This is a genomic window from Pseudomonas sp. KBN12P06040, from assembly GCF_037574965.1.
Lineage (GTDB): Bacteria > Pseudomonadota > Gammaproteobacteria > Pseudomonadales > Pseudomonadaceae > Pseudomonas > Pseudomonas aeruginosa.
The window spans coordinates 3,136,279-3,589,986 of sequence record NZ_JBBELS010000001.1; the positions used below are offsets into that span (position 1 = coordinate 3,136,279).

404 protein-coding genes and 4 pseudogenes (2 of these 408 cut by a window edge) are annotated in these 453,708 nt (G+C 67.6%); 201 read left to right on the forward strand and 207 right to left on the reverse strand.

Annotated elements, in window-relative coordinates:
• The 6 genes from VQ067_RS14795 to VQ067_RS14820 all read right to left on the reverse strand — a co-directional run.
• Positions 1–374: the 5' end (the start) of an L-lyxonate dehydratase gene (locus VQ067_RS14795; protein WP_003111006.1), read on the reverse strand. It extends 802 nt beyond the left edge of the window; 374 of the gene's 1,176 nt are visible here — the first part of the coding sequence; the start codon lies at positions 372–374; its stop codon lies off the left edge, out of view.
• Between the two features lie 30 nt (positions 375–404).
• Positions 405–1,727 carry an MFS transporter gene (locus VQ067_RS14800; RefSeq protein WP_317951596.1) on the reverse strand — a complete coding sequence of 441 codons (1,323 nt, stop codon included), beginning with the start codon at positions 1,725–1,727 and terminating at the stop codon, positions 405–407.
• A gap of 185 nt (positions 1,728–1,912) precedes the next feature.
• Entirely contained in the window at positions 1,913–3,163 is a 1,251-nt protein-coding gene (locus tag VQ067_RS14805; RefSeq protein ID WP_033989837.1) for an OprD family porin, read from the reverse strand.
• Between the two features lie 172 nt (positions 3,164–3,335).
• Complete coding sequence (locus VQ067_RS14810) at positions 3,336–4,349, reverse strand: 4-hydroxythreonine-4-phosphate dehydrogenase PdxA (protein ID WP_003123450.1); 1,014 nt, start codon at positions 4,347–4,349, stop codon at positions 3,336–3,338.
• A complete protein-coding gene (locus VQ067_RS14815) occupies positions 4,346–5,305 on the reverse strand; it encodes an amidohydrolase family protein (protein ID WP_003159110.1) in 960 nt (319 codons plus the stop codon). The genes VQ067_RS14810 and VQ067_RS14815 overlap by 4 nt, the downstream gene beginning before the upstream one ends.
• Entirely contained in the window at positions 5,298–6,623 is a 1,326-nt protein-coding gene (locus VQ067_RS14820) for an MFS transporter (protein ID WP_033989838.1), read from the reverse strand. The genes VQ067_RS14815 and VQ067_RS14820 overlap by 8 nt, the downstream gene beginning before the upstream one ends.
• Before the next feature lie 266 nt (positions 6,624–6,889).
• Between VQ067_RS14820 and VQ067_RS14825 the strand changes: the two genes are divergently transcribed.
• From VQ067_RS14825 to VQ067_RS14860, 8 genes are all read left to right on the forward strand, one after another.
• Positions 6,890–7,903, forward strand: a complete 1,014-nt coding sequence (locus tag VQ067_RS14825) for a Bug family tripartite tricarboxylate transporter substrate binding protein (protein ID WP_003111000.1) — start codon at positions 6,890–6,892, stop codon at positions 7,901–7,903.
• A 27-nt stretch (positions 7,904–7,930) separates the two neighbouring features.
• The gene (locus tag VQ067_RS14830) at positions 7,931–8,461 is read left to right on the forward strand and encodes a tripartite tricarboxylate transporter TctB family protein (protein WP_034019796.1); all 531 of its coding nucleotides are present in this window, start codon (positions 7,931–7,933) and stop codon (positions 8,459–8,461) included.
• Positions 8,458–9,978: a tripartite tricarboxylate transporter permease gene (locus tag VQ067_RS14835; RefSeq protein ID WP_003089051.1), complete on the forward strand. Its 1,521-nt coding sequence runs from the start codon at positions 8,458–8,460 to the stop codon at positions 9,976–9,978. The genes VQ067_RS14830 and VQ067_RS14835 overlap by 4 nt, the downstream gene beginning before the upstream one ends.
• Positions 9,979–10,045: 67 nt before the next feature.
• The gene (locus tag VQ067_RS14840; protein WP_003089050.1) at positions 10,046–10,993 is read left to right on the forward strand and encodes a LysR family transcriptional regulator; all 948 of its coding nucleotides are present in this window, start codon (positions 10,046–10,048) and stop codon (positions 10,991–10,993) included.
• Positions 10,994–11,074: 81 nt separating this feature from the next.
• Entirely contained in the window at positions 11,075–11,551 is a 477-nt protein-coding gene (locus VQ067_RS14845) for a hypothetical protein (RefSeq protein WP_340080847.1), read from the forward strand.
• 298 nt (positions 11,552–11,849) lie between these two features.
• On the forward strand, positions 11,850–12,656 hold the full coding sequence (locus VQ067_RS14850; protein ID WP_003124678.1) for an ABC transporter substrate-binding protein: 807 nt from the start codon (positions 11,850–11,852) through the stop codon (positions 12,654–12,656).
• Between the two features lie 80 nt (positions 12,657–12,736).
• On the forward strand, positions 12,737–13,453 hold the full coding sequence (locus VQ067_RS14855; protein ID WP_003089046.1) for an amino acid ABC transporter permease: 717 nt from the start codon (positions 12,737–12,739) through the stop codon (positions 13,451–13,453).
• A gap of 1 nt (position 13,454) precedes the next feature.
• Complete coding sequence (locus tag VQ067_RS14860; protein ID WP_003089043.1) at positions 13,455–14,132, forward strand: amino acid ABC transporter permease; 678 nt, start codon at positions 13,455–13,457, stop codon at positions 14,130–14,132.
• A 15-nt stretch (positions 14,133–14,147) separates the two neighbouring features.
• On the opposite strand, the gene VQ067_RS14865 is transcribed toward VQ067_RS14860, so the two are convergent.
• The 9 genes from VQ067_RS14865 to hcnA all read right to left on the reverse strand — a co-directional run bounded on the left by VQ067_RS14865 (position 14,148) and on the right by hcnA (position 22,930).
• Positions 14,148–15,032 carry a DUF1911 domain-containing protein gene (locus tag VQ067_RS14865; RefSeq protein ID WP_009315738.1) on the reverse strand — a complete coding sequence of 295 codons (885 nt, stop codon included), beginning with the start codon at positions 15,030–15,032 and terminating at the stop codon, positions 14,148–14,150.
• 125 nt (positions 15,033–15,157) lie between these two features.
• Positions 15,158–16,753 (reverse strand): EAL domain-containing protein, encoded by a 1,596-nt coding sequence (locus VQ067_RS14870; protein WP_003132096.1) that lies wholly within the window; start codon positions 16,751–16,753, stop codon positions 15,158–15,160.
• A gap of 88 nt (positions 16,754–16,841) precedes the next feature.
• Positions 16,842–17,717, reverse strand: coding sequence for an NAD(P)-dependent oxidoreductase (locus tag VQ067_RS14875; protein WP_003089038.1), 876 nt, complete (start codon positions 17,715–17,717; stop codon positions 16,842–16,844).
• A gap of 5 nt (positions 17,718–17,722) precedes the next feature.
• Positions 17,723–18,067, reverse strand: a complete 345-nt coding sequence (locus VQ067_RS14880) for a putative quinol monooxygenase (RefSeq protein ID WP_003089035.1) — start codon at positions 18,065–18,067, stop codon at positions 17,723–17,725.
• Positions 18,064–19,101, reverse strand: a complete 1,038-nt coding sequence (locus VQ067_RS14885) for an NADP-dependent oxidoreductase (RefSeq protein WP_003132100.1) — start codon at positions 19,099–19,101, stop codon at positions 18,064–18,066. The genes VQ067_RS14880 and VQ067_RS14885 overlap by 4 nt, the downstream gene beginning before the upstream one ends.
• A gap of 130 nt (positions 19,102–19,231) precedes the next feature.
• Complete coding sequence (locus VQ067_RS14890; RefSeq protein WP_011666672.1) at positions 19,232–19,816, reverse strand: TetR/AcrR family transcriptional regulator; 585 nt, start codon at positions 19,814–19,816, stop codon at positions 19,232–19,234.
• Positions 19,817–19,968: 152 nt separating this feature from the next.
• On the reverse strand, positions 19,969–21,222 hold the full coding sequence (hcnC, locus tag VQ067_RS14895; protein ID WP_031756010.1) for a cyanide-forming glycine dehydrogenase subunit HcnC: 1,254 nt from the start codon (positions 21,220–21,222) through the stop codon (positions 19,969–19,971).
• Positions 21,223–21,224: 2 nt separating this feature from the next.
• The gene (gene hcnB, locus VQ067_RS14900) at positions 21,225–22,619 is read right to left on the reverse strand and encodes a cyanide-forming glycine dehydrogenase subunit HcnB (protein WP_009315733.1); all 1,395 of its coding nucleotides are present in this window, start codon (positions 22,617–22,619) and stop codon (positions 21,225–21,227) included.
• On the reverse strand, positions 22,616–22,930 hold the full coding sequence (gene hcnA / locus VQ067_RS14905) for a cyanide-forming glycine dehydrogenase subunit HcnA (RefSeq protein WP_003089025.1): 315 nt from the start codon (positions 22,928–22,930) through the stop codon (positions 22,616–22,618). Before hcnA ends, hcnB begins: the two co-directional genes overlap by 4 nt.
• Positions 22,931–23,127: 197 nt before the next feature.
• On the opposite strand from hcnA, the gene VQ067_RS14910 reads away from it, so the two are divergent.
• Positions 23,128–23,394: an alpha-amylase family glycosyl hydrolase gene (locus tag VQ067_RS14910; RefSeq protein WP_031686628.1), complete on the forward strand. Its 267-nt coding sequence runs from the start codon at positions 23,128–23,130 to the stop codon at positions 23,392–23,394.
• Here VQ067_RS14910 and VQ067_RS14915 read toward each other — a convergent pair.
• Positions 23,354–23,767 (reverse strand): CBS domain-containing protein, encoded by a 414-nt coding sequence (locus tag VQ067_RS14915; protein ID WP_003089022.1) that lies wholly within the window; start codon positions 23,765–23,767, stop codon positions 23,354–23,356. The two genes, VQ067_RS14910 and VQ067_RS14915, sit on opposite strands and share 41 nt — an antisense overlap.
• Before the next feature lie 285 nt (positions 23,768–24,052).
• On the opposite strand from VQ067_RS14915, the gene exoY reads away from it, so the two are divergent.
• On the forward strand, positions 24,053–25,132 hold the full coding sequence (gene exoY / locus VQ067_RS14920; RefSeq protein ID WP_223677434.1) for a CyaA/EF/ExoY family adenylyl cyclase toxin: 1,080 nt from the start codon (positions 24,053–24,055) through the stop codon (positions 25,130–25,132).
• A gap of 105 nt (positions 25,133–25,237) precedes the next feature.
• On the opposite strand, the gene VQ067_RS14925 is transcribed toward exoY, so the two are convergent.
• From VQ067_RS14925 to VQ067_RS14935, 3 genes are all read right to left on the reverse strand, one after another.
• Positions 25,238–25,792, reverse strand: coding sequence for a ClpP family protease (locus tag VQ067_RS14925; protein WP_003089015.1), 555 nt, complete (start codon positions 25,790–25,792; stop codon positions 25,238–25,240).
• A 156-nt stretch (positions 25,793–25,948) separates the two neighbouring features.
• On the reverse strand, positions 25,949–26,371 hold the full coding sequence (locus VQ067_RS14930; RefSeq protein WP_003089012.1) for a low affinity iron permease family protein: 423 nt from the start codon (positions 26,369–26,371) through the stop codon (positions 25,949–25,951).
• A 27-nt stretch (positions 26,372–26,398) separates the two neighbouring features.
• Positions 26,399–27,613 (reverse strand): carboxylate-amine ligase, encoded by a 1,215-nt coding sequence (locus VQ067_RS14935; protein ID WP_023875355.1) that lies wholly within the window; start codon positions 27,611–27,613, stop codon positions 26,399–26,401.
• A 185-nt stretch (positions 27,614–27,798) separates the two neighbouring features.
• On the opposite strand from VQ067_RS14935, the gene VQ067_RS14940 reads away from it, so the two are divergent.
• Positions 27,799–29,175, forward strand: coding sequence for an iron-containing redox enzyme family protein (locus tag VQ067_RS14940; RefSeq protein ID WP_031686632.1), 1,377 nt, complete (start codon positions 27,799–27,801; stop codon positions 29,173–29,175).
• Complete coding sequence (locus tag VQ067_RS14945; protein ID WP_033989900.1) at positions 29,159–30,109, forward strand: methyltransferase; 951 nt, start codon at positions 29,159–29,161, stop codon at positions 30,107–30,109. Before VQ067_RS14940 ends, VQ067_RS14945 begins: the two co-directional genes overlap by 17 nt.
• On the opposite strand, the gene VQ067_RS14950 is transcribed toward VQ067_RS14945, so the two are convergent.
• On the reverse strand, positions 30,093–30,314 hold the full coding sequence (locus VQ067_RS14950) for a hypothetical protein (protein WP_009876384.1): 222 nt from the start codon (positions 30,312–30,314) through the stop codon (positions 30,093–30,095). The two genes, VQ067_RS14945 and VQ067_RS14950, sit on opposite strands and share 17 nt — an antisense overlap.
• A gap of 161 nt (positions 30,315–30,475) precedes the next feature.
• On the opposite strand from VQ067_RS14950, the gene VQ067_RS14955 reads away from it, so the two are divergent.
• Positions 30,476–31,084, forward strand: a complete 609-nt coding sequence (locus VQ067_RS14955) for a Yip1 family protein (RefSeq protein ID WP_003110768.1) — start codon at positions 30,476–30,478, stop codon at positions 31,082–31,084.
• A 3-nt stretch (positions 31,085–31,087) separates the two neighbouring features.
• Here the strand turns inward: VQ067_RS14955 and VQ067_RS14960 are convergent, their stop codons facing one another.
• Positions 31,088–33,040 (reverse strand): hybrid sensor histidine kinase/response regulator, encoded by a 1,953-nt coding sequence (locus tag VQ067_RS14960; RefSeq protein ID WP_003162797.1) that lies wholly within the window; start codon positions 33,038–33,040, stop codon positions 31,088–31,090.
• A 229-nt stretch (positions 33,041–33,269) separates the two neighbouring features.
• Here VQ067_RS14960 and VQ067_RS14965 point away from each other — a divergent pair, with 229 nt between their 5' ends.
• The 3 genes from VQ067_RS14965 to VQ067_RS14975 all read left to right on the forward strand — a co-directional run bounded on the left by VQ067_RS14965 (position 33,270) and on the right by VQ067_RS14975 (position 34,813).
• A complete protein-coding gene (locus VQ067_RS14965) occupies positions 33,270–33,860 on the forward strand; it encodes a hypothetical protein (RefSeq protein ID WP_003088985.1) in 591 nt (196 codons plus the stop codon).
• Positions 33,861–33,872: 12 nt separating this feature from the next.
• Positions 33,873–34,220 (forward strand): hypothetical protein, encoded by a 348-nt coding sequence (locus VQ067_RS14970; RefSeq protein WP_003110770.1) that lies wholly within the window; start codon positions 33,873–33,875, stop codon positions 34,218–34,220.
• 284 nt (positions 34,221–34,504) lie between these two features.
• Positions 34,505–34,813, forward strand: a complete 309-nt coding sequence (locus VQ067_RS14975) for a hypothetical protein (protein WP_003132124.1) — start codon at positions 34,505–34,507, stop codon at positions 34,811–34,813.
• Positions 34,814–34,844: 31 nt separating this feature from the next.
• On the opposite strand, the gene VQ067_RS14980 is transcribed toward VQ067_RS14975, so the two are convergent.
• From VQ067_RS14980 to VQ067_RS15015, 8 genes are all read right to left on the reverse strand, one after another.
• The gene (locus VQ067_RS14980) at positions 34,845–35,066 is read right to left on the reverse strand and encodes a hypothetical protein (RefSeq protein ID WP_003088976.1); all 222 of its coding nucleotides are present in this window, start codon (positions 35,064–35,066) and stop codon (positions 34,845–34,847) included.
• A gap of 55 nt (positions 35,067–35,121) precedes the next feature.
• Entirely contained in the window at positions 35,122–35,460 is a 339-nt protein-coding gene (locus VQ067_RS14985; RefSeq protein WP_033989843.1) for a YgaP family membrane protein, read from the reverse strand.
• A 26-nt stretch (positions 35,461–35,486) separates the two neighbouring features.
• Positions 35,487–36,563 (reverse strand): M42 family metallopeptidase, encoded by a 1,077-nt coding sequence (locus VQ067_RS14990; protein ID WP_003088971.1) that lies wholly within the window; start codon positions 36,561–36,563, stop codon positions 35,487–35,489.
• Between the two features lie 3 nt (positions 36,564–36,566).
• Positions 36,567–37,037: a hemerythrin domain-containing protein gene (locus VQ067_RS14995; RefSeq protein WP_003088967.1), complete on the reverse strand. Its 471-nt coding sequence runs from the start codon at positions 37,035–37,037 to the stop codon at positions 36,567–36,569.
• 201 nt (positions 37,038–37,238) lie between these two features.
• Complete coding sequence (locus VQ067_RS15000) at positions 37,239–37,691, reverse strand: ferritin-like domain-containing protein (protein WP_003088965.1); 453 nt, start codon at positions 37,689–37,691, stop codon at positions 37,239–37,241.
• Positions 37,692–37,816: 125 nt separating this feature from the next.
• Positions 37,817–38,593 carry an alpha/beta hydrolase family protein gene (locus tag VQ067_RS15005; RefSeq protein WP_003110771.1) on the reverse strand — a complete coding sequence of 259 codons (777 nt, stop codon included), beginning with the start codon at positions 38,591–38,593 and terminating at the stop codon, positions 37,817–37,819.
• Positions 38,590–39,687 carry a DUF3182 family protein gene (locus VQ067_RS15010; protein WP_023091845.1) on the reverse strand — a complete coding sequence of 366 codons (1,098 nt, stop codon included), beginning with the start codon at positions 39,685–39,687 and terminating at the stop codon, positions 38,590–38,592. The genes VQ067_RS15005 and VQ067_RS15010 overlap by 4 nt, the downstream gene beginning before the upstream one ends.
• A 328-nt stretch (positions 39,688–40,015) precedes the next feature.
• Entirely contained in the window at positions 40,016–40,381 is a 366-nt protein-coding gene (locus VQ067_RS15015) for a DUF3509 domain-containing protein (RefSeq protein ID WP_003110773.1), read from the reverse strand.
• Between the two features lie 367 nt (positions 40,382–40,748).
• Between VQ067_RS15015 and glgA the strand changes: the two genes are divergently transcribed.
• From glgA to VQ067_RS15075, 12 genes are all read left to right on the forward strand, one after another.
• Positions 40,749–42,290 carry a glycogen synthase GlgA gene (glgA, locus tag VQ067_RS15020; protein WP_009877798.1) on the forward strand — a complete coding sequence of 514 codons (1,542 nt, stop codon included), beginning with the start codon at positions 40,749–40,751 and terminating at the stop codon, positions 42,288–42,290.
• A complete protein-coding gene (gene treZ / locus VQ067_RS15025; protein WP_033989902.1) occupies positions 42,290–44,041 on the forward strand; it encodes a malto-oligosyltrehalose trehalohydrolase in 1,752 nt (583 codons plus the stop codon). The genes glgA and treZ overlap by 1 nt, the downstream gene beginning before the upstream one ends.
• Positions 44,034–46,088 (forward strand): 4-alpha-glucanotransferase, encoded by a 2,055-nt coding sequence (malQ, locus tag VQ067_RS15030; RefSeq protein WP_022580088.1) that lies wholly within the window; start codon positions 44,034–44,036, stop codon positions 46,086–46,088. Before treZ ends, malQ begins: the two co-directional genes overlap by 8 nt.
• Positions 46,081–48,861, forward strand: a complete 2,781-nt coding sequence (locus VQ067_RS15035; RefSeq protein WP_015502966.1) for a malto-oligosyltrehalose synthase — start codon at positions 46,081–46,083, stop codon at positions 48,859–48,861. Before malQ ends, VQ067_RS15035 begins: the two co-directional genes overlap by 8 nt.
• Positions 48,858–49,163 (forward strand): DUF2934 domain-containing protein, encoded by a 306-nt coding sequence (locus tag VQ067_RS15040; protein ID WP_003088948.1) that lies wholly within the window; start codon positions 48,858–48,860, stop codon positions 49,161–49,163. The genes VQ067_RS15035 and VQ067_RS15040 overlap by 4 nt, the downstream gene beginning before the upstream one ends.
• A gap of 12 nt (positions 49,164–49,175) precedes the next feature.
• Positions 49,176–51,326, forward strand: a complete 2,151-nt coding sequence (gene glgX, locus VQ067_RS15045) for a glycogen debranching protein GlgX (protein WP_003113651.1) — start codon at positions 49,176–49,178, stop codon at positions 51,324–51,326.
• 99 nt (positions 51,327–51,425) lie between these two features.
• A complete protein-coding gene (locus VQ067_RS15050; RefSeq protein WP_003088942.1) occupies positions 51,426–51,842 on the forward strand; it encodes a CBS domain-containing protein in 417 nt (138 codons plus the stop codon).
• A 66-nt stretch (positions 51,843–51,908) separates the two neighbouring features.
• The gene (locus VQ067_RS15055) at positions 51,909–53,156 is read left to right on the forward strand and encodes a zinc-dependent alcohol dehydrogenase (protein WP_033989849.1); all 1,248 of its coding nucleotides are present in this window, start codon (positions 51,909–51,911) and stop codon (positions 53,154–53,156) included.
• A gap of 3 nt (positions 53,157–53,159) precedes the next feature.
• A complete protein-coding gene (locus VQ067_RS15060) occupies positions 53,160–54,098 on the forward strand; it encodes a DUF72 domain-containing protein (protein WP_003139560.1) in 939 nt (312 codons plus the stop codon).
• Entirely contained in the window at positions 54,095–54,832 is a 738-nt protein-coding gene (locus tag VQ067_RS15065; RefSeq protein WP_003113649.1) for an endonuclease/exonuclease/phosphatase family protein, read from the forward strand. The genes VQ067_RS15060 and VQ067_RS15065 overlap by 4 nt, the downstream gene beginning before the upstream one ends.
• Positions 54,829–56,034: a cardiolipin synthase ClsB gene (clsB, locus tag VQ067_RS15070; protein WP_003132149.1), complete on the forward strand. Its 1,206-nt coding sequence runs from the start codon at positions 54,829–54,831 to the stop codon at positions 56,032–56,034. Before VQ067_RS15065 ends, clsB begins: the two co-directional genes overlap by 4 nt.
• Positions 56,031–57,026 (forward strand): lysylphosphatidylglycerol synthase domain-containing protein, encoded by a 996-nt coding sequence (locus tag VQ067_RS15075; protein WP_003132150.1) that lies wholly within the window; start codon positions 56,031–56,033, stop codon positions 57,024–57,026. The genes clsB and VQ067_RS15075 overlap by 4 nt, the downstream gene beginning before the upstream one ends.
• Position 57,027: 1 nt before the next feature.
• On the opposite strand, the gene glgB is transcribed toward VQ067_RS15075, so the two are convergent.
• The 9 genes and pseudogenes from glgB to VQ067_RS15120 form a co-directional block, all read right to left on the reverse strand.
• Positions 57,028–59,226 (reverse strand): 1,4-alpha-glucan branching protein GlgB, encoded by a 2,199-nt coding sequence (gene glgB, locus VQ067_RS15080; protein WP_033989851.1) that lies wholly within the window; start codon positions 59,224–59,226, stop codon positions 57,028–57,030.
• On the reverse strand, positions 59,223–62,525 hold the full coding sequence (gene treS / locus VQ067_RS15085) for a maltose alpha-D-glucosyltransferase (protein WP_033989852.1): 3,303 nt from the start codon (positions 62,523–62,525) through the stop codon (positions 59,223–59,225). Before treS ends, glgB begins: the two co-directional genes overlap by 4 nt.
• 10 nt (positions 62,526–62,535) lie before the next feature.
• Positions 62,536–64,530, reverse strand: a complete 1,995-nt coding sequence (locus VQ067_RS15090) for an alpha-1,4-glucan--maltose-1-phosphate maltosyltransferase (RefSeq protein WP_033941828.1) — start codon at positions 64,528–64,530, stop codon at positions 62,536–62,538.
• A 143-nt stretch (positions 64,531–64,673) separates the two neighbouring features.
• Positions 64,674–65,555, reverse strand: coding sequence for a non-homologous end joining protein Ku (gene ku / locus VQ067_RS15095; RefSeq protein ID WP_003109863.1), 882 nt, complete (start codon positions 65,553–65,555; stop codon positions 64,674–64,676).
• Positions 65,556–65,577: 22 nt separating this feature from the next.
• Complete coding sequence (locus VQ067_RS15100) at positions 65,578–65,820, reverse strand: hypothetical protein (RefSeq protein WP_003088922.1); 243 nt, start codon at positions 65,818–65,820, stop codon at positions 65,578–65,580.
• 13 nt (positions 65,821–65,833) lie between these two features.
• Positions 65,834–66,325, reverse strand: coding sequence for an MgtC/SapB family protein (locus VQ067_RS15105; RefSeq protein ID WP_003088919.1), 492 nt, complete (start codon positions 66,323–66,325; stop codon positions 65,834–65,836).
• Complete coding sequence (locus tag VQ067_RS15110; protein ID WP_003088917.1) at positions 66,322–66,456, reverse strand: PSPA7_2676 family Cys-rich small protein; 135 nt, start codon at positions 66,454–66,456, stop codon at positions 66,322–66,324. The genes VQ067_RS15105 and VQ067_RS15110 overlap by 4 nt, the downstream gene beginning before the upstream one ends.
• 96 nt (positions 66,457–66,552) lie before the next feature.
• Positions 66,553–68,694: pseudogene (gene katE / locus VQ067_RS15115) on the reverse strand (catalase HPII); the annotation flags it as partial.
• A gap of 68 nt (positions 68,695–68,762) precedes the next feature.
• Positions 68,763–68,930 carry a con-10 family general stress protein gene (locus VQ067_RS15120; RefSeq protein ID WP_003088912.1) on the reverse strand — a complete coding sequence of 56 codons (168 nt, stop codon included), beginning with the start codon at positions 68,928–68,930 and terminating at the stop codon, positions 68,763–68,765.
• A 248-nt stretch (positions 68,931–69,178) separates the two neighbouring features.
• Between VQ067_RS15120 and VQ067_RS15125 the strand changes: the two genes are divergently transcribed.
• Both VQ067_RS15125 and VQ067_RS15130 read left to right on the forward strand, forming a co-directional pair.
• On the forward strand, positions 69,179–69,343 hold the full coding sequence (locus tag VQ067_RS15125; protein ID WP_022580094.1) for a hypothetical protein: 165 nt from the start codon (positions 69,179–69,181) through the stop codon (positions 69,341–69,343).
• An 85-nt stretch (positions 69,344–69,428) separates the two neighbouring features.
• Positions 69,429–69,827: a hypothetical protein gene (locus VQ067_RS15130; RefSeq protein WP_003088908.1), complete on the forward strand. Its 399-nt coding sequence runs from the start codon at positions 69,429–69,431 to the stop codon at positions 69,825–69,827.
• A gap of 6 nt (positions 69,828–69,833) precedes the next feature.
• On the opposite strand, the gene VQ067_RS15135 is transcribed toward VQ067_RS15130, so the two are convergent.
• The gene (locus tag VQ067_RS15135) at positions 69,834–72,272 is read right to left on the reverse strand and encodes a glycogen/starch/alpha-glucan phosphorylase (RefSeq protein ID WP_003100816.1); all 2,439 of its coding nucleotides are present in this window, start codon (positions 72,270–72,272) and stop codon (positions 69,834–69,836) included.
• A gap of 52 nt (positions 72,273–72,324) precedes the next feature.
• Positions 72,325–72,612 (reverse strand): DUF2513 domain-containing protein, encoded by a 288-nt coding sequence (locus tag VQ067_RS15140; RefSeq protein WP_003100808.1) that lies wholly within the window; start codon positions 72,610–72,612, stop codon positions 72,325–72,327.
• Positions 72,613–72,866: 254 nt separating this feature from the next.
• On the opposite strand from VQ067_RS15140, the gene VQ067_RS15145 reads away from it, so the two are divergent.
• Positions 72,867–73,043, forward strand: coding sequence for a hypothetical protein (locus VQ067_RS15145; RefSeq protein WP_169057975.1), 177 nt, complete (start codon positions 72,867–72,869; stop codon positions 73,041–73,043).
• 19 nt (positions 73,044–73,062) lie between these two features.
• Here the strand turns inward: VQ067_RS15145 and VQ067_RS15150 are convergent, their stop codons facing one another.
• From VQ067_RS15150 to VQ067_RS15175, 6 genes and pseudogenes are all read right to left on the reverse strand, one after another.
• Positions 73,063–73,923, reverse strand: a complete 861-nt coding sequence (locus tag VQ067_RS15150; RefSeq protein ID WP_003109865.1) for an SDR family oxidoreductase — start codon at positions 73,921–73,923, stop codon at positions 73,063–73,065.
• A pseudogene (locus VQ067_RS15155) lies at positions 73,920–74,467 on the reverse strand (CinA family protein). The gene VQ067_RS15150 and the pseudogene VQ067_RS15155 overlap by 4 nt, the downstream one beginning before the upstream one ends.
• A 10-nt stretch (positions 74,468–74,477) precedes the next feature.
• The gene (locus VQ067_RS15160; RefSeq protein ID WP_003120196.1) at positions 74,478–74,717 is read right to left on the reverse strand and encodes a metallothionein; all 240 of its coding nucleotides are present in this window, start codon (positions 74,715–74,717) and stop codon (positions 74,478–74,480) included.
• A gap of 19 nt (positions 74,718–74,736) precedes the next feature.
• Positions 74,737–74,952, reverse strand: a complete 216-nt coding sequence (locus tag VQ067_RS15165) for a PLDc N-terminal domain-containing protein (RefSeq protein ID WP_003088893.1) — start codon at positions 74,950–74,952, stop codon at positions 74,737–74,739.
• A gap of 74 nt (positions 74,953–75,026) precedes the next feature.
• A complete protein-coding gene (ligD, locus tag VQ067_RS15170) occupies positions 75,027–77,549 on the reverse strand; it encodes a DNA ligase D (RefSeq protein ID WP_033989859.1) in 2,523 nt (840 codons plus the stop codon).
• 17 nt (positions 77,550–77,566) lie between these two features.
• Positions 77,567–77,956: a response regulator gene (locus VQ067_RS15175; RefSeq protein ID WP_003088884.1), complete on the reverse strand. Its 390-nt coding sequence runs from the start codon at positions 77,954–77,956 to the stop codon at positions 77,567–77,569.
• 248 nt (positions 77,957–78,204) lie between these two features.
• Here VQ067_RS15175 and VQ067_RS15180 point away from each other — a divergent pair, with 248 nt between their 5' ends.
• On the forward strand, positions 78,205–78,729 hold the full coding sequence (locus tag VQ067_RS15180) for a hypothetical protein (protein ID WP_003088874.1): 525 nt from the start codon (positions 78,205–78,207) through the stop codon (positions 78,727–78,729).
• A 25-nt stretch (positions 78,730–78,754) separates the two neighbouring features.
• A complete protein-coding gene (locus VQ067_RS15185) occupies positions 78,755–79,204 on the forward strand; it encodes a DUF421 domain-containing protein (RefSeq protein ID WP_003088873.1) in 450 nt (149 codons plus the stop codon).
• Here VQ067_RS15185 and VQ067_RS15190 read toward each other — a convergent pair.
• The 9 genes from VQ067_RS15190 to VQ067_RS15230 all read right to left on the reverse strand — a co-directional run bounded on the left by VQ067_RS15190 (position 79,182) and on the right by VQ067_RS15230 (position 88,142).
• Complete coding sequence (locus VQ067_RS15190; protein ID WP_317951594.1) at positions 79,182–80,546, reverse strand: cation:proton antiporter; 1,365 nt, start codon at positions 80,544–80,546, stop codon at positions 79,182–79,184. The two genes, VQ067_RS15185 and VQ067_RS15190, sit on opposite strands and share 23 nt — an antisense overlap.
• A gap of 28 nt (positions 80,547–80,574) precedes the next feature.
• Positions 80,575–81,099 carry a DUF4142 domain-containing protein gene (locus VQ067_RS15195; RefSeq protein ID WP_003088871.1) on the reverse strand — a complete coding sequence of 175 codons (525 nt, stop codon included), beginning with the start codon at positions 81,097–81,099 and terminating at the stop codon, positions 80,575–80,577.
• 140 nt (positions 81,100–81,239) lie between these two features.
• Positions 81,240–81,455, reverse strand: coding sequence for a hypothetical protein (locus VQ067_RS15200; RefSeq protein WP_058135310.1), 216 nt, complete (start codon positions 81,453–81,455; stop codon positions 81,240–81,242).
• 27 nt (positions 81,456–81,482) lie between these two features.
• The gene (locus tag VQ067_RS15205; protein ID WP_340080853.1) at positions 81,483–82,097 is read right to left on the reverse strand and encodes an EAL domain-containing protein; all 615 of its coding nucleotides are present in this window, start codon (positions 82,095–82,097) and stop codon (positions 81,483–81,485) included.
• On the reverse strand, positions 82,094–82,807 hold the full coding sequence (locus VQ067_RS15210) for a fimbrial biogenesis chaperone (protein ID WP_003109870.1): 714 nt from the start codon (positions 82,805–82,807) through the stop codon (positions 82,094–82,096). Before VQ067_RS15210 ends, VQ067_RS15205 begins: the two co-directional genes overlap by 4 nt.
• Positions 82,797–84,158: a fimbrial protein gene (locus VQ067_RS15215; protein WP_003088866.1), complete on the reverse strand. Its 1,362-nt coding sequence runs from the start codon at positions 84,156–84,158 to the stop codon at positions 82,797–82,799. The genes VQ067_RS15210 and VQ067_RS15215 overlap by 11 nt, the downstream gene beginning before the upstream one ends.
• Positions 84,155–86,773, reverse strand: a complete 2,619-nt coding sequence (locus VQ067_RS15220; RefSeq protein WP_317951593.1) for a fimbria/pilus outer membrane usher protein — start codon at positions 86,771–86,773, stop codon at positions 84,155–84,157. Before VQ067_RS15220 ends, VQ067_RS15215 begins: the two co-directional genes overlap by 4 nt.
• Positions 86,757–87,503 carry a fimbrial biogenesis chaperone gene (locus tag VQ067_RS15225; protein WP_003088863.1) on the reverse strand — a complete coding sequence of 249 codons (747 nt, stop codon included), beginning with the start codon at positions 87,501–87,503 and terminating at the stop codon, positions 86,757–86,759. The genes VQ067_RS15220 and VQ067_RS15225 overlap by 17 nt, the downstream gene beginning before the upstream one ends.
• Positions 87,504–87,590: 87 nt before the next feature.
• Positions 87,591–88,142: a fimbrial protein gene (locus tag VQ067_RS15230; RefSeq protein ID WP_003120281.1), complete on the reverse strand. Its 552-nt coding sequence runs from the start codon at positions 88,140–88,142 to the stop codon at positions 87,591–87,593.
• Between the two features lie 853 nt (positions 88,143–88,995).
• Here VQ067_RS15230 and VQ067_RS15235 point away from each other — a divergent pair.
• From VQ067_RS15235 to VQ067_RS15245, 3 genes are read left to right on the forward strand one after another with little or no spacing between them, the layout of a single operon-like run.
• Positions 88,996–90,222, forward strand: a complete 1,227-nt coding sequence (locus VQ067_RS15235) for a phosphoadenosine phosphosulfate reductase (RefSeq protein ID WP_009315698.1) — start codon at positions 88,996–88,998, stop codon at positions 90,220–90,222.
• Positions 90,219–90,731 carry a GNAT family N-acetyltransferase gene (locus VQ067_RS15240; protein WP_003088854.1) on the forward strand — a complete coding sequence of 171 codons (513 nt, stop codon included), beginning with the start codon at positions 90,219–90,221 and terminating at the stop codon, positions 90,729–90,731. The genes VQ067_RS15235 and VQ067_RS15240 overlap by 4 nt, the downstream gene beginning before the upstream one ends.
• Complete coding sequence (locus tag VQ067_RS15245; RefSeq protein WP_020750770.1) at positions 90,649–91,284, forward strand: IbrB-like domain-containing protein; 636 nt, start codon at positions 90,649–90,651, stop codon at positions 91,282–91,284. The genes VQ067_RS15240 and VQ067_RS15245 overlap by 83 nt, the downstream gene beginning before the upstream one ends.
• Positions 91,285–91,319: 35 nt before the next feature.
• Here the strand turns inward: VQ067_RS15245 and VQ067_RS15250 are convergent, their stop codons facing one another.
• The 4 genes from VQ067_RS15250 to VQ067_RS15265 all read right to left on the reverse strand — a co-directional run bounded on the left by VQ067_RS15250 (position 91,320) and on the right by VQ067_RS15265 (position 96,637).
• Entirely contained in the window at positions 91,320–92,768 is a 1,449-nt protein-coding gene (locus tag VQ067_RS15250; RefSeq protein WP_003109873.1) for an aldehyde dehydrogenase family protein, read from the reverse strand.
• Between the two features lie 21 nt (positions 92,769–92,789).
• Positions 92,790–94,427 (reverse strand): GMC family oxidoreductase, encoded by a 1,638-nt coding sequence (locus VQ067_RS15255; RefSeq protein WP_022580101.1) that lies wholly within the window; start codon positions 94,425–94,427, stop codon positions 92,790–92,792.
• Positions 94,428–94,531: 104 nt separating this feature from the next.
• Positions 94,532–95,464, reverse strand: a complete 933-nt coding sequence (locus VQ067_RS15260) for a LysR family transcriptional regulator (RefSeq protein WP_003088848.1) — start codon at positions 95,462–95,464, stop codon at positions 94,532–94,534.
• A gap of 36 nt (positions 95,465–95,500) precedes the next feature.
• Positions 95,501–96,637: an SRPBCC family protein gene (locus VQ067_RS15265; RefSeq protein WP_074241062.1), complete on the reverse strand. Its 1,137-nt coding sequence runs from the start codon at positions 96,635–96,637 to the stop codon at positions 95,501–95,503.
• Positions 96,638–96,762: 125 nt separating this feature from the next.
• Here VQ067_RS15265 and bsrA point away from each other — a divergent pair, with 125 nt between their 5' ends.
• The 4 genes from bsrA (at position 96,763) to VQ067_RS15285 (ending at position 99,741) form a co-directional block, all read left to right on the forward strand.
• Positions 96,763–97,668 carry a LysR family transcriptional regulator BsrA gene (gene bsrA / locus VQ067_RS15270; protein WP_033989867.1) on the forward strand — a complete coding sequence of 302 codons (906 nt, stop codon included), beginning with the start codon at positions 96,763–96,765 and terminating at the stop codon, positions 97,666–97,668.
• A gap of 147 nt (positions 97,669–97,815) precedes the next feature.
• Positions 97,816–98,244: a nuclear transport factor 2 family protein gene (locus VQ067_RS15275; protein ID WP_003088837.1), complete on the forward strand. Its 429-nt coding sequence runs from the start codon at positions 97,816–97,818 to the stop codon at positions 98,242–98,244.
• Between the two features lie 16 nt (positions 98,245–98,260).
• The gene (locus VQ067_RS15280; RefSeq protein WP_003109878.1) at positions 98,261–99,373 is read left to right on the forward strand and encodes a DUF2855 family protein; all 1,113 of its coding nucleotides are present in this window, start codon (positions 98,261–98,263) and stop codon (positions 99,371–99,373) included.
• A gap of 125 nt (positions 99,374–99,498) precedes the next feature.
• Positions 99,499–99,741, forward strand: coding sequence for a DUF2790 domain-containing protein (locus VQ067_RS15285; protein ID WP_003088835.1), 243 nt, complete (start codon positions 99,499–99,501; stop codon positions 99,739–99,741).
• A gap of 166 nt (positions 99,742–99,907) precedes the next feature.
• On the opposite strand, the gene ada is transcribed toward VQ067_RS15285, so the two are convergent.
• A complete protein-coding gene (gene ada / locus VQ067_RS15290) occupies positions 99,908–100,984 on the reverse strand; it encodes a bifunctional DNA-binding transcriptional regulator/O6-methylguanine-DNA methyltransferase Ada (RefSeq protein ID WP_014603800.1) in 1,077 nt (358 codons plus the stop codon).
• 191 nt (positions 100,985–101,175) lie between these two features.
• On the opposite strand from ada, the gene VQ067_RS15295 reads away from it, so the two are divergent.
• Positions 101,176–102,159 (forward strand): hypothetical protein, encoded by a 984-nt coding sequence (locus VQ067_RS15295; RefSeq protein ID WP_033989871.1) that lies wholly within the window; start codon positions 101,176–101,178, stop codon positions 102,157–102,159.
• Here VQ067_RS15295 and VQ067_RS15300 read toward each other — a convergent pair.
• Positions 102,144–102,941 carry a putative hydro-lyase gene (locus tag VQ067_RS15300; RefSeq protein ID WP_033989873.1) on the reverse strand — a complete coding sequence of 266 codons (798 nt, stop codon included), beginning with the start codon at positions 102,939–102,941 and terminating at the stop codon, positions 102,144–102,146. The two genes, VQ067_RS15295 and VQ067_RS15300, sit on opposite strands and share 16 nt — an antisense overlap.
• Positions 102,942–103,047: 106 nt before the next feature.
• Entirely contained in the window at positions 103,048–104,001 is a 954-nt protein-coding gene (locus tag VQ067_RS15305) for a LysR family transcriptional regulator (RefSeq protein WP_003088829.1), read from the reverse strand.
• 254 nt (positions 104,002–104,255) lie between these two features.
• Here VQ067_RS15305 and VQ067_RS15310 point away from each other — a divergent pair, with 254 nt between their 5' ends.
• The 6 genes from VQ067_RS15310 (at position 104,256) to VQ067_RS15335 (ending at position 109,749) form a co-directional block, all read left to right on the forward strand.
• Positions 104,256–105,527 (forward strand): MFS transporter, encoded by a 1,272-nt coding sequence (locus VQ067_RS15310; RefSeq protein ID WP_003088828.1) that lies wholly within the window; start codon positions 104,256–104,258, stop codon positions 105,525–105,527.
• Between the two features lie 24 nt (positions 105,528–105,551).
• Entirely contained in the window at positions 105,552–106,781 is a 1,230-nt protein-coding gene (locus VQ067_RS15315) for an OprD family porin (protein ID WP_022580105.1), read from the forward strand.
• 32 nt (positions 106,782–106,813) lie between these two features.
• Positions 106,814–107,557, forward strand: a complete 744-nt coding sequence (locus VQ067_RS15320) for a 5-oxoprolinase subunit PxpA (protein WP_033989875.1) — start codon at positions 106,814–106,816, stop codon at positions 107,555–107,557.
• A complete protein-coding gene (locus VQ067_RS15325; protein WP_023117388.1) occupies positions 107,554–108,267 on the forward strand; it encodes a 5-oxoprolinase subunit B family protein in 714 nt (237 codons plus the stop codon). The genes VQ067_RS15320 and VQ067_RS15325 overlap by 4 nt, the downstream gene beginning before the upstream one ends.
• Entirely contained in the window at positions 108,264–109,205 is a 942-nt protein-coding gene (locus VQ067_RS15330) for a 5-oxoprolinase subunit C family protein (RefSeq protein WP_033989878.1), read from the forward strand. The genes VQ067_RS15325 and VQ067_RS15330 overlap by 4 nt, the downstream gene beginning before the upstream one ends.
• A 67-nt stretch (positions 109,206–109,272) precedes the next feature.
• Positions 109,273–109,749 (forward strand): DUF4142 domain-containing protein, encoded by a 477-nt coding sequence (locus VQ067_RS15335; protein WP_015502986.1) that lies wholly within the window; start codon positions 109,273–109,275, stop codon positions 109,747–109,749.
• Between the two features lie 18 nt (positions 109,750–109,767).
• Here VQ067_RS15335 and VQ067_RS15340 read toward each other — a convergent pair whose 3' ends face one another.
• Positions 109,768–111,540, reverse strand: coding sequence for a thiamine pyrophosphate-requiring protein (locus tag VQ067_RS15340; protein ID WP_003088823.1), 1,773 nt, complete (start codon positions 111,538–111,540; stop codon positions 109,768–109,770).
• A gap of 170 nt (positions 111,541–111,710) precedes the next feature.
• On the opposite strand from VQ067_RS15340, the gene VQ067_RS15345 reads away from it, so the two are divergent.
• The gene (locus tag VQ067_RS15345) at positions 111,711–112,109 is read left to right on the forward strand and encodes a four-helix bundle copper-binding protein (protein ID WP_003088822.1); all 399 of its coding nucleotides are present in this window, start codon (positions 111,711–111,713) and stop codon (positions 112,107–112,109) included.
• 400 nt (positions 112,110–112,509) lie between these two features.
• On the opposite strand, the gene VQ067_RS15350 is transcribed toward VQ067_RS15345, so the two are convergent.
• Genes VQ067_RS15350 through VQ067_RS15360 form a run of 3 tightly spaced genes read right to left on the reverse strand, consistent with a single transcriptional unit; the run spans position 112,510 to position 115,668 of the window.
• Positions 112,510–113,268, reverse strand: coding sequence for an SDR family oxidoreductase (locus tag VQ067_RS15350; protein ID WP_074241060.1), 759 nt, complete (start codon positions 113,266–113,268; stop codon positions 112,510–112,512).
• The gene (locus VQ067_RS15355; RefSeq protein WP_003121672.1) at positions 113,253–114,182 is read right to left on the reverse strand and encodes an alpha/beta hydrolase; all 930 of its coding nucleotides are present in this window, start codon (positions 114,180–114,182) and stop codon (positions 113,253–113,255) included. The genes VQ067_RS15350 and VQ067_RS15355 overlap by 16 nt, the downstream gene beginning before the upstream one ends.
• Before the next feature lie 10 nt (positions 114,183–114,192).
• Positions 114,193–115,668, reverse strand: a complete 1,476-nt coding sequence (locus tag VQ067_RS15360) for a flavin-containing monooxygenase (protein ID WP_023084306.1) — start codon at positions 115,666–115,668, stop codon at positions 114,193–114,195.
• Between the two features lie 146 nt (positions 115,669–115,814).
• On the opposite strand from VQ067_RS15360, the gene VQ067_RS15365 reads away from it, so the two are divergent.
• Both VQ067_RS15365 and VQ067_RS15370 read left to right on the forward strand, forming a co-directional pair.
• The gene (locus VQ067_RS15365) at positions 115,815–116,849 is read left to right on the forward strand and encodes an AraC family transcriptional regulator (protein ID WP_009315681.1); all 1,035 of its coding nucleotides are present in this window, start codon (positions 115,815–115,817) and stop codon (positions 116,847–116,849) included.
• 148 nt (positions 116,850–116,997) lie between these two features.
• The gene (locus tag VQ067_RS15370; RefSeq protein ID WP_033989885.1) at positions 116,998–117,843 is read left to right on the forward strand and encodes a CmcJ/NvfI family oxidoreductase; all 846 of its coding nucleotides are present in this window, start codon (positions 116,998–117,000) and stop codon (positions 117,841–117,843) included.
• A 1-nt stretch (position 117,844) separates the two neighbouring features.
• Here VQ067_RS15370 and VQ067_RS15375 read toward each other — a convergent pair whose 3' ends face one another.
• From VQ067_RS15375 to kynR, 13 genes are all read right to left on the reverse strand, one after another.
• Positions 117,845–118,801: a FecR family protein gene (locus VQ067_RS15375; RefSeq protein WP_014603795.1), complete on the reverse strand. Its 957-nt coding sequence runs from the start codon at positions 118,799–118,801 to the stop codon at positions 117,845–117,847.
• Positions 118,798–119,307 carry a sigma-70 family RNA polymerase sigma factor gene (locus VQ067_RS15380; protein WP_003107976.1) on the reverse strand — a complete coding sequence of 170 codons (510 nt, stop codon included), beginning with the start codon at positions 119,305–119,307 and terminating at the stop codon, positions 118,798–118,800. The genes VQ067_RS15375 and VQ067_RS15380 overlap by 4 nt, the downstream gene beginning before the upstream one ends.
• Before the next feature lie 102 nt (positions 119,308–119,409).
• Positions 119,410–120,606, reverse strand: a complete 1,197-nt coding sequence (locus VQ067_RS15385) for an MFS transporter (protein WP_033989888.1) — start codon at positions 120,604–120,606, stop codon at positions 119,410–119,412.
• The gene (locus VQ067_RS15390) at positions 120,593–121,873 is read right to left on the reverse strand and encodes an MFS transporter (protein WP_009877822.1); all 1,281 of its coding nucleotides are present in this window, start codon (positions 121,871–121,873) and stop codon (positions 120,593–120,595) included. The genes VQ067_RS15385 and VQ067_RS15390 overlap by 14 nt, the downstream gene beginning before the upstream one ends.
• The gene (locus tag VQ067_RS15395) at positions 121,870–122,949 is read right to left on the reverse strand and encodes an LLM class flavin-dependent oxidoreductase (protein WP_033955851.1); all 1,080 of its coding nucleotides are present in this window, start codon (positions 122,947–122,949) and stop codon (positions 121,870–121,872) included. The genes VQ067_RS15390 and VQ067_RS15395 overlap by 4 nt, the downstream gene beginning before the upstream one ends.
• A gap of 12 nt (positions 122,950–122,961) precedes the next feature.
• A complete protein-coding gene (locus VQ067_RS15400) occupies positions 122,962–125,613 on the reverse strand; it encodes a TonB-dependent receptor (protein WP_033989889.1) in 2,652 nt (883 codons plus the stop codon).
• Positions 125,614–125,704: 91 nt separating this feature from the next.
• Positions 125,705–126,553 carry a class I SAM-dependent methyltransferase gene (locus tag VQ067_RS15405; protein WP_003088792.1) on the reverse strand — a complete coding sequence of 283 codons (849 nt, stop codon included), beginning with the start codon at positions 126,551–126,553 and terminating at the stop codon, positions 125,705–125,707.
• The gene (locus VQ067_RS15410) at positions 126,537–127,193 is read right to left on the reverse strand and encodes a hypothetical protein (protein WP_033989890.1); all 657 of its coding nucleotides are present in this window, start codon (positions 127,191–127,193) and stop codon (positions 126,537–126,539) included. The genes VQ067_RS15405 and VQ067_RS15410 overlap by 17 nt, the downstream gene beginning before the upstream one ends.
• The gene (locus tag VQ067_RS15415) at positions 127,190–128,092 is read right to left on the reverse strand and encodes an alpha/beta fold hydrolase (RefSeq protein ID WP_033989891.1); all 903 of its coding nucleotides are present in this window, start codon (positions 128,090–128,092) and stop codon (positions 127,190–127,192) included. The genes VQ067_RS15410 and VQ067_RS15415 overlap by 4 nt, the downstream gene beginning before the upstream one ends.
• Before the next feature lie 10 nt (positions 128,093–128,102).
• The gene (locus VQ067_RS15420) at positions 128,103–128,612 is read right to left on the reverse strand and encodes an aromatic-ring-hydroxylating dioxygenase subunit beta (RefSeq protein ID WP_003088783.1); all 510 of its coding nucleotides are present in this window, start codon (positions 128,610–128,612) and stop codon (positions 128,103–128,105) included.
• Positions 128,613–128,639: 27 nt separating this feature from the next.
• Positions 128,640–130,472, reverse strand: coding sequence for an asparagine synthase (glutamine-hydrolyzing) (asnB, locus tag VQ067_RS15425; protein WP_003139621.1), 1,833 nt, complete (start codon positions 130,470–130,472; stop codon positions 128,640–128,642).
• 87 nt (positions 130,473–130,559) lie between these two features.
• Positions 130,560–131,834: an aromatic ring-hydroxylating oxygenase subunit alpha gene (locus tag VQ067_RS15430; RefSeq protein WP_015502997.1), complete on the reverse strand. Its 1,275-nt coding sequence runs from the start codon at positions 131,832–131,834 to the stop codon at positions 130,560–130,562.
• Between the two features lie 201 nt (positions 131,835–132,035).
• On the reverse strand, positions 132,036–132,512 hold the full coding sequence (gene kynR, locus VQ067_RS15435; protein WP_003088777.1) for a kynurenine pathway transcriptional regulator KynR: 477 nt from the start codon (positions 132,510–132,512) through the stop codon (positions 132,036–132,038).
• Between the two features lie 132 nt (positions 132,513–132,644).
• Here kynR and kynB point away from each other — a divergent pair, with 132 nt between their 5' ends.
• The 5 genes from kynB to VQ067_RS15460 all read left to right on the forward strand — a co-directional run bounded on the left by kynB (position 132,645) and on the right by VQ067_RS15460 (position 140,206).
• Positions 132,645–133,286 (forward strand): kynurenine formamidase KynB, encoded by a 642-nt coding sequence (gene kynB / locus VQ067_RS15440; protein ID WP_003128654.1) that lies wholly within the window; start codon positions 132,645–132,647, stop codon positions 133,284–133,286.
• A gap of 3 nt (positions 133,287–133,289) precedes the next feature.
• Entirely contained in the window at positions 133,290–134,540 is a 1,251-nt protein-coding gene (gene kynU, locus VQ067_RS15445) for a kynureninase (protein WP_003128656.1), read from the forward strand.
• Between the two features lie 155 nt (positions 134,541–134,695).
• Complete coding sequence (locus tag VQ067_RS15450; RefSeq protein ID WP_033989892.1) at positions 134,696–136,102, forward strand: amino acid permease; 1,407 nt, start codon at positions 134,696–134,698, stop codon at positions 136,100–136,102.
• 285 nt (positions 136,103–136,387) lie between these two features.
• Positions 136,388–138,262 carry a (7S,10S)-hydroperoxide diol synthase gene (locus VQ067_RS15455; protein ID WP_003128659.1) on the forward strand — a complete coding sequence of 625 codons (1,875 nt, stop codon included), beginning with the start codon at positions 136,388–136,390 and terminating at the stop codon, positions 138,260–138,262.
• A gap of 39 nt (positions 138,263–138,301) precedes the next feature.
• Entirely contained in the window at positions 138,302–140,206 is a 1,905-nt protein-coding gene (locus tag VQ067_RS15460; RefSeq protein WP_003128661.1) for a 10S-dioxygenase, read from the forward strand.
• Between the two features lie 40 nt (positions 140,207–140,246).
• Here VQ067_RS15460 and VQ067_RS15465 read toward each other — a convergent pair whose 3' ends face one another.
• The gene (locus VQ067_RS15465; protein WP_003128663.1) at positions 140,247–141,149 is read right to left on the reverse strand and encodes a LysR family transcriptional regulator; all 903 of its coding nucleotides are present in this window, start codon (positions 141,147–141,149) and stop codon (positions 140,247–140,249) included.
• Positions 141,150–141,662: 513 nt separating this feature from the next.
• Between VQ067_RS15465 and VQ067_RS15470 the strand changes: the two genes are divergently transcribed.
• Positions 141,663–141,872 carry a hypothetical protein gene (locus VQ067_RS15470; RefSeq protein ID WP_003088759.1) on the forward strand — a complete coding sequence of 70 codons (210 nt, stop codon included), beginning with the start codon at positions 141,663–141,665 and terminating at the stop codon, positions 141,870–141,872.
• A 176-nt stretch (positions 141,873–142,048) separates the two neighbouring features.
• Entirely contained in the window at positions 142,049–143,716 is a 1,668-nt protein-coding gene (locus tag VQ067_RS15475; RefSeq protein ID WP_034064926.1) for a hypothetical protein, read from the forward strand.
• A gap of 28 nt (positions 143,717–143,744) precedes the next feature.
• Here VQ067_RS15475 and VQ067_RS15480 read toward each other — a convergent pair.
• The 3 genes and pseudogenes from VQ067_RS15480 to fusA all read right to left on the reverse strand — a co-directional run.
• Positions 143,745–143,948: pseudogene (locus VQ067_RS15480) on the reverse strand (nitrilase-related carbon-nitrogen hydrolase); the annotation flags it as partial.
• A gap of 159 nt (positions 143,949–144,107) precedes the next feature.
• Complete coding sequence (locus VQ067_RS15485) at positions 144,108–146,702, reverse strand: bifunctional diguanylate cyclase/phosphodiesterase (RefSeq protein WP_023875379.1); 2,595 nt, start codon at positions 146,700–146,702, stop codon at positions 144,108–144,110.
• A gap of 171 nt (positions 146,703–146,873) precedes the next feature.
• Positions 146,874–148,982 (reverse strand): elongation factor G, encoded by a 2,109-nt coding sequence (gene fusA, locus VQ067_RS15490; protein WP_003139642.1) that lies wholly within the window; start codon positions 148,980–148,982, stop codon positions 146,874–146,876.
• Between the two features lie 275 nt (positions 148,983–149,257).
• Here fusA and VQ067_RS15495 point away from each other — a divergent pair, with 275 nt between their 5' ends.
• From VQ067_RS15495 to VQ067_RS15525, 7 genes are all read left to right on the forward strand, one after another.
• Positions 149,258–151,900, forward strand: coding sequence for a TonB-dependent receptor (locus VQ067_RS15495; protein WP_003139644.1), 2,643 nt, complete (start codon positions 149,258–149,260; stop codon positions 151,898–151,900).
• Between the two features lie 179 nt (positions 151,901–152,079).
• A complete protein-coding gene (locus VQ067_RS15500) occupies positions 152,080–153,804 on the forward strand; it encodes a carbamoyltransferase family protein (protein ID WP_023095724.1) in 1,725 nt (574 codons plus the stop codon).
• Positions 153,805–153,847: 43 nt separating this feature from the next.
• Positions 153,848–155,011: an MFS transporter gene (locus tag VQ067_RS15505; RefSeq protein WP_003109654.1), complete on the forward strand. Its 1,164-nt coding sequence runs from the start codon at positions 153,848–153,850 to the stop codon at positions 155,009–155,011.
• A gap of 1 nt (position 155,012) precedes the next feature.
• Positions 155,013–155,681 carry an HAD family hydrolase gene (locus tag VQ067_RS15510; protein ID WP_003103648.1) on the forward strand — a complete coding sequence of 223 codons (669 nt, stop codon included), beginning with the start codon at positions 155,013–155,015 and terminating at the stop codon, positions 155,679–155,681.
• Positions 155,678–156,316 (forward strand): YdcF family protein, encoded by a 639-nt coding sequence (locus VQ067_RS15515; protein WP_003088740.1) that lies wholly within the window; start codon positions 155,678–155,680, stop codon positions 156,314–156,316. Before VQ067_RS15510 ends, VQ067_RS15515 begins: the two co-directional genes overlap by 4 nt.
• Positions 156,317–156,464: 148 nt before the next feature.
• The gene (locus VQ067_RS15520; RefSeq protein ID WP_058147214.1) at positions 156,465–158,441 is read left to right on the forward strand and encodes a copper resistance system multicopper oxidase; all 1,977 of its coding nucleotides are present in this window, start codon (positions 156,465–156,467) and stop codon (positions 158,439–158,441) included.
• On the forward strand, positions 158,438–159,493 hold the full coding sequence (locus VQ067_RS15525) for a copper resistance protein B (protein ID WP_033990781.1): 1,056 nt from the start codon (positions 158,438–158,440) through the stop codon (positions 159,491–159,493). The genes VQ067_RS15520 and VQ067_RS15525 overlap by 4 nt, the downstream gene beginning before the upstream one ends.
• A 19-nt stretch (positions 159,494–159,512) precedes the next feature.
• Here VQ067_RS15525 and VQ067_RS15530 read toward each other — a convergent pair whose 3' ends face one another.
• The 8 genes from VQ067_RS15530 to VQ067_RS15565 form a co-directional block, all read right to left on the reverse strand.
• Positions 159,513–160,736 carry a DUF2235 domain-containing protein gene (locus tag VQ067_RS15530; RefSeq protein ID WP_003139649.1) on the reverse strand — a complete coding sequence of 408 codons (1,224 nt, stop codon included), beginning with the start codon at positions 160,734–160,736 and terminating at the stop codon, positions 159,513–159,515.
• A gap of 202 nt (positions 160,737–160,938) precedes the next feature.
• Positions 160,939–162,120 carry an aminotransferase class V-fold PLP-dependent enzyme gene (locus tag VQ067_RS15535; RefSeq protein WP_033990783.1) on the reverse strand — a complete coding sequence of 394 codons (1,182 nt, stop codon included), beginning with the start codon at positions 162,118–162,120 and terminating at the stop codon, positions 160,939–160,941.
• 145 nt (positions 162,121–162,265) lie between these two features.
• Positions 162,266–163,876 (reverse strand): ABC transporter ATP-binding protein, encoded by a 1,611-nt coding sequence (locus tag VQ067_RS15540; protein ID WP_010792375.1) that lies wholly within the window; start codon positions 163,874–163,876, stop codon positions 162,266–162,268.
• A gap of 1 nt (position 163,877) precedes the next feature.
• A complete protein-coding gene (locus tag VQ067_RS15545) occupies positions 163,878–164,894 on the reverse strand; it encodes an ABC transporter permease (protein ID WP_074241415.1) in 1,017 nt (338 codons plus the stop codon).
• A 1-nt stretch (position 164,895) separates the two neighbouring features.
• Complete coding sequence (locus tag VQ067_RS15550) at positions 164,896–165,969, reverse strand: microcin C ABC transporter permease YejB (RefSeq protein WP_033989101.1); 1,074 nt, start codon at positions 165,967–165,969, stop codon at positions 164,896–164,898.
• 1 nt (position 165,970) lies between these two features.
• Positions 165,971–167,779 (reverse strand): extracellular solute-binding protein, encoded by a 1,809-nt coding sequence (locus tag VQ067_RS15555; RefSeq protein ID WP_340080856.1) that lies wholly within the window; start codon positions 167,777–167,779, stop codon positions 165,971–165,973.
• Positions 167,780–167,782: 3 nt separating this feature from the next.
• Positions 167,783–170,740, reverse strand: a complete 2,958-nt coding sequence (locus tag VQ067_RS15560; RefSeq protein ID WP_033990784.1) for a TonB-dependent receptor — start codon at positions 170,738–170,740, stop codon at positions 167,783–167,785.
• Between the two features lie 385 nt (positions 170,741–171,125).
• Positions 171,126–172,028: a LysR family transcriptional regulator gene (locus VQ067_RS15565; protein ID WP_023094081.1), complete on the reverse strand. Its 903-nt coding sequence runs from the start codon at positions 172,026–172,028 to the stop codon at positions 171,126–171,128.
• A gap of 140 nt (positions 172,029–172,168) precedes the next feature.
• Between VQ067_RS15565 and VQ067_RS15570 the strand changes: the two genes are divergently transcribed.
• Positions 172,169–173,554, forward strand: a complete 1,386-nt coding sequence (locus tag VQ067_RS15570; protein ID WP_052150380.1) for an MFS transporter — start codon at positions 172,169–172,171, stop codon at positions 173,552–173,554.
• 6 nt (positions 173,555–173,560) lie between these two features.
• On the opposite strand, the gene cynR is transcribed toward VQ067_RS15570, so the two are convergent.
• A complete protein-coding gene (gene cynR, locus VQ067_RS15575) occupies positions 173,561–174,448 on the reverse strand; it encodes a transcriptional regulator CynR (RefSeq protein WP_014602990.1) in 888 nt (295 codons plus the stop codon).
• Positions 174,449–174,562: 114 nt separating this feature from the next.
• Between cynR and cynT the strand changes: the two genes are divergently transcribed.
• Both cynT and cynS read left to right on the forward strand, forming a co-directional pair.
• Positions 174,563–175,225: a carbonic anhydrase CynT gene (cynT, locus tag VQ067_RS15580; protein ID WP_003107081.1), complete on the forward strand. Its 663-nt coding sequence runs from the start codon at positions 174,563–174,565 to the stop codon at positions 175,223–175,225.
• A 39-nt stretch (positions 175,226–175,264) separates the two neighbouring features.
• Entirely contained in the window at positions 175,265–175,735 is a 471-nt protein-coding gene (gene cynS / locus VQ067_RS15585; protein WP_033990788.1) for a cyanase, read from the forward strand.
• A gap of 37 nt (positions 175,736–175,772) precedes the next feature.
• On the opposite strand, the gene VQ067_RS15590 is transcribed toward cynS, so the two are convergent.
• On the reverse strand, positions 175,773–176,726 hold the full coding sequence (locus tag VQ067_RS15590) for a FecR family protein (protein WP_033990789.1): 954 nt from the start codon (positions 176,724–176,726) through the stop codon (positions 175,773–175,775).
• Positions 176,723–177,229 carry a sigma-70 family RNA polymerase sigma factor gene (locus VQ067_RS15595; protein ID WP_003088700.1) on the reverse strand — a complete coding sequence of 169 codons (507 nt, stop codon included), beginning with the start codon at positions 177,227–177,229 and terminating at the stop codon, positions 176,723–176,725. Before VQ067_RS15595 ends, VQ067_RS15590 begins: the two co-directional genes overlap by 4 nt.
• A gap of 327 nt (positions 177,230–177,556) precedes the next feature.
• Here VQ067_RS15595 and VQ067_RS15600 point away from each other — a divergent pair, with 327 nt between their 5' ends.
• A complete protein-coding gene (locus VQ067_RS15600) occupies positions 177,557–179,551 on the forward strand; it encodes an alkaline phosphatase D family protein (protein WP_033990790.1) in 1,995 nt (664 codons plus the stop codon).
• A gap of 57 nt (positions 179,552–179,608) precedes the next feature.
• On the opposite strand, the gene VQ067_RS15605 is transcribed toward VQ067_RS15600, so the two are convergent.
• Positions 179,609–179,905 (reverse strand): antibiotic biosynthesis monooxygenase family protein, encoded by a 297-nt coding sequence (locus tag VQ067_RS15605; RefSeq protein WP_003088696.1) that lies wholly within the window; start codon positions 179,903–179,905, stop codon positions 179,609–179,611.
• A gap of 581 nt (positions 179,906–180,486) precedes the next feature.
• Here VQ067_RS15605 and cmrA point away from each other — a divergent pair.
• The 4 genes from cmrA (at position 180,487) to VQ067_RS15625 (ending at position 185,230) form a co-directional block, all read left to right on the forward strand.
• Positions 180,487–181,419, forward strand: coding sequence for an AraC family transcriptional regulator CmrA (gene cmrA / locus VQ067_RS15610; protein WP_023091888.1), 933 nt, complete (start codon positions 180,487–180,489; stop codon positions 181,417–181,419).
• 87 nt (positions 181,420–181,506) lie between these two features.
• Positions 181,507–182,862 (forward strand): hypothetical protein, encoded by a 1,356-nt coding sequence (locus tag VQ067_RS15615; protein ID WP_023112454.1) that lies wholly within the window; start codon positions 181,507–181,509, stop codon positions 182,860–182,862.
• 58 nt (positions 182,863–182,920) lie between these two features.
• Complete coding sequence (gene yidD, locus VQ067_RS15620) at positions 182,921–183,181, forward strand: membrane protein insertion efficiency factor YidD (RefSeq protein ID WP_021264708.1); 261 nt, start codon at positions 182,921–182,923, stop codon at positions 183,179–183,181.
• Positions 183,182–183,355: 174 nt separating this feature from the next.
• Positions 183,356–185,230, forward strand: a complete 1,875-nt coding sequence (locus VQ067_RS15625) for a DUF3857 domain-containing transglutaminase family protein (RefSeq protein ID WP_003088690.1) — start codon at positions 183,356–183,358, stop codon at positions 185,228–185,230.
• Between the two features lie 157 nt (positions 185,231–185,387).
• On the opposite strand, the gene VQ067_RS15630 is transcribed toward VQ067_RS15625, so the two are convergent.
• The 4 genes from VQ067_RS15630 to VQ067_RS15645 all read right to left on the reverse strand — a co-directional run bounded on the left by VQ067_RS15630 (position 185,388) and on the right by VQ067_RS15645 (position 191,031).
• On the reverse strand, positions 185,388–186,290 hold the full coding sequence (locus tag VQ067_RS15630; protein ID WP_003111649.1) for an RluA family pseudouridine synthase: 903 nt from the start codon (positions 186,288–186,290) through the stop codon (positions 185,388–185,390).
• Between the two features lie 120 nt (positions 186,291–186,410).
• Positions 186,411–187,640, reverse strand: a complete 1,230-nt coding sequence (sstT, locus tag VQ067_RS15635) for a serine/threonine transporter SstT (RefSeq protein ID WP_003088680.1) — start codon at positions 187,638–187,640, stop codon at positions 186,411–186,413.
• A gap of 487 nt (positions 187,641–188,127) precedes the next feature.
• Positions 188,128–189,498: an APC family permease gene (locus VQ067_RS15640; protein WP_003088677.1), complete on the reverse strand. Its 1,371-nt coding sequence runs from the start codon at positions 189,496–189,498 to the stop codon at positions 188,128–188,130.
• 156 nt (positions 189,499–189,654) lie between these two features.
• On the reverse strand, positions 189,655–191,031 hold the full coding sequence (locus VQ067_RS15645) for a glutamine synthetase family protein (RefSeq protein WP_003118546.1): 1,377 nt from the start codon (positions 191,029–191,031) through the stop codon (positions 189,655–189,657).
• Between the two features lie 553 nt (positions 191,032–191,584).
• On the opposite strand from VQ067_RS15645, the gene VQ067_RS15650 reads away from it, so the two are divergent.
• Positions 191,585–192,295: an AzlC family ABC transporter permease gene (locus VQ067_RS15650; RefSeq protein WP_009315631.1), complete on the forward strand. Its 711-nt coding sequence runs from the start codon at positions 191,585–191,587 to the stop codon at positions 192,293–192,295.
• Entirely contained in the window at positions 192,280–192,594 is a 315-nt protein-coding gene (locus VQ067_RS15655) for an AzlD domain-containing protein (RefSeq protein WP_003088669.1), read from the forward strand. The genes VQ067_RS15650 and VQ067_RS15655 overlap by 16 nt, the downstream gene beginning before the upstream one ends.
• A gap of 124 nt (positions 192,595–192,718) precedes the next feature.
• On the opposite strand, the gene VQ067_RS15660 is transcribed toward VQ067_RS15655, so the two are convergent.
• Entirely contained in the window at positions 192,719–194,179 is a 1,461-nt protein-coding gene (locus VQ067_RS15660; protein ID WP_033990801.1) for a hypothetical protein, read from the reverse strand.
• Positions 194,180–194,319: 140 nt separating this feature from the next.
• The gene (locus VQ067_RS15665; protein WP_003120198.1) at positions 194,320–194,841 is read right to left on the reverse strand and encodes a class I SAM-dependent methyltransferase; all 522 of its coding nucleotides are present in this window, start codon (positions 194,839–194,841) and stop codon (positions 194,320–194,322) included.
• Between the two features lie 735 nt (positions 194,842–195,576).
• Between VQ067_RS15665 and VQ067_RS15670 the strand changes: the two genes are divergently transcribed.
• Complete coding sequence (locus tag VQ067_RS15670; protein WP_033990802.1) at positions 195,577–197,235, forward strand: thiamine pyrophosphate-binding protein; 1,659 nt, start codon at positions 195,577–195,579, stop codon at positions 197,233–197,235.
• Between the two features lie 7 nt (positions 197,236–197,242).
• Here the strand turns inward: VQ067_RS15670 and VQ067_RS15675 are convergent, their stop codons facing one another.
• The 3 genes from VQ067_RS15675 to VQ067_RS15685 all read right to left on the reverse strand — a co-directional run bounded on the left by VQ067_RS15675 (position 197,243) and on the right by VQ067_RS15685 (position 200,188).
• A complete protein-coding gene (locus VQ067_RS15675) occupies positions 197,243–197,569 on the reverse strand; it encodes a hypothetical protein (RefSeq protein WP_169311261.1) in 327 nt (108 codons plus the stop codon).
• 151 nt (positions 197,570–197,720) lie between these two features.
• Complete coding sequence (locus VQ067_RS15680; protein ID WP_003139694.1) at positions 197,721–198,629, reverse strand: siderophore-interacting protein; 909 nt, start codon at positions 198,627–198,629, stop codon at positions 197,721–197,723.
• Between the two features lie 134 nt (positions 198,630–198,763).
• Positions 198,764–200,188 (reverse strand): aminotransferase-like domain-containing protein, encoded by a 1,425-nt coding sequence (locus VQ067_RS15685; protein ID WP_003088661.1) that lies wholly within the window; start codon positions 200,186–200,188, stop codon positions 198,764–198,766.
• Positions 200,189–200,367: 179 nt separating this feature from the next.
• Between VQ067_RS15685 and VQ067_RS15690 the strand changes: the two genes are divergently transcribed.
• Both VQ067_RS15690 and VQ067_RS15695 read left to right on the forward strand, forming a co-directional pair.
• A complete protein-coding gene (locus tag VQ067_RS15690) occupies positions 200,368–200,622 on the forward strand; it encodes a DUF1127 domain-containing protein (protein WP_003110679.1) in 255 nt (84 codons plus the stop codon).
• On the forward strand, positions 200,619–200,876 hold the full coding sequence (locus VQ067_RS15695) for a hypothetical protein (RefSeq protein ID WP_003110680.1): 258 nt from the start codon (positions 200,619–200,621) through the stop codon (positions 200,874–200,876). The genes VQ067_RS15690 and VQ067_RS15695 overlap by 4 nt, the downstream gene beginning before the upstream one ends.
• A gap of 74 nt (positions 200,877–200,950) precedes the next feature.
• On the opposite strand, the gene VQ067_RS15700 is transcribed toward VQ067_RS15695, so the two are convergent.
• Entirely contained in the window at positions 200,951–201,250 is a 300-nt protein-coding gene (locus VQ067_RS15700; protein ID WP_016263546.1) for a winged helix-turn-helix domain-containing protein, read from the reverse strand.
• A gap of 23 nt (positions 201,251–201,273) precedes the next feature.
• Positions 201,274–201,747 carry an Lrp/AsnC family transcriptional regulator gene (locus tag VQ067_RS15705; RefSeq protein WP_003088649.1) on the reverse strand — a complete coding sequence of 158 codons (474 nt, stop codon included), beginning with the start codon at positions 201,745–201,747 and terminating at the stop codon, positions 201,274–201,276.
• Positions 201,748–201,879: 132 nt separating this feature from the next.
• On the opposite strand from VQ067_RS15705, the gene VQ067_RS15710 reads away from it, so the two are divergent.
• Together VQ067_RS15710 and VQ067_RS15715 are read left to right on the forward strand one after the other, a co-directional pair.
• Positions 201,880–202,272, forward strand: coding sequence for a hypothetical protein (locus VQ067_RS15710; protein WP_003088646.1), 393 nt, complete (start codon positions 201,880–201,882; stop codon positions 202,270–202,272).
• Between the two features lie 153 nt (positions 202,273–202,425).
• Positions 202,426–203,427: a bile acid:sodium symporter family protein gene (locus VQ067_RS15715; protein ID WP_033990795.1), complete on the forward strand. Its 1,002-nt coding sequence runs from the start codon at positions 202,426–202,428 to the stop codon at positions 203,425–203,427.
• Between the two features lie 54 nt (positions 203,428–203,481).
• Here the strand turns inward: VQ067_RS15715 and gorA are convergent, their stop codons facing one another.
• A complete protein-coding gene (gene gorA, locus VQ067_RS15720; RefSeq protein ID WP_003160153.1) occupies positions 203,482–204,837 on the reverse strand; it encodes a glutathione-disulfide reductase in 1,356 nt (451 codons plus the stop codon).
• A gap of 144 nt (positions 204,838–204,981) precedes the next feature.
• On the opposite strand from gorA, the gene VQ067_RS15725 reads away from it, so the two are divergent.
• Complete coding sequence (locus tag VQ067_RS15725) at positions 204,982–205,404, forward strand: VOC family protein (protein WP_023875384.1); 423 nt, start codon at positions 204,982–204,984, stop codon at positions 205,402–205,404.
• A 179-nt stretch (positions 205,405–205,583) separates the two neighbouring features.
• Here the strand turns inward: VQ067_RS15725 and galU are convergent, their stop codons facing one another.
• Both galU and VQ067_RS15735 read right to left on the reverse strand, forming a co-directional pair.
• Positions 205,584–206,423, reverse strand: a complete 840-nt coding sequence (gene galU, locus VQ067_RS15730) for a UTP--glucose-1-phosphate uridylyltransferase GalU (RefSeq protein WP_003088639.1) — start codon at positions 206,421–206,423, stop codon at positions 205,584–205,586.
• A 47-nt stretch (positions 206,424–206,470) separates the two neighbouring features.
• Entirely contained in the window at positions 206,471–207,832 is a 1,362-nt protein-coding gene (locus VQ067_RS15735; RefSeq protein WP_019484670.1) for a UDP-glucose 6-dehydrogenase, read from the reverse strand.
• 151 nt (positions 207,833–207,983) lie between these two features.
• Here VQ067_RS15735 and VQ067_RS15740 point away from each other — a divergent pair, with 151 nt between their 5' ends.
• Complete coding sequence (locus VQ067_RS15740; protein ID WP_003088627.1) at positions 207,984–208,208, forward strand: DUF3203 family protein; 225 nt, start codon at positions 207,984–207,986, stop codon at positions 208,206–208,208.
• Between the two features lie 5 nt (positions 208,209–208,213).
• On the opposite strand, the gene mexZ is transcribed toward VQ067_RS15740, so the two are convergent.
• The gene (gene mexZ, locus VQ067_RS15745; protein ID WP_340080857.1) at positions 208,214–208,846 is read right to left on the reverse strand and encodes an efflux pump transcriptional repressor MexZ; all 633 of its coding nucleotides are present in this window, start codon (positions 208,844–208,846) and stop codon (positions 208,214–208,216) included.
• A 164-nt stretch (positions 208,847–209,010) separates the two neighbouring features.
• On the opposite strand from mexZ, the gene mexX reads away from it, so the two are divergent.
• The 3 genes from mexX to VQ067_RS15760 are packed head-to-tail and all read left to right on the forward strand — an operon-like array spanning position 209,011 to position 213,572.
• Positions 209,011–210,201: a multidrug efflux RND transporter periplasmic adaptor subunit MexX gene (mexX, locus tag VQ067_RS15750; RefSeq protein ID WP_003088624.1), complete on the forward strand. Its 1,191-nt coding sequence runs from the start codon at positions 209,011–209,013 to the stop codon at positions 210,199–210,201.
• Between the two features lie 15 nt (positions 210,202–210,216).
• Positions 210,217–213,354: a multidrug efflux RND transporter permease subunit MexY gene (mexY, locus tag VQ067_RS15755; protein ID WP_003144329.1), complete on the forward strand. Its 3,138-nt coding sequence runs from the start codon at positions 210,217–210,219 to the stop codon at positions 213,352–213,354.
• Positions 213,354–213,572, forward strand: coding sequence for a hypothetical protein (locus tag VQ067_RS15760; protein WP_003110687.1), 219 nt, complete (start codon positions 213,354–213,356; stop codon positions 213,570–213,572). Before mexY ends, VQ067_RS15760 begins: the two co-directional genes overlap by 1 nt.
• Positions 213,573–213,594: 22 nt before the next feature.
• On the opposite strand, the gene VQ067_RS15765 is transcribed toward VQ067_RS15760, so the two are convergent.
• Entirely contained in the window at positions 213,595–214,524 is a 930-nt protein-coding gene (locus VQ067_RS15765) for an SdiA-regulated domain-containing protein (protein WP_003088602.1), read from the reverse strand.
• 192 nt (positions 214,525–214,716) lie between these two features.
• On the opposite strand from VQ067_RS15765, the gene liuR reads away from it, so the two are divergent.
• The 6 genes from liuR (at position 214,717) to liuE (ending at position 221,761) form a co-directional block, all read left to right on the forward strand.
• On the forward strand, positions 214,717–215,121 hold the full coding sequence (gene liuR / locus VQ067_RS15770) for a liu genes transcriptional regulator LiuR (RefSeq protein ID WP_003088601.1): 405 nt from the start codon (positions 214,717–214,719) through the stop codon (positions 215,119–215,121).
• A 48-nt stretch (positions 215,122–215,169) separates the two neighbouring features.
• Positions 215,170–216,333 (forward strand): isovaleryl-CoA dehydrogenase, encoded by a 1,164-nt coding sequence (gene liuA / locus VQ067_RS15775; protein WP_003088600.1) that lies wholly within the window; start codon positions 215,170–215,172, stop codon positions 216,331–216,333.
• 122 nt (positions 216,334–216,455) lie between these two features.
• Entirely contained in the window at positions 216,456–218,063 is a 1,608-nt protein-coding gene (liuB, locus tag VQ067_RS15780) for a methylcrotonyl-CoA carboxylase subunit beta (protein WP_003100387.1), read from the forward strand.
• 13 nt (positions 218,064–218,076) lie between these two features.
• Complete coding sequence (locus VQ067_RS15785; protein ID WP_003088598.1) at positions 218,077–218,874, forward strand: gamma-carboxygeranoyl-CoA hydratase; 798 nt, start codon at positions 218,077–218,079, stop codon at positions 218,872–218,874.
• Positions 218,871–220,838, forward strand: a complete 1,968-nt coding sequence (liuD, locus tag VQ067_RS15790; protein ID WP_023095748.1) for a methylcrotonyl-CoA carboxylase subunit alpha — start codon at positions 218,871–218,873, stop codon at positions 220,836–220,838. The genes VQ067_RS15785 and liuD overlap by 4 nt, the downstream gene beginning before the upstream one ends.
• Positions 220,839–220,858: 20 nt before the next feature.
• Positions 220,859–221,761, forward strand: coding sequence for a bifunctional 3-hydroxy-3-isohexenylglutaryl-CoA lyase/hydroxymethylglutaryl-CoA lyase (gene liuE, locus VQ067_RS15795; RefSeq protein WP_003088593.1), 903 nt, complete (start codon positions 220,859–220,861; stop codon positions 221,759–221,761).
• 67 nt (positions 221,762–221,828) lie between these two features.
• On the opposite strand, the gene VQ067_RS15800 is transcribed toward liuE, so the two are convergent.
• Positions 221,829–222,632, reverse strand: a complete 804-nt coding sequence (locus VQ067_RS15800) for an IclR family transcriptional regulator (protein WP_023112464.1) — start codon at positions 222,630–222,632, stop codon at positions 221,829–221,831.
• Positions 222,633–222,792: 160 nt separating this feature from the next.
• On the opposite strand from VQ067_RS15800, the gene hmgA reads away from it, so the two are divergent.
• The 7 genes from hmgA (at position 222,793) to bdhA (ending at position 231,437) form a co-directional block, all read left to right on the forward strand.
• A complete protein-coding gene (gene hmgA / locus VQ067_RS15805) occupies positions 222,793–224,091 on the forward strand; it encodes a homogentisate 1,2-dioxygenase (RefSeq protein ID WP_003088587.1) in 1,299 nt (432 codons plus the stop codon).
• Positions 224,092–224,095: 4 nt separating this feature from the next.
• On the forward strand, positions 224,096–225,394 hold the full coding sequence (fahA, locus tag VQ067_RS15810; RefSeq protein ID WP_003111363.1) for a fumarylacetoacetase: 1,299 nt from the start codon (positions 224,096–224,098) through the stop codon (positions 225,392–225,394).
• Entirely contained in the window at positions 225,391–226,029 is a 639-nt protein-coding gene (gene maiA, locus VQ067_RS15815; RefSeq protein WP_003088582.1) for a maleylacetoacetate isomerase, read from the forward strand. Before fahA ends, maiA begins: the two co-directional genes overlap by 4 nt.
• An 84-nt stretch (positions 226,030–226,113) precedes the next feature.
• Positions 226,114–227,466 (forward strand): MFS transporter, encoded by a 1,353-nt coding sequence (locus VQ067_RS15820; RefSeq protein ID WP_003088580.1) that lies wholly within the window; start codon positions 226,114–226,116, stop codon positions 227,464–227,466.
• Positions 227,467–227,534: 68 nt separating this feature from the next.
• Entirely contained in the window at positions 227,535–228,965 is a 1,431-nt protein-coding gene (gene hbcR / locus VQ067_RS15825) for a sigma-54-dependent transcriptional regulator HbcR (RefSeq protein WP_003139728.1), read from the forward strand.
• Between the two features lie 276 nt (positions 228,966–229,241).
• Complete coding sequence (locus VQ067_RS15830) at positions 229,242–230,633, forward strand: GntP family permease (protein ID WP_003088575.1); 1,392 nt, start codon at positions 229,242–229,244, stop codon at positions 230,631–230,633.
• A 33-nt stretch (positions 230,634–230,666) separates the two neighbouring features.
• On the forward strand, positions 230,667–231,437 hold the full coding sequence (bdhA, locus tag VQ067_RS15835; protein WP_033953862.1) for a 3-hydroxybutyrate dehydrogenase: 771 nt from the start codon (positions 230,667–230,669) through the stop codon (positions 231,435–231,437).
• Positions 231,438–231,627: 190 nt separating this feature from the next.
• Here bdhA and VQ067_RS15840 read toward each other — a convergent pair whose 3' ends face one another.
• The 4 genes from VQ067_RS15840 to VQ067_RS15855 form a co-directional block, all read right to left on the reverse strand.
• Positions 231,628–233,052, reverse strand: coding sequence for a short-chain fatty acid transporter (locus VQ067_RS15840; RefSeq protein ID WP_003088572.1), 1,425 nt, complete (start codon positions 233,050–233,052; stop codon positions 231,628–231,630).
• A 212-nt stretch (positions 233,053–233,264) separates the two neighbouring features.
• Positions 233,265–234,446 carry an acetyl-CoA C-acetyltransferase gene (locus tag VQ067_RS15845; RefSeq protein WP_003121716.1) on the reverse strand — a complete coding sequence of 394 codons (1,182 nt, stop codon included), beginning with the start codon at positions 234,444–234,446 and terminating at the stop codon, positions 233,265–233,267.
• Positions 234,447–234,595: 149 nt separating this feature from the next.
• Positions 234,596–235,252 (reverse strand): CoA transferase subunit B, encoded by a 657-nt coding sequence (locus VQ067_RS15850; RefSeq protein WP_003088567.1) that lies wholly within the window; start codon positions 235,250–235,252, stop codon positions 234,596–234,598.
• 34 nt (positions 235,253–235,286) lie between these two features.
• A complete protein-coding gene (locus VQ067_RS15855) occupies positions 235,287–235,985 on the reverse strand; it encodes a CoA transferase subunit A (protein ID WP_003088566.1) in 699 nt (232 codons plus the stop codon).
• 131 nt (positions 235,986–236,116) lie between these two features.
• Here VQ067_RS15855 and VQ067_RS15860 point away from each other — a divergent pair, with 131 nt between their 5' ends.
• The 6 genes from VQ067_RS15860 (at position 236,117) to VQ067_RS15885 (ending at position 241,664) form a co-directional block, all read left to right on the forward strand.
• The gene (locus VQ067_RS15860) at positions 236,117–237,037 is read left to right on the forward strand and encodes a LysR family transcriptional regulator (protein WP_003088564.1); all 921 of its coding nucleotides are present in this window, start codon (positions 236,117–236,119) and stop codon (positions 237,035–237,037) included.
• Between the two features lie 67 nt (positions 237,038–237,104).
• Positions 237,105–239,060, forward strand: coding sequence for an acetoacetate--CoA ligase (locus VQ067_RS15865; RefSeq protein ID WP_033991036.1), 1,956 nt, complete (start codon positions 237,105–237,107; stop codon positions 239,058–239,060).
• Positions 239,061–239,117: 57 nt separating this feature from the next.
• Positions 239,118–239,396 (forward strand): peptidylprolyl isomerase, encoded by a 279-nt coding sequence (locus tag VQ067_RS15870; protein WP_003088559.1) that lies wholly within the window; start codon positions 239,118–239,120, stop codon positions 239,394–239,396.
• Between the two features lie 18 nt (positions 239,397–239,414).
• Positions 239,415–239,771, forward strand: a complete 357-nt coding sequence (locus VQ067_RS15875) for an MmcQ/YjbR family DNA-binding protein (protein WP_003111913.1) — start codon at positions 239,415–239,417, stop codon at positions 239,769–239,771.
• Complete coding sequence (locus VQ067_RS15880) at positions 239,768–240,331, forward strand: putative glycolipid-binding domain-containing protein (protein ID WP_003132242.1); 564 nt, start codon at positions 239,768–239,770, stop codon at positions 240,329–240,331. The genes VQ067_RS15875 and VQ067_RS15880 overlap by 4 nt, the downstream gene beginning before the upstream one ends.
• Before the next feature lie 124 nt (positions 240,332–240,455).
• The gene (locus tag VQ067_RS15885) at positions 240,456–241,664 is read left to right on the forward strand and encodes an MFS transporter (RefSeq protein WP_033991034.1); all 1,209 of its coding nucleotides are present in this window, start codon (positions 240,456–240,458) and stop codon (positions 241,662–241,664) included.
• Positions 241,665–241,696: 32 nt separating this feature from the next.
• Here the strand turns inward: VQ067_RS15885 and VQ067_RS15890 are convergent, their stop codons facing one another.
• The 10 genes from VQ067_RS15890 to pedF all read right to left on the reverse strand — a co-directional run bounded on the left by VQ067_RS15890 (position 241,697) and on the right by pedF (position 252,050).
• Positions 241,697–243,391, reverse strand: a complete 1,695-nt coding sequence (locus VQ067_RS15890; RefSeq protein ID WP_023118446.1) for a hybrid sensor histidine kinase/response regulator — start codon at positions 243,389–243,391, stop codon at positions 241,697–241,699.
• Complete coding sequence (gene ercA / locus VQ067_RS15895) at positions 243,375–244,538, reverse strand: alcohol dehydrogenase-like regulatory protein ErcA (protein WP_003088548.1); 1,164 nt, start codon at positions 244,536–244,538, stop codon at positions 243,375–243,377. Before ercA ends, VQ067_RS15890 begins: the two co-directional genes overlap by 17 nt.
• A gap of 86 nt (positions 244,539–244,624) precedes the next feature.
• On the reverse strand, positions 244,625–246,451 hold the full coding sequence (locus VQ067_RS15900) for an alpha/beta hydrolase family protein (RefSeq protein WP_033991033.1): 1,827 nt from the start codon (positions 246,449–246,451) through the stop codon (positions 244,625–244,627).
• Positions 246,452–246,455: 4 nt separating this feature from the next.
• On the reverse strand, positions 246,456–247,601 hold the full coding sequence (pqqE, locus tag VQ067_RS15905) for a pyrroloquinoline quinone biosynthesis protein PqqE (protein ID WP_003119136.1): 1,146 nt from the start codon (positions 247,599–247,601) through the stop codon (positions 246,456–246,458).
• Positions 247,573–247,851, reverse strand: coding sequence for a pyrroloquinoline quinone biosynthesis peptide chaperone PqqD (pqqD, locus tag VQ067_RS15910; RefSeq protein ID WP_003111678.1), 279 nt, complete (start codon positions 247,849–247,851; stop codon positions 247,573–247,575). Before pqqD ends, pqqE begins: the two co-directional genes overlap by 29 nt.
• Complete coding sequence (gene pqqC, locus VQ067_RS15915; protein WP_003111679.1) at positions 247,848–248,600, reverse strand: pyrroloquinoline-quinone synthase PqqC; 753 nt, start codon at positions 248,598–248,600, stop codon at positions 247,848–247,850. The genes pqqD and pqqC overlap by 4 nt, the downstream gene beginning before the upstream one ends.
• A 9-nt stretch (positions 248,601–248,609) precedes the next feature.
• Positions 248,610–249,524, reverse strand: a complete 915-nt coding sequence (gene pqqB, locus VQ067_RS15920) for a pyrroloquinoline quinone biosynthesis protein PqqB (protein ID WP_003113495.1) — start codon at positions 249,522–249,524, stop codon at positions 248,610–248,612.
• Between the two features lie 52 nt (positions 249,525–249,576).
• Positions 249,577–249,648: a pyrroloquinoline quinone precursor peptide PqqA gene (gene pqqA, locus VQ067_RS15925; protein WP_003106462.1), complete on the reverse strand. Its 72-nt coding sequence runs from the start codon at positions 249,646–249,648 to the stop codon at positions 249,577–249,579.
• 357 nt (positions 249,649–250,005) lie between these two features.
• Positions 250,006–251,526 carry an acetaldehyde dehydrogenase ExaC gene (gene exaC / locus VQ067_RS15930; protein ID WP_023094760.1) on the reverse strand — a complete coding sequence of 507 codons (1,521 nt, stop codon included), beginning with the start codon at positions 251,524–251,526 and terminating at the stop codon, positions 250,006–250,008.
• A gap of 86 nt (positions 251,527–251,612) precedes the next feature.
• Positions 251,613–252,050, reverse strand: a complete 438-nt coding sequence (gene pedF, locus VQ067_RS15935) for a cytochrome c-550 PedF (protein WP_003088533.1) — start codon at positions 252,048–252,050, stop codon at positions 251,613–251,615.
• 312 nt (positions 252,051–252,362) lie between these two features.
• Here pedF and exaA point away from each other — a divergent pair, with 312 nt between their 5' ends.
• Together exaA and VQ067_RS15945 are read left to right on the forward strand one after the other, a co-directional pair.
• Positions 252,363–254,234: a quinoprotein ethanol dehydrogenase gene (gene exaA, locus VQ067_RS15940; protein WP_003088524.1), complete on the forward strand. Its 1,872-nt coding sequence runs from the start codon at positions 252,363–252,365 to the stop codon at positions 254,232–254,234.
• 53 nt (positions 254,235–254,287) lie between these two features.
• On the forward strand, positions 254,288–254,935 hold the full coding sequence (locus VQ067_RS15945; RefSeq protein ID WP_003139757.1) for a pentapeptide repeat-containing protein: 648 nt from the start codon (positions 254,288–254,290) through the stop codon (positions 254,933–254,935).
• 26 nt (positions 254,936–254,961) lie between these two features.
• On the opposite strand, the gene VQ067_RS15950 is transcribed toward VQ067_RS15945, so the two are convergent.
• From VQ067_RS15950 to VQ067_RS15960, 3 genes are read right to left on the reverse strand one after another with little or no spacing between them, the layout of a single operon-like run.
• A complete protein-coding gene (locus VQ067_RS15950; protein ID WP_023091895.1) occupies positions 254,962–255,639 on the reverse strand; it encodes a response regulator transcription factor in 678 nt (225 codons plus the stop codon).
• A gap of 12 nt (positions 255,640–255,651) precedes the next feature.
• On the reverse strand, positions 255,652–256,302 hold the full coding sequence (locus VQ067_RS15955) for a sensor histidine kinase (protein WP_003139766.1): 651 nt from the start codon (positions 256,300–256,302) through the stop codon (positions 255,652–255,654).
• Positions 256,303–256,310: 8 nt separating this feature from the next.
• Positions 256,311–256,451, reverse strand: coding sequence for a hypothetical protein (locus tag VQ067_RS15960; protein WP_003088510.1), 141 nt, complete (start codon positions 256,449–256,451; stop codon positions 256,311–256,313).
• 515 nt (positions 256,452–256,966) lie between these two features.
• Here VQ067_RS15960 and agmR point away from each other — a divergent pair.
• Positions 256,967–257,632 carry a response regulator AgmR gene (agmR, locus tag VQ067_RS15965; protein ID WP_340080858.1) on the forward strand — a complete coding sequence of 222 codons (666 nt, stop codon included), beginning with the start codon at positions 256,967–256,969 and terminating at the stop codon, positions 257,630–257,632.
• A 9-nt stretch (positions 257,633–257,641) separates the two neighbouring features.
• A complete protein-coding gene (locus VQ067_RS15970) occupies positions 257,642–258,505 on the forward strand; it encodes a DMT family transporter (protein ID WP_033991029.1) in 864 nt (287 codons plus the stop codon).
• 1 nt (position 258,506) lies between these two features.
• Here the strand turns inward: VQ067_RS15970 and nahK are convergent, their stop codons facing one another.
• The 5 genes from nahK to VQ067_RS15995 form a co-directional block, all read right to left on the reverse strand.
• Positions 258,507–261,152, reverse strand: a complete 2,646-nt coding sequence (nahK, locus tag VQ067_RS15975) for a hybrid sensor histidine kinase/response regulator NahK/ErcS' (protein WP_074241316.1) — start codon at positions 261,150–261,152, stop codon at positions 258,507–258,509.
• Positions 261,082–262,245: a nitric oxide-sensing protein NosP gene (gene nosP, locus VQ067_RS15980; RefSeq protein ID WP_003139768.1), complete on the reverse strand. Its 1,164-nt coding sequence runs from the start codon at positions 262,243–262,245 to the stop codon at positions 261,082–261,084. The genes nahK and nosP overlap by 71 nt, the downstream gene beginning before the upstream one ends.
• Positions 262,246–262,347: 102 nt before the next feature.
• Positions 262,348–263,547, reverse strand: a complete 1,200-nt coding sequence (locus VQ067_RS15985) for a porin (RefSeq protein ID WP_003139769.1) — start codon at positions 263,545–263,547, stop codon at positions 262,348–262,350.
• Positions 263,548–263,813: 266 nt separating this feature from the next.
• Positions 263,814–266,141 (reverse strand): pyrroloquinoline quinone biosynthesis protein PqqF, encoded by a 2,328-nt coding sequence (gene pqqF, locus VQ067_RS15990; RefSeq protein WP_052156529.1) that lies wholly within the window; start codon positions 266,139–266,141, stop codon positions 263,814–263,816.
• Positions 266,142–266,217: 76 nt separating this feature from the next.
• The gene (locus VQ067_RS15995; RefSeq protein ID WP_003139773.1) at positions 266,218–267,921 is read right to left on the reverse strand and encodes a phosphoethanolamine transferase; all 1,704 of its coding nucleotides are present in this window, start codon (positions 267,919–267,921) and stop codon (positions 266,218–266,220) included.
• Positions 267,922–268,447: 526 nt separating this feature from the next.
• Here VQ067_RS15995 and brnQ point away from each other — a divergent pair.
• Positions 268,448–269,761: a branched-chain amino acid transport system II carrier protein gene (gene brnQ, locus VQ067_RS16000; protein WP_003113469.1), complete on the forward strand. Its 1,314-nt coding sequence runs from the start codon at positions 268,448–268,450 to the stop codon at positions 269,759–269,761.
• Positions 269,762–269,996: 235 nt separating this feature from the next.
• Positions 269,997–270,236, forward strand: a complete 240-nt coding sequence (locus tag VQ067_RS16005; RefSeq protein WP_003088496.1) for a hypothetical protein — start codon at positions 269,997–269,999, stop codon at positions 270,234–270,236.
• Between the two features lie 66 nt (positions 270,237–270,302).
• Here VQ067_RS16005 and VQ067_RS16010 read toward each other — a convergent pair whose 3' ends face one another.
• Both VQ067_RS16010 and VQ067_RS16015 read right to left on the reverse strand, forming a co-directional pair.
• Positions 270,303–270,650 carry an I78 family peptidase inhibitor gene (locus VQ067_RS16010; protein ID WP_023101326.1) on the reverse strand — a complete coding sequence of 116 codons (348 nt, stop codon included), beginning with the start codon at positions 270,648–270,650 and terminating at the stop codon, positions 270,303–270,305.
• A 91-nt stretch (positions 270,651–270,741) separates the two neighbouring features.
• The gene (locus VQ067_RS16015; RefSeq protein WP_003111311.1) at positions 270,742–270,975 is read right to left on the reverse strand and encodes a hypothetical protein; all 234 of its coding nucleotides are present in this window, start codon (positions 270,973–270,975) and stop codon (positions 270,742–270,744) included.
• 184 nt (positions 270,976–271,159) lie between these two features.
• Between VQ067_RS16015 and VQ067_RS16020 the strand changes: the two genes are divergently transcribed.
• Positions 271,160–271,660, forward strand: a complete 501-nt coding sequence (locus VQ067_RS16020; RefSeq protein ID WP_003139775.1) for a hypothetical protein — start codon at positions 271,160–271,162, stop codon at positions 271,658–271,660.
• A gap of 20 nt (positions 271,661–271,680) precedes the next feature.
• Here the strand turns inward: VQ067_RS16020 and VQ067_RS16025 are convergent, their stop codons facing one another.
• Together VQ067_RS16025 and VQ067_RS16030 are read right to left on the reverse strand one after the other, a co-directional pair.
• The gene (locus VQ067_RS16025) at positions 271,681–272,052 is read right to left on the reverse strand and encodes a 5-carboxymethyl-2-hydroxymuconate Delta-isomerase (protein ID WP_003139776.1); all 372 of its coding nucleotides are present in this window, start codon (positions 272,050–272,052) and stop codon (positions 271,681–271,683) included.
• A 129-nt stretch (positions 272,053–272,181) separates the two neighbouring features.
• Positions 272,182–272,517 (reverse strand): hypothetical protein, encoded by a 336-nt coding sequence (locus VQ067_RS16030; RefSeq protein ID WP_003119150.1) that lies wholly within the window; start codon positions 272,515–272,517, stop codon positions 272,182–272,184.
• 304 nt (positions 272,518–272,821) lie between these two features.
• On the opposite strand from VQ067_RS16030, the gene VQ067_RS16035 reads away from it, so the two are divergent.
• Positions 272,822–274,411 carry an ABC-F family ATPase gene (locus VQ067_RS16035; RefSeq protein WP_003111315.1) on the forward strand — a complete coding sequence of 530 codons (1,590 nt, stop codon included), beginning with the start codon at positions 272,822–272,824 and terminating at the stop codon, positions 274,409–274,411.
• A gap of 85 nt (positions 274,412–274,496) precedes the next feature.
• Here VQ067_RS16035 and VQ067_RS16040 read toward each other — a convergent pair whose 3' ends face one another.
• Together VQ067_RS16040 and azoR2 are read right to left on the reverse strand one after the other, a co-directional pair.
• A complete protein-coding gene (locus VQ067_RS16040; protein ID WP_003088334.1) occupies positions 274,497–274,763 on the reverse strand; it encodes a hypothetical protein in 267 nt (88 codons plus the stop codon).
• 106 nt (positions 274,764–274,869) lie between these two features.
• The gene (gene azoR2 / locus VQ067_RS16045; RefSeq protein ID WP_023094763.1) at positions 274,870–275,478 is read right to left on the reverse strand and encodes an FMN-dependent NADH-azoreductase AzoR2; all 609 of its coding nucleotides are present in this window, start codon (positions 275,476–275,478) and stop codon (positions 274,870–274,872) included.
• 147 nt (positions 275,479–275,625) lie between these two features.
• On the opposite strand from azoR2, the gene VQ067_RS16050 reads away from it, so the two are divergent.
• The gene (locus tag VQ067_RS16050) at positions 275,626–276,561 is read left to right on the forward strand and encodes a LysR substrate-binding domain-containing protein (RefSeq protein ID WP_031686693.1); all 936 of its coding nucleotides are present in this window, start codon (positions 275,626–275,628) and stop codon (positions 276,559–276,561) included.
• 10 nt (positions 276,562–276,571) lie between these two features.
• On the opposite strand, the gene VQ067_RS16055 is transcribed toward VQ067_RS16050, so the two are convergent.
• Together VQ067_RS16055 and VQ067_RS16060 are read right to left on the reverse strand one after the other, a co-directional pair.
• A complete protein-coding gene (locus VQ067_RS16055) occupies positions 276,572–277,288 on the reverse strand; it encodes a DUF1294 domain-containing protein (RefSeq protein ID WP_003132686.1) in 717 nt (238 codons plus the stop codon).
• A gap of 71 nt (positions 277,289–277,359) precedes the next feature.
• Positions 277,360–278,193: an undecaprenyl-diphosphate phosphatase gene (locus VQ067_RS16060; RefSeq protein ID WP_003088326.1), complete on the reverse strand. Its 834-nt coding sequence runs from the start codon at positions 278,191–278,193 to the stop codon at positions 277,360–277,362.
• Between the two features lie 281 nt (positions 278,194–278,474).
• On the opposite strand from VQ067_RS16060, the gene pnuC reads away from it, so the two are divergent.
• The 8 genes from pnuC to VQ067_RS16100 all read left to right on the forward strand — a co-directional run bounded on the left by pnuC (position 278,475) and on the right by VQ067_RS16100 (position 284,847).
• Positions 278,475–279,050 (forward strand): nicotinamide riboside transporter PnuC, encoded by a 576-nt coding sequence (gene pnuC / locus VQ067_RS16065; RefSeq protein ID WP_015503052.1) that lies wholly within the window; start codon positions 278,475–278,477, stop codon positions 279,048–279,050.
• The gene (locus tag VQ067_RS16070) at positions 279,047–279,574 is read left to right on the forward strand and encodes an AAA family ATPase (protein ID WP_023091899.1); all 528 of its coding nucleotides are present in this window, start codon (positions 279,047–279,049) and stop codon (positions 279,572–279,574) included. Before pnuC ends, VQ067_RS16070 begins: the two co-directional genes overlap by 4 nt.
• A 302-nt stretch (positions 279,575–279,876) precedes the next feature.
• Positions 279,877–280,368: a hypothetical protein gene (locus tag VQ067_RS16075; protein WP_003117397.1), complete on the forward strand. Its 492-nt coding sequence runs from the start codon at positions 279,877–279,879 to the stop codon at positions 280,366–280,368.
• On the forward strand, positions 280,365–280,934 hold the full coding sequence (locus VQ067_RS16080; RefSeq protein ID WP_023091901.1) for a hypothetical protein: 570 nt from the start codon (positions 280,365–280,367) through the stop codon (positions 280,932–280,934). The genes VQ067_RS16075 and VQ067_RS16080 overlap by 4 nt, the downstream gene beginning before the upstream one ends.
• Positions 280,935–280,990: 56 nt before the next feature.
• Positions 280,991–282,013 (forward strand): hypothetical protein, encoded by a 1,023-nt coding sequence (locus tag VQ067_RS16085; protein ID WP_015503053.1) that lies wholly within the window; start codon positions 280,991–280,993, stop codon positions 282,011–282,013.
• 61 nt (positions 282,014–282,074) lie between these two features.
• Positions 282,075–282,755: a C39 family peptidase gene (locus tag VQ067_RS16090; RefSeq protein WP_023091902.1), complete on the forward strand. Its 681-nt coding sequence runs from the start codon at positions 282,075–282,077 to the stop codon at positions 282,753–282,755.
• A 13-nt stretch (positions 282,756–282,768) separates the two neighbouring features.
• Positions 282,769–283,521, forward strand: a complete 753-nt coding sequence (locus VQ067_RS16095; RefSeq protein WP_004363666.1) for a hypothetical protein — start codon at positions 282,769–282,771, stop codon at positions 283,519–283,521.
• Positions 283,522–283,581: 60 nt separating this feature from the next.
• On the forward strand, positions 283,582–284,847 hold the full coding sequence (locus tag VQ067_RS16100) for a transporter (RefSeq protein ID WP_003088309.1): 1,266 nt from the start codon (positions 283,582–283,584) through the stop codon (positions 284,845–284,847).
• A 133-nt stretch (positions 284,848–284,980) separates the two neighbouring features.
• On the opposite strand, the gene rbsK is transcribed toward VQ067_RS16100, so the two are convergent.
• The 7 genes from rbsK to VQ067_RS16135 all read right to left on the reverse strand — a co-directional run bounded on the left by rbsK (position 284,981) and on the right by VQ067_RS16135 (position 293,683).
• Positions 284,981–285,907: a ribokinase gene (rbsK, locus tag VQ067_RS16105; RefSeq protein ID WP_003117393.1), complete on the reverse strand. Its 927-nt coding sequence runs from the start codon at positions 285,905–285,907 to the stop codon at positions 284,981–284,983.
• A gap of 53 nt (positions 285,908–285,960) precedes the next feature.
• Positions 285,961–286,974: a LacI family DNA-binding transcriptional regulator gene (locus VQ067_RS16110; RefSeq protein WP_003119158.1), complete on the reverse strand. Its 1,014-nt coding sequence runs from the start codon at positions 286,972–286,974 to the stop codon at positions 285,961–285,963.
• Between the two features lie 3 nt (positions 286,975–286,977).
• Positions 286,978–287,976, reverse strand: a complete 999-nt coding sequence (locus VQ067_RS16115; protein ID WP_003088303.1) for an ABC transporter permease — start codon at positions 287,974–287,976, stop codon at positions 286,978–286,980.
• 23 nt (positions 287,977–287,999) lie between these two features.
• Positions 288,000–289,532, reverse strand: a complete 1,533-nt coding sequence (locus VQ067_RS16120; RefSeq protein ID WP_317951589.1) for a sugar ABC transporter ATP-binding protein — start codon at positions 289,530–289,532, stop codon at positions 288,000–288,002.
• Between the two features lie 21 nt (positions 289,533–289,553).
• On the reverse strand, positions 289,554–290,513 hold the full coding sequence (locus VQ067_RS16125; RefSeq protein ID WP_003139787.1) for a sugar ABC transporter substrate-binding protein: 960 nt from the start codon (positions 290,511–290,513) through the stop codon (positions 289,554–289,556).
• A 218-nt stretch (positions 290,514–290,731) separates the two neighbouring features.
• A complete protein-coding gene (locus VQ067_RS16130; protein ID WP_003450268.1) occupies positions 290,732–292,060 on the reverse strand; it encodes a sigma-54 dependent transcriptional regulator in 1,329 nt (442 codons plus the stop codon).
• A gap of 135 nt (positions 292,061–292,195) precedes the next feature.
• Complete coding sequence (locus tag VQ067_RS16135) at positions 292,196–293,683, reverse strand: RimK family protein (protein WP_033991026.1); 1,488 nt, start codon at positions 293,681–293,683, stop codon at positions 292,196–292,198.
• 190 nt (positions 293,684–293,873) lie between these two features.
• Here VQ067_RS16135 and VQ067_RS16140 point away from each other — a divergent pair, with 190 nt between their 5' ends.
• The 6 genes from VQ067_RS16140 to VQ067_RS16165 all read left to right on the forward strand — a co-directional run bounded on the left by VQ067_RS16140 (position 293,874) and on the right by VQ067_RS16165 (position 303,157).
• On the forward strand, positions 293,874–294,971 hold the full coding sequence (locus VQ067_RS16140) for a GNAT family N-acetyltransferase/peptidase C39 family protein (RefSeq protein ID WP_003088292.1): 1,098 nt from the start codon (positions 293,874–293,876) through the stop codon (positions 294,969–294,971).
• A 157-nt stretch (positions 294,972–295,128) separates the two neighbouring features.
• The gene (locus VQ067_RS16145; RefSeq protein WP_003088290.1) at positions 295,129–295,263 is read left to right on the forward strand and encodes a hypothetical protein; all 135 of its coding nucleotides are present in this window, start codon (positions 295,129–295,131) and stop codon (positions 295,261–295,263) included.
• A 310-nt stretch (positions 295,264–295,573) separates the two neighbouring features.
• Positions 295,574–297,469: a di-heme-cytochrome C peroxidase gene (locus VQ067_RS16150; protein ID WP_003139800.1), complete on the forward strand. Its 1,896-nt coding sequence runs from the start codon at positions 295,574–295,576 to the stop codon at positions 297,467–297,469.
• 178 nt (positions 297,470–297,647) lie between these two features.
• Positions 297,648–298,787, forward strand: a complete 1,140-nt coding sequence (locus VQ067_RS16155) for a catalase family protein (protein ID WP_003088286.1) — start codon at positions 297,648–297,650, stop codon at positions 298,785–298,787.
• Between the two features lie 402 nt (positions 298,788–299,189).
• On the forward strand, positions 299,190–302,450 hold the full coding sequence (locus VQ067_RS16160; protein ID WP_023094765.1) for a hypothetical protein: 3,261 nt from the start codon (positions 299,190–299,192) through the stop codon (positions 302,448–302,450).
• Positions 302,447–303,157 carry a hypothetical protein gene (locus tag VQ067_RS16165; RefSeq protein WP_145980491.1) on the forward strand — a complete coding sequence of 237 codons (711 nt, stop codon included), beginning with the start codon at positions 302,447–302,449 and terminating at the stop codon, positions 303,155–303,157. Before VQ067_RS16160 ends, VQ067_RS16165 begins: the two co-directional genes overlap by 4 nt.
• A 603-nt stretch (positions 303,158–303,760) precedes the next feature.
• On the opposite strand, the gene VQ067_RS16170 is transcribed toward VQ067_RS16165, so the two are convergent.
• The 6 genes and pseudogenes from VQ067_RS16170 to VQ067_RS33525 all read right to left on the reverse strand — a co-directional run.
• Positions 303,761–304,141 carry a DUF4354 family protein gene (locus VQ067_RS16170; protein ID WP_004363688.1) on the reverse strand — a complete coding sequence of 127 codons (381 nt, stop codon included), beginning with the start codon at positions 304,139–304,141 and terminating at the stop codon, positions 303,761–303,763.
• Between the two features lie 494 nt (positions 304,142–304,635).
• Complete coding sequence (locus VQ067_RS16175) at positions 304,636–306,840, reverse strand: xanthine dehydrogenase family protein molybdopterin-binding subunit (RefSeq protein WP_033991025.1); 2,205 nt, start codon at positions 306,838–306,840, stop codon at positions 304,636–304,638.
• A complete protein-coding gene (locus tag VQ067_RS16180; RefSeq protein ID WP_003102358.1) occupies positions 306,837–307,826 on the reverse strand; it encodes an FAD binding domain-containing protein in 990 nt (329 codons plus the stop codon). The genes VQ067_RS16175 and VQ067_RS16180 overlap by 4 nt, the downstream gene beginning before the upstream one ends.
• On the reverse strand, positions 307,823–308,335 hold the full coding sequence (locus VQ067_RS16185; protein ID WP_003088271.1) for a (2Fe-2S)-binding protein: 513 nt from the start codon (positions 308,333–308,335) through the stop codon (positions 307,823–307,825). The genes VQ067_RS16180 and VQ067_RS16185 overlap by 4 nt, the downstream gene beginning before the upstream one ends.
• Before the next feature lie 169 nt (positions 308,336–308,504).
• Entirely contained in the window at positions 308,505–309,056 is a 552-nt protein-coding gene (locus VQ067_RS33520; RefSeq protein ID WP_369700333.1) for a methyl-accepting chemotaxis protein, read from the reverse strand.
• A pseudogene (locus VQ067_RS33525) lies at positions 309,033–309,800 on the reverse strand (PAS domain-containing protein); the annotation flags it as partial. The gene VQ067_RS33520 and the pseudogene VQ067_RS33525, both read right to left, overlap by 24 nt.
• A 308-nt stretch (positions 309,801–310,108) precedes the next feature.
• On the opposite strand from VQ067_RS33525, the gene VQ067_RS16195 reads away from it, so the two are divergent.
• Together VQ067_RS16195 and VQ067_RS16200 are read left to right on the forward strand one after the other, a co-directional pair.
• Positions 310,109–310,405, forward strand: coding sequence for a DUF7660 family protein (locus tag VQ067_RS16195; protein WP_023108096.1), 297 nt, complete (start codon positions 310,109–310,111; stop codon positions 310,403–310,405).
• A 46-nt stretch (positions 310,406–310,451) separates the two neighbouring features.
• Positions 310,452–311,021 carry a GNAT family N-acetyltransferase gene (locus VQ067_RS16200; protein ID WP_074241318.1) on the forward strand — a complete coding sequence of 190 codons (570 nt, stop codon included), beginning with the start codon at positions 310,452–310,454 and terminating at the stop codon, positions 311,019–311,021.
• A 61-nt stretch (positions 311,022–311,082) separates the two neighbouring features.
• Here the strand turns inward: VQ067_RS16200 and metE are convergent, their stop codons facing one another.
• The 6 genes from metE to VQ067_RS16230 form a co-directional block, all read right to left on the reverse strand.
• A complete protein-coding gene (gene metE, locus VQ067_RS16205) occupies positions 311,083–313,383 on the reverse strand; it encodes a 5-methyltetrahydropteroyltriglutamate--homocysteine S-methyltransferase (protein WP_033951382.1) in 2,301 nt (766 codons plus the stop codon).
• Between the two features lie 132 nt (positions 313,384–313,515).
• A complete protein-coding gene (locus VQ067_RS16210) occupies positions 313,516–315,786 on the reverse strand; it encodes an OsmC domain/YcaO domain-containing protein (RefSeq protein ID WP_024082579.1) in 2,271 nt (756 codons plus the stop codon).
• Between the two features lie 80 nt (positions 315,787–315,866).
• Positions 315,867–316,193 carry a DUF2149 domain-containing protein gene (locus VQ067_RS16215; protein WP_023089065.1) on the reverse strand — a complete coding sequence of 109 codons (327 nt, stop codon included), beginning with the start codon at positions 316,191–316,193 and terminating at the stop codon, positions 315,867–315,869.
• Positions 316,193–316,669, reverse strand: coding sequence for a MotA/TolQ/ExbB proton channel family protein (locus tag VQ067_RS16220; protein WP_003088234.1), 477 nt, complete (start codon positions 316,667–316,669; stop codon positions 316,193–316,195). The genes VQ067_RS16215 and VQ067_RS16220 overlap by 1 nt, the downstream gene beginning before the upstream one ends.
• Entirely contained in the window at positions 316,666–320,511 is a 3,846-nt protein-coding gene (gene cobN / locus VQ067_RS16225) for a cobaltochelatase subunit CobN (protein WP_033991023.1), read from the reverse strand. Before cobN ends, VQ067_RS16220 begins: the two co-directional genes overlap by 4 nt.
• A complete protein-coding gene (locus tag VQ067_RS16230) occupies positions 320,511–322,472 on the reverse strand; it encodes a TonB-dependent receptor domain-containing protein (RefSeq protein ID WP_030047282.1) in 1,962 nt (653 codons plus the stop codon). Before VQ067_RS16230 ends, cobN begins: the two co-directional genes overlap by 1 nt.
• A 167-nt stretch (positions 322,473–322,639) precedes the next feature.
• Between VQ067_RS16230 and VQ067_RS16235 the strand changes: the two genes are divergently transcribed.
• The 19 genes from VQ067_RS16235 to VQ067_RS16325 all read left to right on the forward strand — a co-directional run bounded on the left by VQ067_RS16235 (position 322,640) and on the right by VQ067_RS16325 (position 342,908).
• The gene (locus tag VQ067_RS16235) at positions 322,640–323,449 is read left to right on the forward strand and encodes a class I SAM-dependent methyltransferase (protein WP_003088221.1); all 810 of its coding nucleotides are present in this window, start codon (positions 322,640–322,642) and stop codon (positions 323,447–323,449) included.
• A gap of 157 nt (positions 323,450–323,606) precedes the next feature.
• Positions 323,607–325,634 (forward strand): ribonucleoside triphosphate reductase, encoded by a 2,028-nt coding sequence (locus tag VQ067_RS16240; protein ID WP_003111559.1) that lies wholly within the window; start codon positions 323,607–323,609, stop codon positions 325,632–325,634.
• A gap of 43 nt (positions 325,635–325,677) precedes the next feature.
• The gene (gene nrdD / locus VQ067_RS16245) at positions 325,678–325,824 is read left to right on the forward strand and encodes an anaerobic ribonucleoside-triphosphate reductase (RefSeq protein ID WP_003111560.1); all 147 of its coding nucleotides are present in this window, start codon (positions 325,678–325,680) and stop codon (positions 325,822–325,824) included.
• Positions 325,821–326,519 carry an anaerobic ribonucleoside-triphosphate reductase activating protein gene (locus VQ067_RS16250; protein WP_003088207.1) on the forward strand — a complete coding sequence of 233 codons (699 nt, stop codon included), beginning with the start codon at positions 325,821–325,823 and terminating at the stop codon, positions 326,517–326,519. The genes nrdD and VQ067_RS16250 overlap by 4 nt, the downstream gene beginning before the upstream one ends.
• 193 nt (positions 326,520–326,712) lie before the next feature.
• Positions 326,713–328,113: an NAD(P)/FAD-dependent oxidoreductase gene (locus tag VQ067_RS16255; protein ID WP_023132073.1), complete on the forward strand. Its 1,401-nt coding sequence runs from the start codon at positions 326,713–326,715 to the stop codon at positions 328,111–328,113.
• Positions 328,114–328,125: 12 nt separating this feature from the next.
• Positions 328,126–328,473 (forward strand): cupin domain-containing protein, encoded by a 348-nt coding sequence (locus VQ067_RS16260; protein WP_003088200.1) that lies wholly within the window; start codon positions 328,126–328,128, stop codon positions 328,471–328,473.
• A gap of 44 nt (positions 328,474–328,517) precedes the next feature.
• Entirely contained in the window at positions 328,518–329,750 is a 1,233-nt protein-coding gene (locus VQ067_RS16265) for an aromatic amino acid transport family protein (RefSeq protein ID WP_003139822.1), read from the forward strand.
• A gap of 63 nt (positions 329,751–329,813) precedes the next feature.
• On the forward strand, positions 329,814–331,361 hold the full coding sequence (locus VQ067_RS16270; protein WP_009315578.1) for a PucR family transcriptional regulator: 1,548 nt from the start codon (positions 329,814–329,816) through the stop codon (positions 331,359–331,361).
• Between the two features lie 245 nt (positions 331,362–331,606).
• The gene (locus tag VQ067_RS16275) at positions 331,607–331,798 is read left to right on the forward strand and encodes a hypothetical protein (RefSeq protein ID WP_020750944.1); all 192 of its coding nucleotides are present in this window, start codon (positions 331,607–331,609) and stop codon (positions 331,796–331,798) included.
• 131 nt (positions 331,799–331,929) lie between these two features.
• Positions 331,930–333,156: a DUF2599 domain-containing protein gene (locus VQ067_RS16280; protein ID WP_003112111.1), complete on the forward strand. Its 1,227-nt coding sequence runs from the start codon at positions 331,930–331,932 to the stop codon at positions 333,154–333,156.
• 106 nt (positions 333,157–333,262) lie between these two features.
• A complete protein-coding gene (locus VQ067_RS16285) occupies positions 333,263–333,943 on the forward strand; it encodes a hypothetical protein (RefSeq protein WP_340080862.1) in 681 nt (226 codons plus the stop codon).
• A 91-nt stretch (positions 333,944–334,034) separates the two neighbouring features.
• Positions 334,035–334,541, forward strand: coding sequence for a sigma-70 family RNA polymerase sigma factor (locus VQ067_RS16290; RefSeq protein ID WP_033991022.1), 507 nt, complete (start codon positions 334,035–334,037; stop codon positions 334,539–334,541).
• Positions 334,538–335,488 carry a FecR domain-containing protein gene (locus tag VQ067_RS16295; RefSeq protein ID WP_033991020.1) on the forward strand — a complete coding sequence of 317 codons (951 nt, stop codon included), beginning with the start codon at positions 334,538–334,540 and terminating at the stop codon, positions 335,486–335,488. The genes VQ067_RS16290 and VQ067_RS16295 overlap by 4 nt, the downstream gene beginning before the upstream one ends.
• Before the next feature lie 208 nt (positions 335,489–335,696).
• Positions 335,697–338,111, forward strand: coding sequence for a TonB-dependent receptor (locus VQ067_RS16300; protein ID WP_033991018.1), 2,415 nt, complete (start codon positions 335,697–335,699; stop codon positions 338,109–338,111).
• A gap of 40 nt (positions 338,112–338,151) precedes the next feature.
• Complete coding sequence (locus VQ067_RS16305) at positions 338,152–339,303, forward strand: PepSY-associated TM helix domain-containing protein (protein ID WP_003088170.1); 1,152 nt, start codon at positions 338,152–338,154, stop codon at positions 339,301–339,303.
• On the forward strand, positions 339,300–339,488 hold the full coding sequence (locus tag VQ067_RS16310) for a hypothetical protein (RefSeq protein WP_003088166.1): 189 nt from the start codon (positions 339,300–339,302) through the stop codon (positions 339,486–339,488). Before VQ067_RS16305 ends, VQ067_RS16310 begins: the two co-directional genes overlap by 4 nt.
• A 1-nt stretch (position 339,489) precedes the next feature.
• On the forward strand, positions 339,490–340,701 hold the full coding sequence (locus VQ067_RS16315) for an MFS transporter (protein ID WP_003158858.1): 1,212 nt from the start codon (positions 339,490–339,492) through the stop codon (positions 340,699–340,701).
• Positions 340,698–342,338, forward strand: a complete 1,641-nt coding sequence (locus VQ067_RS16320; protein ID WP_033991016.1) for an alpha/beta hydrolase — start codon at positions 340,698–340,700, stop codon at positions 342,336–342,338. Before VQ067_RS16315 ends, VQ067_RS16320 begins: the two co-directional genes overlap by 4 nt.
• 42 nt (positions 342,339–342,380) lie before the next feature.
• Entirely contained in the window at positions 342,381–342,908 is a 528-nt protein-coding gene (locus tag VQ067_RS16325; RefSeq protein ID WP_023091920.1) for an HIT family protein, read from the forward strand.
• Positions 342,909–343,149: 241 nt separating this feature from the next.
• On the opposite strand, the gene phzG is transcribed toward VQ067_RS16325, so the two are convergent.
• The 8 genes from phzG to qscR form a co-directional block, all read right to left on the reverse strand.
• Positions 343,150–343,794 carry a phenazine biosynthesis FMN-dependent oxidase PhzG gene (gene phzG, locus VQ067_RS16330; protein ID WP_003112073.1) on the reverse strand — a complete coding sequence of 215 codons (645 nt, stop codon included), beginning with the start codon at positions 343,792–343,794 and terminating at the stop codon, positions 343,150–343,152.
• A gap of 25 nt (positions 343,795–343,819) precedes the next feature.
• Positions 343,820–344,656 carry a phenazine biosynthesis protein PhzF gene (gene phzF, locus VQ067_RS16335; protein WP_003117652.1) on the reverse strand — a complete coding sequence of 279 codons (837 nt, stop codon included), beginning with the start codon at positions 344,654–344,656 and terminating at the stop codon, positions 343,820–343,822.
• Positions 344,657–344,669: 13 nt separating this feature from the next.
• Positions 344,670–346,553, reverse strand: a complete 1,884-nt coding sequence (phzE, locus tag VQ067_RS16340) for a phenazine biosynthesis protein PhzE (RefSeq protein ID WP_058185139.1) — start codon at positions 346,551–346,553, stop codon at positions 344,670–344,672.
• Positions 346,550–347,173 (reverse strand): phenazine biosynthesis protein PhzD, encoded by a 624-nt coding sequence (phzD, locus tag VQ067_RS16345; protein ID WP_034020307.1) that lies wholly within the window; start codon positions 347,171–347,173, stop codon positions 346,550–346,552. Before phzD ends, phzE begins: the two co-directional genes overlap by 4 nt.
• Positions 347,170–348,387: a phenazine biosynthesis protein PhzC gene (gene phzC / locus VQ067_RS16350; RefSeq protein ID WP_015502308.1), complete on the reverse strand. Its 1,218-nt coding sequence runs from the start codon at positions 348,385–348,387 to the stop codon at positions 347,170–347,172. The genes phzD and phzC overlap by 4 nt, the downstream gene beginning before the upstream one ends.
• 23 nt (positions 348,388–348,410) lie before the next feature.
• Positions 348,411–348,899: a phenazine biosynthesis protein PhzB gene (gene phzB, locus VQ067_RS16355; protein ID WP_003115119.1), complete on the reverse strand. Its 489-nt coding sequence runs from the start codon at positions 348,897–348,899 to the stop codon at positions 348,411–348,413.
• Positions 348,900–348,934: 35 nt separating this feature from the next.
• Positions 348,935–349,423 carry a phenazine biosynthesis protein PhzA gene (phzA, locus tag VQ067_RS16360; RefSeq protein WP_317951685.1) on the reverse strand — a complete coding sequence of 163 codons (489 nt, stop codon included), beginning with the start codon at positions 349,421–349,423 and terminating at the stop codon, positions 348,935–348,937.
• A 481-nt stretch (positions 349,424–349,904) separates the two neighbouring features.
• Positions 349,905–350,618, reverse strand: a complete 714-nt coding sequence (gene qscR / locus VQ067_RS16365; protein WP_023091923.1) for a quorum-sensing transcriptional repressor QscR — start codon at positions 350,616–350,618, stop codon at positions 349,905–349,907.
• Positions 350,619–351,379: 761 nt separating this feature from the next.
• Between qscR and VQ067_RS16370 the strand changes: the two genes are divergently transcribed.
• From VQ067_RS16370 to VQ067_RS16405, 8 genes are all read left to right on the forward strand, one after another.
• Positions 351,380–352,147 (forward strand): sterol desaturase family protein, encoded by a 768-nt coding sequence (locus VQ067_RS16370; protein ID WP_003102692.1) that lies wholly within the window; start codon positions 351,380–351,382, stop codon positions 352,145–352,147.
• Between the two features lie 5 nt (positions 352,148–352,152).
• On the forward strand, positions 352,153–353,322 hold the full coding sequence (locus tag VQ067_RS16375) for a hypothetical protein (RefSeq protein WP_003088150.1): 1,170 nt from the start codon (positions 352,153–352,155) through the stop codon (positions 353,320–353,322).
• An 18-nt stretch (positions 353,323–353,340) separates the two neighbouring features.
• Entirely contained in the window at positions 353,341–354,615 is a 1,275-nt protein-coding gene (locus VQ067_RS16380) for a fatty acid desaturase (RefSeq protein WP_003110482.1), read from the forward strand.
• A 16-nt stretch (positions 354,616–354,631) separates the two neighbouring features.
• Complete coding sequence (locus VQ067_RS16385) at positions 354,632–355,255, forward strand: 2OG-Fe(II) oxygenase (protein ID WP_009314568.1); 624 nt, start codon at positions 354,632–354,634, stop codon at positions 355,253–355,255.
• Between the two features lie 25 nt (positions 355,256–355,280).
• Positions 355,281–357,710 carry a penicillin acylase family protein gene (locus tag VQ067_RS16390; RefSeq protein ID WP_033991671.1) on the forward strand — a complete coding sequence of 810 codons (2,430 nt, stop codon included), beginning with the start codon at positions 355,281–355,283 and terminating at the stop codon, positions 357,708–357,710.
• Entirely contained in the window at positions 357,707–358,444 is a 738-nt protein-coding gene (locus VQ067_RS16395) for a hypothetical protein (RefSeq protein WP_003088145.1), read from the forward strand. Before VQ067_RS16390 ends, VQ067_RS16395 begins: the two co-directional genes overlap by 4 nt.
• Positions 358,441–358,830: a hypothetical protein gene (locus tag VQ067_RS16400; protein WP_003088144.1), complete on the forward strand. Its 390-nt coding sequence runs from the start codon at positions 358,441–358,443 to the stop codon at positions 358,828–358,830. Before VQ067_RS16395 ends, VQ067_RS16400 begins: the two co-directional genes overlap by 4 nt.
• 88 nt (positions 358,831–358,918) lie before the next feature.
• Positions 358,919–359,542: a glutathione S-transferase family protein gene (locus VQ067_RS16405; protein WP_003088140.1), complete on the forward strand. Its 624-nt coding sequence runs from the start codon at positions 358,919–358,921 to the stop codon at positions 359,540–359,542.
• 13 nt (positions 359,543–359,555) lie between these two features.
• On the opposite strand, the gene VQ067_RS16410 is transcribed toward VQ067_RS16405, so the two are convergent.
• Positions 359,556–359,942, reverse strand: a complete 387-nt coding sequence (locus VQ067_RS16410; protein WP_003115740.1) for a hypothetical protein — start codon at positions 359,940–359,942, stop codon at positions 359,556–359,558.
• Positions 359,943–360,107: 165 nt separating this feature from the next.
• On the opposite strand from VQ067_RS16410, the gene VQ067_RS16415 reads away from it, so the two are divergent.
• The 3 genes from VQ067_RS16415 to VQ067_RS16425 all read left to right on the forward strand — a co-directional run bounded on the left by VQ067_RS16415 (position 360,108) and on the right by VQ067_RS16425 (position 362,830).
• Positions 360,108–360,395 carry a hypothetical protein gene (locus tag VQ067_RS16415; RefSeq protein WP_003088136.1) on the forward strand — a complete coding sequence of 96 codons (288 nt, stop codon included), beginning with the start codon at positions 360,108–360,110 and terminating at the stop codon, positions 360,393–360,395.
• A 373-nt stretch (positions 360,396–360,768) separates the two neighbouring features.
• Complete coding sequence (locus tag VQ067_RS16420; protein ID WP_003132715.1) at positions 360,769–362,178, forward strand: alpha/beta fold hydrolase; 1,410 nt, start codon at positions 360,769–360,771, stop codon at positions 362,176–362,178.
• Positions 362,162–362,830, forward strand: a complete 669-nt coding sequence (locus VQ067_RS16425; protein WP_003102715.1) for a hypothetical protein — start codon at positions 362,162–362,164, stop codon at positions 362,828–362,830. Before VQ067_RS16420 ends, VQ067_RS16425 begins: the two co-directional genes overlap by 17 nt.
• 3 nt (positions 362,831–362,833) lie before the next feature.
• Here the strand turns inward: VQ067_RS16425 and VQ067_RS16430 are convergent, their stop codons facing one another.
• Positions 362,834–365,197: a DNA polymerase II gene (locus VQ067_RS16430; RefSeq protein ID WP_071534901.1), complete on the reverse strand. Its 2,364-nt coding sequence runs from the start codon at positions 365,195–365,197 to the stop codon at positions 362,834–362,836.
• Between the two features lie 68 nt (positions 365,198–365,265).
• On the reverse strand, positions 365,266–365,799 hold the full coding sequence (locus tag VQ067_RS16435; protein WP_015503084.1) for a GNAT family N-acetyltransferase: 534 nt from the start codon (positions 365,797–365,799) through the stop codon (positions 365,266–365,268).
• Positions 365,800–365,884: 85 nt separating this feature from the next.
• Between VQ067_RS16435 and VQ067_RS16440 the strand changes: the two genes are divergently transcribed.
• Positions 365,885–366,436: a helix-turn-helix domain-containing protein gene (locus VQ067_RS16440; protein WP_003132721.1), complete on the forward strand. Its 552-nt coding sequence runs from the start codon at positions 365,885–365,887 to the stop codon at positions 366,434–366,436.
• On the opposite strand, the gene ndhC is transcribed toward VQ067_RS16440, so the two are convergent.
• On the reverse strand, positions 366,433–366,831 hold the full coding sequence (gene ndhC, locus VQ067_RS16445; protein WP_003088123.1) for an NADH-quinone oxidoreductase subunit A: 399 nt from the start codon (positions 366,829–366,831) through the stop codon (positions 366,433–366,435). The genes VQ067_RS16440 and ndhC overlap by 4 nt on opposite strands.
• A gap of 12 nt (positions 366,832–366,843) precedes the next feature.
• A complete protein-coding gene (locus tag VQ067_RS16450) occupies positions 366,844–367,167 on the reverse strand; it encodes a DMT family transporter (RefSeq protein WP_003102734.1) in 324 nt (107 codons plus the stop codon).
• A 330-nt stretch (positions 367,168–367,497) separates the two neighbouring features.
• On the opposite strand from VQ067_RS16450, the gene VQ067_RS16455 reads away from it, so the two are divergent.
• The 4 genes from VQ067_RS16455 (at position 367,498) to VQ067_RS16470 (ending at position 371,537) form a co-directional block, all read left to right on the forward strand.
• Entirely contained in the window at positions 367,498–367,959 is a 462-nt protein-coding gene (locus VQ067_RS16455; RefSeq protein ID WP_003102736.1) for a (2Fe-2S)-binding protein, read from the forward strand.
• A gap of 4 nt (positions 367,960–367,963) precedes the next feature.
• Complete coding sequence (locus tag VQ067_RS16460; RefSeq protein WP_003139882.1) at positions 367,964–370,159, forward strand: xanthine dehydrogenase family protein molybdopterin-binding subunit; 2,196 nt, start codon at positions 367,964–367,966, stop codon at positions 370,157–370,159.
• Between the two features lie 157 nt (positions 370,160–370,316).
• On the forward strand, positions 370,317–370,871 hold the full coding sequence (locus tag VQ067_RS16465) for a helix-turn-helix domain-containing protein (protein ID WP_003088112.1): 555 nt from the start codon (positions 370,317–370,319) through the stop codon (positions 370,869–370,871).
• An 87-nt stretch (positions 370,872–370,958) separates the two neighbouring features.
• Positions 370,959–371,537, forward strand: coding sequence for an HD domain-containing protein (locus VQ067_RS16470; protein ID WP_033991668.1), 579 nt, complete (start codon positions 370,959–370,961; stop codon positions 371,535–371,537).
• 109 nt (positions 371,538–371,646) lie between these two features.
• Here the strand turns inward: VQ067_RS16470 and VQ067_RS16475 are convergent, their stop codons facing one another.
• Genes VQ067_RS16475 through VQ067_RS16490 form a run of 4 tightly spaced genes read right to left on the reverse strand, consistent with a single transcriptional unit; the run spans position 371,647 to position 383,152 of the window.
• Positions 371,647–372,834, reverse strand: a complete 1,188-nt coding sequence (locus VQ067_RS16475; protein WP_003132729.1) for an HlyD family efflux transporter periplasmic adaptor subunit — start codon at positions 372,832–372,834, stop codon at positions 371,647–371,649.
• On the reverse strand, positions 372,824–374,995 hold the full coding sequence (locus VQ067_RS16480) for a type I secretion system permease/ATPase (RefSeq protein ID WP_023106617.1): 2,172 nt from the start codon (positions 374,993–374,995) through the stop codon (positions 372,824–372,826). Before VQ067_RS16480 ends, VQ067_RS16475 begins: the two co-directional genes overlap by 11 nt.
• The gene (locus VQ067_RS16485; protein ID WP_340080866.1) at positions 374,985–376,262 is read right to left on the reverse strand and encodes a TolC family protein; all 1,278 of its coding nucleotides are present in this window, start codon (positions 376,260–376,262) and stop codon (positions 374,985–374,987) included. Before VQ067_RS16485 ends, VQ067_RS16480 begins: the two co-directional genes overlap by 11 nt.
• On the reverse strand, positions 376,262–383,152 hold the full coding sequence (locus VQ067_RS16490; RefSeq protein ID WP_033991666.1) for an Ig-like domain-containing protein: 6,891 nt from the start codon (positions 383,150–383,152) through the stop codon (positions 376,262–376,264). Before VQ067_RS16490 ends, VQ067_RS16485 begins: the two co-directional genes overlap by 1 nt.
• 500 nt (positions 383,153–383,652) lie before the next feature.
• Between VQ067_RS16490 and VQ067_RS16495 the strand changes: the two genes are divergently transcribed.
• Complete coding sequence (locus VQ067_RS16495; RefSeq protein ID WP_003088098.1) at positions 383,653–384,675, forward strand: transporter; 1,023 nt, start codon at positions 383,653–383,655, stop codon at positions 384,673–384,675.
• Positions 384,676–384,735: 60 nt separating this feature from the next.
• The gene (locus VQ067_RS16500) at positions 384,736–385,527 is read left to right on the forward strand and encodes an EcsC family protein (protein WP_003106675.1); all 792 of its coding nucleotides are present in this window, start codon (positions 384,736–384,738) and stop codon (positions 385,525–385,527) included.
• Between the two features lie 126 nt (positions 385,528–385,653).
• On the opposite strand, the gene lasA is transcribed toward VQ067_RS16500, so the two are convergent.
• The 8 genes from lasA to fan1 all read right to left on the reverse strand — a co-directional run bounded on the left by lasA (position 385,654) and on the right by fan1 (position 395,541).
• On the reverse strand, positions 385,654–386,910 hold the full coding sequence (lasA, locus tag VQ067_RS16505; RefSeq protein WP_003088096.1) for an elastinolytic metalloprotease LasA: 1,257 nt from the start codon (positions 386,908–386,910) through the stop codon (positions 385,654–385,656).
• Positions 386,911–387,193: 283 nt separating this feature from the next.
• Positions 387,194–387,619: a hypothetical protein gene (locus VQ067_RS16510; RefSeq protein WP_031685894.1), complete on the reverse strand. Its 426-nt coding sequence runs from the start codon at positions 387,617–387,619 to the stop codon at positions 387,194–387,196.
• Positions 387,620–387,900: 281 nt separating this feature from the next.
• Positions 387,901–388,140, reverse strand: a complete 240-nt coding sequence (acpP, locus tag VQ067_RS16515) for an acyl carrier protein (RefSeq protein ID WP_003132735.1) — start codon at positions 388,138–388,140, stop codon at positions 387,901–387,903.
• A gap of 167 nt (positions 388,141–388,307) precedes the next feature.
• Positions 388,308–390,638: a type II secretion system secretin GspD gene (gene gspD, locus VQ067_RS16520; RefSeq protein WP_033991664.1), complete on the reverse strand. Its 2,331-nt coding sequence runs from the start codon at positions 390,636–390,638 to the stop codon at positions 388,308–388,310.
• The gene (locus VQ067_RS16525; protein ID WP_031685897.1) at positions 390,625–391,152 is read right to left on the reverse strand and encodes a type II secretion system protein N; all 528 of its coding nucleotides are present in this window, start codon (positions 391,150–391,152) and stop codon (positions 390,625–390,627) included. Before VQ067_RS16525 ends, gspD begins: the two co-directional genes overlap by 14 nt.
• Before the next feature lie 141 nt (positions 391,153–391,293).
• Positions 391,294–391,503: a hypothetical protein gene (locus VQ067_RS16530; RefSeq protein WP_003088087.1), complete on the reverse strand. Its 210-nt coding sequence runs from the start codon at positions 391,501–391,503 to the stop codon at positions 391,294–391,296.
• 89 nt (positions 391,504–391,592) lie between these two features.
• Entirely contained in the window at positions 391,593–393,869 is a 2,277-nt protein-coding gene (locus tag VQ067_RS16535; RefSeq protein ID WP_033991662.1) for an ATP-dependent DNA helicase, read from the reverse strand.
• Positions 393,862–395,541, reverse strand: coding sequence for a nuclease Fan1 (gene fan1 / locus VQ067_RS16540; RefSeq protein WP_031685899.1), 1,680 nt, complete (start codon positions 395,539–395,541; stop codon positions 393,862–393,864). The genes VQ067_RS16535 and fan1 overlap by 8 nt, the downstream gene beginning before the upstream one ends.
• Before the next feature lie 133 nt (positions 395,542–395,674).
• On the opposite strand from fan1, the gene VQ067_RS16545 reads away from it, so the two are divergent.
• From VQ067_RS16545 to modC, 4 genes are all read left to right on the forward strand, one after another.
• A complete protein-coding gene (locus VQ067_RS16545) occupies positions 395,675–396,325 on the forward strand; it encodes a TetR/AcrR family transcriptional regulator (protein WP_003088072.1) in 651 nt (216 codons plus the stop codon).
• Positions 396,326–396,440: 115 nt separating this feature from the next.
• Positions 396,441–397,196 (forward strand): molybdate ABC transporter substrate-binding protein, encoded by a 756-nt coding sequence (gene modA, locus VQ067_RS16550; protein ID WP_033991660.1) that lies wholly within the window; start codon positions 396,441–396,443, stop codon positions 397,194–397,196.
• 12 nt (positions 397,197–397,208) lie between these two features.
• Positions 397,209–397,895: a molybdate ABC transporter permease subunit gene (gene modB, locus VQ067_RS16555; protein ID WP_003088068.1), complete on the forward strand. Its 687-nt coding sequence runs from the start codon at positions 397,209–397,211 to the stop codon at positions 397,893–397,895.
• A gap of 1 nt (position 397,896) precedes the next feature.
• Positions 397,897–398,982 (forward strand): molybdenum ABC transporter ATP-binding protein, encoded by a 1,086-nt coding sequence (modC, locus tag VQ067_RS16560; protein WP_003098212.1) that lies wholly within the window; start codon positions 397,897–397,899, stop codon positions 398,980–398,982.
• A 21-nt stretch (positions 398,983–399,003) separates the two neighbouring features.
• Here the strand turns inward: modC and VQ067_RS16565 are convergent, their stop codons facing one another.
• On the reverse strand, positions 399,004–399,831 hold the full coding sequence (locus VQ067_RS16565) for a class I SAM-dependent methyltransferase (RefSeq protein WP_003088063.1): 828 nt from the start codon (positions 399,829–399,831) through the stop codon (positions 399,004–399,006).
• 85 nt (positions 399,832–399,916) lie between these two features.
• On the opposite strand from VQ067_RS16565, the gene VQ067_RS16570 reads away from it, so the two are divergent.
• Positions 399,917–400,804, forward strand: a complete 888-nt coding sequence (locus VQ067_RS16570; RefSeq protein ID WP_317951588.1) for a LysR family transcriptional regulator — start codon at positions 399,917–399,919, stop codon at positions 400,802–400,804.
• Between the two features lie 8 nt (positions 400,805–400,812).
• The gene (locus tag VQ067_RS16575; protein WP_003088058.1) at positions 400,813–401,634 is read left to right on the forward strand and encodes an aminoglycoside phosphotransferase family protein; all 822 of its coding nucleotides are present in this window, start codon (positions 400,813–400,815) and stop codon (positions 401,632–401,634) included.
• On the opposite strand, the gene VQ067_RS16580 is transcribed toward VQ067_RS16575, so the two are convergent.
• Positions 401,635–403,089, reverse strand: coding sequence for a TrkH family potassium uptake protein (locus VQ067_RS16580; protein WP_033991659.1), 1,455 nt, complete (start codon positions 403,087–403,089; stop codon positions 401,635–401,637).
• A 177-nt stretch (positions 403,090–403,266) separates the two neighbouring features.
• Between VQ067_RS16580 and VQ067_RS16585 the strand changes: the two genes are divergently transcribed.
• From VQ067_RS16585 to VQ067_RS16600, 4 genes are all read left to right on the forward strand, one after another.
• Entirely contained in the window at positions 403,267–404,190 is a 924-nt protein-coding gene (locus tag VQ067_RS16585; protein WP_003088054.1) for a DUF808 domain-containing protein, read from the forward strand.
• A gap of 346 nt (positions 404,191–404,536) precedes the next feature.
• On the forward strand, positions 404,537–405,979 hold the full coding sequence (gene ccoN / locus VQ067_RS16590; RefSeq protein ID WP_023112502.1) for a cytochrome-c oxidase, cbb3-type subunit I: 1,443 nt from the start codon (positions 404,537–404,539) through the stop codon (positions 405,977–405,979).
• A 2-nt stretch (positions 405,980–405,981) separates the two neighbouring features.
• On the forward strand, positions 405,982–406,203 hold the full coding sequence (locus tag VQ067_RS16595) for a hypothetical protein (RefSeq protein WP_033991657.1): 222 nt from the start codon (positions 405,982–405,984) through the stop codon (positions 406,201–406,203).
• A gap of 91 nt (positions 406,204–406,294) precedes the next feature.
• Positions 406,295–407,452 (forward strand): HPP family protein, encoded by a 1,158-nt coding sequence (locus tag VQ067_RS16600; protein ID WP_317951587.1) that lies wholly within the window; start codon positions 406,295–406,297, stop codon positions 407,450–407,452.
• On the opposite strand, the gene VQ067_RS16605 is transcribed toward VQ067_RS16600, so the two are convergent.
• Positions 407,440–408,303, reverse strand: coding sequence for a LysR family transcriptional regulator (locus VQ067_RS16605; protein WP_003108721.1), 864 nt, complete (start codon positions 408,301–408,303; stop codon positions 407,440–407,442). The genes VQ067_RS16600 and VQ067_RS16605 overlap by 13 nt on opposite strands.
• 284 nt (positions 408,304–408,587) lie before the next feature.
• Between VQ067_RS16605 and VQ067_RS16610 the strand changes: the two genes are divergently transcribed.
• Positions 408,588–408,863 (forward strand): hypothetical protein, encoded by a 276-nt coding sequence (locus tag VQ067_RS16610; protein ID WP_003098204.1) that lies wholly within the window; start codon positions 408,588–408,590, stop codon positions 408,861–408,863.
• Between the two features lie 49 nt (positions 408,864–408,912).
• Here VQ067_RS16610 and VQ067_RS16615 read toward each other — a convergent pair whose 3' ends face one another.
• Entirely contained in the window at positions 408,913–410,118 is a 1,206-nt protein-coding gene (locus VQ067_RS16615; protein WP_033991656.1) for a GGDEF domain-containing protein, read from the reverse strand.
• A 248-nt stretch (positions 410,119–410,366) separates the two neighbouring features.
• Between VQ067_RS16615 and VQ067_RS16620 the strand changes: the two genes are divergently transcribed.
• From VQ067_RS16620 to VQ067_RS16630, 3 genes are read left to right on the forward strand one after another with little or no spacing between them, the layout of a single operon-like run.
• Positions 410,367–411,371 (forward strand): GlxA family transcriptional regulator, encoded by a 1,005-nt coding sequence (locus VQ067_RS16620; RefSeq protein WP_003088040.1) that lies wholly within the window; start codon positions 410,367–410,369, stop codon positions 411,369–411,371.
• Between the two features lie 22 nt (positions 411,372–411,393).
• The gene (locus VQ067_RS16625; RefSeq protein WP_016253551.1) at positions 411,394–411,636 is read left to right on the forward strand and encodes a DUF1272 domain-containing protein; all 243 of its coding nucleotides are present in this window, start codon (positions 411,394–411,396) and stop codon (positions 411,634–411,636) included.
• Positions 411,637–411,640: 4 nt separating this feature from the next.
• Entirely contained in the window at positions 411,641–412,810 is a 1,170-nt protein-coding gene (locus tag VQ067_RS16630) for an MFS transporter (RefSeq protein ID WP_003161607.1), read from the forward strand.
• Positions 412,811–412,868: 58 nt separating this feature from the next.
• On the opposite strand, the gene nfuA is transcribed toward VQ067_RS16630, so the two are convergent.
• A complete protein-coding gene (gene nfuA / locus VQ067_RS16635) occupies positions 412,869–413,453 on the reverse strand; it encodes a Fe-S biogenesis protein NfuA (RefSeq protein ID WP_003088034.1) in 585 nt (194 codons plus the stop codon).
• Between the two features lie 122 nt (positions 413,454–413,575).
• Positions 413,576–415,864, reverse strand: a complete 2,289-nt coding sequence (locus tag VQ067_RS16640) for a fatty acid cis/trans isomerase (RefSeq protein WP_033991655.1) — start codon at positions 415,862–415,864, stop codon at positions 413,576–413,578.
• A gap of 361 nt (positions 415,865–416,225) precedes the next feature.
• Here VQ067_RS16640 and tsi1 point away from each other — a divergent pair, with 361 nt between their 5' ends.
• The 4 genes from tsi1 to VQ067_RS16660 all read left to right on the forward strand — a co-directional run bounded on the left by tsi1 (position 416,226) and on the right by VQ067_RS16660 (position 421,606).
• Positions 416,226–416,744 carry a type IV secretion system immunity protein Tsi1 gene (tsi1, locus tag VQ067_RS16645; RefSeq protein WP_003088030.1) on the forward strand — a complete coding sequence of 173 codons (519 nt, stop codon included), beginning with the start codon at positions 416,226–416,228 and terminating at the stop codon, positions 416,742–416,744.
• Positions 416,745–416,785: 41 nt separating this feature from the next.
• Positions 416,786–417,250, forward strand: a complete 465-nt coding sequence (gene tse1 / locus VQ067_RS16650; protein ID WP_003088027.1) for a type VI secretion system effector peptidoglycanhydrolase Tse1 — start codon at positions 416,786–416,788, stop codon at positions 417,248–417,250.
• 274 nt (positions 417,251–417,524) lie between these two features.
• On the forward strand, positions 417,525–421,229 hold the full coding sequence (gene metH / locus VQ067_RS16655; RefSeq protein WP_033990400.1) for a methionine synthase: 3,705 nt from the start codon (positions 417,525–417,527) through the stop codon (positions 421,227–421,229).
• 14 nt (positions 421,230–421,243) lie between these two features.
• Positions 421,244–421,606 (forward strand): YggL 50S ribosome-binding family protein, encoded by a 363-nt coding sequence (locus VQ067_RS16660; RefSeq protein ID WP_003108731.1) that lies wholly within the window; start codon positions 421,244–421,246, stop codon positions 421,604–421,606.
• A gap of 56 nt (positions 421,607–421,662) precedes the next feature.
• On the opposite strand, the gene VQ067_RS16665 is transcribed toward VQ067_RS16660, so the two are convergent.
• Positions 421,663–422,160 carry a prolyl-tRNA synthetase associated domain-containing protein gene (locus VQ067_RS16665; protein ID WP_003120234.1) on the reverse strand — a complete coding sequence of 166 codons (498 nt, stop codon included), beginning with the start codon at positions 422,158–422,160 and terminating at the stop codon, positions 421,663–421,665.
• Between the two features lie 13 nt (positions 422,161–422,173).
• Positions 422,174–422,536 (reverse strand): DUF1883 domain-containing protein, encoded by a 363-nt coding sequence (locus tag VQ067_RS16670; RefSeq protein ID WP_003122824.1) that lies wholly within the window; start codon positions 422,534–422,536, stop codon positions 422,174–422,176.
• Positions 422,537–422,573: 37 nt separating this feature from the next.
• Between VQ067_RS16670 and VQ067_RS16675 the strand changes: the two genes are divergently transcribed.
• The 4 genes from VQ067_RS16675 to VQ067_RS16690 all read left to right on the forward strand — a co-directional run bounded on the left by VQ067_RS16675 (position 422,574) and on the right by VQ067_RS16690 (position 426,456).
• The gene (locus VQ067_RS16675; protein ID WP_004354839.1) at positions 422,574–423,614 is read left to right on the forward strand and encodes an RNA methyltransferase; all 1,041 of its coding nucleotides are present in this window, start codon (positions 422,574–422,576) and stop codon (positions 423,612–423,614) included.
• Positions 423,615–423,678: 64 nt separating this feature from the next.
• Positions 423,679–423,906, forward strand: coding sequence for a DUF2970 domain-containing protein (locus tag VQ067_RS16680; RefSeq protein WP_003088007.1), 228 nt, complete (start codon positions 423,679–423,681; stop codon positions 423,904–423,906).
• Between the two features lie 410 nt (positions 423,907–424,316).
• Positions 424,317–425,975, forward strand: coding sequence for a nitrite/sulfite reductase (locus tag VQ067_RS16685; RefSeq protein WP_033990398.1), 1,659 nt, complete (start codon positions 424,317–424,319; stop codon positions 425,973–425,975).
• A complete protein-coding gene (locus VQ067_RS16690) occupies positions 425,959–426,456 on the forward strand; it encodes a DUF934 domain-containing protein (protein ID WP_003088003.1) in 498 nt (165 codons plus the stop codon). The genes VQ067_RS16685 and VQ067_RS16690 overlap by 17 nt, the downstream gene beginning before the upstream one ends.
• Positions 426,457–426,520: 64 nt before the next feature.
• Here VQ067_RS16690 and VQ067_RS16695 read toward each other — a convergent pair whose 3' ends face one another.
• Complete coding sequence (locus VQ067_RS16695; RefSeq protein WP_003098179.1) at positions 426,521–427,102, reverse strand: TetR/AcrR family transcriptional regulator; 582 nt, start codon at positions 427,100–427,102, stop codon at positions 426,521–426,523.
• Between the two features lie 122 nt (positions 427,103–427,224).
• On the opposite strand from VQ067_RS16695, the gene VQ067_RS16700 reads away from it, so the two are divergent.
• Together VQ067_RS16700 and VQ067_RS16705 are read left to right on the forward strand one after the other, a co-directional pair.
• The gene (locus tag VQ067_RS16700) at positions 427,225–427,662 is read left to right on the forward strand and encodes a hotdog fold domain-containing protein (RefSeq protein ID WP_003098177.1); all 438 of its coding nucleotides are present in this window, start codon (positions 427,225–427,227) and stop codon (positions 427,660–427,662) included.
• A gap of 93 nt (positions 427,663–427,755) precedes the next feature.
• Positions 427,756–428,631, forward strand: a complete 876-nt coding sequence (locus VQ067_RS16705) for an alpha/beta hydrolase family protein (RefSeq protein WP_033990395.1) — start codon at positions 427,756–427,758, stop codon at positions 428,629–428,631.
• On the opposite strand, the gene VQ067_RS16710 is transcribed toward VQ067_RS16705, so the two are convergent.
• Together VQ067_RS16710 and sohB are read right to left on the reverse strand one after the other, a co-directional pair.
• Entirely contained in the window at positions 428,618–429,610 is a 993-nt protein-coding gene (locus VQ067_RS16710) for a YhdH/YhfP family quinone oxidoreductase (protein WP_003087998.1), read from the reverse strand. The genes VQ067_RS16705 and VQ067_RS16710 overlap by 14 nt on opposite strands.
• A 58-nt stretch (positions 429,611–429,668) precedes the next feature.
• Positions 429,669–430,694, reverse strand: a complete 1,026-nt coding sequence (gene sohB, locus VQ067_RS16715) for a protease SohB (RefSeq protein WP_003087997.1) — start codon at positions 430,692–430,694, stop codon at positions 429,669–429,671.
• A 233-nt stretch (positions 430,695–430,927) separates the two neighbouring features.
• Between sohB and VQ067_RS16720 the strand changes: the two genes are divergently transcribed.
• From VQ067_RS16720 to VQ067_RS16735, 4 genes are all read left to right on the forward strand, one after another.
• Positions 430,928–431,638 carry a histidine phosphatase family protein gene (locus tag VQ067_RS16720; RefSeq protein WP_004349259.1) on the forward strand — a complete coding sequence of 237 codons (711 nt, stop codon included), beginning with the start codon at positions 430,928–430,930 and terminating at the stop codon, positions 431,636–431,638.
• A gap of 60 nt (positions 431,639–431,698) precedes the next feature.
• Positions 431,699–432,013 carry an SCP2 sterol-binding domain-containing protein gene (locus tag VQ067_RS16725; RefSeq protein WP_033990392.1) on the forward strand — a complete coding sequence of 105 codons (315 nt, stop codon included), beginning with the start codon at positions 431,699–431,701 and terminating at the stop codon, positions 432,011–432,013.
• Positions 432,014–432,270: 257 nt separating this feature from the next.
• Positions 432,271–433,341 carry a phosphotransferase family protein gene (locus VQ067_RS16730; protein ID WP_003087989.1) on the forward strand — a complete coding sequence of 357 codons (1,071 nt, stop codon included), beginning with the start codon at positions 432,271–432,273 and terminating at the stop codon, positions 433,339–433,341.
• Positions 433,342–433,365: 24 nt separating this feature from the next.
• On the forward strand, positions 433,366–434,133 hold the full coding sequence (locus tag VQ067_RS16735) for an SDR family oxidoreductase (RefSeq protein WP_003087987.1): 768 nt from the start codon (positions 433,366–433,368) through the stop codon (positions 434,131–434,133).
• A 149-nt stretch (positions 434,134–434,282) separates the two neighbouring features.
• Here VQ067_RS16735 and VQ067_RS16740 read toward each other — a convergent pair whose 3' ends face one another.
• Entirely contained in the window at positions 434,283–435,044 is a 762-nt protein-coding gene (locus VQ067_RS16740; protein WP_033990390.1) for an SDR family NAD(P)-dependent oxidoreductase, read from the reverse strand.
• 131 nt (positions 435,045–435,175) lie between these two features.
• Between VQ067_RS16740 and VQ067_RS16745 the strand changes: the two genes are divergently transcribed.
• Positions 435,176–436,081: a LysR family transcriptional regulator gene (locus VQ067_RS16745; protein WP_033990387.1), complete on the forward strand. Its 906-nt coding sequence runs from the start codon at positions 435,176–435,178 to the stop codon at positions 436,079–436,081.
• Here VQ067_RS16745 and VQ067_RS16750 read toward each other — a convergent pair.
• On the reverse strand, positions 436,078–436,722 hold the full coding sequence (locus VQ067_RS16750; protein ID WP_021264648.1) for a hypothetical protein: 645 nt from the start codon (positions 436,720–436,722) through the stop codon (positions 436,078–436,080). The genes VQ067_RS16745 and VQ067_RS16750 overlap by 4 nt on opposite strands.
• A gap of 100 nt (positions 436,723–436,822) precedes the next feature.
• Here VQ067_RS16750 and VQ067_RS16755 point away from each other — a divergent pair, with 100 nt between their 5' ends.
• Positions 436,823–437,602, forward strand: coding sequence for a TSUP family transporter (locus VQ067_RS16755; protein WP_015503102.1), 780 nt, complete (start codon positions 436,823–436,825; stop codon positions 437,600–437,602).
• Here the strand turns inward: VQ067_RS16755 and nudC are convergent.
• The 3 genes from nudC to VQ067_RS16770 are packed head-to-tail and all read right to left on the reverse strand — an operon-like array spanning position 437,570 to position 440,946.
• Entirely contained in the window at positions 437,570–438,406 is an 837-nt protein-coding gene (nudC, locus tag VQ067_RS16760) for an NAD(+) diphosphatase (protein ID WP_317951586.1), read from the reverse strand. The two genes, VQ067_RS16755 and nudC, sit on opposite strands and share 33 nt — an antisense overlap.
• Positions 438,406–440,094 (reverse strand): type IV pilus/biofilm regulator FimL, encoded by a 1,689-nt coding sequence (gene fimL / locus VQ067_RS16765; RefSeq protein ID WP_003087974.1) that lies wholly within the window; start codon positions 440,092–440,094, stop codon positions 438,406–438,408. The genes nudC and fimL overlap by 1 nt, the downstream gene beginning before the upstream one ends.
• A 39-nt stretch (positions 440,095–440,133) precedes the next feature.
• Complete coding sequence (locus VQ067_RS16770) at positions 440,134–440,946, reverse strand: crotonase/enoyl-CoA hydratase family protein (protein WP_003087972.1); 813 nt, start codon at positions 440,944–440,946, stop codon at positions 440,134–440,136.
• Between the two features lie 223 nt (positions 440,947–441,169).
• Here VQ067_RS16770 and nhaB point away from each other — a divergent pair, with 223 nt between their 5' ends.
• The gene (gene nhaB, locus VQ067_RS16775) at positions 441,170–442,672 is read left to right on the forward strand and encodes a sodium/proton antiporter NhaB (RefSeq protein WP_033990385.1); all 1,503 of its coding nucleotides are present in this window, start codon (positions 441,170–441,172) and stop codon (positions 442,670–442,672) included.
• On the opposite strand, the gene VQ067_RS16780 is transcribed toward nhaB, so the two are convergent.
• On the reverse strand, positions 442,656–444,011 hold the full coding sequence (locus tag VQ067_RS16780) for an amino acid permease (RefSeq protein WP_033990384.1): 1,356 nt from the start codon (positions 444,009–444,011) through the stop codon (positions 442,656–442,658). The two genes, nhaB and VQ067_RS16780, sit on opposite strands and share 17 nt — an antisense overlap.
• Positions 444,012–444,034: 23 nt before the next feature.
• Positions 444,035–446,290 (reverse strand): lysine-specific pyridoxal 5'-phosphate-dependent carboxylase LdcA, encoded by a 2,256-nt coding sequence (gene ldcA, locus VQ067_RS16785; RefSeq protein WP_033990382.1) that lies wholly within the window; start codon positions 446,288–446,290, stop codon positions 444,035–444,037.
• 193 nt (positions 446,291–446,483) lie between these two features.
• Between ldcA and VQ067_RS16790 the strand changes: the two genes are divergently transcribed.
• Positions 446,484–446,873 carry a nuclear transport factor 2 family protein gene (locus tag VQ067_RS16790; RefSeq protein WP_003132809.1) on the forward strand — a complete coding sequence of 130 codons (390 nt, stop codon included), beginning with the start codon at positions 446,484–446,486 and terminating at the stop codon, positions 446,871–446,873.
• Between the two features lie 27 nt (positions 446,874–446,900).
• Here the strand turns inward: VQ067_RS16790 and dnaQ are convergent, their stop codons facing one another.
• The 3 genes from dnaQ to VQ067_RS16805 all read right to left on the reverse strand — a co-directional run bounded on the left by dnaQ (position 446,901) and on the right by VQ067_RS16805 (position 448,916).
• Positions 446,901–447,641 carry a DNA polymerase III subunit epsilon gene (dnaQ, locus tag VQ067_RS16795; protein WP_003087958.1) on the reverse strand — a complete coding sequence of 247 codons (741 nt, stop codon included), beginning with the start codon at positions 447,639–447,641 and terminating at the stop codon, positions 446,901–446,903.
• A 64-nt stretch (positions 447,642–447,705) separates the two neighbouring features.
• Positions 447,706–448,152, reverse strand: coding sequence for a ribonuclease HI (rnhA, locus tag VQ067_RS16800; RefSeq protein ID WP_003087954.1), 447 nt, complete (start codon positions 448,150–448,152; stop codon positions 447,706–447,708).
• 2 nt (positions 448,153–448,154) lie between these two features.
• Positions 448,155–448,916, reverse strand: coding sequence for a methyltransferase domain-containing protein (locus VQ067_RS16805; protein WP_003087952.1), 762 nt, complete (start codon positions 448,914–448,916; stop codon positions 448,155–448,157).
• 101 nt (positions 448,917–449,017) lie between these two features.
• On the opposite strand from VQ067_RS16805, the gene gloB reads away from it, so the two are divergent.
• The 4 genes from gloB to VQ067_RS16825 form a co-directional block, all read left to right on the forward strand.
• Positions 449,018–449,794 carry a hydroxyacylglutathione hydrolase gene (gloB, locus tag VQ067_RS16810; RefSeq protein ID WP_003087949.1) on the forward strand — a complete coding sequence of 259 codons (777 nt, stop codon included), beginning with the start codon at positions 449,018–449,020 and terminating at the stop codon, positions 449,792–449,794.
• Between the two features lie 77 nt (positions 449,795–449,871).
• On the forward strand, positions 449,872–451,476 hold the full coding sequence (locus VQ067_RS16815) for a lytic transglycosylase domain-containing protein (protein ID WP_003132812.1): 1,605 nt from the start codon (positions 449,872–449,874) through the stop codon (positions 451,474–451,476).
• Positions 451,477–451,666: 190 nt separating this feature from the next.
• A complete protein-coding gene (locus VQ067_RS16820; RefSeq protein ID WP_003098137.1) occupies positions 451,667–453,496 on the forward strand; it encodes an extracellular solute-binding protein in 1,830 nt (609 codons plus the stop codon).
• On the forward strand, positions 453,493–453,708 hold the beginning of the coding sequence (locus VQ067_RS16825; protein WP_003087944.1) for an extracellular solute-binding protein. The gene runs 1,632 nt beyond the window's last position; 216 of the gene's 1,848 nt are visible here — the first part of the coding sequence; it begins with the start codon at positions 453,493–453,495; the stop codon falls past the right edge of the window. Before VQ067_RS16820 ends, VQ067_RS16825 begins: the two co-directional genes overlap by 4 nt.

Here is a 453,708-nt window from a genome sequence, read left to right on the forward strand (position 1 = left end):
ATGTCCCAGATCGCCAGGTCCACCGCCGAGATGGCTGCCATGCCGATGCCCTTGCGGCCCCAGGCGTGGGTGCGGCGATACATCTTCTGCCAGATGTACTCGTTGTCGAACGGGTCTTCGCCGATGCAGATCGGCGCCAGGTAGAGGTCGACGATTTCCTTCGCCACGCGCGGCGCCAGGGCGCAGTTGCCGATGCCGACGAGGCCGTCGTCGGTCTCGATCTCCACCACCAGCCAGCCGTGGAAGCGGAACGAGCCCATGGCGTCTCCCTTCTCGAACAGGATGTCGCTGGCATTGGTGCAGAAGTGCGCCTGCGGCGGGACGACCTTGCCCTTCCATTCGAAGACGCGGGTACGGACGGATTTGATTTTCATGTCGCAGCTCCTATCGGTGCGTAGTGTGAGTCAGCCGGCCTGCCGCGCTCGCAGCGGGACGGACGACGATCCGGAAGTCTTCAGCCGGGCCAGCAGGCAGGCGCCGAGCAGGCCGACGGCGGCCAGGGCGAACATGCCGGCGCGCGGGTCGGCGAACTGGCTTTCCATGAGGGTCTTGAGGTTCGGCGCGACGAAGCCGCCGAGGTTGCCCAGGGAGTTGATCAGGGCGATGCCGCTGGCCGCGGCCGCACCGCTCAGGTAGCCGGTGGGAAGGGTCCAGAACAGCGGCTGCACCGAGACGAAGCCGGACGCGGCGAAGCAGAAGGCGATCACCGCCAGGCCCAGGTTGCCGGCCAGCGCCGAGGCGGCGATACCGGCTGCGGCCATGCCCAGCATGGCCACCGCGAGCTGGCGATGCTGGCCGCTGCGGTCGGCCTGGCGGGTCACCAGGCGCGTTACCACCAGGGCGCAAGCCCAGGGAATCGCGGTGATCAGGCCGACGTTCAGGCCGACCTGGCCGTCGAGGAAGCTGGCGATGCGGGTCGGCAGGTAGAACACCACGCCGTACACGCTCATCTGGATGGTGAAGTAGACCAGGCAGAACTTCAGCACCTGGCCGCTGCGCAGAGCGCTGAGGAAGCCGTGCGGGCCGCGTGCCTGTTTGCGGGTGTCTTCTTCGGCCAGCTCGCCTTCCAGCGCCCGCTTCTGCTCGTCGCTCAGCCAGCCGGCATCGCGCGGGCGGTCGACCAGGTAGAAGTAGGCGGCAATGCCGACCAGCGAGGCCAGCAGGCCCTCGGTGACGAACAGCCACTGCCAGTTGGCCAGGCCGAAGATGTCGTGGAACTCCAGCAGCCAACCGGACAGCGGACCGCCCAGTACCAGCGCCAGCGGCAGGCCGAAATAGAACAGGCCAAGCGCCTGGGCACGGCTGCGCTGCGGGAACCAGTAGGTGAGGTAGAGGATGATGCCGGGGAAGAAACCCGCCTCGGCGACGCCCAGCAGGAAGCGCAGGACATAGAAAGTCATGGCGTCGTCGGCGAACATCATCGCCGCCGAGACCAGGCCCCAGGTGACCATGATCCTGCACAGCCAGACCCTGGCGCCGAGGCGGTGCAGCATCAGGTTGCTGGGTACCTCGAAGAAGGCATAGCCGATGAAGAAGATGCTCGCGCCGAACGCGAAGGCGGCATCGGCAAGGCCGGTGTCGGCTTGCAGGAAGGCCCGCGCGTAACCGACGTTGGCCCGGTCGATGAAAGCCAGTACATACATCAGGACCAGGAAAGGCAGGAGCCGCAGGCGGCTGGTGGCGATCGCCGAGGACAGCAGCCTGGCGTGGTCGTTCATGGCGCTCATGGAGGGCTTCCTTCTTGTTGTTGTTCGACGCGGAGGCGGCATGGCCGCTTGCGTTGGGCCGACTGTAGCCAGGCCGCTCCCGCGCGGATAATCACTTCTGCGCATTCATCGATAACCCCAGGCAATACCTTTTCACCAATCAGCCAATCGCCGGTTATCGGGCAGCAGCGAGAACGGCCCTGCGCTCAGAGCAGCGGCAGGGAATACGAGAGGATCAGGCGGTTCTCGTCGACATCGGCGGCATGGTTGGACCGCAGCATGGCGTTGCGCCAACGCAGGCCGAGGTTCTTCAGCGGGCCGCTCTGGATCACGTAGGAGACGTCCACGTCGCGTTCCCAGGCGCGGCCGTCGTCCATCGCCTTCGTCCGGGCATGGGCGCCGCTGGCGTAGCGGGCCATGGCGGTCAGCCCGGGAATGCCCAGGGCGACGAAGTCGTAGTCGTAGCGCAGTTGCCAGGAGCGCTCGCCGGCGCTGGTGAAGTTGCGCACCTGGATGTCGTTGACCAACGGCGTGCTGGTGCCGGCGATGTAGAGCATCCCGTCGTCGCCGTACATGCGCTGGTAGCCGGCGCCGAGGCTGTGGCGGCCGCGGGTCGCGCTGAAGAAACCGGTCAGCGCGCGATTCTCCAGATCACCGAGCTTCGCGGCACCTTCGTCGCGCGTGTCGAAGAGCCCGACGCTGGCGCCCAGGCGCCAGCCGCCGAAGCTCTGCTTGTGGCTCAAGCTGTAGTAGTCCTGCCGGTAGATGTCTTGCAGTCGCGCCTGCCACAGCCCGACCTGGCTGCGCTCGGCATTGAAGCGGTACTCCGCGCCCAGGTAGTCGAAACGGTCGGAGAACACCCCGCCGCGCCCATCCACCGAGAGGTCCTGGTGGTCGCTGGAGTTGCGCTGGCTGAGCGAACGCATCTGCCCGCCGTGCAGGGTCAGGCCGGCGATTTCCCTGGAGGTCAGCATGCCGCCCTGGAAGGTCTGTGGCAGCAGGCGGCCGTCGTTGCGCAGGAGGATTGGCAGTTCCGGCAGCAGTTCGCCGAGTTTCAGCTCGGTATTCGACAGCTTCAGCTTCGGCGCCACGCCCAGTCGCGCGTAGTCGTCCGCTGCGCGTCCGTCGGCGTGGCGTGGCAACAGCCCGGAGCCGGCACGATCAGGGCTGCTGTCGAGCTTCAGGCCGAGCTGGCCGATCAGCTCGACGCCGAGGCCCAGGGTGCCCTGGGTATAGCCGGATTTTGCCTGTAGGAGAAAGCCTTGGGCCCACTCATCCTGTTTCGACTGCGCCGCGCCGGGCTGGCGGAAGTCGCGATTGAAATAGAGATTGCGCAGGCCGAGGCTGACGCTGGCGTCTTCGATAAAGCCCTCGGCGCCGGCGAGCGACGGCAGGCCGGCCAGCAGGACCGGGGCGAGCGAGGCGGATTTCAGCAGGTTCGGAGCGGAACGGGTCATTGTTGTTTTTCCTTTTCCCAGGCCGAAGCGAGCCGTGGAGCGCTGCGGCTCCAGGCGATGTGTCTCTCGTCGAAGGTGCGACGCCTCCTGCCCCGCCGCGACGGTACAGGGAGGCGCCAGGGGGCGCGTTACGAAGGTGCGGCGCTCTGGTTGTCGCGTCGCATGCAGGCGATCAGGCTTTGCGCCTGCCCATCCGGCAGGCGATCTCGAACGCCTGGCGGGTGGCGCCGACGTCGGCCCTTCCCTGCCCGGCGATATCGAAGGCGGTACCGTGGGCCGGCGTAGCGATGGGGATCGGCAGGCCGCCCTGGACGGTCACGCCGCGGGAGAAGCCCATCAGCTTGATCGCGATCTGCCCCTGGTCGTGGTACATGGTCACCACCGCGTCGAAGGCACGGGCGTCGCCCTGCACTTTGAGGAAAATGGTGTCGGCGGGATACGGGCCGTCGGCGGCGATCCCCTGTTCGCGCGCCTTCTGCACCGCCGGAGCGATGATGTCCAACTCCTCGCGGCCGAAGCTGCCGTTGTCGCCGTTGTGCGGGTTCAGTCCGCAGACGCCGATGCGCGGCCGCGCCAGGCCGCTGCGGCGCAGCGCGTCGTCGATCAGGCGGATCGCCTCCCCTACCCGCTCCTGGCTGAGCAGGCCCGGCACCTCGGCCAGGGCTACGTGGGAGGTCACCCGCGAGGTCCAGAGGTCGTCGAGGACGTTGAACTCGCAGAACGGGCCGCCGAACCCCAGGCGCTCGGCGAACCAGTGCAACTCGTCGCTGTGGTCCATGCCGGCCATGTGCAGCGAGGTCTTGTTCAGCGGGCCGAAGAGGATCGCGTCGGTCCTGCCGCTGCGGGTCAGTTCGAGGGCCAGCGCGAGGGTTTCCAGGCTGTAGCGGCCACCGACGGCGCTCGCTTCGCTGCGTGGGAACTCGTCCCCGCCCTGGCTGAGCCAGGGATGCAGCAGTGGCGTGGCGTCGGCGAAATCCAGGGTCTCCAGCGCGTCGATGCGTCGGTAGGGGAATTCGCAGCCGGCGATGCGCATGCCGCGGCGCATTTCCGCTTCGTCGGCGATCAGCACGATGTGCGCCTTCTCGCGCACCTCGGTGTCGGCCAGCAGGCGGGCGATCAGTTCCGGGCCGATGCCGGCCGGATCGCCCAGGACCATGGCCAGTCGCGGTAGGGATGGAGCGTTCATGGGGAAGTCCTCGGGTCGAGCGACGCCTGCTGCAGGCGCACGGTGTCGGGTACGGTGCGGTAGATGCGCCGCGCGTTGCTATGGAAAAGCCGTTCCTGGTCGGCGTACGGCAGGTCGGCGACGATGCGTTTGAAACCGCCATAGATGTCGTCGAACGAGCCGCACAGGCTGTCCACCGGGAAGTTGCTGGCGAACATCGCCCGCTCGACGCCGAACAGGGCGATGCTTTCGCGGACGATCCAGGCGTTGTCCTCGACGCTCCAGCGCCGGCCGGCCTGGCCGATGCCGGAGATCTTCAACGCCACGTTGGGGCATTCGGCGAAGCGCGCCATGGCCCGTTGCCAGGCGGCCAGCCCCTCCTCGCTGCGATCGGACGGCAGGCCGGCGTGGTTGAGCACGATCAGCGTATCGGGGAAGTCGCGCGCCAGGCATGCGGCCTCGGCGAGGTTCCACCAGGGTGTCTGCAGGTCGAAGTGCAGGCCGTGCCGGGCCAGCTCGGCATAGCCGCGACGCCAGCGCTCGTCGCTCATCAGGCTGCGCAGCTCGCCGACCTGTTGCGGGCGTTGCGGACCGCCGGGCTTGTGGCGGACGCTGCGGACCCGTGCGAAGCCCGCCTGCGCCGCCAGCACCTCGGCGGCGTCCGGCGCGTCCAGCCAGGCCTGCGCCACCACCGCGTGGGGCGCGCCATGGCGTTCGGCGAGGTGATGCACGAAGCGGGTTTCGCCGAGCGGATCGCGCGGGTCCCACTCGGTTTCCACGTAGACCGTCTCGACCACCCGGTGTGCGCCGACGTCGCCGAAGTAGTCCGCCGGCAGGTAGCGGCGCTTGATCGCGCTGTAGTCGCCGTAGCGGAACGGAATCTTGGCGTCCTCCGCGAGCCAGGGGTGGTAGTTCGCCTGCGGGTCCCAGAAATGATGATGGGCGTCGACGATCGGCCCGTCGTACAGCTCAGCCATGCTTTGCCTCGGTCTTGTCCAGGGAAATCAGCAGGGTGCCGACGATGAAGGCTGCCGAGCAGAGGGCGAAGAAGCCCAGCACCGCGGCATATCCGCCCAGGTGTTGCAGCAGCAGCCCGACCAGGATCGGCACGGCGATGCCGCCGAGGCTGCCGGCCATGTTCATCACCCCGCCGACCAGGCCGACCCGGGCCGGAGTGGCGAGCAAGGCCGGAAAGCTCCAGTACAGGCTGCCCCACATCAGGAAGAAGGCGGTCAGCGCCAGCAGGGTCACGGCGGCATAGGCATCTTCCAGGCTCGGCAACAGCAGGAAGGCGACCAGCGCCGCGAGGCCCGAGACCGTCAGCAGGCCCTTGGCCGCCAGGCCGCGGCGCACGCCCTTGCGGATCAGCAGGTCGCAGAGGAAGCCGCCGACCAGGGAACCGACGGCGCCGCAGAGGAAGATGACGAAGGTCGCGGCGCCGATACCCTTGATATCGAAGCCGCGCGCCTGCGCCAGGTAGCTAGGACCCCAGGTCAGCAGGCCGAAGAACACCATGGCCCAACTGGCGCGGCCGAGGACGATACCGACCAGGGAGCGGCCGGCGATGCCCAGTCTTCCGCCGGCCTGGCAGTCCGCTTCGGCGAGCGGGGTGGTGCGGACGGCGTTGATCCGGTCCAGCTCGGCGGCGTTGACCCCGGGATGCTCGGCCGGGTCGTCGCGCAGGTAGTGCCAGGCCAGCCAGGCCATGGCCAGGGTGGCGATGCCGGCGATGAAGAAGGCGCTGCGCCAGGAGCCGAGCACGGCGATCAGGTAGGCGATGACCAGTCCGCCGAGAGCGACGCCAAGCGGCCCTCCGCAGTCCATCAGCACGGCGCCGCGGCTGCGTTCGCTGGAGCCCAGCCACAGCGAGTTGAGCTTGCCGCCGGAGGGGAACAGCGGCGCTTCCGCCGCGCCCAGGGCGACCCGGGCGAACATCAGCGACAGGCCGCCGCTGGCGAAGGCCGCGAGGGTCTGGAAGGCTCCCCAGAGGCCGGTGGACCAGCCGATCACCCGGCGCGGGCCGTAGCGGTCGATCAGCCAGCCGCCGGGAATCTGCAACAGCGCGTAGGCCCAGAAGAAGCTGCTGAGGATCAGCCCCTGCATGCTCGGCGTGAGCTGGAATTCACCGGCGATGGTGGGCATGGCGATGGACAGCGAGACCCGGTCGACCAGGTTGATCACCGTCAGGGCGAAGACGATGGCGAAGATGCGCCAGCGGACGTTGCTGGGTTTTGCGGCAGTGGCCTTGTCCTGGGCAGGATCAGCCTGGAGCACGGCGGTCTGTGCCTGAGCCATGGGTCGTACCTCTTTTATTGTTGTTCTTGTGCTGCGGAACTGGATTGGCAGGTCCGGCAGGCTCACTATCCGGCTTTCCATCGATAACCGTCTAATCAAAGCTGCTCATACGGCCATTTCCTACGGTTATCGCTCCAGGTATCCGACATCCGCTTCCACTCATAACCCCAGGCTATCGGTGTATGCCTTATTTTGAGTGGACGCTTATCGGTGCGCTTCGCACACTCCGCTCTACCCATAACAACAATGACAACCAGAGGTCCTCCATGCGTACCGCATATGCGCGCTCCGTCCCCTCCTTCCTGGCCGCTTGCGCCCTGCTCTGCTGCACCGCCCTGCCCGCCCTGGCGGCTGCCTGGAAACCCGAAGAGAACCTGGAGATCGTCGTCGCCGGCGGTCCCGGTGGCGGCACCGACCAACTCGCCCGCCTGGTCCAGTCGGCGATCAGCCAGAACAAGCTGCTCGACGTCAACACCGTGGTGCTGAACAAGGGCGGCGGCAACGGCGCCGAAGCCTTCCTCGACCTGAAGCTGGCCAAGGGCAACGCGCACAAGCTGGTGATCGGCACCAACAATGTCTACCTGCTGCCGCTGGTGGCCCGGCTGGGCTACCAATGGACCGACCTGACGCCGGTGGCGGCGGTGGCCGAGGACGACTTCATCCTCTGGACCTACCAGGCGGCGCCGTGGGCGGACGCCGCGGCGTTCCTCGCCGATCTGAAGAAGGACGCGGCAGGCATGCGCTTCGGCGGCAGCCAGTCGAAGGACGTCGACCAGACTCTAAGCCTGCTGCTCGGCAAGCAGGTCGGCGGCAAGCTGACCTACATCCCCTTCAAGAGCGGCAGCGAGGCGTCCATCCAGTTGGCCGGCAGGCACATCGCCGCCAACCTCAACAACCCGGCGGAAAGCCTCAGCCAGTGGCGCGGCGGCCAGGTCCGGCCGCTCTGCGTGTTCAGCCACGAGCGCATGATCTACACCGCCAAGGTCGCTGCCGAGCAGTCCTGGGCGGACATCCCCACCTGCCACGAACAGGGCCTGGGCATCGACCAGTACCGCTTCCCGCGCACCGTGTTCCTGCCCGGCGGAGTCAGCGACGAGCAGCGCGCCTTCTACGTCGAGTTGATGCGCAAGGTCAGCCAGACCGCCGAGTTCAGGGACTATGTCGAACGCTCGGCGCTGGCGCCGACCTTCCTCGCTGGCGAGGACCTGGTGAGCTACATCGAGAAGGACCGCCAGCGCGTCATCCCGCTGTTCCAGGAAGCCGGCTGGCTTCGCCAGTAACCCGCGTAGCGCGACCAGGAGACGAACATGTCCAGCTCATCCAATGCGCCGCTGGTCGCCACCCGCTGGGTGGAGATCGGCCTGGCGCTGTTCACCGCCGCGCTCGGCGCGATCGTCATATACGGCAGCCAGGATATCGGCATCGGCTGGGGCGACAGCGGCCCCGAGGCCGGCTATTTCCCCTTCTACATCGGCCTGCTGCTGAGCGCCGCCAGCCTCGGCAACCTGCTCATGGCCCTGTGCCGCTGGCGGGCGCTGGGTACCTCGTTCGTCGCCCGCGCGGCCTTTCGCCGGGTGCTTGCGGTGTTCCTGCCGATCGCCGCCTACGTGGCGGCCATGCCGTTCGCCGGGATCTACCTCGCCTCCGCGTTGTTCATCGCCTGGTTCATGTGGCGCGACCGCAGCCGCGACAAACCCTACGGCGTGCCGCTGATCGTCACGCTGTCCTGCGGCGCGGCGCTGGCCAGCTACCTGGTCTTCGCCGTCTGGTTCAAGGTGCCGCTGGATGCCGGAATACTGGCCGACCTCGCGGCCTTCGTCGGGAGCGCCAGGCCATGAGCGAATTCGATTCCCTGATGCAGGGCATGAGCCTGGTCCTCAGCGCCCATCACCTCGGCCTGATGGTGATCGGCGTGCTGCTCGGCATCCTGGTCGGCGTGCTGCCGGGCCTCGGTGCGCCGAACGGGGTGGCGCTGCTGCTGCCGCTGACCTTCAGCATGTCGCCGGTGTCGGCGATCATCCTGCTTTCCTGCATGTACTGGGGCGCGTTGTTCGGTGGCTCGATCACCTCGATCCTGTTCAACATCCCCGGCGAGCCCTCGTCGGTGGCCACCACCTTCGACGGCTACCCGATGGCGCGCAACGGCCAGGCCGGCGAAGCGCTGACCGCCGCCTTCACCTCGGCGCTCCTCGGGGCGCTGGTCGGCGTGCTGCTGCTGACCTTCCTGTCCACCCATATCGCTCGCTTCGCCCTGGCGTTCAGCTCGCCCGAGTTCTTCGCCGTCTACCTGCTGGCGTTCTGCACCTTCATCGGCATGAGCCGCAACCCGCCACTGAAGACCCTGGTGGCGATGACCATCGGCTTCGCCATGGCCGCCGTGGGCATGGATACCGTGTCCGGCGACCTGCGCCTGACCTTCGACCAGCCCTGGCTGCTTTCCGGGCTGAGTTTCGAGGTGGCGGTGATCGGCCTGTTCGGCATCGGCGAGATCCTCTGCACGGTGGAGGAAGGCCTGGTGTTTCGCGGCGAGCGCGCACGCATCACGCCGATGGTGATCCTGCGTACCTGGGCCAGGCTGCCGCGCTACTGGCTGACCTGGCTGCGCAGCGCGCTGGTCGGCTGCTGGATGGGCGTCACTCCGGGCGGCCCCACCGCAGCCTCGTTCATGAGCTACAGCCTGGCGCGGCGCTTCTCGAAGAACCGCGAGAACTTCGGCAAGGGCGAGGTGGAAGGCGTGATCGCTCCGGAGACTGCCGACCACAGCGCCGGCACCAGCGCCCTGCTGCCGATGCTGACGCTCGGCATCCCCGGCTCGGCGACCGCCGCGGTGATGCTCGGTGGCCTGATGATCTGGGGGCTGCATCCCGGGCCGACGCTGTTCGTCGAACAACACGACTTCGTCTGGGGCCTGATCGCCAGCATGTACCTGGGCAACGTGGTCAGCCTGATCGTGGTACTGGCGACCGTACCGCTGTTCGCCTCGATCCTGCGGATTCCGTTCGCCATCGTCGCGCCGATCATCGTCATGGTCTGCGCCATCGGGGCCTACTCGGTGCACAACGCCATGCTCGACGTGGTCCTGATGCTGCTGTTCGGCGCGCTCGGCTACCTGTTCAAGAAACTCGGCTACCCCATCGCCCCGCTGGTGCTCGCCGCGGTGCTCGGCGACAAGGCCGAGGACGCGTTCCGCCAGTCGATGCTGTTCTCCGACGGGCAACTCTCGGTGTTCTGGTCCAACCCGCTGGTGGCCAGCCTGACCGGCGCGGCGCTGGCGATGCTGCTCTGGCCGTTGCTGGCGCGTTGCGCCGGGGCGCTGTTCCGGCGTGGCCGGCGGAGTCTCCGGCATGCCGCCTGAGCCTGCGTCTGGCGGCGGGGTGGATTTCTTGTCACCCTGGGTCTCCCCGCCGCCAGCGAGATACGCCATGTCCCGGATTCCCGACGCCAGCATCATCCACAGCCGCCTGCGCCTGCGCCAGTTGCGCCTGATGCTGGCCCTGGAGGAACTCGGCTCGCTGCGCCGCGCCGCCGACGAGATCGGCATGACCCAGCCGGCGGCGACCAAGATGCTCCACGAGGCCGAAGACCTGCTCGGCGTCGAGTTGTTCGAGCGTTTGCCGCGCGGCATGCGCGCGACGCCTTTCGGCGAGACGCTGATCTATTACTCGCGGATGATCTTCGCCGAGCTGTCCGGGATGCGCGAGGAACTGGTTGCCCTGGAATCCGGCAACCTCGGCCGGGTCACCGTCGGAGCGATCCCGGCGCTGGCCTCGAGCCTGCTGACGCGCACCATCGCCACCCTGAAGCAGAGTCATCCACGGCTGTCGATGAGCATCCAGGTGGACACCAGCGACGTGCTGGTCCAGGCCCTGCAACAGGACCAGTTGGACGTGGTGCTCGGACGCATCCCCAGCGGCGCGCGCACCGACGACCTGGTGTTCGACAGCCTCGGCGAGGAAGAGCTCTGCGTGGTGGTCGGCGCGCAGAACCCGTTGTCGCAGGCACGCAAGCTGGACTGGGGCGAGTTGCAGGAGCTGACCTGGGTGTTGCAGCAGCACCCCAGCCCGATGCGCGGGATCGTCAACCAGGCCTTCCACAATGCGCGCATCGACCTGCCGAGCAGTATCGTCGAGACCACCTCGATCATGACCCTGCTCTCCCTGCTGCAACAGACCGACATGATCGGCATCACTCCACGCTCGGTGATCGAGGACTACCCGGGCAAGCACCTGCTGGCGATCCTGCCGATCCAGCTGGAGCCGCGCCTGCCGCCCTACGGCCTGATCACCCGACGCAACCGGGTCCACTCCTCGGCCATGCAGACCTTCATGGCCAGCGTACATGCCGAACAGGCGCGGCACCTGGCGAAGTGAGCGGCACTAGCACAAATGAGCTAATAGCCGCGAGCCGGCTGGACCTCTAACATCCTCGGGCATTTCAACGGAGTGAATGCCATGCCCTCGATCAAGCCCTTCGGTCTCGCCCTGCTCGTCCTCGGCCTCAGCGCCTGCGCCTCCCTCGGTCAGTCGGGGAATCGCGACAACGAGGTCAAGGTCGCCGCGCAGAAGCTCATCGGCCAGCCCGGCGGCAAGGCCTTCGAACTGTTCGGCAAGCCCGACCAGGGCCTCGGCCCTTCGTCCTACGGTAGCGGCGGCTTCTACGCCTGGAACCGCGTGCGGACCCACATGGGGCCGGACAAGGTCTTCATACAGACCGGCACCGAGTACGTCGGCCAGCGCGAGACCTGGGTCGGCGTCGGTGGCCAGGGGGTCGCCGGCATGGCGCCGGTGAGCAGCGAGGCGGTCTATCGCAAGACCGGCTACTACGAGAACGAGACCATCCTCGACTATTTCTGCAGCATCACCCTGTACACCGACAGCCGGGACATCATCACCAACGCCAGCGTGATCGACTGCCGGGACAGCCGCTGACGGGGCCGCCGGGCCCCGGCCTTCCTTCTCGACGACGAACCCCCGACGCGGAAGCCCTGCGGATCATGGCGTTACGCTATCGTTTTTTATTTCCTTGAATCCTTGTTTTCATACCTCTTATTTCGTCTGGAAATAAGATAGATCGATTCATTCTTTTCTCCCGACCCTTGGCCCCTGCCAAACTCCCTTCGCCACGGGATACCCCCGCGCCGACATGGCGGCATTCCCATCCGGAATGTCCGCCCCACATTGCAAGGCCCTGATCGTCGATCGCGGCCGACAAGGAGCTGGAACTTTCATGAAGAAACTCCCCGCCATCACCGCCCTCGCTCTCGCCCTGATCTCCGGCCTGGCCCAGGCCGACCGCCTGGAGGACATCCGCAAGGCCGGCGTATTGCGCGTCGCGTCCTTCGACAGCAACCCGCCGTTCGGCTTCGTCGACGCCAAGAGCAAGCAGATCGAAGGCCTCGACGTCGACTATGCCAAGGCCCTGGCCGACAAGCTGGGCGTCCGGCTGCAAGTGCTGCCGACCAACCCGGCCAACCGCATCCCGCTGCTGACGGCGAACAAGGTCGACCTGGTCCTGGCCAACTTCACCATCACCCCGGAGCGTGCGCAGCAGGTGGACTTCAGCATCCCCTACTTCTCCTCCGGCCAGCAGTTCATCGTCAAGAAAGGCACCCTGACCTCGCCGGAAGTCCTCAACAAGTGGCGGGTCGGCGTGGACAAGGGCACGGTCAACGAAGGCGTGCTGCGCGAGAAGTTCCCCGGCGCCAAGGTCATCGCCTACGACGACACGCCCTTCGCTTTCACCGCCCTGCGCAACGGCCAGGTCCAGGCCATCACCCAGGACGGTCCGAAGCTGATCGGCCTGCTGGCCAACGTGCCCGACCGCGACAAGTACGAAGTGCCGCCCTTCACCATTTCCAACGACCTGATCGGCGTCGGTATTCCCAAGGGCGAGAAGTCCCTGACCGAGTTCGTCGACAAGAGCCTGCGCGAGCTGGAGCAGGACGGTCAGGCGCAGAAGATCTACGACACCTGGTTCGGTCCGCAGACCAAGACCCCGCTGGCGCGCCTGTACAAGATCGGCGACAAGAGCTGAGCGGCCCGCTTCGCCCGCACGACCCGCGCGCCTCACTTCGCTGAGGCGCGTTTTTCGTTCTACCCGACGGAATCCCGCACATGTTCGGCGAACTTCTCGCCCCGCAGTACCTGCGCTGGTTGCTCGACGGCTTCCTGCTGACCCTCGGTCTTGCCCTGCTCAGTTGCCTGCTCGCCACCCTGATCGGCGCCCCCCTGGCCATCGCCCGGCTGTCGCGCCGACGCCTGCTGTCCTGGCCGGCGCGCGCCTACCTGGCGCTGTTCCGCAATACCCCGCTGCTGGTGCAGCTGTTCTTCTGGTACTTCGGCGTTCCCGCGCTGCTGCCGGAAGCGCTGGTGAGCTGGCTGAACACGCCGCACGAGACGCCCTTGCTCGACTGGCCGTCCTTCGAGTTCCTCGCCGGTGCCTGGGGGCTGACCCTCTATACCTCGGCTTTCGTCGCCGAGGAGTTCCGCGCCGGCATCGCCTCGGTACGCCCCGAGCAGCGCGCCGCCGGCCTCGCCCTGGGGCTAACCCAGCGCCAGGTATGGCGCGTGGTGGTGCTGCCGCAGGCCCTGCGCACGGCGCTGCCGCCGCTGCTCGGGCAGTACATGAATGCGCTGAAGAACTCCTCGCTGGCGATGGCCATCGGCCTGGCCGAGCTGTCCTACGCTTCGCGCCAGGTGGAAACCGAGACCTTCAAGACCTTCCAGGCCTTCGGCATCGCCACCCTCCTCTACATCGGCGCCATCGCCCTGATCGAAGCTTTCGGCCAGGCGTTGCAGCAGACCCGCCGCTACCGCCAGGGAGGTGCCTGAGATGGATTTCTCGGTCATCTCGGACAACCTGTCCTACCTGCTGCTCGGCGCCTACCCGGACGGCCCGCTCGGCGGAGCGGCGCTGACCCTGCTGCTGGCGTCGCTCTCCGGACTGGCTTCGGCGGTGCTCGGCCTGGTCCTCGGCGTGGCCCTCGCGGTGCTGCCCGGCAAGCCGCGCCTGCTGCTGGTGACGTTGCTCGGCTTCTTCCGCGCGATCCCGGTGCTGATGCTGATCTTCTGGACCTACTTCCTGCTGCCGATCGTCTTCCATGTCGACGTACCGGCGCTGGCCACCGTGGTCTGCGCGCTGTCGCTGATCGGCGGCGCCTACCTCGCCCACTCGGTGTATGCCGGCATCCACAGCCTCCCCGCCGGACAGTGGGCGGCCGCCCGCGCGCTCGGACTGCGGCCGTGGCAGGTGTTGCGCCTGGTGATCCTGCCGCAGGCGCTGCCGGTGATGCTGCCGTCCTTCCTCAACCAGTGGGTGTCGCTGATCAAGGACACTTCCCTGGCCTACGTGATCGGCGTCGGCGAACTGTCCTTCGTCGCCACCCAGGTGAGCAACCGGGTGATGGTCCACCCGACGGAGATCTTCCTGTTCGTCGCCCTGCTCTACTTCCTGCTCTGCACCAGCCTCGACCTGGCCGCCGCTTTCCTCGCCCGCCGCCGGCGGGCCTGAGCGGCGGCCGGTGGCTCAGGCGTCGCCGCGCGCCCGCGCGTAGTCGACCAGGTCGCCGAGGTAATGCGGCGAGGCGCGCAGGACGCCATCGTCCCAGCCGTAGAGCACGCCCAGCGCCGACACCTCCATGGCCCACCAGCCCCAGGCGTAGGGGCCGGTCAGGCGGCGGGTCTTCTTCTGCGCCTTGGGGGAAAGCTGGAAGAACTCCCGGTACTGGCTTTGCAGGTAAGGCGCCAGCGCCTGGGCGTCGCTGCCGTCCGCCTCTTCGAAGAACGCCCGCAACTGCCCGAACGGCCGTGGATGGAAGGTTTCCTCGCTGGCGGAAGTCAGGCCGAGGGCGGCCGCGCCGAGATAGTCGAGCAGGCGGTCGGTATCGAACTGCAGGACCTCCTCGACCAGCGCCGGGATTAGCTCCTGGGCGTCGAGCAGCACGCCCATGGCGAGCAGTTGCAGCGCGAACGGGTACTGGCCGGTGCGCGGCGCCAGGGCCGGCGCCGTCTCGAAGTCGACCTCGCCCTGCTCGCGCAGGCTGTCGCGGGCGGCGCCGAGCAGCCGGCTGTAGTCCAGCCACAGCGCGGCGGTCTCCAGGTAGATGGAACGCAGTTCGGCGCCGGCCAGGCCCCGGTCGATGGCCTTGAGCAGCAGCGTACTGGCGTTTTCCGCGGCCTGGCCCCAGGCCCAGGCGTTTTCCAGGGCTGCGTGCCCTTGCGCGGTGAACGGCTGGCGATAGCCGTGGCTCCGGGAAAACCTGTCGAGCGCGGCGATCAGTTCGCGCCAGTCGGCTTTCCAGTCGGCGAGGTCGATGTTCCTTCGCGGCGCCCGGTCGGTGCGGGCCAGGTTGCGCCATAGCGGCAGGGCGTCGGCGAGTCGGTTGTCCAGGGTGAGGGGGAATGCGTGCATGGCGGCCTGTGGTGATCGCGGCCGTTTCCGGCCGATCCGTGCGATCCGGAGTGCGGCCGTCCAGGCCGCGTCCGGTATGGACGGCCGATGCTAGCGCAGCGCGACGCCCCTGCGAAAGGCCCGCCCTAGCGGCCCGTCGGCTGGTTCCGGTAGTAGCCGAGGAAGGCCTCCAGCGGCAGTGCCTTGCCGAAATGCCAGCCCTGGCCGAGGGCCTCGGGCGAGCGGCGCAGCACGTGGTCGGCCTGGGCCTGTGTCTCGATCCCCTCGACGACCACGCCGATCTCCAGGTGCTCGGCCATCGAGCAGAGCTTGTCGAAGATCAGTTCGACGGCGCTGCTGTCGCCGATGGACTGGGTGAAGACCTTGTCGATCTTGATCGCGTCGACCGGCAGGTTGGCCAGGTAGACCAGGTTCGAATGACCGGTGCCGAAATCGTCCACGTAGATCTTCAGGCCGAGTTCGCGCAGGCGGTTCATCCCGGCCAGCAGGCAGCCCTGGGCCTCGGTGGTGCGCTCGGTCAGTTCCAGCGCGACCTGTTCCGGGCGCACGCTTTCCCTGGCCATCTGGCGCATGGCGAAATCGATGAAACCGGGGTCGGCGATGTCCTTGCCGGTGACGTTGACACTGACGTAGAAGCTCCGCTGCTCCCTCAGCAACGGCCCGAGCTGCTTCAGGGCGCGGCGGAAGACGAAACGGGTCAGCAGTTCGATGTCGCCGCTCTCCTCCAGGGCGCCGATGAAGACATCCGGGGAAACCCGCCCCAGGCTGCTATCGGTCCAGCGCGCCAGGGCCTCGACCCCGGCGCAGCGGCCGCTGGCCAGGCGCACGATGGGCTGGTAGTGCACCTCCAGGGCCTCGCGCTTCAACGCGCGCAGCAGCCTGGCTGGCAGTTTTTCGTCGTTGAGGAAGCCGAACAGGTAGCTGAGCAGCAGCATGACGCCGAACAACAGCCCGCCGCCGAGCGCCGCGGCCATGGCCGCGCGTCCGGGCTCGGTGCCAAGCAGGCCGCGTTCACGGAGAAGGGAGACCACGCAGATGTCCTGCGTCGGGTCGCACAGGCTTATCTGCCGGGCGCCGATGAAGCGCGGCCAGCCGGGCCGGCCGAGCGCCTCGAGGGGCTGGTCGTCGTCCCAGGCGAAACGGTGGTAGATGTAGTCGCCGCCGCGGCTGACGGCCGCCGCCGAGATGCCCGGGTCCGGGTGGTCGACATCGAAGTAGGCATGCGGGGCGATGAAGAGGATGGCGTTGCCGCGCCCGACCAGGCCGGAAGGCAGCATCTGCAGGGGCAAGGGCATGCCCTCCGACCAGAAGCGGGTGCCTCTGGCGTCGATCCGGTCGGGCGCAGCCAGCCCCCACGGCGATCGTAGCCGGCCGCGGACGCCGGTACAGACGATGCGATTGCCGCTGACCCGGCCGACGTCGCTCATGAAGCGCGATTCGAGCACGATGGAGCGCAGCGCCTCCAGGTCCTGGTCGCTGCAGGCCGCGGGGCCGCCGGCGTTCATCTCGTGGAGCATCTGCTCGGCCGCGGAGGAAATCTCCAGCGCCCGCTCCAGGGCCATTTCGGTGTAGGACGCCAGGTGCGCCCCGTCGTGCTGGCGATCCAGTTCGTTGATCACGAAGATCCCGCAGACACCGCCCACCAACGACGTGGTGAGCAGTATCGGCAGGATCCGCCGCCAGTTGATCCGGCCCGCGGCAGCCGTTTCACGCTCGGACATACCTTCTTCCCGTCAAAAGAGTTCATGGAAAGCACGCCAGATTGCCGAACAGCTTCACGGGCCCTGTCGGGCCGTGCGCAGAACCTTTTCAGATTTGTCCCGATCGTGACAACGCTACCTTCGCCAGCGCCGTCCAGTCCGATTCCCCGTCGCCATGGGCGATGGCTTCGAGCAACACGTCGTGCAACAGGCTGGCCAGCGGCAGCGGCACGTTGTGGCGCTTGCCGGCGGACAGCGCCAGGTCGACGTCCTTCAACCCGAGGACCAGGCGGAACCTGGCCGGGGTGAAACGCTGCTCGACGATCTGCGGGCCGTAGTTGCGATAGACAGGCGCATCGAAAAGCGTCGAGGACATGAGTTCCATGAACCGGCCGGGTTCGACGCCCAGGCGTTTCACCAGGGCGACGCTTTCGCCCATGCTTTCGATGGCGCTGGCGATCATGAAGTTACCAGAGATCTTCACCGCCATTGCGCTGCGCGGGTCTTTTCCGAAAAACCATGTCTTCTGTCCCATAATTTCCAGCAGCGCCTTGACTTGCTCGATGGCTTCCTCCGGGCCGCCGACGACGATGTTCAGCTTGCCGGCCTCGGCCACGTCGGTGCGGCCGAACACCGGCGCGGCGACGAACGCGATGCCCTGGCGCTGGTGTGCCTGGTCGAGCGCCTCGACGCAATCGAGCGACAGGGTCGACATGCTCAGGTGGATGAGACCCGGCCTCGCCCGTTCGAGCGCACCGCTGTCGAGCAGCACGGCGCGAATCGCCTGGTCGTCCGCCAGCATGCTGATGACCACGTCGAGGCCGAACAGCTCGCCGACCTCCTCCGCCCTGGTCGCGCCCAGCGCCACCAGCGGCTCGCAGGCCGCCGCGGAACGGTTCCACAGCGTCACTTCGAGCCCCGCCTGCACCAAGCGGGTGGCCATGGCGGCGCCCATGCCGCCCAGGCCCAGAAATCCGACTTTCATCCGTTTCACTCCTCGTGGGGTCTTGTAGGTTCCGGATCTACCGGAGACAGGCTGGCCGCTGGCAGTTCCTCGAGAAGGAACACCTGGCGGTCTGCCAGGAGATCGGCGACGGCATCGGCCATCGCCCTGTAGTGCGGCATCCGTCGGTGCCGCTCGATGGCGTCGCGGTCGGCCCAGCGTTCGACGAAGACGAAGCGCCCGGCCTCGTCGAGGCTCCGGTGCAGGACGTAGGACAGACAGCCGTCCTCGGCCCGCGACGGCTGCACGCAGGCCAGCAGCAGCCGCTCGACCTCCGCCGCCCTGCCCTCGCGCGCCTGCAACAGCGCTACCACGCGGATCGCCTGGTTCATGCGTCGGCTCCGACGCGCACCACCAGCTTGCCGAAATTGCGTCCCTGGAGCAGGCCGAAGAAGGCCTCGGGGGCATTCTCCAGGCCGTCGACCCGCTCTTCGCGGTACTGGATGAGGCCGTCGGCGAACCACTTCGACATGTCGCGCTGGAATTCATCGTAGCGATGGCCGTAGTCGTCGAAGATGATGAAGCCCTGCACCTTGATGCGCTTGCGCAGGATCGTGCCCATCAGCGCCGGCAAGCGGTCCGGCCCGGGCGGCAGGTCGGTGTCGTTGTAGTGGGCGACGATGCCGCAGACCGGAATCCGGGCCTTGGCGTTGAGCAGCGGAAAGACGGCGTCGAAGACCTTGCCGCCGACGTTCTCGTAATAGATGTCGATGCCGTCCGGGCAGGCCTCGGCCAGTCGTTCGGCGAAGTCCGCGGCATGGTGGTCGAGGCAGGCATCGAAGCCGAGCACCTGCACGGCGTGGCGGCATTTTTCCGCACCGCCGGCGACGCCGACCACCCGGCAGCCCTTGAGCTTGCCGATCTGTCCGACGGTGGCGCCGACCGGCCCGGTGGCGGCGCCCACCACCAGGGTCTCGCCGGCCTGGGGCTTGCCGATGTCGAGCAGGCCCATGTAGGCGGTGAAGCCGGGCATGCCGAGCAGGCCCAGGGCGTAGGACGGATGCTCCGGCGACTCGCCCAGGCGCGCCAGGCCGCTGCCGTCGGAAAGCGCGTAGTCCTGCCAGCCGTTGGCCGAGAGTACCCAGTCGCCGACCTTGAACCCGGGATGGTTCGAGGCTTCCACCCGGCTGACCGTGCCGCCGACCATGACCGCGCCGAGTTCCACCGGCGGCGCGTAGGACGGCGCGTCGCTCATCCGTCCGCGCATGTAGGGATCGAGCGACAGGTAGACGGTGCGCAGCAGCACCTGGCCCGCGCCGGGCTCAGGAAGCGGAACCTGCTCGATGCGGAAGTTATCCCGGGTCGGGGCGCCGTGGGGGCGCGAGGCGAGGACGATGCGGCGGTTGACCTGCGTGGATTGGGACATATCCAGACTCCTCTGTCTGACGCATGTGGCGAACGGTTCATACCGTGCGCCGGGCAAATTAGACCAGTCAACTACTGACGGGTCGAAAAAATACCCGCCTCTTGCGGGGCGGGTATTTCCTGGCGGTACCTCAGATTTCCAGCAGGCTGCGGGTGGTCTGCATGGCTGTTTCCAGCGGTCCCGGGCTGCGGTGTAGCTTGCTCAGCAGGCTCGCGCCGAGCCACAACTGGTACAGCGCGCTGGCCATGTGCCGGGCATCGCAGGGCGCGAGGGAGCCGTCGTCGCGGCCCTGCCCGAGGCAGCCGACCAGGCGTTCGATGATCCCGTCGGAGCCGTCGCGCAGGGTGATGCGCATGCTTTCCGAAAGGTCCGCCACCTCGGCGCTGAGCTTGACCACCAGGCAGCGCTGCTCGTCGCAGGGCGGGCAGGCGTTGTCCAGCCACTTCTGCCAGTAGCTCATCAGTCGTTCGCGGGCATTCAGCCCTGGCGCGGAGAAGCGCTGGTCCATGTCCGCCAGGTAGACGCGGAAGTAGTCCTCCAGCAGGGCCTGGCCGAACTGTTCCTTGGATTTGAAGTAATGGTAGAACGAGCCCTTGGGAACGCCCGCGGTCTGCAGGATTTCGTTGAGGCCGACGCCGGAGAAGCCTTTGACCGCCATGATCCGGTATCCGGTATCGAGCAGATGCTGGCGGGTGTCGTCGTAGCTGGGTTTCATGGGCGCACGGTAGCTTGAATTAGACCAGTCGTCTAGAAATAATTCGAAGCCATGAGTATAGCGCCGACGGCAACTGCGCCGCTGTCGGGAACCGTGCGGAACGGACGCCGGACCGCCGCCCGCCCCGCTCCGCGGGTTTCCGCCAACCTGAGCTAGCAGGCCGCGACCGCCACGGCGGCAGGCTCCGGCTGGAAGCGCGCGGCGAGGAACGGCGCGATGTCCAGCGGCAGCGTCTCTTCGTGGACCAGCCGGTCGAGCAGCACCCCGGTGATCGCCGAGGTGAGGATGCCGGTGCGGAAATGCCCGCAGGCATTCAGGTAGCCCTCCACTTCAGCCACCGGACCGAGAATCGGCAGTTCGTCCGGCGAGCCCGGGCGCAGGCCGGCCCAGGTGCGCTTGAGGTTGACCTGTTGCAGCTCCGGCACGCAACGCACCGCGCCCTGCACCAGGCCGGCGATTTCCGGGAAGGTGTTGCTGACGTCGAAGCCCTTGTCCTCGGTGGTGCTGCCGATCAGGATCTCGCCGTTGTCCTTCTGCGCCATGTAGCAGTCGCTGGTGGTCAGGCAACCGTTCAGCAGTCGCGGCATACGCTCGGTGAGGACGATCTGGCCCTTCACCGGTTTCACCGGGATGCGCCGGCCGGTGGCCAGCTCGCTGAGTTCGGCGGCCCAGGCGCCGGCGGCGTTGATCAGGGTGCGGCAATGCAGTACCCCGGCATTGTCCGTGCGCACTCCGCTGATCCGCCGGCCCTGGCGCAGCACGCCGGTGACGTTGGTTCCCAGCAACAGCTCGACGCCGTTCTGGCGCGCCGCCTCCAGGTAGGCGTCGGCCAGGCGGAACGGGCTGACCTGGTGGTCGCAGAGGAATTCCAGCGCGCCATGGGCCGCGTGGCTGACCGCCGGCTCGGCACGACGCAGTTCTTCGCGGTCCAGCCAGCGTACCTGCTCGGCCAGATGCGGGATCTGCGCCACGATGTGCTCGGCGTACTGGCGATCCTCGTCGTCCTGGATCACGTATTTCAGGCCGGTGCGCTCGAACTTGAAGTCCATCCCGTGGCGTTCGATCAGTTCCCGATGCAGTTCCGGGTACAGCGCGTTGGATTGCAGGGCGAGGTCGAAGAACGCCGGCGGCAGGATGTGCGGCGTGCTCGCGTCCACCGCCACCGCCGCGCCCTGGGCCTCGCGCCGGTTGCGGGAGGACATCATGCGGAAGAAGATCACCCCGCAGCCCAGCCCCACCGATTCGCCGATGGCCCAGAGGCCGCCGGCCGAGGCGCGGGTGGCGTTGCCCGGTCGCTTGTCGTCGACCACGGCGATGCGCAGGTTGCCGCGCCTGGACAGTTGGTAGGCGCAGGACGCGCCGATCACGCCGCCGCCGGCAATCACGATGTCATAGGTTCTGTTCATGTTCAGGCTTCCGTACCGAGGTTCTGGAATGCGGAAAACGGGATCGGATCGATCGGGAAACGCGGCCGCAGCCAGCCGACGTCGTGGCGTCCGGTGGCGCGGCGCAGGCGATCGCTGCAGTAGCCGATGCACATCCGCCCCTGGCAGTCGCCCATGCCGGCGCGGGTGCGCATCTTCAGCCCGGCGATGTCCTGCACGCCCTGTTCGAGCGCGCGCTCGATGTCGCCACGGGTGACCTGTTCGCAGCGGCAGATCACCGTATCGGCCCGCGCCAGTTCGACCTGGCGGGCGCCGCGCTGGGTGTAGCGCTCGACTCCGGCGCGGAAGCGCTTGATCGCCTCCAGCCGGGCGAGATGGGATTCTCGGCGTTCGATGGCCTCGGCGGGCGCGATCGCCTCGCGTTGCAGGAGGATCGACAAGGCCGCGATGCGCCCGCCGATCATCGCCGCCTCGCCGCCGCGGATACCCGCCATGTCGCCGGCCAGGTGGATGTGCGGTTGGCTGCTCTGCTGCCAGACGTTGCATTCCGCGCGCAGGTATCCGTCGTCGCTGAAGCCGTGCTCCAGGCCCAACTGCTGGCTGAGCTGGGTGCGCGGGATGAAGCCATAGCCGACCGCCAGGGTGCTGGCCTTCACCGGTCGCGCGTTTTCCAGGTCGGGCCGCCACTCTTCGTCGTAGGGCGCTACCGTCACTTCCGTCAGTTCCCCCTCGCCGCTGGCCTCCACCACGCCCCAGCCATAGTGCAGCGGAATGCCGTTGAGCTTGAGATAGCCGAGCATGCTCAGGCCGTCGAGGAACAGTTGCGGCTTGTTCAGCAGCGCCAGGCTTTCCCTGGCCATGCGGCCGAACGCGCAGGCCTCGTAGACCCCGGCGACACGTACCCCGGCCGCATGCAGCTGGCAGGCCACCAGTGGCAGCAGCGGGCCGCTGCCGGCGATCAGGGTATCGCCCAGGGGCTTCACCACGCCGCTCTTGATCTGCAATTGCAGGCCGCCGAGGAGCATCACCCCGGGCAGGGTCCAGCCGGGGAACGGCACGCTGCGCTCATGGCAGCCGGTGGCCAGGAGCAGGTGCGAATACTCCACCTCGTGCAGCCGTTCCGCCTCGTCGAGGACCATCAGGCGCTGGCCGTCGCCACCGACCACGCGGCTGTTCAGGCGCAGGTCGATGTGCCCGGCGCAGGCGGAGAAATCGCGCCGCAGTTTTTCCAGCATCCGGGTGTAGCGCGCGCCGAGGTAGGCCGGATCGACGCCGGCCCGCAAGGGGCCGCGATAGACCACCCCGCCGGGACGCGAGGCCTCGTCGAAGAGGATGCAGGGGACCCCGCGCCTGGCCAGCTCGATGGCTGCGGCCATGCCGGCCGAGCCGCCGCCGACGATCACCGGGCGCAGGTTCATGGCCGTTCCTCCCGGTCGAAGCGGTTGCTTTCGGTTTCCACCCGCATGCCCGGCCGGACGACGGTCTGGCAGGCGCGGCGCTTGGGCCGGCCGTCAATGGCGACCAGGCAGCAGTGGCATACGCCCATGCCGCAGAAGGCGCCGCTGGCCTGGCCATGGTCGTTGCGCGCGAGCCGGCGCAGGCCCACGGCATTGAGCACGTTGAGCACGGTCTCACCGGCAGCCGCCGCGACGGGCTGGCCATTGAGGTGGATGGTCATGTCTGCCCGCGAGAGGGGCTGGATATCGTGTTGACGTTCAAGAAGGTGCATTGCCCTTTCATCCGTGAGAGAGAGTCGGGAGCCGGCGACACTAGGAGTCGGGCCGGGCGCGGACATTGATCCATGACAGGTGGGTATCTTCCCCTGCCAATTCTGGTAGGTGGGGTGCAGGTGTTCGCGCGGAAAAGTCGAACCCGCGCCTACCCCAGGGTGCCAAGCAGCAAAGCCGGCTCACCCGTGGAGGCCCCATGCTGCAATCCTTCCAGCCGCCCTGGTGGAAACGCGCGGTGATCTATCAGGTCTACCCGCGTTCGTTCACCGACAGCGACGGCGACCTGCCCGGCCTGGTCGCGCGCCTGGACCACCTGCACCGCCTTGGCGGCGACGCCCTCTGGCAGTCACCGGTGTATCGCTCGCCCGACCCCGGCGCTGCCGCCGCAGATCGCCACCACCCGTCGTTCCGTCATGTCCGACTCAGTGCGCGCGGGCCACGCCGCGCAAGAGGTTGGCGCTGAGCTTGTCGGCGTTGCAGGTCGCGATGTTGGCTAGCGAGACGATGCCTACCAGGCGCTTGTTGCGATCCATTACCGGCAAGCGGCGCTTCTCCAGTTGCGCCATGTTCTTCGCCACATGGTCCACTTCCTCGTCCTCGAAGCAGTAGCGCAGTTCCCCGCTCATCACCTCGCGCACCGGGCGGTCGGCTCCGAGTCCATCGGCGAGGCCGCGCACCGCCAGGTCGCGGTCGGTGACCACGCCGGTCAGGCGCTCGCCCTCGTTGACCAGCAAGGCGCCGATATCGGCCTGGCGCATCAGCAGCGCCGCCTCGCCGAGGGTGGTCTGGGGGGTGACGGTACGTACTTCGCGACTCATGATTTCACGGACTTTCATCGTTCTGTCTCCTTCTTCCGGCGCGCCGTTTTCGGCGCGGCTCTCCCTGCTTGTGAATCGCCCGCATGCGGGGAGTTCGAAGTTTCTTCCCGGCGTCGCAGTCATCTACCTAGCGCTCGCGCGGGCAGCGTGCGGAAAACAAAAAATTTGTCCGCGTTTTCTGATATCTCGCCGCTGCCCGGATTCTTATTCTCGAGTCCTTCTTTGGCATATGCGGGAAAACGAACCATGCGTATCGACGGTCATCGTCAGGTGGTTTCTAACGCAACGGCATAGCCCGGACCGCTGCTGCGCCCTGCGGATATGCAGGCACGGGCTCTACAGGACCTGTTCGATGCGCAGGGGGTGGGGGTTCCCGTCGAACATGCCTTGCGCATGCAGGCGGTGGCCAGGCAGACGAATACCGTCTTTGGCATTCGCCCGGTTGAAAGAATCGTCACTACGCTGATCGAAGAGGGTTTCCCGACCAAGGGCTTCTCGGTGAAGGGGAAAAGCTCGAACTGGGGTCCGCAGGCGGGGTTCATCTGTGTCGACCAGCATCTCAGCAAGCGGGAAAACCGCGACACGGCGGAAATACGCAAGCTGAACCTGGCTGTGGCGAAGGGAATGGATGGCGGAGCCTATACCCAGACCGACCTGCGGATCTCTCAGCAACGCCTTGCGGAGCTGGTGCGGAATTTCGGCCTGGTGGCAGACGGTGTCTGGCCGGTTCGCCTCCTGACCGCGCAGGGCCCCAGCGGCAAGCGCTATGAGTTCGAGGCCCGCCAGGAGCCGGACGGTCTCTACAGGATCAGCCGCCTGGGGCGGTCGGAAGCGGTGCAGGTACTGGCCAGCCCGGCTTGCGGGCTGGCGATGACCGCCGATTATGACCTCTTCCTGGTAGCGCCCTCGATCGAGGCGCATGGCAGTGGTGGTCTCGATGCGAGAAGGAATACCGCGGTCAGATACACCCCTCTCGGTGCAAAGGATCCCCTGAGCGAGAACGGATTCTATGGCAGGGAGGATATGGCCAGGGGAAACATCACTCCGCGCACGCGGCAACTGGTGGACGCCCTCAATGACTGCCTGGGCCGGGGGGAGCACAGGGAGATGTTTCACCACAGCGACGATGCGGGCAACCCAGGCTCCCATATGGGTGACAACTTCCCGGCCACCTTCTACCTTCCCCGGGCCATGGAGCATCGGGTCGGAGAAGAGTCCGTTCGCTTCGACGAGGTCTGCGTGGTGGCGGATCGGAAGAGCTTTTCCTTGCTGGTCGAGTGCATCAAGGGCAACGGCTATCACTTCACCGCCCATCCCGACTGGAACGTGCCGCTGCGGCCCAGCTTCCAGGAGGCGCTCGACTTTTTCCAACGTAAGGTCTGATGCGCGAAGGTCGTTGGCAAAGCCCGCTTTCCCCGGCGGCATGGGCATCCTGCCGCCTGTCCAAGGCCTTCCGCTTGCCGGAATATGCTGGGCGGCGCGGGGAAGCTAGGAATGGATACTCCACTGGCAGGCGGAAGCGGGTATAGGCGAATCGTCCACCGTATGGATCAGTCCGCAAGCCAGGGCGTCTTCCGGACCGAGGATGCGCGGATAGGCCATCAGGTAGCTCGGGATGTCCAGGCGTTCCGGCGCATCACGGGTGTTCTCGGCGACGATCCGGGCGTAAAGCTCCAGGTCGTAGTCGAGGCTCATCGCATATTCCGCCATCCGCGCATGGTCCACCGCGCCATGCAGGGTCCAGTGGAAAGGATGGAACAGGAACTTGCTGTGGGCACTGGCGCTGCGTCGCTCGCCGGCGAGGAACAGGATGTTGCCCATCGACTCGACGGTACCCAGGTTGTGGGTATGTATCGGCACCGGCAGCGCGCGCAGGAAGTTGTACAGGGTAAAGCCGTAGCTGCATTCCCCGCCCATGGTGGCGATGTTGATCCGCAACTCCTCGGCCTCCTGTTGCAGGACCTTGGCGCAAGTGTTGATCAGATTGCCGCAGGTGGACGAATTGATCGGCCCAGTGAAATGGATGATGTGCTGCTTGGACATGCTCGCCTCTCTTTCCGTATCGGTTCCTCGACGGTCTGCACGGGTTTCCCTACAGAGGATTGTCGCGCCTGCGCCGCGAGCCATCGGCGCGACGAATGGCAGTGCCGGCCAGGAACCAGGCACGATGAGCACGCGGCTGCCTTACGCAGGGAGGCTTCAGGCGTCGCGCTGTCGTTCCTCGCAGGCGCATTCGCGGGCTTCTTCGCTGGCTACGCCCTGCGGCGTATCTCCATCCCGCTCACCCATCCGCTGGTAGCGCTCACGCAGTTCGCGCAAGGTGTCGGCGTCCAGGTCGTCGAGTCCGAGCAGCGCGTTGTGGGCGCGCCGGGTGCTGCGCAGCAGTTCGTCGATCTTGATGTGCAGCGCATCGGTATCGCGGTTCTGGGTGTTCTGGATGAGGAAGACCATGAGGAAGGTAACGATGGTGGTCGAGGTATTGATCACCAGTTGCCAGGTATCGTTGAAGTCGAAGAACGGCCCGCTGATCGCCCATGCCAGGATCAATCCGAGGGCGATGACGAAGGTCGGCGGCCGGCCGCTCCAGTTGGACAGGCGTTGGGCGAATCGGGAAAAGCTCATGGTGGCGAACCCCCTGTGACGTTCTCCCTACTCCTGACCGCGGATTGACATCGGCGCTCCAGCGGCCGGACGGAATGACCGGCCGCCTTCGTGGGCGCGCTTGCCGGCCGGACCGGCCAAGGCCGGCTGGAGATTCTCCTCCAGCAGTTCTTCCACCAGCCGGCGCAGCGCCACGTGCCGTTCCTGGCCCGCTGCGCGCAATGTCTGGTAGCGCCGCAACTGGCGACTGGCGGAGGTCTCTCCGAGCAATCCACGGGCATGCTGGTAGGCCCATTCGTTGCCCTGGCGGGCCTGCGGCCGGCACTGCCGCCAGGCCATTTCCAGCCAGTCCCCGGCACCTACGCAGCGGCCGTCGACGAGATAGCGGCCGGCGCAACCGTAACGCAGCGCCTGCCAATAGTTTTCCTCCAGGCAGGCGTCGCGCGCGACCGGCAACGCACGCGGGCCCGCGCCCAGCGCTTCGCCCACCAGCGCCCTGAACAGCCCGGCCAGGCTCAGCGCGTCGGCTAGGCGCGGGCAGGCGTCGCAGATACGCAGCTCCAGGGTCGGCACATGGGAAGACGGCCGGATCATCCACCAGACCTGGCCATCCTCGCGGATGCAGCCGGCCTCGCGCAGCAGCGCCAGGTGGCGGCGATAGGCGTCCTCGTCGGGCAAGGCCGGAGGAATGTTCATCCTCGGCCACTCGCCGCAGAGTGCCCGTCGATAGCTCGCCAGACCGCTGCGCCGGCCGCCGCGGAACGGCGAGGATGCGCTCAACGCCAGCAGCAGCGGCAGCCACGGCAACACGCGCTGGAGCACGGCCATGCGGTCGTGGCTCGGCGGTATCTCCACATGCACGTGCAGGCCGCAGACCAGGCTGCGCCGGGCCACCCGCCCCTGGTCCTCGAACAGGCGGGCGAAGTGCGCCGCCGGGTTGCTTCGCGCCCGCCGCCAGTCGGCGAAGGGGTGGGTGCCGACGCAGAGCGAGCGCAGGCCGAATTCCATGGCCAGATGCGCCAGGCGTTGCCGGGCCTGACCGTGGAAGCGCGCGGCCTCGGCCAGGGTGGAGAACACCGGGCTGGCCACCTCGACCTGGCATTCGAACATCTCCTCGGCGAAATGCTCGCCGAGCGTGTCACGGCAGGCCGCGACGAATCCGGCGGGTGCGGAGCGGACGATGTCCAGGTCGGAGGCATCGAGCAGGAAGAATTCTTCCTCGATGCCGAAGCGAAGGCCGCTGGCGGCCAGGTCGTGGGTCATCGGCGCAGCTCCCGGGGTTTGTCTGGGGAAGACGCCGGAGTGCCGTCGAGGTTCGTTTTTTCCGCCGTGAGGTTCCCCGGCGCGCCACCGATCCTGCCAGTGAAACCTTTTTCCCCAGGTGTCACTCGCACCCATATGTGTGGTCGCCCCGGCCGCCCCCGCAAACCCACGACAAGGAACGCGACATGAGCCTGTCTTCGCCCCTCCCTGCCTCCAGTGCAAGCCCTTCGCCCAGGGTCCGCGACCTGTACCACGCCCTGCTCGACGAGCCCCGCGAGCATCTCGAAGCCGCCGGCGAGTTCCTCGACCAGCAATTGAGCCTGGCCGCCACCCATGACGACGACCTGCCGGAGGACCCCGCCGATTGGCCGGCCTGGCTCGATGCCGGGGCCCGGCGCACCGCCGAGGCGCATGCCGAATACCTCCGGGCACGTCGGCGCGGCGAAGGACGACGCTACTTCCAGGTTCCCTCCCAGGCGATGCACTTCATTCGCAGCGTGGCCCCGACCAAGCTGGTCGATGGCGCCTGGCTCTATGGGCTGTTGCCGCATCATGGCGAGGAACGCCTGCGGCCGCTGCTGGAGACCTTCCTCGAAGAACTCGGCGACGGCGTCCCGGCACGCAACCACGTCCTGCTCTACCGGCGCCTGCTGGCCAGCATCGGCAGCGAGGAAGTCGAAGGCCTCAGCGACCTGCACTACCTGCAGGGCACCCAGCAACTCGCCCTCGGCCACCTCGCCACGGACTACCTGCCCGAAGTGATCGGCTACAACCTCGGCTACGAGCAACCGCCGCTGCACCTGTTGATCACCACTCAGGAGCTGCGCGAGCTGGGCTTCGACTCCTACTACTTCCAGTTGCACGTGACCATCGACAACGCCGCCAGCGGACATGCGCGCAAGGCCCTGCGCGCGCTCTACGACAACCTGCCGCAGCTTGGCGGGCGTGCGGCCTTCCTCGAACGGGTGAGGAACGGCTACCGCCTGAACGAGGTCGGCCTGAGCACCGAGCAGGTGATCGACGGCTTCGATCTCGAGGAAGAATTGCTGGCCATGTTCGAGCGCAAGCGCCCCTACGCCGCCGGCATGCATTCGGATCGTTGCCGGATCGGCGGGCGCACGGTGAACCAGTGGCTGGCGGTGCCCGGGCGGTTCCCGGCGTTTCTCGCCTGCCTGGAGGAAGAGGGCTGGATCCGGCGCCATGCCGATCCGCGCGGCAGCCGTTTCTGGAACCTGATCGAGGGCGACCGGGCGGCGATGTTCGGAGTCTTCACTCCCTACGAGCGGCAGTTGCTGTACGACTGGATCGCTGGCGACTGGCAAGCCCCCGCTCCGGCGGACAGGGACCCGCTTGCGCCGCTGGCGGAGCCGGCGACGGCGGGCAGCGACGTGGACGCCGAGCAGGTCGCGCTGCGACGCGAGCTGCTGCGGCTATCCCCCGAGCAGGGCGTCGCACGCCTTCTCGAACTGATGGCCCCGCACCGCCACCACGGACCCGCCGGTCTCCTTGCCACGCGGATGTTCAGCCAGCGCTGGAGGGCCGCCCATGCCCAGCCTGAATGATCCGCGCCTGGACGTCCTGCTCAGCCTCGGCAACTGGTTGCGAGGCCAGGACTACCGTTTCGTCACCGTCACCCCGGCTACCCATGAGCGCGTCAACGCCCGCCCGGAAAACCGCATGGCCCGGGACCTGGCCGGCATCTTCGGCTGGAGCCGGGCATTCGCCGGGGAAAGCCTGCCGGCCGACTGGCTGACCCTTCTTGCCGGCGCCGACCTGATCCGCCGCGAGGCGGACGGCTGGCGCAGCCAGGTGCGCGTCTCCAGCCTCGGCGAGCAACTGTTCGTCCATTCGGCCTTCCCTACCCTGGCCGCCGACGCGGTGTTCTTCGGCCCCGACACCTACCGCTTCGACCGGCTGATCCGCAGCCACCTGGCATCGTCCGATCCGGCACGCATCCGCCGTGCGGCGGATATCGGCTGCGGCGCCGGCCCCGGCGCGATCCGCATCGCCATGGCCTGCCCGGACGCCGAAGTACACGGGCTGGATATCAATCCGGCGGCGCTCGACCTGGCGCGGGTCAACGCGGCGCTGGCCGGGGTCGGTAACCTGACCCTGGCGCGTAGCGACCTGCTGAGCCAGGCGCCCGGTCGCTTCGACCTGATCGTGGCCAACCCGCCCTATCTCCTGGATGCCTCGGAGCGCGCCTACCGGCATGGTGGCGGGATGCTCGGCGCCGGGCTCTCGCTGGCAATCGTCGATGCCGCCCTCGAGCGCCTGGAAGCCGGCGGCAGCCTGCTGCTGTATACCGGGGTGGCGATGGTCGAAGGCGGCGATCCGTTCCTCGCCCGCATCCGCGAACGCCTGGCGTCTCGGGAGTGGGAGTGGGACTACCAGGAACTGGACCCGGACGTGTTCGCCGAAGAGTTGGACAGCCCCGCCTACCGCGAAGCCGAGCGGATCGCCGTGGTCGGCCTGCGGGTCACTCGTCGCGCCTGAGGCGCTCCAGGCCTTCCACCAGGTCCTCGTTCAGGCGCTGCCAGCGCTCGGCCACCTCGGCCTCGGCCGGAATCACCGCGAGGACCTCGCCATCCACCCACTCCCAGGGCAGGCACAGGCGTTCCGCCTCGGCCCGGCTGGCGGCGCGCACGGTGCGGGCGAAACGCCGCCAGCCGCGCATGTGCTGGATTTCGTAGGTGGTCATGGGCTCCTCCGGAAGACAGGGACGTTTGTCTTTCGGCGCTCCCCGCGTCTTCCGGTTCAAGGCCCTGGATGGGTGGTCGCGGACCGCCCGGCACGCCACCTGAACCCCCTCGCGCCGGGCCGGTCCAGACTCCTGAACGCCACAGAAAAGAGGTGCCCGTCATGACCCGCGAAATGGCTCGGCTACTGATCAGTCCCACCAATGCCTGGCCTCGTCTGCGCCAGGACTACGACCATCACCCTTTCGCCTTCCTCGTTCCGCTGTTGCTGTTGCCGCTGCTGCCGGCGGCCTGCCTGTTCATCGGCACGACCCAGGTCGGCTGGTCGCTGCCGGGCAACGACAGCGTGCAACACCTCTCCAGCGGCAGCGCCCTGCTGCTGGCGACGATGTGTTACCTGGGCTTCGTCGCCGGCGTGGTGATCATGGGCTTCTTCGTACGCTGGGTGCTGTTCCGCACGCCGTCGCGCCCCAGCGTACCGGGCAGCCTGACCTTCACCACGGCGATCGCCGTGCCCTTGATGCTCGCCGGGATCGTCGCCCTGGTGCCCTGGCGGGTCCTCCTGCTGCTGGCCGCGGCGGCTGCCTGCGCCTACTCGGTACGCCTGCTGTTCACCGGCCTGCCGCTGTTCATGCGCATGCAGGAGCGGCAGACATTGTTCTACGCCTTCTGCATCCTCGGCGTCGGCTTCCTGACCCTGCTGACCACCGCCTTCATCTTCATCGAGTTCTGGGGGCAAAGCCTGGCCGGCAGCGGCGAGTACCTGCGCTGAGGCTCAGCCGGCCTTCAGCGTGCCGGTCAGGAACAGGTACAACTCTTCCTGGCCGAACGGCTTGGCCAGCTTGGGCAACTGTGCCGCCGCGCCTTCGATCTTTTCCGCGAAGCCGGTGGCCAGGGCCATCTTCAGCGGCCGGCCCTGGGCCATGACCCGCTCCACCAACTGGCTGCCGTTCATCCGTGGCATCGCCTGGTCGGTCAGGAGGATGTCCAGTTCCGGCGTCGCCGTGAGAATCTCCAGGGCCAGGCTGCCGGAGTCGGCCTTGAGTACCGAGCAACCGAGGTCCTCCAGCATCGCCGCGGTGTTGTTCAACACCAGCGGGTCGTCGTCCACCACCAGTACTCGACAGGACAAGCGCACCCGCTCGCTTTCGCTGGGCGCCTGCGGCGTCGCGCCATTGCCCGTACGGGCGCTTTCCGGGGTTCGCGGGACGGCGGGTATCCAGATGTTCGCGGTAGTGCCGACGCCCGGCTGGCTCTCCAGGGTGAGCCGGCCGCCGAGCTGCTCGGCGAGGCCGTCGACGATCGACAGGCCCAGCCCGGTGCCACGCCCCACCCCCTTGGTGGTGTAGAAGGGTTCCACCGCACGGCGCAGGGTTTCCTCGTCCATGCCGCTGCCGGTGTCGCTGATGCTCAGGCAGATATAGTTGCCCGGTGCGAGGCGATGGGGATTGTCCGCCGGCACCCGCTGGTTGCTCGCGGAAAAGACGATGCGCCCGCCGTTGGGCATGGCGTCGCGGGCGTTGGTGGCAAGGTTGATGATGGATAGTTCGAGCTGGTTGGCGTCGGTCAGGCCGAGGTCGAGATCCAGGGGAAAGCGCGTCTCGATCGATACGCTCGGTCCCAGGGAATGGATCAGCAGGTCGGTCATCCCGCGCAGCAGGTCGGGGATCGCGCAGGGCTGCGGATCGAGACGCTGCTTGCGGGCGAAGGAAAGCATCCGCTGGGTCAGGTTGGCGCCGCGCTGGGCGGCCTCCAGGGCGTTCTGCAAGAGGTCGGCGGTGCGCTGGTCGCCGGGCAGGCGTTTCTTCAGCAGCCCGAGGCTGCCGATGATCACCGTCAGCAGGTTGTTGAAGTCGTGGGCCACGCCGCCGGTGAGGTGCCCCAGGGACTCCATCTTCTGGGCCTGGAAGAGTTCCTGGCGGGCCCGTTCCAGTTCGCGTTCGGCTTCGATCCGGTGGGTGATGTCACGGGTTACCTTGGCGAAGCCGATCAGCCGGCCATCGCTGTCGCGGATCGGATCGATCACCACGTTGGCCCAGAAGCGACTGCCGTCCTTGCGCACCCGCCAGCCCTCCTTCTCGAAACGCCCTTCGCGTTCGGCGGCGGCCAGGCCGCGGGCCGGTTCGCCGGCCTCGCGGTCTTCGGGGGTGTAGAAGCAGGAGAAGTGCCGGCCGATCACCTCTTCCGGCAGGTAGCCCTTGATCCGCTGGGCGCCGAGGTTCCAGTTGGTGATCCGCCCGCGGTGGTCGAGCATGTAGATGGCGTAGTCGGTAACGCTCTGCACCAGCAGGCGGAACTGCTCCTGGCTGCGCCGCAGCGCCTCCTTGGCCGCGCGCCCTTCGCTGAGGTCGTGGATCAGTTGGGCGAAGCCGAGCAACTGGCCCTGGCTGTCGCGGATGGCGTCGATCACCACCTGCGCCCAGAAGCGCTTGCCGTTGCTGCGCACCCGCCAGCCCTCGGTCTCGAAGCGGCCCTCGGCATCCGCCTGGCGCAGCGCCTGTTGCGGAACGCCGGCGTCGCGGTCCTTGCGGGTATGAAAGCAGGCGTAGTCGCGGCCGAGGATCTCGCTCGCGTCGTGGCCGAACAGGCGCGCCGCGCCGGCGCTCCAGCTGGCGATACGGCCAGCGCTGTCCAGCGTGTGGATCGCGTAGTCGTCGACCGCTTCGTCGAGCAGGCGGTTGCGCGTGGCCTGGTTCAAGGGGACTTTCGGTTTTCTTGTGGTTTTCATGGACGTGTTCACTCGTCGGCTGCTCGACCCGGGCTGCAAGGCACACCCAGCAAGGTAGTACGAAGAACGTCTTCCGGCCGCTCGCTGGCTCGCCCCAGGAACTTGGCCGACCTTTCGGAAGACCCCGGCGCGGCCGGCGAATTCCATTCGCCGGAACCTTGTGCGGAGTATGGCTTTCGATATGCAGGTAGGGACATCTCCTTTCCACCGCACCGACCCCGGAGTTCCCATGCGCAATCTGGAAACCGCAACCCTGAAGCTGGGGATATTCCATCCCCACGACAGCCTGAGCCAGGCGCTGATCGCCGCCGCCTTGCAGCGACAGATCGAAGTCAGCGCCTTGCAAGCCGATCTCAACAGCCTGCAGGCGCGCCCCGGGCTGCGCTGCAAGCCAGCCAGCCTGGCGTCGTCGATCGAGGTCAGCCAGGCGGCTGCCGGTCTCGACCTGCTGTTCGCGCCGTTGTCCGACTACGCCGCCGAAGCCTTGCCGCCGATCTGCGCCGCGCTGATCGATGGCGCCCTGCGCGCCGAGGTACCGCGCCTGTTCCTGCTTGGCCATTGGCAATGGCTGGTGGCGCCGCGCGACGCCGGTGAGGAGCAACTGGGTGCCGGGCTCGAGCGCAGCCTCACGGTCAGCGGCCTGGACTGGACGCTGGTGGAGGTCCCGAGCCTGCCCGCCGGCCTGCGCATCGACGATTTCAGCCGCGCCGGCGACGTCGCGGAAGTGGAGGCCGCCAGGGTATTCGCCTGCGCCGAAGCGCTGCTCGACGAAGTCCGTCTCGGCCTGCACAAGCGCCAGTGCCTGCGCCTGGCGCCCTGAGGAGAACCCGCCATGTCCGGCCCCGATACCCTCAGCCAGGCCTTCGGCACCTTGCTGCTGGCCCTGGCCTTCAGCGCCTTCATCGTTTTCGTTCGCGGCTACCGCCCGGGCGGGGTCAGCGGCGCCTGGTACGACCTGGTGCTCGCCTTCGTCGCGGTATGGCTGGCGTTCTGGCCCGAAGCCGGCGTACTCGCACGCTCGCCGAGCCTGGCCAATGCCCTGGGGTTGGTCTTGCAGGTCGGCGCTACCCTGCTCGGCTGCCTGCTCGGTTACGGGGTGGCAAGGGGATTGCGGCGGGCGATGCGGGAAACCCGGCAAAAAAGATCGGCTTCTTCGCCGGTGAATCGGCGAGGTTCGTAGCGGAGATATCGAGAAAACACATATAACCCGATGGCGTTGCGAATTCTCCAGATGCTTATAAGGAGTGCCGAACGGGCTTTTCACCCGCGATGATTGCATTCCGGCATCAGCGTTCTGCACGATCTCTTGCATTCTGCATCCCGCGCGCCATGCGGGATGCAGCTTATCCCGCAGATTCTGGATGTTGCCGGCATTTCGGCCTCGCGGCACCTATAGTTATCCGTACCGTTGGCATGTATCGACGGTTTCTCTCTGATTCAGGCTAATCCCGCTCCAGGGACGGAGTGGATTTTTTTCTTGCGTTGCGCAAACCGGGGAGAGCTGGCCAGATGAACCTTTCCTACCTGTACCTGAAGAAGATCCTCGAGGAGGAACTGCGCGACCACGACTGCCAGTGCCAACTGAACCCCGACTTCACGGTGACCATCAGTTGCCGCGTGGGTGGTCCCCACGGCGCGCTCTACATCGTGCCCAACAGTGACTTCCTGAAGAGCAGCAGCTTCAGCGACCTCAGCGCCTTCATCCTCAACCTGCGCGAGGAAATCAGGCGCTTCGGCGAGTTCGAGGCGGAACTCCAGACCGGCACCGGCTGAGCCCCTCCCCCCTTCTTTTTCCCTCCCGCCGTCAGGGCTGCTGGTAGTGTCCCGGCGTGGTGCCCGGTTCATGGGTACGTTCCACCTTGCTGACCTGGATATCGCTGATCGCCTCGGCGTCGTGCGGTCGATGCAGTGCCTCCAAGTGGCGGCGGGCCTCCTCGCGGCTGAGGGTTTCCGCCTCGCTGTGCAATTCGCAGGTCATCGGCTGGTCGTCGAGGATGTAGCTGATCAGGAACAGCTGGCTGGCCATCGTCTCGCCCTCCTCTCTTCGATGGGCCCTGCGCCAGGCGCAGGGCCCATGGCTATCACGGCAGCTCGGCGTCCAGCGCAGCGTCCTGCCGCGAGTCGTCGCGCTGGCGCTCCTGCAGGCGCTGCAGGCGGCGGGTCAGGTGCTGCACCTCTTCGCGCAGCAACTGCAACTCTTCCCGCGGTTCATTGAGCAGGCCCTTGACATGGCAATGCCCACTCAACCCGCGGCTGACCAGCAGGCCGCCGGCGACCGCCTTGCAGGCGCCGGGCAAGCCACCGCGGGCCAGGCCGAAGCCGGCCAGGACCAGTCCGGCGCCGATGGAAGCGAGTCGCTCGCCGCGCTGCAGGTTGTGCGGCAGGCCATTGGCCGTCGAAGTCGGCAGGTATTCGTTCATGGAATTCTCCTTGCTTCGGTTATCGGTCAGGCTTCGTCGTCCGGCGGTTGCACGAGGAACTCGACCAGCGTCCGCCGGCAAGCCTCGATGCCCTCTTCCAGGACGATCTCGAAACCGTGGGTGTTCTCGGTCGGAATGCCGATGCAGCCGACCTGCGCGGCCTCGCCGTGGCTCAGCAGGGCGCTGGCGTCCGAGGCGAAGTCCACCAGCAGCGCCGCCTGCGGCTGGTACTGGCAGCGTTCGGCGGCCCGCAACAGGCGGTCGGTGACATGGCGGCTGTAATAACCCTTGGAGTCGCCGCTGTTGACGATCGGGTCGCGGCACAGCCGGGTGCCGTATTCGGCTACCGTTGGGCCGACTTCCACCGCGATGCTGATGTCGCCCGGCAGTCGGCGCGCGGCGAACAGCGCGCCGGCGTTACTCTCCTCCTCCATGGTGGTGAGCACCAGGTAGAGGTCGCCGTGCAACTCGTCGCGGCGCCGGGCGATCTCGCGAGCCACGCCGAGCACGGCGAGCAGCGGTGCGCGGTCGTCGAGGAAGTGCGCGGCGACGCAATCCTGGAAGTACAACGGGCGCCGCCACAGACGGTTGAGCACCACGCGGGTACCCGGTCGCACGCCCAGATTCGCCAGTTCCTCGGCGCTGCGCCGGGTGACCACGTGTACGTCGCGCCAGTGCACCGCGCCCGAGAGCACGTCGGAGCCCTGCGGCGACTCGCCGGTAGCATGCATGCTGCCGTAGGACAGCACGCCGTCGAGTACCGCCTCGCCGGCCAGGATCTGTACCGGACAGACGCCGAAGCTCACCGGCTGGGCGCCGCCGAGCGCCACTACGCGCAGGGTACCGTCGGCCTCGACGCGCTTGACGATCATGGCGATCTCGTCGAGGTGCGCGAGCAGCCGCACCGCGGCCCGCCGCGCCTGCTCGCGCGGCAGGTGCGGCGGGCTGATGCGCGCGACCAGGTTGCCGGCGGCATCGCTGCCGACCTCGTCGCAACAGCCCTCGAGTTCCCGCTGGCAGATGGCCCTGACCTCGTCTTCCTGGCCACCGGGGCCACGTGCCAGCAGGAGTTCCTCGAGCAAGGCGCGGTCTTCTTCGCGCATGCCTCAGGCCGCCCGTTTTTCCAGGCGCGCCTTCAGCTCTTTCTTGTGCTGCTGCATGGCCTGGCCGAGTTGCTTGAGGGCGGCGGCGTCGAGCAATTGCCGGGCGCGCGGGAACAGCTCGCCCTCCTCCTCCTCGATGTGGTGCTCCAGGAGTTCCTTGAGCACCTTGACCCGGCCGGCGAACTGCACGGTGTCCGGGCGGGTGCGCTTAAGGTCGGGAAGGACCAGGGAGTCCACCGTGCGGTGTTCCTCCTTGGCCTCGTAGTACATCTTCAGCTCTTCCTTGCCGCCGCTGTCCCTGATCGCCGGATAGAGGATGTCTTCCTCGATGGCGGTGTGCAGCACCAGTTCCAGCTCCAGCCTGCCCAGCAGCTCGCTGCGCTTCTTCAGCGCCCGTTCGGTGGTCTCGCTGAGTTCATTGAGCAGTTTCTTCACGGTCTCGTGGTCATGGACCAGCAATTCGATGGCGTTCATGGTCGCTCCTCATCGGTTTGTTATCCGAGTGCTCCGGCACTCTCTCTGGCTGAGCGCGCGCTCCTCCGCCGAGTTCAGTCACGAGGACGGGCGGTCGCCTCGATCAGCGGAAACGCGGAGATCCGCAATGAGCGCGGTTCCTGGCCGTCGCGCAGCAAGGCCCGGGACCGCCTCATGGCATTCCCCTCGCGGCACCGGGCCTCAGGCGCGGGCGTCGCGCAGGGCGCGGACCCGGTCGTGGTGACGGAGCACGCCCTGGTACTGGCGCTCGATCACCTGGTGGATCTCCGCCGGCAGCGGTTTTTCCAGCGCCGCCTGGTAACGCTGCTTGGCGACATCCTCGCCGCGCTCGCATTCGTTGAGCACCGCCTCTTCGTCCTTGCCGGTGACCAGTGACTTCAGGTCGACCCAGCGCCGATGCAGGTCACCGGCGAAACTGGTGCTGTCCTTGGGTTTGCCACCCAGTTCCAGGACGATCCGCTCCAGCTCGTCGGCAGCCGCGGCGCAGTCGCGGCTCTGCTCCAGCATCGCCGCCTTCAACTGCGGATCGCGCAGGTCTTCGGCGCAGGCCTGGAAGCCGGCCTCGCCATCCTTGCTGGTTTGCAGCAGGTCGTTGAGTACGTCGAGGGTGTCGTCGAGGTTGGTCTGGTTCATTTCGCTCTCCTTGGCCCGGAGCTGTCCGGGAGTTCTCGCGTCTGTCGGCGCCGGCGCCTGCCGGCACGGAACGTGGGCAGCAACCAGCGCCCACGGAAGGTGGGAGGCTCGCCGTCGCGGAGCGTTCAGAAAGCCGGATGGATGGTGGCGTAGGCCGGGGTGATGCTGAGACGTTCGCCGACCACCATCTCGGTGATCCAGTCCACCAGGATCGAGGTATAGGCGTCCTGCGCCGCCTCGCTGCTGAGCGCATGGTCGGCGTGGTCGATGATCCGGTGGGTCAGCGAATGGGTCTGCTGGAAGGCGGCGCGGAAACTCATGATGGTCGAGTGCGGCACATAGCTGTCGAACTCCGACTCCACCAGCAGCACATCGCCGCGGAATCCCGCGCAGGCCTGCAGGGCTCGGTTGCTGGCGGCCGGGATCAGGCTGCCGCGGTACTCGATGAGGTCCTCGCGGTCGAGCAGCAGCTTGGGCGTCAGCCAGTCCTCGTCGCGGTAGATCGCCGGTACTCGCAAGGCCAGCCAGCGCACCGCGCGCAACTGGCTGAGGATCGCCGCCAGGTAGCCGCCATAGCTGGTGCCGACCACCGCGATCGCCTGGCTGTCGATGGCCGGGTGGGCCACCAGCCGGTCGTAGGCGGCGAGCAGGTCCTGCAGGTTGTCCTCGCGCGTCACCAGCGCCTGGCGCCCGCTTTCCGCGCCGTGGCCGCGCAGGTCGAAGGTCAGGCACACGCAGCCGAGCCCGGCGATGCCCTGGGCGCGCTTCAGGTCGCGCTGCTGGCTGCCGCCCCAGCCGTGCACGAAGAGCACGCCGGGGACCTTCGCCCGGGGGCTGAGGAAGGTGCCTTCGATCCGGTCGTCGCCGACCCCGATGCGGATGCGTTCGCTGTTCGCCGTCATGCCTCCCCCGTCATCGCATATTTGAGCAGGAAGTCGCCGTGTTCGTCGGGGCCGCGATAGATCACCCGGCTGTTGTCCGGCAGGCGCTTGTCTTCGTGGATCTCGAACGACGCGGCGCGCACCGCGGGCAGTCCCGGGTCGGCGCGGAAGGCCTCCAGCGCGGCGATCTCGGCGCTGCTCGCGCCGCCGACCCGCCAGGACTGCTCGAGCACGCCGAAGCGCTCCCGACCGTTGCCGTCCCGGCCCTGGGCAATGTCGTAGTTGCGCCGCGAGGCGAAGCAGCCGGGGAAGAAGATCGCCGCGGCGGTGTCGAAGATCCGCGCGTACTCGATGGCCTGGCGCACCTCGCGGGCCAGGTCCAGGGTCAGCAGCTCGGCATAGCCACCGCGCGCCACCAGCAAGTCGGAGCCGGCGTAGACCAGTTCGCCGCGCGCGTTGCGGGTCTGGTGCTGCTGACCGTGGTAGCTCAGCAGGAAGCCGTTGACCCGGAGCTGGCCGACGCTATGGGTAACGACCCCGTCCAGGTTGGCTTCCAGTACCAGGCCCTGCGCCAACTGGCGCTCCTCCAGCCCGCCGAGCCAGCCGTCCAGTTCGTCGAGGTCGTGCGCCACGTACTGGCCGAGGCCGCCACAGGCCTCCGCCAGCTTGGCCCGCACCGGTCCTTCGGCGAGCAGGCGGCCGCCGGCGCGGTGTGCGTCGGCCAGGCTGAAGACGCTGACGCCGTTGAGCACGACGTCGCGGACCTTCTCCGCGAACAGCGGGTTCCAGCCTTCCGGCGCCACGCCGCCGCGCGGCAGCGGATGGACGATGGCCTTGCCGGCGATGAACGCGTGCTCGACGAAACCGCCGAGCAGATCTTCGTCACTGTTCACGCCCAGGCGCACGGCGGTCTCCCTGCCGACCAGGGTGCGGGTCGGGACCAGGTAGAGGGGGCCTCGCTGGTGCAATTCGGGTTCGTAGCGGCCGCCGAACTCCAGCTTCTGGACTTCCGCCAGCCAGCGCGCCAGGGCCAGGTTGCCCTGCACTTCATGTTCGGCGGCCGCGGGATCGACGCTATGGGCCACCACCAGTCTCTGCCGAGGGTCTGCGCTCATGTTCCGCTCCTCCTGGATGGAGACCCGGCGTTCAGGGCTCCGGTATGGGCGAGAGGGACTCTTCGTCGGGCCGTTCCATCGGAACTTCTTCCGGGAACTCCTGGGGGACGTGGCTTTCGTGGTCAGGAACCGGGTATTCGTCCGGGTCCCCGGATGGGTTGCGTGGACTCGTCGCTGGCGCACCCGATGATGCAGAAATGGAAAAACGCATGTCCGCCTCCATCGTTGGTATGAGTTCTAGATGGAGGGTACGAGAGCGGATTTGGTTCGGACCATGCGTCGGAAGGCCGGGTCGGCGCCTGGCCGCCCCGGCGCTGAAACAGCCGGCTCAGCGAGCCAGGCTCATGGTGCGCAGCTTGCCGCCGGCGACCAGGACCTTGCGGTGGGTGAGATGCTGGTTGTCGCTATCGCGGAACGTGAGCAGGTCGATACGCTTGCGGAAATAGTCGCTGTCGCGGATCTGCAGCGGCCCCTGGTCGATGATCAGGTCCCGGCGGATGCGCTCCAGCACCTGGTTCAGCAACAGCGGGTTGCTCTGCTCCTGGCCGGAGATCGCCCGGCTCACCAGGCGCTTGCCCTGGTCGTTACGCAAGGTCACCAGCAACGCGCCGTCAGGCCGAGGTTGGCAACTGACGCGCACATCCTTGAAATGCTCTTCCAGGTACTCAACCAGGTTTTCATCGGTCTCTAGCATTGCTGGCCTCCTGTCTCATCAGATTCTTTGACGCCGGTAATCAGGCGTATCTCTGTCGAGCAGAAGGCGTACCAATTTCTCTGTAAAATAAAATTCTTATAAATCAATAAGTTGAAAAACAAGCCGGCGAATTGATATTTGCATTTTGCAAGAAAACCCCCGGCAAGCCTTGCATTCGGCAACCCGCCGCGCCCGTCGTCTCGCCTGCAACCCCCTGGCGAGGCCTCTCGCAAGCCGAGCCGCCGGTAAAAAAAACTAAACTTCCGCCGCTCCCCTCCGGTCACCCCTAGCAAGGACTTCGCCCATGCCACGGCGCGACGGAGTCCGACCGACCAACGCCAAGGACAACGTACGACCGGAGGATGACATGGGACATTCTGTTGCAGGCGCTTGCCTGGAAGAACCCGCGGTACTGACCGCTTTTCCGTCGCTGCTGCACCCGCAGGACCCGCCGCAACAGAGGGATCGGATACTCTTCGTCACCGCCGAGCTAAGCGACTTCGTCAAGGTCGGCGGACTCGGCGACTTTTCCGCCGCGCTGCCGCGGGTCCTCAAGCGCGAGCATTCGGTGCGGGTCCTGCTGCCCGGCTACCGCCAGGTGCTGGAGCGCTGCCGCGACCTGCGGATCATCGGCAGCCTGCCCGGCCGGGCGGCGATCCCGCCCTGCGAGATCGGCCTGGTGACCCTCGACGACGGCCTGGAAGTCATGCTGGTGCTCTGCCCGCTGCTCTACGAGCGCGAGGGCACGCCATACATGGACGACCAGGGCAATGACTGGCCGGACAACCACCTGCGCTTCGCCCGCCTGTGCCTGGCCGCCGCCGAGATCGCCGGCGGCCGCGGCGCCCAGGGCTGGCAGCCGGGCCTGGTGCACGCCAATGACTGGCCGTCGGCGCTGACCCCGGCCTACATGGCCTGGAACGGCGTGCGCACGCCGAGCCTGTTCACCATCCACAACCTCGCCTACCAGGGCCTCTGCGACCTGCAATGCAGCGCCGAGCTGGGTCTTCCCGACGAAGCGCTGAGCCACGAAAGCATGGAATTCCACGGGCGCCTGTCGTTCCTCAAGGCCGGCATCGCCCATGCCCACCACATCACCACGGTGAGCGAGACCTACGCCCAGGAAATCACTACCCCGGAATACGGCTGCGGCCTGCACGGCATCCTCAAGTGCAAGGTCGAGAAGCGTCAGCTCAGCGGCATCGTCAACGGTATCGACGATAGCTGGCAGCCGCACTGCGATCCACACCTGGTGGCCGGCTTCAGCGCCCGCCAATGGGCCGGCAAGCGCGCCAACACGCGCTACGTGGAGGAGCGTTTCGGCCTGGAGCCGGGCAAGGGGCCGCTGTTCGCGGTGGTCTCGCGCCTGGTGCAGCAGAAAGGCATCGACCTGACCCTGGAGATCAGCGATGCCCTGCTCCAGGCCGGCGGCCGCCTGGTCAGCATCGGCCGTGGCGAGCCGAACCTGGAGAAGGCCATGCTCGAGCTCGCCCGGCGTCATCCCGGCCAGGTCGGCGTGCATATCGGTTTCGACGAGACCGAGGCCCGCCGTATCTACGCCGGCAGCGACTTCCTGCTCATGCCCTCGCGCTACGAGCCCTGCGGGCTCAGTCAGCTCTATGCGCAATGTTTCGGCTCGCTGCCGATCGCGCGCTGCACCGGCGGCCTCGCCGATACCATCGTCGACGGGGTCACCGGCTTCCTGTTCCGTGAGGAAACCGCGCAGAGCTACCTCGACGCGGTGATGCGCGCGATCAACGTCTACCACTGTCCCTCGCTGCTCAACGCCATGCGCTGCAAGGCGATGGCCGCGCCGATGTTCTGGAGCGACTCGGTGGAGCCTTACAACCGCCTGTACCGGCGCCTGTTGAGGAATACCGCTCCGGCCCTGCGCGGGGTACGCCAATGATGGCGATCCGGCGCCGCTTCGGCGCCCAGTTCCAAGGCAACGGCCGAACCTGCTTCGGCCTCTGGGCTCCGGACGCCCGCGAGGTCCGGGTCGAGACCGCCGACGGCCGCGACTGGCCGCTGGAAGGCAGCGACAGCGGCTGGTTCGAGGCGACCCTGCCCTGTCCGCCCGGCACCCGCTACCGCTACCGCATCGATGGCCGCCCCGGGGTGCCGGACCCGGCCTCGCAGTTCCAGCCCGACGGCGTGCATGGCCACAGCCAGGTGCTGGACCATGACGCCTACGCCTGGCGCGTCGACGAGTGGCGCGGGCGGCCCTGGCACGAAGCGGTGATCTACGAGCTGCACGTCGGCCTGTTCGGCTCCTACGCCGAGGTCGAGCGCTTCCTTCCGCGCTTGGTGGAACTGGGCGTGACCGCCGTGGAGCTGATGCCGCTGGGCGAGTTTCCCGGTCGCCGCAACTGGGGCTACGACGGCGTGCTGCCGTTCGCCCCGGCGTCGGCCTACGGCACGCCCGAGCAGCTCAAGCATCTGATCGACAGCGCACACGGCATGGGCCTGATGGTCTTCGTCGACGTGATCTACAACCACTTCGGCCCGGACGGCAACTACCTCGCCCAGTACGCCGCCGCGTTCTTTCGCGACGACCGGCAGACGCCCTGGGGCCAGGCCATCGATTTCCGTCGCGGCGAAGTCCGCGAGTTCTTCTATGAAAACGCCCTGATGTGGCTGCTCGACTATCGCATCGACGGCCTGCGCTTCGATGCCGTGCACGCGATTCCCGATAGCGCGTTCCTCGTCGAGATGGCCCGCCGCCTGCGCGGCGCCGCCGGCCCCGAGCGCCATCTGCACCTGGTCCTGGAGAACGACGACAACCGCGCCAGCCTGCTGCGCCAGGGCTACGACGCACAGTGGAACGACGATGGCCACCATGCGCTGCACGTCCTGCTCACCGGCGAGAACGACGGCTACTACCAGGACTACCCCGAGCCGCTGCGGTGCCTGGCGCGCTGCCTGGCCGAAGGCTTCGTCTACCAGGGCGAAGCCAACCGCCACGGCCGGCCGCGCGGCGAACCGAGTGCCGACCTGGCGCCGGACGCCTTCGTGCTGTTCCTGCAAAACCACGACCAGGTCGGCAACCGCGCCTTCGGCGAGCGTCTCAGCGTTCTCGCCGAACCCCAGGCGTTGCGCCTGGCGATAGCGCTGCAACTGCTCGCGCCGATGATCCCGCTGCTGTTCATGGGCGAGGAATGCGCCGCGCGCGAACCGTTCCTGTATTTCACCGATCACCAGGGCGAACTGGCGGACGCGGTCCGCGAGGGACGACGCAAGGAGTTCGGCGAGTTCGGCCGCTTCGGCGACGGCGCCGCCCTCGCCTCGCTCCCCGATCCCAACGCGGTGGAGACCTTCGAGCGCTCGCGTCCCGGCCTGGCCGATTGCGACCCGGCCTGGCGCGGCTTCTACCGGCAACTGCTGGAAATCCGTCACGAATACCTGATCCCGCGCCTGCGCGGCGCCCGTTCGCTGGGCGTGACCACCATCGCCGGCGCCGCGCTGTCGGCGCGCTGGCGACTCGGTGACGGCAGTGACTGGCGAATCGACTTCAACCCTTCTCCGCTCGAAGCGGAAGTCGAGCCGCCGGCGGCCGCCACCCAGGTGCTGTTCCTCGACAACCTCGCCTGTGCCGAGTATCGCCGCGGCCGCCTAAGTCCCCGCAGCATCGCGGTCAGCCTGGAGCCCGCCCATGAGTGACGCACGCCTGGCCGAACTGGCCGCCGCCGTGGGCCTGCAACTCGACTGGCAGGACGCCAACGGACGGCCGCAGCGGGTCGACCCGGAGGTCCAGCGCGGCCTGCTGGAAGCACTCGGCTATCCGGCGCAGAGTCCGCAACAGATCGAACAGAGCCTGGCCGCGCTGGCCCGGCTGCGCGAGGACAGCGCCAACCTCGGACTGCTGGTCGGCGAATGCGGCCAGCCGCTGGAGCAAGCGCTCGGCCCCGCCGGCACCCCGGGCGAACTGGTCTACGAGGACGGCACGCGGATCGCCCTGCGCCTGGACGCCGAAGGCCGCCTGCCGGCGCAGGCCCGCAGCGGCTATGCGCAGCTGTCGCTGGAGCAGCGGGAATGGGCGGTGGCGATGGCGCCGCCGAGCTGTCCGTCCCTGGCCAGCCTCGCCCCGGGTCGCTCGCGTCGCTGGGGTCTGGCCGCCCAGGTCTATGCCCTGCGCCGCCCCGGCGACGGCGGCCTGGGCGACAGCGCCGCCCTCGAGGACCTGCTACGCAGCGCCGCGCGGCATGGCGCCGACGCGCTGGCGATCAGCCCGCTGCACGCCCTCGCCGAGGCCAACGGACATGCCTACAGCCCCTACTCGCCGTCCAGCCGGCTGTTCTTCAATGTCCTGCACGCCGCGCCGGCGACCATTCTCGGCGCTGCGGCGGTGGAACAGGCGATCCGTCGCGCCGGCCTGGCCGCGGAGATGGCCCGCCTGGAGAGCCTGGAGCTGATCGACTGGACAGCGGCGGCGGACCTGCGCATGCGCCTGCTGCGCCAACTCCACCGCGACTTCACCGAGCGCGCCAGTCCCTTGCGCCACGACCTCGCCGAATTCCGCCGCGAAGCCGGCGAGGCCCTGCTGCACCACTGCCGCTTCGAGACCCTGCAGGCGCACCTGGGCGCTGGCCCCGACTGGCGACGCTGGCCGGAGCCGCTGCGCCGCCCCGGCGAGCCGGCGGTGGCCGCCTTCTGCGCCGATCACGCCGAGGAAGTGGACTTCCGCGCCTTCGGCCAGTGGCTGACCCAACGCTGCCTGCAACATGCCCAGCGCCAGGCGCGCGAGGCCGGGATGGCCATCGGTCTGGTCGCCGACCTGGCGGTGGGCGCCGATGGCGGCGGCAGCCAGGCCTGGTCGCGGCAGGAAGAGCTGCTCGCCGAAGTGAATGTCGGCGCGCCGCCGGACATCCTCAACCAGTCCGGACAGGACTGGGGCGTTTCCGCGTTCAATCCCGAAGGCCTGCGCCGCCACGGCTACCGGGCATTCCGCGAGATGCTGCGGGCCAACCTGGCCTGGCCCGGAGGGCTACGCATCGACCATGTGATGGGCCTGCAACGTCTCTGGCTGATCCCGCGCGGCCAGCCGCCCCACGCCGGCGCCTACCTGCGCTACCCGCAGCGCGAGCTGCTGCGCCTGCTGGCGCTGGAGGCCAGCCGCGCCTCGACGCTGGTCATCGGCGAGGACCTCGGCACCGTGCCCGAAGGCCTGCGCGAGGAACTGGCACGCCGCCAGGTGCTGGGTACCCGCGTGCTGCTCTTCGAGCGGCGCGGCGAACGCTTCGTGCCCCCGGCGCAATGGCCGGCGGACGCCATGGCCACCACCAGCACCCACGACCTGCCGAGCCTGTCCGGCTGGTGGCGGGGCCAGGACATCCACTGGCGCGGCCGCGCCGGACACCGCAGCGCCGAGGAATGCGCGGCCGACCTGGAACTGCGCGCCGAGGAGCGCCGGGCGCTGGCCGCCAGCCTCGAACCGCCGGTCGATCCCGACCCCGCCGCCGAAGTGCCGCTGGACGCCTGCATCGGCTATGTCGGAGCAACCCCCGCGCCGTTGGTGCTACTGCCCCTGGAGGACGCCCTGGGCAGCCTGGAGCAGCCGAACCTGCCCGGCCCCGGCGACGCCCACCCGAACTGGCGGCGGCGCTGGCCGGAAAACGCCGCGCAGATGCTCGGAACGCCGCAGGTCGACCGGCGCCTGCGCCTGCTCGAACGCAGCCGCCGGGATGCCGAGGAGGCCGCCCATGATTGAGCCCCGCGCTACCCTGCGCCTGCAATTCCACGCCGGCTTCACCCTCGACGATGCCCTGCCCTGGCTGGACTATTTCGCCGACCTGGGCATCAGCCATCTCTACGCCTCGCCGCTGTTCCGCGCGCGGCCCGGCTCCAGCCACGGCTACGACGTGGTCGACCCGACCCGGATCAATCCGGAACTGGGCGGCGAGCCGGCGCTGCTGCGCCTGATCCAGGGGCTGCGGCAACGCGGCATGGGCCTGCTCATGGACATAGTGCCGAACCACATGGGCATCGGCGGCGGCGCCAATCCCTGGTGGCAGGACGTGCTCGAATGGGGGCGCGAGAGTCCCTACGCGAGTTTCTTCGACATCCAGTGGGAATCCCACGACGCCGCGTTGCGCGGCCAAGTGCTGCTGCCGTTCCTGCGCAGCGACTACGGCGAGGTCCTGGCTGCCGGGGAGATCGGCCTGAGCCTGGACCGCGAGGCCGGCCGCCTGCTGGCGAGCCACGGCGAGCAGCGCTTCCCCCTCTGGCCGGGCAGCTACCCGGAGCTGCTGGAAGACAGCGGCGAGCCGCGCCTGTCAGACCTGGCCGGCGGTTTCCGCGAGTGCCAGCAGGACCGCGAGGCCTTGCGCGAGATGCAGCGTCGACTGGCGGCTGCGCTCGCCGAGAGCGCTCCGCGCGCCGCCCTGGAGCGCACGCTGGGCAAGCTCCAGGAACGCCACGAGGAGGCTCGCCAACGCCTGCACCGCCTGCTCGAGGCGCAGCACTACCGCCTGGCCAGCTGGCGCACCGCGGCGGACGACATCAACTGGCGCCGTTTCTTCGACATCAGCGAACTGGTCGGCCTGCGGGTCGAGCGCGGCGAGGTGTTCGAGGCCGTGCACGGCAAGGTCTTCCAGTTGCTCGAGGACGGTCTGCTCGATGGCCTGCGCATCGATCACGTCGACGGCCTGGCCGATCCGCGCGGCTATTGCCGACGCCTGCGCCGCCGCAGCGAGCGGATCCGCGCCCGTCGCGGCGGCGCGCCGATGCTGCTGTACGTTGAGAAGATCCTCGGTGGCGAGGAGCGCCTGCCCGAGGATTGGCTGTGCGACGGCACCACCGGCTACGACTTCATGAACCAGGTCAGCCTGTTGCAGCACGATCCGCGCGGCGAACGACCGTTGCGCGAACTCTGGCAGCGGGTCAGCGGACGCCCGGAGGCGTTTCTCGACGAGGTCTACCAGGCTCGCCAACTGGTCCTGGCGGGAAGCCTCGCCGGTGACCTGGAGAACCTCGCCCAGGGTCTTTTGCGGGTGGCGCGGGCCGACCTGGCCAGCCGCGACCTGACCCTGGGCGGTATCCGCCGCGCGCTGTTCCAGTTGCTCGCGCGCTTTCCGGTCTACCGTACCTACGCCGGGGCCTGCGGTCGCTCGGTGCAGGATCGCGAGGTGTTCCGCTATGCCGCAGAGGCGGCCCGCGAGGATCTCGACGAAGCCGACCGGGCGGTCCTCGACCATCTCGAACGCTGGCTCGGCGGGCAGCCGCTGCGCGAGCTGCCGCCCGGTCCGCTGCGGCGCCTGCGCGGCGAGTTGCTGGCGCGCTTCCAGCAGTTGAGTTCGCCGACCGCCGCCAAGGCCGTGGAGGATACCGCCTGCTATCGCTCGGCGGCCCTGCTCTCGCGCAACGACGTCGGCTTCGACCCGCAGCGCTTCGCCGCTTCCGCCGAGGAATTCCATGCCGCCTGCGAAGCCAGGCGCCTGGCCAGCCCGCGCGCCCTGCTGGCCACCGCCAGCCATGACCACAAGCGCGGCGAGGACGCCCGCGCCCGTCTTGCGGCGCTCAGTGAACTGGCGCCCTGGTTCGCGCGTAACGTCGAGCACTGGCAAAGCCTGGCCACGCCGTTACGCCGCGACCTCGCCGAGGGGCCGGCGCCGAGTCCCGGCGACGAGCTGATCCTGTTCCAGGCCCTGCTCGGCAGTTGGCCGCTCGACGCGCCTTGCGACGGCGCCGCCCTGGACCAAGCGTTCCTCGCGCGGATGCGCGAATGGCAATGCAAGGCCTTGCGCGAAGCCAAGCTGCGCACGCGCTGGACCGCGCCCGACGAAGACTACGAGCGCGCCTGCGCCGACTATCTGGAACAACTCCTGCGCGCGCCACTGGCCCAGGCCCTGCGCCAGTCGCTGGGCAACGCGGCGGCGCGACTGATGCCGGCCGGGGCCCTGAATGGCCTCGCCCAATGCCTGCTGCGCCTGACCTGCCCGGGTATCCCCGATCTCTACCAGGGGCGCGAGGACTGGGACTTCAGCCTGGTCGACCCGGACAACCGGAGGCCGGTGGACTTCGCCCGGCACGCCGCCGCCCTGGCCGCGCCGACGCCCTTCCCGGAACTGCTGGAGCACTGGCGCGACGGTCGCATCAAGCAGACCCTGATCGCCCGCGTGCTGGGGCTGCGGCGGATGCAGCCGGGCCTGTTCCGCGACGGCGACTACCTGCCCCTGGAGGTCAGCGGCGAGCATGCCGAGCGGGTCCTGGCCTTCGCCCGGCGCAGTCGTCACGGTTGCCTGCTGGTGGTGGTCCCGCGCCTGGCCTGCGCCCTGCTCGGCCACGCCACGCAGCCGCAGGTGCCGGCCGAGGCCTGGGGCGACACCTGCCTGCTGCTGCCGCCGAGTCTCTCCGAATGCACCTACAGCGGCCTGTTTTCCACCATGCCGCTGCCCAGCGACGGGCACCTGAGCCTGTCCGAAGTGCTCGCCGACTTTCCCGTCAACCTGCTTTACCGCCTCGCCCAGGAGGACACCCCATGAGCGCCGACGAAAAACGCATACGAGAGTTCGCCTACCAGATCTGGGAATCCGAGGGCTGCCCCGACGGCCAGGCCGAACGCCACTGGGCCATGGCCCGGCAACTGGCCGAAGCGGAAGCCGCCGCGGCGGCACCGAAGAAGACCCGCGGTCGGGCCAAGGCCGCCAAGGAAACCCCGGCCCTGCTGCAAGCGCCGGCCGCCAAGCCGCGCAAGCCGAGGGCCACGTCCCCGGCGCGGCCCGCCAGCGAAAAACCGGCGGCGGCCAAGCCGCGCAGCCGCCGCAAGCCCGAAGCGGGCGAATGAGGAGTCCAGTGCATGAGCAGAAAGCGTAGCCCCGCCCCTTCGCGGATCAGCGAAGGGCACCCCTTCCCCCTTGGCGCCACCTGGGACGGCCTCGGCGTCAATTTCGCGCTGTTCTCGGCCCACGCGACCAAGGTCGAGCTGTGCCTGTTCGACGCGCGCGGGGAAAAGGAGATCGAGCGCATCGAATTGCCCGAGTACACCGACGAGATCTGGCACGGCTACCTGCCCGACGCCCACCCGGGGCAGATCTACGGCTACCGGGTGCACGGTCCCTACGAGCCGGATGCCGGCCACCGCTTCAATCCCAACAAATTGCTCCTCGATCCCTACGCCAAGCAGTTGGTCGGCCGCCTGCGCTGGTCCGAGGCGTTGTTCGGCTACACCATCGGCTCGGCCGACGCCGACCTCAGCTTCGACGAGCGCGACAGCGCGCCCTTCGTGCCCAAGTCGAAGGTCATCGATCCGGCCTTCACCTGGGCCGAGCGCCCGCCGGTACGCGTCCCCTGGGACCGCACGGTGATCTACGAAGCCCACCTGCGCGGGCTCAGCATGCGCCATCCGCAGGTCCCGGAGGCGGTTCGCGGGACCTTCGCCGGGCTGATGAACGCCGACCTGCTGGCGCACATCCGCCGGCTCGGGGTGACCAGCGTCGAGCTGCTGCCGATCCACGGCTTCGTCGACGACAAGCACCTGCTGGAAAACGGCATGAGCAACTACTGGGGCTACAACAGCATCGCCTTCTTCGCCCCGCACCCGGCCTACCTCGCCAGCGGCCAGGTCAACGAGTTCAAGGAGATGGTCGCGCACCTCCACGACGCCGGGCTGGAGCTGATCCTCGACGTGGTCTACAACCACACCGCGGAAGGCAACGAGCTGGGTCCGACCCTGTGCATGCGTGGCATCGACAACGCCTCGTACTACCGCCTGATGCCCGACCAGCGCCGCTACTACATCAACGATTCCGGCACCGGCAACACCCTCGACCTCAGCCACCCCTGCGTGTTGCAGATGGTCACCGACTCGCTGCGCTACTGGGCCACAGAGATGCGCGTGGACGGCTTCCGCTTCGACCTGGCGACCATCCTCGGCCGCCATCCGGACGGTTTCGACGAGCGCCACGGCTTCCTCGTCGCCTGCCGCCAGGACCCGGTGCTGAGCAAGTGCAAGCTGATCGCCGAACCCTGGGATTGCGGCCCCGGCGGCTACCAGGTAGGCGGCTTCCCGCCCGGCTGGGCGGAATGGAACGACCGTTTCCGCGATTGCGTGCGCGCCTACTGGCGCGGCGACGACGGCATGCTGCCGGAACTGGCGCGACGCCTAACCGCCTCCGGCGATCTCTACGACCAGCGTGGACGGCGGCCCTACGCGTCGGTGAACTTCGTCACCGCCCACGACGGTTTCACCCTGCGCGACGTGGTTTCCTACGATCACAAGCACAACGAGGCCAACGGCGAGAACAACGCCGACGGCAGCGACCACAACCTGTCCTGGAACCACGGCTGCGAGGGCCCCACCGACGACCCGGAGATCCGCGCCCTGCGCCTGCGCCAGATGCGCAACCTGCTGTCCACCCTGCTGCTGTCCCAGGGCACCCCGATGCTGGTCGCCGGCGACGAGTTCAGCCGCACCCAGCAGGGCAACAACAATGTCTATTGCCAGGACAACGAACTGGGCTGGATCGACTGGCGGCTGGACGACGAGGGCCGTTCGCTGCTGGCCTTCACCCAGCGCCTGCTGGCCCTGCGCCAACGCTATCCGATCCTGCGCAGGGGGCGCTTCCTGGTCGGCGAGTACAACGAGGCGCTGGGTGTCAAGGACGTCACCTGGCTGGCGCCCGGCGGCGAGGAGATGACCGAGGAACACTGGCACGACGAGCACGCCCGCTGTCTCGGCGTGCTCCTCGATGGCCGCGCGCAACCCACCGGGATCCTGCGCAGCGGTGAGGATGCCACCCTGCTGCTGATCCTCAATGCCTACCACGACGCGGTGTCCTTCCGTCTTCCCGAGGTGGCCGAGGGCAGCGGCTGGACCTGCCTGCTGGATACCCAGCGGCCGGAGGACCCGCTCGGCGAACGCTACCCGTTCGCCAGCGAGTTCCTGGTCGGCGGCCGCAGTTTCCTGCTGTTCGAGCTACAACCGCCGGGCGCCGGAGCGGAAGGATGAACGGCGGGGAAAAAAGCTGAACCGCCCCCGGCACCTCCAGTCGGAACCTGTAGGTGCCGCACGCGGCGCCCGCACATCCACCCTACACAGGAGGACAGCATGAAGATCAGCGACATCATGACCCGCAACGTCCAGGTCGCCGACCCGCAGCAGAGCATCCGCGAGGCGGCCGCCACCATGGCGAGGATCGACAGCGGCGCCCTGCTGGTCGGCGAAGGCGACCGCCTGGTCGGGATGATCACCGATCGCGACATCGCCATCCGCGCGGTGGCCGGCGGCCTGTCCGGGGATACCCCGCTGGGCCGCATCATGAGCGGCGACATCCACTATTGCTTCGAAGACGAAGACGTCCAGCACGTGGCCCGCAACATGGCCGACATCCAGATGCGCCGCCTGCCGGTGCTCAACCGCGAGAAGCGGCTGGTCGGCGTGGTTTCCCTGGGCAACATCGCCAGCTGCCGCGACCAGGCCTCCAGCGCCACCGTCCTGCAGGGCGTCGCCCAGGCCCACTACTGAGCCTTTCTTCCACCCGGCCCGCCTTTGCCGTTCCGGCCGAGGCCGGGCCCCAACCGGGAGAACGCCATGAAAGCCGTGGTATTCCATGACATCGGCGACATCCGCCTGGAAGACGTGGCGGAGCCGCGCCTGCAGGAACCCACCGACGCCATCGTGCGGCTGACCGCCTCGGCGATCTGCGGCACCGACCTGCACTTCGTCCGTGGCAGCGTCGGCGGCATGCGTCCGGGAACCATCCTCGGCCATGAGGGCGTGGGCATCGTCGAGGCGCTCGGCGACGAAGTGCGCAACCTGCAGGTCGGCGACCGGGTGGTGATTCCCTCGACCATCGCCTGCGGCAATTGCGTGTATTGCCGAGCCGGCTACTACGCCCAGTGCGACGTCGCCAACCCCGGCGGCAGCCAGGCCGGCACCGCGTTCTTCGGCGGTCCCCGGGCCAACGGCGGCTTCCATGGGCTGCAAGCCGAGAAAGCGCGGATTCCCTATGCCAACATCGGCCTGATCCGCCTGCCCAGCAGCATCAGCGACGACCAGGCGATACTCCTGTCGGACATCTTCCCCACCGGTTATTTCGGCGCCGAACTGGCCGGTATCGCCCCCGGCAACACCGTCGCCGTGTTCGGCTGCGGTCCGGTCGGCCAGTTCGCCATCGCCAGCGCGTTGCTCCTCGGCGCCGCCCGGGTGTTCGCCATCGACCGCCACCCGGACCGCCTGCACATGGCCCGCCAGCAAGGCGCCGAAGTGATCGACTTCGAGCGCGAGGATCCGGTCCAGGCCCTGCGCTGGCTGACCGCCGGGATCGGCGTGGACCGCGCCATCGACGCCGTCGGCGTGGACGCCGAGCACAGCCATGGCATCGCCACCCCGGCGCCGCGCCAGGAGGGCACCAGCTGGAGTCCCGGCAACGCCCCCGCACAGGCCCTGGAGTGGGCGGTGCAGGGCCTGGCCAAGGCCGGCACCCTGTCGATCATCGGCGTCTACGCCGAAGACTCGCGGCAGTTTCCCATCGGCCTGGCGATGAACCGTAACCTGACCATCCGCATGGGCAACTGCCACCACCGCAAGTACATTCCGCTGCTGCTCGAACATGTGCTCAGCGGACGCATCGACCCGGCGAAGATCCTCACCCAGGTGAAGCCGATCGGCGACGCCATCGAGGCCTTCGAAGCCTTCGACCGCCGCGAGACCGGCTGGATCAAGGTCGAACTGGTGCCGCAGAAGCGCCAGGTCGAGGGCAGCGAGGAACGCCTCGACGAACGCGCGGTGGACGAACTGGCGCGCCGGCCGACGCCGGAAAGCGGCGCCCGGGGGTGATGCATGAGCGCACCGGCACGCCTGCGCATCGGCATTTCCGGCTGGCGCTACGCCCCCTGGAGAGGCGACTTCTATCCCGAGGGGCTGCGCCAGAAGGACGAACTGCGCTTCGCCTCGCGGGCGGTGAACAGCATCGAGATCAACGGCACCTTCTACGCCCTGCAGACGCCCGAGCGCTTCCGCGGCTGGGCCGAGGACACCCCCGAGGACTTCGTTTTCAGCGTCAAGGCCCCGCGTTACATCACCCACGTGCGGCGCCTGCGCGAGATCGACGAGCCGCTGGCGAACTTCTTCGCCTCCGGCCCCCTCGCCCTGCGCCAGCGCCTCGGCCCGTTCCTCTGGCAGTTCCCGCCGAGCATGCGCTTCGACCGCGAGCTGTTCGCCGATTTCCTCGCCCGCCTGCCGCGCGACGGCGCCGCCGCGCAGAAGCTCGCCCGGCACAGCGCCGCGCGCCTGCACCGCGAGGGCTACCTCGACGGCGATCCGGCGCAGCGCCTGCGGCATGCCGTGGAAATCCGCCATGAGAGCTTCGTCGACCCGACGTTCATCGAGCTGCTGCGCGAATACCGGGTGGCCCTGGTGGTGGCCGATACCGCCGGCAAGTGGCCGCTGCTCGGCGACGTCTGCGCCGACTTCCTCTACCTGCGCCTGCATGGCGACAAGGAGCTGTACCGCAGCGGCTACTCGGAAGCGGCCCTGGGCCAGTGGCAGGCACGGATCCACGCCTGGGCCAGCGGCGGCCAGGCCGACGACCTGCGCCGGGCCAGCCAGGACGCACCGGCGAAGGCGACGGCGCGCGACCTGTACTGCTACTTCGACAACGACGTCAAGGTGCGCGCACCTTACGACGCCCGGCGCCTCCTGCAGCTGCTGGAACTCGACGGCAGCTTGCGCACGGTGCCCGGACAGTTGCCCGATGACCTGCGGGAGAGTGCCGCATGATCCTGCCGCGCCTGCAGGTGCTGACGGTGAACACCCACAAGGGTTTCAACCCGTTCAATCGGCGCTTCATCCTGCCGGAGTTGCGCGAAGCGGTGCGCAGCGTCGGTGCCGACCTGGTGTTCCTCCAGGAGGTCCTCGGCTCCCATAGCCTGCACGCCGCGCGCCTGCCGTCCTGGCCGCCGGCGCCGCAATACGAGTATCTGGCCGACAGCATGTGGCCGCAGTTCGCCTACGGGCGCAACGCGGTGTATCCCGAAGGCCACCATGGCAATGCCGTGCTCTCCAAGCATCCGATCCTCGCCCACCGCAACCTCGACGTCTCGGTGGCGGGCAACGAGGAACGCGGCCTGTTGCATGCGGTGATCGACATCGGCCGTCCGCTGCACGCGGTCTGCGTGCACCTGGGATTGCGCGAGGCGCAGCGCCAGCGCCAGTTGCAACTGCTCTGCGAGCTGGTGGCGGGCCTGCCGGAGCGCGAGCCGGTGGTGGTCGCCGGCGACTTCAACGACTGGCGCCAGCGCGCCGACCGCCTGCTCGCTGGTTGCGGCCTGCGCGAAGTCTTCGTCGGCGCCCAGGGCCGGCCGGCGCGCAGCTTCCCGGCGCGCTGGCCGGTGCTGCCGCTGGACCGCATCTACCTGCGCAATGCCCGCGGGCGCCAGCCGCGCATCCTCTCGCGGCGGCCCTGGTCGCACCTGTCCGACCACCTGCCGCTGGCGGTGGAGGTGGAGCCATGAACTTCCCCTGGCGCGACGGCAACCGCGTAGAACTGCTGATCAACGGCGAAGAGTACTTTCCGCGCCTGTTCCAGTGCATCGCCGAGGCGCGCCGGGAGATCCTCCTGGAAACCTTCATCATCTTCGAGGACGAGGTCGGCCGGCAGTTGCAGGAAGCCCTCAGCGCCGCCGCCGAGCGCGGTGTCGAGGTACAGGTCACGGTGGACGGTTACGGCACCGCCTCGCTCAGCCCGGACTACCTGGCCAGGCTGACCGCCGCCGGGGTTCGCGTGCACCTGTTCGACCCGCGCCCGCGCCTGCTCGGCATGCGTACCAACCTGTTTCGCCGGTTGCACCGCAAGCTGGTGGTGATCGATCGCCAGCAGGCCTTCGTCGGCGGCATCAACTACGGCGAGGACCACCTGGTGCGTCGCGGCAACATGGCCAAGCAGGACTACGCGGTGCGCGTCGAGGGTCCGGTGGTGCGCGATATCCGCCAGGCCTGCCTGGCGTTGCTCGAACCGGACGCCGACTACCCGCCGTTGCGGCCGTCGGGCGCCGGGCAGCCGGCGCGGGTGCGCCTGGTGATCCGCGACAACGACCAGTCCAGCGACGACATCGAGCGCGAGTACCTGCAAGCGATCCGCCAGGCGCGGCGGCGCCTGCTGATCGCCAACGCCTATTTCTTCCCCGGCTACCGCCTGCTTCGCGAGCTGCGCGATGCGGCGCGCCGCGGCGTGCGCGTCGACCTGGTACTACAGGGCATGCCGGACATGCCGCTGGTGCGCCTGTGCAGCCGGCTGCTCTACGACTACCTGCTGCGCGAGGGCGTGCGTATCCACGAATACTGCCAGCGTCCGCTGCACGGCAAGGTCGCGGTGATCGACGACGACTGGTCGACCATCGGTTCGAGCAATCTCGATCCCCTCAGCCTGTCGCTGAACCTGGAGGCCAACCTGGTGATCCACGACGTCGCCTTCAACGGCCAACTCTACCAGCACCTGCGCGAACTGGCGCGCCGCCACTGCCGGCGCATCAGCCGCCGCCACGCCAGGCGCGGTTACTGGTGGCGGGCGCCGCTGATCTTCCTCGGCTTCCACTTTTCCCGGCATTTCCCGGCCATCGCCGGTTGGGTACCCGCCCATCTGCCGCGCCTGAAATCGCTGGAGCCGCGTCCGTCGCGGCGCTGGCAGGAACGCCAGGGCCAGCGGGGCAACCCATGAACGGCGGCGGTCACGCAACTGCCTCGGCGGCGCCACGCCGCGCTCACTGGCGCTGGCTGCGCAGGCTACTGACCCTGGCGTTCTTCGTGCTGGTCCCGGTGCTGCTGTTCCTCCTGGTGAAGAATCTCGACTGGCAGGAAGTCCGCCACGCCCTCGGCGAGTATCGCCCCGCGACCCTGTTCCTCGGACTGCTGCTGGCGGCCGCCGGCTATACGGTGTTCAGCAGTTTCGACCTGCTCAGCCGCTACTACATCGGCCACTCGCTGCCCAAGCGGCGGGTCTTCACCGTGGCCTTCGTGTGCAATGCGTTCAACCTCAACCTGAGTTCCTGGGTCGGCGCCGTGGCGCTGCGCTATCGCCTGTACAGCCGGCTCGGCCTGGGCATCGCCGACATCACCCGGATCCTCACCTTCAGCCTGGTGACCAATTGGTTCGGCTACCTGCTGCTCGCCGGCATCCTGTTCAGCTGCGGCCTGCCGGCCTTGCCGCCGGGCTGGAAGCTCGGCAGCGACGGCCTGCGCCTGATCGGCGCCCTGCTCCTGGCGCTGGCCGCCGGCTACCTGCTGGCCTGCCGTTTCGCCCGACGCCGCGCCTGGGGCTGGCGCGAGCATCGGCTGACCCTGCCCTCCTGGCGGCTGGCGGCCCTGCAAGGCCTGCTCGGAGCGAGCAACTGGTCGCTGATGGCGCTGCTGCTGTACAGCCTGCTGCCGCACGGCGTGGATTACCCGAGCGTCCTGGCGATCCTCCTGATCAGCAGCATCGCCGGGGTCATCACCCATATCCCGGCCGGGCTCGGGGTGCTCGAAGCGGTGTTCATCGCCCTGCTCCAGGGGCGCCTGTCCCAGGGCGTGCTGCTGGCCGCGTTGATCGGCTACCGGGTGCTGTATTTCCTCCTACCCCTGGCGCTGGCCTGCGTGGTCTACCTGCTGTTGGAGCGCCGGGCGATCCGCCTGCGCCGCAAACAGCGCCGCCTGCGCCAGGGCCAGGCCTGAATCAGCCGGCCGGACGCAGCAGCAGCGTGCCCAGCGGCGGCAGGTCGAGCAGCAGCGACTGCGCCTGGCCATGGGCGCCGCACGACTCGCTGGAGACGCGGCCCTGGCTGCCTGAGCCGGAACCGGCGAACGCCTGGGCGTCGCTATTGAGCAGCACGTCCCAGTCGCCGCCTTGCGGTACGCCGATCCGATAGCCCTGGCGCGGCACCGGGGTGAAATTGTGTACCGCCAGCAGCGATGGCTCGCCGGCCGCGTGGCGCAGCCAGGCGTAGACACTGTTCGCTTGGTCGTCGCCGATCAGCCATTCGAAGCCGAGCGCCTCGCCGTCGCGCGCATGCAGTGCGGGGAGTTCGCGGTACAGCCGGTTGAGGGCCGCCACCAGGTCCTGTACGCCCTGATGCTCCGGATAGCGCAGCAGGTACCAGTCCAGTTCGCCGTCGTGGTTCCACTCGCGCCACTGGCCGAACTCGCAGCCCATGAACAGCAGCTTCTTGCCCGGGTGCGACCACATGAAGCTCAGGTACAGGCGCAGGTTGGCGAACTTCTGCCAGCGGTCGCCGGGCATCTTGTCCAGTAGCGAGTGCTTGCCATGTACCACCTCGTCGTGGGAGATCGGCAGGATGAAATGCTCGGAGAAGGCGTAGAGCAGGCCGAAGGTCAACTGGTGGTGGTGATAGCGCCGGTGCAGCGGGTCTTCGCCGATGTACGCCAGGCTGTCGTGCATCCAGCCCATGTTCCATTTATGGCTGAAGCCCAGGCCGCCCTCCGCCACCGGACGGCTGACGCCGGGCCAGGCGGTGGATTCCTCGGCGATCACCAGCGCGCCGGGGGTTTCGCTGGCGACCACCTGGTTGAGGTGATGGAGGAAGTCGATGGCCTCCAGGTTCTCCCGGCCGCCATGGCGGTTCGGCAGCCATTCGCCTTCCTTGCGCGAATAGTCGCGATAGAGCATCGAGGCCACCGCATCCACCCGCAGGCCGTCGACGTGGTAGGTGCGCAGCCAGTGCAGCGCCGAGGCCAGCATGAAGCCGTGCACCTCGCTGCGGCCAAGGTTGTAGATGTAGGTATCCCAGTCCTGGTGGAAGCCTTCGAAGGGATGTTCGTACTCATACAGCGCCGTGCCGTCGAAACGGCCCAGGCCGTGGGCGTCGGTGGGAAAATGCGCCGGCACCCAGTCGAGGATCACGCCGATGCCGGCCTGGTGGCAGGCGTCGACGAACGCGGCGAAGTCCTCCGGCGTGCCGTAGCGCGCGGTGGGGGCGAACAACCCGAGCGGCTGGTAGCCCCAGGAGCCGCCGAAGGGATGTTCCATCACCGGCATCAGCTCGATATGGGTGAAGCCGAGCTGGCGCACGTAGGGAATCAGCTCCTCCGCCAGTTCCGACCAGTGCGGCGGCCGGCCGTCGCGGTGGCGCCAGGAGCCGGCGTGGACTTCATAGATCGACAGCGGTGCCGCATAGCCCTGGCGCTCCGCGCGCCGGGCCAGCCAGTCCTGGTCGCGCCACTCGTGGCGCAACGCCGCGCAGGTCTTCGAAGCGGTTCCGGGCGGCGTCTCGCAGGCCAGCGCCAGGGGGTCGGCCTTCAGCGGCAGGAGGCCGTCGTGGCCCTGCAACTCGTACTTGTACAGTTCGCCCTCGCCGAGGCGCGGGACGAACAGTTCCCAGACGCCGGATGGATAGCGTCGTCGCATCGGGTGACGGCGCCCGTCCCAGCCGTTGAAATCGCCGACCACCGAGACGCGCACGGCGTTCGGCGCCCAGACCGCGAAGCGCACGCCCTCCACGCCTTCGTGACGGGTCAGTTGCGCGCCCAGGCAGGAGGCCAGTTGGCGGTGGTTGCCTTCGGCGAACAGGTAAAGGTCGAGTTCGCCGAGCAACGGCCCGAAGGCATAGGGGTCTTCGCTTTCCTGCACGCCGTCCGGCCAGTGCACGCGCAGGCGGTAGCGCGGCGGCAGGGGCTCCAGGTGGCGCTGGAACAAGCCGCTGCCGGGGTCGCTCTGCTCCAGTTCGGCGAGCGTCGCGCCGTCTTCGTCGAGCAGCTCGACGCGCTGCGCGCCGGGCAGGTAGGCGCGCAGCACGCCGCCTTCGCCGCCGGGGTCGCGCTGCGGGCCGAGGAAGGCGAATGGATCGCCCTGCAGGCCGCGCTGCAGCTTGTCCAGCTCCAGTTGCCAGCGTTCGCGTTCGGACATCGGTTCGCTCATCGGTTCTTGCCCTTCAGGAGGTGTTCGGTGAGTTCGGCCAGACCGGCGAGAGGCACTTCCAGCCAGTCGGGGCGGTAGTCGGCTTCGTAGAGCAGTTCGTAGGCGGCCTTTTCCAGGCAGGCCAGGGCCAGCGCCGCGCCCTCGCCTTCGCGGCCGTGCCAGGCGTGCGCGAGGCCCGCTGCGGCGGCGCGGTAGCCGACCAGGAAGGCGTCGCGGGCTTCGCTGCGATAGCGCATGGCGACCTTGCGCCGGGCGCTGTCGGCCTGTTCCGAGCTATCGGTGCTCTGCGCGTTGCGCAGGACCATCGCCGCCGCGTAGTCGAACGAGCGCAGCATGCCGCCGACGTCCTTCATCGGACTGTGGCGCTGGCGGCGCTCTTCCAGGCTGCGCGCCGGCTCGCCCTCGAAGTCGATAAAGCGTGCGTCGCCCTGGACCATCAGCACCTGGCCCAGGTGCAGGTCGCCGTGAACCCTGATCAGCAGCCCGCCGGCTGCCTGCCGGGCCAGCAGCGGCAGGCGTTCGAGCAGCGCCGGCAGGCGTTCCAGCAGGCGCCGCGCCTGTTCCGCCGCCTCGCCCTGCAACGGCCGTGGCGGCTCGCTCAGGCGTTTGCCGGCTTCGCGCAACTGTTCGGCGATGCGCAGCGCCCAGGCCTGGACGCTGGCTTCGTCGCTTTCGCGGCTGCCGAAGGCCGGATCGTCCGACTCGCTGGCCAGTACGCTGTGCATCTCGCCGAGCCGGGCGCCGAGGTTGGCGGCGAAGCCGCGCAGTTCGGCGAGGCTGTCGTATTGCCCTTCGAGCGCCTCGCTGGCCGCGGATATCTCGTCGCGCACGGCTCGCTCCAGGTTGTCCAGGGTCCAGTTCCAGGCGTCGCCCTGGTTGTTCAGGTAGCCCTGCAGGATCATCAGCGTGTGCGGCTCGCCATCCGCGCCGACCCGCCGTACCTCGCCGAGCAACGGGGCGATGCCGGGGTAGCCGTGGCGGGTCAGGTAGCCGCCGACCTCGATTTCCGGGTGCAGCCCCGGAAGGATCTTGCGCAGCACCTTGAGGACCATGCGCTCGCCGAAGCGGATCGAGCTGTTGGACTGTTCCACCGAGAACGGCAGGACGTCTTCGTCGGCGATGTCGTCCAGTTCCGCCAGTCCCGCCGCCGGAATGAACTGGATCTCGCCGTCGCCGTGGGCGATCACCGCCTCGGCGCGGAGTTGCGCGAGGACCTTGCGGGCGAACAGCGGCAGGCTGGCGGCGTCGGTCAGCAGGCCGACCTTGCGCCCGCGCCGCAGGCGCGCCAGGGCCAGCAACTGAGGCAGGCTGTCGCCGCGCTGGTCGGCGTCGAGGAAGCCCAGCGGCAACTGGTAGCGCAGCCCGTCGATCTCCACTTCGCACAGCGCACAGCGCGGCTCCGCCTCGTCCAGCGGAACGATGTAGCAGAGCCGTGGTTGGCCTTTCTCGCCGGCGAACCAGCGGCGCTTCGGCAGGTAGGCCGGCAGTGTCTCGCCTTCCAGGATGTTCCGCGATGCGCCCTGCAGCAGCTCGCCGAGGCGCTGCTTGACCACCAGGGTCGGCAGTTCCGGCAGGCGCTCGTCGGCGGCCACGTGCCAGCTCGGCATCTGCGTCGCGTCGGCCAGGTAGAACCAGTAGAAGCCGTAGGGCGGCAGGGTCAGCAGGTAGGTCAGCTCGCCGATCGGCGGGAACGACATGCCGCCGATCATCTCCACCGGCACCTTGCCGGCATGGCTGGCGAGGTCCAGTTCCACCGCCTGGGCCGCGCGCGACAGGTTGGCCACGCAGAGGATGCTGTCCTGCCGTTCGCCCTCGGCGTATTCGCGCAGGTAGGCGAGGATCCGTCGGTTGCTCGGCGCGAGCATCTTCAGGCTGCCGCGGCCGAAGGCCTTCTGCTGGCTGCGCACGGCGAGCAGGCGGCGCATCCAGTTGAGCAGCGAATGCGGGTCGCGCGCCTGCGCCTCGACGTTGATCGTCTGGTAGCCGTACAGCGGGTCGAGGATCGGCGGCAGCACCAGCTTCGCCGGGTCGGCGCGGGAGAAGCCGCCGTTGCGGTCCACCGACCACTGCATCGGCGTGCGCACGCCGTCGCGGTCGCCGAGGTAGATGTTGTCGCCCATGCCGATCTCGTCGCCGTAGTACAGGGTCGGCGTGCCCGGCATCGACAACAGCAGGCTGTGCAGCAGCTCGATGCGCCGCCGGTCACGCTCCACCAGCGGCGCCAGGCGCCGGCGGATGCCCAGGTTGAGGCGCGCGCGGCGGTCGGCGGCATAGTGGTTCCAGAGATAGTCGCGCTCGTCGTCGGTGACCATCTCCAGGGTCAGCTCGTCGTGGTTGCGCAGGAAGATCGCCCATTGGCAATTGGCCGGGATGTCCGGGGTCTGGCGCAGGATGTCGGTGATCGGATAGCGATCCTCCTGGGCGATGGCCATGTACATGCGCGGCATCAGCGGGAAGTGGAAGGCCATGTGGCATTCGTCGCCCTCGCCGCCATCCTCGCCGCCGAAGTACGGCCGGGTGTCTTCCGGCCACTGGTTGGCCTCGGCCAGCAGCATGCGGTCGGGATAGTGCGCGTCCAGCTCGGCGCGGATGCGCTTGAGCACCTGGTGGGTCTCCGGCAGGTTCTCGCTGCTGGTGCCGTCGCGTTCGATCAGGTAGGGAATCGCGTCCAGGCGCAGGCCGTCGACGCCCATGTCCAGCCAGTAGCGCATCACCCCGAGCACCTCGCGCAGGACCTGCGGGTTGTCGAAGTTCAGGTCCGGCTGGTGGGAATAGAAGCGGTGCCAGTAGTACTGTTGGGCTACCGGGTCCCAGGTCCAGTTGGACTGCTCGGTGTCGATGAAGATGATCCGCGTACCCTGGTATTTCTCGTCGCTGTCCGACCAGACGTAGTAGTCGCGGGCGCGCGAGCCCTTCTTCGCGTGGCGGGCGCGGATGAACCAGGGATGCTGGTCGGAGGTGTGGTTGATCACCAGCTCGGTAATCACCCGCAGACCGCGTCGATGGGCCTCGGCGATGAACCGGCGGGCGTCGGCGAGGCTGCCGTAGTCGCTGTGCACGCCACGGTACTGGGCGATGTCGTAGCCGTCGTCGCGGCGTGGCGACGGGTAGAACGGCAGCAGCCAGAGAGTGTTCACGCCGAGGTCGGCGATGTAGTCGAGCTTCTCGATCAGCCCGGCGAAGTCGCCGATGCCATCGTTGTTGGCGTCGTAGAAGGATTTCACGTGGACCTGGTAGATCACCGCGTCCTTGTACCATTGCGGGTCGTTGAGAAAGACCGGTTTCTCGCGTCTGGCCATGGGTTTCTCCTTATGCGTCGACGCGCCGCACGCGCCAGATGCCGAACGGCAGGTGCCAGGGTTCGATGCGCATCCACTGGACCTTGCCGTGCCAGACCCAACGATGCCCGTTCATCAGGTCCTCGCCCTGGAGGCTGGCGTCGTCGGGCAGGCCGAACTCCCACAGCGGCAGTTCGAAATGCGCCTCCTGGGCTTCGTGCGGGTCCAGGCAGACCGCCACCAGGACGAAGTTGGCGAGGTCCGCGGTGCGCTTGCCGAAATACAGGATGCGGTCGTTCCAGGCGTTGTAGGCCTGGAACCCGAGGTGCGTCTGCAATGCCGGGTTTTCCCGGCGGATGCGGTTGAGCCGGGCGATCTCGGCGACGATGTTGCCCGGCGCCTGGTAGTCGCGCGGACGCAACTGGTATTTCTCCGAGTCGAGGTACTCCTCCTTGCCCGGCAAGGCCGCCGCCTCGCACAACTCGAAGCCGGAGTACATGCCCCACAGCCCCGAACCCATGGTCGCCAGGGCGGCACGGATGAGGAAGCCGGGGCGGCCGGAGCGTTGCAGGAACCAGGGATTGATGTCCGGGGTGTTGACGAAGAAGTTCGGCCGGTAGCAGTCGCGCCAGGGTGGCTGGTTGAGTTCGGCGAAGTACTCCGCCAGTTCCTGCTTGTCGTTGCGCCAGGTGAAATAGGTGTAGCTCTGGCTGAAGCCGACCTTGCCCAGGCGCGCCATCATCGCCGGACGGGTGAACGCCTCGGAAAGGAAGATCACCTGCGGATGGCGGCCGCGCACTTCGGCGATCAGCCACTCCCAGAACGGCAGTGGCTTGGTGTGCGGGTTGTCGACGCGAAACAGCGTCACGCCCTGCTCGACCCAGCCCAGCACCACATCGCGCAAGGCTTCCCACAGGCTCGGCAGGGCCTGTTCGGCGTAGAAGTCGACGTTGACGATGTCCTCGTACTTCTTCGGCGGGTTCTCCGCGTAGCGCAAGCTACCGTCCGGACGCCAGGCGAACCAGCCGGGATGCTCGCGCAGCCAGGGGTGGTCGGGGGAGCACTGGATGGCGAAGTCCAGCGCCAGCTCCATGCCGTGCTCACGCACCGCAACGAGCAGCCGGCGGAAATCCTCGCGGTCGCCCAGTTCGGGATGGATCGCCTCGTGGCCGCCCTCCTCGCTGCCGATCGCATACGGGCTGCCGGGGTCGCCGGCCTCGGCACGCAAGGAATTGTTGCGGCCCTTGCGATGGGTGCGGCCGATGGGGTGGATCGGCGGGAAATAGAGAACGTCGAAGCCCATCGCGGCGATCTGCGGCAGGCGCCGGATCACGTCGTCGAAGGTACCGTGGCGTGTCGGGTCGCCGCTTTCCGAGCGAGGGAACAGCTCGTACCAACTGGCGAAGCGCGCCAGCGGTCGCTCCACCTCCAGCGGGTATTCGCGGCTGCGCACCAGGTGCTCGCGCGGGCCGACCAGACGCAACAGTTCGCCGGTCTGCGCCGCCAGCCACAGCGCCACCCGCTCCTCGACGCTCTGGCAGGCCTGCAGGCGTTCGGCCAGCGGCGCACAGGCGGCGGCGATCTCCGGACCGCCGCGCTCGGCGCAGCGCTGCAGCAGCTCGTCGCCCTCGCGCAGCTCCAGGTCCAGCGGCAGGCGTGCGCCATGCTTGGCACGCAATTCGCGGCGGTAGCCGGCGAAACGGTCGATCCAGGCCTCGATACGGAAGTACAGGCGGCCGCAGGGCGGCGTGCGCAACTGCGCGCTCCAGAAATCGTTGCCTTCGGGCAGCAGCGGCAGGCGCCGCTCCGCGGTTTCCCCGACACGCCGCCAGACCACCTCGGCACCGAGTACCTCATGGCCATCGGCGAAGATTCGCGCGGCCAGGCGCAGGTCGCGGTCGCTCTCGGTCTTCGCGGGATAGGCGCCCTCTTCCACCACCGGGCTGACCGACTCGATGGCGATACGGGGCTGCTGGATGGCGATGACCAGCGGATCATCGTCGCTGTTGCGGACAATCGAACTCATCGAGGCGCGCTCCTCCGGGACGTGGGTTCGGCGATGGGTCGCGAGGCGTCCGCCGGCCTCGAATGGCCGGCGGCGCGGACGATCATTGATTCCGAGCCCGCCGGCGACCGATTGGTTCAGGTTGATTTACCCAGCGGTTCGCCTCAGGCCTTGCGCCGCGAACGCGAGGCACCGGACTTGGCGCGACCCTTCGCGTCGGCCCCGGCCTTTTCGCTACCCTTGTCCTTGCCGCCGCCGGCGCGGGAACGCAGGCTGCGCTTGAGCAGGTCGGTGAGATCGATGATGTCGGCGCCCTTGCCGGCCACCTCCTCCTCTTCCTCCACCGCGTGCAGTTGGCCCTTGGCGGCCTTTTCCTCGACCAGCTTCATGATCTTGTCGCTGAAGCTGTCCTTGTATTCGTCCGGCGCCCAGTGGGAGGCCATGTCCTCCACCAGGCGCTTGGCCATCTCCAGCTCGCGCTTGTCGAGTTTCGCCTCGGTGACGCTTTCGTCCAGCTCCAGGCCATCCAGGCTGCGCACCTGCGACGGCCAGCGCAGAGTGATCAGCACCAGGGCGTCCTCTAGAGGCCGCAGGAGCGCCAGGTGCTGGCGGGTGTGCAGGACGACGTTGGCCAGGGCGACCTTGCCGGTGCGCTCCAGGGTCTCCCGGAGCAGCGCGTAGACCTTGCCTCCGCGCCGGTCGGGGGCCAGGTAGTACGGGGTATCGAAGTGCTGCAGGGGAATTTCCTGGCTATCGACGAAAGCGAAGATCTCGATGGTCTGGGTCGACTTGGGATGCGCCGCGCGGATTTCTTCCTCGCTCAGCACCACGTAGCGACCCTTTTCGTACTCCACGCCCTTCACGATGTTCTCGCGCTCGATCTCCTTGCCGGTGACCTTGTTCACCCGTTTGTAGCCGACCGGCTCCATGCTGCGCTGGTCGAGCCAGTCGAAATCGATGCCCTGCGACGAGGTCGCCGCCGACAGGCTCACCGGTATATGCACCAGGCCGAAGCTGATCGCGCCTTTCCAGATCGCACGCGCCATGCCGGTTTCCTCCTCTTGATGGTTACAGCGTGCCGCCGTCCGCGTAACGCACGCGGCCGTCGGCGGCGATGTCGGTGATGCGCTGGAGCAGGTTGTCGGCGGCGGTCTCGGCGTCGCTCAGGCAACTGCAACCCGGGGTCACTACCCACAGCATGCGTACCGCCGCGCCACGCCGCTTGGGCTGATAGAGGATCAGGCCGACCGGCTGGCAGCGCTCCTGCATCGCGTCGGTCCAGGCGGTACAGGCGTCGAAGTCCTTGAACATGACGGAACTCTCCTCAATGGCTATCGGAAGATGGCGGCGAACGGTTCAGGCAGGCCAGGACATGCAGCACCAGTAGCGCCAGGACCGTCCCGAGCACCGCGGTACCCTGGTGACCGAGTCCGACCGCGACGCCTATGGCGGTGCTGGCCCAGAGTCCCGCCGCGGTGGTCAGGCCCCTGACCCGGCTTTCCCGACCTGCCTTGAGGATGGTGCCGGCGCAGAGGAAGCCGATGCCGGCGACGGTGCCCTGGATCACCCGGCTCAGCGCGTCCGCCCCGCCACCCTGCAATTGCAGCGGCATGACGAACAGCGCCGCGCCGAGGGTTACCAGCATGTGCGTGCGCAGGCCGGCGGCCTTGCCGCTCTGCTCGCGCTCGTAGCCGAGTACCGCGCCGAGCGCCGCCGCCAGCAGCAGGCGCAACGCGGCGCGGGCGGTCTGCTCGAAGTCGGCGAGATCGGCGAACTCCTCGCCGAGGATCTTCCACAACGTCTCCCAGGCGCTCATCGGCGTTGTATCCCGCTGTAGCGCAGGGCACCGCAACGCAGGCAGCGCTCGCAGTCGAAGGTTTCCTCACCCAGTCGCAACGCCGGTTGCCGGCACCAGTCGCAACCGCCGATCAGGCAACGCAAGGTCATCCGGGTCCTCCCGCCGAATCGCTCGGCCAGCCGCCCTTTCCAGCTGTGACCGACGAGACGACGGGAAGGTGCGATCGGATTCGCCAGCGGCGCTCCTCAGGCGGGGATCGCCTTGGTCGCCGCCTCGCGCTGCCAGATCCGGTGCTGCATCAATGCCTGGCGCAGGCCGGGGAAGACATCGGTGGCCGTGGCGCCGAGCAGCACGCCGGGGTCGCCAGGCAACGAAAGCTGGCTGGCCAGCGCCTGGGCATCGCCGGCGAAGGCCACTGGCTTCAGGTGCTTGTAGGCTTCCAGCAGGTAGTGCAGGCCGCGTCCGTCAGCGCCGATGGCCTGGCTGCTGGCCGCGCCGCCAGGCACGAAGACCGCGTCGAAGGCTACCGACGGCAGGCCGTCCCAGGTTCCCTCCGGGTTCAGTTCGGCGCCGTTTTCAGCCTGCACCGGCGAAGCGCTGGGGGCGATCAGCTTGGCGTCCGCGCCCTCCTGGCGGAGCGCGTCGCGCAGGTCGCTGACGTCGCTCTCGGCGACGCCGTCGGCGATCAGGATCGCCACCTTGCGCGAACGGATGTCGCCGGACAGCAGGTTCATCTGGCTCAGCGCCGGCGACGGCTTCGGCTGCGGTGCCGGGTTGGCCGGCGCGGCGAGCTGCACACCGACGTTCGCCGCGACCCTGGCGGCCAGTTGCGGATCAATGTTGAGGAGTATCTGGTTGACTTCGCGCTCACGGATCGATTGCCGCTCGACCTTGGACAGTTCGAAGCTGTAGGCGGCGACGATATGCGCCTGCTCGGCCTCGCTCATGCTGTGCCAGAACAATGCGGCCTGGCTGAAATGATCGGCGAAGGAGTCGGCGCGCTTGCGCAGCTTGCTGCCGCTGACCGGCTCGTGGTAGCTGGAGAAGCCGCCGTTGCGCGCCGCCGGCGGGGTTTCCTTCGGCCAGCCGCCGTCGATCGAGTTCGGTTCATAGGAAGCCCGGCCGCGGTTGATGGTCTGCCGGTGCGGCGCGTCGCGCTGGTTGTTGTGGAACGGACACAGCGGGCGGTTGATCGGGATTTCGTTGAAGTTCGGCCCGCTCAGGCGCAGCAGTTGGGTGTCGGTATAGGAGAACAGCCGACCCTGCAACAGCGGGTCGTTGGTGAAGTCGATTCCGGGGACCACGTGGCCGACGTGGAACGCCACCTGTTCGGTCTCGGCGAAGAAATTGTCGGGGTTGCGGTTGAGTACCATCCGTCCCACCACCCTTACCGGCACCAACTCCTCGGGCACCAGCTTGGTGGGGTCGAGCAGGTCGAAGTCGAAGCTGTCCTGCTGGTTCTCCGGGATCACCTGCAGGCCCAGTTCCCATTCGAGATAGTCGCCCTTCTCGATGTCCTCCCAGAGGGTCCGCCGGTTGAAGTCGGGGTCCTTGCCGGCGAGCTTCTGCGCCTCGTCCCAGACCAGCGAGCAGGTCCCGGACTTCGGTCGCCAGTGGAACTTGACCAGCACGCTCTCGCCGGCCGCGTTGACCAGGCGGAAGGTGTGCACGCCGAAGCCCTGCATGTTGCGGTAGGCGATCGGAATGGCGCGATCGGACATCAGCCACATGACCATGTGCGCCGACTCCGGGGTCAGCGAAACGAAGTCCCAGAAGGTGTCGTGGGCAGACGCTCCGGTGGGAATCTCGTTGTGCGGTTCGGGTTTCACCGCATGGACGAAGTCCGGGAACTTGATCGCATCCTGGATGAAGAACACCGGCATGTTGTTGCCGACCAGGTCGAAGTTGCCTTCGTCGGTATAGAACTTCACGGCGAAGCCGCGTACGTCACGCACCGTATCCGCGGACCCGCGCGGCCCCTGCACGGTGGAGAAACGCACGAAGACCGGGGTACGCTTGCCCGCCTCGGCGAGGAAGCCGGCCTTGGTCAGGTCGCTGAGGTCCTCGTAGGCCTCGAAGTAGCCATGCGCCGCCGAGCCACGAGCGTGGACCACGCGCTCGGGAATGCGCTCGTGGTCGAAGTGGGTGATCTTCTCGCGCATGATGAAGTCTTCGAGCAACGACGGTCCGCGCTCGCCGGCCTTCAGGGTGTTCTGGTTATCGGCGATGCGGGTGCCGGTATTGGTGCTCAGGGCCTCTCCGGTGGCGTCCTCGCGATAGGCCTCCAGCTGTTCCAGCTTGGCGTTGCTGTTGCCACGGTCGACGGTGTCGGTGCCGGCCGCCTGGCTGCGCTGCTCGTTGTTCTGCTCGCTCATCGGTTTCCTCTCCTCATCCTGGGCATGAAAATGGGGCGGATGCCTCCCTGCTCCGCCCCATTCACTTCACTGCGCGGTTATCAGTTCCCGCCGTGGCTGCGCTGGCCACCTTTCTTGCCAGCCTCGGAGGCCCGCTGCGGATCGTTCTTGAAGTTGCCGCCGCTGGCCTGGCCGCCCTTCTTGCCGGCCTCCGAAGCACGTTTCGGGTCTTCCGCGAAGTTGCCTTTACCACCTTGATGCTGTGCCATTTCTATTTCCTCCGAATAATCTCTTCAGAACAGATTTCATGGACGCATGCGTTGCGCATGCCCTAACTCAGAGAGGGTGTTTCGCCAGTGGTTCAGATTATTTTCAGCGAATGAAAGCGAAGCGTTTTGCCAGCATGTTTCGAGCGCAATCCATAGGGTTCAAATATCCTTGCCTTATTCCATTGCCAGTATTGACAGGAATCCCCGGATTGCGTCAGATGAAAGCCCGCACATCTCGGAGGAGCACCATGAAACCCTACGAGCATCCGGCCTACAGCGATCCCGTGGTAAGCAACGAAGAACCCGATCGCGATTGCCATGAATGGAATTTCGAACCGGGAGACAGCGATCAGGAACCCTACCCCGAATATCATGGAGCGAATATCGAAGAAGACCCAGGCGGAGGCACTTAATTATTCTTTTCTATTGCAATGCCTGACATTCCGATAGACCCATTCAATAATTAATCGTCGAACTTTAAAACAAATGGAACTCGCCATGGAAAACAGTGACGAAGTGCGATTCCAGCACTATTTCATTTCTCTCGTCGAACAGGTGGCGAAACCGCTTTTCGTCGACTCCTGCGAAGAGGCGCGCAGCTACGGCCTGGACTGCAACGTGGACCTCAACCTCGACGAGGACGGCCATCCTCGCCTGCGCCTGGAAGTCGGCGAGCCGGGAGGCGAGAAAAGCCACTACAGCCTGCTGGCGATTCCCGGCGAGCGGGTCATCCATCGCCAGTACCTGGCCGGGGCCCAGGAATGGCACAGCCTGCCGGCCGAGCTGGCGTCGATCAACCCGATGGTGCTGGACAGCGAGCTGGCGGTATTCTTCCGCCGCGCCTTCGACCTTCGCCTGGAGGGCCCCGAACGCCGTCACCCGGCCGGCTTCTGGTAAGGCCCTTCATAGCTTCCAGATATCCCGGGCGTATTCGCTGATCGTCCGGTCGGCGCTGAACCAGCCGATCCGCGCCACGTTGAGCAACGCCGAGCGCCACCAGCGATCGGGCTCGCGCCAGACTTCCTCGACCCGGCACTGCGCATGCCAGTAGGCCTCGAAGTCGGCGCAGAGCATGAAGCGGTCGTCGTGCACCAGGCCGTCCACCAGCCCTTCGTAGCGGCTGCGGTCGTCGGCCGAGAACAGCCCGCTGCGGATCGCCTCCAGGGCTTCCTCCAGCCGCGGCGAGGCCGCGATCACCCCGCCCATCTCCAGCTCCCCGGCCTGCCGGCGCTGCTCCACCTGCTGGGCGCTGAGGCCGAAGATGAACATGTGTTCCAGGCCGATCCGCTGGCTCATCTCGACGTTGGCGCCGTCCAGGGTGCCGATGGTCAGCGCGCCGTTGAGGGCGAACTTCATGTTGCTGGTCCCGGAGGCCTCGAGCCCGGCGGTGGAAATCTGCTCGGAGAGGTCCGCCGCGGGAATGATCGCCTCGGCCAGGCTGACGTTGTAGTTGGGCAGGAACACCAGCTTGAGCAGGCCGCGCACGGTGGGGTCGTCGTTGATGGTGCGGGCGATGTCGTTGGCCAGCTTGATGATCAGCTTGGCCTGGTGGTAGCTGGCGGCAGCCTTGCCGGCGAAGATCTTCACCCGCGGCACGCGGTCGGCGGTCGGGTCGTTGCGGATCTCCTGGTACAGCGCCACGGTGTGCAGCAGGTTGAGCAACTGCCGCTTGTATTCGTGGATACGCTTGATATGCACATCGAACAGCGCTTCCGGTTCGATCGCCACGCCGAGGCTGTCCAGCACCAGGCGCGCCAGGGCGGTCTTGTTCTGCCGGCGCTGCTCGGCGAAGCGCGCCCGCAGCCTGGCGTCCTCGACGTGTTCCTCGAGGTCCGGCAGGCGCCGTTCCGGGGTGTCCAGCAGGTCGGCGCCGAGGGTCTCCACCAGCAGCTCGGTCAACCCCGGGTTGGCCTGGAACAGCCAGCGGCGGAACGACACGCCGTTGGTCTTGTTGCTGATGCGCTGCGGATAGAGGCGATGCAGGTCATGGAACACGGTTTCGCGCATCAGCTCGGTGTGCAATGCCGATACCCCGTTGATCTGGTGCGAACCGAGGAACGCCAGGTTGCCCATGCGCACCCGCCGGCCGTGGCCCTCCTCGATCAGGCTGACCGAACGCAACAGGTCGAAGTCGTGGATGTCCTGGGCACGCAGCGCGTCTATATGGAAGGCATTGATCAGGTAGATGATCTGCATGTGGCGCGGCAACAGGCGCTCCATCAGCGCCACCGGCCAGGATTCCAGGGCTTCCGGGAGCAGCGTGTGGTTGGTGTAGGACAAGGTCGCCACGCTCAGCGCCCAGGCGTCCGGCCAGGCCAGTTGGTGCACGTCCACCAGTTGCCGCATCAGCTCGGCGACGGCGATCGCCGGGTGGGTGTCGTTGAGCTGGATCGCCACCTGTTCCGGCAGGCTACGCAGGTCGTGATGATGGCGCAGGTGGCGGTCGAGCAGGTCCTGCAGCGAGGCTGAGACGAAGAAGTACTCCTGGCGCAGGCGCAGTTCCTGACCGGCCTCGGTGCTGTCGGCCGGATACAGCACCCGCGAGATGCTCTCCGCCTTGACCACGTCGACCACCGCGCCGATATGGTCGCCGGCGTTGAAACGGTCCAGTTGCAGGTCTTCCTCGGCGCGAGCGCGCCACAGGCGCAGGGTATTGACGCTGGCACGCCGCCAGCCGACGATCGGCGTGTCGTAGGCGATCGCCCGGATCCGCTCGTCCGGCCGCCAGATGGCACGGCCACTGTGCTCGCTGTCGACCTGCACGCTGCCGCCGAAGTCGATGTAGTAGCTGACCTCGGGTCGTTCGAACTCCCAGGGATTGCCGAAATCCAGCCAGGTCTCGGTCTGCTCCTGCTGCCAGCCGTCGGTCAGCACCTGGCGGAACAGGCCATGCTCGTAGCGGATGCCATAGCCATGCGCGGGAATGTCGAGGCTGGCCATGCTTTCCATGAAGCATGCCGCCAGGCGTCCGAGGCCGCCGTTGCCGAGCGCCGCGTCCGGCTCCAGGGCAACGATCCGCTGCAGGTCGACGCCCAGCTCGGCAAGGGCCTGGCGGGTTTCCTCGAGCAGCCCGAGGTTGCCGAGGTTGTCCAGCAACAGGCGACCGATGAGGAACTCCAGGGACAGGTAGTAGACCCGCTTGCGCGCGGGCGCTTCACCTTGCGGGGTGGCCTCCTCCCAGTGGTCGATGATGTGGTCGCGCACCGCCAGGGCCACCGCTTCGAACCAGTCGTGCGGGCAGGCGGTGGATGGGTCGCGGCCGACGCTGTAGCGCAGTTTGGCGAGGATGCTGGCTTTCAGGGTCTGGACCGCACTTGGGGTCTGGTCTTGGCTGTCGGGCATCGCCGGGCTTCCTTCCGGCCCGCCGCTGCAGGCCGGTGCTTGCGGGGTTTTCTCAGGCGCTCTTGCGTACCGGCACGGCGGCCGCCGCGCTTTCCTGGCGCAGGCGGTCGAGCAGGTCGTGGCCGGCCAGGGTCAGGTGGTGGACCACCCATTGCTCCTGGCCGGTCCAGGAATGCTGGACGCTGCCGCAGAGCAGTTGCGCCTGGTTGAGCAACTGCAAGTGGTAGGCCACCGCCTCGCGGCAATGACCGGGTAGCTCGCGTGCTTCCCAGTGCTGGCCGAAGCCAAGGCTTTCCAGATGCTCCAGCAGATCCCTGATCAACCCCCAGTCGCGTTTCATCGCCGTGCTCCTTGTCTGCGTCGCGGCCGGCCGTTCCGGCTACCTAGAAGCGGAGTCGCGGCGGCCGCGATGGTTCATTCTTTTTCGCCGGCGGCCCGCCTTTCCGCACGACGGAACCGCCGGGCGCCGGCGTCAGTCGGGAGGAATGCCGTTGCCAACGGTCGGTGTGCGGACTGGCGCGAGAGCTGGAGCGCAGCTTCACTGAGCAGTGACCTTTCCCGTATCCCGGCAGGAGCGCTCCGATGCAGGCTTTCATGGTTCATTTCTCAGACGCCGGACAACCCGGCCGGACCGTGCTCACCACTTTCGCGCCAACCCTCAGCACCAGCGAGGCGCACGTTCGCCTGCAACTCTGCTATCCCCTGCTGTTCCCGCAGCGTCTGAGCGCGGTGCGGGTCTACCCCCTGCTGCCGGCGGCGGCACGCGAGTGAACGCGGCCGCCGGGGCGCCTCAGCCGTTGACTACCGTACCGCCGTTGACGTGCAGCACCTGGCCGCTGACGTAGGACGAGTCGTTACAGGCCAGGTAGACGTAGCTGGCAGCCAGCTCTTCCGGCTGGCCGGGCCGGCCCATCGGCGTATCCGCGCCGAAGTGGGCGACCTTCTCGGCGCTGAAGGTGGACGGGATCAGCGGCGTCCAGATCGGGCCCGGGGCCACGGCGTTGACGCGGATGCCGCGGTTGACCAGGTTCATCGACAGCGACCGGGTGAACGAGGTGATCGCGCCCTTGGTCGAGGAATAGTCGATCAGCTGGGGGTTGCCCTTGTAGGCGGTGATCGAGGTGGTGTTGATGATCGCCCCGCCCTTGCCCATTAGCGGCAGGGCCGCCTTGGTCAACTGGAACATGCCGAAGATGTTGGTGCGGAAGGTCTTCTCCCACTGCTCTTCGCTGATGTCCTCCAGGCGCGCCTGCGGATGCTGCTCGCCGGCGTTGTTGACCAGCACGTCGAGGCGCCCCCATTTCTGCCTTAGCGTGTCCACCACCTGGCGGCAGAAGCCGGCGTCGGCGACGTCGCCGGCGAACGCCAGGCACTGGCGGCCGAGCGACTCGATGATCTCGCGGGTCTTCGCCGCGTCTTCGTTCTCATCCAGGTAGACCAGCAGCACATCCGCCTTCTCGCGGGCGAAAGCCACCGCCACCGCGCGGCCGATACCACTGTCGCCGCCGGTGACCAGGGCCACCTTACCCTCCAGCTTGGCCGCCGGACGGTAATCGGCGGAAACGAACTCCGGCTTCGGCTGCATCTCGCTTTCGTGGCCGGGACGTTGGTCCTGGTGCTGCGCAGGCAGGGTCTGTCGCTGTTCGCTCATGGTGGTTTCCTCTCTGTCGGACGCCTCAGGCGCGTTCGCCGCGCAAGGCGCGTTGATGGAATTCGGGCAGGCGCCGCAGCGCCCAGCGGGTGGCTTCCCGGCGCATCCGCGCGGGGTCGCCGTGGAAGCGCTCGCGGCGCGAGAACAGGGCGAGGCCGGCGGGCAACCGGAAGGCCCAGGCGAAGCACACGGTACCGGGCGGGATGCCGTCCTTCGCTTCACTGCCGAGCAACCCCGTGACCGCCAGCGCGGCGCTCGCCGGACTGCGTTGCAGGGCCGCCCTGGCCATGGCCTCGGCGACCTCCACGCTGGTCAGGTTGAAACGCTCCAGCCAGTTCGGGTCGAGCCCCAGCAGGGCAAGCTTGGCCGCCGGCGAATAGACGACGAAGCCGCCTTCCATCACCTTGCCGCTGCCGGCCACCGCCGACAGTTCGGCGCTGATCTGCCCGGCAGTACAGGATTCCGCGGTGATCAGGCTGAGGTCGGCGCTACGCAGGTAGGTCACCAGACGAGAGGCCTCGTCCGCGAGTTGCAGGTCGGGCATGGCACGCTCCTCAGGGCGAGATCGGGTCGCTGGCGGGAAAGGTCTCCTTCAACGCGTCGTCCAGCTGGCGATCCTCCGCCACCTGGGGCCGGGTGGTGCCGCCACAGGGGCAATCGGCGTCGCGACACGGCTCGCCCTGGGGGTGGCCGCCGGCGCAGGCCGCGCAGCAATAGTGCTGGCCGTCGCGTTCGACGGCATCGGCGCCGGGCTGGCAGGTGCATTTGGGACAGGCACAGGTTTCGCTGTTCATGGGCAATCTCCAGTGGGGTTCACTTGCTGTGTTCCGGCGAGGTCACCGGGCGCAAGCCACGGGGGCCGGTCCAGCCCCAGAGGACCAGGCCGAGCACGGGCAGGAGCAGGATCAGCAGCGACCAGCCGAGCTTGCGACTGGCGGAGCTGTCGCTGCGGAGCACGCTGTTGATGGCCCAGGCATCCACCAGGAGCAACAGGACCAGCAGCGCGAGGATCAGGTAGGCGGTATCCATCGGGGCCTCCTCGGCATCTCGTTGCACGGTGGAGGCCCTGTGCGCCGGGGGAGTTCCGCCTTTTTCGCGGACGGTCAGCCGCGCCCGAGCTGGCGCCGCATGGCCGCGCTGATGCGCTGGCGGGTGCCGGCGTAGTCGACCCAGGGATCGTCGCCGGCGAGTTCGTCGAGGCGCTGCGGCAGACTGCGCAGGTTCCATTGGTTGGCGCCCTGCAGCGAGTCGAGTTCCTCGCGGAACACCGGTACCGACACCGGCAACCCTTCGCGGGCGCGCACCGAGTAGGCAGCCACGGTGCTGGCGCCGCGGCTGTTGCGCAGGTAGTCGACGAAGATCTTGCCGACCCGGTTGCGCGGCCCGGAAACCGCCGAGAAACGCTCCGGCATCAGGCGCGCCAAGTGCTGGGAGATGGCCTGGGCGAAATCCTTGACCTCGTCCCAGCCATGCCGGCGCTCCAGCGGCACCAGCAGGTGCATGCCCTTGCCGCCGCTGGTCTTGAGGAAGGCGCGCAGGCCCAGCTCGTCGAGCAACGTCAGGCTCAGTTGGGTCGCTTCGAGCATGCGCTTCCACGGCAGCGCCGGGTCCGGGTCGAGGTCGAGGACGAAACGGTCGGGCCGCTCCAGGTTGGCCAGGCTGGCGTTCCAGGTATGGAATTCGATGCTGCCCATCTGCACCGCGCCGACCAGCGCCTCGGCGCTGCGGATTTGCAACAGCGGCGGATGACCGGGATCGAGCGCCGGGTCGAGCTGGACGATGCCGGGGATCTTCAGGCGCGCCGCGTGCTTCTGGAAGAACAGTTCGCCGCCGATTCCGTCGGGGCCGCGCACCAGCGACACCGGGCGCTCGCGCAGGTCGCGCAGGAGCAGGTCGGCGTAGCGCGCATGGAACTCGGCGAGTTCCAGCTTGCTGGCCTGGATCGACGGGTCGATCAGCCGCTGCGGATGGCTGATGCGCACGCCGGCGGTGGCCGCCCGCGACGCACCGGCGCCGGCCTTGCGCGCGCCGCGCAGCGGCGGCGGGCCGGCGGGACGCTCGCCGGTCACCTCGCGCGCCGGCTTGTCTTCGCGCAAGCCGTGGAACACTGCCTGGCGGATGATCCCGCCACGGGTCATCTGCGCATAGGAAACCTCGCACAGCTGTTGCGGGCGCACCCACTGCACCGACCCGGTCTCGCGCGCCGGCGGCACCTTCGCCAATGGGCTGGAGCGGACCGCGAGGGGTTCCAGGCGCTCACGGACCTTCTTCAGGCTGGCCGCGGTGAAGCCGCTGCCGACCTTGCCGGCATAGCGCAGCCGGCGCTCCTCGTCAGGGCTGTAGAGGCCGAGCAGCAAGGCGCCGATATGCCGGCGAGAGCCCTTCGGCTCGGTATAGCCGACGATCACGAACTCCTGGCGCAACTGGCACTTCAGCTTGATCCAGTCGTTGCTGCGGCGCGAACGGTAGGCGCTGCCCAGACGCTTGCCGATCACGCCTTCGAGACCGAGCTTGCAGGCGCTGGCCAGCAGGTCGCGGGGGTCTTCCGCGAGCGTCGCGGAGAACCGCAGCGGGTCTTCGTCGCGCCCTTCCAGCAGCGCCTCCAGGCGCGCGCGGCGCTCCTCCAGGGCGACATCGCGCAGATCCTCGCCTTCGTGGTACGGCAGGTCGAAGAGGACGTACAGGATGTTCTCGCCGCGACCTTCCTCGAAGGCGTTCTGCAGGGCCTGGAAGTCCGGTCGACCCTTCTCGTCGAGGACCACCAGTTCGCCGTCCAGCCAACTGCGCTGCAGACCGAGCCCGGCCAAGGCCTTCTCCAGGTGCGGCAGGCGTTCGGTCCAGTCATGGCCGTTGCGGGTCAGCAGGCGCACGCGGCCGTCTTCGATGCGGCTCATCAGCCGATAGCCGTCCAGCTTGAGTTCGTAGGCCCACTCCCCTCGCGGAGGCTGCTCGACCAGGCTGGCCAGCTCGGGGGCGATCCATTCGGGCATCGGCGTCTTCCCCCCGCTCTTGCCGCGTCGCGCCGGCCTGGCCGCGGGCGTGGCGGCTTCGCCATGGCGGGGCAGCAGCGTACGCTCGCTGAGCACGCTGTCGGGACGCTCCTTCAGCACGTCGAAGCGATCCAGGCTGCGCGCCTCGCCGTCCTTGGCCTTGACCAGGAACCACTGGGGCTGCTTGCCGCGCAGGTTGGTGCGGATCAGGTGCCAACGCCCGGAGAGTTTCTCGCCATCCAGGGCGAAGCTGAGATGGCCCTTTTCCAGGCCCTCGCGCGGATCGTCCAGAGGCGTCCAGGCGCCTCGGTCCCAGACGATGACATCGCCGGCGCCGTAGTGCCCCTGGGGGATGCTGCCTTCGAAATCGGCATAGTCCAGCGGATGGTCCTCAACCTGCACCGCGAGCCGCTTCACCGCCGGGTCGAGGCACGGCCCCTTGGGCACCGCCCAGCTCTTCAGGGTGCCATCCAGCTCCAGGCGGAAGTCGTAGTGCAGGCGGCTGGCGTCGTGCTTCTGGACGCAATAGCGGAGCAGCCCGGTGCTGTCCTTGCGAGGCTTGCGGCCGCTGGGCTCCGGGGTCTGGCGGAAATCGCGCTTGCGGGCGTACTCGGCGAGCGGCTTGCTGCTGGGCATGGCGGGCTCCTCGGTGGTCAGACGCCGGGGCAGACCGGCGCGCTGTGCAGGACCAGGTCGATGGCTTTCCCCAGTTCTTCCAGGGTCACCGGTTTGAGCAGCACCGGATAGGGTGCCGCCGGGTCGATGCCGACGCGAGCGCTGTCGCTGAGCAGGATCACCCGCATCCGCGGGCGCACCGGCAGGCTGGTTTCGATGAGCATGCTGCCGCTCAGAGGACCTTCGAGCTGCTCGCTGAGCAGAAACAGGTCGATCACCGCGTCCGAGGCCAGGTGGTCGAGGGCTTCGTCGCGACTCGCCGCGCTGAGCACCGCGTAGCCTCGATCAAGGAGGAATTCCTCGATCCGCCAGAGCTGGTCGGCGTGTTCTTCGAGGACCAGGACGATCTTGTTTTCTCCGTTCACCATGGTTCTCCCTGTCGGATTGTCAGGAAGGCTTCGCTGCAAGGTTCGCGCCGTCCGCCCCGCTTACGCCGGAGCAGCGTGACCACGGCGATTGGGCGCGGGCTGATCGCAAAGTGCGATCAGCAGAGTGCCCGGAAGGCGCCTGTTCATCGTGCAGATTGCCCGACCCGCGCCGACCGCTGGTAAGCCCGCCGGCACCAACCGCGTCGACCGGGGTCCAGCCTGAGAGACCGCGAGCGAAGGAGCCAGCCATGCGCCCTGCCCCAGAAGACGCCGCAGACGATGCGTTCGACCAGCGCGAGTATCCGATCCCGGAGCGCCTGGAAAGCCAGCGCCGCGCCTGGCGTTTCGAACGGGCGGGCCTGTGGGTCCTGCTCGGGGTGATCCTCCTGGCGCTGACCGGGGTGTTCGCCGGCGGGCCTCTGAGTTCGCGGACGCTGGTCAGCGACAGCGGCAGGCTGACCCTGGCCTACGAGCGTTTCGAACGCAGCGGCGCCGCCAGCCGCCTGCGCATCGATCTGCGCGGCGCGCCGGGCACCGAGGTTGGCGTGCGCCTGGGCGGCGGACTGCTACAGGCGCACAGCATCCAGAGCCTGCAACCGCAACCGCTGCGCAGTCACAGCTGGCGGGGTGGCCTGGAACTGGAGGGAAGGCTCGACGAAGACGGTCGCCTGAGCCTGTTCCTGACGTTGTTGCCGAACCAGCTCGGCGAAGTCGCCAGTCGACTGGAGTTCGCCGGCGAAAGCCTGGCCTTCGACCAGTTCATCTACCCCTGAGTCATCCGTTCCGAGGAGGCGCACGATGGATTCCGTACTGCGAGCCGCCGCGCTCTACCTGGTCCTGCTGGTACTCTTCCGCATCGCCGGGCGGCGTTCACTGACCGACATCACCACCTTCGACCTGCTGCTGCTGATGATCATCGGCGAAGCCACCCAGCAGGCGCTGCTGGGCGACGACTTCTCGCTGGTCAACGCGGTACTGGTGATCATCACCCTGATCGTCATCGACGTCGGTCTGTCCCTGCTCAAGCTGCGCCATCCGAAGCTCGACACCCTGATCGAGGGCTCGCCGACGCTCATCGTCGAGTACGGCAGGCCATTGCACGCACGCCTGGCCGAGGCCCGCCTGCGCGAGGAAGACATTCTCCTGGCCGCCCGCGAGACCCAGGGCCTGGAACGCATGGAGCAGATCCGCTTCGCCATCCTCGAGAAGAACGGCAAGATCTCGATCATTCCCGATCGCGGCGACTGACGCTGCGCGCGTGGCGCATCAGCAGCGGCTGGATGCTCAGGCCGTGCACGCAGATGCTCAGGGCGACGAGGCTCAGCACCAGGTCGCTGGCGGTATGCGCGAGCGCCGTAGGCAGCCCCTGGTTCAGCGCGTAGCTGAGGTAGTACAGGCTGCCGATGCCGCGGATGCCGAACCAGCCGAGCAGGCGCCGCTGCGCCGGGTGCATCAGCCGCCGGCCGACCAGCAGCCAGACCATCGCCGGCCGGCACACGCAGAACAGCAGCAGCGCCAGCAGCAGCGCGCGCCAGTCCCAGTGCTGGTAGAGCATGGCGCCGAGCAGGGTCACCAGCAGCACTTCCAGCGAGCGCTCCAGCAGGTTGCCGAAGGAGAGCACGTCGAGCATCACCGCGCCGGCTGCCACCTTCGGGTGTTCGCTGCGGTCGGCGCCATACTCGATGGTGCCGCTGGCCTGCCCGGCCTCGCGCACGTCGGCGGCGGCCGCCTGCGCCTCGGCCGGTGCCGAGGCGTGTCCCAGCGTCGCCACCTCGGCGTGGCGCAGGCCGATCCCGGCGGCGAAGCTGGCGAGGAAGCCCCAGCCGCCCAGCGCGTCGGCGCCGACATAGGACAGCGCGATCAGCGCCAGGGCGAGGAAGTCGTTGGCCGACACCGAGGTGTCGGTGTGCCGCGCCCGCAGGTGGATGGCCAGGCGGCCGAGGCCATGGCCCAGGCAATAGCCCACCAGCAATCCGGCGGGGATGGCCCAGAGGACGTCGCGCAACAGCCAGTCCAGGCCGCTGCGGTCGAACTCGCCAGGCAGGCCGCCGCCCTGACCGATCAGCAGCAGGGCGGCGATGACGAAGGGAAAGGCGATGCCGTCGTTGAGTCCCGCCTCGCCGGATACGGCGTAGCGCAGGCGATCGTCGTCGCCGGCGTGGTTGACCTGGATGTCGCTGGCCAGCACCGGGTCGGTAGGCGCGAGGATCGCCGCGACCAGCAAGGCCAGCCCCCAGTCCAGGCCGAACAGGAAATGCGCGCCCAGGGTCAGGCCGAGGATACAGCCGAGCAGGACCGGTCCGGCCAGCAGCCAGGCGGCGGTCCAGGCCGGCGAGCGCAGCGGCAGGCGCAGCTTGAGGCCGCCGATGAACAGCGAGATCAGCAGGGCCGCCTCGGCGAGGTGTTCGAACCAGCCGCTGATGTCCGCCAGGCCACTGCGCCAGGCATGCAGCCCGGCCGGGCCGATGGCCAGGCCGAACAGCAGGTAGAGGAACGAGGTGCTGACCGGCAGCAGGCGCAGGTAGGCCGAGGCCAGGCCGAGCGTCAGCAGGATGCAGCCCAGTACCAGCAACCACAGGCTGAAGCTCATGCCTGGCCAGGCTCCGCCCGCGGGGGCGTTACTTGGATGGGTGCGCCTTGGCCAGCGCGCGGGCCATTTCCAGGTGGTGCTTCAGGGCCGGCAGGTGGGTCTTGGCGAAGGCCTGCAGTTCCGGGTCGGTGAGGTTGTCTGCGGCCTGGGTGAAGAGTTCCACGGCTTTCTCGTGGGCCGCCACCTGGTTGTTGGCGTAGGCCGGGTCGAAGGAGGCGTCGCGCAGGTCGAGCAGGGTCGCCTTGGCCTTGTCGGTCAGGCTGGCGTCGTCTTCGACCTCCAGTTTCTTGCGCTCGGCCAGGCTGCGCAGTTCGGCGTTGACCTTGCCGTGGTCGTCGATCATCTGCTTGGCGAATACCTTCACATCGGCGGCGGTGCTCTTTTCCAGCGCCATCTTGCCGGCTTCGATTTCCGCCACGCCGGCCGCCGAGGCCTCGCTGACGAAGGTCTGTGGCGCGGTCTTGTTCATGTCCTGGGCGTTGGCGAAAGGCAGGGCCAGGACCAGCAGGAGCCAGGCGGCTCCCTTGAGGGGAAGGCTGATTGCTCTGTTCATGGTCGACTCCGTTGGCGTGACAGGGAAAAAATGCCGGGACTTCGGCACAACGCACCTCGGCATCGTCGCTGCTGTGACGGCGCCGCCGGCCGACCGTTCAGATTTTTCGCCGACCGTGCCAGGCCGGGCGCCCTCCCCGGTCACCCCTGGCGGCTCGCCAGCGCCTCGATCCGCGCCCGGCTCTTCGGCCGGCGTACGGACAGCGGCGGTTCGACCCGCATCGGCGGCGCGATCGCGTTGCCCTGGAGATAGACGTCCCCGGTCGGCAGCCGGGCGAACGCATCGTCCTCCTCGAGACCTTCCAGGACCACGCAGGGCGCCAGTTCGCGGCACAGGGCCAGCAGATGGCGCAGCACTTCGGCGCCCTTCGCCGAGCGACGTGCTTAGCGGGTATACCGGCAATCGATCTTGATCACATCGGGACGGGCATCGAGAACGAAGTCCAGGTTGTTGTGCGCCGCGCCGAAGTCGTCTATAGCGATGCGCACGCCATGTTCGCGCAGGCGTCGGATGAACTCCCGGGTCGCGACTCTCTCGCCCACGGCGGTCTCGGTCAGCTCCAGCGTCAGCCGCCGTGCCACCTGCGGACGGGCGGCCAGCCATCGGCAGACGGCTTCCCACCAGGCATCCATCGCCGCGCTCTGGCGCGACAGGTTGCAGGCCAGGCGCAAGGTAGGCTCGGCGTTCAGCCGGTCGAGGACCGTACCCAGCACGCAGCGATCGAGCAGGCGTATCAGGCCGAGCCGCTCCAGCGCCAGGATCAGTTCCTGGGTCGGCAACGGCGGCTCGCCGCTGGCGGCCGTGACCCTGAGCAGGGTTTCCCGGTAGAGCGGCTCCCATTCCGGATGCCCGGCATGCCGTACGGCCTGCCAGTCCAGGCGCACCCGACCGCGCGCCAGGGCGGCCTGGAAACGCCGGGCCAGGCGCAGGTCGCCGGCCAGGGAGGCGGCAACGGCCGGCGGGTGCTCGTGCTGGCGAGCCTGTGGGGAACTGTTCACTGTAGAGCTTTCCTTTCCTGGCGGCTGACGCCGTTGTCGTCGATCCAGTCGAACGCCACCTCGCCGCGCGTCCCGCTGTCCACCCGCCGCGGCAGGCCGAGGCGTCGTTGCGAGCGCGGAGCCAGCAGCGTTCCGGGCAGATCCAGGCGCGTCTCCCCTATCTCCAGCGCCAGCCCCGCCAGGGACACGAAGTACGGCGTCGGGTTGTCCACCCGCAGGGTCTCGTCGCGCAGCGCGAAGCCCAGTTCGGCGGCAGCGTCCTCGGCGTGCGGATGCAGGCCGTGCGGGCGGTACAGCACCTTCATCTGGGTTCGCAGGGTGACCGTGAGCCGGGGCCGGCCAGCGGCCTCGGCGGTGGCTTGCGGGGGGATCTCGTAGATGTTCAGCCAGTACAGCGATTCGCGATCCCGTGCCTGGGCCTGGCCGGTAGCCAGCAGGCGCAGGCTGCGCTGGCGTCCCGGCTCCAGGCGGAATACGGGCGGCAGCGGCAGGAACGGAGCCAGCGCGGTATCCGGTTCGCCGTCGAGGGCGCCGTCATCGACCCACGCCTGCACCAGCACCGGGTAGGGATTCTGGTTGACCAGCAGCAACGAGGCCTCGCGCTGGCCCTCCACGAACACCAGGCGGGTGCGCTCCGCGGTCACTCCGGCCTCGCTCGTCGGCGCGAGGCAAAGCATGGCCAGCAGCGCGAGCGCGCGCCTACTGGACACGGATAACCACCTGCGCCGTGGCCTCGACTCGCCCCGCCGTGACGCCGGGCTGGCTGCCGAGCGCGAGTTTCTCCAGGCGCGCGCGGAAGGTTTCGCGGTACAGGTCGATGCCGCCGCTACCGCCGTTGGCCTGGGTCGCGCCACCGATGGCGGGGTACCAGCCGGTGGCCTCGGCGTTGCTGCCGCCGGCGGAGTTCTCGTTGGCCAGGAGCGTCATCGGCGTGCCGTCGCGGTAGATGCGGATGCCGACCCCACGGGCAATGCCCGGCTCCCCGTAACGGTCGGAGAGCAGGTAGGACAGTCCGCCACTGGCGTTGACCAGGCCCAGCGCCGGGCTGGCCGCCAGGGCCCCGCTGGACACGCGGATGCCCAGCGCCGTGGCGCCGGCCCCGGTGCCGTTGGTCATGCCGCTCTGGCACTTGAAGGTGAGTTCGAAGGGCGCCTCGCGCACGCCGCCGCTATCGATCTCGGCCAGGGTGATGGGCGGGAACTGCACGTGCGGGGTGACCGTCATCACCGCGCAGGTGGGATAGCGTTTCAGGGTCACGTAGCGGTACAGACCGATGGCACCCGGCCAGTTGCTGTACCAGCCGCCCCAGTTGCCGCCCACGTGCGCCTGGCCGACGGTCGGCGCGGTCAGGCCCGGCCCCTTGATGGCGATGTAGGCCGCCGGCTGGGTGTAGGAATAGGGCTGCGAGAGGATCGTCGGCGAGTAGTAGCGGATCGCCTCCAGCGGCGCGCTGTACAGCTCGGCGCGTACCGCTGCGAGGTTCTTCGCCTTGACCAGCTGGAAGCCGCGCGAGTCGATGTCCAGCCCGGAGAGCTGGCGCTCCTTCCAGATCGGCGTGATGGTTTCCCCCGTCTCGACGTTGGTCAGGCGCAGCAGCACGTTGGGCCAGGCGGTCCGGTAGGCATCCTGCAGGCCGATGTCGTTGCCCACCGTGTCGGCGCCGGTGTAGTAGCCGCTATAGAGATCGTCGCCGTTGGTAGAAAACATCTCGTAGACGGCGTCCCCGGCGCTACAGCGGAAGAACACCCGCTCGGGGTCGTAGCCGCCGGTGGCGCCGTACTGGGTCAGCGGCGCCACCGCGCTGGCGATGAGCGTCGGATAGGGCTGGAAACTCTCGTCGCTGACGTTGACCACGCTGGGCAGGCCGAGCGAGCCATTGCAGGTGTCGCAGGCGCCGGTCCAGCTGCCGGCGGTACCTTCGCCTGGGCGGATCTGGGTGTTCGAGGTGGTCGTCTCGCTGCCTACCGAGGTGACCCGGTAGCAAGTCGCCTGGCCACTGACGGGAAGCCCCAGCGACACGCCGAGGGCCAGCGCGGGCAGCAGAGGAAGCGTGCGGTTCATCTGGCGTTCTCCAGGTTGGAGTCGGTGGTGGCTGCCCGGCAGGTACCGCGCAGGCGGATCAGCGCCTGGTCGCGAGGCACACCGGCCAGGTCGTAGGGCAACTCGCAACGCTCCTTGCGCGCCGTTCCCCATTGCACCAGCAACCTGCCCCGCTGGTTTTCCGCGCGCGCATAGACCTGGCCGCCCTGCCCGACCATGCCGATGGCCGCCCCGCCGTCGTCGACCACCACGGCGCCGAGCGGCAGCACACTGCCGTCCTCGCGCCGCGCCTGGATCAGCAGCGGATGGCCGGTCAGCGTCCTGAACGTCACGCGCACGCTGGCACCGGCGTAGGGCGCGACCTTGCGCTCGGTTTCCAGCAGTTCGGCGTCGGGATCGATGCCAACGGGATCGAGGGAGATCGGGTTGTAGCGATAGGGCGACAGCGAGGGGGCCAGCGCATAGCCGTTGCCGTCGATGCGCGCGCCCTGCCCGCCGCGTATCGCGGCACCGCTGGCGCCCTTGGCCTCGACCAGGGCGAAGGTATCGCCGACGCTGGGGCCAAGGGTCAGCCCGTCGCGGTGGGCGACCAGCGCGCCACGGATGCCGCCGCTGTATTGCCGGTAGCGATCGCCCTGGGCATAGCCGGCATTCACGGTGGCCAGCGCCGCCTGCTTCTGCAACGTGCCGTTCCAGGTGGTGTCGGCGACCTCGCTGTCGCGGTTGGCGGACAGCGCGTAGCTCCAGGTACGCTCGTCGCCCAGCGTACCGTTCAGCCCTGTTTGCAGGCTGCCGCCACCGCTGTCGCCGGAGCGCCGGGTAGCTATGGCGCTGAGCGTCGGCGCCCGACTGGAAGAACCCAGCGGCATGGAGACGCTGAGGGTCAGGGTGTCGTTGCGCAGGCCGCTGCGCCGGTCGCGCCGGAGCAGCTCGACGCCAGGGTCCTGGTCGCCCTGCTCCTGGTAGTAGGTGGTGGTCTGCCGCGACCAGGCGAGGTTGTAGCTCAACTGCCCCCAGGTGTTGGAGTAGCCGAACTGCAATTGGGTGTCGCGGCTCTTGCCGTCGTAGAAATCGCTGGAGGAGCCGGAAAGATAGAGGTTGCCGTAACCGCCGAGGGCCTGGCTCACCAGCAGGTTGAACTGGTTGCGCTGCTTGTAGCTGCCGGAATCCCAGGTGTCCCCGTGGCGCAGTGCGTCGCGCGAGCCGAGCACGTCGCCGAGTTCGCGGTAGCCTTCGGTGGAATAGCGGTAGCCGGCCAGGGTCAGGGTAGTGCCGGTGGGCTGGAAGGTCCGGCTGTAGTCGAGCCCGATGCGCCAGCCCTGCTTGCGCGCGCCATCCTCGACGCGTGCGCTGGAATAGGTGCTGTTCAGGCCGAAGGCGCCGAAGCGGGTGGCGAGGACGCCGCCGCCCAGCATGGCCAGGTAGTCGTCGGCGACACGCAGTCCCAGGTTGGCGGTCAGGGCGTTGCTCATGCCGCGCTGGTAGGTGAAGTCGGCGAACAGGTCGTCGCCGTCACCGTACTGGCGCGCCTGGCCCAGGGTGAAGCTGTAGCGCGACAGGCCGGGACGCATGGACTCCGGGACCGAGGCGAACGGCACGCTGAAGCTCGATACGCTGCCATCGGCTTCGAACACCTGGACGTCCAGATCGCCGGCATAGGCGCTGTCGTAGAGATCGTCGATGACGAACGGACCGGGGGCGACATTCACCTCGCGGATCTTCCTGCCGTTCTGGCTGATCACCACCCGCGCCGCGGTGGCCGCGGTGCCGCGCACCTGCGGCGCATAGCGGCGCAGGGACTCGGGCAGCATGCGGTCGTCGGTGGCCAGGCTCAGGCCGCGGTAGCCGATGCTGCCGAGCAGGTTGCCGGCGGTGTAGCTCTCCCCCGCCGTCAGTTCGCTGCGCCAGGCCGGCAAGGCGCGCTGGGCATAGGTGCGGATGCTGTTCCACTTGCGCCTGGCCTGCCCGTTGTAGCGGGAATAGGTGTAGTTGGACTGGTGGCGCAAACGCCACAGGCCGAGGTTGATGCCGCTGTTCAGGCCGACATAGGCGTAGTCCGATCGTCCCGATTCGCCGCCGCGGTAGTCGGAGCGATAGAGGTTGGTGTCGTAGTTGACGAAGCCCATGCTGTCGCCGGCGTCCCACTCCTCGGGGCTGACGTAGCCGCGCGGCTTGAGGTCGAGCAAGGCTTGCGGCACCGAGAGATCCAGGCGCAGGCGGGCGACGTCCAGGCTGAACCGCGAGCCGGGCAGGCGTGCACCGAGAAAGGCGCAGTGGCGCCCGTCGCCGCTCTTGCGCGGATCGTCACCAGGCTTGGCGCCGAGGCGCTGGCGCAGGAAGTCTTCCTCGAGGCAGGGCTCCACCGCGCCGCTGGCGGGGTTGGCGAGGAAACTCACTTCGCTGCGGCTGGCGAAGCGCTCGTTGAGGTAGACATCGACGTGATAGCGACCCGGATCGATCCGACCGTCCTGGTTGAAGCGCGACAGGTCGCCGCCGCCCAGGGAAGAGCCGAGCAACAGGCGATCATCGAATTCGTAGCCGGGCTGGGCATGACCGAAGGCGCTCGCCGCCAGCGCCATGCCGCCCGCCATCAGGGCCGTGCCGGTGCGGCAGCGGCGTTCATGGCGATAGGTCATGACGGATATCCATATGGGCGCCGTAGTCGTTGATCAGCAGCGCGTGCAGGCGCACGCGTCCCGGCGGCAGGGCTTCTCGGGTTTCGGCCTGCCATTCGGCATGGCTGCGCGGCTCCAGCATGCCGCTGCGCAAGCGCCAGCGGCGCTGGCCGACGCTGAGCGTGGCGCTGGCGAACGAGGCGTAGTAGCCGCTCGGGTTGTCCACCCGCACCGCCCAGCCGGCGCTGCGCCGGACCAGTGCGAAACGCAGTTGCCCGGGCAGGTCCTCGGGACGGCCCTGGATGCCCGCCGGGCGGTAGAACAGCTTCAGGCGATTGCGCAGCATCAGCAGCATCTGGTTCCGATCCGCATGGCTGCTGTTGCGTGGCGGGATCTGCAGGACGTTGAGATGGAACAGCGATTCGCGATCGCCCGGCAGGCCCTGCCCGGTGTAGACGATGCGCAGCGTCTGGCCGCTGTCCGGGGCCATGCGGAATACCGCCGGGTTGACCAGGAACGGCGCGTCCGCCTGATCCGGCGGCGCGTCCGGGGCGTCGATGTCGACCCAGGCCTGGACGACGTTGGGAAACGCATCGCGATTGCTCAGTTGCACGGTCTTCTCCCGTGCCTCGCCGGGATAGATCACCCGGGTCCCGGTCACCACCACGCTTGCCCGCGCCTGGGCGATGCTCGCCAGCAGGACGAGCAGAAGCGCCGATGTCCTGCCGGATCGGTACGAATGTCTGGGCATGCGGCTTACCTGGCCGGGCACGGTCCAGCGACCGGGCCCGGCTTTAGTGCTGGGAAAAGGAAGGGGCGGCGCATGCGCCGCCGGCATTCACTCGTAACGCAGCGTGTAGGTCACGGCGCCGAGTACCGGACCGGGCGTCACGGTCGCCGCTTCGGAGACGTACTGCACCGCGTAGTCGTAGCTGGTGCTGGTGGCTCCGTTGGCGAGCACGATGTCGCCGGCGGGCACCGCCGCGCCGCCGGCCAGGTCGACCGGGTTGCCGCCGACGCTATCGAGCAATTGCAGCGCCACGCCCGTCGCGCCGCTGGCGGCGGTGTTCACCAGATTCCCGGCGGCGCTGGGGTTGGTGGCCTGGAACAGGGTGGTGAAATGCTCGTCGGCCGTCGGCGCGACGCAATCGGTGAGTTGCAGGGTGAAGGCGGTTTCGCCGGCGCTGCGGCCCACTGCGCCATCGAGGGCGCTCACCGGTACGCTGTCGAGGATCACCGTGGGGTCGGTGAAGCCGTTGACCGCGACCTGGCAGGTCTGGTCGGTCACTTCGCCGCTGAATGTGATAGTGTTTGCCGCCATCGCGGTTCCCGAAGCGGCAATTGCCGCAAAGGCCAATACCACTGCGCATGGGTTCGAAGTTCTGGTCATGCCTATGTTCCTTGTGTGAGGCAATAATCGTCCACCCGCCTTTTATTTCGGCCGGGAACGCGGTAAAGACTCGAACGAGTTCAAATCGATAATCAGTGGTGCGAACCACCGATATAAGTATCCCGTGCACAGGCGTCGAGGTGAACGCCGAACGGCGGACTTATAAATCCGTTCGAGTGCCCGCCATTCGGGGAATTGCCTCTTTTCGCAGGGTACCGCCGCCTCTTCGCGCTATCCGTCGACATTGCAACGCTTGTATTTCCGACTATGGAACTCTGGCATCCCGGCCTCTCTTGCTTGTCTTCGCCAGTTTGGACTTATAATAAAAACCGCCATCCGTGTAATGCATGGATGGTGCCATGCAGTTAACTTCCAAGTTGGAAGTATGCACTTCCCTGTTATTCAACGAATAATTACCGTCGACTTTTCCCGGGCAATTTCCATGTTCACCCGCAGGCGCTTCTCCTTGCGCAGCAAGCTTTTTCCGCCGCCGCTCAGAAGTCCGGTGCGCAGACGAGTGCCAACGGCGGCGTGCGCACTCTCGTTGCAAGTGGGCGCTGCGCCGATGCTGTTCGGAGAATCCGTCTTGCGACAAGTCAACAACTCGAACCACGGCTTCGCCTAGCATTGAAAAAGTTCCTGCACGACAGTTGTCGGGCCTGTTGGTCGTCGCTCTGCCAAGTGCCTGGACATATTTCCGTTATCCACTGATTCGGAGTCCAACGTCGCCGAACGTGCCGGCTGCCGCGACTCTCGAAAAAATAGCCTGGAGAAACTCCGAAACAAACATTGCACATGGACCGTCGTCGCAACGGTCTCCCTCAATAGTTATTAAAAGAAGAGGTTCGCACCCATGGCAGGCAAGCATTACCAGGATGCCGATGTGCATGCCGCAACCCTATCCCGCCTCCGACTGGTATTCCGGAACTTCGAGCGCGTCTGTGTCGCCTTCTCCGGCGGCAAGGACAGCTCGGTCACCCTGCAATTGGCGCTGGACGTGGCACGCGAGTTGGGACGCAGCCCGGTGGACGTACTGTTCATCGACCTGGAGGGGCAGTACCAGGCCACCATCGATCACGTCAGCGAGATGCTCGGGCATCCCGACGTACGCCCCTGGTGGGTCTGCCTGCCACTCAACCTGCGCAACGCCTCCAGCCTGGAGGAACCCTACTGGTGCTGCTGGGAGCCCGGCGCCGAGGCCGACTGGGTGCGCCCGCTGCCGAAGCACCCGGGGGTGATCAGCGACCCGGGGTTCTTCCCCTTCTACCGCTACCGCATGGAGTTCGAGGAGTTCGTCGCCGGCTTCAACGCCTGGCTGTCCAGAGAAGAGCCTACCGCGTTCCTGGTCGGCATCCGTTCGGACGAATCGCTCAATCGCTACCTGGCGGTCAAGCGCAGGAGCCGGGCGAAACAATGCGCCTGGACGCCGCCGGGCGGCTCCGCGCCGCTGGCCTGGAGCGCGCGCGACCGGGCCAACCCGCAGGCGGTGAGCTTCTTCCCGATCTACGACTGGCGTTTCGAGGATCTCTGGCGCTGCGTCGCCGACCATGGCTACGCCTACAACCGCCTCTACGACCAGATGTACCGCGCCGGCGTGCCGTTCTCGCAGATGCGCATCTGCCAGCCCTATGGCGACGACCAGCGCAAGGGCCTCGACCTGTTCCACCGGATCGAGCCGCGCACCTGGTTCCGCGTGGTCCGGCGCGTCGCCGGCGCCAACTACGGGGCGCGCTATTGTCGCCAGCGCTTCCTCGGCTACCGTGGCGGCCTTGGCCTGCCGCCCTCCTTCGGCACCTGGCGCGAGTACAGCCAGTTCCTCCTGCGCAGCATGCCGCCGCCCCTGCGCGGCATCTACCAGCGGCGCATCGAGCGTTTCATCCTCTGGTGGAAGCAGCACGACTATCCCCTTGCCATCTGGCCGGACGCGGGGATCCCGGCCCTGGAGAATCGTCGCAAGCAGCCGTCCTGGCGGCGTATTGCGCTATCCCTGCTGAAGCAGGACATGGCCCGCTCGCTGTCCTTCGGCTTCTCCCAGGCCGATATCGACAGACTGGTCCCCGGTCGGGAGAAGCGCTCGTGATCCGCCCGCAAGACTGCGAGATCCTGCAGTGGCGCTCGTTCGACGACGAGGCCGCCTTCTTCGCCAGCATGGGCCGCTTCTTCGCCAGCGCCCGGGTGCGCCGCGAATGCGGCGGCTACCCGCTGAGCGACGGTCCCTACCACCGCTGGTTCGTGCTCCGCCGCCAGGGGGACACGCGGATACTGGGGTTCGTCAGCCTGGAGCAACATCCCGACGTGGTTCGCCTGCGCGATGCCTACCTGCGTGCGGAAGCGCGCGGTCGCGGGCTGTTCCGCACCCTGCGCGAGCGGGTCCTCGGACATGTCGACCAACTCGGGCTGGCCTGTACCACCCGCGCGCCCCAGGCCTGCGCGCGCCTTCTCGAACCGCACGGCTTCGCCGTGCATTCCACCCGGGGTAGCTGGGTGACGCTCATGAGGAAAGCCCATGGCACAGACAAAGACACTGACGGAGCGGGCCGAGGCGCTGTTCGGCGAACTGCACGGGTTGCCGCTTGCCGAGCGGATTGAAGCCATCAACCGGATCCGCCGGCTGCTCCACGCGCACAGTCCGTTCGCCGAAGAGCCGGTCGATTGCGTGCAGTGGGTGCGTGCCGAGCGCGTCGCCGGCAACGACTACAACCCCAATACCGTCGCGCCGCCGGAGATGCGACTGCTGAGGCTGTCCATCGAGTCCGACGGATTCACCCAGCCCATCGTCGCCTATCCGCAGGCCGACGGGCGCTACGAGGTGGTCGACGGCTTTCACCGCCTGCGCGTGGGCAGCGCCAAGGGCGCGCTGCGCCAGCGTTTGCACGGCTACCTGCCGGTCGCCGCGATACGCGCCGGGCGTGAAGGCGACAGCGAGCGCATCGCCGCCACCATCCGCCACAACCGCGCACGCGGCGTGCACGGCGTATTGCCGATGACGGCGATCGTGGTGACCCTGCTCAAGGCCGGCTGGAGCGAGGCCGACGTGGCCCGCGAACTGGGCATGGACAATGACGAGGTGCTGCGTTTCAAGCAGGTTTCCGGATTGCCCGAGCTGTTCCGCGAACACGTGTATTCCCGCTCCTGGGAGTAGCGGGCGGCGCCGTCGGCCGCACCGCTCGCCCAGGCTCAGGCCGCGCCGGTGGTCAGGCTGATGTGCTTGTACTCGACGAAGTCGTCCAGGGCGGCGACCCCGTTCAGCCGGCCGAGGCCGGACTGGCGGTAGCCGCCCTCCTCGAATTCGTCGTAGACCTTGGCCCAATCGTTGATCCACACGGTGCCGGCGCGGATCTTCCGCGCCACCCGGAAGGCACGCGCGACCTCGCGGGTCCAGACCCCGGCCGCCAGCCCGTACTCGCTGCGGTTGGCCAGGGCGACGCCCTCCTCCTCGCGGTCGAATACCTGCAGGGTCAGCACCGGTCCGAAGGTTTCCTGTTGCACGATGTCCAGGTCCGGATCATCGACCTCCAGCAGGGTCGGACGGTAGAAGGCGCCGGCCGCCAGCTCGCCCTCGGTTACCGGGCCGCCGCGGACCACCACCCGCGCGCCGGCGGCGATGGCCTGGCGTACGGCTCGCTCGACGCGCTCGACGTTGGCCTTGTCGATCAGCGGCCCCATGTCGCTGCGCGGGTCCGCCGCCGGCCCCACGCGCAGGTTTTCCAGGCGCTGCGCCAGGCGTTCGCGTAGCCGTTCGGCAACGCCGCGCTGCACCAGCAGGCGCGAACCGGTCATGCAGAACTGCCCGGCGAACACCGTCAGCGACTTCTCCAGCACGGGCAAGGCGGCGTCCAGGTCGGCGTCGTCGAACACCAGGTGCGGTGTCTTGCCGCCCAGTTCCAGGCCGAAGCGCTTCAGGTGCCGCGCGCCGGCGGCGGAAATCGCTCGTCCGGTGGCGCTCGAGCCGGTGAAGCTGATCACCGGCACCTCGGCCGCGTCGATCAATCGCCGGGCGCCTTCGGAACCCGATTCGCTGAAGATGTTCACCGTCCCGGCAGGCAGCGACGGCGCTTCGGCGATGATCCGCGCGACCAGGGCGTTGGTCTGCGCGGTCTGCCCCGGCATCTTCACCACCGTGGTGGTACCGGCGGCCAGCGCCGGCGCCAGGGAGCGGATCATCAGCACCACCGGTGAATTCCACGGCACGATGATGCCGGCGACGCCCATCGGCTCGCGCAGCACCAGCGACACCACGTCGGGGCGCGGCGTGCCGCTGGCGCCCCGTTCGCTGCGCGCCAGGCCGGCGTAGTAGCGCAGCTTGCCCGGCACCATGCCGACCTCGAAGGCAGCCTCGGGCTTGATCTTGCCGTTCTCCAGGGCAAGCAGGTCGATGAGCGCATCGGCATGCCGCTCGAAGGCCGCGGCGATTTCCTCCAGGGCTGTCGCGCGCAGCGCGTGGTCGTCCTTCCAGGGACCATCTTCGAAGGCGCGCACAGCTGCGGCGATCGCCGCATCGGCCTCGGCCCGCCCGCCGTCGGCGTAGGTGCCGATCGACTGGCCGCTGGCCGGGTCGAAAGATTGTCCCCGCTGCGCGGAATCGAGCCATGCGCCATCGATCCAGTGTCTGGCGTGTCCGTTCATCTGCAAGTTCTCCTGGGTCGGTCAGGCGATGCGCTGCGCGAGGTGCTCGGCAACGGCGATGGTGGTGATGTTGGTGGCCACCGAAATGGCATCGGGGAAGATCGAGGCGTCGATCACCCGCAATCCTTGCAGGCCATGCACCCTGCCCTCCAGGTCGACCACCGCCCAGCGCTCGCCGGCGCGGCCCATTGGCGCGCTGGAGGTCGGGTGGTGGTAGGTATCGAGGGTGGCGCGGATCGCCGCTTCGATCTGCGCATCGCTGCGTGCCTCGGGCCCCGGCCCGAGTTCGGCGTGGATCAGCCCGGCGAGCGGTTCGCTGCGGCCTATCCGGCGCGCCAGCTTGACCCCTTCCAGCAACCGCGCGCGGTCTTCGGCCTCGGCGAGGAAGTTCAGGTCGATCAGCGGCGCGACGGCCGGGTCGCGGCTGGCCAGGCGCACACTGCCCAGCGATTGCGGCCGGGTCAGGGCCACGGCGAGGACGAAGCCGACCCCGGTTGGGCTCATCTCGGCGGGGAACAGGTGGGTGGCGGTGATGTGCAGGTCCAGCTCGCCGTTCTGCGCCCGCGAGCTATGGGTCCAGAGCTTGGCGCCGATCACCGGCGACTGCGCGCCGATGCGCTCCGGCCGGGCGGCATAGGCGTTGTAGTAGAACGGATGGTCCTTGAGCCGGCGGCCCACCGGCAAGTCGGCAAGCAACGGGATCGACAGCGCCTTCAGCTCGTCGGCCGGGCCGACACCGGAGCGCAGCAGGATCGCCGGGCTGCCGTAGGCGCCGGCGCTGAGGATCACTTCGCCGGCGTGGATTTCCTCGCCGGAGGCCAGGCGCACGCCCACCGCGCGCTTACCTTCGAAGAGCACCCGGTCGACCAGCGCGTCGCCGCGGATCGACAGGTTGGCGCGGCCGCGCACGGCGTTGTCGAGATAGGCCATGCCGGTGTTGACGCGCACACCGTTGACGACATTCATCGGGTACGGCCCGACGCCGTTGGCGTCGGCGCCGTCGAAATCGGCGATGGCCTTGAAACCGTTGGCCAGGGTGGCGTCGACGAAGGCCCTCTGCATCGGCGAGAGATCGGCGCGGCTCAGTTGCCGCACCGGCAGCGGTCCGTCCCCGCCGTGCAGGGCCGGGTCACCGCCCTGGCGGGTCTCCAGGCGGCGGAACGCCGGCAGCAGGTCGTCGTAGGACCAGCCCGGCAGGTTCCAGCGGATGAAGTCTTCGCGCCGCGCGCGGATCGCCACCGCGCCATTGATCGCCGAGCTGCCGCCGAGGACCTTGCCGCGGATCGCATGGATCGGGTGCCCGATCGCCCCCGGTTGGGACTGGTAGCCCCAGTCGCTGGAGGGGTCGCCGCCGACGCTGTCGCTGCTGGCGATGATCCTGGGGTAGTCCCAGGCCGGATAGGCCTGGCCGGCTTCCAGCAACAGTACCCGGCGGTCGCCGCGCTCGCTCAGGCGCCGGGCGAGGACCGCGCCGGCGGAGCCGCCGCCGACGATCAGCACATCGATCCTGCCGCCATCGAAGGCCTTGCGGGGCGTTTCCGCCGTGGCGCTGGCCACGCCGGGCGCGCCGCCGAGCAGCGAGCCCAGGGCGAGCGCGGCGGAGCCGGCGACGGTCTGCGCCAGCAAGGTGCGGCGCGCCGGGTTTTCGGGTTGGTGCATGGGGTTCTCCCGTATCCAGATCGATTGACGGGAGCAACGCTATGCCCGGCGCGCCCTCGGCGACAGACAGCGGAAGGCGAACCGCTGGTTCGGTTTTTCCGAACTCAGCCCGGCGGCAACAGGCCACGCTCGATGAGCGCGCGGTCCCAGGGCGCCGGATCGCCGATTTCCTCTTCGAGGAACTGGCCGAGGACGAGGATCTTCCGGGGCGTCCGTTGGGTCTTGCGGTAGACCACGGAAACCTGCCCGCCGTCCGGCGAGTAGCCAGGCAGGACCGGCAGCAGCTCGCCGGCCAGCAAGGCATCGGCGGCCAGGAAGCTCGGCAGGATCGCCAGGCCGAGCCCGGCGCGCGCACCTTCGAGCAACTGGTGCCCGGAGTCGGTACGCATCCTCACCCGGATGCGGAACGAGGCCGGTTCGCCGTCCACCGGCAGACAGAGCATGCCGCCGGGCTCGCGGTTGTAGTAGACCAGCCCGTCGTGCGCCTGTAATTCCTCGGGATGCTGCGGCACGCCATGCCGCGCCAGGTAGTCGGGACTGGCGCAGAGCAGGTGGCGGTTGGCGGTGATCGGCCGCGCCACCAGGCAGGAGTCGTCCAGCCGGCCCATGCGCAGGGCCATGTCGAAGCGCGGTTCCTGGAGGTTGACGAAACGATCGTCGGCCTGCACGTCCACCCGCAATTGCGGATGGCGCTCGGCGAAGCGCGCCAGCAGCGGCGCCAGGTAGCGCGGAGTGAAGGCCAGCGGCGCGGAGAGGCGCAACTGGCCGCGCAGGTCGTCGTCGGCGTCGAGCACCGAGGCTTCCGCCTGCTCCAGCTCCTGTAGCAGGCGGCAGGCGTGTTCGTAGTAGGTGCGACCGGGGTCGGTGAGGCTCAGCGGCCGGGTGCGGTTCAGCAGCACCCGGCCCAGGCGCCTCTCCAGTTGCTGGATCCGCTGGCTGACTTGCGACTTGGTGGTGCCCAGGCGGCGGGCGGCTTCGGAGAAGCTACGGGCGTCGACCACGCTGACGAAGGTGGTCATTTCGGCAAACTTGTTCATCGGTGTCCTTCTGCGATCCGCCCCCGCGGACCCCGATCATACGCTTTCCGCCGCTGCTATCCGCGCCTCGGCGACCCGGCGCAGGCGCTGCATGGACTCCTCCGACTCGCGTTCGATGCGCCGGCGCAGCAGGAACAGGTTGGCCAGGCGCATCGACCAGCCATCGAAGCGGTATTCCAGGGTGCGCACGAAGCGGGTGCCGGCCGCGCTCGGCTGGCATTCGTAGCTCAGGCGCAGGTGCAGCCCCCGGTCGCCACGGGCGTTGGCGCGCCACAGGTGTCCCGGCTGGTACTCGACTACCGTCCAGGACAGGTGCCCGGCGCGGCCGCCGGCGTGGATGTCCTCCTCGAAGCGCGCGCCGGCCGGCAGCGGGCCCGAGGCGCCGTCGACCCGCAACGACGAGGGATGCCATTCCGGCCAGAGTGCCGGGCTGGCGGCGTAGGCGAGGGTCGCCTCGGGTCCGCGGGCGATCTCGATCTGGTGCTGCATGCGGGTCATGGCGCGCTCCTCGGCGGTTTCCGCTTCCCAGTGGAGGGTGCCGTAGCACCAGTCCATCAACGGGAAGACCAGGTTGAAGTTGTGCGTCTGCATCAGCTCGCGACGGTGATGCAGTTCGTGCAGGCGGCGCATGTGGCGGATCCACGGCAGACGGCTGAGCGGATGCTCCGGCGGCAGGTGTCCGCAGGCGTGGAAGATCTCGTAGCTGAGGTAGCCCAGCAGCAGGGTCGCGGCGAACAGCGCGGCGAGGTTGTCGTTCAGCAGGCCGAGCAGGCTCCAGGCGAGCAGCGCGCCGAGGCTGAAGACCACCACCAGCCAGGCCGGGAACAGGATCACCCGCCAGTCGCGTGCCTGTTCGTAGCGCATCTGGCCGGCGACGAAGAAGCTGTGGTGGTCGCCGGTATGGCGCTTGTAGAACATCCGCCCCAGCGGGTGCTTGTGGTGGCCGAGGGACTTGTGGATGCGGTACTCGCCCCAGTTGAAGAACACCAGCGCGGCCGGCACCGTCAGCCATTCCAGCAGGCTCGGCTGCTCGAGCCGGGAGAGGAAGAAGACGATCCAGGCGCCGCCGTAGGCGAGGACGAAGCCGGCGTGCAGCCAGGGGTTGTAGCCGGGCCGGATGGCCGCGCGGTACTGCTGGCGAAAGGGTTGGGGATCGAAGGACATGGTCGGCATCTCGCGTGTGATTGTTATTGGCTGGGCCGCGAACCGGGCCGATCCGCCGGGGCGGAAGGGCTTGCATTCGAGTGTAGCGATGCCAGTCTTATCAGGGTAATGGATAAATAGAATGAGGATTATTCATGAAGCTGAACTTGCAGCAGCTCGACCTCAACCTGCTGCTGGTCTTCGATGCCCTGATGCGCGAACGCAACCTGTCGCGCGCGGCAATCCGCCTGCATCGCAGCCAGCCGGCGGTGAGCAACGCCCTCGCCCGCCTGCGCGAACAGCTCGACCAGCCGCTGTTCCGGCGCACCGCCAAGGGCCTGGAACCCACCGCCGCCGCCCTCGCCCTGTACGTGCCGGTGCGCCAGGCCCTGCATCTGCTGCAGGCCGGCCTTGGCTCCCAGGAAACCTTCGATCCGCACACTGCGCGGAGCTTCCGCCTGACGATGAACGACTATGCCCAGTTGCGCCTGCTGCCGGGCCTGGTAACCCGCTTGAAGACCCTGGCCCCGCAGGTGACGCTGGAGGTGCGGCCCGACGAAGGCGCCTCGATCCCGGCGCAGCTGGCCAGCGGCGAACTGGACCTGGCGATCGACTACCTGTACTTCGACGAGCCTGAGCTGGCCTACCGGCCGGTCGGCGAGGAACGCCTGGTGGTGATCGGCCGCCAGGGCCATCCGGCCTTCCGCGGCGGCCTCGACCGCGCCGCCTACGAGGCCGCGCAGCACGTCTCGATCCTGCCGCGCGTCGGGCGCGGCAGTCCGCTGGAGATCGTCCTCGGCTCGGCCAGGGTACAGCGCCAGGTGCAATTGCTGGTGCCGCACTACCTGACCATCCCGGCCATCGTCGCCAGCACCGAGCTGCTCGGCACCGTGCCGCGCCGCCTGGCCGAGCGTTTCGCCGGCAGCCATGGTCTGCAACTGGCGGACGTCCCCTTCGAGATGGCCCCGGTGCAGGTCAACCTGATCTGGCATCGCCAGCAGGAAGCGACGCCCGGCCTGCAATGGCTGCGCGAGCAGATCGTGCAGATCGAACAGGGCTGAGTCATAGGTTGCGCGCCAGGATCAGTCTTCCGTCACTTTCGATCATTGAGCGAGGCCTTTCCCGCGACCTATGGTGAGGCTGCGCCCCGCTGCCGGTCCCCGGCCGCCCCGGGGATACAGTCCAGCACCCGCCAGAGGAGCCACCGTATGACCAGCCTGCCGCTCGAAGCCAACGCCGCCGCCACCCTCGCCGAATGGCACGGGCTGATCGCCCGCCGCGACCTCTCCGGGTTGCCGCGCCTGCTGCACCCCGACGCCGTGTTCCGCTCGCCGATGGCGCACAAGCCGTATGCCGGCGCACCGGTGGTCTCGATGATCCTGAATACCGTGCTCACGGTCTTCGAGGATTTCGCCTATCACCGCCAGTTGGCCAGCGCCGACGGCCGCAGCGTGGTGCTGGAATTCAGCGCACGGGTCGGCGAACGCGAACTGAAAGGCATCGACATGATCCGCTTCGACGACGACGGCCGGATCGTCGACTTCGAAGTGATGGTCCGTCCCATGAGCGGCCTCCAGGCCCTCGGCGAGGAAATGGGCCGGCGCCTGGCGCCCTATCTGGCCGCGAGCAAGGCCTGAGGCGGAGGAACCTGCCATGACCCGCATCACCGAAGTCGTGGTCGAGCGTCGCCAGCTCGCCACCGCCGCCCTGCGTACGCGCAACCTGCCCGCCCCGGAGGCGCTGGCGGAAGGCCAGGCGCTGCTGGCGGTCGGCGAGTTCGCCCTGACCGCCAACAACGTCACCTATGCCGCCCTCGGCGATGCCCTGCGCTACTGGGAGTTCTTCCCGGCCGGCGAGGGGCTGGGCATCGTCCCGGTCTGGGGCTTCGCCGAGGTGCTTGCCTCGCGCTGCCCGGGGGTCGAACCGGGCGAGCGCTTCTATGGCTACTATCCGATGGCCAGCCACCTGCTGGTCGCGCCGGCGCAGGTCCGCGGCAGCGGCTTCGTCGACGCCAGCGAGCACCGCCGGAACCTCCCGTCGGTCTACAACCAGTACCTGCGCTGCAGCAGCGACCCGCTCTACCGGGCCTCCGACGAGGCCCTGCAGATGCTCCTGCGGCCGCTGTTCACCACCTCGTTCCTGCTCGACGACTTCCTCGCCGAGCATGCCTTCTTCGGCGCCACCGACCTGCTGCTGAGCAGTGCCTCGAGCAAGACCGCCATCGGCCTGGCCTTCCTCCTCCAGCGCAATCGTGCGCAACGCGGCCAGGACTACCGCATCGTCGGCCTGACCTCCGCGGGCAACCGCGCCTTCGTCGAAGGCCTGGGCTGCTATGACGAGGTCCTGGCCTACGACCGCCTGGACGCACTGGACGCCAGCGGAGACGCGCTGAGCGTGGATTTCGCCGGCAACGGCGCCCTGCTCGGCCAGTTGCACCAGCGCCTGGGCGACCGCCTGCGCTACAGTTGCCTGGTCGGCGCCGCCCACTGGGACCAGCGCGGTGGCCTGCCGAAGGCGCTGCCGGGTCCGACGCCGAAGCTGTTCTTCGCCCCGGCGCAGGCGGAAAAACGCCTCAAGGATTGGGGCGGCGCGGCGTTCCAGGCGCGCCTGGCGGAAGTCTGGGGCGAGTTCTCGGCCTTCGTCGGCGGCTGGATCCAGGTCCGCCACGGTGTCGGCGGCAGCGAGGTGCTGGAGGTCTACCAGGACCTGCTGGCCGGGCGCTCGGCACCGCAACTGGGCTACATCCTTTCCCTCGACGGCGGCTGAGGCCGCCGTTCTATACTGCTGGACGGAGGTGGCGAACCCGTCGCGAACGACGAAGCGGGTTCCACCCATGGCGTCGGCGGCGCCCTTGCGCCGTCGCTTCGCGGGGGGATGGAGAGATACCGTCCATGAACCGAGCCAAGCTCTACCTCTGCTGCGTCGCACTACTGCTGGTGCCGGCCATCGCCGGTGCGGCGACTGCCGACTACGTCTACGGCATGCCGCTGGACGTGGCCAGGGTGCTGAGCGTCGACGAGGCGCCCAGCGATACCTGCCAGGTGGTGCGCGCCACCCTGGTATACCTGGACTCCCACGGCGAGCGCCAGGTGTTGCACTACCTGAAGCAGGCGCGTGCGTGCAGCGACGAATGAAACGACGGAGGAAAGGACGAACGGTCAGGGTTGTTGTTTCATTTCACGAAATTTTCACCGCTGACATGGATACTGGAACCAGCTGAAGGACCAGCGCCCCATTGCATAGAGCCCACCATCGAGTGGGCTTTTTGCATTCCGGGCCGCGTATCGCCTGGCCTTGGGCTCAATCCCGCTCTTCCCTGCGCAGCAGTTCGCGCTTGCGCTCCACGCCCCAGCGGTAGCCGGAAATGTCGCCGTCGCGACGTACCACCCGGTGGCAGGGAATCGCCACTGCGATCCGGTTCGCCGCGCAGGCCTGGGCCACCGCGCGCACCGCTCGCGGCGCGCCGATCCGTTCGGCGATCTGCGCATAGCTCGCCGTGCTGCCCGGCGGTATTTCCCGCAGTGCCTGCCAGACCCGTTCCTGGAACGCCGTACCGCGTACGTCCAGCGGCAGGTCCAGTCCCAGTTGAGGCGACTCGACGAAGCCCACCACCTGCGCCACCAGCCGTTCGAAGTCGGCGTCGCCGCCGAGCAGCTGGGCGCGCGGGAACTGGTCCTGCAACTCGCGCAGCAACGGCTCCGGCTCCTCGCCGAGGAGGATCGCGCAGATGCCGCGCTGGCTCTGCGCCACCAGGATCGCGCCCAGCGAGCACTGGCCGATGGCGAAGCGGATCGCCGCGCCGGCGCCGCCATCGCGGTAATCGCGCGGGCGCATGCCGAGGCGTTGCGACGAGGACTCGTAGAAACGGCTGTTGGAGTTGAAACCGGACTCGTAGATCGCCTCGGTCACCGAAGCGGATGCCTGGCCCAGGCGCTCGCGCAGGCGCCGGGCACGATAGGCCGAGGCGTAGGCCTTGGGCGTCAGGCCGGTTTCGGCCTTGAACAGGCGATGGAAGTGGAACGGACTCATGCCCAGTCGGGCGGCCAGCGCCTCCAGTGCCAGCGGCGTCTCCGCCGTCTCGATCATCCGGCAGGCCTGCGCCACCCGCTCGGCGCGCTGCTCCGCCGCCAGGCTGCGGTCGCCGGCGGCGCGCCGGCTGGGCCGATAGCCGGCGGCCTCGGCGGCCTCGGCAGTGGCGAAGAACTCGACGTTCTCGCGCCTGGGCCGACGCGCCGAGGAACTCGGACGGCAATAGACCCCAGTGGTCTTCACCGCATAGACGAACGCCCCGTCCGCCGCCGCGTCGCGCGCCAGCACGGCGGCCCAGCGCTGTTCGTCGGTGTGGTAGGCGTTGCAAGGATCGGGCTGCTGGCTCATGGCGTTTCCCCTGTGGGAGCGGATGATGCCCGCAGACTAATTCGCCGTTCAAGCGCAAGAACTCCGGTTCTTGCGCTTGAATTCGAGCGAGGCCGTGCGCCCGGCTTCGGCAGGCGCGGGAGGCCGCCGGCTTGCCTACCCATCGCCAGGCGCCATAATGGCCCGCTCGAACCGGCGGAAGGACTGGGAACATGGCGTTCAAACGGATAGCACTGGCCTACTGCGTGCAACTGGATCGGGTGATCTCCATCGCCAGTGCCCGCCGTGAATACTTCTCCCAGGCCGAGCCGCGCAAACGCTTCGACTTCCTCTGCTCCAGCGAAGCGTGCCGGGCACAGGGGATCAAGGTATCGGCGAGCAACTACGACAAGCTGCCGCAGGATACCCGCAAGGCCGCGCACTTCAGCAAGTTCCCGCATTCCACCCACCTGCCGGACTGCGAGTGGTTCGTCGAGGACGACGAGGACGCTCTGCGCCCGGGCGAATCCGCCGAGGAGGCCGGCCAGCGGCGCATCCGCGACAAGCTGGACGCCTACGTCGAGGAATTCGATCCGGCCATCGCCGAGGAAGCCGCGCCGCCACCAGCGGACCCGGACGCCGAGGAACAGCCGCCGGCCTCCGCCGCAGTGCGCGCCGACGCTCCCGCCGCGCCTCGGCAGAGAACGCAACGGCGGCGGCGCACCCGCGATTTCGAACAGCTCGTCGACACCTTCCGCCAGGCCCGCGCCGAACTGCCGGCGGACGAATTCAAGCAGTTGGACATCCACATCAGCGGCCTCGGCCGGATAGCGCTGCGCGCCTATTTCCAGCACATCGGCTATGCCACCCCGGGCAGCGCCGGCAAGGTGTTCTACGGCGGCGCCGACCTGCTGCCCAAGCGCTACGGCTCGCCGAACCGGCCGCAAGGCTTCCGCTTCAAGTTCCGCGACCGCATCGACGGCAAGCCGGTATTCCTCTACGTCGCCCCGGAAACCTTGCAGGCCTATCCGCATCGGCGCTACCTCGAAGACATCCTCGGCTGCGCCGAAACGGTGCGCTACTTCACCCTCTACGCCCTCGGCCGGCTCGTCGAGGCGCCGAGCGGCAAGAGCTACAGCCTGGAGCCGGACGCCCTGCGCCACCTGGCGATCATCCCCGGTCCGGCGAAGGACGACGCCTCTCAGAGTTCGTCGTAGAGTCGGTCGCTGACCAGCATGTGCCCCGGCGCGTGGCTGATGTACAGCTCCGGCTGGGCTTCGGCGAGTACCGCCTGGGGCGTGACCCCGCAGGCCCAGAACAGCGGGATCTCGTCCGCCGCGAGCGGCACCGGGTCGCCGTAGTCGGGCCGCGCCAGATCGCGGATGCCGATCAGCGCCGGATCGCCCAGGTGCAGCGGTGCGCCATGGGTCATCGGGAAACGGCTGGTGATCTGGATCGCCCGGATCGCCTCGGCGGCCTTCAACGGCCGCATCGATACCACCGTGGGGCCAGCCAGGCGACCGCTCGGCCGGGTGGCGATGGCAGTGCGGTACATCGCCACGTTGCGGCCCAGCTCGAGGTGGCGCAGGCCGATGCCGGCGTCGAGCAACGCCTGTTCGAAGGAGAACGAGCAGCCGATGGCGAAGGCGACGAAATCCGCTTCCCAGAAGGTGCCGATGTCGCTCACCTCGACGGGCTCCTGACCGCGTCGATGCACCCTGTAGCGCGGCAGGTCGCTGCGCACGTCGATATCCGCGCCGAGCCGGGCGAAGTGCGGCGAGCCGGGTTCGCTGACGTCGAGCAGCGGGCAGGCCCGGGGGTTCAGGGCACAGAAGCGAAGGAACTCGTCGGCCCAGGATTTCTGCAGGATCACCAGGTTGGCCTGCAAGTGGCGCTGGCCGAGGCCGCTGGTATGGCCGGCGTAGTCGCCGCGGCGGATCAGTTGGCGCAGGACCGGCGGCGGCAGTTGCGCGAGTTCGTGGAAGGTCGGTTCGGGCATGGCGGCTCCGTGCGCTGGCGGACGTGGTTGTTGGCGGGTTTGTAGAAGCGGACGGCGGTCAGCGTCCAACGAGATTTTTCCGCCGGGGGCGATCGGAAAATCCGAATCAACGCGAACGCAGCCGCCCCACTCCTTTCTTCAGCGGCGCCAGGAGCATGCACTCCGGGCCGACGTTGGCCGCGTAGTCGGCCAGCACCGTCTTGCTCAGCTCCACCACTTCGTCCACCAGCTCCAGGCCGGTGCCGCCGCGCCAGGACACCACCACCGGCAGGTTCGGCGGCGGCGGGCCGAGGCGCAGCAGGGTCAGTTCGCCGCGTTCCAGTTCCTGGCTGACCAGCGCCGGCGGCAAGGCGCCGACGCCGAAGCCATCGCGCAGCAGGCGGGTCATCGCCGCCACCGAGTTCACGCAGTTCAGGCGCGGTGCCGCGACGCCGTTGGCGTGCAGCAGGCCGAGCACGTCCTGGTGCGGCCGCGAGTGCTTGGAGAAGGTCACCACCCGCTCCCGCGCCAGGTCCGCCAGCGAGGCGTAGTCGCGGTGGTAGATCGAGCCGGTGGAGACGATCCAGCGCAGCGGGTAGCTGCCCAGTTCCAGGTTGAGCACCGACTCGTGGCGCAGCGAGTCGGTCTGGAAGATCAGGTCCAGGTAGCCCTTCTGCAACTGCTCGGAGAGGTTGCGCGCGGTATCCGCCATCAGCTCGATCTCCACCGCCGGGAAGGTTTCCGTGACCCTGGCCACCAACGGGCTCAGCCAGGTGTGGATGACCGTGTCCATGGCGCCGATGCGGATCCGTCCCTGGGTGCTGGCGCCGGTGTCGAGCGACTGCTTCAGCGCGTGCATGGTGTCCATCATGCGCTCGGCGTAGGCCAGTACCTTGTCGCCTTCCGGGGTCAGGGTCACGCCGCGAGAGTCGCGGACGAACAGTTTCACGCCGAGTTCGTCCTCCAGCACGGCGATCCGGCTGGAAATGGAAGCCTGGGTGCTGAACAGCTTCTCCGCGGTGAGGCGGAAGCTCTTCAGGCGCGCGACCCAGACGAAGGTCTCGAGGAATTTCAGGTTCATGTGGCGGGCACCGACGGGCAAGGGACACAAGGTGGCAGGAGCGAGCAGCTTCCATGCCAGCGCCCGCCTTCCGGCGGCACATGATCGACGCATGACGGCCTGCTCCGCCATCGAAATTTCTTATCCCCGGCGGCCGCATAAATTAGTTGGACGCTCGCTGGCCAGCCTCGAAGAATGCAACCACCGGGTGCGACGGCGCCCACCGAATCCTCATAACACCAATAACGACGATCGGTGCCCCCATGGAAAAACACATGACCCTCGACGCCGGCCCGGACGCTTCCCGGGACGGTCATTTCGGCTGGTATCGCGCCCTCGACAAGCAGGAACGCCGGGCCTTCTGGAGCTGCAAGATCGGCTACGGCCTGGACGGCATGGACACCCAGATGCTGAGCTTCGTGATCCCCACCCTGATCGCCCTGTGGGGGATCAGCACCGGCGAAGCCGGCTTCATCCACACCATGACCCTGCTCGCCTCCGCCGCCGGCGGCTGGATCGCCGGGATCCTCTCCGACCGCATCGGCCGGGTGCTGACCCTGCAACTGACGGTGCTCTGGTTCGCCTTCTTCACCTTCCTCTGCGGCCTCGCGCAGAACTACGAGCAGTTGCTGGTCGCGCGGACCCTGATGGGCTTCGGCTTCGGTGGCGAATGGACCGCCGGCGCGGTACTCATCGGCGAAGTGATCAAGGCCCGCGACCGCGGCAAGGCGGTCGGCCTGGTGCAGTCCGGCTGGGCCATCGGCTGGGGCCTCACCGCCATCCTCTACTCGCTGATGTTCAGCCTGCTGCCGCCGGAGGAGGCCTGGCGCGCGCTGTTCATGCTCGGCCTGTTGCCGGCACTGTTCGTCCTGGTGGTGCGTCGGCTGGTCAAGGAACCGGCGATCTACCGCGAGGCCAGGCAGCGCAACCAGGGCGCCGACAAGGTCAGCTTCTACGAGATCTTCGCCCCCGGCATGCTCAGCATCACCCTGCGCGCCTCGCTGCTGACCACCGGCGCCCTCGGCGGCTACTACGCCATCACCGCCTGGCTGCCGACCTTCCTCAAGACCGAGCGCGGGCTGACCGTGCTCGGCACCAGCGGCTACCTGGCGATGGTGATCCTCGGCTCCTACGTCGGCTACGTGGTCAGTGCCTTCCTCACCGACCTGATCGGGCGCAAGAAGAACTTCGTCCTGTTCGCCGTCGGCTCCTTCACCGTGGTCCTGCTCTACACCCAGTTGCCGGTAAGCAACGGCGCCATGCTCTGGCTCGGCTTCCCGCTCGGCTTCTTCGCCTCGGGCATCTTCAGCGGCATGGGCTCGTTCCTCACCGAACTGTTCCCGACCCGCATCCGCGGCTCCGGCCAGGGCTTCTGCTACAACGCCGGGCGCGCCATCGCCGCGCTGTTCCCGATGCTGATCGGCATGCTCGGCCAGAAGCTCTCGCTGGGCCTGGGGATCGGCGCCTTCGCCGCGGTCTCCTACGGCGTGGTGATCCTCGCCGCCCTCAGCCTGCCGGAAACCCGCGGCAAACAACTGGAACTCTGAGCCGTCGACCGAGGAAACCCCAGCATGCATCCCACTCCCCGCCTGGCTGCCGCGCTGCTCGTCGGCAGCGGGCTGGGCTGGCCGCTGCTCGCCCAGGCCGACCTGGTCGAGGACAGCCACGCCAGCCTCGAACTGCGCAACTTCTACTTCAACCGCGACTTCCGCCAGAGCGGCGCGCGCGACAACGCCGACGAATGGGCGCAGGGCTTCCTCCTGCGCCTGGAGTCCGGCTTCAGCGAAGGCACCGTCGGCTTCGGCGTCGACGCCATCGGCCTGCTCGGCCTCAAGCTCGACTCCGGCGGCGGCAGCGGCGGAACCGGGCTGCTGCCGGCCGACGGCTCCGCCGGGGGTTCCCAGGACGACTACGCCAAGCTCGGCCTGACCGCCAAGGCGCGGGTCTCCAACAGCCTGCTCAAGGTCGGCGCGCTGCACTTCAAGAGCCCGCTGGTCTCGGCCAACGACACCCGCCTGCTGCCGGAACTGTTCCGCGGCGCGCTGCTCGACGTGCAGGAGATCGACGGCCTGACCCTGCGCGGCGCGCACCTGGACCGCAACAAGCTGAACAGCTCCAGCGACTACCAGGTGTTCAGCGCCAACCGCATCGGCGGGCGCAGCGATGCCTTCGACTTCGCCGGCGGCGACTATCGCCTGACCCCGGCGCTGACCGCCAGCCTGCACCAGGGTCGGCTCAAGGACATCTACCGACAGACCTTCGCCGGCCTGGTACACACCCTCGACCTCGGCGGACAGCGTTCGCTCAAGAGCGACCTGCGCTTCGCCCGGGCCAGCGAGGACGGCGGCTTCCGCGACCTGGACAACCGCGCCTTCGGCGCCCTCTTCAGCCTGCGCCTGGGCGCCCACGCGGTGGCCGCCGGCTACCAGCGGATCAGCGGCGACGATCCCTATCCCTACATCGCCGGCAGCGACCCGTACCTGGTCAACTTCATCCAGATCGGCGACTTCGGCAACGTCGACGAGCGCTCCTGGCAACTGCGCTACGACTACGATTTCGGCGCGCTCGGCCTGCCCGGCCTGAGCTTCATGAGCCGCTACGTCTCCGGCGACAACGTCGCCCGCGGCGCGGCCAACGACGGCAAGGAATGGGAACGCAACACCGACCTCGGCTACGTGGTGCAGAGCGGGCCGCTGAAGAACCTCGGAGTGAAATGGCGCAACGCCACGGTGCGTTCGAATTTCGCCAACGACCTCGACGAAAACCGCCTGATCCTCAGCTACAGCCTGGCGCTGTGGTGAGGTCCGGCGAGCAATGACCTGAAGGAACCAGCATGAACAGCCTGTTGTTGAACTGCGATATCGGCGAGAGCTTCGGTGCCTGGAGCATGGGCCTGGACGCCGAGGTGATGCCGCTGATCGATTGCGCCAACATCGCCTGCGGCTTCCACGCCGGCGATCCCGGCACCATGCGCCGCACCGTGGCCCTGGCGGTGGAGCATGGCGTGCGCATCGGCGCGCACCCCGGCTACCCCGACCTGGTCGGCTTCGGCCGGCGCTCGCTGGCCTGCTCGGCGCAGGAAGTGGAAGACCTGCTGCTCTACCAGATCGGCGCCCTCGACGGACTCTGCCGCGCCGAGGGCGAACGGGTACGCTACGTCAAGCCGCACGGCGCGCTGTACCAGGACATGATGCGCGACCCGGCGATCCTCGCCGCCGTGCTGCGCGCACTGGCGGCCTACGACCGCGCCCTGCCGCTGATGCTGATGAGCACCCGCGACAATACCGCGGCGCGCGCGCTGGGCGCGGCCCACGGCATCGAGCTGTGGTTCGAGGCGTTCGCCGACCGCGCCTACGACGGCGCCGGCTACCTGGTCTCGCGCAGCCAGCCCGGCGCGGTACACCACGACGCCGAGACGGTGCTCGCCCAGGCCCTCCTGCTGGCCCGTGGCGCGCCGCTGAGAGCCAGCGACGGCAGCGCCCTGGCGCTGGAGGCGCAGACCCTCTGCGTACACGGTGACAACCCCGCCTCGCTGGCCGCGGTGCGGCGCATCCGCGACGCCCTGGAGGCGGCATGAGCCAACCGCAACCGCGCATCGAGGTGGCCGCCATCGACAGCTTCGTCCTGCGCCTGTTCGAGCGCATCGACGAAGCCAACATGCCCTGGCTGCTGGCGGCGGAGGAAAACCTGCGGGCGGCGTTCGGCGCCGCCCTGCTCGACCTGGTGCCGTCCTACACCACCCTGCTCCTGCAATACGACCTGCTCCAGCTCGACCCCGGCGAGGCCCGCGCGCGGATCGCCGCGGCGCTGTCCGACTTGCGCCCGAAACGCCAGGACGGCGGCCGCCTGTACGTCCTGCCGACCTGGTACGACCCGCGGGTCGGCCCCGACCTGGAACCCCTGGCGCGGCGCAAGCAGCTCGGCGTCGCCGAGCTGATCCGCCGCCACAGCCAGCACGAGTACCGGGTCTTCGCCCTCGGTTTCAGCCCCGGCTTCGCCTTCATGGGGCTGGTCGAGGAAGCCCTGGCGGCGCCACGCCTGGCGACTCCCCGGCAACGCATCGCCGCCGGCAGCGTCGGCATCGCCGAGCGCCAGACGGCGGTCTATCCGCAGGCCTCGCCAGGCGGCTGGAACCTGCTCGGGCGCTGCCCGGTGCGCCTGTTCGACCTCACCCTGGACGGCTACAGCCTGCTGCGCGCCGGCGACCGGGTGCGCTTCGAACCCATCGGACACGCCGAATTCGTCCGCCTCGGCGGCGACGACACGCCCCTGGAGGTCCAGGCATGAACGACTCCATCCACGGCGGACTGCGGGTGTGCCAGAGCACCCCGCTGGTCCAGTTGCAGGATCGCGGCCGCTTCGGCTGCCGCCATCTCGGCGTGACCCAGGGCGGCGCCCTCGACTGGCTGTCCATGGGCTGGGCCAACTGGCTGCTGGGCAATCCCCTGGACGCCGCGGTGATCGAGATCGCCCTCGGCGGTTTCGTCGCCGAATGCCGTGCCGACGGCTGGTTGGCCCTGGCCGGCGGCGATCTCGGCGCGACCCTCGATGGCCAGCCGCTGCCGGCCTGGGGCGCGTTCGCCGTGCGCGGCGGCCAGCGCCTGGCCTTCGCCCACCCGCGCCAGGGCGCCCGCGCCTACCTGGCGGCGCCCGGCGGCTTCGCCGGCGAGCGCCAGTTGGGCAGCCTGGCCACGGTGGCCCGCGAAGGCCTGGGCGGCCCCCGCGCCGACGGCAAGGCCCTGGCCGCAGGCGACAGCCTCGGCTGGCTGGCCGATGGCGCACGGCCACGCACGCTGCCGATGCCCAGCGAACGGATCATGGACTGCGCCGGCGAAGCGCGCCTGGAGCTGATCCTCGGCGCGCAGATCGGCGACTTCCCGGCCATGAGCCTGTTCGATGCGTTCAACGGCGACTGGCAGGTGGATACCCGCGCCGACCGCATGGGCGTACGTCTGCTCGGCCCGCGCCTGGAATGCCGGCAGCAATCGATGATCTCCGAAGGCATCGCCCTGGGCGCGGTGCAGGTGCCGCCGGACGGCCAGCCGATCGTCCTGCTCAACGACCGCCAGACCATCGGCGGCTATCCCCGTCTCGGCGCCCTCGCCCCGCTGGCGCTGGCGCGCCTGGCGCAATGCCTGCCAGGCCAGCGGGTACGGCTGCTGCCGACGGTGCAGGAGGCGGCGCACCGCGAGCATCGACGCCTGCTGGCGGCCTGGGACGCATAGGCGGTTTTTTTGAACGGCGCGGTATGGCGAGCGTCCACCGCACACTCGTCCCGTCCGGAGGTCCGCCATGCCCAGTCGCCTGTCACTGATCGCCGCCCTGCTGTTGCCCCTGGTCGTCCAGGCCGAACCCGCTGATACCCGCGCCCTGCTCGCCGACAGCCTGGCCGACAGCCAGGCCCAGGTGGAGGCAGCCGAGCAAGCCATGCGCCGTTCCGAAAACAAGGCGGTGCAGCTCTATGCCAAGCGCGTACTCACCGAACAGCAGGAGTTCGACCATCAGTTGCGCGCCCTGGCCGGGGAAAAGGCCTTGGCGCTGCCCTCGCCGCGCCAGACCGAACGGCAGGCCGCCGCTCCCGGCGGCTTCGACGAGCGCGGTTTCCTCGACGCGCAGATTCGCCAGCAGGACCGTCTGGTCGCACGCTTCGAGGGAATCGCCCGAAACTCCGCCGATCCCGACCTGCGCCGCTTCGCCGACGAATGGCTGGCGCGCTTCTACCACCACCGCGAACTGGCCGACCAGTTGCGTAGCGGCCGCGCCGACTGAGCGCCGCGACCGCCTTGCTCAGTGCCGCGCGAGGACCTGCCGGGCGCTCTGGCGAATCACCCCCCAGCGCTTGGGATCGTCCTGCAGCATGGCGCCAAGCAGGTGCTTGGCCTGCTCGAAACTGATGTGCGGCGGCAGCGGCGGCACGTTCGGGTCGGTGACCACCTCCAGCAACACCGGGCGGTCGGCGGCGAAGGCCTCGGCCCAGGCGGCGTCGATATCCTCCGGGCGATCCACGCGGATGCCCTTGAAGCCGAGCATGTCCGCATAACGCGCGTAGGGGAAATCGATCACTTCCTGCGCCGGGCTGAACTCCGGGTCGCCGGCCAGGGCACGCTGCTCCCAGGTCACCTGGTTGAGATCGCCGTTGTTCAGCACCAGCACGATGAAGGTCGGCGAGTCCCAGCGCTGCCAGTACTGCTGCACGGTGACCAGTTCGGCGTTGCCGTTCATCTGCATGGCGCCGTCGCCGACCATCGCCACCACCGGCCGCTGCGGATAGGCGAGCTTGGCGGCGATGGCGTAGGGCACGCCGCTGCCCATGGTCGCCAGCTTGCCCGACAGCGAGCCGAGCATGCCCGGGCGCATGCGGATGTCGCGGGCGTACCAGTTGGTATGCGAGCCGCTGTCGCCGCAGAGAATCGCATCGTCCGGCAGTTGCTCCGACAAGGAACGGAATACCCGCTGCGGGTTGATCGGGTCGGCGGGCTCTTCGGCCTGGCGCCGGGCTTCCTCGCGACTGGCCGTCACCGCCCGCTCGACCCGGCGGCGCCAGGCGCCGTGCTTTTTCTGCTCGAGCAGCGGCAGCAGGCGCTCCAGGGTTTCCCCTGCATCGCCGAGCAAGGCCTGATCGATCGGATAGCGGATACCGATGTTGCGCGGATACAGGTCGATCTGCACCGCCCGCGCCTGGCCGGCCTTGGGTAGGAACTCGCTGTAGGGGAAAGTGCTGCCGACGATCAGCAGGGTGTCGCAATGCTCCATCAGCATGCTGCTGGCGCGGGTGCCGAGCAGACCGATGGAGCCGGTCACGTACGGCAGGTCGTCGGAAACCGCCGCCTTGCCCAGGAGCGCCTTGGCCACTCCGGCGGCCAGGCGCTCGGCGACCGCTTCCAGTTGCCGGTGCGCGCCCAGGGCCCCGGCACCGGCGAGGATCGCCACGCGCCGGCCGCGATTGAGGATCGCCGCGGCGGCTTCCAGGTCGGCGTCGCGCGCGTAGGGTCGCGGCTGGACGAAGCCCACCGCCGACATCACGTGGCCGTGCTCGTGGGGCTGGCGCTTCGGGGCCGCCATCTGTTGCACGTCGTTGGGCACGATCACCGTCGCCACCTGCCGCTCGCCGACCGCCACGCGCAGGGCTCGGTCCAGCACATGGAGCAGTTGTGCCGGGCTGACCACGGTCTCGACATAGGCGGAAACGTCCTTGAACAAGCTCTGCAGATCGACTTCCTGCTGGTAGTCGCTACCCAGCGCGGTAGCCGCCTGCTGGCCGACGATGGCCAGCACCGGCTGATGATCCATGCGCGCGTCGTAGAGCCCGTTCAGCAGGTGGATCGCGCCCGGCCCCGAGGTGGCCAGGCACACCCCGACCTCTCCGGTGAACTTGGCGTGGGCGCCGGCCATGAAGGCCGCCATCTCCTCGTGGCGCACGCGGATATAGTCGAATGCCTCGGCGCGCCGGCCCATGGCGCCCATGATCCCGTTGATGCCATCGCCGGGGTAGCCGAAGACGCGCTTCACCCCCCACTGGCTCAAGCGTTCGAGCAATTGATCGGCAACCGTGCTGGACATTCTCGCCTCCTGGTCGTGTCTGGGGTCGTACCAGTGAGGACTGGCGCCGCAGGCGAGGGTTCAAGGCAATCGAGCGGCGGTGCCGACGGCGAAATCGACTGAACTGTCGGCGCGGGCGACCGGCCCAAGGGACAGGGCCCGCATGGGCGCAATCGCCAGGAGGTGCCGCCATGACCCGCGCCATCAACGATCCCGGAAACGAAGACCCCGGTTCCCTGCTGGAAACCGACGCCGACGCCCTGCTCGGCGGTGCCGCCGCCCAGGCGCCGGAAGAGCGCTGCCGGCTCGCAGCCCAGGCCTGCATCCGCGCGTGCGAGCGCTACCTGGCGCTCTGCATCGAGTCCAGCAGGGAACAACGCCAGCACGCCGGCGACTGCGCCGACCTCTGCCGCCTCGCCGCCCTGCTGCTGGAGCGCCGCAGCCCATGGGCGCCGGCCGCCTGCGAGCTGGCGGCGCGCTATGCCCTGGCATGCGCGGAGCGTTGCGATGGCGACGAGCCGCTGGAGCGCGAATGTGCGGGTGCCTGCCGGCGCTTCGTCGAGGCCTGTCGGCCATTGTTGCCGGCCTGAGGCTGGCCACTTTCTGCCGTCGTGGTCTTGAGTCTGAATGTGCTGGGCAAGCTGATTTCCTTGCCTGCCCCGGCTTCTCGTTTCGCCTTCCCAGGCGAGCCCCTTTTGCAAGCGTCTGTACGGACCGGAGACATAGCGGACAGGTGTGCGGAGTTGCCAGGGAAAGACCACGACGCCATGAGCCTGAGAGAGGAGTTCATTTCGAAGTCCTGATCCGTAGGGCGAATAACGCCACGGGCGTTATCCGCCGATGTCGCGGATAAGCGGCGGATAACCGCGAGCGGTTATTCGCCCTACGGAGCTGGAGCGGCAGCCGGCGTTTCCGCAGGCCTGTAGGGCGAATACCGCCACAGGCGGTATCCGCCAATACCCCGGATAAGCGGCGGATAAACGCAAGTGCCTATTCGTCCCGCGACAACCACGCCATCACCGCCCGGTTCACCCACGGCGGAGACAACTGCCCAGCCCAGTACAGCGCCGTGAACAACCCGCCCACCGGCCGGTGTACCCGCCGGCTGTGCGCCTGCCGCCAGGCCGCCTCGGCGATATCCTCGGCGTCCAGTCTCAGCCCCAGGCGACGCAACACCGGCGGTCGGTAGGTCTGCCCGGCGACCATCGGCGTGCGGACGAACGGCGGCATCAGGTCGGCGACGCGAATCCCGTGGCGGCGCCATTCCAGCTCCAGCGCCTCGGTGAGCCCGCGCACGGCGAACTTCGAAGCCGAGTAGACGGCCATCTCCGGTACGCCATAAAGCCCCGATGCCGAGCCCATGTTGAGTACCTGCGCCTGCGGCGTCGCGCGCAGGAACGGAAAGGCCGCGTGACAGCAGTTGAGGACGCCTTGCAGGTTGATCGCCAGCAACCGCGCGTGGTCCTCCAGGGCGACCTCTTCGAAGCGGCCGAAACGCAGGATGCCGGCGCAGTTGAACAGCAGGCGCAGGCGGCCATCGGCACAGAACTGCGCAAGCGCCTCGCCGACCGCGTCGGGCTCGCTGACGTCCACGGCACTCTGCCAGGCGCCCGGCAGTTCCGCGGCCAAGCCGCGCAACGCCTCGGCATCGATGTCCAGCAAACCGACCCGCCGGCCCCGGCGGTGGAACAGCCGCGCGCTGGCGGCGCCGATCCCGGAGGCGGCACCGCTGATCAGGATGTTCTGCACTGGCCGCCCTCCGCGCTGCATTCGACGACGAACGCCGCCGCCTCGTCCAACGCCCGGTCGGCGCTGGCCAGCACACCGGCATGGGCCTGGAACACGTGCCAGCAACCGGCGTAGCGCTGCAATCGCACCGCGACGCCCTGCTCGCCGGCCCGTTGCGCCAGGCGCAGGCTGTCGTCGCGCAGCAGTTCGTCCTCGCCGACCTGTACCAGCAGCGGCGGCAGCCCCGCCAGGTCGGCATGCAGCGGCGACAGGGCGGCCGAGCCTGGCTCCGCGTCGGCCGGCAGCAGCAGGCGCACCGCGCTTTCCAGCCAGGCCCTCGACAGCAGCGGGTCGCCGGCCGCTGGCGTATGCAGGCGCTGGCAGCTGAGGTCGGTCCAGGGCGAGAACAGCAGCAACCCGGCCGGCAACGGCAAGCCGCGCGCCTTCAGCTCCAGGGCCAGGGACAGCGCCAGGTGGCCGCCCGCCGAGTCACCGGCGAGCAGCAGTCGGCGCGGCGAATGGCCGGCCTCCAGCAATGCCAGGTAGACCGCCAGGGCGTCGTCGCGGGCGGCGGGGAACGGATGTTCCGGGGCACGCCGGTAGTCCACCGCGCAGACCTCGGCGGCGCAGCGCCGGGCCAGGTGCGTGGTGATCGCCCGGTGGGTCGCCGGCGAGCCGATCAGGTAGGCGCCGCCGTGCAGGTAGAGCACCCGGCGCCGCGCCTCCACCCCGCGCGGCCGCAACCACTCGCAGGGCACGCCGGCGAGGCTGCGGCGCTCGCGAACGACGCCGCCGGCGCCCAGCGTCGCCAGGCTCAGCCCGCGCAGCACGCCGCGTTGCAGCGCCACTGGCATGGGCGGACGGACCAGCCCGCGGAACAACAGGCGCAGGCAGCCGCGCAGGAGACCGGCGCGCAGGCGTTGCGGCGGCGACATCAGGGGCGCTTCAGCGGGCCAGGTCATAGTCGGCAAGCTCCGGCCGGCGCGTACGCCAGCGATAGACGAAGGTGTAGCCCGGCCAGTTGTTGGTGTTCTTGCCGGCGGCAGTCTTGTACCAGCTGTCGCAGCCACGCTCCCAGACGGTATGGCGCAACCCCTGTTGCACCTCCAGGTTGAAGCGCCGCTGGACCTCGGGCTTCACGTCGAGGTAGCGCAAGCCCTGCGCCTGGAGCTGGCGCAGGCAGCCGAGCACGTAGGGGAACTGGCTTTCCAGCATGTAGACGATGGAGTTGTGACCGAGGTTGGTGTTCGGCCCGTAAAGGATGAACAGGTTGGGGAAGCCGCTGACGCTAATGCCCTTGTAGGCTTCCGCGCCATCCGCCCAGGCCTGCCGCAGGTCGCGTCCGTCGAGGCCGAGGATGCGCATCGGGGCGAGGAACTCGGTGGCGGCGAAGCCGGTACCGAAGATGATCGCGTCGACCTCGTGCCGGCGGCCGTCACGGCCAACCACGGCGTCTTCGGTGACTTCGCGAATGCCCGTGTCGACCAGTTCGACATTGCTCCTGGCCAGCGCCGGGTAATAGTCGTTGCTGATCAGGATGCGCTTGCAACCCAGAGGGTAGTCGGGAACCAGCCGCGCGCGCAGTTGCGGATCGGCGATCTGCCGGTGCAGGTGACGATGGAAGCTCAGCCGCATCACCTTCATCAGCGCCGGGAAGGTCGCGAAGGCGAGCATCCGCGATTCGTGGTGCAGGTACTTGAGCCCCCGATCCAGACGTTGCAGCCACGGCCAGCGCGCCTTCAGGCGGCGTTCCCAGTCGGCGTAGGCGCGGTCCGGCTTGGCGATCACGTAGGGCGCGCTGCGCTGGAACAGCGACAGGCGTTGCACCTGCGGGGCGATCCGCGGGACGAACTGGATGGCGCTGGCTCCGGTGCCGATCACCGCGACCCGCTTGCCGGCCAGCTCGACCTCGGCGTCCCAGTTCGCCGAGTGGAACGCCGGACCCTGGAAGCGCTCCAGGCCGGGCAGGCGCGGCAGCAGCGGCCGGCTCAACTGGCCGGTGGCGCAGACCAGGGCCCGTGCGCGCAGCGTCTGGCCGTCGGCGCAGCGCACCTGCCATTCGCCGCTGCCGGCGTCGAAACGGGCCTCCTCCACCTCGCAGTGGAAACGGATCTTCTCGCGCAGACGGTACTTGTCCGCGCAATGCCGCAGGTAGTCGAGGATTTCCGCCTGCGGGGCGAACTTGCGCGACCAGTCGGCCTTCGGCTCGAAGGAAAACGAATAGAGATGCGAGGGGACGTCGCAGGCGGCGCCCGGGTAGCGGTTTTCCCGCCAGCAACCGCCGACGTCGGCGGCCTTTTCCAGCACCAGATAATCGTCGATGCCTGCCTGTCGCAGGCGGATCGCCAGGCCGAGACCGGCGAAGCCGGCGCCGACCACCAGCACCCGCAAGGGGGCTTCAGGGCGGGACTCGTTGTGCATTGTTGTGCTCCCGTTTGTTGCTTGCCACGCCGTCCGGCGCGATTCCGCCCAGCGGCGGATGGCAGCATCCTAGTTCGCCGGGGCGACTGGCGTTATGGCCGGGCCGGACATAAAGTTGTGATTTTCGGTCAACCTCGGACGCCACCATGCCCACTCCGCCCTGGTCTCCCCGCCGCAGCGCCATCAGCGCGCACCTGCTGATCCAGTTCGGCATCGACCGCGGCCTCGGCCTGGAGCAGTGCCTGGCAGGTAGCGGCCTGGATATCCGCCTGCTCGGCGATCCCTCCGGGGAAATCGACGCGGCCCAGGAACTGAGCGTCGTGCGCAACCTGGTCCGGCACCTGGGCGACGCCTGCGCACCGGGCCTGGCGGCAGGCCTGCGCTATCACCTCAACGCCTACGGCATCTGGGGCTTCGCCCTGCTCAGCAGCCCGACCTTCCTCAGCGCCGCGCAACTGGGCCTGCGCTACCTCGACCTGACCTTCGCCTTCCATGGCATCCGCCTGGAGGTACACGACGACGAAGCGCACCTGGTGCTCGACGACGCCGGCATTCCCGAGGACCTGCGGATTTTCCTCCTCGAACGCGACGCCGGTGGCGTGCTGCGCATCCAGCGCGACCTCACCGGGCAGCGCCTGCCGATCCTCCGCGCCGGCTTCCGCCGCCCACCGCCCGCCGATCCCGCGCCCTACGTGCGCGAGCTGGGCCTGTGCCCGGCGTTCGGCCAGGCGGACAACCGGGTGGTCTTCGAACGGCGCTTCCTCGACCTCCCGCTGCCCGGCGCCAATCCAGAGGTGGCGCGCGCCTGCGAGGAACAGTGCCGCGCCCTGCTCGCCCGCCGCCAGGTGCGCGGCGGTCTGGCCGGACGCATCCGCGACCGCTTGCTGAGGACGCCCGGCCACTTGCCGGACATGCAGACCCTGGCCATGGAACTGCACCTCACCGTGCGTACCCTGCGTCGCCGCCTGGACGACGAGGGCAGCAGCTACCGCCTGTTGCTCGACGAGGTGCGCCAGGCCCTCGCCGAAGAGCTGCTGGCCACCGGCGCGATTCGCCTGGAGGAGATCGCCGAGCGCCTCGGCTACGGCGAGGTGTCCAACTTCATCCACGCCTTCAGGCGCTGGAAAGGCATGACGCCGCGCCAGTATCGCCAGCGGCGACGACTCGGCGCGATGCCCTGAGCCGCTCCGGGCTTATTCCACGAAGGCAGGACGCCAGCGCTCGATGTTCGTTTCGCCGCCGCCTGCCAGCGGCTAGATTGGCCGTTCACGCGCGGCATCCGGCGGCGCGGCAGCGGAGGCATCTCCGCTGGCAACGGGAGAACGACACATGGGTTGCCAGCAACACGCATGGCCGGCGCACGGGCCGGAGCAGGTCGAGGCCGAGGTCAACTATATCCGCGACAACGGCCAACGGCCGGTCGCCTACACCTATCCGGCCCCCGCCGGGACGCCGCAGCGCAGCGCGCTGTTGCAGCCGACCCGGGTGGCGATCCGCAATGCGCGTCTGCTGGCGCAACCGGCCAGCCTGGAGCGCGAGGGTTTCCAACTGGTGCGCGAGGCGAGCGCGGTGGGCGATTTCGAGGATGAAGCCCAGGTTCGTGAACGCTACTACCCGGAAAGCATCGCCCTGCTCCGCCGCCTGACCGGCGCCGCCGAGGCGGTGATCTTCGACCACACGGTGCGCGTCGACCAGGCCGGGCGCGAAGAACGCGGCCTGCGCGAACCGGTGCGCTACGTGCACAACGACCAGACCCTGCGCTCGGCGCCGCGCCGGGTCCGCGATCACCTGCCGGCGGAACGCGCCGAACGGCGCCTGGCCGGACGCTTCCAGATCGTCAACCTGTGGCGTCCGTTCGGCCACCCGGCGCAGCGCGCGCCGCTGGCGTTGCTGGACGCCCGCAGCCTGGCGTTCGACGACCTGGTGGCCAGTGACCTGGTGTACCGCGACAAGGTGGGCGAAACCTACTCGGTCAAGCCCAACCCGGAGCACCGCTGGTACTACTACCCGCACCTGCTGCCGGAGGAAGCGCTGCTGCTGAAGATCTACGATTCGCGGGAGGACGCGCAGGCCCGCCTCGGCGCGCACACCGCCTTCGACGATCCCTGCACCCCGGCCGATGCGCCGCCGCGGCAGAGTATCGAACTGCGTTGCCTGCTGTTCTTCGACGAATGAGTCAGGCGGGGCGCAGGCTGATCCAGTAGTCGCTGTAGCGCAGCACGCGGATCGGCAGGCTGCGCCCGAGCATGTCCAGGGACGTGTGCATGTCGTCCAGCGGGAACAGACCGCTGACGCGGTTGCCGGCGATCTCCGCGTCGAGCTGGAGGATGCCTGGCAGATAGGGCCGGAAGGCCTCCGCGACCCAGGCCAGGGAACGGTCGTGGACCTCCAGCCAGCCGCTGGCCCAGGCGTCCTCTCCGGCCTGCATCGGGCCCTGTTCGAGCAGGCCGCCGGCATCGAACAGCAGGCTGCGCCGTGCCGCCACCACCAGTTGGCGTCCCTCGCCGGTGGTCAGCCGCGCGCTGCCGCGCAGGGTCACCAGGCGGATCGCCCCGCGCTCCTCGGCAAGCAGCAGGCTGCCGCTGGCGCAGTCCACCCGTCCGGAGGCGCAGTCGAGGGCGAAGGTGCCGCGCGGGTCCTCCTTCACTTCCAGGCGCAACGCGCCGCGCCGCAGTTCCAGGCGTCGCTGGGTGCCGTCGAACAGCGGCCGCGCCTTGCTCCGCGCGTTCAGGCGCAGGCGGCTGCCGTCGGCCAGCAACCAGTCGCGGCGCTCGCCGGTGCCGGTCGCCAGTTCGCCGGGCAGGCCCATGCCGGCCTGGACCCAGCGCTCCAGGCCGGCGCCGCCGGCGAGCAGGACGAACAGCCCGAGGGCGCCGCCGACGAAGCGCCGGCGGCTCGACGGCTGCTCCAGGGCGCGCAGCACGGTAGCGCTCGGCTGGCCGCGCCAGGGCGAGTCCTGTAGCGGCGCGAGGCTGCCAAGCAGTTGCCGGAACACCTCGGCATGCTCGCTCGACAGCGCCTTCCAGCGTTCCAGGGCATCGCCCTCGGCGGCGCTGAAGTCGCCGGATTGCAGGCGCACCATCCATTCGATGGCCTCCTCGACGATGCGTTGCCGTTCCGGCTTCTCGCTCATTCCTGGAATCCCCGGTAGCAGCAGTGCAAGGCATCCTTCATCAACTGGTGGATGCGCCCCAGGGACAATCCGAGGCGTTCGCCGATCTGCACGTAGGTCAGGCCTTCCAGCTGACTCATCAGGAACACTGCGCGGGCCTGCCCGGACAGGCCGTCGAGCAGGCGGTCGATGGCTTGCAGGCTCTCGATCAGCATCCACTGCTCGTGAGGCGACGGCTGCACCGCCTCCGGCGCCTCGGCGAGGATCTGCAGGTAGGCGCGCTCCAGGTCCTTGCGCCGCCAGCTCTCGTACATCAGGCGTTGCGCGATGGTCGCGAGGAACGCCCGCGGCGAGCGGATCGACGCCGGGTCGGGGAGCATCCAGACCTGCAGGAAGGCCTCGGCGGCGAGGTCTTCGGCGCTGTGGCTACAGCCGGTCTGGTAGGACAGCTTCTTGCACAGCCAGTCGTAGTTCTGCTGGAACAACTGGGCGATCAGGGTGTTCTTGATGGAGCCTTGGCTATCCATGGTAAGCGTTCGCTGCTGGCAGGCCACGCCACGGATAGCGGTAGTGAGCCTGGAGGTTGAGGAACGGCGCCCGGGGCTGTTCCCGTGGCGCGCGGTAGGGAATCAATCGAGGCGCTCCCGGCAGTCCGCCGTGCCCGCCGCTGGCCGCTGCGCGGACAGCCAGCCGCAGGCGGCGGCGCCGAGGATCAGCGCGGCGCCCCACCAGGGGAGCGCGCGCACCGCCACCTGGTCCACCAGGATCGCGCCGATGAAGGCGCCCAGGGCCACGCCGAGCTGGATCGCGCTGGTGTTGAGGCTGATCTGGATCGCCGCGGTGTCCGGGCTGAGTTCCACCAGGTATTTCTGGATCGCCGGCCCCGGCGCCATGTTGAACACGCACCAGAACACCACCGCGCCCAGCAGCAGCGGCAGGCCGCCGGTGGCGAACGGCAGCAGGACCAGGGCCAGTACATGCAGGAGCAGGAAGGCGACGAAGGTGGCCGGCCCCGGCCAGCGGTCGGCGGCACGTCCGCCGAGCAGCGCGCCGAGGATGCCGCCGCCCCCGTAGACCAGCAGGACCAGGCTGATGGTCGGTTTGTCGAGGGCCATGCTGCCGACCAGGAACGGCACGATGTAGGTGTAGACGGTGAACTGGCCGGTCATCTGCAACAGCGATGCCAGGTGGGCGAACGGCACCCGGCCCCGGGCCAGCGCCCGCAGTTGCTCCGCCGGGGCGATGCCGGGCGCGCCGGGGATGGCCGGCAGCAGGCGCAGGAGCAGCGGCAGGCCGAGCAACGCGACCCCGGCGAGCAGCAGGAACAGGCTACGCCAGCCCCAGAACTCGCCGATCAGGGTGCCCAGCGGTACGCCCAGCACCAGCGAGGCGACGATGCCGGCGAACACCAGACCGATCGCCCGGCCGCGCCGTTCCGGCGCGACAATGGCCACCGCCAGGGTGATCGCCACCACCACGATGACCGAGGCGCTGGCCGCCACCAGCAGCCGGCTCGCCAGCAACAGGGCGAAGCTCGGCGCGGCGGCGCTGGCCAGGTTGGCGCCGACGAACGCCAACAGCGCGCCGGCCAGCAGGCGGCGGCGCTCGATGCCGGCGCTGAGGTAGACCAGCAGCGGGCCGAGCAGCGCATAGACCAGCGCGTACAGGCTCATCAGCAACCCGGCCCGGCCCTGGCTGACGGCGAAACTGGCGGCCAGTTCGTCGAGCACCCCGGCCACCACCAGTTCCACCGTGCCGACCACGAAGGCCAGCCCGGCCAGCAGCCAGACGCCCACCTCCGCCCTGCTCCGTTCAGTCTCGCCCATGGCTGCGTGCCTCCCCGTCGATGGCATAGCGATAGCGCCCGAGCATGACCAGCAGCCCTGCCGCCACGCCGAACGCGCCGAGCAGGACCAGCGTCGAGCCCGCGTAGGAGCCCGCGCGGTCGTAGAAGTAACCCAGCAGCCAGGACCCCAGGCTGATGGCGATGGCGAAGGTGAAGGGCTGGATCGAGCCATAGATCACGCTGAAATGGCGCAGGCCGAAGTAGCGGCTGACGAAGTACTGGGTGGTGCCGGTCTCGCCGCCGGCGCCCAGGCCGATCAGGAACACCGCGCCCCAGAGCAGCGCCGGCGGTCCGCCGAGGAGCAGGAGCAGCAGCCCGAGCGCCGCCAGCAGGGCGAACGGCAAGGCGATGCGCGGGGTGTCGTAGCGGTCCAGCAGGTAGCCCAGCGCCGGTTGCGAAACGATCATGCCGACCCACAGCGCCGCCAGCACGTCGGTGGCGACCTCCCGCGACAGGCCGTGCTCCTGCAACAGCGGCACGCCATGCACCATCACGCCGGTGACGGCGAACACGCCGAGGATCAGGTTGCCGACGATCAGCCAGAAGTCCGCCGAGCGCCAGGCCTGGCCTGGCGTCGCTCCGGGCAGCGCGCCGGCTGGCGGGCGCCGCGCCTGCGGCAGGTCGCCGGGCCGCTCGCGGAACAACGCGTAGAGCAGCGGCAGCGCCAGCAGGCCTTCGAGCAGGCCATAGACGAGGAAGGTGGCACGCCAGCCGAAGGCGTCGATGCAGGCGCTGCCCAGGTACAGCGCCAGCGGCCCGCCGACGCCGAAGCCGAGTCCGAGGATGCCGTAGGCCGCGCCGCGACGACGCTCGAACCAGCCGCCGAGAATCCGCGCATAGGGAATGTTGCCCGGCGTCAGCAGGCCGAGCAGCGCGAACAGCAGGTATAGCTGCCAGCCGCTGCGCGCCAGCGCCAGGCTGGCCAGGCACAGGGCCAGCGCGGCGGTCAGCGGCAGGACCAGGGCGCGCGCGCCCCAGCGATCCACCAGCCAGCCCTTCAGCGGGCTGCTCAGGGCTACCGCCAGGCCCAGCAGGGTCACCGGCAGTGCCGACTGGCCACGGTCCCAGTCCAGGTCGGCGGCGATCGGCTCGATGAACAGCGAAAAGCTGCTGATCACCAGCCCGGTGGGGCCGAAGATCACCCCCACTACCGAGGCCAGCAGCACCCCACAACTGGCCACGCCGAACTCGCCGACGGCAGGCGCCGGCGCGACGTCCTCCATGGCCTCGCGGGCGACGCCGCTCATGCGTCGCGCCTCAGGCGCTCGATCAGTTGGCGGCGCAAGCGGATGTCCTCGGCGTTCTCGGTGGTGGCCTCGAGCTGGACGATCTCGATGCCGGCGCGATGAAAGGCCAGGATCTGTTCCGCCACCTCGCCGACGCTGCCCACCAGCACCCCGGCGAAGCTGCGCTGCACGGTATTCGCCACCCATTCGCGCAAGGCATCCGGCTCCAGCCGGGCGAGCCGGTCGCGCTCGCCGTCGCGGGCGACCTGCGGCGATGCCGCCAGTTCGTCGAGGGGCCGTGCCAGAAGCAGTTCGAAAGCGGCCTGGCGGTAGTGCTCGGCGATGTCCAGGGCCGCCGCCGGACTGTCGCCGAGGATCACCTGGAAGTGCTTCCAGAACTTCAGCCGCCGGCCCTGCTCCGCCGCCTCCTCGTTCAGCCTGCGCTTGAGCTCCGCGGTCTGCGTGGGGCTGGCGAAGTGGCCGGCGTAGACGTCAGCGAAGCGCACCGCCAGGCGTTGTGCCTGCGCCGAGGAGCCGCCAACGGATAGCGGCGGGCGCGGCCGCTGGATCGGCAGGAAGCCGCTGCCGGCGTCCTCCAGCCGGTAGAACTCGCCGTGGTAGTCGAAGGGGTCGCGGCTTTCCAGGGCGCGGGTGAAGACCTCCAGGTACTCCACGGCGCGCCGGTAGCGTTCGTCCTTGTCGGCGAAGTCGCCGTCGCGGCGCACGTCGGCGTCGCTGGAGCCGATCACCAGATGTACGCCGGCGCGCCCGTTGGACAGGCCGTCGAGAGTGGCCAGGGCGCGCGCGGCAACGGTCGGCTGGGCGCTCCCCGGTCGGTGCGCGACGGTGGCGCGCAGGCGCGGCGCCGCGGCCAAAGCCCAGCCGGCGACCAGCCAGGGGTCGGGCCAGGCAGCGGAAACGGTGAACAGTGCGCCGTCGAGGCCGTCCGCCTCTTCCAGGCGGGCCTTCTGCTGGATGTCGAAGGCACTCACCGCGCGACTGCGGGTGTCCGGCAGGAAACGCGCGGCCTGGCGGGCGAAGGCACTGTCGCCGATGACCGCGGAGGCGCGCACGCCGCCGCGCAGTTCGATGCTCATGGTTCGTCCTCCTTAGAAGGTGTAGGCCGCGCCGAGGTAGTAGAAGGCGCCGTTGAAGCTGATCTGCGAGGCATAGGTGTCGTACTGGTTGAAGCCGAGGTAGGCGCTCTCGGCCGGCAGCTTGTCGGGCTTCACGTCGAACAGATTGTTGGCCCCGGCGCTCAGGGTCAGGTTGCGGCTCGCCGCATAGCGCAGGGCGACGTCGGTGATGTACTTGGGCGAGTTCTCGAAGCGGTTGAAGACCGTGGTCGAATAGGCATGCTCGCCGGTGTAGTAGTCCAGTTCGGAAACCGTCTTGCTGTAGCGCGTTTCGCGCAGGGTCAGGCCCCAGCGCCGGTAGCTCCAGTCGGCCTGCAGGCTGACCTGGCTGCGCGGCGTGGAGCTGGTGATCCAGGCCTGCTGCTGGTCGTTGAGCAGCGGCTGGCCGTTGCGCCCGCGATGATTCCTGACCAGCTTCGTGCGATTGACGTTGGCGCCCAGCCGCCAGTCGATCCGGCCCCACTCGCCGAGCCGGGTCAGGTAGCTGGCGGTGAGGTCGAGGCCGTGGGTACGGGTGTCGGCGCCGTTGGTCATGTAGTGGGTGCTGACCTGGGTCAGTCCGGCCGGGATGCTGATCCCGCCGGCGCGCAGCGCATCGATCGCCGGCTGTCCGGAATAGGTGGCACCGTCGACGATGCGGTCGCGGATCTCGATGCGATAGGCGTCGATGGCCAGGTTCAGGTCCGGCAAGGGATCGAGCACCAGGCCGAGGTTGTAGCTGATCGACTTTTCCGGCTCCAGGTCCTCGGCGCCGAGCAGCCTGGCCGCCGGCGAGTTGACCGCCAGCAGGCCGCTGGCGATGGTCGGCGAGACGCCCAGGCTGGTGTAGTTCTCCTGGGCCAGCGACGGCGCGCGGAAGCCGCTGCTGATACTGGCCCGCGCCGATACCTCGGGGCTGAAGCGGTAGCGGCTGGCGAGCTTGCCGTTGGTGGTGCTGCCGAAGTCGCTGTAGTGCTCGTAGCGCGCCGCCGTCTCCAGTTGCCAACCCTCGCCGAGGGCGGTGGACAGGTCGAGATAGGCGCCGAGCACGTCGCGGCTCCACTGTCCGGCGCTGGCCGGCGCCTGCCCGGGGAGCGCCTTGGAACCGCCGTTGTAGTAGGACCAGGGATCGCCGGCCTCGACCTCGTAGAGTTCGCGGCGTTGCTCCAGGCCCCAGGAGAAATTCAGCGGCGCCGGCAGCCAGGCGAGGTCGAAGTCGCGGCGCAGGTCGAGATTGTTGGTCCACTGGGTGGCCTTGTAGCGCGCCAGGTCGAAGGAGCGCGGCGAATCGCCGGTCTCGCCGTAGAGGGCGAGGTTGATCGAATGGTCCATGCCGATCTCCGGGCGGTCGGCGCCGTAGGTCGAGCTGAGGTCCCAGTCCCAGGCGCCGAACAGCTCGCCGCCACGGGCGCCGAGGGTCAGCGAATAGTCGTCCTCGTCGCTGGTGATGCGCGGGGTGAAGCCGTTCGGATAGAGCCGCGGCGCCAAGGACGGCAACTGGTAGATCTGCGCCGAGGACACCGAGCGATGGGTATAGGTGGCGAAGCTGTACAGCTCGACGTTGTCGTCCAGCGCCACGCCGGCGTTGTAGGCCAGCGCCTGGCGGTGCAGCGAAGGGTCGCCGATGGACGGGTTGCCGTAGCGCCCGGTGCGCTGGTCGATGCCTGCGCGGATGGTCCGCGCCTGCTCGCGGAACTGCGCGCTGAGGTTGAGGAAACCGCTCTCGCCGAAACGCAGGCCGCCATTCACCCCGCCGTTCTGGGTCAGGCCGTCGCCATCGCCGTAGCGACCGTTGTCGTAGGCGAGCCGGCCGCCGTGGTCGGCCGACTTGAGGATGACGTTGATCACCCCGGCGATGGCGTCCGAGCCGTACTGCGCCGAGGCGCCGTCGCGCAGCACCTCGATGCGCTCGATGGCGGCGAGCGGGATGGTGTCCAGGTCGACCCCGGTGGAGCCGCTCTGCAGCCCGCCGCTGACATTGATATTGGCGGTCTCGTGGCGGCGCTTGCCGTTCACCAGCACCAGCACGTGGTTGGGACTCAGGCCGCGCAGCGACTGCGCGTTGGTCAGCGCCGAAGCGTTGTAGGCCTGGGCCTGGCGCGACAGCGAGGGCAGCAGGCGCACCAGGGCGTCGCGCAGGTCGCCGCTGCCACTGTCGCGCAATTGCTCGGCGCTGACCACATCGATCGGTGCCAGGCTCTCGCCGGCCTTGACATCGGCCTTGCGGGTGCCGGTGACCACCACCGTGGCCAGGGTCCCGGCGGGCTTCGCCGCCGGCAGCGCGGCATCCGGCGCCGTGGCGCGTTGCAGGCTGAGCACCCCGGCGGCGCTGCGGCTGTATTCCAGGCCGCTGCCCTGCAAGGCCCGCTGCAGCGCCTGCTCGACGCTGTAGGAGCCCTGGATCGCCGGTGCCGGCAGGCCCTCCACCAGGTGCTGGTCGAAGGCGATCGGGGTGCGACTCTGGCGGACGATGCTCAGCAGTACCTGGGCCAGTTCGCCGGCCGGGATGTCGAAGCGCTGGATCTCGGCGCGGCTGGTGGCGCGGACCTCCTCTGCCGCCGACTCGCCGGGCTGGCCAAGGCAGGCCAGGCCGACCGCGCAGAGCACGGGGACGAGTCGAAGACGTGGCGAACGCGGGTTGGGCATGGTCGGTTCATCCTTGAGCGGTTGCGGATGCCACCGAGTGCAATTGCCCGTACCGATTTTCAGCCGCGCGGCAGACCGATTGCGCATAAGGTTATGCCTCGCCCTCCCGCGCCCGGCAGCGCCAGACGCTGACCGGGATTTCGCTGACCTGTCCGTCGGCCTGCATGCGCCGCTCGGCGATCCGCCCGAGGCGGACGAAGAATTCCTCCAGGCGCGTCGCCGGCACCAGCGGTGCGAAATAGGTGCCGAAGGTGGCGGCGTGGAAACGCTGGTACTCGGCGGAGTCGGCGACGCGCAGGGCCGCCGGGCGGGAGACGATGGAGTCGACCCGGAAGTGCCGTTCGACGCGTTCGCGCAACGCCTCCCGGCCACGGGTGCGGGTGCCCATCGGCAGCAGCCCGGCTTCCGCGTAGAGCGCCGCCACCCGCTCCGGCGCGGCCAGGCCCATCTCGACCAGGGCCTGGGCGACCAGGTCGTCCTCGCCGCCGAGGCCATCCTCGGCGAACGGATGGTGCGAGGTGAACAGGAATACCCCCTGCGCCTCAAGGTGCCGCGCGACCCACCGGAACAGCCGCTCTTCATCGGGATACAGCCAGTGCAGCACGGCGGTCATGCTGATCAGCTCGAAGCGTTCCGCCAGCGGCGGCAGGTCGAGCAGGTCGCCCTCCAGCAGACGCGCCTCGACGCCAGCCCCGCGCAACTGCGCGCGCGCCTGCTCCAGGCGCAGCGGCGAACGCTCGATGCCCCACAACCGTTGCAGGCCGGGCCAGCGCCGGGCGCCGCCGAGCAGCAGCGAGCCGATGCCGCAGCCGAGATCGAGCAGGCTGCGCGGCTCGATGCCGGCGCGGTCGAGCACCCAGTCCTGGTCGCGACGTTGCAGCAGTTCGCTGGAATCCTGGTAGCCGTCCAGGCTGCGCGCCTGTTCAATGATCGCGTTCATGTACGCCTGCTCCTTGGTTGAGGCTGTCCGCCGTGATGGTCCATACGCAGCCGTGGCCTTGCGGCTCTTCGTAGAGCCGCCAGTCGGCGCGGCAATCGCTGGCGGCGACGAACGCCGACAGCAGCTTGGTGCAATAGGTGCAGGCCGACTCCAGGGTGATCGGCACGCCTCGGGCGCGGGCGCGCTCGCGGTAGTCCCAGATCGCGCAGTGACGGTTGTGGAATACCGCGCGCCCGCCAGCCTCGGCCTGCACCTCGAAACGCGAACCGTAGAGCGCGGCCTGGCGTGCCAGACGGTCGGCGGCGCTGGCCGGATCGCCCCGCCCCGCCGGTTCCAGCGCGCGATAGATGCGCGCGGTGGCGCGCGCCCAGTCGTCGAGCCGGTAATCCGCCGGGCGCGCGACGATGAACTGTTCGATCAGCGCCTGGGCGCGGAAGAACACCGCCTGCCAGGCTTCGGCGCGCAGGTCGTCGGTCGTCGGCAGATCGGCGAATATCCGCGCGCTGGTCGCCACCCAGTCCCCCAGGTCTTCACGCCGATGGCGCTCGGCGAGGTAGGCGGACATCGCCGCGTGCACCTCGAACACCCGCTGTCGCCAGAGCGTCGCCTGCGCCGCCGGATCGCGTTCGACGGCGCTCATCGGAGCGCCTCCCGGTGGCTGGCGAGAAACCCCAGCAGGTGCTCCAGCACCGCGTCCGGCGCGTCCTCGGGAAGCATGTGGCTGGCGCCGATGGCGGCGCCCTCGACCTGCCCGGCCCAGGTCTTCCAGATTTCCAGCGGATGCTGCCCGGCGGCGTAGGGGCGTTCCTGCCAGAGCACCTGGACCGGGCATTGCAGGCGCAGGCCGGCGTCGCGATCGGCCTGGTCGGCGTCGGCATCGACGCCCACCGCGGCCCGGTAGTCCTCGCACATCGCATGGCGCACGGCGGGGTCGCGGAACGCCCGGCGGTAGCTTGCCAGCGCCTGCGGGTGGTAGATGTCGCGGCCCTGGGCCATGCGTCGCAGGGTGTAGTCGAGGAAGTGCTCCGGATCGGCGCCGATCAGGCGCTCCGGCAGGTCGTACGGCTGGGCGAGGAGGAACCAGTGGTAGGCGTTGAGGGCGAAGGCCTTGTTCACCGCGGCCCAGTTGTCGAGGATCGGCACCACGGTCAGCGAGACGAAGGCCGCGACCGCCTGCGGATGGTCCAGCGCCAGGCGATAGCCGACCCGCGCGCCGCGGTCGTGGCCGATCACCGCGAAGCGTTCGAAGCCGAGCTGGCCCATCGTTTCCAGTTGGTCGCGGGCCAGCGCGGCCTTGGAATAGTCGGCGCCCTCCTCGTCCAGCGCCCGCGATTCGCCATAGCCGCGCAGGTCGGCGAGGACCACGCTGTAGTCCTCGGCCAGGCGCGGAGCGATGCGATGCCAGGCCAGGTGGGTCTGCGGATAGCCATGCAACAGCAGCAGCGGCGGGCCGCTGCCCTTCACGGCGACGCGGAGGCGCGCGGCGGAGGTGTGCAGGGTCAGGTAGTCGAAGCCGGGCAGCAACGGATCGGTGCTCATGGGCGGCGCCTCACAGGATGATGCTGATGCGCCGCTGGGCGCTGATGGTCTCGTGGTCCAGGCGGATCTCCCGCGAGACGATGCGCAAGCCCTCGGGACCGTCGCGCAGGACATGGCTGGCTTCGCCGACGAAGTTCCAGGCCTCGCGGTTGCGGAACTGATGGACGACGAAGTTGCTGCGGCTGCTGACCAGTTCGCCCTCGACCCGCTTCAGCCGCACGTTGCCCACCAGGCGGCGGGTGCGCGAGCGCGGCTGCTCCATCCAGGTATGCCCGCCGAGGATGCTGTCGACCCGCTCGCGCAGGCGCACGTGGTCGTCGTCGATGATGTACAGGCTGTCCTCCGGCGCCTGGCCGGCCAGTTGCTCCTGCAAGGGCAGCACCCGGTAGCGTGCGGCGCGCTCGAACAGCGCGAACCAGGTATCCAGCAGGCGGTCGTCGAGCAGCTCGGCTTCGGCGACGAGGAAATCGCTGACCCGCGCCAGCAGGTCGCTGTCGGGACGGGACAAGGCAAGGCTCATGAGTATCCTCCGGGAAGAAAGTGCCGCTCAGAGGCTGATGTCGACCCCATGGCGGGTCAGCCAGCGGTCCAGGTTCAGCAGGTAGGCCAGGCCGGCGGTCGGGCTCGCCGAGGCACGCGGGCTGGGCAGCGGCGTGCCCTGTTCGAGAGCCTGGCGGACCCGCCCGGCGTCCACCAGTTCGAACAGCGGCGAGCGGCCGTCGGCGAGCAGGCGGCCGACCCGCTCGCGCAGCAGCGCCAGGTAACGTGGGTCGGGGTTGGCCGGGAAACCGCTCTTGCGCCGCTCCAGGATCGCCTGCGGCAGGTGCCCGCGCAGGGCCCGGCGCAGCAGGCTCTTGCTTTCCCCGGCGACGCTCTTCAGCGCCCAGGGCAGGTTCCATACGTACTCCACCAGGCGGTGGTCGCAGAACGGCACGCGCACTTCCAGGCCGACCGCCATGCTCATCCGGTCCTTGCGTTCGAGCATCGCCGGCAACCAGCGGCTCAGCGCCAGGTAGGCGACCTCGCGCTGGCGCCGCTGGGCGGCATCCTCGCCATCCAGTCGCGGCACTTCGGCGAGGGCCTCGCGGTAGCGCGCCCGGATGTATTCCGGCGCCGCCACCCGTTCGGCGACCTCCCGCCGCAGCAGTTGCCAGGGCCCGCTCTTGCCGGCCAGCCAGGGGAAGCCGTCGTGTGCGAGGGCGCTCGGGTCGTGGAAGAACGGGTAGCCGCCGAACACCTCGTCGGCCGACTCGCCCGACAGCGCCACCGTGGTGTGCTCGCGGACCTGGCGGAACAGCAGGTAGAGCGAGGCGTCCAGCTCGCCCCAGCCGGGCAGGTCGCGGGCCTGGAGCACCGCCTCGTCCTGTTCCAGCACCTCTTCCGGGGCGACCAGCACGGTACGGTGCGGCGTACCGAGGAAGTTCGCCGCCAGCTGCGCATAGGGTTCGTCCCAGCTGCTTTGCCAGGGCGTCGGGACGAAGCCGCGGCCTTCGCCGGGGAAGTCCACGGAGAAGGTCGGCAGGCGCCGCGCGTCGCCATCCAGCGCGGCCACCGCGAAGGCGCTGATGGCGCTGGAGTCGAGCCCGCCGGAAAGCAGGCTGCCCAGCGGGACGTCGGCCACCAGCTGCTCGGCCACTGCCTCGCGGAGCAACTGGCCGGCGCGTTCGGCGCTGTCCTCGGCGCCCTCTTCGTGACGTTCCGCGCGCAGCGCCCAGTAGACCAGCTCGCGCACACCATTGCGGTCGAAGCGCAGCGCCTGGCCCGGCCGGACCTGGCGCAGGCCCTTGTACAGGCCGTGGCCGGGAGTCGGCGCGGTGGTCAGGGCGAACAGCTCGGCGATGCCGCTGGCGTCGAGCACCGGGTTGGCCTCGGGGTTGGCGAAGATCGCCTTGGGTTCCGAGGCGAACAGCACGCCTCCGGCGGTCGGGTAGTAGTACAGCGGCTTGACCCCGAAGCGATCGCGCACCAGCCACAGGCTCTGCTCGCGCTCGTCCCACAGGGCGAAGCCGTAGATGCCGCGGAGCCGGGCGAAGGAAGCCTCGCCCCATTGCAGATAGGCGCGCAGCACCACCTCGGTGTCCGAGCGGGTACGGAAGACCTGGCCCAGCGTCTCCAGCTCGGCGCGCAGCTCGCGGAAGTTGTAGACCTCGCCGCTGTAGGTCAGCGCCACCCGCCCGCCAGCCTCGGCAAGCATCGGCTGGGCGCCGTTCTCCAGGTCGATGATCGCCAGGCGCCGATGGCCGAGCAGCGCGTGCCGCGACAGCCAAAGGCCTTCGGCGTCCGGCCCGCGCGGGGCCAGGGTACGGGTCATGCGTTCGAGGATGCTGCGCTGCTCGCCGAGGTCGCGGCTCCAGTCGGTCCAGCCGGTGATTCCACACATGGATGACGTTCCTTGCAGTGACCCTTTATTCCCCGCGTAGCCAGGGCGGCGCGCAGGGATCTGCAGGGAGCGATGGTTGAAGACGGCTCAGACGGCCACGGCGAGACGCCGCAGGGCGGCGGGCTGCTGCCCGAGCCGGCGGCTCCATTCGCGCCAGAAGCCGCGGTTCTGTTCCTCGTCGACGTGGCGGCGGGTTGCCGGTCCCATGCCACGGGAGAAATCGCTGTAGCCGAGGGCGGCGTGGGCGTAGGCGCGCTGACAGGATTCGAGGATCTCGACGTCGTCGGGGGTGCCGAAACCGCCCGGGCCGATGAACGAGATCAACCCATTGATCCGCGCCGCCCGCTCCTCGCGGGTCTCATCGGCGAAGCCGGCGCCCCATACGGTGACGCTGACCTCATCGGCGGCGGTCGGGAAGAACGAGCGGATGTTCAGGCCGAGGATGTCGTTGATCACCAGGTTGGGAAAGATGAACAGGCTTTTGTTGGTGTGGGCGATGTCCTCTGCCCGCGCCTGCCCGAAGCGTTCCACCAGGCGTTCGAACTTGGCGGCGATGGACGGCTTGAGCGCTTCCGGGAACAACGGGCTCCAGTAGGCGATCGGCCGTCCGGTGGACGGCGGGCCGCTGATGATCAGCGCGTGGCCGTTGCCCAGCGCCTCGCCGCGACCGTGGCGCTTGTGCGACTCCGGATCGGTGCCGAGGCTATTCAGGTATTCCAGGTAGCGCTTGTGGGCGAACGGCAGGTGGTAGGCGTCCACGCCGTTTTCCGCGAGCAGCTTCCAGTTGGCCTTGATCGAATGCTCGAAGCCGCCGGGGATGATCTCCAGTTCCGCCTCGGACTGGTCGCAGATCAGGTCGATGTAGTCCTTCGCCTGGCCCAGGTAGGTTTCCAGGGACGCTTGCCGGGCGCCGTAGTGGATGAACAGGAAGTTGCGGTAGATCGCGTGTTTCACCCGTGTCAGGGACAGCTCCGGATGGCATTGCCCGGCGTGTTGGTAGGCGGCCTTGTCCGGCAGGCCGATCAGGCTGCCGTGGCTGTCGTAGGTCCAGCCATGGTAGGGACAGGTGAAACGCTGGCTGTTGCCCTGGCGCTCGGCGCAGACCTTGGCCCCACGGTGCGCGCAGGCGTTCAGGTAGACCGCCGGCTCGCCATCGGCGCGACGCTGGATGATCAGGTTGCGCCCGCCGACGTCGCGGGTGATGAAGTCGCCGGGCTCGCGCAGCTCGCTGAGGTGGGCGGCATACAGCCAGCTGTCGTCGAATATCTCGTGCAGTTCGCGCCGGTGCAGTTCCGCGGAAACATAGGCCTGGCGCCTGACCCGGAAGTAACTTGCGTCGTCGGTCTCGATATATTCACTCACCGCCTAACCTCCGTGTAACGTTGACAACCCGGCAACGGGGACGGAGGAAACCTAGCACGGGGAAAATCAATTCCGGCAGACTATTTATTCATTAGCTAATAACTCGTAACCCCATGAAAAAAGACAAAATAATTATTTCCCTCGGCGACTGAAAATTCGTCCCTCTCATTGCACTCATGCTTTTATGAGGGGTCGCCCCGTTCAACTCTTCAGGTTCACCAGGTCGAGCAGGTCGGCACCGGCCTTGATCTCCTGCAGGACGATTTCCGAGCGGATGTCGGTGACGCCGGCGGCGCGGTTCAGCTTGTTCACGATGAAGTCCGAATAGTGCTTGAGGTTGCGCGCCCGGACCCGTAGCACATAGTTGGTGGCGCCGGTCACCACATAGGCGGTGACTACCTCCGGCCAGTCCCGGACCCTGGCGATGAACGCCTCGTGCCAACCCTCGACGTCCTGGCGCAGCGACACATGGACGATGGCTTCCAGCTCCACGCCCAGTCGCTCGGCATCCAGTTCCACCGAGTAGCCGCGGATGATCCCCTCGCTTTCCAGCAGGCGCAGCCGGCGCAGGCAGGCGGATGGCGAGAGGGAGACCTTCTCCGCCAGGTCCTGGTTGCTCATCCGCCCGTCCTGCTGCAGGTGACGGAGAATGCGCAGATCGATGGCGTCCAGGGACATGTGCAGTTCCTATCAGAATTAATAGCTATCTTCGAATTTTATGCGAATAGATTGCCATGCGACCTTGCATTTCGCACGAAAATTCTCCGAAATCTCGTTCATTATCATTCGCTGGATTTCCGGAGAAAAACAATGACTTCGCTCCGCTACTGGGACATCAGTCCCGCCCTCGATCCGAGCACGCCGACCTGGCCCGGCGACACGCCGTTCCAGCAGGAATGGGCGGCGCGGCTGGACCAGCAGTGCCCGGTCAACGTCGGCCGGATCACCCTTTCGCCGCATACCGGCGCCCACGTCGACGGCCCCCTGCACTACCGCGCCGACGGCCTGCCCATCGGCCAGGTGCCGCTGGACGTCTACATGGGACCGTGCCGGGTGATCCACTGCATCGGCGCTAACCCGCTGGTGACCCCCGAACACCTCGCCGGCCAGCTCGACGACCTGCCCTCGCGGGTGCTGCTGCGGACCTTCGAACGGGTCCCGGCGAACTGGCCGGAAGGCTTCTGCGCTATCGCTCCGGCCACCATCGAGTGCCTCGCCGAGCGCGGCGTCAGGCTGGTCGGCATCGACACCCCGTCGCTCGACCCCCAGCACTCCAAGACCCTCGACGCCCACCACGCGGTGGGCCGCCACGGCATGGCGATCCTCGAAGGCGTGGTCCTCGACGACGTGCCCGCCGGCGACTACGAACTGCTCGCCCTGCCGCTGAAATTCACCCACCTCGATGCCAGCCCGGTGCGTGCCGTGCTGCGCGCCCTGCCTACCGCGGAGTAACCGATGACCACTCGTGACGACTGCCTGGCGCTCGACGCCGGCGATCCCCTGGCCGACCTGCGCCAACTGTTCGCCCTGCCCGACGGCGTGATCTACCTCGACGGCAACTCCCTCGGCGCCCGCCCCCGGGCCGCCGTGGAGCGCGCCGCCGAAGTGGTCGCCGCGGAATGGGGCGAGGGCCTCATCCGCAGCTGGAACAGCGCCGACTGGCGCGGCCTGCCGGAGCGCCTCGGCGACAAGCTGGCGCCCCTGATCGGCGCGCGCGCTGGCGAAGTGGTGATCACCGACACCACCTCGATCAACCTGTTCAAGGTGCTCAGCGCCGCCCTGCGGATCCAGGAGGAAGAAGCGCCAGGGCGCAAGGTGATCGTTTCCGAATCGAGCAACTTCCCCACTGATCTGTACATCGCCGAGGGCCTTACCGACATGCTCCAGCGCGGCTACCGGCTGCGCCTGGTGGATGACCCGGAGCAATTGCCGGCGGCGATCGACGCGGATACCGCGGTGGTGATGCTCAGCCATGTCAACTACAAGACCGGCTACCTGCACGACATGCGCGAGGTCACCCGCCTGGTCCACGAAAACGGCGCCCTGGCGATCTGGGACCTGGCCCACTCGGCCGGCGCGCTGCCGCTGGACCTGCACGCGGCCGAGGCCGACTACGCCATCGGCTGCACCTACAAGTACCTCAACGGCGGCCCCGGCTCGCCGGCCTACGTGTGGGTCGCGCCGCGCCTGCGCGAGCGTGTCTGGCAACCGCTGTCCGGCTGGTTCGGTCATTCTCGCCAGTTCGCCATGGAGCCGCGCTACCAGCCCGGCGAAGGCATCACCCGGTTCCTCTGCGGCACCCAGCCGATCACCTCGCTGGCCCTGGTCGAATGCGGCCTGGATATCTTCGCCCGGACCGACATGCAGCGCCTGCGCGACAAGTCGCTGGCCCTCGCCGATCTGTTCATCGAATTGGTGGAAAGCCGTTGCGAACGCTTCGGCCTGACCCTGGTGACCCCGCGCGAGCATGCCCGGCGCGGCAGCCATGTCAGCTTCGAGCATGCCCAGGGCTACGCCATCGTCCAGGCCCTGATCGACCGCGGGGTAATCGGCGACTACCGCGAGCCGGGCATCCTGCGCTTCGGCTTCACCCCGCTGTACACCCGCTTCGTCGAGGTCTGGGATGCGGTGCAGGCGTTGCTGGAAATCCTCCAGAGCGAAGCCTGGAAAGAGCCGCGCTACCAGGTCCGGCACAAGGTGACCTGAGCCCCGCTCGCGCGGGCCGCGCCGGTATTCCCGGGGCGGCCCACGAACACCCACCGCTCTCGCGCACAGGAGCCCGCGACCGGCACCCGCACATCGCCACCGACGTTCCCTCGGCAATTCATAAGAACCCCAATAAGATTCCAGAGGACATCCAGATGAACGACCCCCAGGGCTTCGAGGCCATCTCGCGCCGCGAACAGGGCCTGCAACGGCGGCTCTCGGCCGCGCAGATGAGCATGATCGCCATCGGCGGCGCCATCGGCACCGGCCTGTTCATGGGCAGCGCCTTCGCCATCGGTTTCGCCGGCCCCAGCGTCCTGCGCAGCTATGCCATCGGCGCGCTGATCACCCTGCTGCTGATGGGCTGCCTGGCGGAAATGACCGTGGCCCATGCCACCCCCGGCTCGTTCGGCGCCTTCGCCGAGCACTACGTCGGCCCGCTGGCCGGGTTCCTGGTGCGCTACGCCTATTGGGCGGCCATCGTCCTGGCGGTGGGCACCGAGGTCACGGCGGTGGCCATGTACATGAAGTACTGGTTCGCCGGTATCCCGGAATGGGTCTGGATCATCTCCTTCTCGACCCTGCTGATCGGCCTGAACGCCAGCAGCGTGAAAGCCTTCGGCAACTTCGAATACTGCTTCTCGACACTGAAGATCGCCGCCATCGTCGCCTTCATCCTGCTCGGCGCCTACCTGGTGTTCGGCTCCGCCAACCCGGCCTACGGCGTGCACAACTACAGCGCCCACGGCGGCTTCTTCCCGCACGGCCTGAAAGGCATGTGGATCGCCGTGGTGGTGTCGATCTTCAGCTATCTCAGCGTGGAGATGATCGCGGTCGCCGCCGCCGAGGCCGAGCATCCGGAACAGGCGGTGAAGTCGGCGTTCCGCTCGACCATCGTGCGCCTGGTGGTGTTCTACCTGCTGACCCTGGCGCTGATGCTCGCCATCGTCCCCTGGGACCAGGCCGGGCAGAGCCAGAGCCCGTTCGTCACGGTGATGCAGGCGATCGGCCTGCCCGGCGCGACCGGCGTGATGAACTTCGTGGTGCTGGTGGCCGCGTTGTCGGCGATGAACAGCCAGCTCTACATCACCACCCGGATGATGTTCAGCCTGTCGCGCGCGGGGCACGCGCCGAAGGGCCTCGGCGAACTGAGCCGCCAGGGCGTGCCGCTGAACGCGCTGCTGCTGTCGAGCGTCGGTATCGCCCTGGCGACCCTGCTCAACCTGGTCTACCCCGAGCAGTCCTTCACCCTGATGATGGCGGTGTCGATGTTCGGCGCCCTCTTCACCTGGCTGATGATCTTCTTCACCCACCTCTGCTTCCGTCGCCACCGCGCCCGCCACGGCGGCGCGCCGCTGGCCTTCCGCATGCGCCTGGCGCCCTGGTCGACATTGCTCGGCCTGGCGCTGATGGCGGCGATCCTGGTCACCACCTTCTTCACCGAGGCGTTCCGCATGACCCTGGTCTTCGGCGTACCGTTCCTCGCGCTGCTCAGCGCACTCTACCTGGTCTTCGTCCGCAAGCCCGGCAGGGATTGTCCGATAGAGCGGGCAACGCCCTAGGCGCTCTCCGCCCTGCGAACCTGGCGCGCAGGGCGAAGCCCGACCGGCGCGCCCTTTCCGGACCGGACGGTTCCGTTCCCCATACCTTTTCCGTCGCACAAAAAGCATTACCCGCCGGCCGCCGCGACTCCGTAGCGTAGTGCTCAACCGGACGTTCCGGCCCGCGGCGCGCCGCGGCCGGCGCGCTCCCGTCAGGGACGAAGTGGCGGCACGCCCAGCCATCGAGCGCACTGCATCGCTCTGCCCTGTGGGGACGCAGACGTCGTCAGCCATGAGGGGAACACGATGCATCCGACCTTTTCGCGGGTCCTGCTGGCCGCCGCGCTGGCCAGCGCCGGCAGCCCTGCCGTCGCCACCGAAATCCAGCTCGAGCAAGGCTGGAACGCCGAGCAACGCGCCTCCTGGTACGACGCCTCGCTCGGTTCGCGGCTGCTGCCGCTGGCCTGGGCCCAGGCGCTGGAGCGTCCGGACAGCGAGGAGCGCCTGTTCTCCGAAGACAACGCCCGGCGCCTCGGCTTTCCCCTGCGCAACTGGCAAGGCGGCGAACTGCGCCTGCCGCGCGGCTTCGCCCTCGACCAGCAGGACGACAGCCAGTTCTCCGACACCCGCCTGCGCTGGAAAGCCCGCCAGTCGTCCAGCGAACCCTGGGTCGGGCTGAATTGCGCCGGCTGCCACTCCACCGACATCAGTTACCGCGGCAGCGAACTGACCGTCGACGCCGGCGCCACCCTGGCCAACGTCCAGGCGATCTTCGACGAAGTGCTCGCCGCGCTGCGCCGCACCAGCGACGACGGCGACAAGTTCGCGCGCTTCGCCGGCAACGTCCTCGGCAGCGAGGACAGCCCGGCCAACCGCGACCTGCTGAAGGCCGCCCTGGCCAAGCGCGCGGCGCTGATCGACACCCTGCTGAGCATGTCCGCCACCGACCTGCAACCCGGCCCGGGGCGCCTCGACGCCACCGGCCAGTCACTCAACCGCGCGGCGATCAACTCTGGCGCCCGTCACCTGCAAGCGAACCCGACCGACGCGCCGACCAGCTTCCCGGCACTGTGGCACACGTTGCAGATGGACAAGCTGCAATCCAGCGGATTCGTGCCCAACGTCAAGGTCCTCGACCTCAACGGCCAGGTCTTCGACCTCGGCTACCTGGCCGGCGACATCGGCGTGGTCCAGGGCGACTACGGCGACGTGGTCAGCCATCCGCTGTCCGGCCTGGAGGGCTACATCTCGAGCATCCGCGTGGACAACCTGACCCGTGTCGAGGGCCTGATCCACAAGCTCAAGGCGCCGGCCTGGCCGAGCCAGCTGTTCGGCGCCCCGGACAGCGCCAGGCTGGCCCAGGGCAAGCGCCTCTACGAGGAGAACTGCGCGGCCTGCCATGCGAGCATCGGCCGCGACGACCTGCAAACCCCGATCAAGGTCCGCCAGGTGCGCCTGAAGGCCCATGGCGACGACGCGCCGATCGGCACCGACCCGTGGATGGCCTGCAACACCTTCACCTTCAGCAGCCCCAGCGGCAACTACTTCGGCCTGTTCCGACCGTCCCTCGGCACCCCCAGCGGCGTCGGCATCGTCGGGCGGACTTCGAAGATCGCCGACATGCAGGTCCCCGAGGTGTTCCAGATCATGCTCGGCAAGAAAGGCCAGCTGGCCGACGGCATCGCCGAGATCATCCACGCCATCGTCACCGGGCAGCAGACCCTGCCCGGCTCCGACAGCCTGCAAGCGCTTCCCACCGGGCAACTGCTGCTGGCCGGCGGCGACCCGGCCGGCAGCCAGGCGCAGAGCCTCGCCGCCGGCGAAGTCCCCGCCGACAAGAGTGCGCGCAAGGACTACTGCCTGAACACCGAGCATCCGTTCCTCGGCTACATCGCTCGCCCGCTGAACGGCATCTGGGCCACCGCGCCCTACCTGCACAACGGTTCGGTGCCGTCGCTGTACGACCTGCTGCTGCCCCAGGAGCAACGGCCGACCACCTTCTACACCGGCAGCCACGAGTTCGATCCGAGCCGGGTCGGCTACCTCACCGGGCCCGGCCCGGACAACGCCTTCCTCTTCGACACCCACCTGGAAGGCAACTCCAACGCCGGCCACGACTTCGCCCGCGAGTACGACGAAAGCCAGCGCCTGGCGCTGCTCGAATACCTAAAGACCCTGTGAGCCGGCCCCGCCCACATGCCCAATAGAGAGAACCGCCCGATGACCCTATCGCGACTCAGCCTTGCCATCCTTTCCGTCCTCGCCGGTGCCCCGGCATTCGCCGACGACAGCGGCGTCGACCTCGACCAGGGCTGGAACCAGACCCAGAAGACCGCCTGGCTGGAAGCCGGCCAGGGCTCGCGGATGCTGCCGCTGGCCTGGCTGGTGGCGCTGGAGCAGCGCGCCAGCGAAGAACCGCTGATGTCCGACGCGCTGATCCGCCAGTACGGCTATGTCCCGCACACCCTCGGCGGTTCCAGCGTGAAGGTGGTGCAGGGCTACGCGGTCGACCGCAGCGACGACAGCGACCTGACCTTCACCAAGCTGCGCTGGAAAGCCCTGCAGGGCTCCAGGGAACCCTGGGTCGGACCGACCTGCAGCATGTGCCACACCTCGCACATCAGCTATCAGGGCACCCAGTTGACCGTCTACGGCGGGCAGACCATGGGCGACCTCGCCGGCTTCCAGCTGGAGATCCTCGGCGCCCTGCAGAGCACCCGCGCCGACACCGCCAAGTTCGAGCGCTTCGCCCGCAAGGTGCTCGGCGCCGACGGCCTGGTCAGCGGCTACAACGACGCCAACAAGGCGCGCCTGCAAGCAGCCCTGGACGCCACCATCGTGCGCCTGCGCGACGGCTCGCACTTCAACCTGCCGCACGATCCCGAGTTCGGCCCGGGCCGCCTGGACGCCATCGGTTCGATCTTCAACTCGGTGGGCTACGAACTGCACGCCGACGAGCAGATCTACGGCGCCGAGGACGCCCCCGTGAGCTATCCGTTCCTGTGGAACGTACCGCAGCTGGACCGCGTGCAGTGGACCGGCTTCAACCCGAACCACATCAACGTGGTCGACATCGACAACCGCAAGTTCGACGTCGGCGCCCTGGCGCGCAACGCCGGCGAGGCGGTCGGGGTATTCGCCGACGTCAAGGTGCTCAGCCCGATCCAGTCGGCGCTGCACATCGGCTACCCGTCGAGCATCAACGTCGACAACCTGATCCGCATCGAAGACCAGCTCGGCCAACTGAAGCCGCCGGCCTGGCCGAACCAGCTGTTCGGCGCCCCGGAGCCGACCAGGGTCGCCGAGGGCCGCGAGCTGTACCGGCAACATTGCTCCAGTTGCCACACGCCGCTGGACCGCAACGACCTGCGGACCCCGGTGAAGACCGTGCTCACCCACCTGCAGGCGCGCGGCGAGGTCGCGCCGATCGGTACCGACCCGTGGACCGCCTGCAACAGCATCGCCCAGCTGAAGACCGGCTACGTGCGCGGCAAGCCCTACCTGTCCTTCGTCGGCACCGGCCAGCGCGGTTTCTACGGCAAGCAGGCCTATGCGGTGGACGTGCTCCAGGAAGTGGTGGTCCAGGCCCTGGCCGCGCGCGGCCTGAGCGTCGCCCTGGGTGCCTTCCAGACCGCCGCCCTGGGCATCTTCGACGGGCAGTTGCCGCCGCTGATCAGTCCGGTGCCGGACAGCCCCGACGCCGACAGCGCCGAAGCGACCGCCGCGGACGCGCCAGGCGCCCTGCTCCTGGCCGAAAACGTCGCGGCCGGCAGCGACAAGGCCCAGCGCCTGGAGCAGTGCCTGGCGATGACCAGCGACCTGATGGCCTACAAGGCGCGCCCGCTGAACGGTATCTGGGCCAGCCCGCCCTACCTGCACAACGGCTCGGTGGCGACCCTCTACGATCTGCTGCTGCCGCCGGACCTGCGGCCGCGGACCTTCTATACCGGCAGCGTCGAGTTCGACCCGGTCAACGTCGGCTACATCACCGATGCCGGCGGCGCCAACCGCTTCCTCTTCGACAGCGGCAAGCCGGGCAACGCCAATGGCGGCCACGACTACGGCAACGCGCAGTTCAACGAGCAGCAGCGCCGCGCCCTGGTCGAGTACATGAAGACCCTCTGAAGCCCCTTGCGCGGCCGGCGCTCCCGGCCGCCTCCCTCCCTCAACCGGCGGCGACCCGCCGCGCGGTCTCGACGAAGCATTCGAACTGGGCGTCGCTGGCGCGAAGCCGCGAAGTCGGCGACACCGCCAGCCCCACCGGCAGGCGGAAACCTTCGTTGACCGCCGCCGGCAAGGCGGTGAAGGCCACCCCCGGATAGGCGAACTTGGTCAGCGACAACGGCAGGAAGGCGAAGCCGTCGCCGCTGGCGACCTGGGCCAGGAGAATGCTCAGGTCGTTCGGCCGCACGCTGCGCCGGGGCGCGAAGGCGGCGGCATCCATCGCATCGTTCATGAACTGGCTGTAGGCGGGAAACAGCGAGTCCTTCGGTACCAGCAGCGGCTCGCCGATCAGGTCGTTCAGCGACCAGTCGGGCGCCAGTCGCCGGTGCAGGGTTTCCGACAGGGCGATGACGTGCTCGTAGCTGCCGATCTCCATCAGCTCGTATTCGCGCACCACCTTCGGCGGCGCGCCGATGATCGCCGCGTCCAGGGACGACTCGCGGACCAGGCTGAGCAGGTCCAGCGATGGCGCCCAGGATGGCGAAACGGCGCTGCACACCCGCGCTTCCTTCAGTTGCCGAGCCAGCTCGCCGGACCAGCCGGGATCGAGGTAGCGGCTGAAACCGATGTGCAACTGGCGGTCGTCGCCGTCGCCGATGTCGCGGGTCAGCGCCTTGGCCTCGGCGATGATCTTCACCGCGCGGCAATGCACCACCCTGCCCACCTCGGTCAGGCTCACCCCGGCCGGACCGCGGACGAACAGCGCCTCGCCGATGTGCACTTCGAGCGCCTGGATCTGCCGCGACAGCGACGGCTGCGAAACGTGCAGCACCTCGGCGGCCTGGCCGATGCTGCCGTACTCGGCGACACAGGCGAAATACATCAGCTGGCGCAGCGAAGGCATCGCCTTCGACCAGTTGATGATCGGGAAACTGGCATCGGTCACGGACATTGCGTACATACCCCTCGCTGGCAACACGGGTCGGATCGGCACGGGCAGGGAAACCCCGGGACGGCGCGACGAACGACCGCCGGCAGCCTGCTTCCGAAAGCCGTTTCGCGGCAGAAGAACGAAAGATAGGTAGCGGAGATGACAGGAAGCGCGACGTTCGGGTCCGGGACGCTCTTCATGGACGGCGTCTTGTTCCCGCGCCGCCAGTATAGCCAGGCGGCATGGGGAACTGGCCATGCGGCGCGCCACCACCGCGGGCCACCCTCGCCGTTCGGATAGGTCCCCTTGCCAGGTCGGTCCGAAGCTGCCAGGGACCGTCGCAAGCGCCGCGCCGTGGGCACCGGCCACGAACGCAGGCCACCTCGTCGGCAGCGGCTGAACCGCTTCGTCTTTTCGTGAACCGCTTCCGTGTCGGCGGAGCGCCAGGGGGTCTACGCTGAGTTTTTCAGGATCAGGAGTACCGCCATGCTGGATCACGACCTGACTGTCGCCCTGCTCTGCCGTCTCAACCAGAACCAGAGTGCCCTCGGCATGGCCCTGGAGGAGCTGGCGATCTGGGCGAAGCGCCATGAAGGCGGCGAAACCTACGATGTCGTCATGAACCACCTGCAGACCCTGGAGCGCAATGCCGACTTCGTCGCCGAGGCCATCGTCGTCCTGATGGCGGATCGCTGAAGCGCGCCGCCCCCGTACGAGCGGACGAGCCTGCGCGGTGCCCTGGGAACGGCGCGCAGTAAAATCTTCAAGATTTTTCTTACAAGGCAATAGGACTCGTCCAAGTTACCTCGCCCATAGCTCCCGGTACCCTCGCCCGTTACACCTTTCAAGCACCAACGGGATCTCCAGGGCTTATGCTTCTTCGAACCATCAGTGTGGAAACTGCCGAGCAGACGGAACTGAATGCGGCCTTGTTGTGTGGTTTCGCCATTCCCGCCAGCGACCGCAACTTCATCGCCTACAGCCTCAACGAACAGGTCGACGAAAACGACTCACGCGTCTACATCGCCTGCCTGTTCAAGACCGACGACGGCTTCCGCCTGGGCCGCCTCGACACCGACGAGGCCTGCGAGGCGGCCATCCAGGTGTTCCGCCAACTGGTCCGCGAAGCCACCACCGGCAACCGCCGGACCAGCGACCTGGCCTACCACCTCATCGACCTGCAGGACGCGGCCATCGCCCCCTCGCGGCGGGAAGAACACCGCTCCCTGGTGCTCGAGCGCGAGTGGGTGATGAAGCTCGTCACCTTCGAGTCCCCCCATGGCTACGGCCCCGCCCTGGATGGCGAGGAACCCTGCGCGGACGTCCCGCCGCTCGTCCATGAGGCCCTTTTCGAAGACGCCGCTCCCGATGTCTTCGCCGCGGACGATGCGGACGAGGCCACGGACGGGCCGGCGGAGCCCATCGACGAGCCCGAGGCGGCGGAAGACGAAACCGTCACCGAGGCCGGATGCGTCGAGCCCGAGCTGCGGCCGGAGGCGGAAACGGCAGCGCCCGAGGGTCGGGCGCCAGCCGAGTTCCCGGCGAATGCGGAGCAGTCCGCCAAGGTAGCGGATGCCGAGGCCATTGGTGCCTTCGTCGACAACGCCAGTCATCTTCGCGAGGAGCTTGCCGACCTGGCGCAGATGCTCCACCCCGCGCTGCACGCCGCCGATGCCACGGGCAGCGCCAACCTTCCGTCTCCAGACGCCGCCGAGGAATCCTCCATGCCCCCGAGCCCCTCCCCCCTCGCCGCTTCCGCACCCGCGCCTGAACCGGTATCGGCCAGGGTCCCCAGCCTGTCGCTGCGCCTCCGGGTGCCGCCCGCACGCCTGGCCGGCGCCGAGGGCGAGGCCGACGCCAGAGAGGCGCCCACCCAGGCCGCCGCCGTCATTCGCCAACCCGAGGATGAAGCCCACGTGGATACGGATACCGCGCTCGATATCGGCAACGATACCGAGCATCTGCTACAGGACGTGCAGGGCACCCTGGCCGACCTCGCCGGCATGGCCCAGCAACTGAGCCAGCAGAAGCAGGAAGCGCTCAAGCAGCAGGAGTCGCTGGAGTCGCTCCAGACGCAATTGCACGAGAAGGAGCGGCAATTGCAGGAAAAGGAAAAGCAGCTCCGCCAGTGGCACAAGCGCCTGCAGGACGACCGCCAGGCGCTGGAGCGGGAAACCGAGCAAAGCAACCGTCTCCTGGCCGAGCGCAGCGCGGCCCTGCAACAACTCGCGGAAAGCGTCGAAGCCCGCGAGCGCAGCAGCGCGCGGCGAGCCGAGGTACTGCAGATCGAGCAGGAACGCCTCGAAGAGTTGCGCAGCCAGCAGAACCTGCGCCAGGCCGAACTGGAAAAGCGCGAAGCCAGCGTCCAGCAGCGCAGCCTGGAACTCGGCGAGCGCTTCAAGAAGCTGGAAAGCGCCCGCGAGAAGCTGGCGCAGATCGTCAAGGGTTTCAACGAGACCGTACAGTTCAATACCGCTCTGCACGCCATCAGTCATACCGGGTTGAAACGCCAGGAAGAGAGCGCAGCCGAACTGGAATAAGGTTCTCCTCCGGCAAAAGGGCGCGGCGCCGATACTGGCCCGCGCCCTTTTTCATTCGCCCAGCCGCGCCCGGCCGCTCGCCCTCGGGACGCGGTGCCGCCGGCCAGTTCACCGGTGCGCAGAGCAGTTGTGCGCCGGACAGCGCCGGCAGGCGCACCCATTCGGGAAACTCCAGGTCGTAGCAGACCATCACCGCGATTCGCCCGAAGCGGGTGGCGACCACCGGCGCTGGCCCTGGCACAAGGCCATGGGAAGGACGGAGTGTCGGCAAGCGAAGACGGGAAGGGAATCAGTCAGGTCAAATAATCAGTTGAGCATTCTCTGAACCATACGCAGGGCGTTCGCTGAACCGAGGGCCGCTGAGGCTCCGCGTGGTCTCTTCTGCCCCCGCTCAAGGGCGGCGCGCAGCATGGCCCTCGGCGGAAACCTGTGGCGCCTGGGTCTGCCCCGCCTCGCGCGCCAGCAGGTCGCGCAGGCCCTGCGCATCCAGCGGCCGGCTGAGCAGGAATCCTTGCAGTTCGTGGCATTGCTCGTCGCGCAGGATATGCATCTGCCCTTCGGTCTCCACCCCCTCGGCGGTGACCCGCAGGTTCAGGGCGTTGCCGAGATTGATGATGGCCTGCACGATCGAACGGTCGCGCCCGGTCTTCTCCATGCTGGCGACGAAGCGCTTGTCGATCTTGATGCTGTCGAAGGGATAGGTGCGCAGGTAGCCGAGCGAGGAATAGCCGGTACCGAAGTCGTCCATGTTGAGGCGGACGCCCAGTTCCTTGAGGGCCGTCATGGTCCGCAGCGCGCCGTCGACATCGTTGAGCATGACGTTCTCGGTCACCTCCAGCTCTAGCCGGCGGGCATCCAGGTGGGCCAGGCGCAGCGCCTCGCGCACCTGCCAGACGATATCGCCGGTCATGAACTGCGCCGGCGACACGTTCACCGAGACCATCACCTCGCCCGGCCAGGAGGCGGCGGTGGCGCAGGCCTCGCGCAGCACCCAGTTGCCGATCTGCACGATCAGGTCGCTTTCTTCCGCCAGGCCGATGAACTCGTCCGGGCCGATCAGCCCGCGGTGCGGATGGTTCCAGCGGATCAACGCCTCCGCCGAGGCGATCGTCTGTTCCTGCGCCAGGAAGCGCGGCTGGTAGTACAACTCGAACTCGCCGTTCTGCAAGGCGGCGCGCAACTCGGTCTCGCGCAGCTTCTTCTCGGCGAGATGGGAGTCCATCGCTTCCAAGTAGAAACGCCAGGTATTGCGCCCCGCGGCCTTGGCCTCGTACATCGCCACGTCGGCGCAACGCAGCAGGCCGCGCGGATCGCCGCCGTGCTCCGGCGCCAGGGCCACGCCGATGCTGGCGCCGACATGGAAGCTGTGCCCTTCGTAGGCGATCTCGCGGTTGATCACGTCGATCAGCCGGCTACAGAACTTCTCGGTTTCCAGCTTCGACGACACGTGGGTACTGACCACCACGAACTCGTCGCCGCCGAGCCGGGCAACCATGTCCTGGTCGCGGGTCGAGGCGCGCAGCCGTTCGGCGATGGCGTAGAGCACCGCATCGCCGGCGGGATGGCCATGCTGGTCGTTGATCGGCTTGAAGCGGTCGAGGTCGAGCATCAGTACCGCTACCGGCGACTTGCCAGCCTTTTCCGCCAGCAGGCGTTCGAGGAACTGGAACAGCTTGTTGCGGTTCGGCAGGCCGGTCAGGGCATCGTGCAGGGACAGATGCTGGATCTTCGCATGGGCTTCGACCTCGTCGGTGATGTCGGCCGCCGTGCCGCGATAGCCGCTGGCGACGCCGTTGCGGATCGCGCTGGCGCTCAGCTTGCCAACCCGCGCCTGGCCCTGGCTGTCGCGGAAAGCGCAGACCAGGCTGGACGGCGCACCGGCATCGGGCAGCCCTTCCAGCCACTTGACGATGTTCACCGTATCGCTATCCAGCAACTCGTCCAGCCGCCGCCCGATCCAGGCCTCCGGCTGGTAGCCGGTGACGTCGCGGAAGCGCACGGAGAGATAGGTGAAGACGAAATGCCCGTCGACTTCCCAGATCCAGTCCGAGGCCGCCTCGGCTATCGACTTGAAACGTTCCTCGCTGGCCAGCAGGGCCTGGTTGCTGCGTTTCAGGACCTTCTGCTGGCGATCCACCGCGCGAGCGTTGAGCACGGCGCTGCGGCTCAGCCAGAACAGCAGCCCGGCGGCGAGCACGAAGATTCCCAGCAGCGGCAACGCGGTCTCCCGCAGCATGGCGCTACCCGGACGCGACGACACCCAGGCCAGGCGATGGGGAGTGCCCTCCAGGGCAAGGCTTTCCTTGTCGCCCGCCGCGCCGCCGGCCAGCAGGTGCAGGTTGGCGATGCCGTAGTCGCCGCCGAGCTTGGCCAGCTTCGCCGGGGTCAGCCGGTCGACGAAGACCATCACCGAGGCCTTGTCCAGGTCGATGGGCGCATGATCGCTGGTGGGCTTGATCGCCGAGGCGACCAGGATCGCCGGTGCGCCGTCGAAGTCGACGTAGCGGCTGATCGCCGCCTCGTCCACCGCGGCGCGGCGGGCGGCGCTGAGGATGTCTCCGGCATCGGCGCCCAGCGAGTCGGCCAGCGAGCGCTCGGACAGCTCGCCCTCGAGCATGGCGTAGCGAGTGCCACGGTCGTCGATGACGAAGACGCCGTCGTAGCCGTTGGTGGTGTAGAGCACCGAGCCGAGGTTGTTCTTGGTAAAGGCCCAGTCCACGTCGACCCGGTTTCCCAGATAGACGTAGGCGTCGGTCCAGAACGAATAGGTGGTGGAGAACTGCTCGGAATTTTCCCGGCGATTCTGCAGCGCCTTTTCCACGTAGAAATGGCTCTGCTCGATGGCGATGTCGTCCTGCTGCCTGGCGATGTGCAGGATCGCCCAGCCGCATGCACCGAGGGCGAGGAAAAGGGCGGCCAGGAACATTAGGAGATGCTTGGAGACCTGGGAGACTGCGGTACCGCTGGCAATCGCTGAAGCAAGCATCGATTCGCCATCCTTGTGACCGTATAGGTGCGGGCCTTGGTCACTGTCTTATAGTTAAGCATCCAGGGGGCGTCAAAAAACCCGCTTGGCAAGCGCATCGGCGCCGGAGATGCGGCTGCCTCTCCCGGAAAGACGCGCGCCGCCGCTGGCCTCGGCGGCGCGCGGCGGCTCTCAGCGGCCCTGCCTGGCGACGATCGCCTCGGCCACGCTGGCCGGTACCTCGGCATAGCGGACGAACTCCATCGAGTAGCTCGCGCGCCCCTGGGACATCGAGCGCACGTCGGTGGCATAGCCGAACATTTCGCCCAGCGGGACCTCGGCACGGATCACCTTGCCCGCCGGGGTATCCTCCATGCCCTGGATCAGGCCACGCCGGCGGTTGAGGTCGCCCATCACGTCGCCCATGTAGTCCTCCGGGGTCACCACCTCGACCTTCATCACCGGCTCCAGGAGCACCGCTCCGCCCTTCTGCGAGAGTTGCTTGGTGGCCATCGAGGCGGCGATCTTGAAGGCCATCTCGCTGGAGTCGACATCATGGTAGGAGCCGTCGTACACCGTCGCCTTCAGGCCGATCAGCGGGTAGCCGGCGAGCACACCGTTCTGCATCTGGTCCTCGATGCCCTTCTGGATCGCCGGGATGAACTCGCGGGGAATCACCCCGCCGACCACCTCGTTGTGGAACTCCAAGCCTTCCTGCCCCTCGTCGGCCGGAGCGAAGCGGATCCAGCAATGGCCGAACTGGCCGCGGCCGCCGGACTGGCGGACGAACTTGCCCTCGATCTCGCAGGTGTTGCGGATGGTCTCGCGATAGGCCACCTGCGGCTTGCCGATATTGGCTTCGACGCCGAACTCGCGGCGCATGCGGTCGACGATGATGTCCAGGTGCAACTCGCCCATCCCGGAAATGATGGTTTGCGCGGTCTCCTCGTCGGTCTTCACGCGGAACGACGGGTCTTCCTGGGCCAGCTTGCTCAGGGCGATGCCCATCTTCTCCTGGTCGGCCTTGGTCTTCGGTTCCACCGCCACCGAGATCACCGGATCGGGGAAGTCCATGCGTTCGAGGATGATCGGCTTGTCGATGGCGCACAGGGTGTCGCCGGTGGTCACGTCCTTCATGCCGATCAGCGCGGCGATGTCGCCGGCGCGCACTTCCTTGATCTCGTCGCGCTGGTTGGCGTGCATCTGCACCATCCGCCCGACCCGCTCCTTCTTGCCTTTCACCGAGTTGAGCACCGCATCGCCGGAAGTCAGCACCCCGGAATACACACGGGCGAAGGTCAGGGTGCCGACGAAGGGGTCGGTGGCGATCTTGAACGCCAGCGCCGAGAACGGCTCGTCGTCGTCCGCATGGCGCTCGTCGTGCTTCTCTTCGTCGTCCGGGTCGGTGCCCCTGATCGCCGGGATTTCCGACGGAGCCGGGAGATAGTCGATCACCGCGTCGAGCACCAGAGGCACGCCCTTGTTCTTGAACGAGGAGCCGAGCACCGCCGGTACGATCTGGTTGGCCAGGGTCCGCTGGCGCAGCCCGGCCTTGATCTCCTCGATGCTCAGTTCCTCGCCTTCCAGATACTTGTTCATCAGTTCGTCGTTGGCCTCGGCGGCGGCCTCGACCATGTGCGCCCGCCACTCCTCGGCCAGCGCCCGCAACTCCGCCGGGATCTCCTCCTCGCGGTAGCTGGTGCCCTGGTCGTCATCGTTCCAGTAGATGGCCTTCATCTTCACCAGGTCGATCTGCCCGCTGAAGTTTTCCTCCGCGCCGATCGCCAGCTGGATCGGCACCGGGACATGGCCCAGGCGTAGCTTGATCTGCGCGACCACGCGGAGGAAATCGGCGCCCTGGCGGTCCATCTTGTTCACGTAGGCCAGGCGCGGCACATGGTACTTGTTGGCCTGGCGCCAGACCGTCTCGGACTGCGGCTCGACCCCGTCGGCGCCGCTGAACACCACCACCGCGCCATCGAGCACGCGCAGCGAGCGCTCCACCTCGATGGTGAAGTCGACGTGGCCGGGGGTGTCGATGATGTTGAAGCGATAGCGGTGCGGGAACTGCTTGGTCGAGCCCTGCCAGAAGGCCGTGGTCGCCGCCGAGGTGATGGTGATGCCGCGCTCCTGCTCCTGGACCATCCAGTCCATGGTCGCCGCGCCGTCATGGACCTCGCCCATCTTGTGGTTGACGCCGGTGTAGAAGAGGATCCGCTCGGTCGTCGTGGTCTTGCCGGCGTCGACGTGGGCGACGATGCCGATGTTGCGATAAAGCTCGATGGGAGTGGTGCGAGCCATGATCTGCCCCTTGGGTGCTGCCCTGGATGATGGGAACGACTGCTGAAAGAAAAATGTAGCTGAAGAAAGGACGCCACAGCACCGCCGCGACGCCTGCTTTTCGACCTCGGCAGAGGGGACTGGTTCTGCCGCTCCGGCCCGCCGATGAAAGGCGCAACGGCAGGGCTTGTTCCCAGCGGACATAAACTCATGGCGCAAAGGTCTAAGCCGTCCCTGGAAAATCCCCCGGCTCGACGGACATCCCTGGACACACCGGAACAAGGGATGCCCCGACCATGCACCGATCGCTCCACACCGACCCGCCGCTGGGCGCCGCCCTGCTGCTGGCCCTGCAGCTCGCTCCCAGCAGCGCCGCCGCGGCGGAGGGACAGGCGCCTGTCGACCCGCCCACGGTCCAGTTGCAACGAATCGAGGTGACCGGTAGCGCGATCCGCCGGGTCGATGCGGAAACCGCGGTGCCGATCAGCGTCCTGCGCGCCGAGGAGCTGCGCCAACAGGGCGTGACCAGCACCGAGGAACTGATCGGCCGGCTTTCCGGCAACCAGGGCGTATACAACTCCAGTCGCTCGGTCGGCAGCGCCACCGGCGGCGCCTCGTTCGCCGACCTGCGCGGGATCGGCGCGAACAAGACCCTGGTGCTGCTCAACGGCCGGCGTCTGGCGAACAATGCCATCGACGGCTCCGCCGTGGATCTCAACACCATTCCCTTCGCCGCCATCGACCGGGTCGAGGTGCTGCGCGACGGCGCCTCCGCACTGTACGGCACCGATGCCATCGGCGGGGTGATCAACTTCATCACCCGCAAGAGCCTGAACGAAGGCCGCGTCGACAGCGGCTACGCCTCCCCCACCCAGGACGGCGGCGGCAACCAGCGCAACGTCAGCGCTAGCTGGGGCTTCGGCGAGCTGGAGGAGGATCGCTTCAATGTCTTCGCGGTGGCCAACTACGACAAGCAGGAACGCCTCGGCGCCAAGGACCGCGGCTACACCTACAACTACCAGCCGGGACGCGGCCTCGACTACAGCTCCGGCACCGCCTTCCCCGGCAACTGGAGCCAGGGCGCCAACGCCAGCAATCCGCTGGCCGCCGGCGGTTGCAAGGGCGCCGACCTGATCCCGCGCAACGGCATCTGCCGGCAGAGCCTGTGGCGCTACCTCGACCTGGTGCCGGAAACCGAGAAGACCTCGGTGTTCAGCCGCGCCACCGGCAAGCTGGCCGACGAGCACAACGTCAGCCTGGAGTACTTCTGGTCGCGCAACGACAACGCTACCCAGGTCGGCCCAGGGACCCTCACCGGCCTGCAGATCGATCCCGGCACCGCCTTCTATCCCGGCAACGGCATCACTCCCGGTCCCGGCGGCTTCGTCCTCGACCCGAGCCGGCCGGTGGAGGTCAACTGGCGGCAGAGCGTGCTCGGGCCACGCCTGCAATCCTCGCAGAACACCGGCCAGCGCCTGCTGCTCGGCTTCGACGGCCAGTTCGCCGGCTGGGACTACGATATCGGCGCCTCGTACAACCAGAACAAGGTGGTCGACCATATCCACAGCGGCTACGTCGACGATCGCGCCGCCGCCCTCGGCATCGCCAACGGGACGCTGAACCCGTTCGGGCCGCAGACCGACGCCGGCCTCGCCTACCTCGGCAGCCATGCCCTGAGCGGCGACTTTCGTACCTCGGTCGGCCGCGTCAAGGGCCTGGACGCCCGCGCCAGCCGGGAGATCGGCGACTGGTTCGGCGCCGGGCCGGCGGCCCTGGCGCTGGGCGGCGAATTCCGCAAGGAAGCGTTCCACCAGGACATCCAGGACTTCGCCGGCAACGTGCAGAGCCTCGGCGTCGATCCCGCCGCCACGGTCAGCGGCGAGCGCAACCTGAAGGCGCAGTACGCCGAACTCAACGTGCCGGTGCTGGACAGCCTGGAACTCAGCGCGGCGATCCGCCACGACAAGTACAGCGACTTCGGCAGCACTACCAACCCGAAATATTCGTTCCGCTTCCAGCCGTTCCGCCAGTTGGTCCTGCGCGGCGCCTACAGCGAAGGTTTCCGCGCGCCGTCGCTGTACGAACTGTACAACCCGACCTTCACCACCTATACCAGCGCCAACTACGACGACCCACGCCTGTGCGCCGGCGGCCAGCCGAGCCAGGGCGGCATCGCCAACCGCGACTGCGCCCAGCAGTTCTACAACGCCACCGGCGGCAACACCGACCTGCGACCGGAAACTGCGCGCAACGTTACCCTGGGCCTGGTCTACCAGCCGCTGCGCGACCTTTCCGTCGGCCTGGACTTCTGGTGGATCAGGATCGCCAACCAGATCGCCGAGTTTCCCGAAGCGGCGATCTTCGCCGACCCGCAGGCCTACGCCGGACGCATCGTGCGCAAGGCCGACGGCTCGATCGATCACGTCGTCACCGGACTGGCCAACCTCGGCAAAGTGAAGACCAGCGGCGTCGACCTGAGCCTCGATTATCGTTTCCCGGCCAGCCGCTACGGGCAGTTCGGGCTCGACCTGCAAGGCACCTACGTGTCCCGCTACGACTTCCAGCAGCAGATCGGCGGCCAGTACCTGGACAACGTCGGCGACTTCCAGGGCGTCGGCGTGATCGCCCGCTGGAAGCACGTCGCCAACGCCACCTGGAGCCGCGACGCCTGGCAGGCCACCCTGAGCAACCGCTACACCAGCGGCTACAACGACTACGATCGCGCCAGCCACGGCAGGGTCGGCTCGTGGAACCTCTGGGACCTGGCCGGCAGCTACCGCCTCAGCCATGCGCTGGGGCTGACCCTCGGGGTGAAGAACCTGTTCGACCGCGAACCGCCGTTCAGCAACCAGACCTACACCTTCCAGAGCGGCTACGACCCGCGCTACACCGATCCCTACGGGCGCATCCTGTTCGGCCGCCTCAGCTACAGCTTCTGATGCCGGCGCGGGCGCCCGGCCGGTATGGCCGGCAAGCCCGTCGACGGCTGTCCAGCTACCAGATCCGGTAGCCCTGCCAGATTTCGCAGGCGACCAGATCTGGCAGGTTGTTGGGCTCCCGGTGCCATGCAACCTATTACGCCTCTCGCCCCCCACCCGTTCGCGCAAGAGGACACCGCATGATCATTCTCGGGATCACCAACAACGACCTGGCCGGCGCCTGCCTGGTGCGCGACGGCGGGATCGTCGCCGCCGCCAGCGAGGAGCGCTTCACCCGCCAGAAGGACCACAAGGCCTGGCCGAGCCGCTCCATCGACTATGTGCTCGGCGAGGCCGGCATCGACCTGGCCGACATCGACCGCATCGCCTACGGCTGGAACGCCGGGTTCGACGCCGGGCGGCACCTCGACCTCTACCTGGACCGGGTCCTCGAGGAAGCCCGCGAGCGTCCCGAAGGCCTGCCGCACCTGCGCAAGCGGATCGCCGACGAGATGGCCAACGACAAGGCCAAGCGCGGCGAATTCGATGCCTTCGTCCGCGCCAACGGCCTGCGCGGCAAGGTCGAGTACATCGACCATCACGAATGCCACGCCCTCGGCGCATTCGTCTGCTCGCCGTTCGACGAGGCGCTGACCCTCACCTGCGACGGCCGCGGCGACTTCCAGTCGCTCACCGTCACCCACTACCGCGCCGACGGCGGCGAGACGGTCCTGCAACGCGAGACCAGCGTCGACAGCCTGGGCTACTTCTACGGGCGCATCACCCGCCTGCTCGGCTTCAAGCCGAACCGCCACGAAGGCAAGATCACCGGCCTGGCGGCGTTCGGCGACGCGGAAAAGCTGCTGCCGCTGATGAACGACATGATCCGCCTGGAGAACGGCCGCCTGCGCGCCCGCTGCGGCGAACTGTACCTGCCCTCCTACGACGGCTACAGCGATCCGCTGCTGCAACGCTGCGCGGCGGAACGCCCGGCGGATGTCGCCGCCGCCGCGCAACGGCACTCCGAAGACCTGCTGGTGGCCATCGCCCGGGAGCACGTGGCGCGCACCGGTTGTGCCAACCTGTGCCTGGCCGGCGGGGTGTTCGGCAACGTCAAGCTGAACCAGCGCCTGCGCGAGATCCCCGGGGTCCGCGATGTCTACGTGCTGCCCTGCATGGGCGACGGCGGCCTGGCCCTGGCCGCGGCGGTGGCGGTGGCCTATCGCGAGAACGGTACGCGCTTCCCGGCGCCGAGCATGGCCCTCGGGCCGGACGCGCGCAGCGCCGCGCAGAATGCCGAGCTGATCGCCAGCCAGTACCCGCAGCTGGCCTACAGCCGGCCAGCCAACCTGATCGAGACGCTGGTCGAAGCGCTGCGGGAAAACCAGGTGCTGGGCATGTTCAAGGGCCGCATGGAGTTCGGTCCGCGCGCCTTGTGCAACCGCAGCATCGTCTACCATCCCGGCGATGCCAGCGCCAACGACTGGCTCAATCAGCGCATGGAACGCACCGAGTTCATGCCATTCGCCCCGGTCACCGCGGTCGAGCACGCCGAGGGCTGCTACATCGGCTGGCGCGAAGACCAGGTGGCGGCCGACTACATGACCATGACCTACGACTGCCATGCGGATTTCCGCGAGCGCTGCCCGGCGGTGGTGCATGTCGACGGCACCGCCCGGCCGCAGATCATCCGGCCGCAGGCCGATCCGTTCATGCACGCCCTGCTGCATGCCTGGCATGCCCGCAGCGGCCAGCCGGCGCTGATCAACACCTCCTTCAACCGCCACGAGGAACCGATCGTCTGCGCCCCGCAGGACGCCCTCGGCGCGCTGGAGGACGGCATGGTCGACCTGGTGGTGCTGGGCGAGTCCCTGCTGGTCTGGCGCAAGGGCGAGAACGCCTTCGCCAGGGCGCGCTTCGAGTGAGGCGCAAACCGCAGCGAACCGGCACGGCGACGCGGGAACCGGCATGTACCTGATCTTTTCCGGCTACTTCGCCGCCGAGGGGCTGATCTATCCCTTCTGGCCGACCTGGCTGGCCAGCCTGGGCTTCGGCGCCAGCCAGATCGGCCTGTTGATCGCCGCGGCCTACTGGCCGCAGGTGATCGCCGGGGTGGCGCTGACCTACGTGGCCGACTGGCGCATCGACCAGTTGCGCCTGGCGACCCTGCTGGCGGCCCTGGCCGGCGCCTGCGCCCTGCTGTTCCAGCTGGCCGAGGGCCTGCCGCTGTTCATCGCCCTGAGCGTGCTCTACGGCGCGTTCTGGACCAGCGTGCTGCCGCTCACCGAGTCCTACCTGCTCAAGCGCGACAAGGCCGCCCTGCAGAACTACGGGCGGGTACGCGCGGTCGGTTCGCTGGCCTTCATCCTCACCGCGACCCTGGGCGGCCTGCTGCTCGGTCGGTTCGGCCAGCAACTGGTGCCCGCCCTGGTCGGCCTGACGATGCTGCTCACCGCGCTGGCCTGCCTGTTCCTCCGTCGCCGCAGCCTGCGCCGTCCGGACTCGCCGCTGCCGGGCGCCAGGCGCCGTCCCGACCTGCGCGGGATCCTCCGGCAACGCCCCCTGCTGCTGGCCATCGCCGCGGCGGGAATGATCCAGCTGAGCCACTCGCTGTACTTCACCACCGCCTCGCTGGGCTGGCAGGCGCTGGGCTACTCGTCGTTCTCGGTCGGCGCCTTCTGGGGCCTGGCGGTGATCGCCGAGATCAGCTTCTTCGCCGTCTCCAACCGCATCCTGGACCGCCACCCGGCGCTCCAGGTGATGCTCTTCTCCAGCCTTTGCGCGGCGCTGCGCTGGGGCCTGCTGGCCGGCAGCGAACATCTCGCCGCGATCCTCCTCGGCCAGTGCCTACACGCCCTCAGCTTCGCCGCCTACCACGCCGCGGTGATGCGCTACATCCGCGACCACGCGCCGGAAAGCGCGCGGGTACTGACCCAGGGAATCTACTACTCTCTGGCGGTAGCGCTGCCCATGGGCCTCGCCAGTCCGGCCGCCGGCTGGCTGTACGAAGGCCTGCCGCAGTGGTCCTATCTGATCATGGCGCTGTTCGCCCTCGGCGGCGCGGTCCTGGTCTGGCTTGCCCTACAGAGTGCCCGAGATGCATCGACTAGCGTTTTCAGCCGTTCTGTTTGACATGGACGGCGTCCTGATCAGCTCCCGCGAAGCCATCGCCGCGGCCTGGAGCCGGGTTGCCGGCGAACAGGGCGTGGCGCTCGGCCCGGACTGCCTGCGCGACCACGTGCACGGTCGCCCGGGCGGCTACACCCTGGACTATCTGTTCGGCCACCTGCCGATGGAGCGCCGGCGGATCCTCAAGCAACGGGTCGATGCGCTGGAGGAAGGCGCCGACTGTCCCCTGCTGCCCGGCGTCGCCGCGGTGATCCGCCAGTTGCGTTGGCTGGACGTGCCCTTGGCGCTGGTCACCAGCAGTTGGCCGGCACGCATCGACCACGTGCTGCGCCAGCACGACCTGCAGGCGGCGTTCCGCACCCTGGTCAGCCGCGACGACGTGGTCCACGGCAAGCCGGCTCCGGATGGCTATCGCCTGGCCGCGGCCAGGCTCGGCGTGGCACCGTCGCGCTGCCTGGTGTTCGAAGACTCCCTCAGCGGCGTGCAGGCAGCCTGTGCCGCCGGCGCGACCTGCGTGGCGATCGGCGAGGAGAGCGGCCTGCTCGCCGCCGGCGCGCGCTGGTCGGTCCGGGATTTCCGCGAGCTGCGGATCGTCCGCGAAGACGACCGGCTGTACTGCCAGCATCGGCACCCCGCCACGACCGGCAGCGAGAGGAGCGTTGGCGTCCCATGAGCCCGACCCTGCAAGATGCCCGGCTGCTCTGGGACTTCCTCGGCCAGGGCCGCTGCCATGTGCCCTGCGAACTGCTGGTGGTATGCGGCTCCTACGACCTGCGGGTCTGCGACCACGCCTGCGAACTGCTCGAACGCGGCCTCGCCGAACGCCTGCTGTTCACCGGCAACACCGGGCACTGGACGCGCCATCTCTGGGTCGAGCCGGAAGCCGAGCTGTTCGCCCGCCACGCCAGGGCACGCGGGGTAAGCGACAGCCTCATCGTGATCGAGCCGCGGGCGACCAACTTCGCCGAGAACATCGCCTTCGCCCGCGAGCTGTTCCCCGACCTGCGCCGCGCGACCTTCGTCACCAAGCCCAACTCGATCCGCCGCGTGGCGCTGACCCTGCCGGTCCGCTGGCCGGGGTTGGAGGGACACGTGGATGCGCCCGACTACGCATTTCCCGACGGCATCTCGAACCTGGTCGGCGTACTCGGGGTGATCGACGAGATGGTTGGCGACCTCGACCGCATCATGCGTTACCCGGCGCTGGGCTTCCAGGTCGCCTGCCCGATCCCGGCGCAGGTCATGGACGCCTGGGAACGCCTGGTGGCGCGGGGTTTCGACCGCCACCTGGTGAACCCGCCGCGCTGAGCTGACAGCTCTGTAATCTTCCCCACAGCTTGCCGACAGGCGCGCGCCGCTAGGGTGTCCGCATCGCCGCACCGCCCTGGCGGGGCCGCGACCTCCCGGCTGCGCAGGCTCGCGCAGTCCGTCCTGCCACCTGCGTGGAAACCAGCGGATGCACAGAACTTCGCGACGCACCTTCGTCAAAGGCCTCGCCGCCACCGGTCTGCTCGGCGGACTGGGTCTCTGGCGCGCCCCGGCCTGGGCCCTGGCCGGGCCGGGCCAGCAGAACCTGCTCGCCGGCGACAGTTTCGACCTGTTCATCGGCGAGACCCCGGTGAACCTCAGCGGCTCGCCGGCCACCGCCATGACCATCAACGGTTCGCTGCCCGGCCCGACCCTGCGCTGGCGCGAAGGCGACAACGTGACCCTGCGGGTGCGCAACCGCCTCGCCGAGGACACCTCGATCCACTGGCACGGCATCATCCTGCCGGCCAACATGGATGGCGTGCCGGGCCTCAGCTTCGAGGGCATCGCTCCCGGCGGTCTCTACGAATACCGCTTCAAGGTCCGGCAGAACGGCACCTACTGGTACCACAGCCACTCGGGGCTACAGGAGCAGGCCGGGGTCTACGGCGCCCTGGTGATCGACGCCCGCGAGCCGGAACCGTTCAGCTACGACCGCGACTACGTGGTGCTGCTCAGCGACTGGTCGGACGAGAAGCCGCAGCGCATCCTCGCCAAGCTGAAGAAGCAGTCCGACTACTACAACTTCCACAAGCGCACCGTCGGCGACTTCATCGACGACGTCAGCGCCAACGGCTGGGCCGCGACCTTGGCCGACCGCAAGATGTGGGCCGAGATGAAGATGAGTCCCACCGATCTCGCCGACGTCAGCGGCTACACCTATACCTACCTGCTCAACGGACAGCCGCCGGACGGCAACTGGACCGGCCTGTTCCGCCCCGGCGAAAAGCTCCGCCTGCGCTTCGTCAACGCCTCGGCGATGAGCTATTTCGACGTCCGCATTCCCGGCCTGAAGATGACCGTGGTGGCCGCCGACGGACAGCACGTCGAGCCGGTCAGCGTCGACGAGTTGCGCATCGCCGTGGCCGAGACCTACGACGTGATCGTCGAACCGGGCGGCGAGCGCGCCTATACCCTCTTCGCCCAGTCCATGGACCGCAGCGGCTACGCCCGCGGCACCCTGGCGCTGGCCGAAGGGCTTAGCGCGCCGGTGCCGACGCCCGATCCGCGCCCGCTGATCGGCATGGACGACATGGGCATGGGCGGCATGGACCACGGCGCCATGGGGCATGGCGCGGCGACGAGGCCCGCCAGCGAGATGGACCATTCGAAGATGTCGGGCATGGACATGAACGGCATGGACCACTCGAAGATGGCCGGCATGGACATGAGCGGCATGGACCACTCCAAGATGGCCGGCATGGACATGAACGGCATGGACCACTCCAAGATGGCCGGCATGGACATGAACGGCATGGACCACTCCAAGATGGCCGGCATGGACATGAACGGCATGGACCACTCCAAGATGGCCGGCATGGACATGAACGGCATGGACCATTCCAGGATGGGCATGGGCGCCATGCCGATGCAGTCCCATCCGGCTTCGGAGGACGGCAACCCGCTGGTCGACATGCAGACCATGACCCCGACACCGAAGCTCGCCGACCCCGGCCTCGGCCTGCGCGACAACGGGCGGCGGGTGCTGACCTACGCCGACCTGCGCAGCCGCTTCGCCGACCCGGACGGCCGCGAACCGGGGCGCACCATCGAGCTGCACCTGACCGGGCACATGGAGAAGTTCGCCTGGTCCTTCGACGGCATCAAGTTCTCCGACGCCGAGCCGCTACGCCTGACCTACGGCGAGCGCCTGCGGATCGTCCTGGTCAACGACACCATGATGACCCACCCGATCCACCTGCACGGCATGTGGAGCGACCTGGAGGACGAGCAAGGCAACTTCCTGGTGCGCAAGCACACCATCGACATGCCGCCGGGCACCCGCCGCAGCTACCGGGTCACCGCCGACGCCCTGGGGCGCTGGGCCTACCACTGCCACCTGCTGTTCCACATGGAGATGGGCATGTTCCGCGAAGTGCGGGTAGACGAAGGAGACAACGCATGAGCCGCCAGCCGAAACCCGCCCGCCTGGCCGGCGGTGCCCTCGCCCTGGGTCTGCTGCTGGGCCTGCCGAATCCCGTCGAGGCCGCGCAGGACAATGGCATGGAGCACTCGGCCATGGACCACGGCGCGATGCCTGGCATGGACCACGGCCAGAGGACCTCCGCCCCGGCGAAACCCATGGACCACCAGGGGATGGGGCATGGCCGGATGCCGGGGATGGACCACGGCGCCGCATCGCCCGCCCCGGCACAGCCCATGGAGCACCAGGGAATGGACCATGGCCGGATGCCGGGGATGAGCCACGCTGCGCGGCAACCTCCGGGGCAGGCCGCGCCCAGCCAGAGCCGTACGCCGATCCCGGTGCCGACCGAGGCCGACCGCCGTGCCGCCTTTCCGCCGCTGGAGGGGCACAAAGTGCACGACAGCGCGCTGAACAGCTTCTTCCTGCTCGACCAGTTGGAATACCAGGACGCCGACGACGGCAGCGCGCTGGCCTGGGACGCCAGCGGCTGGATCGGCGGCGACATCAACCGCCTGTGGCTGCGCAGCGAAGGCGAACGGCTCGACGGCAAGACCGAGGACGCCGAGGTCCAGGCGCTGTTCGGGCACGCCATCGGTCCCTGGTGGGACCTGGTCGCCGGCGTGCGCCAGGATTTCAAGCCCGGCTCGCCGCAGACCTGGGCGGCTTTCGGCGTGCAGGGCCTGGCGCTCTACGACTTCGAGGCGGAAGTCACCGCCTTCCTCGGCGAGAACGGCCAGAGCGCGCTGCGCCTGGAGGGCGAGTACGACATCCTGTTGACCAACCGGCTGATCCTCCAGCCCAGCGCCGAGGTCAACCTGTACGGCAGGAACGATCCCGCCCGCGGCATCGGTTCGGGCCTTGCCGATAGCGAGCTGGGCCTGCGCCTGCGCTATGAGTTCCGTCGCGAGTTCGCGCCCTACATCGGGGTGACCTGGAACCGCTCCTACGGCAACAGCGCCGACCTGGCCCGCGCCGAGGGCGAGGACGACGACGAGGCGCGCTTCGTCGCCGGTATCCGCATGTGGTTCTGAACGCGATCGCGGCCAGCCGCTAGCGGTAGCCGTCGAGCAACGGCGAATCGTCGATGAGGTCGCAGCGTTCCAGCGCTGGCAGGTTGCACGGCCGGTAGTCGGGGCATTCGTCCAGCCGCCGCTGCACCGAACGGTGCAGCTTGACCCGGGTTTCCTGCCCGACCGGTTCCAGCGGCCGCGAGCGCGGCCGGCCACGCGACCAGCGCCAGGCGCGGTTGCCGCTGCGGCGGTCCCAGACCAGCAGCGGCAGCCACTCGGCCAGGCGCCAGGGCCGGGTCATCACCGGCAGGATCGGCGCGGTCGGGTCCGGGCCCTGCTTCGAACGTGCGCGCAACTGGTCGCGGCTGCGCGCCGGGTCGACATGCAGGCCGGCCTCCAGCGCCTCGCCGAGCATCCAGGTAAAGGCCACCAGGGCCAGCCGCGAGTCCTTCGGCGCATAGCCACCGCCGACATCGGAGTGCATGCCGGGGAACCACACCTGCAACACGTCGGACTTGCGGTCCTTCTCGCCGAACCAGAGGTTCTGCCGGAAGAAGCAGCGGCATTCGTCGATGGCCAAGGCCTGGCGGACCACGTCGACCATTTCGTTGTTCGAGGAATAGGGCACGGTCAGCGGGTCGTAGACCCAGCCCACCGAGGTCACGGTGTCGAACAGGCCGAGGAAGTGCACCTTCACCTGCCGGCCGAAGACCTTGCGGAAGCGTCCCAGCAGGCCGAAGTCCGGCCCGCGGCGACGCGTGCCGGCCCGCTTGTCTTCGGCGCGGGGCGGCATGCGGGTGGTGAGCAGGGTCCAGGCGTAGTCGAAGAGGTGCGGCTGGTGCGCATCGATCAGGCCCACCGCACGCAGCATCGCGGCCAGCACGCGCACCGCGTAGGCGCCACGGGAAAAGCCGAAGAGGAATATCTGGTCGCCGGGCCGGTAGTGCTCGGCGAGGAAGCGATAGGCGCCCTCGACGTTGCGCTTGAGCCCCCAGCCGAAGGCCAGGCCGGCGATCCGCGAGGGAAACTTCTGCCACTCGAACAGGGTTTCCTTCAGGCCGAAGGTGCCGACGCCCTGGTCGTAGTAGGCCAGCACCCTGCGCGGATCGCGCGACAGCGAACGGTACAGGCGCACCACGTTGGTCGGCTGGTCGCCGAAGCGGTTCGAGGTTCCGTCGATGCAGACCACCAACTGGCGCGGCGCGTCGTTGTCCTGGGCGCTGCCGGCAGGCGGCAAGGCGGAATCGGGGGAGAGATCGTCCATTGGGCTCACGCAGGCAAAGCCTGACTTCCGTCGGCGGTGGATGGGAATGGCGACGCATGATACCCAACCTGGATGATCCGCCAAGCGCACATTGCCGGGAAATGGCGGCAAAGACGAAAAGCCCCTGGAGCCGCAGGGCGAATAACCGCTTCGCGGTTATCCGCAGCCCCTGGCTTCGGCGAGGGCGGGTCGAGCCGGCCGCTCAGCCTGCCCTGGATACCCCAAGGAACGGCTGCCACGCCGGCGCGCCACTATCCGCCGCGGCCTTGAGGGCGGCCACCGCCGCGTCGACGTCGGCCTCGCGGGTGTAGCGACCGAGGCTCAGGCGCACGCTGCGGCCAGCGCTGGCGGCGTCGTGGCCGAGGGCGAGAAGCACGTGGGACGGCGCCGGCCGCGCCGAGTTGCAGGCCGAGGTGCTGGACACCGCCAGGCTGGACTCCAGTGCCTGGGGGACAAAGGCCGGGTTGTCGAAGGTCAGGTTCAGGGTATGCGCGATGCGTGCGTCGGCGCTGCCGTTCAGGCGCCAGCCGTCGATCTGCGCCAGCCCCTCCAGCAGACGCCGCTGGAGTGCGGCGATGCGCCTGCCCTCCTCCTCGAAAAGCTCGCCGGCGAGGGCGAAGGCCTCGCCCATGCCGACGATCTGGTGGGTCGCCAGGGTCCCGGAACGCAGGCCCTGCTCGTGTCCGCCGCCGTGGATCTGCGCCTTCAGCCGGCGCTCGGCGCGCGGCCCGACGTACAACGCGCCGATGCCCTTGGGCCCGTAGGTCTTGTGTGCGGAGAACGACATCAGGTCCACCGCCAGGCGGCCCAGGTCGATCGCCACCTTGCCGCTGGCCTGCGCCGCGTCGACGTGGAACAGCGCGCCGCGCTCGCGCACCCGTTCGCCGATGGCGGCGATGTCGGTCAGGGTGCCGAGTTCGTTGTTGACCCGCATCAGCGACACCAGGCGGGTATCGGCGCGCCAGGCCGCCTCCACCTGTTCCGGCCGGATCAGGCCATCGGCGCCGGGCGCCAGCCAGGTCACGCTCCAGCCGTCATCGGCGAGTTGCTGCACGGTGTCCAGCACCGCCTTGTGCTCCAGGCGACTGGTGATCAGGTGGCCGGGCGTGTCCAGCGCCTGGGCCACGCCCTTGAGGGCCAGGTTGTTGGATTCGGTGGCGCCGGAAGTCCAGACGATCTGCCCGGCGCTGGCGCCGACCAGCGCGGCCACCTGCTCCCTGGCCCGCTCCACCGCCCGCCGCGCCTGGCGGCCGTAGGCATGGGAGTTCGACGCGGGATTGCCAAAACACGCCTGGTAGCCGAGACACTCCACCATGGCCCGGATCACGCGCTCGTCCACGGGCGTGGTGGCGGCGTAATCGAAGTACAACGGTAACGAACTCATCGCATTCCCCCAATCGATCGAACGGCCCCGGAAGCCGACATGGCTCCTTGTCCCTGACGGGCCCGCAGGCCGATCTTAAGAAAAGCGCCGGGGCGTCTGGAAAGAACCTTTCGGAACATCCTTAGAGTCTGCATGGTTTCCCGCCTCAGATTCCCAGCCCGGCCACCCGCAGGTGCTCTTCCAGGCGCAGCGCGGGTATCGCTCCGAGCAACTCGCGGGTATAGGGGTGGCGCGGCTGGCTGAACAGCGCCGCGGCGCTGCCCTGCTCCACCACCCGGCCGTCCTTGAGTACCAGGATGTCGTGGGCCAGGGCGCGTACCACGGCCAGGTCGTGGCTGATGAACAGGTAGCTCAGCCCGTGGCGACGCTGCAACCGACGCAGCAGCTCGACCACCTGGCACTGCACGCTGCGGTCGAGCGCCGAGGTCGGTTCGTCGAGCAGGATCAGCGCCGGCTTCAGCACCAGCGCGCGGGCGATGGCGATGCGCTGGCGCTGGCCGCCGGAAAACTCGTGGGGATAACGTTCCAGGCAAGGCTCGTCGAGACCGACCTCGCGCAGTGCCTCCAGCACCCGCGCGCGGCGTTCGCCGGCATCGCCGATGCCATGGATACGCAGGCCTTCGCCGACGATCTGTTCCACGCTAAGGCGCGGGTTGAGGCTGCCGTAGGGGTCCTGGAACACCGCCTGGAACTGCCGGCGCAATGGCAACAGGCGCTTGCCGTGCAGCCGGTCGAGGCGCTCGCCCTGGAACAGGATCTGCCCTTCGGCCGGCAACAGGCGCAGCAGCGCCTGGCCGAGGGAGGACTTGCCTGAACCGCTTTCGCCGACGATCCCCAGAGTGCTGCCACGGCGCAGCCGCAGGCTGACCTCGTGCACCGCGCGCAGTCCCGCGCGCCGGCGCAGCCAGCCGCCGGGCGCGGGGTAGTCGAGGCTCAGCGCGCGCACCTCCAGGCAGGTCTCGCGGCACGCCACCGGCTCCGCCAGCCCACCCGGCTCGGCCTCGATCAGCAAGCGCGTGTAGGGATGCCGGGGCGAACGGAACAGCGTCTCGCAGGCGTTCTCCTCGACGATCTGGCCATCGCGCATCACGCAGACCCGATCGGCGACCCGGCGCACCAGGTTGAGGTCGTGGCTGATCAGCAGGATCGCCATGCCCAGCCGTCGCTGCAAGCTTTGCAGCAGCTCCAGGAGGCGTTTCTGCACGGTGACGTCGAGAGCCGTGGTCGGTTCGTCGGCGATCAGCAGTTGCGGCTCGCAAGCCAGCGCCATGGCCAGCATCACTCGCTGTCGCTGGCCGCCGGAGAGCTGGTGCGGATAGGCCTCGAGCAGGCGTCGCGGCTGCTCGAGGCCGGCCAGTTCGAGCAGTTCCAGTACCCGCCCGCGCAGCGCGGCGCCACGCAGGCGGCGATGCAGGCGCAGGCCCTCGCCGACCTGGCGGCCGATGCGCTGCAATGGATTGAGCGAGGTCATCGGCTCCTGGAACACCATGCCGATGCGCTGCCCACGAATCGCCAGCAATGCCTGCGGCGACAGGGCGAGCAGTTCCTCGCCGTCCAGGCGCACGCTGCCGCCCAGGCGCGCCGCGCCCGGCAGCAGGCGCAGCAGGGCGTGGGCGGTCTGCGACTTGCCGGAGCCGGACTCGCCGACCAGGGCCAGGGTCTCGCCGGCGCGCAGGCTGAAGTCGATCCCCTTCACGACCTGCGTGTCGCCATAGGCGACGCTCAGGTTTTCCACTCGCAACAGTTCCCGGTTCATCTCATTTCCTCGGATCGAAGGCGTCGCGCACCGCTTCGCCGATGAACACCAGCAGGCTGAGCAAGGTCGCCAGGACCACGAACACGGTCAGCCCGAGCCAGGGCGCCTGGAGGTTGTCGCGGCCCTGCCCGACCAGTTCGCCAAGGCTCGGCGAGCCGGGCGGCAGGCCGAAACCGAGGAAGTCCAGGGCGGTCAGGGTGGTCACCGCGCCACAGAGCAGGAACGGCAGGAAGGTCAGGGTCGCAACCATGGCGTTGGGCAGGATATGCCGGAACATCACCCCGGCGTCGCCGAGGCCGAGGGTTCGCGCCGCCTTGACGTACTCCAGGTGACGACCGCGCAGGAACTCGGCGCGAACCACGTCGACCAGGCTGGTCCAGGAGAACAGCAGCATGATCGCCAGCAGCCAGCCGACCCCGGGCTGCACCAGGCTGGCGAGGATGATCAGCAGGTAAAGCATCGGCAGACCCGACCAGACCTCGATGAAGCGCTGGCCGAACAGGTCGATCCAGCCGCCGTAGTAGCCCTGCACCGCGCCGGCGCAGATTCCCAGCAACGACGAGGCCAGGGTCAGGCCGAGGGTGAAGAGGATCGACAGGCGCAAGCCGTAGATCACCCGCGCGAGCACATCGCGGCCCTGGTCGTCGGTGCCCAGCCAGTTCTCCGCCGAGGGCGGCGCCGGCGCCGGGCGCGCGTAGTTGATGCTGCGGGCGTCGAAGCGGATCGGCGGCCACAGCGCCCAGCCGTCGCGGGCGATGCGTTCGCTCATGAAGCGGCCGCGGTAGTCCGGCGGGAACGGCAGCTCGCCGCCGAAGGCGGTTTCCGGATAGTCCCGCAGCACCGGCAGGAACCACTGGCCACGGTATTCCAGCAGCAGCGGGCGGTCGTTGGCGATCAGCTCGGCGAACAGGCAGGCGACGAACAGCGCGAGGAACAGCCGCAGCGCCAGGCGCCCGCGGCGGTTGGCGCGGAACGCGGCGAGGCGGCGGCGGTACAGCGGGGAAAGGACGATGGCCATCTCACTGTTTCCTCGCGGCGAAGTCGATGCGCGGGTCGACCAGGCTGTAGGCCAGGTCGCCGGCCAGCTTCACCAGCAACCCGAGCAGGGTGAAGATGAACAGGCTGCCGAACACCACCGGGTAGTCGCGGCCGAGCGCCCCTTCGTAGCCCATCAGGCCGAGGCCGTCGAGGGAGAACAGCACCTCGATCAGCAGCGACCCGGTGAAGAACACCGAGACCAGCGCCGCCGGCAGCCCGGCCACCACCAGCAACATGGCGTTGCGGAACACATGGCCGTAGAGCACCCGGCGCTCGCCGAGGCCCTTGGCGCGAGCGGTGGCGACGTACTGCCTGGATATCTCGTCGAGGAAGCTGTTCTTGGTCAGCAGGGTCAGGCTGGCGAAACCGCCGACCACCAGCGAACCCACCGGCAGCGCCAGGTGCCAGAGGTAATCGGCGAAACGCGCCAGCGGGCCGAGGCGCTCGGCGCCCTCGGAAGCCAGGCCACGCAGGGGGAACCAGTCCAGGTAGCTGCCGCCGGCGAACAGCACGATCAGGACGATGGCGAAGAGGAAGCCGGGCACCGCATAGCCGACCACCACCAACGCGCTGCTCCACAGGTCGAAGGCGCTGCCGTGGCGCACCGCCTTGGCCACCCCCAGGGGAATCGACACCAGGTAGGTGATCAACGTCGCCCACAAGCCCAGGGACAGCGAGACCGGCAGCTTCTCGGCGATCAGGTCGACGACCCGCGCGTCGCGGTAGAAGCTCTCGCCGAAATCCAGCCGGGCGTAGCTCGACAGCATCAGCCAGAGCCGTTGCAGCGGCGGCTTGTCGAAGCCGTACTGGCGCTCCAGGGCGGCCACCAGCTGCGGGTCGATGCCGGTCTCGCCGTGGCGCTGCGGTTCCAGCGCGCCATGCCCGCCCTCCCCGCCACGCCCCAGCGGGCCGCCGCCGTCGACGCCCTGCAGGCGCGCGATGGCCTGTTCCACCGGCCCGCCGGGTGCGGCCTGGACGATGGCGAAGTTGATCAGCAGGATGCCCAGCAGGGTCGGCAGGATCAGCGCCAGGCGGCGCAACAGGTAGCCGCCCATGTCACTGCGCCTGCCGGCTCGGCACGGCCCGCTCGCGGACTTCCCACCAGGTGTTCAGCCCCAGGCTGTAGCGCGGCGCCTGCGGCGGTCGGCCGAAGCGATTCCAGCTGGCGATCCAGACCTCGTCGGAATACCAGGTCGGGATCAGGTAGTAGCCCCATTGCAGCACCCGGTCGAGGGCGCGCACGGCGGTTTCCAGGGCGGCCCGCGAGTCGGCCTCGACCACCGCCTGCACCAGCCGGTCGATGGCCGGGTCCTTCAGGCCGATGCGGTTGTAGCCGCCGGGATCGGCGTAGCTGGAGGAATGCCAGAAGCTGTACTGCTCGTTGCCCGGCGAATTGGACTGGGAGAAGCTCGAAACGATCATGTCGTAGTCCCGCGCACGTATGCGCTCGATGTATTGCGAAGCGTCCACCTGGCGCAGGCGCATATCGATGCCGATCCACGCCAGGTTGCGCTGGAACGGCAGCAGCGCGCGCTCCAGGCCCTTGCCCTGGAGCAGGAGTTCGAAGCGCAGCGGCCGTCCGGCGGTATCCAGCAGGCGTCCGTCGACGGCATGCCAGCCGGCCTCGCCGAGCAGGCGGTAGGCCTGCACCAGGCGCTCATGGATATCGCCGCTGCCGTCGTTCACCGGCGGAGCGTAGGCCTGGCCGAAGACCTCCTCGGGGATCTGCCCACGCAGCGGCTCCAGCAAGGCCAGTTCGTCGGCGCCGGGCAGGCCGCGAGCGGCCATCTCCGAGTTGTCGAAATAGCTGCGCAGGCGCTTGTAGCGACCGCCGAAGAGCTGTCGGTTGGTCCATTCGAAGTCGAACAGCAGGCTCAGCGCCTGGCGTACCCGGCGGTCCTCGAACAGCGGCCGGCGCAGGTTGAACACCAGGCCCTGGAGGCTGGCCGGGTACGGGTAGGGAAAGCTCTCCTGGCGCAACCGGCCATCGCGCAGGGCCGGCGAGTCGTAGCCGCTGCTCCAGGCCTTGACGCTGGTCTCGACATTGATGTCGGCCTGCCCGGCCTTGAACGCCTGCAAGGCCACGCCGCTGTCGCGGTAGTAGTCGAAACGGATCCGCTCGAAGTTGTACAGGCCACGCCCGACCGGCAGGTCGCGAGCCCACCAGTCGGGGTTGCGCCGGTAGCTCACCGAACGCCCCGCCTCGGCCTTCTCCAGCCGGTAAGGTCCGCTGCCCAGCGGCGGCTGCATGCTGCTGCGGTTGAAGTCGCGTCCCTGCCACCAATGCCTGGGCAGCACGTAGAGCTGGGCCAGCACCAGCGGCAGTTCGCGGTTGCCGGCATGACGGAAGTCGAAGCGGATGCGCAGGCGGTCCTCCACCACCGGCTCGCGGACCTCCTTGTAGTAGGCGCGCCAGAACGGGCTGCCCTGCTCGACCAGACTGTCGAAGGAAAACTTCACGTCCTCGGCGGTGACCGCCACGCCGTCGCTGAAGCGCGCCCGCGGATCAATATGGAAACGCACCCAGCTGTTGTCCGGGGCTTTCTCGATGTAGCGCGCCAGGTAGCCGTATTCGGTGAACGGCTCGTCCAGTGACTGGAAGCCGAGGGTTTCGTAGATCAGCGCGGCCTGGGTCATGCTGATCGGCGTGCCGCGGTTGGCGAAGGGGTTCAGCGTGTCGAAGCTGCCGCTTTCCATCCGCCGTAGGCTGCCGCCCTTGGGCGCCTGCGGGTCGACGAAGTCGAAGTGCTGGAAACCCGGCGGGTATTTCGCCGGCTCGTCGTAGAGCGTGATGGCATGGCGCGGTTCGCTGCGGGCCAGGCTGGCGAGCAGGCAGCAGGCGAAGACCAGGATGCGTCCGGGCATGGCTCAACCACCGAAGTGATAGCTGAAGTCCAGCCACCATTGGCGGCCCATGGCGTCGTAGTTGCCGGTGGGATAGTACGGCCAGCCATCGGAGTCGTCCTCCTTAATCTGGTTGAGCAGGTTGTTCACCGTCAGGCCGACGCTGGCGCGTTCGTTGAGCCGGTAGCGGGCGCTGGCGTTGAACACCGTCCACGGGCTCAGGCGCCCGCTGCCAGCGGCGTTGGTAACGCTGCCGTAGCGCACCGCGAAGAGCGTCGAGGTGAACTGTGCGTAGTCCCAGGTCAGGCTGGCGTTGAGTTTGCTGCGCCAGTCGTGGGAGTCGAGGCTGTCGCGCTGGTTCTCGCTGGGGTAGTCGTCGGACTGCTGGTAGTCGTGGGACAACACCAGGGTGTAGCCGAGGGTCGAGGAGAAGGCGCCGTAGTCGCCGGCGCCCCAGCGGATGTTGCTGCGCAGGTCGATGCCGCTGGTGCGCTCCTTGGCCGCGTTGATGGCATTGACGTAGACCTTGTTCAGGCGATTCGGATCGACGCTGGCGTCGCCGGCGTTGCGTTCGACCCGCGCCAGGGTGTCGCGGCACTGCGCCGAGTCCGGATCGAGCCCGCCGCTGCGGCAGGCCGCCTCGTCGCGCAGCAGTTTGTCCGGATCGAGGGTGGTCAGCAGGTCGTCGATCTGGATGTGGTAGTAGTCGGCGGAAAAGTCGAACCTGCTCGACGGCGACCAGACGAAGCCGTAGCTCCAGTAGCGCCCGCGCTCGGACTTCAGGTCGGGCGTGCCGCTCTGCACGTAGTCGACCCGACCGTTCTTGCAAGCGCCGTCGACGCCTTTCTCGCAACCGTAGTAGTCCTTCTGCGCCGGGTAGTAGCCGTTGGCGTCGGCCTGGTAGATGTAGTTCAGGTCCGGCGCGCGGAAGCTGGTGCCGTAGCTGCCGCGGAGCAGCAGGCTGGTCAGCGGGCGCCACTCCAGCCCCAGGTTGTAGGTAGTCTGCTCCTCGGTGCGACCGCTGAACCTGTACTGGTCCCAGCGGCCGGCGGCGGACGCCAGCAGCGTGTCATGCAGCGGGATGCTGAATTCGCCGCCGGCGGCGTAACGGTCGCGCGAGCCGCCGGAGCTGCTGGCCTTGGAGACGTTGTAGAGGGAGCCGTCGTTGTATTGCGAATCGGGGCGGATCCTGTAGCCCTGCTTGCCCACCTCCAGCACGCCGGCGAAGGCCACCGGGCCGGCCGGCAGGTCGAACAGCTCGCCGTTGCCGGTGAAGCTGTAGGTCTGCGAGTAGGACTCGCTGTGCTGGGTCACGTTGCGCCGCAGGCTGCGCCATTCTTCCTCGCTCAGCGGACGTCCGAGGCGCGCCGGATCGGGATCGTAGACCGGGTAGCCATCGCGTTCGCCGAGCTTGCGGCCCAGGTACAGGTCGAGGATCCCGGCCGCCGGGGTGTAGCGGGTAGTGCGGTCGCTGCGGTACTCGGAGCGGGTCGCGGCCAGTTCGTATTCCCAGGAGGTATTGGCGACGCGGTCGCTGTAGCCGAGGGTGCCGGTCCAGGACACCTCGCGCCACTTGCTGTTGTTGCTGCTCTTGCCGCCGATCTCCTCGGGCGAGAACAGCCGGTACCAGCGCTCCAGGTCGCCGCTGGAGGCATTGATGAAGTCCGGCGAGGTGAAGGACGGCCCGCGGGTATTGTTCTGCAGGTGGTCGAAGCCGAACAGCAGGTCGGCGAACAGCTTGCCGCTGTCGCTCAGGTGCCAGGTGCCGCCGGCGTAGCCGTCGTAGTTTTCCTTCTTGGTCTGCAGGGTCCAGTAGTTGTTGTAGTACTGGTCGGTCATGCAGCGATAGCCACCCCTGGCGCCCGGCACCGGCGCCACGTTGCCGCCGAACAGGCCGCCGAGGCCGGCGCAGGAGGCGTCGCCGAGGTAGCGTCCGCTCTGCGGGTTCAGCCGGTAACCGACGTTGTTGCCGTCCGGGTAGCTGTCCATGAAACCGCGCTGGTTGGCCCAGACCGGCTGGCGCTGCTCGACCTGCAGGCCGAACAGGCCTTCGAAGTCGCCCGTCGCACCGCCGCCGACCAGTTGCAGGCGCTGGTTGTCGCCGCCGCCGCGCTCGGTGGTGCCGGCGCGCAGGTTGACGTCGACGCCATCGAATTTCTTCTTCAGGACGATATTGACCACCCCGGCGATGGCATCCGAGCCGTAGATCGCCGAGGCGCCGCCGCTGAGGATCTCGATGCGGTCGATCATGACCGCCGGGATGTTCGCCAGGTTGGTGAAGTTCACCGAGCCGCCATAGGCGGTCGGGTAGTCGGCGACGCGCCGGCCGTTGATCAGCACCAGCGTGTGGTTGGGGCCGAGATCGCGCAGGTTGAGGGCGTTGGCCGCCGGTTGCCAGGTGTTGCCGTAGTCCTCGCCCTGGGTCATGCCGGTGTTCTGGGTCTGCGTCTGCAAGGCCTCGAAGACGTTGCGGTAGCCACGGTTCTGGATTTCCTCGCTGCTGATCACCGTGACCGGCGACGGCCCTTCCTGCTGGGCGCGGGGAATCCGCGAGCCGGTCACCACCACCCGCTCCAGGGTCTGCTCCGCTTTCGCCGCCAGCGACTGCACCTTCGCCGCCGGTACGGCCGCGCGCAGCGGCGCGGCGGAAATCACCGCGCCGCGCTCGGAACGGCGGAACTGCAGGCCGCTACCGCGCAGGGCCTGTTCCAGGGCCTGGTCGACACTCAGCGGACCGCGCACCGCCGGCGCCTGCCGGCCGCGCACCAGCGACTGCTCGAAGGAGATCAGCAAGCCGCTCTGCCGCGAGATGCCTAGCAGCACCTGGTCCAGCGGGCCGGCGGCGACGTCGAAGGTGAGCGCCTTGGCGGCGGGCGCGGGCGTCTCCGCACCTGCCTCCGGCGGCGCGGCGTAGGCCGCCGCGAGCAGCGCGGCCAGGGCCAGGCTGGAAGGCAGGCGTGTGGATGGAGCATGGTGCGGCATCGTTCGGTTCCCCCCGAAAACATGGTTTCCAGGGGATGAGCGATGAGCGCGGGAGATTTGCAGGGCCAGCTTGGAACGCTTTGTTCTGAGCTTATAAACGCAGGCGAATAGGCGTATCGGCGGATAACGCCTCCGGCGTCATTCGCCCCACCCGACAATCTTCCCCAGCTCCGCTGCCGGCCTTGCCCCGCGTAGGGCGAATAGCCGCTTGCGGCTATCCGCCGGTTCAGGCACGGCGTATCGGCGGATAACGCCTCCGGCGTTATTCGCCCTACCCGACAATCTTCCCCAGCTCCGCTACCGGCCTTGCCCCGCGTAGGGCGAATAGCCGCTTGCGGCTATCCGCCGGTCCGAACACGGCGTTATCCGCCCTGCCGCCCTCGGGTCAGTACGTCAGCGCCCCGCACCAGTGCGCGCTCTTCAGTTCCTCGTAGAGCGCGCCGATCTTCAGCGAGCACTGCCGCGACGGCGGGTAGATCAGCGACACCGGGCACAGCGGCGGTTCGAAGGGCTGGAGGATGCGTACCAGTCGACGCCGGCGGATCGCCTCCTCGGCCATGAAGCCCATCACCTGGACGATGCCCTGGCCGACCAGCGCCGCGTCGACCAGCGCGTCGGCCACGTCCAGCACCAGGTCGCCGCGCACCGCCAGGCTCAGCGGCTGGCCGTCGCGCTGGAACTGCCATTCCAGCAGCTTGCCGGTGTGCAGGTCGCGCACCGTCGGGCAGTTGTGCCCGGCGAGTTGCTCCAGGCGCTCCGGCGTGCCGTGACTGCGCAGGTATTCCGGCGACGCCACCGTGACCCAACGCAACGCCGCCAGCGGCCGGGCGATCAGGCGCACGTCGCCGACCCGGCCGAGACGCACGGCGGCGTCGAAGCCTTCCTCGGTGAGGTCGACCAGGCGATCGGTCATCGCCGCCTCGATCTGCAACTGAGGGTAGCGCCGGGTCAGTTCGCGCAGCGCCGGCATGATCACGATCCGCCCGAGCGCCTGCGGGGTGGTGATCTTCAGCGGACCGCTCGGCGCGCACTGGCGGTCCACCAGCAACTTCTCGACTTCCTCCAGCTCCGCCAGCAAGGGTGCGCAGCGCTCGTAGAACAGCTGGCCGTCCGGGGTCAGGCTGACGCTGCGGGTGGTGCGGTGCAGCAGACGCACGCCGAGTTCGGCTTCCAGCCGGCCGATGGCGCGCGACAGGCCGGACTGGGTCAGACCGAGGGAAACGGCGGCCTGGGTGAAGCTACGGGTCTCGGCCACGCGGGCGAGCAACTTGACGGCATTCAGGTCCATGGCGATCTCATCGATGATTATTTTCATCAGTGAAAGGACGGAGAGGCTATTTATCACGATTCCAGCATGAGAAACACTGGCCGCGCCCAACCCAGACCAGGAGTCCCGCCGTGACGGACCGTGCCGCCCCTTCCAACTGGATGCTCGCCCTGCTCGCCTGCGCGCAACTGATCATCGCCCTCGACGCCACCATCGTGTTCGTCGCCCTGCCGGAAATCAGTCGGGCGCTGGATTTTTCGGCGCAACGCCTGCAATGGGTGGTGAGCGCCTATACGGTGGCCTTCGGCGGCTTCCTCCTGCTCGGCGGGCGCGCCACCGACCTGCTCGGCCGGCGCCGCATGTACGTCCTCGGGCAAAGCCTGTACGCCCTCGCCTCCCTCGCGGGCGGCCTGGCCCAGAGCGAGTTGCCGTTGATCCTCGCCCGCGCCGTGCAGGGCCTGGGTGGCGCGCTGCTGTTCCCGGCGACCCTGGCGCTGATCGGCAATCACTTCGCCGAGGGCCCGGCGCGCAATCGTGCCCTGGCGATCTGGAGCATCGCCTCGGCGTTCGGCCTGGCCCTCGGTTCGGCGCTCGGCGGCGCGCTCACCGAGCTGTTCGGCTGGGCCTCGATCTTCCTGGTCAACGTGCCGCTGGCCGGCGCCGCGGCGCTGCTCGCCCTGCGCCTGATCCCGGCCGACGCCCGGCGCCAGCGCGGTCGGCGCTTCGACCTGGCCGGCGCGCTGACGGTCACCGCCGGCGCCACCCTGCTGGTCTTCGCCCTGGTCCAGGGCCCCGAGTCGGGCTGGGATGCGCCCTCGGTACGTTTCGGACTTTACCTTTCCGTCCCGCTGCTGCTGGCGTTCCTCGCCATCGAACACTACAGCCGCGACCCGCTGATGCCGCTGCGCCTGCTGGGCAACCGCAACCTGCAGGTGGCGATGCTACTGACCGCGATCTTCATGAGCAGCTACGGCGTGCAGTACTACTTCCTGGCCATCTACTTCCAGTCGGTGTACGGCTACAGCGTGTTGCAGACCGGCCTGGCGTTCCTCCCGGCGACTCTGCTCTGCACCCTCGGTATCCGCGTCGCCGAGCGCCTGCTGGCCCGCCACGGGGCACGCGCGACGCTGGTCGCCGGCCTGCTGCTGGGCGCACTCGGGCTCGGCCTGCTGGCAGCGTGCCTGCCGCTGGGGCGCAGCTTCCTGGCGCTGCTGCCGGCCATCGTGATCCTCAGCGTCGGTCAGGGCATGACCTGGACCGCCATGTGGGTCAGCGCCGCCAGCGGCGTCGATCCCGCCGAACAGGGCGTCGCCTCGGGGATGGCCTCGATGACCCAGCAGATCGGCGGCGCGCTCGGCCTGGCCCTGCTGGTAGCGCTGGCCAACGCCCAGGTACGTGGCGCCGATGCCGCCAGCCTGCTGGCCAGCCAGGCGCGCGGCATCGAATGGGTGACCGCGCTCAGCGCCCTGCTCGCCCTGTTCGGCGCCGCCCTGGCCTTGCGTCTGCGCCGCGAGGAACCCGCGGCGTTGCAGCCGAGTCGCGGCTGATCCCGCTCAGGCGTCGCCCAGCTCGGCGCCGAGTTCCAGCGCCAGGGCCTGGAAGGCCAGGCGCGCGGCGCCGGGATGGCTGCCCTGGCGCCAGAACAGCGCTACCTGGCGGGTCGGCAACGCCGGCCGCAGCGCCATGCAGCGCAACCCGGCCTGCTGGCGCGCCACCGCCTCCGGCAGGATGCTGGCCAGCCGTCCGCGGCGAACCACGTCGACGATGGCGCTGATCGAGTTTGCCTCCAGCGCCACCCGCGCCGTCACCCCTTGCTGGCGCAGGTAAGCGTCAATGTGCCGGCGCGTGGCGAAGTCGTCGCGCAACAACGCCAACGGCAACTCCGCCAGCGCTGCGGCGGCCAGCGGCGCGTCCGCCGCCGGGTGTTCCGCCCCCAGCACCAGGCCCAGGCGCTCCAGGTAGAGCGGCTGGCTGTCGATCTCCACTGAACCCGGCTCGCTGAAGGCCACGCCAAGGTCCAGGCGATCGTCGATCAGCGCCGCCTCCAGGGCGTCCTGGGGCAACTCCTCGAGGCTCAACTCGATGCCCGGATAGCGCTGATTGAACGGATCCACCAGGGCGCCCACCAGATAGCAGGTGAAGGTCGGCGTCATGCCCAGGCGCAGGCGGCCGCGACTGAGGTCGCGCACCTCGTGGATCGCCCGCTGCGCCGCTTCCAGCTCGCGCAAGGCACGCCGCGCATGAAGCAGGTACAGCTCGCCGGCATCGGTGGGACGCACGCTCCTGCCGGAGCGGTCGAGCAATTGCACGCGCAGTTGCTCTTCCAGTTGCCGCACCTGCTGCGACAGGGTCGGCTGCGAAACGTGCAGCGCCTCGGCGGCGCGGGTGAAGTTGCGATGCTCGGCGACAGCGAGCAGGTAGCGCAGGTGGCGAAGCAGCATGGAAACATCCAACTATAGGCCAGACCAATGATTGGAATAATAAACCGGTCTTGGACCCTATGGCTCAGTCCGCGCATCCTGGCCCCACCATTCGACGGCCAGGAGCCCAGCGCCATGCGTGACATCATCGACGGCTTTCTCCGCTTCCAGCGCGACGCCTACCCGGCGCGCTCGCAACTGTTCAAGTCCCTGGCCACCCGGCAAGCCCCCAAGGCGCTGTTCATCGCCTGCTCGGACAGCCGGGTGGTCCCCGAGCTGCTGACCCAGCGCGAGCCCGGCGAACTCTTCGTGATCCGTAATGCCGGCAACATCGTCCCCGGCTACGGGCCGCAGCCCGGCGGGGTCAGCGCCTCGGTGGAATACGCGGTGGCGGTGCTCGGGGTCGGCGACATCGTGGTCTGCGGCCACTCGGACTGCGGCGCGATGGGCGCCATCGCGTCCTGCGCCTGTCTCGACCAGTTGCCGGCGGTGGCCGGCTGGTTGCACCACGCCGAGGCCGCACGGGCGATGAACAGCGCCCACGAACACGCCTCCGAGGCGGCGCGGCTGGACGCCCTGGTGCGGCACAACGTGATCGCCCAACTGGCCAACCTGCGCACCCACCCCTGCGTCGCCCGCGCCCTGGAACAGGGTCGGCTGAACCTGCACGGCTGGGTCTACGACATCGAAAGCGGCCGCATCGACGCCCTCGACGGCGCCAGCCGGCGCTTCGTCTCCCTCGCCGAGCATCCCGAAGTGCGCGCGGTAGGCGGCGAACCTGGGCAGGCGGTCGCTTGAATCCCTTCCCTCACAACCACCCGCAAGGAGAGTCATCCCATGCAACACAGCCAAGTGTCCCCCAACGCGCGCCAGCAACTGGCCGAGACCGTGGTCCTGAACAAGGCCCGCCTGGGCCTGTCCTGGCAGGATCTGGCCGACGGCACCGGTCTCGCCCTGACCTTCGTCACCGCCACCCTGCTCGGCCAGCATGCCCTGCCAGAGGCGGCGGCGCGCAAGGTCGCCGCCCAACTCGGCCTGGACGACGACGCGGTGCTCCTGCTGCAAAGCATCCCGCTGCGCGGCAGCATTCCCGGCGGCATTCCCAGCGACCCGACCATCTATCGCTTCTACGAGATGCTGCAAGTCTACGGCAGCACCCTGAAGGCACTGGTCCACGAACAGTTCGGCGACGGCATCATCAGCGCGATCAACTTCAAGCTGGACATCAAGAAGGTCGAGGACCCGGAAGGCGGCTCGCGGGCGGTGATCACCCTCGACGGCAAGTACCTGCCGACCAAACCGTTCTGAAGCGTCGCGCCGCCCGGCTCGCCGCCGGGCGCGCGCCTCAGCGGCTGGCGATGCTGACCCAGTAGGGCCCGTGGTAGTCGATCCGGATCGGCAGGCTCTGCTCCAGCAATGCCAGCGCCACGCCGCTGTCGTCCAGCGGGTAGATACCACTGACGCGCAGCGCCGCCGCGTCGTCGGCGACGCTGACGATGCCGCGGCGATAGGCGCGCAACGCCTCCAGTACCTCCCCCAGCGGACGGTCGCGGACCTCCAGCCGGCCATCCAGCCAGGCGCTCTCGCCGCCTTCGGCAGGACCTCGGGCGAGAATCGCCGAGGCGTCGAAACGCGCGCTCTGGCCGCGCTCCAGCAGGCATTGCCGTCCGTCGGCCGTGGTGATCCGCACCCGCGACTCGAGCACCACCACCCGCGAGCTGGCACCGTCATCGCTGACCTGGAAGCGGGTTCCCTGCGCCTCGACCTGGCCGCGCCCGGTGTCGACGACGAACGGCCGCGCCGGATCCCGTGCCACGTCAACCAGCAGGCGCCCCTCGCGTAAGCGCAGGCGACGCCGGTAGCCATCGAATTCGGGGCGTGCCCGGCTGCGCGCGTCCAGCACCAGTTGGCTGCCATCCTCCAGGCGGAAGCTCTGGCGTTGTCCGGTGCCGGTATACAGGTCGCCGGGCCAGGGGAAGCCGACGATGCCGATCCGCCCCAGCGCCAGCGTCGCCACGCCGAACGCCGCCAGGCCGAGGCTGCGCTGGAGAAACCGGCGACGGGCGAACGGCGCCTCGAGGGCTCCGATCAATTGCTCGGCGCGCAAGCCGTGCAAGGGCTCGTCGCGAAACGACTGCAAGCCCAGGCTGAGCCGGTCGAACACCGCACCGTGCTCGGCGTCGGCCTGGCGCCACTGCTGGAACGCCAGGCGCTCCTCGGCGCCGGCATGGCCGGATTGCAGCAGCGCCATCCACTGCGCCGCTTCGTCGAGGATGCGTTCGCGCCTTCCCTGGCTCATTCGGCAAGCACCTGGTAGCACTGCTTGAAGCCCTCGACCATGTACTGGTGGATGCGGCTGACGGAAACCTCCAGCAAGCCGGCGATCTCCACGTAGGTCAGTCCGCCGATCTGGCTATGGATGAAGGCGGCGCGGGCCTTCGGCGACAGCCCGGCGAGCATGCGCTCCAGGCGCAGCAGGGTTTCCACCACCTGGGCCTGCTCCTCGGCGGACGGCGCGAGGGCCTCCGGAAGCCCGGCCAGGCTTTCCAGGTAGGCGCGTTCCAGGTCCTGGCGCCGCCAGCCGTCGTACATCAACCGGCGGGCGATGGTGGTGAGCAGCGCGCGCGGCTCGCGGATGCTTGCCGGGTCCGGCAGGGCGAGGACCTTGAGGAAGGTTTCCGAGGCGATGTCCTCGGCGCTGTGGGGGCAGCCGAGGTAGCGCCGCAGGCGCCCGCTCAGCCAGGAATAGTCGTTCTGGAACATCAGGCCGACGAGGCGATTGCGTGTCTGATCCATGCCCATTCCGCACTCTCGTGCTACGGGCCTGCGCCACCGGGCGTCGGGGTGGCAGGCGAAACCTTAATCGGCGGGAGGCGGCGCCGACGTCGGATTGCACGTGTCCCTCCCGCAAACAGCGATGGCAGGCCGCCGGGCCTGCGCGGAAGGCAATATGCCGCAGAAGCCCGAACGCAAAAAAGAATATTAATTAAGGTGTACTTAACTTTTTGGCATTAGAAGATCGCCATCCCGCGACGACTGTCGTCATTCCTTACGAAATGGCAACGCCGCGATCCGCGGAAAGCGGCATACTCGTCAGCTTGTTTCGCCGCGTCGACAACGCCCGTACCAATGTCCGCCTCGCTCCCCAACGACACCCCGCCTGACGAAGCCCTGCCCCTGGTCCTGGCCGGTCCCCTGCTGCGCCGCGCAGAGCCCGGACGCCTGGTGTTCTGGCTGGCCACGTCATGCCCGACGACCATCGAACTGATCCTCGCCAGCGAAGGCGAGGCGGAGCGTCGGATCCGCCTCGCGGAAGGAACCCACTCGGCCATCCGCATCGGCACCCATGCTTGGCTGCACCTGCTGGATGTCGCGCTCGACCCGCCGTTGCCCTGCGCCCGCCTGGTCGACTACGACCTGCGCCTCGCCGCCGACGGCGGGGAGTCTGCGGGAATCGCCGAATGGGCGCCGCATCTGCTCTACCCCGGTCGCCAGCGCGCCAGCCTGGTGCTCAAGCCACGTCTCGACCAGTTGCTCCACGGCTCCTGCCGCAAGCCGCATCACCCGGCGGCCGATGGCCTGCTGCAGGTCGACCGGCTGCTGGAGGAAAACCTGCTGCAGGCCAAAAGCCGCCCGGCGTTGCTGATGATGAGCGGCGACCAGGTCTACGCCGACGACGTCGCCGGGCCGATGCTGGTGGCCATCCATGGGCTGATCCGCCGCCTCGGCCTGTACGGCGAACACCTGGAAGGCGCGCTGGTGGACGACAGCGAGGCGCTCTACGCACACCCGGCCACCTACTACCGGCGCGAGGACCTGCTGCCCGCCTTCAAGTCCAACGAAGCCCTGCGCGAGCGCTTCTTCGGCGGGGTGAAGAAGCCGATCTTCACCTCGGCCAACGCCCACAACCATCTGGTCGGCCTGGCCGAGGTGCTGGCGATGTACCTGCTGGTCTGGTCGCCGGCGCCCTGGCGCCTGGTCAGGCTGGAACCGCCGCCGGGGCTGGATGCGCGGCACGCGCAGCGCTTCGCCGACGAGCGCCGGCACATCGAAGCCTTCCGCGATGGCCTGCCCGGCGTGGCGCGGGCACTGGCGCATATCTCGTCGCTGATGATCTTCGACGACCACGACATCACCGACGACTGGAACCTTTCCGCGCGCTGGGAGCTGACCGCCTACGGCCATCCGTTCTCCCGGCGGATCATCGGCAACGCCCTGCTCGCCTACCTGCTCTGCCAGGGCTGGGGCAACGACCCGCAGCATTGCGGCGAATGGCTGGCGCCGGTCGCGGCCCTGATGGAGGGTGCCGCGGCAGACGGCCGGCTGCCCTGCGCCGAGCAGGACCGCCTGCTCGATGCCCTGCTCGACTTCCAGCACTGGCACTACCGGTTGCCTGGCAGCCCGACCCTGATCGTCCTCGACACGCGCACCCGCCGCTGGCGCAGCGAGCGCAACCTGGGCCGGCCCTCCGGGCTGATGGACTGGGAGGCGCTGAGTGAACTCCAGCAGGACCTGCTCGGCGAAAAGGCGGCGATCATCGTGTCGCCGGCGCCGATGTTCGGGGTCAAGCTGATCGAGGGCGTGCAGAAGCTCTTCAGCTGGATCGGCCAGCCGCTGCTGGTCGATGCGGAAAACTGGATGGCCCATCGCGGCGCGGCCTCGGTGATGATGAACATCTTCCGCCACTCGCGCACGCCGGGTAACTACCTGATCCTTTCCGGCGACGTGCATTACTCCTTCGTCTACGACATCCGGATTCGCCACCGCGAGCGCGGGCCCCGGCTCTGGCAGATCACCAGCAGCGGGATCAAGAACGAATTCCCGCGACGCCTGCTGGACTGGTTCGACCGCCTCAACCGCTGGCTCTATGCGCCCTGGTCGCCGCTGAACTGGCTGACCCAGCGGCGCAGCCTGGAAATCCGCCCGCGCGTTCCGCAGCACAGCCAGGCCGGCGAGCGCCTGTGGAACAGCGCCGGGATCGGCCAGGTATTCATTGGCGAGGACGGCCGTCCGCGCGCGGTGTTGCAGGTCAATGCCGATGGCTCGCCGGAGACCGCCTTCGAGCGACATCGCGACGTCGAAGACGAACGAGCGGACCAGTCGCCGGTCGCGCCGGGTCGCTGAGACGCCAGAACAAGGGGGACGGGCGGACGCCGCGCCGCGTCATCCGCCCGCCCGGTTTCAGAACGGCCGCTCCTGCACGTCCAGGGTCGCCGCCAGCGCTTGCCAGAGCACCTCGGCGAAGACCCGCTGGGCGTCGCCGGACAGGTACGCCTGCATGGCAGCTTCATCGCTCCACTCGCTGTGCAACAGCCACAGGTCGGCGTCCCCGTCCGCCTGGCGCAGTTCGTAGCGCAGGCAACCGGGTGCAGCCTGGCCCGCCTGCGCCAGCTCTTGCAGGCGCAGGCCGAGGCGGTGCGACTGGCCGCTGCGGGCGCGAATGCTGACCAGGTGACTGGCCCGATTGAACGCTGGCATGCTCTCTGCCTCCTCGACATGGATTCGCCGCTGCGCAAGCGGCACCAGGAGTGGAAGGGCCGGCGGCGCCGAGACGCCGGCCGGCCGCTGTGGGGTGTAAGGGTGACGCATGTGCCCTGCCTCCGATTACCAGTTGCCGGGATGGGTCCGCGCCAGCGTGCCGCCCGCGGCGGGGCCGGCAGGCGAACGGGAAGGCGTGTCGGGGACCAGAGCGCCGTCGCGCGACCGCGAACGGGAGGCGCCCGGCGCGCGCTCCGGCGGCACGCCGCCCGATGACAGTCTGGCCTGTTGATTTGACATAGGTGTGTCCCCCTGCAGGTATTTCCCATCGGCATGACGGAGATTCCGCCATGCCAGCCAGATTAGGGGGACGGCGCGGGGAATCGGTAGACGGATACTGTCGGGTTCTTGCCTGAAACTGCCGCGTTCCGGTTTTTTCTCATCCGCTTGCGCCCGGTGAAACGAGCTGGCTTGCCTGTTCCTGGCGAATGCTTGCCTGATCCTGCCATCGCGCAGCGCGATGGATGCCTGTCGCCGCGACGCGCGCTAGTCTTGGGAAGGTTTCCCCCGCGAGTCCCCGCATGAGCGAAAACGCCCCGCTTCTTTCCGTCGATCTCCCCGCCGAATTGCGTCAGCGCCAGAGCGAACTGGCGCAGTCGCTGCTCAGGCATTGCCCCCGCGACGGTATCTACGGCACCGCCGTCGAACCCCTCGCCCTGATCCGCGCCGACGGCCCCACCCTGCCGGCGCGCGGCATGCACAAACCTGCCCTGTGCATCATCGCCCAGGGCCGCAAGGAGGTGCAGTTGGCCGAGGAACGCTATATCTACGATCCGTTGCACTACCTGGTGGTCTCGGTCACCCTGCCGCTGGCCGGCCAGGTGATCGACGCCTCGCCGGACGCGCCCTACCTCTGCGTCCGGCTGGATATCGACCCGGCGGAAATCACCCAGTTGATCTCCGACGCCGGGCCCATGGAAGTGGCCAGCCGGCGCGGCGACCGCGGCCTCTACGTCGACCGTATCGACGCCAGCCTGCTGGATGCGGTGCTGCGCCTGATCCATCTGCTGGACAGCCCGCGCGACATCCCGATGCTGGCGCCGCTGATCCTCCGCGAGATTTTCTACCGGCTGCTGCGCAGCGGCCAGGGCCAGCGCCTGCACGAGATCGCCATCGCCGACAGCCAGGCCCACCGCATCACCCGCGCCATCGACTGGATCAACCAGAACTACGGGAAGCCGCTGCGCATCGAGCAACTGGCCCAGGTGGTCAACCTCAGCCCCTCGACCCTGCACCACCGCTTCAAGGCCGTGACCGCGATGAGCCCGTTGCAGTACCAGAAGCAGCTGCGCTTGCAGGAAGCACGCCGGCTGATCTTCAGCGAGGGCCTGGAAGTGGCCGCCGCCGGCTACCGGGTCGGCTACGAAAGCCCGTCGCAGTTCAGCCGCGAGTACAGCCGGCTGTTCGGCGCCCCGCCGCTGCGCGACCTGGCGCGGGCGCGCAACACCGCCTAGGGGAACGCGGCAGCGGCCGCGACGGTCAATCGGGAAGCGGCGGGATACCTTCGTCGCCCCGACCGACCTTGCGCAACCGTACCCGCCATGACCCGAGCCCTGCCCCTGCTCCTGCTTGCCCTGTCCCTTCCCGCCGCGGCGACGGACAGCGAGTCGTTCGCCCGCCGCTACCTGGCCTATGCCCATGCCGTCGGCCAGCACAGCGAACGACTTTGGCCCGGCTGGCGGATGGCCGACAAGGCCTTCCTCTACAGCGATGGCCGCAGTACCTGGGTCGCCGATGCCGAAGGCCGCGCGCAGCGCACCACGGTGGCGGGCGACAGCGACCCGGATCTCGACCTGAGCTATGCCTTTCCGCGTTACCGGGGCCGTCCGGCGGTGCTGCTGCAGATCAGCGCCGCGCACCTGCGGAGCAATACCGGCAATAGCGAGACGCTGGCCGCCATCGGCCCGCACGAAGCCTTCCATCGCTACGCCCAGGAAGACTGGCCGGGCCTGCGCAAGCCCGGTGGCTATCGCGGCGACCTGGCCACGCTCGACCCGCGCCCGCGGGAATACCGCTATGCCCTGTTCCAGTCGCTGCTCCAGGCCCTGCGCACGCCCGGGCAGCGCGACAGCTACCTGAGCGACGCCCAGGGCTGGCTGCGCCGCTGGCGCGAAGCGGCTCCCGAGGAAAGCCGGCTGGCGGCGCAGGTCGATCTCAGCGAAGGCACCGCGCGCTACATCGAGATGGCCGCCGCCGCGCGCTACCGCACCGATTTCGCCGAGGATCCGCAACGCTATCGACAGGCGCTGCGGGAGTACGCGCTGGCCTTCTACGATGCCAACGAGATCGGCGTCGGCGTCGACAGCGAAGCCTACGAGATCGGCGCGCTGGCCGGAGTGCTGCTGGACCTGCGCGACGACGACGCGGACTGGAAGGAAGCCGCGATAGCCGGCACCTGGCCGCTGGACTACCTGCTGCGCGACCAGCCTCCGGCCTGGAGCGAACTTCCCGACGACGCGCGGGCGCGCGGCGAGCGCTACCGGCGCGAGATGGGCGCCACCCGCCAGCGCCTGGTCGAGTTGCAGGAGGCCTTCGCCGACCCACGGCGACCGCTGCTGGTGATCCCACAACCGCGCCGCACCATCGGCTTCACCACGGCGGCCAGCAAGGTGCGCGGGGGCTTCTACGTCCTTGCCGACGGGCCGTTCCGCCAGGCCTACCTCGGCGCGCGCTGGAATGTCGGCGAGCTGACCCTGGACGGCGTCGACTACCTGGAGGGCGACGCCGAGGCGTACTGCCCGGGCTACGGCCGTTCGGCACTGATTCCATTGCGCGGAGGCGCTTGGCGCGAGGGCACGCTGGCGCCGGAAGAACCCGGCCTGCGCGGCCGCCTGGCGACTGCTCGCAGCCTCGTCGACGGGCGGACCCTTTATTGCGCAGCGGAGAATGCTCCTTGAGGACCGACAACGGCGCTACAATGCCCGCTCGCCGCCGCAACCCCGCCGAGGGCTCGCCATGAAGTTCCTGCTGATCGGGCTGATCCGCTTCTACCAGTACGCAATCAGCCCGCTGATCGGTCCCCGCTGCCGCTTCTACCCCAGTTGCTCGCACTACACCCTGGAAGCCATCCGCGTACATGGCCCGCTGCGAGGCGGCTACCTCGGCGCGCGCCGGCTGCTGCGCTGCCACCCCTGGCACCCGGGCGGCTACGACCCGGTTCCGGAGCGCCAGGAACAGGCGTGCGCCTGCCACAGAACGGCGAAGCCCGGCGAATGAAGCCGGCGAAAAGATCGCAACGGCGACATCCCGCACATAACCGGACCCGCCGGTCGACATGCGGAATTGATAAAACCTATCATTCAGGGTCCATCTCCCCGGCTATCGCCCGGCGCCCCCTTGCGCCCGGCTACGCCGGGGAGTTCCGCTCAAACGTTTCATCCTGAGGCTCCGATGCCCCGTCATCCCTTCTCCCCTTCCTTCCTCGCCGCCAGCGTCTTCTGCGCCGCCACCCCGGCCCTCGCCGCGCTGCAACCGATCGCCGAGGCGCCGCTGGCCGGCGAAACCGAGTTCCGCTGCCAGTTCAACGCCGACAACAGCACCGATTGCGTGAGCACCTACAGCTTCACCATCCTCAAGCCGAGCGGCCGCGAGATGCTCTCGCGCATCGATCGCAGCTACGCGGAGACCGATAGCCTGATCGTGGAGAAGGCCGAGCTGACCCAGCCCGGCGGCAAGCCGGTGCCGCTGGACCAGTCGCAGATCGATACGCGCACCGCGCCGAACCCGGACCAGGGCTTCCTGCGCGAACGCCAGACCTCCCTGGCGTTCCCCAACCTGCGCGTCGGCACCCGCATCAGCTACACCCTGCGCGAGCACTTCACCGCCAAGCCGCTGAGCACCCAGTTCCACTACATCCTCAGCCGCCCGCCGATGCCGGTGCGCGACGACCGCTTCGTCGCCGAGTTCAAGGCCGAGCGGCCGATCTTCGTGCGCAGCGAGCTGATGGACGCCTATCGCATCGAACAGAGCGCCGACAAGAAGACCCTCAAGGTCAGCCTGAAAAAGCCGCAATACACCAACTACATCAACGAAGCCGGCAACGCCTACCTGCGACATACCCCGCGCCTGGAGCTGGGCAGTTCGCTGGACCTGCAGGACAACTTCGGCCCGTTCGCCGCGCGCTACAACGAGATCCTCGCCGCGGAGCTGCCCAAGGGCGCCGCGGCGGCCGTCGCCGCGGTGAAGGGCAAGCCGGCCCGCGAGCAGGTCGCCGGCCTGATGCAGTACATCAACGACACCTACCGCTACCTGGGCGACTGGCGCGCCAGCGAGCGCGGCTACGTGCCCTTCTCCCTGGCGGAGATCGAGCGCAATGGCTACGGCGACTGCAAGGACCTGGCGATCCTCCTCGCCGCCATGCTCAAGGCCGCCGGGATCAAGGCCGAACCGACCCTGGTCAGCCGCGGCGACGTGGTCTGGGACCTGCTGGTGCCCGGCATGTACGCGCCGAACCATGCCATCGTCCGCGCCGAGGTGGACGGCAAGACCTGGTGGCTGGACCCGACCAACCCGGTGTTCGCTCCCGGCCGCACCATGCCCGACATCCAGCAGCGCTGGGCGCTGGTGCTGGGCGCCGACGGCAAGGTGCGGCGCGACGAGATTCCCCTGGAAGCGCCCGGCGACACCCTGCGCGTGACCCGCAGCGAGCATTACACCCATGACGGCGAGGCCCGGGTCGAGTCGCGCGTGGAGCTTTCCAATGCGCCGCTGATGCAGCTCAGCGTCGCCGATCGCCAACGCGGCCGCACCAGCACCGACCAGGACCTGTGCCGCAACTTCGCCAAGGAAGGCAGCGACTGCGTGCTGGAGCGCGACGACAGCCAGTTCGTGCTGCCGCCCAGCTATACGATCAGTGCCAGGCTTACCGACCGCCGCGCCCTCGACCGGCTCGGCGGAGAGTATTTCTACAACCGCCAGGACCTGGCCAGCCAGTGGGACGCGTTCGCCAAGTACCGCAGCGAAGGCCAGTTGGCCGAGCTGTACCTGGGCGAACCGCAGATCACCTCCTACGACATCAGCCTGTCCGGCGGCAAGACTGACGAGCCGGCGCACAGTTGCGAGATCCGCAGCCCCTGGTTCGACATCGACCTGCAGGCCGAACCGGCCAAGGACGGCGGCTACCACTATCGCTACCGGGAAGTGCAGAAGACCAGTTGGCTCAACCACGACGAGATCAACAGCGCCGAGTTCGGCAAGCTGATCGAGCAGAGCCGCGGTTGCGTCGAGCAACTGCGCCTGGTGGTCAAGCTGGACAAGCGTCCCTGAGCGACGCGCGCCCGCTCCGGCGGGCGCGTCCAGCCGCACAGCGGGCGATTCTTCTACTCGCCCGCGCAGCCCTCCAGGCCGAGCGCCTGCTCATAGAAACGCGCCATGCGCTCCGGGTCGGCGACGTACGCCAGCATTCCGCTGGCGAGCCTGTCGCCTACACCTGCCAATCGAGCCGCAGCCCGGATTCGAACGTACGCCTTTCCCCGCTCAGCGGGTCGTCGAAGCGCAGCCCCCTGGCCAGCAGCTTGAGCGGCCGCCGGTAATCGTCGGGGCTGTCCTCGGCGTCCAGCAGCTCGGGATAGAACCCATCGTTCTGGATACCCGCGCCGAGTGCCGCGAGGTGCACGCGCAGCTGGTGCTTCTTGCCGGTCACCGGATACAGCCGGTAGCGCCACCAGCGGCCGTTGCGCTCGGCGACCTCGATGCGCGTCTCGCTGTTCGGCTCGCCCTCGCCTTCGCGCATGCGGAAGAACGGCTCGCCGGGCACCAGGCGGGTCCTGCGCAGCAACGGGAAGTCCAGTCGCGGCAAGGCCGGAGCGATCGCTTCGTAGTACTTGTCGATGCGCCGCTCGCGGAACAGCGCCTGGTAGCGCCCGCGGCTGCCGGGATTGGTCGAGAACAGCACCAGCCCGGCGGTATGCCGGTCGATCCGATGCAGCGGCACCAGGTCGCGATTGCCGGTGCTGCGGGCCAGCCGCGCCAGGAGCGTCTGCTCGACATAGCCGCCGGCCGGCATCACCGGCAGGAAGTGCGGCTTGTCCGCCACCAGCAGATGCTCGTCGCGGTACAGGATGCGCGCCTCGAAAGGGATCGGCGCCTCCGCCGGCAACTCGCGGAAGTAGTGCACACGCAGGCCTTCGCGATACGCCGCCTGCGGGCCCAGCGCACGCCCCTCGGCGTCCAGCACCCGGCCCCGCTGCATGCGCGCCAGCCAGGTGTCGCGGTCGATGGCCGGGAAACGCGCGCAGAGACAATCGAGCACGGTGCTCCAGGGGCCGGCCGGCAGATGCAGGGTGCTGGCGCGGAGACTGGCGTCGGGCAAGGAAGGAGACGACATGCGGCAACTCGGGAAGGACGGGCGAACATTAGGCCGCAGCGCGGCGCACAGGTCAAAGCGCGCCGGAGCGAAACGAAGAAACCGCCCGAGGGCGGTTTCTTCCGTGATCCAGGGATCGAATCAGGCGGCGCTCGCCTTGCGCTCCTCCGCCAGGCAGGCGGCGGCGGTGAACAGCACGTCGGTCGAGGAGTTCAGCGCCGTCTCCGCGGAGTCCTGGAGAATCGCGATGATGAAGCCTACCGCTACCACCTGCATCGCCACCTCGCTGGGAATCCCGAACAGGCTGCAGGCCAGCGGGATCAACAGCAGCGAGCCGCCGGCCACGCCGGATGCGCCGCAGGCGCAGACCGACGCCACCACGCTGAGCAGGATCGCGGTCGGTACGTCCACGGCGATGCCCAGGGTATGCACCGCTGCCAGGGTCAGCACGGTGATGGTGATCGCTGCGCCGGCCATGTTGATGGTCGCGCCCAGCGGGATCGATACCGAATAGGTGTCTTCGTGCAGGCCCAGGCGCTCGCAGAGCTGCAGGTTGACCGGGATATTGGCTGCCGAGCTGCGGGTGAAGAACGCGGTCATGCCGCTTTCGCGCAGGCAGGTCAGCACCAGCGGATAGGGATTGCGGCGGATCTTCAGGAACACGATCAGCGGGTTGACCACGAAGGCCACGAACAGCATGCAGCCGAGCAGCACCACCAGCAGGTGGGCGTAGCCTTTCAGGGCCTCGACGCCGGACTCGGCGAAGGTCGAGGCGACCAGGCCGAAGATGCCCAGCGGGGCGAAGCGGATCACCACCTTGACGATCAGCGAGACGCCGTTGGACAGCTCGGAGAGCAGGTTGCGGGTGGTATCGCTGGCGTGGCGGAAGGCGATGCCGAGACCGATGGCCCAGGCCAGGATGCCGATGAAGTTGGCCGAGATCAGGGCGTTGACCGGGTTGTCCACCACGCTCAGCAGCAGGGACTGGAGCACCTCGGCGATGCCGCCCGGAGGCGACATCTCGCCCGGATGGCTGGCCAGCACCAGGCTCGAGGGGAAGGCGAAGCTGGCGATCACCGCCACCACCGCGGCGCTGAAGGTGCCGACCAGGTACAGCAGCAGGATCGGCCGGATATGGGTCTGCTGGCCTTGCCTGTGGTTGGCGATGGATGCCATCACCAGGACGAACACCAGTACCGGCGCGACGGCCTTCAGCGCGGAAACGAAGACCTTGCCGATGAAGCCGACCTTGAGCGCGGCGGCCGGGAAGAAGCTGGCGAGCAGCAGGCCGGCGATCAGGCCGACGATGATCTGGCCCACCAGGCTGGTACGCGTCAGCAGATGAAGCAGGGGACGTTCAGGGTATGTCATGCAGATTTCTACTCTTATAGGTGTGTCGAAGGCCGGCCCAGGCAGCTTCCATGCCGAACGACCCTGTGCCGTTCCGCCCCCGCGAAGGGATGGTTCGAGCGAGCCGGGTAGTCTAGGGAAGGACGCGCAGCACCACAGGAAACACCGACCAGCGGATACCGGGCTCCCCCGCCACGGCCATCGAACCGGATCGGGACGGCGTGGATTCTAGCCGTGTCTGCGCTTTTTGGGGGCGTCCAATTCTGTCTGGATTCGGACATGTCGTCGCAGGTGCATTGCCAGCCGGGAGGCCGGAAACCCCTGTGAAAAGGAGGGAAAACGCGGAATTCGCTGTCTGCAGATAGCCAAAGCCCGCCGTGAGGCGGGCTTCAGATGGGGGGCTAGTCCGTTAGCCATGGGTCCATGATTGACCCGTCACCGTGAAAATTTCGTGAAGATTACCAATCTTTTTCCTTCACTTTTTCGCTGAATCCATTCACCGCTCGCCTCACTGGGTCGGGCTCAGTTCGCTCTCCTGGAAGCGCGGCGGCGGACGGCTGAAGCTGCGGGTCAGGTAGAACAGGTAGCCGAAGCCCAGCCCGGCCCAGATCAGCCCCATCACCAGCGAGGTGCTTTCCAGGTTGAGCCAGAGCACCGCGACGATGGCCGCGCCGAGCAGCGGCAGGACCAGGTAGTGGAAATGCTCCTTGAGGCTGCGGTTGCGCCCGCCGCGCACATAGAAATGCACGATCACCGAGAGATTGACGAAGGTGAAGGCCACCAGGGCGCCGAAATTGATCAGCGCGGTCGCCGTCACCAGGTCGAAGGAGATCGCCGAAAGCGCCACCATGCCCACGATCAGCACGTTGATCGACGGCGTGCGCCATTTCGGATGGACGAAGCCGAAGATCCGCTCCGGCAGCACGTTGTCCCGCCCCATCACGTACAGCAGGCGCGACACGCTGGCCTGGGAGGCCAGGCCAGACGCCAGGGTATTGATGAAGGTGGCGCAGAGGAAGATCGACTGGAACAGCTTACCGCCGACGTACAGGGCGATTTCCGGCAACGCCGCGTCGGGCTCCTTGAAGCGGACGTTGGTCGGGAAATAGGACTGCAGGAAATACGACACGGTGATGAAGATCACCCCGCCGTACAGCGCGGTGAGGAAGATCGCCCGCGGGATCACCTTGGCGGCGTCGCGGGTTTCCTCGGACAGCGTGGTCACCGCGTCGAAACCGAGGAAGGAAAAGCAGAGGATCGTCGCCCCAGCCACCATCGCCGAGAGATGCGCGTGCTCGGAGAAGAACGGCTGGGTGCTGAGCACCGTGGCGGTCCCCTCCCCGTTGTTCAGGCCATGGATCACCAGGCCGATGAAGACCACGATGATCGCCAGCTGGACCAGCACGAAGACGGTGTTGAAATTGGCGACCAGGTTCACGCTCTTGATGTTGATGAGGGTCATGATCAGCACGAACATCACCACCCAGACCCATGGCGCGACCTCGGGGAACAGTGCAGTCAGGTAGATCTTCGCCAGCAGCGCGTTGATCATCGGCAGGAACAGGTAGTCCAGCAGCGACGACCAGCCGACCATGAAGCCGACATGGGGATTGATCGCCCGTTGCGCGTAGGTATAGGCCGAGCCTGCGGTGGGGAACTGGCGGACCAGCTTGCCGTAGCTGATCGCGGTGAACAGCACGCCGGCGAGGGCCAGCAGGTAGGCGGTGGGCACGTGTCCCTGGGAAATCCCGGATACGATGCCGAAGGTGTCGAAGACGGTCATCGGGGTCAGGTAGGCCAACCCGATCATGACGATCTGCCACAGCTTGAGGGACTTGCGAAGCTGGGTTCGTTCTGCGGTGGGGGGAGGATTCGACATGGGTATGCTTGCCTCGATTTCTTCTTTTTCTAATGCACAGCAAAGGAAGGCGGACGGGCGGAAACCGCAGGCTTGCCGCCGTCTACCTTCAGCAAGGGTGGGAACCTCGACGGAAGAACGGGCGGGCGGCGCCGGACCGGAGCCACCCGCCCATGCTCACACGGTGTGCAGGTACCAGTTGTACTCGAGGTCGGAGATCGAGTACTCGAACTCCTCCAGCTCGCTTTCCTTGCAGGCGACGAAGATGTCGATGTACTTCGGATCGATGTACTTCGCCAGGATCTCGCTGTCGTCCAGTTCGCGCAGGGCGTCGCGCAGGTTGTTCGGCAGGCTCGGCTCCAGCTGCTCGTAGGAGTTGCCTTCGATCGGGGCACCCGGCTCGACCTTGTTGGTCAGCCCGTGGTGCACCCCGGCAAGCACCGAGGCCAGCAGCAGGTAGGGGTTGGCGTCGGCGCCGGCGACGCGATGTTCCAGGCGTACCGCGTCCGGGCTGCCGGTGGGCACGCGCAGGGCCACGGTGCGGTTGTCCAGGCCCCAGCTCGGCGCGTTCGGCACGTAGAACTGCGAACCGAAGCGGCGGTAGGAGTTGACGTTCGGGCAGAGGAAGGCCATGGAGGCCGGCAGGGTCTCGAGCACGCCGCCGATCGCATGGCGCAATGCGGCGTTCTGCTCGGGATCCTCGCTGGTGAAGATGTTGTTGCCGTGCTTGTCGAGCAGCGAGATGTGTACGTGCAGTCCGTTCCCGGCCTGGCCCGGATAGGGCTTGGCCATGAAGGTGGTGTCCATCTCGTGGTCGTAGGCGATGTTCTTGATCAGGCGCTTGAGCAGCACCGCATAGTCGCAGGCCTTCATCGGGTCGGCGACGTGATGCAGGTTGACCTCGAACTGCGCCGGTGCGGATTCGGCGACGATGGCGTCGGCCGGGATGCCCTGGGCGCGGGCGCCGTCGATGATGTCCTGGAGGCACTCGACGTATTCGTCGAGGTCGTCGATGGAGTACACCTGCACCGACTGCGGACGCTTGCCGGAGATCGGCGAGCGCGGCGGCTGCGGCCGGCCGTTCACGTTCTCCTGGTCGATCAGGTAGAACTCCAGCTCGAAGGCGGCGACGATGGTCAGTTCCATCTCGGTGAACCTGGCCACCACCTGGCGCAGGACTTCGCGGGGGTCGGCGAAGAAGGGATCACCTTCCAGCTCATGCATGGTCATCAGCAGTTGCGCGGTCGGGCGCTTCTGCCAGGGTTCCATGGAGAGGGTGCCGGGGATCGGGTAGCAGATCCGGTCGGCGTCGCCGATGTCGAGACCCAGGCCGGTACTCTCTACGGTGGAGCCGGTGATATCGAGGGCGAACAGGGAAGCGGGAAGGTTGATACCTTTTTCGAAGACTTTGGGCAGACTGTTGCGTTCGATTCGCTTGCCGCGAACCACGCCATTCATGTCTGAAATCAGAAGGTCGACGAACTGGACCTCGGGATGTTCCTGAAGGAACAGGCTCGGCTCAGTGAGCTGAACGGCACGCAGGGGTACCGACATGATGCAACACCTTTTTTGTTAAAAATTTCAATCATGCGGGGGCTGGAGCCAGAGTCAATCGGAAAGCCAATTTGTTGTCAATAGCCCTCTCGTCGCCCTCGCGGACGGCGAAATGGCCGTAGACAGGGCCTTCCAGAGCATCGCGAAAGCGGCCAAAGCCAGGCCAGGCAAGGTGTTCAACTTGGTGCAGCAGATATTTTACAGGCTACGTTGTACGAAAAATTGAACAAGGCTAAGCTGTGCCAACCCTACAACAGCAATAAACCGGGTGTTCCATGTCCTACCAGCCGTCCCTCGGCGCCAAGTTCTGCGGCCACAAGATCGGTCAGCATCCGCGTTAGCTCCGCTCCGGTTCTTCTCTCCCTCGATTCTTCGCAGCGCCCTCGAGCGGCCCTCGCTCGTCCGCCGCCTGCCCTGCCCGTCCTCCTTATATAAGGAAGGACACCGGCCGCTTTCGCCTGCGTGGATAACGGATACGAAGAGCAAGATCGTTCAAGCCAGCCCGATGCGCCTGCTGGCATGCTGGACCGACGTTCACCACCGCCATGCCCCCATGACTGCCCACGACCTGCCCCGCCAAGCCTTTCTCCGCGGCGCCGTCGCCATCCTCCCATTGTCCCTGGCCGTCGCGCCCTGGGGGCTGCTGGCGGGATCGATGGCCATCGAAGCCAACCTCACCCCGGCCGAGGGCCAGGGCCTGTCCGCCATCGTCTTCGCCGGCGCCGCCCAGTTGGTGGCGATCGGCATGCTCAAGGGCGGTGCCGGGTTCTTTTCGATCATCTTCACCACCCTCCTCCTGACCTCGCAGCACCTGCTCTACGGCATGAGCTTGCGGCCGGTCCTGTCACCTCTGCCGGGACGCTGGCGGATCGGCCTGGGCTTCCTGCTCACCGACGAGTTCTTCGCCCTCGCCAGTCAGCACGACCGGCGCAACTTCAACCGCTGGTACGCCCTCGGCGTCGGTCTGACCTTCTATATCGCCTGGAACCTGTTCACCCTCGCCGGCATCCTGCTTGGCCGCAGCATTCCCGGTCTCGAACACCTGGGTCTGGATTTCTCCATCGCCGCCACCTTCATCGCCCTGGTCGCGCCGCTGGTGCGCAACGTACCGACGCTGGTCTGCGTGGCCACCTCGCTGTTCTGCTCGGTGCTGTTCAGCCACTGGCAATGGAGTTCGGCGCTGGTCCTCGCCGGCCTCGCCGGGATGGCCGCCGGTTTCGTCTGCAACAAGCTGTATCGGGAGGCGCCATGGTCTGGGCAGTGATCTTCGGGATGGGCGCGATCGTCTTCCTCAACCGCTACCTGTTCCTCGAACCACGCCTGCCGATCCGCCTCGGCAGCAACCTGCGGCAGTTCCTCGGTTTCGCCGTGCCCGGCATGCTCACCGCGATCTGCGGCCCCATCGTGTTCATGCCCGAGGGCCGCATCGACCTCGGCTACGACAATCCCTACCTGGTCAGCGGCGCAGTCACCGTGGCGCTGGTGCTCTATACCCGCAATACCCTGGCGAGCATGCTGCTGGGCATGGCGTTCTTCTTCCTGTTCAAGTGGTGGCTGATTTGATCGATGTCAGTCGCTGCACGTCGGACGGCATGATTTCGGCAGACAGCCTCTTGCAGGGGGCTACAAACCAATAGCCCGTAAGAACACGTGGAAACAACTGAAGCGGCAATCGAAAATTTTTGCCTTACTTCAAACCATATCCAAGCTTCCATTCCAAGCTTCCCAAATCATCACACCCTGCATTCGATGATAGAAAATGATTTTCGCCAAGCGGAGAGTAACAGCGATAAATAGGGACCGTATTTTTTTGTGGGTATTTATACACCCAACCGATAGTGGCGATTCGATCATGTCCGCTCCCGTCACATCCTCCTGCATCAGTCACGAGATAATCATCGGGATCCTGTCTATTCACACACTCCTCCACCTCAAGCGTTTCAATACCAACGACAGGACGAGTCAGGAGATATGCGATACGATTACGCTCGGTGTACTCGGATTGTCTCACCACAGGCAGAGTAGTAACTCTGTATTTCCCACTCCTGTGCTCCCAGCGGGTAAGAGCCAAACCTACGGAAGCCTGTTGAGGTTCACTAACCACCTTCATGTTAACCCCTTGAAAGACGAGATACTTTTCCTTTAGCGTTCCTCCATGCGGTATATAAGTATAGGTGATACCCCAGCCGGAATTATCAACTCGATTCCCGCCACCAAGTAGATTCACGACCCCCACATATGCGATTAAGTCAGTTGACTTCCCGATTAAATTTCGATCCCAATCATTTTTAACAAACGGAACAAGAGGATCCTTAAGAGTAAAAAAATTCTTATAATCAGAGGACAATGACAGCTTTATCCCGCCAAACCATGGATCGAGATCAAGCGCAATAACTTTACGTCCAGCCCGCCAATACCCAACACTACTCCCTATAGTACCCAAACTATCTGCCATACCACCAATCGCAGGCTCACTCCAATTTCCTTTATATAATTTCCTCCAGCTTGACGGGAACATATAAGATGCCTCCGGAGCACGCGCCACGATATTATCCCATCGCCCCGGCCTGAAACAATACATATAAAGGTAGCCTTCATCGGGGGCCCGAACCAGTGAACAATCACCCTCCCCAGATTGGGTCCCCATCTTCGGTGCCTCAGGGCTGGTCAACACAGTGATTGGATTAACCCAAGATAGACCGTCATAAGAAAACGATACTCCCATTGACTTGTGCGTCTGCCCACCATTGATGTAGTCGCACTTTTGCTCCTGATGCACGGCTGCAACATAGACATCTCCGATCTTAACCGGAGAATTTATCCATACTCCACACTCGCTGTAGGACCCTGCGGCACCTTTACTTAACACCTTATTGGCAGGCCAGCCCATAGACCAGGCCTCCGGCCCGGTTATTGCGTAAGCATCACCACCTCCGGAACTGTAGCCTCTGAATAAATTTTCAGAGAGCTTTATTACATAAAACTTAGTATCCAGGCCAGGCTCGTGAGACCCAACCCTAACTACTAGCGGGCGCTCCACCCGCACCTGTAGACAAGACTCACAAAAGACTTCCGCCGCAACTTTCAAAACCAATAAAAAGTGCAGAAGAAGCACAAAACACAAACAATAAAGCATAGACTTCTTCATGAAAATCCCTTTCATAATATTTTATTTTTCAATCAAAACCATCCAACCACTGGCCACCAACACAATATTTCCGGCTCCAGCCCCGAAATTCCGATACCAATCTAGCGCCCGTCCAGGCAGAGCAATTGACACGGAGAAATTCAGAAAACCACCCGAAAATAATGACGATAGTCACAGTGAACGCCATCCTCCCGCTCGACGGCTTTCACCTTGAACTGCTTTGCTCCCAGCAACTCCAAGACACGAACCAGTTGATCATGGCTGAATATCTGTGTATGCCCGATTGCTGGAACTCCGCGAGAGTCAGTCACCAACAGTAACTCACCGCCCGTCCTCAACCTGCCCACACAGTCAATCAGGAATTGGATCCAGTCGGCCGTATGGTCAAGCACATTTGAGCAAACGACGAAATCGAACGCACTCTCTATATCGGCAACACCATCCCTTATATAACAAGAAGAACCTCTTTCCCCGAGAATCGAGAATGGAAGATTCTCTGCATACAGCCCCATCAATGAGTCCTGGGCAGTCACTGTCACGCCTTCGACCTTCTCGAAAAAGCCGATCGGCCCACTACCTACTTCCAAAACCTTACCTTCAAAACCTTCGTAGCGATAATGCGAGGAGCCGTACGTGAACCCCATCTTCCCAAGAAACCACATTGCATCCTTATGCCGGGCCTCTTGTAGTTCCTCGACAGACAGATGGCGATAGGGCCATTTATCCTTCCAGAAAGAAAGCTCGTACTCCTGGGAATGTATCCACTGCTCCGGATCTGCAGACGCAACGCTACGTACGTCAGGAGCAGTTTCAACCCTACGGGACACCGACGAGAATTCGCCTGCACCACTGCCACGCTCTTCGATACACACTAGAGGAGTGCCATTCGCACGACGGCGCTCCCAGAAACCGGATAAAAATTTCACCCTAAAAACCTCCCTGCTCATTGGTACCCTTGCCCATCGGACTAAAAGACAAAAAAGCCGAAACTTACCGACGACCAAACAACAACTCGTCCTCTATCTCAGCGCCCCAGCAAAAATCTTCCCCTCAGGAAGCCGCCAAACAGCACTGCCCGAGGAAAAACTAACAAAGAAAATTTATAAATAATGTAAGAACAATCCTTTTTGCTAGAGGAAATAGTTACATAGACATAATTGAGGAGAAGATGGAGAAACGAGCGGAAAACCGCGCTCTCCGATCCGCCTAGAGGAGACCCGTTGCGATGACGCTCCAGTCCCCTTCTCGTCCAGATGAAGCGCTGAAAGGGGCCTCCTCCGCAACGAAGAACGAGGGTTCATGCGCCACGGGAATGAACTCGCGAAGAAAGGTCGCTTGGCGCGGACGTGCTTTGGGCCGAAGATCGGGGCAACCACAACGTGCGCAGCGAGGCCCTCATGTCCGACTCCCTTCCCCAGCGCAACGGCGGGCAAATCCTGGTAGAGGCATTGCGGCGCAATGCCGTCGATACCGTCTACTGCATCCCCGGGGAAAGCTACCTGCCGGTGCTCGACGCGCTGCACGACGCCGACGGCATCCGCACCGTCGTCACCCGCCACGAGGGTGCCGCCTCGAACATGGCCGATGCCTACGGCAAGCTGACCGGCCGACCAGGCATCTGCTTCGTCACCCGCGGCCCCGGTGCCACCCATGCGGCGAATGGCGTGCACACGGCGCAGCAGGACTCGACGCCGATGATCCTGTTCGTCGGCCAGGTGGAAAGCGCCTTCAAGGGCCGCGAGGCGTTCCAGGAAGTCGACTACGTGCAGATGTTCTCGGGCCTGGCCAAGTGGGCCGTGGAAATCGACCGTATCGAACGCATCCCGGAGATCGTCGGCCGCGCCTTCAGCGTCGCCACCTCGGGCCGACCGGGCCCGGTCGTGGTCGCCCTGCCCGAGGAAATCCTCTTCGGTTCCGCGCAGGTCGCCGATGCGCCGGAGCCAAGGGTGCTTCCGGGGCGGCCGGGCGCCACGGCGATGGCGGAACTGCGCGAACTGCTGGCGAACGCCAGGCGGCCCCTGCTGGTACTTGGCGGCAGCGGCTGGGACAGTGCCGCCAGGAAACGGCTAGGCGCCTTCGTCGAGGCCAATGGCCTGCCGGTGGCCACCTCGTTCCGTCGCCAGGACCTGTTCGACAACCGTGACCCGCACTACGCCGGACAACTGGGCTTCGGCGCGGCGCCGGCGCTATTGGAGCGGCTGCGCCAGGCCGACCTGCTGCTGGTGGTCGGGGCGCGCCTGGGCGAAACGCCGAGCGCTGGCTACAGCCTGGTGCGTAGTCCGGCCCCCGCGCAGACGCTGATCCACGTGCATCCGGACAGCGCGGAACTGAACCGCGTCTACCTGGCGCGACTGCCGATCCAGGCCACCCCGTGTGCCTTCGCCGAGGCCCTGGCCGACCTCGCGCCGTTGCCCTCGAGCACTTGGCAGGACTGGTGCGAAGCCGCCCATGCCGATTACCTGGCCTACTCGACCCCGGCTGCGAGCGACCCCGCCATCCAGGGCGTCGACCTGGCGTCCGTGGTCGCGTACCTCAGCGAAAACCTGCCGGACGACGCGGTGATCGCCAACGGTGCCGGCAACTATGCCGTCTGGGTGCATCGCTTCTACCGCTATCGCCAGGCCCGCACGCAGTTGGCGCCGACCAACGGCGCCATGGGCTACGGCCTGCCCGCCGCGATCGCCGCCAGCCTGCGCGATCCGCAGCGCAGCGTGGTGTGCTTCGCCGGCGACGGCTGTTTCATGATGTATCCGCAGGAGCTGGCGACCGCCGCGCAGTTCGGCGCGACGCCGGTGGTGATCGTGGTCAACAACGGCATGCTCGGCACCATCCGCATGCATCAGGAGCGCGAATATCCCGGGCGGGTATCCGCCACCCGCCTGGACAACCCCGACTTCGTCGCCCTGGCGCGAGCCTTCGGCGCCCACGCCGAACGAGTGGAGTGCAGCGCCGACTTCCCCGCCGCGTTCCGCCGCGCCCGCGAAAGCGGACGCCCGGCGCTGCTGGAGCTGCTGACCGACCCACGCCAGATCACGCCGCAGGCGCGCCTCGCCTGAGGCATCCTCAGCCGGCGCGGAAGGCGATCCAGGCCTGGTAGCCCACGGCCTGGAAATAGCGGCTGGGCAGGACGAAGCCGGTGTCTTCCAGCAGTTCGCCGAGGCGCTGCTCGGACAACGGATCGAAATCCTCGCGCAAGCGTTGCAGCATGCCGTCGCTGTCCTCCGGGGAAAGCCCGGCCAAGCGGCAGGCCTCGGCCTGCACCGGGCGTTCGAAGGCGTCCCGGGCTTCCATCAGGTTGGCCAGCAGCAACGGTGCCGCTGGCGCCAGACGCTCGGCGACCGCCTCGAGGAAGCGCCGCTTGGCCTGGTCGCCGCGCAGGAAATGCAGCACCAGCAGGACCAGCGCCGCATCGCAAGGCGGCGCAGGCGGTAGCCCGGCGACGTCGCCGCAGTGCAGCTCGATCCGCTCCAGCAGGCCGAGCCTGGCGCGCGGCCGATCCGCGTCTCGTAGCCGTCCGCCTGTTTCCCGACGAAGCGGCCCATCAGTCGAACACCTTGCCCAGGCGCCAATAGCCCATCAGGGTCAGATGACGCTTGTCGATACCGCGCTCCTGCACCAGGTAGCGCCGGATCGCCATCACCGCCGCCGACTCGCCGGCGACCCAGGCGTAGAAACTGCCGCTCTCGGGGCTCGCCAGTTCCCAGAGGATCTCCTCGTCGATATCGATGTCCTCCAGCTCCTGGGCCGCACCACCCGCCACCTCGCGCTCCGGCAGCCGCGCCTGGCGCGCCGCCTCGATCATCCGCTCGCCGTTGCGCGAATGGATGCCGGCCTGGTGGCGCGGCAGCCAGTGCAGGCGCGCACCGGGAATCGCCGGCAGGTCGAGGATATCGGCTTCTCCCGGCACTTCGAGAAAGGCCTCGACCACCGGCGGCTCGGCTTCGCCGGCCAGCTCCTCGAGAATTCCCGCCACCGCGGGCAAGGCGGTTTCGTCGGCGATCAGCAGGATATGGCGGACGCCAGCCGGCGGCTTCCATTCGTAGCCGCCGGGGTCATCGCCGTATTGCCGGTTGGGCGCGGCCAGTTGCAGGCGGTCGCCGATCCGCGCGTGGGTCGCCCAGGCCGAGGCCGGGCCGTTCTCGCCGTGGAGGACGAACTCCACGTCGACCTCCTCCTGCTCGGCGCGCAGCGCACGGATGGTGTAGGTACGCATCGGCGGCCGGCGAGCCGGCTCGACGCTGCGATAGGCCTGGTACCACTCGCTGCCACCGGGCAGGCTGGGCGGCTGGCCGCTGGCATCGGGGAAGAAGATCTTGATCCGCTGGTCGGCGGCCAGGGTCTTCATCTCGGCGACCTCCGGGCCGCCGAAGACGAAGCGGGTCAGCGCCGGGCTGAGTTGCTCGCGGCGCTTGAGTTCGACATTGAACAGACGATAGGCGGGTTGCGACATGACGATGGTCTCCTGGTGACCGGCGCCCAGCGGCGCCGGCGGATGCATGCATCAGGCAACTCTAGCAAATAATGCGAATGATTAGCATTTGCTATTTGTGCAATCGTCGACTGCGTCGAAAGCACGACTGCCGCTCAGGCCTCGCAAGGCTCCAGCAGCTCGCAAGCGCTCTCCCCTACTCGCCTGACCGCCTGCTCGATGGCCGGGGTCGGCAACGCCGCGTAGTTCATCCGCAGGCAGTTCCGGTACTTGCCGGAAGCGGAGAAGATGCAGCCCACCGCGACTTGTACGCCGCGGTTGCGCAAGGCCTTGTCCAGGCGCAGGGTGTCGAACGCCTCGTCCAGTTCGACCCAGAGCAGGAAACCGCCCTGGGGCCGGCTGGCGCGGGTGCCCTCCGGGAAATAGCGCGCCACCCAGTCGATCATCAGGTCGCGTCCGCGCTGGTACTGGGCGCGCATGCGCCGCAAGTGCGGCTCGTAGTGGCCGTTGCCGATGAATTCGGCGATCGCCAGTTGCGGTTGCAGGGCGCTGGCGCCGGTACTGATGTACTTCATGTGCAGCACGCGGTCGGCGTAGCGCCCGGGTACCATCCAGCCGATCCGCAGGCCCGGCGCCAGGACCTTGGAGAACGACCCGCAGAGCAGCACCCGGCCATCGTCGTCATACGACTTGATGGTGCGCGGGCGCGGATAGGTGTAGGCCAGGTCGCCGTAGACATCGTCCTCGATGATCGCCACGTCGTAGCGCTGGGCCAGGGCCAGCAGCGCCCGCTTGCGCGACTCGGGCATGATGTAGCCGAGCGGGTTGTTGCAGTTCGGGGTCACCTGGATGGCCTTGATCGGCCACTGTTCCAGCGCCAGTTCGAGGGCTTCCAGGCTGATGCCGTTGACCGGATCGGTGGGGATCTCCAGGGCCTTCATGCCGAGGCCTTTCAGCGATTGCATGGCGCCATGGAAGCTCGGCGACTCCACCGCGACGATGTCGCCCGGTTCGCACACCGCGCGGATGCTCACCGACAGGGCCTCGTGGCAGCCGGTGGTGATCACCACGTCGCTGGCGGTGGCCCGACAGCCGGAGTCCACCAACAGGCGGGCGACTTCCTCGCGCAGCAACGGCGAGCCGTGGATCCCGTCGTAGGCCAGCGCACGGGCGTCGGCGTGGCGGTTGAGCCGGGCCAGGCTGCGGGTCAGCGGTTTCAGCGAAGGGCTGGAGATGTCCGGCATGCCGCGGCCGAGCTGGACCACGTCCGGTCGCGGCACCGTGCTGACCAGGGCCAGCACCTGCTCCCATTGCGAGATTTCCACCGGCCGCTGGGCCAGGCGGGCGATCGCCGGCAGCGGCGGCATCTGTCGCGCGGCCGGGACGAAATAGCCGGACTTCGGCCGCGGTTCGGCCAGCCCGCGATCTTCCAGCAGCCTGTATGCCTGTTGCACGGTGCTCAGGCTGACACCGTGCTCGATGCTCATGGCCCGCACCGAGGGCAGCCGGTCGCCCGGACGGTAGAGGCCCTGTTCGATGCGCGAACCGAGGGTCTCGGCGAGTTGCAGATAAAGGGTCATGAACGGGACTCCAGGGTGAGCGAAAGCGGGACCGGTACAGATGGTGGCGAAATCCACCATTCAGGCCGGGGAGCGCTTGATCTGTATGCAGTCAACCCACCTTTTCTGGACCTGTACGGAACAGCGCGCGATGGCCATTCTATCTCCGTCGTCCAGCCGATCAATATGGAGTACGCAGCATGACGCGACTCAGTGCGAAATCCGAGCGCCGCCAACGCCTCGATGGCCCCTTCCCACTCGCCGCGATGGACACCCTGGCGCAGGCCCTGCGTCGCGGCTATCGCCTGGCCCGGCAACGCCAGCTGACCCGGCGCGCGCTGCTGGACCTGGAGGCGGCGGAGCTGAAGGATATCGGCCTGAGCGCCGAGCAGGCCCGCGAGGAAGCCTCGCTGGCGTTCTGGCAGGCGGGAAGGTCCGGCGGGAGAAAGGCATGATCCGCTGTCGCAACTGTGGCGAACACCCAGCCAGCGAAGGGCATATCTGTATGGTCTGCAAGCGCCGATCCGACATCGACCCATACAAGGCGCTGATCGCCATGGCCCTGCTGGTCTACTGCGGCGTCAGCCTGGCGGCCTACCTCAAGCCGCATATGCCGTCACCGCCGCCTACCGCCAGCAGCAGCGTCCAGCCCGCCGAGGAGCTGGCCCAGCGCGCGCGCCAGGCCACCCTGGAACAGCGCGGCATCTGAAGAACGCATGCTCGGGAGGGGAGGCAGTTTGAGCCCCTCCTTCTTTTATATGCATGTGGCCGCCAGCGCGTGGCTCATTCCGCCGGATACTCCAGCGCCGCCGCGATTCGCCGATGCTGCTCGACCACCCATTCCCGCCGTACCGCCCCCCAGTCGCGGATGACATAGCCGCCCTGGTGGTTGCGCGCGCCCTCCCGCTGCTCGAACTCGCAGACGATGTCCAGTTCCTCCAGCGCGGCGATGGTGTCCTGGGCGGTACGCCGGGGCATGCCGGTGGCGGCCATGATCTCCGGCACGCTGGCGATGCCGCTGTCGATCAGGTAGGCGACGTAGAGGCGGCGGTAGAAGCTGGACTTGGTCTTGCTGATGGTCATGGGCAGGCGTTCTCCGGGAAGGCTCAGGGAGCGAGCAGGGGCAAGGTAGTGGTGGATTTGATTTCCGACAAGGCGACGATGGAGTTCACTTCCTGGATGCCCGGCACCGCCGACAGCTTCTCGAAGAAAAAGCGTTCGTAGGATTCGATATCGCGGGTGACGATACGCAGCATGAAGTCCACCGCGCCCATCAGTACGTGGCACTCCAGCACCTCGGGAAACTGGTGCATCGCCTCGGCGAAGTCGGTGAGGTTCTTGCGCCCATGGGCGTTGAGCTTGATCTGGGCGAATACCTGGGTATTCAGGCCGATCTTCTTGCGGTCGAGCAGGGTCACCTGCTTGCGGATCACCCCCTCCTCCTTCAGGCGTTGGATGCGCCGCCAGCAGGGCGATTGGGAAAGTCCGATGCGCTCGGCGATCTCGGCGGTGGAAAGCGAGGATTCCTCCTGCAGCAAAGCGAGAATACGCTGATCGTACATATCCAGTGGAATGGACATAAATATTCCCTACAAAGAAAAATATAGGGATCAAGTATGCACGGATAGCGCAAAATCACGCAAAAACAGGAGAAAAAATCCGGCACGCCTCTGGGAGAATTTCTCTCGTCGAAACACTGCCTGGAGCGTCACATGTCAACCCTCGCCCCCCTTTTCCTGGCCAAACACCCTGACGGCGAAGAACGCCAGGTGATCCGCCCGAACGTCTGGGAAACCTCCTGCGCAGATACCGAGACCCTGTCGATCTTCCATATCGAGGGCATGGCCGATCCGGACCTGCTGTGCCGGGTGCTCAACCTGTTCGCCGTGCAATCCTTCACCCCGGAGCGGGTTCGCGCCGACCGCGAGGACCACAAGATCCGCCTGCTGCTGACCTTCCCCGGCCTCAGCCAGCACCGCGCCAGCGTGATCGCGGAGAAGCTGCGCTCGCTGGTCACCGTGCTCGCCGTCCGCCTGGAGTTCTCTCCCCATGCCGGCAAGGTCCGTCCCAGCGTCAGCGAGCCGCTGCTGGCCAGCGTCGTCTGAGCCCCTCGGGGCGGCGCGGCGGCCGCCCTGTCCATTCGGCGTCATCGGCTGGCCTTCTGGCGTTAGCCGGTCGCCCAGCCCATGGCTACAGTGCAGGTTCGCCAGGCAGCCAGAAGACTGCCATGTGTTCCCCCGATCCTGCAGAGCGTGCCCATGTCCCGACCGCGTTTCCTTCCGGATAACTTCACCCTGGCGCTGATCGCCACCGTCCTTCTCGCCACTTTCCTGCCCTGCAGCGGCCAGACCGCCGTGGTCTTCGAATGGGTGACCAACATCGGCATCGGCCTGCTGTTCTTCCTCCACGGCGCCAAGCTGTCGCGCCAGGCGATCATCGCCGGCATGACCCACTGGCGCCTGCACCTGCTGGTGTTCGCCTGCACCTTCGTGATGTTCCCGCTGCTCGGCCTGGCGCTGAAACCGGCGCTGTCGCCGATGGTCACCCCGGAGCTGTACCTCGGCATCCTGTTCCTCTGCGCCCTGCCGGCCACGGTGCAATCCTCCATCGCCTTCACCTCGCTGGCGCGCGGCAACGTGCCGGCAGCGGTATGCAGCGCTTCCGTGTCGAGCCTGCTCGGTGTATTCCTCACCCCGCTGCTGGTCAAGCTGCTGCTCGGCGCCGAAGGCGAGACCGGCAACGCGCTGGACGCCATCGGCAAGATCACCCTGCAACTGCTGGTACCCTTCATCGCCGGCCAGGTCCTGCGGCGCTTGATCGGCGCCTGGGTGGAGCGCAACAAGCCGGTGCTACGCTATGTCGACCAGGGCTCGATCCTGCTGGTGGTCTACACCGCCTTCAGCGCCGCGGTGATCCAGGGCCTGTGGCACGAAGTACCCTGGCTGGCGCTGCTCGGCCTGACCGTCGCCTGCTGCGTGATCCTCGCCCTGGCCCTGGTGCTGACCACGGTGCTGGCGCGACGCCTGGGCTTCAGCAAGGAAGACGAGATCACCATCGTCTTCTGCGGTTCGAAGAAGAGCCTGGCCACCGGCGTGCCCATGGCCAAGGTGCTGTTCGCCACCAGTGCGGTGGGACCGATGGTGTTGCCGCTGATGCTGTTCCACCAGATCCAGCTGATGGTCTGCGCGGTGCTCGCGCAACGCTACGCCAGGCGCCGCGACGACGCAGCGACGGCGCTGGCCGAGGCCCCCTCGCGCTGAGCGCGAAAATGAAAGAAGCCGGCCCTGGGGCCGGCTTCTTCGTTCAGACGCGGCTCAGCGCGTCGGCGTGCGCAGGGTGACGAACTCTTCCGCCGCGGTCGGGTGGATGCCGATGGTCTCGTCGAACGCCTGCTTGGTCGCCCCGGCCTTCATCGCCACCGCGATACCCTGGAGGATCTCGCCGGCCTCGGCGCCGACCATGTGGCAGCCCAGCACCCTGTCGTCGTGGGCATCCACGACCAGCTTCATCAGGGTCTTTTCCTGGTCGTCGGTAAGGGTCAGCTTCATCGGCCGGAAGCGGCTCTCGAAGATCTTCACCTTGTGCCCGGCGCTCAGCGCCTCCTCCTCGGTCAGGCCGACGGTGCCGATGTTGGGCAGGCTGAACACCGCGGTGGGAATCAACTTGTAGTCCACCGGACGGTACTCCTCCGGCTTGAACAGCCGCCGCGCCACCGCCATGCCCTCGGCCAGCGCCACGGGGGTCAACTGGACGCGACCGATCACGTCGCCCAGGGCGAGGATCGACGGCTCGCTGGTCTGGTAATGCTCGTCGACCGCGATGAAGCCCTTGTCGGTCAGCTTCACTCCGGTGTTTTCCAGGCCAAGGTCATCCAGCATCGGCCGCCGCCCGGTGGCATAGAACACGCAGTCCGCCTCCAGCACCCGGCCGTCCTTGAGGGTCGCGGCCAGGCTGCCATCGGCCTGTTTGTCGATACGGGCGATGTCGCTGTTGAACTGCAGGTCCAGGCCCTTCTTGCCCAATTCGTCGCGCAGATGCTCGCGGACGCTGCGGTCGAAGCCGCGCAGGAACAGGTCGCGACGGTAGAGCAAGGTGGTCTCGGCGCCGAGCCCGTTGAAGATCGAGGCGAACTCGACGGCGATGTAGCCGCCGCCGACCACCAGCACGCGGCGCGGCAGGCGCTCGAGGAAGAACGCTTCGTTGGAGGTGATCGCGTGTTCCTTGCCGGGAATGTCCGGCACCTGCGGCCAGCCACCGGTGGCGACGAGAATGTGCTTGGCGCTGAAGCGCTGGCCGTCCACCTCGACGCTGTGCGCATCGAGCAGACGGGCGTGACCTTCGAGCAAGGTCACCCCGCTGTTCACCAGCAGGTTGCGGTAGATGCCGTTGAGCCGCTGGATCTCGCGGTTCTTGTTGCCGATCAGGGTCGCCCAGTCGAACTGCGCCTCGCCGGCGCTCCAGCCATAGGCCCGGGCCTGCTCGAAGTCCTCGCTGAAATGCGCGCCATAGACCAGCAGCTTCTTCGGCACGCAGCCGACGTTGACGCAGGTGCCACCCAGGTAGCGACTCTCCGCCACCGCAACACGGGCACCGAAGCCGGCGGCGAAGCGGGCGGCGCGTACGCCCCCTGAGCCGGCGCCGATGACGAACAGATCGAAATCGAAAGACATGTTCCTACTCCTGGATCAGATGCGTTCCAGCATAACCCATTCACCAGCGTCGGCTCCCGCCGGATCGACGCAGAAACCTGTCGAAACGGCTCAGCGCAGGGCCTGGCAGGCGATGGGCTATGCTTGTCCGTGGAGGTAAGCGCGATGTCCCCCACCCTCACCCACCTGGCGCTGCACGTCCCCGACCTCGACGCCTGCATCGCCTTCTACGAAACCTTCTGCGGCATGTGGGTGATCCACCGGCGCCCCGGCAAAGGCTCGCAGATCGTCTGGATGGCCGAACCCGGCCAGGAACAACGCTTCATCTTCGTCATAATGCCCGGCGGCCAGCCGCGCAACCTGGCCAGCGACGATTACAGTCATTTCGGCTTCGCCCTCTCCAGCCGCGCCGCGGTAGACGATCTGGCGCGCCGCGCCGAGGCCGCCGGCTGCCTGGTCTGGGCGCCGCGCGACGAGCCCTATCCGGTCGGCTACTACTGCGGCCTGCGCGACCCGGCGGGCAACTACGTGGAGTTCAGCTACGGCCAGCCGCTGGGCCCGGGTTCCGAGGCGCTGCCGATTCCCTGACCGGGCGCGGAGGCGCCGCGTGGCCCAGGCCAGGCTGGCGGGGTTATTCGCCCGACGCCAACAACGCCACGCCCGCCGACAGCTCGGGTAGAGCGGATAACCCCATGGCCGTTCGCCCCATACGAAAAACGCCGCGCCCCCATCGGGGACGCGGCGTTTTTCATCGGGAACGGCGAGGCTCAGTGAGCCTTGCCGGTCTTGTAGAGGTTTTCGTAGCAGAAGTTGGTCGCCTCGATGTAACCCTCGGCGCTGCCGCAGTCGAAACGCTTGCCCTTGAACTTGTAGGCCAGCACGCAGCCGTCCTGGGCCTGCTTCATCAGGGCATCGGTGATCTGGATCTCGCCGCCCTTGCCCGGTTCGGTCTGCTCGATCAGGTCGAAGATGTCCGGGGTCAGGATGTAACGGCCGATGATCGCCAGGTTCGACGGCGCCTCTTCCGGCTTCGGCTTCTCGACCATGGTGTTCACCCGGAAGATATCGTCGCGGATCATCTCGCCGGCGATCACGCCGTACTTGTTGGTCTCTTCCGGCGGCACTTCCTGGATCGCCACGATGGAGCAGCGGAACTGGTTGTACAGCTTGACCATCTGCTTCAGCACGCTGTCGCCTTCGAGGTTCAGGCACAGGTCGTCGGCCAGGACCACGGCGAACGGCTCGTCGCCGATCAGCGGACGACCGGTGAGGATGGCGTGGCCGAGGCCCTTCATCTCCACCTGGCGGGTGTAGGCGAAGGTGCACTCGTCGATCAGCCGACGGATGCCGACCAGGTACTTTTCCTTGTCGGTGTTGCGGATCTGGTGTTCCAGCTCGTAGCTGATGTCGAAGTGGTCTTCCAGCGAACGCTTGCCGCGGCCGGTGACGATGCCGATCTCGGAAAGGCCGGCTTCCAGCGCCTCCTCCACCGCGTACTGGATCAGCGGCTTGTTCACCACCGGCAGCATTTCCTTGGGCATGGCCTTGGTGGCCGGGAGGAAACGAGTGCCGTAACCGGCGGCCGGGAAAAGACATTTCTTGATCATGAGAATCCTTCGACATGGACGAAGTATGCGGATGGCGCGCAGTCTAATCAGGCTGCGCTCGCCTTACAATGCCCGGCCCTTGAACGTCCTATGCCCTGGTAGATGAAGCCCAGTTCCGCCATCCGCGCCGGTGCGTAGAGATTCCGACCGTCGACCAACAGGGGAGTTCGCATGGATCCACGGATTTTCTGGAAGTCCGGCTGGCGGAACTGTTTCCACTCGGTCACCAGCACCAGGGCATCGGCGCCCTCGACGGCGGCGTAGGGCGAGTCGTGGAGCGTCAACTGGGCGCACGCCAGCGCGTCCGGATAGCGTGCCGCGACCCCGGCGTTGGCCACCGGGTCATGGGCCCTGACCCGCACCCCGTGGCGCAGCAGTGCCTCCAGCAGGACCAGGCTCGGCGCCTCGCGCAGGTCGTCGGTACCCGGCTTGAAGGCCAGCCCCCAGAGCGCCACCGTGCGCCCTTGCCAGCGTCCCTGGAACAGTTCGCCGAGGGTCTCGAAGAGCAGTTCCTTCTGCCGCGCGTTGCGCGCTTCCACCGCACGCAGTATCTGGCTGTCGAAGCCCTGTTGCTCGGCGCTGCGGATCAGCGCGCGGACGTCCTTGGGAAAGCACGAGCCGCCGTAGCCGCAGCCGGCGTAGATGAAATGGGTGCCGATGCGCTTGTCGCTGCCCATGCCGCGGCGCACGTCCTCGATGTCGACGCCGGTGAGGGCGCACAGCCCGGCCATCTCGTTCATGAAGGAAATCTTGGTGGCGAGGAAGGCATTGGCCGCGTACTTGCTGAACTCGGCCTCGCGACGCCCCATCAGCAGGACCCGCTCGTGATTGCGCAGGAACGGCGCGTAGAGCTGGCGCAGGGTTTCCCCGGCCTGCGCCTCGGCGCTGCCGATGATGACCCGGTCCGGGCGCCTGAAATCGTCCACCGCCGAGCCTTCCTTGAGGAACTCCGGATTGCTCGCCACCGCCACCCGGAAGCGCTTGCGCCGGCGCGCCAGGCCCAGGCGGATGATCTCTTCGACCCGTTCGGCGGTGCCCACCGGCACGGTCGACTTGTTGACCACGATGCAGGCCTGGCGCAGTTGCGCGCCAAGTTGTTCGGCGACCGCCATCACGTGGCTGAGGTCGGCCGAGCCGTCCTCGCCGCACGGCGTGCCGACGGCGATGAACACCACCTCGGCGTCGGCCAGGCCTTCCGCCAGGCTGGCGGTGAAGGTCAGGCGGGCGGCGTCCAGCTGATCGCGCAGGATGCTTTCCAGGCCCGGTTCGTAGATCGGCATCTCGCCGCGTCTCAGCCGCGCGACCCGCTCGCGGTCGCGCTCCACGCAGCGCACCTGGTTGCCCATCTCGGCGAAACAGGCCGCCGTCACCAGTCCCACATAGCCCGCACCAATCACGCATAGCCGCATGGCGTCATCCTCCGCTGGCCTCGCCTTCTCTGCGGACGATTGCAGCCAAGCGCGGTGGCAGGCGCGTGACGCTGGCGTGAAGCTACCGTGACAGAACCCGCGCGGATGCCCGGGGTCCACCCAAGGTAGGCGGAGAAAACGGGAGGTTCCCATGTCCATCGAAATCGATTCGGAACAAGGCATCTGCAGCGTGGAGATCGAAGGCAGCCGGCATCGCGCGCCGGTCGACAGCCTGCGCATCGGTACCGACGCCGAGGCGCGCCTGTCGGTGCTCTACATCGACGGCAAGCGCCTGCACATCAGCGAGGAGGACGCCCAGCGGCTGGTGGTCGCCGGCGCCGAGGACCAGCGCAGGCACCTGATGGCGGACGATTGACGCCCTCAGGCGTCCGCCAGCAACAGGTAGGGAGAACTGCGCAGGCTGTCGAGGCCGGCGCGGAACATGCGTTCGGCGCGGTTCCAGGGATCGTCGCGCAGGCGCTCGGTCCAGGCCAGGGTGCCGCAGATGCCGTCCCAGAGCGATTGCAGATAGATGCTGGCCAGCTCGACGTCCAGCCGCGCCGGCAGTTCGCCGCGCTCCACCGCCCGGCGGATCTGCCGTCGGCCGAAGCGTTGCCCCTGCTTCTCGAGCAGCTCGCGGCGGCGCAGCAGCGGCTCATTCTCGTCGCTGCGTTCGCACTTGAGGTAGAGGATCTCCAGCACCCGCTGCTCCGAACCGGGCTCGCAGCACTGGCGGAGAAAGCCCATGCCGGCGCGCAGGAGGATGTCCAGCGCCGGCACCCTGGCGTTTTCGTCGGGTACCTCGATCTGGCCGAAGGCGCGGTCGCACATCGCCAGGCAGACCTCGATCTTGTTCTTGTAGTGGCCGTAGACCGCACCGCGAGAAACCCCGGCGGCGTCCGCCAGGTCGGCCATGGCAGTAGTGCCCACGCCCTTTTCCAGGAAAACCCGCTCGGCGGCATCGAGTATGCCGTCGCGGGTTTTCTGGGATTCCTCTTTGGTTTTCCTGGCCACTGAACGTCCTCACAAGGGAAAGGCGCCGCAGATCATAAGGATATGTTACAGAAACGCCAATTAATTAATCACTCATGATTGATTATATGCTACTGTCGCGCCGCTCGTGAGTTGCGGTGCCCTTTCCCGGGCAAGCTCGCGAGTTCACGAATCGAGGGACACCCATGCACATCCAATGGACCGGCTCGCTGCGCGGGCTGCTGGCGGCCCTGGTCGCCCTATTCCTGCTGGGCTGCGAAGAAGCAGCGGACACCGGGAAGACTGCGGAGGCCCCCGCCGAGGTCGGCGTGATCGTCGCCAGGCCGGCGCCCATCGGCATCACCAGCGAGCTGCCCGGACGCCTGGAAGCGTACCGCCAGGCCGAGGTGCGGGCGCGCGTCGCCGGCATCGTCACCCGTCGCCTGTACGAGGAAGGCCAGGACGTCCGCGCCGGCACCGTGCTGTTCCAGATCGACCCTGCGCCCTTGAAGGCGGCCCTGGACATCAGCCGCGGCGCCCTGGCCCGGGCCGAGGCCAGCCACGCGGCGGCGGCCGACAAGCTCAAGCGCTACGCCGACCTGATCAAGGACCGCGCCATCAGCGAACGCGAGTACACCGAAGCGCAGACCGACGCGCGTCAGGCCCTGGCGCAGATCGCCTCGGCCAAGGCCGAACTGGAGCAGGCCCGCCTGCGCCTGGGCTACGCCACGGTCACCGCGCCGATCGACGGCCGCGCGCGGCGCGCGCTGGTCACCGAAGGCGCGCTGGTCGGCGAGGACTCGCCGACACCGCTGACCCGCGTCGAGCAGATCGATCCGATCTACGTGAACTTCTCCCAGCCGGCCGGCGAAGTCGCCGCCATGCAGCGGGCGATCCGCGAAGGCCAGGTGAAGGGTGTCGCCGACAAGGACATCGCCGTGCGCCTGGTCCTGGCCGACGGCAGCGAGTACCCGCTGGCCGGCGAGCTGCTGTTCTCCGACCTGGCGGTCGACCCCGGCACCGACACCATCGCCATGCGTGCCCTGTTCCGCAATCCGCATCGCGAATTGCTGCCCGGCGGCTACGTGCAGGTGCGCTTGCAACGCGCGGTGAACCCGCAGGCGATCACCGTCCCGCGCGACGCGCTGATCCGTACCGCCCAGTCCGCCGTGGTCAAGGTGGTCAACCCACAGGGCGTGGTGGAAGACGTGGAGGTCCGCGCCGACACCCTGCAGGGCCGCGACTGGATCATCAGCCGCGGGCTCAAGGGCGGCGAGCGGGTGATCGTCGAGAACGCCGCCCAGCATGCCGCCGGCTCCAGCGTCCAGGCGGTGGTCCGCCAGCCGGCCAGCGCCGACGCCCCCTCACCGCTGGCCGCCTCGCCGGCGGGCCAGTGACGGAGAACGCTACGAATGGCTCGTTTCTTCATTGACCGGCCGGTCTTCGCCTGGGTGATCTCCCTGCTGATCGTGCTCGCCGGGGTCCTGGCGATCCGCTTCCTGCCGGTCGCCCAGTACCCGGACATCGCGCCGCCGGTGGTCAACGTCAGCGCCAGCTATCCCGGCGCCTCGGCCAAGGTGGTCGAGGAAGCGGTGACCGCGATCATCGAGCGCGAGATGAACGGCGCGCCCGGCCTGCTCTACACCAAGGCCACCAGCAGCACCGGCCAGGCTTCGCTGACCCTGACCTTCCGCCAGGGCGTGAACGCCGACCTCGCTGCGGTGGAAGTGCAGAACCGCCTGAAGATCGTCGAGTCGCGCCTGCCCGAGTCGGTGCGGCGCGACGGCATCTATGTGGAGAAGGCGGCGGACAGCATCCAACTGATCGTCACCCTTACCTCCTCCAGCGGCCGCTACGACGCCATGGAGCTGGGCGAGATCGCCTCGTCCAACGTGTTGCAGGCGCTGCGCCGGGTGGAGGGCGTGGGCAAGGTCGAGACCTGGGGCGCCGAGTACGCCATGCGCATCTGGCCCGACCCGGCCAAGCTGACCTCGATGAACCTCAGCGCCAGCGACCTGGTCAACGCCGTGCGCCGGCACAACGCCCGCCTCACCGTGGGCGACATCGGCAACCTCGGGGTCCCCGACTCGGCGCCGATCAGCGCCACGGTGAAGGTCGACGACACCCTGGTGACGCCCGAGCAGTTCGGCGAGATTCCGCTGCGCATCCGCGCCGACGGCGGCGCGATCCGCCTGCGCGACGTGGCCCGCGTCGAGTTCGGCCAGAGCGAGTACGGCTTCGTCTCGCGGGTCAACCAGATGACCGCCACCGGCCTGGCGGTGAAGATGGCGCCCGGCTCCAACGCGGTGGCCACCGCCAAGCGCATCCGCGCCACCCTCGACGAGCTGTCGCGCTACTTCCCGGAGGGCGTGAGCTACAACATCCCCTATGACACCTCGGCGTTCGTCGAGATCTCGATCAGGAAGGTGGTCAGCACCCTGCTCGAGGCGATGCTGCTGGTGTTCGCCGTGATGTACCTGTTCATGCAGAACTTCCGCGCCACCCTGATCCCGACGCTGGTGGTGCCGGTGGCCCTGCTGGGCACCTTCACGGTGATGCTCGGCCTGGGCTTCTCGATCAACGTGCTGACCATGTTCGGCATGGTCCTGGCGATCGGCATCCTGGTGGACGACGCGATCATCGTGGTGGAGAACGTCGAGCGGCTGATGGCCGAGGAAGGCCTGTCGCCGCACGACGCCACGGTCAAGGCGATGCGCCAGATCAGCGGTGCCATCGTCGGCATCACCGTGGTGCTGGTCTCGGTATTCGTGCCGATGGCGTTCTTCAGCGGCGCGGTGGGCAACATCTACCGCCAGTTCGCGGTGACCCTGGCGGTCTCCATCGGCTTCTCGGCGTTCCTCGCGCTGTCGCTGACCCCGGCCCTGTGCGCCACCCTGCTGCGCCCGATCGACGCCGACCACCATGAGAAGCGCGGCTTCTTCGGCTGGTTCAACCGCGCCTTCCTGCGCCTGACCGGACGCTACCGCAACGCGGTGGCCGGCATCCTCGCCCGGCCGATCCGCTGGATGCTGGTCTACGCCCTGGTCATCGGCGTGGTCGCCCTGCTCTTCGTGCGCCTGCCGCAGGCGTTCCTGCCGGAAGAGGACCAGGGCGACTTCATGATCATGGTGATGCAGCCCGAAGGTACGCCGATGGCGGAGACCATGGCCAACGTCGGCGACGTCGAGCGCTACCTGGCGGAGCACGAACCGGTGGCCTACGCCTATGCGGTCGGCGGCTTCAGCCTGTACGGCGACGGCACCAGCTCGGCGATGATCTTCGCCACCCTGAAGGACTGGTCGGAACGCCGGGAGGCCAGCCAGCACGTCGGCGCCATCGTCGAGCGCATCAACCAGCGCTTCGCCGGCCTGCCCAACCGTACGGTGTATGCGATGAACTCGCCGCCGCTGCCGGACCTGGGTTCCACCAGCGGCTTCGACTTCCGCCTGCAGGACCGTGGCGGGGTTGGCTACGAGGCCCTGGTCAAGGCCCGCGACCAGTTGCTGGCGCGCGCCGCCGAGGACCCGCGCCTGGCCAACGTGATGTTCGCCGGCCAGGGCGAGGCGCCGCAGATCCGCCTGGACATCGACCGGCGCAAGGCGGAGACCCTCGGCGTGAGCATGGACGAGATCAACACCACCCTGGCGGTGATGTTCGGCTCGGACTACATCGGCGACTTCATGCACGGCAGCCAAGTGCGCAAGGTGGTGGTCCAGGCCGACGGCGCCAAGCGCCTGGGCATCGACGACATCGGCCGGCTTCACGTGCGCAACGAGCAGGGCGAGATGGTCCCCCTGGCGACGTTCGCCAAGGCCGCCTGGACCCTCGGCCCGCCGCAACTGACCCGCTACAACGGCTATCCCTCGTTCAACCTCGAGGGCCAGGCCGCGCCGGGCTACAGCAGCGGCGAAGCCATGCAGGCGATGGAGGAATTGATGCAGGGCCTGCCCGAGGGCATCGCCCACGAATGGTCCGGCCAGTCCTTCGAAGAACGCCTGTCCGGCGCCCAGGCGCCGGCGCTGTTCGCCCTCTCGGTGTTGATCGTGTTCCTCGCCCTGGCCGCCCTCTACGAAAGCTGGTCGATCCCGCTGGCGGTGATCCTGGTGGTGCCGCTGGGCGTACTCGGCGCACTGCTCGGGGTGAGCCTGCGCGGCCTGCCCAACGACATCTACTTCAAGGTCGGCCTGATCACCATCATCGGCCTCTCGGCGAAGAACGCCATCCTCATCATCGAGGTGGCCAAGGACCATTACCAGGAAGGCATGAGCCTGCTGCAGGCGACCCTGGAGGCCGCGCGCTTGCGCCTGCGACCGATCGTCATGACCTCGCTGGCGTTCGGTTTCGGCGTGGTCCCGCTGGCGCTCTCCAGCGGCGCCGGTTCCGGCGCCCAGGTCGCCATCGGCACCGGGGTGCTCGGCGGGATCGTCACCGCCACGGTACTCGCGGTGTTCCTGGTACCGCTGTTCTTCCTGGTGGTCGGGCGCCTGTTCCGGTTACGCAAGGCGCCGCGCACCGGCAACTCGCCCCAGATCCCCACGGAGCAAGCCTGATGCCCCTAGCGAAACTCTCGCTCCCCACCCTGGCACTGTGCGTCGGGCTGCTCGGCGCCTGCCCGCCGACGCCTCGCCAGCCGCGCGCGGCCCCCATCGTTCCGGCCAACGGCCCCGACCTTCGGGGCAAGCTGGACGACTGGCAACAGCAGTTCACCGACCCGCTGCTGCGACAGATGATCGGCTACGCGCCGGCGCTATCCGGCGCGCAAGCCTGAATTCCGCCGTCCTTTTCCCACCCTAGTCGGCCGCCGGCAGCGCTCGGCTGAAGCGGTAGAACAGGTTCGGCTCGCTGACCACGTACAGGCTGCCCCGGTCGTCCATCGCCAACCCTTCGGCCTGCGGCACGTCGTCCGTCAGGCCATGGTTGCCACCACGCAGGGTCAGGCTGCCGAGCGGATCCCCGGCGCGATCCAGTTCGATGACCACCCGCGACTCGTCGGAAAGCACCAGCAGGTGATCGCTGGCCTTGTCGTAGTAGAGGCTCGACAGATCGGTGAGGAACAACCCGCGATCGCGCTGCGGGTCGCCGCCGACGCTCAGGTCGAGCGCCTCGCCGCGGTCATTGAAGAAGCCGTTTACCTCGATGATGCCCACCGGCGCCTTTTCCCGGGCCACGAACAGGCGCTCGCGCAGCGGGTCGTAGGCCAACCCCTCGAAGCCCTTGTTGCGTTTGTTTGCACTGCCCAGGGAGAACTTCCGGGCGTTGCGCGGATCGTCGATGTCGATCACCCGGGTGTCGGCGTCGACATGGATCTCTACCAGGCGTTGGCGACGCTCCTCGGCGACCACGTAGACGCCGGGCCGGATGTACTCGATAGCCTCCGGGTCCTGGAAACCGCGCAGGGGGATGCGTCGCAGCAATTCGCCGTCCAGCGACAGCTCGAGGAAATGCGGGTCCTGGTTGGTCACGCTGACCAGACTGCGCCGGCTGGGGTCGAAGGACAGCGCCGAGACGTTGGACTCCGCGCCCAGCACGCGGGCTTCGATATCGACCCGATAGTCGGCCAGGCGCAGGGCGTTCTCGCGCGCAACATCGCCGCCGTAGCGCTGCTCCAGCTTGAACCAGATGCGCTCGAACGCGCGCTGCTGCTGACCCGCCACCAGCAGCGCAAGCAACGCGGCGAGCAGGCAAGCCAGCAGCGTCCTGTAGGTCATCAGCCGACTCATCGTTACGACTCCTCCGAGAAACACAGTGTTCGGCGAAGCAGAACAGAGCCATCCGTGCCCTTTCATGAGGCGCCGATTAAATCTTTCTGACAAGCATCTTTCACGGCTGTCATTTTTCCCCCGTTCCAGGCGTTGACAGGATTTCGGTGCAGCTTTACGTTAACGTAAAGGTAAACAAGCAGGTGCCTGCGCATGTCCACCACCTACACCATCTCCGATCTCGCCCGCGAACTGGACATCACCACCCGCGCCATCCGCTTCTACGAGGAGCAAGGCCTGCTCTCCCCCGAGCGACGCGGCCAGGAACGCATCTATTCGCCGCGCGACAAGGTCAGCCTGAAGCTGATCCTGCGCGGCAAGCGCATCGGTTTTTCCCTCGCCGAATGCCGCGAACTGATCGAGCTCTACGACCCGGACCCGAGCAGCGGCAACCAGAAGCAGTTGAACACCATGCTGGAGAAGATCGCCGAGCGCCGCGCCCAGCTGGAACAACAGTTGCTGGACATCGAACAGATGCAGCTGGAACTGGATACTGCCGAGGAGCGCTGTCGAGCGGCGCTGATAAAAAGCTATAACAAACAAACAGTTGCAACATAAACCTAATTCGAAGCTTTAAACCGGACAAGCACAATTACAGGTGAAAGCATGACCTATCCCAGCCTCAACTTCGCCCTCGGCGAAACCATCGACATGCTCCGCGACCAGGTCCGCGGCTTCGTCACCGCCGAACTACAGCCGCGCGCCGCGCAGATCGACCAGGACAACCAGTTCCCCATGGACATGTGGCGCAAGTTCGGCGAGATGGGCCTGCTCGGCATCACCGTCGACGAGGAGTACGGCGGTTCGGCGCTGGGCTACCTGGCCCACGCCGTGGTCATGGAAGAGATCAGCCGGGCCTCGGCCTCGGTGGCGCTCTCCTATGGCGCGCATTCCAACCTCTGCGTCAACCAGATCAAGCGCAACGGCAACGCCGAACAGAAGGCCCGCTACCTGCCGGCCCTGGTGTCCGGCGAACACATCGGTGCGCTGGCGATGAGCGAACCCAACGCCGGTTCCGACGTGGTCTCGATGAAGCTGCGCGCGGACCGGGTCGGCGACCGCTTCGTTCTCAACGGCAGCAAGATGTGGATCACCAACGGTCCCGACGCCCATACCTATGTGATCTACGCCAAGACCGACGCGGACAAGGGCGCGCACGGGATCACCGCGTTCATCGTCGAACGCGACTGGAAAGGCTTCAGCCGCGGGCCGAAGCTGGACAAACTGGGCATGCGCGGCTCGAACACCTGCGAACTGATCTTCCAGGACGTCGAGGTGCCCGAGGAGAACGTCCTCGGCGCGGTCAACGGCGGGGTCAAGGTACTGATGAGCGGCCTCGACTACGAGCGCGTGGTGCTTTCCGGCGGCCCGGTGGGAATCATGCAGGCGTGCATGGACGTGGTGGTGCCGTACATCCATGACCGCCGCCAGTTCGGCCAGAGCATCGGCGAATTCCAGCTGGTCCAGGGCAAGGTGGCCGACATGTACACCGCCCTCAACGCCAGCCGCGCCTACCTATACGCCGTGGCCGCCGCCTGCGACCGCGGCGAGACGACCCGCAAGGACGCCGCCGGGGTGATCCTCTACAGCGCCGAGCGCGCCACCCAGATGGCCCTGGACGCGATCCAGATCCTCGGCGGCAACGGCTACATCAACGAGTTTCCCACCGGCCGCCTGTTGCGCGACGCCAAGCTCTACGAGATCGGCGCCGGCACCAGCGAGATCCGCCGCATGCTGATCGGCCGCGAGCTGTTCAACGAAACCCGCTGAAGCCTCGCTCTCCCCGGCCCTTTTCCGCCAGGGAGAGGGCATTCCATTGCATCGACAGGCGCATCGCCAGGTCGGGAGCGGGCGCCAACCGCTTCCGCCCACCTCGACACGGAGCCACCGCCATGGCCATCCTGCACACCCAGATCAATCCACGCTCCGCCGAGTTCGCGGCCAACGCCGCGACCATGCTGGAACAGGTCAACGCCCTGCGCACCCTCCTCGGCCGCATCCACGAAGGCGGCGGTAGCGCCGCCCAGGCCCGGCACAGCGCGCGCGGCAAGCTGCTGGTGCGCGAACGCATCAACCGCCTGCTCGACCCCGGCTCGCCGTTCCTCGAGCTTTCCGCCCTCGCCGCCCATGAGGTCTACGGCGAAGAGGTCGCCGCCGCCGGCATCGTCGCCGGGATCGGCCGGGTCGAAGGGGTGGAATGCATGATCGTCGGCAATGATGCCACGGTGAAGGGCGGCACCTACTATCCGCTGACCGTGAAGAAACACCTGCGGGCCCAGGCCATCGCCCTGGAAAACCGCCTGCCATGCATCTACCTGGTGGACTCCGGCGGCGCCAACCTGCCGCGCCAGGACGAGGTGTTCCCCGACCGCGAGCACTTCGGCCGGATCTTCTTCAACCAGGCCAACATGAGTGCCCGCGGCATCCCGCAGATCGCCGTGGTCATGGGCTCCTGCACCGCCGGCGGGGCCTACGTGCCGGCGATGTCCGACGAAACCGTGATGGTGCGCGAACAGGCCACCATCTTCCTCGCCGGGCCGCCGCTGGTGAAGGCCGCTACCGGCGAGGTGGTCAGCGCCGAGGAGCTTGGCGGCGCCGACGTGCACTGCAAGGTCTCAGGGGTCGCCGACCACTATGCCGAGGACGACGACCATGCCCTGGCCATCGCCCGCCGCTGCGTCGCCAACCTCAACTGGCGCAAGCAGGGCCAGCTGCAATGCCGTGCACCGCGCGCGCCGCTGTACCCCGCCGAGGAGCTGTACGGGGTGATTCCCGCCGACAGCAAGCAGCCCTACGACGTGCGCGAAGTGATCGCACGACTGGTGGACGGCTCCGAGTTCGACGAGTTCAAGGCGCTGTTCGGCACCACCCTGGTCTGCGGCTTCGCCCACCTGCACGGCTATCCGATCGCCATCCTGGCCAACAACGGGATCCTCTTCGCCGAGGCCGCGCAGAAAGGCGCGCACTTCATCGAACTGGCCTGCCAGCGCGGCATCCCGCTGCTGTTCCTGCAGAACATCACCGGTTTCATGGTCGGCCAGAAGTACGAGGCCGGTGGCATCGCCAAGCACGGCGCCAAGCTGGTGACCGCGGTGGCCTGCGCGCGGGTGCCGAAGTTCACCGTGCTGATCGGCGGCAGCTTCGGCGCCGGCAACTACGGCATGTGCGGGCGCGCCTACGACCCGCGCTTCCTGTGGATGTGGCCGAACGCGAGGATCGGCGTAATGGGCGGCGAACAGGCCGCCGGGGTGCTCGCCCAGGTCAAGCGCGAGCAGGCCGAGCGCGCCGGCCAGCAGCTCGGCGTCGAAGAGGAGGCGAAGATCAAGGCGCCGATCCTCGAGCAGTACGAGCACCAGGGCCATCCCTACTACTCCAGCGCACGACTGTGGGACGACGGCGTGATCGATCCGGCGCAGACCCGCGAGGTGCTCGCCCTGGCGCTTTCCGCCGCCCTCAACGCCCCCATCGAGCCGACCGCCTTCGGCGTGTTCCGCATGTGACGAGCAGACCAGCATGAGCGAATTCCAGACCATCCAGCTTGAGATCGACCCGCGCGGCGTAGCCACCCTGTGGCTGGACCGGGCGGAAAAGAACAACGCCTTCAATGCCGTCGTGATCGACGAACTGTTGCAGGCCATCGATCGCGTCGGCAGCGACCCGCAGGTCCGCCTGCTGGTGCTGCGCGGCCGTGGCCGGCACTTCTGCGGCGGTGCCGACCTGGCCTGGATGCAGCAGTCGGTGGACCTCGACTACCAGGGCAACCTGGCCGACGCCCAGCGCATCGCCGAACTCATGACCCATCTCTACAACCTGCCCAAGCCGACCTTGGCGGTGGTCCAGGGCGCGGTGTTCGGCGGCGGGGTCGGCCTGGTCAGTTGCTGCGATATGGCCATCGGCAGCGACGACGCGACCTTCTGCCTGTCCGAGGTACGCATCGGCCTGATCCCGGCGACCATCGCCCCGTTCGTGGTCAAGGCCATCGGCCAGCGCGCCGCGCGGCGCTATTCGCTGACCGCCGAGCGCTTCGACGGACGCCGCGCCAGCGAACTGGGCCTGCTCAGCGAAAGCTGTCCCGCCGCCGAACTGGAAAGCCAGGCCGAGGCCTGGATCGCCAACCTGCTGCAAAACAGCCCGCGCGCCCTGGTGGCCTGCAAGGCGCTCTACCATGAGGTCGAGGCCGCCGAGCTGAGCCCGGCGCTGCGCCGCTACACCGAGGCGGCCATCGCCCGCATCCGCATCAGCCCGGAAGGCCAGGAAGGCCTGCGCGCCTTCCTGGAGAAACGCACGCCCGCCTGGAGAAACGACGCATGAACCCGGACTACCGCAGCATCCAGCGCATCCTGGTCGCCAACCGCGGCGAGATCGCCTGCCGGGTGATGCGCAGCGCGCGCGCCCTCGGCATCGGCAGCGTCGCCGTGCACAGCGACATCGACCGCCACGCCCGCCACGTCGCCGAAGCCGACATCGCCGTCGACCTGGGCGGCGCCAAGCCCGCCGACAGCTACCTGCGCGGCGACAGGATCATCGCCGCCGCCCTCGCCAGCGGCGCCCAGGCGATCCACCCCGGCTACGGCTTCCTCTCGGAGAACGCCGACTTCGCCCGCGCCTGCGAGGAAGCCGGCCTGCTCTTCCTCGGACCGCCGGCGGCGGCCATCGACGCCATGGGCAGCAAGTCGGCGGCCAAGGCGCTGATGGAAGAAGCCGGCGTGCCGCTGGTGCCCGGCTACCACGGCGAAGCCCAGGACGCCGAGACCTTCCGCCGGGAAGCCGGAAGGATCGGCTACCCGGTGCTGCTCAAGGCCGCCGCTGGCGGCGGCGGCAAGGGCATGAAGGTGGTGGAGCACGAAGCCGAGCTGGCCGAGGCCCTTTCCTCCGCCCAGCGCGAGGCCAAGGCCGCCTTCGGCGACGCGCGGATGCTGGTGGAGAAATACCTGCTGAAGCCGCGCCACGTGGAGATCCAGGTATTCGCCGATCGCCATGGCCACTGCCTGTACCTCAACGAACGCGACTGTTCGATCCAGCGTCGCCACCAGAAGGTCGTCGAGGAAGCCCCCGCCCCCGGTCTCGGTGCGGAACTGCGCCGGGCCATGGGCGAGGCCGCGGTACGCGCGGCGCAGGCGATCGGCTACGTCGGCGCCGGTACCGTCGAATTCCTCCTCGACGAACGCGGCCAGTTCTTCTTCATGGAAATGAACACCCGCCTGCAGGTGGAACACCCGGTCACCGAGGCCATCACCGGCCTCGACCTGGTCGCCTGGCAGATCCGCGTCGCTCGCGGCGAGGCGCTGCCGCTGACACAGGAACAGGTGCCGCTGAACGGCCACGCCATCGAAGTGCGGCTCTACGCGGAAGACCCCGAGGGCGGCTTCCTCCCCGCCAGCGGCCGCCTGGCGCTGTACCGCGAAGCGCCCGCCGGCCCCGGCCGGCGGGTCGACAGCGGGGTACGCGAAGGCGACGAGGTCTCGCCGTTCTACGACCCGATGCTGGCCAAGCTGATCGCCTGGGGCGAAACCCGCGAGGAAGCCCGCCAGCGCCTGCTGGCGATGCTGGCGGAAACCTCGGTCGGCGGCCTGCGCACCAACCTGGCATTCCTCCGCCGCATCCTCGGCCATCCGGCGTTCGCCGCCGCCGAACTGGACACCGGTTTCATCGCGCGCCACCAAGACGACCTGCTGCCGGCGCCGCAAGCGCTGCCGGAGCATTTCTGGCAAGCCGCCGCCGAAGCCTGGCTGCAGAGCGAACCGGGCCACCGTCGCGACGACGACCCGCATTCGCCGTGGAGCCGCAACGACGGCTGGCGCAGCGCCCTGGCGCGGGAGTCCGACCTGATGCTGCGCTGCCGCGACGAACGCCGCTGCGTCCGCCTGCGCCACGCCAGCCCCAGCCAGTATCGCCTCGACGGCGACGACCTGGTCAGCCGGGTGGACGGTGTCACCCGTCGCTCGGCGGCATTGCGCCGCGGACGCCAGTTGTTCCTCGAATGGGAGGGCGAACTGCTGGCCATCGAAGCCGTCGACCCGATCGCCGAGGCCGAGGCCGCCCATGCCCACCAGGGCGGTTTGAGCGCGCCGATGAACGGCAGTATCGTGCGGGTCCTGGTCGAGCCCGGCCAGACGGTCGAAGCCGGCGCCACCCTGGTGGTGCTGGAGGCGATGAAGATGGAGCACAGCATCCGCGCGCCCCACGCCGGGGTAGTGAAGGCGCTGTATTGCAGCGAGGGCGAACTGGTCGAGGAAGGCACGCCGCTGGTGGAGCTGGACGAGAACCAGGCCTGACAGCCAAGACGAGGAACAGCATGAACCTGCCGAAGAAGGTCCGCCTGGTGGAGGTCGGTCCGCGCGACGGACTGCAGAACGAGAAACAGCCGATCGAGGTGGCCGACAAGATCCGCCTGGTCGATGACCTGAGCGCCGCCGGCCTGGACTACATCGAAGTGGGCAGCTTCGTCTCGCCCAAGTGGGTGCCGCAGATGGCCGGCTCGGCCGAGGTATTCGCCGGGATCCGCCAGCGTCCCGGCGTGACCTACGCGGCGCTGGCGCCGAACCTGAAAGGCTTCGAGGCGGCGCTGGAGTCGGGGGTGAAGGAAGTGGCGGTGTTCGCCGCCGCGTCGGAAGCCTTCTCCCAGCGCAACATCAACTGCTCGATCAAGGACAGCCTGGAGCGCTTCGTACCGGTGCTGGAGGCGGCGCGCCAGCACCAGGTGCGGGTGCGCGGCTATATTTCCTGCGTGCTCGGCTGTCCCTACGACGGCGATGTCGATCCGCGCCAGGTCGCCTGGGTCGCCCGCGAACTGCAGCAGATGGGCTGCTACGAAGTGTCCCTGGGCGACACCATCGGCGTCGGCACCGCCGGCGCCACCCGCCGGCTGATCGAGGCGGTGGCCAGCGAGGTTCCCCGCGAGCGCCTCGCCGGGCACTTCCACGACACCTACGGGCAGGCCCTGGCGAACATCTACGCCAGCCTGCTGGAAGGCATCGCGGTATTCGACAGCTCGGTGGCCGGCCTCGGCGGTTGTCCCTACGCCAAGGGCGCCACCGGCAACGTCGCCAGCGAAGACGTCCTCTACCTGCTGAACGGCCTGGAGATCCATACCGGGGTCGACATGCACGCCCTGGTCGACGCCGGCCAGCGCATCTGCGCGGTGCTCGGCAAGAGCAACGGGTCGCGAGCGGCGAAGGCGTTGCTGGCCAAGGCCTGAGAAGCGGCGGATAACCGCGAGCGGTTATCCGCCCTACCCGACATCACGCCCAGGCTCGAACACTGCGTCATCTACCCTGGGTGCCGTCATACCCCATCCGCCAACTGATAGCCCGAGTCGTCGCAAGCAGCCGTTCCGCCGCCGGCCCCTGTTCCTCGGCCTGGAAGATGCTCGCCGGGCCAACCACCGTGAGCACCGCCGCCACCCGCCCGCGGGCGTCGAACACCGGTGCCGAGAGCGCCTCCACCCCAGGCATCAGCAGCCCATGGATCGCATGCAGGCCGCGCGCGCGGATGCCCTCCAGCAGCACCGCGTAGGCCGCCGGGTCGGCCAGCGGATGGTCGGCACGCCCGGCCAACTCTTCCTCGCGCAGCTCGGCCACCTCGCGTTCCGGCAGGAACGCGGCGAACACCAGGCCGGTGGACGAACCGAGCAGCGGCAGCACCGAGCCGACCTGGGTGACCACCGTCACCGCGCGCACCGCCTGTTCCACCTGTACCACGGTGGCGCCACGGTTGCCCCAGACGGCGAGGAAGCAGGTCTCGTTGAGCACGTCGCGCAGCTCGGCCAGCGGCGCGGCGGCGCTCTTCAGCACGTCCATGCTGTCCAGCGCCGCCAGGCCCACGCGCAGCGCCTCGCGCCCCAGCGAGTAATGATTGGTGGAGGCGTCCTGGACCGCGAAGCCGCTGGCGATCAATGCCTGCAGATAGCGATGGACCTTGCTCGCCGGCATCCCCACATGCTCCGCCAGGCGCGACAGCGAGGTCGCCGGGGAGAGTTCGGCGAGGGCCTTGAGGATATCGGTACCGACTTCGGCGGAGCGGACCTTCTGCTTGCCGGAGGTTTCGGCGGGACTGCTGTTCTTTTCCATGGACGCGGGTTCCTGCGGGCGGGGCCGACGTTATAGCTTGACGCTGCCTTCCACTCAAATTACGTTATGCGTAATTGAATTACGATAAAAATAACGCAGCCAGCGTGCCAGGTCCCCGGCGGATCGGCGGCAAGCTGCCCCCACTCCCCGGAGGCCTCAGATGAACCTCGACTCCACTGCCCTCGCCTATCAATCGGGCTTCGGCAACGAATTCAGCAGCGAAGCGCTCCCCGGCGCCCTACCGGTCGGCCAGAACTCCCCGCAGAAAGCGCCCTACGGCCTGTACGCCGAGCTGCTCTCCGGCACCGCCTTCACCATGGCTCGCAGCGAGGCCCGGCGCACCTGGCTGTACCGCATCACGCCGTCGGCCAAGCATCCGCCGTTCCGCCGCCTGGAACGACAGATCGCCGGTGCCGAACTGGATGCGCCGACTCCCAACCGCCTGCGCTGGGACCCGCTGGCACTGCCCGAGCAGCCCACCGACTTCCTCGACGGCCTGCTGCGCATGGCCGCCAACGCGCCCGGCGACAAGCCCGCCGGCGTGAGCATCTACCAATACCTGGCCAACCGCTCGATGGAGCGTTGCTTCTACGACGCCGACGGCGAACTGCTGCTGGTCCCGCAATTGGGCCGTCTGCGCCTGTGCACCGAACTCGGCGCGCTGCAGGTCGAACCGCTGGAGATCGCGGTGATCCCGCGCGGGATGAAGTTCCGCGTCGAGCTGCTCGACGGCGAGGCACGCGGCTATATCGCCGAGAACCACGGCGCGCCGTTGCGCCTGCCCGACCTCGGCCCGATCGGCAGCAATGGCCTGGCCAATCCGCGCGACTTCCTGGCCCCGGTGGCGCGCTACGAAGACAGCCGCCAGCCGCTGCAACTGGTGCAGAAATACCTCGGCGAGCTGTGGGCCTGCGAGCTTGACCACTCGCCGCTGGACGTGGTCGCCTGGCACGGCAACAACGTGCCCTACAAGTACGACCTGCGCCGCTTCAACACCATCGGCACGGTCAGCTTCGACCACCCGGACCCGTCGATCTTCACCGTGCTGACCTCCCCCACCAGCGTCCACGGCCTGGCCAACATCGACTTCGTGATCTTCCCGCCGCGCTGGATGGTGGCCGAGAACACCTTCCGTCCGCCATGGTTCCACCGCAACCTGATGAACGAGTTCATGGGCCTGATCCAGGGCGCCTATGACGCCAAGGCCGGCGGCTTCGTGCCCGGCGGCGCCTCGCTGCACAGTTGCATGAGCGCCCACGGCCCGGACGCGGAAAGCTGCGACAAGGCCATCGCCGCCGACCTCAAGCCGCACAGGATCGACCAGACCATGGCCTTCATGTTCGAGACCAGCCAGGTCCTCCGGCCGAGCCGTGCCGCCCTCGAGACACCGGCCCTGCAGAATGACTACGATGCCTGCTGGGCGTCGCTCGTATCCACCTTCAACCCGCAACGGAGATAACCCCATGAACCAGCCAACCCCCACTCGTAGCTGGGTCGCCTCCGCCAATGGGCATGCCGACTTTCCCCTGCAAAACCTGCCGCTGGGCATCTTCAGCCGTGCCGGCCTGAGCCCGCGTTGCGGCGTGGCCATCGGCGACTCGATCCTCGACCTGGACGCGGCGCTGGCCGCCGGCCTGTTCGAGGGTGCCGCCGGCGAAGCCGCCGAAGCCACCCGTGGCGGTGCGCTGAACGCTTTCTTCGCCCTCGGCAAGCCGGCCCGCGTGGCGCTGCGCCAGCGCCTGCTGGAGCTGCTCGGCGAAGGCGCCGCGGAGCGCCCGGAGCTGCTCCATGCGGCCGCCGAGTGCCAAATGCACCTACCGGCCAGGATCGGCGACTACACCGACTTCTACGTCGGCATCCGCCATGCCGAGAACGTCGGCAAGCTGTTCCGCCCGGACAACCCGCTGCTGCCCAACTACAAGCACGTGCCCATCGGCTACCACGGCCGCGCCTCGACCGTGCGCGTCTCCGGCAGCGAAGTGCGCCGGCCCAACGGCCAGACCCTGCCGGCCGGCGCCAGCGAGCCGGTGTTCGGTCCCTGTGCGCGTCTGGACTACGAACTGGAGCTGGGCATCTGGATCGGCCAGGGCAACGCCCTCGGCGAAGCCATCCCGGTTTCCCGCGCCGCCGAGCACATCGCCGGCTTCTGTCTGCTCAACGACTGGTCGGCGCGCGACATCCAGGCCTGGGAATACCAGCCGCTCGGCCCGTTCCTGTCGAAGAGCTTCATTACCAGCGTTTCGCCCTGGGTGGTCACCGCCGAAGCCCTGGAGCCGTTCCGCCGCGCCCAGCCAGCGCGCCCCGAAGGCGACCCGCGGCCGCTGCCGTATCTCTACGACGACAACGACCAGGCCCACGGCGCCTTCGACATCGAGCTGGAGGTCCTGCTGCTCACCGAGGGCCTGCGCGAGAAAGGCCTGCCGCCGCAGCGCCTGACCCTGAGCAACAGCCTGAGCATGTACTGGACGGTGGCGCAGATGGTCGCCCACCACAGCGTCAATGGCTGCCAGTTGCAGCCCGGCGACCTGTTCGGCTCCGGCACCCTGTCCGGCGCCGAGCCCGGCCAGTTCGGCTCGCTGCTGGAGATCACCGCTGGCGGCAAGCAGCCGGTGCAACTGGCCTCCGGCGAGACCCGGCGCTTCCTCGAGGACGGCGACGAGGTCATCCTCCGCGCCCGCTGCAAGCGCGAGGGACACGTCTCGATCGGTTTCGGCGAATGTCGCGGAAAGGTGCTCGCGGCCCATCCGGGGGCGCGCGGATGAAGCTCTATACCTACTACCGTTCCACCTCCTCCTACCGGGTGCGCATCGCCCTGGCGCTGAAGGGGCTGGACTACCAGTCGCTGCCGGTCAACCTGGTCCGCGACGGCGGCGAACACCGCCAACCCGCCTACCTGGCGCTCAACCCGCAGGGCCGCGTACCGGCCCTGCAGGTCGACGAGGGCGAGCTGCTGATCCAGTCGCCGGCGATCATCGAGTACCTCGAGGAGCGCTACCCGCACCCCGCCCTGCTCTCCAGCGATCCGCTGCGCCGCGCCCACGAGCGCGGAGTCGCGGCGCTGGTCGGCTGCGACATCCACCCGTTGCACAACGCCAGCGTGCTCAACCTGCTGCGCCAGTGGGGCCACGACGAAGAGCAGGTCCGGCAGTGGATCGGCCACTGGGTCGGCCAGGGCCTCGCCGCCGTCGAGCAACTGATCGGCGACCAGGGCTGGTGCTTCGGCGACCGTCCGGGCCTGGCTGACGTCTACCTGATCCCGCAGCTCTACGCCGCCGAGCGCTTCGGCGTGGCGCTGGACGCCTGGCCACGGATCCGCCGGGTCGCCGACCTGGCCGCCGCCCATCCGGCGTTCCGCCAGGCCCATCCGGCCAACCAGCCGGACACCCCGGCCGCCTGAGGGACCGCAGAGTCCCGCTCCTGAAGATAAAGGGGGGCGTCCGCCGGACGCCCCATCACCAATAAGAACCTCAGGTACCTTGCGATGCACAACCAGATCGCCAGCTTTCGCGCGGCGCTCGACGCGCGCCCTGTGTCCCGCTACCAGTGGCTGTTGCTGCTGCTCCTCGCCCTGTTGCTGGTCACCGATGGCTACGATGCCCAGGTGCTCGGCTACGTGGTGCCGACCCTGGCCCAGGAATGGGGCCTAGACAAGGCCGCGTTCGGCCCGGTGTTCAGCGCCAACCTGTTCGGCCTGACCGTCGGTTCGCTGCTGGTGACGCCGCTGGCGGACCGCTTCGGCATCCGCCGGGTGCTGCTCTGCTGCGTGCTGATCTACGCCAGCCTGACCGTCCTGATGGTCTTCGCCGGTTCCCTGGAAAGCCTGATGCTGGCGCGCTTCGTCTGCGGCATCGGAATGGGCGGGGCGATGCCCAGCGCCATGGCGCTGATGGCCGAGTATTCGCCACCGCGCCTGCGTACCCTGATGGTCACCCTGGCGGCCTGCGGTTTCTCCTTCGGCGGCGCCGCCGGCGGTTTCGTCGCCGCCGCCTTCATGGACGGCTTCGGCTGGCAGGCGGTGTTCCTCGCCGGCGGCGTCACCCCGTTGCTGCTGTTCCCCTTCCTCCTCCTGTTCCTCCCGGAGTCGCTGCCGCGCCTGCTCCGCGACGCACCGCCCTATGCCCGCCTACGCCAGCTCAGCGAGCGCATGGCGCCGGGCTGGCAGCCGCCGCCGGCACAGGCCGACGCCGAGCCGGCGGCGAGCCTGACCGTGCTGGAGCTGTTCCGCCACGGTTACGCGCGGCCGACCCTGCTGCTCTGGGCGACCTTCTTCGTCAGCCTGATCCTGCTCTACTTCATGGTCAGCTGGCTGCCCTCGCTGCTCCAGGAAAGCGGCCTGACACGCAATGCGGCGAACCTGGCGACCTCGATGTTCCTCTTCGCCGGCACCCTCGGCGCGATGCTCCTGGCCTGGCTCGCCGACCGCCTGCGCAGCAAGGTCCGCCTGCTGGCGGCGATTCTCGCCGGCGCCGCGCTGTTCACCCTGCTCCTCGGCCTCAACCACGACCAGCCGCGCTGGCTGCTGGCGTTCGTCTTCGCCGCCGGCTTCTGCATCATCGGCGGGCAGTTGACCCTGAACGCCTTCGCCAGCAACTTCTACCCGGCCCAGGTACGCGCCACCGGCACCGGCTGGGCGCTGGGCGTGGGCCGCTTCGGTTCGATCCTCGGCCCACTGTTCGGCAGCCTGCTGCTGGGCATGCACATATCCGTGGAGAACATCTTCATGCTTGCGGCGATTCCCGCCGGGCTCGCCGCGCTACTGATCCTCCAGGTCCGCTCGCCCGCCGCCCAGGCGCAGCGGGAAAGCGCCGCCGCGCTGGCCGTCGAGGAATCCTGAGCCTTCACCGCGAGCGGCTTCCCGGCTACAGTGGCGGGCCGTTTCGCCGTCCGCCGCAGGAGCCGCCGATGAACGACGCCGACAGCCTCCAGGATTACCAACGCGTACGCCAGCAGGCGATCCGTTCGCTGTTCGAGATCGTCGAAGGCTCCAGCGAAGGCACGGTGATCGTCGACCGCGAGGCCCGCATCGTCTGGATCAACCAGCGCTACGCCCAACGTTTCGGCCTCGCCGACCCGGCGCAGGCCATCGGCCGGCCCTGCGAAAGCGTGATCCCCGGTAGCCTGCTGCGCGAGGTGGTACGCAGCGGCAAGCCGATCCTGCTGGACATGATGGACAGCGCGAAGGACCCGCTGGTGGTGATGCGCCTGCCGATCCACGACGACGCCGGCGAGGTGATCGGCGCCATCGGCTTCGCCCTGCTCGACGAACTGCGTTCGCTGTCGCCGCTGGTGACCCGCTACCTGAGCATGCAGCGCGAACTGGCCTCGACCCGCTCGCAATTGCAGGCGCGCCAGGCCAAGTACAGCTTCAGCCACTTCGTCGGTACCAGTCCGGCCAGCCTGGAAGTCAAGCGCCGCGCCCGCCGTGGCGCGGCCAGCGAAGCGCCGGTGCTGTTGCTCGGCGAGACCGGTACCGGCAAGGAACTGCTCGCCCACGCCATCCACAGCGCTTCGCCGCGGGCGCACAAGGCCTTCGTCAGCGTGAACGCCGCGGCGATCCCGGAAAGCCTGCTGGAGGCCGAATTCTTCGGTACCGCCCCGGGGGCCTTCACCGGTGCCGAGCGCAAGGGCCGGCCAGGCAAGTTGCAGGTGGCCCAGGGCGGCACGTTGTTCCTCGACGAGATCGGCGACATGCCGCTGGCCTTGCAAGGCAAGCTGTTGCGCGTGCTACAGGAGAAAGAGTTCGAAGCGGTGGGTTCCAACGAAGTGATCCGCAGCGACATCCGCCTGGTCGCCGCCACTTCCATCGACCTGCAGCAGGCGATGCGCGAAGGCCGTTTCCGCGCTGACCTCTACTACCGGCTGAACGTCCTGCCGATCGAGATCCCACCGTTGCGCCAGCGCCTGGACGACCTCCCGGCGCTCTGCGAGTCGATCCTCGACAGCCTCGACCACGGCCGTCTCCACGAACTCGGCGGCGATGCCCTGGCGCTGCTCGCCCGGCATGCCTGGCCGGGCAACGTCCGCGAACTGCGCAACGTGCTGGAACGCGCGCTGCTGCTGGCCGACCAACCGTTGCTGGACGCCGCCGCCCTCGGCGCGGCGCTCGGCCCCCTGCAACCGCTGCCGGAGCTGCCTCGAGCGGCGGACGACAGGCCGGTCGGGGATTTCCAACAGGCCCGCGAAGCCTTCGAGCGCGACCTGATCGGACGGGCCCTGGCGCAGAGTGCCGGCAATGTGGTGGAAGCGGCGAAACGCCTGGGCCTGGGTCGCTCGACCCTGTACAAGAAGATCGTGGCGCTGGGCATGCGTCTCGATAACGGGACCCATCTCTAAATAGAGACGAACTGAGACCTACATAGCCACGGAACTTTCGCTCGATTATGTCTCCATTTTGAGACAACGCTATTCCCCACGCTCCCCTTCGTCTCGCCGCAGCCCGCGAAAACCGCGACTCTGGGGCCTGGCACGGTTATCGCAACGTGCCTTTCCGACGGCCCTGCCCCGTTCCAGGCCGTCACGCCGGTGCCCGCACCGTTCGACAACAAGAAACAGGCCCGGAGCGCCTTCCCCATGCGAAGCGCGCCCCGCAGCGCCGTGGAGATATGCCCGATGAGCGTGATCATCGCCCTTGCCGCCCTGGGCCTGCTGATGCTGGCCGCCTACCGGGGCTACAGCGTCATCCTGTTCGCCCCCCTCGCCGCCCTCGGCGCCGTCCTGCTCACCGATCCCAGCGCGGTCGCGCCGACCTTCACCGGGGTGTTCATGGAGAAGATGGTCGGTTTCATCAAGCTCTACTTCCCGGTTTTCCTGCTTGGCGCGGTGTTCGGCAAGCTGATCGAGCTGGCCGGCTTCTCCCGCTCCATCGTCGCGGCGGCGATCCGCCTGCTCGGCACCCGCCAGGCGATGCTGGTGATCGTACTGGTCTGCGCGCTGCTCACCTACGGCGGCGTCTCGCTGTTCGTGGTGGTGTTCGCGGTCTACCCGTTCGCCGCGGAGATGTTCCGCCAGAGCGACATCCCCAAGCGGTTGATTCCGGCGACCATCGCCCTCGGCGCGTTTTCCTTCACCATGGACGCGCTGCCCGGCACCCCGCAGATCCAGAACATCATCCCCTCGACCTTCTTCGGCACCCACGCCTGGGCCGCGCCCTGGCTCGGCACCCTCGGCGCGCTGTTCGTCTTCGCCGTGGGCATGCTCTACCTGCGACGCCAGGCGAACAAGGCGCGGCGCAACGGCGAAGGCTACGGCAGCGACCTGCGCAACGAGCCGGAGACCGCCGATGACCTGCGCCTGCCGAATCCCTGGCTGGCGCTCTCGCCGCTGGTGCTGGTCGGGGTCGCCAACCTGCTGTTCACCCACTGGATCCCGCAATGGTACGGCCAGGTCCATACCCTGCAACTGGCCGGCATGGCCACGCCGTTGCAGACCGAGGTCGGCAAGCTCACCGCGATCTGGGCAGTGCAGGCGGCCCTGCTGCTGGGCATCCTGCTGGTGCTGGCGAGCGGCTTCGCGGCGATCCGCAGCCGCCTCGCCGAAGGCACCCGCAGCGCGGTGGCCGGCTCGCTGCTGGCGGCGATGAACACCGCCTCGGAATACGGCTTCGGTGCGGTGATCGCCTCGCTGCCGGGCTTCCTGGTGCTGGCCGACGCGCTCAAGAGCATTCCCAATCCGCTGGTCAACGAAGCGATCACCGTCACCCTGCTGGCCGGCATCACCGGTTCCGCGTCGGGCGGCATGAGCATCGCCCTGGCGGCGATGTCCGATACCTTCATCGCCGCCGCCAACGCCGCGCAGATCCCCCTGGAAGTCCTCCACCGGGTCGCCGCCATGGCCAGCGGCGGGATGGATACCCTGCCGCACAACGGCGCGGTGATCACCCTCCTGGCGGTCACCGGCCTGACCCATCGGGAGGCGTACAAGGACATTTTCGGTATTACCCTGATCAAGACCCTGGCGGTGTTCTTCGTCATCGGGCTGTTCTACGCCACCGGCCTGGTCTGATCCGCCCTTTTTTCATCCAGCGGGAGAAACAGCATGACCCTGAAAGGCAAGACCGCCCTGGTCACCGGTTCCACCAGCGGCATCGGCCTGGGCATCGCCCTGAGCCTGGCCGAGGCCGGCGCCGACCTGCTCCTCAACGGCTTCGGCGAGGTCGACGCGGCGCTGGCGCAGGTCCGCGCCCGCGGCGTGCGCGCAGAGCACCACCCGGCCGACCTCTCCAGCCCGGAGCAGATCGGCGAACTGATGGCCTTCGCCGAGCGGACCTTCGGCGGCGTCGACATCCTCGTCAACAACGCCGGCATCCAGTACGTGGCGCCGGTGCAGGAATTCCCCATGGAACGCTGGGACGCGATCATCGCGATCAACCTGTCCTCGGTGTTCCATACCACCCGCCTGGCCCTGCCGGGCATGCTCGCGCGCGGCTGGGGGCGGATCGTCAACGTCGCCTCGACCCACGGCCTGGTCGCCTCAGCCGGGAAGAGCGCCTACGTCGCCGCCAAGCATGGCGTGCTCGGCCTGACCAAGAGTGTGGCGCTGGAAACGGCGCGCACGCCGGTGACCTGCAACGCCATCTGCCCCGGCTGGGTGCTGACCCCGCTGGTGCAGAAGCAGATCGACACGCGCATCGCCGAGGGCGTCTCGCCCGAACAGGCGGAACACGACCTGCTGGCGGAAAAGCAACCCTCGCTGGCCTTCGTCACCCCCGAGCAACTCGGCGGACTGACGCTGTTCCTTTGCAGCGAAGCCGCCGACCAGGTGCGCGGCGCGGCCTGGAACATGGATGGCGGCTGGGTGGCGCAGTAGCCGGGGCGGCCAGCCTCTCCCCAGACCCTCTCCCTGAAGGGAGAGGGAACCATCCGGAGTTCGCCCGCCCCATTGCGTAGGGCGGATAACGCCACAGGCGTTATCCGCCGATACCTCGTTTCCCGGCGCGGCTGTCCTCTCCCCAACCTTCTCCCTGAAGGGAGAGGAAGTTATCGGGGGTGGCGATGCGCTACGGCATCACCGGCGGGATGTACGCCAGGGTGCTGCCCAGGGCCCAGAGCAGCACCAGCACCAGCGGGATGTGCACCAGCAACTGGACGAACGAGAAGCCGATCAGGTCGCGCGCCTTCAGCCCCAGCACGCCGAGCAACGGCAGCATGTAGAACGGATTGATCAGGTTCGGCAGCGCCTCGGCGGCGTTGTAGATCTGCACCGCCCAGCCGAGGTGGTATTGCAGCTCGTTGGCCACCTGCATCACGTACGGCGCCTCGATGATCCACTTGCCGCCGCCGGAGGGAATGAAGAAGCCCAGCACCGCCGAGTACACGCCCATCAGCAGCGCGTAGGTGTCGTGGGAGGCGATCTGTACGAAGAAGGTCGAGATATGGTGGGCCAGGGTCTCGCCGTCGCTGCCGTTGACCGTGGTCATGATCGCCGCGATCGAGCCGTACAGCGGGAACTGGATCAGTACCCCGGTGGTGGTCGGCACCGCGCGCGCCACCGCGTCGAGGAAGCTGCGCGGGCGCCAGTGCAGCAACGCGCCGAGCATCAGGAACAGCAGGTTATAGGTGTTCAACCCGGAGATCGCCAGGATCGCCGGCTTGGTCGAGAACTCGTGGACCAGCCAGCCGCCGGCCAGCAGTACCAGCAGGATGATCAGCAACGGGCTGTGCTCCAGCCACTCGCCGGGCCGGGTCGGCGCCAGCCTGGCCGGAGCGGTGAAGCTCACGTCGACCCCGCAATCCTTGGCGTCGCGGGCGCTGGCGGCGCTCGGCGCGGTCATGTAGGCGATCACCAGCGAGACCAGGATCAGCGCCAGCAGCATGACCCCGGACTGCCAGAGGAAGATGGTCTCGGTGAACGGGATCACCCCGGTGATCGCCAGGATCGACGGTGGCAGGCTGGCCGGGTTGGCCTGCAACTGCGCGGCCGACGACGACAGGCCCAGCGCCCACACCGCGCCCAGCCCGAGGTAGGCCGCGGCGCCGGCGGCGCGGTAGTCCATGCGCAGGTCGCTGCGGCGCGCCAGGGCGCGTACCAGCAGGCCGCCGAAGACCAGGCTGAGGCCCCAGTTGAGCAGCGAGGCGAGCATCGACACCAGCGCCACCCAGCAGACCGCCGAGCGGCCATTCTTCGGCACCCGCGCGAGCAGGTCGATGAGACGCGAGGCGGGGCCTGAACTGGCCACCACATAGCCGCCGATGACCACGAAGGCCATCTGCATGGTGAACGGGATCAGGCTCCAGAAACCGTCGCCGAAGGCTTTCGCCGTGGCGGTCGGTCCGGCGCCCATGGCCAGCGCGGCCAGGCTGACGATGAGGATGGCCAGGGCGGCGAACACCCAGGAGTCGGGAAACCAGCGCTCGGCCCAGTTCGAGCAACGCATGGCGAAGCGCGCGGAGCGGCTTTCTTGGATGGGAAGGATAGCGGTCATCGCGGATTCTCTCGGTTTTATTGTTATTCGGCGACTACGGGGCCGCCTGTGTGTGCTACGGCTCCCTGGGCACCCGGCCGTCCCGAGGGGCGGAACGGTACGGGGCCGGTCGGACGGTCAAGGCCGTCCGCCACTCTTTCCCTGGACACGAGCGCGCCATGCCCCCGCGAAAGGACATGGCGCGATCACGCCGCGAGCGGCAGGTCGATGGATCAGTCGCGGGCCAGGGTCAGGGCGACGCCCTGCCCGCCGCCGATGCACAGGGTGGCGAGGCCCTTCTTCGCGTCGCGACGGATCATCTCGTGCAGCAGGGTCACCAGCACCCGGCAGCCGGACGCGCCGATCGGGTGGCCAAGGGCGATGGCGCCGCCGTTGACGTTGACCCTGGCGGCATCCCAGCCCAGTTCCCGGCCCACCGCCAGGGACTGCGCGGCGAAGGCCTCGTTGGCCTCGATCAGGTCCAGTTGCTCCAGGCTCCAGCCGGCCTTGTCGAGCGCGCGACGGGTGGCGGAAACCGGGCCGATGCCCATGATCGCCGGGTCGACCCCGGCGCTGGCGTAGCTGGCGATCCGCGCCAGCACCGGCAGGCCCAGGGCCTTGGCCTTGGCCGCGCTCATCAGCAATACCGCGGCGGCGCCGTCGTTGAGGCTGGAGGCGTTGCCGGCGGTGACGCTGCCGTCCTTCCTGAAGGCCGGCTTGAGCTTGGCCAGGGCCTCGACGGTGGTGCCGGCGCGCGGCTGCTCGTCGGTGTCGAAGCTCAGCGGCTCGCCCTTGCGCTGCGGGACCTGGATCGGCGTGATCTCGTCGCGGAAGCGCCCGCCCTCGATGGCGGCGATGGCCTTCTGCTGCGAAGCGGCGGCGAAGGCGTCCTGCTCCTCGCGGGTCAGGCCGTACTTCTCCGCCAGGTTCTCGGCGGTGATGCCCATGTGGTAGTCGTTGAAGGCGTCCCACAGGCCGTCCTCGATCATGCTGTCGACCAGCTTCGCATGGCCCATGCGCAGGCCGGTGCGGGCGCCGGGCATGACGTAGGGCGCCAGGCTCATGTTCTCCTGGCCGCCGGCGACGATCACCTCGGCGTCGCCGCAGCGAATCGCCTGGGCGCCCAGGTGCAGGGCCTTGAGGCCGGAGCCGCAGACCTTGTTCAGGGTCATGGCCGGCACGCCGACCGGCAGGCCGGCCTTGATCGCCGCCTGGCGCGCCGGATTCTGCCCGGAACCGGCGGTGAGCACCTGGCCGAGGATCACTTCGTCGACCTGGCCGGCATCGAGACCGGTCTGTTCGAGCAGGCGGCGGATCACCGCGGCGCCCAGCTCGGGGGCGGGAATGCCGGCCAGCGAGCCCTGGAAGCTGCCGACGGCGGTACGGGTAGCGGCGACGATGACGACGTCTTGCATGGATGGTTCTCCTGGATTCGCCCGTGGCCGGGCCGAATCGCTGCGGGTGGACGTAGGCGGTGCGACAGCCTCCTATCCTACGCCCTCTGGAAAGGACGGTCCGCGCGGCCGGCGCCTTGCGTGGAGGCGCCGGCCGCGCGGGCCGCGATTCAGAAACTCATTTCCGGCACGTGCTCGGGGACGATCAGCTTGCCGGCGGTCTTCGCCACGATCTCCTCGACGCTGACCCCGGGGGCGCGCTCGCGGAGGATGAAAGCGCCGTCCTCGATCTCCAGGTAGGCCAGGTCGGTGAGCACCTTGCGAATGCAACCGCAACCGGTCAGCGGCAGGGTGCAGTACGGCAGCAGCTTGGACTCGCCGTCCTTGGAGGCGTGGGTCATGGTGACGATGATGTTCTCGGCGCCGGCCACCAGGTCCATGGCGCCGCCCATGCCCTTGACCAGCTTGCCGGGGATCATCCAGGAGGCGATGTTGCCGCGCACGTCCACCTCGAAAGCACCGAGCACGGTGAGGTCGACGTGGCCGCCACGGATCATGGCGAAGGACTGCGCCGAGTCGAAGATCGACGCGCCGACGCGGGCGGTCACGGTCTGCTTGCCGGCGTTGATCATGTCGGCGTCGACTTCCGCCTCGCTGGGGAACGCGCCCATGCCGAGCAGGCCGTTCTCCGACTGGAGCATGACGTCGATGCCCTCCGGCACGTAGTTGGCCACCAGGGTCGGGATGCCGATGCCGAGGTTGACGTAGTAGCCGTCCTTCAATTCGCGCGCCACGCGCTGCGCCATCTGTTCGCGGGTAAGTGCCATCTGGGGAAACCTCTTGTCGTTGTAGCGGCCGCCGTCAGGCGCGCAGCGTGCGTTTCTCGATGCGTTTCTCGAAGCGACCCTGGATGATCCGGTCGACGTAGATGCCGGGGGTGTGGATCTGCGTCGGGTCCAGTTCGCCGGGCTCGACGATCTCCTCCACCTCGACCACCGTGATGCGCCCGGCGGTGGCGACCAGCGGATTGAAGTTCTGCGCGGTGTGGCGATAGACGACGTTGCCGAAATGGTCGGCCTTCCAGCCCTTGACGATGGCGAAGTCGCCGGTGATGGCCGGCTCGAGGATGTAGTGGCGGCCATTGAACTCGCGCGCCTCCTTGCCCTCGGCGACCGGGGTGCCGTAGCCGGTGGCGGTGAAGAAGGCCGGGATGCCGGCGCCGCCGGCGCGGATCTTCTCGGCCAGCGAGCCTTGCGGGGTCAGTTCGACTTCCAGCTCGCCACTGAGCAGTTGTTGCTCGAACAGGGCGTTCTCGCCGACGTAGGAGGCGATCATCTTGCGGATCTGCCGGTCTTCCAGCAGCACGCCGAGGCCGAAACCGTCGACGCCGCAGTTGTTCGAGACCACCGTGAGGTCCCTGACCCCGCGCCGGCGGATTTCCGCGATCAGGTTCTCGGGAATCCCGCAGAGGCCGAAGCCCCCGGCGAGGACGGTCATGCCGTCGGTCAGGCCTTCGAGGGCCTCTTCGTAACTGCCTACTCGCTTGTCGAGTCCGCTCATGCTGCTGTGCCTCTTCCGGCTCTTGTGATTGTGCGTGCGGCAGTCTGACTGCCGGGTCGCACAGAGCTTCTCCGCTGCGGACTGATTTGTTAAGTTTGTTTTTCCAATCCATTGATGAGAAAAACAAATAAATGACCGTCAAGCAGTTGCGCGCCTTCCTCGCCGTGGCGCAGAGCCTCAGCTTCGCCCAGGCCGGCGAACGCCTGCACCTCTCCCAGCCGGCCCTGAGCCTGGCGATCAAGAGCCTGGAGGAAAGCCTCGGCGGTCCGCTGCTGGAACGTACCACCCGCAGCGTCAGCCTCACCCCCGAGGGCGAGACCCTGCTGCCGCTGGCGCTGCGCCTGCTGGCCGACTGGGACAATACCGAGGAATTGCTGCGCCAGCACTTCACCCTGCAACTGGGCAAGGTCTCCATCGCCGCCATGCCCTCCTTCGCCGGCAACCTGCTGCCGCTGGTCTTGAAGACCTTTCGCGAACGCCACCCGCGGGTCAACGTGGCGGTGCACGACGTGATCAACGAGCAGGTGCTGGAGATGGTCCGCAACCGACGCGTCGAGCTGGGCATCGCCTTCGAGCCGGAGTCCCTGGAAAACCTCGAGTTCACCCCGTTCTACAGCGACCGCTTCGTCGCCGTGGTGCCGACCGGCTCGCCGCTGTCCGGGCAGGAGCGGATCAGTTGGCGCGAACTGCTCGGCGAGCCCTTCATTACCCTGCAACGCCCCTCGGCGGTGCGCCTGCTCCTGGAAGAAAGCGTGGCCGCCGAGCACGGCCGCTTGCCGGTGGCGTTCGAGAGCCACCAACTGGTCACGGTCGGGCGGATGGTCGCCCAGGGACTCGGTGTCAGCGCCGTGCCGACCCTGTGCATCCAGCAGATGCAGGAACTCGGCGCGCGCTGCCTGCCGCTCTACGCGCCGCAGGTGCAGCGACGGGTCGGCCTGCTGCGGCTGAGCGAGCACAAGCTGTCCACCGCCGCCCAGGCTCTCAGCGACGTGCTGCTGCATGGCACCGACTGGCGCTCGCTGGCGCTGCCGCAGGACCAGTCCACGGAGTGAGGCAGGCAGCGGCGGGTCCGGTTATGCTTCCTGCATGTCCCGGAACAACAACAAGGACGGACACGCCATGCCCGCACCGCTCTGGAGCCCTTCCGCCGAACGCATCGCCGCCAGTCGCATGGAGGCCTTCCGGCGCTTCGTCAACCAGCGCCATGCCCTCGGTCTGGCCGACTACCCGGCGCTGCATGCCTGGAGCGTGGAGCGGCGCGAGGCGTTCTGGCAGGCCATCGTCGACTTCTTCGAGGTGCGCTTCCAGCAACCGCCGCGTGCGGTCCTCGAGGAAGGCACGCAGATGCCCTCGGCGCGCTGGTTTCCCGGCGCCACGCTGAATTTCGCCGAACACCTGCTGCGCCGCCGCGATGATGCCCCGGCGCTGATCGCGGTGAGCGAAGACGGTCGCCGCGAGGTGCTCAGCCACGCCGAACTGGCCCGTCACGTGGCGGGCCTGCAGAAGCGCCTCGCCGCCCTGGGCATAGGCCCCGGCGACCGGGTCGCCGCGCTGATGCCGAACACCTGGCAGACCGTGGTCGGCATGCTCGCCACCGCCAGCCTCGGCGCGACCTGGTCGAGCTGCTCGCCGGACTTCGGTACCCAGGGCGTGATCGACCGCTTCGGCCAGATCGAACCGCGCGTGCTGATCGCCTGTGCCGGCTACCGCTACGCCGGCAAGTCGCTGGACCTGACCGCCAAGCTCAACGAGGTGCTCGCCGGCCTGCCCGGCCTGGAGCAACTGCTGGTGGTGCCCTACGACCGTCCGCAGGCGCAGCCGCAGGACTACCGCTGCCAGGCGCAGGTCGCGCTGTGGGACGGGTTCTACCAGGCCGAGGGCGAGCCGGTCTTCACCCCGGTGCCCTTCGAGCAGCCGCTGTACATCCTCTATTCGTCGGGCACCACCGGAGTCCCCAAATGCATCGTCCATGCCACCGGCGGCGTGCTCCTGCAACATCTCAAGGAGCACGGCCTGCACACCGACCTGGGCGACGGCGACCGGCTGTTCTACTACACCACCTGCGGCTGGATGATGTGGAACTGGCTGGCCTCCGGCCTGGCGGTGGGCGCCAGCCTGGTGCTCTACGACGGCTCGCCGTTCCACCCCGGCCCCGAGCGCCTGCTGGACCTCGTCGACGCCGAGGACATCGCCGTGTTCGGCGCCAGCGCCAAGTACCTGGCGGCGCTCGAGAAGGCCGGCGTGCGCCCGCGCCACAGCCACCGCCTGGACAGCCTGAGGACACTGCTCTCCACCGGTTCGCCGCTGGCCCACGAAAGCTTCGACTACGTCTACCGCGAGCTGAAGAGCGACCTCTGCCTGTCGTCGATCTCCGGCGGCACCGACATCGTTTCCTGCTTCGCCATCGGCAACCCGGTGCTGCCGGTGTGGCGCGGCGAACTGCAATGCAAGGCGCTGGGCATGGCCGTGGAAATCTGGGACGACGACGGCCGCCGCCTCGCCAGCGGCAAGGGCGAGCTGGTCTGCACCCGGCATTTCCCGTCGATCCCGCTGGGCTTCTGGAACGACCCGGATGGCTCCAGGTTCCACGACGCCTACTTCGCCAGCTTTCCCGGCGTCTGGGCCCATGGCGACTACGCCGAGGAAACCGCCCACGGCGGGCTGGTCATCCACGGCCGCTCCGACGCGGTGCTCAATCCCGGCGGCGTGCGCATCGGCACCGCGGAAATCTACCGCCAGGTGGAAAAGGTCGAGGAAGTCCTCGAGTCCATCGCCATCGGCCAGGACTGGCAGGGCGATGTGCGTGTGCTGCTGTTCGTCCGCCTGCGCGACGGCGTGCGACTCGACGAGCCGCTGCGTGAACGCATCCGCCAGACCATCCGCGCCAACGCCACGCCGCGCCACGTACCGGCGAAGATCATCCAGGTCGCCGATATCCCGCGCACCCTGAGCGGCAAGATCGTCGAGCTTGCGGTGCGCAACGTGATCCACGGCCGCCCGGTGAAGAACACCGACGCCCTGGCCAACCCGCAGGCGCTGGAGCTTTATCGCGACCTCGCCGAACTGCGCGACTGAAGCCGCGGCGAGCCTGGGCTAGAATGCGCGTTCCGTCCTACCGCAAAAGGTAATCCCATGCCCGTCGCCATGGCCCGCCACATCCTAGTCAAGACCGAAGCCGAGGCCGCGCAACTGAAGCAGCGCCTGGCCAAGGGCGAGGACTTCGCCACACTGGCGAAGAAGCATTCGACCTGCCCGTCCGGCAAGCGCGGCGGCGACCTCGGCGAGGTGCGTCCGGGGCAGATGGTCAGGTCCATCGACAATGCCATCTTCAGGAAACCCGTGGGCGTGCTCCAGGGTCCGCTGAAGAGCCAGTTCGGCTACCATCTCCTGGAAGTGTATTTCCGCGACTGAACCGCCACCGGAGCGTCCATGACCGCCGACCAGATCGCCGCCTTCTGCCTGCAACTGCCCGGCGCCCGGGAAGACCTCAAGTGGGGTTCGAACCGGGTGTTCTCGGTGGCCGGCAACAAGATGTTCGCCATCCTCGACTTCGTCGACAAGGACGGCGGCCTGGCCTTCAAGGTCGGCAGCGAGCTGTTCCTCGGCTATGTCGACCGCCCCGGCATCCGTCCGGCGCCCTACCTGGCGCGCGCGCACTGGATCGTCATGGCCCGCCCCTACCCGATGAAGGCGGCGGAGTTGCGCGAGGCCCTGGTCCGTTCCCATCAACTGGTGGTGGCGCGCCTGCCCAAGCGCCAGCGCCTCGGCCTGGTACTCGACGCATGAGTCGCGACCGTCTGTACACCTGGGCCGGCCTGTGGCGCTCGCCGTCGTCCAGCTGGGAGGCCCTGCGCCTGGAGGACGACCAGGCGGAAAGCCAGTTGCGCGCGCCGGACGAACGCAGCGGCCTGCCCTACCAATTGGACTACCGGCTGCGCTGGGACGCCGACTGGCATCTGCGTGAGGCGGTGTTCCACGTCGAAAGCGAAACCGGGGTGCGCAAGCTGCACCTGCTCGCCGATGGCCGCGGCCACTGGCAGGACGGCGACGGCGAAGCGCTACCGGCGTTCGACGGTTGCCTGGACATCGATCTCTGGCCAAGCCCCTTCACCAACACCTTCCCGATCCGCCGCCTGGGCCTGGCCGATGGCCAGCGCGCGGAAATCCGCGCGCTCTACATCGAGGCCCCGGCCCTGGAGCCGCGTAGCATGCGCCAGGCCTACACCCGCCTGGACGCCAGCCACTACCTCTACGAGAACCTCGAAGGCAGCGCGTTCAAAGCGGTACTGCTGGTGGACGAACAGGGCCTGGTGATCGATTACCCGGGTCTCTTCCAGCGTCTCTGAACGCGCTAGCGCCGGGCACCGCGCGTCGCCGATAGCCCGGCGAATCCGTTAGCCTGCTTTCATTCGTCATCCGCAACGGTCATCATGGCGGACCGCGACAACCCACTGCGACCGCGTTTCCCACATGTCCGTCGATATCCGCCCCACCCCGCCGGCGCAGGACAGCGCCCGGCAAAACGTCACCCTGCAGATCGTCTCGGTGGTGATGTTCACCTTCATCGGCTACCTGACCATCGGCATCCCGCTGGCGGTGCTGCCCGGCTACGTGCACGACGACCTCGGCTACGGCTCGGTGCTGGCCGGCCTGGTGATCAGCCTGCAGTACCTCGCCACCCTGCTCGCCCGGCCCTACGCCGGGCGCGTCATCGACGGCCTCGGGCCGAAGCGCGCGGTGCTCTACGGCATGGCCGGCAGCGCCGCGAGCGGGCTGTTCATGCTGCTCTCGGTGGCGATCCAGGGCTGGCCGGCGCTGAGCCTGGCCAGCCTGCTGGTCGGCCGCCTGGTACTCGGCGCGGCGGAAAGCCTGGTCGGCTCGGCGGCGATCGGCTGGGGCATCGGCCGGGTCGGCGCGCCGCACACCGCCAAGGTGATTTCCTGGAACGGCATCGCCAGCTACGGTGCCATCGCCCTCGGGGCGCCGCTAGGGGTGCTGCTGGTGCAGTGGCTGGGGCTGTGGAGCATGGGCGCGTCCATCGTCCTGCTCGGGGCACTCGGCTTCGCCCTGGCCTGGCCGAAGTTGCCGGCGCCGCTGGTGCACGGCGAGCGACTGCCGTTCCACCATGTGCTCGGCCGGGTCACCCCGCACGGCATGGGCCTGGCGCTGGGGGCGATCGGCTTCGGCACCATCGCCACCTTCATCACCCTCTACTACGCCAGCCGTGGCTGGGCCAACGCAGTGCTCTGCCTGAGTGCCTTCGGCGGTTGCTTCATCGGCGCCCGGCTGTTGTTCGCCAATAGCATCAACCGGCTCGGCGGCTTCCGCGTGGCGTTCATCTGCCTCGGCGTCGAAAGCCTCGGCCTGCTGTTGCTGTGGAGCGCGCCGAATCCCTGGGTCGGCCTGGCCGGCGCGGCCCTCACCGGCTTCGGCTTCTCCCTGGTGTTCCCGGCGTTCGGCGTGGAAGCGGTGAACCTGGTACCGGCTTCCAACCGTGGCGCGGCGCTGGGCGCCTACTCGCTGTTCGTCGACCTGTCGCTGGGCATCACCGGGCCGCTGGTGGGCTTCGTCGCCAACCTGTTCGGCTTCCGCTCGATGTTCCTCTTCGCCTGCCTGGCCTCGCTCGGCGGGCTGGCCCTGGCCGTCGCACTGCACCGGCGCAGCCGCCGGCCCGGCTAGGGCGTGCACCGTCCCAGGCGGCGGTACGCGTTCTAGAGCTCGCCGAGCAAGGCGCTCAGGGCCGCGCGCAGCTTGCCGGGCTTCAGCGGCTTGTTGAGCAGCGGCACGCCCAGGCGGACCAGCGCGCGGCGGCAATCGTCGCTGCGGTCGGCGGTGATCATCACCGCGGCGATCTCCGCGCCGTAGTCCTCGCGCAAGGCGCCCAGCAACTGGCAACCGGTAGCGCCGTGGTCCAGGTGGTAGTCGACCAGGATCGCATCCGGCGCGCGGCCATCGAGCGCCTTGCGCGCGCCTTCCAGGTCGGTGGCGGTAAGCACCTCGCAGCCCCACTGGCCGAGCAGCGCGGACATGCTGAAGAGAATCTCGGTCTCGTTGTCCACCACCAGCAGCCGCCGTCCCGGCAGCGGATCACCAGCCGAAACCCGCGCAATCGCCTCGCCGGGTGCTGGCCGCGCCGGCTTGCGGACCAGCGGCACCTCGATGGCGAACAGCGAGCCTCGGCCTGGAGTCGAATGCACCTCGATGCGGTAGCCGAGGATGCCGGCGATACGGTCGACGATGGCCAGCCCGAGTCCGACGCCACGGCGCTCGGAAGCGCGCCCGGCGTCCAGTTGGTTGAACTCGAGGAAGATCGCCTGCAACTGGTCGGCGGGGATGCCCCGGCCAGTGTCCCACACCTCCAGGCGTACCTTGCCGCCACGCCGGCGCGCCCCCAGCAGCACGCTGCCGCGCTCGGTGTAGCGGCAGGCGTTGCTGAGCAAGTTGCGCAGGATCCGCGACAGCAGGCGCGCGTCGGTGCGCACTGCCAGTCGCGGGATCCGCGCACGCAGGGCCAGGCCGGCGGCACGCGCGACTTCCTCGAACTCCGAGGCCAGCGGAGCGAGCAGTTCGTCGAGGGAATAGTCGTCCAGGTCCGGACGGATCGCACTCTGGTCGAGCCGGGCGATTTCCAGCAGGTCGGTGAGCAAGGTCTCGGCGCCTTCCAGGGCCAGGTGGGTGCGCTCCACCAGTTGCAGTTCGGCGGCCGGCAGGCCCCGCTCACGCAGGGTATCGACCAGCAGCCGCGCCGCGTTGAGCGGTTGCAGCAGGTCGTGGCTGGCGGCGGCGAGGTACTTGTCCTTGCTGTGGTTGGCGGCTTCGGCGGCGTCGCGCGCCTGGCGCAACTGGCGGTTGAGTTCTTCCAGCTCGTGGGTGCGCTCGGCTACCCGCCGCTCCAGTTCCTCGTTCATGGTCTGCAGGCGCTGCTGGGCCTGGACCCGTTCGGTGATGTCGGCGACGAAACCTTCGACCAATTCTTCCTCGTCGTGCCTGAGCAGCAGGTTCATCAATACCTCGATGTGACTGCCGTCCCTGCGCCAGAGGCGCGTCTCGTAGCCGAACAGGCCGCCGCGCTCGCGCAGCAGCGCGCGGATCCGTCGCATCTCGGCCTCGCCGCCGACGAACAGTTGCCCGGCCATGTCCTCCAGCGACCAGAGCACCTGTTGCGGATCGTCGTAGCCGAGCATCTGCGCCAGCGCCGGATTGGCGGCGCGCAGCCCCTGGCCGAGGCTGGCCTGGAAGATGCCGTGCACCGCGTGCTCGAACAGCCATTTGTAGCGGTTGCGCTCGGCCTCCAGCTCCTCCAGGCGCGCCAGCAGCTCCGGGTAGTGGCTCTTGCGCGCGGAGTGGCTGCCCAGGCCGAGTAACCCGGCCAGGGCCTCCTGCTGCTGCTCAGAGGGCCTCGCCATAGACCACCTCGACATCGCGCTGGCTCGACTCGCGCGGGTTGGTAAGGATGCACGGGTCCTGCATCGCGTGGCGCGAGAGGAAGGGAATGTCGGAGCTGCCGACCCCGTGCAGGGCGAGGCTCTCGTGGAAACCCACGGCGTGCTTGAAGGCGATCAGGTGGTCCACCAGGCGCTGGCGGACCTGCCCCTGGGTCAGACCGCGGCAATCGATGCCGAAGGTCTCGGCGATCACCTTGAAGCGTTCCGGCGCGGCGCTGTAGTTGAACGCCACCACGTGTTCGACCAGCGCCGCGTTGCACAGGCCGTGGGGCAGGTCGAGATAGCCGCCGAGGCTGTGCGACATGGCATGCACCGCGCCGAGGATGGCGTTGGAGAAGGCCAGCCCGGCCTGCATGCTCCCGAGCATGATCTTCTCGCGCAGGGCGATGTCGCCGGGGTTGGCGATCATCTGTACCAGATTGCCATCGATCAGGCGCATCGCTTCCAGCGCGTGGGGATCGGTCAGCGGCCCGTGGCCGGTGGAGACGAACGCCTCGATGGCGTGTACCAGTGCATCGATGCCGGTACAGGCGGAAAGGAAGGGATCCATGGTCAACGTGGTTTCCGGGTCGATCAGCGAGACGTCAGGCACAACCGCCTTGCTCACCACGGAGAACTTCATGCGCTCGTCCTGGTTGGAAATGATCACGAACTGCGAGACGTCCGCCGAAGTCCCGGCGGTGGTCGGGATCAGGATCAGCGGCGGACTCGGCACCCGCAGCCGGTCGACGCCTTCGAACTCGAGGATGCTGCGGCCATGGGCGGCGACGATGCCGATGCCCTTGGCGCAATCCATCGGGCTGCCGCCGCCCACCGCGACGATCACGTTGCAGCCCTCGCTGCGATAGAACTCGGCGCCGAGCATCACCTCGTCGACCCGGGGGTTGGGCGAAACGTCGGTATACAGGCAGTAGTCGATGCCCTGTCCCTCCAGGCTTGCCTGGATGTCGGCGACCCAGCCGGCGGCGAGCACGCCGGGGTCGGAGACCAGCAGGACCTTGCGCGCACCGAAGGTCTTCACGTAGTTGGCGACGCTGTGCCGGCAGCCGGCGCCGAAGATGATCTCGGGCGAGACGAATTTACGCAGTTGGCTGAGGTCGTGGCTCATCTGACAGACCATTCTTATTGTTATCGGACATTGCCGGCAGCCTACTGCATTCGTCGGTTATTGCAATGCGACCTTGGCGGGTCCTTTCAATCCTCCAGCAAGCCCAGGTAGAAGCGCCATTCCGCCAGCAGCGCATGGGCGCGATTGGCCGGCTGGCGGAAACCGTGGCGTTCCTGCGGATAGCGGTGGCACTCCACGCGCACGCCGCTACGCCGCAGGCCGGCGACCATCGCCTCGGTCTGCTCCGGCACCACCACCGCGTCGAGCCCGCCCTGGAAGAACACCACCGGCGCGCGGATGCGCCCGACCTGCAGCACCGGACTGCGCGCCAGGTAGCGACGGCGCTGGCGCTGCGGGTCGCCGATCAGCCAGTCGAGGTAGTCGCCCTCGAACTTGTGGGTGCAACGCGCCAGTGCCAACGGATCGCTGACCCCATAGAGACTGGCGCCGCCGCGCAGGCCATCGAGGCAAGCCAGGGCGCGCAGCGCGCTGTAGCCTCCGGCGCTGGCGCCACGGACGAAGACCCGGGCGCGGTCGATCCATCCCTCCGCGTCCAGCTGCGCCAGCGCGGCCTCGATATCGCGCAACTCCAGGCGCCCCCACTGGCCGCGCAAGCGCTGCCGATAGGCGCGGCCGTAGCCGCTGCTGCCCCGGTAGTTCAGCGCCGCCACGGCGAAACCGCGCTGGGTCCAGAATTGCAGGCCGGCATCGAACGCCGGCGAATGCATCGAGGTCGGTCCGCCATGCAGCCACACCAGCAGCGGCGCTGGTCGTCGGGGATCGACGCGGCGGCGGGCATTGCGCGGCGGATAGAAGAAACCGTGGCCGTTTTCGCCGTTGCCCAGCCCATAGACGAAGGCCTGCGGATGCGACAGGTCATCCTCCGCCAGCGGTCGCTCGCCGCCACGCAGCACCTCGACGCGCAGGTCGTCGCGGTGGATCGCCAGCAGCGCCGGCAGGCGTCCGGCCGCCGCCGCGATGCAGTAGAACGCCCGGGCATCCGCGGCCAGTCCGGCGAACCGGTTCCAGTCCGCGGCCAGGCGCCGCTCGCTGCCGTCCGCTTCGCGCAGGAAGAGTTGCCCGCCGCCGGCCTCGACGCGACTGAGCAGCAGCCTTCCCTCTCCCAGCGGCAGGTAGCTGCAAGCGCCCAGTTGCCAGGGCGCGCCAGCGTGGTCGGCATCGGCGAAGCGACCGGCCAACGCGACCTCGGCGCAGGGACGCCACCAGCCGTCGCGGTCGCTCAGCCAGTGAAGGCGGCCGGCGGGATCGAAGCGTGGTTGCTGGATCGACTCGCCGCCTCCGGCTCCGGCCAGGCAGCGCGTACGCCCATTCTCCGCCAGGCCCAGGCGGGTCTCGGTCCAGGGCTGGTGCGGACGGTCCCATTCGATCCAGGCCAGCCGCCGCCCCTGGCCGGCGGCACGCGGCGCGGCGTAGAAATCGGCGCCCTCGACCAGCACCCGGCGCGCGCCATCGGCGTCCAGGCGCACGATGCGATGCACGACCCCGGCCGGCCCATGGCTCTCCTCCACCGCCAGCAGGGCATCCCAGGCATCGACGTAGGCCAGGTCGCCGTAGCGACACTGCGCCCCGCCGCCCAGCACTTGGGCTGCGCGGCCCGCTCGCCAGCGGCGTACCTGCTGGTCGGTTTCGTCGACCCAGGCCAGCCCGTCGAGCGTCACGCAGCAGGCGCCGCCGCCGTACTCGTAGACCCGGCTGCGCACCGAGCCGTCCGGCGCGGTGGGCTCCTCCAGCACGCCGTCGCGCCACAGGTACAGGCGCGAGCGCGCGCTGGCCGGATCGAATTCCACCCAGGCCAGCCCGCCATGGGCCGCCTTCAGCTCGCTGAAATCGCGCCCGGCGGCTACCGCGCGCTCGGCGCTCCAGTCGCTCGGCCAGTCGCCGTAGTCGACCATTGCCTCAGGCCTTGCAGATCAGGCGTGACGCGCGCTGGTTGCGCCAGGTCAGCGCGTCCAGGCCAAGCGGCGCCTCCTCGGCCTGGCGACGGGCCGCGAGGATCAGGTCGTGCCGTGCCGACTTGGCGCAGACCGGGTCGGTGGCGTCGGCATCGCCGGTGAGGAGGAACGCCTGGCAGCGGCAGCCGCCGTGGTCCCTCTCCTTCTCCTCGCAGGAACGGCAGGGTTCGGGCATCCAGGCGTCGCCGCGGTAACGGTTGAAGCCGAACGATTCGTACCAGATGTGGCGCAGGCTGTGCTCGCGCACGTTGGGAAACTGCACCGGCAATTGCCGCGCGCTGTGACACGGCAGCGCGGTGCCGTCGGGGGTGATGTCGAGGAATACGCTGGCCCAGCCGCCCATGCAGGCCTTCGGCCGTTCCTCGTAGTAGTCGGGGGTGACGAAGATCAGCTTGCACGGATTGCCTTCGGCGGCCAGCCGCTGGCGGTATTCGGCGGTGATCCGCTCGGCGCGCTCCAGTTGGGCGCGGGTCGGCAGCAGCCCGGCACGGTTCAGCGCGGCCCAGCCGTAGAACTGGCAAGTGGCGAGTTCGACGTAATCGGCTTCCAGCTCGATGCACAGCTGGATGATCCGCTCGATGTTGTCGATGTTGTGCCGGTGGGTGACGAAGTTGAGCACCATCGGATAGCCGTGCGCCTTCACCGCGCGGGCCATCGCCAGTTTCTGGGCGAAGGCCTTGCGTGAGCCGGCGAGCAGGTTGTTCACTTCTTCGTCAGCGGCCTGGAAGCTGATCTGCACGTGGTCCAGCCCGGCCTCGGCGAAGCGCGCCAGGCGTGCCTCGTCGAGGCCGATGCCGGAGGTGATCAGGTTGGTGTAGAAGCCCAGGCCGCGCCCTGCCTCGATCAGTTCGGCGAGGTCCTGGCGCAGCAGCGGCTCGCCGCCGGAGAAACCGAGCTGTGCGGCGCCCAGCTCGCGAGCCTGGCGGAACACCTCGATCCATTCCGCGGTACTCAGCTCGGCGCCCTCGCGGGCGAATTCCAGCGGGTTCGAGCAGTACGGGCACTGCAACGGACAGCGATAGGTCAGCTCGGCCAGCAGCCAGAGCGGCGGCCCCACGCTTTCACTGCAGCTCGATCCAGAATTGCGCATGGGCCACCTCGAGGAACGCCAGGATGTCTTCGTCTATGCCGGGGACTTCGGGGAAACGCTCGCGCAGCGCCGCGACGATGGCCGCCACGTCGCGGCGGCCATCGACCAGCTTGAGGATTTCCCCGGCGCTGTCGTTGAGCTTGACCATGCCTTCGGGGTAGAGCAGCACATGGCAGTCCTGGGCCGGTTCGAACTGGAAGCGGAAGCCCCGGCGCAGCGTCGGCACGCTGTCGAGCGACGGCAGGCTCATGATGCCAGACCCCGATGCCAGACCCGCTCGCGGGTCACCGTATGGTACGGCGGGCGTTCGAGTTCGTAGGCCATGCTCATCGCGTCGAGCATGCTCCACAACACGTCCAGCTTGAATTGCAGGATATCCAGCATGCGTTCCTGTGCCTCGCGGGTCCGATAGTGCTCCAGGGTGATCCGCAGGCCGTGCTCGACGTCGCGCCGGGCCTGGGCCAGGCGACTGCGGAAATACTCGTAGCCGGCCGCCTCGATCCACGGATAGTGGCGCGGCCAACTGTCCAGCCGCGACTGGTGGATCTGCGGGGCGAAGAGTTCGGTCAGCGAACTGCTCGCCGCCTCCTGCCAACTGGCGCGACGGGCGAAGTTGACGTAGGCGTCGACGGCGAAGCGCACGCCGGGCAGCACCCGCTCCTCGGACAGCACCTGCTCGCGCTCCAGGCCCACCGCTTCCGCCAGACGCAGCCAGGCCTCGATGCCGCCCGCCTCGCCGGGGGCGCCGTCGTGGTCGAGGATACGCTGGATCCACTCGCGGCGGACCTCGCGGTCGGGACAGTTGGCCAGGATCGCCGCGTCCTTCAGCGGGATGTTGACCTGGTAGTAGAAACGGTTCGCCACCCAGCCCTGGATCTGTTCGCGACTGGCACGGCCCTCGTACATCGCGACATGGAACGGATGGTGGATATGGTAGTAGCGTCCCTTGTCGCGCAGCGCCCGTTCGAATTCGGCGCGATCCATGGCGGCACGGCTCATGTTGGCCCCCTACAGCTGGATGTGCATGCCATCCCAGGCCACTTCGATGCCACTGGCATCCAGCTCGGCGCGTTCGGCCGAAGCGGTGTCGAGGATGGGATTGGTGTTGTTGATGTGGATGAGTACCTTGCGCGCGGCCGGCACCTTCGCCAGCACCTCGAGCATGCCGCCCGGCCCGCTCTGCGCCAGGTGCCCCATCTGCCGGCCGAGCTTGTCACCGACCTCGCAGACCAGCATCTCGTCGTCGCGCCAGAGCGTACCGTCCACCAGCAGGCAGTCGGCGCGGCGCATCCATTCGAGCAGCGCCTCGTCCACCTCGCCGAGGCCCGGTGCATAGAACAGCGCACCGGCGCTATCGAGGTCCTCGACGAACAGGCCGATGTTGTCGCCCGGATGCGGATCGCCGCGATGCGGGGAATACGGCGGCGCGCTACTGCGCAGGGGGATCGCAGTGAAGCGCAGGCGCGGACAGGCCGGGATGGCGAAAGGCTCGCCATCGAGGGCGATCGGCCGGTGGCGCAGGCCGCCGTTCCAGTGGGAAAGCATGGGGAACAGCGGGAAGCCTTCGCTGAGGTCCTGGTGGACCATCTGCGTGCACCAGACTTCGTGCGGGCAGCCTTCGCGCAGGCTGAGCAGGCCGGTGGTGTGGTCGATCTGGCTGTCGAGCAGGACGATCGCGCCGATCGCCGTATCGCGCGGCCGACGCGCCGGCTGGAGGGCCGGGAAGGCGGCGATCTGGGCACGGATGTCGGGCGAGGCGTTGCAGAGGATCCAGCGCTCGCCGTCGTCGGACAGGGCGATGGAGGATTGCGTGCGTGGCTGGGCCGCTACGCTGCCGTCGCGGACCCCACGACAGTTGCGGCAGTTGCAGTTCCACTGGGGGAAGCCGCCGCCGGCGGCCGAACCGAGAATACGGATGTGCATGGGTCTGCCCCGCGGGCTGGAGGGAGGCCCCGGAAGACCGGGGCCGAACGGATCAGCGGTTGGCGAAGTAGAGGGTCACTTCGAAACCGAGACGCAGGTCGGTGAAGCTGGGCTTGGTCCACATGGGGTCGATCCTCTCTGGTGGGGCCGGGCGATTCCGGCAGGTCGAGTTAAACATCAGCGGGGCTCGCTCCGAATGAGACTTTCGAAGGAGTTTTCCCCCTGATTTGGTAGGGACTGCCTGTTCCGCCCAAGGTTCGCCGGGAGATCGCCGTTGCGCCCCCCTGGTTCGCCCTGGTGCAGGGCAGAAGCCTAGTCCATGCCGGGGCGGCGGCGAGGCGAAAAAAAAGACGCGGCCAGGGCCGCGTCGCGCCAGAACCCGCCATGGGGAAAGCCGCGTCGGGACGCGGGACGAGCGCACCCGCAGGTGCCTTGGCGGAAAGGCCGCGGGTCGGAGCGATCCGCGGCGGCTGAGGACCGCTCAGAAGAAGCCCAGCGGGTCGATGTCGTAGCTCACCAGCAGGTTCTTGGTCTGCTGGTAGTGGTCGAGCATCATCTTGTGCGTCTCGCGACCGACGCCGGACTTCTTGTAGCCGCCGAACGCGGCGTGGGCCGGGTACAGGTGGTAGCAGTTGGTCCACACGCGACCGGCCTTGATCCCGCGGCCCATGCGGTAGGCGCGGTTGATGTCGCGGGTCCAGAGGCCGGCGCCGAGGCCGTACTCGGTGTCGTTGGCGATGGCCAGGGCCTCGGCTTCGTCCTTGAAGGTGGTGACGCCGACCACCGGGCCGAAGATTTCCTCCTGGAACACGCGCATGCCGTTGTGCCCCTTGAGCAGGGTCGGCTGGATGTAGTAGCCGCTGGCCAGGTTGCCTTCGAGCTTCTCGACGCTGCCGCCGGTGAGCACTTCGGCGCCTTCCTGCTGGGCGATGTCGAGGTAGGAGAGGATCTTCTCGTACTGCTGCTGGGAGGCCTGGGCGCCGACCATGGTCTCGGTGTCCAGCGGGTCGCCGCGCTTGATCGCCCTGACCTTCTTCAGCACCTCTTCCATGAACGCCGGGTAGATCGACTCCTGGACCAGCGCGCGGGACGGGCAGGTGCACACCTCGCCCTGGTTGAAGAAGGCCAGCACCAGGCCCTCGGCGGCCTTCTCGATGAACGCCGGTTCGGCCTGCATGATGTCTTCGAAGTAGATGTTCGGGCTCTTGCCGCCCAGCTCGACGGTGGAGGGAATAATGTTCTCCGCCGCACACTTGAGGATGTGCGAGCCGACCGGGGTGGAACCGGTGAAGGCGATTTTGGCGATGCGCTTGCTGGTGGCCAGGGCCTCGCCGGCCTCCCTGCCGAAGCCCTGGACGACGTTGAGCACGCCCGGCGGCAGCAGGTCGCCGATGAGTTCCAGCAGCACGCAGATGCCCAGCGGGGTCTGCTCGGCCGGCTTGAGCACCACGCAGTTGCCGGCGGCCAGCGCCGGGGCCAGCTTCCAGGCGGCCATCAGCAGCGGGAAGTTCCACGGGATGATCTGCCCGACCACGCCCAGCGGCTCATGGATGTGGTAGGCCACGGTGCTGTCGTTGATCTCGGCGGCGGAGCCTTCCTGGGCGCGAATGCAGCCGGCGAAGTAGCGGAAGTGGTCGGCGGCCAGGGGGATGTCGGCGTTGAGGGTCTCGCGCACGGCCTTGCCGTTGTCCCAGGTCTCGGTGACGGCGAGCAGTTCCAGGTTCTGCTCGATGCGGTCGGCGATCTTCAGCAGGATGTTCGAACGCTCCTGCACCGAGGTACGGCCCCAGGCGTCGGCGGCGGCGTGGGCGGCGTCGAGGGCCTTGTCGATGTCCTCGGCGGTGGAACGGGGGAACTCGGCGATCGGCTGGCCGTTCACCGGCGAGGTGTTGGTGAAGTACTGGCCCTTGACCGGAGGCACGAACTCGCCGCCGATGTAGTTGCCGTAGCGAGGCTTGAAGGTGACGACGGCACCGGGGGTTCCGGGCGCTGCGTAGATCATGGCGAAGCTCTCCTGTGTGGTCGTTCCGCCGTGGCGCGGCGGACTCGTGCAAGGGCGCCGCGGTCGGCGGCGAAGGGTCGGGCGCGTCACTCGTCGACGTGCACGCTTTCCAGATAGCTGCGGATCGCCCAGAGGCCTTCCTGGCTGATGAAGTCGGCCATCTTCGGCATGTACACCGCGCCATCGCGCACCGCGCCGTTGATGACCCGCTCCTTGAACCATTCGTCGCCCTCGGCGCCGGTCTCCAGCAGGCGCAGGTCCGGGGCGATGCCGCCGGACTTGGCTTCCAGGCCGTGGCAGCGCGCGCAGTTCTGGTTGTAGGCGGAGGCGCCGATCTCGACGGCGAGGTCGTGCTTGGCGTAGGGCTCGCGGTAGGGGTTGGTGTCGCGCCATTCCTTGCCCAGCGGCTCGAGTCCCTTGGTGTCCACTGCCTGGGGGGTCACATCGCCGTGGGCCAGCGCCAGGCTCGAGAGGCTGAGACCGGCCAGCACCAGCAGGCCGCGCAAGGCGTTGTTCTTGTTCATCACTTCATTCCTCCGGGGAGACAGGACAAGGCACGGGCGCCAAACGGCGCTCATCGCCATCCTAGGAAGCTCCGCCGCGCGCCCGAATCCTGCTTTGGGCGTCCTCGCCTACTCCCTTCGGAGTAGAGCCTCGGAAGGCCTAACGTGGGGCTTTGGCAGCAAGTCCAAGTCATGCCCCGTCCGGGAAGTCTTCCCGGCCGAATCGGGCGATCTTCCGTTCCCGTCGGCGCGCCCCGCTTCCACCATGAAGCCGCCGCGGCCCGAGCAGCGGCCTGCCGTTTCTCGACCCTCACTCCAAACGGGAACCCGATCATGACAACAAGAACCTCACCCGCCCCTGCCGGCCTCCTGCGCCCGAGCCTGCACTGCCTCGCCTTCGCCGTCGCCCTGGGCAGCGCTGGCGCCGCGCTGGCCAAGGATGTGACCTGGGAGGACATCGCCAACGACGACAAGACCACCGGCGACGTGCTGCAGTACGGCATGGGCACCCACGCCCAGCGCTGGAGCCCGCTCAAGCAGGTCAACGCCGACAACGTGTTCAAGCTGACCCCGGCCTGGTCGTACTCCTTCGGCGACGAGAAACAGCGCGGCCAGGAGTCCCAGGCCATCGTCAGCGACGGCGTGATCTACGTGACCGCCTCCTACTCGCGGCTGTTCGCCCTCGACGCGAAGACCGGCAAGCGCCTGTGGACCTACAACCACCGCCTGCCCGACGACATCCGCCCGTGCTGCGACGTGGTCAACCGCGGCGCCGCGATCTATGGCGACAAGGTGTTCTTCGGCACCCTCGACGCCTCGGTGGTGGCGCTGAACAAGAACACCGGCAAGGTGGTGTGGAAGAAGAAGTTCGCCGATCACGGCGCCGGCTACACCATGACTGGCGCGCCGACCATCGTGAAGGACGGCAAGACCGGCAAGGTCCTGCTGATCCACGGCAGTTCGGGCGACGAGTTCGGCGTGGTCGGCCGCCTGTTCGCCCGCGATCCGGATACCGGCGAGGAAATCTGGATGCGTCCCTTCGTCGAAGGCCACATGGGCCGCCTGAACGGCAAGGACAGCACGGTGACCGGCGACGTCAAGGCGCCCTCCTGGCCGGACGATCGCAACTCGCCGACCGGCAAGGTCGAGTCGTGGAGCCACGGCGGCGGCGCTCCCTGGCAGAGCGCCAGTTTCGACGCCGAGACCAACACCATCATCGTCGGCGCCGGCAACCCCGGCCCGTGGAACACCTGGGCGCGCACCGCCAAGGGCGGCAACCCGCACGACTACGACAGCCTCTACACCTCCGGCCAGGTCGGGGTGGACCCGAGCAGCGGCGAGGTGAAGTGGTTCTACCAGCACACCCCCAACGACGCCTGGGACTTCTCCGGCAACAACGAACTGGTGCTGTTCGACTACAAGGCCAAGGACGGCAAGATCGTCAAGGCCACCGCCCACGCCGACCGCAACGGCTTCTTCTATGTGGTCGACCGCAGCAACGGCAAGTTGCAGAACGCCTTCCCCTTCGTCGACAACATCACCTGGGCCAGCCACATCGACCTGAAGACCGGCCGCCCGGTGGAGCGCGAGGGCCAGCGCCCGCCGCTGCCGGAACCGGGGCAGAAGCATGGCAAGGCGGTGGAAGTATCGCCGCCGTTCCTCGGCGGCAAGAACTGGAACCCGATGGCCTACAGCCAGGACACCGGCCTGTTCTACGTGCCGGCCAACCACTGGAAGGAAGACTACTGGACCGAGGAGGTCAGCTATACGAAGGGCAGCGCCTACCTGGGCATGGGCTTCCGGATCAAGCGCATGTACGACGACCACGTCGGCAGCCTGCGCGCCATGGACCCGGTCAGCGGCAAGGTGGTCTGGGAACACAAGGAACACCTGCCGCTCTGGGCCGGGGTGCTGGCCACCGCCGGCAACCTGGTGTTCACCGGCACCGGCGACGGCTACTTCAAGGCCTTCGACGCGAAGAGCGGCAAGGAGCTGTGGAAATTCCAGACCGGCAGCGGCATCGTCTCGCCACCGATCACCTGGGAACAGGACGGCGAGCAGTACCTCGGCGTGACCGTCGGCTACGGCGGCGCCGTGCCGCTGTGGGGCGGCGACATGGCCGACCTGACCCGGCCGGTGGCCCAGGGCGGTTCCTTCTGGGTATTCAAGCTGCCCAGCTGGGACAACCGCACCGCCAGCCGCTGATCCCCGCGCCGCGCCCTGCGAGGCGCGGCTTTCCCCGCCTGCGGAGTATCCCGATGAAGACCTTCCTCCTCTGCGCCACCCTGCTCGGCGCCGGCCTGGCCCAGGCCGCCGACGACATCGACGACGTCCGCGTCATCGCCGGCTGCCGCCTGGAGCCCGGCGCGCGCTGCGCCAAGGCCGACTTGCGCGGCGCCGACCTGCGCAACCTCGACCTCGGCCGCATCGACCTGGCCGGCGCCGATCTCTCCGGCGCCGACCTGCGTCACGCCAGGCTCGACCTGGCCAACCTGGAAAAAGCCAACCTGCGTGGTGCCGACCTCACCCGCGCCAGCCTGCAGCAAGCCAACCTGCGCGGCGCCGACCTCTCCGGCGCCAGGGCGGTGGCGATCCAGGCCTGGGGCCTGTTCGCCCAGGGCGCCCAGTGGCAAGGCGCCGACCTCACCGCCGCCTACCTGGAGTTCGCCCGTCTCAGCGGCGGCCGCCTGCACCAGGCCACGCTGCGCGCCGCCGACCTGGAGATGACCTGGCTGTCCCGCGCCGATCTCAAGGGCGCCGACCTGCGCGACGCCAACCTGCAGGAAGTCAAGCTGGCCGAGGCCAACCTGGAGGATGCCGACCTGCGCGGCAGCAAGGTGCGCTTCGGCAACTTCCAGGGCAGCAACATGCAGGGTTGCAAGGATTGCCCCGCGGGCTGGCAGTGAAGCGCCGGACAGCAGCGACGTCGCCCCTAGCCGAGGCTGCCGCGAGCCTCCTCGGCGAGCGGCAGCGGCAGGCCCAGCCGCAGCACGCCGCTGTCGATGGCCCGGTGCACCAGTTCCGCCTGGGTACTCACCTGCAACTTCTGCTTGAGCAGGCTGACATGGTTGGACACGGTCTTGGCGCTTACCCCCAGGTGCTCGGCCACCTCGCGCAGGGCCAGGCCACGCGCGAGCAGGCGGAAGATCTCGAACTCGCGACGGGTCAGCCCGCGCAACGCTGCCCCGCCCTGCTCTTCCCACGACTGGCAGGCCAGGCGCGTGGCCAGGGGCTGCTCCAGATAGAGCTGGCCGGCGAGCACTCGCCGTATCGCCTCCAGCAGCACCGTCGGCGCCGCGCGCTTGGTCACGTAGCCGCGGGCACCGGCATCCAGCGCCTGGCGCACCAGGGCCAGTTCGTCGTGGAGGCTGAAGAACAGCACACGCAACTGCGGCAGGCGCTGGCGCAGCCGGCGAGTTAGTTCCAGGCCGCTGATGCCCGGCAGGCCGAGATCGACGATGACCAGCGAAGGAATGTCCCGCTGCACCGCCTGCAAGGCTTCTTCGCCATCGCCGGCCTCGCTCACCTCCACGTCGGGGAGCAGCCCGCGCAACAGCGCGGCCAGCCCTTCGCGGACCACGAAATGATCGTCCACCAGCAGGATCTTCATCGTCCTCTCCTCTCAGTCGCCGCGTTCCAGCGGCATCCGCAGGCGCAACGCCAGGCCCTGTCCGGGACGGCTGCGCAGGCTCAGTTCAGCGCCCAGGCAGCGCGCGCGCTGGCGCATCGAGTCCAGGCCGAAGCCGGGTGCCGGGTCCGCCGCGCAGCCGCGACCGTCGTCGCGTACGCTCAGGTAGAGAAAGCCGCCACGGCGTTGCAGGCGGATCCGCACGCGGCTGGCGCCGGCATGCCGGGCGACGTTGTTCAGCGCCTCCTGCAACAGGCGGTAGAGATGGGTCCCGGCCGCCGCATCCAGGGGCGGCAGCGGACCGCCCAGGCGCAGCTCGCAGGCGATGCCCTGGCCTTCCTGCCAGTCCGCCACGCAGGCGCGCAGCGCCTCGTCCAGCGACTGGCGTTGCAGGGCCGGCGGCGGTAGACCGCGCAGCAGCGCGCGGAAGCTGTCGTCCAGCCCCTGGCAGTAGCGTTCCAGGCGTGCCAGCGCCGGCTGCCCGGCGCCTGCCGTGCAGCGCAGCAACAACAGTTGGGTGCGGATACCCGTCAGGTACTGGCCGATATCGTCATGCACCGCCTGGGCCAGCAAGCGCCGCTCGCGCTCCTGCACGGCGAGCAGCCAGCGGTACTCCGCCGGGCCGGCGGGTCGCAGGTCATCCATGGCGTGGCTCAGGGGGCGATCCGACAGGCCTGTCCGACGGCGCAGGCGGCAGGTCTTTCCTGGCCGAGGTGGCGGGAATAGAGGAAATCGAACCCGAGCAGGCTGAGGATCAGCAGGATGGGCAACACCAGGGTGACGGCGATGCGCATGGCGGCGACTCCTGTCCATTGTCGTTGTCGAGACATGCTAGGACGCGCGGAGCCACGGCGTGCTACTACCTTGGTACTGCCGGGCCGCTACTTTTGCGCGGCCACCCGCCTCCAGCCGCCCTTGCGGGCGCCGCCGATGCAGCAGGAGCGCTGCGCAAGCGCCTGGTCCTGCTACTTTGGTACTGGTTCACCCCTCCGGACGTCGAATTTCCAAAGCAGCGCGCCTGCCCTGTAATGACGCATACAAGAAGAAACGACGAGAAGCCGCCATGCCCCGCCTTGCCTTGCCCCGCGTAGCGCCCGACTACCCTGCGGCGGTCCCGCCGCAGTACCGAGTTCGCCTTCTCCGCCTACCCGGCTGCCGACCGTCCGCGACGCGTCCCCGGCAGCGCGCGGCGGAACGCCCGCCCGCTGGGCTATCGCGCCCACGACTGCTACCGTGAGCGCATTCGCATCCGCCCGCGTGCCCCGAGCCGCCACCAGCCGCCCATAACGACAATAACGAGGTGCAGGCCATGTACAAGATCCTGATCGCCGACGACCACCCGCTGTTCCGCGAGGCCATCCACAATGTCATCGCCGACGGATTCCCCGGCAGCGAAGTGATGGAAACCGCCGACCTCGACAGCGCCCTGGGCCTGACCCAGGAACACGACGACCTCGACCTGATCCTGCTCGACCTGAACATGCCCGGCATGCACGGCCTCAACGGCCTGATGAACCTGCGCAACGAGGCCCCGACCATTCCCGTGGTTATCGTCTCCGCCGAGCAGGACAAGCAGGTGGTGCTACAGGCCATCACCTACGGCGCGGTGGGCTTCATCACCAAGTCCTCGCCACGCGCGCAGATGACCGAAGCCATCGAGCAGATCCTCAACGGCAACGTCTACCTGCCCTCGGACGTGATCCGCACCCAGAAGAGTTCGCCGCGACGCAGCGGCCACGAAGAACACGGCATCTCCCCGGAACTGCTCCAGGCCCTGACCCGCAAGCAGCTGCTGGTGCTGGAGCAGATGACCAAGGGCGAGTCGAACAAGCAGATCGCCTACAACCTGGACATCGCCGAGACCACGGTGAAGGCGCACGTCTCGGCGATCCTGCGCAAGCTCAAGGTACACAACCGGGTCCAGGCGATCCTCAGCGCCGGCGACATCGACTTCGCCGCCTACCTGCGCCGCTGAGACCCGCCGATGCCCGACCGCCGTACCCTGCTGCTCACTGTCCTGGCGTTGCTGGCCTTCGCCGGCAATTCGCTGCTCTGCCGCGCGGCGCTGAAGGACACCGCCATCGACGCGGTCAGTTTCACCGCCCTGCGTCTCTTCTCCGGCGCCCTCATGCTCGCCGTCCTGCTGCATCTGCGCCGGCGCCCGGCCACGCCCGCGCGCGGCGGCTGGCGCGGGGCGGCGGCGCTGTTCGTCTACGCGGCCGCGTTCTCCTACGCCTACGTGCAGCTGGACGCCGGCACCGGCGCGCTGCTGCTGTTCGGCGCGGTGCAGGTCACCCTGCTGCTGGCCGGCCTGCTGCGCGGCGAACGGCTGGGCGGACAGGCGCTGCTCGGTTTCCTGCTGGCCCTGGGCGGCCTGCTGTTCCTGTTGCTCCCCGGAGCCAGCGCGCCGCCGCTGGGCGGTGCCCTGCTGATGCTCCTGTCCGGCCTCGCCTGGGGCCTCTATACCCTGCTCGGCCGCGGCGGCGGCGATCCGCTGGCGGTCAGCGCGGGCAACTTCCTGCGTGCCCTTGCCTTCGCCGCCCTGCTGCTCCTGGCATTCCACGGGCAGTTGCGGCTGGACGGCGCCGGGCTGGCCTATGCCCTGCTTTCCGGCGCCCTCGCCTCCGGCCTCGGCTACGCCGTCTGGTACAGCGCACTGCCGGGGCTGACGGCGATCCAGGGCGCCTCGGTGCAGCTCAGCGTGCCGGTGCTCGCCGCCCTCTGCGGCGCCCTGCTGCTCGGCGAGCCGCTCGCCCCGCGATTGCCGCCGGCGACCCTGGCGGTGCTCGGCGGGATCGCCCTGATCCTCGCCCCGCGCCTGGGCCGCGCGGCACGCGAAGGCGCCTGAATCAGACCGAGGCTTCGCGCTCCAGCAAGTGGCAGAGCGCGGTCTTCAGCTTCATCGGCCGCACCGGCTTGTGCATCAGGGTATGGCCAAGCTCGCGAACCTGCTGCTTGAGTTCGTTGCTGTAGTTGGCTGTGATCATCAGCGCCGGCAGCGGCGAGCCGCGCCGGGCGTTGATCGCGGCGACCGCGTCGACGCCGTTGCGCTGGTCGTCGAGGTGATAGTCGACGATCAGCAGGTCGGCCTCGGCATGGTAGTTGTCGACCTGTCGCGCCAGGTCTTCCTCCGACAGCGCCGTCACTACCCGGCAGCCCCAGGCTTCGAGCAACGTGCGCATGCCGGCGCAGATCGCCGCATCGTTGTCCAGCACCCACACCCGCGAACCACGCAGGCGCTCGCGCAGGTCGTCCGCGCTGGCCAGCGGCTCGGCGCGACTGCGCGGGGCATGGCGGGCCAGCGGTACCTCGATGGCGAAGCATGAGCCCTTGCCCGGCAGCGAGCCGACCCGGACCCGGTGGCCGAGCATGCGGGCGATCTTGTCGACGATCGCCAGTCCCAGGCCGAGCCCGCGGTCCTGGTGGCAACGCTGCGACTCGCCGCGCTTGAATTCCTGGAAAATCTCGCCGAGCTTGTCGGCGGCGATGCCCACCCCGGTGTCCCAGACCTCGATCGACAGGCGCTGCCGATGCCGGCGGCAACCCAGCAGCACGCGCCCTCGCGGGGTATAGCGGATGGCGTTGGAAAGCAGGTTGCGGAGGATTCGCGCGAGCAGTTGCTGGTCGCTGCGGACCAGCGCCCCGCAGGCCACGAAGTCCAGGCGTAGCCCTTCGCTGGCGGCTACCTGGCGGTACTCCGCGGCCAGGTTGCCGAGCAGTTCGCCAAGCTCGAACGGGGCGATGTCCGGGGTGATCACGCCGGCGTCCAGCTTGGAAATGTCCACCAGGGTGCCGAGCAGGTTCTCCACGTCCTCCAGCGAATGGCTGATGTTGTTCACCAGCGCCTCGTTGTCCCGCGCCGCGCTGCCGCGCTCCTGCAAGGCGCTGGTGAACAGCCGCGCGGCGTTCAGCGGTTGCAGCAGGTCGTGGCTGACCGCCGCGAGGAACTTGGTCTTCGACAGGTTGGCCTGTTCCGCCTCGCGCTTGGCCTCGCGCAGGCGCGCCTCGACCTGGCTGCGCTCGTGGATCTCGCGCTTGAACTGGTCGTTGAGGGTGGTCAGCTCGGCGGTCCGCTCGCGCACCCGCTGTTCGAGGTTCTGGTAGGCCTGGTGCAGCGCCTCGGCGGTCCGCCGGCGCTCGGTGATATCCCGAATCAGCACGAACAGCCCGGCGACCCGGCCGTCGGCCTGGCGGTTCGGCACGTAGGAGCGCTGCATGTAGCGCTCCTCGCCGGACAACGCGGTCTCGGCGATCTCGAAGGTCACGCTTTCGCCGGCCAGGGCCCGCTCGAAGTACGGTTCCAGGCGCCGGCAGTGCTCGGCGCCATGCACGTCGCGCAGGCAGCGGCCGAGCATCGAGCCGCTGGGCCAGCGGTACCACTCCTCGTAGACCTTGTTGGTGAATTCGTAGACCAGTTCGTCGCTGAGATAGGCGATCAGCGCCGGCACCTGGTCGGTGATCAGGCGGATCCAGCGCTCGCTGGCGCGCAACGCCTCGGCGTGGCGATAGCGTTCGGTGATGTCGGTGAAGGTGTTGACGAAGCCGCCGGTGGGCAGCGCATGGGTACGGATCTCCAGCACCCGGCCATCGAACAGGCGCTGCTCGCGGGCGCTCAGCGGACTCCCCTGGGAGTCCTGGCTGCACGGCGTGAGCAACGGCAATTCGCTCTCCGCCATGACTTCGGCGAAGGCCCGGTGCCCGGCGATCGGCGCCAGCCCGCAGAGTTCCAGGAAGCGCCGGTTCCACAACTCCAGCACGCCGTCGGCGCCGACCATCGCCACGCCCTGGGAGAGGTTGTCCACCGCCCGCTGCAACAGGTGCGACTTCTGCGCCAGCGCCTGCTCGCGGCGCGCGGTCTCGCTGAGCTTGATCTCGGTGACGTCGCTGTAGAGCACCGCCAGCCCGCCGTCGCGGGTCGGCCGTTCGCTCATCCGCAGCCAGCGCTCGTCGCGCAGGCGATACAGGGTCTGCTGGTCGCCGCCGCGCTGTTCCTCGACGATCAGCCCGCCGCTGCGCGCCAGCCGGTGCAGTTCGGCGCGGCGCATGCCAGGACCGATCCGCGCCCGGCTGTCGACCCACAGCGCGCGGAAGCGCTCGTTGAACAGCACGATGCGCTGCTGCGGATCGAACAGGACGAAGGCGTCGGAGATGCTTTCGATGGCGTCGAGCAGATGCTGGTGGGCGGTCTCGGCACGCAGGCGAGCGTCGCTGAGCAACTGGTTGCTGGCCTTCAGTTCGAGCATCGTCTGGCTCAGCGCGTCGGTGCGCTCGCGGACCTGCTCGGCCAGCACCACGGAATACTGGAAGGCGCCGTAGGCCTCGTCGCTCTGCGCGGCGCTCGACTCGATGCGTCCGATCAGCGCCTGGTTGATCCGCTGCAACTTGTGCCGCTCTTCTTCGAGGGCGACGACCCGCGCCTGCAGCTCAGCGACGGACACCTCCGCGGGGTCGGCCAATGGCGACCCCGGTGAAGGTCTGGTTGATATGCATGCCATTGAATTGCTCTCCGTAGGTGTTGAAGCCGATCACCTGCTGGCTGCGGAGAAACGCGGCGGTCGCTTGCGTGTCACCGCCGACCTCCAGCTCCAGGCGCCGCAGGAAGCAGTCGCAACCGATGGTCAGCAACGGCGGTCCGAGGCGCTCGTGGAGGCGGCGGAACTGCGCCTCCAGGTTGGGCAACAGCGGGCCGGTGCTCATCGCGGTGAGAACGATGCCGTTCTCCACCGCACAGTAGAACGTCAGGCTCAGGTCCTCGTTGGCCTGCTGGATCGAGCGCACGTAATAGCGTTCGTCGACCCGCACCGCCAGCGGATGCGCGGAGAACAGGGCGAAATCCAGCGCCTGCGGCGCCACCCCGACCAGCCGGGCGTATTCCAGCGCCGCCGGCTCGGCGTTGAGTTCGTGGACCCGCCGGCTGCCGCTGTCGGCGCGGGTCACCACCAACTTTTCGGCGCGCGGCACCACGTGATGGGTGGTGAAGACCTCGAAGTCCAACCAGGTGTTGACCAGCACCACCACTGCCGCCCCGGTATGGAACTGGCCCTGGTGGTAGACATGGGTGTGGGTCAGGTGCCGGTCGTCGCCGGCCGAGCCACCGAAATGCGGGATCGCGCCGAGCGCCGCGCCAAGCGCGGCGAGCACCACCTCTTCGCGGCTGGACAGGCCGTCGAGCAAGGTCAGGGCGAAACTGTGGTCCTTGATCGGCGCCAGGCCGCCGCGGCGACAGCCGGCCACCAGGGTCTCGACCATCTGCTGCGCGTCCAGCAGGCTGAAGCGCTCCATTTCGTCGATCAGCGCGCTGCTGATGGCGAAGCTGCGCACGTCGAAGCCCACCGCGCTGACGCAGCCGCGCCCGTAGCCCGCCGGAGTGATCTCGCCGGCGGTGGTGCAGCCGACCAGGTCGATGCCGCCGAAGTAGCGTTCGAGCATCTCGCCGAGGGCCGGCAGGTCGTATTCCGCGGAACAGAAGAACAGCACGAAGCCCAGGTGCGGATGGATAAGCTGGCGCGCCAGGTCCTGGGCCACCACTTCGACGTCGCGCGCGCTGGACATGCCCCTGCAGACCCCTTCCCCCTGCCCTTCGTACATGCCCGCTCCCCCGTCGTTCCGCCTCGCCAGCATTCTACGAAGGGCGCCGCCGCGGCCCCTATCCTACTTGGGTCGCGGCGGGGTCCTTCGAAAGTAGCGGTATCACCAGTTCAATACGGCGCCGAGGGCCACGGTGTCGGTGTCCTCGTCGAGCGCGGCACCGTCGCGCCCGTCGATCCGGTAGCGGTTCAGCTCGGCGACCAGCTTGAGGTTGTCGTTGATCGTGCGGAAATAGGCGATGCCGCGACTCTCGTAGTCGGCCGCGGAACCCAGGCCGTTGCCGTCGTCGACGGTCTTGCCGTAGGACAGCGCCAGGCGGTTCTTGCCCCATGAATACGAGCCCTGCAGCAATGCGCCGCGGCTGTCCACTTCGCGCAGCGCGGCTTCGCCGGCGTTGTTGGTGAAGAACGGATTGATGCCCTTGGCGGTGAACCCCGAACCGGTCACGGAGAAACCGCCCATCTTCACCTGCAAGCCATAGCCGACCCCCTTGGAAGTCACGCTGTCGACGCTGTCGCTGGTGTTCTTCGAAGTCTGGTAGCCGCCGTTGATCCAGCTGTAGACCTGCGCCCCGGCCAGGTCGAACTGGTAGCTGACCTCGCTCTCGTAGCGCGGGTTGTCCTGGTAGGCCTTGTCGTCGAGGCCGTCGCTGGCGTCTTTGTCGATCTGGTTGGAGTCGATCGGGTCGAGGATGCCCACGGCGATGCGCAGGCCGGGCAGCAGGTCGTTGTTGCGGTAGGTGATCTGCGAGGTGGGGAACGGGTACGGATAGCCGGTGCCGATGTTGCCGAAGGAGACGCCCTTGCCGTCCACCAGGCCGAGGGTGTCGCTGGGGTTGCCGAAACCGGCCAGCAGTTCGTCGAGGAAGATGTTCGAGCGCGAGAACAGGCCGAAGTCCTTGCCGATCAGCACCTCGCCCCAGTCGCCGGCGACCGTGCCGTAGAACTGACGGACGTCGATGGCGGTATCGGTGCCGTCGGTCTCGCTGTCGTTGATGGTCACCCAGAAGGAAGCGCGACCACCGAGGCTCAGCTCGTCGACCTTCCTGCCGAAGTTGAAGCCGATGTAGTTCGGCAGGAATCCCATCTTCACCCGCGACTGGCGGCGATCGTAGGTCTCGCCCTGGCGGTCGACGTCGCTGTTGACGTAGAAGGCATTGAAGTAGCCGTCGGTGGAAAAGGTGGTCTCGTCCTTGTCGTACAGCAGGATATCGGCGGCGGCCGGTTGCAGGCCGCCCAGGGCACCCAGCGAGGCCAGGGTCAGCGGCAGGATTCGGCGAACGGCGGTGTTGTTCTTGTTCATGGCGCACTCCGCGAGGTGAAACGACCGGGCCGGTCGTGGCGGAGCCGATTATCGAAACCGGGAAAGCCCGGCCATACGCTTCCTTGGGCCTGCTTCGACGCTTCTTCATGGTGGGCGTGGGTGCCGCTGCGCAAGGCGCGGGCAGCGCTCCTCCGGCGGTAGCGCAACCTTGGTCGCGGCGGGAGCGCCACCGAAGCAGCGCGGCTTTCGACCTAACGCCGCAGTGACGCCGGCAAGGCTGTCGTCGAGTTACCGCGTGGCTCGCTTCAGCGCCGGCTGGAAAGCACCCACCAGCCGCCGCGCGCCTCCAGAAACCGGGCCTGGGCCGCGAGCAGGTCGTCGCCGCTCAGGCCGAGAGCGGCCTCGGCGAGCAGCCGGGAGCGACCGGCGCCACCGCCAAGGTGCTCCGCCCAGGCGCGCCGTGCTCGCTCGGCGAAGCTACCCGGCGCTCGGCGCAGGTCGTCGGCGAGGGCTTCGCGCAGGCCGGCCAGGCGTTGCTCCGGCAGTTGCGCGAGCGCCTCGACGGAGCGCTGGAGGAAGGTCTCCATATGCTCCAGCAGGCGTTCCGGGCAGGCACGCGGGGATTGCGCGGCGAACAGCAGGCCGCGCCGGGCGCCGACCTCGCGGAAACCGCAGAACAACGCGTAGCCCAGTTGCAGCTCGTCGCGCAGGCGCCGCTGGAAGGCCGGTTCGTGCAGGCGCGCCAGCAAGCGCCAGGCCGCCTCCATCGGCACCTCCGGCGAGGGCAGCGGACAGAACAGCAGCAACGCCGACTCGCCGTCCACGGCCAGTTCGCGGCGATGCCGTCCGGGCCTCGGCGGCAGAGGCGCCAGGCGCTCGCCGGCAGCCTGGCCGGGCATCCATCGGGGATCTGGCATCGCGGCCTGCATGACCAAGGCGTCCCAGCGCGTCCGCCGCCAGTCGTCGACCTCCGCCAGCGGCTCGCCGAGTAGGCCGGGCAAGGCGTCCAGCAACTGCCGGATCGGCAGGCCAGTGGCGCTGCGGCGCCGCTCGGCGGAGGACAGACGCTCGCCGTTTGCGCGCCAGTCGGGCGGCGCCGCGAGGAGCCGGGCCAGGGCCGGGCGCACGGCGGCCTCGAGGCGATCGCGCGGACCGAGCAGGCTCAGCGACCAGTCTTCGCCGAGCGCCTCCAGGCCCATCTCCACTCCCCCCAGGCGCGCCTGGCCGCACAGCGGACGCAACGCCTGGCGCAGCGCCAGGAAGCGTGACCGTGCGGGAACACCGGGAAAGCGCCAGCGCAGGAACAGCGCGCCCTCGGCGGCGGCACTGGGCGGCAACGGCAGTTCGAAGCGCCAGGCATGCCGCTGCGCGGTCAGCGGCGGCGCTGCGGCAACCGGCGCCACGCTCAGGCGGAAGCCCGCCGACCAGCGCGCTTCGGCGCCGTCGAGTTCGCTGTCCAGGTGCAGCCGCAGGCAACGGTCGGCGCGCAGCGCGTCCAGGCAGGCCGGGCGAATCTCCGCTGGCAGGCCAAGAACGCGCTGGCGTAGTCGCTCCAGCGGTGCAGTGGGCTCCGCCAGCAACGGCCGGCGCGCCGCCAGCAGGCTGGCGGCATCGTCGCGCAGGGCGCCCAGCCAGTCGAAAAAGGCCGCCTCCAGCGCCGCCGCCGCGCTGCCGTCGAACAGTTCGAAGGTCAACGCCAGGAGCGCCTGCCGCGCGTCCCGATGAACCACCCGCAGCGCCGCCGATTCGCCCAGGCCCTGTTCGCCGAGTGCCGCCAGCAACCCGCCCGGCGAGCGATCGCCGAGCAATTCGGCGAACGCCAGCAGGGTCTGTTCGTCGGCCTCCCGCAAAGCGTCGAGGGCAAAGCCCAGCACCAGCCGCGGCGGTCCCGGCAGGCGCAGCGCCAGCGCTTCGCCGGCGAAGGGCAGCAACGGCGGCGGCGGCGGACTCGCGCCTGGCGCGCGCCCCGGTAGGTCGGCGCAGGCACGCTGCGCCAGCCTCTCCAGCTCGTCCAGTGCCTGCGGCCCTTGCAGCCATAGCTGGCAATTGCCGGCGTGATAGTGGGCGGCATGGAATTCGCGCAGGGCCCGCTGGAACGCATCGTTCTCCAGGGCCAGGCTGTCGCGGCGCCCGGCAGCGAAACGCCGCAGGGGGTGTCCGGCGGGCAGGCCGAGGGCCAGCGCTGCGTCGATCAGGGTCTGCTCGTCGGCCGAGCGCGCCAGGTATTCGGCCTCGAGTACTTCGCGCTCGCGCCGTTGCGCATCGATGTCCAGCAAGGGGCGGGCGAGCATGTCGATCAGCCGTGCCAGACCGGCGCCAAGGTGCTCCGCCGTCACCTCGAAGAAATAGTCGGTGGTCCTGCCCCGGGTGCTGGCGTTGACCTGGCCGCCGCGCACCTGCAACCACGGCATCAGGCGCTCGTCGCCGGGAAACGCCGCGCCACCGAGAAACGACAGGTGCTCGAGGAAGTGGGCCAGGCCGGGATGCGCGCTCGGCTCGTCGTGGCTGCCCGCCGCCACCCGCAGCCAGGCAGCGGCGCGCGATGCCGCCGGATCATGCGCCAGGTGCAGGCGCAGGCCGTTGGGCAGCACGCAGGCGCGGCTCCTGGGGTTGTGTTGGGCGTGGCGATCCATGGGCGTCCTCGCGGGTTCCGAGGCTGAACCTTACCCTTCCGCGAGGCGAAGGAAATAGTCCTTTCGCCGGGTCGTATCAGGAAGCCGGCGGCTCCTGGCCAGACGCTTCCTCGGAGTACAGCGCCCGTCCGCCGTCGGCCTTGAGCGCCTGCAGGACCTCGGGCGCACGGCACGGGGCGAACAGGTCGAGGCCGGGATCGTAGGCGCCGGTGCGCACTTCCAGCAGGCCGAGCATCGAGTGGAACAGGTTGTCCTGGGACAGCTCCTCGTTGCTGCGCTGGCGCAGGCAGCCACTGTCGAGGCCGAAGGCGCTCTGGTAGCCGGGCGAGAACCAGGCCAGCATGCCGACGTGCTTCTGCTGGTCCGGCGCCAGCAGGTAAGGCGTGCCATGCAGGTAGAGGTTGTACTCGCCGAGCGACTCGCCATGGTCGGAGAGGTAGAGCATGCCGGTATCGATGCGCTCTTCGTTCTTGCGCAGCAGGTCGATCAGGCTGGCCAGCACGTGGTCGGTGTACAGCAGGGTGTTGTCGTAGCCGTTGATGATGCTGTCCCGCGAGCAGGCGCTGAAGTCGTTGCTGGCGCAGACCGGGGTAAACTTCTCGTACTCCCTGGGATAACGCTTGAAGTAGGCCGGGCCGTGGCTGCCCATCTGGTGCAGGACCAGCACGGTGTCCTGTTGCAGCCCGTCGATGAAGGCCTGCAAGTCGCGCAGGAGGATCTCGTCATGACACTCGCCGCCGGCGCACAGGGCCGGGTCCTTGCTCTCGCTCAGGTCCTGGAAGGCGACGCGGTCGCAGGTGCCCTTGCAGCCGGACTGGTTGTCCCGCCACAGGACCCGCAGGCCTGCGCGCTGCAACACATCGAGAAGGCCTTCCTGGGTGCGCGCGCGAGCGTCGCTGTAGTCCGCGCGGCCCAGGTTGGAGAACATGCAGGGCACCGACACCGCGGTCTCGGTACCGCAGGAGTGCACGTTGGAGAAGTTGATCAGGCCCTCCTCGGCCTTCAGCCGCGGGTTGGTCTCGCGAGCGTAGCCGTTGAGGCCGAAGTTCTGCGCCCGCGCGCTCTCACCCACCACCAGCACGGTCAGCGACTTGCGCGCATGGCCCTGCCACAGGTCGGCGCGCCGGGCATCGACGGCGATCGGCCGCAGCGGCTGGCTGGCGGCCTGGGCCTGGCCCTTGGCGTAGCCGATGGCGGCGCCGACCAGGTTGCTCGGGGTGACCTGCAGGCGCAGTTCCTTGTTGTTGCGGAACAGCGAGGACAGCCCCTGGTAATTGGCCAGCGCCACCCCGGCGAGCAGCGCCAGGCAGGCGAGCGCCACCAGCAGCTTGCTCAGCAGCTCGCGTGGCCACGGCCGGTAGCGCACCGGCGTGCGCCACAGCAGCCAGACCGGCAGCGCGCCAAGCAACGCCAGGTAGACGGCGAGCTTCGGCGAAAGCAGGTCGGCGACCTCGGCCGGGTTGGTCTGCATGACGTTGCGCAGCATGCCGACGTCCATCAGCACGCCGTACTGGGTCATGAAGTAGGTGGTGCCGGCGGCCGCCAGGATCAGCAGGGTCAGCGCCGGCTTGAGCAGCCAGCGGAACGCCAGCAGGGTCAGCGCCAGGTTGAAGATCGCGGCGATCATCAGGCCGACCGCCAGCATCATGCCGAGGCCCTGCCAGCCCGCCGGGGTGATCGCCAGCAGGCGTTGCCACAGCGGCAGGTTGTAGAACAGCAGGAAGGCGAGGCTGACCAGCAGGGTCAGCAGTTCGGGACGGACGGCGCGGGCTTTCGACATGGGCACGGATCTTCACTGACTTCCGGGTTGCCGTGCGCAGCGTTGCCCCTGGCAGCACTCGACGACGGCGGCAGTCTGCTCGGCGATCCGTCAATCTTTCGTGAAGAATACCTACAGAAAACGTAACCCTTCAGAAGCGCCGCAGCCCTTGTGTTCCGGGGCTTTCAGCCGGATTGCAAAAAGTTCGCGGGAAGCTTTCCGGGCGTTTTCCGGGTTCGCCGGCATACCCCCCGCATGGCGCCGCCGACGCAGGCGGAAGACAGCAAGCGGCAAGGAGCGCGGAGCGCTCCGGCGCTGGCGCCTACGGACTGTTCTGATTGCGACGTCGTTTTTCAACAAAAGGACAGCCAGACCAATGTCTATCCCGCGACCCCGGCATTTTCGTTAGCATGCCAAGTTTCCGGCCCGGCTCCCACAAGGACAGCGGCCGCCTCCCCTGCTCGTCCCATCCAGATGAGTGCCGTTTCCCCTACCCCCCGGGAAACCCTTCTGTGAATTTCCTCGAGCAGCGCGGTACCTCTCCAGCATGAACGCTTTGAAAGGCCGGGACATCCTGGCGCTTGGTTTTATGACCTTTGCCCTGTTCGTCGGGGCCGGCAACATCATCTTCCCGCCCATCGTCGGCTTGCAGTCCGGCCCCCATGTGTGGCTGGCGGCGCTGGGCTTCCTGATCACCGCGGTGGGGCTGCCGGTGATCACCGTGATCGCCCTGGCCAAGGTCGGCGGTTCGGTCGACGCCCTCAGCCATCCGATCGGCAGGTATGCCGGCGGCCTGCTGGCGGCGGTCTGCTACCTGGCGGTCGGCCCGCTGTTCGCCATTCCGCGCACCGCCACGGTGTCCTTCGAGGTCGGCGTGGTGCCGCTGCTCGGCGAGAGCGGCACGGCGCTGTTCGTCTACAGCCTGGCGTACTTCCTCCTCGCCCTGGCCATCTCCCTCTACCCCGGTCGCCTGCTGGACACCGTCGGACGCTTCCTCGCCCCGCTGAAGATCCTTGCCCTGGCGATTCTCGGCGTCGCCGCCTTCCTCTGGCCCGCCGGCCCGATCGGCACGGCCCAGCCGGAGTACACCCAGGCCGCGTTCTCCCAGGGTTTCGTCAACGGCTACCTGACCATGGACACCCTCGCCGCGCTGGTCTTCGGCATCGTCATCGTCAACGCCATCCGTTCCCGCGGCGTGCAGTCGCCGCGGCTGATCACCCGCTACGCCATCGTCGCCGGGCTGATCGCCGGCGTCGGCCTGGTGCTGGTCTACGTCAGCCTGTTCCGGCTCGGCGCCGGCAGCCATGCCATCGCCGCCGACGCCAGCAACGGCGCGGCAGTCCTGCACGCCTACGTGCAACATACCTTCGGCAGCCTCGGCAGCTCGTTCCTGGCGGGACTTATCGCGCTGGCCTGCCTGGTCACCGCGGTCGGCCTGACCTGCGCCTGCGCCGAGTACTTCTGCCAGCGCCTGCCGCTGTCCTACCGCAGCCTGGTGATCATCCTGGCAGGGTTCTCCTTCATCGTTTCCAACCTCGGCCTGACCAAGCTGATCCAGGTCTCGATCCCGGTGCTCACCGCGATCTATCCGCCCTGCATCGTGCTGGTGGCGCTGAGCTTCTGCATCGGCCTCTGGCATTCGGCGACGCGCATCCTCGCCCCGGTGATGCTGGTTTCCCTGGCGTTCGGCGTGCTCGATGCCCTGAAGGCGGCGGGCCTGGGCCAGGACTTCCCGCAATGGCTGCTGCACCTGCCGCTGGCCGAACAGGGCCTGGCCTGGTTGATCCCCTCGGTCGCCACCCTCGCCGCCTGCAGCCTGGTCGACCGCCTGCTGGGCAAGCCCGCGCAAGTCGCCGCCTGAGCAGGCCCCAGCGGCCTGCCGCCTGTTCTCCCGGCCAAGCGCGGGACATGCCGGCGGGCGGCGCCAATCGCGGCGTCCGCCCCCCGGCCCGGCTGGCGCCTGCCGCCGCCGGCAGCGCTTCTTCCCGCGTTCAGCCGAACGAATAAGCACTATCGAGCGGGATGATTTCTAGCGCAGCGGCGCGGTTGTTAGCCTTTCGACCATTCCCCCAGGAAAGCGAATCCAGGAGCCGGTCATGGCCAAGGCACTCATCAGCGTACTGTTGTTCTCCCTCGCCCTCGCCGGCTGCGCCAGCGACTACAACCCCTCTCGCCCGTACAGCAGCGACGAGGTCAGGCAACTGGCGCTGGAAGACCTGGCCCGGCGCAGCCTGTCGTTCGAGGAATACCAGGCCAAGCGTCAGGCAATTCTCGAGGAAAAACCGCAAACCGCCGTCAGCCAGTCCAACGCCGCCCTACGCAGTACCGCCATCTGAGGCCTTTTCGAACGGCCAAGAGAAAGCCCCGCGATGCGGGGCTTCTTCGTATTCGGGGCTGGGCGGTCAGCCGCAGGACAGGCGCTTGATCACCAGCGTGTCGTCGACATCGATGTTCAGCCGGCGCGGGTTGTAGTCCATGGTCACCGCATCGTGCGGGCGCAGCGCCCGGGCGACTTCCGCTCCGGCGGCGCGGCGGGCCTCCTCGACGATGGCCGCGGAAGCCTGCTTGCCGACATAGGCCTGCACCGCATTGGCATCGCAACGGCCGTCCGCTGCCGGGGTGGTCGCGGGCGCGCTGGCGCTGCCGGTGGCTACGCTGGCGCCTTCGGTGGACGGGCTGTCGCCGTTGCTGCTGCAACCGGCGAGCAGGGCCGCGAGAACGAGTGCACTGGAAAACTGCTTCAAAGGCATACCGCCTCCTCTGATCTTCTGGGATCGCCACCTTACCAGTGGCATGGGTTTCCTGGCGAAACTGCAATCCGCGCTGACAAATTCGCCAGCTTCAGTCGCCGCTCAGGCGCTGCAGTTCGCGACGCACCATGGCCGCGTATTCCGGCGGACGCAGGAGGTAGAGTTGGCCCGCGACCCAGTCCAGCCAGCGGCCGCCCTGTTCGGCGCGGGCGTCGAGCAGGCGCCGCGCCTCTTCCTCCGCCCGTTGCCGGTGCTGCCGATGGAATGCCTGGCGCTTCGACAGGCCGGAGGCATCTCCGGTTCGATCGTCGGGAGTGTCGGTCATGGCTCTCTTCGCAACCTGCTGCACAAGCCGGACATTCTAACCGCGGAACGCCGTTGCCGTTCGCGGCAAGCGCTTGCCTCCGCCCCGCCCTGCGCCATGCGCCGAGCCCTCTGGCGCGGGGTTCGGCGACCTGGCACGGCCCTTGCGACGGAGCGGCGGTCATTCATTTCCATGGAGGCAGGTCATGAACAGCATCGGTCCCGCCAGCCTTTCCGGCTGGTCTGCGCGTTACCCGAACAACCAGCGGCAAGCCAGCACCGAGATCGGCAACGGCGATCTGCTGAAACCGCGCCCCGCCCTCGGCACGCCATTGCGCAACGAGGCCGCCGATCCCGCCACGGAGTCCGCCCGCCAGGCCCTGGACGAGGGTTTCGCGAAGCTGAACCTGACGCTGAAGCAGAACCAGGCGAATGCCACTGCCGGCGCCAGCGAAGGCAAGTCGGCCTATGACGAGTTCAAGGAGTACATGCAGAAATCGCCCGCCGAGCGGATGCGCGAGCAGGTCCTGAAGAGCCTCGGCCTGACCGAGGAGGAACTGGACGCGATGCCGCCGGAGAAACGCGAACAGGTGGAGAAAGGCATCGGCGAACGCATGCGCGAGATGATCGCCATGCAGAACGGCCAGGCGCCGGGACGGCAAGAGGACCCGACGCAGGCCGGCGCGACGCTGAACGCCTGGATCTGAGCCAGGCGCGCGCCAGTCTCTCAGCGCTGCCGGGCGACGACGCGCTTGGCGTAGCTGGCGCGCTCCATCTCGCGCACTTCGACGCTGACCTGCACGCCCTCCTCGCCGCCGCCCGCCACCGCTCCGGCGAGCACCTCGCCCAGCACCTCGCCCAGCGCCTGGCGGGTCGCCGCGTCGCGCCCGTCGAGGATCGACAGGCAGGCATGCAGGTAGGCGCGCTCGACCGCTGCGGTTCCCTGCCGGTAGGCCTCCAGGGTGACGAAGCGCGACTTGATGTCCGCCTCGCCGAATTGCCCGGAAGCGAACAGCGCGGCATTGGCCTGCTCCAGCAGTTCGCCGGGGGACGTTTCGAGGCGGAGGTTGGCAGTGGCTTCGATAACGAGATGCGGCATGCTGGCGGGCCTTGCGGGGAATGGAGAGCGGGATTCTAGCGGCTCGACGAGCGATGCGACAGCCGGCCTGCGCCTGCGTGGCTCAGATCAACCCGGCGGCCGCGAAAGCCCGCGCGTAGATGGCGCGGATCAGCGCGTCTCGCAGGCCTGCCGCTGGCCCTTGGCCGGCGTGTACAGGTAGCCGGGCGTGTCGCCCGCCTGGCGGTACAGGACCGAACCGTCGCTATAGGAAATCGCGCTCAGCGCCTGGCCATCGGCGAGGCTGCGGACATCGCCGCCCAGCGACTGGACGCTGCTGCCGTCGGGCAGCTTGAGACTGGCGAAACCGTCGATCACCTCGAGTTTGCCGAAGTCTCCGCAGTGCAACGCCAGCGGCCCGGAAGCGGCCTTTCCGTCCGACGATGAATCCCCGCAACCGCCCAGCAGCGACAGAACCAACAACGCGGGGAGAACAGCGGGCTTCATCGGGGAGTCCTTTGCGGATGAGCGGAAGACGGGACTCTACCACCTGCCGGGCAGCGGGAAAAACCGCTTCGGCGTACGCTGTCATGCAACGGCAGGCGCACCTGTGAGACAATTCGCCGAATGCCAGGCATCACACCCCGCCTTCATCGCGCTACAGCCACGTCATGACGCTGGCTGCGGCACTCCACGAATGCCCGCAGGATCGACCCATGCTCCAGATGGAGCGCAGCGGAAAGCCGAGAACCGGTAGCAGACCGGTATCGCCACGGTCCAGGCGTGCGTAAGTCCTCTATAGGTAAAGAAGTTGATCTCCACCGCGAATATCACCATGCAGTTCGGCGCCAAGCCGCTGTTCGAGAACGTTTCCGTCAAGTTCGGCAACGGCAACCGCTACGGCCTGATCGGCGCCAACGGTTGCGGCAAGTCGACCTTCATGAAGATCCTCGGCAACGACCTGGAGCCGAGCGCCGGCCAGGTCATGCTGGAACCCAACGTGCGCCTGGGCAAGCTGCGCCAGGACCAGTTCGCCTACGAGGACTTCAGCGTCATCGATACGGTGATCATGGGCCACGAGGAACTCTGGGCGGTGAAGGCCGAGCGCGACCGCATCTACTCCCTGCCGGAAATGAGCGAGGCAGATGGCATGGCGGTGGCCGAGCTGGAAGTCCAGTTCGCCGAGTTCGACGGCTACACCGCCGAGTCCCGCGCCGGCGAGCTGCTGCTCGGCCTGGGCATCCCGCTGGAGCAGCACTTCGGCCCGATGAGCGCCGTCGCCCCCGGCTGGAAGCTGCGCGTGCTGCTGGCCCAGGCGCTGTTCTCGGACCCGGACGTGCTGCTGCTCGACGAACCGACCAACCACCTGGACATCAACACCATCCGCTGGCTGGAAGGCGTGCTCACCGCGCGCAACAGCACCATGATCATCATTTCCCACGATCGGCACTTCCTGAACAGCGTCTGCACCCACATGGCCGACCTGGACTACGGCGAGCTGCGCCTGTTCCCGGGCAACTACGACGAGTACATGACCGCCGCCGAACAGGCCCGCGAGCGCCTGCTGTCGGACAACGCCAAGAAGAAGGCGCAGATCGCCGAGCTGCAATCCTTCGTCAGCCGCTTCTCGGCCAACGCCTCCAAGGCCAAGCAGGCCACCAGCCGCGCCCGGCAGATCGACAAGATCCAGCTGGAAGAGGTCAAGCCGTCCAGCCGGGTCAGCCCGTTCATCCGCTTCGAGCAATACAAGAAGCTGCACCGCCAGGCGGTGACCGTGGAAAACATCAGCAAGGGCTATGACGGCAAGCCGCTGTTCAAAGGCCTGAGCCTGCAGGTCGAGGCCGGCGAGCGCGTCGCCATCATCGGCCCCAACGGCATCGGCAAGACCACCCTGTTGCGCTGCCTGGTCGGCGACCTGCCGGTGGACGGCGGCGAGGTGAAATGGACCGACAGCGCCGACGTCGGCTATTTCGCCCAGGACCATGCCGACGACTTCGCCGACGACATGAGCCTGTTCGACTGGATGGCCCAGTGGACCCAGGGCGGCGAACAACTGGTGCGCGGCACCCTCGGCCGCATGCTGTTCTCCAACGACGAGATCAAGAAGTCGGTGAAAGTGATCTCCGGCGGCGAGCAGGGCCGCATGCTGTTCGGCCGGCTGATCCTCAAGCGTCCCAACGTGCTGGTGATGGACGAGCCGACCAACCACCTGGACATGGAGTCCATCGAGGCGCTGAACCTGGCGCTGGACAACTATCCGGGCACGCTGATCTTCGTCAGCCACGACCGCGAATTCGTTTCCTCGCTGGCTACCCGCATCATCGAGCTGGGCGAGAACGGCGTGACCGACTTCAGCGGCAGCTACGACGACTACCTGCGCAGCCAGGGCGTGATCGTCTGAGTCCCCGTCGCGCAACGCAAAAGCCCCGCATCCGCGGGGCTTTTTCATTCCGGCATGGCCGCGCAGGGCCTATGGGGAGCGCGACTCAGTCGACGTAGCCGGCCATCATCGCCGCGCGGGTCGCCAGGCGCTGGCCCTCGGCGATCTTCTCGCGCTGTTCGGCGGTCAGCTCGCGGGGCGGGTGGTCCTTGATGTAGGCAGCCACGTTCACCCCGATGTAGACGATCAGGGCGGCGGCGATCAGGACGTTCTTCGGATTGATGTCCGAGCGCCGCTTGCAGGCTTCGCAGATGCCGTTCTCGACGAGACGGGTCGCTCGGGCGCCGCAGTTGCGGCAGTAACACGCGCTCACAGGCCGGTTCCTTGTGCTTGTAATTGTCCGGCCAATCTACACGCAGCGCGCCGCTGCGCACAACGCGAAAACCCCGCCGAAGCGGGGTTTTCCGATGACGCGGGGATCAGGCCGCGGCGAACTGCCCGGCGATCTGCCGGCGGGCGGCGGCGATGGCCTGGGCGCGGGGCTCCTCGCCATAGGCCAGGCCTTCGGCGCGAACCACTTCGATATCGGTGATGCCGAAGAAGCCCAGCACGGTGCGCAGGTAGCCTTCGTGGGCCGCGCCGGTCGGCTGGCCGGCATGCACGCCACCGGCGGTGGAGACGATCACCACTTTCTTGTCGCCGGCCAGGCCAACCGGGCCGTTCTCGGTGTAGCGGAAGGTCTTGCCGGCGACCGCGATGCGATCGATCCAGGCCTTGAGCTGGCTGGAGATGGTGAAGTTGTACATTGGCGCGCCGATGACCACGACGTCGGCGGCGAGGAACTCTTCCAGCACTTCTTCGCCCACTGCGGCTTCATGCTTCAGCGCGGCATCGCGCAGCTCCGCCGGGGTGCTGCCGGCGGCCAGGGTCAGGGCGGAGAAATGCGCCACCGCGTCGGCGGCCAGGTCGCGGTAGGTGACGTCAAGCCCGTCTTCGTTCTGCCGCCAGGCCTGGACCAGCTCGGCGCTCAGTTGGCGGGAAGCGGAGGCGTCGCCGAGGATGCTGGAATCGATGTGCAAAAGTTTCATGTCTCGCTCCTGAAAGTGGGGGATCGCAGTGTGGCGATCGAGTGGTTTGCATCCTACCGGCAAGGCCAATTGACGATTAGTCGGTAGAAACATGACTATTCGTCCCACACATAGGACAATCTGTTTTTCCCCCAGCGGAGCGCCTGCATGCCCCACGACCTCAACGACCTCTACTACTTCGCCAAGGTGGTGGAATGCGGCGGCTTCGCCGCGGCCGGACGCGAGACGGGGATTCCCAAGTCGCGCCTGTCGCGGCGCATCGCCGAACTGGAGGAGCGCCTCCAGGTGCGCCTGCTGCACCGCACGACGCGCAAGCTGGCGCTCACGGAGGTCGGCGAACGCTACCTGCAGCACTGTCGCAACCTGCTGCTGGAGGCGGAGATGGCCGACCAGGTGATCGCCGAGCTGAGCGCCGAGCCGCGTGGCCGGCTGCGCCTTTCCGCACCGGTGGCCATGGCCTCGAGCAACCTGGCCGACCTGTTGCCGCGGTTTCTCGAACGGCATCCGCAGGTCCAGCTGGAAATCCTCCTGACCAACCGCCGGGTCGACCTGCTCAACGAGGGGGTGGACGTGGCCCTGCGCGTGCGCGAACTCGGCGACGAGGATCCCGCGCTGGTCTGCCGGCGCCTGGCCCCGGCGACCACGCAGATCCTCGCGGCCCCGTCGCTGATCGCCGGGCGTCGCCTGGAACATCCGGTAGACCTCGAGGACCTGCCCTTCCTCGGCGCCATCCACAACGACCGCAAGGTCCACGCGACCCTGATCGGGCCGGACGGCAGCCGCTACCAGTTGGAACGCGAACCGCGCCTGGGCGTCGACGACTTCATCCTGCGCAAGAAAGCCGCCGTGGCCGGCCTCGGCGTCACCCTGCTGCCCGAAGGCTACTGCGACAGGGAACTGGCCGATGGCAGCCTGGTGCGCATCCTGCCGCAGTGGACCTTGCCGAAAAGCACCATGCAGGCCGCCTACCTGCCGCGCAGCAGCCAGATTCCGGCGATCCGTGCTTTGATCGACTTTCTCGTGGAAGCCCTGCAACGCCCCTCGGGCGAGACCGGCCCGGCCTACCGCCGCGCCCGCGAGTGAGCCGCGCCGTTCAGCCGATCCACTGCAACAGCGCGGCGGACAGGCGCCCGCCGAGCAGGCTGTCGAGCCAGAACAGCTGGTGCAGCAGGACGATGCCCCAGAACACCAGTTGGAACGAGAGCTTGCGGGTCTTGTGGCGGAACGCCTGCTGCGCGACCAGCGCGCCAGGCCAGCCGCCAAGCAGCTCGAACAGGTGCAGGCGGACCTCCGGGGTACGCCAGTCGCCACGTGCGGCGCTGCGCTTGTCCTGCCAGTAGAGGGCGAATGCGAGCAGGCTGGCCAGCGGATAGGCCAGCAGCGGCCAGAGGGCCTGTCCGTCCAGGTACATCCGCCAGGCGCCGGCGGCCGGCAGCACGCAGAGGATCAGCAGGACCAGCAGCTTCGCCAACGGGCGCTGCAACGCGCTCGGCGGAGTCGGCGCCGGCCGCGCCTGGGCCCGCGTCACCGGCGCCTGGGCGCCACGGCGGACAGTCGGCGGATCGAGGGTCAGCGCGTCCAGCCGCGCCCTCTCGGCGCGCAGGCGGCCCTGGGCGTCCTGGCTGGCGAGGAACCACACCTGGTCGCCCTGGCGGGGACGGCGGTCGCCGCGGAACGCGGAGATATGCAGGAAGACTTCTTCCCCGCCGGTCTTCGGCAGGATGAAGCCGAAGCCCTTGTCGTCGTACCAGCGGCTGATCATGCCCGGCTTTTCCATATCCACTCGCTCGCTACCCGTTTCGCGCTGCATTCTAGCCACCCGCGGCGGCCAGGCGAAAAAAAGCGCGGCTCGCGCCGCGCCTTTTGCCTGGTTCCCGGGCCTCACATTTCGCCGGCGGTGCTCCAGTCGATCAGGTGGAATTGCCAGGTCGCCAGGATCAGCAGGCCGAAGGCGATCCGATACCAGGCGAAAGCCGCGTAGCTGTGGTTGCCGATGAACTTCAGCAAGGCACGCACCGCCACCATGGCGAAGACGAACGAGGTGACGAAGCCGACGGCGAACACCGGCAGGTCTTCGGGGCGGAACAGGTCGCGGTACTTGTAGCCGGAATAGACCGCGGCGCCGACCATGGTCGGCATCGCCAGGAAGAACGAGAACTCGGTGGCCGCCTTGCGCGAAAGGCCGAACAGCAGGCCGCCGATGATGGTCGCGCCGGACCGCGAGGTGCCGGGGACCATCGCCAGGCACTGGGCACAGCCGATCTTCAGGGCGTCCTTCCAGGTCATGTCGTCGACGTGTTCGGCGTGGATCACATGCTTCCGGCGCTCGGCCCAGAGCATGACCACCCCGCCCACCACCAGCGCCAGGGCGACGGTGATCGGATTGAACAGCCACTCGTGGATCAGGTCGGCGAACAGGACGCCGAGGACTACCGCCGGGAAGAACGCGATCAGCAGGTTGGCGGTGAAACGCTGGGCCTGGCGCTGGCTCGGCAGGTCACGGACGACTTGAAAGATCTTTCCACGAAACTCCCAGACGACAGCGAGGATCGCCGCCAGCTGGATGATGATGTTGAACGCCTTGGCGCGTTCGCCGCCGAAGCCGATGAGGTCGGCGACGATGATCTGGTGCCCGGTGCTGGAAATCGGCAGGAACTCGGTCAGCCCTTCCACGACGCCCAGGATGAACGCCTGGAAAGCAGTCCACCACTCCATGTTTCTCCCCCTTCTACTACTGTCCCGAACGAGCTTTCGTTGTTCTCGGCGATACACTTGCCGTCTTTTATGAAGGCCTTACGACTCCGAAGAACCCAACCAGTTCCCCCACTGCCGAAGTCGAAACCGGCGGGCATGCTACCAGAGCGGCCGGCAAAGAATCTTGGAATTGTTGCCGGCCGGCGTCCGAACGAATCCGTCCGCGCCCCCCTTTTTCCCAGGCCTTCGCGAAGCGCCGGATACATTCGCTACAATGCGTCCTCGTCGCATGAGGGCCTTCCGTGTCACCCCTTGAACTCTTCGCCGCTTCGCTCGGCGCCATCGCCGTCTACCTGACCGTCCGCCAGAATCCCTGGTGCTGGCCCATCGGACTGGTGATGGTGGCGCTCTACGCCTGGATATTCTTCGAGGTGAAGCTTTATTCGGACATGCTCCTGCAAATGGTCTACGCGGCGCTACAGCTCTATGGCTGGTGGCAGTGGACCCGCGGCGGGCAGGACCACGACGGCCGCTCGGTGAGCCGCCTGAACGCCGCGCAGCGCCTCTACGGGCTCGGTGCGGGCCTGGTCGGCAGCGTCGCGCTCGGTTACCTGATGGCCAACCACACCGATGCCGCCAGTCCCTGGTGGGACGCCGGATTGACCGCCTTCAGCCTGGTGGCGCAATGCTGGATGGCGCAGAAGCGCCTGGAATGCTGGGCCCTGTGGATCGCCGTGGACGTGCTGTTCGTGGCGCTCTTCGCCAGCAAGGCGCTGTACCTGACCGCCGCCCTCTACGCCCTCTTCACCCTGCTGGCGATCCACGGCTGGCGGACCTGGCGCCGCGACCCGGCATTACGCGAGGGCGTCGTCGCATGAAGGTGCTGGTACTCACCGGGCCCGAATCCAGCGGCAAGAGCTGGCTTGCGGAGCAGCTCCAGGCCCGCTTCGGCGGCCGGGTGGTCGGCGAGTACGTCCGCCACTTCATCGACGAACAGCGCCGCGACACCTGCTACGCCGACATCCCCGCCATCGCCCGCGGGCAACTGGCCTGGGAAGATGCCGCCCGCGCGGAGCGGCCGGCGCTGCTGATCCTCGATACCCACCTGCTGAGCAACATCCTCTGGAGCCGGATTCTCTTCGGCGCCTGCCCGGACTGGCTCGAACCCGCCCTGCTGCGGCGGCGCTACGACCTGCACCTGCTGCTCTCGCCGGAAGGCGTGGCGTGGAGCGCCGACGGCCAGCGCTGCCAGCCGGAACTGGCGCAGCGCCAGGCCTTCCACCGCGAATGCCAAGCCTGGCTGGAGCGGCATCGGCAACCCTACCGCGCCATCGCCGGCGACTGGGCCGAGCGCCGGCGCCAGGCTTTCGCCGCAGTGCAAGGGCTGCTCCAGGACGGCTGAAGGGCCGGCCCTGTCACGCCGCCGATACACCGCCAGCGCGGTCCGGGCCTTGGCGCAGAGCGTTTCGCGACGGCACCGCGGAAAGCTGTCTCGGCGCTGAAACAGCTCCAGGCGCGTCCCCGGCAGGCTTCGCCCCCTGGTTGGCGGGCCTGCTGTTGCACGGATGCAACACTGTCCGCCAGGTTCCCCCGGCACTCACGGCCAAGTCCTTGATGGACAAGGAAAGCGCAAAACCGGCACGCCCCATGCTCACTCCCTGCCAACGCTGATTAGGGCTCAGCGCCAACGAAGGAAGCGCCATCATGTCGGGGAGTTCGCTACGCATCGTCGTTCCAGCGCTGCTGGTCATCGTCGGCTCCGTGCCGGCGAACCTCCCGCCCGCGCATGCGGCGGACGGCACGATCGTCGTCCAGCGCCAGGTCCAGCCACGGGTCGCCTACCGTCCGAGCATGGTGCCCGACCCACATCCCACCGTCGTCGACACCAACGTCTCCGCCGAGGTCAACGCCCTCGCCAACGGGGCGGCCAGCGGCAATACCGTGAGCCGCGAACTGGGCGATGCCGACTTCGCCATCGTGACCAGCGGTTCCGGGATTCGCAGCATGATTCTCCCCGGCGGCGCCCTGCCGGGTTTCGCCAACCAGCCGGCGAACCCGGCGACGGTCCAGGCCGTCGGCAACCTCGGCACCACCCACGGCGCGGGAGGCGGCGCCGGCGCCGGCCTCGCCGGGCAGATCAACGGCAGCCTCAAGCAGGGCCTGGCGCCGCTGCAGATGCTCGGGGGTGGTCAATGAAGCGCCTGTCCGCCCTCCTCCTCGCCTTCGCCTGTATCGCGTCGCTCCAGGCCGACCCGCTGGCCTCACGCAATCGCGCCAGCATCGATGCCAGCGGCACCTACCGCGGCAACTTCGCCCTCAACCAGGCCGCCGGCGACGCCCAGCAACAGAGCAACGTTCGTGTCGTCGCGGTCGGCTCCGCGGCCCTCGTCGGCAGCGACCAGCGCCAGCATCTGCAACTCGACGCCAGCCAGCCGATCGCGGCCAGCGCCAGCATCTCGGGGGCGGCGCTACGCGGCAGCGGCATCCTCGGCGTCAACCAGGGCGCCGGCCTCGGCAACCAACAGATCAACGCCTTCCGGCTGAACGTCAGCAACGGCCCGGAAAGCCTGGATGACAGCGTCCTCGCGCAAAGCGTGGCGCTGACCAAAGTCTCCGGTTCGGCCACTCCGGTCCCGGGAGGACGCAGCGTCTCGACGGACGATCGCGCCTTCGCCGGGAGCAGCGGCGTGGTGCAGGTGAACCAGAGCGCTGGGGTGGGCAATCAGTCGATGAACACCCTCAGTGTCAGGGTCATGGAATGACTCTGCCAAGCCAACACAAGCCCAACACTAAGCACAGAAATGCAAGGAGAAACGCCATGAAAGCGACTATGGTCCTGACCCCGCTGGCCCTGGCAATGGCTGCAGTGCTGTCGGTATCGGCCTACGCCGGAAACGAAGGTGGCTGGCACCCGCCGAAACCCAACCCGCAGTCGAACAACAAGGGCGGAGCCACGGCCCTGGTGGTGGATACGCAGCAGAACTACAGCAACAAGGTCAGCAACTTCGGCACGGTGAACAATGCCTCGGTGAGCGGCTCGATCAAGGATGCCTCGGGCAACGTCGGGGTCAACGTCGCCGCCGGCGACAACAACCAGCAGGCCAACGCCGCCGCGCTGGCCAGCGCCGACGCCAGCTTCGTGTTCGGCACCGCGACCGCCAGCACCAGCGTGCTGCAGAGCGGCTACGGCAATACGCTGAACAACTACTCCAACCCCAACACCGCATCGCTGAGCAACTCGGCCAACAACGTCTCGGGCAACCTGGGCGTGAACGTCGCCGCCGGCAACTTCAACCAGCAGAAGAACGACCTGGCCGCCGCCGTCTCCAACGGCCAGTACAGCACTGCCGGTAGCGCCGCGTCGCAGACCTCCACCGGCAACACCACCGTCAACAGCGCCAACTACGCCTATGGCGGCACCTACGTGTCGCTGAAGCTGAACGCCGACGGCAGCTACAAGGGCACCTCCGACCAGATCGGCAACGTCTACCTCGACACCTGGGAAGGCCAGACCCATCCGGGCGGCAGCAATACCGGCCACATCGACGTGGACAGCCAGGCCCAGGGCGCCAAGGACCTGAACCACGACGGCGGCGCGTTCGCCTTCAAGGAAAAGGGCGACGTCGACCTGAAAGGCACGGTGTCCGGCTTCATCCCGGCGATCGTCGGCTTCAAGACCCCGGTCACCAACAACGCCAGCCTGAGCAACTCGTTGCAGAACGTCTCGGGCAACGTCGGGGTGAACATCGCCGCCGGTGGCGGCAACCAGCAGAGCAACTCCCTGTCCATCGCCGCCGGTTGCAGCAGCTGCCCGGCCGGTGGCGAGAGCCTTGGCTTCTGATCCTGGCCCAGGGGTTCCGGCGCCAGCCGGAACCCTTTTCCATCCGACACAGGAACCGGCCATGCGCACGCTCATCCTTTCCCTGCTGCTGCTCGTCGACCTCACCGTCCAGGCGGCGACCCTCGGCTTTCCCGCCCTGCCCGGCGGCGGCCTGGTCTACAAGCAGGTGCAGAGCATCCGCGAGCGGCGCTTCGCCGACCTGGTCGAGCAGAAGACCGATTTCAGCTGCGGCGCCGCGGCCCTCGCGACCATCCTGGAGAAGGCCTACGGCGCCCCGCTCGACGAGCAGGCGGTGATCCAGGGCATGCTCGCCCACGCCGACCCGGAGATCGTCCGCACCCAGGGCTTCTCCATGCTCGACATGAAGCGCTACGTCGAATCCATGGGCATGCGCGCGCGCGGCTACCGGATCGAGGCGGCGCAACTGGAACAACTGAAGATCCCCGCCATCGTGCTGATGGAAATCCGCGGCTACAAGCACTTCGTCGTCCTGCAACGCACCCAGGGCGAGTACGTGTACGTGGGTGACCCGGCGCTGGGGCACAAACGCTACGCGCTGACAGAGTTCGCCAAGGGCTGGAACGGCATCGTCTTCGCCGTGATCGGCCAGGGATACGACCGCGGCAATCCGCTGCTGACGCCGCCCGAACCGCTGACCGCGCGCAATCGCCTGGACCGCTTCAAACCGGTCAGGGACGCCGAACTGATGGAGTTCGGCTTCATCCAGAGCGATTTCTTCTGATCGCAGGAGCCGGATGCTCCGGGAGCACGCCATGTACCCGCACCACTGCTTCGTCCTCGCCTGCTGCCTGGGCGCTGCGCTGCCCGCCCCCGCCAGCGACCTCTTCGCCCCCGCCGAACTGAGCGACCAGGAGCTTTCCCAGTTGCGCGGGCGCTACGTGCTGCCGGGGCGGATCGTCAGCTTCGGGGTGACCATGAGCAGCACCTGGCAGAACGCCAGCGGCCAGGTCCTCGGCGCACGCGTCGACCTGCAGGTGCGGCAGAACCTGGCGCGCCCGGTCCTCAACGTCACCCTGGTCGATCGGCCAGGCGACGCCCCGCCACCCGTCGCCGGCAACGGCCAGGTCCTCGGCGGCGCCGGACTGGCGCAGACCCAGGGGGTCAGTCAGAGCATCCGCACCGCCGGCGACCACAACAGCGCCAGCAATGGCGTCAGCATCGAGGTCCGCCACGGCGAGGCGCCGCCGCCACTGCCGGGCGGCACGCCGCTGGAAGGTGCGCTCGCCCTCAGCGGCGAGGCCGGCACGGTGAAGGTCACGCCGAACGGCGGCGCCCTGCAACTGGCGATCCAGGCCAGCGGCCAGGGCGCCAGCCTGCAAAGCCTCGGCGCCGGCGGCCTGGTGCAGAGCGTGGCGCTCAGCGGAAACCGCAACCTGGTGCAGAACCTGGCGGCGCTCGAGGTGATGCTCAAGGATCGGCCGGGCGCCGATCCGGCACTGAATTGCACCTGGGAGCAATTGCGCGCGCTGCGCCCCAGCGGCTACTGAAAGTTGATCTAGTCTGAAATCACTGTGCTATCGGAAGGCCATAAAAACGGAACGGCAAACATGACCCAGACACTCTCGCTGCGAGCTGTCCTCTGCGCCACCACCCTGGTTTCCCCGTTCCTGGCGCAGGCCGCGACGGAGTCCGAGGTCGAGGCGCTGAAGAAGGAACTCCTGGAGCTGCGCCAACGCTACGAGGCCCAGCAGAACGCCCTGATGGTCCTCGAACAGCGCGTGCGCCAGGTCGAGGCGCAACCCCAGGCGCCGCAGCCGCAACGCCTGGTCAAGTCGATCCAGCCGCCGGCGCAGGCGCGCAACGACGCCAACGCGGTCGCCGGCACCTACGGCGCCAGCCTCAAGGACGATGGCGCGCCCGCGCCCAGCGTGGAAAACATCTACCAGGACGCCAGCGGCTTCTTCGGCGGCGGCACCTTCAGCCTGGAGACCGGCCTCACCTACAGCCACTACGACACCCGCCAGTTGTTCCTCAACGGCTTCCTGGCGCTGGACTCGATCTTCCTCGGCAACATCGGCGTGGACCAGATCGATGCCGACATCTGGACCCTCGACCTGACCGGCCGCTACAACTGGAACCAGCGCTGGCAGGTGGATATCAACGCCCCGGTGGTCTATCGCGAATCGACCTACCAGTCCGCCGGCGCCGGCGGCTCGACCTCGCAGATCACCGAGAAATCGGTGACCGGCGACCCACGCCTGGGCGACGTCAGCTTCGGCGTCGCCTACAAGTTCCTCGACGAAAGCGAGAGCACCCCGGACGCGGTGGTCAGCCTGCGGGTCAAGGCGCCCACCGGCAAGGATCCCTACGGCATCAAGCTGAAGCAGGTACCGGGCAACAACAACCTCAACGTGCCCGACGACCTGCCCACCGGCAACGGCGTCTGGTCGATCACCCCGGGCATCTCGCTGGTGAAGACGGTGGACCCGGCGGTGCTGTTCGGCAGCCTGTCGTATACCTACAACTTCGAAGAGTCGTTCGACGACATCAACCCGCAGCAAGGCGTGAAGACCGGCGGCAAGGTCAAGCTCGGCAACTGGTTCCAGCTCGGCGTCGGCGTGGCCTTCGCGCTGAACGAGAAGATGAGCATGTCGTTCTCCTTCTCCGAACTGATCAGCCAGAAGAGCAAGGTCAAGCAGGACGGCCAGAGCTGGCAGACCGTCAGCGGCAGCGACGCCAACGCCGGCTACTTCGGCCTGGGCATGACCTATGCGGTGAGCAACAGGTTCAGCATCGTGCCCAGCCTGTCCATCGGCATCACTCCGGACGCGCCGGACTTCACCTTCGGCGTGAAATTCCCCTACTACTTCTGAGGGGCCACCGTTCGAGCCTGGGCATGCCTTACCCCTCGAAGGGATGCGTGAGCCTGGGAGCGGTCCTCGCCTAGCTGCGCAGGGCGGATAACGCCGCAGGCGTTATCCGCCGGTAGCAACGGCACCGTCCCTCTCAAGCCTCGCCAGCGAGCGCCCGCTCGACTTCCTCGCGCGAGGGGATCGAGGTCTGCGCGCCGAGGCGGGTCACCGAGATCGCCGCGGCGGCCTGGCCGAAGCGGATCGCCGCCGCCTCGTCGAGGCCGCGCGCAAGGGCCGCGGCGAAGCCACCGACGAAGGTGTCGCCGGCCGCCGTGGTATCCAGCGCCTTGACCCGCGCCACCGGGAAATGCTCGACCCGCCCCTCGCCCACCAGCAGGGCGCCCTGGGCGCCGAGGGTGACGATCACCCTGCCGGCGCCCATTTCGCGCAGGCGCTCGGCGGCACGTCCGGCGCTCTCCAGGGAGTCCACCGGCAGGCGGCAGAGCAGTTCGCTTTCGGTCTCGTTGGGGACCAGGTAGTCCACCAGCGGCAGCCAGTCCGCCGGCACGTCGCGGGTGGCCGGCGCCGGGTTGAGGATCACCGTCTTGCCCAGCGCATGGGCCCGGCGCAGCACATGGCCAATCGTCTCCAGCGGGCTTTCCAACTGGCAGACCACCACCTGCGCCTGCTCCAGCAAGTGTTCGTGGCGCGCCAGCACGGCCGGCGACAGGTGGCCGTTGCCGCCGGCGACGATGACGATGGCGTTCTGGCTGCTGTCGTCGACCACGATCAGCGCCACCCCGCTGGACTCCCCGGCCACCCGCTCGACGCCCTGGCAGTCGATGCCCTCGGCCTGCAGCGCGCGGTACAACTGGTCGCCGTAGGCATCGTCGCCAAGGCAGCCGATCATCGCCACCCCAGCGCCGAGACGCGCCGCGGCGACCGCCTGGTTGGCGCCCTTGCCGCCGGGAATGGTGGTGAAGGACTGCCCGGCGAGGGTCTCGCCGCCCCGTGGCAGGCGCGGCGCGCGCACTACCAGGTCCATGTTCAGGCTGCCCACCACCAGTACTTTCGCTTGCATCGTTGCGTCCTTGTTCCAGCCTCTCTCTAGCGAGGGCGCCCCCGGCGCCCGGTTCAGACCCGCACCAGCGGCGGCGCGGTGGATTCGCGCAGGACCAGCGCCGGCGCCACCACCCGCCGCTGCATCGGCTCCTCGCGCTCGGCGATGCGTTGCAGCAGCAGTTGCGCGGCGATCTCGCCGAGCAGGCGGATCGACTGGCCCACGGTGGTCAAGGCGGGAAACACGAAGCGGCTCAGCTCGATATCGTCGAAGCCGATCACCGACAGTTCGTGCGGCACCCTGATATTCAGCTCGGCCGCGGCGCGCAGCACGCCGATGCCGATCATGTCGTTGCCGGCGACGATCGCCGTCGGTCGCTCGCCCTCGCCGCCCAGCAGGCCGAGCGCCGCGTGGTAGCCGCCGGGGCTGCTGAACTCGCTTTCCAGCAGCCACTGCGGACGCACCTCCAGGCCGGCCTTGGCCATCGCCCGCCGGTAGCCCTCGACCCGCAGCGTCGAGACCTTGGTCGACAGCGGCCCGCCGATGCAGGCGATGTCGCGATGGCCCAGTTCGAGCAGGTGGCGGGTCGCCAGGTAGGCGCCCATCTCATGGTCGATCTGCACCCGGTCGGCTTCCACGCCTTCCACCTCGCGGTCGACGATCACGGTCGGCGTGCGCATGTTCGCCAGCCCCTTGGCCAGCGCGCCGTCGCCGCCGGCGGACGCCAGGACCAGGCCGTCGATGCGTTTCTCCTGGAGCACGCGCAGGTAGTTGGCCTGCTTCTGCGGGTTGTCGTCGGAGTTGCAGAGGATCACGCAGTAGCCGTTGCGCTCGCAGCAATCCTCGATGCCCCGCGACAGCTCGGCGAAATACGGGTTGGTACTGTTCGGCACCAGCAAGCCGATGATCGAGGTGGTGCGCACCTTCAGCGAGCGCGCCACCGCGCTGGGCACGTAGTGCAGCTGCGCGATGGCGTCCTCGACCTTCTTGCGCACCGCGTCGCTGACCGGCCGCGTCCTGTTCACCACATGCGATACGGTGGTGAAGGAAACCCCCGCCATCGCCGCCACGTCCTTCATTGTCGCCATCGTTCAGCCCTGTCTGCGGGCGCGATGGCTGCGGTAGGTATCCAGCACCACCGCTACCACGATCACCGCCCCGGTAATGATTCGTTTGGTCGGCTCCGACGCACCGATCTGCGCCAGCCCCGCCGCCAATACGGAAATGATCAGCACGCCGAAGAAGGTGCTGACCACCGAACCTCGCCCGCCCATCAGGCTGGTGCCGCCGATCACCACCGCGGCGATGACCTGGAGTTCCAGGCCGACCCCGGCGTTGGGATCGGCCGCTTCCAGACGCGAGATCTGGAACAGCGCGGCCAACCCGGCGAGCAGCCCCATCAGGGCGAATACTGCAATCTTATAGGGTTTCGGGTTCACACCGGCCAATCGCACCGCTTCTTCGTTGGTGCCGATGCCGATCAGGTAGCGGCCGAACACCGTGCGGGTGAGCACCGCCTGGGCGGCGAACATCACCAGCAGGGCGATCACGAAGGCCGGCGAAATGCCGAACGCCAGCGGATTGGACAGCCAGGCATAGGCGTCGCCGATATAGGCCGTGCGCGAGTCGGTCATCTGGTAGGCCAGCCCACGGGCCATCTCCAGCACCCCGAGGGACACGATGAACGAGGGAATCCGCCAGGCCACCGTGATCGAACCGGTGACGCAGCCGGCCAGGGTCGCGCAGGCCATCCCGAGCATCGCCGCCGGCAGCACGCCCCAGCCCCAGCCGAGCGTCGCCAGGCTTACCGCCGAGGCCGCCAGGGCCAGCACCGAACCTACCGAGAGATCGATGCCGCCGACGATCAGGATGAAGGTCATGCCCACCGCCAGCACCACCAGGTCGGGGATCTGGTTGGCGATGGCGAGGAAGGTGCCATAGCTGAGGAAGTGGCTGCTCAGCGCCGAGAACAGCGCGATCATCGCCAGCAGCGCGCCGGCCAGGCCGAGGTAGGTGCCCAGGCCGAAATAGTTGCCGCGTCGCAGGGTTGGCGCTGCGGCGGCGGTAGCGGAAGACGTCGGGTCGCTCATTTCTGGTTCCTTGCGTTGCGTGTTCACGACGTCGCCAGCAGCGCGTCGCGTTTCTTGTAACCGGCGAAGGCCGCCGCCAGCAGCGCGTCCTGGGTCCAGGCATCGCGCTCGAAGGTGTCCACCATACGTCCCGCCGAGAGCACGCCGATGCGATCGCAGATCAGCATCAGCTCGCGCAGGTCGCTGGACACCACCACCAGCGCCTTGCCCCGGCGGGTCAGTTCGGCGAGCAAGGCATAGATGTCGAACTTGGCGCCGACGTCGATGCCACGGGTCGGCTCGTCGAACAGCAGCACCTGGCAGTCGCGTTCCAGCCAGCGGCCGATCACTACCTTCTGCTGGTTGCCGCCGGACAGTTCGCCCACCGCCTGCGCGGTGTCCGCGCAGCGCACCCGCAGCGCCTCCACCTGGCGCCGCGCCAGGGCCTCCTCGCGGCGCCGGTCGATCACCCCGTGGCGCGCCAGCGCCGGCAGGTTGCCCAGGGCCAGGTTGGCGCTGATCGACTGGTCCAGCAGCAGGCCCTCGCCCTTGCGGTCCTCGGTGATCAGCGCCACCCCCTGGCGCACCGAGTCGGCCGGCGAACGCAGGCCCAGGCGCTGCGGCGGATCGCCAAGCAGGACCTGCCCCCCGTCGGCACGGTCGGCGCCGTAGATCAGGCGCAACAATTCGGTGCGCCCGGAGCCGATCAGTCCGGAAATGCCGAAGATCTCCCCCGCGCGCACCTCGAACGACACCTCATGCACCTTGCCGCGCCGGCTCAGCCGCTCCACCCGCAGCAGCGGCGCACCGGTCTGCCGTGGGCCCAGGTCGAAGCGCTCACCCAGGTCGCGGCCGACCATCAGGGTCACCAGTTGGTCGGCGTCGTAGCGCTCGATCGGCTCGACGCAGACCAGGCGGCCATCGCGCAACACCGCGATGCGCTGCGAAATCCGCGCCAGCTCTTCCAGGCGATGGGAGATGTAGACGATCGCCACGCCGCGTTCGCGCAGCCGCTCGACCTGCTCGAAGAGCATGTCCACCTCGCGCGCGGTAAGCATCGCCGTGGGTTCGTCGAGGATCAGCAAGCGGCAGTCGCCGATCAGGTTGCGGGCGATCTCGACCATCTGCTGGTGGCCGATACCGAGGTCGCCGACCAGCGTGTCGGGATCGATCGCCTCCAGGCCGACCTGGGCCATCGCCTCGCGGGCCGCCGCGCGCAGGCGCCGACGGTCGATCCAGCCGGCGCGCCGGGGCAGGTCGTGGAGGAACAGGTTCTCCGCCACCGACAGGGTCGGCAGCAGGTTCAGTTCCTGCATCACCATGCGCACGCCCAGCGCCTCGGCCTCGCGGCGGCTAGCGGGGGCGTAAGGCCGGCCGAGGAGCTCCAGGCTGCCGGCGCCGGGACGTTCCAGGCCGCCGACGATCTTCGACTGGGTGCTCTTGCCGGCGCCGTTCTCGCCGGTCAGGGCCAGCACCTCGCCGCCGAACAGTTGCAGGTCGATCTCCGCCAGCACCGGCTGCGCGTAGGTCTTGCCGACCCCGCGGATGCTCAGCAGCGGCAATGCGTCGCTAGACATGGGAAGGCTCCATCGGACGGCTCAGGGCGCGGTCACCAACTCGACAGGCGTCTCGACCACGCCGTCCTTCTCATGTTCCGGGGCTTGCCCAGCAAGCAGCTTGAGCGCGGTCTGGATACCGAACACCGCCTGCTTCGCGGCGAACTGGTCGGCAGTAGCCAGCACCCGGCCATCCTGGAGCATCGGCTTGATCGCCTGGATATTGTCGTAGCCGACCACCTTCACCTGCCCGGCGCGGCCCGCCGCGCGCACCGCCGATACCGCGCCGAGGGCCATGCTGTCGTTGCCGGCGAGCAGCGCCTTGAGGTCCGGATGCTCGTTGAGCATCGCCGAAGCCACCGCGTTGCCCTTCTCGATTTCCCAGTTGCCCGACTGCAAGGAGACGATCTTCATCCCCGCCGCGTCCATCGCATCCTTGAAGCCGGCGGTGCGCTGCTGGGCATTGGTGGTCGTGGAGACCCCTTCGATGATGCCGACCTCGTCACCGGCCTTCAGTCGCTTCGCCAGGTACTCGCCGACCAGCCGCGCGCCCTTGCGGTTGTCGGGACCGACGAAGGGCACGCCGATCTTCTTCGCCTGCAGCACCTGCGGGTCGAAGCGGTTGTCGATGTTGACCACCACGATGCCGGCGTCCAGCGCTTTCTTCACCACCGGCACCAGCGCCTTGGAATCGGCCGGCGCGATCACCAGTGCGTCGACCCCGGAAACGATCATCTGCTCGACGATGCGGATCTGGCTGGAGGTATCGGTCTCGTCCTTGATGCCGTTGGAAACCAGTTCGAACCGGTCGGCATGCTCCTTCTGGTAGGCCTTGGCGCCGTCCTCCATGGTCAGGAAGAACTCGTTCGCCAGCGACTTCATCACCAGCGCGATCCTGGGCTTCTCGGGAGTTTCCGCGTGGACGGCGGACAGGGGCAGGAACGAGGAACAGGCAGTCAGCACAACGGCAGCCAACAGGCGCCGGGAAGCGACCCGCTTCATGGTGTATCCTCCAGCTTTTCTTATCGTTGTATTGAGGCTTTTCCAGGAGATTATCCAGACGCAAACGTTTGCGTTAGGTGAATATGCGTCGATCTGACAGATTCTGTCAATCGCCATGAGCAACTGTCGCGAACCGGTCGGGATCGGTTGGATTCTAGTTCGCTACGGCTGGGAAACGCAGGATATTTTGCTTGGCCGGCAGATCTCCCGCCGGCCGCTCAGCGCAACCGGTGCTTGTGCAACAGGCGGTAGAAGGTCGGCCGCGACACCCCGAGCATCCGCGCGGCCACGCTGAGGTTGTCGCCGTAACGGGCCAGCGCGTCGCACATCGCCTGGCGCTCGGCGCAGAGCTTGTAGACCTCCAGGCTGGACAACGGCGGGCCGTCGCCGCGCGCGCACTCCAGGCCGAGGTCCTGGGCCTCGATCTGCTTTCCCTCTGCCAGGACCAACCCGCGACGTACCCGGTTGGCCAGTTCGCGGACATTGCCCGGCCAGGCGTGCATCGCCATCGCCGCCAGCGCGTCCTCGCTGAAGCGGCGCGGGCGGCGGCCGGTCTCCAGGCTGTAGAGCCGGGAGAAATGATTGGCCAGCAGCGGCAGGTCCTCGCTCCGTTCGCGCAACGGCGCGGTGCCGACCTGCAGGACGTTGAGCCGGTAGTAGAGGTCCTCGCGGAACGTCCCGGCGTCGATCGCCGCCTCCAGGTCGACATGGGTCGCCGCCAGCACCCGCACGTCCACCTCGACCGGCCGGCTACCGCCGACCCGCTCGATCTGCTGTTCCTGGAGAAAGCGCAACAGGTTGGCCTGCAACTCCAGCGGCAGGTCGCCGATCTCGTCGAGGAACAGGGTGCCGCCGTCGGCCGCCTCGATCCGTCCGACCTTGCGCTGGTGCGCGCCGGTGAAGGCGCCCTTCTCGTGGCCGAACAGCTCGGACTGGATCAGGTGCTCGGGAATCGCCCCGCAGTTGATCGCGACGAACGGCTTGTCCGCGCGCCGCGACTGCCGGTGCAGGGTACGCGCGACCAGTTCCTTGCCGGTGCCGCTCTCGCCACGGATCAGTACCGGCGAGTCGGTCGGCGCCAGCTTCGCCAGCAGCCGGCGCAGGTCGCGTACGGCCAGGCTCTCGCCGAGCAGTTCGTGCTCGCCCTCGGCATCGCCGGGCACCGTGCCGCGCCCGCGCAGGCGGGCCATGCCAAAGGCGCGGCCGAGGGTCACCTGCACCCGCGCCATGTCGAACGGCAAGGTATGGAAGTCGAAGAACCATTCGCAGACGAAATCGCCGACGCCATTCAGCGGCAAGGTGTCCGGGCTGAGCACGGCGATCCACTCGGTGCCGCTACGGCTGATCAGGTCCTTCACCGTTTCCGGCCGCTCCAGGTGGAACGGCCGCAGGCGCAGCAGGCCGACGTCGCAAGCGCGTTCGCGCGCCGTTTCCAGCGCGCAGCTGTCCACTGCCCAACCCGCCTCGCGAAGGCCCGGCAACAGGCGCCGGCAATCGTCGCACGGGTCCACCACCAGCAGACGGCGGAGGTTCGATGCATCTAACATGTGTGCTCCTTTGCGGCGCCAATTCTTTGAACCGTCATAAAAACGGCATGTTGGCGCTCTGAAAGGAAAATCTAGCAATTTTTTGACGCGCGAAAGTGAATCTTTGTTTATATCGCCAATGCCGAAATCGTCTTATCAGTCGTAGCCGCGACGCTTGACTTCCAGGCGCCGGACGAACTCCTCCAGGACCAGCTTGTAGAGGTCGTCGCCGAGGTAGACATCCTCCACCCCGCAGTCGATGTTCGGGTTGTCGTTCACCTCGATCACCACCACCTTGTCGCCGGCCTGCTTCAGGTCCACCCCGTAGAGGCCGTCGCCGATCAGGTTGGCGGTCTTCACCGCCAGCTCCACCACCTTGCGCGGCGCCTCGTGCACGGGCATGGTGCGGAAATCGCCGCTGGCCTCCTCGGCGTCCGGGCTGTGGTCGTAGATCTGCCAGTGGCCCTTGGACATGAAGTACTGGCAGGCGAAGATCGGCTTGCGGTTGAGCACGCCGATACGCCAGTCGTACTCGGTATAGAAGAACTCCTGGGCAAGGATCAGCACCGAGCGCTCGAACAGCTCGGCGCTGGCCGCCAGCAACTGCTCCTGGTCCTCCACCTTGATCACCCCGCGCGAGAAGCTGCCGTCGGGAATCTTCAGCACCAGCGGGAAGCCCAGGCGCTCGCCGACCTTCTCCAGTTCCTGCGGGTTCTCCTTGTAGAGAATCTCCGTGGCCGGCATGCCCAGCTTGTGGCTGAGCAGCAGGTCGGCCAGATACACCTTGTTGGTGCAGCGCAGGATCGACACCGGGTCGTCCATCACCACCAACCCTTCGCTCTCGGCCTTCTTGGCGAAACGGTAGGTGTGGTCGGCGACATTGGTGGTCTCGCGGATGAACAGCGCGTCGTACTCGGCGATCCGCGAATAGTCCTTGCGCTCGATCAGGTCGACGTCGATGCCGAGGCTGCGGCCGACCCGCACGAAGTTCTTCAGCGCCTTGGCATCGGACGGCGGGAACGCCTCGCCGGGGTCGTGGAGGATCGCCAGGTCGTAGCGGAACGGCTTGCGCGAACGCGGCTTGCGCCAGATCTGCCGGCTGAAGCTGTCCAGGGCGTTGGCGAAGAGGTCCTCCTGATCCTCGCGCAGCTTGTGGATGGCGCCGGGCTTGATGCCCTCGATGTGCCAGGTGCGGTTGCGCTTGAACTCCACCAGCAGCAACGGGCAGGGAAACGCCTCGAACAACTGTCGCGCCAGGTCCTGCAACGGCTCGATGTCGGTACGGCCGAAATACAGGGTCAGGGTGAAACCATCGGTGCTGCCGTAGGGGTGCGCGGCCAGGGCCTTGTCCAGGGTGCGGTCGAGGTCCTCCAGGACCAGGCTGTACAGCGACTTCCTGGCCAGCTCGCTGATCGTCCGCACCGAGGGGATCACCTTGTGCCCGCGCGCCTCGGCGAGCAGCGAGCAGTAGTAGCCATGGCGCAGGTACTTGTAGTGCCGGCACAGGTTGATCACCTGGACCCGCTTGCCAGTGTCGTCGTCGATGGGCAGTTCCAGGTATTCCTGGGCGGTGACCACATCCTCGCTGGGGTAATAGGACGTCCAGTCTTCCTTGCGTTCCACGATGATGAACAGCTTGCTCACGACACCTCCCGGGGGGACAGCGAAACCACGGCGCATTCGGAACCGGCTTGCCGGCGCACGCATCCCGGCCAATACTCGGCGGGAATCCCTTGCGAAACCGCTCTATGGCGCCTGCCAGCAAACCGAAGCGTACAGCACCCATTACAGCACGCCCGCGCGGAAGTTCCCGCCCGCGGCCGTGGAGACCGCTATGAACCTGACCCTCCGCCCGGCCGGCGCGGACGACCTGTCCGCCCTGGTCGAGCTGGAAAACCGCTGCTTCGACTACGATCGCCTGTCCCGCCGCAACTTCCAGTGGATGCTCACCCGCGCCCACGCCAGCCTGACGGTAGCCGAGGGCGACGGCGGCGTGCTCGGCTACGCCCTGGTGCTGTTCCACGAAGGCACCTCGCTGGCCCGCCTCTACTCCATCGCCATCGACCCGCGCGCCCGCGGCATCGGCCTCGGCCAGAAGCTGCTGGAAGCCGCCGAGCAGGCCGCGCGGGACAACGACCGCGCCTACATGCGCCTGGAAGTGCGCCCGGACAACCGTGGCGCCATCGCCCTCTACGAGCGCAACGGCTACCGTCCCTTCGCCACCGTGCGCGACTACTACGAGGACCACAGCGAAGCGCTGCGCTTCGAGAAACGCATCCGCAACCCCGGCCACGACCAGCGCCGCCACGTGCCCTTCTACCGGCAGACCACCGATTTCACCTGCGGCCCGGCCTGCCTGCTGATGGCCATGGGCGCGCTGCAACCGGAGCGCCAGTTGACCCGCCGCGAGGAACTGCGCCTGTGGCGCGAGGCGACCACCATCTACATGACCGCCGGGCACGGCGGCTGTAGCCCCCAGGGCCTGGCGCTGGCCGCCTGGCGGCGCGGCTTCCGGGTCAAGCTGGTGCTGTCCGCCAGCGGCCCGCTGTTCCTCGACGGCGTACGCAACGAAGACAAGAAGGCGGTGATGCGCCTGGTCCACGAGGACTTCTGCGAGGAACTGGACGCCTCGGGCGTCGAGCAGAAGCGCTCGGCCAGGCTCGACATCCCGCGCCAGCTGGCCCGGGGCGGCCAGCCGCTGGTGCTGATCAGCAGCTACCGCCTGACCCGCTCCAAGGCCCCGCACTGGGTGCTGGTCACCCACTACGACGAGGACTTCGTCTACCTCCACGATCCCGACGTCGACCACAGCCAGCACCGCCAGCCGCTGGACTGCCAGCACATCCCGGTAAGCCACGCCGAGTTCGACAAGATGAGCCGCTTCGGCCGCAGCAAGCTGCGCGCGGCGGTGATCCTGTTCAACCCGGAATGATCCGCATCGCCCCGCCCTGCGGCGGGGAGATGTTCTCGCCTATCAATCAATTCCATCGATAGTGGCTAGTGAGACTATCCATTTTTCATTCGCCAACGCCGATGTTTACATAGTCGCCAGATCCCCGAATAACCAGAACGGAACTGGAGACGACACCATGAGCTACTCCGCCAAATCCTTTTCGGCCCTGATCAATGCCATGCGCGCCGACGGCATCACCCGCCTGGAACAACTGGCCCGCCAGCCCTTCCGCAACGCCCAGGGCTTCTGGAGCGCGGAGGCGAAGAAATGAAAGCCCTGCTCGACCGCCGTACCGATCCCACTTGGATGCTCTACGCCGCAATCATCGCCTGGCTGGCCTTCTCCGGTCTCTGACCGGCAGGCCACCGGCGCCTCGCCCTGCCGTTCCACGACGCTCCGGCGTCCACCTTTCTCCGGTGAAATACCGAGCTTTCGTCGCCAACATCGCCAGGCGAGGCCTGCGCAAACGTTTCACCCGTTCGCTGTCAAGAAAACCTTGTCAAAAAAGCTGATAGCAGCTTGCCAATATGCCAACGCCTTGGCATAACGGTGCCCAAAAAAGGCCTACAAGGACGTTCCTGATGCGCACCGTGAAAAAGGCTCTGCTGGTTGTCGGCGTGATCGTGCTGGCGGTCGTCGGGGTGGTGGTCTACTACGTCGCCAATCCCAACCTGCCCCACTACCAGGCGCCGAGCGAGGTACGCTACCTGCCGCAATGGAAGGACGAGGCCCGCCAGCGCTTCTACTACACGCCCCAGGGCACCCTGGTGAAGGGCCTGCACTACGACTGGTTCACCGCCCTCGAACTGCCCTTCTCCGAAGAACCCTTCGCCGCCCCCGAATACCTCGCCCGCTTCGGCTTCCTCGTCGATCCGCAGCAGAAGGCCAGCGACCTCAACCCCGGCAACCTGCCGGTGGGCTTCAGCCAGCACCGCGACGAGAAGACCGGCACCCGCTACCTGGACATCACCTGCGCCGCCTGCCACACCGGCGAACTGCGCTACCAGGGCAAGTCGCTGCGCATCGACGGCGGCGCCGCCATGCACTCCATCGCCGCCACCGTGCCGACCCTGCGCGGCGGCGCCTTCGGCCAGGCGCTCGGCGCGAGCATGGCCGCCACCTACTACAACCCGTTCAAGTTCAACCGCTTCGCCAGGAAAGTCCTCGGCGAACGCTACGAACAGGACAAGTCGCAACTGCGCGCCGACTTCAAGGCCGTGCTCGACACCCTCCTGCGCACCGCCTGGAACGACACCCGCCGCCACCTCTACCCCACCGAGGAAGGCCCCGGCCGCACCGACGCCTTCGGGCGCATCGCCAACAGCGTCTTCGGCGATGCCATCGACCCGGGCAACTATCGCGTCGCCAACGCCCCGGTGAGCTATCCGCAGGTCTGGGACATCTGGAAATTCGACTGGGTGCAATGGAACGGCTCGGCCATGCAGCCGATGGCGCGCAACATCGGCGAGGCCCTCGGCGTCGGCGCGCGCCTGCAGATCTTCGACGAGCACGGTCAGCCGCTGCGGGGCGAGCAGCGCTACGCCTCCAGCGTACGCCTGCATGACCTGCACGCCCTGGAAGAAACCCTGCAACAGCTGAAACCGCCGACCTGGCCGGAAGACCTCTTCGGCCGCATCGACCTGCAACGCGCCTCCCAGGGCCGCGCCCTGTTCGAAGCCAACTGCGCCTTCTGCCATGCGCCCAAGGTGCAACCGGCGGAATACGCCGCCCCCGGACGCAATCCCGAGTGGCGCATGCACATGGTGCCGACCGAGGTGATCGGCACCGACCCGACCACCGCCGACAACATCGCCGACCACCGCTACGACCTGCGCAAGCTCGGCTGGAGCGTCGACGAACTGGCGCGGATGAACGTCCAGCTGATCGGCGCCGATCCGCAGCAACTCGACCTCTCGCAACTGTCCTCGGCCAAGGGCCTGGCCTACATCACCGCCTTCGTCGAGCAGCGCGCCTACCGGGACGCCGGCATCCCGCCGGAACAGCAGAAGACCATGAACGGCTTTGACCTGCCGATCGGTGTACAGGAACTGCGCGCCTACAAGGCCCGCCCGCTGGACGGCGTCTGGGCGACCCCGCCATTCCTGCACAACGGCTCGGTGCCCAACCTGTTCCAACTGCTCTCCCCGGCCGCCGAACGCTCGCCGCAGTTCTACGTCGGCACCTTCGAATTCGATCCGAAATTCGTCGGATTCCGCACCGAGAAATTCCCCGGCGGCTTCCTCCTCGACACCCGTCTCACCGGCAACCGCAACAGCGGCCACGAATTCCGCGACGGCTGCCGGCAGAACGGCGTGATCGGCCGCGCCCTCAGCCCGGAAGAACGCTGGGCGCTGGTGGAATACCTGAAGGTGCTCGGCAACCCCGAATTCGAGCGCCGCCTGGTCCCGGCCCAGACCCCACCCTGGACGCCCGGCCCGAAATGCCCGGCGCCGGAGCAACGGACCGCGCAACGCTGAACCTGGGAAATGGAGAAGCGCGAGGCATGGCGCCGCCGCCCCTCTCCACCCCGAGCAGCCCCTCTCCCTTCAGGGGGGACGCCTAGCCAGAGGACGGGGAGAAGCAATCGTGGCGCACTCCCCGCCCAAGAAGAATAAAAGCCCACAGCCAACGCACACCACCAAGGACACCCACTCCATGCGCGCACTCCTCACCCACGCCTGGCTGTTCCTCGGCAAATGGCTCGGCCGCCTGCTCCTCCTGCTGCTGGCCGTCGGCCTCGGCGGCTGGGCCATCGGCAGCCTCTACTACGCCTGGAAATTCTCCGGCCCGGTGTCCGCGGAAGAGCAGATCGCCCCGGACGAAGCCCGCATCACCCAAGCGATCATCCAGGACGCCATCCGCGTGGTCGAACAGCACCGCGACAACACCCGCGTCCTGCGCGATGCCCACGCCAAGGCCCACGGCTGCGTGAAGGCCGAGTTCAAGGTACGCGCCGACCTCGACCCGACCCTGCGTCGCGGCGTGTTCGCCGAAGCGGGCAAGAGCTGGAACGCCTGGGTGCGCTTCTCCAACGGCAACGCCTACCCGCAGTTCGACAGCAAGAACGACGCGCGCGGCATGGCCATCAAGCTGCTCGACGTGCCCGGCGAAAAACTCCTGCCCGGCCGCGGCCATGACGGCGAGCAGGACTTCGTCATGTTCAACCAGCCGGTGTTCTTCATCCGCGACATCGCCGAATACCGGCAGAACTTCGCCGCCCAGGCCGACGGCAAGAAAGCCCTGGCCTTCTTCCCCAACTGGAACCCCGCCAGCTGGGAACTGCGCCACCTGCTGATCGCCCTGCGCACCCTCGCCCCCGCCCCGGACAGCCCGCTGCACGCCGGCTACAACGGCATCTCGCCGTACAAGCTGGGCGAACACAACATCAAGTTCCGCGTCGTCCCCGCCCCGGAGAAATGCCCGGCCTACCAGCTACCGAAGCAGAACCAGGACCTGCCCAACTTCCTCCGCGCCGCCCTGTACCAGCAACTCTCTATCGACCGCACCCCCGCCTGCTACGCCTTCCAGGTGCAGCGCCAGGACCCGGCCAAGTACATGCCCATCGAAGACACCAGCGTCGAATGGAAGGAGTCGGACGCGCCCTTCGCTACCATAGCTGACATCATTGTGCCAGCTCAGGATTTTGATAGCCGGGAACAGAACCTGTTCTGTGACAACCTCTCGTTCAACCCCTGGCACGCGCTGCCGGAGCATCGGCCGATCGGCGGGATCAACCGGTTGCGGAAGGCGGTTTACGAGGCGGTCAGTGGGTATAGGTTGGGGAGAAATGGGTGAGGGGTTGGGTGGAAGGTAGCTGCGTATGGAGGCTCTTATTGGTATGGATTTCGCCAATCTGGACTGGCAGAAAACGGCCAGAAGCGGCCGTTCGGAACAGACTTCTTACTACCCATAGTTGCCGGTCATTTACGTCTACAGAGTCAAGGGAGATATAGAGTTAGGATTGAGGAAATATAGATTCGCGTACAATATTCGATTGATAACTGGGTGCTCTGTCTGACGGAAAAATGAGGTGAGCGCATCAATTTCCTCAGAAATAATGTCATTTTTTATTGCGCCGCCTCGGCAGCTGAGGCAGATTGCCATCAGCAGCAGGTCGCGGGACAACTCTGTATACTGCACCACTTCATTTATAAATAGTAAGGAGTGCGGCAGTAATATTTTGGAATGGAGAGACACATGAGCGGCTTCAAGGTTATCGAACAAAAGAATATATCAGATTCGCTTGTTTCGAGTATTGAGACTCGCGATGTTGCTCTCTGGATCAGAGAGCTAGGCGATATTGAATCTACTGATCCGATAATTGCCTTTGCAAGCTTGCCGTGGCGCGCGATCTTTATTGAGAATTACAATGCTAATTTAGTTAGCGCGCTAGAAAACGCTTCCGATTTTGATTCTATAGAAACAAGAAGGCGAGGATTTGTACAGATAATCGATAACGATCCAACGGCCTCTCAATTGCCTCATCGTTGCCTGCCGGTATATCTGCTGAACGGCAAAAATGAAGCTAACGCAACCGATTTCAAAAGTAGACTGCGACACCTGTCCATGCTGAACGTCTTACAAGAGTCTCAAGTAAGAAGTGTCGTCGTGATAGGTGACGGTGAAGATATCATACCTCCGTCACTTACAGAGCTTTGGAAAGCTGGTTTCCAGTCTTACTTAACTGTTTGCAGTCAGCGCCAAGACGCAACTGATTTACTTACAAAATGGGTGGAAAGTCACTCGCGTGCAAAAGTCGTAAACTTATTATCTTTAGATATAACTAGCGCAGCCATCGAAACCGTCTCCAAGTATCGGCAGACGTATCCTGAGCATGCAACAATTGTAAGAATGAAAGATAGGAGGGGGGATTTCAAAAATATCGACCTATCATTTGTCGATGATTTGCAACGTCCAATTACAGAAAACTATAAATTAATTCAGCTTCAAGATCTCTCCCCGTTGCTCCCGGAAGAGCTAGCTGAAAAAGATTTTATCGAATTTTTTCAAAATACAGACTCTTCATGGAGACCGTACAGAGCCGGTTTACCGTGGATCAAGGATAAAACTTCAGGAAAAAAACTTCTTTCTTTAGTTAGCCGGCTTGATACCGTTGGGGCTGATGAAAACTGCATCGCTTATATAACAGCAGAATCAGGAGCCGGCGGGACTACATGTGCTCACGCTCTCGGCTGGGAGTTGGCTAGCAAAGGTTATCCTGTCCTTGTCGCTAAGCAATTTCCGTTTATTCCAGATGCACTTAGTATCTCAAATTTTTTAACGAGGGCTCATCAAGCTTTTTCTGCAGATCATGGAGAAGAGTCTGAGCCAATTGGGATAGAGTCTTCAAAAGGGTCAGGGTCAAAAAAATATGAAACACCTTGGATCATAATTTTTGACGTTATTCATTGGCAAGGGCGCGACGGAGAACTATTAAGATTCAATCAAGAATTGATCAAGTCTGGCAGACCAGTATGCACGCTCATAGTAAGTAGCCCTGTGGTTGGATTGGCATTCTATACCTCTCCTACATTTAAGCGTATAGCTGAACTGAATCATGCACTCGATGAACGAAGCACGCTTGAACTTGGTCAGCACTTAAATCGCTATCTTAAAGTTTACGGGAAAGCTAGAAGTCAAAGCCAGTGGAATAGTTTCTACCGAGCTCACAGCATTGAGAATCTGGAAGGTCTTGCATCATTCTGGGTCATACTTTCCTTCTGGATTCAAGGAGAATATGACTTAAACGAGTCGATCCAATCATGGATGTTCAGAAAATTCTGTGAGAATACTGAAAGTAAAAATATCCGCCTGGCAGTGTTAGAAATTGCAGCACTGAGTTCTGAAAGAATACCGATGCCTGAGGGCTTGCTACTAAAATCCGATAGTGAATGGCCAATGTCACATCTTCTAGAGGACCGAAGAACAGAATTGGCGTCGCTAGGGCTAGTAAAGGTTGCAGCTAATGGAGAGCGCTATTGGGCATTAATTCATGACATATTGGGTCGTTATTTAATTAATGCTCTTTTTTTTGATAACGAAAAGCGCAATGATCTGGGCTTTTCCGAAGCCCGCGATGCAGAGCATTTAAGATTCTTACTACTGGAAAGAGTTTCTAAGAAGCCTCAACTTGGAGAGATTCGCTATCGAGCCGTGGGCGAAGATTTCGCAAAATCGATATTTAAAATTGACCCTGCACATGGCCGCGCAAATTTTATGTTTTTTTGGCGATCAGTTCTCAAAGCCTTAGACAATATGCCAGCGGGCCTTAAGAATACAAGTCGTGTATTTCGTCACCATAGCGCCATCTCACGTCGGCGTATTGCGAAGTTTGACGAAAAAGCAAATCTTGTCACTCCGAACGAACGAAAGTCGTTGCTCAATGCGGCCATCGTAGATATCCGCTACGCATTAGAATTTATTCAATTTGAATCAGGATCTGAGCCTGACATTAATCTTTATAACTCTTTAGCAAACGCTTACTTAGATTTTGCCAAGATTGAAGCTGCGCAAGGTGCATCTAGAGATATAGTTCTTGAGTATATGCAAGCGGCAAGCCAGGCAACTCGAAAGGCATACGAACAAAATCCGAGCAGTCCCTTTGTTATGGAAACTTATGTTAAGCACTTGCTGGAGGAAACATCATTAGAAGCTCCAGATAAAGCAATCGCTCACTGCATCGAAGTGTTGGGGGTCATATTTTCCGCGCTCACATCTAATGCGCACACTGCTCGAAACATGCAATGGCAAGGCCTTGCCGATGAAGCAATAAAAAAATTATTTAACCTCACACCTCTAGACTCCCTTTCGGCTGATCCCGTAAACAGTACAGACTTACTAATAAATGCATGGAAACTCTTGGCCGGCGGAAGCGAAAGCGGCCAATTGGACTTGGCGAATGCGAGTACCACCCAACAAAATGCCGCGCTTAAAATGTTGGACCATCCTATAGGAAGAGGTAACATTCAAGTTTTACGATTAAAGTACGAGCTTGTATGCATTACATCTCCGTTTGATTTCAAAAAACAACTAGAGCTAGTTGAGGAGGTGGTCTTATCTACATATCAAGAGCCTTTGCAGATAAGGCTAGAGTATGCCATTCTTTTATTTCAAGAGAATAGACCTGTCGAAGCTGATAAAATATTCCGTGGCTTACGGCAACTTTGGAGAACTACTGAGCATTATGTCCAAGTGCCATCGAGACTCAGGTGGCTCCGTGTACCAGGAACTGAAAATCTTCAAGTGGTCCATGCCGTCGCAGGATCCGATTACGAGCGTCGCGGGCTAGCTACTGTTAAGGAATTTGTCAATATAGGCGTGCCTTTTAGGGTTGAGGAGTTCGGATATCGGCAGCTCCGCCCCGGGATGCAGTTTGTTGCTCAGGTATCGTTTGGACATAATGGTCCGTTTTTACGTCCTGTTTTGGTAGCAAACTCTCAAGAAGAGCTCGGGATATGAGTGATGATATCGCGAGCTATGCAGGTAAACTCGGGATGCAAATAAAACGTCGCAACGTTTTAGTTGAGGGCACATCAGACGTCGCTTTAATACATCTCGTTGGCCAGCTTGAAAAGCAGCGCTCCGGATTGGATTTTTTGGAGGACCTAGCATTTCTAGCTGCTGGAGAAAGAGAACAGGGTGGAGTGGACGGGCTTCTTAGAGAGTTGATAACTTTTAGAAGCCTAGGTCGAAACGTGATGGACGCCAATGGGAAGCAGATCTATAGATTCGTAGGGCTATTTGATAATGATCATGCTAGTCGGAGGGCAATCGCGACAGCAAAAAGTGTAGGTGGTTTGTTAGAGTATAGAGATGTATTCCGGCTTATGCCTATTATGCCACTACCCGGGAATCTAGACCAAAAAACAGTCGAAGCTGCATTTAAAAAGAATAATGAATCTTACAGGGGGATGGATTGGGAGATTGAAGATTTAATATCCGAAGAGCTAGCACTTGCATTTATTGAAGAATTTGGGGGAGCGGTAAAAACCAACATAGCGAAAGCAGATAAAACACATCGCGAATTTACCAAAGATGGAAAGGCTAAATTTCATCGGTACATTAAGGAAAATGCTATACGACAGGATTTAGAAGAGGTTTTGAAATTGATTTCTGCGTTGCGGTACTACTTCAATTTGCCTATTCCTAATTCCCACCATACCTAAATGGCTCGTTAGGCTGAGATTAAAATTTTAACCGTGAGCAAGGAACCTAGGCTCGGTTCCTGTAGCGGTGTGTAAAAAGGCGTTTCCAACGGTCAGTATGTGGGCATTTTGGCAGGACCGAATTCTTCAACAGAACCGGCCGAAAGCACCCCTAGATTTAGCGTCTGCTTCTGGCCGTATACAGCCGTTCCCTCCCTAAGCCATAGCATCTCCCATACCTGGTCGGCACACCTATTGCCACCCGCAAAACCACAACCTCCCCCGCTGCTAACCGCAATAGCTGCGGCTTGAGTGTCGCGGATCGGTTTTTGAAATGTGGTGTTGGCGGCCCTCACCCCAACCCTCTCCCGCACACGGGAGAGAGGGCCGGGCGTGCCTTGTGGGTCGAGCGCCTCGCTCGGGCGCAGCCTGGAGCGATGTCTACCCTCCCCTAGCCCCGGGCATCTGGAAACTGGAATTCGGCCCCCAGCCCAGGCAACCAGAAGCACCGGAAACGCGCCCTGAATGATTTCAGATTCGCGCCGAAACCTTCGAAAGCCGTTTCCTCGCACCCGAAAGCCGCCGAGGCTGCCCTGCGGCTTTCGCTGCGCAACGGCTAGTCGCCTACTTGCACCGGTCGCTCAGCCTGACCAGCGATGCGCCGTACACCGCGTCGTCTTCGGAGGCGAAGATCGCGTCGCCTTCGACGGTGGCCCCCGGCTTGAGGGTCTCGGCGGTGAGTTCCTCGTCCACGGTATCCAGCCTGAAGGACTGGCCGGCGGCGGACTGCGCCACCAGGCAGCTGTTCTTCAGGCTGATCTCGCTCTTCGCCGCATTCACCAGGCGGACCTTGAAGGCCTGGGTGCGGAAGTGCTTGTCGCCGACGGACACGCTGCCCTTGTCGCCCTGGCGGGCGAAGACCATCACTGCGTCCGGCGCGGCGGCGAAGCCGAGGGAAGGAGCGGCCAGCAGGCCGGCCAGGGTCAGGGCCATTGCGTTCTTCATACTGATTTCCTTTGGCAAAGACTGAACGACCCGGTGATTTTCCGTGGGTCTTTTCGCCGCGATCAAGCGCAGTGCCAAGGAATGCGGGGCGCCTCGTGTTCTGCAAGTCGGAGGGTTTCCAGCGGAACTTTTCCCGCAACCGTGCTTCCAGGCGAAAACCGCTCGCTACGCGGAACGCCGGTCTTCGAACCCGCACGATCCTCGCGCCCGCCAGGCTGCCCTCGAACGCTTGCAACCACAGGCCGGACGCTCGGCCCAGGCGATGGCCCAATGGGCGCCGGGCAGGTTCGCTTCGGCGTGGCCGCGATGCAACAAGTGCGCCTGGACCGGCATCGCGGTAGCGCTCGGCGAGGGCGTCACCGAGGCTGTCGGCGGCATGTCGTGTTCGACTCCGTTGCGGGTGGCGAGCGGGGCCTGCGATCTTCCCCTTGGGGGAGAGTCAAGCCCGGCGACCCGGCGGGTGGCCGCCAAGCTGCTTGCGCAGGCTGCCGGGCTCAGCCGAGCAACTTGTCGACGGTCAGCGGGAAGTCGCGCAGGCGGCGGCCGGTGGCGTGGTACACGGCATTCGCCACTGCGGCGGCGACGCCGACGATACCTATTTCGCCGACGCCCTTGGAGCCCAGTTCGTTAACGATATCGTCGGGTTCGTCGACGAAGATCACCTCGATATCGCCAATATCGGCGTTAACCGGGATGTGGTACTCGGCGAGGTTGTGGTTCATGCAGCGGCCCAGCGCATGGTCGACCTGGGTTTCCTCCTGCAAGGCCATGCCCAGGCCCCAGACCACCCCGCCGAGTATCTGGCTGCGAGCGGTCTTCGGGTTGATCACCCGCCCCGCCGCGACCGCGCTGACCACCCGGCTCACACGCAGGGTACCGAGGGCTTCATCGATCCGCACCTCGACGAATACCGCCGAATGGGTCGCGGTGGCGTAGCCTTTGCGCCGCGCCGAGGGTTCAGCTTCCACCTCCACCTGCAACGCGTCTTCCGGCAGCCCTTGCAGCAGGTCGGCCAGGGCGTATCGCGTATCGCCCGCTTCCAGATGGCCACGGCATATGCGGAAGCGCTCTTCGGCGGCGCCGGCCAGCTCCGGATGGCGGGCCCTGGCATGGGCGACCAGGGCCTGGCGCAGGCGCAGGCAGGCCAGGCGGACGGCGGAACCGACCGACGAGACGGTGAACGAGCCGCCCTGCAATGGAGCCTTGGGCAACGCACTGTCGCCAAGCTGGAAGCGCACCTCTTCCGGCGCCATGCCAGCGGCGTCGGCGGCGATCTGGGTCATCACCGTGTAGGTGCCGGTGCCGATATCCGTGGTCGCGCTGGCCACCCGCAGCAGGCCGTCCGCCTCCAGCCGCGCCCTCGCGCTGGCCTTGCTCTGCATGGCCTCCCAGACGCCGCCGGCCATGCCCCAGCCGAGCAACTGGCGCCCTTCGCTCATGCTCCGTGGCCGTGGGTCGCGGGCCTGCCAACCGAAGCGCCGGGCGCCCTCCTCGTAGCAGGCCAGCAGCGCCTTGCTGGAGTACGGCTTGTCCTCGTTGCCGTTGCGCTCGGCGAAGTTGAACCGGCGCAGCGCGATGGGGTCCATGCCGAGCCGCACCGCCAGTTCGTCCATCGCGCATTCCAGCCCGATCAATCCCAGCGCCGCGCCGGGGGCGCGCATGTCCAGCGGGGTATAGACGTCCAGCGGCACCAGACGGTAGGCCAGGGAAAGGTTCTCGCAGCGATAGAGCATGCCGCTCCACTCCACCACGTGCTCGGTGAAGTCTTCGAAGCGCGAGGTCTGCGCTGTCGCCTGGTGGCCCAGCGCAAGCAGGCGCCCCTCGGCATCGGCGCCCAGTTGCAGGCGCTGCAGGGTGCGCGGCCGGTAGCCGAAGGTGAACATCTGCTGGCGGGTCAGCACTACGCGCACCGACCGCCGCAGTTGCAGCGCCGCCATCACCGCCAGGGTCAACTGGTATTGCGGACGCAGGCCGGAGCCGAAGGCGCCGCCGACGTAGGCGGCACAGACCCTTACCTTGTCGGCGGGCAGGCCGAAGACCTTTTGCAGGTAGGCCTGGCTGTTCTGCGTCCCCTGGGTCTTGTCGTGCACCAGCAGGCTGCCGTCGGGCTGGACGATGACCGTGGACGCGTGCGGTTCCATGGGATTGTGGTGCTCGATCGGCGTGCTGTAGCTGGCCTCGACCCGAATCGGCGCGGCGCGGTAGGCGGTGTAGAAATCGCCGCGCTCGGCGGGCAGTTCGGCGGGAGCCTCATGGGCCTGGTCGAGGGCGGCCAGCAGGTCGGTCTGGTGCGGCTCGGGCTCGATATCGATGCGCAGCAGCGAGCCCGCGTAGCGGGCCAGTTCCAGGCTCCGTGCCAGGACCAGGGCAAGGGGCTGGCCGCTGTACAGGACGCGGTCGTCGAACAGCGGGCGGAAGGGTTCGCCTTCGGCGGCATCGGCGTCCTTGTAGGGCTCGTCGTCGCCCGCCATCGGCGGCCGGTTCAGGTGATGCAGTACCGCGACCACCCCGGGTACCGCCAGGGCCGCCGCACAGTCGATGCCGCGCACCCGGCCGCGGGCGACGTCGCTGCTGACCACGCTGCCGTGGAGCAGGTCGGCGGCAGGATATTCGGCGGCGTAACGAGCCTGGCCGGTGACCTTGGCTTGCCCGTCGACGCGATCCAGGGCTTGCCCGGTGCTGTGTGGCAGGCTGCTCATTGGCCGATCCCTCCCGAGTGGGCTTCTTCCAGTGCGCGAACGATGGCGTTGCGCGCCAATCCGATCTTGAAGGCGTTGTGGGCCAGCGGCCTGGCGTCACGCAGCAGCGCTTCGGCGAAGCGGACATAGCTGTCCCGGTTCGCCGGGTGGCCCCTGAAACGTTCCTCCAGCTCTGCGACGCGCCATGGCTTGTGGGCCACGCCGCCGAGCGCCAGGCGCAGTTCGCCAATGCGCTCGCCGTCCGGTTCCAGGGCCGCCGCCACCGAGACCAGGGCGAAGGCGTAGGAGGCCCGGTCGCGCACCTTCAGGTAGTGGCAATGCCGCGCGAAGCGCGGCGCTGGCAGCTCGATGGCGGTGACCAGTTCGTCGACGGCCAGGCAGTTGTCGCGCTCGGGCGTGTCCGCCGGCAGGCGATGGAAGTCGGCGAAAGCGACCCGCCGCTCGCCAGCGCGGCCGCGCACCAGTACCTGAGCCTCCAGCGCCGCCAGCGCCACGCACAGGTCGGATGGATGTACCGCCACGCAGTGTTCGCTGGCGCCGAGGATCGCATGGTTGCGGTTCAGCCCGCTGCGCGCGGGGCATCCGCTGCCCGGCTCGCGCTTGTTGCATGGCGTGCCGGTGTCGTAGAAATACTGGCAGCGGGTACGCTGCAACAGGTTGCCGCCGGTGCTGGCCATGTTGCGCAACTGCGGCGATGCGCCGGCGAGGATCGCCTGGGCTAGCAAGGGATAGTCCGCCTCCACGGCGGGATTCCAGGCCAGTTCGGCGTTGCTGACCAGGGCTCCGACCAGCAGGCCGCCGGTGGGCGTCCGGCGGATGTCGCGCAGCGGGAGGCCGGTGATGTCGATGAGTCGCCGGGGCCTGGCAACGTTTTCCTTCATCAGGTCGAGCAGGTTGGTGCCGCCGGCGATGTAGCGCGACTCCGGGCCGGCGAGGCCCAGCGCCTGCTCGATGTCGGCCGGCTTGGCATAGGCGAAGGGCGTCATGCGCGCTGCCCTCCCTGTCCGTCGCGATCGAGCAGCGGCAAGGCGTCTTCCACGGCGTCGAGGATATTGCCGTAGGCGCCGCAGCGGCACAGGTTGCCGCTCATGCCCTCGCGGATCTCCGCCCGCGAGCGCGCCCGCCCCTCGCTCGCCAGGCCAAGGGCCGAACAGATCTGTCCGGGCGTGCAGTAGCCGCACTGGAAGGCATCATGGCGGATGAACGCCTGTTGCAGGGGATGCAGGCGATCACCCTCGGCCAGACCTTCGATGGTAGTCAGTGCATCGCCGTCGCACATCACCGCCAGCGTCAGGCAGGCGTTGATCCGGCGACCGTTGCGCAACACCGTGCAAGCGCCGCATTGGCCGTGGTCGCAGCCCTTCTTGCTGCCCACCAGGTCGAGCCGCTCGCGCAGCAGGTCGAGCAGCGTCAGCCACGGGGGTACTCTCAGCTCTCGGCGCTGGCCATTGATCAGCAGGCTGATCGGCAGGTCCGCCGGCTCCGGATTGGTCATGGTACAAGCCTCACGGTCGGTGCATCGGCGCGGCGGATGCCGCTTTTTCAGGTCCGACCGAACGGCTCGAAGATACGTTCAAAGTAAATGACGGCCATGGCCATGCCACAAAGGCGGGCGGATGCTCGACGCCTGCGCCGCTATCGGCCGCCGGAGCCCTGCGCCGAGGTCACTTGAACAGGCTCGACACCACCCGCGCCACGTGCTCGGCGCCCTTGCTGATCTCCTGCATGATGCCGGCCACGGTGGTGATCTGGTTGTTGTTCTCCTGGGCGCTGGACTCGATGGTCTGCATGTTGTGGTTGATCTGCTGGGTCAGCTTGACGTTCTCGGTGACCACGTTCTTGATCTCCACCGTGGCGCCGCTGGTGCGCGCCGCCAGTTGCCGCACCTCGTCGGCGACCACCGCGAAGCCGCGCCCCATGTCGCCGGCGCGAGCCGCCTCGATGGCGGCGTTGAGGGCCAGCAGGTTGGTCTGTTCGGCGACGCTCTGGATGGTGGTGACGATGTTCTCGATGTCCTTGGTCTGGTGGGTGAGCTGGGAAATCAGGCCGACGGCGGTGTTGACCATCGACAGGGTCTTGGCCGACAGGGCGACGGACTGGTCGAGGGAGTCGATGCCGCGGGTGGAAATCTGCGCGGTCTCTTCCGCGGTGGAGAACGACAGCTCGGCGGCGCGCCGTACTTCCTCGTTGCGATTGACCTGTTCGGTAACGTCGATGGCGAACTTGATGACCTTGATTATCCGCCCCGAACCGTCCTTGACCGGGTTGTAGGTGGCTTCGATATGTACCCGCTCACCGGCGGCTGTGCGGCGCTCGAAATGCCCGCGGGAGAATTCGCCGTGCCGCAACCGGGCCCAGAAATCCGGGTTCTCCCGATAGAACTCGTCGAAGCAGAGCATGCGGTGGTGCTGGCCCTTGAGCGACTTGAGGCTGTAGCCGAAGAGACGCAGGAAGTTTTCGTTGGCATCGAGTATCTCGCCGTCCGGGGTGAACTCGATGACGGCCATGGACTGGCGTATGGAGTCGTTGATCGCGTTGAGCAGGAGCAGTTCGGAATGGTTGCGGGTCACGTCGGCGGCGATCTTCAGCACCTCGACGACCGCCCCTTCGGCATTCTTCACCGGGAAATAGGTGGCCTCCAGCCAGATCGGCGACCCGTCGCGTCGCAGGCGCTTGAACACGCCGCGCTGGGGCGTGCCGCTAGCCAGTTCCTTCCAGAAGCGCACGTAGGCGGCAGAGGCCTGGTAGTCCTCGTCGCAGAAGATCCGGTGGTGCTTGCCGACCAGTTCGTCCGCCGAATAGCCGACCGCCGCGAGGAACAGCGGGTTGGCGGACAGTATCTGGCCATCGGGAGTGAATCGGATGGTGGCGACGTTCTGCCCGATGGCCTCGAGTCGCCACGCTACATCTTCATCCTTGGCGGCGCTTTCGACCGCCCTGCTTTTTCTGCCGAAGAGCATCGCGCACGACTCCTTGATGGCACCTGTCCATCGCGAGGGAGTGGAGAACCGGAGATAGTCGTCCTGCCGCTACACGCCAGTGTAGATCGGGGTCCGGCAATTTTCCTCGGCGCCCGCGGCACCGTCCGTCCCCTGCCGGGCGTGGCCCCGCGTCCGCGCCATCAGCCACGCAAGCGCCGGCCCGCGCTATGATCGCTACGCCCTGCCGATCGCGGTGGCCAAGGCCGGCATTGGCCAGAGGCGCCCGGCCTGACCGCGCTCCGACCGCGCGCCGTCGTACCCCGAACCCCACCTCCAGGAGGAAGCACATGGCAACCGATCTCTACGCGCTGGCCGAACAGGTCGAGGACGAAGCGGGCTACCTGCGCTTCCTCACCGCGCTGGCGGCGGACTGGGAGGAAGACCGCCGCCTCGCCGCCGCCAACCCGCCGAAGCCGTTCGGCCCCAGCCCGCTGGGTTGGGAGAACGGCAGCATCGGTGGCTTCCTCGATGCCGCCGCGACCTGGGGCGAGGACTCCCGCGACGGCCTGCCGGGCTATTCCAGGCCGGAGAATGCCTGGCGGCGCGCGGCGCAACTGATGCTGGCGGGCAAGTTCTATGAATGACTTCAAGTCCGCCCCGGCGCCCTTCCCGCCCGGCTACCCGAGGGGCTTGCCGGGCAACCGGCGGCAGGTGCCGATACTGCATCGCGACGCAGACTTCCTCCTGCGCGTGCTGCAACCCGACGATTTCGTCCGGACCAGCCGCTACGAGAACGCCAACCGCGAGCACCTGGCGCCGTGGGAGCCGCTGCGCGACCCGGGGTATTTTTCCGTGGACAACGCCCGCGCCCGCACCCTGCTACAGGTGGCGAGCATGGACGAAGGCGAGGCGCTTCTCCTGCTGTTGCTCGATCCCGACGACGGCGAGGTGCTGGGGCGCTGCAGCTACACCAACATCGTCCGCGGGGTATTCCAGGCCTGCCACCTGGGCTTTTCCCTGGCCGCTGCGGCTCAGGGCCGCGGCCTGATGGCGCGTGCCCTGCGGGTAGCCAACCGGTATTGCTTCGAGCAGCTCGGCCTGCACCGGATCATGGCCAGCCACCTGCCGCGCAACGCACGCAGCGAGCGCCTGCTGGAAAGCCTCGGCTTCGAGAGGGAGGGCTACGCCCGCGCCTACCTGAAGATCGCCGGGGTCTGGGAAGACCATGTGCTACGGGCGCTGGTGGACACTCCGCGCTGAACCGACGTGCAAACGCGGAACGGGACGCCAGGCGTCCCGTTCCGCTCACCAGGCCCGCCGGTCAACCGCAGGCGAGGTCGCCACGCAGTTCGCGGGCAGCGGCGACCATGTTCACCAGCGCCGCCTCGGTTTCCGGCCAGGCGCGGGTCTTCAGGCCGCAGTCCGGGTTGACCCAGAGCCTCTCGGCGGGTATCCGCCGGGCTGCCTTGCGCAGCAGCGCGACGATCTCTTCCCGGCTCGGCACGCGCGGCGAATGGATGTCGTAGACGCCCGGACCGATCTCGTTCGGGTAGTCGAACTGCTCGAAGGCCTCCAGCAGCTCCATGTCCGAACGCGAGGTCTCGATGGTGATCACGTCGGCGTCCATGGCGGCGATGGACTCGATCACATCGTTGAACTCGCTGTAGCACATGTGCGTATGGATCTGGGTTTCGTCGCGGACTCCGGAGGCGCACAGGCGGAAGGCCTCGGTGGCCCACTCCAGGTAGTGCGGCCAGGCGTTGCGGCGCAGCGGCAGGCCTTCGCGGAAAGCCGCCTCGTCGATCTGCACGATCCTGATGCCGGCCGCCTCCAGGTCGACCACTTCGTCACGGATCGCCAGGGCCAACTGGCGCGCCTGCACCTCGCGAGACACGTCCTCGCGCGGGAAGGACCACATCAGCATGGTCACCGGGCCGGTCAGCATGCCCTTCATCACCTTGTCGGTAAGGCTCTGGGCGTACCTGATCCACTCCACGGTCATGGCCCGCGGACGGCTCAGGTCGCCATAGATCACCGCCGGCTTCACGCAGCGCGAGCCGTAGCTCTGCACCCAGCCGAAGCGGGTGAAGACGTAGCCGTCCAGTTGCTCGGCGAAGTACTCGACCATGTCGTTGCGCTCGGCTTCGCCGTGTACCAGCACGTCCAGCCCCAGTTGTTCCTGGATCTGCACCGCATGGCGGATCTCGCTGTGCATCGCCTCGATGTACTCGGCCTCGCTCAGCTTGCCCTGCTTGAACGACTGGCGGGCCAGGCGGATCGACGAGGTCTGCGGGAAAGAGCCGATGGTAGTGGTCGGGAACGCCGGCAGGTCGAGCCCGGCACGCTGCCTGGCGATGCGTTCGGCGAACGGCGAGCGACGCTGGGCGTCGCTGGCCTTGATCGCGGCCAGGCGCGCCTGCACGGCCGGCTTGTGGATTCGCGGCGAGGAAGCGCGGCTGGCCTGGACCGCACGGCTCTCTTCCAGGGCGGCAAGCACCTCGGCGGCTTCCGGCTCAGTGGCGGCACGGGCCAGCACCGCGACTTCGCGGCACTTCTGCACGGCGAAGGCCAGCCAGCTCTTCAGCTCGGCGTCCAGCCCGTCTTCGCGTTCCAGGTCCACCGGGCTGTGCAGCAGCGAGCAGGACGGCGCGACCCACAGCCGCTCGCCCAGGCGCTCCCGGGCATGGCGCACCACCTCCAGGGCTTTCTCCAGGTCGCAGCGCCAGACGTTGCGCCCGTTGACCAGGCCCAGCGAGACGACCTTGTAGGCCGGCAGGCGGTCGAGGATGCTCGGATACTGTTCCGGCGCTCGCACCAGGTCGATGTGCAGGCCGTCCACCGGGAGGTTGGCGGCCAGGCCCAGGTTGTCTTCCAGGCCGCCGAAGTAGGTGGCGACCAGCTTCTTCAGCGGTTCGCTCTGTAGCAGGTTGTAGGCGCGCTCGAAGGCGTTCTTCCATGCCTGCGGCAGGTCGAGGACCAGGATCGGCTCGTCGATCTGCACCCACTCCACGCCCTGGCCGGCGAGACGACGCAAGATCTGGCCGTAGAGCGGCAGCAGGCGGTCCAGCAGGTCGAGCCTGTCGAACTCGGCGCCCTTGGCCTTGCCCAGCCACAGGTAGGTCAGCGGACCGATCAGCACCGGCTTCACCTGGTGGCCGAGGGCCCTGGCCTCGTCGACCTCCTCGAACAGTTGTTCCCAGCTCAGCTGGAACTGCTGGTCGGCGCTGAACTCGGGGACCAGGTAGTGATAGTTGGTGTCGAACCACTTGGTCATTTCCTGGGCATGGGCACCGCCGCAACAACTGTCGTCGCTGACGCCACGGGCCATGCCGAACAGGGTATGCAGGGTCGGCCCGGCCTCGCCGTGCGCCCGGAAGCGCTCGGGGATCACGCCGAAGGTCAGCGAATGGGTCAGCACCTGGTCATACCAGGCGAAATCGCCGACCGGCAGCAACTGGATGCCGGCGTCCTTCTGTACCTGCCAGTGGGCGGCGCGCAGCTGCCGGCCGACGGCCCGCAGGCCGGCCTCGTCCAGCTCGCCCTTCCAGAACGCTTCCTGGGCTTTTTTCAGTTCGCGATCGCGTCCGATGCGTGGGAAGCCGAGAGTGTGGGCCAGGGCCATGGGTGTTCCTCCAGTCGAAAGGTCGATGGAGGGATTCTCGGGAGACTCATGCCATGAGACAAACTCAATTTCTTCGTGATGAAATCAAGTTTCCCTCATGATCATCCTCGCACCCTGACCTCGGCGCCCTCCTCACTTGCGCTTGCGGATCGCCATGCGCCGAGGCTTGAGGCCGCCAGCCGCGGCAGCGCCGGCCTCGCCGTCGACCACGGGCTGCATCCTGGCTCGCGCCGCGTGCAGCTTCTTGTAGCTGTCGATCAGCCGCAGGTGCCGGTCGAGCCCTTCCAGCTTCATGCTGGTCGGCGTCAGGCCGAAGAAGCGCACGCTGCCGTCCACCGAGCCCAGCGCGGCGTCCATCCGCGCGTCGCCGAACATGCGGCGGAAATTGGCCTCGTAGTCGGCGATCTCCAGCTCGTCGTCGAGGAGGACCTCCAGCACCACGTTCAGCGCCTGGTAGAACAGGCCGCGCTCGACGCTGTTGTCGTTGTACTGGAGGAACGCCTCCACGCCTTCCTTGGCGTCTTCGAAGCGCTTCAGGGCGAGGCCGATGAGCACTTTCAGCTCGAGGATGGTCAGTTGGCCCCAGACCGTGTTGTCGTCGAACTCGACGCCGATCAGCGTGGTGATGTCGGTGTAGTCGTCCACCTCGCAGTCTTCCAGGCGCTCCAGCAACGCCCCGAGCGCTGCGTCGTCGAGGCGGTGCAGGTTGAGGATGTCCTCGCGGAACGCCAGGGCCTTGTTGGTGTTGTCCCAGATCAGGTCTTCCACCGGATAGATTTCCGAGTAGCCCGGCACCAGGATCCGGCAGGCCGTAGCGCCGAGGTGCTCGTACACCGCCATGTAGACCTGCTTGCCCATGGCTTCGAGGATGCCGAACAGGGTCGCGGCTTCCTCGGCGTTGGCTGCCTCGCCCTGCCGGGTGAAGTCCCACTCGACGAACGGGAAATCGGCCTTGGCGCTGAAGAAGCGCCAGGACACCACGCCGCTGGAGTCGATGAAATGCTCGACGAAGTTGTTCGGCTCGGTCAGCGCATGGCTTTCGAAGGTCGGCTGGGGCAGGTCGTTCAGGCCCTCGAAGCTGCGCCCCTGGAGCAGCTCGGTCAGGCTGCGCTCCAGGGCCACCTCGAAGCTCGGGTGGGCGCCGAAGGAAGCGAACACGCCGCCGGTGCGCGGATTCATCAGGGTCACGCACATCACCGGGAATTCGCCGCCCAGCGAGGCGTCCTTGACCAGTACCGGGAAGCCCTGCTCTTCCAGGCCGCGAATCCCGGCGAGGATGCCCGGGTACTTGGCCAGCACCTCCGGCGGCACGTCCGGCAGCGCCAGTTCGCCTTCGAGGATTTGCCGCTTGACCGCACGCTCGAAGATCTCCGACAGGCACTGCACCTGCGCTTCGGCCAGGGTATTGCCGGCGCTCATGCCGTTGCTGAGGTAGAGGTTCTCGATCAGGTTGGAGGGGAAATACACCACCTGGCCGTCGGACTGGCGCACGAAGGGCAAGGCGCAGATACCGCGCTGCACGTTGCCCGAGTTGGTGTCGTACAGGTGCGAGCCGCGCAGCTCGCCGTCGGGGTCGTAGATCGCCAGGCAATGGCCGTCGAGCAGTCCCAGCGGCAGCGCATCGTCGCGGCCGGGCTTGAACCAGCGTTCGTCCGGGTAATGGACGAACGCCGCATTGGCGATCTCTTCTCCCCAGTACTGGTCGTTGTAGAAGAAGTTGCAGTTCAGCCGCTCGATGAATTCGCCCAGCGCCGAGGCCAGCGCGCTTTCCTTGCTCGCGCCCTTGCCGTTGGTGAAGCACATCGGCGACTGCGCATCGCGGATGTGCAGCGACCAGACGTTGGGCACGATGTTGCGCCAGGAGGCGATCTCGATCTTCATGCCGAGGCCGGCGAGGATGGCCGACAGGTTGGCGATGGTCTGCTCCAGCGGCAGGTCCTTGCCCGGGATGCGCGTGCAGCCGGCGGCATCGGTGCCGGGCATCAGCAGCGCCTGGGCGTCGGCATCGAGGTTGTCGACCTCCTCGATGACGAACTCGGGCCCGGTCTGCACCACCTTCTTCACCGTGCAGCGGTCGATGGAGCGGAGGATGCCCTGGCGGTCCTTCTCCGAGATGTCGGCCGGCAGTTCCACCTGGATCTTGAAGATCTGCCGGTAGCGGTTCTCCGGGTCGACGATGTTGTTCTGCGACAGACGTATGTTGTCGGTGGGGATGTTGCGCGTCTGGCAGTACAGCTTGACGAAGTAGGCGGCACACAGCGCCGACGACGCCAGGAAGTAGTCGAACGGCCCCGGCGCGGAGCCGTCGCCCTTGTAGCGAATCGGCTGGTCGGCGATCACCGTGAAATCATCGAACCTGGCTTCCAGTCGAAGGTTATCGAGAAAATTGACCTTTACTTCCACGGCGAGCACCAAGAGAAACGGAAACCGGCCATTATCCGGGAACTCCGGGCAAAAGTCCCAGCTCTCCGCCGTACGCGTCGCTACTTGCCGGCCTCCCCGCCGCTCTCCGGCACGTAGATCATCCGTCCGTCGGCCAAGCGGTAGGTCACCCCGGCGCGGCTGCCCTGCCCTTCGCCGATCTCGCCGCTGGCCTGGTAGCGCTTCAGCTCCTTGCCTTCCTTGACCAGCATGCGCATGTCCGCCTCGCCGGGATTCTCGACCACCACCACCTTGTCCTGGCTGAACGGGTTGAGCGGGTTCTGCACGATGACGATCAGGAGGATGCCGATCACCACCAGGAACAGGTCGATCAGGTTGACCATCGAGAGGATCGGGTCGTCCGCCTCGTCGTGTTCGAGGAAGCGCATCAGCCGGCCTCCCGCGCACGTTCGACGGCGCGCAGTTCCTGGAGCAGCCAGCGGCGACGCACGGTAAGGATGAAGAAGGTGATGCTGGCGGCGACCAGGGCCAGGATCACCGCGGAAAACGCCACCACCAGGTTCTCGCCGATCCCCTGGGCGTCGTTGCGGGTCAGCGCCAGCAGTGCCGGTCCCATGGGGATCATGGTCGCCACCAGGCCGAGCATCGGCGCGCTGCGCGAGGTGATCCGCAGCCATTCCAGGCGCTGCATGATCCACAGTTCGAGGTCGTCGCTGTTGCCGCCATGCAGCGCCTGCCAGGCCGCCAGGCGCGAGCGGTAGCGCCCGCGACGGCGCTGCCAGGCTTCCATGGCGAAGCCGCCGAGGGCGACGAAGGCGTAGGCCAGCGCGGCGAGGATCAACAGCAGCACCGGCAGCAGGAACAGGCGGGTGAGTTCGTAGAGGCTGGTTTCCAGACCATTCATGAGCGATTTTCCATCGGACGACGATTGACTACGGATTGCCGGACGGCGCCGGCGGCGAACAGCGCGAGCAGCACGGCGGCGGCCAGCCGGAGCCACGGCTGCGGCTCGCCGGACGGCGGCGGCGCGACTTCTTCGAGGACGCGGCCGCTGACCGTTTCGCCGGCACCGGACGCGGCCGCGCCCTCTGCCTGCGCCGCGGCCTCGCCGAAACCGCCGGCCATCCGTTCGATGAATTCACGGGTGGTCGCCGCGCCGACCTCGCCGGCGCCGGCGGCCGCCAGTTGCCGCCAGCGCTCGGCCAGTTCGCGGCGGGTCTGCTCGCTGGCGTCCCAGTAGCCCTTGCGGATGGCCTCGGCCATGCGCGCGATGATCTGCGCCTGGGCGGTCGGATTGTGCGTTTCGAACCACTCGGCGAGACCCAGCTCGCGGCGGTCCATGACGAAGGTGTCGTGCAACGCCTGCCACTGGTCGGCGCGGACCATGGTGCGATCCGCCGCCTGCCAGCCCCACAGGTTGTTGGCCAGGTCGAGCATTTCCAGGCTGCCGGCGTAGCCCTCGCGCTGCATCGCGGCGATCCACTGCGGGCTGAGGTAGCGCCCGCGCAGCTCGCTGGCGAGGAACTGCGCGGCGGCCGTGGTGCGCGGCTGGCGCTGGCGCAGGTCGGCGATGTACAGCGCCGGGCTGGCGCCGTCGAGGTGGCGTACCGCCAGCGACAGGCCGCCGAGGTACTCGAACGGGTGGTCGGTGGAGAGCACGCCGTTGAGCGTCGAGGAGCGCGAGAGGATCGCCGCCTGTACGCCCTTCAACTGTTCGGCGAACAGGTTGCCGCCATCCAGCTTCACGCCCCAGTCGCGACTGCCATAGGCGTACTGCAAGCGCCCGAGGAACTGCTCGGCGAGCGCCGAGTCGTCGTCCCAGCGGGTGGAGTCGAGGGTCAGTTGCGTGACCCCGGTGCCGTAGTCGCCCGGCGCATTGCCGAACAGCCGCAGGCGCGACAGGCGCTGCGCCAGTGGCGCTTCGACGCCGCGTTCGCGCAGGCGCCGCTCCAGCGCCTGGCTGTTGCGCGCCAGCGGGTTGCCCGGCTCGTCCAGCGCGGCGAGGCGCTCGATGGCCTCGGCGAGCAGGCGCATGAAGCCGTCGAACTGGTCGCGGTAGACACTGGTCACCTGTAGCACCACGTCCACCCGTGGACGCCCCAGTTCCGCCGCCGGCACGATGTCCAGCGCCAGCAGGCGGCCACCGGCGTCCCAGCGCGGGCGCAGGCCGAGGGCGTGCAGCGCCTGGCTTTCGACGATGCCCAGGTGGCGCATGGTTTCCGACGACCAGAGGCTGAAGGCGAGCTTTTCCGGCGCCCTGCCCTGGTGCTCGGCGCGGTAGCTTTCCAGCAGTTGGCCGAAGGCCTCGGCGCCGGCTTCGTAGGCGGCGCGGGTCGGTACCTTGTCGGCCTCGAAGGCGAACAGGTTGCGCCCGCTGGGTACCTGTGGATTGCGGATCGGATCGCCGCCCGGCCCGGGCGCGACGAAGCGCCCGGCGAGGCCGGCGAGCAGCGCCTCCAGTTCGCCGGTGTCGGCGAGCTGGCGGTCCAGTTCGCGGGCGCGCAGCAACTGCTCGCGCAGGCGCGGATCGGCCACCTTGGCGATCTCGCCGCCGTCGCGCAGGTAGCGTTGCAGCGTGCGGTAGGCACGACCTTCCCGCAGCGCCCTGAAATCGGCGGCGAACAGTTCGTCGGGGTCGAGACCGAGCGCGCGGTAGTAGGGCTCGCCGAGCTGCTGCATGACGGTGCCCAGGCGCAGCTCCGGCGAGGCGGCGACACCGAAGGTGTGCAGCCCCAGCGGCATCGCCGAGCCGGCCAGTCGGTGCAGGTGGTCGTGGAGCACGCCGAGGAACGCCGGGAAATCCTCGCGCATCGCTGCCTCGCTCCAGCCCAGGTCGTCGTTCATGTGCGCCGCCCGCACCGCCGCGCGGATCTGCTCGGCGCTGCGTTCGCGCACCGCGCCCTCGTCCAGTTGCTGGTATTCGTGGATCAACTGGTGCAGGTCGCGCAGTTCGTCGTACAGCCCGGCCGGGGCGAACGACGGCGTCTGGTGGCTGACGGTGACCGCGCGCCCGCGCCGGCGCGCCTGGATCGCCTCGCCAACGTTGTCCTGGATGTACGGGTAGAACACCGGCAGGTCGCCGAGCGCCCGCAGCGGGTAGTCGCCCACCGCCAGCCCGCGGTCCTTGCCGGGTAGCCATTCCTGGGTGCCATGGGTGCCGAAATGGATCAGCGCGTCGGCGCCGAAACCCTCGCGGACGAACTGGTAGACCGCCAGGTAGAGATGGTCCGGCGGCACCGCGCTGTCGTGGTAGGCCTCGCCCGGACGGCCGGCGCGCGGCGGCTGCGGCAACAGCAGCAGATTACCCAGGCGCGCCGCCGGGAACACGAAGCGTCGCTGGCCGTCGATATCGCGCAAGGCCCAATGTCGACGCGGGTCGCCCCAGCGCGCGCGGATCTGCTCGCGCAGGTCCGCCGGCAGCGCCTCGAACCAGTGCAGGTAGGCGTCCAGCGGCAGGCTCGCGGCGAGGCCGTCGCGATACAGCGCGTCCAGGGTCTGCGGCCGGTAGTAGCCGCCGAGCAGGCGCTGGGCGGTATCGATCAGCGCGCTTTCGTCGCTCGTCGCAACCCGGTAGCCGGCCGCCCGCAGCGCCTCGCCGAGACGGGCCAGGCTGGCCGGTACGTTGAGATGCGAGGCGGCGACGTTCTTCTCGCCTTCCGGGTGGTTCCAGAACATCAGCGCCAGGTGCTTGTCCGCCGCCGGCAGGCGACGCAGGCGCAGCAGTCGGTCGAGCTTGTCCAGCAGGGCCTCGGCCTGCCCGGCCATCAGCTTCGGCTCGCCGTTCTCCAGGGCGCTGATCACCAGCGGATCGCTCAATCCCCAGGTTTCCGGCATGCCGAGGAAGGCCGCCGCGGTACGCGGCGCCACCCCGCTGGCGGCGGCCAGCCAGTCGGCCTCGTTGCCGTCGCGGTAGCCGAGGGTCTGCAATACCGGCACGTCCAGCGCGAGGAACTCGGCACGGCGCGCCGGGCCGTTCTGCAGGTGCTGCAGGTTGACCAGCGCCTGGACATCGGCGCCAGCGAAAGACTTCCTCAACGCTTCCGGATCGCTGTCGTCGAACCACACCGCCAGCGGCGCCTGGCCGTGCCGCTCGCTACGCCGCAACAGTTCGTCGATGGCGCCGGTCTGGGCGTCGGCGATGGCGCCGCGCGGGATCAGGAAGGCGATGCGCGGGGCGTCGCTGGCCCAGCGCGAGGCGCCCCAGGCGAGGTAGTCGGCGAGGCCGGCGAACGGCGCCGGTGCGTCGGGATGATAGAAGCCGGCCTGCGCCAGGGGGTGCGGCGCCGGCAACGCGTCGACGGGCAGGCCGGCATGCCAGCGTCGGACCGCCTCGAACAGCCGGCGCAGGTTGGCTTCGCCGCCGTTCGCGTAGTAGCCGACCAGGCGCCCGCCCAGCGCCGCCGGCAGGTTGCCGAAACCCGGCGGACCACCGCCGACGCGGATCCAGGGTTGCGTCCCGCCTTGCAAGCGCTCGCCCAGCGCCTGCTCGACCTGGGCGCGATCGGTCGGACGCGGTGTGTCGAGGATCAGCAGGTCGCCGCCGTCCAGCCAGTCGCCGGGCGGCGCCTCGCCGATGCCGAGGCGCAGGCCGCGCAACTCGACACCGGCCTCGCGCGCCCAACCGGCTAGGCGCTGGTGCTTGCCCGGGAGGACGAAATCGCTGCTGAGCAGACGCACCTGGGCCGGCTCCGCCCAGGCACAGAGACTGGCCAGCAGCGCGCCGCAGAAGAGTAGCGAACGGCGCATCAGAAGCTCGCCACCAGACCGAGATGGAAGGTCCGCCCAGGTTCGGCATAGGTGAAGTGCGTGTCGTCGTCGGCCAGGCGCTGGTCGCCAAGGTTCTCGATGCCGCCGCGCAGCGTCAGGTTCTCGCTGAGTTTCTGGCTCAGCTCCAGGTGCCACAGGCTGTAGGCCGGCAAGGCGTAGCCAACGTTGCTGCTGTAGGCCACCTGGCTGCCGACGTATTCGGTGCGCAACTGGGCGCTGAAGCGCGCATTGGGGCTCCAGCGCAATTGGCTGTTGGCGAGGTGCCGGGAGCGGTCGCCGAGGCGCTGGCCGGCGGTGCGGTTGCGCGCGTCGAGGTAGGTGTAGTTGAGTTCCCAGCGCAGGTCCGCCGGCAGGTCCACGCCGCCGCCCAGCTCGAGGCCGCGGATCCGTGCCCTGTCGACGTTCTCGTAGTTGCGTATCTCGCCGCCGCGCACCCCGCAGCGCGCTACGCAGACGGTCTGGATCAGGTCGCGGACATCGTTCTCGAACACCGTGCCCTTCAGCGACCAGCCATCGCCCTGGTAGTCGGCGCCCAGTTCGTAGGACGTATTGGTCTCCGGCTTCAGGTCGGGATTGCCGTAGATGGTGAAGCGCCCGCCGCCGCCGACCGCCGCATACTCCGGCGATAGCTGCTTCAGGCTCGGCGCCTTGTAGCCGCGGCCGACGCCGGCGCGCAGGGTCAGCGCATCGGAAAGGTGGTGCAGCAGGTACAGGCGCGGACTGCTTTCCCAGCCGAACGCCTCGTGCTTGTCGAAGCGGCTGCCGAGGGTCAGCGACCAGTCCGGGCCGAAGGCGATCTCGTCCTGCAGGAACAACGCCTTGTGTCGCGCGCTGGCGTCGCCGGCGGTATTCACCGAGCGATCCTCCAGTTCTTCCTTGCGCCATTCGCCGCCGAGGGTGAAGAGATGCCGCTCGAAGGCCGGCACGCTGAGGTGGCCGTCGACCACGCTGTCGGTGAGACGCTGCGGGTTGCTCGGCGGTTGTCCGTCGGAACGCGCGTTGTGCCGCTCCAGGCGGTTGCGGTAGGTGCGCAGCTGGCTGCTGCCCCAGTCCCACTGGCCATTGTGGGCGAGCGACCAGCGCTCGCGTTCGATCACGTCGCGCGACTCGTAGTAGCGCGAGCGCGGCCCCCCGGTCTCGCTGTTGCGCCAGCGTCGTTCGCGCCCGCGCTGGTGGCCGAGGTCGATGCGCTGGGCGTCGTCCGGGGTCCAGCTGAGGTTCAGCCCGCCGCTGTCGGCGTTGCCGCCTTCCAGCTCGGAGAGCCGGCGCTCGTCGGCGTCCGGGGTTTCCTGCTGGCGGCGGCTCTCGCCGTTCAGGGCGAGGCCCAGCTTGCCGGGCACCAGCGGCCCGGCGAGATAGGCGCCGAGCTGGTGGCTCTGCCCACCGAGGCCGTCCTCGCGCACGCCGCCATCGAGCAGACCGCTGCCCGTCCAGGTATCGGTGGCGCGCCGGGTGATCACGTTCACCACCCCGCCGAGAGCTTCCGAACCGTAGAGCGAGGACATCGGCCCGCGTACCACCTCGATGCGCTCGATGCTCTCCACCGGCACCCAGCCGAGGTCGAAGTCGGAATGGGCGATGGCCCCGGACGAGGTGGAGATCCGCTGGCCGTCCACCAGCACCAGGGTGTGCTCGCTGGACATGCCGCGAACGCTGATGCCCCGCCGGGACATGCCGACGCCGTTGAACTGCAGGCTTTCCGAACCGCGCAGGGCTTCCTGCAGGTCGCGCACCGGGCGCCGCCGCAGGTCCTCGGCGTCGATCAGCGAAACGCTGGCCGGGGCGTCGCGCAGCTTGCGCTCGGTAGTGGTGGCGCTGACCACCGTCGGCTCCAGGTCGACCGGCGCGGCCAGCGCCAAGCAGGGAAACAGGTAGAGGAACGGCACGGCGCGGGCCAGCCGCAGCGGAGGAAGACGGTGCGGGGAGGAATGGGGGGTCATGGTCGGCAGGTATGAATTATGAATATTTATAAGTTATAACATAACATTTAATCGAATGAAGAATGCCCGCCGTTTCTTCTTCATCGAGGCGAGGGAACGTCTCGCTCGCCGTATCCCTCGAAGCACAGGACCCCACTCTCAACCGGGCATGCCCCCCAGGAGGAAAGATGACCGCAACCGAGCAGATCATGGCGCTCCTCGAACGCTGGGACCGCCAGCAGGAGGGCTACATCCGCCAGCGCGAGGAGCGCTACGAGGCGATGTTCCAGTTGCTCGAAGACCTCTTCGGCCGCGACGGGCGCTTCACCGCCATCGACGCCGCCTGCGGCCCGGGCTCCCTCGGCCGGCGCCTGCTCGAACGCTTCCCGGCGGCGCGGGTGGTGGCGCTGGACGCCGACGTCATGCTGCTGGAGATCGCGCGTACGGCGCTGGCCGGCTTCGCCGAACGGGTCCGCGTGGTGGAGTGCGACCTCACCGATCCAGGCTGGACCGAACGGGTCGCCGAAGCGCGCGAGTCCCTCGCCGGCGAACGGCCCGCGGCGCTGCTCTCTTCCACCGCGTTGCACTGGCTGTCGCCCGCCGAACTCGCCGGGTTCTACGCCCAGGCCGGCGAACTGCTCGCCCCCGGCGGCGTGCTGCTGAACGCCGACCACATGCGCTACGACCGACGCTGGCCGGGACTCGCGGAATTGTCCCGGAAGCACCGCGAGCGGGTCCTCCAGGCTTCCGTGGCCAGCGGCGCGGACAGTTGGGAAGACTGGTGGCAACGCGCCGCGCAGATCCCCCGGCTGGCCCCGCTGAAGGCGCAGCGCGACGCCCATTTCGCGCGGCGCCCGCTCAGGCGCGCCAGCGAAGACGAAGACTGCTCGCTCGATTTCCATCTCGCCGCCCTGCGCCAGGCGGGTTTCGCCGAGGCCGCCACGGTCTGGCAGCAGTTGGACAACTACGTCGTCTTCGCCCGCCTCGCCCAGGCCTGATACGCCGTCACCCGGGCGCGGGGAATACCTCCAATGGAACCCGGGCAATCCGCCGGACGTTGACGCAGATCAACGCCGGCTCGGCGTCGCTCGCCAGAATCCACAACATCTTGTTGTTTTGCAAAATCAAAACACATCATGTTGTGGAGAAATTGAAATGACCCAGCCCCGGAAGGCTACCTGGCCGGCCACCCTGCTCAAGCGCAACGGACGTGAAGTCCCCTTCGATCCCGGCAAGATCGAACGCGCCATCGCCGCCGCCGGCCAGGCCACCGGCGAGTTCGACCCGCAGCAGGCGCAGGCGCTCGCCGAACGCGTGGTGGAACGCCTGCCGGAGCGCGCCTGCCTGGATATCGAACGGGTCCAGGACCTGGTCGAACGGGTGCTGATGGAAGCCGGCCACTACCCCACGGCGCGCGCCTACGTGGTCTACCGCGAACGCCATGGCCGGCTGCGCCGCGAGCGCAAGACCCTGGTAGACGTCGCCGCGTCGATGAACGAATACCTTTCCCGCGAGGATTGGCGGGTGCGCGCCAACGCCAACCAGGGCTATTCCCTCGGCGGGCTGATCCTCAACGTATCCGGCAAGGTCACCGCGAACTACTGGCTGGACGAGGTCTACGATGCCGACATCGCCGCCGCCCACCGCGACGCCGACCTGCATATCCACGACCTCGACATGCTCGCCGGCTATTGCGCCGGCTGGTCGCTGCGCACCTTGCTGAACGAAGGCCTGAACGGCGTGCCGGGGCGGGTCGAGGCCGGTCCGCCGAAGCACCTGGGCAGCGCCCTGGGGCAGATGGTCAACTTCCTCGGCACCCTGCAGAACGAATGGGCCGGGGCCCAGGCCTTCAGTTCCTTCGATACCTACCTGGCGCCCTACGTGCGCAAGGACCGCCTCGACTACGCCAGCGTGCGCCAGGCCCTCCAGGAGTTCATCTACAACCTCAACGTGCCGTCGCGCTGGGGCACCCAGACGCCCTTCACCAACCTGACCTTCGACTGGGTCTGCCCGGACGACCTGCGCGACCAGGTGCCGCGCATCGGCGGCGAGGAGATGCCCTTCGCCTACGGCGAGCTGCAGGCCGAGATGGACCTGATCAACCGCGCCTACATCGAGGTGATGCAGGCCGGCGACGCCCATGGCCGGGTGTTCACCTTCCCGATCCCGACCTACAACATCACCCACGACTTCCCCTGGGACAGCGACAACGCCACGCGCCTGTTCGAGATGACCGCGCGCTACGGCCTGCCCTACTTCCAGAACTTCCTCAACTCGGACATGCAGCCCAACCAGGTGCGCTCGATGTGCTGCCGCCTGCAACTGGACGTGCGCGAACTGCTCAAACGCGGCAACGGCCTGTTCGGCTCGGCGGAGCAGACCGGCTCGCTGGGCGTGGTGACGATCAACTGCGCGCGCCTGGGCTATCGCCACCGTGGCGACGCCGCCGGCCTCTACCGCCAGCTCGACCACCTGCTCGAACTCGCCTTCGCCAGCCTGGAGCTGAAGCGCAAGGTGATCCAGCAGCACATGGATGCCGGCCTCTATCCCTACACCCGACGCTACCTGGGTACCCTGCGCAACCATTTCTCCACCATCGGCGTGAACGGCCTGCACGAGATGGTGCGCAACTTCAGCGACGACCGCGAGGGACTGCACAGCGAAGCCGGGCGCGAGATGGCCCTGGCCCTGCTCGATCACGTGCGCGCGCGGCTGGTGGGTTTCCAGGAGGACAGCGGGCACCTCTACAACCTGGAAGCCACGCCCGCCGAGGGCACCACCTATCGCTTCGCCCGCGAGGACCGCAAGCGCTATCCGCGCATCCTCCAGGCCGGCACGCCGGAGGCGCCCTACTACACCAACTCCTCGCAACTGCCGGTGGGCTTCACCGACGACCCGTTCGAGGCGCTGGAGCTGCAGGACGCCCTGCAATGCAAGTACACCGGCGGCACCGTGCTGCATCTCTACATGGCCGAGCGGATTTCCTCCGCCGAAGCCTGCAAGACCCTGGTGCGCACCGCCCTCGGTCGCTTCCGCCTGCCGTACCTGACCGTCACCCCCACCTTCTCGATCTGCCCGCGGCACGGCTACCTGGCCGGCGAGCACGAGTTCTGCCCGAAGTGCGACGAGGAGCTGCTGCAACGCTCCACGCCCAAGAGCTGTTGCGGCGGCTGCGGCGGTTGAGTCGCCTGTCGTTCCTTTCATCCACCAGCAAGGAGTACCACCGATGAACCCCAACCAGTTGCCCGAAAGCCAACGCCAGCGCTGCGAAGTCTGGACCCGCGTGATGGGCTACCACCGTCCCGTGGCAGCGTTCAATGCCGGCAAGCAGTCCGAGCATCGCGAACGCCGCCATTTCCGCGAGACGCGATGAGCGCCACGCTCAGGGTCGGGGGCCTGGTGCCCCTGACCACCCTCGACTACCCCGGCCTGCTCGCCTGCGTGCTGTTCTGCCAGGGCTGCGCCTGGCGCTGCCGCTACTGCCACAACCCGGAACTGATCGCGCCGCGCGGCGCGGAGGAAATCCCCTGGCCACGCCTGCTCGACTTCCTCCGCCGACGCCAGGGCCTGTTGCAGGCTGTGGTCTTCAGCGGCGGCGAGGCGACCCTGCAGGCGGCCCTCGGCGACGCCATGCGCACGGTCCGCGAACTGGGCTTCCGCGTCGGCCTGCACAGCGCCGGCATCAACCCCCGCGCCTTCGCCCGGGTGCTGGCGCAGAGCGACTGGGTGGGCTTCGACGTCAAGGCGCCGGCCGAGGACGTCGCCGCCATTACCGGCGTGGACGGCAGCGGCGCGGCCAACTGGCGCAGCCTGGAATGCCTGCTGGACAGCGGCGTGGCCTACGAATGCCGGACCACGGTGCACTGGGGCTTGTTCGATAGCGAACGCCTCTGGCGCCTGGCGACGCGCCTGCGCGCGATGGGCGTGGAGCGCTTCGCCGTACAACTGGCGCGCCCGGCCCGCCAGCTCGATCCGCAGCTTCTCGCGAAGCCCGCGCCGCAGGGCGCTGCGCAGCTATGGCGAGAACTGGAAGAGCTGTTTCCCGCCTTCGAACTGCGCGACGCCTGAGCCTCCGGTTCAGCGGCGCCGCTCGGGCCTGCCAGCTCGCTCGGACAGGGCGGACAGTCCCGACCAGGCCTGCTCTTCACAAGACTCATACGATCGTACGAGAGCACCTTCTCGATTCCTAGTTGCGTCCAATTGTCGCGGACGGCGCCGCTCGCCACCCTTGCTCCAGATTCAGCGACCCCGGACCCGCGCCATGAAACTCACGCTCACCCCTCCCCTGACCCCCAGCCACTGGATGCGCTCGACCGACCTGGCCGACGCCGCCTGCGCCCCCCTCGTCGGCACCCACTCGGCGGACGTGGCGATAGTCGGCGGCGGCTTCGTCGGGCTCTGGACCGCCATCACCCTCAAGCAACTGGAGCCGGACGCACGGGTCCTGCTACTGGAGCAGGACGTCTGCGGCGGCGGCGCTTCCGGCAGGAACGGTGGTTTCGTGATGTCCTGGTGGCCGAAGATCGGCACCTTGCTGGGCTTCTGCAGCGAGGCGCAGGCGCGCTTCCTTGGCGAAAGCGCGGAGCGGGCGATCCAGGAACTCGGGGAGTTCTGTGCGCGGCATGACATCGATGCGCACTTCCAGCAGAAGGGCTGGCTGTGGACCGCCACCACGGCGCACCACCTCGACGCCTGGAACGATACCCTCGCCGCCTGCGAACGGCTCGGCGTCAGTCCCTTCGAACGCCTCGACGCCAGCGAAGTGGCACGCCGGACCGGTTCGCCGGTGCATCTCGCCGGGGTCTTCGAGCGCAGCAATGCCACCGTGCAACCAGCCTTGCTGGTGCAAGGCATGCGCCGCGTGGCGCTGGCCCTCGGCGTGGAAATCCACGAGCGCTGTGGCGTCAGCCAGATCGTTCCCGGCCAGCCGGCACAGCTGCTGAGCGCCGGGGCCCGGGTCCAGGCCAAGGCGGTGGTTCTCGCGACCAACGCCTGGTCGGCCGCCCTGCCCAGGCTCTCCAGGCTGATCGTACCGGTGAACAGTTCCATCGCGGTTACCGAGGCGATACCGCAACGGCTGGAGCGAATCGGCTGGACCGGCGGGGAAGCCATCACCGATTCCCAACTGATGGTGGACTACTACCGCACCACCCGCGACGGGCGCATCGCCTTCGGCAAGGGCACCGGCGCCATTAGCTACGGCTCGCGCATCGGCCGGGTATTCGACGTCGACCGGGAGAGCCTGGCCCTGACCGAGGCCGACTTCCGCCGCACCTATCCCTCGCTAGGCGACATCCCGCTGGTCGACGGCTGGTCCGGCCCCATCGACCGTACCTACGACAGCCTGCCGGTCTTCGGCCACCTGCACGAGAACATCCACTACGGCATCGGCTGGAGCGGCAACGGCGTGGGACCGAGCCGCCTGGGCGGGCGGATCCTCGCCAGCCTCGCCCTCGGCCGCGACGACCCGTGGAGCCGTTGTCCGCTGGTAGAACGCCGCTGCCGGAGCTTCCCCCCCGAGCCGCTGCGCTACCTGGGTGGCTCCCTGGTGCGCAACGCCGTCCTGCGCAAGGAACGCGCGGAACTCGCCGGTACCGCGCCCTCGGCCACCGACCGCTTTCTCGCGCGCTTCGCCCCCGCCGGCCTTGAAGACAAATCCTGAGGAGCCCATGGCATGAACCCTTCGCTCATCCGTCTCGACGACGAAAGTCCTTTCACCTCGCCCACGCCCGTCGGCCAGCCCCTGGGCGAACCGGTAGCCCTGACCCGTACCGCGGCCCACCGCCCGCTCGCCGACGGCAACGGCGTGACCGGCATCTGGGAATGCACCCCGGGGCGCTTCCGCCGACAGGTCGAGCAGGCCGAGTACAGCTACATCGTCAGCGGTGAAGGTCGCTTCACCCCGGACGAAGGCCAGGCCGTGGAGTTTCGCGCCGGCGACGCGCTCTATTTCGCCGCTGCCACCCAGGGTACCTGGGACATCCGCCAGACCGTGCGCAAGACCTACCTGATCTTCGACTGACCCCGAAGAACCGAACTCCACCGCCCTGACAGAGGAAACAAGAAATGGGTATGCGAGAAGCGAACGACAACGCATCGGGCCTCAAGGCCCATCCCCTGGGCTCGCTCGAGACGATCGCGATCATCATCGGCACCAACATCGGCGCCGGCGTGCTGAGCATGGCCTACGCCGCCCGCAAGGTCGGCTACGTGCCGTTGCTGGTATGCCTGGCCCTGACCTGCCTCTTCTGCATCGTCACCATGCTCTACGTGACCGAAGCCTGCCTGAGAACCCGCGGCAACAACCAGCTCAGCGGCCTCTCCCGGCGTTACCTGGGCCCGCTCGGCGGCTGGCTGATCTTCATCGCGGTGGCGGCCAACAGCTACGGGGCCCTGGTCGCCTACATGACCGGCAGCGGCAACATCATGCTCGAGTTCTTCGGCCAGTACGGCCTCACGCGCGAGGTCGGCAGCCTGATCTTCTTCGTCCCCTCGGCGCTGGTGCTCTACCTGGGCCTGAAGGCGCTCGGCGTGGGCGAGAAGCTGATCAGCGCCGGCATGGTGGCCATCGTCTGCATCCTCATCGGCGCGACCCTGATGCACGACGACGCCCGTCTCGCCCACCTTTGGCAGAGCCAGTGGCAATACGTGGTTCCAGTGTTCAACCTGGCGGTCTTCGTGTTCGGCGCGCAGTTCCTGGTTCCGGAGCTGGTGCGCGGCAACCTGGCAACCCCCGCGCGCGTGCCGCGCCTGATCGTGGTCGGCATGCTGCTGACCTTCCTGCTGGTGGCGGCCATTCCTGCCTCGGTCATCGCCCTGGTCGGCCCCGACAACCTCAGCGAGGTGGCGACCTTGAGCTGGGGACGCTCCCTCGGCCAATGGGCCTACTACGTGGCGAACACCTTCGCCTTGCTGGCGATGCTGACCTCCTACTGGGGACTCGGTGGGTGCCTGTTCACCAATATCTTCGACCACTTCCGCCTGGGCAGCGAAACCAACCGGCGCAAACGCCTGGCGGTGCTCGCCGCGGTCTCGGTCCCGCCGTTCCTGCTGGCCTATGCGGGGCTCGGCGGCTTCGTGAACGCGCTGTACTTCGCCGGTACCTTCGGCGGCGTACTGATGGGCATCATCCCCATCCTCCTGCTCAACGCGGCGCGGCGCCACGGCGACCAACTGCCGGCATTCAGCTGCGGCTGGTATGCCCATCCGCTGATACAGGGGCTGATCGTCCTGGTGTTCGCCTCCAGCGGGGTCTATGCGATCGCCTCGGCACTGGGGATGCTGCCCGCCAGTTGGTGACAGGGCGCGCTGCCTGCGCCCGGGGCGATTACACTGAAAGCCCATGCCTGGAGTTTCCTGGACATGCCGCAGAGCATCCGCCACCTGATCGCCCTCCCCGAACTCCGTTCACGCCTGCTGAGCGGAGCCGGCGGCCTCGACCGCCCGGTTCGCTGGGCGCATGTCTGCGAACTCGACGACCCCACCGAATGGCTCGGCGAGGGTGACCTGCTGATGACCACCGGGCTGGGCATACCGAGCGAGGCCGAGCGGCAACGGCGTTACGTCCGAAGACTGGCCGAGGCCGGCCTGGCAGGCATGATGATCGGCGAGAACATGGAAGCCCCGAGCGACCTCGATGCCCTGCGCGAGACGGCCGAGGCCCTGGGCTTCCCGTTGATTCTCACCCACTACGGCGTCCCTTTCGCCGCCGTGACCCGGGCCATCGTCGATGCGGGGCAGAAAGACGAATACGAGCGCCGCAACGCCCTGGCCCGGATATACGAAAGCGCCCGATTGAGCATGCAGGGACTGGGCCTGCCGGCGCTGCTGCAACGCCTCGGCAAGGACGTGCGGAGCAGCCTCTACCTCATCGTTCCCGACACCCTGGCGGCCTGGCAGCCAGGCCTGCCAGGGCTGCCCGCGGAGTTGGCCGACGCGCTGCGCAACCGCCGTCGCGAGCAGGCGGAGCCGCAGCCAATGGTCCTTCGCCATCCGCTCGCAGAAGGCGAAGCGCTCAGCATCGGCATTCCTTCCGACCGGAACTGCCTGCTGATAGCCCTGGGCGAGCGGCTGCCGGACTACAGTCTCCTGCACCACCTGACGGCAGTGCTCGGCATAGAGATCGAACGGCTGCGCGTCGAAAGCGAACGCCACCTGCGCCTGGGTTCGGAATTGCTCGACGACCTGCTGCAACGACGGCTATACCGGGAACAAGCCGAGGAGCGGCTGGAGGAACTGCTGCCCGGGCTCGATCTCGACGATGCAGTCGTTTCCGTGGCAAGTTCCGAGGGGCTCGCGACCGACCCTATCGGTCTTTTCCGGGGCCACGACTCACGCCTGCTGGTTCGCGCGCAAGGCCAGGAAATCATTCTGCTGCACCAGGCCGGCCTCGCCTCGACACTGCAGGAAGCCCTGGACAGCTCGCTGGGAGTGAGCGCTCCGCTCCGTCGTGCCGAACGTTGCGCCGAGGCCTTGCGCGAAGCGCGCCTGGCCCTGGCCCACAGCCATTCCCGGCGGCCGTTGTGTCGCTACGCGGAACTGGACGACGAGGCGCCCTGGCTACCCAGAAGCCTCGCCGAGGCCGAGCGGGCGTTCCGCCTGGTCCTCGGCGCCCTCCACGACTATGACGCGGCCAATGGCTCTGCACTGCTATACACGCTGCAGGTCTTTCTCGAGGAAAACAGGTCCTGGTTGAACGCCGCGCAGCGGCTACACATACACAAGCAGAGCCTGGTCTACCGGATACGCCGCATCGAGGAAATCAGCGGTCGCTCGCTGGACAGCACCGCCGATGTGGCGACCCTCTGGTTCGCCTTGCAGGCAACCCGGCTGTCGCCGGAAGCGAGGGGCAGGACGGCGAAGAGCAGCCTCCTGGAGCAGTCCGCGCACCATGGCGGCGACATGGACTGACGGCGGAACCCGACACTTGGCGCTTGCAGGGCGACGCCGCCGCCAACAGGCGCGGCCAGGAACGGTTGCCCGACAGCGGCGTGGCCTGTGGATGCCGGACCACGGTGCATCGCAGCGAGCGCCGTTGCGAATGCATTAATCCCCCTTGCTAGCTAGCCACCCCACCGCTGGAGCGGCGCGGCCCGCGCTTCTAGGCTCGAACGGTAAGACGGAAGCCCATCGGCGCGGCGCAAAGGAGGCCTGCGATGCGTAACGGAATCGACGCTGTATCCGCCCCGCTACCCACCCTGTTCGTATCTCCGCCGGCGGTCTTCACCGCCTCCCTCGAGCGACTTCCCCCACGCGCTCGGCAGGCCCCCGCCGCCCAGCGCCCGCCGGGGTCGCCCGGCATTCCCGGCAGCGCCCGGTTGCAGACTGGCGCCACCACGTCCCACTGACGTCCCAACGCCGACGGCCATACCGTCGCAAGCGCTTCATCCCCCCGCGATCCGCCCGTCGCGCTCGTCCCCATCGGGACCAACCGGGCCGCCCCCGGCCCGCTCCTTCGAACCTGCGTGGAGTCCATCCCATGAACGGAAGCAGATCCACCTTTCTCTACCTTCTCGCCGCCGCCGGCCTGGCGCTGACACCCGCGGCCCAGGCCGACCGGGGCAACGACGTGGTCGCCCGGCTCAACCAGTTGTACAACGACACCCGCCAGGATTGCGGCGGACCGTCGAAGCCGGCATTCCTCTGTTCCGGCGTGCTGTTCCGCGCCACCTGGCCTTCGACCGACTACATGTTCTACAGCATCAGTCCGAAGAGCCAGAAAAGCGGCGGCGTCTCCGCCTCCTACCTGCGCAAGGACGCCAAGTACCGCAAGCTCGCCTATGGCCTGAAGAGTGGCTTCATCTTCGACACCATCTTCGGTAATCCGAAGGACCACCAGGACTATGCGGTGCTCTGTTCCTTCCCCATCGACGCCGCCACCGACGACCGCGCCCAGCAGGGTTGCACCGATTCGCGGCGCACGCCGAACAGCGTCGAGAAGTCCTGCCAGGACATCAACGTCAGCACCGCCGAGCAGTGGGCGGCGAACTACCGGCAGAACCGCGGCGACCATTCGCGGCAGTGCTCCTTCGACGTCCGCGACGAGCGCAATACCGCCGCCGGCCCGGCCTTCTACCAGAGCATCCGGGCGATGGCGCAGATCGCCGACGAATCCTTCACCACCCAGAACGAACTGCGCCTGGCCAAGTGGGAGGAAAACCCGCCGAAGTCGCCGTCGATCCTCGCCGCGTTCTACACCGAGGACGCCGGCCTGGAGGGCGCTCGGCTCAACCAGATCCAGTGGTACCAGTCGGTCCAGGCATTCCTCCCGATCATCAACATGCGACTGCCGCAGACCCGCCAGCAGGACGCGCAGTTCGCCTACGACGGGCGTAAGCAGGCGATCTACCCGACCAGCGAGAAGAATGCCTGCGAGCGCTATGTGGAAAGCGCCACCTGGGTGGAGCGCGACGATCCGGGCTTCAGGAAGAAGATCATGACCCTGGAAGTGGTACCGACCGATTGCGGGCGCAAGATCCAGGACAACCAGACCAACAATTTCTTCAACGAGCTGGTGGTCGACCACTACCTGGACAGCGAATGGAAGGACAACCCGGACAACCGCGACAGCAATATCGGCAGCATGCGCCGACAACTGGTCTGCCACTTCAACGTCGCCCGCAACAAGCCCGAGTGGAACCTGGAACCCTCGCGGCCGTACACCTCCAACGAGGACTCCATCGCCAAGGGCTGCAATAACACCTGAGGCCGCTCCGCGGGGGCGCTACGGCGTCCCCTGCGAACAGCGATATGGCCTTTTGATATCACACGCTCTACCATGCCGTCTTTCCAAGCCGCCAGGGAACGAACGCATGGCTTTCGATGCCGCCCGCTATGTCCACCGCTACTACGCCAGCCTGGCGCCCGCCCCGGGCAACGAATACCCGCGCCTGAGGGCCTGGGAGTACCTCTGGGAGTATGTCTGGGACCCCAGTCGCAGCTGGGACGACCTGACCGCCCCCGAACAGCTCGACACCACCGCCCTGCACCTGGGTTTCTACCTGGCCAACTGGGGCATGTTCCGTGGCTCCTCGGGACTGCTGCAGAACAGCAACCTGGACCTGATGAAAGCGCTGGCCCGGCAGCTCTTCAGCTGTGCCGGAGCGGAACTCTTCGAGCTGTCCCTGGTGGATTTCGCCGGCAACGGCGCGCGCCTGGCGCACAACCGCAAGCTGCTGGAAACGGTGCTCGGGTCGATGGATGCCCTCAGCAGCCGGGTGAGCTGGACCGACACCCTGAAGAGCAAGATCCTGCTCGGCGTCTGGGGCGAGTTTCCCGCCCTCGACCGCCACTACCTGGCCGCCTGTCGCGCGCTGTATCCACGCCGGGGCCTGACGAGCGTCAACGGCGGGACCCTCACCGCGCTGCACCGCCTGATCGGCGAAGAAAGGCTGTCGTTCCCGCGCCTGGAGACCGCCCGCAAGGGGCTCCTCTACCCCACCGGACGCCTGGCCGACATGGCTTTCTTCCAGTACGGCCTGGAAAACGCCTGAGGCGCTGCGCCGCCGATCCGGGGGACTTGTAGGCATGCCCTCGCTGTAAGTAGTATGAGACTCATTCTCAATTACAACAGCGATCCCCTCCATGCCGCCGGCCGAAGCCTCCCTGCACGACGCTGTGAGCCATCTCTATCAGGACCACCATGGCTGGCTGCAAGGCTGGTTGCGGCGACGCCTGGGCTGCGCGGAAAACGCCGCCGACCTGGCCCAGGACACCTTCGCCCGCCTGCTCGCCTCGCGCCGGGTACTGGATGCGCGCGAACCGCGCGCCTACCTGACCACCGTCGCCAAGGGGCTGATGATCAACTGGTTCCAGCGCCAGTCGCTGGAGCGCGCCTACCTCGATGCCCTGGCCAACCTCCCGGAAGACCTCGCGCCGCCGCCGGAACAGCGGTTGATGGTGCTGGAAACCCTGCATGAAGTAGACGCCCTGCTCGGCAGCCTGCCGGACAGGGTCCGCCAGGCGTTTCTCCTGGCGCAGATCGAAGGCCTGAAGTACGAAGCCATCGCCGAGCGCCTGGGCGTGTCCCTGGGTTCGGTCAAGCGCTACATGCAGCAGGCCTTCCGCCAGTGCCTGGAGCTGATGGAATGAATTCCGCGGGCGAAGGCCGGATTCCCTCGCCGATCCTCGACGAGGCCGCCGAGTGGCTGGTGCGCCTGCAGGACAGCGGCTGCACCGACGACACGCGCCAGGCGTGCGCCCAGTGGCGGCAGCGCAGCGCACAGCACGCCCATGCCTGGGAGCGCGCCGAGCGCCTGCTGCAATGCCTCGGCCGACTGCCGCCGGCGCTGGCCCTGCCGACCCTCGGCCGCGAGCGCGGGCTGGACCGGCGGCGCGCGATCAAGCACCTCGCCCTGGTCCTCGGCGGCGCCTCGCTGGGGCTCGCCACCTGGCAGGCCGAGCCGTTGCGCGACTGGCTGGCCGACCAGCGCACCGGCGTCGGCGAACAGCGCCGCCTGACCCTGCCCGACGGCAGCCTGCTGACCCTGAACACCGACAGCGCCGTGGACCTGGCCTTCGACGCCAGCCAGCGGCTGGTACGCCTGCTGCGCGGCGAGATCTTCGTCGATAGCCGCGCCGACCCGCGTCCGTTCCGCGTCGCCACCGCCGAAGCGCGGCTGCATGCCGGTGCCGCCCGCTTCAACGTACGCCAGGAGATGGCCGCGACCCGGGTCGCGGTACTCGCCGGGCGGGTCGAACTGAGCCCGCTCCACGGACGCGGGCGCTGGCTGGAAAGCGGCGAGTCGGTGCGCCTGGGCGCCGACGGCGAAGCGCGCCGGCTGGCCTTCGACGGCCTGCCGGACGCCTGGACCCGCGGCATGCTGATGGCCGACCGGATGCCGCTGGCCGAGGTGCTCGCCGAACTCGCCCGCTACCGTCGCGGCGTACTGCGCTGCGACCCGCAACTGGCCAGGCTGGCGGTGTCGGGCGCCTATCCGCTGCTGGACCTGCGGCGCACGCTGGGCATGCTGCAGGCCACCTATCCGCTGAAGGTGCGCGGGGTGACCGACTACTGGATCAGCCTGGTGCCGGCGTGACGGCGCGGCCGCCATCCCCGTGGCAACCGCCCCCTCGCGTCCACCCCGGCAGGCCGTCCGCCGTTGCGCCGGAACAGGCGTTGCCATCGACATACCGTGCTCCGCAGAAAAATAACCGCCTCGACCTGAGACCTTTTTCCTTCTCGGCTGGCAAGTAGAGGAATCCGCCCCGACCCAAGGTCCGCAGAGACCACGAGGAACCCTGTACATGCCCGTACGCACGCTTCGCCCCCGTTCGCTGTCCCTGGCCATCCACGCCGCCGCCATGACCCTCGCCCTCGCCGGAGCGGCCCCCGCCCTGCTTGCCGCCGAGGCGCCCGCCGCCAGCTCGGCGCGCAGCTATGACATCGCCCCCGGCCCGCTCGGTCGCACCCTGTCGGCCTTCGCCAGCGACAACGGGGTGTCCCTGGCGTTCGACCCGGCGCTCACCGAGGGTCGCCGCAGCGCCGCCCTGCGCGGCCGCTACGCGCCGGTCGAGGCGCTGCACCGCCTGCTGCTGGGCAGCGGCCTGGAGTTGCAGCAGCGCAGCGACGGCAGCTACACCCTGGTGCCGGCAACCACCGATGGCGCGCTGGAACTGCAATCCTCGCTGATCACCGCCCAGGCCGCCGGTGCCGAGACCCTGCCCGCCGAGTACGCCGGCGGCCAGGTGGCCCGTGGCGCGCGCCTGGGCATGTTGGGCAACGCCGACGTGATGGACGCGCCATTCAGCATCACCAGCTACACCGCCAGGACCATCGAGCAGCAGCAGGCGCGCAGCGTCGCCGACCTGCTACAGGCCAACGATCCGTCGGTGCGGGTGGTCGGCGGGCGCGGCGACCTGGTGGACAGCTACACGATTCGCGGCTTCAGCGTGCAGAACGCCGATGTCGCCTTCAACGGCCTCTATGGCCTGCTGCCGTTCTGGCGGGTACCGATCGAATTCGCCGAGCGCGTGGAAGTGCTCAAGGGACCGAACGCCCTGCTCGGCGGGATTTCCCCCGGCGGCAGCGTCGGCGGCACCATCAACCTGGTGCCCAAGCGCGCCGACGACCAGCCGCTGACCCGCGTCAGCGTCGACTGGACCCAGCGCAGCCAGCTCGGCACTCACCTCGACATCGGCCGGCGCTTTGGCGAGAACAACGCCTTCGGCGTGCGCTTCAACGGCGTCTACCGCAACGGCGATACCGCCGTCGACCATCAGAGCCGCGAGTTTCCCATGCTCTCCCTGGGCCTGGACTTCCGTGGCGAGCGCCTGCGCCTGTCCAGCGACCTGCTGTACCAGAAGGAAAGCCTGGAAGGCGTGGTGCGCCCGCTGCTGACCGGCCCGGGAACCACCCACATCCCCCACGCCCCGGACTCGAAGACACGCTTCGGCCTGCGCGATTCCTACCTGGACCAGGAGGACTACTCCATGGTCAACCGCGGCGAGTACGACCTCGCCGACAACCTGACGGCGTTCGCCAGCATCGGCGGCCGCCAGAGCAACTACGAAACCATCGCCGCCAACAGCATCCTCATCGGCAACCAGGGCGATATCGTCAACAGCCTGGCACGCCAGCGCGGCGACCGCCGCACCTATTCCGCCGAGGTCGGCCTGCGCGGCAACTTCGACACCGGCCCGCTCCGCCACGACTGGACGCTCAGCGCCAACCGCCTGCACGAACGGCTGGGCATGGTCTATGCCTTCACCGGGATGCAGCCGGGCAACCTCTACCAGACCTCGCCGCATACGCCGCTGCCGGACTTCTCCAGCCTCGACGGGAGCATTCCGAAGACCAATGAAACCGACCTTGGCGGCGTGGCGCTGGCCGACAGGCTGTCGTTCCTCGATGATCGCGTGCAGGTCACCCTGGGCGTGCGCCGCCAGCAGATCGAGTCGCGCAACTACGACCAGACCAGCGGCGCGCGCACCAGCCACGACAAGCGGCACGTGTGGACGCCGATGGCCAGCGTGCTGGTCAAGCCGCTGCAGGACCTGTCGCTGTACGCCAACTACATCCAGGGCCTCAGCCAGGGCGAGGCGGCGCCGATGACCGCGGCCAACGCCGGCCAGGTGCTGGCGCCATACAAGGCCGAGCAATACGAGATCGGCGCCAAGTACGACCTGGGCGGCTTCACCACCACCCTGGCGCTGTTCGAGATCAGGAAACCGAACGCCTATACCGACGCCAGCAACGTCTTCCGCGCCGACGGCGAGCAACGCAACCGCGGCGTGGAGCTGAGCCTCTATGGCGAACCCCTGGACGGCGTGCGGGTGATGGCCGGCGCCACCTACATCAAGCCCGAGCAGAACAAGACCGGCGACCCTGCCAGCGAAGGCAAGGACGCGCCCGGCGTGGCCCGTCGCCAGGCCAACCTGGGGGTCAGCTGGGACACCCCGTTCGTCGACGGACTGACCCTCGACAGCCGCTGGATCTACACCGGCTCGGCCTATGTGGACAGCGCCAACGCCCTCGCCGTGCCGCACTGGAACCGCGTCGACCTCGGCGCCGCCTACGCCTTCCAGGTCGCCGGCAAGCCGCTGGTGGCGCGCGCCAACCTGGAGAACGCGCTGGGCAAGGACTACTGGACCGCAGCCAACGGCTACCTGTCGATCAGCTCGCCGCGCACCCTTTCCCTTTCCCTCACGGCGGACTTCTGAGTCCGCCCCACCATAACCAGAAACCGCCGATGACCAGCCTATGACCGCGAAAACCCTGCGCACCTGGTACCTGGTGCACAAATGGACCAGCCTGATCTCCACGATCTTCCTGCTGATGCTTTGCCTCACCGGGTTGCCGCTGATCTTCCACGAGGAGATCGAGCACTACTTCGAGCCGCATCCGCAGCTCGAGCCGCTCACCGCCGAGTCGCCGCGCATCGACTACGACGACGTGATCGCCCGCGCCCTGGCCGCCCGGCCGGGCGAAGTGGTGCGCTTCCTGGTATTCGAAAAGGACGACCCGCTGGGCCTGGTGATCAGCGCGCCGAGCCTGGTACCGCCGCCGGAGAACGGCCACATGCAGCCGTTCGACGCGCGTACCGGGGAATTCTTCGACGCGCTGCCGCCGCCGGGCGGCTTCATGTACCTGATGCTGAAGCTGCACACCGACCTGTTCCTCGGCCTGCCCGGCTACCTGTTCCTCGGCCTGATGGGCCTGCTGCTGGTGGCCTCGCTGGTGTCCGGGGTGGTGGTATACACGCCGTTCATGCGCAAGCTGGACTTCGCCACGGTACGCGCCGAACGCAGCCGTCGCCTGAAGTGGCTGGACCTGCACAACCTGCTGGGCATCGTCACCCTGTCCTGGGTACTGGTGGTCGGCGTGACCGGGGTGATCAACACCCTGGCCCTGCCGATCCTGATGCTCTGGCAAGGCGGGCAGTTGGCGGAAATGACCGCGCCCTACAAGGACGCGCCGCCGCTACAGCGCCTCGGCTCGCTCGACGCGGCCCTGGCCACGGCACGCCGGGCGGCGCCGGACATGGAGGTCAGCTTCGTCGGCTTCCCCGGCACCCAGTTCAGCAGCCAGCATCACTATGCGGTGTTCATGCGCGGCAACACGCCGCTCACCGAGCGCCTGCTGAAGCCGGCACTGATCGACGCGCAGAGCGGCGAACTCACCGACATGCGCGAGATGCCGCTGTACGTGAAGACGCTCCTGCTGTCGCAGCCGCTGCACTTCGGCGACTACGGCGGCATGCCGCTGAAGATCGTCTGGGCGCTGCTCGACCTCGTCAGCATCGTCATCCTCGCCAGCGGTCTCTACCTCTGGCTCGGCCGACGCAAGACGCCATTGGAGAAGCGCCTGGCGGAACTGCCGGACGGCAGCCTGGCGACGGAGGGCAAGGCATGAGGCGCGGTCTCTGGATGATCTTCCGCTGGCCCCTGCTACTGGCCCTGCTCGGCCTCTTCGGGCTGCTCTCGGCGCTGCTCGGCGACGGCCTCTACGACCTGCTCTCCTGGCTCGCCCTGGGCACTCCGCTGGTGCTGGTCGGCTGGGTCTGGCTGCGCCTGCCGCGAACCCGAAGGAACCCCTGAGATGACTACCCCGCCGCCCTCCGCCAACACCCTGGACCTGCGTCCGCTGATGTTCGAGACCTTCGTCTGCACCCTGGCGGTGATGTCCTTCGTCGCCCTGGTCGGCCCGCTCGCCCGCAAGCTCGGCCTGGCGCCCTGGCAGGCCGGCGCCGCGGTGACCGTCGGCGGCATCGCCTGGATGCTCGCGGCGCGGCCCTGGGGCATCGCCAGCGACCGGCATGGGCGACGGCGGATACTGCTCGGCGGGCTGGCCGGCTTCGCCCTCTCCTACGGCTCGCTCTGCCTGTTCATCGTGCTCGCCTTGCACTGGACGTTGCCGACCCTGCTCGCCTTCGCCGGTATCGTTCTCCTGCGCGGCCTCGCCGGCGGTTTCTACGCCGCGGTGCCAGCCTGCACGGCGGCACTGGTGGCCGATCACGTCGAGGCGCAACGACGCGCCGCGGCGCTGGCCGGACTCGGCGCGGCCAGCGCGATAGGCATGGTGATCGGGCCGGGGCTGGCCGGACTGCTGGCGACTCACGGGTTGGTCCTGCCGTTGCTGGTCACCGGCGCGCTGCCCCTGGTCGCCCTGCTGGCGCTCTGGCGCTGGCTGCCGCGCGAGGAGCGTCGCCAGCCGAACCGCGGCGCCGCCCTGGCGATCGGCGACCGCCGCCTGCGGCGGCCGCTGGCGGTGGGCTTCGTGGCGATGTTCAGCGTCACCGTGGCGCAGATCACCGTGGGCTTCTTCGCCCTCGACCGGCTGCGCCTGGATTCCGCCGACGCCGCGCGGGTGGCCGGCATCGCCCTGACCGCCGTGGGCGTCGCGCTGATCCTGGCCCAGCTCCTGGTGCGCCGCCTGGACTGGCCACCGCCGCGACTGATCCGGGTCGGCGGGCTGGTCGCCGCCATCGGTTTCGCCGCCGTGTGCTTCGCCGACTCGCCGCCGCTGCTCTGGCTGGCCTTCTTCGTCGCCGCGGCGGGCATGGGTTGGGTGTTCCCGGCAGTCTCGGCGCTCAACGCCAATGCCGTGCGCGCCGAGGAACAGGGTGCCGCCGCCGGCACCCTGGTGGCCGTACATGGCTTCGGCCTGATCAGCGGGCCGCTGCTCGGCGCGCTGCTCCACCAATTGGACAGCCGCGCCCCCTACGCGCTGGTCGGTCTGCTGCTGGCGCTGGCGGCGTTCTGGCCGAGCCAACCGACGCGCCCCGTGGAAACGAGGAGCGAAGCACCATGACCGCTGTCGACCTGCTGCTGGTCGCGACCCTGCTGGCGGCCCTGCTCGCCTGGTGGATACCCGCCCTGCCCGGCCGCCGTGGCCTGCTGGCGCTCGCCTCGACGCTGGCGCTCGGCGCCGGCCTGTACGCTGTATGGGACGACCGCTGGCAAGCCGGCGTCGGCGCCTTCGCCGGTTTCTCCCTGCTGCTCGGCGCCTGTCTGCGCCGGAAGCCCGTGCGCGGCCTGCCGTTCCGGACCGGTTCGCTGTACGGCCTGCTGGTGCTGCTGGCAATCGCCGCGCTGTACCTGTTCCCGGTCGCGCCGCTACCGGCGCCGAGCGGCCCCTATGCGGTCGGCGTGCGCGATTTCGAACTGGACGACCCCAGCCGGCCCGGCCTGCTCGGCGCCCCGGCCGGGCAGCCGCGGCGCCTGCTGGTACGTGCCTGGTACCCGGCGCGCCCGATCGCCGGCGCCGCACCACGCCACTACTTCGACCCGGACGAGGCACGCAGCACCGCGCGGGGCTTCGGTGAAATACTCGGCTTTCCGCCGTTGCTCGCCTACCTCAAGCACCTGCGCACCAATTCCTATCCGGACGCCCCGCTACGCGACGACTCCGCTCGCCTGCCGGTGGTGTTCTACAGCCACGGCTACAGCGCCTTCGCCGGCGGCAACTGGACCCTGATGGAAGAACTGGCCAGCCACGGCTACGCGGTCTACGCCATTCAGCACAGCGGCGACGCGTCGCCGACCCGCCTGCCCGACGGCACGCTGCTGCCCATGGACCCCGGGCTGGTCGAACACCTGCGTCGGGCCGCCCACGACGGCTTGCCGCAGGCCATGCGCCAGGGCTATGTCAGCGACGATCTCGACCAGCGCCTCGACGGCCAGTTGCACACCGCCCTCGACCTGCCCGCCCCGGCCAACCGCGCCGTCAACCTCAGCGCGCCGGTATGGCTGGCCGACCGCCTGTTCGTCCATGACCGCCTGCAGGCCGGCGAGGTCCCGGACAGGGTCGCCGACCTGGTGGCCGCCAGCGACTTCGCGCATACCGGCGAGATGGGCATGTCCTTCGGCGGCTCGACCACCGGCGCGGTCTGCATGGTCGACCGACGCTGCGCGGCAGCGGTCAACCTCGACGGCGGCGACTTCGACTTCGCGCCCTTCGATAGCGATTTCCCGGCGCCGCTGCTGATGCTGCACGCCGACCTTGGCAACTTCTACCGGCTGTTCGGCATCGAACCGCCGGCCCGCCCGAGAAGCTTCAACGACTTTTCCTACGAACGCTTCGAGCACGCCGGCCAGCGCCAGGACATTCATCGCCTGATACTGCGCGATTCGGCCCATGCCGGGCTTACCGACAATCCGCTGTTCATCCGCCGGCCGCTGCGCGACGGGCTGCTCGGCTCGGCACCGACGGAAGTCCTCATCCAGGCTCCCAACGCCCTGGTGCTGGGTTTCTTCGATCACTACCTGCGCGGCCGCGCCAACGACTTTCCGCAAGCGCAGATGGCGCGCTTCCCCGCCTGGCTGACGCGCTACGACAACTCGGCGGTGCGCGACTGGTGGCTGGCCAAGCCGGAAGCCCAGCGCCTGGCGCTGCGACAACGCATCGACGAAATGAAACGGCGCAAGACCGGGCTGGATCTTCCCTGACGACGGGTTACAGTGGGCGCCCCATCTGCGGAGCGCCGCCCCATGCATATCCCGCCCGAGCTGATCATCCACCAGACCCGCCACTGGACGCTGAACCAGCGGATCGACTCGGCCCTGCCCGGCTACTGCATGCTCGGCTCGCGGCAACCGGCGACGGCCTTCCACCAACTGCCGGAACAAGCCCTCGCCGAATTCGGGCCGCTGCTGGCCAGGGTCGAGCGCGAAATGGACGCGCTCCTGCGGCCGCGACGCATCTATGTCGGCCGCTACGGCCACATGCCCGGCCTGCCGGTGCATTTCCACCTGATTCCACTGTACGACTGGGTCGAGGAACTGTTCTGGGAGGACACGCGCTACCGGACGCTCCAGCAGTTCGGCGTGCCGACCGCCGAACCCCTTACCGATGGCGCCGAGCTGACCCTGTTCGTCTGGCGCGAATTCTGCGAACGCGCCGATCCACCGGCCGTGCGCGGCATGGATCGGCAACAGGCGATCGCCGGATTGCGCCGGGCATTCGGCTACGGCGTCCAACCCCGAACATCGCCTGGGCCGGACTCCGAGCCCGCGTAGGGCGCATGACCGCATGCGGTTATCCACCGTGAAACGGATGGGTTCCAAGGCCGTGAGGGATGAATACCCGCCATGAAACGGGTGGGCTTCGAGGCCGCGTAGGGCGAATAACCGCTTGCGGTTATCCGCCATGAAACGTCGGCGCAGCGGCGGATAACGCCGGTGGCGTTATTCGCCCTACGGCCCGGCTCCGGGGCCGCGGGACGCATATCCGCCGTGAAACGCCGGCGCAGCGGTGTCGTCACGGTTGCAGGTAGCGGTGCTTCCAGCCTCCTTCGTCGCGGTCGTAGCGCAGGCGCTCGTGCAGCCGCTCGGTGCCGTTGCCCCAGAACTCCACCGACTCCAGGCACAGTTCGAACAGGCAGTAGCCCGGCGGGCGCGGCAGCGGGCCGTCGGTTTCCGCCAGGCGCCGGGCTTCGGCGCGCAGGGCGTGGATGTCGGCGAGGGTTTCGCTCTGCCGCGAGGCGATCGACATCGGGTGGGTCTGGTACGGGCGGCTCAGCCACTGGGCGTCGGCGCGCTCGTCGGGCAGGCGTTCGGCGCGGCCGTTGAGGATGATCTGCTGGCTGCTCTCGCGCCAGTACAGCACCCCCGAGGCCCAGGGGTTCTGCGCCAGTTCGCGGCCCTTCTGGCTATCGGCGTGGGTGGCGAACACCACCCCGCGTTCGCCGAGTTCGGCGATCACCACGATCCGCGTCGACGGCCGGCCCTGCCCGTCGACCGTGGCCAGGGCCAGTGCCCGCGGCTCGCGCACGCCGTAGCGGCGGGCGCGTTCCAGCCAGTTGCGCAGCACCTCCATGGGGTTCGCCGGCGGCGCCTCGAACTCCGGGAAAGGGGCTTCGATGGTCCCGGTGAGGGACTCGGAAATGTTCGCGTTGACGCCCATCACGGCGTTCCTCCGTTCTGCCCGTTCACAGGTAGGCCCGGCCTTCGGCGAAGGCCGCGCCGTTGCCCGACACTTCCACCGTCGAGACCCGCTCGCCGGCACCCTCAGCGCGGGCGTACATGCGCGACGGCCGGCCGATCTCGACGCCCTGGAGGATCTCGATCTGCTGCCCGTAGGGGATCTGCCGGTGGCGCGCCAGGTGGATCGCCAGCGGCCCGGCGGCGGAACCGGTGGCGGCGTCCTCGACCACGCCATAGGCCGGCGAGAACATGCGGCTGCGCCAGTGCCGCCCGGCGCCGGCGAAGCAGTTCACCGCCAGGTCCGGGAAGTCGCACAGCGCGCGGTGGTCGGGGTGCAGCGCGGACAGCGCGGCGACGCTCTCCAGACCGACGAAGACGTGGCGCGGGCCGTTGCGGTAGACCTCGATGGGAAAGGTCGAGCCCTTCAGGCCGAGGGCGGCGAGCAGCTCGGCCGGGCGGCTGAAGTGCTCCCAGGTGGGGATCGGCTGCTGCATGCTGCAGGCCACCACCTTGCCGTCCTGGCGCTCCAGGGCGAAGGGCACGGTGCCCATCCTGGTCTCCAGGAACAGCCTGTCCTTGTCGGTCTCGGCGCCCAGGGCGATGGCGGTGCCCAGCAGCGGGTGGCCGGCGAACGGCAGTTCGTTGACCGGGGTGAAGATGCGGATGCGCGCGTCGCCGTCCTGTTGCGGGCGGAGCACGAAGGTGCTCTCCGACAGGTTCATCTCCCGCGCCATGCGCTGCATGCGCTCGCCGCTGAGGTCGTCGCAGTCGAAGAACACCGCCACCGGGTTGCCTTGCAGCGGTTCGCTGGCGAAGGCGTCTATCACGACATATCTGTGCATGGGCTCTCCTGGCTCAGGGCCGCCGCTCGACCAGCGCGTGGCGCAGCAGGTCGGCGATGATGCGCGGACCCTCGCGGGTCAGCACCGATTCGGGGTGGAATTGCATGGAGGCGAAGCGCGGCCCGCGCAGGGCGTGGACCTCGCCGGTCTCGCGGTCGCGGCTGATCTCGATCGGGCCGACCTCGGGGATCTCGATGCGGTCCTGCAGGGCGCGCGCGGCGAAGGTGTTGTAGAAGCCGACGCGCTCGGCGGCGCCGAACAGGTCGATCTGTTTCTGCACGCCCTGGTTGGGTTCCTGCCGGCGTTGCAGGTCCAGGCCCAGGCACAGGCTCAGCACCTGGTGGCTCAGGCACACGGCGAGGAACGGCCGGCGCTCGCTGAGCAGCGAACGGATGGCCAGGTGCAGGTGGCCGATCTTCGGCTGGCCGATCTCGGTGGGGTTGCCCGGGCCGGGGCCCATGATCACCAGGTCGTAGCCGTCGAACGAGTACGGCTCCTGGAAGCCGCGCACGGTCACCGTCAGGCCCAGCGACTTGAGCTGCTTGGCGATCATCGAGGTGAAGGTGTCCTCGGCATCGACGATCAGCACCTCGCGTCCGGACAGGTCGGCCTGCAACTGCTGGCGCTCGCTGGCGCCGCGCAGCCAGAAGTCGGCGATCGGCGCGTTGCGGCTGGCCAGCGCCGCCACCACGTGCGGGTGCGAGCCCAGGCGCTGCGGCGCCTGGCTCTTCAGCGCGGCGATCAGCCCGGAAGCCTTGGCCCGGCTTTCCGCCGCCTCGCCCAGGGGATCGGAGTGACGCACGATGGTCGAGCCGACGCCGATGCGCAGGCGGCCGTCGCCCTCGATCTCGGCGGTGCGGATCAGGATCGCCGAGTCCAGCGTGCGCCCACCCTGGCCGTCGCCGCCGATCAGCGCCGCCACCCCGCTGTAGTAGCCGCGCCCCTGCGGCTCGTAGCGGCGGATCACCCGGCAGGCGCTTTCCAGCGGGCTGCCGGTGACGGTCGGGGCGAACAGCGTCTCGCGCAGCACCTCGCGCACGTCGCGGCTGGTCTGGCCCTCGATGAAGTACTCGGTGTGCGCCAGGTGCGCCATCTCCTTGAGGTAGGGACCGAGCACCCGGCCGCCGTCCTCGCAGATCCGCGCCATCATCTTCAGCTCCTCGTCCACCACCATGTACAGCTCGTCGGCTTCCTTGCGGTTGTCGAGGAATTCCATGACCTCGGCCAGGTTCGGCCCGGCCGGCGGGTAGCGGTAGGTGCCGCTGATCGGGTTCATCACCGCCAGGCCGTCGCGCACGCTGATGTGTCGCTCGGGCGAGGCGCCGACCAGGGTGCGTTCGCCGGTGTGGACGATGAAGGTCCAGTAGGCGCCCTTCTCGCGCAGCAGCAACTGGCGGAAGAAACTCAGCGCGCTGGCCGTGGCGTAGCCGTCGATGCGCGCCTGGAAGCGCCGCTTGATCACGAAGTTGGCGCCTTCGCCGCGACCGATCTCGTCGGCGATGACCCGCTCGACCACTTCGGCGTAGGCCTCGTCGTCGAGGTCGAAACCTTCCTCGCTCAGTTCCAGCGCCTGGTTCGGCAGCAGCGCCAGGGCCTGCTCCAACGGCAGCAGTTCCTGCTCCAGGACCTTCAGCGCCAGCAGCGGCGTGCCGTCGTCGAGCGCCTCGAAGCCGCGCTCGGCGATCTGCCGGTAGGGAATCAGCGCCAGCAGGTCATGGCGCGGCAGGCCCGGGCCGGGCTCGTCCAGCGGCAGGTCGGCCAGGCCGTGCAGTTCGAGCGCCTCGCCGCGGATCACGTCGAGCAGGCCCGGGCCATTGCTTTCCGGGCGGTAGAGCAAGGCGAACGGCGCCGGCCGTTCGAGCAGGCGCTGCAACAGCGATGTGGGCAGGGCGTTCATTCCAGCACCTCATCGGTGGTGACCACCATCGCGCAGCGGCTGGCGGCGTACTCCAGGGCCATGCGGTGGTGCGCCTCGCTGAAGTCGGCGATGGCGTCGGCCACCAGGAACGGCTGGATGTCGTTGGAGTAGGCGTCGACCGTGGAGATCAGCACCCCGACGTGGGCGTATACGCCGCACAGCACCAACTGGTCGCGGCCGGCGGCGCGCATCCGCTGGAGCAGGTCGGAGTGGAAGAAGGCGCTGTAGCGCCACTTGGTCAGCAGCCAGTCGTCCGGCCCCGGCGCCAGCTCCTCGACCACTTCGCGGTCGGCCGGACTGGCGCGCATGCCCGGCCCCCAGAAGTCCTTGAGCAGGCCGCGCTGCTTCTCGGTCATGCTGCCCGGCTGGGCGGTGTAGGCGATCTGCACGCCCTGCTCGACGCACCAGCGGCGCAGCCGCGCGGCGTTGGCCACCAGCCCGGCGCGCAGGCTCTCGGGCAGCGGGCGCAGGAAGTAGCGCTGCATGTCGTGCACCAACAGCACCGCGCGCCGCGGCTCCAGGCTCCAGCGCGCCAGGTTGGCCGGCAGCTGCTGGGCGGTCGGCAAGGGATAGGCGGTGATTTCGGGAATGCCGCTCATGCCACGGTCTCCAGGGGGAAGGTTGCGCTCGGGGACGCTTCTGCGCCGGCCCAGGCCATCACCGCGCTGAGCGCCTGCCAGGGGTTCAGCCGCGGATCGCAGAGGCTGGTGTAGTGCCGGCCGACCTGGTGCAGGCCGCTGGAATCGGCGACGCACTCGGTGACGTCGTCCGGGGTGGTCTCCAGGTGCAGCCCGGCGGCCACGCCGCCGGAGCCGGACACCGCCAGGCGGAACGCCGCCACCTCCTCGGCGATGCTGCGCACCAGGCGGGTCTTGTTGCCGCAGGGCGCGACGATGGTGTTGCCGTGCATCGGGTCGCTCAGCCAGATCACCGGGTGGCCGGCCGCGCGCACCGCTTCCACCAGCGGCGGCAGGCGCTCGCCGACCTTCTGCGCGCCCATCCGCGCGATCAGCGTCAGGCGCCCCGGCTCGCGGCGCGGGTCGAGGCGCTCGCAGAGCGCCAGCAACTGGTCGCGGCCGATCTCCGGACCGACCTTGCAGGCCACCGGGTTGAGCACCTCGGCCAGCAGCGCCACATGGGCGCCGTCGACCTGGCGGGTGCGCTCGCCGATCCACGGCCAGTGGGTCGAACCGAGATAGACCCGGCGCTGCTCGTCCTCGCGCAGCATCGACAGCTCGTAGTCGAGCAGCAGCATCTCGTGGCTGGTCCAGACCGGCGAGGCATTCGCCTCCTGCCCGGACGCGGCGTCCCAGCCCAGGTGGCGCATGATGTTGCGCGCCGCCGCGTAGCCCTTGAGGATCCGCTGCGGATCGGCCCGGCGCTGCTCGGCATGGGCCTCGCGGCCGTTGACCATGTCGCCGCGATAGACCGGCAGGGTCTGCTCGCCGACCTGCTCGTGCGGCTTGGAACGCGGCTTGGCGTACTGCCCGGCGATGCGCCCGACGCGGATCACCGGCCGCCGGCCGGCCAGGCGCAGGGCGCCGGCCAGCAGTTCCAGCACGGCGGCCTTGCGCGCCACGTTCTCGGCATGGTGGTCGTCCATGTCCTCGGCGCAGTCGCCGCACTGCACCACCAGCGCCTCGCCGCGGGCGACCCGCGCCAGGGTCGCGCGCAGGGCCAGGATGTCGCCGGCGCGGATCAGCGCCGGACTGCCGCGCAGGTACGCCTGCACGTCGCGCAGGCGCGACGGATCGCCCCATTCGGGTTGCTGCAGCGCTTCGCAGCGCCGTACGCGTTGCAATAGATCGTCCATAGTTCACCCCTTCCAGGATGGCCTCAGGTGGGAATGCCTTCGCGTTTGATCTGCGGGACCGGAATGCTCAGGGCGCGCAATTGCTGGAAGACGTTCATGAATTCGCGGTTGCGCTTGATCTTGCCGTCGTCCAGCTCGAAGGAATGCAGGAAGTGGTTCTCGTAGTAACCCTCGGGATACCCGGGGAAGAGGATCTTGCCGTGGCCGTCGCACTCGACCCAGAAGTGGTTGGGATCGTCGGTCTCGAAGACCTTGATGTTGTACCACTCCCAATCCGGGAAACATTTCAGCGACCACACCGCGTGCTCGGCCAGCTTGTCCTTGCCACGAATGACGATGGGCGAGCCGGTATCGGTGGTCCATAAACCGCCACAGCCGTCCTCGACGAAAAGTTCATGGCGGCGCAGGCGATCCTGGCCTTTGGTGTTCATATACTTGACCACCGTCTCGCGATTCTTCCTGCGCAACTCCACGGCGTCTTCGAAACCTTGGGGAATAGCATTATCGAGCATCGTCATATCTCCTCTTGAATTGGAATAATCATTAATCAGGTGGGAATGCCGTCACGTTTTATTTGCGGAACGGCTATTCCCAATGCACGCAATTTCTGCATCGGGTTCATGAACTCGCGATTGCGTTTTATCCGGCCGTTCTCGAGTTCGAAGGAATGGATGTAGTGGTTCTCGCAATAGCCCTGCGGATACCCCGGGACCAGCGCCTTGCCGCGCCCGTCGCACTCGACCCAGAAGTGGTTCGGATCCTCGGTCTCGAAGATCCGCACGTTGTGCCACTCCCAGTCGGGGAAGCAGCGCTCGAGCCACTCGGCGAGCCGCCTGAGGCTCTCATGGCCCCGGAAAACCAGGGGTTCACCGCTTTCCGTGGTCCAGTTGCCGGCGCAGCCGTCCTCGACGAACAGGCTGTGCCGCTGCAACCGTTCGGCCCCCTTCATGCGCATGTAGTGCTCGACCGTGGCACGGTTGCACCGCCGTAATTCCAGGTTGTCGGTAAACCCTTTCAACCGTTGGTACTCTCGCATGGTGCGAATCTCCGCCAGTTCGAATCGACTGGCATCCATACCGGAAAGAAGACATCGGGATGACAGGCCGGAGAAATTGCCGTGAAACTTTTTCCGGGCAAAAGTTGCCCGCTTCGGAGCGTCTCCAAAGTTTCAACTAATGCCGAATTGCCATGACCGAATGTTTCGCCTGAAACCCAGTTGTAACCAGATTTGACAGGGGACAAACTTATAAACGCTTTTTTGCAATAGCCATAACCCCTTAAAAATTACAGGTGTGGGGCATCGATTCCGTTCTATTCTTTGGCCGGTTTGCCAAGCGTCCGGAAAGTTGCACTAGCGTGCCGGACAACAGGAGGACGGGCGCAATGGCGAAGGGGGCAGCGGGGAAACGCTGCCGGTGGGAAGGCTGCGCTCAGGCGACCGGCGCAAACGCTATCCGGCCATTCGGTGAATGGCCGGACGCTTGCGTGGCGGCCTCGCTAGGCGACGAGGCGTCGATTCAGTTGAGCAGGCCGATGGCGTAGGCCTTCATGGTGGCCTCCGCCTTGTTGCTGGAGTTGAGCTTGCGCATCGCATTGACGATATGGAATTTCACCGTGCGCTGGTCGATCGACAGGATCAGGCCGATCTCGCCGTAGGTCTTGCCCACCGCGGTCCACTTGAGCATCTCGGTTTCCCTGGCGGTCAGGCGCACATTGCTTTCCGGGACGATGCGCGGCGCCAGCAGGTCGCCGAAGGTAGCCTGCAGCATGCTGGTGATCCAGAGCAGGAAGGATTCCTTCTCCAGGATTTCCGTGGCGGCGATGCTCTCGCTGGAACGCACCAGGGACAGCATGCTGATCAGCCCGTACTTGCCGCGGACCGGGATCGACCAGCCGTGACGGATGCCGTGATGCAGCGCTTCCTCCCAGAAGAAACGGTTCTCCTGGAAGTCTTCGCCATTCCAGATCAGCGGGGTGTATTCCAGGAGACCATGGCGCACGATCGGGTCGATGGATGTGTAGTCTTCGGAGATATATCTGTTTTTCCATTCCCCTGGGTAATTGGACAAGAAATGATATTTAGGCGCGGTCAGCGGGAAAGGCGCCCGCGCACCGAATGAAAAGAATTCGAATCCATAATTACCGCATATCTCGAGAACCAGGGAGAAGAACTCTTCCTCGGTTGTTATTCTTGACAAAATCTCGAGATATCCCTCTCTCTCATCATGCATGCCAGCTTCACCAGTCAACAATCGATCCCGGCAGGATTCGGTTCTTCAGCGTTTTTATTCTTTTTTGTTTCCGTCTTATCCACTCATGACAATTCCCTTTATCAAGCCGGACCTGGAAGTACATATCGCCGCCGGCCCTGTGCGGGTGTTCCGGACGAGGTCGAGCCCATTCGCCGCCCGCCGGGCGACGACGAAACGAGGCTGAAGAGAATTTCTCGATGAGCACGGACACGAGGCGCCGCGCAGGAACTGCGCTGTGCTGGAGGGGACGGCGCCCCGGATCTTTGCGGAAACCGTAGAACGGCTCTCCGATGGGCCTCACGGCGGTCTTTCTCATTGTTCTTCTCGCACGCTCCATCGTCGTCGGGAGGGCCTCCCGACAACAAACCTTGGCCCATGGCGGGCCTCGTCGACGAGGCTCCCCGGGGACCAGAAATGGCAACTACATACTTCCCCCCCTATCTCTCCGCAGATACCTGCCCGGAAGGGCAGGTTGTCCCTGCCGGGCTGTGACAATTTAATTCGACCAGGCATTTCATTGTCCGTGCCGATTTTCACGAAGCGCATTCTGAGGCAATTAAAAAGAGCGCTCCATTCGACCATGGACAAGCTATCCACGCCTGACCGAGATCGCCTTCCGAATATAGCGAAGCGATAACCGCAGCCTGCCGAGAAGTGCTTCAGACAATAAACAGGACGCTGGCCTTTCGTATCGATGAAAGTTCCGCATGGCGTCCGCCCCTAAGGAAGAGGAGATAAATATGATTTATTACTTGATCGGAGTGGCGCTATTCATCTTCATGCTGGAACAGTTGGTTCCCGGCTGGAAATTGCCCAAGGTGAGCACCTGGGTGGCCCGGGTGATCTTCCTCAACATCGTCCAGGTGTCGATCGCCCTGCTCGCCGGCATCACCTGGAACAAATGGATGATGGGGCACAGCCTGCTGCACACCTCGGATGCCCTGCCACCACTGCTGGCCGGCTTCGCCGCCTACTTCGTCAACACCTTCGTCACCTACTGGTGGCATCGCGCGCGCCACGCCAACGACACGCTCTGGCGGCTGTTCCACCAGTTGCACCACGCGCCGCAACGCATCGAGGTATTCACCTCCTTCTACAAGCATCCGACCGAGATGGTCTTCAACTCGCTGCTGGGCAGCTTCGTCGCCTACGTGGTGATGGGCATCAGCATCGAGGCTGGCGCCTACTACATCATGTTCGCCGCGCTCGGCGAGATGTTCTACCACTCGAACCTGCGCACCCCGCACGTCCTCGGCTACCTGTTCCAGCGCCCGGAGATGCACCGCATCCACCACCAGCGCGACCGCCACGAGTGCAACTACAGCGACTTCCCGATCTGGGACATGTTGTTCGGCACCTACGAGAACCCCCGCCGCATCGACGAGCCGCAGGGCTTCGCCGGCGACAAGGAGCAGCAGTTCGTCGACATGCTGCTGTTCCGCGACGTGCACAGCCTCCCCGGAAAAACCCAGCCCGCTCCCGTCCTGGTCAAGCCCGACGTCAGGTGAACGCCATGATTCCAGACATCGATTCCCGTCTCAGCCGGAACATATTGAAATCCATCTCGTATGGCCTCCCCCTCGCCGAAGTGGTCCCCGACCATACCTATGCGCAACTGGAAACGCGCCTCGGCGAACTGAAACGCAGGTATCTGGAGCTGCGCATCTCCCACGGCGCGCGCGAGCTGCCGTTCAGCAACTACCTGTTCTACCTGATCCTCCAGTCGCGCCACCAGGAATTCGACTTCAAGCTGCGCCAGGGCAACTCGGTGGTCACCAACATCCACCGCTTCAAGAGCAAGGGACGCATCCCGTCCCTGACCACCCTGCTCCTGGCCGATGCGGTCAACGCCAAGAGCGAGCTGGAACTCAAGCATCCGGACATCCCGCAGCTCGACCGCCACGCCCGCGACATCGAGCGCTGGCTGGCCGCCGGCAACGTCATGCCGCCCAGCGAGCGGGCCCTGCGCGGCCTGGTGGAGGCGCTGGAGCGCGCCGCTGGCGAAGGCCGTCCGTTGCACCTGGTGAGCGCGGTATGCCCGGACTACTCGCACTCCAGCGATGCCGAGGGCAAGCCGCGCTACACCTTCGAGCGAGTCGGCGACCAGCCCGGTCTGGCCGGCGCCAAGCTGGTCAGCGCCGGGCAGGCGGTGGCGGAGCTGGCCAGGGCGCGCCAGGTGGAAATCCGCCACGCGATCCTCGGCGGCGAGTTCGAATACCTGTCGTTCAACCGCAACCCCGCCACTGGCGAGACCCGCGAGGGTTTCCTCGGCAAGGTCGAGCGCCAGCTCGAGCGGATCGCCGGGGCCCTGCCCTGCCCGGCCGCGACCTGCTCGTTCTTCGAGATGTGCGGCGGCGAGGACGGCTGGCACCGGGCCCACGGCGAGATCGTCCAGCGCCTGGAACAGGGCGACTACGGCCAGACCGGGCTGGACTACCCGGCCCTGGAATCGATCTTCCTGTCGCGCCTGCCGCTCTACGAGAAATGGTTCGCCAGCCAGTCGCGCGAGCAGATCTGGGCCAGCTTCGTCTCCCAGGCCGCCGAGTACGCATTGATGGGAAAACTCTTCGGCGAGCGCTTCGACAACTTCGTCGTGCTGGCCGTCGATCACTACCGGATGGAGCCGTTCTACTCGTTCTTCGCGACCGTCCCGACGCTCTACATCCGAACCGACTACCTGTAACCAGGGAGCGCCTGCGCCATGCAAGATGAACTGTTCAAGACCCGATACTCCAAGTACGGATACGGCATCGACGTGCGCCGTACCTACAAGGATCTGCCCTGCCAGCCGTTCTGGACCTGGGTCACCGGCAAGTCGCTGAACGACCGCCCGCCGCGGCGACCGAAAGACACCCTGCTCAAGCCCTGGCAGCTCTACCTGCATATCAGTTGGGGCTACGCGGTGTTCTTCCTCGCGGTGGTCTACGGCCAGCAACTGCTCGCCTCGCAGCAGCCGCTGTGGCTGAAGTGCCTGCTGGGCGCGTTGATCATGTGCCTGGTGGTCAACCGCCAGCGTGGCTTCCTCCATACCTTCCACTACACCACCCATGGCGCCAGCCTGGAGAACAAGGCGCTGGCCCGCTTCACCTGCAAGTGGATCCTGTCGATCCCGATCCTGCACACCCCGCGCGACGAGTACGTGAAGCTGCACGTGAACGAACACCACAGCGTACGCACCTTCAATACCGAGCACGACGTCGACCTGGTCTTCATGAAGCAGCACGGCTTCTACAAGGGCATGTCCGAGAGCGCCTTCTGGACCCGCCTGGTGCTCGCGCCCTTCCATCCGGCGCGGATCCTCGAGCACCTGAAGTTCCGCTTCGACGTCAGCTTCGTCTCCGCCCCGCGCCACGAGCGCGTCAGCCGGGCGCTCTACTGGGCCGCGCTGCTCGGCCTGGTGTACGCCAGCGGCTACCTGGAGGCGTTCGCGCTGTTCTACCTGTTCCCGATCTTCATCCTCACCCAGTACTCGTCGTGGATCCAGCACGTCTCCGAGCACCTCTGGTTCGCCCGCAACGAGCACGGCCTGCCGCGCTTCCTGCACTACGGCTCGCTGAGCTGGGGACGCTTCCTCGGCCGCCCCTACCCGGCCGACAAGCAGGGCCTGGCCTTCGCCCTGGCGTTCGTTCGCTGGAGCCTGGGCGTGCTGCTGATCGACATCCCGCTGCGGGTGTTCTCCTTCATGCAGGACCTGCCCAGCCACGACTTCCACCATCGCAAGCCGGGAGTGAACTTCTGGCGCATCGCGCCGGAGCGCGCGGCCAACGAGGCGCGCCCCTCGAAGTTCGGCCCGATGACCGAGACCTGGGGCATGTGGGAGAACTTCCTGATCCTGCGCGACCACCTCTGCCGCGGCCAGTCGGACCCGTTCGGAATCGTCGACTGGTACCGCGAGAACCATGCCCGGCTCGCTCCGGAGACCGATGCCGCCAACCAGCCCCACACCAACCAACCCGCATCCCAGGCTACTGCCTGATCACACAGGAAACCCCATGAATACTCAGATTGCCCAGATCACCCAGAGTCTGGCAGCCAACGGCTGCGCCTATATCACCCCCAGCGACGCGCTCTACGACGAGCAGGACTGGGAACTGATGAACCAGGTCCTGGCCAACTCGACCCTGCCGTGGGAGAAGATCCTGATCGGCGACGCCGACGAGGAGAACGACCTCTACGTGGCCCGTTTCATGACCGACCGCGACCGTCCCACGGTGGTCAACCATGCGCTGTCGGAGCTGATCATCCCGCGCGTCTGCAACGACAACGTGATGAGCCTGTTCCGCAAGCTGATGGGCGACGACGCCTTCTACGTGCGGCGCATGCAGGTGAACCGGATGAAGGCCGGCTCGTTCATCGGCCGGCACCTGGATACCGACAGCAACCCGGACTACCAGTACTCCATCGTCCTGCAGCTCGGCACCTACTTCGCCGGCGGCCAGTTCGTGGTCTACGACCGCGATGGCAACCTGCGCAACGACATCAAGCCGGAGCCGCGCTCGGTGATCATCAGCGATTGCAGCTATCCCCACGAGGTCCAGCGGGTGACCGCCGGCGAGCGCGTCTCGCTGGTGTTCTTCGTCAGTCGCCATGCGGACCGGAACCGGCGGGTCTATTGACCCGTCGGCGTGGAGACTCGAAGCGATGTCGAAGAACGCACGTTACGCCTGGCGCCTGTCCCTCGGCGGCCTGCTGCTGGGGCTAGTGGCCTGCGCGGTCTACCTGCTGGCCGTCCCGCTGGGCTTCAAGTACGGCGAGATCCAGGTCGGCCATGGCCTGGAACACGAGGGGCGGATCGCCTGGGACGCCGCCGGCGTCCCGCATATCCGCGCGCAGAGCCTGGAGGACGGCTATTTCCTGCTCGGCTACAGCCACGCCAGGGATCGCCTGTGGCAGATGGAGTTCGCCCGCCGCTATGCCGGCGGGACGCTCTCCGAAGTGTTCGGCGCCAAGACCCTGCCGATGGACAGGTTCGCCCGCACCCTGGGCTTCCGACGCACCGCCGAAGGCATCTACGCCAACCTGGACGCGCCCACGCGCGTCCTGTTGCAACGCTACAGCGACGGGATCAACGCCTACCTGGAGCTGGCCCCGGCGGCGCTGCCGCTGGAATTCAGCCTGGTGCGCCACGAACGGCCGGGGCCTTGGGGGCCGGTGGACAGCCTGTCCCTGCACCTGCTCTATTCCTGGACCCTGAGCGCCAACCTGGGCATGCAGTTGCAGCGCCTGGCGCTGGCCGAGCACCTGGACCTGGCGCGGATCAACGAGGTGTTCGCCCCCTATCCGGGCGAGCGGCCCCCGGCCACCCGCGACTACGCCAGCCTGTACCGCTCCCTGCGCGGCACGCCGGACGCCGGCAAGCTGCTGGGGCAACTGCCCGGTTCCAACGTCGAGGGCATCGGTTCGAACAACTGGGTGGTCTCCGCCAGCCGCAGCGCCACCGGCAAGCCGCTGCTGGCCAACGATCCGCACCTGCGCCTGACCAACCCGGCGGCCTTCTACCTGGCCAGCCTGAAGATCCCCGGCCTGAGCCTCACCGGCGCCAACTTTGCCGGCGCCCCGCTGTTCGTCATCGGCCATAACCAGCGCATCGCCTGGGGCTACACCAATACCGGCTCGCACATCCAGGACGCCTACCTGGAGCGCGTCGATCCCCAGGACCCGCGGCGCTACCTGACCCCGGACGGCTACCGGCCCTTCGAGACGCGCCTGGAACGCATCGCCGTGCGCGACGGCGAGCCGGTCTCGCTGGAGGTCCGCAGCACCCGCCACGGCCCGGTGATCAGCGACATCTACGAACCGGCGCGGCTGCCGCAGGCGCAGCGCGACCGGCTGGTGATCGCCCTCGCCTGGACCGGCCTCGACCATCACGACAAGACCTTCCCGAGCCTGCTGGCGATCAACCGGGCCGAAGGCTGGGAACAGTTCCTCGACGCCGCCGCCGACTTCGGCGTACCGCCGCAGAACATGGTCTATGCCGACGTCGAGGGCAACATCGGCTACGTCTCCGCCGGTCGCGTACCGCTCCGCGGCGCCGACGACGACCTCCATGGCCTGGCCCCCTCGCCCGGCTGGGAGAGCCGCTACGACTGGGTCGGCTACGTTCCGGAAAGCGCCAAGCCACGCAGCCTCAACCCCCGCGAAGGGTTCATCGCCACGGCGAACCAGCGCATCGTGCCGCCCGACAATGCCTTCGACTTCGGCCACGACTGGGTCCTGCCCTACCGCTATGACCGCATCCGCGAGTGGCTCGGCGGCCCCGGCCAGCGCACCCTGGAAGACAGCCTGGAGTTGCAGAACGACGAGTTCTCCAGCGTGATGGCGAGCCTGTTGCCGAAGATGCTGGAGCAGGTCAGCGACCCCGAACTGCGCGCCAGCGAGGCCTTCGCCCTGCTCCAGGGCTGGAACCACCAGGCCGCCGCCGACCTGGCCGCGCCACTGATCGCCGGCTACTGGGTACGCGCCTTCACCCGCGAGCTGCTGCAACCGAGGATCGGCACGCAGTTGCTGGCCAGCGGCTGGAACCAGCGCAACTACGACGGATTCCTCCGGCTGATCCTCGACGGCCAGGCCGACCTGCGCTTCTGGTGCGGCCAGGAACAAGGCTGCGACCTCAAGCTGAACCAGTCGTTGCGCCGCGCCCTCGACGAACTGCGTGCCGCCCACGGAAGCGCGCCGAGCGGCTGGAAGTGGGGCGAGGCGCACGCCGCCCTCGCCGAGCACGTGCCCTTCCACAAGACCCCGCTGCGCGCGCTGTTCGACCTGAAGAACAACAAGGGCGGCGACAACTTCAGCGTCAACGTCGGGCGCTTCGACTACAGCGACCCGGCCAACCCGTTCAACACCCGGATCGCCGCGACCCTGCGGATGGTCATCGACCTGGCGGACTTCGACAACTCGCGCTACGCGCTGTCCACCCGCAACTCCGGCCTGCCGTTCGACGGCGCCACCGACCTCAACGAACTCTGGGCCCGCGGCGCGTACATCCGTATCGCCGACGACGCCCCCGACGCGACGGACCGCCAGTTGGTCCTGCGCCCTTCAGCCTCTTCCTCCGGCGAGCCACGACCATGACCAGCGATCCGCAGAAAAACGCCTTCGACCTCGACTACTCCAGCCGCGAACGGCAATTCCCCGAGGGCTTCAAACGCAAGATAGTCGCCGACCTGCAAGAGGGAATGCCGCAGTTCGACGTGCTGCAATACTTCGGCAACCAGCCGGATATCTTCGAGACCTACGACCACCTGGTATTGGCGACCGACCCGGAGGGCGAACGGATCATCGGCATCCTGGGCGCGAAGGACTTCGTCCGCGGCTCGACGCGCTTCCTCTACCTGTGGACGGCGATGGTGGTCGACCGCTACCACCGCACCAGCCTGTTCAAGCGGATCAACCAGTTCTTCCTGCGCCAGGTCAGCGAGCGCAACGGCGGGCTGCCGCCGCTGATCGTGGCGAAGACCTACAACCCGGTGGTCTACAACATGTTCCGCGCCCTCAGCGCGCGGATCCCGGGAGCGACGCTGTACCCGGACCTGGAAGCGCCGCGCCAGAGCCCGGACATGGTCGACCTGGCCCTCGACGTGGTCGGCACGCTGTCCGCCAACCTGCGCCTGGATGCGGAAACCGGCCTGATACCCGGCGGGCAACGCAGCGTCGCCCCGGATTTCTTCCCGCGCATGGCGATGTCCAGCCACGCCAGGACCAACGACCACTTCGTCGCCCACGTCGGCAGCAGCGACCAGATCCTCTGCATGGTCCGCCTCGCGCCCGGTGCCGAACCCTACGTGCAGCAGAGGATCATCCGGTGAGCGGACTCGCGCAGCGCTCCGACGACCCGTGGCTGGCGGCGCTGCCGGCCGCGGTGCTCTACGGCGCCTGGGCGGCCTATGCCAACCAGGACGGCGGCCTGGCCGGGATGGGCGTCGCCGCCCTGCTCCAGGGCGCCGCGAGTCTCCTGGCGACGCGCTTCGGCCTGTACCTGTTGCAATGTCTCGGCCGCCGCCACGGCCTTGCGCAACGCCAGGCGCCCCTGCTGGTGGTGCTCCTGCTGACCGCGCCGATGGCCGCGCTGCACTGGCTCTCGGGCACGCCGCATCCATTGGCGAGCGTGGCGCCATCGTTCGTCATCGGCTGGCTCTACTTCGCCCTCTGGGCGCGCCGCCGCCCGGGTCGCCGGCAAGCCAGCGGCGCCTAGCCGGCGCCCCCGCTCGAGCCGTTCCCCGTCGGCGGGATCGGCCCGTATACTCGGAGCCTTCCTATCCGCCCAAGGACGCGCCATCGCCATGCTGGAGATTCTCGGAAAGGCCTCTTCGATCAACGTGCGCAAGGTGCTCTGGACCTGCGCCGAACTGGACCTGCCCTACCGCCGCGAAGACTGGGGCAGCGGCTTCCGCGACACCCACGCGGCGGAGTTCCTCGCCCTCAACCCGAACGCCATGGTGCCGGTGCTGCGCGACGGCGAACTGGTGCTCTGGGAATCCAACAGCATCATCCGCTACCTGGCCAACCGCTATGCCGGCGAACGCCTCTATCCGCAGCAGGCGGCGCCGCGCGCGCGGGTCGACCAGTGGCTGGACTGGCAGGCCTCCGACCTCAACCGCTCGTGGAGCTATGCCTTCATGAGCCTGGTCCGGCAGTCGCCGGCGCACCGCGACGCGGCCCAGGTGGAGGCTTCGTTGCGCGGCTGGACGGGCTTCATGGAAATCCTCGAGGGACAACTGCTACGCACCGGCGCCTATGTCGCCGGCGAGACCTTCAGCCTGGCCGACATCGCCATCGGCCTGTCGGTCAACCGCTGGTACGAGACGCCGTTCGAGCATCCGTCGCTGCCAGCGGTGCGCGCCTATTACGAGCGCCTCGGCGCCCGTCCCGGCTTCCTCGCCCACGGCCGCAACGGCGTACCCTGAGCGAGGCGCGCGATCACTGGCCGAGCGCCTTGTTCAGGCGCTGCGCCAGGGCGGTGGTGTTGGCGCCGGCGGTATCCAGCAGCAGGTAGTCGTAGTCGGACTTGGCCACCGGGGCGATGCGATATTGCAGGACGCCCTCGACCACCTGCTGGCCGGCCGGCACGCTGAGGGTGCCGACACAGGACAGCACGCCGCTGTCGGGATCCTTCTCGAGGATCGCCACGTCGCGCAGCGCGCTGTCCTTGAACTCCGGCGAGCGCTCGGTGATCGCGCCCTGGAGGAAGATCCGCATCAGTTGGTCCTTCACGTCCGGCGAGGCACAGGCCTCGGCCTCCTTCTTCGCGCAGGCGCTCAACAGCAGCGCGGCGCCCAATACAGCGAGCACGGGTAGCTTCATCATCCCCTCGGGGGTCGGTTGGTGATGCGCAGTTGGACTGCGCCGCCGGCGAATGATTCCCAGGCCCCGCGCGGCGCCTGCCGCAGCCAGCACTGGCCAGCCGGCGCGTCTGCCAGTAGTCTGTCCGCCGCGCTGGCGACGCCGGCCCCACGCCAACTGGAGCAAGACATGTACCGAGACACCGTGACCCTCACCGTCAGCGCCGAGCAACGCGGCCGCGAAAGCGAGGCCGTGGACAACCCGAACGTCGCCATCGGCCTGGAAAGCGTCGAGCCGGGCGTGCTCAAGCTGCACTTCGAAGGCCAGCTGGACGCCCCGGAGAACGCTACCCACATCTGCTTCAGCCTGACCATCGGCCTCACCTACTACGGCCCGATCCTCGACGGCGCGGCCAGCGAGAACGGCGGCTGGATGACCTTCGAGAGCGACATGCTCGACCCGGCGCAACTGGCCTGATCGACTCTCCTTCGCAGCCATCCACCATGCGGAAGGCTGCGAAGTGGCACTTTGACACCCATCCCCCGGCGGTCTATAGACAGTTGCAGAACAGACACGGAAGTGGTGGTTCAGCATGTCAACGTCTTCGACAGTTCGCCCCACGACGAGCCTTTCCGGGATATCCCAGGCCCGCTTCCAGGGGACCCTGACACACGCCTCCCCAGCCTTTCGCGGGACGACTTCTCCGCCTGCGCTCTCCCATCCCCCATGACAGCACCCGGCCGGCGACACGGGCACCGACAGCGCCAGAGCGTACCGACCGGCCTGCGTAACGGGTAGCGACCGGTCGAGTTCTGGCGCGCCGGAAAAGAATCTCCACGCGGGAATCGTCATGAAAATACTCGCCCTTCTCGCAGCCTGCCTGCTGGCAGGCTGCGCCGCCAACGCCCCGCTGCGCGATGACAGCGAATCGACCTGCGCCGACATGCGGCCTTGCAGCGACAGCTACTACGAACGCCATCCGAACTACGAGATCGGCTTCGTCGAATACAGCGAGCGCGGCAACGACTTCGCGCCTGCCAGAACGCAACGCCTGATCGACCAGCTAAAGCGCTACTCCGCCCGGGGGGACATCGCCATGGTGGTGTTCATTCACGGTTGGAAGCACAACGCGGGACGGGACGACGGCAACGTCGCCAGCTTCAACAAGGCACTCGCCAATCTCGCCTCCTCCGGGGTGCTGGGCAAACGCAGGCTGGTCGGCCTCTATGTTGGCTGGCGGGGCAAGTCGATGCATGGCCTGTATAGCGAGAACCTGACCTACTGGGACAGGAAGGCCGTCGCCGAGGAAGTCGGCCGGGGTGGCGTCGCCGAGTTGCTCGCCCAGTTGGAACGGATCGATCGCAAGGACAGGAACTATCTGGTGATCGTCGGCCACAGCTTCGGCGGCGCAATCACCCTCGGCGCACTTCACGACCCGTTGCTCGAACGCCTGCTGGCTCTGCAGGACGGTCAGCGGATACGCGCCTTCGGCGACGCGGTAATCATGCTGAATCCGGCGATAGAGGCCAATCAGGGCCTGCTGCTCAAGGAGAACAGCCTCAAGGTCGGCGCCCTGGGAACCCAGCCGCCGCCGCTGCTGTACGTCATCAGTTCGCACGGCGACAGCGCCACCCACTTCGCCTTCCCGCTCGGCCAATGGGTCGGCGTCAACCTCACCTGGAGCCAGGTGGACCTGGACAGGACCTACAACGGAACCCGCTATCGCCTCCGGGAAGAAGACCTGGATACCACCGCCCTCGGCAACTACAGCCTGTATCGGACCGCCCTGCTGATCGACCGCGAGTGCCCGCTGCCGGATGGCAGCGACAACTGCGCGCCAAGACCGCCCGAACCACGGGTGATCGACGACACCGATATCGGCAAATGGCGCTTCAGGAGCTTCTGCAGCGCGGACGGCGGCAACGCCGATCCGGCGCTGCCGCGCATGCCCTGCTACAGCAACGAGCCGGTCAACTTCATCTACACCTCGCAGTCCTTCATCGCCGACCACAACGATATCTTCAACGACCAGGTGATCGCCTTCATGGCCACCGCCGTCAGCAAGGCCATCTACGAACGTACGGCTGGCGCCTCCTACTACCGGGAGTGCCACGACCCGGTGCGGAAGAACTTCTCGTTCGGCAAGTGCTTCGACTTCCACTACCTCAAAGCCACGGCCATGCACCGGCGGCTGCAACGGCAACTCTCGGAACCCGGCACCCGCAGCGAACAGGACGTCCTCTATGAAAACCCTCTCTAGCCTGCTCCTGATCGGCTTCGCCGTCGTTCTGCTCGCCCCGCGGATGGCGCCCGCCGCCAGCGCCGCCGAAGACAAGGCCACCTATTGCGGCTCCGGCTTCACCCAGTATCTGGTTCCGGACGACGTCGCGGGCTGCTCGCTCAGCGAGGCCTGCCGCCTGCACGATATCTGCTACGGCCGCTGCGACAAGGACGGCGACCTCTACGGCAGCGCCTACTGCGCGCAAAGCGAAAAGTCCGAAGCCCGCAACATGAGCAAGCAGCAGTGCGACGCCAGGCTGCAGGCCGACATCGCCGCACAGAACGGCAACAGCCGCCTGTGCCGCGCGGTGGGAGGCGTCTACCGGGTATTCGTGAAGCACCTGGGGCAAGGTCCGTTCAATGGCCGGGAGGCACTGGACATCTACCTGAAGGTCATGCAATCGGCGCCCAGCGCAGCCGACGCCGACGCCCGCCTCGAAGCCATCCATCAGCTACAGAAGCAGGGCCTGACCGACGCCAAGGAAATCCGTTACGACGCCGAGCGTATCGTCATCCCACTCAACAGGCCCGTGGAATCGCCGTTGACCAACGGCTCGGACACTCTCGTCCTGCCGCGCAACCTCGACCGGGAACGGCTGCGCCAGCTGGACCAGCGGCTCATCCGCCAATGAGCCTCAGAATAGTGCCATCTGCCGGTCGACCAAAGTGGCGAAATCATCGCCGACGAACGGCAGGATGGCGTCGGCCACCGGCTGCAACTGCTTGCCCACGTAGTGCTCGTAGTCGATGGCCGAACGCCGCGCCTCGAGCGGCTCGGGACCGGCGACGCTGATCACGTAGCTGATCCAGCCGCCGCTCTGGTACTGCCGCGGGCGCCCGCGCTCGAGGTTGTAGTCGTCGGCGATGCGCGCCGCGCGCACATGCGGCGGCACGTTGCGCTGGTAATCGTCGAGGCGCCGGCGCAGGCGCTTGCGGTAGACCAGCAGGTCGTCCAGCTCGCCGGCCAGGGTCCGTCGTACGTAATCGCGCACGTAGTCCTGGTAGGGCTGGCGATTGAAGATGCGCAGGTAGAGTTCCTGCTGGAAGCGCTGGGCCAGCGGCGACCAGTCGGTGCGCACGGTCTCCAGGCCCTTGAAGACCATCTCCTCGCCACCGTCGGCGCGGCGCACCAGGCCGGCGTAGCGTTTCTTGCTGCCCTCCTCGGCGCCGCGCACGGTGGGCATGAGAAAACGCCGGTAATGGGTCTCGAATTGCAGCTCGAGGGCGCTGTCGAGGCCGAATTCTTCTTTCAGGTGCTCGCGCCACCAGTCGTTGACCCGCGCCACCAGCGCCCGGCCGATGGCCACGGCCTCCTCCTCGGCGCGGGGGCTGCCGAGCCAGACGAAGGTGGAGTCGGTATCGCCATAGATCACCGTATAGCCCTCGGCCTCGATCAGCTCGCGGGTACGGCGCATGATCCGATGCCCGCGCAGGGTGATGGACGAGGCCAGGCGCGGGTCGAAGAAGCGGCAGCCGCTGGAACCCAGCACCCCGTAGAAGGCGTTCATGATGATCTTCAACGCCTGCGAGAGCGGCTGGTTGCGTTCGCGCTTGGCCGCCTCGCGGCCCTCCCAGACCCGTGCGACGATGGCCGGCAGGCAATGCCGGGTACGCGAGAAACGGGCGCCGCGAAAACCTTCCACCGAGTGCTCGTCGTCCGGCTGGCGCAGGCCTTCCACCAGGCCGACCGGGTCGATCAGGAAGGTACGGATGATCGACGGATACAGGCTCTTGTAGTCGAGCACCAGCACCGATTCGTAGAGGCCCGGCCGCGAGTCCATGACGAAGCCGCCGGGACTGGCTTCCGGGCGCTTCTCGCCGAGGTTCGGGGCGACGAAGCCGGCGCGGTGCATCAACGGCATGTACAGGTGGGTGAAGGCCGCCACCGAGCCGCCGCTGCGGTCCGCCGGCAGGCCGGTGACGGTGGCCCGTTCGAGGAGGAAGTCGAGCAGTTCGGTACGGGCGAAGATCCGCGTCACCAGTTCGCAGTCCTTCAGGTTGTAATGCGCGAGGGCCGGCTTGTCCTCGGCGAACATGCGATCGATCTCGTCCATCCGCTGGTACGGATTGTCGATCGCCTTGCCTTCGCCGAGCAGGGTCCGGGCGACGTTCTCCAGGCTGAACGAAGGGAAGCTCCAGGTCGCCGAGCGCAGCGCCTCGATGCCATCGATGATCAGGCGGCCGGCCGCCGCGGCGAAAAAGTGGTTGTTGCGGCTGCCGTGCTCGCGCCAGCCCATTTCGTCGCCGCCACGCCCCAGGCGCAGCGGCACCTTCAGGCGCTGGGCATGCTCATGCAGGACGCGCAGGTCGAACTGCACCAGGTTCCAGCCGATGATGGCGTCGGGATCGTGCTCGGCCAGCCACTGGTTGAGACGTTCCAGCAGCCCGGCACGGCTGTCGCAATAGTCGAGGCGGAAATCCACGGCCGCGGCATCGCCGTTGGCCGGGCCGAGCATGTATACCTGGCGCTGGCCGCAGCCTTCCAGGGCGATGGAGTAGAGATCGCCGCGGGCGTTGGTCTCGATGTCCAGCGACACCAGGCGCAGGCGCGGGCGATAGTCCGGAGCCGGCTTCAGGCGCCGGGCGAGCAGGCTGCCGTCGGCCTCGACACTCGCCTCCAGGCTGACCGGCGCGGTGATGAAGCGCTCCATCAGGTAGCGCTCCGGCGGCCGGATATCGGCCTCGAACACCTCGACGCCGGCCTGGCGCAAGCGTTTCTCCAGATTCATCAGTTGGCGATGCTGCTGGCAGTACAGGCCGAGCACCGGCCGCTGCTGGAAGTCGCGCAGCGCCAGCGGCCGCAGCTCGGCGCCAGTCTCCCCGGCGAGCAGGGACTCGACGCGCCCGCGCTGCTCGGCGAGGACGAACGCCACCGACGGCTGCGGCGGCAGCCGCACCTGTCGCGGGCCCTGCTCGGTCGCCAGCCAGAACGCGACTTCCGTGCCGGCCGGCGTATCGCGCCAGTGCCGGGTCAGGACGAACCCTTGCAGTAACTCCACCATCGACCCCGAATCTCTCGCATCCGCCGATTCTACCCGGCCTGCCTTGGGAACGCTGGCATCTTCGGTCAGCCGGCAGCAGCCAGGCGCTTGTAGAAATAGGTGGTGGGACAGGGCGTGCCGTCCGGCATCAGGGCGTAGTCCGGAATTTCCCCGACCCGTGTCCAGCCGGTCTTCAGGTACAGCCGTTCGGCGGCGCTGCCGCTGACCGTGTCCAGCACCAGCAGGGACTTGCCGCAGGCCCGGGCGAGCCGGTCCAGCTCGCCCATCAGCGCCTCGCCGATGCCGCGCCGACGCGCACGCCGGTGCACCAGCATCTTCGCCACGTCGGCTCGGTGCGGCTGGTTCGGCGGTTGGTCGAGGAGCAGTTGCACGGTACCGACGATCCTCCCCTCCGCTTCCGCCACCAGCAGCAGGCGTTCGTCGCCCGCCACGCTCTCGCCGACGCCGCGCCAGAAGGCCAGCGCCCGCTCCCGCGGCAACGGCCACATGAAGCTGACCGAAGCCCCGCCTTCCACGCAGTCCAGCAGTACCTCGGCCAGTTCGTCCAGGCGCACCAGGATCTCCTCGCCAGCCAGGCGGCGAATCGTCGGTTCGGTCATCGCGGGCAAGCTCCAATGCAAGATCGAATTTCCAATATATTGGACAGTGACTATCATGGACGAGAAAAATCCGCCAGGGCCACTCATGGATATCGACGAACTGATTGCCCGACGCCTAGCCGCCCTGCGCAAGGAGCGCGAGCTGACCCTCGCCCAGCTGGCCGAACGCTGCGCGGTGAGCAAGGCGATGATCTCGCGCATCGAGCGCAACCAAAGCAGCCCCACCGCCAGCGTCCTCGGCCGTCTCGCCAGCGGTCTGGGGGTCGCCCTCTCCGAGCTGCTCGGCGACACGCAGGCGCCGGCCGAACCGCTCTGCCGGCGCGCGCAGCAGGAAGTGTGGGAAGACCCGGCCAGCGGCTACCGCCGCCGCCAGGTCGGCGCTCGCGATCCGCGCAGCGGCTGCGAGATGGTGGAAGTGGAGATCCCGGCGAACGCCCGCCTCGACTATCCCCGCTGGGGCGGCCGGCCCTACCGGCAGCGCCTGTGGCTGGTCGAGGGTGCGCTGCGGGTGGATTACGGCGAGCAGTCGTTCCACCTGCAACGCGGCGACCGCCTGGACTTCGGCGTCGACCGCGCGGTGACCTTCGCCACCGCCGGGCAAGCCTGCCGCTACCTGCTGGTGATCCTCCACGACTAGTCGTGCGGCTTTTTCCGTCGGCGCTCCGGCGACCAGTCGAGGGCGCCGACCCGGTGCAGGTAGAACAGTCCGACCAGCAGCAGGGAGACGAACAGCGTCGCCTCGACGAAACCCGCCCAGCCATTCTCCCGCAGCGACACCGCCCAGAGGTAGAGGAACGGCATCTCGATGCCGAAGATCACGAACAGCATGGCGACCAACGCGTACTTGACCGAGAAGCGCAAGCGCGACGAGCCGGTGGAATCAACCCCCGACTCGAACGGCAGGTTCTTCGCCCGGCCATGCGACCGGCCGCCCAGCACCCGGCCCAACCCCAGCATGAGCAGGCAAAGGGCGAGCGCGCCGAAGAGGTAGGCGAGCAAGGCCCAGGTCGCGGGAGCGAAGGATGCGTACATGATGGTCGCCCCTCAGCCCTGGCGGGTCGCAAGCTTGAGAATGACGATGCCGGCCACGATCAACCCCACCGCCAGCAGCCGCAACGGGCTCGGGCTTTCGCCGAAGAGCAGGATGCCCAGGGCGAAGGCGCCGACCGCACCGATGCCGACCCAGATGGTGTAGGCCGTGCCGAGGGGCAGGGTTTTCATGGAAACGGCCAGCAGGCCGAAGCTGAGGATCATGAACAGCAGGGTGACCAGGCTCGGCCACAGGCGGGTGAAGCCGGCCGACTCCTTCATGGCCGTGGCCCAGACGATTTCGAAGACACCGGCGAGCAAGAGATAGATCCACGCCATTTTCAGCCTCTCTGCAGGGTCGTCCCCGCGTAATGAAAGAGGGAAAACGGGTCGTCCCGCTTCCGGCTGAAAGTGCGTGCCGCCCGGGCGGGCGTCAGTCACCGACGGCAGCGATCCTAGCGCGTTGCCGATGCCGGGTGAACGCCTGCGCCGACGGAGTTGTTTCGCCGCGTTTCCGCGCCGCGCCCGCCGGGACGCTCGGCAGGATTGATCTAGACTTTCGCAGGATCGTGCAAGGCGTCCGTTTCGTCCTTCGCGCACACTTCGCCCGATGCATCCCTGCCTGATAAGAGATAACGCCCTGCCCGGGCCTTTCCGTGGAGAATCAGCATGCCCACCTCGCTCGTCCTGAACGGCAAGAACGTCACCCTCGACGTCGATCCCAACATGCCCCTGCTCTGGGCCATCCGGGAAAGCGCCGGCCTGCACGGCACCAAGTTCGGCTGCGGCATGGCCCAGTGCGGCGCCTGCACCGTGCAGCTGGACGGCACCGCGGTACGTTCCTGCGTGCTGCCGGTCTCCGCGGTCGCCGGCAAGCGCGTCACCACCATCGAGGGTATCCAGAGTAAGCCCGGCAAGGCCGTGCAGGACGCCTGGGTCAAGCTCCAGGTACCGCAGTGCGGCTACTGCCAGTCCGGCCAGATCATGTCCGCCACCGCGCTGCTGGAGCAGAACGCCAGCCCCAGCGACGCCGACATCGATGCCGCGATGAACGGCAACATCTGCCGCTGCGCCGCCTATGTGCGGATCCGCGCCGCCATCCACGAAGCCGCCGACACCCTGAAGGCCTGACGCCATGAACAGCAAGATCGATCTGAGCAACGCCCTGCCCGGCTCGCGCCGCGGCTTCCTCAAAGGCGCCGCGGTGGTCGGCCTGACCATCGGCTTCCAGTGGAGCGGAGCCCGGCGCGCCCTCGCCGCGGCCCTGCCGGACGCCGGCTTCGCGCCCAACGCCTTCCTGCGGATCGCCCCGGACGACAGTGTCACGGTGATCGCCAAGCACGTGGAGATGGGCCAGGGCGCCTATACCGGTATCGCCACCATCGTCGCCGAGGAACTCGACGCGGACTGGAGCAAGGTCCGCGTGGAAAGCGCGCCCGCCGACGCCAAGCGCTACGCCAACCTGGCCTTCGGCACCATGCAGGGCACCGGCGGCAGTTCGGCGATGGCCAACTCCTGGATGCAATTGCGCGAGGCCGGGGCCAAGGCGCGCGCGATGCTGGTCGAGGCCGCCGCCCGCCAGTGGCAGGTACCAGCCGCCGAACTGCGTACCCGCGACGGCTTCGTCGAACATCCGACCAGCCAGCGCAAGGCCAGCTACGGTTCGCTGGCCGCTGCGGCGGCGGAACTGCCGGTGCCGGAAAACGTGCAATTGAAGGATCCCAAGGACTTCCGCCTGATCGGTCACCAGGCGCCGCGCGTCGACGTTCCCGGCAAGACCGACGGCAGTGCGCAATTCACCCTCGACGTCAGCCTGCCCGGCATGCTGGTCGCCCTGCTCCAGCGCCCGCCGCTGTTCGGCGCTACGGTGAAATCGTTCGACGCCACGGCGACCAGGGCGATTCCGGGGGTGGTCGAGGTGGTCCAGGTGCCGCACGGCGTGGCGGTGGTCGCCAAGGGCTTCTGGGCGGCGAAGCAAGGCCGCGACGCGCTCAAGGTCGAGTGGGACGAGAGCAAGGCCGAGAAGCGTGGTTCCGAGGCGCTGATGGCGGAGTACCGCAAGCTCGCCGAGCAACCCGGCAAGCCCGCGCGCAGGGACGGAGACGCCGCCAAGGCGGTGGCCGGGGCGACCCGCAGGATCGCCGCCAGCTACGAGTTCCCGTTCCTTGCCCATGCGCCGATGGAGCCGCTGGACGCAGTGGTCAGGCTGACCGCCGACAGCTGCGAGATCTGGGCCGGCGACCAGTTCCAGACCGTCGACCAGGGCAACGCGGCGCGCACCGCCGGGCTGAAGCCGGAGCAGGTGAAGATCAATACGCTCTACGCCGGCGGCAGCTTCGGCCGGCGCGCCAACGCCTGGTCGGACTATATCGTCGAGGCGGTATCGATCGCCAAGGCGCTGGGCGCCAACGGCGTGCCGGTGAAGCTGCAATGGACCCGCGAGGACGACATCCACGGCGGCTTCTACCGGCCGATGTACTACCACCGGCTCGAAGCCGGGCTCGACGCCGACGGCAAGCTGGTCGGCTGGCAACATCGCATCGTCGGCCAGTCGATCCTGGAAGGCACGCCGTTCGCCGCGGTGATGGTCAAGGACGGCGTCGACGCCACCTCGGTGGAAGGCGCCGCCAACCTGCCCTATGCGGTGCCCAATGTCTCGGTCGAGCTGAGCACCACCCAGGTCGGTGTACCGGTCCTGTGGTGGCGGGTGGTCGGCAGCTCGCACACGGTCTACGCGGTGGAAGCGTTCATCGACGAGGCCGCGCAGGCCGCCGGCAAGGACCCCTACCTGTTCCGCCGCGACCTGCTGGCAGAGCAGCCGCGCCTGCGCGGCGTGCTCGAACTGGCCGCGGAAAAGGCCGGCTGGGACCCATCCAGGCCGCTGCCCGCCGGGCGCGGGCGCGGGATCGCGGTGACCGAGGCATTCAAGACCTTCGTCGCCCAGGTGGTCGAGGTCTCGGTGGACAAGGACGGCAAGCTGAAGGTCGAGCGGGTGGTCTGTGCGGTGGACTGTGGCATCCCGATCAACCCGGACGTGATCGCCGCGCAGATGGAGGGCGGCATCGGCTTCGGCCTCGGCGCGATCCTGCACAGCGCGATCACCCTGAAGGACGGCAAGGTCGAGCAGAACAACTTCGACGGCTACCAGGTGCTGCGGATCGCCGAGATGCCCAAGGTCGAAGTGCACATCGTGCCCTCCGGCGAAGCGCCCACCGGGGTCGGCGAACCCGGTGTGGCGCCCATCGGCCCGGCGCTGGCCAATGCGATCTTCGCCGCCACCGGGCAACGCCTGTACAACCTGCCCTTCCCCACCTCCTTCGCCAAGGCCTGAGCGAGACGCCCGCCGGCAGCTCCACGGCTGCCGGCGCGGCGCGGGCGGCCCTCCGAGGTTCGCCGCCGACCATACGGGTCCCCCCGGTGTCGCGCCGATTTGCCTCCGCCCGGCGTCGGGCGCAGACTTCAGCGTCCATTCGCCCGCGTAGCCAAGCATGACCGAGCCTCTCCCTTCTTCGTCCCTGGGCCCCGCCCTGCGTCGCTGGCGCCTGCTGCACCGGGTCAAGCAAACGCATGCCGCCGAATTGCTCGGCGTGGCGCAATCGACCATCTCGCGCTGGGAGTCCGGTACCCAGGCGCTGCTGGTGGAGGAACGGGCACGCCTGGAGCGTCTGCTCGGCGCCCGCCTGGAAGCCGCCGCCGACCAGGCACTGGCCCGCCTGGTCGAGGCCAACCCGCAACCCGTGCACCTGATCTGCGACCTCACCCATCGCCTGTTGGCCTGTTCGCCGGCACGCGCCGCGCAATTCGGCGTGCCTCTCGGCGAACTGCTCGACCGTTCGCTGTGGCCCTATTGCAGCGAGGAAATCCTCCGCCAGGAAGCCACCCTCGAGGAACTCGGCTGGCGCGAACTGCTGGCACCGCCGGCGCTGGAGTTCGCCAGCGGAGCGAACGCCTCGGCCATCGTGCCGATCCGGCGCAGCCGTTGCCGCTGGACCCGCATGACCCTCTCGGACGGACGCGCGGTGCGCCTGGTGGAAACCCTCTGACGTCGCCACGGATATTTTATCCATGGACCTTCAGCACCGCCGCGCCTAGGCTTGCAGGCTCGTTTCACCGGTAGCGGAGCCCGCGCCATGTCCCTCGAACTGCTGAGCAACCGCCTCGAATTCCTCCGCGAAGCCGAACGCCTGAAAGACGTCCTGCGCTCCGCGCACACCTCCTCCGGCCGCCCGGAAAGCACCGCCGAACATAGCTGGCGGCTGTGCCTGATGGCACTGGCCTTCGAGGACCAACTGGCCGGCCTGGACCTCGGCAAGGTTCTGCGCATGTGCGTGGTCCACGACCTCGGCGAAGCGATCCACGGCGACATCCCCGCCGTCGAGCAAGCGGCGCACCCGGACAAGGGCGAACAGGAACGCGCCGACCTGTTGCAGCTGACCCGTCATCTGGACACGCCGCTGCGCGATCGCCTGCTCGCCCTGTGGGACGAATACGAGCGCGGCGAGACCGCCGAAGCCCTGGCAGTGAAAGCGCTGGACAAGCTGGAAACCCTGTTCCAGCACACCCAGGGCGACAATCCGGCGGACTTCGACTATGCCTTCAACCTCGACTACGGCCGTCGCTATACCGATCGCGCACCGCTGTTCAAGACCCTGCGCGAGTTACTCGACGCCAGGACCCGACAGCGCCTCGCAGCTCGGCGCGACGCCTAGCGTGCGCCCGCCCGGGCAGCGTTACCAGCGCCACCGCCTACGTAGCTCGCCACGGTTACAGGGAAGCGGCTGGCACGTTTCCCACCGACCGGGGCCTGTCCTGCACGCCTCAGTAAAGGCGCGCCTTGATCAGCGGCCGCAGCAGGTAGTTGAGCACGCTGCGCTTGCCGCTGAGGATGTCCACCTCGGCAACCATCCCCGGAATGATCGGCAATACCTCCTCGCCGCGCTTCAGCTGGCTGCCATCGGTCTTGATCAGCACCTGGTAGTAGGACTCCTTGCCATGCGGGGTCTCCTCCTCGATGGTGTCGGCGCTGATCTGCTCCAGGGTGCCCTTGAGGTCGCCGTAGATGGTGTAGTCGTAGGCGGTGATCTTCACCTTGGCCGGCATGCCGGGAACCAGGAAGGCCACGTCGCGCGGCTTGATCTTCGCCTCCACCAGCAGACGCTCCTCTACCGGGATCACTTCCATGATCGGCTCGCCGGGCTGGATCACCCCGCCGCGGGTGTTGATCAGCACGGTGTTCACCCGCCCGCGCACCGGCGACAGGATCTCGGTGCGGCGCAACTGGTCCTGGCGCTGCTGGACGATCGGTTCCAGGGCGCTGAGATCGGCCTTGCGCTGGGCGCGCTCGGTATAGGCATCCTGGAAATAGGTGCTTTTCAGCTCGGTCAGCTTGCCGCTGAGGGTGGCGATGTCCTGGCTCAGCTTGAGCGCCTCCATCTGGCTCACCGCACGCTTGGCCACCAGCGGGCGAACCAGGTCGAGCTGGCTCTGCGCCAGGTGGATCTGCCGCTGGATCGCCTGGGTGCCCTCCACCAGTTTGTCGCGGCGCGACTTGAACAGCTCGCGTTCGGAACGCGCCAGCGGCCCCTCGGGATCGACGTCCGGCGGGAACTCGATGCTCTTCTTGCCGAGCACCTCGGCGTCGAGCCGGGCAATGGCCGCGCGCAGCACGCTGGCCTGGTTCGCCGACTCCTGGAAGTTGGTGAGGAAGCGCGTCTCGTCGAGGCGCACCAGCGGCTGGCCGACTTCCACCAGGTCGCCCTCCTTCACCAGCAGGCGGTCGAGGATGCCGCCCTCCAGGCTCTGGATCTTCTGGATGCGACTGAACGGCACGACCCGGCCGTCGCCGCGGGTCACCTCGTCCAGTTGCGCCCAGGCCGCCCAGCCGATGAACAGCAGCACGCAACCGAGCAGGGTCCAGAGCAGCGGCCGGTAGACCGGGTGGGTAGCCGCCAGCAACGGGTCGGCCAGTTGCCGGCGCAGGGCGGCGGCGTCGCGTTCAGAGTCCATGGTTGCCTCCTTCGGCGGCCTGCGGTGCCTGTACCTGGTTGCCCTGCACCACCTGCTCCAGCGGGCCGTCCATGATCACCCTGCCCTGGCGCAGGACCACCGCACGCTCGACCAGGGCGAGCATGCTTTTCTTGTGGGTGGTGATGACCAGGGTGCGCTTGCCCAACCATTGCTGCAGGTAGTCGATGACCTGTTTCTCGCTGCCCTGGTCGAAGGCCGCGGTCGGCTCGTCGAGCAGCAGGATCGGAGGGTCCTGTAGCAGCACCCGGGCCAGCCCGACGGCCTGGCGCTGGCCGCCGGACAGGCTGGCATTGCCCTGGATCGGCATGTCCAGCCCCAGCGGGTGGCCGCGGACGAAGGCGCCCAGGCCGACCCCGTCGAGGGTCTCCAGCAGTTCCTCGTCGCCCAGCGCGGCGTTCTCCAGGTTGAGGTTGTCGCGCAGGCTGCCATGGAACAGCGCCACGTCCTGCGGCAGGTAGCCGATACCGCGCTGGCGGTCGGCTGGGTCGATCTGGGTCAGGCTGACGTCGTCCAGCAGCAGGCGTCCCGCCTGCGCGTCGAGCAGGCCGCTGAGCAGGCGCAGCAGGGTCGACTTGCCGGCGCCGTTGCCGCCGAGCAGCGCCACCCGCTCGCCAGCGCGGATGTTCAGGGCCTGCACGTCGACCACCGGCGGGCTGTCGCCGTGGGCCAGGCGCACGCCCTCCAGGCGGTAATGTCCCTGCAGGCGCTCCTTGTGCACGAAGCGCTTGCCCTGGGGGCGCTCCTGCTCGGCGCTCATCAGTTGATCAAGGCCTTCCATCGCCACCTTGGTGTGCTGCCAGCGACCGAGGATGCCGGCCGCCTGCGACAGCGGTGCGATGGCCCGCGAGGCGAGGATCGAGCAGGCCACCAGGCCGCCGACGGTCATCGCGCCCTCGCTGATCCGATAGACGCCGAAGACCACCACGCCGACGTAGCAGAGCTGCTGGACGATGCTCGCCGAGTAGCTCAGGGTCGAGGCCAGGGTATGGGTCTTCATCGCCGTGCTGGCCAGTTCGCCGGTCAGGGTTTCCCACTGGTGCAGGCAGCGGCCTTCGGCGCGGGTCGCCTTGACCGTCTCCAGGTGCTCGAAGGCTTCCAGCAGCACGCCGTTCTTCATCGCCCCTTCGCGCAGGTTCTGCCGCGACAGGTGGCCGAGCAGGCGCTGGGTCAGCAGCCCCGGCAGGATCATCAGCACGCAGGCCACCAGCGGCACCCAGACCACATGGCCGCCGATCACGGCGATGATCAGCAGGAAGATCGCCACGAACGGCAGGTCGCTGATCAGCGCCGCGCTGGACGAGGTGAAGAACTCGCGCACCGACTCGAACTCCCGCACCTGGGTACTGAAGGCGCCCATCGACGCCGGCTTGGCGGCGACCCGGGTGCTCAGCACGCGGGAGAACAGCAGGGTCGAGAGTTGCAGGTCGAGGCGCTTGCCGAGCACATTGAGCAGGTGGCCGCGCATGATCCGCAGGACCCCGTCGAGGACGATCGCCAGGGCCACGCCGCTGGCGAGGATCCACAGGGTGTCGAACGCCGCGTTGGGCACCACGCGGTCGTAGACCTGCATGGCGAACAGTGCCGAGGCGACCGCCAGGACGTTGGCCACCAGCGCCGCGGCGGTGACCTCGGCGTAGGAACGCCAGAGCCGCTTGAGCGGGCCGAAGAACCAGTGCTCGGGCAAGGCGCTGGCGTAGTCGCCGACCCGCCCGTCCGGCCGGTAGCGACACTTGGCGAAGATCGCCGTGCCACTGTACAGCGCTTCCAGCTCGGCCAGCGGCATCCTCTGGCTTCCGCCGTCGCTCTGCGGCACCAGCACCTCGGCGTGCTCGCCGTCGTTGCCCACCAGCACCAGGGCGCGGCCGTCGTCGAGCAGCAGCAGGGCCGGCAGCAGGTAGCGGTCGATCCGGCGCAACGGCTGGCGGGTGACCTGGGCGGTGATGTCGGCGCGGCGCAACGCGCGGGCCACCAGGTGCAACGGCAGGCGACCGTGCTCCAGCGGCATGCCGTCCACCAGTTCGGCGTCGCCGAGTGGCCGGCCGAGCTGCCGGCAGAGCAGCAGCAGGCCCTGGCGCAACGGGTCGACGATGGGGTCGTGGTTGAGGATCACGACGTTATCCGGGGTTTTCTCAGCTTCCATGATTCAGCCGGTTCTCCAATAGCGGACCCAACAGGCCGACTTGCGCGGCCGCCCGATACTCGATGCGCTTGCGTTCGATCCGCAGGTTGATCAGTTGCCGCTCTGCCTCGAACCGCTCGCGCTGCACGTTGAGCAGGTCGATCACGTCGCGCCGACCAACCTCGAACTGTTCGCGATACAACTCGCCGACCTGCTCCGACTCGGTCACCTGCTGGGTCAGCGACTGTTCCCGCCAGCGCAGCGTGTCGCCGTTGTCGAAGAGGTTCTGCAGTTGCCGGCGGATGTCGCGCTGCATCGCGTCGGCGCTCCATTTCGCCGATTCCAGGCGCTGCTGCGCGGCGGTCGGCCGGCGGAAGTTGGAAAGCCCCTGGAAGGTGTCCATGCGGAAGCGCAGGGATACCACCGAGTCGCTTTCCGGATGCCCGCCGATCTCCCGGCGCAGCGCGCTGGCCTCCAGGTTCAGTTGCGGCAGCAGCGACGCCTTGGCCTCGCGAACCTCGGCCTCGGCGACATTGGCGTCCTCCAGGGCCTTGCGCTGCAAAGGCGATTCGCGGATCACCCGCGCCATATCGCTGGCCGCCAGGTAGCGTTGCAGCGACATCGGCTCGGGCTCCACCAGGTCGGCGGGCTCCTGGCCAACCAGGATCGCGTACTGGTTGCGCGCGTCCTGCAGGTTGCCCTTCTCCAGCGACAACTGCTCCTGGGCCCGCGACAGTTCCAGATTGGCGCGATCCAGCTCGCTGCGGTCGGCGTAGCCGTCGCCGCCGCGCGCCTGGGTCATCTCGCGGATGCCGTCGAGGCGCTGGATGTGTTCGCGCACCACCTCCACCCGGCGCTCCGAGGCGAGCACGTCGAGGTAGGTCTCGACGATATCCAGCGCCGCGTCGTCGCGCGCCACCAGCACCGCCTCGGACAGCTTGCGCTGGGTCGCGCTGGCGCTGTCGACCTTGCTCGTCACCCGCCCCCAGTCGTACAGCATCTGCGACGCGGTGAGATCGTAGACGATCTCGCCGAAGTCGAACTCCTGCGGCCCTCCGGACATCGTCACGGAGGGGTAGTACCCCCCTTTGGCCATCTCCACCTCGGTGCCTGCGCGGTCCGCTTCGGCCATCGCGGATCGTACTTCCGGGTGGATCGCCAGCCCTGCCCTGACCGCCTGGTCGAGGGGCATGGCCGACTCGAACATCGGCAGGCCCAGGGAAAGGAGCCAGATGGCTCCCTTCCCATGCCGCCGTCCCTTGCGCGCGTACTGCCTGCGCCCGCGCATCAGACCACGACCTGTACCGTGTTGTCCTCGATCAGCAGGGTGGTACTGCCGAAGGTGTAGACGTCGTAGGTAATGCCGTTGATCAGTTGCGTGGTACCGGTATTCACCGCACCCACCACGTTCAGGGTGTCGTTGTTCTCGCCGGTGATCTGCAACGTGTTGTTGGCATCGGTGATGGCATCCACCTCCGCCGCGGTCAGGGTCAGCACGCTACCCGAATCGCCCTTGCCGAGGTCTATGCGCTCGAGGTTGCTGAGCGTGCCGACGCCGACGGCGTTGTAGTCGAGGTCGATGCCGTTGGCCAGGACCAGGGTGTCGAACCCGGCGCCGCCATCGATGCTGACGAAATCGGTCGCGGTGATCTGGATGGTGTCGTTGCCGTTGCCGGCCACCACGTGATCGCCGGTGCCCACGTTGAAGATCAGGTCGCTGCCGTCGCCGCCGTTGATGTGCTCCGAACTGCCGTTGGCGCCGGACAGCACGTCGTCGCCGGAAGTACCGTTGACATCGATCTGGCCGATGTTGAGCGACAGTCCGTTGGGGGTCAGGGTGATCCCGTAGGCGGCGCTGTCGTTGCCGTTGCTGTCGGTGGACACCAGGTTGAACGAGATCTGCGAGCCGAGGTTGAGGATGTCGGTGATGTTCAGCCCCAACTGGGTGAGGATGGTCGGGCTCAGCAGGTTCAGCGAGAAGTTGCCGGACGAGTCCGCCTGGATCGGCAGCAATTCGACGTTCAACGCCGGGGTGATGACCCGGATCACCACGCTGGAGTTGGGCTCGGTGGTGCCGCTGAAACCGAAACGCGGGTTCAGCGGGTTGAGGCTGACGTCGAGGCCGAAGTTACCGATGGTCACCGGTTGCTCGATGCTGGTGCCGATGCCGATGCTCGCCGTGTTGCTCGGGTTGCCGGCCGGGTCGCGACCGACCACCGACACCTGGGCATTGAGCAACTGGTCCCAACTGAAGTCGATATCCAGGTCGGTGAGCAGGTTCAGCGACGCCAGCCCGCTGTTGTCGGCGGTCACCGTGGCGGTGGCGGTCACCCCGCCGACGTCGACGGTGACCGTCAGCTCGGTGCCCGGCTCCGCCGAGATGGTCAGGATGTTGCCGACCAGGGACAGCACCGGGGTCGCCGGCGGAATGGTGTCGATGGTGAACGGCACCGGGGTCGACGCGGTGCCGCCGTTGATGTCGGCGGTGACGGTCGAGGCGCCCTCCGGGAACGGGCCCATGCCGCCGGGAGGCGTCAGGGTCAGGGTCAGGTTGCCGGCGGCGATGTCGCCGGCGGTGAGGGTATGGCTGACCTCGGCCTCGTAGCCGTTCTGCCCGGCGAACTTGACCGTGACCACCTGGCCGACCTGCATGGTCGGACGGACCGTCACATCGACCTGGATGCCGTCGCCGATCTCCGCGGCGTTGATCCAGGTATCGGCGGCTTCCGGCACGCTGATGGTCGGCGGCGCCAGGTCCGGCGCGTTGATGGTGGCCGGCCCGCTGACGTTGCCGGCGGCGTCCACGGCAACCCCGGCGATCAGTTCGCCGGTGATCAGCGGCGGCGCGAACGGCAGGCTGAAGTTGCCGGCGCCGTCGACGGTGACCGTGATCGGGTTGGCGGTGTCGCCGTTGACCACGATACGCACCTGGCTGTTCGGCTCGGCGGTGCCGGTCAGCAGCGCGCCGTCGGCGCTGATGCTCAGCAGCGGAGCGGACGGCGCCACCGAGTCCACCGTGGTGCTGGCCGGACCGCTGGCGTTGCCCGCGGCGTCCTCGGCGACGGCGTTGATCACCGTACCGTTGGCCAGCGGCGTGCCGGGGGTGAAGGTCCAGTTGCCACTGCCGTCGGCGGTGGTCTCGCCGATCGGGTTGCCGTTGCCGTCGGTGAGGATCACTTTGGCGCCGACCTCGGCGGTGCCGGTGATCACGCTGCCGTTGCTGGCATTGATCACCGGCGTGGCCGGCGCCACCGTATCCACCGTGGTGCTGGCCGGACCGCTGGTATTGCCGGCCGGGTCCTGGGCCACGGCGTTGACCACCGTGCCGTTGGCCAGCGGCGTGCCCGGCGTGAAGCTCCAGTTGCCGCTGCCGTCGGCAAGGGTCTGGCCGATCGGGTTGCCATTGCCATCGGTGAGGATCACCCGGACGCCGGGTTCGGCGGTGCCGCTGAGTTCGACACCATTGCTCGGGTCGATCACCGGAGTGGCCGGAGCCACCGCGTCCACCGTGGTGCTGACCGGACCGCTGGTGTTGCCGGCGGCGTCCTGGGCCACCGCGTTGATCACCGTGCCGTTGGTCAGCGGTGTGCCCGGAGTGAAGCTCCAGTTGCCGCTGCCATCGGCGGTGGCCTGCCCTATCGGGTTGCCGCCGCCATCGGTGAGGATCACCGTGGCGCCGGCTTCGGCGGTACCGCTGATCACCGTACCGTTGCTCGGATCGAGCACCGGGGTGGCCGGGGCTACCGAGTCCACCGTGGTGCTGGCCGGGCCGCTGGTGTTGCCGGCGGCGTCCTGGGCCACCGCATTGACCACCGAGCCGTTGGCCAGCGGTGTGCCCGGGGTGAAGCTCCAGTTGCCGCTGCCATCGGCAGTGGCCTGGCCGATCGGGTTGCCGCCGCCGTCGGTGAGGATCACCGTGGCGCCGGCTTCCGCGGTACCGGCGATCACGCTGCCGTTGCTCGGGTTGACCACCGGGGTGGCCGGGGCCACCGCGTCCACCGTGGTGCTGGTCGGGCCGCTGGTATTGCCGGCCGGATCCTGGGCCACCGCATTGATCACCGTGCCGTTGGCCAGCGGCGTGCCCGGGGTGAAGCTCCAGTTGCCGCTGCCATCGGCGGTGGCCTGGCCGATCGGGTTGCCGCCGCCATCGGTGAGGATCACCGTCGCACCGGCTTCCGCGGTACCGGCGATCACGCTGCCGTTGCTCGGGTCGATCACCGGCGCGGCCGGCGCCACCGAGTCCACCGTGGTGCTGGCCGGGCCGCTGGTGTTGCCGGCAGCGTCCTGGGCCACCGCATTGACAACCGTGCCATTGGACAGCGGCGTGCCGGGCGTGAAGCTCCAGTTGCCGCTGCCATCGGCGGTGACCTGGCCGATCGGGTTGCCGTTGCCGTCGGTGAGGATCACCGTGGCACCAGCCTCGGCGGTACCGGCGATCACGCTACCGTTGCTCGGATCGATCACCGGGGCTGCTGGCGCCAGCGAGTCGACGGTGGCGCTGGTGGGACTGCTGTTGTTGCCGGCGGCGTCCTGGGCCAGCGCATTGATCACCGTGCCGTTGGCCAACGGCGTGGCGGGCGTGAAGGCCCAGTTGCCGCTGCCGTCGGCGGTGACCTGGCCGATCGGGTTGCCGTTGCCGTCGGTGAGGATCACCGTGGCCCCGGCTTCCGCCGTACCGCTGATGACGACTCCGTTGCTCGGATCGATCACCGGCGCCGGCGGGGCGATGGCATCGACGGTGACGCTGGCCGGACCGCTGGTGTTGCCGGCTGGGTCCTGGGCCACCGCGTTGATCACGGTGCCGTTGGCCAGCGGGGTGCCCGGGGTGAACGTCCAGTTGCCGCTGCCGTCGGCGGTGGCCTGGCCGATCGGGTTGCCGCCGCCATCGGTGAGGATCACCGTCGCGCCAGCTTCCGCGGTACCGCTTATCTCGGTGCCGTTGCTCGGATCGATCACCGGCGCCGCCGGGGCCACGCCATCCACCGTGATCACCGCCGGCGCACTGTCGACATTGCTTGGGCTGCGCGCCACCACGTTGACCACCGTGCCATCCGGCAGCGGGATGCCTGGAGTGAAGGACCAGTTGCCGCTGCCGTCGGCGGTGACCTGGCCAATCGGGTTGCCGTTGCCATCGGTGATGATGATGGTGTTGCCGGCGTCCGCGGTGCCGCTGATCACCGAGCCGTTGCTCGGATCCACCTGCGGGATCGACGGCAGTGAGGAATCCACCGTCGTGGTAGCGGGAGGGCTGGTATTGCCGGCGGCGTCGCTCGCGGTCACGTTGACCACGGTGCCGTTGGGCAGTTGCGAGCCGGGCGTGAAGCTCCAGTTGCCGCTGCCATCGGCGGTGGTCTGGCCGATCGGGTTGCCGTTGCCGTCGGTCAAGGTCACGGTGCTGCCCGGCTCGGCGGTACCGTTGAGCAGGTTGCCGTTGCTCGGATTGACCACAGGCGTGTTCGGCGCCACCGCGTCCACGGTAGTGCTGCCCTGCGGGCCGGTATTGCCCGCAGGGTCCTGGGCCACGGCGTTGACCACCGTGCCGTTGGCCAGCGGCGTGGCGGGCGTGAAGGTCCAGTTGCCGCTGCCGTCGGCGGTGGTTTCGCCGATCGGGTTGCCGTTGCCGTCGGTGAGGATCACCTTGGCCCCGGCCTCCGCGGTGCCGCTGATGGTCGTGCCGTTGCTCGGGTTGACCACCGGCGCGGCCGGCGCCACCGAGTCCACCGTGGTGGCGGCCTGCGGGCCGGTATTGCCGGTCGGGTCGGTGGCCGTGGCGACGATCACCGTGCCGTTGGCCAGCGGCGTGCCCGGCGTGAAGCTCCAGTTGCCGCTGCCGTCGGCGGTGACCTGCCCTATCGGGTTGCCGCCGGCATCGGTGAGGGTCACGGTGGCACCGGCCTCGGCGGTGCCGCTGATGACGACGCCGTTGCTCGGGTTGATCACCGGCGCCGGCGGCGCGCTGGAATCGACGGTCACCGTCGCCGGCGGGCTGCTGTTACCGGCGGCGTCCTCGGCCACCACGTTGACCACAGTACCGTTGGCGATCGGCGTGGACGGGGTGTAGGTCCAGTTGCCGCTGCCGTCGGCGGTGACCTCGGCGATCGGATTGCCGTTGCCGTCGGTGAGAATCACCGTGCTGCCCGGTTCCGCAGTGCCGCTGAGGCTGCTGCCATTGCTCAGGTTGACGGTCGGCGTGGCCGGCGCGATGGCGTCCACGGTAGTGCTGCCCTGGCCGCCAGTATTGCCGGCCGGGTCGGTAGCGGTGGCGTTGACCACGGTTCCATCCGCCAGCGGCGTGGACGGGGTGAAGCTCCAGTTGCCGCTGCCGTCGGCGGTGACCTGCCCGATCGGATTGCCGCTGCCATCGGTCAGGGTCACCGTGGCGCCCGGTTCGGCGGTGCCGCTGATCTCCGCGCCGTTGCTCGGGTTGACCACCGGCGCGGCCGGCGCCACCGAGTCCACGGTGGTGCTGGCCGGAGCGCTGGTATTGCCGGTCGGGTCGCTGGCCGTGGCGTTGACCACGGTGCCGTTGGCCAGCGGCGTGCCCGGTGTGAAGCTCCAGTTGCCGCTGCCATCGGCGGTGACCTGGCCAATCGGGTTGCCGTTGCCGTCGGTCAGGGTCACGGTGGCGCCCGGCTCGGCGGTGCCGCTGAGCGTGGTGCCGTTGCTCGGGTTGACCACTGGCGTGGCCGGTGCCACGGCGTCCACGGTGACGCTGGCCGGCGAACTGGCGTTGCCGGACGGGTCGGTAGCCGTGGCGTTGACCACCGTGCCGTTGGGCAACGGTGTGCTCGGGGTGAAGGTCCAGTTGCCGCTGCCGTCGGCGGTGACCTGCCCTATCGGGTTACCGTTGCCGTCGGTCAGGGTCACGCTACTGCCCGGCTCGGCGGTGCCGCTGAGGGTCGTACCGTTGCTCGGATCGACGGTGGGCGTGGCCGGCGCGACGGCATCCACGGTAACGCTGGCCGGCGGACTGCTGTTGCCGGCGGCATCTCTGGCCACCACGTTGACCACGGTACCGTCCGGCAGCGGGGTGGACGGCGTGAAAGACCAGTTGCCGTTGGCATCGGCGGTGGTCTGGCCGATCGGATTGCCATTGCCGTCGGTCAGGGTCACGCTGCTGCCCGGTTCGGCAGTCCCGCTGAGTTCGCTGCCGTTGCTCGGCTCGACCACCGGCGCGCTCGGCGCCACGCCGTCGACGGTGATGGAGGTCGCCGGGCTGCTGTTGCCGGCGGCGTCCCTGGCCACCACATTGACCACGGTGCCATCCGGCAGTTGGCTACCGGGGGTGAAGCTCCAGTTGCCGTTGGCATCGGCGCTGGTCTGGCCGATCGGATTGCCGTTGCCGTCGGTGATCACGATGGTCACGCCCGCTTCCGCCGTACCACTGAGGACGCTGCCGTTGCTGGCATTGACCTGGGGCGCGTCGGGGAAGTCAGGGGCTTCGGCGGTGACCGGGGTGCTGCTGTTGCCGGCCGGGTCGGTAACGATCACCGTCACCGTCTCGCCATTGGTCAGCGGCGGGTTCAGCGGAGCGGTGAAATTGCCGTTGGCATCGGCGATCACGGTGAGGTCCGGCTTGCCGTCGCCATTGGTATCGATGCCGACGCTCGCGCCGGCCTCGGCCTGGCCGCTGATGCTGCTGCCGTCAGGCGCTATCTTCAGGCCGCTGGCCGCCTTCGGCGGAGTGGTGTCCGGGGGCACCGAAGAACCGCCGCCGCCACCGCCGCCGCTGCTGTTGGAAATAGCCACCCCGGCGCCGATGGCCGCCGCACCGACCAGCAGCGCAGTCCCTGCGCTCATGCCACCGAGCACACCGGCGCCGGTCAGCGACTCGAAACCGGCCAGGCTTTCCTGCGGGATGTAGCCGGCCATCAGCGGCCCGTCGGCGGCGACCGGCGGCAGGTCTACCGCCACCAGCTTGTCCTTGTCGGCCAGGAACAACTGGCTGGAAGGCTGGCCTTCCGCATAGAAGTTGGCGATGCGTACGCTTTCCCCGGTCTTCAACTGGACGATCAGGTCCGAACCGCTCTTCGAGTATCCCGCCACCGACTCCGGTGCGACATCGAGCGCGATATTACTGCTCTGGGAGAGTTTGAGTATCCCGTTTTCCGGAACCTCGACGGCAGCCGCAGAAGAAATACTCTGATCGATAGGGGTAACTTTCGCCTGGATCGACATTTCCGACATTCCTCTTGTCAAGCAGCGACCGAACGGCCGCACCATGTAATCCAGAAATAGCAGCTTTTAAATAAAAGGCGAGTCTGACTTTATATATAACGACTAAGAAAACCCCCATGAAAAATTCAATTTAGATAACCCCTGGAGAACATGCAGCCATTTAGCCATCACACGCCTATCTAATTGATAAACAATATATAATCAAAAAGTTATAATACTTTATAAACAACCCCCATCACCTGGCACGGCAAATCGACTAAATAACCCAGCGGGCAAATATCAGAACTCTACGATGCGTATTTCATAAAAAACCGGGAGAAATGAAATAGCACTTCCCGGCACTTCGTAGTTCGTCGGCGCGAGGCGACGGCAAGACGCCCCCGACAGTTCCAACGGAAAGCATCGCCGGGCATCCCGCGAAGCGGCCTTCATCGTCCTGCAATCAAAGCGTCATCGTCACGATGCCAAGTTATCCAACCGATCCTCTCCCGCGAGCGACCATGCATCACGGTATCTCCCCGCCCCAGGACGCCGACCTGTTCGGCCTGATCTACGGTTTCCGTTTCCGCCCCGGCGAAGCGGGGCGGGAAATCGACTCGGCTACCGCCCTCGCCTGCCTGCGGCAGGCTCGCGAGGAGGCGCCGGACGAGTTCCTCTGGCTGCACCTGAACCTCGCCCATGCCGCCTGCGAGCGCTGGATGAAGAAGCATCTGGAACTGCCGGAGTATTTCTTCGAAAGCCTGCGCGAAGGGTCGCGCTCGACGCGCATCGAACACGTCGACTCGGCGCTGCTGGCAGTGGTCAACGACGTGGTCTTCAACTTCGGCCTGGTCTCTTCGGACGTCGCCACCCTGTGGGTCTGCGCCCGTGGCCGGCTGCTGGTCAGTGCACGAGCGCAACCGCTGCGCTCGGTGGACAAGCTGCGCTCTTCGGTGAAGCACGGCGAACCTTTCCGTTCGCCCCTGCAGTTGCTGATCCACCTGTTGCGCGACCAGGGCGACGTGCTGACCCAGATCGTCCGCGAAACCAGCGTCGCAGTGGACCGCATCGAGGACCAGCTACTGGCCCTGCGCCTCTCCGCCAACCGCGCCGACCTCGGCGCCATGCGACGCGTGCTGGTACGCCTGCAACGCCTGCTGGCGCTGGAGCCCGGTTCGCTGCTGCGCCTGCTCAACCGACCGCCGGAATGGCTACAGGATGCCGACCTGCGGGAGCTGCGCGAAGCCACCGAGGAGTTCTCCCTGGTGATCAGCGACCTGACCGCCCTGGGCGAACGGATCAAGCTGCTGCAGGAAGAGATCGCGGCCAAGCTCAACGAACAGAACAACCGCATCCTCTTCACCCTGACCATGGTCACGGTGCTGGCCCTGCCGATCAACATCGTCGCCGGCTTCTTCGGCATGAACGTCGGCGGGATTCCCTTCGCCGACGATCCTGAAGGCTTCTGGATCATGCTCGTGCTGGTCGCCAGCTTCACCTTCCTCGCCGGCCGCTGGGCCTTCCGCAAGCGCGGCGACTATTGAGCGTGGACAACGCCGGCGGACAGTGGTTAGGTTGACCGACCACCGTCAGCCGGACCTTCCATGAGCCTTTCCCCCGCCGATCTCAAGCAACTCCAGGCCGCCAAGAACCTGCTGGAGAACCCTGGACTCACCGCGCAACTCACCAGCCTGCTGGGCACGCCGATCGAATACGGCCTGAAGAAGCTGCCGCGGAAGGTCAACGAGAAGCTCGGTTCGGTGATCGAGGGAGCGCTGCTGAAAGTCGCCCGCTCGGCCACCGCCACTCTCCAGGAAAACGCCAGCGGTCAACCGGCGAACCGCCTGCATACCCTCGGCGCCGCCGTTTCCGGTGGCGTCGGCGGCTTCTTCGGGCCGCTGGCGATGCTGGTCGAGGTGCCGGTCACCACCGGCATCATCTTCCGTTCCATCGCCGACATCGCGCGCAGCGAGGGCGAGTCGATCAGGGACATGGACACCCTGATGGCCTGTATCGAAGTCTTCGCCCTCGGCGGCAAATCCGCCTCGGACGACGCGTCGGAGTCCGGCTACTACGCGGTGCGTACGGCGCTGGCCCAGCAGGTCAAGGCGGCCGCCGACTTCCTCGGCAAGGACGCCGGCAGCAAGAAGGCCGCGCCCATGCTCCTGGCCCTGGTGCGCAAGGTCGCCGAGCGCCTGGGCGTGCAGTATTCGGAAAAGCTCGCGGCGCAGATCGTGCCCATCGTCGGCGCCCTCGGCGGCGCGGCGATCAACACGGTGTTCATGAACCATTTCCAGGCCATGGCGCGCGGTCACTTCGTCGTCCGCCGCCTGGAGCGCCACTACGGCAAGGATGTGGTTCGCGACGCCTACGCCCTGCTGCCACGGCGCGGCTGAGCATGCCGGCCCACGCGGTCAGCCTGGCGCCGGGCGCGGCGGCAGCGACGCGCCAGGTGTTCAGCGCCGTTTCGCTCGCGGCGGAGCCTCGCGCGGAGCCCGGCTGGAGCCGGGCCCCGCGCCGACTCAGAGCGCCAGGCCGGGGTTGTACAACGGGCGGAAAGCGCAATGGGTGGTGCCGGCGCTCTGGTTGTAGAAATAGTAGCGGCGACAATCGTTGTCGTAGTTGCTGGTGCCGACGTTGATCCGGTACGGACCGAAGCTGGCTCCCTGCAGGGAAACGAAGGCGCCGTTGTAGAGCAGCGAGAAATGCAGGTGCGGTCCGGTGGAGCTGCCACCCTCGCAGAGCGCGGTGTTGATGTTGCTGGCATAGACGCCGAGCTTGGTGTCGGCGCTGACCTGCTGGCCGTTACTCACCTGGATCTGGTCCATGTGGTAGTAGTTGGTCGCCCAGCCGCTGGGGTGGGTCACCCGTACCTGGCAGCGCGACAACACCCGTACCGTGCCGGCGTGGGCGGCGACCACGCTGTAGGTCGCACTGCCCCAGCGCGGCCAGTCGTAGGACGCATCGAAGGACGAGTACGGATAGCCCGAGCCGGAGTTCGAATGCGCTCCGTTGGGCTGCCAGGAATAGCCCTGGCGCCAGGGCAATTGCATCAGGTTGGATGGCGGCGCCAGCGCGGCCTTCGCCTGGAGTTGCCGGGCCACGCGGTTGCGCGGCTGCAGGAGTTCCGCGGCCGGGGTGCCGAACAGGCGCTGGAAGGTCTGCGCGTAGGCGCCGAGCGGATTGCCGCCTTGCACGGCGGAGGCCTTCGCCCCCTCTCGCAACAGACCGAGCAGCGCGGCCGATGCCGCGTTCAGGCCGTCCTCGCCGACGGCCTTGCGCGCAGCCGCCTGGCGCAACTGGTATTCCTCGAAACCGTAGTAGCGCCGCGACAACTGCTGCAACACGTCGCGTACCTGGGCATCGAAGCCGCGTTTCGCCGACAGCCGCCCCAGCGGCGCCGCCAAGGCGCGCTCGTCCGGCGCACCCAACGGCCCGGACTGCATGACCATCAGGGTCAACAACACTTTCGGGTTGATGCTGTAGTAGCCGCTCCAGTGCTCCAGGTATTCGCTCTTGTCGCGCAGCGCCGGCGCGTTCAAGGCCAGGTAGGCCTCGAGGTCGAACGCCTCGGCGTCGCGACCGTAGAGGAACAGCTCGTCATTCAGCGGCAGGGCCACGCTGGGCAATTGCAACTGGCCGAGTAGCTCCGCCGAATAGCGGAAGGCCGGCAGGCCATCGTCATGGGCGTTGGCCGTGCCGCCCACGGCGAGCGCCAGCAGGGCAAAGAGGAACGGCGAGCGCGGGCTCGCCAGGGCGCGGGATCTTTTGTGCTGCATGGGTAGCTCCTGGTCATCGAAGGGAAACCTTGAAAGCCAGCAGCCCGGCGACATCGCCTCCGACGGGATAGCCTGGTCCGCTCCGCCGGTATTTCGCCCAGGCCGGGTTGCACGCCGCAGGACCGTGCAACGCCGTCACCCGGGAAGACAACTATCAGCTTTTGCAGTAAATCCGGTGCCCCGCTCCATCCGGCGGTAAAGCGTGCGGCAGCGCACCACAACCGAGCCGAATCGATCACAGAACGCCAGGCGCCGGAAATACTTCGATACAGTCTGCGCGCGCTCAGCGTTCCTCGGTGGAGGAGCCGTCGAGCGGATCGCGACGTGCCAGCTCGGCTTCGTCGAGGCCGTGGCCAGCGCCGATCTCGTTGCCATGCACGACCCTCAGGCGCTTGTCCGTGGGCGATTCGCCACCGCGCTCGGCCGGCGAGCGGGCACCGCTTTCATCGATCAGGGTCTCCGGCGCCAGATCGTCCATGCCGACGTTATCCTGGTAACCGTCGTCCTCGTCCGGCTGCCCGCCGGCGTGGCCCGCCTCGCGTACCCGCCGCGGGGAAAACTCGGCTTCCACCTCGGCCTCGGGCCGCTCGTCGCCGATCCGTGCCTTGCGCGCCTGGCGGCGCTCGTCGAAATCGAGTTCGCGTATCGAACCCATGCGGTCCTGAATGTCGTCGATTTCCTGGGGTGTGGTTTTCCGTCGTGTAGCCATGGCGACCTCCGTTACGAATGGCGAGCGCGCACCGCGAATGGCGCAACGCCCCTGTCCGGTCGACCGGCGAGGCGCCAGAAGATTCAGGAAATCCAACCGACGGCGGCTGCCTCGCTACCACGGTGGCGGGCAAAAAAAGCCGGATCGGCCCGGGGCGGGCTGGACGATCCGGCGTAATCGAAGCGCGGGACGTCGCGCACCTTGCCGCCGGCACGGGCGGGAGGTGGCGCACAGCGTTTCGCAGGGAATGACCACGGCATCGGCCGGTGGTCCAGGGGGAGTCAGGTCGGCACGGCTTCCTCGAGATAGTCGATGGCCTGGCGCACGGTCTCGATCCGTTCCGCATCGTCATCGGCGATCTCGACGCCGAACTCCGCTTCCAGGGCCATGACCAGTTCGACCACCTCGAGCGACTCGGCACCGAAGTCGTTACGGAAATCGCTGTCCAGCCGGATGTCGCATTCCTCCACGCCGAGCCGGGCGGCTACCAGCTTCCTCACTCTGGTCTCGATGTCGTCCATGCATTGCGGTCCCACTGCCCGGCCCTGGAAAAAAGTGCGGCTACTAAAGCCTCCGTCCCCGCCAGCGACAACTGCCAGATCTGGCAGTGGCGCTGCGCCGGAGCGCGGCCGCCGCAGCGCGCCGGTCAATCCGGTGGACGAAGCGCGACGCAAGGATTCGAAGTCCGTCACAGGGCGCTTCCCGGCGTATGCGCAATCACCCGCGCCTTCCCTCGCGGCAGGCTTTCGGGCAGTTCCGCCAGGGCCCGGCGTGCCTGCTCCGGGTCGAGGTAGTCGCCCCGCTCCACCGCGAACAGCTCCTGGCCATCGCGCAGTTCGCGGCACAAACGCAACGACAGGCCCGGATGCCGCTCGATCAGCGCGCGCATGAAGGCTTCGCTGCTGCCCTCGACCAATCGCACGGCGTAGCGCTGGGGTGACGGCGGCTGCGGCGCGTGCGTGCCCTGGCGAACCTCCAGCACCTCGCCGCCGCGACCGTCGCCCAGGGACGCCGGGTCCGCCAGGCGCGGCTTCTCCATCAGCACCGGGGCTGGAGCCGGATAGCTGCGCGGCGAGCCAATAGGTGCCGGTGCGACCTGGGCGGCGGGACGCAGGTCGATGGCGCCGGCATCCTCGAACAGCGGGCGTACCGGTTCGCCGGCGGCACCGCGCAGCAACTGGATGGAACGGTAACGGCCATGGCTGATGCGCTCCAGGCCGGCGGCATCGCGGACGATGCTCGGTCGCAGGAAGACCATCAGGTTGCGCTTCACCCGGGTCTCGCGGGACGAGCGGAACAGCCGGCCGACGCCGGGGATGTCGCCCAGCAGCGGTACCCGCGAATCGCTGCGCAGCAGGTCGTCCTGGATCAGTCCGCCGAGGACGATGACCTGGCCGTCGTCGGCCAGTACGGTGCTCTTGATCGAGCGCTTGTTGGTCACCAGGTCCACCGCCTTCGCCGCCAGGGTGGCGGTTGGCGCGATGGAGGATATTTCCTGCTCGATCTCCAGGCGCAGCATGCGGTCCTCGCCGATGTGCGGCGTGACCTTGAGGGTCACCCCGATATCCTTGCGCTCGACAGTGGTGAACGGATTGCTCGAACCGCTGGCGCTGGTGGTGTAGCTGCCGGTCTGGAACGGCACGTTCTGGCCGACCAGGATTTCCGCCTTCTGGTTGTCCAGGGTCAGCAGGCTCGGCGTCGACAGCAGGTTGCTGCGGCTATTGCGGCTCAGCGCGGTGACCAGTGCGCCGAAATCGCGACTGCCGAGGCCGACTATCGCACCGTCGGGCAGCTCTGCCGGCGGCTTGCCGGCCTGCAACGCGCCTAGCAGGGTGCCGATGGACAACCCGCTGTCGGCGAAGCCAGCGCCGCCGGCGACATGCCCGCTACGCAGCGCCCATTGCACCCCGAGGGCGTCGCCGATCTCGCCGGACAGCTCGACGATCGCCGCCTCCACCAACAGTTGCGCACGCGGCACGTCGAGCTGGCGGACGATGTCCTCGAGCAGACCGACATCCTCCGGGTCGGCGAGGATCACCAGGGCATTCAGCGATTCATCGGCGCGCACCAGCAGGCCGCGCTTGCCGCTTCCCCGGCCATCCTGGCCCCGCTCGCCGTGCAGCGATTCGCCGATCTCCCCGAGGGTGGCGGCGAGGGTCTTGGCGTCGCCATGGCGCAGGCGGATCACCCGGCTGTTCGCCGACCGCGACGAGGGGACGTCGAGCGACTGCGCCAGCCGCAGCAAGCGCGCTCGCGCCTGCGGCGGCCCGAGCAGGACCAGGCGGTTGCTGCGGCTGTCGGCGAGGACCTGGACGGTGGCGGCGCTCTTCCCGGCGGCCGGGGTGACGCTGCGATCGAGCACCTCGGCGATTTCCGCGACCCAGGCATGGCGCATGTCGTAGATGCTGTAGTCATGGTCGCCGGCCCGGTCGAGGCTGCGCACGATCGCCTCGATGCGCTCGATGTTGGCGCGGCGGTCGCTGACGATCAGCGCGTTGGCCGACGGCACGGCGGCCAGATGGCCATGGGCCGGGACCAGCGGCCGGATCATCGGGATCAGTTCCGCCACCGAGGTCTGCTGCGCCTGGACCACCCGCGTCTCCAGGCTGCCCGGCCCATCGCGGACGGTCTTCTGCGCGGCGTCCTGGCGTGCCTCCATGTTCGGCACGATACGCGCCTGGTCGCCCTGCGGCAGCACCGCGTAGCCATGGGTGGCGAGCACCGAAAGGAACAGTTGGTAGACCTCCGCCAGGCTGAGCCGCGCCTGGGATACCACCGTGACCCGTCCCTTCACCCGCGGATCGACGACGAAGGTCTGGCCGCTGATGCTCGATACCTGCTCGATGAAGTCGCCGATCTCGGCATCCTTCATGTTGATCGTCCACTGCTCTTCCTCTTGCGCGGCGGCAGTCGCGGCAGGTGCCGGATGGACCGGCGGCGCCAGGCCGAGGACGGCCAGCGACAGGACCAGGAACAGCGGAGACAGGCGCTGGGCGGAACGGGTACTACAACGTGGCATGGGTGGTTTCTGCCCCTTCGGCTTTGGGGAAATACAGACGTTCTTCATAACCCTGGTCGCGCAGCACCACATGGTCGCGATGAACCGCCAGCAGCACGGTGCCGGGGCGCACTTCGGCGCCCGGCAGGAAGCGCTGCGAGCGCCCGGCCACCGCGATCAGCGCCGCCGAGCGGTCCTCGCGACGCGCCAGGAAGCAGGCCAGCAGGCGCAATTGCAGACGCTCGCCCGCCGTCGCGCCGCGCGGCGACGGAGCGCCACCGAACAAGCCGGCTAACGCCGCGCGCGGGGCCGCTGAAGGGTTGGCTGGCGGCGCCGGGGCCGCTGCGGCGGGCAATTCCGCCAGCTCGCGGCGCAGCGAGCGCGTCTGGCTGGCCAGGCTGGCGCTGAGCAACACCAGCAGCAGCACGCAAAGCACAGCGGGCGCATGCCCGGCCAGGCTGCGCAGGGAAACGAAAGACGATGGAAGGTGACGCGACATGCAGCAGGCGGATTCCGGCAAACGGGCGCGCTGCATCGACGCGGCTCGCCCAGGGGCGGCGAGCATAAGGGATGGGGCTGCGGCCTACGGCCGCGAAAGGGCAAAACTGTTAAGGCTGCCCGCTTTGATCCTTCGCGGCGGGAACTGGCCCACAAAACGCCAGGCGCGGGAAAGGCCTCAGCGCTTGCCCATCGAACGACGGGTACCGCGCGGCGCCATGCCGGGACGCTGGCCCTTGTCGTGGATCTTCCGCTGCGGATAGAGCTGGGCCTGGTTCTTCTTCGCCAGGGCGGCCTTCAGCAACGCGCTGGCGTCGCTCGGCGCGGCCTGGGCCGGAGCGTCGTCGGAGGAAAGGGCCTGGGGAAGAGCGTCGGGAGCGGAAGCCATGGCGTATCCGGATCGGGGGAAATCGTGGGGACGCGATTATACATGGCTGCCCGGCTGTCCGGCAGCACCTGCCGGCGTATCGCCACCGGTCAACGCAGTTGCCACCAGCCCGGTAGCAACCGGCGCACCCTGGCCTGGGCGAAACGGTCGTCGATCAGGTGCACCACGCCGCGATCGCTGCGGCTGCGGATCACCCTCCCGGCGGCCTGGACCACCTTCTGCAGTCCCGGATACAGGTAGGTGTAGTCGTAGCCGTCACCGAACAGGCGCTGCATGCGCAGGCGGATCTGCTCGTTCACCGGATTCACCTGGGGCAACCCGAGGGTGGCGATGAAGGCGCCGATCAGGCGCTCTCCAGGCAGGTCGATGCCTTCGCCGAAGGCACCGCCGAGCACGGCGAAGCCGATGCCCTCGCCGCCCGCGACGAAGCGTTCGAGGAAGGCCCGGCGCTCCGCCTCGTCCATCCGTCGCGTCTGGCTCCAGCACGGCACCCACGGGTATGCCTGGCGGAAGACGTCCAGCGCCTGCTGCAAGTAATCGAAGCTGCTGAAGAAGGCCAGGTAGTTGCCCGGCCGCTGGCGAAACTGCTCGCCGAGAATCGCCGCGATGGGCGCCAGGGAGGCCTGACGCTGCGCATAGCGCGTGGAAACCCGACGCTGTATGTGCACCTCCAATTGCTCGGCGCTGAATGGCGAGTCCACTTCCAGCCAGGGCGTGCCCGCCGGCAGGCCAAGCAGGTCGGCGTAATAGTCGCGCGGCCCGAGGGTAGCGGAGAACAGCACGGTGGAGCGGCTGGCGGCGAAGCGCTCGGCGAGAAACGCCGCCGGCACCACGTTGCGCAGGCACAGCCGGGCCAGGCTGCGGCCGTTGCGGCCTGGGCGCTTCTCGATGTCGAACAGCGAATGCTCGCCGAACAGCTCGGCGAGACGGCCGAACTGCAGGATCGCGAAGTAGAACTCCTGCAACGCCGGCTCCAGCGCCTGCGGTTGCTCGGCGAGCAGGTCGTTGATCGCCGCCACCGCGTTCTGCAAGGCCAGGAGCAGCTTCTGCGGAGGCTCGTCGTAGGCCTGGTAGTCGTCCGCCTGGGTCTTGCCCAGTTCGTTCCAGGCACGCTGGATGCGCTCCAGCGGTTTCCTCAGGGCCTCCGGGGCGGTCTTGCGCACACCGAGGAAATCGCCCTGGTCGAGTTCGGCGGAATACATCCGCCGGCCGCGCTCCACCAGGTTGTGCGCCTCGTCCACCAGTACCGCCACCCGCCACTGGTTGACCTGGGCCAGGCCATGGAGCATGGCGCCGAGGTCGAAGTAGTAGTTGTAGTCGCCCACCGCCAGGTCGCACCAGCGCGCCAGTTCCTGGCCCAGGTAGTAGGGACAGACCCGGTGCGCCAGCGCCACCTCGCGCAACCGCGCCTGGTCCAGCCAGCGCGCCTCCACGGCGGCGGCGCGGGCCGCCGGCAGGCGTTCGTAGAAGCCCTGGGCCAGGGGACAGGATTCGCCGTGGCAGGCCTTGTCCGGGTGCTCGCAGGCCTTGTCCCGCGCCACCAGTTCCAGCACCCGCACCGGCAGTCCGCCGGTCTCCCCTTCCAGGCTGCGCAGGGCATGCAGCGCGAGGGCCCGGCCCGGGGTCTTGGCGGCCAGGAAGAACAGCCGGTCCAGGCGCTGCCCGGGCATCGCCTTGAGTTGCGGGAACAGCGTGCCGATAGTCTTGCCGATCCCGGTCGGCGCCTGGGCCATCAGGCAACAACCGGCGGAGGCGGCCTTGTACACCGCCTCCGCCAGTTGCCGCTGGCCGTGGCGGAATTCGGCGTGGGGAAAGCGTAACGCGGCCAGTTCGCGGTCGCGCCGCTGGCGGTGCGCCAGTTCCTGCTCGGCCCAGGCGAGAAACGCCTGGCACTGGCTCTCGAAGAACAGCCGCAGCTCGTCGGCCCGCACCCGCTCGACGAAGCGGGTCTCCTTCTGGCTGCCGACCTCCAGGTAGACCAGCGCCAGTTCGACTTCCTCCAGCTTCCGTTCGGCGCAGAGCAGCCAGCCGTAGACCTTGGCCTGGGCCCAGTGCAGGTGCCGGTGGTTGGCCGGTTGCAGGGCGAGGTCGCCGCGGTGGGTCTTGATTTCCTCCAGGCAGTTCGCCTGCGGGTCGTAGCCATCCGCCCGGCCGCGCACCTGCAAGTGACGGTAGCGTCCGTCCAGCGCCACCTCGCGCTGGTAGTGAGCGGGGCGCCGGGAGGTCACCAGGGTATGTCCGGCGATGCCTTCCAGGGCGCTGGGCGACGGGGTGAAGCGCAGGTCGAGGTCGCCGCGCTTGGCGCTGAACTCGCAAAGCGCGCGCACCGCCACCTGGTACAGCGCCTCGCCGCCCTGCTCAGTCATCGACATGCCAGCGCACGTAGCAGACCGCCACCGGCATCTCCCGCTCGCGGCAGAATTGCAGCCAGCGCAACTGGTTGTCCTGCAGGCGGTCGCCCGGTCCCTTGACCTCGACCATCCGGTAGCGACGCTGCGCCGGCCAGAACTGGATCAGGTCCGGCAGGCCGGCGCGGTTGCCCGGGATATCCTCCAGCAGGCGTTCGAACCAGGCGCGCAGGTGGGCCGCCGGCAGGCAATCGAGCGCCTGTTCGAGCAGTTCCTCGCCAAGCAGCTCCCAGTAGACGAAGGGCGACTGCAGGCCGAACTTGTCGCGGTAGCGACAGCGGATCGCGTCGCGGTAGCTACCGTCCTCCAGCCGTCCCAGGCAGGCCTCGAACAGGGCGGCGCGGCGCTGGCGGAAGTCGGCGCTGTGCAGGTCCGCCGGCGCGCTGTGGAAGGGATGGAAGAACGCCCCGGGAATGGCGGCGAAGATCGCCTCCCAGCAGAGCAGCCCGAACAGCGAATTGATCAGGCCGTTCTCGACGTAGTGCACCGCGCAACCGGGCTCTTCCAGGTGCTCGCGGACCGCCCACTCGACGCTACAGGGGTCGCTGGGGAGCGCCAGGCACAGGTCCAGGCGGTCGATTTCCGGAGCCGCCGCCCGCGCCTGTCGCGGCAGGCCGAGCTTGCCTTGCAGGCGCGGCAGCAATCGGGCCAGGCCCTGGCGTTCGGCGTCGCTTTCCGGCGCACAGCTGGCCTCCCGCGCCAATGCATGGGCTTCGGCGAAGCGCTCGCCGCGTTCCAGGCTGCGAATCGCCCGCAGGCGCGCGCCGGGGTGGCTGGATTGGCGATAGAGCCGCTGGGCCAGGTCGAAATCCCGCTGCTTTTCGCAGTACTGGGCGAACTGGAACAGCAGCTTGACCCGCCGCCCTTCCAGCCAGGGATTGGCGTAGGGTTCGCCCGGCAGGCCGGCGAGCAGTTCCTCCAGCGGCTCGCCGAGGTCGAAGCGCTGGCGGCAGTCGAACAGGTGGAGATAGGCGTCGACGTCGGCGCGCAGGCGAAAGCCGCGGGAATCGGCGGAAAACTCGACGCTTTCGTAACGATAGATACCCAGGTCGGCAAGGACGAACTCCGACCAGTCCTGCCACAGGTTGCCGAAATACATCAACCGCAAGCGGTCGCAGAGCGCCATGCAGCGCAACTCGTAGACCGGTTCGGCGAAGTCGGCCTGCCACTCGGCGAGCCGCCGCGCCTCGGGGAACAACGGCTGGAGCCGTTCCAGCAGCGCATCCTTGCGCAGGTTCGCGCGCCCGAGATGGTCCCTGAACAGCTGCGACAACTCATCCTTCTTCAGCAAGCCGAACAGTTGCGCCAGTTCCAGGGCCGGCTGCGCGTCCACCCAGCCCAGTGCCAACAGCGGTTGCACGGCGGCGCGCGTGTCGCCGATCTCGGCATAGGCCAGCTTGCCTTCGCGGAACAGCGTGCCCTTGCGCATCACCATGCGCACCAGCAGGGCCTGGCTGGCCTCGGGCAATTCGGCGAACGCGGCGATGAAGGCACGTTCCTGATCGTCGAGCAGATCGGCATAGCGTTCGCCGATCCAGGCGAGTACCGCGCGGAAGTTGTGCAGGTAGTAGAAGGGTTCGGGAAGCGCTGGGGAATTCACGGGAAGCGGAGCCTGGTACTGTTCATGCATACAGATACCAGCGCCCCCACGGCTTGGCAATGCGCATCCGATCAAGCGTCGCCGGCCTGGCGACGACTATCCAGGCACAAGGCATTCGTTATATAAAAATATTAACAACGAAACCTGCCCCGTATCGGTCCCGATGAAGAAGATCCGCCAACGCAACCTGCAACTGATCCTCGACGCCGCCTGCGAAGTCTTCGCCGACTGCGGCTTCAGCGCCGCCCGGCTCAGCGACGTCGCCGAGCGCGCCGGCGTGGCGAAGGCCAACGTGCTCTATTACTACCGCTCCAAGGCGCAACTCTACGAGGCGGTGCTGGACAGCATCGTCGAGCCTCTGCTGGAAGCCTCCCGGCCATTCGCCGGTGACCAGCCGCCCGCCGAGGCGCTACGCGCCTACGTCGACAACAAGATGCGCATCGGCGCCGAGCGGCCGCACGCGGCCAGGGTCTTCTCCTGCGAGATCATGCGCGGCGCGCCGCGCATGCCGGCGGCGCTGCTGGAACGCCTCGACGCCCAGGCGGAACGCAACGCCGAGCGCATCCGCCAGTGGATCGACGAAGGCCTGCTGGCGCCGCTGGATCCGTACCACCTGCTGCTCAACCTGTGGGCGATGACCGAGTCCTATGCCCTTGGCGGCTGGCAACTGGCGCGCCTCACCGGCCAGGCCGGGCTGGACGCGAGCGACTACCGGCAGGCGGCGGAAAACATCGTCCGCCTGGTCTGCGCCGGCTGCCTGGCACTCCCCGGCGAGGCCGCGCCGCGTCGGCGTTTCCGCGCGCTGGCTGGCTGAGCGACTTGCGCCAGATCAATTTCCGCGTAGCGCTATATTCCAAAAGCCATAGCGAACCCCTAAGCTTGCGCCAGCCCCGTCCGCCAACTTCGTTCGCCCCCCACAGGAGCACTCCATGACCACCCGCCTGCCCCAGCTGTTGCTCGCCCTCCTCGCCAGCGCCGTATCCCTGGCCGCCAGCGCCGACGAGGTGCAGGTCGCCGTCGCGGCCAACTTCACCGCGCCGATCCAGGCCATCGCCAAGGAATTCGAGAAAGACACCGGGCACAGGCTGGTCGCCGCCTACGGCGCCACCGGCCAGTTCTATACGCAGATCAAGAACGGCGCGCCGTTCCAGGTGTTCCTCTCCGCCGACGACAGCACTCCGGCGAAACTGGAGCAGGAAGGCGAGATCGTGCCCGGCTCGCGCTTCACCTATGCCATCGGCACCCTGGCACTCTGGTCGCCCAAGGCCGGCTACGTCGACGCCAAGGGCGAGGTGCTGAAGAGCGGCAGCTTCAGGCACCTGTCCATCGCCAATCCGAAGACCGCGCCCTACGGCCTCGCCGCCACCCAGGCGATGGACAAGCTCGGCCTCGCCGCCACGCTCGGGCCGAAGCTGGTGGAAGGCCAGAACATCAGCCAGGCCTACCAGTTCGTTTCCAGCGGCAACGCCGAACTGGGCTTCGTCGCCCTGTCGCAGATCTACAAGGATGGTAAAGTCGCAACCGGCTCGGCCTGGATCGTTCCCGCCGAGCTGCACGACCCGATCCGCCAGGACGCGGTCATCCTCAACAAAGGCAAGGACAACGCCGCCGCCAAGGCCCTGGTCGACTACCTGAAGGGCGCCAAGACCGCCGCGCTGATCAAGTCCTACGGCTACGAACTCTAAGGCGGGACCTGCATGGCGTTGCCACTCGACAGTACGGACCTGGCGGCCATCTGGCTGACCATCGAGCTGGCTTCGCTCACCACCCTCCTCCTGCTGCTGATCGGCACGCCCATCGCCTGGTGGCTGGCGCGCACCCGCTCCTGGCTGAAGGGGCCGATCGGCGCGGTGGTGGCCCTGCCGCTGGTGCTGCCGCCGACGGTGATCGGCTTCTACCTGCTGGTCAGCATGGGTCCCAACGGTTTCATCGGCCAGCTCACCCAGAGCCTCGGTCTCGGCACCCTGCCCTTCACCTTCGCCGGCCTGGTGGTCGGCTCGGTGTTCTACTCGCTGCCCTTCGTCGTGCAACCGTTGCAGAACGCCTTCGAGGCGATCGGCGAAAAACCGCTGGAGGCTGCCGCGACCCTGCGCGCGAGCCCCGTCGACCGTTTCTTCAGCGTGGTCCTGCCGCTGGCCCGGCCGGGTTTCGTCACCGCCGCGATCCTCGGCTTCGCCCATACCGTCGGCGAGTTCGGCGTGGTGCTGATGATCGGCGGCAACATCCCGGAGAAAACCCGCGTGGTCTCGGTGCAGATATTCGATCACGTCGAAGCCATGGAATACGCCCAGGCCCACTGGCTGGCCGGCGGCATGGTGGCGTTCTCCTTCGTCGTCCTCCTCGCCCTCTATTCGGGCCGGCGCCGCCGGCCGGGCTGGGCCTGAGATGGATGGCCTGCGCCTGCGCTTCCGCCGCGCCTACCCCGGCTTCGAACTGGACATCGACCTGGCTCTTCCCGGTCGTGGCGTGACCGCTCTGTTCGGCCATTCAGGCTCCGGCAAGAGCACTTGCCTGCGCTGTATCGCCGGCCTGGAAAAGGCCGCCGAGGGCGAGGTGACGATCAACGGCGAGACCTGGCAGGACAGCCGCCGCAACCTCTTCGTCGCGCCCCACCGACGTGCCCTCGGCTACGTGTTCCAGGATGCCAACCTGTTCCGCCACCTGACGGTGCGGCGCAACCTGGCCTTCGGTCTCAAGCGCATCGCCGCCGCCGAACGCCGCGTCGAGCTGGAACAGGCCTGCGCCCTGCTGGGCATCGAGCACTTGCTGGAACGCATGCCGGAACGCCTCTCCGGCGGCGAGCAGCAACGCGTCGGCATCGCCCGGGCCCTGCTCACCAGCCCGCGCCTGCTGCTGATGGACGAGCCTCTGGCATCCCTCGACCTGAAGCGCAAGGGCGAGATCCTGCCCTATCTCGAGCGCCTGCATGAGGAACTGGACATCCCGGTGCTCTATGTCAGCCACTCGCCAGACGAAGTGGCGCGCCTGGCCGATCACCTGGTGCTGCTGGAGAACGGCAAGGTCCGCGCCAGCGGGCCGATCGGCGAAACCCTGGCGCGAGTCGACCTGCCGCTGGCGCTGGACGACGACGCCGGGGTGGTGATCGAAGGCACGGTCAGCGACCACGACCCGGCCTACGGCCTGCTGACCCTGGTCCTGCCCGGCAGCGCGCTGCAAATGCGCGTCGCCCACGCCCCGCTGGCCCCCGGCAAGCGCCTGCGCTTCAAGGTACAGGCGCGCGACGTCAGCCTGAACCTGCGCGACGACGCCCAGAGCAGCATCCTCAACCGCCTGCCGGTACGGGTCCTGGAATTGGTCGATACCGACACCGCGGCCCACGTACTGGTGCGCCTGGATGCCGGCGGCAATCCGCTGCTGGCGCGGATCACCCGTTACTCGCGGGACCAGTTGCAACTACGACCCGGCCAGCTGTTGTGGGCGCAGATCAAGTCGGTGGCGGTGCTCGCCTGACCCCGGCCTCGCCTGCGGCGCCTAGACCCTGGGCCAACGGTAGCGGATCAGCCGCCCCATCCGCCGCAGGAAGGCGAAGCCGTTGTAGATCGGCAGCATCAGCCGCGACGACTGCGGCAGCTTGGCAACGTCCTGCGGGTCATAGTCGGTGACCTCCTCGATGAAGCGCAGGGCCGGATGCCACCGCTCGAGTTCGCGCGGGTCGTCGATGCTCCAATGCACCTGCGCCCCGGTCTCGCGCAGCGGCGGATACAGGCGCAGCAGCATGATGCCGAGGCGGCCGTAGCCGTCGAACAGCAGCTCGCCGCTACCCAGGTGGTCGACCAGGCGTTCCACCAGGCGTCGCACCTGGGACTCTCGCAGGTAAGGCATCAGCCCCTCGGCCAGGACCAGGGCGGGCCGCTCGCGCGGCACCCCTTGCAGCCAGCCGTCGTCGTCCACCGAGTGGCGCAGCGCCCGATAGGCGCCGGCGCGCGGCGGGTAGAGTCGCTCGCGCAGGTCCATGACTTCCGGATAGTCAAGGTCGAACCAGGGCAGCTCGGCCGGCGGATCGACCCGGTAGATACGGCTGTCCAGGCCGCAACCGAGGTTGAGCACCTGCCCCTCGGGATGGCGGCCGAGGAAGTCGCGGCAGGCCTGGTCGAAGTAATGCGAGCGCATGGCCAGGGCCCGTTCGTTGCCTTTGCCGAGGGCGACCCTGGAGAAGTCGAAGTCGATCTGCCGCACCGCCTCCTCGGCGAAACGGTCATGGAGGATGGAATCGTCCAGGCGGCTATCCAGCGCCTTGGCGTAGAGGGTGATCAGGAGCGTCTGCTTTTCTCCGGTGAGGGTGATGCGGTGGCCGGGCATGAAAACCTCCTGCGGGCACGCGTGCCTCTTCAGTCCTTGCCGAAAACATCGCTATGCTTCGGCAATGATTGCCCTGGAGTCACGAATGAAAGCCAACTCCGATGAACTGCAAAGCTTCGTCAGTGTAGTCGACAGCGGTTCCATCAGCGCCGCCGCGGAACAGATGGGACTGACCGCCTCGGCCGTCAGCCGGACCCTCTCGCGCCTCGAGCACAAGCTCGGCACCACCCTGCTCAACCGCACCACCCGGCGCATGGAGCTGACCGAGGAAGGCCGCTACTTCCTCGACCAGGCACGGCAGATCCTGCAGCAGATGGAGGCGCTCGAGGAACGCCTGGCCCTGCGCCGGCAGAGCCCCGCCGGGCGCCTGCGGATCAACGCCGCCTCGCCCTTCATGCTGCACGCGGTGGTGCCGCACATCGGCGAGTTCCGCCGGCTGTACCCGAACATCCAGCTCGAACTCAACACCAACGACCTGATCATCGACCTGTTGGAGCAACGCACCGACGTGGCGATCCGCATCGGCGCGCTCAGCGACTCCACCCTGCACGCGCGGCCGCTGGGCGCCAGCCGCCTGCACATCCTCGCCAGCCCGGAGTACCTGGCCCGCCACGGCATGCCGACGAGCATCGAGGGGCTGCGAGGGCACACCCTGCTCGGCTTCACCCAGCCCGAGCACCTCAACCGCTGGCCGGTGGTGCACGCCGACGGCGATCGCCTGGAGATCCAGCCGGATATCTCTGCCTCCAGCGGCGAGACCCTCCGCCAGCTGGCCCTGAGCCACCAGGGGATCGCCTGGCTGGCCAGCTTCATGACCGACCGCGATATCCAGGACGGGCGCCTGGTGCCGCTGTTCGCCGAACAGATGAGCGAATACCGGCAACCGATCCACGCCGTCTACTACCGCAACTCGCAACTGGCGCTGCGCATCCAGTGCTTCCTCGACTTCATCCAGCAGCGCCTGGGCGCCTGAGACCGACCGTGAACGAATCCCTCGACTTCTCGCCCTACCTCGAGCGCTGGGCGTTGCAACCCGACGGCGAGCCCTTCGCCACCCACAGCAGCCGCCTGCTGCCGGTGCGCCATCGCGGCGCAGCGGCGATGCTGAAGATATCCAGTGCCGAGGAAGAGCGTTTCGGCCACGTACTGCTCAACTGGTGGGACGGCCAGGGCGCGGCCAGGGTGCTGGCCTACGACCACCAGGCGCTGCTGATGGAGCGTGCCACCGGCGGGCGCTCGCTGCTGGAGATGGTCAAGCGCGGCGACGACGACGAGGCTACGCGTATCCTCTGCCAGGCCATCGAACGCATCCATGCCCCGCGCCCGGGTCCGTTGCCGGAACTGACCCCGCTGGAGCGCTGGTTCGACTCGCTGTATGCCGCCGAGCGCCGCTACGGCGGGCTCTACGTCGACTGCGCGAACGCCGCCCGCTACCTGCTGGAGACCGCTCGCGAACAGCGCCCGCTGCATGGCGACATCCACCACGGCAATGTGCTCGACTTCGGCGAGCGCGGCTGGCAAGTCATCGACCCCAAACGGCTCTACGGCGAGCGCGGCTACGACTACGCCAACCTGTTCACCAATCCCGACGCGAAGACCGCCCAGGCGCCCGGCCGTTTCGAGCGCCAGCTGGAGATCGTCGTCGCCGCCAGCGGCCTGCAACGCCGCCGCCTGCTGCTGTGGATCCTGGCCTGGACCGGACTCTCGGCGGCCTGGTTCGACGAGGACGGCAGCCGCGAGGAGACCGACGCCGAGCTGGCCATCGCCCGCCTGGCCCTCGCCAGCCTGTCTCGCGAAGGCTGATCAGAAGCGCCAGAACGCGGGGGTGCACAGCACCAGTACGGTGAGAATCTCTAGCCGACCAAGCAGCATGCCGAGGGTCAGCAGCCACTTGGCCATGTCCGGCAGGCTGGAAAAGTTTCCCGCCGGTCCGATAATCGGCCCGAGCCCGGGCCCGACGTTGCACACGGCGGTCGCGGCACCGGTGAACGCGGAGACCCAGTCGAGGCCGAGCATGGTCAACCCCAGTGCGATCACGCCGATGGTGATGGTGAAGAAGAAGGAAAAGGTGATCAGCGAGCGGACGATTTCCTCGTCCAGCGGATGGCCGTTGTAGCTTTGCCGGATGGTCGCCCGCGGATGCACGAGGTTCTGCAGGTTGGCCCTGAGCAACACGAAGGCCACCTGGAAGCGGAAGATCTTCAACCCGCCGGCGGTGGAGCCCGAGCAACCGCCGACGAAGGTGAGGTAGAAGAACAGCATGACCGCGAAGGTTCCCCAGGTGGTGTAGTCGGTCAGGGCGAAACCGGTGGTGGTCACCACCGACGTCACATTGACCGCCACCAGGCGCAGCGCATCCCACCAGCCGTAATCGGAATTCAGCCAGAGCCAGAAGGCGAAAACCAGCCAGGTCACCGCCAGGAAGCCGATGAAGCCATGCACCTGGTGGTCCTTGAGCAAGGCCAGGCGATGGCCGCGCAGGGTCGCGACATAGAGGGTGAACGGCAGGCTGCCGAGGATCATGAACAACACGGCGACCCAGTGCACCGCCGGTTGCGGCCAGTGCGCGAGGGAAGCGTCGGAGGTGGAGAAGCCGCCCGTGGAGATGGCGGCCATCGAATGGTTGAACGCCTCGAAGGGGGTCATGCCCGCCCACCAGAAGCACAGCACGCCCAGCAGCGTAAGCGCGACGTAGACGCCGAGGATGTACTTGGCCGCCATGTGCGAGCGTGGCATCACCTTCTCGCCCCAGTCGGAGGATTCGGTCTGGAACAGGCGCATGCCGCCGACACGCAGCAGCGGCAGGATCGCCACCGCCATGCCGATGAAACCGATGCCGCCGAGCCAGTGCAACAACGAGCGCCAGATGAGGATGCCCGGCGACATCTGGTCCAGCCCGCTGAACACGGTGGAGCCAGTGGTGGTGATGCCCGACATGGTCTCGAAGAACGCATCGGTGTAGCTGATGTGCCGAGCCATCACCATCGGCAGCGCGGCGAAGGCGCAGACCACCACCCAACTGGCGGTGGTCAGGAAATACATGTGCCGGGCACGAAAATGCACGTGAGCCGGCCGTCCCGGCAAGACCAGCGCGAGGCCGGCAGCCGCGGTGAGCAGGCTCGACCAGAGGAAGGCGTCGAAATCGTCGTAGCGCTGGAAGAGCGCCAGCGTCAGCATCGGGATCAGCATGCTGGCCGCCAGGGTGACCAGGAAAAGCCCGAGGATGAATCCCACCAGGCGGAGCAGGGAAAAGCTCATTCCGTAACGACCTGTTTCAGCAGAGGCGGACAGCCGCGTATTCTAGCCGCCCACGGGGCGGCTTCGGAACCATCTCAGGGGATCGCCTATCCCAGGAATCGAAGGTTCTCTGTTCGCTGACACCGTTCCATTGTCAAATAGGCGTCTCGCGCCCCCTACCAGTAAGGAAACCCAAACATGGCCGGAGCCAGCCTCCTCACCCTCCTCGACGATATCGCCGCGGTGCTCGACGACGTCTCGCTGATGACCAAGGTCGCCGCGAAGAAGACCGCCGGCGTTCTCGGCGACGACCTGGCGCTGAACGCCCAGCAGGTCACCGGGGTCAACGCCGACCGCGAACTGCCGGTGGTCTGGGCGGTGGCCAAGGGCTCGCTGCGGAACAAGGCGATCCTCGTTCCCGCCGCCCTGCTGATCAGCGCCTTCGCGCCCTGGGCGGTGATCCCGCTGCTGATGCTCGGCGGCGCCTACCTGTGCTTCGAGGGCTTCGAGAAGATCGCCCACAAGTACCTGCCCCATGACGACGAGCACGCCGACGAGGCAGCGCTGGCGGCCAATGTCGACGTGGCTGCCCTGGAAAAGCAGAAGATCGGCGGCGCGATCCGTACCGACTTCATCCTCTCCGCGGAAATCATCGCCATCACCCTCGGTACCGTCGCCGAGTCCAGCTTCACCACCCAGGTGCTGGTGCTGGTCGGCATCGCCCTGGTGATGACCATCGGCGTCTACGGCCTGGTCGCCGGCATCGTCAAGCTGGACGACGCCGGCCTCTATCTGTCCAAGCGCGACAGCGGCTTCGCCCAAGGGCTCGGCGGCGCCATCCTGCGCACCGCGCCGTACCTGATGAAAGGCCTGTCGGTGGTCGGCATGGCGGCGATGTTCATGGTCGGCGGCGGCATCCTCACCCACGGTATCCCGGTGGTCCACCACGCCATCGAACAGGCCGCGCAGAGCGTCGCCGGCATCGCCACGCTGGGCCCGTTGCTGGCGGCGATCACCCCGACCCTGCTGAACTTCCTGTTCGGCATCGTCGCCGGCGCCGTGGTGCTGGCGGGGGTGCTGCTGGTCAAGCGCCTGCTGCCGAAGAAGAAAAAGACTGGCTGAGCCTGCCATCGCCGGCAGCACCATCGCGGAGGGCGGATAGCCGCCCTGGCGCACATCCCACGAAGCGGTTGTGCGCCCTGCCCCGGAAGTCCCCCTCCGTTTCAATTCAATAATTTTGCACTGTAATAGCAACATTATTCGTTGGAGACGAATAAAGCTCCCCTCCTAGAATGTCCACCAGTGCCATGAGCCGTCTGTTCCGAGCCTTCCAGACGAAGATCCGACCTCCGCACTCCATCGACCCGGCAACGGGATACCCAGAAAAATACCGATAACCCAACGAGGACCCGAGGGTCGCGCCTGCTCGCCAGCCGGCCGGACCCCGGGGCCCGGCGTGCCAGCGACCATGAACGATACGGATAGCAGAAAAGATCCGGACGGCTACAACTACGACGTCGTCCGCCAGTTCACCCTGATGACCCTGGTCTGGGGCATCCTCGGCATGGGCCTGGGGGTGTTCATCGCCGCCCAGCTGGTCTGGCCGGCGCTCAACCTCGACCTGCCCTGGACCAGCTTCGGCCGCATCCGCCCGATCCACACCAGCCTGGTGATCTTCGCCTTCGGCGGCAGCGCGTTGTTCGCCACCTCCTTCTACGTGGTGCAGCGCACCAGCGGCGTGCGGCTGATTTCCGACGTCCTGGCGCGCTTCGTGTTCTGGGGCTGGCAGGCGGCGATCGTGGGGATGATCGTCAGCTACCCGCTGGGCTACACCACCTCCAAGGAATACGCCGAGATGGAATGGCCACTGGCGCTGTGGATGGCCATCGTCTGGGTGGTCTATGCCTACCTGTTCTTCGGCACCATCGCCCGCCGCAAGGTGAAGCACATCTACGTCGGCAACTGGTTCTACGGCGCCTTCATCATCGTCACCGCGATGGTCCATATCGTGAACCACGCATTGCTGCCGGTGAGCCTGGGCAAGTCCTACTCGGCCTATTCCGGCGCCACCGACGCGATGATCCAGTGGTGGTACGGGCACAGTGTGGTCGGCTTCATCCTCTCGGTCGGCTTCCTCGGCATGATGTACTACTTCGTGCCCAAGCAGGCCGGGCGACCGATCTACTCCTATCGCCTGTCCATCGTGCATTTCTGGGCGATCATCTCGATCTACATCTGGGCCGGTCCGCACCACCTGCACTACACCGCGCTGCCGGACTGGGCGCAGTCGCTGGGCATGGTGATGTCGCTGATCCTCCTGGCACCGAGCTGGGGCGGCATGATCAACGGCATGATGACCCTCTCCGGGGCCTGGCATAAGTTGCGCGACGACCCGATCCTGCGCTTCCTGGTGGTGTCCCTGGCGTTCTACGGCATGTCCACCTTCGAAGGCCCGATGATGGCGATCAAGACGGTCAACTCGCTGTCCCACTACACCGACTGGACCATCGGCCATGTCCACGCCGGCGCCCTCGGCTGGGTGGCGATGATCTCCATCGGCACGCTCTACCACATGATCCCGAAACTCTGGGGCCGCGAGCGGATGCACAGCATCGGCCTGATCAACGCGCACTTCTGGCTGGCCACCATCGGCACCGTGCTGTACATCGCCTCGATGTGGGTCAACGGCATCACCCAGGGCCTGATGTGGCGGGCGATCAACGAGGACGGCACGCTCACCTACTCGTTCGTCGAGGCGCTGGCGGCCAGCCATCCGGGCTACGTGGTGCGCCTGCTCGGCGGCGCCACCTTCGCCAGCGGCATGCTGCTGATGGCCTACAACACCTGGCGGACCCTGCGCAGCGCGCAGGAGCAGCGGCAGCCGGTCCTGGCGGCCGGCCAGGGGGCCTGAACATGCTGTTGTCCCTGCTGTGCCTCCCCACCCTGGTGCTCGGCCGCGCGCTCAGCCTCGCCGGCAGTACCCGCGAGGAACGCGAGCAGGCCGCCCTGCTGCCGTTCGCCGACGATCCCGAGGCCGCCCGCCGGGTCGCCCGGGATACCGGCAAGATCTGCCGGCAGGTGGTCCGCCCCCTCGAGGAATCCCGCGAGGCCGCCGGCCCGCCGTTCCTCGCCTGAACCGACTCCATCATCCAGGGATGGATGCCTCCAGCACGAAAGTGCCTTACGGGGCCGGCAACGGCCCCTTTCTTTCGCTTCGAAGAGTTCCATGAACGACTCCCCCAGCACCGCCGTACGCACCTGGCTGAAAGGCTTCCGCCCCCTGACCCTGAACGCTCAACCGCGCGACTGCCTGCGCGCCGGACTCGGTGCCTGCATCGGCGCGCTCGCCGCGGTATTCGCCTGCCAGGCGTTGTTCGGCAGCGAACTGGCGCTGCGCCTGGCAGCGCCGCTCGGCGCATCCGCCGTACTACTGTTCGCCCTCGCCTCCAGCCCCCTGGCGCAACCCTGGTCGATGTTCGGCGGCAACCTGGTCGCCGCCCTGGCCGGCGGTCTCAGCGCCTACTGGTTCGGACACGATCTGGCCCCGGCCCTGGTCGGCATGGCCCTCGGCATGCTGCTGATGTTCGCCCTGCGCTGCCTGCATCCGCCGAGCTGCGCGCTGGCCCTGAGCGTGGCCCTCAACCCATCCCTGAGCGAACTCGGCATCGACGTGGTCTGGCCGATCCTGCTCTCCACCCTGGTGCTGATCGGCTGCGCGCTGCTCTACAACAACCTGATGCGCTCTCCCTACCCGCGCCCCTACCAGCCGCCGCGGGCCAATCTCCATGGCACCCGCGACCTGGCGCCGAGCGCGCGGACGGACTTCTCCGCCCGGGACCTGGACCAGGCGCTGCAGGACTTCGGCGAATACGTCGACATCACCCGCGACGACCTCGAGCGACTGATCCACCATACCGAGCGCTACGCCTTGCGCCGGCGCATGGGCGAGCTGACCGCGGCACGGATCATGTCCCGCGACGTGCAGACCGCCAGCACCGAGACCTTCATCGACGACGCCTGGAAGCAGTTGCAGGAACACCGCCTGAAGGCCCTGCCGGTGCTCGACGAGCATCGGCGGCTGGCCGGCATCGTCACCCAGAGCGACCTGCTCAAGCACTTCCGCCCCGACGGCAGCCCGTTCAAGCGCCTGCGCTTCCTGCGCGGGACCAAGCTGAAGACGATCATGACCACCCCGGTGGTCTGCGTACAGGCCGACACCCACGCCGTCGAGCTGGTCTCGCTGCTATCCGACGAAGGCCTGCACTGCCTGCCGGTGCTCAACGAAGCCGGCTACCTGGTCGGCATCGTCAGCCAGACCGACCTGATCGCCGCGCTCTACCGCAACTGGCTGCAGCACCTGGGCCAGGCCGATCAGATCACGTAGTCCCAGCGCTGCGACCAGTCGCTGTCCTCGCGGACCACTTCGCGCAGCAACTGGAACGCATGGCGCAGGGTCGGCGACAGGCGCTCGCGGGAGTACACCAGGTAGGTCGGGTAGGCGAACTCCGGCGCCTGCTCGACCCGTTGCAGGGTGCCGCCATCCAGGTAGCTGCTCACCACCCGGGTACGGAAATAGCCGCTACCGCCGTTCTGCATGATGTACTGCAGGGCCAGCGGACCGAGGTTGCAGGCCAGCGCGGCCTTGGCCCGGTCCGGCAGCGCGGCATCGTGCTGGCTGCGGAAATCCGGGCCCCAGTCGACATAGAGATAAGGCTCCGCGGATACCACGGAACGCACCATCACCAGCTTTTCCTCCAGCAACTGCTCGACCTGCAGCCCCGGCCAGTATTCCGGCTGGTAGACCAGCGCGGCATCCAGCGCGCCCTGCTCCAGTTGCTTGAGCAGGTCGGCGCCCTGGCCGATCTCGACCCGCACGGCGTGGCCGGGAATCGCCTCGCGCAGGCGCCGCATCCAGTTCAGCAGCAACGGATTGCACAGGCTGACCTCGCCACCGAGGTTGAGCAGGTTGCGGAAGCCGTCCGGCAGCGGCAGGTCGCGTCGCGCCGCATCCCAGGTCTGCACCAGTTGGCTGGCGTAGCCGAGGAAGTGCTCGCCGTCGGCGGTCAGGCGCGCGCCCGCGCGGTTGCGCACGAACAGCCGGCAGCCGAGTTGCCCTTCGAGGTTCTGGATGCGCGCGGTGACGGCGGTCTGGGTCAGGTGCAGGCGTTCCGCGGCAGCGACGAAGCTACCGCTGCGGGCGATCTCCAGGAAGGTACGGGCGAGGTCGATATCCATGCGAAGCGGTCCGCTGCCACAGGTGGGCCGCCATTCTAGGCTGTGCAGGCGCGGGCGGCGAGCGCAAGGCGGCCTGGCCGCGCTCCTGGAAATCTGCGACAAAACACCGCGCCTAACCGCTTCGGCACGCCTAAACCCTTCGAAAAAGCGACAACCTGTTGCACAAACGCGCCACGCCGTGACTTTTTCGCTTTCGAAAGCATCAGTTAGCGTGACCGAACACGGTGGAGCCGGGAAGCGCCACCCATGTTCCACACAGACATGAACGAGAGAGACCGACTCCCATGAACGCTACGCTCCGTTTCAACGAGGCTTTGCTGATCACCGGGCGCGCCTTCCAGCCATACCAGTGCGTTGCCTGGTCCGAGCTAGGCAGTGACGGCGGCCTGAGCCTGTCCGTAGTCGATCGCACCGGCACCCGCCTGCTGGGCCGTGCGCGCATTCCGAGCTCCGCCTACTCCGATCCGGAGCAGCTTGCCGGCCTGCTGCAACAGGCACGCGAAGAACTCAGCCACAACGGCTACAACCTGCAGGACTGGAGTATGCCCAGCCAAGGCTGAGCCGCTCCATACGACGAAAGGCGCCCACGGGCGCCTTTTTTCGTTTCCTCTATTCGAGGCGGTCGTGCTGCCGGAACGCCACGCGCACCGCGTTGCGCCCTGCATCCTTGGCCTCGTAGAGCGCGCGATCGGCCTCGCGATAGAGCGCGTCCAGGCCCATGCCTGAGGTCGAATAGGCCACCCCCAGGCTGATGGTCAGGCAGGGGCCGGCGCTGGAGCCCAGGTGCTCGATGTCCAGCGCCTCCACCGCCTGCCGCAGGCGCTCGGCGATGGCCAGGGTGTTGCCCTCCTCGCTGTCGTAGAGCAACACGGCGAACTCCTCCCCGCCCAGGCGCGCGGCGATATCCAGCGGCCGCCGCGCGCCCTGCCGGAGCACGACGCCAAGCTGGCGCAGGGCGGCATCGCCGGCCGGATGCCCGTAGTGGTCGTTGTAGGCCTTGAAGTCGTCGACATCCACCAGGATCAGCGCCACCCCCTTTTCTTCGCGGGCGCCCTGCTCCAGGGCCCGCTGGGCGAGCAGCTCGTAGTAGCGTCGGTTGACCAGGCCGGTGAGGCTGTCCTGTTCGGCCATCATGCCCAGCAGCCGCCGGCCGAGGAACTGCTCGCGCTGGGCGTAGTCCTGCAGGTACAGGGCGAACGAACAGATCAGCACCACCAGGCCGTTGTAGAGCGTATTCAGCAGGTTGGTGCGCAGGTTCTCTTCGCCGCCGAAGAGCAGGAATACCGCCAGGTTCAGGGCCAGGCACAGCAACGCCAGGCGCACGCAGGCCCAGAACGCCAGGCCGAGTGGGAAGAACACCGCGAGGATGCCCAGGGTCGCGCCCAACTGGGTGAAGCGCGGCACCCCATGCCACTCGAACAGCACGTCGCAGGCCAGCACCGCCAGGTTGATCAGCAGCAGGCAGTAGGGCGCGATGGCATCGCCGACCTTGCGCAGGCTGGGCAGGAAGGCCGCCGGCCAGACCACCAGCAGCAGGCCGATCATTCCCAGGCGCACGCCCAGCAGTTGCTCGAACAGGTTGGGATGCAGGCGGATGTCCACCATCAACCAGTCGGCCACGATGAACAGCGTCCAGATCAGGAACGCCACCCCGATGGCAGCACGCCGCTGCATCAGCGAGTTCCAGCTGAGAAACTCGCGAAACTCGTTTTCCAGCTCCTTTTCGAACCGCAACCAACGAAAACCGTTGCGCAACTGGCGCGCATACGGATTATCCGGCAGACCAGCCTGTACCAGGCCGTCGCGTGCAAGCATGCTGACTCCCCTACCTCGGACCGAACGCTGGAACAGGCCTGGACGACAATACCCTGGCACCTCTACAGCGATGAGTCAAAAAGCCATCACCCGTTACCAGACAATAGGGCATGCGGCGTGCCGAGGCGATACCAGCCATCGGCGCAGCGGGACGCCCCGGCGAGCGAATGGCAAGATCCGTGGGCCAACTGGCATTGCGGCCAGGTCCGAAGGACGCCAGACTGCCGCCATCGCCATGAGGTCATGCCATGCCCGAACCACGCCTGATTGCCTGCCTGATCTATCCCGACGTGATGAGCCTGGACGTGACCGGACCGCTGCAGGTATTCGCCTCGGCCAACGTCGAACGCCAGCGCCAGGGTCTGCCGCCTTTCTACCGGATACAGGTGCTCGGCGAGCGTAGCGAAGCGGTGCCCAGTTCCGCGGGCATCCGCATCTGCGCCGACCTCGCCTGGCGCGACTGTCCGCCGGAAAGCCTGGACACCCTGTTGGTGCCCGGCGGCCTCGGTGTCGAGGCGCAGACCCGCAACGCCGACCTGCTCGCCTGGCTGAAAGCCGCCGAACCGCGCATACGGCGGCTCGGCTCGGTGTGTTCGGGAGCGCTGATCCTGGCCGCCGCCGGGGTTCTCGACGGGCACCCAGCGACCACCCACTGGGCCGACGTGGCGACGCTGCGCCAGGGGTTTCCCGGCGTCCATGTGCAAGGCGACCGCCTGCACACCTACGACCCGCAGTGCCGCGACGGCGACGCCCACATCTTCACCTCGGCCGGCGTCACGGCGGGAATCGACCTGGCCCTGGCGCTGGTCGAGGCCGACCTCGGCCGCAGCCTGGCGCTCAGCGTCGCGCGACGCCTGGTGATGTTCCTCAAGCGTCCTGGCGGCCAGGCCCAGTTCAGCGCCTGGCTGACCCCGGAACCGAGCCGCACCCCGCGCCTGGCCGCGCTGCTGGAGTGGATTCCCGCCAACCTCGCCGGCGACCTGTCCCTGGAAGCCCTCGCCGACCGGGCCTGCATGAGCCCGCGTACGCTGTCCCGGGTATTTCTCCAGGAACTGGGCGTGGCGCCCGGTCGCTACGTCGAGCGGGTTCGCCTGGAGGCCGCGCGCGCCCTGCTGCAGGACGCCCAGGCATCGATCGCTACGGTGTCCCGGCTGTGCGGCTTCGGCCATCCGGAAAACCTCCGGCGGACGTTCCACAAGCATCTTTCGGTCAGCCCCCAGGAATACGCCGAACGCTTCGGCATGCTGGCCTGACGCTCCCACCGAGGACCTTCCCATGCTGGAACTGCGCCCCAACTGCGAGTGCTGCGACCGCGACCTGCCCGGCGACAGCGGCGACGCGCTGATCTGCACCTTCGAGTGCACCTTCTGCCGCGACTGCGCGACGGTCCGCCTGGGCGGCCAGTGCCCGAACTGCGGCGGCGAACTGCTGGCCCGGCCAAGGCGTCCGCGGGATGCGCTGGCCCGTCAGCCCGCCTCCAGCCGACGCGTCGTCAGGCCCGGCGGTTGTCCGGAGTGACGCCATGCTGCTACGCAACCCGACCCTGCTCCTGCTGTTCTGCGGCCAGGCCCTGTACTGGTCCTGTTCGCTGATCGGCATAACACTGACCGCGCTGGTCGGCGTCCAGCTGGCGCCGTTGAACAGCCTGGCCACCCTGCCCCTGGCCCTGCTGGTGCTGGGCAACCTGCTGGCGGTGCAGCCGTTGTCGCACTTCATGCAGCGCCACGGCCGACGTCCCGGGCTGATGCTCGGCGCCGGCGGCGGCGTGCTCGGCGGCCTGGTCTGCGCCGCCGGCGTCTGGACTGGCGATTTCCTCTGGTTCTGTCTCGGCGCGCTGGGCATCGGGGTCTACCAGGCCTCGGCCATGTACTACCGGTTCGCCGCGCTGGAGGCGGTGGATGCCGGGCGGAAAGGCCGCGCCAGCGCCTACGTGCTCGCCGGCGGGGTACTCGCCGCGCTGCTGGCGCCGAGCCTGGCGCTGTGGTCGCGCAACGCGCTGGCCCAGCCCTTCGTCGGCGCCTATCTGCTGATCGCCGTGCTGGCCCTCGCCGGCCTGCTGCTGATGGCCCTGCTCCGCGAAGGCCAGGCGCCACGCCCGGCACGGCTCGCCTGGCGCGACATAGGCGGCCTGTTGCGGCGGCCGGTGGTCCGCGCGGCCATCGCCTGCACCGCGGCCGGACACGGGTTGATGATCCTGATCATGAACGCCACGCCGCTGGCCATGAGCTTCTGCGGCCTGCCGCTGGAACAGTCGAGTCGGGTCATCCAGTGGCACGTGCTGGGAATGTTCCTTCCGGCGTTCTTCGCCGGAGCGCTGGTCGACCGCATCGGCAACCGTCGCGTCGCCCTGCTCGGCGCGTTCCTGCTCGCCGCAAGTGCCGGCATCGCCCTGGGCGGGCAGTCGGTCATGCATTTTCTGCTCAGTTCGCTGGCCCTGGGCAGCGGCTGGAACCTGATGCTCATCGCCGGCACCACCCTGCTCGGCGAGGGCCACGCCGAAAGCGAGCGCGGCGCCGCACAAGGATTGATGGAGCAAGGCAACAGCCTGGTGGCGGCGCTGATGTCGTTCGGCTCCGGCGCCCTGATCACCAGCCTTGGCTGGAACGCGGTGAACCTGCTGGTCTGGCCGGCGCTGCTGGTGGCGCTGGCACTGCTCTGGCCGGTACGGCGAACGCGGACGCTGTCGCGCTGAAACGCCGGCAACGAAAAAGGCGACCTTGCGGTCGCCTCTTCTGCTTTACGGAAACGCCTCAGTAGTAGGCGTTCTCCTTGTTGCTGTGGTCGGTCACGTCGCGCACGCCCTTCAGTTCGGGAATACGCTCGATCAGGGTCTTCTCGACGCCATCCTTGAGGGTCATGTCGACCATCCCGCAGCCCTGGCAACCACCGCCGAAACGCAACACGGCGATGTTGTCCTCGACCACGTCGACCAGGCTCACCTGTCCGCCGTGGCTGGCCAGGCCGGGATTGATCTCGGTCTGCAGGTAGTAGTTGATGCGTTCGGTGATCGGGCTGTCCTCGTTGACCATCGGCACCTTGGCGTTCGGCGCCTTGATGGTCAACTGGCCGCCCATGCGGTCGGTGGCGTAGTCCACCACCGCGTCTTCGAGGAAGGGCTCGCTGACCGCATCGATCCAGGCAGTGAAGTCCTTCAGGGCGATGGCGGTGTCCTCGACCTTTTCCTCGCCCGGCTTACAGTAGGCGATGCAGGTTTCCGCGTACTGGGTACCCGGCTGGGTGATGAAGATACGAATGCCGATACCCGGGGTGCTCTGCTTCTCCAGCAACTCGGCCAGATACGCTTGGGCAGCTTCGGTAATGGTGATGGCGCTCATGGCAACTCCTCGCAAATATGCCGACAGTTTACGCCAATCGGTACTTGCGGATAAAGCCCTAGTAAATTAGTAGGAATAATTCGCGATAACCGACCCACCCCTTGTGGAGCGGGTCGCGAGACTCAGAGGTTCTCGTAGCGGTTCATGTCCAGTGCGCCCGCCTCGACCGGCTCGGTTTCGCGGAGGTACGCCTCGAGATCGTGGAAGTAGCTCCAGAACCGCGGATTGCTGCGGCGCACGCCCCAGCGTTCGACCACCTTGTCGAAGTCCTCGCTACTCTTCGCCGCCTCCAGGGCGCCGACGAAGGCCTCGGCATCCGTCGCCGGCAGATCGAACATGAAGTTCGGATAGCTGGACAGCACGCCCGGGTAGATCGTCAGGGTGTCCAGGCCCGGCTGGTAGCGCAGCGACTCGCCGAGCATGAAGGCGACATTGCTGTGCGCGCGGTTGCGCAGCACGGTATAGACCTCGCGCTTGCCGCTGGACGCACGTATCCGCAGCATGGTCGCCTCGGGGAAGCGCTCGATGACCTTGAGGCCGGCCGCCGGCCGGCTGACCAGGCGACTGAAGGCCTGCTCGGCGTCCTGCAGTTCGCGGTCGATGCCCGGTCGATAGCAGTTGCCGTCCAGGCAGCGGTTGATCGGGTCGGGACGCGCATTGAGGTCGCCGTAGCGACGCAGCAGTTCTTCGGCAAAGGCCTTCTTCGGCTGCTTCTCCGGCAATCCCAGCGCGCTCGGCGTGTCGTCGTCGAAGGCCTGGTAGTCCATCCACATCTTCAGCTTGCCGCTGTTCTGGTACCAATCGTCGAGCAACGGCTGGCGCGCGTCGACCGGCATCAGGCGGAGGAAGTTCTGCTCGGCGCCGTTGCGGATCAGGTCGAAGTACAGCCGCGTCTGCGCCTGGTGCGAGACGTTACCGAAGACATCGAAGTTCACCACCAGCCCGTAGTAGGTTCGCTCGAACAGCGGGTAGTCCATCAGCCACAGGGTCTGCGGTACCTCGCCAAGCAGGCCCTTGCGCACCGAGGCGCTGTCGAACTGGCGGAAGATGCTCAGCAGGGCGTTGTCGTTGCCGTGCCAGATCGTGTTCCAGGTCGGCGGCGGCGCGTCGGCGTAGACGTCCTGGCGCAGGTCTTCGTACTCGTTGCGCTTGTCCCGGTAGGCGCTCCACAGGCCGAGCAGGTTCTTCAGCTCGTCGATCTGCCCCGGCAAGGCCAGCAGCGGCTCGCTCTGCGCGCGGAAGTTGGCGTCGGTGACGAACAGGTCCTGCTCGGGGTCCTGGAATACCACCCAGAAGTTGTCGCGGATCACGTCGGTGGCGATCTGTCCACGGCACACCGGCCCGCGGATGAAGGTACGGGTGAAGTACTCGGCGTTGTCCAGCATGAACTGGTAGCGCGCCCGTGGCGGGATCGCGGCGAAGGTGACGAACGGGTTGGCGCGGCTCTGCACGCCGTAGCCGGGAACCTTGTCGGTGTTCCACTGGGTGCCGAAGAACAGCTCCTGGACGCGTTCCAGCTTCTTCGCCGTCAGCGGATAGGTGATGTGCGTCTTGTGGACGATCACGCCCTGGATCGGCCAGAGGCGGTAATAGAAGCTGTTGCCCGGATCGTCGTTGGGACGCCGGGTCGGGATCGGGTCGATCGGCTGGCCGCTGGGCGTGCGTGAACGCACCAGCTGGAAGAAGTGGCCGGGCGCGCCCTGTTCCGGGAAATACAGGTGCGCCAGGAACAGGTGCTCGTAGAGCCAGCGCGAGACCAGGCTCTGCTTGGCCCCAGACTGGTTGAGGAAACGCTCCCAGCTGGCCACCTGGCGCGCCTCGGCGGCGGTCGGCCGCAACGGCTGCTGGTCGACCGGGGCGCCCGCGGCCAGCCACTTCTGCAAAGTGGCGTATTCGTCGTCGCTCAGCCCGGCCACCGCGAAAGGCATGCCGGAACCTGGGTTCTTGCGGATGAACGCATCGATGCTGGCCGGCGTCGGGCACTGGTTGGCGCGGTTGATCGAAATGTCCAGGCCTTCGGGGATCTTCGCATTCGGCTGCAACGGCTGGCTGTGGCCAAGCTCGAGCATCCGCGCCATCAGTGCGGCCTGGCCGTCCTGCGGTTCGAGCACCGACCAGAAGTCCTTGCGCCGCCAGGCGTCGGCACCGTGCGCATCGAGGTACAGGCGGGTGGTTTCCTGCGCCTTGGTCCGCGTGCCGTCGTAGACCGGCAGTTGGTTGGCGCCGCGCTGCGCGCCCTCGGCGCTGCTCAGGTTGAGCTGGCAGGGCGAATCGTAGCAGGCGTGGCAGGCGACGCACTTGGCGGTAAAGATCGGCTGGACGTCACGGCTATAGGAAATTTCAGCAGCGGAAACAGACTGGATAAAAGACGACAAAACGAAGGCCAACCCAACCAACGGTCTTGGCAACATGAACCACTCCTCACTCGGCGACGGGCGATTCTAGCAAACCCGCCTCTCTGCGCCGCACTTTCACAACGGCGGGCGAACTCGCCCCGGGCCTGAGCCGCCATTTCGCCAGCATTCCACCGGCTTCGGCCGCCACGTATGCTAGCCGGGCTCCCAGGCCCGCCCTGGCGATCAAGGACGATGACTTCGAGGAAACAGGGATATGTTTCGACTCGCCGCGCCCCATCCGCGCCGGTTCGCGTGCGCCCCACGTCCCCTCTTCGCCGCTTTCCGCCTGCTGTCGCCAGGCGGCGCTTCCGTTCGCGCCCGGCGCGGCCTGGTCCATCCTTTCGCCGCCCTGGCGGCCCAACGGAGAACCCGCCCCATGAAACTGCTCGCCGGCAGCTTCGCCGCTCTCTTCCTGAGCCTTTCGGCCCAGGCGGCGGACTGTACTTTCACCCAGCTGGAAATCGTGCCCCAGTTCGGCTCGCCGAACATGTTCGGCGGCGAGGACGAGCACGTCCGCGTGATGTTCAGCAACGAGGATCCCAACGACGACAACCCCGATGCCTTTCCCGAACCGCCGGTCTACCTGGCCGACCGCGACAGCGGCAACGATTGCCGCATAGAGGACGGCGGCATCTGGTCGCGCGGCGGCGTGTTCCTGAGCCAGGACGGTCGGCGCGTGCTGATGCATGAATTCAGCGGCTCCAGCGCCGAGCTGGTGTCCTACGACAGCGCCACCTGCAAGGTGGTGCACCGCGAGGACATCTCCGGCCAGCGCTGGGCGGTGGACAAGGACGGGCTGCGCCTGGGAGAGAAATGCTCGGGCGAATCCGTCGACAGCTGCGCGAAGATCGTGAAGCGTTCGCTCACGCCGTTCTGCCAGACCGCAAAGAAATGATCCGGGCCGGAGCGCCCCTTATCGACACGCATAGGTGATACATGGACAGTCTCGATCAATGCATCGTCAACGCCTGCAAGAACAGCTGGGACAAGAGCTACCTGGCCGGCACCCCGAACAAGGACAACTGTTCCGGCTTCGTCCAGTCGGTGGCCGCCGAGCTGGGCGTACCGATGCCCCGCGGCAACGCCAACGCCATGGTCGACGGCCTGGAGCAGAGCTGGACCAAGCTCGCCTCCGGCGCCGAGGCCGCGCAGAAGGCGGCCCAGGGCTTCCTGGTGATCGCCGGCCTGAAGGGCCGCACCTACGGGCACGTCGCGGTGGTCATCAGCGGTCCGCTGTATCGGCAGAAGTACCCGATGTGCTGGTGCGGCAGCATCGCCGGCGCGGTCGGCCAGAGCCAGGGCCTGAAGTCGGTCGGCCAGGTATGGAATCGCACCGACCGCGACCGCCTCAACTACTACGTCTACTCCCTGGCCAGTTGCAGCCTGCCCAGGGCCAGTTGATTCAGGCCGTGCTGCGAATGAGCCAGACTCATTCGCAGCACGATTCCCCACGAGCATCCCGACCCCACTCGCCCGCCCCTTCGCCGCCCGCCTGCGCACTCCGACCTCCGCATTCCGCCCGTATGCTGCGACAAAACGGCGCCAGGGGCTTTTCCGGCCCGCGGATGAACATCTTTCAACTTGAATGAAATTCATGGTCCAGCCACCCCCGGTCGGAAAGCCCCTGCCTTTGTTATGCTTTTCACCTTTCCGCCCACTGACGCCAGGTCCATCCATGTCCAGCCCGCTCACCGATCGCAGCGCCCGCCTGCAAGCCCTCCAGCACGCCCTCAGGGAACGTATCCTGATCCTCGATGGCGGCATGGGCACCATGATCCAGAGCTACAAGCTGGAAGAAGCCGACTACCGCGGCGAGCGCTTCGCCGACTGGCCGAGCGACGTGAAAGGCAACAACGACCTCTTGCTGCTCAGCCGCCCGGACGTGATCCAGGCCATCGAGAAGGCCTACCTCGACGCCGGCGCCGACATCCTCGAGACCAATACCTTCAACGCCACCCAGGTGTCCCAGGCCGACTACGGCATGCAGTCGCTGGCCTACGAACTCAACGTCGAAGGGGCGCGCCTGGCCCGCCAGGTGGCGGACGCGAAGACCGCCGAGACCCCGGACAAGCCGCGCTTCGTCGCCGGCGTGCTCGGCCCGACCAGCCGCACCTGCTCGATTTCCCCGGACGTGAACAACCCCGGCTACCGCAACGTCACCTTCGACGAACTGGTGGAGAACTACGTCGAGGCGACCCGCGGCCTGATCGAAGGCGGCGCCGACCTGATCCTGATCGAGACCATCTTCGACACCCTCAACGCCAAGGCGGCGATCTTCGCCGTCCAGGGCGTGTTCGAGGAACTCGGCGTGGAGCTGCCGATCATGATCTCCGGGACCATCACCGACGCCTCCGGCCGCACCCTGTCGGGCCAGACCACCGAGGCCTTCTGGAACTCGGTGCGGCATGCCCGGCCGATCTCGGTAGGCCTGAACTGCGCCCTCGGCGCCAAGGAATTGCGGCCGTACATCGAGGAACTGTCGACCAAGGCCGACACCCATGTCTCGGCCCACCCCAACGCCGGCCTGCCGAACGCCTTCGGCGAATACGACGAATCGCCGGCGGAAATGGCCGTGGTGGTCGAGGAATTCGCCGCCGCCGGCTTCCTCAATATCGTCGGCGGCTGCTGCGGCACCACCCCGGCGCACATCGAGGCGATCGCCAAGGCGGTGGCCAAGTACCCGCCGCGGGCCATCCCGGAGATTCCCCGGGCCTGCCGCCTGTCCGGCCTGGAGCCGTTCACCATCGACCGCAGCTCGCTGTTCGTCAACGTCGGCGAGCGCACCAACATCACCGGCTCGGCCAAGTTCGCCCGGCTGATCCGCGAGGAAAACTACGCGGAAGCCCTCGAGGTCGCCCAGCAGCAGGTGGAAGCCGGCGCCCAGGTGATCGACATCAACATGGACGAAGGCATGCTGGACTCGAAGGCGGCCATGGTCACCTTCCTCAACCTGATCGCCTCCGAGCCCGACATCTCGCGCGTGCCGATCATGATCGACTCCTCCAAGTGGGAAGTGATCGAGGCCGGCCTGAAGTGCATCCAGGGCAAGGGCATCGTCAACTCGATCTCGATGAAGGAAGGCGTCGAGGCCTTCAAGCACCATGCCCGCCTGTGCAAGCGCTACGGCGCCGCGGTGGTGGTGATGGCCTTCGACGAGGACGGCCAGGCCGACACCCAGGCGCGCAAGGAAGAAATCTGCAAGCGCTCCTACGACATCCTGGTCGACGAAGTCGGCTTCCCACCGGAAGACATCATCTTCGATGCGAACATCTTCGCCATCGCCACCGGCATCGAGGAACACAACAACTACGCGGTCGATTTCATCAACGCCTGCGCCTACATCCGCGACAACCTCCCCTACGCCCTCAGCTCGGGCGGGGTGTCCAACGTGTCCTTCTCGTTCCGCGGCAACAACCCGGTACGCGAGGCGATCCACTCGGTGTTCCTCTACTACGCGATCCGCAACGGCCTGACCATGGGCATCGTCAACGCCGGCCAGCTGGAAATCTACGACGAGATCCCGAAGGCGCTGCGCGACCGGGTCGAGGACGTGGTGCTCAACCGCACGCCCGAGGCCACCGAGGCCCTGCTGGCGATCGCCGACGACTACAAGGGCGGCGGCGCGGTCAAGGAGGCCGAGGACGAGGAATGGCGCAGCTACAGCGTCGAGAAGCGCCTCGAGCATGCGCTGGTCAAGGGCATCACCACCTGGATCGTCGAGGACACCGAGGAATGCCGCCAGCAGTGCGCGCGCCCCATCGAGGTCATCGAAGGTCCGCTGATGTCCGGGATGAACGTGGTCGGCGACCTGTTCGGCGCCGGCAAGATGTTCCTCCCGCAGGTGGTCAAGTCCGCGCGAGTGATGAAGCAGGCGGTGGCCCACCTGATTCCCTTCATCGAAGCGGAGAAAGGCGACAAGCCGGAAGCCAAGGGCAAGATCCTGATGGCCACGGTGAAGGGCGACGTGCACGACATCGGCAAGAACATCGTCGGCGTGGTGCTCGGCTGCAACGGCTATGACGTGGTCGACCTCGGCGTGATGGTGCCGGCGGAGAAGATCCTGCAGACCGCCATCGCCGAGAAATGCGACATCATCGGCCTGTCTGGCCTGATCACGCCGTCGCTGGACGAGATGGTCCACGTCGCCAAGGAAATGCAGCGGCAGAATTTCCAGTTGCCGCTGATGATCGGCGGCGCCACCACCTCGAAGGCGCATACCGCGGTGAAGATCGATCCGCAGTACAGCAACGACGCGGTGGTCTACGTCACCGACGCCTCGCGCGCGGTAGGCGTGGCCACCAGCCTGCTGTCCAAGGAGCTGAAGGCCGACTACGTGGCCCGCACCCGCGCCGACTACGCGGTGGTCCGCGAACGTACGGCCAACCGCAGCGCCCGCACCGAGCGGCTGAGCTACGAACAGGCGATCGCCAACAAGCCGGCGTTCGACTGGGCCGGCTACCAGGCTCCGACGCCTTCCTTCACCGGCGTCAGGGTGCTCGACGAGATCGACCTCGCGGTGCTCGCCGAGTACATCGACTGGACGCCGTTCTTCATTTCCTGGGACCTGGCCGGCAAGTACCCGCGCATCCTCACCGACGAGGTGGTCGGCGAGGCCGCCACCGCGTTGTTCAACGACGCCCAGGCGATGCTGAAGAAGCTGATCGACGAGAAGCTGATCAAGGCCCGCGCGGTGTTCGGCTTCTGGCCGGCCAACCAGGTCGAGCACGACGACCTGGAGGTCTACGGCGCCGATGGCGAGACCCTCGCCACCCTGCACCACCTGCGCCAGCAGACGATCAAGCCGGACGGCAAGCCGAACCTGTCGCTGGCCGATTTCGTCGCGCCGAAGGAAAGCGGCGTGCGCGACTACATCGGCGGCTTCATCACCACCGCCGGGATCGGCGCCGAGGAAGTGGCCAAGGCGTACGAAGCCAAGGGCGACGACTACAACAGCATCATGGTCAAGGCGCTCGCCGACCGCCTCGCCGAAGCCTGCGCCGAGTGGCTGCACGAGCGGGTGCGCAAGGAGTACTGGGGCTACGCCCGCGACGAGCACCTCGACAACGAGGCCTTGATCAAGGAGCAATACGTCGGCATCCGCCCGGCACCGGGCTACCCGGCCTGCCCCGACCATACCGAGAAAGGCACCCTGTTCGAACTGCTCGATCCGCAGGGCCTGTCCGGCGTCAGCCTGACCGAGCACTACGCGATGTTCCCGGCCGCGGCGGTCAGCGGTTGGTATTTCGCCCACCCGCAGGCGCAGTACTTCGCGGTCGGCAAGATCGACAAGGACCAGGTGGAACGCTACAGCCAGCGCAAGGGCCAGGAAGCCAGCGTCAGCGAGCGCTGGCTGGCGCCGAACCTTGGCTACGATGACTGACCAGGAAGGCGACGATGAAATTCCTCACTCCCGAGCAGATGGAAAAGCCGCGCAAGCGCCGCCTGCGCAAGAAACTGCGCCTGGGCGAGTTCCAGGAGTTCGGCTTCAGCTTCGAACTGACCTACGACCGCAGCGCCCTCTCCCACGACGATGCGCTGGACCATCTGATCGACTTCGTCGAGGCCCAGGGCTGGGTGTTCGGCGGTGGCGGCTCGCCGGAACAGGCGGAGATCAGCGGCTACCTGTGCCTGGCGCGGGTCGGCAGCCTGGACGAGGCGGACCGGGAAAGCGCCCGCCTGTGGCTGGAAGCCCAACCCTGGTGCAAGACCTTCGAGGTCGGCCCGTTGAGCGACTGCTGGCACAACTTCTTCGAGTGAAACCGGCGCCGGCATGACCTGGCCTGGCCTGGCGCCAGCAGGCGCGAAGCTGCGACCTACACCCGGATCAGGCGCGGTTCATGCCCCGTGTGGGCGAGAAAGGCCAGCAGGTCTGCGTAGCGGATGCACTCGGTGGCGGTATTCACCAACGGGTGGAAACCGAGCAACTGGTCCTGGCGAATGGCATCGTCGAGCAACACCTCGACCCTGTGCCGCGGATCGTTGACCAGCGCGAAAGGCGTCACGCAGCCCAGTTCGACGCCGAGGTATTCGCGCAGGCGCTCGACCGAGGCGAACGACAGGCGGCTTTCGCCGATCTGTTCGGCGATGCCCGGCAGGTCGGCCTCCTTGCGCTCGTCGAGCAGCACCAGGTAGTGGCGAGTACCCTTGCGGTTGCGCAGGAACAGGTTCTTGATGCCCTGGTCGGGCAATTCGATGCCCTGCGCGTAATATTCCTCGATGGAGGCGATCGCCGGATGCTCGACCCGCTGGCTGTCGATGGCCAGCTCGCGGAGCAACGCCAGAAGCGCCTGCTCGTCCATTTTCGCACTCATGGGACGCGCGCCCTCAGGTGAACTGCGAACCGGAACGGCGCACGAACTTGATCGACCACTTGAAGTTCGGCTTGCGCGTCACGCTGATCGGGCGCCGGGTCACGGTATCGATGGTGATGTTCCAGAACCCGGTGCTGGGCACCTTGATCTTCGCCGGGAAGCGGTCGAAGGCGCCGCCATGGTAGCTATGCCGCCCGCCATTCTTGAAACTGCGGAAATTGGCGTCGTTCATCAGGCGGATATTGCATTGCTGCGAACACTCGATGACCACGATGTCGTCTTCGTTGAGGTGTTCGCGCTGGTGGACGAATTTCATGGAACGGTTCCGTTGCTGCGGTGGAGCGGAGCGCAACGATAGCACGTCGGCGCCGGCCATACCGCCTCATGACGGGCAATGGTAGGATGCGCGCCCCATGCGTAGCCAAGACCTCCACCAGCGCCTCGCCGATCTCGGCGCCAAGCCCCTGCATTGCGGGAGGATCGTCCGCGCCTGGCTGCAGGGCCGCGCCCTCGATGCCTGCACCGCCCGCCAGCCGGCCGAGGACTTCCTGCCGCTGGGCGTACGCCACGGTCTGCCCCAGGTCGCCGCGGAACTGGAAGGCATCGCCCGCCTGCACAGCGAGCATCCGGCGAGCGACGGCTCGTCGCGCCTGCTGGTGGAACTGGCCGACCGGCAGATGGTGGAAAGCGTGCTGCTGCCGCGCGGTGGGCTGTGCGTCTCGACCCAGGTCGGCTGCGCGGTCGGCTGCGTGTTCTGCATGACCGGCCGCAGCGGCCTGCTGCGCCAGGTCGGCAGCCTGGAGATGGTCGCCCAGGTGGTCCTGGCGCGGCGTCGGCGAGCGGTGAAGAAAGTGGTGTTCATGGGCATGGGCGAGCCGGCGCACAACCTCGACAACGTCCTCGAAGCCATCGACCTGCTCGGCACCGATGGCGGCATCGGCCACAAGAACCTGGTGTTCTCCACCGTCGGCGATCCCCGCGTGTTCGAGCGCCTGCCCCGGCAACGGGTGAAGCCCGCCCTCGCCTTGTCCCTGCACAGCACCCGCGCCGAACTGCGCCGGCAACTGTTGCCCAAGGCGCCGCCGCTGAGCCCGGAAGAACTGGTGGAAGCCGGCGAGGCCTACGCCCGCCGGGTCGACTATCCGATCCAGTACCAATGGACCCTGCTCGAAGGGATCAACGACAGCCTGGAGGAAATGGACGGCATCCTGCGCCTGCTCAAAGGCCGCTTCGCGGTAATGAACCTGATCCCCTACAACAGCATGGACGGCGACGCCTACCGGCGCCCGAGCGGGGAGCGGATCGTCGAGCTGGTGCGCTACCTGCACAGCCGCGGCGTGCTGACCAAGGTGCGCAACTCGGCCGGCCAGGACATCGACGGCGGCTGCGGGCAACTGCGCGCCAGGGCCACGCAGGGCACGGCGGAACGGCGCATCCCCGCCCGCCAGGCCTGAAGCCACCCTCCTCCCGCCAAGGGTCTAGACTCTCAGGGCAGGTATGGAAAAGGGAGGACCACCGATGGGTATCGAGACGGAAGAACCGAACCAGAAGCCGCCGACCTTCTGGCAGATGCTGCACAGCGTGATGGCTGCCGCCTTCGGCGTACAGAGCGGGCGAAACCGCGCCCGCGACTTCAGCCACGGCAAGCCCGTGCACTTCATCATGCTGGGCCTGCTCTTCACCCTGGTGTTCGTGCTGTTGCTGGCCGGGATCGTGAAACTGGTGCTGAGCCTCAGCGGCCTGTGACCTCTGCGCCGCCGAGGCGGGCTTTCACTGGTGGCTGACCCAGAACACCGCGGTAGCCACCACCAGCAGGATCAGGACGAAGGCCGCGCGGGCGTCGACCACGCTGTCGCGGTTTTCCTGGGTTTTGCTCGGCTCGCTCATGACTCCCCCTGTTTCTTGTGGGTATCGGGACGAAGACATCGAAAGGCACCCTCCAGTTAAGACCAGCGCCGCCCATCGCTCAAGAAAGGCGCCGTTGCGAAGCGGTTATGCTTGCCTGGCGACTTAGTCTTTTCGGTTCTTACCATATACTCAAACATCACTTTTACGCATAAATATGAACTGGTATCGTGCGCCCACTCCGCGTGGAGCGCGTAGCCGTGCGCGCTGGTTAACGCAGTAAGCCGCATAGCCTGACAGCAGGAATATTCATGTACGTATACGACGAGTACGACCAACGGATCGTCGAGGACCGCGTCAAGCAGTTCCGCGACCAGACCCGCCGTTACCTGGCGGGTGAATTGACCGGTGAGGAGTTCCGCCCGCTGCGCCTGCAGAACGGTCTCTATATCCAGCGCTATGCCCCGATGCTGCGCATCGCCGTTCCCTATGGCCTGCTCTCCTCGCGCCAACTGCGCAAGCTGGCGCAGATCGCCCGCGACTACGACAAGGGCTACGCCCACATCAGCACCCGGCAGAACGTGCAGTTCAACTGGCCGGAGCTGGAAGACGTGCCGGAAATCCTCGCCGAACTGGCCACCGTGCAGATGCACGCGATCCAGACCAGCGGCAACTGCATCCGCAACACCACCACCGACCAGTTCGCCGGCGTCGCCCGCGACGAGCTGGTGGACCCGCGCCCCTGGTGCGAGATCATCCGCCAATGGTCGACCTTCCACCCCGAGTTCGCCCACCTGCCGCGCAAGTTCAAGATCGCGGTGAACGGCGCGGTGAGCGACCGTGCCGCCATCGAGGTGCACGACATCGGCCTGGAGGCGGTGAAGAACGAGGCCGGCCAGCTCGGCTTCCGCGTCTCGGTCGGCGGCGGCCTGGGCCGGACCCCGATCGTCGGCAGCTTCATCAACGAATTCCTGCCCTGGCAGCACCTGCTCGGCTACCTGGATGCCATCCTGCGCGTCTACAACCGCTATGGCCGGCGCGACAACAAGTACAAGGCGCGGATCAAGATCCTGGTCAAGGCGCTGACCCCGGAAGTCTTCGCCGAGCGCGTCGAGGCCGAATGGGCCAACCTCAAGGACGGACCGAGCACCCTCACCGAGGCGGAAGTCCAGCGCGTCGCCGCGCATTTCGTCGATCCGGCCTACAAGGCCCTCAACGACCTCGATGAATCCCTCGCCCGGCTCGACGCGGAGCACCCCGGCTTCGCCCGCTGGCGCGCACGCAACACCTTCGCCCACAAGAAGCCCGGCTACGTCGCCGTGACGCTCTCGCTGAAGCCCACCGGCACCGCGCCGGGAGACGTCACCGACAAACAGCTGGAGGCCATCGCCGATCTCGCCGACCGCTACAGCTTCGGCGAGGTGCGCAACAGCCATAACCAGAACATCATTCTCGCCGACGTCGAGCAGGGCGAACTCTTCGCCCTCTGGGGCGAACTGCGCGAACTGGGCTTCGCCACCCCCAACGTCGGCCTGCTGACCGACATCATCTGCTGCCCGGGCGGTGACTTCTGCTCCCTGGCCAACGCCAAGTCGATCCCGATCGCCGAGGCCATCCAGCGCCGCTTCGACAACCTCGACTACCTGTTCGACATCGGCGACATCGACCTGAACATCTCCGGCTGCATGAACGCCTGCGGCCATCACCATGTCGGCCACATCGGCATCCTCGGGGTCGACAAGAAAGGCGCGGAGTTCTACCAGGTCTCCCTCGGCGGCAGCTCGGCGCGCGACGCCAGCCTCGGGCAGATCCTCGGCCCGTCCTTCGCCCAGGAGCAGATGGCCGACGTGATCGACAAGATCATCCAGGTCTACGTGGAACGCCGGACCGAGGAAGAACCCTTCATCGACACCTTCCGCCGTATCGGTATCGACCCGTTCAAGGAGCGCGTATATGCAGCGAATCATTAAGGACCGCCAGGTGGTCGACGACCGCTGGCACTTGCTGCCCAAGGACGCGACCCTGGAAAGCGTGCCCAACAGCGACGACGTGATCATCCCGCTGGCCCTGTGGCTCGAGCACGGCCCGGCCCTGCGCGGCCGCGACGGTGGCCTGGGGGTCTGGCTGGACGCGGACGAGGAGCCGGAAAGCATCGCCGGTGACCTCGACAGGTTCCAGGTGATCGCGGTGAACTTCCCCGCCTTTACCGATGGCCGCGGCTTCAGCAGCGCGCGCCTGCTGCGCGAGCGCTACGGCTACAAGGGCGAGATCCGCGCGATCGGCGACGTGCTGCGCGACCAGCTGTTCTTCATGCGCCGCTGCGGCTTCGACGCCTACGCCATCCGTGCCGACCGCAGCCCGGAAGACGCCCTGGCCAGCCTGGACGACTTCAGCGAGGTCTACCAGACCTCGGTGGAGCAGCCGCTGCCGCTGTTCCGCCGCCGCGGCTGAACCCGGCCCTGACGAAAAAGCCCCGCAGCCGCGGGGCTTTTTCGTTCCCGAGGCCACGGACGCCTCAGGCCGCGCGCACGCTGTCCCAGGCCACCTGCGCCAGCAGTTCGCGACAGTCGGCCAACGCCACCCGGGTTCGCCCGGCCAGCCACTGGCGGGCAAGGTCGTGGGCCGGGCCGATCACCACCGAAGCAAAGCAGTCGTCCGGCATCTCGCGGAACAGGCCCTCGGCCCGATATCCCGCCAGCGCCGCATGGATCCGCGCGAAGTGGGCCTGGTTGTCGGCCCGCAGGCGCTCGCCCAACTCCCCCGCCTCTACCCGCCCGCGGCTGTGCAGGATGAAGCGTGCCCAGTCAGGATTCGCCACGACCCAGTCGATATAGCTGGTGACCAGCAACCTGACCGTTTCCTCGGCGCTGCGCGCCCTGGCGAAGCCGGCTTCGAGCAACGCCGCGTACTGGCCGATCCCGGCCAGGTACAGTTCGCCATGGATGCGTTCCTTGTTGCCGAAATGGTGGTAGAGGCTACCGATGCTCGCTCCGGAACGGTCGCGGATCATCTCGATGGTGGTGGCGTCTACGCCATGCTCGCTGAAGCAGGCCAGGGCGGCCTGGAGAATCTCGTCTTTGCGGGAAGAACGGCCCATGTCGGTCCTTGTCGATAATCGTCGAAACGCTGACTAGAATATTTTTCTAGAATAAATTTCTAACCTTCGTATACTGCCCCGGTGCGCACACATCTTCAATCCTGAAACGCCCGGAGTTTTCCATGAGTCAGATGATGCAGATGTACCAGCAGGTCGGCCCGGCTCAGTTCAGCGCCATGATCGGCCAGTTCGCACCCTATTTCGCCAGCATCGCCCCGCAGTTCGTCGAACTGCGTCCCGGCTATGCCGAAGTCACCTTCCCCAAGCGCCGCGAGGTGCTGAACCATATCGGCACGGTGCATGCCATCGCCCTGTGCAATGCCGCCGAACTGGCCGCCGGGACCATGACCGACGCCTCGATTCCCGCCGGCCATCGCTGGATTCCGCGCGGCATGACCGTCGAGTACCTGGCCAAGGCCACTGGCGACGTGCGCGCGGTGGCCGACGGCAGCCAGATCGACTGGCAAGCCACCGGCAACCTGGTGGTGCCGGTGGTCGCCTATGTCGACGACAAGCCGGTATTCCGCGCCGAGATCACCATGTACGTCAGCCAGGCCTGACCGCCAAGGCACCCCGGCCGTGCTTTCGGCAGGCTGGAGCGCCCTGGCGGCCAGCTCTATTCTCGAAGCCATGAGCAGACCACGGAGACCGGCATGAACCCTCCGCAACCACGCCTCATCGATAACGGCAACGGCCATCCGCTGGCCAGCCATTGGTACCGGCCTGCCGGGGAGCCGCGCGGCTATCTCCTGATCGTCCCGGCGATGGGCGTGGAACAGCGGTTCTACGCGCCCTTCGCCGCCTGGCTGGCAGAGCGCGGCTACCTGGCCATCACCTTCGACTACCTGGGCATGGGGCAATCGCGCAACGGCTCGCTGCGCGGTCTCGAGGTCGATGTGCTGGGCTGGGCCCGTCATGACTGCAGCGCCATGCTCGCCGCCGCGCTCGCCGAGAGCGGGAGCAAACCCCTGTACTGGATCGGCCATAGCCTGGGCGGCCAGATCCTGCCTTTCGTCGAAGGGCGCGAGCGTATCGAGAGGGTCTTCAGCATCGCCAGCGGCAGTGACTACTGGAAGGAAAACAGCCCGCGGTTGCGCAACAAGGTCTGGTTGTTCTGGTACCTCGTCGCACCCCTGCTGACGCCGCTGCTCGGCTATTTTCCCGGGCGCCGCCTGGGCATGGTCGGCGACCTGCCGCGCGGGGTGATCGAACAATGGCGACGCTGGTGCCTGCATCCGCAGTACGCCCTCGCGGATGGCGAGGCTATCCGCCGCGCCTTCTCCGCCGTACGCACGCCCATCGTGTCGCTGTCGTTCACCGACGATGAAATGATGTCCCGACGCAGCATCGAGTCGCTGCTGGGCTTCTACCGCGAAGCGCCGAAAACCGCCTGGCGCATCGCTCCCGAGGAAATCGGCGCCCGCCACATCGGCCATTTCGGCTTCTTCCGGCCGCAGTTCGCCGAATCGCTATGGGCGGGCTACCTGTTGCCGGAGCTGGGCTCCGGCAACGCCCTCAGCCGAGGTTGACCAGCACCCGGCCGACCAGCTTGCCGGCGAGGATCTGGTTGATCGCCCCCGGCAGCTCTTCGAGGGCGATCTCGCGCGCCACCTCTTCGAGGTTGTCGAGCTTCCATTGCAGCGACAGCTTGTCCCACATGGATGCCTTGACCACCAGCGGCAGCTCCACCGAGTCCACCCCGAGCAGGTTGACCCCGCGCAGGATGAACGGCAGCACCGAGGCCTTGAAGCCGGCGCCGGCGGTCAGGCCGCAGCAGGCGACGCTGCCGCCGTACTGCAACGACTTGACCACGTTGAAGAGGATGTCGCCGCCGACGGTGTCCACCGCGCCGGCCCACTGTTCCTTGAGCAACGGCTTGTCGACGCCATCGGCCACGGTGGCGCGATCGAGGATCTGCTTGGCCCCCAGGCGGTTGAGGAACTCGGCCTGCTCCAGCTTGCCGGTGGCGGCCGCCACGGTGTAGCCGAGCTTGGCCAGCAGTTCCACGGCGATACTGCCGACCCCGCCGCTGGCGCCGGTGACCAGCACCGAGCCATGGTCGGGGCGCAGGCCGCTGCGCTCCAGCTTTTCGACGCAGAGCGCCGCGGTCAGGCCGGCGGTGCCGAGGATCATCGCCTCGCGCAGGCTCAGGCCTTGCGGGCGCTTGATCACCCAGGCCGCGGGCACGCGGATGTACTGGCCGAAACCGCCGGCGGTGTTCATGCCCAGGTCGTAGCCGGTGACGATCACCTCGTCGCCGGCCGCGAACTCGGCCACCGAGGACTCGGCGACCACACCGGCGGCATCGATGCCGGGGGTATGCGGGTACTTGCGGGTCACCCCGCGGTTGCCGCTGGCGGACAGCGCATCCTTGTAGTTCAGCGAGGAATACTGCACGCGGATCAGTACGTCGCCCGCCGGCAGGTCGCCGGTATCGCGCTCGACCACCTGCGTTTCGTAAACGCCGTGGGGCGCTTCCGTCACCCACAACGCCTTGAATACAGCCATTTCGACCTCCTCTCGTGAAAACCCTGAAGACAGCGTGTTCGTCCCTGTCGGCGCCGGCCTATTGCCAGAACTTCTGCTGGTTGAGCCGCCCCCACCAGGTCACCAGCACGCGGTCGATAACCACGCTGGCGGCCAGGCCGACGCGTTCCTGCAGGCTCTTGCGCTCGACGAATTGCACCTGGTAGACATCGCGCTCCCTGGCCTGCTCGGCCAGGTACTCGTCGCTGGTCTTGAGTTCGTCCACCAGCAGCTTGCCCAGTGCGGCCTGGCCCAGCCAGACCTCGCCGGTGGCGATCTCGTCCATGTTCAGTTGCGGCCGGTAGTGGGCCACGAAGTTCTTGAACAGTTCGTGGGTCACCTCCAGGTCCTCCTGGAACTTTTCCCGGCCCTTCTCGGTGTTCTCGCCGAATACCGTCAGCGTACGCTTGTATTCGCCAGCGGTAAGCACCTCGAAGTCAATATCGTGCTTCTTCAACAGCCGGTGGACGTTGGGCAACTGCGCCACCACGCCGATCGAGCCGAGGATGGCGAAGGGCGCGGAAAGGATCCGATCGCCGATGCAGGCCATCATGTAGCCGCCGCTGGCCGCCACCTTGTCGACGCACACGGTCAGCGGCACGCCGGCCTGGCGGATGCGCGCCAGTTGCGAGGCCGCCAGGCCGTAGCCATGGACCATGCCACCGCCGCTTTCCAGGCGCAGCACCACCTCGTCGTCCTTGCCCGCCATGCTCAGCACCGCAGTCACTTCGTGGCGCAGTTGCTCGGTAGCCGAGGCCTTGATGTCGCCGTCGAAATCGAGCACGTAGACCCGCGACTTCTGTTCAGGATGTTTCTTCGCCTGCTTCGCCGCCTTGCTCTCCTCCTTGCGCAAGGCCTTGAGGCTGGCCTTGTCGAGGACGCTGTGACGGACCCGCTCGCGCAGGTCCTTGTAGAAATCGTTGAGTTTCTGCACGTCGAGGTGCCCGCCTGCGCCGCGCCGGCCGCGGCCGCGCAGGGCGACGATCACCACCAGCACCACGATGATCGCCGCCAGCACGGTCACGGTCCTGGCCAGAAAGCCCGCATATTCGGCAATGAACTCCACACAACCCCCTCTCTATTGTTGACGCACCCGTCTACGGGCGACACGATTGCGCAAGCATACCCAGGCCACCGACGGGCGGCCAGCGATGCCACTGCCTGGAGAGCCTTTGCAGGGCGCGCCCGGAGCAGCCGATAAAGGCAGCGAATGACATTCAAACAAGCGTATGTTTTTTCGTTGACAGCCCTGGGTGATCCTCATACCCTCGCGGAACTTTCACCCGCCGAGGTCCGCCCGTGGGCAGCATCTACCTGATTCGACATGGCCAGGCGTCGTTCGGTGCCGACGACTACGACGTGCTGTCGCCGACCGGCATCCGCCAGGCGGAAATCCTCGGCGACCACCTGCTGAACCTCGGCGTCCGTTTCGACCGCGTCCTCAGCGGCGGCTTGCGCCGCCAGCAGCACACCGCCCGCGCCGCCCTCGAACGCCTGGAGTCCTCCGGGCTGGCCACGCCGGAGCTGGAAGTCGATCCGGCGTTCAACGAATTCGAAGCCGACGCGGTGATCCGCGCGCACCTGCCGGACCTGCTCGAGGAGCAGCCGGAAGCCTTGCACATCCTTCGCCATGCGGCCGAGCATCGGGCCGAGTTCCAGCGCCTGTTCTCCACCATCATCGCGCGCTGGGTTTCCGGCAACCATGAGAAAGATGGGCTGGAAAGCTGGCAGGAATTCCTCGATAAGGTCCATGACGGTCTTCGTCGTCTGCTGGCGCAGGCCAGCGGCAAGGACAGGGTCGCCGTGTTTACCTCCGGCGGTACCATTACCGCCCTGCTCCAACTGATCGTCGGCGTTCCGCCGCTCAAGGCCTTCGAGCTGAACTGGCAGATCGTCAATACCTCGCTGACTCGCCTGAGATTCCGCGGCGAGGAAGTGTCCCTGGCTTCCTTCAACAGTCACGTGCACCTGGAACTGTTGAAGGCGCCGGAACTCATCACCTATCGATGAGCCGGCCTACCGCGACCGTTCCGGTCGCCGAAAAAACCCTAGAAGAAAGGAATAGAACCCATGACCACCGTTGCTGACATCGTCTCCACCATGAAAAGCAAGTTCAACGCCAGCGCGGCCGCCGGCCTGGATCTGGTGTTCCAGTTCAACATCGAAGACGGCGACAACCACTACCTGATCGTCAAGGACGGTACCTGCGAAGTGGTACAGGGCGACGCCGAGAACCCCAACGTCACCCTGATCATGGACAGCGAAACCCTGAAGGGCATCACCAGCGGCGAGACCGACGGCATGCAGGCCTTCATGGCCGGCAAGCTGCGCGCCGAAGGCGACATGATGCTGGCGATGAAGCTGGGCGAACTGTTCCCGGTCTGACCGTTTCCGGCGCCATGCCAGAAGGAAAACCGGAGTCCCTCGCGGCTCCGGTTTTTTTTCGTCCGGCATTCCTCCAGGCCGACGATCAGGGACCGTGATGGAGCGGCAACACGCTTGCCCATAACGCCCGGCGGCGGCTTGTGAGGGCCGGGACAGGGCATTAGATTAGCCAATTATCGCCGGCCACCATCATTGCGCAGCCTGATGCGCGCACCGGCTCCCGCGGCTCCGCCGTGGCACCACGAGAAGGGAACCCCATGTCGCTGACCGACCAATCCACTCGCATCCGCGCCGGCGAAGAACTTGACGCCGCCGTCATCGACCCGTACCTGAAAGCCCATATCCCCGGCCTCGAAGGCACCCCGAAGATCAGCCAGTTCCCCGGTGGCGCGTCCAACCTGACCTACCTGATCGAGTATCCGCGCCAGGAGTTCGTCCTGCGTCGCCCGCCATTCGGCCACAAGGCCAAGTCGGCCCACGACATGGGCCGCGAATACCGCATCCTGAACCAGTTGAACGCAGGCTTCCCCTACTGCCCGAAAGCCTACCTCTACTGCACCGACGAGTCGGTGATCGGCGCCGAGTTCTACGTCATGGAACGGGTCAAGGGCATCATCCTGCGCGCCGAACTGCCGCCTGAGCTGAATCTCGACGAACAACAGACCCGCAGCCTGTGCAAGAGCTTCATCGACAAGTTCGTCGAGCTGCACAACGTCGACTACGCCGCCTGCGGACTGGCCGACCTGGGCCGCCCGGACGGCTACGTGCAGCGCCAGATCGCCGGCTGGACCGACCGTTACGAGAAGGCCCTGACCCCCGACGCGCCGCTCTGGGAACCGGTCAAGGCCTGGCTCAAGGACAAGCAGCCGGCCGATCACCACAAGCCGGGCATCGTGCACAACGACTACCGCTTCGACAACGTGATCCTCGACCCGGACAACCCGATGCAGATCATCGGCGTGCTGGACTGGGAACTGGCCACCCTCGGCGATCCGCTGATGGACCTCGGCAACACCCTCGCCTACTGGGTGGAAGCCGGCGACCCGGCTCCGGTGCAACTGACCCGCCGCCAGCCCAGCCACCTGCCGGGCATGCTGACCCGCCGGGAGTTCGCCGACTACTACGCCGAGCGGGCCGGGATCCCGCCGATCGACAACCTGGACTTCTACTACACCTATGGCCTGTTCCGTCTTGCCGGCATCGTCCAGCAGATCTACTACCGCTACTACCACGGGCAGACCCAGGACAAGCGTTTCGCCCAGTTCGTGCAGATGAACAAGCTGCTGGAGCAGATGAGCCTGCAGGCCATCGAGCGCTCCCGCCTGTAACCGACCACTACAAGGGGATAGCCCATGTCCAAGACCCACCTGTTCGACCTCGACGGCAAGATCGCCTTCGTTTCCGGCGCCAGCCGCGGCATCGGCGAGGCGATAGCCAAGCTGCTGGCCCAGCAAGGCGCCCACGTGATCGTCTCGAGCCGCAAGATCGATGGCTGCCAGGCGGTCGCCGACGCGATCACCGCGGAGGGCGGCAAGGCCACCGCGATCGCCTGCCACATCGGCGAGATGGAGCAGATCCAGAACGTCTTCGCACAGATCCGCGAGCAGTTCGGCCGCCTCGACATCCTGGTCAACAACGCCGCCACCAACCCGCAGTTCTGCAACGTACTGGAAACCGACCTCGGCGCCTTCCAGAAGACCGTCGACGTCAACATCCGCGGCTACTACTTCATGTCCATCGAGGGCGGCAAGCTGATGAAGGAACACGGCGGCGGCAGCATCATCAACGTGGCCTCGATCAACGGCGTATCGCCCGGCGAGTTCCAGGGCATCTACTCGGTGACCAAGGCCGCCGTGATCAGCATGACCAAGGTCTTCGCCAAGGAATGCGCGCAGTTCGGCATCCGCTGCAACGCCCTCCTGCCAGGGTTGACCGACACCAAGTTCGCTTCGGCTCTGGTGAAGAACGACGCGATCCGCAACCTCGCCCTGCAGCGCATCCCGCTCAAGCGCGTGGCCGAGCCGAGCGAAATGGCAGGCGCCGTGCTCTACCTGGCTAGCGAAGCGTCCAGCTACACCACCGGCGTGGCGCTGAACGTCGACGGCGGCTTCCTTTCCTGACGGAACGGCGAACGCGCGAAGAGGGAGCCAGGGCTCCCTCTTTTCATTTCAGGATTGCCAATGCCTCGCACCAGCGCGGGACAGGCGCCCCACGGCTATTCACCTGCGCTCTCGGGTAGCCGGACTGAGTACCCCTCGCCGCTTCCGCTTCAATTGCCGACCCGCCAGCCACCGTTCACCGACACCACCGTTCCGGTGACGAACCCCGCCTCGGGCGAGGCCAGCCAGGCCACCGCAGCGGCGATGTCCTCGACCCGGCCGGTCCTGCCCAGCGGGGTCTCGCCGACGATGGCGGCGACCCGTTGCGGATCGAGGCCGCCGGGAAAGAACCGGGTGTCAGCGATGTAACCCGGCGCCACGCTGTTCACCGTGATCCCGCGCGAACCGAGTTCCCGCGCCAGGGCCACGCCGAAGCCATGCAGGCCGGCCTTGGCCGCCGCATAGCCCAGCGCACCGGGACTGCCGCTACCGGTCTGCGCAGCGATCGATCCGATATGGATGATCCGCCCGCCCTCTTCCGCGAAATGCGGCAACACCGCCAGCGACATGAGGAACGCACTTTTCAGGTTGCCGTCCAGCAGCGCATCCCATTCCCGCTCGGCCTCAGCCAGCGGAGTGGTGGCGGCGATCTTTCGGGTGAACCCGGCGTTGTTCACCAGCACGTCGAGCCCCTGGAAGGTGTCGCCAACCCAGGCGGCCACCGCCTCGACAGCTTCGCGGCGGGAAAGATCGGCGGCCATCCAGGGCACACCGCCCAACTCGGCGGTAGCGCGTTGCAGGCGCTGGGAATCACGGGCCACCAGGGCGATCCGATAACCCTGTTGCCGAAGGCGCCGGGCGATGGCCAGGCCGATGCCCGACGAGCCGCCGGTGACCAGGGCGGTACGGGGGATTGGAGAATGAGTGTGCATGACGGGCTTCCTCTGTGATGGATGGAACGCCTCGTCTGGCCAGAGCGAGCGTACGGATGGATTCTCGACGGATTCGCCGCGATATATCCAATACTGTCTTTCTTAACTCACCATATCCGGGAGATATCGCAATGGCCGACTTGCGCCAGTTCCGCCAGTTCGTCGCGGTTGCCGAGGAGCTGAGCTTCCGCCGCGCCGCTGAGCGCCTGCACATGGCCCAGCCACCGCTGACCACTGCGATCCGGCGGCTGGAAGAAGAAGTCGGCGCCAGCCTGCTGGAGCGTGACAACCGTATCCACCGCCTGACGCCGGCGGGCCGCGCGTTCCTCGACGAAGCCCGGCGCACCCTGGCCCAGGCCGAACGCACCCTGGCGGCCGCGCGCAGCGCCGCCAGCGGACGCAGAACGTTGCGCCTGGCGTTCGTCGACAGCACCATCAACATTCTGCTACCGCGCATACTCCAGGCATTCCGCCAACAGCATGGCGCGCTGGACTTCCAGCTCCAGGAAGACACCACCGCGGGGCAGCTGGAGGCGTTGCGCGAAGACCGCATCGATGCCGGCCTGATCGTCCTGCCGGTCGACCGCCAGCCCGGCCTGTACACACATCTACTGGTGGACGGCGACATGCGCGTGGCATTGCCCGAAGGGCATCGGCTGGCACGCCATGCGCGCCTGCGCCTGGAACAACTGGCCGGGGAACCCTGGCTGCTGTTCCCACGGCACTATGGGCCGGGCATGCACGACCTGATCGTCGCCGCCTGCGCGGCAGCCGGCTTCGTCCCGGAGGTGGTGCAGGAGGCGCGGCAGATGCAGACCATCGCCGGGCTGGTGGCCGGCGGCATCGGCGTCGCGCTAGTGCCTTCGCTGCTACAACCGTTGCGCCCGCCGGGGGTCACCTTTCGTCCCCTGCAAGGGCGGCGGGCGCGAATTCCCTATCGGCTGGCGCTGGCCTACCGCACGCCGTCGGAACTCATCGAACACTTTCGCGAAACCGCCCAGGCGATCGCCGCCGCCCCGGCTTTTCGCATGGCCTAGCGCCAGTCCCTGAGCGCCTCCTCGGCCGCCAGGTTCATCGGCTCGGCAAGCAGCCCGGCGACGCCGTAGTTCACCGCGAACACCGCCTTGTCCGCCATCGGCAGGAAAGTCACCCGCCCCGCCAGCGGCTCGAACAGGAACAGGTCGTGCTCGCCGGCCCGCAGCCAGCGCCAGAGATCGACCCCCAGCGGACTCTGCGACAAGCCCAGGCGGCGGCCCCGGGACTGCTGCTCGAGGGCCAGGAAGCGGCCGCTGAGCGCGTCGAGGCGATAGCCCGGCGCCAGACCGATCAACGCGGCCAGTCCCTTCCAGCGGAAAATCCGCGCGTCCAGTTGCCAGAGTTCGCCGTCCAGCACCACGCTGCGCTCGTTGGCGCCCTCCTGGATCAGCACCCGGTAGCGCTGCGGCCCTTCGGCCTGGAAGCTCAGGGTGGCCATCGGCTGCTCGGGCTTGAGCAGCGAATAGCTGCGCAGGTCCCAGGCGAGCACCAGCAACAGCCCCGCCACGGCGACGAAGGCCAAGCCGCAGGTGCCGCGCAGCCAGCCGAGGAACCAGGTGCGTTCGAAGAGGATGCGCACCGCGACCAGGGCGGCCAGCAAGGCCAGTAACGCGAATGCCCAGGCCAGACCGTCGTACTGCATGCAAGCGATTCCTTCTGCGTGAAATTGCGGGCATTATGCGCACCCCTCCTCCCGACGGCCAGCGAGGCCGTTTCCCGATTGGAAGCAGGTCCGGTTTTTCATGCCCTTCGAACTCGCGATAGACCCCAGCACCCTGATCATCCTGGCCGTGGTGGCCTTTCTCGCCGGCTTCATCGACGCCATCGCCGGCGGCGGCGGCCTGTTGACCATCCCTGCGCTGCTCACCGCCGGGGTCCCGCCGCACCTGGCGCTGGGTACCAACAAGCTGAGCTCGACCTTCGGTGCGGCGACCGCCAGCTACACCTTCTACCGGCGCAAGCTGTTCCATCCCGGGAAGTGGCGCAACGGCCTGCTCGCCACCGCGATCGGCGCCGCCATAGGCGCCTGGGCGGCTCACCTGCTGCCCGCCGAGTGGCTGAACCGGATGCTCCCGGTGGTGGTATTCACCTGCGGCCTCTACATGCTCTTCGGCGGCACGCCGAAAGCGCCGCTGGACGCCGATGCGCCGGTCGGACGCAAGCGCCAGTGGCCGCAGGGCCTCGCCCTGGGCTTCTACGACGGCGTGGCGGGACCGGGCACCGGAGCGTTCTGGACCGTCAGCTCGCTGCTCATGTACCCGCTGGACCTGGTCCGCGCCAGCGGTGTGGCGCGGAGCATGAACTTCGTCAGCAACATAGTGGCGCTGGCGGTGTTCGTCGCCTCCGGCCAGGTGATCTGGTTGCTCGGCCTGTGCATGGGTGCGTCGCTGATGGTCGGCGCCTATTTCGGCGCGCGCACCGCTATCGGCGGCGGGGCGAAGTTCATTCGCCCGGTGTTCATCCTGGTGGTCCTGGCGCTGACCGCGCGGCTAGCCTGGCAGCACTGGTTCAGCGGCGCCTGAGCGGCGCGCCAGGTACAGGTCGATCAGGTGCCGGGCGATCGAGCGCTGCGCCGGTAGCGGCGGCAAGGCATCGAGGGAGAACCACTGGGCGTCCTCGATCTCGTCTTCCTGCGGGACGATCTCGCCGGACACGTACTCGGCGTGGAAACCGAGCATCAGCGAATGCGGGAACGGCCAGTTCTGGCTGCCGATGTATTCGAGATTGGCGACCTCCACCCCGACCTCTTCGCGCACCTCGCGGACCACGCACTGCTCCACCGACTCGCCGGCCTCGACGAAGCCGGCCAGGGTACTGTAGACCCCCGGCACGAAGCGCGGCGAACGCGCCAGCAACACCTCGTCGCCCCGGGTCACCAGGACGATCATGCTCGGCGACAGGCGCGGGTACTGGTGCAGCCCGCACTGCGGACACTGCATCACCCGCTCGTGGTCCTGCGCCTGCATGCGTGTGCCGCAGTTGCCGCAGAACCGGTTGTGACGTGCCCAGATGCCGATCTGGCTGGCATAGCCGAGCATGCAGAACTGATCGAAATCGCCGTGCAGCATGAACTGCCGCAACGGCGCCCAGGCCATGCCCGGCAGCTCGATCGGCTCGTCCAGTTCCAGCACGTAGACCAGCTCGCCCTGCCAATGGCCGACCCCATGTTCGGCGAGCAGCGGGAGTTCCTGGCGCTTCAGCCATTCGCGGGGGAACAGCAGGCCGTTGTCGTCCTGGAGGAAGCGCTGCTGACAGTGCGCGAGCACCCAGCCGCCAACCTGGGCGGTAGCCGGCCGACCTGCCTGCCAGCGGAACTCGCCGACCATCAGGCGGCCACCGGCAGTCCGAGCGCCTTGACGCTGGCGCTGGCCAGGTCGAGGACGTCCGGCTGGCCCTGCGGACGCAGCACGGCACCGCCCTCGAGATAGTATTCGAGACTGGTCAGGGCGTCGGCGAGGGTTTCCAGCATCTGTTCCGAAGGCATCTGCGCGGTCTCGATCATGCGCTGCTGGATGTAGTCGGCGCAGCCGCCGACCAGCAGCGCGGCGCGCTCCTGACCGAGGAACCAGAGGCCGCCCCGGACCGCCTGCAGGCTGGCCGGGACGTTGGCCAGGTTGAGCTTGTCGCCATTGGATTCCAGGTACGCGGTGATCGCACGCTTGGCCAGGGCCAGGCCGGCCTTGGCCTCCTCGATCACCACGATGCGCGCCTCGGCCAACTGGTGCACGGCGAACGCATCGGCTTCTTGCCCGGGCTCCGCCGGAGTCGGCCGGGTGATGCGGCGCTCGCCGCGCTCGAGGTTGCCGACCATGCTTTCCACGTAGAGCACCGCATCGGCCAGGCGCAGCAACGCCGGCGGCGAATCGGCGACGCCGCTGGCAGCCCAGGCGGCCACGGTGGGTAGCTGGGTCTGCAGGGCGGTGCCGGCCGAGTTCAGGCCGACCATGCCGAGGGTCTTGCTCAGCTTGCCCAGTTGCGCATGCAGGTTGGTCAGGCTGTCCGGCTGGGCCACGCCGCGCTCGATCAGGTCGAGCATGTCCTTGACCCCGGCGAGTTCCTCGCGGATCGCCGTGGACAGCGAACGCATCACCGACTGGCCGGGGCCGGACAGGCGCTGCGATTCCTCTTCCAGCAGGTGGTCGGTGAACGGCAGCGGCGCCAGCCCATGCAATTCGCGGACCTCGCGCGAACGCGGGCCCTGGCCGTCGGACAGCGCCACCAGGTAGAGCAGTTCCTTGAGCAGATGGCGCGGCGCCTCGTAGGCCGGGCCGATCAGCAATTGCTTGAGCTCGCGGTCGATGCGCGAGAACAGTTGCTTGCGCGACTTGCGCGGCAACAGTTGGCCATCGACGATCGACTCGATCGCCGCGGCGCCGATCCAGCACAGCCGCGAACGGGCCACCCCGCCGTGCAGGCTGTCGAGGCGCGCCAGCGCGCGGCCCATCAGCTTGAGGCTGGGATAGAGGTTCTGTTCGCGGATCAGGCCGAGCAGGCCGATCTGGTACATGTGGCGCATCCGCCGGCTTTCCTCGCCCAGTTCGGCTTCGGAAGGCAGGTGGTCGATGGCGGTGCTCGGCGGCCGCGGGATATCCAGGCGGGCGCTGAAGAAGAAGCTTTCCGGCAGCGCCGGCTGCCCTGCGGCACAGCGCACTTCGTTGATCGCCGGCAAGAGCAGCTCGGGGATCTCCTGGCGATTGGCCTCGACGTTCTCCAGGTAGCGGCGCAGCACGTACAGGGCGTTGCCCAGGGCTGCCAGCTGGCCGTCGCGCTCCTCGCTGACGCCGGTGGGAATGTCGGTCGCCAGCTGCAGGGCTTCCTGGGCCAGCAGCTCGGCGCCGGCCAGCTCGATCAGGTTGAGGGTGCCGCGGATCTGTTGCAGGCATTCGACGGCGTGCTGCAGCAGGCTGCCGTTCTGCCGCTCGGCAATGAACTGCTCAAGACCCTGTTCGGCCTGTTCCATGGTGGCGAACAACTCGTCGCGCACCAGACTGAGGGACGTGGCTCCTGTGACCATCGGCCTAGTGCGCCTCCCGCGCAAGAATATACAACGGCATCAATCAGCGAATTCCGGCTTCTGCTTGGCCATATGCGCGGCCATCGCCACCCGCAGGTCGGCGGACTGGAGCATGGCGGCGTTCCAGGTAGCGACGTACTCGAGGCCGTCGTCGACCCGATGGTCGCGCATATAGCGGATCATTTCCTTGGTACCACGGATGGCGATCGGCGACTTCGCGGCGATCTGCCGCGCCAGTTCGAAGACCCCATCCATCAATGCGGCCTGGTCCGCGTAGGTACGATTGACCAGGCCGATGCTCCGTGCCTCTTCGCCGTCGACCATGCGCCCGGTGTAGGCCAGCTCGCGCATCATGCCATCGCCGATGATCCGCGGCAGGCGCTGCAGGGTGCCGACGTCGGCGGCCATGCCGATGTCGATCTCCTTGATCGAGAACTGCGCGTCGGCGGTCGAGTAGCGCATGTCGCAGGCCGAGACCAGGTCGATGGCGCCGCCCAGGCAGTAGCCCTGGATCGCCGCGAGCACCGGCTTGCGGCAGTTGTCGACCGCGTTGAACGAGGCCTGCAGCTCGAGGATCTTGCGACGCAGGGCGTCGGCGTTGCGGCCGACGTCCTTGCCCAGTTGGCTGCCGACCTGGGCCAGCAGCATCAGGTCGATCCCCGAGGAAAAATGCTTGCCCGCCCCGGACAGCACGACCACCCGCACTTCGTCGGTATCGTCGACCCAGCGGAAGATCTCGATGATCTCGCGCCAGAAGTCCTGGTTCATGGCATTGATCTTGTCCGGACGGTTGATCTGGACGTGGGCGATCTTGTCTGCCAGCTCCACACGGAATGCGTTGTACTCGGTCACGGCGATAGTCCTCGGCAGAGCAACTGCGCTGTCAGAACGCAGAGATTTTTGTTGTGCGGAAAATCCCGCAACTATAACAAGGGCGAGCCAAATGTCGATGCTGCACTATGTGATGCACGGCACGCCCATTGATACCGCAATCTCTTCGATGATTGCGCTAAACGCTTGATCCAACGAAAGTCCTGCTGGCATTTTCAGTCTTTTCCTTGCCGTGGAGTCCATCGTGAGCAGTCCCCTGAGCCAGGCTTTCGCACAGAACTTCCTCGGGCATTCGCCGCGCTGGTACAAGCTGACGGTGCTCGCCTTCCTCTTGCTCAATCCCCTGCTGCTATGGCTGGCCGGGCCGGTGACAAGCGCCTGGGTGCTGGTCGGCGAGTTCATCTTCACCCTGGCCATGGCGCTGAAATGCTATCCGCTGCAGCCGGGCGGCCTGCTGGTGCTGGAGGCGCTGTTGCTCGGCCTGGCTACCCCCGAGGCGCTCTATGCGGAGTTGCAGCACAACTTCCCGGTGCTCCTGCTGCTGATGTTCATGGTCGCCGGCATCTACTTCATGAAGGACCTGCTGCTCCTGCTGTTTTCCCGCCTGCTGCTCGGCGTGCGCTCGAAGGCCCTGCTATCGCTCCTGTTCTGCCTGCTGGCCGCCCTCCTCTCGGCCTTCCTCGACGCCCTCACCGTGACCGCCGTGGTGATCAGCGTGGCGGTGGCATTCTTCGCCGTGTACCACCGGGTCGCTTCGGGGCAGCGCGCCAGCGAGGACTACGATCCCGCCACCGACCGCCAGGTCCCGGAGCTGCACCGGGCCCATCTCGAAGAATTCCGCGCCTTCCTCCGCAGCCTGCTCATGCACGCGGCGGTCGGCACCGCACTGGGCGGCGTCTGCACCCTGGTGGGAGAACCGCAGAACCTGCTGATCGGCCACGAGGCCGGCTGGCATTTCGTCGAGTTCTTCCGCCAGGTCGCGCCGGTATCCATGCCGGTACTGGCGGCCGGCCTGCTGACCTGCGTGCTGCTGGAGAAGAGCCGCCGCTTCGGCTATGGCGCCCAGTTGCCGACGGCGGTGCGCCAGGTGCTCGCCGAGTACGCCGCCAGCGAAAGCCGCAAACGCGGAGCGCAGCAGAAGGCCGCGCTGCTGGTGCAGGCCCTGGCGGCGCTGGTACTGATCGTCGGGCTGGCCCTGCATGTCGCCGAGGTCGGCCTGATCGGCCTGTTGGTGATCGTGCTGATCACTGCCTTCACCGGCGTCACCGACGAACACCAGATCGGCCGCGCCTTCCAGGAAGCCCTGCCGTTCACTGCGCTGCTGGTGGTGTTCTTCGCGGTGGTCGCGGTGATCCACCAGCAGCACCTGTTCACCCCGATCATCCAGGCGGTGCTGGCGCTGCCGGCGGAACGCCAGCCGGGCATGCTGTTCATCGCCAACGGCCTGCTCTCGGCGATCAGCGACAACGTATTCGTCGCCACCATCTACATCACCGAGGTGAAACAGGCGCTGGATGCCGGCCACATGAGCCGCGAGCATTTCGATACCCTGGCGGTGGCGATCAATACCGGCACCAACCTGCCCAGCGTAGCGACGCCCAACGGCCAGGCGGCGTTCCTCTTCCTGCTGACCTCCTCCATCGCCCCGCTGGTGCGCCTGTCGTACGGCCGCATGGTCTGGATGGCGCTACCCTACACCCTGGTGATGGGCGGCCTGGGCTGGTGGGCGGTCAGTCATTGGCTTTGAGCGTCGGCACTCCGTTGACCTGGTTGCGCCATTGCCGCCAGGTGTACATCGGGATACCGGCCATCAGCACCAGGAAACCCCAGAAGATCGCCTGCTGGCCGGTGCCATACAGCGCCCATAGCGAGTAGGCGAAGCCCAGCGAGCCGATCACCAGCAATTGCCGGCGTGAACGCGGCGAGAACTCGTCCGGTCGCACCGCCAGCAGTTGCAACAGCGCGGCGGTGCAGAACGCGTAGGGGACCACCCCGGTCATGGTGCCGAGCAGGATGATCACGTTGAACACATCGACCAGGTCGCCATGCCCGTCGACCATCACCAGCGCCGTCACCAGCAGCCCCGAGGCCAGCAGGCCGTGGGCCGGCGCGCCGTTCTTGTTGAGCTGGCCGAGCGACTCCGGGAACAGCCCGTCGCGCGCCGGAGCCACCGGGATCTGTCCCTGCAACAGGACCCAGCCATTGAGCGCGCCCAGGCAGGCGATCACCGCCCCGGCAGCCACCAGGTAGTAGCTCCAGTCGCCCATCAGGATCCGCGCCGCGTCGGCGAACGGCGAGGTGGAGCGGGCCAGCACCTCCGGCGGCATCAGGCCCTGCACCGCAGTGATCGAGAGGATGTAGAGGGCCGCCGCGGCCAGCGTGCCGAACAGGGTCGCGCGGGGAATGGTGCGGCGCGGATCCTCGACGTCGTCGGCCGGCACGGTGGCCGACTCCAGGCCGATGAACGACCACAGGGTCAGCGCCGCGGTGGTGGCGATCGCCTGGGCATAGCCCATGTTCGGCAGCTCGCTGCGCGCCGGGATCGCCAGGTGCTCGGGATTGAAGTGGAACCAGCCGAGGATACCGACCAGCAACAACGGCAGCAGCTTGAGGATGGTCAGCAGGTTCTGCACCACGCTGAAGGTGCCGATGCCTCGCAGGTTGATCAGGGTGCACAGCCAGATCGCGGCGATGGCCACGCAGACCATCAACAGCGGATCCGCCAGCGCCGGGATGAACACCCGCAGGTAGCCGACCAGGGTCACGGCAATCGCCGCGTTGCCGATCCAGGCGGCTTTCCAGTAGGTCCAGGCGCACAGGTAGCCGGCGAAGCTGCCGAAACCGTCGCGGGTATAGGCGTAGGGGCCGCCGGCGCCGGGGTTGACCCGCGCCAGGCGGGCGAAGGTCAGCGCCAGCAGCACCGCGCCGGTGCTCGACACCAGCCAGCCGAACAGGCTGAGCCCGCCGAACGCCGCCAGGCTGGAGGGAAGCAGGAAGACTCCCGAACCGACCATGTTGCCGATCACCAGCGCGCTGCAGGTCCAGAACCCCATGCCGCGCTTGCCGGCCTTCTCTCCCCCCGCCATCGACACCCCTTAGCCTGTCGGCCTCATTCTTTTATGCATTCAACGGTATAGCAGCGCCCGGACGGTCCGTCCTGATGCTGCAGGCCGTGCACATCGGAGTCGAAACCAGGGAAGGCGCGCTCGAAGGTCCGCGCGAACTCGAGATAGTCGAGGATCGAGCGGGTCGCCTCGGTGAAGCGCTCACCCGGCATGATCAGCGGGATACCCGGCGGATAGGGTACCAGCATGACGGCAGCGATGCGCCCTTCCAACCCAGCGATCGGTACCGCCTCGACCTCGCCGCGCACCAGCTTGTCGTAGGCCTCGGACGGCCGCATCGCGACCTCCGGCAGCACCGTGTACATGCGCTTCATGGCCTTCGCCGTGGCGTTGTCGCGGTAGCTGGCGTGCATGGCGTCGCTGAGGTCGCGCAGGCCCACGCCGTTGTAGCGCTTGCCGCCGGCCTGGGCCACGGAGGGCAAGACGTCGAGCAGCGGCAGGTTGGCGTCGTAACAGCGCTTGAATTCGAGCAGTTCGGTGACCAGGGTGCTCCACTTGCCCTTGGTGATGCCCATCGAGAACAGCACCAGGAAGGAGTAGAGACCGGTTTTCTCCACCACCAGCCCGCGCTCCCAGAGGAAGCGGCTGACGATGGCGGCCGGAATCCCCTGCTCGCTGAGCTTGCCGCCGGCGCTCAGGCCCGGGGTGGTCAGGGTGACCTTGATCGGATCGAGCAGCACGTAGTCTTCGGCGATATCGCCGAAGCCGTGCCAGTCGGCGCTCGGCTCCAGCACCCAGTCATGGGTGCCGACCTGATCGGTGCCCTCCACCTGCTCCGGCTGCCAGACGCCGAACCACCAGTCGTTCCGGTCCAGGTTCTGCCGTACGTTGGCCAGGGCCCGGCGGAAGCTGAGGGCCTCGTCGAAGGTTTCCTGGATCAGCGAACGCCCGGCGGGCCCTTCCATCATCGCCGAAGCCACGTCCAGCGAAGCGATGATGCCGTACTGCGGCGAGGTCGAGATGTGCATCATGAAGGCTTCGTTGAAGCGCGCCACGTCCAGCTTCCGGGTCCCGCCATCCTGCACGTGGATCATCGAGGCCTGGCTGAAGGCGGCGAGCATCTTGTGCGTGGAATGGGTGGCGAACACCAGGGGTCCCTCCTCGCTGCGCGAGGTGCCCATGCCATAGCGTCCGTCGTAGAACTCGTGGAACGCGGCATAGGCGTACCAGGCCTCGTCGAAGTGCAACACTTCGACGCTGTCGCCGAGGGTCTGCTTGATCAGCTCGGCGTTGTAGCACAGGCCGTCGTAGGTGGAGTTGGTCACCACCGCCAGCTTCACCTTCGGCTCGCGACCGCGCGCCAGCGGACTGGCGGCGATCTTCGCGGCAATCGACTCCTTGCTGAATTCGCTCAGCGGGATCGGCCCGATGATTCCCAGTTCGTTGCGTTCCGGAGTGAGGTAGAGCGGTATCGCCCCGGTCATGATGATCGAGTGGAGGATCGACTTGTGGCAGTTGCGGTCCACCAGCACCAGGTCTTCGCGACCGACCATGGAATGCCAGACGATCTTGTTCGCGGTGGAAGTGCCATTGATCACGAAGAAGGTATGGTCGGCGCCGAAATTGCGCGCGGCACGGTCCTCGGCCTCGGCCAGGGGGCCGGTATGGTCGAGCAGCGAGCCCAGCTCGGGGACCGAGACCGACAGGTCGGAACGCAGCGTGTTCTCCCCGAAGAACTGGTGGAACGCCTGTCCCACCGGACTCTTGCGATAGGCGACACCGCCGCCGTGGCCCGGCGTATGCCAGGAATAGTTGGACTGCGCGGTGTGCTCGACCAGCGCACGGAAGAATGGCGGCAGCAGCCCGGCCAGGTAGTTGCGCGCCGCCCGGGCGACCTGGCGGGCGAGGAACGGCACGGTGTCTTCGAACAGGTAGAGGATGCCGCGCAACTGGTGCAGGTCGGCCATGGACTCGGCCGGCGCGTTCTCGATGGTCACCTGCTCGCCGAGGGCGAAGATCGGCAATTGCGGCGCCCGCACGCGGGCCACGCGGATCAGTTCGACCACATCCTGCAGCAGGCGCTGGTTTTCCCCGGCACCTTCGGCGGCGACCAGGATGCAGGCCAGGCCGTGGTGGGTGGAAGCGACGATGCGCCCCTCGGCGGAGCTGGCGGTGGAGAGAATGCTGAAGCCGTCCTGCTCCAGTTCGTGGGCGATGCCCCGCACGCGTTCGCCGGCAACGGTGTCGGCCTTGATGTCGCGATGGACGATGAGGACGGGAAATTTGAGGTCTTTATACATTGTTGATCCCGAGCAGCAGGCGGGCGAACCCCGCCGGTCGGCTCAGGGTAGAGACTTGCCGGCACGCGCGTAACCCCCGGCGGCTTGCCCTTGTAAGAAAAGGTCGCGGCAACACAAGTCGGCGCGCCGCGCTTGCCTCCGCTCCCGCCAGCGAGGAGCATGGACCTCTCTGCCCTGCTACGGAGCGACAACGATGCGCAGCGCTTATCGGATCGTCAGCGATCACTATGCGGCCTCTAGCCGTGGGGACCTCGCCGGAATGCTGGCGGACATGGACGAACGCACCGAATGGACGGAAATGGCCGGTTTCCCGCTGGCCGGCACCTATGTCGGCGCGGCCGCCATCGGCGCCGGTGTGTTCCAGGCCTTGCAGCGGGACTGGGAGGGCTTCAGGGTCGAGATCGAGCGCCTGATCGACGGCGGCGACAGCGTGGTCGCCGTCGGTCGATATGCAGCGACCCACCGTCGCAGCGGCAAGTCGTTCGAAGCGCGCGTGGCACACGTATGGACGGTGGAGGACGGCAGGATCCGCCGTTTCGAGCAGTTCTGCGACACCTTGCTGGTGGAGCGGGCGACGCGCTGAACGCGGCGCCCGTGGTGCATGGGCAGGCTATTCGCCGACCGGCGCTTCCAGTTGCGCCCAGAGCGACGGACCACCTGCCGACTTCTCGATCACCGCCAGCCGCGCCGCATGCGCAGCCAGCTCTTCGGCGTTGGCGCGCAGCACCGGGGTGGCTACCCGCGCCGGATCGAGCCGACGGATCGGGCTGACCATCGGCCGGCCGCTGCCGTCGCCTTCCGCGCCGCTGCCGGCCAGCGACAGGCTGGTCTGGCCGCCGGTCATCGCCAGGTAGACGTCGGCGAGGATCTCGGCGTCGAGCAACGCGCCGTGCAGGTCGCGACCGGAGTTGTCCACGCCGTAGCGCTTGCACAACGCATCGAGGTTGTTGCGCTGGCCCGGATGGCGCTCGCGGGCCATCAGCAGGGTATCCAGCACCGAGCAGTACTCGGTCACGTCCGAGCGGTCCTGCTGGCCCAGCAGGGCGAACTCGTTGTTGATGAAGCCGATATCGAACGCCGCGTTGTGGATGATCAGCTGGGCGCCGCGGATGAATTCGAAGAAATCGTTGGCGACCTCGCGGAAGCGCGGCTTGTCCTTCAGGTATTCGTTGGTGATGCCGTGGACGGCGATCGCCCCTTCGTCGACCTCGCGATCGGGTTGCAGGTAGACGTGGAAGTGGCGACCGGTCAGGCGGCGCCCCTCCAGCTCGACACAGCCGATCTCGATGATCCGGTGACCATCGGTCACCGGCATGCCGGTGGTTTCGGTATCCAGTACGACGCTACGCATCTATAGAGCCTTTCTCTGTTTCGCTGCAGCCGTGGCTGCTGAACGCTTGTTTCGGTGTGGCCGCTCAGCGCGGCAATTCGGCGACGCCACGGTTGGCCAACTGGTCGGCCCGCTCGTTGCCGGGGTCGCCGGTATGCCCGCGGACCCACTGCCACTCCACCTGGTGCCGGGCGACCTGCTCGTCCAGGGCCTGCCAGAGGTCGGCATTCTTGACCGGCTGCTTGCTGGCGGTCTTCCAGCCGCGCTTCTTCCAGTTCGGCAACCATTCGGTGATGCCGCGCATCACGTATTCCGAGTCCGTGATCAGACGGATCGGACAGGAACGCTTGAGTGCCGCCAGCGCCTGGATCGCCGCCATCAGCTCCATACGGTTGTTGGTGGTGTCCGGCTCGCCGCCCCAAAGCTCTCGCTCGGCGCCCTTGTAGAGGAGCAACGCCCCCCAGCCGCCGCGCCCAGGGTTGCCCTTGCAGGCGCCGTCGGTATAGATCACTACCTGTTCTTTATCTGTCATGCCTAAATTTCGGAATCTCGCCGGCTGACTTTCGCCACCGGCATGGGCACCAGCTGACCGCGCGGTTCGCGCTTGCTCTGGCGCAACGGGCGCAACCCCACGACCAGCTTGCGTGCCACCAATAGATAGAAGCCGGCGCCCGAAGACTGCCAGGCGTCGCCCCAGCGCTCCAGGCGAGCCAAGCGCGATTGCCAGGCTGCCGACGCAAGCGGCGGACGATAGCACCCGAAGCGACGTTTCTCCAGCGCGAAGCCCAGCAGGTTGAGCCAGTCGCAGGCCCGCGACGGAGGAATGCAACGGGCCTGGCGCAAGGCATCCCCGGCGAAATAATGACGGATGCCCCACAGGCTCCATGGGTTGATTCCGATCAGCAGCAGGTGGCCGCCCGGACGAACGGTACGCGCGGCTTCGCGCAGGAGACGGTGAGGCGACAGGCAGAAATCCAGGCCGTGTTGCAGCAGGACCACGTCCGCGGCATGTTCGCTGAGCGGCCAGGCGCCCTCTTCGCAGGCGATGTCCACGCCCGGCAGCGGCGGCCCCAGGCGCACGCCGCGCTGAATCTGCCCGGTGCTCGGCGGCAGTTCGGCATGCGGCCCGTAGTGCACCAGGTAGCCACCGAAGTAACGGGTCAGCTCGTCGCACAACAGGCGTCGCTCCTCGGCCAGCATCAGGCTGCCCAGCGGGCCCTGGAACCAGTCGCGCGCCCGGTTGATCGATGCCAGCCACTCGGCATCGGTCTGGGCGAAGGCTTGCGGTTCGTTCATGCGTACCTCCAGCGTCTTCCCCTTCGCGGCGACGGACGCCGGCACCACGGGAAAATAAGCAATACTATGCGCCAATGACTTCTGCTTAGCGACATCGACCCATGATACAGATCGACGCCCTGCCCGCCTTCAACGACAACTACATCTGGCTGTTGCAAGATGCGACAAGCCGTCGCTGCGCGGTGGTCGACCCCGGCGATGCCAAGCCGGTGGAAGCCTGGCTGGCCGCCCATCCCGACTGGCGGTTGAGCGATATCCTGGTGACCCACCACCATCACGACCACGTCGGCGGCGTCGCGGCCCTGAAGGAACTGACCGGCGCGCGGGTTCTCGGCCCGGCCAACGAGAAGATCCCGGCCCGCGACCTGGCGCTGGAAGACGGCGAACGGGTCGAGGTGCTCGGCCTGGTCTTCGAGATCTTCCACGTGCCCGGCCATACCCTCGGCCATATCGCCTACTACCACCCGGCGGAGACGCCGCTGCTGTTCTGCGGCGACACCCTGTTCGCCGCCGGCTGCGGCCGTCTCTTCGAAGGCACCCCGGCGCAGATGCACCATTCCCTGGCGCGACTGGCCGCGCTGCCGGCCAACACCCGGGTCTACTGCACCCACGAGTACACGCTGAGCAACCTGCGCTTCGCGCTGGCGGTGGAGCCCGACAACGCGGCGCTGCGGGAACGCTTCGAGGAAGCGACCCGGTTGCGCGAACGGGATCGCATCACCCTGCCGTCGGAAATCTCGCTGGAATTGTCGACCAATCCATTTCTTCGCGTTTCGGAAAATTCTGTTAAGAAAAAAGCCGACCAGCGGAGCGGCCAGCAAAACCGCACCCCGGAGGAGGTTTTCGCCGTCCTGAGGGCCTGGAAGGACCAGTTCTGAAGGTTGGCGAAATCTTGACCACTCTTGAGGTCATTTCTAGAATCGGCTGAATTTTTGCCCGGAACAGCACTCAGCCGATGCCGCCACAGACACGTAAAACCCCCGATCTAGACGCCCTGGCTCGCGCCGTTCGGGTGTCCATCCTGCTCATCGCCGGTGCGCTCGCCGGCTGCCAGGGCAGCGGCCAGATCAAGGGGGAGGCCCAGGCCAAAGCAGCACGTCCCGGCGCCCGAGCCGTCGACGTCCAGTTCAATCCCTCCTGGCTGCATGCCCAGCCCGGCCAGAACGCCGCCTACAACGACATCTGGGACCGCATGCGCGACGGTTTCCAGCTCCAGGATGCGATCAGCACCAACCCGCGCATCGAACGCCAGCGCCTCTGGTTCCTCAGCAACCAGTCGTTCCTCGAACAATCGAGCGCGCGCGGCAGCCTCTACATGCACTACGTGGTCGAGCGCCTGGAAGAACGCAACATGCCGCTCGAACTGGCGCTGCTGCCGGTCATCGAAAGCGCCTACAACCCCTTCGCCCTGTCGCGCAGCAACGCCGCCGGCCTCTGGCAGTTCATTCCCGCCACCGGCCAGCATTTCAACCTGCGCCAGACCAATTTCTACGACGGTCGCCGCGACATCACCGCCTCGACCAACGCCGCCCTGACCTATCTCGAGCGCCTGCACGACATGTTCAACGGCGACTGGATGCTCGCCCTGGCGGCCTACAACGCCGGCGAAGGCACTGTCAGCCGTGCCATCGAACGCAACGAGAAACTGGGCCTGCCGACCGACTACTGGAACCTGCCGCTGCCGCAGGAAACCCAGGACTACGTACCCAAGCTGCTCGCCCTCTCGCAGATCGTCATGGCGCCGGATTCCTACGGCATCAGCCTGAACCCGATCAACAACGAGCCCTACTTCCAGGCCGTCCGGGTCAAGCGCGGGATCGACCTGTCCAGCGTCGCCGCGCTGGCGAACCTGGACGAGGACGAGCTGTACCAGCTGAACCCGGCCTACAAGCGCCGCGTGACCATGGACGGCCCCCAGCAACTGTTGGTGCCGATGGAGAAAGCGGCGTTCCTGACCGCCTCGCTGGACACCCTCAAGCCGAAGGAAGTCACCGCCTGGCAGCAATACCGGGTGCGTAGCGGCGACAGCCTGCACAGCATCGCCAACCGCTATCGGATCACCGTAGCGGAGCTCAAGAGCGCCAACCGCCTGTCCAGCAACCACCTGCGCAAGGGCCAGCAACTGAGCATCCCCGGGCAGATCGCCGGCGGCGCCGTCAAGCCGGTCTACCAGCAACTCGCCCGACAGGCTTCCACCCCGGCCAGAACCCGCTCCTATAAGGTCAAGAACGGCGACAGCCTGTGGCAGATCGCCCGCAACAACGGCGTCGACGTCAACGACCTGAAGCGCTGGAACGGCCTGGACAAGCACGCCCTGAAGGTCGGCCAGACCCTCAAGCTGCAAGGCGGCACCCAGGCCCTGGCGGCCCGCAAGGGAAATGCCGCCGGCAAGCGCGACAGCGCCACCTACTACAAGGTCAAGCAAGGCGACTCGATGTACCTGATCGCCAAGCGCTTCAATGTCGAGATGAAGCACCTGCAGCGCTGGAACCCGCGCAGCAAGCAGGCGCTCAAGCCCGGCCAGACCCTGACCCTGTACCTGGACACCGCGAGCCGCTGACAGCCCATTGCAGGCCGTCCCGAAACGCCACGCCCGCTCCTGCCGGCGTGGCGTTTTCGCAAGCGCGGCCAGAACCCCGGACCCTAGGCCGGACAGGCCCGCGCTCCCTCTTTTTTCCTGTGCGGGCAAGGTGTTACTGTTGCCTGACGATTCGTTGTCAAAAATAGCCAAGGACCCGGACACACGCCTGATGCGTCGCCTCTCCTTCCTGATCCTCGGCCTGGCCGTGAGCCTGCCCAGCTTCGCCGCGATTACCCAGAGCCATGGTTATGCCCAATTCGGCACGCTCAAGTATCCGGCCAATTTCCAGCACTTCGACTGGACCAATCCCGACGCCCCCAAAGGCGGCACCTTGCGCCTGATGGCCTCGGGCAGCTTCGACACGCTCAACCCCTACACCCTGAAAGGCACCAGCCCGATCGGCACCGGCGATTTCCTCCAGTACGGCGTCAATGAGCTGAACGAACCATTGATGGTGGGCACCGGCCTGTACGACCCGTCCGGCGACGAACCAGCCTCCAGCTATGGCCTGATCGCGAAGAGCGTGGAATACGCGGAAAACCGCAGCTGGGTGGTATTCAACCTGCGGCCGGAAGCACGCTTCCACGACGGCAGGCCGATCACCGCCAGCGACGTGGCCTTTTCCTATCGCACCCTGGTCAAGCAGGGGCACCCGATGTACCGCACCTACCTGCAGGAGGTGAAGCGGGTCGATATCCTCACCTCCCACCGGGTGCGTTTCGTCCTGCGGCGCTCCGGCAACCCGCTACTGATCCTGCGCCTGGGCGAGCTTCCGGTGCTGCCGCAGCATTACTGGAAGGATCGCGACTTCCGCGCCACCACCTTCACCGCGCCGCTGGGCAGCGGTCCCTATCGCATCGTCGAGGTCGATCCCGGGCGCCGCCTGGTGTTCGAACGCGTGAAGGGCTGGTGGGGCGAAAAACTGCCGGTGAACCGCGGCAAATACAATTTCGACCGGGTCGTGGTGGACTTCTACCGGGACAACGGCGTCGCCTTCGAAGCCTTCAAGGCCGGCGAGTTCGACTTCTACATCGAGCACCAGGCGAAGAACTGGCTGAACAACTATCGCTTCCCCGCGGTTCTGCGCGGCGATGTGATCCGCACGGAAATCCCGCACCAGATCCCCAGCCAGACCCAGGCGTTGTTCATGAACACCCGTCGCGCCGTGTTCAAGGAGCGCGCGCTACGCCAGGCGCTGGGCGAGATGTTCGACTTCGAATGGACCAATCGCGCCCTCTTCAGCAATTCCTACCTGCGCTCGCGCAGCTACTACCCGAACAGCGAATTCGCCGCCAGCGGCGTCCCGGAGGGCCAGGAATGGCTGTACCTGTCGCCGTACCGCAAGCAATTGCCGGCGCAGTTGTTCAAACAGCCGTTCAGCCTGCCGACCACCGAGGGGCGCGGCATTCCCCGTGAAACCCTCAGGCATGCGCTCGGTCTACTGGCCGATGCCGGCTGGAAGCTGTCCGGCGACCGACTGCTGAATAAAAAGGGCGAACCGCTGCGCTTCGAAATCCTGCTGGTCAATCCGAGCCTGGAGCGTATTCTCCAGCCCTATCGCGAAAACCTCGCCAGCATCGGCATCGACGCGCGCCTGCGCACCGTCGACCGCGCCCAATACAAGCAGCGCCTGGACCAGTTCGACTACGACATGATCCTCATGACCCTGCCGCAGACCCTCAGTCCCGGCCTGGAACAGTGGCAGTACTTCCACTCCAGCCAGGTGAAGGTCAAGGGCAGCAAGAATTACGCGGGCATCGCCAACCCGGTGGTCGACGCCATGCTCAACCGCCTGCTCGGCGCCCACAGCCGCGACGAACAGGTCGCCGCCGCGCGCGCCCTGGACCGGACCTTGCTCTGGCAGTACTACAGCATTCCCAACTGGTACCTCAATTCGCACCGTCTGGCGTACCGCAACCGCTTCGCCTTCGTCGCCACCCCGCCCTACACCCTGGGCCTGCGCGCGTGGTGGCAGAAAAACCTGGAGACGTCCCGATGATCCGTCCCCGCTTCACCCCTCTGCTGGCAGCCCTGCTGCTCGGCTGCTGCGGCCCGCTCCTCGCCGCCCCGAAACATGCACTGACGCTCTACGATGAGCCTCCGAAGTATCCCGCCGACTTCAAGCATTTCGACTACGTGAATCCGGATGCGCCGAAAGGCGGCATCCTCCGCCAGGCCGACTTCGGCGGCTTCGACAGCCTCAACCCGTTC

Coding starts and splice junctions, on each gene's coding strand:
- VQ067_RS14800 (WP_317951596.1), bottom strand. CDS start 1,727: ATGAGCGCCATGAACGACCACGCCAGGCTGCTGTCCTCGGCGATCGCC.
- VQ067_RS14805 (WP_033989837.1), bottom strand. CDS start 3,163: ATGACCCGTTCCGCTCCGAACCTGCTGAAATCCGCCTCGCTCGCCCCG.
- VQ067_RS14810 (WP_003123450.1), bottom strand. CDS start 4,349: ATGAACGCTCCATCCCTACCGCGACTGGCCATGGTCCTGGGCGATCCG.
- VQ067_RS14815 (WP_003159110.1), bottom strand. CDS start 5,305: ATGGCTGAGCTGTACGACGGGCCGATCGTCGACGCCCATCATCATTTC.
- VQ067_RS14820 (WP_033989838.1), bottom strand. CDS start 6,623: ATGGCTCAGGCACAGACCGCCGTGCTCCAGGCTGATCCTGCCCAGGAC.
- VQ067_RS14825 (WP_003111000.1), top strand. CDS start 6,890: ATGCGTACCGCATATGCGCGCTCCGTCCCCTCCTTCCTGGCCGCTTGC.
- VQ067_RS14830 (WP_034019796.1), top strand. CDS start 7,931: ATGTCCAGCTCATCCAATGCGCCGCTGGTCGCCACCCGCTGGGTGGAG.
- VQ067_RS14835 (WP_003089051.1), top strand. CDS start 8,458: ATGAGCGAATTCGATTCCCTGATGCAGGGCATGAGCCTGGTCCTCAGC.
- VQ067_RS14840 (WP_003089050.1), top strand. CDS start 10,046: ATGTCCCGGATTCCCGACGCCAGCATCATCCACAGCCGCCTGCGCCTG.
- VQ067_RS14845 (WP_340080847.1), top strand. CDS start 11,075: ATGCCCTCGATCAAGCCCTTCGGTCTCGCCCTGCTCGTCCTCGGCCTC.
- VQ067_RS14850 (WP_003124678.1), top strand. CDS start 11,850: ATGAAGAAACTCCCCGCCATCACCGCCCTCGCTCTCGCCCTGATCTCC.
- VQ067_RS14855 (WP_003089046.1), top strand. CDS start 12,737: ATGTTCGGCGAACTTCTCGCCCCGCAGTACCTGCGCTGGTTGCTCGAC.
- VQ067_RS14860 (WP_003089043.1), top strand. CDS start 13,455: ATGGATTTCTCGGTCATCTCGGACAACCTGTCCTACCTGCTGCTCGGC.
- VQ067_RS14865 (WP_009315738.1), bottom strand. CDS start 15,032: ATGCACGCATTCCCCCTCACCCTGGACAACCGACTCGCCGACGCCCTG.
- VQ067_RS14870 (WP_003132096.1), bottom strand. CDS start 16,753: ATGTCCGAGCGTGAAACGGCTGCCGCGGGCCGGATCAACTGGCGGCGG.
- VQ067_RS14875 (WP_003089038.1), bottom strand. CDS start 17,717: ATGAAAGTCGGATTTCTGGGCCTGGGCGGCATGGGCGCCGCCATGGCC.
- VQ067_RS14880 (WP_003089035.1), bottom strand. CDS start 18,067: ATGAACCAGGCGATCCGCGTGGTAGCGCTGTTGCAGGCGCGCGAGGGC.
- VQ067_RS14885 (WP_003132100.1), bottom strand. CDS start 19,101: ATGTCCCAATCCACGCAGGTCAACCGCCGCATCGTCCTCGCCTCGCGC.
- VQ067_RS14890 (WP_011666672.1), bottom strand. CDS start 19,816: ATGAAACCCAGCTACGACGACACCCGCCAGCATCTGCTCGATACCGGA.
- hcnC (WP_031756010.1), bottom strand. CDS start 21,222: ATGAACAGAACCTATGACATCGTGATTGCCGGCGGCGGCGTGATCGGC.
- hcnB (WP_009315733.1), bottom strand. CDS start 22,619: ATGAACCTGCGCCCGGTGATCGTCGGCGGCGGCTCGGCCGGCATGGCC.
- hcnA (WP_003089025.1), bottom strand. CDS start 22,930: ATGCACCTTCTTGAACGTCAACACGATATCCAGCCCCTCTCGCGGGCA.
- VQ067_RS14910 (WP_031686628.1), top strand. CDS start 23,128: ATGCTGCAATCCTTCCAGCCGCCCTGGTGGAAACGCGCGGTGATCTAT.
- VQ067_RS14915 (WP_003089022.1), bottom strand. CDS start 23,767: ATGAAAGTCCGTGAAATCATGAGTCGCGAAGTACGTACCGTCACCCCC.
- VQ067_RS14925 (WP_003089015.1), bottom strand. CDS start 25,792: ATGTCCAAGCAGCACATCATCCATTTCACTGGGCCGATCAATTCGTCC.
- VQ067_RS14930 (WP_003089012.1), bottom strand. CDS start 26,371: ATGAGCTTTTCCCGATTCGCCCAACGCCTGTCCAACTGGAGCGGCCGG.
- VQ067_RS14935 (WP_023875355.1), bottom strand. CDS start 27,613: ATGACCCACGACCTGGCCGCCAGCGGCCTTCGCTTCGGCATCGAGGAA.
- VQ067_RS14940 (WP_031686632.1), top strand. CDS start 27,799: ATGAGCCTGTCTTCGCCCCTCCCTGCCTCCAGTGCAAGCCCTTCGCCC.
- VQ067_RS14945 (WP_033989900.1), top strand. CDS start 29,159: ATGCCCAGCCTGAATGATCCGCGCCTGGACGTCCTGCTCAGCCTCGGC.
- VQ067_RS14950 (WP_009876384.1), bottom strand. CDS start 30,314: ATGACCACCTACGAAATCCAGCACATGCGCGGCTGGCGGCGTTTCGCC.
- VQ067_RS14955 (WP_003110768.1), top strand. CDS start 30,476: ATGACCCGCGAAATGGCTCGGCTACTGATCAGTCCCACCAATGCCTGG.
- VQ067_RS14960 (WP_003162797.1), bottom strand. CDS start 33,040: ATGAAAACCACAAGAAAACCGAAAGTCCCCTTGAACCAGGCCACGCGC.
- VQ067_RS14965 (WP_003088985.1), top strand. CDS start 33,270: ATGCGCAATCTGGAAACCGCAACCCTGAAGCTGGGGATATTCCATCCC.
- VQ067_RS14970 (WP_003110770.1), top strand. CDS start 33,873: ATGTCCGGCCCCGATACCCTCAGCCAGGCCTTCGGCACCTTGCTGCTG.
- VQ067_RS14980 (WP_003088976.1), bottom strand. CDS start 35,066: ATGGCCAGCCAGCTGTTCCTGATCAGCTACATCCTCGACGACCAGCCG.
- VQ067_RS14985 (WP_033989843.1), bottom strand. CDS start 35,460: ATGAACGAATACCTGCCGACTTCGACGGCCAATGGCCTGCCGCACAAC.
- VQ067_RS14990 (WP_003088971.1), bottom strand. CDS start 36,563: ATGCGCGAAGAAGACCGCGCCTTGCTCGAGGAACTCCTGCTGGCACGT.
- VQ067_RS14995 (WP_003088967.1), bottom strand. CDS start 37,037: ATGAACGCCATCGAATTGCTGGTCCATGACCACGAGACCGTGAAGAAA.
- VQ067_RS15000 (WP_003088965.1), bottom strand. CDS start 37,691: ATGAACCAGACCAACCTCGACGACACCCTCGACGTACTCAACGACCTG.
- VQ067_RS15005 (WP_003110771.1), bottom strand. CDS start 38,593: ATGACGGCGAACAGCGAACGCATCCGCATCGGGGTCGGCGACGACCGG.
- VQ067_RS15010 (WP_023091845.1), bottom strand. CDS start 39,687: ATGAGCGCAGACCCTCGGCAGAGACTGGTGGTGGCCCATAGCGTCGAT.
- VQ067_RS15015 (WP_003110773.1), bottom strand. CDS start 40,381: ATGCTAGAGACCGATGAAAACCTGGTTGAGTACCTGGAAGAGCATTTC.
- glgA (WP_009877798.1), top strand. CDS start 40,749: ATGGGACATTCTGTTGCAGGCGCTTGCCTGGAAGAACCCGCGGTACTG.
- treZ (WP_033989902.1), top strand. CDS start 42,290: ATGGCGATCCGGCGCCGCTTCGGCGCCCAGTTCCAAGGCAACGGCCGA.
- malQ (WP_022580088.1), top strand. CDS start 44,034: ATGAGTGACGCACGCCTGGCCGAACTGGCCGCCGCCGTGGGCCTGCAA.
- VQ067_RS15035 (WP_015502966.1), top strand. CDS start 46,081: ATGATTGAGCCCCGCGCTACCCTGCGCCTGCAATTCCACGCCGGCTTC.
- VQ067_RS15040 (WP_003088948.1), top strand. CDS start 48,858: ATGAGCGCCGACGAAAAACGCATACGAGAGTTCGCCTACCAGATCTGG.
- glgX (WP_003113651.1), top strand. CDS start 49,176: ATGAGCAGAAAGCGTAGCCCCGCCCCTTCGCGGATCAGCGAAGGGCAC.
- VQ067_RS15050 (WP_003088942.1), top strand. CDS start 51,426: ATGAAGATCAGCGACATCATGACCCGCAACGTCCAGGTCGCCGACCCG.
- VQ067_RS15055 (WP_033989849.1), top strand. CDS start 51,909: ATGAAAGCCGTGGTATTCCATGACATCGGCGACATCCGCCTGGAAGAC.
- VQ067_RS15060 (WP_003139560.1), top strand. CDS start 53,160: ATGAGCGCACCGGCACGCCTGCGCATCGGCATTTCCGGCTGGCGCTAC.
- VQ067_RS15065 (WP_003113649.1), top strand. CDS start 54,095: ATGATCCTGCCGCGCCTGCAGGTGCTGACGGTGAACACCCACAAGGGT.
- clsB (WP_003132149.1), top strand. CDS start 54,829: ATGAACTTCCCCTGGCGCGACGGCAACCGCGTAGAACTGCTGATCAAC.
- VQ067_RS15075 (WP_003132150.1), top strand. CDS start 56,031: ATGAACGGCGGCGGTCACGCAACTGCCTCGGCGGCGCCACGCCGCGCT.
- glgB (WP_033989851.1), bottom strand. CDS start 59,226: ATGAGCGAACCGATGTCCGAACGCGAACGCTGGCAACTGGAGCTGGAC.
- treS (WP_033989852.1), bottom strand. CDS start 62,525: ATGGCCAGACGCGAGAAACCGGTCTTTCTCAACGACCCGCAATGGTAC.
- VQ067_RS15090 (WP_033941828.1), bottom strand. CDS start 64,530: ATGAGTTCGATTGTCCGCAACAGCGACGATGATCCGCTGGTCATCGCC.
- ku (WP_003109863.1), bottom strand. CDS start 65,555: ATGGCGCGTGCGATCTGGAAAGGCGCGATCAGCTTCGGCCTGGTGCAT.
- VQ067_RS15100 (WP_003088922.1), bottom strand. CDS start 65,820: ATGTTCAAGGACTTCGACGCCTGTACCGCCTGGACCGACGCGATGCAG.
- VQ067_RS15105 (WP_003088919.1), bottom strand. CDS start 66,325: ATGAGCGCCTGGGAGACGTTGTGGAAGATCCTCGGCGAGGAGTTCGCC.
- VQ067_RS15110 (WP_003088917.1), bottom strand. CDS start 66,456: ATGACCTTGCGTTGCCTGATCGGCGGTTGCGACTGGTGCCGGCAACCG.
- VQ067_RS15120 (WP_003088912.1), bottom strand. CDS start 68,930: ATGGCACAGCATCAAGGTGGTAAAGGCAACTTCGCGGAAGACCCGAAA.
- VQ067_RS15125 (WP_022580094.1), top strand. CDS start 69,179: ATGAAACCCTACGAGCATCCGGCCTACAGCGATCCCGTGGTAAGCAAC.
- VQ067_RS15130 (WP_003088908.1), top strand. CDS start 69,429: ATGGAAAACAGTGACGAAGTGCGATTCCAGCACTATTTCATTTCTCTC.
- VQ067_RS15135 (WP_003100816.1), bottom strand. CDS start 72,272: ATGCCCGACAGCCAAGACCAGACCCCAAGTGCGGTCCAGACCCTGAAA.
- VQ067_RS15140 (WP_003100808.1), bottom strand. CDS start 72,612: ATGAAACGCGACTGGGGGTTGATCAGGGATCTGCTGGAGCATCTGGAA.
- VQ067_RS15145 (WP_169057975.1), top strand. CDS start 72,867: ATGGTTCATTTCTCAGACGCCGGACAACCCGGCCGGACCGTGCTCACC.
- VQ067_RS15150 (WP_003109865.1), bottom strand. CDS start 73,923: ATGAGCGAACAGCGACAGACCCTGCCTGCGCAGCACCAGGACCAACGT.
- VQ067_RS15160 (WP_003120196.1), bottom strand. CDS start 74,717: ATGAACAGCGAAACCTGTGCCTGTCCCAAATGCACCTGCCAGCCCGGC.
- VQ067_RS15165 (WP_003088893.1), bottom strand. CDS start 74,952: ATGGATACCGCCTACCTGATCCTCGCGCTGCTGGTCCTGTTGCTCCTG.
- ligD (WP_033989859.1), bottom strand. CDS start 77,549: ATGCCCAGCAGCAAGCCGCTCGCCGAGTACGCCCGCAAGCGCGATTTC.
- VQ067_RS15175 (WP_003088884.1), bottom strand. CDS start 77,956: ATGGTGAACGGAGAAAACAAGATCGTCCTGGTCCTCGAAGAACACGCC.
- VQ067_RS15180 (WP_003088874.1), top strand. CDS start 78,205: ATGCGCCCTGCCCCAGAAGACGCCGCAGACGATGCGTTCGACCAGCGC.
- VQ067_RS15185 (WP_003088873.1), top strand. CDS start 78,755: ATGGATTCCGTACTGCGAGCCGCCGCGCTCTACCTGGTCCTGCTGGTA.
- VQ067_RS15190 (WP_317951594.1), bottom strand. CDS start 80,546: ATGAGCTTCAGCCTGTGGTTGCTGGTACTGGGCTGCATCCTGCTGACG.
- VQ067_RS15195 (WP_003088871.1), bottom strand. CDS start 81,099: ATGAACAGAGCAATCAGCCTTCCCCTCAAGGGAGCCGCCTGGCTCCTG.
- VQ067_RS15215 (WP_003088866.1), bottom strand. CDS start 84,158: ATGAACCGCACGCTTCCTCTGCTGCCCGCGCTGGCCCTCGGCGTGTCG.
- VQ067_RS15220 (WP_317951593.1), bottom strand. CDS start 86,773: ATGACCTATCGCCATGAACGCCGCTGCCGCACCGGCACGGCCCTGATG.
- VQ067_RS15225 (WP_003088863.1), bottom strand. CDS start 87,503: ATGCCCAGACATTCGTACCGATCCGGCAGGACATCGGCGCTTCTGCTC.
- VQ067_RS15230 (WP_003120281.1), bottom strand. CDS start 88,142: ATGACCAGAACTTCGAACCCATGCGCAGTGGTATTGGCCTTTGCGGCA.
- VQ067_RS15235 (WP_009315698.1), top strand. CDS start 88,996: ATGGCAGGCAAGCATTACCAGGATGCCGATGTGCATGCCGCAACCCTA.
- VQ067_RS15245 (WP_020750770.1), top strand. CDS start 90,649: ATGGCACAGACAAAGACACTGACGGAGCGGGCCGAGGCGCTGTTCGGC.
- VQ067_RS15250 (WP_003109873.1), bottom strand. CDS start 92,768: ATGAACGGACACGCCAGACACTGGATCGATGGCGCATGGCTCGATTCC.
- VQ067_RS15255 (WP_022580101.1), bottom strand. CDS start 94,427: ATGCACCAACCCGAAAACCCGGCGCGCCGCACCTTGCTGGCGCAGACC.
- VQ067_RS15260 (WP_003088848.1), bottom strand. CDS start 95,464: ATGAACAAGTTTGCCGAAATGACCACCTTCGTCAGCGTGGTCGACGCC.
- VQ067_RS15265 (WP_074241062.1), bottom strand. CDS start 96,637: ATGCCGACCATGTCCTTCGATCCCCAACCCTTTCGCCAGCAGTACCGC.
- bsrA (WP_033989867.1), top strand. CDS start 96,763: ATGAAGCTGAACTTGCAGCAGCTCGACCTCAACCTGCTGCTGGTCTTC.
- VQ067_RS15275 (WP_003088837.1), top strand. CDS start 97,816: ATGACCAGCCTGCCGCTCGAAGCCAACGCCGCCGCCACCCTCGCCGAA.
- VQ067_RS15280 (WP_003109878.1), top strand. CDS start 98,261: ATGACCCGCATCACCGAAGTCGTGGTCGAGCGTCGCCAGCTCGCCACC.
- VQ067_RS15285 (WP_003088835.1), top strand. CDS start 99,499: ATGAACCGAGCCAAGCTCTACCTCTGCTGCGTCGCACTACTGCTGGTG.
- ada (WP_014603800.1), bottom strand. CDS start 100,984: ATGAGCCAGCAGCCCGATCCTTGCAACGCCTACCACACCGACGAACAG.
- VQ067_RS15295 (WP_033989871.1), top strand. CDS start 101,176: ATGGCGTTCAAACGGATAGCACTGGCCTACTGCGTGCAACTGGATCGG.
- VQ067_RS15300 (WP_033989873.1), bottom strand. CDS start 102,941: ATGCCCGAACCGACCTTCCACGAACTCGCGCAACTGCCGCCGCCGGTC.
- VQ067_RS15305 (WP_003088829.1), bottom strand. CDS start 104,001: ATGAACCTGAAATTCCTCGAGACCTTCGTCTGGGTCGCGCGCCTGAAG.
- VQ067_RS15310 (WP_003088828.1), top strand. CDS start 104,256: ATGACCCTCGACGCCGGCCCGGACGCTTCCCGGGACGGTCATTTCGGC.
- VQ067_RS15315 (WP_022580105.1), top strand. CDS start 105,552: ATGCATCCCACTCCCCGCCTGGCTGCCGCGCTGCTCGTCGGCAGCGGG.
- VQ067_RS15320 (WP_033989875.1), top strand. CDS start 106,814: ATGAACAGCCTGTTGTTGAACTGCGATATCGGCGAGAGCTTCGGTGCC.
- VQ067_RS15325 (WP_023117388.1), top strand. CDS start 107,554: ATGAGCCAACCGCAACCGCGCATCGAGGTGGCCGCCATCGACAGCTTC.
- VQ067_RS15330 (WP_033989878.1), top strand. CDS start 108,264: ATGAACGACTCCATCCACGGCGGACTGCGGGTGTGCCAGAGCACCCCG.
- VQ067_RS15335 (WP_015502986.1), top strand. CDS start 109,273: ATGCCCAGTCGCCTGTCACTGATCGCCGCCCTGCTGTTGCCCCTGGTC.
- VQ067_RS15340 (WP_003088823.1), bottom strand. CDS start 111,540: ATGTCCAGCACGGTTGCCGATCAATTGCTCGAACGCTTGAGCCAGTGG.
- VQ067_RS15345 (WP_003088822.1), top strand. CDS start 111,711: ATGACCCGCGCCATCAACGATCCCGGAAACGAAGACCCCGGTTCCCTG.
- VQ067_RS15355 (WP_003121672.1), bottom strand. CDS start 114,182: ATGTCGCCGCCGCAACGCCTGCGCGCCGGTCTCCTGCGCGGCTGCCTG.
- VQ067_RS15360 (WP_023084306.1), bottom strand. CDS start 115,668: ATGCACAACGAGTCCCGCCCTGAAGCCCCCTTGCGGGTGCTGGTGGTC.
- VQ067_RS15365 (WP_009315681.1), top strand. CDS start 115,815: ATGCCCACTCCGCCCTGGTCTCCCCGCCGCAGCGCCATCAGCGCGCAC.
- VQ067_RS15370 (WP_033989885.1), top strand. CDS start 116,998: ATGGGTTGCCAGCAACACGCATGGCCGGCGCACGGGCCGGAGCAGGTC.
- VQ067_RS15375 (WP_014603795.1), bottom strand. CDS start 118,801: ATGAGCGAGAAGCCGGAACGGCAACGCATCGTCGAGGAGGCCATCGAA.
- VQ067_RS15380 (WP_003107976.1), bottom strand. CDS start 119,307: ATGGATAGCCAAGGCTCCATCAAGAACACCCTGATCGCCCAGTTGTTC.
- VQ067_RS15385 (WP_033989888.1), bottom strand. CDS start 120,606: ATGGGCGAGACTGAACGGAGCAGGGCGGAGGTGGGCGTCTGGCTGCTG.
- VQ067_RS15390 (WP_009877822.1), bottom strand. CDS start 121,873: ATGAGCGGCGTCGCCCGCGAGGCCATGGAGGACGTCGCGCCGGCGCCT.
- VQ067_RS15395 (WP_033955851.1), bottom strand. CDS start 122,949: ATGAGCATCGAACTGCGCGGCGGCGTGCGCGCCTCCGCGGTCATCGGC.
- VQ067_RS15400 (WP_033989889.1), bottom strand. CDS start 125,613: ATGCCCAACCCGCGTTCGCCACGTCTTCGACTCGTCCCCGTGCTCTGC.
- VQ067_RS15405 (WP_003088792.1), bottom strand. CDS start 126,553: ATGAACGCGATCATTGAACAGGCGCGCAGCCTGGACGGCTACCAGGAT.
- VQ067_RS15410 (WP_033989890.1), bottom strand. CDS start 127,193: ATGAGCGCCGTCGAACGCGATCCGGCGGCGCAGGCGACGCTCTGGCGA.
- VQ067_RS15415 (WP_033989891.1), bottom strand. CDS start 128,092: ATGAGCACCGATCCGTTGCTGCCCGGCTTCGACTACCTGACCCTGCAC.
- VQ067_RS15420 (WP_003088783.1), bottom strand. CDS start 128,612: ATGAGCCTTGCCTTGTCCCGTCCCGACAGCGACCTGCTGGCGCGGGTC.
- asnB (WP_003139621.1), bottom strand. CDS start 130,472: ATGTGTGGAATCACCGGCTGGACCGACTGGAGCCGCGACCTCGGCGAG.
- kynR (WP_003088777.1), bottom strand. CDS start 132,512: ATGTCCCTGGACGCCATCGATCTGCGCATTCTCCGTCACCTGCAGCAG.
- kynB (WP_003128654.1), top strand. CDS start 132,645: ATGACTTCGCTCCGCTACTGGGACATCAGTCCCGCCCTCGATCCGAGC.
- kynU (WP_003128656.1), top strand. CDS start 133,290: ATGACCACTCGTGACGACTGCCTGGCGCTCGACGCCGGCGATCCCCTG.
- VQ067_RS15450 (WP_033989892.1), top strand. CDS start 134,696: ATGAACGACCCCCAGGGCTTCGAGGCCATCTCGCGCCGCGAACAGGGC.
- VQ067_RS15455 (WP_003128659.1), top strand. CDS start 136,388: ATGCATCCGACCTTTTCGCGGGTCCTGCTGGCCGCCGCGCTGGCCAGC.
- VQ067_RS15460 (WP_003128661.1), top strand. CDS start 138,302: ATGACCCTATCGCGACTCAGCCTTGCCATCCTTTCCGTCCTCGCCGGT.
- VQ067_RS15465 (WP_003128663.1), bottom strand. CDS start 141,149: ATGCCTTCGCTGCGCCAGCTGATGTATTTCGCCTGTGTCGCCGAGTAC.
- VQ067_RS15470 (WP_003088759.1), top strand. CDS start 141,663: ATGCTGGATCACGACCTGACTGTCGCCCTGCTCTGCCGTCTCAACCAG.
- VQ067_RS15475 (WP_034064926.1), top strand. CDS start 142,049: ATGCTTCTTCGAACCATCAGTGTGGAAACTGCCGAGCAGACGGAACTG.
- VQ067_RS15485 (WP_023875379.1), bottom strand. CDS start 146,702: ATGCTTGCTTCAGCGATTGCCAGCGGTACCGCAGTCTCCCAGGTCTCC.
- fusA (WP_003139642.1), bottom strand. CDS start 148,982: ATGGCTCGCACCACTCCCATCGAGCTTTATCGCAACATCGGCATCGTC.
- VQ067_RS15495 (WP_003139644.1), top strand. CDS start 149,258: ATGCACCGATCGCTCCACACCGACCCGCCGCTGGGCGCCGCCCTGCTG.
- VQ067_RS15500 (WP_023095724.1), top strand. CDS start 152,080: ATGATCATTCTCGGGATCACCAACAACGACCTGGCCGGCGCCTGCCTG.
- VQ067_RS15505 (WP_003109654.1), top strand. CDS start 153,848: ATGTACCTGATCTTTTCCGGCTACTTCGCCGCCGAGGGGCTGATCTAT.
- VQ067_RS15510 (WP_003103648.1), top strand. CDS start 155,013: ATGGACGGCGTCCTGATCAGCTCCCGCGAAGCCATCGCCGCGGCCTGG.
- VQ067_RS15515 (WP_003088740.1), top strand. CDS start 155,678: ATGAGCCCGACCCTGCAAGATGCCCGGCTGCTCTGGGACTTCCTCGGC.
- VQ067_RS15520 (WP_058147214.1), top strand. CDS start 156,465: ATGCACAGAACTTCGCGACGCACCTTCGTCAAAGGCCTCGCCGCCACC.
- VQ067_RS15525 (WP_033990781.1), top strand. CDS start 158,438: ATGAGCCGCCAGCCGAAACCCGCCCGCCTGGCCGGCGGTGCCCTCGCC.
- VQ067_RS15530 (WP_003139649.1), bottom strand. CDS start 160,736: ATGGACGATCTCTCCCCCGATTCCGCCTTGCCGCCTGCCGGCAGCGCC.
- VQ067_RS15535 (WP_033990783.1), bottom strand. CDS start 162,120: ATGAGTTCGTTACCGTTGTACTTCGATTACGCCGCCACCACGCCCGTG.
- VQ067_RS15540 (WP_010792375.1), bottom strand. CDS start 163,876: ATGAACCGGGAACTGTTGCGAGTGGAAAACCTGAGCGTCGCCTATGGC.
- VQ067_RS15545 (WP_074241415.1), bottom strand. CDS start 164,894: ATGGCCATCGTCCTTTCCCCGCTGTACCGCCGCCGCCTCGCCGCGTTC.
- VQ067_RS15550 (WP_033989101.1), bottom strand. CDS start 165,969: ATGGGCGGCTACCTGTTGCGCCGCCTGGCGCTGATCCTGCCGACCCTG.
- VQ067_RS15555 (WP_340080856.1), bottom strand. CDS start 167,779: ATGCCCGGACGCATCCTGGTCTTCGCCTGCTGCCTGCTCGCCAGCCTG.
- VQ067_RS15560 (WP_033990784.1), bottom strand. CDS start 170,740: ATGCCGCACCATGCTCCATCCACACGCCTGCCTTCCAGCCTGGCCCTG.
- VQ067_RS15565 (WP_023094081.1), bottom strand. CDS start 172,028: ATGGACCTGAATGCCGTCAAGTTGCTCGCCCGCGTGGCCGAGACCCGT.
- VQ067_RS15570 (WP_052150380.1), top strand. CDS start 172,169: ATGCTCGCCCTGCTCGCCTGCGCGCAACTGATCATCGCCCTCGACGCC.
- cynR (WP_014602990.1), bottom strand. CDS start 174,448: ATGCTGCTTCGCCACCTGCGCTACCTGCTCGCTGTCGCCGAGCATCGC.
- cynT (WP_003107081.1), top strand. CDS start 174,563: ATGCGTGACATCATCGACGGCTTTCTCCGCTTCCAGCGCGACGCCTAC.
- cynS (WP_033990788.1), top strand. CDS start 175,265: ATGCAACACAGCCAAGTGTCCCCCAACGCGCGCCAGCAACTGGCCGAG.
- VQ067_RS15590 (WP_033990789.1), bottom strand. CDS start 176,726: ATGAGCCAGGGAAGGCGCGAACGCATCCTCGACGAAGCGGCGCAGTGG.
- VQ067_RS15595 (WP_003088700.1), bottom strand. CDS start 177,229: ATGGGCATGGATCAGACACGCAATCGCCTCGTCGGCCTGATGTTCCAG.
- VQ067_RS15600 (WP_033990790.1), top strand. CDS start 177,557: ATGTCCGCCTCGCTCCCCAACGACACCCCGCCTGACGAAGCCCTGCCC.
- VQ067_RS15605 (WP_003088696.1), bottom strand. CDS start 179,905: ATGCCAGCGTTCAATCGGGCCAGTCACCTGGTCAGCATTCGCGCCCGC.
- cmrA (WP_023091888.1), top strand. CDS start 180,487: ATGAGCGAAAACGCCCCGCTTCTTTCCGTCGATCTCCCCGCCGAATTG.
- VQ067_RS15615 (WP_023112454.1), top strand. CDS start 181,507: ATGACCCGAGCCCTGCCCCTGCTCCTGCTTGCCCTGTCCCTTCCCGCC.
- yidD (WP_021264708.1), top strand. CDS start 182,921: ATGAAGTTCCTGCTGATCGGGCTGATCCGCTTCTACCAGTACGCAATC.
- VQ067_RS15625 (WP_003088690.1), top strand. CDS start 183,356: ATGCCCCGTCATCCCTTCTCCCCTTCCTTCCTCGCCGCCAGCGTCTTC.
- VQ067_RS15630 (WP_003111649.1), bottom strand. CDS start 186,290: ATGTCGTCTCCTTCCTTGCCCGACGCCAGTCTCCGCGCCAGCACCCTG.
- sstT (WP_003088680.1), bottom strand. CDS start 187,640: ATGACATACCCTGAACGTCCCCTGCTTCATCTGCTGACGCGTACCAGC.
- VQ067_RS15640 (WP_003088677.1), bottom strand. CDS start 189,498: ATGTCGAATCCTCCCCCCACCGCAGAACGAACCCAGCTTCGCAAGTCC.
- VQ067_RS15645 (WP_003118546.1), bottom strand. CDS start 191,031: ATGTCGGTACCCCTGCGTGCCGTTCAGCTCACTGAGCCGAGCCTGTTC.
- VQ067_RS15650 (WP_009315631.1), top strand. CDS start 191,585: ATGACTGCCCACGACCTGCCCCGCCAAGCCTTTCTCCGCGGCGCCGTC.
- VQ067_RS15655 (WP_003088669.1), top strand. CDS start 192,280: ATGGTCTGGGCAGTGATCTTCGGGATGGGCGCGATCGTCTTCCTCAAC.
- VQ067_RS15660 (WP_033990801.1), bottom strand. CDS start 194,179: ATGAAGAAGTCTATGCTTTATTGTTTGTGTTTTGTGCTTCTTCTGCAC.
- VQ067_RS15665 (WP_003120198.1), bottom strand. CDS start 194,841: ATGTGGTTTCTTGGGAAGATGGGGTTCACGTACGGCTCCTCGCATTAT.
- VQ067_RS15670 (WP_033990802.1), top strand. CDS start 195,577: ATGTCCGACTCCCTTCCCCAGCGCAACGGCGGGCAAATCCTGGTAGAG.
- VQ067_RS15680 (WP_003139694.1), bottom strand. CDS start 198,629: ATGTCGCAACCCGCCTATCGTCTGTTCAATGTCGAACTCAAGCGCCGC.
- VQ067_RS15685 (WP_003088661.1), bottom strand. CDS start 200,188: ATGACCCTTTATCTGCAACTCGCCGAGACCCTCGGTTCGCGCATCGAA.
- VQ067_RS15690 (WP_003110679.1), top strand. CDS start 200,368: ATGACGCGACTCAGTGCGAAATCCGAGCGCCGCCAACGCCTCGATGGC.
- VQ067_RS15695 (WP_003110680.1), top strand. CDS start 200,619: ATGATCCGCTGTCGCAACTGTGGCGAACACCCAGCCAGCGAAGGGCAT.
- VQ067_RS15700 (WP_016263546.1), bottom strand. CDS start 201,250: ATGACCATCAGCAAGACCAAGTCCAGCTTCTACCGCCGCCTCTACGTC.
- VQ067_RS15705 (WP_003088649.1), bottom strand. CDS start 201,747: ATGTCCATTCCACTGGATATGTACGATCAGCGTATTCTCGCTTTGCTG.
- VQ067_RS15710 (WP_003088646.1), top strand. CDS start 201,880: ATGTCAACCCTCGCCCCCCTTTTCCTGGCCAAACACCCTGACGGCGAA.
- VQ067_RS15715 (WP_033990795.1), top strand. CDS start 202,426: ATGTCCCGACCGCGTTTCCTTCCGGATAACTTCACCCTGGCGCTGATC.
- gorA (WP_003160153.1), bottom strand. CDS start 204,837: ATGTCTTTCGATTTCGATCTGTTCGTCATCGGCGCCGGCTCAGGGGGC.
- VQ067_RS15725 (WP_023875384.1), top strand. CDS start 204,982: ATGTCCCCCACCCTCACCCACCTGGCGCTGCACGTCCCCGACCTCGAC.
- galU (WP_003088639.1), bottom strand. CDS start 206,423: ATGATCAAGAAATGTCTTTTCCCGGCCGCCGGTTACGGCACTCGTTTC.
- VQ067_RS15735 (WP_019484670.1), bottom strand. CDS start 207,832: ATGCGGCTATGCGTGATTGGTGCGGGCTATGTGGGACTGGTGACGGCG.
- VQ067_RS15740 (WP_003088627.1), top strand. CDS start 207,984: ATGTCCATCGAAATCGATTCGGAACAAGGCATCTGCAGCGTGGAGATC.
- mexX (WP_003088624.1), top strand. CDS start 209,011: ATGCACATCCAATGGACCGGCTCGCTGCGCGGGCTGCTGGCGGCCCTG.
- mexY (WP_003144329.1), top strand. CDS start 210,217: ATGGCTCGTTTCTTCATTGACCGGCCGGTCTTCGCCTGGGTGATCTCC.
- VQ067_RS15760 (WP_003110687.1), top strand. CDS start 213,354: ATGCCCCTAGCGAAACTCTCGCTCCCCACCCTGGCACTGTGCGTCGGG.
- VQ067_RS15765 (WP_003088602.1), bottom strand. CDS start 214,524: ATGAGTCGGCTGATGACCTACAGGACGCTGCTGGCTTGCCTGCTCGCC.
- liuR (WP_003088601.1), top strand. CDS start 214,717: ATGTCCACCACCTACACCATCTCCGATCTCGCCCGCGAACTGGACATC.
- liuA (WP_003088600.1), top strand. CDS start 215,170: ATGACCTATCCCAGCCTCAACTTCGCCCTCGGCGAAACCATCGACATG.
- liuB (WP_003100387.1), top strand. CDS start 216,456: ATGGCCATCCTGCACACCCAGATCAATCCACGCTCCGCCGAGTTCGCG.
- VQ067_RS15785 (WP_003088598.1), top strand. CDS start 218,077: ATGAGCGAATTCCAGACCATCCAGCTTGAGATCGACCCGCGCGGCGTA.
- liuD (WP_023095748.1), top strand. CDS start 218,871: ATGAACCCGGACTACCGCAGCATCCAGCGCATCCTGGTCGCCAACCGC.
- liuE (WP_003088593.1), top strand. CDS start 220,859: ATGAACCTGCCGAAGAAGGTCCGCCTGGTGGAGGTCGGTCCGCGCGAC.
- VQ067_RS15800 (WP_023112464.1), bottom strand. CDS start 222,632: ATGGAAAAGAACAGCAGTCCCGCCGAAACCTCCGGCAAGCAGAAGGTC.
- hmgA (WP_003088587.1), top strand. CDS start 222,793: ATGAACCTCGACTCCACTGCCCTCGCCTATCAATCGGGCTTCGGCAAC.
- fahA (WP_003111363.1), top strand. CDS start 224,096: ATGAACCAGCCAACCCCCACTCGTAGCTGGGTCGCCTCCGCCAATGGG.
- maiA (WP_003088582.1), top strand. CDS start 225,391: ATGAAGCTCTATACCTACTACCGTTCCACCTCCTCCTACCGGGTGCGC.
- VQ067_RS15820 (WP_003088580.1), top strand. CDS start 226,114: ATGCACAACCAGATCGCCAGCTTTCGCGCGGCGCTCGACGCGCGCCCT.
- hbcR (WP_003139728.1), top strand. CDS start 227,535: ATGAACGACGCCGACAGCCTCCAGGATTACCAACGCGTACGCCAGCAG.
- VQ067_RS15830 (WP_003088575.1), top strand. CDS start 229,242: ATGAGCGTGATCATCGCCCTTGCCGCCCTGGGCCTGCTGATGCTGGCC.
- bdhA (WP_033953862.1), top strand. CDS start 230,667: ATGACCCTGAAAGGCAAGACCGCCCTGGTCACCGGTTCCACCAGCGGC.
- VQ067_RS15840 (WP_003088572.1), bottom strand. CDS start 233,052: ATGACCGCTATCCTTCCCATCCAAGAAAGCCGCTCCGCGCGCTTCGCC.
- VQ067_RS15845 (WP_003121716.1), bottom strand. CDS start 234,446: ATGCAAGACGTCGTCATCGTCGCCGCTACCCGTACCGCCGTCGGCAGC.
- VQ067_RS15850 (WP_003088567.1), bottom strand. CDS start 235,252: ATGGCACTTACCCGCGAACAGATGGCGCAGCGCGTGGCGCGCGAATTG.
- VQ067_RS15855 (WP_003088566.1), bottom strand. CDS start 235,985: ATGAGCGGACTCGACAAGCGAGTAGGCAGTTACGAAGAGGCCCTCGAA.
- VQ067_RS15860 (WP_003088564.1), top strand. CDS start 236,117: ATGACCGTCAAGCAGTTGCGCGCCTTCCTCGCCGTGGCGCAGAGCCTC.
- VQ067_RS15865 (WP_033991036.1), top strand. CDS start 237,105: ATGCCCGCACCGCTCTGGAGCCCTTCCGCCGAACGCATCGCCGCCAGT.
- VQ067_RS15870 (WP_003088559.1), top strand. CDS start 239,118: ATGCCCGTCGCCATGGCCCGCCACATCCTAGTCAAGACCGAAGCCGAG.
- VQ067_RS15875 (WP_003111913.1), top strand. CDS start 239,415: ATGACCGCCGACCAGATCGCCGCCTTCTGCCTGCAACTGCCCGGCGCC.
- VQ067_RS15880 (WP_003132242.1), top strand. CDS start 239,768: ATGAGTCGCGACCGTCTGTACACCTGGGCCGGCCTGTGGCGCTCGCCG.
- VQ067_RS15885 (WP_033991034.1), top strand. CDS start 240,456: ATGTCCGTCGATATCCGCCCCACCCCGCCGGCGCAGGACAGCGCCCGG.
- VQ067_RS15890 (WP_023118446.1), bottom strand. CDS start 243,391: ATGGCGAGGCCCTCTGAGCAGCAGCAGGAGGCCCTGGCCGGGTTACTC.
- ercA (WP_003088548.1), bottom strand. CDS start 244,538: ATGAGCCACGACCTCAGCCAACTGCGTAAATTCGTCTCGCCCGAGATC.
- VQ067_RS15900 (WP_033991033.1), bottom strand. CDS start 246,451: ATGGTCGACTACGGCGACTGGCCGAGCGACTGGAGCGCCGAGCGCGCG.
- pqqE (WP_003119136.1), bottom strand. CDS start 247,601: ATGCGCAATTCTGGATCGAGCTGCAGTGAAAGCGTGGGGCCGCCGCTC.
- pqqD (WP_003111678.1), bottom strand. CDS start 247,851: ATGAGCCTGCCGTCGCTCGACAGCGTGCCGACGCTGCGCCGGGGCTTC.
- pqqC (WP_003111679.1), bottom strand. CDS start 248,600: ATGAGCCGTGCCGCCATGGATCGCGCCGAATTCGAACGGGCGCTGCGC.
- pqqB (WP_003113495.1), bottom strand. CDS start 249,524: ATGCACATCCGTATTCTCGGTTCGGCCGCCGGCGGCGGCTTCCCCCAG.
- exaC (WP_023094760.1), bottom strand. CDS start 251,526: ATGATCTACGCAGCGCCCGGAACCCCCGGTGCCGTCGTCACCTTCAAG.
- pedF (WP_003088533.1), bottom strand. CDS start 252,050: ATGAACAAGAACAACGCCTTGCGCGGCCTGCTGGTGCTGGCCGGTCTC.
- exaA (WP_003088524.1), top strand. CDS start 252,363: ATGACAACAAGAACCTCACCCGCCCCTGCCGGCCTCCTGCGCCCGAGC.
- VQ067_RS15945 (WP_003139757.1), top strand. CDS start 254,288: ATGAAGACCTTCCTCCTCTGCGCCACCCTGCTCGGCGCCGGCCTGGCC.
- VQ067_RS15950 (WP_023091895.1), bottom strand. CDS start 255,639: ATGAAGATCCTGCTGGTGGACGATCATTTCGTGGTCCGCGAAGGGCTG.
- VQ067_RS15955 (WP_003139766.1), bottom strand. CDS start 256,302: ATGGATGACCTGCGACCCGCCGGCCCGGCGGAGTACCGCTGGCTGCTC.
- VQ067_RS15960 (WP_003088510.1), bottom strand. CDS start 256,451: ATGCGCATCGCCGTCACCCTGGTGTTGCCCATCCTGCTGATCCTCAGC.
- agmR (WP_340080858.1), top strand. CDS start 256,967: ATGTACAAGATCCTGATCGCCGACGACCACCCGCTGTTCCGCGAGGCC.
- VQ067_RS15970 (WP_033991029.1), top strand. CDS start 257,642: ATGCCCGACCGCCGTACCCTGCTGCTCACTGTCCTGGCGTTGCTGGCC.
- nahK (WP_074241316.1), bottom strand. CDS start 261,152: ATGGCATGCATATCAACCAGACCTTCACCGGGGTCGCCATTGGCCGAC.
- nosP (WP_003139768.1), bottom strand. CDS start 262,245: ATGTACGAAGGGCAGGGGGAAGGGGTCTGCAGGGGCATGTCCAGCGCG.
- VQ067_RS15985 (WP_003139769.1), bottom strand. CDS start 263,547: ATGAACAAGAACAACACCGCCGTTCGCCGAATCCTGCCGCTGACCCTG.
- pqqF (WP_052156529.1), bottom strand. CDS start 266,141: ATGGATCGCCACGCCCAACACAACCCCAGGAGCCGCGCCTGCGTGCTG.
- VQ067_RS15995 (WP_003139773.1), bottom strand. CDS start 267,921: ATGTCGAAAGCCCGCGCCGTCCGTCCCGAACTGCTGACCCTGCTGGTC.
- brnQ (WP_003113469.1), top strand. CDS start 268,448: ATGAACGCTTTGAAAGGCCGGGACATCCTGGCGCTTGGTTTTATGACC.
- VQ067_RS16005 (WP_003088496.1), top strand. CDS start 269,997: ATGGCCAAGGCACTCATCAGCGTACTGTTGTTCTCCCTCGCCCTCGCC.
- VQ067_RS16010 (WP_023101326.1), bottom strand. CDS start 270,650: ATGCCTTTGAAGCAGTTTTCCAGTGCACTCGTTCTCGCGGCCCTGCTC.
- VQ067_RS16015 (WP_003111311.1), bottom strand. CDS start 270,975: ATGACCGACACTCCCGACGATCGAACCGGAGATGCCTCCGGCCTGTCG.
- VQ067_RS16020 (WP_003139775.1), top strand. CDS start 271,160: ATGAACAGCATCGGTCCCGCCAGCCTTTCCGGCTGGTCTGCGCGTTAC.
- VQ067_RS16025 (WP_003139776.1), bottom strand. CDS start 272,052: ATGCCGCATCTCGTTATCGAAGCCACTGCCAACCTCCGCCTCGAAACG.
- VQ067_RS16030 (WP_003119150.1), bottom strand. CDS start 272,517: ATGAAGCCCGCTGTTCTCCCCGCGTTGTTGGTTCTGTCGCTGCTGGGC.
- azoR2 (WP_023094763.1), bottom strand. CDS start 275,478: ATGAAACTTTTGCACATCGATTCCAGCATCCTCGGCGACGCCTCCGCT.
- VQ067_RS16050 (WP_031686693.1), top strand. CDS start 275,626: ATGCCCCACGACCTCAACGACCTCTACTACTTCGCCAAGGTGGTGGAA.
- VQ067_RS16055 (WP_003132686.1), bottom strand. CDS start 277,288: ATGCAGCGCGAAACGGGTAGCGAGCGAGTGGATATGGAAAAGCCGGGC.
- VQ067_RS16060 (WP_003088326.1), bottom strand. CDS start 278,193: ATGGAGTGGTGGACTGCTTTCCAGGCGTTCATCCTGGGCGTCGTGGAA.
- VQ067_RS16070 (WP_023091899.1), top strand. CDS start 279,047: ATGAAGGTGCTGGTACTCACCGGGCCCGAATCCAGCGGCAAGAGCTGG.
- VQ067_RS16075 (WP_003117397.1), top strand. CDS start 279,877: ATGTCGGGGAGTTCGCTACGCATCGTCGTTCCAGCGCTGCTGGTCATC.
- VQ067_RS16080 (WP_023091901.1), top strand. CDS start 280,365: ATGAAGCGCCTGTCCGCCCTCCTCCTCGCCTTCGCCTGTATCGCGTCG.
- VQ067_RS16085 (WP_015503053.1), top strand. CDS start 280,991: ATGAAAGCGACTATGGTCCTGACCCCGCTGGCCCTGGCAATGGCTGCA.
- VQ067_RS16090 (WP_023091902.1), top strand. CDS start 282,075: ATGCGCACGCTCATCCTTTCCCTGCTGCTGCTCGTCGACCTCACCGTC.
- VQ067_RS16095 (WP_004363666.1), top strand. CDS start 282,769: ATGCTCCGGGAGCACGCCATGTACCCGCACCACTGCTTCGTCCTCGCC.
- VQ067_RS16100 (WP_003088309.1), top strand. CDS start 283,582: ATGACCCAGACACTCTCGCTGCGAGCTGTCCTCTGCGCCACCACCCTG.
- rbsK (WP_003117393.1), bottom strand. CDS start 285,907: ATGCAAGCGAAAGTACTGGTGGTGGGCAGCCTGAACATGGACCTGGTA.
- VQ067_RS16110 (WP_003119158.1), bottom strand. CDS start 286,974: ATGGCGACAATGAAGGACGTGGCGGCGATGGCGGGGGTTTCCTTCACC.
- VQ067_RS16115 (WP_003088303.1), bottom strand. CDS start 287,976: ATGAGCGACCCGACGTCTTCCGCTACCGCCGCCGCAGCGCCAACCCTG.
- VQ067_RS16120 (WP_317951589.1), bottom strand. CDS start 289,532: ATGTCTAGCGACGCATTGCCGCTGCTGAGCATCCGCGGGGTCGGCAAG.
- VQ067_RS16125 (WP_003139787.1), bottom strand. CDS start 290,513: ATGAAGCGGGTCGCTTCCCGGCGCCTGTTGGCTGCCGTTGTGCTGACT.
- VQ067_RS16130 (WP_003450268.1), bottom strand. CDS start 292,060: ATGTTAGATGCATCGAACCTCCGCCGTCTGCTGGTGGTGGACCCGTGC.
- VQ067_RS16140 (WP_003088292.1), top strand. CDS start 293,874: ATGAACCTGACCCTCCGCCCGGCCGGCGCGGACGACCTGTCCGCCCTG.
- VQ067_RS16145 (WP_003088290.1), top strand. CDS start 295,129: ATGAGCTACTCCGCCAAATCCTTTTCGGCCCTGATCAATGCCATGCGC.
- VQ067_RS16150 (WP_003139800.1), top strand. CDS start 295,574: ATGCGCACCGTGAAAAAGGCTCTGCTGGTTGTCGGCGTGATCGTGCTG.
- VQ067_RS16155 (WP_003088286.1), top strand. CDS start 297,648: ATGCGCGCACTCCTCACCCACGCCTGGCTGTTCCTCGGCAAATGGCTC.
- VQ067_RS16160 (WP_023094765.1), top strand. CDS start 299,190: ATGAGCGGCTTCAAGGTTATCGAACAAAAGAATATATCAGATTCGCTT.
- VQ067_RS16165 (WP_145980491.1), top strand. CDS start 302,447: ATGAGTGATGATATCGCGAGCTATGCAGGTAAACTCGGGATGCAAATA.
- VQ067_RS16170 (WP_004363688.1), bottom strand. CDS start 304,141: ATGAAGAACGCAATGGCCCTGACCCTGGCCGGCCTGCTGGCCGCTCCT.
- VQ067_RS16175 (WP_033991025.1), bottom strand. CDS start 306,840: ATGAGCAGCCTGCCACACAGCACCGGGCAAGCCCTGGATCGCGTCGAC.
- VQ067_RS16180 (WP_003102358.1), bottom strand. CDS start 307,826: ATGACGCCCTTCGCCTATGCCAAGCCGGCCGACATCGAGCAGGCGCTG.
- VQ067_RS16185 (WP_003088271.1), bottom strand. CDS start 308,335: ATGACCAATCCGGAGCCGGCGGACCTGCCGATCAGCCTGCTGATCAAT.
- VQ067_RS16195 (WP_023108096.1), top strand. CDS start 310,109: ATGGCAACCGATCTCTACGCGCTGGCCGAACAGGTCGAGGACGAAGCG.
- metE (WP_033951382.1), bottom strand. CDS start 313,383: ATGGCCCTGGCCCACACTCTCGGCTTCCCACGCATCGGACGCGATCGC.
- VQ067_RS16215 (WP_023089065.1), bottom strand. CDS start 316,193: ATGCGCTTCCTCGAACACGACGAGGCGGACGACCCGATCCTCTCGATG.
- VQ067_RS16220 (WP_003088234.1), bottom strand. CDS start 316,669: ATGAATGGTCTGGAAACCAGCCTCTACGAACTCACCCGCCTGTTCCTG.
- cobN (WP_033991023.1), bottom strand. CDS start 320,511: ATGCGCCGTTCGCTACTCTTCTGCGGCGCGCTGCTGGCCAGTCTCTGT.
- VQ067_RS16230 (WP_030047282.1), bottom strand. CDS start 322,472: ATGACCCCCCATTCCTCCCCGCACCGTCTTCCTCCGCTGCGGCTGGCC.
- VQ067_RS16235 (WP_003088221.1), top strand. CDS start 322,640: ATGACCGCAACCGAGCAGATCATGGCGCTCCTCGAACGCTGGGACCGC.
- VQ067_RS16240 (WP_003111559.1), top strand. CDS start 323,607: ATGACCCAGCCCCGGAAGGCTACCTGGCCGGCCACCCTGCTCAAGCGC.
- nrdD (WP_003111560.1), top strand. CDS start 325,678: ATGAACCCCAACCAGTTGCCCGAAAGCCAACGCCAGCGCTGCGAAGTC.
- VQ067_RS16250 (WP_003088207.1), top strand. CDS start 325,821: ATGAGCGCCACGCTCAGGGTCGGGGGCCTGGTGCCCCTGACCACCCTC.
- VQ067_RS16255 (WP_023132073.1), top strand. CDS start 326,713: ATGAAACTCACGCTCACCCCTCCCCTGACCCCCAGCCACTGGATGCGC.
- VQ067_RS16260 (WP_003088200.1), top strand. CDS start 328,126: ATGAACCCTTCGCTCATCCGTCTCGACGACGAAAGTCCTTTCACCTCG.
- VQ067_RS16265 (WP_003139822.1), top strand. CDS start 328,518: ATGGGTATGCGAGAAGCGAACGACAACGCATCGGGCCTCAAGGCCCAT.
- VQ067_RS16270 (WP_009315578.1), top strand. CDS start 329,814: ATGCCGCAGAGCATCCGCCACCTGATCGCCCTCCCCGAACTCCGTTCA.
- VQ067_RS16275 (WP_020750944.1), top strand. CDS start 331,607: ATGCGTAACGGAATCGACGCTGTATCCGCCCCGCTACCCACCCTGTTC.
- VQ067_RS16280 (WP_003112111.1), top strand. CDS start 331,930: ATGAACGGAAGCAGATCCACCTTTCTCTACCTTCTCGCCGCCGCCGGC.
- VQ067_RS16285 (WP_340080862.1), top strand. CDS start 333,263: ATGGCTTTCGATGCCGCCCGCTATGTCCACCGCTACTACGCCAGCCTG.
- VQ067_RS16290 (WP_033991022.1), top strand. CDS start 334,035: ATGCCGCCGGCCGAAGCCTCCCTGCACGACGCTGTGAGCCATCTCTAT.
- VQ067_RS16295 (WP_033991020.1), top strand. CDS start 334,538: ATGAATTCCGCGGGCGAAGGCCGGATTCCCTCGCCGATCCTCGACGAG.
- VQ067_RS16300 (WP_033991018.1), top strand. CDS start 335,697: ATGCCCGTACGCACGCTTCGCCCCCGTTCGCTGTCCCTGGCCATCCAC.
- VQ067_RS16305 (WP_003088170.1), top strand. CDS start 338,152: ATGACCGCGAAAACCCTGCGCACCTGGTACCTGGTGCACAAATGGACC.
- VQ067_RS16310 (WP_003088166.1), top strand. CDS start 339,300: ATGAGGCGCGGTCTCTGGATGATCTTCCGCTGGCCCCTGCTACTGGCC.
- VQ067_RS16315 (WP_003158858.1), top strand. CDS start 339,490: ATGACTACCCCGCCGCCCTCCGCCAACACCCTGGACCTGCGTCCGCTG.
- VQ067_RS16320 (WP_033991016.1), top strand. CDS start 340,698: ATGACCGCTGTCGACCTGCTGCTGGTCGCGACCCTGCTGGCGGCCCTG.
- VQ067_RS16325 (WP_023091920.1), top strand. CDS start 342,381: ATGCATATCCCGCCCGAGCTGATCATCCACCAGACCCGCCACTGGACG.
- phzG (WP_003112073.1), bottom strand. CDS start 343,794: ATGGGCGTCAACGCGAACATTTCCGAGTCCCTCACCGGGACCATCGAA.
- phzF (WP_003117652.1), bottom strand. CDS start 344,656: ATGCACAGATATGTCGTGATAGACGCCTTCGCCAGCGAACCGCTGCAA.
- phzE (WP_058185139.1), bottom strand. CDS start 346,553: ATGAACGCCCTGCCCACATCGCTGTTGCAGCGCCTGCTCGAACGGCCG.
- phzD (WP_034020307.1), bottom strand. CDS start 347,173: ATGAGCGGCATTCCCGAAATCACCGCCTATCCCTTGCCGACCGCCCAG.
- phzC (WP_015502308.1), bottom strand. CDS start 348,387: ATGGACGATCTATTGCAACGCGTACGGCGCTGCGAAGCGCTGCAGCAA.
- phzB (WP_003115119.1), bottom strand. CDS start 348,899: ATGCTCGATAATGCTATTCCCCAAGGTTTCGAAGACGCCGTGGAGTTG.
- phzA (WP_317951685.1), bottom strand. CDS start 349,423: ATGCGAGAGTACCAACGGTTGAAAGGGTTTACCGACAACCTGGAATTA.
- qscR (WP_023091923.1), bottom strand. CDS start 350,618: ATGCATGATGAGAGAGAGGGATATCTCGAGATTTTGTCAAGAATAACA.
- VQ067_RS16370 (WP_003102692.1), top strand. CDS start 351,380: ATGATTTATTACTTGATCGGAGTGGCGCTATTCATCTTCATGCTGGAA.
- VQ067_RS16375 (WP_003088150.1), top strand. CDS start 352,153: ATGATTCCAGACATCGATTCCCGTCTCAGCCGGAACATATTGAAATCC.
- VQ067_RS16380 (WP_003110482.1), top strand. CDS start 353,341: ATGCAAGATGAACTGTTCAAGACCCGATACTCCAAGTACGGATACGGC.
- VQ067_RS16385 (WP_009314568.1), top strand. CDS start 354,632: ATGAATACTCAGATTGCCCAGATCACCCAGAGTCTGGCAGCCAACGGC.
- VQ067_RS16390 (WP_033991671.1), top strand. CDS start 355,281: ATGTCGAAGAACGCACGTTACGCCTGGCGCCTGTCCCTCGGCGGCCTG.
- VQ067_RS16395 (WP_003088145.1), top strand. CDS start 357,707: ATGACCAGCGATCCGCAGAAAAACGCCTTCGACCTCGACTACTCCAGC.
- VQ067_RS16405 (WP_003088140.1), top strand. CDS start 358,919: ATGCTGGAGATTCTCGGAAAGGCCTCTTCGATCAACGTGCGCAAGGTG.
- VQ067_RS16410 (WP_003115740.1), bottom strand. CDS start 359,942: ATGATGAAGCTACCCGTGCTCGCTGTATTGGGCGCCGCGCTGCTGTTG.
- VQ067_RS16415 (WP_003088136.1), top strand. CDS start 360,108: ATGTACCGAGACACCGTGACCCTCACCGTCAGCGCCGAGCAACGCGGC.
- VQ067_RS16420 (WP_003132715.1), top strand. CDS start 360,769: ATGAAAATACTCGCCCTTCTCGCAGCCTGCCTGCTGGCAGGCTGCGCC.
- VQ067_RS16425 (WP_003102715.1), top strand. CDS start 362,162: ATGAAAACCCTCTCTAGCCTGCTCCTGATCGGCTTCGCCGTCGTTCTG.
- VQ067_RS16435 (WP_015503084.1), bottom strand. CDS start 365,799: ATGACCGAACCGACGATTCGCCGCCTGGCTGGCGAGGAGATCCTGGTG.
- VQ067_RS16440 (WP_003132721.1), top strand. CDS start 365,885: ATGGATATCGACGAACTGATTGCCCGACGCCTAGCCGCCCTGCGCAAG.
- ndhC (WP_003088123.1), bottom strand. CDS start 366,831: ATGTACGCATCCTTCGCTCCCGCGACCTGGGCCTTGCTCGCCTACCTC.
- VQ067_RS16450 (WP_003102734.1), bottom strand. CDS start 367,167: ATGGCGTGGATCTATCTCTTGCTCGCCGGTGTCTTCGAAATCGTCTGG.
- VQ067_RS16455 (WP_003102736.1), top strand. CDS start 367,498: ATGCCCACCTCGCTCGTCCTGAACGGCAAGAACGTCACCCTCGACGTC.
- VQ067_RS16460 (WP_003139882.1), top strand. CDS start 367,964: ATGAACAGCAAGATCGATCTGAGCAACGCCCTGCCCGGCTCGCGCCGC.
- VQ067_RS16465 (WP_003088112.1), top strand. CDS start 370,317: ATGACCGAGCCTCTCCCTTCTTCGTCCCTGGGCCCCGCCCTGCGTCGC.
- VQ067_RS16470 (WP_033991668.1), top strand. CDS start 370,959: ATGTCCCTCGAACTGCTGAGCAACCGCCTCGAATTCCTCCGCGAAGCC.
- VQ067_RS16475 (WP_003132729.1), bottom strand. CDS start 372,834: ATGGACTCTGAACGCGACGCCGCCGCCCTGCGCCGGCAACTGGCCGAC.
- VQ067_RS16480 (WP_023106617.1), bottom strand. CDS start 374,995: ATGGAAGCTGAGAAAACCCCGGATAACGTCGTGATCCTCAACCACGAC.
- VQ067_RS16485 (WP_340080866.1), bottom strand. CDS start 376,262: ATGCGCGGGCGCAGGCAGTACGCGCGCAAGGGACGGCGGCATGGGAAG.
- VQ067_RS16490 (WP_033991666.1), bottom strand. CDS start 383,152: ATGTCGATCCAGGCGAAAGTTACCCCTATCGATCAGAGTATTTCTTCT.
- VQ067_RS16495 (WP_003088098.1), top strand. CDS start 383,653: ATGCATCACGGTATCTCCCCGCCCCAGGACGCCGACCTGTTCGGCCTG.
- VQ067_RS16500 (WP_003106675.1), top strand. CDS start 384,736: ATGAGCCTTTCCCCCGCCGATCTCAAGCAACTCCAGGCCGCCAAGAAC.
- lasA (WP_003088096.1), bottom strand. CDS start 386,910: ATGCAGCACAAAAGATCCCGCGCCCTGGCGAGCCCGCGCTCGCCGTTC.
- VQ067_RS16510 (WP_031685894.1), bottom strand. CDS start 387,619: ATGGCTACACGACGGAAAACCACACCCCAGGAAATCGACGACATTCAG.
- acpP (WP_003132735.1), bottom strand. CDS start 388,140: ATGGACGACATCGAGACCAGAGTGAGGAAGCTGGTAGCCGCCCGGCTC.
- gspD (WP_033991664.1), bottom strand. CDS start 390,638: ATGCCACGTTGTAGTACCCGTTCCGCCCAGCGCCTGTCTCCGCTGTTC.
- VQ067_RS16525 (WP_031685897.1), bottom strand. CDS start 391,152: ATGCAGCGCGCCCGTTTGCCGGAATCCGCCTGCTGCATGTCGCGTCAC.
- VQ067_RS16530 (WP_003088087.1), bottom strand. CDS start 391,503: ATGGCTTCCGCTCCCGACGCTCTTCCCCAGGCCCTTTCCTCCGACGAC.
- VQ067_RS16535 (WP_033991662.1), bottom strand. CDS start 393,869: ATGACTGAGCAGGGCGGCGAGGCGCTGTACCAGGTGGCGGTGCGCGCG.
- fan1 (WP_031685899.1), bottom strand. CDS start 395,541: ATGCATGAACAGTACCAGGCTCCGCTTCCCGTGAATTCCCCAGCGCTT.
- VQ067_RS16545 (WP_003088072.1), top strand. CDS start 395,675: ATGAAGAAGATCCGCCAACGCAACCTGCAACTGATCCTCGACGCCGCC.
- modA (WP_033991660.1), top strand. CDS start 396,441: ATGACCACCCGCCTGCCCCAGCTGTTGCTCGCCCTCCTCGCCAGCGCC.
- modB (WP_003088068.1), top strand. CDS start 397,209: ATGGCGTTGCCACTCGACAGTACGGACCTGGCGGCCATCTGGCTGACC.
- modC (WP_003098212.1), top strand. CDS start 397,897: ATGGATGGCCTGCGCCTGCGCTTCCGCCGCGCCTACCCCGGCTTCGAA.
- VQ067_RS16565 (WP_003088063.1), bottom strand. CDS start 399,831: ATGCCCGGCCACCGCATCACCCTCACCGGAGAAAAGCAGACGCTCCTG.
- VQ067_RS16570 (WP_317951588.1), top strand. CDS start 399,917: ATGAAAGCCAACTCCGATGAACTGCAAAGCTTCGTCAGTGTAGTCGAC.
- VQ067_RS16580 (WP_033991659.1), bottom strand. CDS start 403,089: ATGAGCTTTTCCCTGCTCCGCCTGGTGGGATTCATCCTCGGGCTTTTC.
- VQ067_RS16585 (WP_003088054.1), top strand. CDS start 403,267: ATGGCCGGAGCCAGCCTCCTCACCCTCCTCGACGATATCGCCGCGGTG.
- ccoN (WP_023112502.1), top strand. CDS start 404,537: ATGAACGATACGGATAGCAGAAAAGATCCGGACGGCTACAACTACGAC.
- VQ067_RS16595 (WP_033991657.1), top strand. CDS start 405,982: ATGCTGTTGTCCCTGCTGTGCCTCCCCACCCTGGTGCTCGGCCGCGCG.
- VQ067_RS16600 (WP_317951587.1), top strand. CDS start 406,295: ATGAACGACTCCCCCAGCACCGCCGTACGCACCTGGCTGAAAGGCTTC.
- VQ067_RS16605 (WP_003108721.1), bottom strand. CDS start 408,303: ATGGATATCGACCTCGCCCGTACCTTCCTGGAGATCGCCCGCAGCGGT.
- VQ067_RS16610 (WP_003098204.1), top strand. CDS start 408,588: ATGAACGCTACGCTCCGTTTCAACGAGGCTTTGCTGATCACCGGGCGC.
- VQ067_RS16615 (WP_033991656.1), bottom strand. CDS start 410,118: ATGCTTGCACGCGACGGCCTGGTACAGGCTGGTCTGCCGGATAATCCG.
- VQ067_RS16620 (WP_003088040.1), top strand. CDS start 410,367: ATGCCCGAACCACGCCTGATTGCCTGCCTGATCTATCCCGACGTGATG.
- VQ067_RS16625 (WP_016253551.1), top strand. CDS start 411,394: ATGCTGGAACTGCGCCCCAACTGCGAGTGCTGCGACCGCGACCTGCCC.
- VQ067_RS16630 (WP_003161607.1), top strand. CDS start 411,641: ATGCTGCTACGCAACCCGACCCTGCTCCTGCTGTTCTGCGGCCAGGCC.
- nfuA (WP_003088034.1), bottom strand. CDS start 413,453: ATGAGCGCCATCACCATTACCGAAGCTGCCCAAGCGTATCTGGCCGAG.
- VQ067_RS16640 (WP_033991655.1), bottom strand. CDS start 415,864: ATGTTGCCAAGACCGTTGGTTGGGTTGGCCTTCGTTTTGTCGTCTTTT.
- tsi1 (WP_003088030.1), top strand. CDS start 416,226: ATGAAACTGCTCGCCGGCAGCTTCGCCGCTCTCTTCCTGAGCCTTTCG.
- tse1 (WP_003088027.1), top strand. CDS start 416,786: ATGGACAGTCTCGATCAATGCATCGTCAACGCCTGCAAGAACAGCTGG.
- metH (WP_033990400.1), top strand. CDS start 417,525: ATGTCCAGCCCGCTCACCGATCGCAGCGCCCGCCTGCAAGCCCTCCAG.
- VQ067_RS16660 (WP_003108731.1), top strand. CDS start 421,244: ATGAAATTCCTCACTCCCGAGCAGATGGAAAAGCCGCGCAAGCGCCGC.
- VQ067_RS16665 (WP_003120234.1), bottom strand. CDS start 422,160: ATGAGTGCGAAAATGGACGAGCAGGCGCTTCTGGCGTTGCTCCGCGAG.
- VQ067_RS16670 (WP_003122824.1), bottom strand. CDS start 422,536: ATGGCCGGCGCCGACGTGCTATCGTTGCGCTCCGCTCCACCGCAGCAA.
- VQ067_RS16675 (WP_004354839.1), top strand. CDS start 422,574: ATGCGTAGCCAAGACCTCCACCAGCGCCTCGCCGATCTCGGCGCCAAG.
- VQ067_RS16680 (WP_003088007.1), top strand. CDS start 423,679: ATGGGTATCGAGACGGAAGAACCGAACCAGAAGCCGCCGACCTTCTGG.
- VQ067_RS16685 (WP_033990398.1), top strand. CDS start 424,317: ATGTACGTATACGACGAGTACGACCAACGGATCGTCGAGGACCGCGTC.
- VQ067_RS16690 (WP_003088003.1), top strand. CDS start 425,959: ATGCAGCGAATCATTAAGGACCGCCAGGTGGTCGACGACCGCTGGCAC.
- VQ067_RS16695 (WP_003098179.1), bottom strand. CDS start 427,102: ATGGGCCGTTCTTCCCGCAAAGACGAGATTCTCCAGGCCGCCCTGGCC.
- VQ067_RS16700 (WP_003098177.1), top strand. CDS start 427,225: ATGAGTCAGATGATGCAGATGTACCAGCAGGTCGGCCCGGCTCAGTTC.
- VQ067_RS16705 (WP_033990395.1), top strand. CDS start 427,756: ATGAACCCTCCGCAACCACGCCTCATCGATAACGGCAACGGCCATCCG.
- VQ067_RS16710 (WP_003087998.1), bottom strand. CDS start 429,610: ATGGCTGTATTCAAGGCGTTGTGGGTGACGGAAGCGCCCCACGGCGTT.
- VQ067_RS16725 (WP_033990392.1), top strand. CDS start 431,699: ATGACCACCGTTGCTGACATCGTCTCCACCATGAAAAGCAAGTTCAAC.
- VQ067_RS16730 (WP_003087989.1), top strand. CDS start 432,271: ATGTCGCTGACCGACCAATCCACTCGCATCCGCGCCGGCGAAGAACTT.
- VQ067_RS16735 (WP_003087987.1), top strand. CDS start 433,366: ATGTCCAAGACCCACCTGTTCGACCTCGACGGCAAGATCGCCTTCGTT.
- VQ067_RS16740 (WP_033990390.1), bottom strand. CDS start 435,044: ATGCACACTCATTCTCCAATCCCCCGTACCGCCCTGGTCACCGGCGGC.
- VQ067_RS16745 (WP_033990387.1), top strand. CDS start 435,176: ATGGCCGACTTGCGCCAGTTCCGCCAGTTCGTCGCGGTTGCCGAGGAG.
- VQ067_RS16750 (WP_021264648.1), bottom strand. CDS start 436,722: ATGCAGTACGACGGTCTGGCCTGGGCATTCGCGTTACTGGCCTTGCTG.
- VQ067_RS16755 (WP_015503102.1), top strand. CDS start 436,823: ATGCCCTTCGAACTCGCGATAGACCCCAGCACCCTGATCATCCTGGCC.
- nudC (WP_317951586.1), bottom strand. CDS start 438,406: ATGGTCGGCGAGTTCCGCTGGCAGGCAGGTCGGCCGGCTACCGCCCAG.
- fimL (WP_003087974.1), bottom strand. CDS start 440,094: ATGGTCACAGGAGCCACGTCCCTCAGTCTGGTGCGCGACGAGTTGTTC.
- VQ067_RS16780 (WP_033990384.1), bottom strand. CDS start 444,011: ATGGCGGGGGGAGAGAAGGCCGGCAAGCGCGGCATGGGGTTCTGGACC.
- ldcA (WP_033990382.1), bottom strand. CDS start 446,290: ATGTATAAAGACCTCAAATTTCCCGTCCTCATCGTCCATCGCGACATC.
- VQ067_RS16790 (WP_003132809.1), top strand. CDS start 446,484: ATGCGCAGCGCTTATCGGATCGTCAGCGATCACTATGCGGCCTCTAGC.
- dnaQ (WP_003087958.1), bottom strand. CDS start 447,641: ATGCGTAGCGTCGTACTGGATACCGAAACCACCGGCATGCCGGTGACC.
- rnhA (WP_003087954.1), bottom strand. CDS start 448,152: ATGACAGATAAAGAACAGGTAGTGATCTATACCGACGGCGCCTGCAAG.
- VQ067_RS16805 (WP_003087952.1), bottom strand. CDS start 448,916: ATGAACGAACCGCAAGCCTTCGCCCAGACCGATGCCGAGTGGCTGGCA.
- gloB (WP_003087949.1), top strand. CDS start 449,018: ATGATACAGATCGACGCCCTGCCCGCCTTCAACGACAACTACATCTGG.
- VQ067_RS16815 (WP_003132812.1), top strand. CDS start 449,872: ATGCCGCCACAGACACGTAAAACCCCCGATCTAGACGCCCTGGCTCGC.
- VQ067_RS16820 (WP_003098137.1), top strand. CDS start 451,667: ATGCGTCGCCTCTCCTTCCTGATCCTCGGCCTGGCCGTGAGCCTGCCC.